Annotated in this window: 259 protein-coding genes, 2 tRNA genes and 2 pseudogenes (1 of these 263 cut by a window edge); 169 read left to right on the plus strand and 94 right to left on the minus strand. The window is 74.3% G+C overall.

Annotation, left to right across the window (positions count from 1 at the left end; genetic code table 11):
• Positions 1–65: 65 nt before the first annotated feature.
• A complete protein-coding gene (locus C9F11_RS33180) occupies positions 66–1289 on the minus strand; it encodes a beta-1,3-glucanase family protein (protein ID WP_138962724.1) in 1224 nt (407 codons plus the stop codon).
• Positions 1290–1754: 465 nt separating this feature from the next.
• Between C9F11_RS33180 and C9F11_RS33185 the strand changes: the two genes are divergently transcribed.
• Positions 1755–2015, plus strand: coding sequence for a WhiB family transcriptional regulator (locus C9F11_RS33185; RefSeq protein WP_030668194.1), 261 nt, complete (start codon positions 1755–1757; stop codon positions 2013–2015).
• Between the two features lie 39 nt (positions 2016–2054).
• Here the strand turns inward: C9F11_RS33185 and C9F11_RS33190 are convergent, their stop codons facing one another.
• Positions 2055–4526, minus strand: coding sequence for a hypothetical protein (locus C9F11_RS33190; RefSeq protein WP_138962725.1), 2472 nt, complete (start codon positions 4524–4526; stop codon positions 2055–2057).
• Between the two features lie 221 nt (positions 4527–4747).
• On the opposite strand from C9F11_RS33190, the gene C9F11_RS33195 reads away from it, so the two are divergent.
• Positions 4748–8170, plus strand: a complete 3423-nt coding sequence (locus C9F11_RS33195; protein ID WP_138962726.1) for a hypothetical protein — start codon at positions 4748–4750, stop codon at positions 8168–8170.
• 548 nt (positions 8171–8718) lie between these two features.
• On the opposite strand, the gene C9F11_RS33200 is transcribed toward C9F11_RS33195, so the two are convergent.
• Both C9F11_RS33200 and C9F11_RS33205 read right to left on the minus strand, forming a co-directional pair.
• Positions 8719–9705 (minus strand): acyl-ACP desaturase, encoded by a 987-nt coding sequence (locus C9F11_RS33200; RefSeq protein WP_138962727.1) that lies wholly within the window; start codon positions 9703–9705, stop codon positions 8719–8721.
• Between the two features lie 128 nt (positions 9706–9833).
• Positions 9834–11102, minus strand: a complete 1269-nt coding sequence (locus tag C9F11_RS33205) for a helix-turn-helix domain-containing protein (RefSeq protein ID WP_138962728.1) — start codon at positions 11100–11102, stop codon at positions 9834–9836.
• Between the two features lie 279 nt (positions 11103–11381).
• On the opposite strand from C9F11_RS33205, the gene C9F11_RS33210 reads away from it, so the two are divergent.
• The gene (locus C9F11_RS33210; RefSeq protein ID WP_138962729.1) at positions 11382–12269 is read left to right on the plus strand and encodes a DUF4394 domain-containing protein; all 888 of its coding nucleotides are present in this window, start codon (positions 11382–11384) and stop codon (positions 12267–12269) included.
• 42 nt (positions 12270–12311) lie between these two features.
• Here C9F11_RS33210 and C9F11_RS33215 read toward each other — a convergent pair whose 3' ends face one another.
• Both C9F11_RS33215 and C9F11_RS33220 read right to left on the minus strand, forming a co-directional pair.
• A complete protein-coding gene (locus C9F11_RS33215; protein WP_138962730.1) occupies positions 12312–14600 on the minus strand; it encodes an excinuclease ABC subunit UvrA in 2289 nt (762 codons plus the stop codon).
• A gap of 10 nt (positions 14601–14610) precedes the next feature.
• Positions 14611–16275 (minus strand): ABC-F family ATP-binding cassette domain-containing protein, encoded by a 1665-nt coding sequence (locus tag C9F11_RS33220; protein WP_138962731.1) that lies wholly within the window; start codon positions 16273–16275, stop codon positions 14611–14613.
• A gap of 380 nt (positions 16276–16655) precedes the next feature.
• Here C9F11_RS33220 and C9F11_RS33225 point away from each other — a divergent pair, with 380 nt between their 5' ends.
• The gene (locus C9F11_RS33225; protein WP_138962732.1) at positions 16656–17489 is read left to right on the plus strand and encodes an isocitrate lyase/phosphoenolpyruvate mutase family protein; all 834 of its coding nucleotides are present in this window, start codon (positions 16656–16658) and stop codon (positions 17487–17489) included.
• A gap of 85 nt (positions 17490–17574) precedes the next feature.
• Here the strand turns inward: C9F11_RS33225 and C9F11_RS33230 are convergent, their stop codons facing one another.
• A complete protein-coding gene (locus tag C9F11_RS33230) occupies positions 17575–17991 on the minus strand; it encodes an SsgA family sporulation/cell division regulator (protein WP_138962733.1) in 417 nt (138 codons plus the stop codon).
• A gap of 279 nt (positions 17992–18270) precedes the next feature.
• Between C9F11_RS33230 and C9F11_RS33235 the strand changes: the two genes are divergently transcribed.
• A complete protein-coding gene (locus C9F11_RS33235) occupies positions 18271–19479 on the plus strand; it encodes an oxidoreductase (protein ID WP_249401975.1) in 1209 nt (402 codons plus the stop codon).
• Here the strand turns inward: C9F11_RS33235 and C9F11_RS33240 are convergent.
• From C9F11_RS33240 to C9F11_RS33245, 3 genes are all read right to left on the minus strand, one after another.
• Positions 19476–19775 (minus strand): YciI family protein, encoded by a 300-nt coding sequence (locus C9F11_RS33240; protein WP_138962734.1) that lies wholly within the window; start codon positions 19773–19775, stop codon positions 19476–19478. The two genes, C9F11_RS33235 and C9F11_RS33240, sit on opposite strands and share 4 nt — an antisense overlap.
• Positions 19776–19834: 59 nt before the next feature.
• On the minus strand, positions 19835–19987 hold the full coding sequence (locus C9F11_RS47600) for a hypothetical protein (RefSeq protein WP_171075902.1): 153 nt from the start codon (positions 19985–19987) through the stop codon (positions 19835–19837).
• A gap of 126 nt (positions 19988–20113) precedes the next feature.
• Positions 20114–23182 (minus strand): BTAD domain-containing putative transcriptional regulator, encoded by a 3069-nt coding sequence (locus tag C9F11_RS33245; protein ID WP_138962735.1) that lies wholly within the window; start codon positions 23180–23182, stop codon positions 20114–20116.
• A 220-nt stretch (positions 23183–23402) separates the two neighbouring features.
• Between C9F11_RS33245 and C9F11_RS33250 the strand changes: the two genes are divergently transcribed.
• A complete protein-coding gene (locus tag C9F11_RS33250; protein ID WP_249401976.1) occupies positions 23403–25994 on the plus strand; it encodes a tetratricopeptide repeat protein in 2592 nt (863 codons plus the stop codon).
• Here the strand turns inward: C9F11_RS33250 and C9F11_RS33255 are convergent.
• On the minus strand, positions 25898–26287 hold the full coding sequence (locus C9F11_RS33255; protein WP_138962736.1) for a hypothetical protein: 390 nt from the start codon (positions 26285–26287) through the stop codon (positions 25898–25900). The two genes, C9F11_RS33250 and C9F11_RS33255, sit on opposite strands and share 97 nt — an antisense overlap.
• Complete coding sequence (locus C9F11_RS33260) at positions 26284–27489, minus strand: hypothetical protein (protein WP_138962737.1); 1206 nt, start codon at positions 27487–27489, stop codon at positions 26284–26286. The genes C9F11_RS33255 and C9F11_RS33260 overlap by 4 nt, the downstream gene beginning before the upstream one ends.
• A gap of 208 nt (positions 27490–27697) precedes the next feature.
• Between C9F11_RS33260 and C9F11_RS33265 the strand changes: the two genes are divergently transcribed.
• Positions 27698–29845: a hypothetical protein gene (locus C9F11_RS33265; RefSeq protein ID WP_138962738.1), complete on the plus strand. Its 2148-nt coding sequence runs from the start codon at positions 27698–27700 to the stop codon at positions 29843–29845.
• Positions 29846–29853: 8 nt separating this feature from the next.
• Here the strand turns inward: C9F11_RS33265 and C9F11_RS33270 are convergent, their stop codons facing one another.
• Positions 29854–31542: a hypothetical protein gene (locus C9F11_RS33270; protein WP_249401977.1), complete on the minus strand. Its 1689-nt coding sequence runs from the start codon at positions 31540–31542 to the stop codon at positions 29854–29856.
• A 239-nt stretch (positions 31543–31781) separates the two neighbouring features.
• Here C9F11_RS33270 and C9F11_RS33275 point away from each other — a divergent pair, with 239 nt between their 5' ends.
• The gene (locus C9F11_RS33275; RefSeq protein WP_138962739.1) at positions 31782–32486 is read left to right on the plus strand and encodes an endonuclease V; all 705 of its coding nucleotides are present in this window, start codon (positions 31782–31784) and stop codon (positions 32484–32486) included.
• 21 nt (positions 32487–32507) lie between these two features.
• Here C9F11_RS33275 and C9F11_RS33280 read toward each other — a convergent pair whose 3' ends face one another.
• Positions 32508–33695 carry a saccharopine dehydrogenase NADP-binding domain-containing protein gene (locus C9F11_RS33280; RefSeq protein WP_138962740.1) on the minus strand — a complete coding sequence of 396 codons (1188 nt, stop codon included), beginning with the start codon at positions 33693–33695 and terminating at the stop codon, positions 32508–32510.
• Positions 33696–33912: 217 nt separating this feature from the next.
• Here C9F11_RS33280 and C9F11_RS33285 point away from each other — a divergent pair, with 217 nt between their 5' ends.
• The 4 genes from C9F11_RS33285 to C9F11_RS33300 all read left to right on the plus strand — a co-directional run bounded on the left by C9F11_RS33285 (position 33913) and on the right by C9F11_RS33300 (position 39811).
• Positions 33913–35055, plus strand: a complete 1143-nt coding sequence (locus tag C9F11_RS33285) for a CaiB/BaiF CoA-transferase family protein (RefSeq protein ID WP_171075903.1) — start codon at positions 33913–33915, stop codon at positions 35053–35055.
• Between the two features lie 53 nt (positions 35056–35108).
• Positions 35109–36251, plus strand: a complete 1143-nt coding sequence (locus C9F11_RS33290; RefSeq protein ID WP_138962741.1) for an acyl-CoA dehydrogenase family protein — start codon at positions 35109–35111, stop codon at positions 36249–36251.
• 119 nt (positions 36252–36370) lie between these two features.
• The gene (locus C9F11_RS33295; RefSeq protein ID WP_138962742.1) at positions 36371–37585 is read left to right on the plus strand and encodes an acetyl-CoA C-acetyltransferase; all 1215 of its coding nucleotides are present in this window, start codon (positions 36371–36373) and stop codon (positions 37583–37585) included.
• Positions 37586–37633: 48 nt separating this feature from the next.
• Positions 37634–39811, plus strand: a complete 2178-nt coding sequence (locus C9F11_RS33300) for a 3-hydroxyacyl-CoA dehydrogenase NAD-binding domain-containing protein (protein ID WP_138962743.1) — start codon at positions 37634–37636, stop codon at positions 39809–39811.
• Positions 39812–39860: 49 nt separating this feature from the next.
• Here C9F11_RS33300 and C9F11_RS33305 read toward each other — a convergent pair whose 3' ends face one another.
• Positions 39861–40649, minus strand: a complete 789-nt coding sequence (locus C9F11_RS33305) for a MerR family transcriptional regulator (RefSeq protein WP_138962744.1) — start codon at positions 40647–40649, stop codon at positions 39861–39863.
• 237 nt (positions 40650–40886) lie between these two features.
• Here C9F11_RS33305 and C9F11_RS33310 point away from each other — a divergent pair, with 237 nt between their 5' ends.
• Both C9F11_RS33310 and C9F11_RS33315 read left to right on the plus strand, forming a co-directional pair.
• Positions 40887–42692 (plus strand): AMP-dependent synthetase/ligase, encoded by a 1806-nt coding sequence (locus C9F11_RS33310; protein ID WP_138962745.1) that lies wholly within the window; start codon positions 40887–40889, stop codon positions 42690–42692.
• A 184-nt stretch (positions 42693–42876) separates the two neighbouring features.
• Positions 42877–44346 (plus strand): amino acid permease, encoded by a 1470-nt coding sequence (locus C9F11_RS33315; RefSeq protein ID WP_138962746.1) that lies wholly within the window; start codon positions 42877–42879, stop codon positions 44344–44346.
• A gap of 66 nt (positions 44347–44412) precedes the next feature.
• On the opposite strand, the gene C9F11_RS33320 is transcribed toward C9F11_RS33315, so the two are convergent.
• Entirely contained in the window at positions 44413–45915 is a 1503-nt protein-coding gene (locus tag C9F11_RS33320) for a M1 family metallopeptidase (RefSeq protein ID WP_138962747.1), read from the minus strand.
• A 269-nt stretch (positions 45916–46184) separates the two neighbouring features.
• Between C9F11_RS33320 and C9F11_RS33325 the strand changes: the two genes are divergently transcribed.
• The 3 genes from C9F11_RS33325 (at position 46185) to C9F11_RS33335 (ending at position 51318) form a co-directional block, all read left to right on the plus strand.
• Entirely contained in the window at positions 46185–48206 is a 2022-nt protein-coding gene (locus tag C9F11_RS33325; protein ID WP_138962748.1) for a Xaa-Pro dipeptidyl-peptidase, read from the plus strand.
• A complete protein-coding gene (locus C9F11_RS33330) occupies positions 48203–49486 on the plus strand; it encodes a M14 family metallocarboxypeptidase (protein ID WP_138962749.1) in 1284 nt (427 codons plus the stop codon). The genes C9F11_RS33325 and C9F11_RS33330 overlap by 4 nt, the downstream gene beginning before the upstream one ends.
• A 140-nt stretch (positions 49487–49626) precedes the next feature.
• The gene (locus C9F11_RS33335; protein WP_249402254.1) at positions 49627–51318 is read left to right on the plus strand and encodes a BCCT family transporter; all 1692 of its coding nucleotides are present in this window, start codon (positions 49627–49629) and stop codon (positions 51316–51318) included.
• Between the two features lie 277 nt (positions 51319–51595).
• Here the strand turns inward: C9F11_RS33335 and C9F11_RS33340 are convergent, their stop codons facing one another.
• Entirely contained in the window at positions 51596–52579 is a 984-nt protein-coding gene (locus C9F11_RS33340) for an FAD-dependent oxidoreductase (RefSeq protein ID WP_138962751.1), read from the minus strand.
• Positions 52580–52645: 66 nt separating this feature from the next.
• On the opposite strand from C9F11_RS33340, the gene C9F11_RS33345 reads away from it, so the two are divergent.
• Both C9F11_RS33345 and C9F11_RS33350 read left to right on the plus strand, forming a co-directional pair.
• Entirely contained in the window at positions 52646–53662 is a 1017-nt protein-coding gene (locus C9F11_RS33345; RefSeq protein ID WP_138962752.1) for an oxidoreductase, read from the plus strand.
• 124 nt (positions 53663–53786) lie between these two features.
• The gene (locus tag C9F11_RS33350; protein WP_138962753.1) at positions 53787–55430 is read left to right on the plus strand and encodes an ABC-F family ATP-binding cassette domain-containing protein; all 1644 of its coding nucleotides are present in this window, start codon (positions 53787–53789) and stop codon (positions 55428–55430) included.
• A 119-nt stretch (positions 55431–55549) separates the two neighbouring features.
• Here the strand turns inward: C9F11_RS33350 and C9F11_RS33355 are convergent, their stop codons facing one another.
• From C9F11_RS33355 to C9F11_RS33360, 3 genes are all read right to left on the minus strand, one after another.
• The gene (locus tag C9F11_RS33355; protein ID WP_138962754.1) at positions 55550–57931 is read right to left on the minus strand and encodes a Tex family protein; all 2382 of its coding nucleotides are present in this window, start codon (positions 57929–57931) and stop codon (positions 55550–55552) included.
• 67 nt (positions 57932–57998) lie between these two features.
• A complete protein-coding gene (locus tag C9F11_RS47605) occupies positions 57999–58163 on the minus strand; it encodes an LPFR motif small protein (protein WP_171075904.1) in 165 nt (54 codons plus the stop codon).
• Positions 58164–58269: 106 nt separating this feature from the next.
• A complete protein-coding gene (locus tag C9F11_RS33360) occupies positions 58270–59196 on the minus strand; it encodes a hypothetical protein (RefSeq protein ID WP_249401979.1) in 927 nt (308 codons plus the stop codon).
• 143 nt (positions 59197–59339) lie between these two features.
• Between C9F11_RS33360 and C9F11_RS33365 the strand changes: the two genes are divergently transcribed.
• Positions 59340–60335, plus strand: a complete 996-nt coding sequence (locus C9F11_RS33365; protein ID WP_138962755.1) for a GlxA family transcriptional regulator — start codon at positions 59340–59342, stop codon at positions 60333–60335.
• Positions 60326–60967: a DJ-1/PfpI family protein gene (locus C9F11_RS33370; RefSeq protein ID WP_138962756.1), complete on the plus strand. Its 642-nt coding sequence runs from the start codon at positions 60326–60328 to the stop codon at positions 60965–60967. Before C9F11_RS33365 ends, C9F11_RS33370 begins: the two co-directional genes overlap by 10 nt.
• On the opposite strand, the gene C9F11_RS33375 is transcribed toward C9F11_RS33370, so the two are convergent.
• Positions 60948–61721 carry an enoyl-CoA hydratase/isomerase family protein gene (locus C9F11_RS33375; RefSeq protein ID WP_138962757.1) on the minus strand — a complete coding sequence of 258 codons (774 nt, stop codon included), beginning with the start codon at positions 61719–61721 and terminating at the stop codon, positions 60948–60950. The genes C9F11_RS33370 and C9F11_RS33375 overlap by 20 nt on opposite strands.
• 74 nt (positions 61722–61795) lie before the next feature.
• On the opposite strand from C9F11_RS33375, the gene C9F11_RS33380 reads away from it, so the two are divergent.
• Both C9F11_RS33380 and C9F11_RS33385 read left to right on the plus strand, forming a co-directional pair.
• Complete coding sequence (locus C9F11_RS33380) at positions 61796–62503, plus strand: HdeD family acid-resistance protein (RefSeq protein WP_138962758.1); 708 nt, start codon at positions 61796–61798, stop codon at positions 62501–62503.
• Between the two features lie 93 nt (positions 62504–62596).
• On the plus strand, positions 62597–63109 hold the full coding sequence (locus C9F11_RS33385; RefSeq protein WP_138962759.1) for an ATP-binding protein: 513 nt from the start codon (positions 62597–62599) through the stop codon (positions 63107–63109).
• Between the two features lie 18 nt (positions 63110–63127).
• On the opposite strand, the gene idi is transcribed toward C9F11_RS33385, so the two are convergent.
• The 4 genes from idi to galE all read right to left on the minus strand — a co-directional run bounded on the left by idi (position 63128) and on the right by galE (position 66216).
• Positions 63128–63721: an isopentenyl-diphosphate Delta-isomerase gene (gene idi / locus C9F11_RS33390; protein ID WP_138962761.1), complete on the minus strand. Its 594-nt coding sequence runs from the start codon at positions 63719–63721 to the stop codon at positions 63128–63130.
• A gap of 123 nt (positions 63722–63844) precedes the next feature.
• Positions 63845–64084, minus strand: coding sequence for a hypothetical protein (locus tag C9F11_RS33395; protein WP_138962763.1), 240 nt, complete (start codon positions 64082–64084; stop codon positions 63845–63847).
• Between the two features lie 42 nt (positions 64085–64126).
• Positions 64127–65059 carry a cation diffusion facilitator family transporter gene (locus tag C9F11_RS33400; protein WP_138962765.1) on the minus strand — a complete coding sequence of 311 codons (933 nt, stop codon included), beginning with the start codon at positions 65057–65059 and terminating at the stop codon, positions 64127–64129.
• A gap of 167 nt (positions 65060–65226) precedes the next feature.
• On the minus strand, positions 65227–66216 hold the full coding sequence (gene galE, locus C9F11_RS33405) for a UDP-glucose 4-epimerase GalE (protein ID WP_138962767.1): 990 nt from the start codon (positions 66214–66216) through the stop codon (positions 65227–65229).
• A 276-nt stretch (positions 66217–66492) separates the two neighbouring features.
• Between galE and C9F11_RS33410 the strand changes: the two genes are divergently transcribed.
• From C9F11_RS33410 to C9F11_RS33500, 19 genes are all read left to right on the plus strand, one after another.
• Complete coding sequence (locus C9F11_RS33410) at positions 66493–68295, plus strand: DUF5941 domain-containing protein (protein WP_138967312.1); 1803 nt, start codon at positions 66493–66495, stop codon at positions 68293–68295.
• The gene (locus tag C9F11_RS33415; RefSeq protein ID WP_138962769.1) at positions 68292–69044 is read left to right on the plus strand and encodes a phosphocholine cytidylyltransferase family protein; all 753 of its coding nucleotides are present in this window, start codon (positions 68292–68294) and stop codon (positions 69042–69044) included. The genes C9F11_RS33410 and C9F11_RS33415 overlap by 4 nt, the downstream gene beginning before the upstream one ends.
• On the plus strand, positions 69032–70096 hold the full coding sequence (locus tag C9F11_RS33420) for an iron-containing alcohol dehydrogenase family protein (RefSeq protein WP_138962771.1): 1065 nt from the start codon (positions 69032–69034) through the stop codon (positions 70094–70096). The genes C9F11_RS33415 and C9F11_RS33420 overlap by 13 nt, the downstream gene beginning before the upstream one ends.
• Positions 70074–70853, plus strand: coding sequence for a CDP-alcohol phosphatidyltransferase family protein (locus tag C9F11_RS33425; protein ID WP_138962773.1), 780 nt, complete (start codon positions 70074–70076; stop codon positions 70851–70853). Before C9F11_RS33420 ends, C9F11_RS33425 begins: the two co-directional genes overlap by 23 nt.
• A complete protein-coding gene (locus tag C9F11_RS33430) occupies positions 70850–71743 on the plus strand; it encodes a glycosyltransferase (RefSeq protein ID WP_138962775.1) in 894 nt (297 codons plus the stop codon). The genes C9F11_RS33425 and C9F11_RS33430 overlap by 4 nt, the downstream gene beginning before the upstream one ends.
• Positions 71744–71859: 116 nt before the next feature.
• Positions 71860–72789 carry an ABC transporter permease gene (locus C9F11_RS33435; RefSeq protein WP_138962777.1) on the plus strand — a complete coding sequence of 310 codons (930 nt, stop codon included), beginning with the start codon at positions 71860–71862 and terminating at the stop codon, positions 72787–72789.
• Positions 72782–73564 (plus strand): ABC transporter ATP-binding protein, encoded by a 783-nt coding sequence (locus C9F11_RS33440; RefSeq protein ID WP_138962779.1) that lies wholly within the window; start codon positions 72782–72784, stop codon positions 73562–73564. Before C9F11_RS33435 ends, C9F11_RS33440 begins: the two co-directional genes overlap by 8 nt.
• A 334-nt stretch (positions 73565–73898) precedes the next feature.
• Positions 73899–74801: a squalene synthase HpnC gene (gene hpnC, locus C9F11_RS33445; protein WP_138962781.1), complete on the plus strand. Its 903-nt coding sequence runs from the start codon at positions 73899–73901 to the stop codon at positions 74799–74801.
• On the plus strand, positions 74798–75748 hold the full coding sequence (gene hpnD / locus C9F11_RS33450; RefSeq protein WP_171075905.1) for a presqualene diphosphate synthase HpnD: 951 nt from the start codon (positions 74798–74800) through the stop codon (positions 75746–75748). The genes hpnC and hpnD overlap by 4 nt, the downstream gene beginning before the upstream one ends.
• A gap of 100 nt (positions 75749–75848) precedes the next feature.
• The gene (gene hpnE / locus C9F11_RS33455) at positions 75849–77294 is read left to right on the plus strand and encodes a hydroxysqualene dehydroxylase HpnE (protein WP_172387453.1); all 1446 of its coding nucleotides are present in this window, start codon (positions 75849–75851) and stop codon (positions 77292–77294) included.
• Positions 77291–78412 carry a polyprenyl synthetase family protein gene (locus tag C9F11_RS33460; RefSeq protein WP_138962785.1) on the plus strand — a complete coding sequence of 374 codons (1122 nt, stop codon included), beginning with the start codon at positions 77291–77293 and terminating at the stop codon, positions 78410–78412. The genes hpnE and C9F11_RS33460 overlap by 4 nt, the downstream gene beginning before the upstream one ends.
• A gap of 105 nt (positions 78413–78517) precedes the next feature.
• Complete coding sequence (gene shc / locus C9F11_RS33465) at positions 78518–80512, plus strand: squalene--hopene cyclase (RefSeq protein WP_138962787.1); 1995 nt, start codon at positions 78518–78520, stop codon at positions 80510–80512.
• Positions 80512–81162 (plus strand): 1-hydroxy-2-methyl-2-butenyl 4-diphosphate reductase, encoded by a 651-nt coding sequence (locus C9F11_RS33470; protein WP_138962789.1) that lies wholly within the window; start codon positions 80512–80514, stop codon positions 81160–81162. The genes shc and C9F11_RS33470 overlap by 1 nt, the downstream gene beginning before the upstream one ends.
• 5 nt (positions 81163–81167) lie before the next feature.
• Entirely contained in the window at positions 81168–82187 is a 1020-nt protein-coding gene (hpnH, locus tag C9F11_RS33475; protein ID WP_138962791.1) for an adenosyl-hopene transferase HpnH, read from the plus strand.
• A 4-nt stretch (positions 82188–82191) separates the two neighbouring features.
• Positions 82192–83358: a flavodoxin-dependent (E)-4-hydroxy-3-methylbut-2-enyl-diphosphate synthase gene (ispG, locus tag C9F11_RS33480; RefSeq protein WP_138962793.1), complete on the plus strand. Its 1167-nt coding sequence runs from the start codon at positions 82192–82194 to the stop codon at positions 83356–83358.
• Between the two features lie 25 nt (positions 83359–83383).
• Positions 83384–85360 carry a 1-deoxy-D-xylulose-5-phosphate synthase gene (gene dxs, locus C9F11_RS33485; protein ID WP_138962795.1) on the plus strand — a complete coding sequence of 659 codons (1977 nt, stop codon included), beginning with the start codon at positions 83384–83386 and terminating at the stop codon, positions 85358–85360.
• On the plus strand, positions 85357–86751 hold the full coding sequence (locus C9F11_RS33490; RefSeq protein WP_138962797.1) for an aspartate aminotransferase family protein: 1395 nt from the start codon (positions 85357–85359) through the stop codon (positions 86749–86751). Before dxs ends, C9F11_RS33490 begins: the two co-directional genes overlap by 4 nt.
• A gap of 72 nt (positions 86752–86823) precedes the next feature.
• A complete protein-coding gene (locus tag C9F11_RS33495) occupies positions 86824–87456 on the plus strand; it encodes an XRE family transcriptional regulator (protein WP_138962799.1) in 633 nt (210 codons plus the stop codon).
• A gap of 28 nt (positions 87457–87484) precedes the next feature.
• Positions 87485–87601 (plus strand): DUF6126 family protein, encoded by a 117-nt coding sequence (locus tag C9F11_RS33500; RefSeq protein WP_037827059.1) that lies wholly within the window; start codon positions 87485–87487, stop codon positions 87599–87601.
• A 16-nt stretch (positions 87602–87617) separates the two neighbouring features.
• Here the strand turns inward: C9F11_RS33500 and C9F11_RS33505 are convergent, their stop codons facing one another.
• Positions 87618–88415 carry a tyrosine-protein phosphatase gene (locus C9F11_RS33505; RefSeq protein ID WP_138962801.1) on the minus strand — a complete coding sequence of 266 codons (798 nt, stop codon included), beginning with the start codon at positions 88413–88415 and terminating at the stop codon, positions 87618–87620.
• A 245-nt stretch (positions 88416–88660) separates the two neighbouring features.
• Between C9F11_RS33505 and C9F11_RS33510 the strand changes: the two genes are divergently transcribed.
• The 3 genes from C9F11_RS33510 (at position 88661) to C9F11_RS33520 (ending at position 92702) form a co-directional block, all read left to right on the plus strand.
• A complete protein-coding gene (locus C9F11_RS33510) occupies positions 88661–90772 on the plus strand; it encodes an alpha-galactosidase (protein WP_138962803.1) in 2112 nt (703 codons plus the stop codon).
• 142 nt (positions 90773–90914) lie between these two features.
• Positions 90915–91688, plus strand: a complete 774-nt coding sequence (locus C9F11_RS33515) for an SGNH/GDSL hydrolase family protein (RefSeq protein ID WP_249401980.1) — start codon at positions 90915–90917, stop codon at positions 91686–91688.
• A 255-nt stretch (positions 91689–91943) separates the two neighbouring features.
• On the plus strand, positions 91944–92702 hold the full coding sequence (locus C9F11_RS33520; RefSeq protein ID WP_171075906.1) for an SIMPL domain-containing protein: 759 nt from the start codon (positions 91944–91946) through the stop codon (positions 92700–92702).
• A gap of 34 nt (positions 92703–92736) precedes the next feature.
• On the opposite strand, the gene C9F11_RS33525 is transcribed toward C9F11_RS33520, so the two are convergent.
• Both C9F11_RS33525 and C9F11_RS33530 read right to left on the minus strand, forming a co-directional pair.
• Positions 92737–93345, minus strand: a complete 609-nt coding sequence (locus tag C9F11_RS33525) for a TetR/AcrR family transcriptional regulator (protein WP_138962806.1) — start codon at positions 93343–93345, stop codon at positions 92737–92739.
• 10 nt (positions 93346–93355) lie between these two features.
• Positions 93356–94546 carry a Glu/Leu/Phe/Val dehydrogenase dimerization domain-containing protein gene (locus C9F11_RS33530; RefSeq protein ID WP_138962808.1) on the minus strand — a complete coding sequence of 397 codons (1191 nt, stop codon included), beginning with the start codon at positions 94544–94546 and terminating at the stop codon, positions 93356–93358.
• Between the two features lie 207 nt (positions 94547–94753).
• Here C9F11_RS33530 and C9F11_RS33535 point away from each other — a divergent pair, with 207 nt between their 5' ends.
• From C9F11_RS33535 to C9F11_RS33600, 14 genes are all read left to right on the plus strand, one after another.
• Positions 94754–95932 (plus strand): MBL fold metallo-hydrolase, encoded by a 1179-nt coding sequence (locus tag C9F11_RS33535; RefSeq protein WP_249401981.1) that lies wholly within the window; start codon positions 94754–94756, stop codon positions 95930–95932.
• Positions 95933–96282: 350 nt separating this feature from the next.
• Positions 96283–98184, plus strand: a complete 1902-nt coding sequence (locus C9F11_RS33540) for an ATP-binding protein (RefSeq protein WP_138962812.1) — start codon at positions 96283–96285, stop codon at positions 98182–98184.
• A gap of 80 nt (positions 98185–98264) precedes the next feature.
• The gene (locus tag C9F11_RS33545; RefSeq protein WP_138962814.1) at positions 98265–98699 is read left to right on the plus strand and encodes a roadblock/LC7 domain-containing protein; all 435 of its coding nucleotides are present in this window, start codon (positions 98265–98267) and stop codon (positions 98697–98699) included.
• Positions 98700–98701: 2 nt separating this feature from the next.
• Positions 98702–99073 (plus strand): DUF742 domain-containing protein, encoded by a 372-nt coding sequence (locus C9F11_RS33550; RefSeq protein ID WP_138962816.1) that lies wholly within the window; start codon positions 98702–98704, stop codon positions 99071–99073.
• Positions 99051–99647 carry an ATP/GTP-binding protein gene (locus C9F11_RS33555; RefSeq protein ID WP_138962818.1) on the plus strand — a complete coding sequence of 199 codons (597 nt, stop codon included), beginning with the start codon at positions 99051–99053 and terminating at the stop codon, positions 99645–99647. The genes C9F11_RS33550 and C9F11_RS33555 overlap by 23 nt, the downstream gene beginning before the upstream one ends.
• Before the next feature lie 16 nt (positions 99648–99663).
• Positions 99664–100284, plus strand: coding sequence for a GAF domain-containing protein (locus C9F11_RS33560; RefSeq protein WP_138962820.1), 621 nt, complete (start codon positions 99664–99666; stop codon positions 100282–100284).
• Positions 100285–100536: 252 nt separating this feature from the next.
• Entirely contained in the window at positions 100537–101721 is a 1185-nt protein-coding gene (locus tag C9F11_RS33565; protein ID WP_138962822.1) for a Gfo/Idh/MocA family oxidoreductase, read from the plus strand.
• Positions 101722–101902: 181 nt separating this feature from the next.
• The gene (gene tdh, locus C9F11_RS33570) at positions 101903–102931 is read left to right on the plus strand and encodes an L-threonine 3-dehydrogenase (RefSeq protein WP_138962824.1); all 1029 of its coding nucleotides are present in this window, start codon (positions 101903–101905) and stop codon (positions 102929–102931) included.
• A gap of 48 nt (positions 102932–102979) precedes the next feature.
• Positions 102980–104188, plus strand: a complete 1209-nt coding sequence (locus tag C9F11_RS33575) for a glycine C-acetyltransferase (protein WP_138962826.1) — start codon at positions 102980–102982, stop codon at positions 104186–104188.
• 178 nt (positions 104189–104366) lie between these two features.
• Positions 104367–105272 carry a LysR family transcriptional regulator gene (locus C9F11_RS33580; protein WP_138962828.1) on the plus strand — a complete coding sequence of 302 codons (906 nt, stop codon included), beginning with the start codon at positions 104367–104369 and terminating at the stop codon, positions 105270–105272.
• Positions 105273–105345: 73 nt separating this feature from the next.
• Positions 105346–105924, plus strand: coding sequence for an XRE family transcriptional regulator (locus C9F11_RS33585; RefSeq protein WP_249401982.1), 579 nt, complete (start codon positions 105346–105348; stop codon positions 105922–105924).
• A complete protein-coding gene (locus C9F11_RS33590; protein ID WP_138962830.1) occupies positions 105921–106457 on the plus strand; it encodes a GNAT family N-acetyltransferase in 537 nt (178 codons plus the stop codon). Before C9F11_RS33585 ends, C9F11_RS33590 begins: the two co-directional genes overlap by 4 nt.
• A 96-nt stretch (positions 106458–106553) precedes the next feature.
• The gene (locus tag C9F11_RS33595; RefSeq protein WP_138962832.1) at positions 106554–107555 is read left to right on the plus strand and encodes an alpha/beta hydrolase; all 1002 of its coding nucleotides are present in this window, start codon (positions 106554–106556) and stop codon (positions 107553–107555) included.
• 49 nt (positions 107556–107604) lie between these two features.
• Complete coding sequence (locus tag C9F11_RS33600; RefSeq protein WP_171075907.1) at positions 107605–107958, plus strand: MmcQ/YjbR family DNA-binding protein; 354 nt, start codon at positions 107605–107607, stop codon at positions 107956–107958.
• Between the two features lie 183 nt (positions 107959–108141).
• Here C9F11_RS33600 and C9F11_RS33610 read toward each other — a convergent pair whose 3' ends face one another.
• Positions 108142–109071, minus strand: a complete 930-nt coding sequence (locus tag C9F11_RS33610) for a transketolase (RefSeq protein ID WP_138962836.1) — start codon at positions 109069–109071, stop codon at positions 108142–108144.
• A 51-nt stretch (positions 109072–109122) separates the two neighbouring features.
• Positions 109123–109845 (minus strand): transketolase, encoded by a 723-nt coding sequence (locus C9F11_RS33615; RefSeq protein WP_138962838.1) that lies wholly within the window; start codon positions 109843–109845, stop codon positions 109123–109125.
• A 125-nt stretch (positions 109846–109970) separates the two neighbouring features.
• On the opposite strand from C9F11_RS33615, the gene C9F11_RS33620 reads away from it, so the two are divergent.
• Positions 109971–110047: transfer RNA gene (locus C9F11_RS33620), tRNA-Pro, on the plus strand.
• A gap of 115 nt (positions 110048–110162) precedes the next feature.
• Here C9F11_RS33620 and C9F11_RS33625 read toward each other — a convergent pair.
• Positions 110163–110954, minus strand: coding sequence for a VOC family protein (locus C9F11_RS33625; protein WP_138962840.1), 792 nt, complete (start codon positions 110952–110954; stop codon positions 110163–110165).
• A 252-nt stretch (positions 110955–111206) separates the two neighbouring features.
• On the opposite strand from C9F11_RS33625, the gene C9F11_RS33630 reads away from it, so the two are divergent.
• On the plus strand, positions 111207–111770 hold the full coding sequence (locus C9F11_RS33630; protein ID WP_138962842.1) for a hypothetical protein: 564 nt from the start codon (positions 111207–111209) through the stop codon (positions 111768–111770).
• A 512-nt stretch (positions 111771–112282) separates the two neighbouring features.
• On the opposite strand, the gene C9F11_RS33635 is transcribed toward C9F11_RS33630, so the two are convergent.
• Entirely contained in the window at positions 112283–113524 is a 1242-nt protein-coding gene (locus C9F11_RS33635; protein WP_138962844.1) for a transposase, read from the minus strand.
• Positions 113525–114842: 1318 nt separating this feature from the next.
• Here C9F11_RS33635 and C9F11_RS33640 point away from each other — a divergent pair.
• A complete protein-coding gene (locus C9F11_RS33640; RefSeq protein WP_030688264.1) occupies positions 114843–115532 on the plus strand; it encodes an LmbU family transcriptional regulator in 690 nt (229 codons plus the stop codon).
• A gap of 228 nt (positions 115533–115760) precedes the next feature.
• On the opposite strand, the gene C9F11_RS33645 is transcribed toward C9F11_RS33640, so the two are convergent.
• Positions 115761–116405: an FMN-binding negative transcriptional regulator gene (locus C9F11_RS33645; protein ID WP_138962846.1), complete on the minus strand. Its 645-nt coding sequence runs from the start codon at positions 116403–116405 to the stop codon at positions 115761–115763.
• A 388-nt stretch (positions 116406–116793) separates the two neighbouring features.
• On the opposite strand from C9F11_RS33645, the gene C9F11_RS33650 reads away from it, so the two are divergent.
• Positions 116794–118119 (plus strand): lysine N(6)-hydroxylase/L-ornithine N(5)-oxygenase family protein, encoded by a 1326-nt coding sequence (locus tag C9F11_RS33650; RefSeq protein WP_138962848.1) that lies wholly within the window; start codon positions 116794–116796, stop codon positions 118117–118119.
• Between the two features lie 279 nt (positions 118120–118398).
• Here C9F11_RS33650 and C9F11_RS33655 read toward each other — a convergent pair whose 3' ends face one another.
• A complete protein-coding gene (locus C9F11_RS33655) occupies positions 118399–118623 on the minus strand; it encodes an MbtH family protein (protein WP_138962850.1) in 225 nt (74 codons plus the stop codon).
• A gap of 683 nt (positions 118624–119306) precedes the next feature.
• Here C9F11_RS33655 and argJ point away from each other — a divergent pair.
• From argJ to C9F11_RS33680, 5 genes are all read left to right on the plus strand, one after another.
• Complete coding sequence (gene argJ, locus C9F11_RS33660; RefSeq protein WP_138962852.1) at positions 119307–120461, plus strand: bifunctional glutamate N-acetyltransferase/amino-acid acetyltransferase ArgJ; 1155 nt, start codon at positions 119307–119309, stop codon at positions 120459–120461.
• On the plus strand, positions 120458–121369 hold the full coding sequence (argB, locus tag C9F11_RS33665; RefSeq protein WP_138962854.1) for an acetylglutamate kinase: 912 nt from the start codon (positions 120458–120460) through the stop codon (positions 121367–121369). Before argJ ends, argB begins: the two co-directional genes overlap by 4 nt.
• 100 nt (positions 121370–121469) lie before the next feature.
• The gene (locus tag C9F11_RS33670; protein WP_138962856.1) at positions 121470–122708 is read left to right on the plus strand and encodes an acetylornithine transaminase; all 1239 of its coding nucleotides are present in this window, start codon (positions 121470–121472) and stop codon (positions 122706–122708) included.
• Between the two features lie 240 nt (positions 122709–122948).
• Entirely contained in the window at positions 122949–123788 is an 840-nt protein-coding gene (locus C9F11_RS33675) for a DUF4097 family beta strand repeat-containing protein (RefSeq protein ID WP_138962858.1), read from the plus strand.
• Between the two features lie 303 nt (positions 123789–124091).
• Complete coding sequence (locus tag C9F11_RS33680) at positions 124092–125315, plus strand: cytochrome P450 (protein ID WP_138962860.1); 1224 nt, start codon at positions 124092–124094, stop codon at positions 125313–125315.
• Between the two features lie 14 nt (positions 125316–125329).
• Here C9F11_RS33680 and C9F11_RS33685 read toward each other — a convergent pair whose 3' ends face one another.
• The gene (locus C9F11_RS33685) at positions 125330–125803 is read right to left on the minus strand and encodes a hypothetical protein (protein WP_138962862.1); all 474 of its coding nucleotides are present in this window, start codon (positions 125801–125803) and stop codon (positions 125330–125332) included.
• Positions 125804–126557: 754 nt separating this feature from the next.
• Between C9F11_RS33685 and C9F11_RS33690 the strand changes: the two genes are divergently transcribed.
• Positions 126558–127514, plus strand: a complete 957-nt coding sequence (locus C9F11_RS33690) for an ATP-binding cassette domain-containing protein (protein WP_138962864.1) — start codon at positions 126558–126560, stop codon at positions 127512–127514.
• Between the two features lie 17 nt (positions 127515–127531).
• Here the strand turns inward: C9F11_RS33690 and C9F11_RS33695 are convergent, their stop codons facing one another.
• Positions 127532–129028: an amidohydrolase family protein gene (locus tag C9F11_RS33695; RefSeq protein WP_171075908.1), complete on the minus strand. Its 1497-nt coding sequence runs from the start codon at positions 129026–129028 to the stop codon at positions 127532–127534.
• Between the two features lie 99 nt (positions 129029–129127).
• Here C9F11_RS33695 and C9F11_RS33700 point away from each other — a divergent pair, with 99 nt between their 5' ends.
• Positions 129128–130126: a Ppx/GppA family phosphatase gene (locus C9F11_RS33700; protein WP_138962866.1), complete on the plus strand. Its 999-nt coding sequence runs from the start codon at positions 129128–129130 to the stop codon at positions 130124–130126.
• 51 nt (positions 130127–130177) lie between these two features.
• On the opposite strand, the gene C9F11_RS33705 is transcribed toward C9F11_RS33700, so the two are convergent.
• The 10 genes from C9F11_RS33705 to C9F11_RS33750 all read right to left on the minus strand — a co-directional run bounded on the left by C9F11_RS33705 (position 130178) and on the right by C9F11_RS33750 (position 149446).
• Positions 130178–131428, minus strand: a complete 1251-nt coding sequence (locus C9F11_RS33705; RefSeq protein ID WP_138962868.1) for an aromatic ring-hydroxylating dioxygenase subunit alpha — start codon at positions 131426–131428, stop codon at positions 130178–130180.
• 76 nt (positions 131429–131504) lie between these two features.
• Entirely contained in the window at positions 131505–134255 is a 2751-nt protein-coding gene (locus C9F11_RS33710; protein ID WP_138962870.1) for a PEP/pyruvate-binding domain-containing protein, read from the minus strand.
• Complete coding sequence (locus tag C9F11_RS33715; protein WP_138962871.1) at positions 134252–135406, minus strand: class I SAM-dependent methyltransferase; 1155 nt, start codon at positions 135404–135406, stop codon at positions 134252–134254. The genes C9F11_RS33710 and C9F11_RS33715 overlap by 4 nt, the downstream gene beginning before the upstream one ends.
• Positions 135394–136185, minus strand: a complete 792-nt coding sequence (locus tag C9F11_RS33720) for an alpha/beta fold hydrolase (RefSeq protein WP_138962873.1) — start codon at positions 136183–136185, stop codon at positions 135394–135396. The genes C9F11_RS33715 and C9F11_RS33720 overlap by 13 nt, the downstream gene beginning before the upstream one ends.
• A 44-nt stretch (positions 136186–136229) precedes the next feature.
• Positions 136230–144293, minus strand: a complete 8064-nt coding sequence (locus C9F11_RS49710; protein WP_138962875.1) for a type I polyketide synthase — start codon at positions 144291–144293, stop codon at positions 136230–136232.
• Positions 144294–144315: 22 nt separating this feature from the next.
• Positions 144316–145992: an amino acid adenylation domain-containing protein gene (locus tag C9F11_RS33730; RefSeq protein ID WP_138962876.1), complete on the minus strand. Its 1677-nt coding sequence runs from the start codon at positions 145990–145992 to the stop codon at positions 144316–144318.
• A 5-nt stretch (positions 145993–145997) separates the two neighbouring features.
• Positions 145998–147815 carry an aminotransferase class I/II-fold pyridoxal phosphate-dependent enzyme gene (locus C9F11_RS33735; RefSeq protein WP_138962878.1) on the minus strand — a complete coding sequence of 606 codons (1818 nt, stop codon included), beginning with the start codon at positions 147813–147815 and terminating at the stop codon, positions 145998–146000.
• A complete protein-coding gene (locus C9F11_RS33740; RefSeq protein WP_138962880.1) occupies positions 147812–148084 on the minus strand; it encodes an acyl carrier protein in 273 nt (90 codons plus the stop codon). Before C9F11_RS33740 ends, C9F11_RS33735 begins: the two co-directional genes overlap by 4 nt.
• A 7-nt stretch (positions 148085–148091) precedes the next feature.
• Positions 148092–148358 (minus strand): phosphopantetheine-binding protein, encoded by a 267-nt coding sequence (locus C9F11_RS33745; RefSeq protein ID WP_138962882.1) that lies wholly within the window; start codon positions 148356–148358, stop codon positions 148092–148094.
• 56 nt (positions 148359–148414) lie between these two features.
• Complete coding sequence (locus C9F11_RS33750; protein ID WP_138962884.1) at positions 148415–149446, minus strand: beta-ketoacyl-ACP synthase III; 1032 nt, start codon at positions 149444–149446, stop codon at positions 148415–148417.
• A gap of 577 nt (positions 149447–150023) precedes the next feature.
• Between C9F11_RS33750 and C9F11_RS33755 the strand changes: the two genes are divergently transcribed.
• From C9F11_RS33755 to C9F11_RS33775, 5 genes are all read left to right on the plus strand, one after another.
• Positions 150024–151232: a beta-ketoacyl-[acyl-carrier-protein] synthase family protein gene (locus tag C9F11_RS33755; protein ID WP_171076150.1), complete on the plus strand. Its 1209-nt coding sequence runs from the start codon at positions 150024–150026 to the stop codon at positions 151230–151232.
• Positions 151233–151299: 67 nt separating this feature from the next.
• Positions 151300–151719 (plus strand): DUF6041 domain-containing protein, encoded by a 420-nt coding sequence (locus tag C9F11_RS33760; RefSeq protein ID WP_138962886.1) that lies wholly within the window; start codon positions 151300–151302, stop codon positions 151717–151719.
• Positions 151720–151728: 9 nt separating this feature from the next.
• A complete protein-coding gene (locus tag C9F11_RS33765) occupies positions 151729–152637 on the plus strand; it encodes a DUF6206 family protein (RefSeq protein ID WP_138962888.1) in 909 nt (302 codons plus the stop codon).
• Positions 152638–152684: 47 nt separating this feature from the next.
• Positions 152685–153917 carry a RedV protein gene (locus tag C9F11_RS33770; protein WP_212767847.1) on the plus strand — a complete coding sequence of 411 codons (1233 nt, stop codon included), beginning with the start codon at positions 152685–152687 and terminating at the stop codon, positions 153915–153917.
• Between the two features lie 435 nt (positions 153918–154352).
• The gene (locus C9F11_RS33775; RefSeq protein WP_138962890.1) at positions 154353–155027 is read left to right on the plus strand and encodes a response regulator transcription factor; all 675 of its coding nucleotides are present in this window, start codon (positions 154353–154355) and stop codon (positions 155025–155027) included.
• A gap of 120 nt (positions 155028–155147) precedes the next feature.
• Here the strand turns inward: C9F11_RS33775 and C9F11_RS33780 are convergent, their stop codons facing one another.
• From C9F11_RS33780 to C9F11_RS33795, 4 genes are all read right to left on the minus strand, one after another.
• Positions 155148–155468, minus strand: a complete 321-nt coding sequence (locus C9F11_RS33780; protein ID WP_138962892.1) for a RedY protein — start codon at positions 155466–155468, stop codon at positions 155148–155150.
• An 84-nt stretch (positions 155469–155552) separates the two neighbouring features.
• Positions 155553–156728, minus strand: coding sequence for an L-prolyl-[peptidyl-carrier protein] dehydrogenase (gene redW / locus C9F11_RS33785; protein ID WP_138962894.1), 1176 nt, complete (start codon positions 156726–156728; stop codon positions 155553–155555).
• Positions 156725–159502 carry a polyketide synthase gene (locus tag C9F11_RS33790; RefSeq protein WP_138962896.1) on the minus strand — a complete coding sequence of 926 codons (2778 nt, stop codon included), beginning with the start codon at positions 159500–159502 and terminating at the stop codon, positions 156725–156727. The genes redW and C9F11_RS33790 overlap by 4 nt, the downstream gene beginning before the upstream one ends.
• A 186-nt stretch (positions 159503–159688) precedes the next feature.
• Positions 159689–160474, minus strand: coding sequence for an AfsR/SARP family transcriptional regulator (locus C9F11_RS33795; RefSeq protein ID WP_138962898.1), 786 nt, complete (start codon positions 160472–160474; stop codon positions 159689–159691).
• A 330-nt stretch (positions 160475–160804) separates the two neighbouring features.
• Here C9F11_RS33795 and C9F11_RS33800 point away from each other — a divergent pair, with 330 nt between their 5' ends.
• From C9F11_RS33800 to C9F11_RS33810, 3 genes are read left to right on the plus strand one after another with little or no spacing between them, the layout of a single operon-like run.
• Positions 160805–161452 (plus strand): TetR/AcrR family transcriptional regulator, encoded by a 648-nt coding sequence (locus C9F11_RS33800; protein ID WP_138962900.1) that lies wholly within the window; start codon positions 160805–160807, stop codon positions 161450–161452.
• Positions 161449–162102 carry an ABC transporter ATP-binding protein gene (locus tag C9F11_RS33805; protein WP_138962902.1) on the plus strand — a complete coding sequence of 218 codons (654 nt, stop codon included), beginning with the start codon at positions 161449–161451 and terminating at the stop codon, positions 162100–162102. The genes C9F11_RS33800 and C9F11_RS33805 overlap by 4 nt, the downstream gene beginning before the upstream one ends.
• A complete protein-coding gene (locus tag C9F11_RS33810; RefSeq protein ID WP_138962904.1) occupies positions 162089–162886 on the plus strand; it encodes a hypothetical protein in 798 nt (265 codons plus the stop codon). Before C9F11_RS33805 ends, C9F11_RS33810 begins: the two co-directional genes overlap by 14 nt.
• Positions 162887–162919: 33 nt before the next feature.
• On the opposite strand, the gene C9F11_RS33815 is transcribed toward C9F11_RS33810, so the two are convergent.
• From C9F11_RS33815 to C9F11_RS33840, 6 genes are all read right to left on the minus strand, one after another.
• On the minus strand, positions 162920–164365 hold the full coding sequence (locus C9F11_RS33815; protein ID WP_138962905.1) for a cysteine desulfurase: 1446 nt from the start codon (positions 164363–164365) through the stop codon (positions 162920–162922).
• On the minus strand, positions 164352–165764 hold the full coding sequence (locus C9F11_RS33820; RefSeq protein ID WP_138962907.1) for a family 2B encapsulin nanocompartment shell protein: 1413 nt from the start codon (positions 165762–165764) through the stop codon (positions 164352–164354). The genes C9F11_RS33815 and C9F11_RS33820 overlap by 14 nt, the downstream gene beginning before the upstream one ends.
• Positions 165765–166051: 287 nt before the next feature.
• Positions 166052–167113 carry a mechanosensitive ion channel family protein gene (locus C9F11_RS33825; RefSeq protein WP_138962909.1) on the minus strand — a complete coding sequence of 354 codons (1062 nt, stop codon included), beginning with the start codon at positions 167111–167113 and terminating at the stop codon, positions 166052–166054.
• A gap of 143 nt (positions 167114–167256) precedes the next feature.
• Positions 167257–168156, minus strand: a complete 900-nt coding sequence (locus C9F11_RS33830) for a hypothetical protein (RefSeq protein WP_138962911.1) — start codon at positions 168154–168156, stop codon at positions 167257–167259.
• A complete protein-coding gene (locus C9F11_RS33835; RefSeq protein WP_138962913.1) occupies positions 168153–169181 on the minus strand; it encodes an SPFH domain-containing protein in 1029 nt (342 codons plus the stop codon). Before C9F11_RS33835 ends, C9F11_RS33830 begins: the two co-directional genes overlap by 4 nt.
• A 72-nt stretch (positions 169182–169253) precedes the next feature.
• Positions 169254–170090, minus strand: coding sequence for an SAM-dependent methyltransferase (locus C9F11_RS33840; RefSeq protein ID WP_138962915.1), 837 nt, complete (start codon positions 170088–170090; stop codon positions 169254–169256).
• Positions 170091–170333: 243 nt separating this feature from the next.
• On the opposite strand from C9F11_RS33840, the gene C9F11_RS33845 reads away from it, so the two are divergent.
• The 6 genes from C9F11_RS33845 to C9F11_RS33870 all read left to right on the plus strand — a co-directional run bounded on the left by C9F11_RS33845 (position 170334) and on the right by C9F11_RS33870 (position 176727).
• Positions 170334–171461 carry an ROK family transcriptional regulator gene (locus C9F11_RS33845; protein ID WP_138962917.1) on the plus strand — a complete coding sequence of 376 codons (1128 nt, stop codon included), beginning with the start codon at positions 170334–170336 and terminating at the stop codon, positions 171459–171461.
• Between the two features lie 50 nt (positions 171462–171511).
• Entirely contained in the window at positions 171512–172780 is a 1269-nt protein-coding gene (locus C9F11_RS33850; RefSeq protein WP_138962919.1) for a sugar ABC transporter substrate-binding protein, read from the plus strand.
• Entirely contained in the window at positions 172777–173724 is a 948-nt protein-coding gene (locus C9F11_RS33855; protein WP_138962921.1) for a sugar ABC transporter permease, read from the plus strand. Before C9F11_RS33850 ends, C9F11_RS33855 begins: the two co-directional genes overlap by 4 nt.
• Positions 173717–174622, plus strand: coding sequence for a carbohydrate ABC transporter permease (locus C9F11_RS33860; protein ID WP_249401983.1), 906 nt, complete (start codon positions 173717–173719; stop codon positions 174620–174622). Before C9F11_RS33855 ends, C9F11_RS33860 begins: the two co-directional genes overlap by 8 nt.
• An 84-nt stretch (positions 174623–174706) precedes the next feature.
• Positions 174707–175723, plus strand: a complete 1017-nt coding sequence (locus tag C9F11_RS33865) for a Gfo/Idh/MocA family oxidoreductase (protein WP_138962923.1) — start codon at positions 174707–174709, stop codon at positions 175721–175723.
• Entirely contained in the window at positions 175720–176727 is a 1008-nt protein-coding gene (locus C9F11_RS33870; RefSeq protein WP_138962925.1) for a Gfo/Idh/MocA family oxidoreductase, read from the plus strand. Before C9F11_RS33865 ends, C9F11_RS33870 begins: the two co-directional genes overlap by 4 nt.
• Positions 176728–176768: 41 nt before the next feature.
• Here C9F11_RS33870 and C9F11_RS33875 read toward each other — a convergent pair whose 3' ends face one another.
• Positions 176769–178223, minus strand: a complete 1455-nt coding sequence (locus C9F11_RS33875; protein WP_138962927.1) for a CAP domain-containing protein — start codon at positions 178221–178223, stop codon at positions 176769–176771.
• Between the two features lie 314 nt (positions 178224–178537).
• Here C9F11_RS33875 and C9F11_RS33880 point away from each other — a divergent pair, with 314 nt between their 5' ends.
• From C9F11_RS33880 to C9F11_RS33905, 6 genes are all read left to right on the plus strand, one after another.
• Positions 178538–179881, plus strand: a complete 1344-nt coding sequence (locus tag C9F11_RS33880; RefSeq protein ID WP_138962929.1) for a radical SAM protein — start codon at positions 178538–178540, stop codon at positions 179879–179881.
• Positions 179882–180004: 123 nt separating this feature from the next.
• A complete protein-coding gene (locus tag C9F11_RS33885) occupies positions 180005–180193 on the plus strand; it encodes a hypothetical protein (RefSeq protein WP_138962931.1) in 189 nt (62 codons plus the stop codon).
• 112 nt (positions 180194–180305) lie between these two features.
• Positions 180306–181031, plus strand: a complete 726-nt coding sequence (locus tag C9F11_RS33890; protein WP_138962933.1) for an SDR family oxidoreductase — start codon at positions 180306–180308, stop codon at positions 181029–181031.
• An 8-nt stretch (positions 181032–181039) separates the two neighbouring features.
• On the plus strand, positions 181040–181642 hold the full coding sequence (locus C9F11_RS33895; RefSeq protein WP_138962935.1) for a GNAT family protein: 603 nt from the start codon (positions 181040–181042) through the stop codon (positions 181640–181642).
• Positions 181643–181750: 108 nt separating this feature from the next.
• Positions 181751–182881, plus strand: a complete 1131-nt coding sequence (locus C9F11_RS33900; protein ID WP_249401984.1) for a hypothetical protein — start codon at positions 181751–181753, stop codon at positions 182879–182881.
• Between the two features lie 43 nt (positions 182882–182924).
• Positions 182925–183404 (plus strand): ankyrin repeat domain-containing protein, encoded by a 480-nt coding sequence (locus C9F11_RS33905; RefSeq protein WP_138962937.1) that lies wholly within the window; start codon positions 182925–182927, stop codon positions 183402–183404.
• Here the strand turns inward: C9F11_RS33905 and C9F11_RS33910 are convergent.
• The 3 genes from C9F11_RS33910 to C9F11_RS33920 all read right to left on the minus strand — a co-directional run bounded on the left by C9F11_RS33910 (position 183362) and on the right by C9F11_RS33920 (position 187139).
• On the minus strand, positions 183362–184333 hold the full coding sequence (locus C9F11_RS33910; RefSeq protein WP_138962939.1) for a winged helix-turn-helix domain-containing protein: 972 nt from the start codon (positions 184331–184333) through the stop codon (positions 183362–183364). The two genes, C9F11_RS33905 and C9F11_RS33910, sit on opposite strands and share 43 nt — an antisense overlap.
• Before the next feature lie 174 nt (positions 184334–184507).
• Positions 184508–186034 carry an amino acid permease gene (locus tag C9F11_RS33915; RefSeq protein WP_171075910.1) on the minus strand — a complete coding sequence of 509 codons (1527 nt, stop codon included), beginning with the start codon at positions 186032–186034 and terminating at the stop codon, positions 184508–184510.
• A gap of 109 nt (positions 186035–186143) precedes the next feature.
• Positions 186144–187139, minus strand: coding sequence for a hypothetical protein (locus C9F11_RS33920; protein ID WP_138962941.1), 996 nt, complete (start codon positions 187137–187139; stop codon positions 186144–186146).
• Between the two features lie 423 nt (positions 187140–187562).
• On the opposite strand from C9F11_RS33920, the gene C9F11_RS33925 reads away from it, so the two are divergent.
• The 4 genes and pseudogenes from C9F11_RS33925 (at position 187563) to C9F11_RS33940 (ending at position 193106) form a co-directional block, all read left to right on the plus strand.
• On the plus strand, positions 187563–189011 hold the full coding sequence (locus C9F11_RS33925) for an FGGY family carbohydrate kinase (protein ID WP_138962943.1): 1449 nt from the start codon (positions 187563–187565) through the stop codon (positions 189009–189011).
• A gap of 81 nt (positions 189012–189092) precedes the next feature.
• Positions 189093–190568 carry an FAD-dependent oxidoreductase gene (locus C9F11_RS33930; RefSeq protein WP_138962945.1) on the plus strand — a complete coding sequence of 492 codons (1476 nt, stop codon included), beginning with the start codon at positions 189093–189095 and terminating at the stop codon, positions 190566–190568.
• Positions 190565–191587 (plus strand): annotated as a pseudogene (locus tag C9F11_RS33935) (FAD-dependent oxidoreductase); the annotation flags it as partial. The gene C9F11_RS33930 and the pseudogene C9F11_RS33935, both read left to right, overlap by 4 nt.
• Before the next feature lie 721 nt (positions 191588–192308).
• Positions 192309–193106: a BTAD domain-containing putative transcriptional regulator gene (locus tag C9F11_RS33940; RefSeq protein ID WP_171075911.1), complete on the plus strand. Its 798-nt coding sequence runs from the start codon at positions 192309–192311 to the stop codon at positions 193104–193106.
• 74 nt (positions 193107–193180) lie between these two features.
• Here the strand turns inward: C9F11_RS33940 and C9F11_RS33945 are convergent, their stop codons facing one another.
• A complete protein-coding gene (locus C9F11_RS33945; RefSeq protein WP_138962954.1) occupies positions 193181–194698 on the minus strand; it encodes an AMP-binding protein in 1518 nt (505 codons plus the stop codon).
• A 384-nt stretch (positions 194699–195082) separates the two neighbouring features.
• On the opposite strand from C9F11_RS33945, the gene C9F11_RS33950 reads away from it, so the two are divergent.
• From C9F11_RS33950 to C9F11_RS34030, 11 genes are all read left to right on the plus strand, one after another.
• A complete protein-coding gene (locus tag C9F11_RS33950) occupies positions 195083–196108 on the plus strand; it encodes a 4-aminobenzoate N-oxygenase (protein ID WP_138962956.1) in 1026 nt (341 codons plus the stop codon).
• Between the two features lie 185 nt (positions 196109–196293).
• Entirely contained in the window at positions 196294–197358 is a 1065-nt protein-coding gene (gene aroF / locus C9F11_RS33955) for a 3-deoxy-7-phosphoheptulonate synthase (protein ID WP_138962958.1), read from the plus strand.
• Positions 197355–203150, plus strand: coding sequence for a type I polyketide synthase (locus C9F11_RS33960; protein WP_138962960.1), 5796 nt, complete (start codon positions 197355–197357; stop codon positions 203148–203150). Before aroF ends, C9F11_RS33960 begins: the two co-directional genes overlap by 4 nt.
• 65 nt (positions 203151–203215) lie before the next feature.
• Positions 203216–205309: an aminodeoxychorismate synthase component I gene (gene pabB, locus C9F11_RS33965; protein WP_138962962.1), complete on the plus strand. Its 2094-nt coding sequence runs from the start codon at positions 203216–203218 to the stop codon at positions 205307–205309.
• Complete coding sequence (locus C9F11_RS33970; RefSeq protein ID WP_138962964.1) at positions 205306–206172, plus strand: aminotransferase class IV; 867 nt, start codon at positions 205306–205308, stop codon at positions 206170–206172. The genes pabB and C9F11_RS33970 overlap by 4 nt, the downstream gene beginning before the upstream one ends.
• 184 nt (positions 206173–206356) lie before the next feature.
• A complete protein-coding gene (locus C9F11_RS33975; RefSeq protein WP_138962966.1) occupies positions 206357–207586 on the plus strand; it encodes a cytochrome P450 in 1230 nt (409 codons plus the stop codon).
• 98 nt (positions 207587–207684) lie between these two features.
• Entirely contained in the window at positions 207685–218688 is an 11004-nt protein-coding gene (locus tag C9F11_RS48910; RefSeq protein ID WP_249401985.1) for a type I polyketide synthase, read from the plus strand.
• Positions 218675–225289: a type I polyketide synthase gene (locus tag C9F11_RS34015; RefSeq protein WP_138962968.1), complete on the plus strand. Its 6615-nt coding sequence runs from the start codon at positions 218675–218677 to the stop codon at positions 225287–225289. Before C9F11_RS48910 ends, C9F11_RS34015 begins: the two co-directional genes overlap by 14 nt.
• Before the next feature lie 83 nt (positions 225290–225372).
• Positions 225373–232245: a type I polyketide synthase gene (locus C9F11_RS34020; protein ID WP_138962970.1), complete on the plus strand. Its 6873-nt coding sequence runs from the start codon at positions 225373–225375 to the stop codon at positions 232243–232245.
• Positions 232246–232272: 27 nt separating this feature from the next.
• Entirely contained in the window at positions 232273–232974 is a 702-nt protein-coding gene (locus C9F11_RS34025; protein ID WP_138962972.1) for a class I SAM-dependent methyltransferase, read from the plus strand.
• A 167-nt stretch (positions 232975–233141) separates the two neighbouring features.
• Positions 233142–234329 carry a thiolase family protein gene (locus tag C9F11_RS34030; protein WP_138962974.1) on the plus strand — a complete coding sequence of 396 codons (1188 nt, stop codon included), beginning with the start codon at positions 233142–233144 and terminating at the stop codon, positions 234327–234329.
• Positions 234330–234350: 21 nt separating this feature from the next.
• Here the strand turns inward: C9F11_RS34030 and C9F11_RS34035 are convergent, their stop codons facing one another.
• The 4 genes from C9F11_RS34035 to C9F11_RS34050 form a co-directional block, all read right to left on the minus strand.
• Positions 234351–234548, minus strand: coding sequence for a hypothetical protein (locus C9F11_RS34035; protein ID WP_138962976.1), 198 nt, complete (start codon positions 234546–234548; stop codon positions 234351–234353).
• 192 nt (positions 234549–234740) lie between these two features.
• On the minus strand, positions 234741–236789 hold the full coding sequence (locus C9F11_RS34040) for an MDR family MFS transporter (protein WP_171075912.1): 2049 nt from the start codon (positions 236787–236789) through the stop codon (positions 234741–234743).
• 77 nt (positions 236790–236866) lie between these two features.
• Complete coding sequence (cobF, locus tag C9F11_RS34045; RefSeq protein WP_138962978.1) at positions 236867–237643, minus strand: precorrin-6A synthase (deacetylating); 777 nt, start codon at positions 237641–237643, stop codon at positions 236867–236869.
• Between the two features lie 12 nt (positions 237644–237655).
• A complete protein-coding gene (locus C9F11_RS34050; RefSeq protein WP_138962980.1) occupies positions 237656–238186 on the minus strand; it encodes a DUF309 domain-containing protein in 531 nt (176 codons plus the stop codon).
• Between the two features lie 137 nt (positions 238187–238323).
• On the opposite strand from C9F11_RS34050, the gene C9F11_RS34055 reads away from it, so the two are divergent.
• The 7 genes from C9F11_RS34055 (at position 238324) to C9F11_RS34085 (ending at position 246116) form a co-directional block, all read left to right on the plus strand.
• Positions 238324–238397: transfer RNA gene (locus tag C9F11_RS34055), tRNA-Pro, on the plus strand.
• 144 nt (positions 238398–238541) lie between these two features.
• Complete coding sequence (locus C9F11_RS34060) at positions 238542–239636, plus strand: substrate-binding domain-containing protein (RefSeq protein ID WP_138962983.1); 1095 nt, start codon at positions 238542–238544, stop codon at positions 239634–239636.
• A 259-nt stretch (positions 239637–239895) separates the two neighbouring features.
• Entirely contained in the window at positions 239896–241248 is a 1353-nt protein-coding gene (locus C9F11_RS34065) for an extracellular solute-binding protein (RefSeq protein ID WP_138962985.1), read from the plus strand.
• A 74-nt stretch (positions 241249–241322) separates the two neighbouring features.
• Positions 241323–242303 (plus strand): sugar ABC transporter permease, encoded by a 981-nt coding sequence (locus C9F11_RS34070; RefSeq protein ID WP_138962987.1) that lies wholly within the window; start codon positions 241323–241325, stop codon positions 242301–242303.
• Entirely contained in the window at positions 242300–243178 is an 879-nt protein-coding gene (locus C9F11_RS34075; RefSeq protein WP_138962989.1) for a carbohydrate ABC transporter permease, read from the plus strand. Before C9F11_RS34070 ends, C9F11_RS34075 begins: the two co-directional genes overlap by 4 nt.
• A gap of 23 nt (positions 243179–243201) precedes the next feature.
• Positions 243202–244182 (plus strand): hydroxyacid dehydrogenase, encoded by a 981-nt coding sequence (locus C9F11_RS34080; protein ID WP_138967334.1) that lies wholly within the window; start codon positions 243202–243204, stop codon positions 244180–244182.
• A complete protein-coding gene (locus tag C9F11_RS34085; protein ID WP_138962990.1) occupies positions 244179–246116 on the plus strand; it encodes a DUF2264 domain-containing protein in 1938 nt (645 codons plus the stop codon). The genes C9F11_RS34080 and C9F11_RS34085 overlap by 4 nt, the downstream gene beginning before the upstream one ends.
• Positions 246117–246226: 110 nt before the next feature.
• Here the strand turns inward: C9F11_RS34085 and C9F11_RS34090 are convergent, their stop codons facing one another.
• The gene (locus tag C9F11_RS34090) at positions 246227–247129 is read right to left on the minus strand and encodes an alpha/beta hydrolase (protein ID WP_138962992.1); all 903 of its coding nucleotides are present in this window, start codon (positions 247127–247129) and stop codon (positions 246227–246229) included.
• A gap of 549 nt (positions 247130–247678) precedes the next feature.
• Here C9F11_RS34090 and C9F11_RS34095 point away from each other — a divergent pair.
• Genes C9F11_RS34095 through C9F11_RS34120 form a run of 6 tightly spaced genes read left to right on the plus strand, consistent with a single transcriptional unit; the run spans position 247679 to position 251990 of the window.
• Entirely contained in the window at positions 247679–248260 is a 582-nt protein-coding gene (locus tag C9F11_RS34095) for a bacilysin biosynthesis protein BacA (RefSeq protein WP_249401986.1), read from the plus strand.
• Positions 248257–249555, plus strand: coding sequence for a DUF6421 family protein (locus C9F11_RS34100; protein ID WP_249401987.1), 1299 nt, complete (start codon positions 248257–248259; stop codon positions 249553–249555). The genes C9F11_RS34095 and C9F11_RS34100 overlap by 4 nt, the downstream gene beginning before the upstream one ends.
• 35 nt (positions 249556–249590) lie before the next feature.
• Positions 249591–250025 (plus strand): nuclear transport factor 2 family protein, encoded by a 435-nt coding sequence (locus tag C9F11_RS34105; RefSeq protein WP_138962994.1) that lies wholly within the window; start codon positions 249591–249593, stop codon positions 250023–250025.
• On the plus strand, positions 250022–250951 hold the full coding sequence (locus C9F11_RS34110; RefSeq protein WP_138962996.1) for a branched-chain amino acid transaminase: 930 nt from the start codon (positions 250022–250024) through the stop codon (positions 250949–250951). Before C9F11_RS34105 ends, C9F11_RS34110 begins: the two co-directional genes overlap by 4 nt.
• Positions 250948–251676, plus strand: coding sequence for an AzlC family ABC transporter permease (locus tag C9F11_RS34115; protein WP_138962998.1), 729 nt, complete (start codon positions 250948–250950; stop codon positions 251674–251676). The genes C9F11_RS34110 and C9F11_RS34115 overlap by 4 nt, the downstream gene beginning before the upstream one ends.
• Positions 251673–251990: an AzlD domain-containing protein gene (locus C9F11_RS34120; RefSeq protein WP_138963000.1), complete on the plus strand. Its 318-nt coding sequence runs from the start codon at positions 251673–251675 to the stop codon at positions 251988–251990. The genes C9F11_RS34115 and C9F11_RS34120 overlap by 4 nt, the downstream gene beginning before the upstream one ends.
• A 35-nt stretch (positions 251991–252025) precedes the next feature.
• Here C9F11_RS34120 and C9F11_RS34125 read toward each other — a convergent pair whose 3' ends face one another.
• From C9F11_RS34125 to C9F11_RS47615, 3 genes are all read right to left on the minus strand, one after another.
• Positions 252026–255313 (minus strand): BTAD domain-containing putative transcriptional regulator, encoded by a 3288-nt coding sequence (locus tag C9F11_RS34125; RefSeq protein WP_171075913.1) that lies wholly within the window; start codon positions 255311–255313, stop codon positions 252026–252028.
• 95 nt (positions 255314–255408) lie between these two features.
• On the minus strand, positions 255409–255747 hold the full coding sequence (locus C9F11_RS34130) for a nuclear transport factor 2 family protein (RefSeq protein ID WP_138963004.1): 339 nt from the start codon (positions 255745–255747) through the stop codon (positions 255409–255411).
• Positions 255748–255817: 70 nt separating this feature from the next.
• Positions 255818–256243 carry a nuclear transport factor 2 family protein gene (locus C9F11_RS47615; protein ID WP_171075914.1) on the minus strand — a complete coding sequence of 142 codons (426 nt, stop codon included), beginning with the start codon at positions 256241–256243 and terminating at the stop codon, positions 255818–255820.
• A 433-nt stretch (positions 256244–256676) separates the two neighbouring features.
• Between C9F11_RS47615 and C9F11_RS34140 the strand changes: the two genes are divergently transcribed.
• Entirely contained in the window at positions 256677–257216 is a 540-nt protein-coding gene (locus C9F11_RS34140) for an FABP family protein (RefSeq protein WP_138963009.1), read from the plus strand.
• Positions 257217–257573: 357 nt separating this feature from the next.
• Complete coding sequence (locus tag C9F11_RS34145; RefSeq protein WP_138963011.1) at positions 257574–258059, plus strand: phospholipase; 486 nt, start codon at positions 257574–257576, stop codon at positions 258057–258059.
• A 607-nt stretch (positions 258060–258666) separates the two neighbouring features.
• Here the strand turns inward: C9F11_RS34145 and C9F11_RS49985 are convergent.
• Positions 258667–258981, minus strand: a pseudogene (locus C9F11_RS49985) (alpha/beta hydrolase); the annotation flags it as partial.
• 467 nt (positions 258982–259448) lie between these two features.
• Here C9F11_RS49985 and C9F11_RS34155 point away from each other — a divergent pair.
• Positions 259449–259916, plus strand: coding sequence for a hypothetical protein (locus C9F11_RS34155; RefSeq protein WP_138963015.1), 468 nt, complete (start codon positions 259449–259451; stop codon positions 259914–259916).
• A 41-nt stretch (positions 259917–259957) separates the two neighbouring features.
• Here C9F11_RS34155 and C9F11_RS34160 read toward each other — a convergent pair whose 3' ends face one another.
• The 4 genes from C9F11_RS34160 to C9F11_RS34175 all read right to left on the minus strand — a co-directional run bounded on the left by C9F11_RS34160 (position 259958) and on the right by C9F11_RS34175 (position 264460).
• Complete coding sequence (locus tag C9F11_RS34160; RefSeq protein WP_138963017.1) at positions 259958–261043, minus strand: S1 family peptidase; 1086 nt, start codon at positions 261041–261043, stop codon at positions 259958–259960.
• Between the two features lie 86 nt (positions 261044–261129).
• On the minus strand, positions 261130–262116 hold the full coding sequence (locus C9F11_RS34165; RefSeq protein WP_212767848.1) for a hypothetical protein: 987 nt from the start codon (positions 262114–262116) through the stop codon (positions 261130–261132).
• A complete protein-coding gene (locus C9F11_RS34170; protein ID WP_138963019.1) occupies positions 262116–263381 on the minus strand; it encodes an MFS transporter in 1266 nt (421 codons plus the stop codon). Before C9F11_RS34170 ends, C9F11_RS34165 begins: the two co-directional genes overlap by 1 nt.
• A 122-nt stretch (positions 263382–263503) precedes the next feature.
• A complete protein-coding gene (locus C9F11_RS34175; protein ID WP_212767849.1) occupies positions 263504–264460 on the minus strand; it encodes a metallophosphoesterase in 957 nt (318 codons plus the stop codon).
• 248 nt (positions 264461–264708) lie between these two features.
• Between C9F11_RS34175 and C9F11_RS34180 the strand changes: the two genes are divergently transcribed.
• Entirely contained in the window at positions 264709–265596 is an 888-nt protein-coding gene (locus C9F11_RS34180) for an XRE family transcriptional regulator (protein ID WP_138963023.1), read from the plus strand.
• A gap of 206 nt (positions 265597–265802) precedes the next feature.
• Positions 265803–266627, plus strand: a complete 825-nt coding sequence (locus C9F11_RS34185; RefSeq protein ID WP_138963025.1) for a serine protease — start codon at positions 265803–265805, stop codon at positions 266625–266627.
• Between the two features lie 178 nt (positions 266628–266805).
• On the opposite strand, the gene C9F11_RS34190 is transcribed toward C9F11_RS34185, so the two are convergent.
• Positions 266806–267237 carry a VOC family protein gene (locus C9F11_RS34190; RefSeq protein WP_138963027.1) on the minus strand — a complete coding sequence of 144 codons (432 nt, stop codon included), beginning with the start codon at positions 267235–267237 and terminating at the stop codon, positions 266806–266808.
• 242 nt (positions 267238–267479) lie between these two features.
• On the opposite strand from C9F11_RS34190, the gene C9F11_RS34195 reads away from it, so the two are divergent.
• The 4 genes from C9F11_RS34195 (at position 267480) to C9F11_RS34210 (ending at position 273013) form a co-directional block, all read left to right on the plus strand.
• Entirely contained in the window at positions 267480–268502 is a 1023-nt protein-coding gene (locus C9F11_RS34195) for a PHB depolymerase family esterase (protein ID WP_138963029.1), read from the plus strand.
• Positions 268503–268615: 113 nt separating this feature from the next.
• Positions 268616–269413, plus strand: coding sequence for a 3-hydroxybutyrate dehydrogenase (locus C9F11_RS34200; RefSeq protein WP_138963031.1), 798 nt, complete (start codon positions 268616–268618; stop codon positions 269411–269413).
• A 97-nt stretch (positions 269414–269510) separates the two neighbouring features.
• Positions 269511–271022, plus strand: coding sequence for an MFS transporter (locus C9F11_RS34205; RefSeq protein WP_138963033.1), 1512 nt, complete (start codon positions 269511–269513; stop codon positions 271020–271022).
• A 56-nt stretch (positions 271023–271078) separates the two neighbouring features.
• Positions 271079–273013, plus strand: a complete 1935-nt coding sequence (locus tag C9F11_RS34210; protein ID WP_138963035.1) for a GAF domain-containing protein — start codon at positions 271079–271081, stop codon at positions 273011–273013.
• On the opposite strand, the gene C9F11_RS34215 is transcribed toward C9F11_RS34210, so the two are convergent.
• Together C9F11_RS34215 and C9F11_RS34220 are read right to left on the minus strand one after the other, a co-directional pair.
• A complete protein-coding gene (locus C9F11_RS34215) occupies positions 272994–274952 on the minus strand; it encodes an ATP-binding cassette domain-containing protein (RefSeq protein WP_249401988.1) in 1959 nt (652 codons plus the stop codon). The genes C9F11_RS34210 and C9F11_RS34215 overlap by 20 nt on opposite strands.
• Positions 274953–275250: 298 nt before the next feature.
• Positions 275251–276345, minus strand: a complete 1095-nt coding sequence (locus C9F11_RS34220) for a medium chain dehydrogenase/reductase family protein (RefSeq protein ID WP_138963039.1) — start codon at positions 276343–276345, stop codon at positions 275251–275253.
• A 191-nt stretch (positions 276346–276536) separates the two neighbouring features.
• Here C9F11_RS34220 and C9F11_RS34225 point away from each other — a divergent pair, with 191 nt between their 5' ends.
• The gene (locus tag C9F11_RS34225; RefSeq protein WP_138963041.1) at positions 276537–277424 is read left to right on the plus strand and encodes a GNAT family N-acetyltransferase; all 888 of its coding nucleotides are present in this window, start codon (positions 276537–276539) and stop codon (positions 277422–277424) included.
• A 12-nt stretch (positions 277425–277436) separates the two neighbouring features.
• On the opposite strand, the gene bglX is transcribed toward C9F11_RS34225, so the two are convergent.
• On the minus strand, positions 277437–279713 hold the full coding sequence (bglX, locus tag C9F11_RS34230) for a beta-glucosidase BglX (protein ID WP_138963043.1): 2277 nt from the start codon (positions 279711–279713) through the stop codon (positions 277437–277439).
• Between the two features lie 166 nt (positions 279714–279879).
• Here bglX and C9F11_RS34235 point away from each other — a divergent pair, with 166 nt between their 5' ends.
• The gene (locus tag C9F11_RS34235) at positions 279880–281763 is read left to right on the plus strand and encodes an ABC transporter ATP-binding protein (protein WP_171075915.1); all 1884 of its coding nucleotides are present in this window, start codon (positions 279880–279882) and stop codon (positions 281761–281763) included.
• A 75-nt stretch (positions 281764–281838) separates the two neighbouring features.
• Here the strand turns inward: C9F11_RS34235 and C9F11_RS34240 are convergent, their stop codons facing one another.
• Complete coding sequence (locus C9F11_RS34240) at positions 281839–282435, minus strand: dihydrofolate reductase family protein (protein WP_138963045.1); 597 nt, start codon at positions 282433–282435, stop codon at positions 281839–281841.
• 173 nt (positions 282436–282608) lie between these two features.
• On the opposite strand from C9F11_RS34240, the gene C9F11_RS34245 reads away from it, so the two are divergent.
• A complete protein-coding gene (locus tag C9F11_RS34245) occupies positions 282609–283178 on the plus strand; it encodes a TetR family transcriptional regulator (RefSeq protein ID WP_138963047.1) in 570 nt (189 codons plus the stop codon).
• Between the two features lie 197 nt (positions 283179–283375).
• Here C9F11_RS34245 and C9F11_RS34250 read toward each other — a convergent pair whose 3' ends face one another.
• Together C9F11_RS34250 and C9F11_RS34255 are read right to left on the minus strand one after the other, a co-directional pair.
• The gene (locus C9F11_RS34250) at positions 283376–284122 is read right to left on the minus strand and encodes a 4'-phosphopantetheinyl transferase superfamily protein (protein WP_249401989.1); all 747 of its coding nucleotides are present in this window, start codon (positions 284120–284122) and stop codon (positions 283376–283378) included.
• Positions 284119–285396, minus strand: a complete 1278-nt coding sequence (locus tag C9F11_RS34255) for a glycosyltransferase family 2 protein (RefSeq protein WP_138963049.1) — start codon at positions 285394–285396, stop codon at positions 284119–284121. Before C9F11_RS34255 ends, C9F11_RS34250 begins: the two co-directional genes overlap by 4 nt.
• A 1309-nt stretch (positions 285397–286705) precedes the next feature.
• On the opposite strand from C9F11_RS34255, the gene C9F11_RS34260 reads away from it, so the two are divergent.
• Positions 286706–289555 carry a LuxR family transcriptional regulator gene (locus C9F11_RS34260; protein WP_138963051.1) on the plus strand — a complete coding sequence of 950 codons (2850 nt, stop codon included), beginning with the start codon at positions 286706–286708 and terminating at the stop codon, positions 289553–289555.
• A 105-nt stretch (positions 289556–289660) separates the two neighbouring features.
• Here C9F11_RS34260 and C9F11_RS34265 read toward each other — a convergent pair whose 3' ends face one another.
• Positions 289661–290407 carry a hypothetical protein gene (locus tag C9F11_RS34265; RefSeq protein WP_138963053.1) on the minus strand — a complete coding sequence of 249 codons (747 nt, stop codon included), beginning with the start codon at positions 290405–290407 and terminating at the stop codon, positions 289661–289663.
• Between the two features lie 560 nt (positions 290408–290967).
• On the opposite strand from C9F11_RS34265, the gene C9F11_RS34270 reads away from it, so the two are divergent.
• Positions 290968–292596 (plus strand): NAD(P)/FAD-dependent oxidoreductase, encoded by a 1629-nt coding sequence (locus tag C9F11_RS34270; RefSeq protein WP_138963055.1) that lies wholly within the window; start codon positions 290968–290970, stop codon positions 292594–292596.
• Positions 292597–292705: 109 nt separating this feature from the next.
• Here the strand turns inward: C9F11_RS34270 and C9F11_RS34275 are convergent, their stop codons facing one another.
• Entirely contained in the window at positions 292706–293521 is an 816-nt protein-coding gene (locus C9F11_RS34275) for an ABC transporter permease (RefSeq protein WP_138963057.1), read from the minus strand.
• Positions 293518–294462 carry an ABC transporter ATP-binding protein gene (locus tag C9F11_RS34280; protein WP_212767850.1) on the minus strand — a complete coding sequence of 315 codons (945 nt, stop codon included), beginning with the start codon at positions 294460–294462 and terminating at the stop codon, positions 293518–293520. The genes C9F11_RS34275 and C9F11_RS34280 overlap by 4 nt, the downstream gene beginning before the upstream one ends.
• A gap of 308 nt (positions 294463–294770) precedes the next feature.
• Here C9F11_RS34280 and C9F11_RS34290 point away from each other — a divergent pair, with 308 nt between their 5' ends.
• The 8 genes from C9F11_RS34290 to C9F11_RS48945 all read left to right on the plus strand — a co-directional run bounded on the left by C9F11_RS34290 (position 294771) and on the right by C9F11_RS48945 (position 404632).
• Positions 294771–310433: a type I polyketide synthase gene (locus C9F11_RS34290; RefSeq protein ID WP_212767851.1), complete on the plus strand. Its 15663-nt coding sequence runs from the start codon at positions 294771–294773 to the stop codon at positions 310431–310433.
• A 124-nt stretch (positions 310434–310557) separates the two neighbouring features.
• A complete protein-coding gene (locus C9F11_RS34295; protein WP_138963061.1) occupies positions 310558–320226 on the plus strand; it encodes a type I polyketide synthase in 9669 nt (3222 codons plus the stop codon).
• A 40-nt stretch (positions 320227–320266) separates the two neighbouring features.
• Positions 320267–335359, plus strand: a complete 15093-nt coding sequence (locus C9F11_RS34300; protein ID WP_138963063.1) for a type I polyketide synthase — start codon at positions 320267–320269, stop codon at positions 335357–335359.
• A gap of 117 nt (positions 335360–335476) precedes the next feature.
• Positions 335477–349636: a type I polyketide synthase gene (locus C9F11_RS34305; protein ID WP_138963065.1), complete on the plus strand. Its 14160-nt coding sequence runs from the start codon at positions 335477–335479 to the stop codon at positions 349634–349636.
• 232 nt (positions 349637–349868) lie between these two features.
• Positions 349869–365519 carry a type I polyketide synthase gene (locus C9F11_RS48940; protein ID WP_138963067.1) on the plus strand — a complete coding sequence of 5217 codons (15651 nt, stop codon included), beginning with the start codon at positions 349869–349871 and terminating at the stop codon, positions 365517–365519.
• Positions 365520–375728, plus strand: a complete 10209-nt coding sequence (locus C9F11_RS34315; protein WP_138963069.1) for a type I polyketide synthase — start codon at positions 365520–365522, stop codon at positions 375726–375728. It abuts the gene before it with no gap.
• 91 nt (positions 375729–375819) lie between these two features.
• Complete coding sequence (locus C9F11_RS34320) at positions 375820–391755, plus strand: type I polyketide synthase (RefSeq protein WP_138963071.1); 15936 nt, start codon at positions 375820–375822, stop codon at positions 391753–391755.
• A gap of 145 nt (positions 391756–391900) precedes the next feature.
• Positions 391901–404632: a type I polyketide synthase gene (locus C9F11_RS48945; protein ID WP_138963073.1), complete on the plus strand. Its 12732-nt coding sequence runs from the start codon at positions 391901–391903 to the stop codon at positions 404630–404632.
• 156 nt (positions 404633–404788) lie between these two features.
• Here C9F11_RS48945 and C9F11_RS34330 read toward each other — a convergent pair whose 3' ends face one another.
• Positions 404789–406384: a glycosyltransferase family 39 protein gene (locus C9F11_RS34330; protein WP_212767852.1), complete on the minus strand. Its 1596-nt coding sequence runs from the start codon at positions 406382–406384 to the stop codon at positions 404789–404791.
• A 253-nt stretch (positions 406385–406637) separates the two neighbouring features.
• On the opposite strand from C9F11_RS34330, the gene C9F11_RS34335 reads away from it, so the two are divergent.
• The 5 genes from C9F11_RS34335 (at position 406638) to C9F11_RS34355 (ending at position 412433) form a co-directional block, all read left to right on the plus strand.
• A complete protein-coding gene (locus tag C9F11_RS34335) occupies positions 406638–408074 on the plus strand; it encodes a class I adenylate-forming enzyme family protein (RefSeq protein WP_138963075.1) in 1437 nt (478 codons plus the stop codon).
• A 64-nt stretch (positions 408075–408138) separates the two neighbouring features.
• On the plus strand, positions 408139–409089 hold the full coding sequence (locus C9F11_RS34340) for an acyltransferase domain-containing protein (RefSeq protein WP_138963077.1): 951 nt from the start codon (positions 408139–408141) through the stop codon (positions 409087–409089).
• Positions 409089–410357, plus strand: a complete 1269-nt coding sequence (locus tag C9F11_RS34345; protein WP_138963079.1) for a cytochrome P450 — start codon at positions 409089–409091, stop codon at positions 410355–410357. Before C9F11_RS34340 ends, C9F11_RS34345 begins: the two co-directional genes overlap by 1 nt.
• A gap of 78 nt (positions 410358–410435) precedes the next feature.
• Positions 410436–411554: an agmatinase gene (gene speB / locus C9F11_RS34350; RefSeq protein WP_138963081.1), complete on the plus strand. Its 1119-nt coding sequence runs from the start codon at positions 410436–410438 to the stop codon at positions 411552–411554.
• A gap of 138 nt (positions 411555–411692) precedes the next feature.
• Positions 411693–412433: an alpha/beta fold hydrolase gene (locus C9F11_RS34355; RefSeq protein WP_138963083.1), complete on the plus strand. Its 741-nt coding sequence runs from the start codon at positions 411693–411695 to the stop codon at positions 412431–412433.
• 130 nt (positions 412434–412563) lie between these two features.
• On the opposite strand, the gene C9F11_RS47620 is transcribed toward C9F11_RS34355, so the two are convergent.
• Positions 412564–412764 (minus strand): hypothetical protein, encoded by a 201-nt coding sequence (locus C9F11_RS47620; RefSeq protein WP_171075917.1) that lies wholly within the window; start codon positions 412762–412764, stop codon positions 412564–412566.
• Positions 412765–413186: 422 nt separating this feature from the next.
• On the opposite strand from C9F11_RS47620, the gene C9F11_RS34360 reads away from it, so the two are divergent.
• Together C9F11_RS34360 and C9F11_RS34365 are read left to right on the plus strand one after the other, a co-directional pair.
• The gene (locus C9F11_RS34360; protein ID WP_171075918.1) at positions 413187–414383 is read left to right on the plus strand and encodes a histidine kinase; all 1197 of its coding nucleotides are present in this window, start codon (positions 413187–413189) and stop codon (positions 414381–414383) included.
• A 10-nt stretch (positions 414384–414393) separates the two neighbouring features.
• Entirely contained in the window at positions 414394–415056 is a 663-nt protein-coding gene (locus C9F11_RS34365; protein ID WP_030689541.1) for a response regulator transcription factor, read from the plus strand.
• Between the two features lie 209 nt (positions 415057–415265).
• Here C9F11_RS34365 and C9F11_RS34370 read toward each other — a convergent pair whose 3' ends face one another.
• Positions 415266–416546, minus strand: coding sequence for a histidine kinase (locus C9F11_RS34370; protein WP_138963087.1), 1281 nt, complete (start codon positions 416544–416546; stop codon positions 415266–415268).
• Between the two features lie 196 nt (positions 416547–416742).
• On the opposite strand from C9F11_RS34370, the gene C9F11_RS34375 reads away from it, so the two are divergent.
• The 3 genes from C9F11_RS34375 (at position 416743) to C9F11_RS34385 (ending at position 421105) form a co-directional block, all read left to right on the plus strand.
• Complete coding sequence (locus C9F11_RS34375; protein ID WP_212767853.1) at positions 416743–417273, plus strand: PH domain-containing protein; 531 nt, start codon at positions 416743–416745, stop codon at positions 417271–417273.
• The gene (locus C9F11_RS34380) at positions 417270–418844 is read left to right on the plus strand and encodes a PH domain-containing protein (RefSeq protein WP_138963089.1); all 1575 of its coding nucleotides are present in this window, start codon (positions 417270–417272) and stop codon (positions 418842–418844) included. Before C9F11_RS34375 ends, C9F11_RS34380 begins: the two co-directional genes overlap by 4 nt.
• A 68-nt stretch (positions 418845–418912) precedes the next feature.
• Positions 418913–421105: an MMPL family transporter gene (locus tag C9F11_RS34385; RefSeq protein ID WP_249401991.1), complete on the plus strand. Its 2193-nt coding sequence runs from the start codon at positions 418913–418915 to the stop codon at positions 421103–421105.
• An 86-nt stretch (positions 421106–421191) separates the two neighbouring features.
• On the opposite strand, the gene C9F11_RS34390 is transcribed toward C9F11_RS34385, so the two are convergent.
• A complete protein-coding gene (locus C9F11_RS34390; RefSeq protein ID WP_138963091.1) occupies positions 421192–421473 on the minus strand; it encodes a DUF5988 family protein in 282 nt (93 codons plus the stop codon).
• 135 nt (positions 421474–421608) lie between these two features.
• Positions 421609–422355: a hypothetical protein gene (locus tag C9F11_RS34395; RefSeq protein ID WP_138963093.1), complete on the minus strand. Its 747-nt coding sequence runs from the start codon at positions 422353–422355 to the stop codon at positions 421609–421611.
• Between the two features lie 134 nt (positions 422356–422489).
• Between C9F11_RS34395 and C9F11_RS34400 the strand changes: the two genes are divergently transcribed.
• A complete protein-coding gene (locus C9F11_RS34400; protein ID WP_249401992.1) occupies positions 422490–424157 on the plus strand; it encodes an FAD-dependent oxidoreductase in 1668 nt (555 codons plus the stop codon).
• A gap of 160 nt (positions 424158–424317) precedes the next feature.
• Entirely contained in the window at positions 424318–424734 is a 417-nt protein-coding gene (locus tag C9F11_RS34405; protein ID WP_171076154.1) for a cold shock domain-containing protein, read from the plus strand.
• An 87-nt stretch (positions 424735–424821) separates the two neighbouring features.
• On the opposite strand, the gene C9F11_RS34410 is transcribed toward C9F11_RS34405, so the two are convergent.
• A complete protein-coding gene (locus tag C9F11_RS34410; RefSeq protein WP_138963099.1) occupies positions 424822–428001 on the minus strand; it encodes a M20/M25/M40 family metallo-hydrolase in 3180 nt (1059 codons plus the stop codon).
• Positions 428002–428221: 220 nt separating this feature from the next.
• The gene (locus C9F11_RS34415) at positions 428222–429622 is read right to left on the minus strand and encodes a helix-turn-helix transcriptional regulator (protein WP_249401993.1); all 1401 of its coding nucleotides are present in this window, start codon (positions 429620–429622) and stop codon (positions 428222–428224) included.
• Between the two features lie 211 nt (positions 429623–429833).
• Between C9F11_RS34415 and C9F11_RS34420 the strand changes: the two genes are divergently transcribed.
• From C9F11_RS34420 to C9F11_RS34435, 4 genes are all read left to right on the plus strand, one after another.
• Positions 429834–432167, plus strand: a complete 2334-nt coding sequence (locus tag C9F11_RS34420; protein ID WP_171075920.1) for a P-loop NTPase fold protein — start codon at positions 429834–429836, stop codon at positions 432165–432167.
• 77 nt (positions 432168–432244) lie between these two features.
• Entirely contained in the window at positions 432245–432670 is a 426-nt protein-coding gene (gene panD, locus C9F11_RS34425; RefSeq protein ID WP_138963105.1) for an aspartate 1-decarboxylase, read from the plus strand.
• Between the two features lie 65 nt (positions 432671–432735).
• Positions 432736–433095 carry a GNAT family N-acetyltransferase gene (locus C9F11_RS34430; RefSeq protein ID WP_138963107.1) on the plus strand — a complete coding sequence of 120 codons (360 nt, stop codon included), beginning with the start codon at positions 432736–432738 and terminating at the stop codon, positions 433093–433095.
• Positions 433089–433745: an aspartate/glutamate racemase family protein gene (locus tag C9F11_RS34435; protein WP_249401995.1), complete on the plus strand. Its 657-nt coding sequence runs from the start codon at positions 433089–433091 to the stop codon at positions 433743–433745. Before C9F11_RS34430 ends, C9F11_RS34435 begins: the two co-directional genes overlap by 7 nt.
• A 392-nt stretch (positions 433746–434137) precedes the next feature.
• Here the strand turns inward: C9F11_RS34435 and gndA are convergent, their stop codons facing one another.
• Positions 434138–435577 carry an NADP-dependent phosphogluconate dehydrogenase gene (gene gndA, locus C9F11_RS34445; RefSeq protein WP_138963111.1) on the minus strand — a complete coding sequence of 480 codons (1440 nt, stop codon included), beginning with the start codon at positions 435575–435577 and terminating at the stop codon, positions 434138–434140.
• A gap of 173 nt (positions 435578–435750) precedes the next feature.
• Between gndA and C9F11_RS34450 the strand changes: the two genes are divergently transcribed.
• Positions 435751–436722 (plus strand): acetylxylan esterase, encoded by a 972-nt coding sequence (locus C9F11_RS34450; protein ID WP_138963113.1) that lies wholly within the window; start codon positions 435751–435753, stop codon positions 436720–436722.
• Positions 436723–436842: 120 nt separating this feature from the next.
• Entirely contained in the window at positions 436843–438156 is a 1314-nt protein-coding gene (locus tag C9F11_RS34455) for a transglycosylase family protein (protein WP_138963115.1), read from the plus strand.
• Positions 438157–438228: 72 nt separating this feature from the next.
• On the opposite strand, the gene C9F11_RS34460 is transcribed toward C9F11_RS34455, so the two are convergent.
• Entirely contained in the window at positions 438229–439410 is a 1182-nt protein-coding gene (locus tag C9F11_RS34460; RefSeq protein WP_138963117.1) for a DMT family transporter, read from the minus strand.
• A gap of 239 nt (positions 439411–439649) precedes the next feature.
• Here C9F11_RS34460 and C9F11_RS34465 point away from each other — a divergent pair, with 239 nt between their 5' ends.
• The 9 genes from C9F11_RS34465 to C9F11_RS34505 all read left to right on the plus strand — a co-directional run bounded on the left by C9F11_RS34465 (position 439650) and on the right by C9F11_RS34505 (position 449334).
• Positions 439650–440399 (plus strand): (2Fe-2S)-binding protein, encoded by a 750-nt coding sequence (locus C9F11_RS34465; RefSeq protein ID WP_171075921.1) that lies wholly within the window; start codon positions 439650–439652, stop codon positions 440397–440399.
• 37 nt (positions 440400–440436) lie between these two features.
• Positions 440437–441618 (plus strand): glycogen synthase, encoded by a 1182-nt coding sequence (gene glgA / locus C9F11_RS34470; RefSeq protein ID WP_138963119.1) that lies wholly within the window; start codon positions 440437–440439, stop codon positions 441616–441618.
• A gap of 80 nt (positions 441619–441698) precedes the next feature.
• Complete coding sequence (glgC, locus tag C9F11_RS34475) at positions 441699–442919, plus strand: glucose-1-phosphate adenylyltransferase (RefSeq protein WP_138963121.1); 1221 nt, start codon at positions 441699–441701, stop codon at positions 442917–442919.
• Between the two features lie 204 nt (positions 442920–443123).
• Positions 443124–444134, plus strand: coding sequence for a Gfo/Idh/MocA family oxidoreductase (locus tag C9F11_RS34480; RefSeq protein WP_249401996.1), 1011 nt, complete (start codon positions 443124–443126; stop codon positions 444132–444134).
• Positions 444131–445144: a Gfo/Idh/MocA family oxidoreductase gene (locus C9F11_RS34485; protein ID WP_249401997.1), complete on the plus strand. Its 1014-nt coding sequence runs from the start codon at positions 444131–444133 to the stop codon at positions 445142–445144. The genes C9F11_RS34480 and C9F11_RS34485 overlap by 4 nt, the downstream gene beginning before the upstream one ends.
• A gap of 85 nt (positions 445145–445229) precedes the next feature.
• Positions 445230–445793 carry an NAD(P)H-dependent oxidoreductase gene (locus C9F11_RS34490; RefSeq protein WP_138963123.1) on the plus strand — a complete coding sequence of 188 codons (564 nt, stop codon included), beginning with the start codon at positions 445230–445232 and terminating at the stop codon, positions 445791–445793.
• A 28-nt stretch (positions 445794–445821) separates the two neighbouring features.
• Positions 445822–447114: a cytochrome P450 gene (locus tag C9F11_RS34495; RefSeq protein ID WP_138963125.1), complete on the plus strand. Its 1293-nt coding sequence runs from the start codon at positions 445822–445824 to the stop codon at positions 447112–447114.
• A gap of 283 nt (positions 447115–447397) precedes the next feature.
• A complete protein-coding gene (locus tag C9F11_RS34500) occupies positions 447398–448096 on the plus strand; it encodes a class I SAM-dependent methyltransferase (protein ID WP_138963127.1) in 699 nt (232 codons plus the stop codon).
• A gap of 32 nt (positions 448097–448128) precedes the next feature.
• Positions 448129–449334, plus strand: a complete 1206-nt coding sequence (locus C9F11_RS34505; protein WP_138963129.1) for a cytochrome P450 — start codon at positions 448129–448131, stop codon at positions 449332–449334.
• 54 nt (positions 449335–449388) lie between these two features.
• Here C9F11_RS34505 and C9F11_RS34510 read toward each other — a convergent pair whose 3' ends face one another.
• On the minus strand, positions 449389–450624 hold the full coding sequence (locus C9F11_RS34510; RefSeq protein WP_138963131.1) for an acyltransferase: 1236 nt from the start codon (positions 450622–450624) through the stop codon (positions 449389–449391).
• 412 nt (positions 450625–451036) lie between these two features.
• Between C9F11_RS34510 and C9F11_RS34515 the strand changes: the two genes are divergently transcribed.
• The gene (locus C9F11_RS34515) at positions 451037–452230 is read left to right on the plus strand and encodes a cytochrome P450 (RefSeq protein WP_138963133.1); all 1194 of its coding nucleotides are present in this window, start codon (positions 451037–451039) and stop codon (positions 452228–452230) included.
• Positions 452231–452264: 34 nt separating this feature from the next.
• A protein-coding gene (locus C9F11_RS48950; protein ID WP_275940277.1) for a type I polyketide synthase crosses the window boundary here: on the plus strand, positions 452265–461373 show its 5' portion. Its footprint extends 8099 nt past the window's final position; only the first 9109 of its 17208 coding nucleotides appear in the window; the start codon lies at positions 452265–452267; its stop codon lies off the right edge, out of view.

A 461373-nucleotide genomic window follows, 5' to 3' on the forward strand; every position in this document is an offset into this window, starting at 1 on the left:
GGCCCACAGCACGCGTGCCCCGGCCCTCCCCCATGGGGCCGGGGCGCGCGTCGTGGGGGAGGGCGCTACGCCCCGACCGACACCGTGAAGCGGCGGGGGTTGTTGTCGTGGGCCGCGCCCGATACGTCCGGTTGGCCGTCCGGGCGTACGTCGTCGTACGGGAAGGCGTAGCCGATGGGCGAGTTGGCGTGCACCACGCGGGCCCAGTGGTTGGTGACGGGGCCGCGGTAGTAGTCGGCGGCGGTCGTGCCGTTCGGCTGGGTGGGGTGGGTCAGCATGAGGCCGCGGTTGAAGCCGGCGGCCAGCCGGGCGAGCAGGGCCTTCTTGTCGTCGGGGTCGGCGGGGTTGTTGGCGAACGGGCCGTGGTTGCAGGTGAAGACGTCCTTCGAGGACGGCTTGGTGAAGGTGTGGCCGCCCGCGAAGGTGAGCGTGTTGCCCGAGACCCGGCCCACGCGGACGCCCCGGCCGCCCTGGAGGTCGATCCGCAGGTCCGTAGAGCGGTACTTCTCCCAGACCTGGTCGGCGTAGGCCGTGAACAGGTCGCGGAACGGCATCTGGTCGGGGCGGTCGAAGTACGGCGCCATGACGTTCTGCGGCGAGACCACGCGCACGACGCGGCCGCCGCCGCGGACGACCAGCCTGTCCCACGGCTGTCCGTCCCGGCCCGCCTGCGCCACCAGGTCGGCGGCGATCCTGTCGACGGCCCCGCCGGGCAGGGGCGCCACGGTGTGCGTGGCGTCGCCCTCCAGGGTCAGGCCGATGGGCAGGGCGGTGACCAGGTCGACGTAGCTGATGTTCGCGTACAGCTGGGTGCTGTTGAAGGTGAACTCGCAGAACGACCAGGTGCGGCCGTAGTGGGGGTCGGCCGGGTTGGCGAAGGCGGGCTCGACGAGCGCGGGGCCCGGGTTGAGGAGGAAGTCCAGCCTGTCGTCGCGCACGAAGTAGACCCGGGCCCCGTACATCTGAGGGAGCGTCAGGATCCGGGGCGCGGAACCGGCCGCGCCCAGCGGGATGGCGCAGTCCACGGCCAGCGGCGTGTGCGGCGCCGGGGGCGACTCCGGGCGGTGGACACCGCCGTCCGGCCTGAGGAGCAGCCAGCGGCCGGTGCCGGGCTCGTGGCCGGTGACGTAGGCGCGGACCTGGCCCGGCAGGGACTTGTTCCGCAGAACGAGTTCGCAGGTGGCCGGGGCCGCCTCGGCGCGCGGGCTGAGCGCGCCGCCCCGGACGGGGTAGGTGAGGGCGCCCGCGGTGGCGGCGGATGACGTCAGGAACACTCTGCGCGAGATCACGGCATCTCTCTCCTGGCTGAAACGTGGGGGGGGGGAGTGGTGCAGGAGCGCGGCCCGGGTGCGCGGTGGTGCGTGGACGTGCCGGGGTGCCTCAAGGCCCCGAGGCACCGAAGCCCCGAGGCGCAAAACGTCAAGGTGCCCCTCACTGTCCCGGCCCCGAAATCGCGGCGTCAAGAGATGTGACTGAGAGCGCTCTCAGAATCTTCTCCGGCTTCACAAGGTGAGGGCGCGCTCGGCGGAGGGTGACGGGAGTCCGACCCCGCGCGGTCGTGGGCGGGTGGCCCTCAGGTTCTTGAAGCGACGCGGCGCGACGCGCCCGGGGCGCGCAAAGGTGCGACGGGGCCTTGCGCGGGCCCGTACGGTGGGTCATGCCGAACGGTCGGTCGCCCCCTGCCCCGGGGGCCCCGTGCGCCGCGTTGATCGAACGTTGATCGGTTGTTTCGCGCTTTCGTCCACGATCGTTGCATGCACATTGACACCACGGTGACCGAAGCCGAACTGGCCTGGCAGGAGCAGGCGCTGTGCGCGCAGACCGGACCCGACTTCTTCTTCCCCGACCCCGGCAGCTCGGTGCGTGAGGCGAAGCGCATCTGCCGCCTGTGCGACATGCGCTCCGCCTGCCTCGCGTACGCGCTGGACAACGACGAGCGGTTCGGCGTCTGGGGCGGGCTCTCCGAGAAGGAACGGCAGAGCCTGCGGCGCGAGAGGGTCTCGCGCACCGCTTGAGCGCCCGGCCGCGGCCCGCCCCGCCGCGGCCGCGGCTCGTCAGCCGTACGTGACCGTGAACCGCGCCGTCCCCGCGGGCACGTGCACGTCGTCGCCCGCGACCGGCAGGGCGCGCCCGTCCGCCGTGGCCGCCCGCACCGGGCCGAACCGGCACGGATAGACGTACCGCACGCCCTGCGGCGCGTCGGTGACGTCCACGGTCACCGTGCGCTCGCCCGCGTCGTGCGCGAGCCGGTAGCCGAAGGGGGCGCCGAACAGCGTCGGCGCCGCCCCGACCGCCACCGCCGCGCCGTCCGGCACCCAGTGCGGGCGCACGCCCGGCGCCACGTACACATGCGGGTCGCGGTCCTCGTCCGCCTCGAAGAAGAGGATGTCGCGGACGAGCAGCAGATACTCCGCCGCCGCCCAGCCGTGCGGAATGTCGCCCATGTACCAGTGGCGGTACGGCACCTCGCCGTAGTCGGAGGCGATGGGGAAGGCGTGCTGCTCGTTCCAGGCGCCGAGCGCCACCGCCCGGCCCTCGGCGCGCGGCGAGGCGGCGGCCACGGTCCAGCCGAGCAGCGCGTCCATCCGCGCCGGATCCCCGGCGAGCAGATAGGCGTGCGCCAGCTGCATCGTCAGATACGGCCCGTACGCGTTCCACGCCGCCTCGTGCCGGAAGCCGCCGGTGACGAAGCGCGCGTACATCGTGTCGAGGGTCCAGCGCGCCGCCCGGTCGACGTCGCCGCCCAGCTTGTCGCCCATGTGCAGCCGCAGCGGATGGAAGTACGCCGCCGCGCCGATCATCGTCGAGTCGAGCCGCCCCACGTCACCCGGCCCGGTCGGGATGTACGTCTCCCAGTCGCCGCGCCGCCGCTGCTCGGCCAGGACCCAGCGGATCGAGGCCGCCGTGGCCCGCTTCAGGTCGTCGAAAGCGGCCCACAGCTCGGCCGCCTCGGGAGTGCCGAGGCGCTCGGCGAGCCGGGCCGCCTCGTAGAGGCCCGCCAGACCCCACAGGTCGTCCCAGTAGTGCGGTTTGTCCCGCTCGCCGAGGTGCTCCGCGCTCCAGCCGCTGTGCAGCAGGCCGTACGCGTCCCGGTTGTCGCGCAGCCAGCGCGCGGCGTCGACGACGTAGGGCGCGTACAGCTTCGCCCCGAACGCGGCGTCGCGGCCGCGCGTGCGGTCGAAGCGGCCGATCGCCCACAGCGCCTGGCCGTTGCTGTCCCACTCGCGGTCGTCCTTCTCGTGCGGGCCGCCGTAGAAGCCGTACTCGGCGCACGGCCCGATCCGGCCCGTGCCGCGGTTGAACCGCAGCGGATAGTGCGTGCCCAGCTGGCGCTCCGCGAGAGCCGTGTCGCCCACCAGCGAGCACGCCGTGGCCTCCACCGACGAGTCGCGGATCCAGAACGAGTCGTACACCGTCGGGCCGGGATGGATCTCCCCGTGGTCGGAGAGCACGAGCAGCTGCGCCCGGCACTGCCGGAACCGGTCCGCCAGATGCGCCACGGGCTCCGGCAGCTCGGGTCGCACGCCCTGGCCGAGGAGCTTCGCCGCCCAGAACGCCCGGTTCGCCTGCTCCAGCTCCGCGGCGGGCGTCGCGCGCAGCTCCGCCAGGTCGTCAGCGCCGCTGTACAGATCGACCGGAAGCCGCACGTCAAGGGCGAACACCTCGTCGTCCGCGACCCGGAACGGCCACGCGAACGCCGCGCTGCACAACCCCGCCACCTGGTCCTGCGCCTGGAGCGCCGCGTTGAGCTTGCCGCCGGTGACCAGGTCGTGGAAGGGGCTGCGGACCAGATACGCCCCGGGGTCGGTCGTGAAGTCCGGGTTGCCGTACACGCCGTAGTGCTCCGGCGGGGCGTCGAACACCGGGCCCCAGCCGCTGTTGGTCTCCACCCGCGCCTCGTCCGGCAGGTACCGCAGGAACGTCAGGCGCCGGTCGGTGAGCTGCTCGCCGCGCCGGTCGTGCCGCTGGAACCCGCTCGGGCCCGCGGGCAGCACGGCCGCGCACAGCCAGCCCTCGCGGGGGCGCCCGTCCTGGCTGCGCACCGCGAGCCGGGTCACCGCCAGGTCCCGCCGGCGCGCGCCGACCGCGGTGGCGAACGTCCGCTGCGCGTACGCGACGCCGTCCGCCGAGCGGAACTCCGTCACCACCACGGGCAGGTGCGGCGCCTCGACGCGCTGCTCCACCGTGCCGCCCCCGGCCAGCTGCGGCAGCCGCACGGCGCCCGCCGCCGGGTCGTACAGGAAGAAGGCCAGACAGTACTTGTCGTAGACCGGCTCGATCTCGCCCGCCTGGCCGACCAGGGACTCCTGGCGGTGGTCCTTCACCCCCACCATGTGCCAGTAGCGGTACAGGGCGTTGGAGGCGAAGGCGGCCTCCTTCGACGCGTACGTGCCCTGGTCGAAGTCGTCGCTCCAGCGCCGGAACGCGGCCTGTGCCCACCACGGCACGGGGTGGGGCACCCGGGCCCGGTCCGCCCAGCCGCGCCACATGACCTCGTAGAACATCCACTCGTGTGTCTGTGCCACGCCTTTCCACCCCCAGGGGCCGACGATGTGCCCGAGCGCTCCGCCGGAGTCACCGCGACGGGCCCGGGCCGTCTTGCGCCCGCGGATCCGTCGTGGCCGGTCGCGCAGCTCCCCGCGGCTGCCTCCAAGGGTCCGCTCAGGGTCTGTCCGCCCACCATGGCACCGCTTCCGTGGGCCGTAAATCGCTACGTCCGGCCGGGCCCGGCGGGCAGAATCGGCGCATGGCTCGCCCTGATCCGGCCGCTGCGGCCGCCCGTCTGCTCGCCGACCTCGACCCGCTGCCGTACCCGGAACGGATGCGGCGGCTCGCCCGCGTCGGGCAGGCGCGCCGCGGCGAGGTCCGGGAGTGGCTCCCGGCCCTGGAGGGCGGCGCGGCCGCGCCCGGGCCCGGCCGCCGCTGGGGCCGCGCCCGGCGGGAGCGCGACGGCACGGACCGGTTCGTGCCCGGCCGCGCCCACGAACGCGGCGTCGCGGTGCTGCTCGCCTCGGTCACCGGGGACACCGCGTGGATCGCGGCCCGCCTCGCCGACCCCGACGCGTTCGTCCGCGGCCACGCCCTGCGCGCCGCCGACGCCGTGGGCGTGCCCGACGCCGCCTTCGAGGCCGCGCTCACCGACGCCCCCCGGGCCGTGCGCCGCGCCCTGCTGCGCGCGCTCGCCGCCGGGCGCCGCACCGCCCTCGCCGACCGGCTCGTCGACGGCGTCCGGCGGGACTGGGGCGACGCCGAGGCGGCCCGGTTGCTGCCCGGCTGCTCCGACGACGTGGTGGCCCGCCTGCTGCCCGAAGTCCTGTACGCCGTACGCGCCTTGACCGCCCTTGCCAAGCGGCACCACGGCGTCCTGCTCGACGTCGTCACGCGCGAGCTCGCCGCCGCGCCCGACGTCCTGCGCGACGCCTGCTGGGAGCGGTGCGGGGCGGCCCTCGCGGCGGGCGCGGAGCACGATCCGCTGCGCGCCCTCGACCTTCTGGAGCGGTACGCGCCGAGCAGCTTCCCCAGCCAACTCCTGCCCCGCGTCGGGGTGTTCGCCGCCGTCGCGCCCGACCGGGTGCTGCGTCTCCTCGCCGGCGAGTGGGGTGCGGTGCTCCGCCGCAGCGGCCGCCTCACCCGGTCCGTGCTGCGCCGCCTCGCCCGGCACGGCGGCCCCGGCCTCACCGCCTACGCCCGTTCCGTCGCCGACGACTCCGCCGCCCTCACCCAGCTGCTCGCCGCGCACCCGCCCGCCGCCCGGCCTGCGCTGTACGCGGCCGCCGTCGAGGGCCGCGGGCCCGGGGCCGCCACCGTCGACAGCGGCCTGTGGGACGTCCTGCCGCGCCGTGCCGCCGCCGACGAGGCCCGCCGCGTCGCCGCCCGCGCCCGCGCGGAGGGCGCGTACTGGACCACCGTGCTCGCCGCCGAGTCCCATCTGCCGTGCGCGGAGGTCCGCGAGCGCCTCGTCGCCGCAACCCGCCGCCCCGTCGCCGACGACCGCGCCGAGGCCTGGCCGTTCCTCGTCCGCAACGCGGCCCGCTCCCGCGACGCGGCCGAAGTCTCCCTCGTCGTACGGGACATGGCCGAGCGCCTCGCCAACGAGCAGGACCCGGTGCGCGCCGAGGCGCTGTACGCGCTCTCCACCGTGCGGCCCGCGCTGTTCGATCCCGGCGCCGTGGAGCGTCTGGACCGGATCGCCGCCGACGCCGTGGCCGCGCGCGACTGCTCGTACGACACCAGGGACGCGCTCGGCTCCCTCGCGCTCGCCGTGCTCCGCGAGCACGCGGGCAACCCCCGCACCGAGTTGGTGGGGTGGGGGCTGCGCACCCTCACCCTCCTCACCGGCAGCACCGGACGCGCCGACTTCGGGCGGCTCGACCGGGCGCTGCGGCGCGGCCAGGAACACGCGGTGTACGAGGCGCTGCGACCCTGGATCGAGGCGGGCGCGGAGAAGGCCGACTACGGCCTGGCGTTCGCGCTCGCCCGTGCCGTGGGGCGCCGCGCGCGGGGCATGGCCGCGCTCCAGGACCTGCTGTGGCGGGCGATCCTGCGCGGTGACAACCCCACGGCGGCCACGGCGATCGGCCTGTGGCTCGATGCGGCGCCGACCCCGGCCGAGCGCGACGACCGCGTGGCGCGCGTCCTCGCCCGGGAGCCCTCGGCGGCCGCCCTCGACCCCGTGCGCACCGTCCTCACCCACCGCCGCACCGACCTGCTCGACCCGCTGCTCGGTGCGCGGCCGCCGTACGGCCGCTTCCTCACCCCGGGGTCCGCCTGGACGCTGCCCGCCGCGCCCGGGGTCGTGCGGCGCTGGACGGCCCGGCAACAGGAGGCGTGGGCACGGCAGTTGGGGGCCGCCGTGGCCGACGAGAAGCTGCCGCTCGCGGAGCGCGCCGCCGCGCTCGCCCGCGGCGCGGCCGTGCCCGGCGCCGGGGCCGACCTCGCCCGGCAGTGGAGCGCTGCCGCCGACGTCCGCCTCGGTGAGGCGGGCCTCGCCGCGCTCGCCCACACGGACCGGCCCGGCGACGCCGTGCCCGCGCTGCTCGCGCACGCGGGCGACGAGCGGGCACGGGTCGCGGTGTACGCGGCGGGCCGGGCCTCCCGGTACGCGGCGCCTTCGCTCCTCGCCGGGCCGCTGCGCGAGGTCCTCACCGGGCCCGGAGTCAAGGTCACCAGCCGTAAGGAGGCCGCCCGGCTCGTGGCCGCCCGCCTTCCCGCGGCGACGGCGGCGAGCCTGCTGCGCGAGGCGTACCGGGCGCCGGGCGCCCACCCGGACGTGCGGGCCGCGTGCGTGGCGTCCTGCGGCGGGCTGCTCGGCGAGGCGCCCGCGGGGGAGCTGCTCGCCGACGCCGCGCGGGGCGAGCCCGCGTCGCGGTTCGCCGTCCTGCGGATGTCGCCCCTGGACGTCGCGCCCGCGCACCGGGAGCGGTACGCGAACCTCGTGTGCGACGTGGGTGCGGCCGACGACGCCGAGGCGGCGGTCCTGGCCTTCGGCGTCCTGCCCCGGTGGGCGCCGTGGTCGGCCGGGGCCGCGGAGGTGCTCGGCGCGGCCTGCGCGGATCTGGCGCGGGGCCGGGCCGTGTGGCAGGCGGCCGCGGACGGCCTGGTCACGGCGGCGGTCACGGCCCTCCGCGGCGACGAGGCGCTGTGCGGGGCGCTCGCCTCGCTGGCCGCCGTGCCCGGGGAGGCGGGGCTCGGGGCCCGGCGGCGGGTCGAGCACGTGGTCGCGCGGCTCGTGGTGCGGCAGGGGGCGGCGGGGCGGTCGGTGGCCCGGCGCGCGGGTGAACTCCTCACTTCCTACGAGGACTTCAGGCCGCAGGCCGTGCGGCTGCTGGTGGCCGCGGTGGAGGTCGGTGGGGCGCGGGTGGGGCCGGACCTGGAGCGGGTCGCGGAGCTGCACGAGGGGAGGCCCGTCCTAGCCGGGGCGACCGCGCGGGCTCTGGCGGAGCGCCTGGCCGGAGTGGACGCCTCCCTCGCCGGGGCGGCCCTGCTGCCCGTGGCCCGGGCCCTCGCCGCGGGACCCGGCACCGCCCGGCCCCTCTTCGCCGTCTCCCTCGCCCAGACCCTGGGCTCCCGCACGGGCTGGCCCGCACCGTGGCGCGACCTCCTCACGGACCTGCGCCACCACGCCCTCCCCGACACCAGGGACGCGGCGCTGGCGGTGACCTTGCCATAGCCGCGCCGGGGGCCCGGCGGACCCGGGGGCGCGCCGTGGCTGCCCACCGCGGGCCCGGCGGACCTGGGGCCCACGCCTTGGCCTCCCACTGCGGGCCTGGGGCTGCGCCGTGGCTGCCCACTGCGGGACGGCACCTGGGGCTGCGCCCCTGCCCTCCAGGTGGGGGGCGGCACCGGAGGCCGCCCCTGACGCTTGGCCCCTGCTTCAACGGTTGCTCGGCACCTGGGGCTGTGCCCACCCGTCCCGCCCCGCGGGACGATTGCCCACAGCGGGGGCACACGGTCCGGCCCACCCGCCCCGGGCCGACGCCGGGGCCGCTTCCCGCAGCCGGGGCGGCCCCACCCACCGGCCCCCCGGCCCAGCGCCGGGGACGGCTCCTGCGCCGCGGCAGGGGTGGTCCCGCCCACCCACCACCACCGGGGCACGGGGACGGTGTCACCCGCAGCGCGGAGCGTCGGGGCCGGGCCCGCGGGGCTGGGGCGGTACGGGTGGGCGGGTGGGGAAGAGGGCCCGGCGCGGTAGCGGTAGGGCTGGTGGCCGGGCCGGTCTCAGGCCTGGGCCTTGGCTCCGGCCCTGGCGTCGATGCGTGCCTGGCGGGCCGCGAGGCGCTCGTCGAAGCGCCGCGCCTCCCCGTCGAGCCCGTCGAGGAAGAGCCCGAGCTCCTCCTGGGCCCGCGCCCCCTCCGGGCCGAGTCCGGGGATGCTCATGATCTTGAGGAAGCGGAGGACGGGCTGCAGCACGTCGTCGTGGTGGATGCGGAGGTTGTACACCCCGCCGATGGCCATCTTCGCGGCGGCCCGCTCGAAGCCGGGAATGCCGTGCCCGGGCATGCGGAAGCCGACGACCACGTCCCGTACGGCCATCATCGTGGCGTCCGGCGCGAGGTCGAAGGCGGCCCTGAGGAGGTTGCGGTAGAAGACCATGTGCAGGTTCTCGTCGGTGGCGATGCGCGCCAGCATCCGGTCGCAGACCGGGTCGCCCGACTGGTGCCCGGTGTTGCGGTGGGAGATGCGGGTGGCCAGCTCCTGGAAGGCCACGTACGCGACCGAGTGAAGCATCGAGTGCCGGTTGTCGGACTCGAACCCCTCGCTCATGTGTGCCATACGGAAACGTTCCAGCTCGTCCGGGTCCACCGCGCGGGAGGCGAGGAGGTAGTCCCGCATCACGATGCCGTGGCGGCCCTCCTCGGCTGTCCAGCGGTGCACCCAGGTGCCCCAGGCCCCGTCCCGCCCGAAGAGCGTGGCGATCTCGTGGTGGTAGCTCGGAAGGTTGTCCTCGGTGAGGAGGTTGACGACGAGGGCGATGCGCCCGACGTCGGTGACGGGCGACTGTCCGAGCGCCCAGGCCTCGCCGTCCTCGAACTGGCCGGGGAAGTTCCGCGCGTCGGAGAACGGCACGTACTCGTGCGGCATCCAGTCCTTGGCGACCTTCAGATGGCGGTTGAGCTCCTGCTCGACCACTTCCTCCAGCGCGTACAGCAACCGGGCGTCGGTCCAGGTGTCCGGGCTGCCGAGGTGGGGAGAAGTGAGCGTCACGAGTGCTCCAGGGGGAGGGGGAGGGGGACGGAAGGGGGGGGCGGCACGGGGTGCCGCGAGGGGGTTACCTACGGCATCGTAGGTTACGTTCCCGTAGGTTAAACCCGCAGTAAAGAGTGACGGTGGTCTCAGCGCACCGCCAGGTGCCGGGTGACGGCTGCGCTGAGGACCCGTACGCCCCGCGTCGAGCCCGGCGCGAGACCGGTGAGGTCCCGAACCCGGCGCAGCCGGTAGTCGAGGGTGCGGGGGTGCACGTTGAGGGCGGCCGCCGTGGCCCCCCGGTCCATGTCGTGGTGGTAGTAGGCGTCGAGCGTGAGTACGAGGTCCGGTCCGGGTTCGAGGTGCCGGGCCACTGTAGCGAGCCAGGAGTCGACGAACGGCACGTCCACGACGGCGAGTTCGACGAAGACGTCCGCCGCGGTGTGCGGTCGCAGCCGGGCGGGCGCCCGGCGCAGGGGCGTCGCCCGGCTGATCCGCCGGGCCCCTTCCAGGGCGTCGGCGAGCTCCGCGAGCGGCGCGGTGGCGGTGCCCGCGGCGCAGGGCCGGCCGACGGCTCCGGCGAAGTCCCGCACGAGGTCGAGGGCGAGGCCGGGCACGGAGTCGAACACGAGCCCGGGGAGGTGATCGGGTGCACGGCCGGTCACGGTGTGTGCTCGCGCCGGCGCATCGGCGTTGATGTCGGCCTCGGCGTCGGTGTCGGGGATCAGCGCGATCAGCTCGCCGCCCCCGTCGCCCGCCGGGCACCACACCATCGGCACCCGGTGGGTCTTCACCAGCGCCTCGACCTCGCGCTCCGGGCCGTGGTGGCCCCCGGCCCCGTGCGGCACCCGGATCACGGTCACCGCGAAGGATCCGGGCAGCTCCATGCCCACGGCCGAGGCGAGCTCCGCCGCCAGGGGATCGTGGGCGAGGAGCGTCCTGGCGAGCAGGGCGACCTGCTCGACGTACGGCAGGCGGCGGCTCAGGGCGGTCACGAAGCCCTGGCAGTAGGCGGCGATGCCGCGCTCGCCCTGCGGGGCGAACCAGCTCATCATCCGCAGGAGTTCCTCGGCGCCGCCGCCGCGCTGCGCTTCGACGGCCTCGTTGATCTCGCGCAGCATCAGCGCGGTGTGCAGGCGCAGGACCTCCTGTCGCGACTCCAGGGACATGCCCGAGCCGCCCCGCACCTCGCCCATCGAGGCGATGTCGGCCAGGTCGCTCGCCGTCAACGCGGTGTTGTCCGGGGACAGTTCGATCGTCCGGCGGCGCAGCCACACCGCGTACTCCAGCGTCTCGGCCCGTGCGCGGGTGTCGGCGTCCAGGGAGGCGAACTCCGGGATCTCGCGCGTGTACGTCTCTACCTCCCGGCGCGCGCTGTTCGCCGCTTGCCGGGCCAGCTCGGCGAAGAGGCTCCCCATGGCCGCGAGCATGCCACCGCGCGCGAGCGGCCCGACAGGGGGAATCCGGTCGGCGTTCACACCTCGCACACATTTCGGCCGGGGCGGCGGGCGGCCGTTTGTCACCGCGCGCAAAGTTCCGCGAACGGGGCCCCCTTGTCCCTGCAAGCGCTTGTCGGACCCCGGTGACCTGGGCTTAATGGGAACCGCGCACCCGCCCGTGGGGGGAACACCGTGGCGATCGGGACACCTCGCATGTGCCCCGTGACGTATTCAAGGAACAACGGGAGGGAACCACCGATGAAGATACGAAGCAGAACGCACGGCAGAAGGAGATTCGCGGCGGCGGTCGCACTCCTCACCGCCTCGACAGCGCTCGTGATGGGCGCGCCCGGCACCGGTTCGGCGGCGCCCGCCGCCACCCCGAGCCTCCAGGCGTTCGGGATCAGCGGCGACGGCCTCCTGATGGCCGCGTTCAAGACCGACAATCCGCGGCAGCTGGACTGGGTGCGGGAGATCACCGGCCTCAAGGGCGACCAGAAGGTGGTCGGCATCGACTTCCGGGTCCAGGACGGCCAGTTGTACGGGGTCGGTGACAAGGGCGGGATCTACACGTTCAAGTGGCCGCCCGAGGTCCCGGAGCCGACCGCCACCAAGGTCTCCCAGCTCCAGTTCGACCTGCTCGGCACCAACTTCGGCGTCGACTTCAACCCGGCGGCCGACCGGCTCCGGGTGATCAGCGACGGCGCGCAGAACCTGCGGCACAACCTGAACACCCACACCACGGATGAGGACGTCGCCCTCACTACCCCGCCCATCACCGGGTGGACCAGGGGCGTCAGCGCGGCCGCCTACACGAACAACGACCTGAACGGGGCCACGGGCACCCTCCTGTTCGACGTCGACACCAAGCTGGACCAGCTGGTCGTCCAGGCCCCGGCCAACAACGGCACCCTGTCGTCGGTCGGCTCCCTCGGTGTCGACGCGGGGCCCAACGCGGGCCTCGACATCTACAGCACCCTCTCGGGCGGCAAGACCGTCTCGAACGCGGGCTTCGCCATCCTCGGCCCCGCGTCCGGCACCGGCAATCCGAGCCTCTACAACGTCAACCTGTTCACCGGCGCGACCGACGTCATCGGCCGGTTCCCCGTGAACATCACGGACATCGCCATCTACCCCAGCAAGTGAACCCGCGCCGCGGCCCGGCGGCCGCCGGGCCGCGGTGAAGGCCTACGCGGCCACCGAGCGCCGCAGGTGTTCCGCCGTGAACGACCCCTCGGCGGCGAGCAGTTCGCGCGGCGTCCCCTCGAAGACGACGCGGCCGCCGTGCTTGCCGCCGTCGGGGCCGAGGTCGATGACCCAGTCCGCGTGCCGGACGACGTCCAGGTTGTGCTCGACGACCAGGACGGTGTTCCCGGCGTCGACGAGCCGGTCGAGCAGGGCGAGGAGCCCGTCGACGTCCGCCATGTGCAGACCGGTCGTCGGCTCGTCCAGGACGTACGTCGTCCCGGTGCGGTGCAGCTGGGTGGCCAGCTTGATGCGCTGGCGCTCGCCGCCCGAGAGGGTGCTCAGCGGCTGCCCCAGGGTGAGATACGTGAGACCGACGTCCCGCAGGGCGCCGAGGCGGCGGCGCACCGCCGGGTCGGGGAAGTCCGCCAGGAACGCGAGGGCCTGCTCGGCGGTCATGTCCAGGACGTCCGCGATCGAGCGGCCGCCCACGGTCAGCCGGAGCACCTCCTGCTTGAACCGCCGCCCGGCGCACTCCTCGCAGATCGTCGTCACCGGGTCCATGAACGCCAGGTCGCTGTAGCTGATGCCGCGGCCCTGGCAACGCTCGCACGCGCCGCTGGAGTTGAAGCTGAACAGGCCGGGCTCCGTGCCCGTGTGCCGGGCGAACAGGGCCCGTACGCGGTCCATGATCCCCAGATAGGTCGCCGGGGTCGACCGACCCGAGATGCCGATGGCCGACTGCTCGACGACCACGGCGTCCGGGTGCTGCGCGGTGAACGCCCCGGTGACGAGCGTGCTCTTGCCCGAGCCCGCGACGCCGGTGACCGCGGTGAGCACGCCGAGGGGCACGCGGACGCTCACGTCCTTGAGGTTGTGCAGGTCCGCGCCCTTGATCCAGGCGCTGCCGACGGGCTCGCGCGGATGCTCCCGCACGCCCGCGGGGCGCCGCAGGGCCCGGCCGGTCGGGGTGTCGGCGGCGCGCAGCTCGTGCGGGGTGCCCTCGAAGACGACCCGGCCGCCGTGGGTGCCCGCGCCCGGGCCCATGTCGACGACGTGGTCGGCGATCGCGATGACGTCCGGGTCGTGCTCGACGACCAGGACGGTGTTGCCCTTGTCGCGCAGGCGCAGCAGCAGATCGCCCAGGCGCCCCACGTCCCGCGGGTGCAGACCGACGCTCGGTTCGTCGAAGATGTACGTCATCCCGGTGAGGCTGGAGCCGAGGTGCCGGACCATCTTCAGGCGCTGGCCCTCGCCGCCGGAGAGCGTGGAGGTCTCGCGGTCGAGGCTGAGGTAGCCGAGGCCGATCGCCTCGACGCGTTCGAGCGCGGCGACGGCCGCCCGGGCGACGGGGCCCGCGACCGGGCCCTGGACGCGGCCGAGCTCCGCGACGAGGTCGGTGACCTCCATGCGGGCGCAGTCGGCGATGTTCAGGCCGTTGATGCGGCTGGCCAGCGCCGCCGGGTTGAGCCGCGCGCCCGCGCAGGCGGGGCAGCGACCCTCGACGAGGAAGCCCTGCACCAGGTCGCGGGTCTTCTGGGACAGCGCCGACAGGTCGCGGTGGAGGTAGAGGCGTTCGAAGCGGTCGGCGAGGCCCTCGAAGTCGATGGCGCGGGCGCCGCCGGTGTTGTCGACGCTGACCTTCCCGCTGTCCGGGTGCCCGCGCAGCAGGAAGTGCCGCTCCTCGGCGGTGAAGTCGCCGAGCGGCTTGTGCGGGTCGAGGTCGGGGGAGTTGGTGTAGGTCTGGCCCTGCCAGGTCCCGGCGGCGAACGGCGGGAACCGGACCGCGCCGTCCGCCAGGGACCTGGCCGGGTCCAGGATGCGGTCGTAGTCGGGCCGCACGGTGCGGCCGAGCCCGGCGCACTCGGGGCACATGCCGCTCGGGTCGTTGAAAGAGTACGCGGTGGCCGGGCCCGCGCCCGGGGTGCCGTGCCGCGAGAACAGGACCCGCATCACCGAGTAGATGTCCGTCATCGTGCCGACGGTGGACCGGGAGTGGCCGCCGATCGGCTTCTGGTCGACGACGATCGCGGGCGCCAGGTCCTCGATGGCGTCCGCCTGCGGTCGCTCGTACTTCGGCAGGCGGTTGCGGACGAACCAGGTGAAGGTCTCGTTGAGCTGGCGCTGCGACTCGACGGCGACGGTGTCGAAGACCACCGACGACTTGCCCGAGCCGGAGACGCCGGTGAAGACGGTGAGCCTGCCCTTCGGGATGCGCAGGCTCACCTCCTTCAGATTGTTCTCGCGGGCGCCGGTGAGGACGATGTGGCCGTGGTCGGTTGCTGCGTGCATACCGCCGAAGCTATTCGGGATACCCGACAGCTCCTGTCCGGTTTTCCATCTTCTCCCGGTGCTTTCCCGTGATCTCCTTGATCTCGCCGTCGAGCAGCAGCCAGCGCGTGATCCCGATCGACTCCAGGAACGGCACGTCGTGGCTGGCCACGATCAGCGCGCCCTCGTACGCCTCCAGGGCCGAGGACAGCTGCCGTACGCTCGCCATGTCGAGGTTGTTCGTCGGCTCGTCGAGCAGGAGCAGCTGGGGCGCAGGATCGGCCAGCATGAGCGCCGCCAGCGCCGCCCGGAACCGCTCGCCGCCCGACAGGGTCGCGGCCTGCTGGTCGGCCTTGGCGCCCCGGAACAGGAAGCGGGCGAGGCGTGCCCGGACCCGGTTGTTGGTCGCGTCCGGGGCCTGCCGCGCCACGTTCTCGGCGACGGTCAGGTCGTCGTCGAGGACGTCGAGGCGCTGCGGCAGGAAGCGCAGCGGCACCTGGGCGAGCGCCTCGCCGCCGACCGGTGCGAGGTCCCCGCCGATGGTCCGCAGGAGCGTGGTCTTGCCCGCGCCGTTGCGGCCCACGAGCGCGACCCGCTCCGGGCCCCGCAGCTCGAACTCGCCCCGTACGCGGGCTCCGTAACGCAGCGTCAGATTGCTCAGGGTGAGGACGGTGCGTCCCGGCGGCACCGCCGTGTGGGGCAGGTCGACGCGGATGTCGTCATCGTCCCGCACGGCCTCCACCGCGTCGTCGAGGCGCTCCTTGGCCTCGGCGAGCTTCTCCTCGTGCAGGATGCGGTGCTTGCCCGCGGACTCCTGGGCGGCCCGCTTGCGGTTGCCCATGACGACCTTCGGCTCGCGCTTCTGGTCCCACATCTTCTGGCCGTACCGCTTGCGCCGGGCCAATTTGACCTGGGCGTCGGCCAGTTCGCGCTTCTGCTTGCGCAGATCGGCCTCGGCGACGCGCACCATGCGCTCCGCCGCCTCCTGCTCGACGGCCAGCGCCTGTTCGTACGCGGAGAAGTTCCCGCCGTACCAGGTGACCTCGCCCTCGTGCAGATCGGCGATGTGGTCGACGCGGTCCAGGAGTTCGCGGTCGTGGCTGACCACCACGAGCACGCCGGACCAGGCGTCGACGGCCGCGTACAGACGGCGCCGGGCGTACAGGTCCAGGTTGTTGGTGGGCTCGTCGAGCAGCAGGACGCCGGGCCCCCGCAGCAGCAGCGCGGCCAGGCGGAGCAGCACCGACTCGCCGCCGGACACCTCGCCCGTGGTGCGGTCGAGGCCGATGTGGGCGAGCCCGAGCTGGTCGAGCGTCGCCCGGGCGCGCTCCTCGACGTCCCAGTCGTCGCCGACGGCGGTGAAGTGCTCCTCGCGCACGTCGCCCGCCTCGATGGCGTGCAGGGCGGCACGCGTCCCGGCGATGCCGAGGACCTCGTCGACGCGCAGCGCGGTGTCGAGGGTGATGTTCTGCGGCAGGTAGCCGACGTCCTCGGCGGTGCGCACGGTGCCCTCGGCCGGGGCGAGTTCGCCCGCCACGAGCTTGAGGAGCGTGGACTTGCCCGAGCCGTTGCGGCCGATGAGCCCGGTCCTGCCGGGGCCGAACGCGGCCTGGAGGCCGTCGAAGACGGAGGTGCCGTCGGGCCAGGCGAAGGACAGCGACGTACAGGTGATGGACGGGGTGGGGACGGTAGACATACGGCCTCGCGGTTGCTCGGTGGTGTGAACGGGGGCAACGCGTGTGAGACACCGCGGGGGGGGGCCGGGCGTGGCGGGCCCCTGAGGGGCCGGACACGGAAGGAGGGCCCTGTGCCGGGGCGGGACGGCTCGTACGCCGAGGTCGCACGCGACGCACACAGCGGTGGAACGGCTGTGTGACGCGGTGTCTCAAGACCTCAGACGAGCAACGTCCTTCTCCAATCGGCGGCAACAGAAGCGGTACCACCGTAAGAAGCGCCCGGAAGCGCTGTCAACGAATTTTCCCTCCGCCCCGGGCGCGGGGGCGGGTGCGTCGTCCGCGACGACCGTGTCGGATTCCTGCCAGACCCGGTGCGGCGGGGGCTGGTTGGGTGCTGCGCATGACACATGTGAACGACCTCGCGACCGCCTTCCGTGACCTGCACGTCCCCGGCTCCCCGCTGGTCCTGCCCAACGCCTGGGACGCCGCGAGCGCCCGGCTCGTCGAGACGGCGGGAGCCGCGGCCGTCGCCACCACGAGCGCCGGGCTCGCCTGGGCCCTCGGCGCCGGTGACGGCGACCGGCTCACCCGTGACCAGGCGCTCGGCGCCGTGGCCCGGATCGTGGACACGGTCTCCGTGCCCGTCACCGCCGACGTCGAGAGCGGTTACGCCGAGGACGCCGAGGGCGTCGCCGACACCGTCCGGGCGGTCCTCGCTGCGGGCGCGGTCGGCGTGAACATCGAGGACGCCCGCCACGCCGCGGGCGACCCGCTGCGGCCGGTCGCCGAGCAGGCCGAACGGATCGCGGCCGCGCGCGGTGCCGCCGACGCGGCGGGCGTGCCCCTGTTCGTGAACGCGCGCGTCGACACCTATCTGCGCGGCGCGGGGGAGGGGGCGGCGGAACGGCTCGCGCTGACCCTGGAGCGGGCCGCCGCGTTCCTCGACGCCGGGGCCGACGGCGTCTTCGTGCCCGGGGTGGTGGACCCGGAGACCGTGGAGGCCCTGGTCGCGAAGGTCGACGGTCCCCTCAACGTGATGGCGGGGCCGGGAGCACCGCCGGTGGCGCGGCTCGCCGCCCTCGGCGTCGCGCGCGTCAGCGTCGGCTCGGGCATCGCCCAGGCGGCGCACGCGCTGGTGCGCGGGGCGGCGCGGGAACTGCTCACCGAGGGAACGTACGGATCACTGACGGGCGGGCTCGACTTCGGTGAGGCCGACGCCCTCTTCAGCCGCTGACCGCCGGGCGCGGCTGCCCGGTGTGACGGGCGCGGCGACCCCGTGTGACGAGGGTGGCTGCCCGGTGTGACGGGGCGGCCGCGCCTCAGCAGGCGTCGCGCATCAGATCGGCCAGGTCCTGGTCCAGGTCCACGTGCCGGTGCTCCTGGCCCGCGGGGACCAGGACCATCGTGCGGTGCAGGAAGCGGCGCAGGTCACCGGTGCGGACGTGCACGATGGCGGTGCCCTCGGGGGCGTGGAACTCCAGGACCGTGCGCTCGTAGCCGTACGGGCGCACCCGGACGTCGCCGTCGCCCACCGTGTTCTCCACGCCCTGGCTGAGCAGGTCGCGGGCGAAGGTCCAGTGCACCTCGACGCCCTCCAGGGTCGCCGGGGCCGGGAAGCTCATGCGCACCGCGAAGGGGTCCCGCTGGTCGTAGTGGAGCGTGGCGGGGATGGTCGGCATCCGGGGTGCGGCGGCGACCAGGCGGGCCTCGACGGCCTGCTCGATGACAGTGGACAAGGCCTGCTCCCTTGACTCTGGCGACTGGACGACCTGGGTGTGCACGACGGCGGTCGGGCACTTGAATAGACGTTGGAATCGGGGAATCCGTGCATGCGAGGCCCGGTCGGACCGAGTGACCTCTGTCACCGCGACACCGTGAACCGCGGCGCGGTTCCGGCCGTCGGCCTCACGGGTGCCCCGGTTCGGCCATCTGGACGCCACTCCCGCCGTGGGCTAGCTTCGCCCGCCAGGAGAGGCACGGGGCAGTTGAGGCATCCGGATGTCAGGGGGCGTGTGGTGCGTACGGGACGTGTGACGCGACGCGGGGCGAGTGGCCTGGGAGTGGCGCTGGGCGCGGTGGCGCTCGCGGCGGCGTCCCTGGTCGCGCCGGGAGCGGCCGGGGCGGTGGACCGGGCCGGGGCCGGGGCCGAAGGGGTGGCCGGTGCCCGGGGCGGTGCGGGCGCGGAGGCCGGTAGCGCCGGTGCGGGCGCGGAGGCCGGTGGCGCCGGGGCCGCCGGGCACCGGGGCGGCTCCCCGCGCTGGGACCTCAAGCCCACCGGCACCGACGCCCGCTTCCGCGGCCTCGCCGCCGTGAGCCGGAGCACCGCCTGGGCGGCCGGTTCGAAGGGCACCGTGCTGCGCACCGCGGACGGCGGCGCGCACTGGCGGAACGTCTCGCCGCCCGGGGCGTCCGGCCTGGAGTTCCGCGACGTCGAGGCGTTCGACGGACGCCGGGCCGTGGCGCTCGCGATCGGCGAGGGCGAGGCCTCGCGGCTCTACCGCACCGCTGACGGCGGCAAGACCTGGACGGAGGCCTTCCGCAACGCGGAGCCCAAGGCCTTCTACGACTGCATGACCTTCTTCGACCGCCGCCACGGGCTCGCCCTGAGCGACCCGGTGGACGGCGCGTACCGCATCCTGTCCACCGCGGACGGCGGCCGCTCCTGGAAGGTCCTTCCGGCCACGGGCATGCCCGCCGCCCAGGAGGGCGAGAGCGCCTTCGCCGCGAGCGGCCAGTGCCTGGTGAGCGCGGGCCCGCGCGACGTGTGGCTGGCCACGGGAGGCGCCGCCCGCGCCCGGGTCCTGCACTCGGCCGACCGGGGTCTGACCTGGACGGCCACCGACGCGCCGATCCCGGCGGGGGACCCGGCGCGCGGGGTCTTCGGCCTCGCCTTCCGCGACCGCGCGCACGGGCTCGCCGTCGGCGGCGACTACCGCGCGGGGGAGGCCTCGCCCCGGGCCGCCGCCGTGACCCGCGACGGCGGGCGCACCTGGCGGCCGGCCGCGCGCCCCGTGCCCGCCTACCGCTCGGGCGTCGCCTGGCTTCCGTACAGCCGCACCACGGCCCTCGCCGTCGGGCCCACCGGCACCGACCTCACGACGGACGCGGGGCGCTCCTGGCGCACGGTCGACGAGGGGTCGTACGACACCGTGGACTGCGCGCCGGACCTCGGCTGCTGGGCGGCGGGGGAGAAGGGCCGCGTGGCGCGCCTCGAACGGCGCTAGGCGGGTAGCCGCTGCCGGTGGTCGGCCAGCGCGGGCGCCGTCTTCGTGGCCAGGAACTCGGTGATGCGGTACTCGCACACTCCGCCGGTGACGAACGGGTCGAGGGCCGCGAGCCCCTCGATCTCCGCCCGGCTGTCCCCCACGGCCAGGATCACCCCGCCGTCCCGCGGGTTCTTCCGCCCCGAGGCGAGGAACACCCCGGCGGCGTACTGCGCGTCGAGCCAGGCGACGTGCTCGGCGAGCAGGGCGTCGACGCGGTCGACCGGGGCGGTGTAGGTGAGCTCCATGACGAACATGATCGTGAGGCTATCGCGGAGGTGCGGCGACGGATCGCCCCGTCGCCGCGGTGCGGGGCTCAGCGGTTCAGCCGCGCGGGGGGCCTCGTCGAGGACTTCACGTCCGACGGCATACAGATGGCCGTGGTGCTCAGCAGGACGAACGTCATGAGGACGATGGCCGAGCCGCACTTGGTGGCCCGCCGCCGGGATTCAGCTGGAATTGCTGGCATCGAATTCCTTGCCTTTGGTACGGGGGGTGTCTGCTTGCGGCAGCAGTAGTATCGCGGCGGGCACGGAAGATCAACCCTGTGGCGGCACCTTTGTGATCACGACCCGTGACAGGAACTCTTCTGGTATTACATGGCCTGTCGACGGGACTGCCGATTTCGCTGTGCGCGCCGCTTTGTCTCCGCGTGTAGAACGCTCAGGCTCTCCCGCGCCCGCGCGGCCTCGTGCCCGTTTCCGGTGCGTTCCGCCATGGCGACCGCCTCCGTCAGGTGCCCGGCCGCCGCCTCCGGCTGGTCGAGGTGGAGCTCTGCCGTGCCCAGGCCGTGCAGCGCCTGGACCTCCTCGTGTGCGGCGCCGATGCTGCGGGCCAGATCCAGGGCGCGCCGGTGGTGGTGCGCCGCCTCGTGGAATTCATGGGCGGCAAAAAGGGCCTGCCCCATTCCGTGAAGGGTGATCGAGGCATTCCTGAGGTCGCCGAGGCGGCGGAATGTGGTCAGGGCATCGTGGAACAGGTCCAGCATCGAATTGAGCTCGTTCGACGGGCTCATGGTATTGGCCAGGTTCACTTGGGTGATGGCATGCGCGGACGGGCTGCTGGATTTCTCCAGGAGGTGCAGGGCCTGTTGCAGGAATTCCCTCGATGCCGCGCGGTCGCCGGTGGCCGTTCTGAGGTCGGACAGGTTGTTGAGCGTGCGGGCCAGCTGGATCTCGTCACCGGACGCGCGGAATCCGTCGAGCGCGGAACGGAAGTGCTCCTCGGCGTCCGCGAAGTTTCCCAAGTACAGATGGGTGATGCCCAGATTGTTCTGGGAGCGGGCGATCTGCCACCCGTCTCCTGTGGGCCGGCGCAGGGCCAGGGCCTCGTTCTGGTGGGCGAGGGCCTCCGGCTGGCGGCCCAGGTTCCAGTACAGGAGGCCGAGGAGGTGCTCGGTCTCGGCTCGTGCCGCCCCGTCGCCGAGGCGGTCCGCGACCTCGCGCGCACGCCCCATCGTGGCGATCGCCTCCTCGTACCGGCCGCCGCGCGACAGCGCTGTCCCCAGGTCGAGCAGGGCGCGGACCTCCTCCTCCGGGCGGGCCGCCGTGCGCCAGTGCCGCGCGGCCGACTCGTGCATCCGCTGCGCCTCGATCGCGTACCCCTCCTCGTCCAGGAAGTTCGCCAGCGCCCCGGCGAGCAGTGCCGCGTCCTCGGAGGCGTTCTCGGCGCGGCAGTGGCGTTCCGCGGCGACGAGGCCCGCGCGTTCGGCGGTGAGCCAGCGGCGGGCCGCGTCGGGACTCGGCCAGGCGGGCAGGGCGCGGCCGCGGTCGGGGCGGGGCGCGTCGGGGCGGGCCCGGCGGGGATAGACCAGACGGTCCGCGGCATCGCATGCCTGTACGTAGAAATCGATCAGCCCGCGCAGCGCCCCGTCGCGTACCTCGGCTGGATCTTCGGACAGTGAAAGCGTGCGTGCATATTCACCCAGCAGATCGTGGAAAACGTAGCGTTCCGGCTTCGGCTCCTGAATGAGATGCGCGTCCAGGAGGGACTCGAGGACGCGCTCCGCCCGGTGCGCGGGAAGCCCAGTGAGCGCGGCTGTCGTGAACGTCTCGAAATCCGGCCCGAGTTGGAGCCCGAGCCTCCGGAAAACGGCCCGTTCTTCGGCGGTCAAGGTCAGGTACGAGACTTCAAACGCGCGCACCATTTCGCGGCTCCCGTCGCGGATCTCCGCGAGGCGCCCGTGCCCGTGGGTGAGCCGGTGCAGCAGGTTCGCGGTGGTCCAGGCGGGCCGCGAGGCGAGGCGTCCGGCGGCCAGTTCGATCGCGAGCGGGAGGTACCCGGAGAGCCGGACGATGTCCGCGACCTCGTGGGCGCGCCCCGTGCGCTCCGGCCCGGCCAGACGCCGGAAGAGCGCGACGGCGTCGTCCGGCGGCAGCACGTCGAGCAGGACCGGCCGCACCCCGGGAAGCCCGGTGATCCGGCGGCGGCTCGTGATGATCACGAGCGAGGGAGAGGCGCCGGGAAGGAGCGGGCGCAGCTGCTCGGGGCCCGCCGCGTCGTCGAGGACGATGACCGCGCGCCGGGCGCTGAGCAGCGTACGCCACAGGCTGACGAGTTCGTCGAGGCTGTCGGGGACGGCGCGGGCCGGTACCCCGAGGACCCGCAGGAGCGCCATCAGCGCGGCCTCGGGGGTCAGGGGCTCCTGGCCGGGGGAGTGCGCGCGCAGGTCGAGATGGATCTGGCCGTCGGGGTAGCGGCCGCCCAGGCGCCGCGCCGCGTGCAGCGCGAGCAGGGACTTGCCGACCCCGGCCATGCCGGAGATGGCCTGCAGCGCGATGACGGCACCGGGTTCGGCCCGGGTGGGTGCCGCGCTCAGGATGGTGTCCAACTCGCGGGTGCGGCCGACCAGTTCGGGGTGGCTCGGCAGGGTGCGGGGCGCGGCCACGGCGGGCTCGGGCGGCGGCACGAGCTCGTGCAGGGGCGCGCCGTTCAGGACGAGCCGGTGCAGCCGGGTGAGCGCGTCGCCCGGGTCGGTGCCGAGCTGTTCGCGCAGTCTTCGGCGGACGGTGTCGTACACGCGCAGGGCGTCGGACTGCCGCCCGCAGCCGTAGGCGGCGGTCATCAGCTGGCAGGCGAGCGTCTCGTCGCTCGGGTACTGCTCCAGGAGCGCGCCCACCTCGGGCACCAGCTCGGCGAAGCGGCCCCGGCGCAGCTCGATGCCGAAGCGGGTCAGGTGCGCGGCGAGGTGCTTCTCCTCCAGGCCCGCGCGCACCCGCGCGGCCCAGAGCCCGGGAAGCCCGGCCAGCGGCTCGCCGCGCCACAGCTCCTCCGCCTCGCGCAGCAGGCCGAGGGCCTCGGCGTCGCCGCCGCCGTCGGTCAGGGACCTGGCCCGGTCGGCGAGTTCGGCGAAGCGGTGGCAGTCGACCTGGCGCGGGTGCAGGGCGAGCGTGTAGGTGTGCGCCTGCTGGAGGAGCGGCTCGCCGTCGCACACGGTCCGGAGCCGGCGCCGGATGCGCGCCGCGTACGCGTGCACGCTGGCGCGCGGCTTGGCGGGCGGGGCGTCCTCCCACAGCCGGTGGATGAGGGTGTCCAGGGAGACCGGGCGGCCCGCGTCGAGCGCGAGGGCGGCGAGGACCAGGCGCTCCTTCGCCGACCCGAGGCGGTCGCCGTGCCCGGCGCGGCGCAGCTCGACGGGGCCGAGGACGCGAATGCCCAAGTCCACCAGTGCCTCCCGGTGCTCCGCGGGTCGGTTCGCACTCTGGTTGGGCGTTAAAGAATCGCACGCGGTCCATATCGTTCACACGGGGAGGGTGCGCGACTTCTTTTATTGGCTTGATTTGCTTTGTCGTTCGGATTGCTTAGTTATTCGATCAGAGGCGGGCGGGTACAACGCTGGAACGGTAACGCGCACGGCCACGGTGAAGCGGGGAAAGGGCGGCGGAATGGAGCAGGTGACGGCCGTGGCGATGCTGGCCGCCCTGCCGCGGGCCGCCGCCCTGCCGCGCCACCGCGACGCCCTGCGCGCACTCGCCCGGACGTCCGCCGCACCCGCCACGGCCGCCCTGGTGCGCGCCTGGGCCGCCACGGAGGCGGGGCGCCGGGATCCGGAGGTCGTGCGCTCCGTCGCCGAGGCCCTCGCGGCGGACGCGAGGGAGAGGCCGCGGCTGGCGCAGGACCTGACGGCCTGGCTCACCGAACTGGCGTACCCCGAAGGGGAGGTGACCCCGCCTCAGGGTCCGGGCGGCCGCCCGCGGGAATCGAGACCTGAGGGCCCGGACCGCCGGCCCCAGGGATCTCCGGGCGCGGAGCGAAGACCGGACCCCGCCACCGCCAACACCATCGGCCCCGGCGCCCACGTCACCGGCCCCGTCCTCCAGGCCCACGGCATCCACGGCGACGTGCACATCCACCCCGCGGCCCGGCCCCCGTCGGCCCCGGCCCCGCGCCAGCTCCCGCCCGTGCCCGCCCACTTCACCAACCGCCGCGCCGAACTCGCCGACCTCGACCGGCTCGTGGGCGCCGCCCGGCACGCGTCGCGGATCGTTGTCATCAGCGGCCCCGCCGGCGTCGGCAAGACCGCCCTGGCCCGCCGGTGGCTGCTCGCCCGCGCCGACGCCTTCCCCGACGGCCAGCTCTACGCCGATCTGCGCGGCCACGCCGACGAGGGCCCGGCCCGGCCCAACGAGCTGCTCGGCGAGTTCCTGCGCGCCCTCGGCCACGAGCGGCCGCCCGCCGAACTGCGCGAACGCGCGGCCCTGTGGCGCACGGCCACCGCCGGATCCCGGATCGCGGTCCTGCTCGACAACGCCCTGAGCGCCGCCCAGGTCCGCCCCCTGCTGCCCGGTACCCAGGGCGCGCTCACCGTCGTCACCAGCAGGGGGCGTCTGACCGGACTCGGCATGGACGGCGCGGCCTTCCAGCCCCTCGACGTGCTCGCCGCCAAGGACGCCGTACGGCTGCTCAGCCGCCGGGTGGGCGCCGACCGCGTGCACCGCGAGCCCGAGGCGGCCCTCAAGGTCGCCACGGCCTGCGCGGGCCTGCCGCTCGCCGTGTGCGTGGCCGCCGCCCGCCTCGCGGCCCGGCCCCGCCAGCCCCTCGCCGCGATGGCGGGCGCGCTCGGCCGGGGCGCCGCCCCCGCCCTGGACGCGCTGCGCATCGAGGGCGAGTACGCCGTGCGCGGCGCCCTCGACGCCTCGTACCGCCATCTGGAGCCCGAACTCGCCCGCTGCTACCGCTGTCTGGGCCTGGCCCCGGTCGCCGTGCTCACCCCGCCGGTCGCGGCGGCCGCCTGCCGTCTCGGGCCGGGCGACGACGCCGTGGACGTCCTGGACGAGCTCGCCGAGGTCAACCTCCTGGAGGACCTCGGCCCCGACCCGCGCACCGGCCTCGGCCGATACCGGTTCCACGACCTGGTCCGGGCGCACGCGCGGCGCCTGGCCGAGGCCGAGGAGACGGCCGCGGAAGCGGCCGCCGCGGTGCGGCGCGTCGTGGACCACCACCTCGCCGCCGCGACCGCCGCCGAAGCCCTGCTCAGCCCGAGCCACCGCACCCTGCGCCGCGACTACGCCGAACCCCTCGCCCAGGAGCCGCCGTTCGCCGACGCGCCCGGCGCGCTGCGCTGGCTCGACGCCGAACGCACCCAGCTGATGGCCGTGCTGCGCACCGCGGAGGCCAAGGGCATGTACGCCGCCGTGTGGCAGCTCGCCGACGCCCTGTGGCCCATGTTCCTGCGGCTGCGCCCCTACGACCTGTGGATCGAGGCGCACGAGCGGGGCCTCGCGGCGGCGCGCCGGGCGGGCGACCGCGAGGGCGAGAGCCGCATGCTGACCTCCGGCGGCACCGGGCTGCGCAACGTGGGCCGCCACGACGAGGCGATCGCCTGGTTCACCCAGGCGCTGCGCGCGGCCCGCGACGAGGTGGCCCGGCTGACCGGGCACCCCGACGGCGGCGGCCCCGCCCTGGCGGCGGCGCACCGCGCCGAGGCCCAGGCCCTGCACGGCATCGGCCAGTCGTGCCGGCTCGCCGGGCGGCTCGCGGAGGCCGCCGACCACTTCGAGCGGGCCCTCGCCCTGCGCGAGGCGGTCGGCCACCGGCGCGGCACCGCCCTGACGCGGATCTGCCTCGGCGACGTCGCCCTGGCCGCGGGCCGCCCGGACGACGCCCTGGAGCCCCTCGCGCGCGCCCGCGTCGACCTGCTCGCCGAGGACGACCCCTACGACGCCGCCCGTGCCCTGGCCTTCATCGGCCACTGCCGCACCCTCATCGGCGGCGGCGAGCGGGCCGCCGGTGAGGAGCAACTGCGCGCCGCCCTGGCCGAGTTCGAGGCGACCGGCGCGGCGCACTGGCAGGGCCGGGTCCTGGAGATGCTCGGCGAGAGCGCCGAGAGCCGCGGGGACCCGGCCGAGGCCCTCCAGTGGTACGAGGGCTCCCTGGCCCGCTACACGTCGGCCGGGGCCCCCGACACCGACCGGCTGGCCCGCCGCATCCGGCAGCTCCCGCCGACGGACCCCGCGGCCCCGCCCGGACCCTCCTGAACCAGGCGCCCGTACGCCGCGACGGCGAAGGCCAGGAGCCCGCCGACACCCCCGCCCCCGGCGCACCCGTGCCGCGCGCCGCCGCGGCCCACCGCGACGCGGCCCCCGCCCCGCACCCGCAGCGCCACCAGGGCGCACCCCGGATACCGCCGGAGCAGCCGCCCGGCCACCACCGGCACCTCGGCGGCGGCGTACGGGCGGCTGCCGTACAGCACGTCCGCGCACTCCCGCCAGGCCTCGCCCGCGCCGCCGGGGCACCCGGAGTCGAAGCACACGAGGACGGGCCCGGTCACGCGGGCACCTCGTCCCGGTGGTCGCGCGAGCGGCGCCGGGGCACCGGGAGCGGCGGCAGGGCGGGCGCGTACGCGGGCTCGCCGAGGCCGAGCACGCGGTACAGCAGGCGCCGGGCGTTGCGCCCGAAGCGGCCCGGCTCGGAGGAGATGCGGCGGCCGATGCGCGCGTACCGCTCGCCCGGGTACTCGGCGCGCGCGTACGCGAGCTGTTCGGGCAGCGGGCGCGCGAACGACAGGGCCGGGGCGACCCTGGCCAGCTCGGCCCCGGGCGACGCCGGGTCGACGTCGGCCTCGGGGAAGCGCGCGAGGAGCACGGCGGCCCGGGTCAGCGTGGCGTACAGGGTCACCGAGCCGTGGTCGCCGATCACCCAGTCCGCGGCGATCAGCGGCGCCCGCCAGTCGGCCTCCGGCGGCAGGACGGCGATGCCGTGCCGCCGCGCCGCGGACAGCCAGGAGCGCACCTGCCAGTCCCCGTGCCCGGCCCACACGTTGGGGTGCACCAGGACGGCCACCTGGAACTCCTCCCGGGGCAGCTCCGTGAGCAGCCGGGGAAGGAGCGCGTCGAGCCGGCTGAAGGACGAGCCGGGCCCCCACGTCGAGCAGACCAGGAGCAGCTTGCGGCCGCCGCGCAGCCCGAGGGCCGCCCGGTAGCGGCGCCGCAGCGGCAGGCTCGCCACGATCCGGTCGTACGTCGCGTCGCCCACCACCTCGGCGACGGGCAGCGCGGCGGGGCAGCTGCGCCCCAGCACCGTCAGGTCCTCCTCGTGCGCGAGGGCGAGCGCCGCCGGGACGACCCGCCCGTTACGCGTCAGATACTGCGGGCCGAGCCCGCCGACCGTGCGCGGCGCCCCCGGATCCCGGTCGTCCAGGGGCCTGGACAGCTTGATGTGGCCCGCGCCGTGCGGCAGCCGCACCAGCGGGCCGCGCAGCCGGTCCACGCCCTGCGACCCGGCGGCGAGCACCAGGTCGAAGTCGCCGCGCAGCGCGGCGCGCCAGGGCAGGACGGGTGTGCCGAGCGCCCTGAGCGAGCGCAGCGCGCCCGCGTTGAAGGCGTGCGGTGCCACCGTGAAGTCGACCTGGAGCCGAAGGTCGGACTCCAGGAGCGGCAGCACGTCCCCCAGGCGCTGCCCGTACACCTCGGTGTGCACGACGACGAGGACGCGTTTGCAGCCGGGCAGCGTCAGCCACTGCGTACGTTCCACGGGATCCCCCCGGTGTGGTGTGAGACGGACTCTGCGACGGACATGCCCGGCCCCGCGGACAGAAGCCTTGCCCGGGCCTTGCCGAAACCTTGCAGAACGCCGGGACCGGCGCGGCGCGGTGGTACGCACCGCCGCCGCACGGCATACGGTGAGCCGCACGGCACACACCGGGGTGTCGCGACGGCAAAGGACCCTTGCGGAGGACGAGTTGGGCGACCATGAGGCACCCGTCGGGGGGAACGACCTGTCAGGGACCGTGCACGGCCACAGCGTTCAGGCCGGTCACGTCGCGGGCGACGTGAACCTCAACGTGCTGCCGTCCCCGGCGCGGCAGCACGTGATCCCGTACGAAGTGCCGCCCCTCAGCGCCCGGTTCTTCAACCAGGTCGACGTGCTCGCGCGCCTGGACGCCCTCGCGGCGCCGGGGCGGGACGTCCCCGTGGGCGTCGCGGTGCTCCAGGGGCTGCCCGGCGTCGGCACCACGGCGGTGATCAGACACTGGGCGGAGCGCAAGCGGGCCCTGTTCCGGGGCGGGCAGCTCTACCACGACTTCGCCGCCCTGCGGGAGGGGCGGGAGGGCGCGGACGTCTCCGAGGCCGCCGGACAGTTCCTGCGGTCCCTCGGCGTCGACGAGCCCCTCATCCCCGACTCCCTCCACGAGCGCGCCGCCCGCTTCCGCTCCCGCACCGCCGAACAGCCGCTGCTCGTCGTCCTGGAGAACGTCAGCCGCGCCGCGCAGGTGCGGGCCCTGCTGCCCCGCGGGCCCGGCAGCGTCGTCCTCGTCACCTTCGGCGGCGACAGCGGCGAGCTGGGCGAACTGTCCGTCGACGCCCAGCTGGTGTACGTCGACCCGCTGGACGCGGCCAGCGCGCTGCGGCTGCTCACGGACCGGTGTGCGGGAGCCGTCGCCGCCGACCCGGCGGCCGCCGCCCGCGTCGTCGAGCTGTGCGGGCGCCTTCCGCTCGCCCTGGACATCGTGGCCGGGCGGCTGCGGACGGCCCGCAGCCTCACCCTGGCCCGCCTCGCCGACGAACTCGCCGACGCCACCCACCGCCTGTCGGGCCTGTCCGTGGGAAGGAGCCGTTCCATGACCGCCGCCCTCGACCTCGCCTACGGCGCGCTGCCGCCCGCGACGGCCCGGCTCTACCGGCTCATCGGCTCGCTGCCCCTCACCGCCCTCGACGAGCCGGTCGTCGCGGCGGCCGCCGACGTGGACCTCGCGCAGGCCCGCGCCCAGCTGCGCGAACTGGAGGCGCTGAGCCTCCTGGAGGCCGCCGGGGACGGCCGCCACCGCGTCCACGACCTCGTGCGGCTGCACGCCCGCGAGCGCGCGGAGCGGGAGGACGCGCCCGCGAGCGGCCGCGCCGCGCTCGCCCGCGTCCTTGACCACTACCTCCGGCTCACCGCCCTCGCCGACCGCGCCGTGCGGCAGGACCGGCTGCGCGTCGCCGACCTGGCCGACGTGCTGCGTGACGTTCCCGACCCCTTCGCGGCCCCCGGTGGGGCCGCCCCGCTGACCTGGCTCGAAGCCGAGTACCCCAACATCCTCGGCGTGCTGCGCGCCGCCGCCCGCGTGCCCGGACTCCAGGTGCCGCTCTGGCAGACGGCGGAGGCGCTCACCGTCCTGTTCCTGCACCACCGGCACCTGGGGCCCTGGCTGGAGTCGCTCGCGCTCGGCGCCGCGGCCGCCGCCGAGGCCGTCGACCCCGCGGCGGAGGCCCGCCTGCGCAGCCTGCGCTCGCGGCCCCTGCTCGACCTCGGCGCACCCGAGGAGGCCCGCGCCGAGCTGGCCGCGGCCGTCGCCTGCGCCGAGGTCTCGGGCCACACCGTCCTGCGCGCGTCCGTCCAGGAGTTCCTCGGCCGCTGCCTCGAACACCACGACCTGGACGCGGCCATGGCCGCCTACCGCTCCTCCCTCGCGCTCAACACGGCCGCGGGGGAGGAGCGCGGCGCCGCCCTCGCCGCGTACTTCCTCGGCCGCGCCGAGGACGCGGCCGGGCGGCCCCGCGCGGCCCTCGCCACCCTGCGCGACGCCCGCGACCGCCTGGCCGCCCGCGCCGACCACCGCATGGCCGCCCGCGCCACCCTCGCCGTCGGCCTCGCCCACGACCACCTGGGCGAGACCGACGCCGCCGTACGCGCCCTCACCACGGCGGCCGAGGCCCTGCACACGATGGAGGCGTACAGCTACGAAGCAGACGCGCGGGCCGCCCTGGCCGACCTCCGCAGCCGCACGGGGAGCGGCCCGGACGTCGTCAGGCCCCTGCTGACCAGGGCACTCGAGGTGTACGAGGCTTATGGCAGCCCCCGCGCGGACGCGGTGCGCGCCCGGCTCGCGGAGCTCGGCCCGGCCTGAGCCGGGGCCTAGGCGCGCCGCAGCGTCACCCGCCGCTCGGGGAGCCCGCCCACGCGCAGCGTCACCGCCGCCTCCAGCGGCAGCCCGGCCCGCAGGCACGTGTACACGACGGCCGCCGCGAGGCCGGGCGCGGTGTCCTCGCACGTGCCCGCCACCACCGCCCGGCCGTCGCGCAGGCCCACCACGACCTCGCCGTCCGCCCCGGCCGACGCGGCGAGCAGCGCACCGGGGAAGCGGTCCAGCGCGCCCTCGGCCCACCGCCGCGCCGCCGCGGCCGACGGCGCGGGCCGCGTGGCGGTCAGGACCGACGCGCTCTCGGTGAGGCGGCGGTCCCGCTCGGCCGCGTCGCAGGCGAGATGGGCGTACGTACGGGAGGTGTCACCGGCCGCGCCGGACACGGCGGCGGGCGTGCGCCGCACGTCGACCACGGGCCCGTCCTCGGGCCGCGCGCCGTCCGTGAGGGACGTGGTCACCGCCCAGGAGGTGACGTCCCGCGACTCGGCCCGGGGCGGCGGCAGGACCAGCGCGGACGGTGCCTCGCCCGCGGGTTCGGGCAGCCCGAGCAGCCGGTAGAGGGCGGTGCGCAGGCGGGGCAGCGCGAGGCCGGGCTCGGCGAACGCCAGCCGGGCCACCTCGGCCGGGGCCGCGGCCGAGGGCCCGCGCAGCGCCGCCGCGACCTGCGCGCGCACGTCGCCGTCGAGGTCGAGCCGGGGCGCGGTGCGGGCGAGGTGGGCCACGGCGGTGCCGGGCACCGCGTCGCTGCCGTACGCGCCGAGCAGCACCGGCTTGCCGAGGGCCGCGCCGTACAGGGTCACCGAGCCGTGGTCGCCGACCACGGCGTCGGCGGCGACGAGCGCGGACCGCCAGGCGTGCACCGGCGGCACGAGCAGCAGCCCGGCGTCGAGCGCGGCGGCCTGCACGGTGCGGATCTGCCAGGGCCCGTGCGCGGACCACACGTTGGGGTGCAGGACGGCGGCCACCCGGTACTCGTCGCAGGGCAGCGCGGCGAGCAGCCGCGCGGGCAGCTCCGGCGCGCGGCCGAGCAGAGACGTCGGGCCCCAGGTGGAGCTGACGAGGACGAGCCGCTGCCCGGCCGCCACGCCGAGGGCGGCCTTGTAGGCGTCGGCGTGCTCCCGGCTGGCAAGGAGTTCGTCGAAGCAGGGGTCGCCGACTGCCAGGGTGCGCCCGGCCGCCTTGGGATGGGCGGCGAGCAACTGCCGCTCCTGGTCGGGGTGCGAGGTGGCGAGCCAGGCGCGGCCGGTGTCCAGGAGCGCGTCCGGCACGGCTCCGGAGAGCCGGCTGCGCGGGGTCCGCGCGTCGGGGACGAGCTTCTGGAAGCCGATGCCGTGCGGCAGCACGAGCACGGGGTAGTCGCCGTCCGGCACGTCGATGTTCTCGCTGGCGGAGAGCACGAGGTCCGGCGCGATGCCGCCGAGCCGGTCCCACGGCAGGACCCGGCAGCCCGCGTCGTGCAGCACGTCCGCGACGCCTTCGCCGAACGCCGAGGTCGGGTCGTGGGCGAAGACGACGGTCACCCGGGCGTCGCCGCGCAGCAGCGCGGGCAGGCACTCCAGGATCCGTACCGTCGAGGTGACCGTGCGCGCGGCCACGACCAGGGTCCTGCTGCCCTGGAACGTCGACCAGCGCCAGGCGTCGCCCCCGACCAGGGCCCGCAGCGGCTCCGGGCTACCGCCCACGCGGGCCTCCGGCTATGCGCTCCGGCCCGCCCAGCACCCGGTTCGCGGTTCGCGGTTCGCGGTTCGCGGTTCGCGGTTCGCGGTTCGCGGTTCGCGGTTCGCGGTGAGGTCGCGCGCTACCAGAAATCACGTCCTGTGCCAATCCTTCCCGGCCCCGCGCGATGCGCCCGCCCTGGACGACGGAGACCCGAGAACGGTACCGGAGCGCCCTCTCCGGGAGGCCCTAGGCTGAGATCACCATGAACACGACCACCGTGACGATCCCGCCCCTGCCCGCCGACTGGCCCGTGGACGAGACGGCGGCCCGCGCCGTCCAGGACGCCCTGCGCACCCGTGTGGTGCGCGACGAGCCGGGCCCGCCGCCCGGCACCGGCCGGGTGACGGGCGTGGACGTGGCGTACGACGACGAGCGGGACGTGGTCGCCGCGGCGGTCGTGGTCCTGGACGCGGCGAGCCTCGCCGTCGTCGAGGAGGCCACGGCGGTGGGCACCGTCGCGTTCCCCTACGTGCCGGGCCTGTTGGCCTTCCGGGAGCTGCCCGCGGTGCTCGCCGCCCTGGACGCGCTCACCGTCGACCCGGGCCTGGTCGTCTGCGACGGCTACGGCGTCGCGCACCCGCGCCGCTTCGGCCTCGCGAGCCACCTCGGCGTGGTCACCGGACTCCCCACGATCGGGGTCGCCAAGAACCCCTTCACCTTCGCGTACGAGGACCCGGACGCCGCGCGCGGCAGCGCGGCGCCGCTCCTCGACGGCGAGGAGGAGGTCGGTGTCGCGCTGCGCACGCGCGCGGGCGTGAAGCCGGTGTTCGTGTCGGTCGGCCACCGGGTGGACCTCGCGCACGCGCGGGCCCACACCCTGGGCCTCACCCCCCGCTACCGGCTGCCGGAGACCACCCGCAGGGCGGACGCCCTGTGCCGCGCGGCGCTGCGGGACGCCACGCGCTGAACCGCCCGGCAGCGCGGGGCGTCAGCGCACCGCGGCCACCCGGAACCCGATGCCCGCCGCCGTGAGGCGCGCGATGAGCGGCTCGGCCATGGCGATGGCCGTCGTCACCTGGCCCGAGGTCTCGGGTAGGTCGTCGAGCGCCAGGCACAGCGCCGCCTCCGCGAGGATCTTCGCGGTCTCGCCGTACCCGGGGTCGCCGCCGCTCACCTCGGTGAACACCCGCTGCCCGCCGCCCTCGCCGACGTACCGCAGGGAGAACCAGCTCGCGGCCCGGCGCGCGGCGTCCGGTCCCTCGCCCGGCTTGACCAGACCGGAGAGCCAGCGCCGCGCCGGGGGCACCTGCGCGGCGGCGAGCACCGTGCCGACCGCCGCGACGCCGCCCACGGCCACCGGGAGGGAGCGCACGGCGGCGTAGTGCCGGTAGCGGAAGTCGGGGCCGTAGCGCGGCAGCGCCCGCGCGGAGTGCTGCACGACCTGCGGGTCGATCGTCGGCAGCGGCAGCGCCCACGCGCCGACCTCCCCGGCGTAGCGGGGCGGGCCCGGCGGCGCGTACGCGGTGCGGCCCACCAGGCGCGGCTCGTGCCGCCGCCGCTCGCGGGCGGCGGCCACCAGCTGGCGCCCGCGAGCGAACTGCTGGAGCGCGGAGGCGAACGTACCGCCGGAGAAGCGCGCGTGGGTGCGCACGAACCCGTCGACGCGCAGCGGCACGTCCTCGGGCAGCTGCCGCACCGTGTAGTACACACCGAGGTCGTGCGGGACCGAGTCGAAGCCACAGGCGTGCAGCAGGCGCGCGCCGGTCTCCCGCGCGCGGGCGTCGTGCCGTACGTACATCCGGTCCACGAACTCGGGCTCGCCGGACAGGTCCAGATAGTCCGTGCCCGCGTCGGCGCAGGCGGCCACCAGGTCCTGGCCGTGGGTGAGGTACGGGCCGACGGTGGTGGCCACCACGCGCGCGTGGGCGGCCAGTTCGCGCAGCGAGGCGGGGTCGCCCGCGTCCGCCCGGAGCAGGGGCAGCTCCGCGCACGCGGGGTGGTCCCCGGCGAGGCGCTCCCGCAGCCGCTCCAGCTTCGCGGTGTCGCGCCCGGCGATCGCCCAGCGCAGCCCCGCGGGGGCGTGCGCGGCGAGGTACTCGGCGGTCAGCACCCCCACGAAACTGGTCGCTCCGAAGAGCGCGATGTCGTACGGACGGTCCTTGTCGTGACTGGTCATGGCACCTCTCTGCCGTGTCCCGCGCCGTTGTCGGGGGCCGAGGCTAGCGTGCCCGGACCCCGTGCGGCGGGCCGCCGCCGGGCGTCCGGGCGCCACCACCCGGCTAAGCGCTTGCTCGTTCGGGGTCGTCAAGGGCTTGTGCCCAGTGGAACACGTTCTTAGCATCACTGGTGTTACATCAGTTGTGTCATAGCGGCGGCAGAGCGCTGGGGGCTCAATGACAGTGCCGGACAAGGGCGTTCGCGGACCGCTCGCCGGAGTGCGCGTGGTGGAGCTCGCGGGCATCGGCCCCGGACCGTTCGCCGCCATGCTCCTGGCCGACCTCGGGGCGGACGTCGTGCGCGTCGACCGGCCCGGCGGCGCCGGGCTCGCCGTCGACCCCGCGTACGACCTCACCAACCGCAACAAGCGCAGCGTGCTGGTCGATCTGAAGGCCCCGGGCGGCGCGGCCCGCGTGCTCGACCTCGCCGAGCGCGCCGACGTGCTCATCGAGGGCTACCGCCCCGGCGTCGCCGAGCGCCTCGGGGTCGGCCCCGAGGACTGCCACGCCCGCAACCCGGGGCTCGTCTACGGCCGCATGACTGGCTGGGGACAGCAGGGCCCGCTCGCGCCGCGCGCCGGGCACGACATCGCGTACATCGCCGTCACCGGCACCCTCGGCATGATCGGCGCGGCCGGCGAGCCGCCCACCGTCCCGGCGAACCTCGTCGGGGACTACGCGGGCGGCTCGCTGTACCTCGTCGTCGGGGTGCTCGCCGCGCTGCGGCACGCCCGGGAGCACGGCACCGGGCAGGTCGTGGACGCCGCGATCGTGGACGGCGCCGCGCATCTGGCCACGATGATCCACGGCATGCTCGCGGCGGGCGGCTGGCAGGACCGCAGGGGCGCCAACCTCCTGGACGGCGGCTGCCCGTTCTACGGCACGTACGAGACGGCGGACGGCGGCCACATGGCCGTCGGCGCCCTGGAACAGCGCTTCTACGACGAGTTCGTCGAGCTGATGGGCCTGAAGGACGTCGCCGACGCGCGCGGGGACCTGGCCCGCTGGGGCGAGCTGCGCGCGGCCGTCGCCGCCCGCTTCAAGACCCGTACGCGCGCCGAGTGGACGGCCGTGTTCGAGGACTCGGACGCCTGCGTGGCGCCGGTGCTCTCGCTGCGCGAGGCCCCCGGCCACCCGCACCTGGCCGCCCGCGGCACCTTCACCGAGCACGGCGGCCTCACCCAGCCCGCGCCCGCGCCCCGGTTCTCGGCGACGCCCACGGCGGTGCGCTCCGGGCCCGCGCGCCCCGGCGCCGACACCGAGGACGTCGCCCGCGACTGGGACGTACCGGCGCTGCGCGACACCGCGCCGCCTTCCTGACGGCACAGCGCACGCCCGCCCGCCACCCCCCCCCGACGACGGAACGGAAGACCATGGAACGGCAGATCTTCGACGCCGAGCACGACGCGTTCCGCGAGACCGTGCGCACCTTCCTCGCCAAGGAGGTCCTGCCGCACTACGAGCAGTGGGAGAGCGACGGCATCGTCTCCCGCGACGCCTGGCGCGCGGCGGGCAAGCAGGGCCTGCTCGGCATCGCCGTGCCCGAGGAGCACGGGGGCGGCGGCAACGCCGACTTCCGCTACGCCGCCGTGCTGGCCGAGGAGTTCACCCGGGCGGGTGCCGCGGGCCTGGCCATTGGCCTGCACAACGACATCATCGGCCCGTATCTGACCGGCCTCGCCACCGCGGAGCAGCGGCGGCGCTGGCTGCCCGGCTTCTGCGACGGCTCGCTGATCACCGCCATCGCCATGACGGAGCCCGGCGCGGGCTCCGACCTCCAGGGCATCCGCACGACCGCCGAGGACCGCGGCGACCACTGGCTGCTCAACGGCTCCAAGACGTTCATCTCCAACGGCATCCTCGCCGACCTCGTCATCGTCGTCGCCAAGACCACGCCCGAGGGCGGCGCGCACGGCCTGTCGCTGCTCGTCGTCGAGCGCGGCACGCCCGGCTTCGAGCGCGGCCGCAACCTCGACAAGATCGGCCAGAAGGCCCAGGACACCGCCGAGCTCTTCTTCCACGACGTGCGCGTGCCCAAGGAGAACCTCCTGGGCGAGCTGAACGGCGCGTTCGTCCATCTGATGACGAACCTCGCGCAGGAGCGCATGGGCATCGCCGTCGCCGGGATCGCCGCCGCCGAGCACCTCCTGGAGATCACCAAGGCCTACGTCAAGGAGCGCGAGGCCTTCGGCCGCCCGCTCGCCAGGCTCCAGCACATCCGGTTCGAGATCGCCGAGATGGCCACCGAGTGCGCCGTCACCCGCACGTTCCTGGACCGCTGCATCGTGGATCACTCGAACGGGCAGCTCGACGCGGTGCACGCGTCCATGGCCAAGTGGTGGGCCACGGAGCTGCAGAAGCGGGTCGCCGACCGCTGTCTGCAACTGCACGGGGGATACGGCTACATGACGGAGTACCGCGTGGCGAAGGCGTTCACCGACGGCCGCATCCAGACCATCTACGGCGGCACGACCGAGATCATGAAGGAGATCATCGGCCGCGCCCTCCTCGACTGACCCCCGCCCGCCTCGACCGACCCCCGCCGGACGCCCCCGACTGCCCCCGACCGCCCCGGCGCCCCGCGGCCGACCCGCCGGGCCCCGCCCCGACCGACCCTCCCCCGAAAGGCTTCCCAGTGAGCTCCGAAGCGTACGTGTACGACGCGATCCGCACCCCGCGCGGCCGCGGCAAGGCGAACGGCGCCCTGCACGGCACCAAGCCGATCGACCTCGTCACCGGCCTGATGCGGGAGGTCACCCGCCGTCTGCCGGGCCTCGACCCGGCGGCCGTCGACGACGTCGTCCTCGGTGTCGTCGGGCCGGTCGGCGACCAGGGCTCCGACATCGCGCGGATCGCCGCCATCGCGGCCGGCCTGCCGGACACGGTCGCGGGCGTCCAGGAGAACCGCTTCTGTGCCTCGGGCCTGGAGGCGGTCAACATGGCGGCGATGAAGGTCCGTTCGGGCTGGGAGGACCTGGTCCTCGCCGGGGGCGTCGAGTCCATGTCGCGGGTGCCGATGGCCTCCGACGGCGGCGCCTGGTTCAACGACCCGATGACCAACATCGACACCGGCTTCGTCCCGCAGGGCATCGGCGCCGACCTGATCGCCACCCTGGAGGGCTACACGCGGCGCGACGTCGACGAGTACGCCGCCCTCTCGCAGGAGCGCGCGGCCACCGCCTGGAAGGAGGGCCGCTTCGCGAAGTCCGTCGTGCCGGTGAAGGACCGCAGCGGCCTGACCGTCCTCGACCACGACGAGCACATGCGGCCCGGCACGACCGCCGACACGCTCGCGAAGCTCAAGCCGTCCTTCAAGGACATCGGCGACCTGGGCGGCTTCGACGCCGTCGCGCTGCAGAAGTACCACTGGGTGGAGAAGATCGACCACGTCCACCACGCGGGCAACTCCTCCGGCATCGTCGACGGCGCCGCCCTCGTCGCCATCGGCAACAAGGAGATCGGCGAGCGCTACGGCCTCACCCCGCGCGCCCGCGTCGTCTCCGTGGCCGTCTCCGGGTCCGAGCCCACCATCATGCTCACCGGGCCCGCCCCCGCCACCCGCAAGGCCCTCGCCAAGGCGGGCCTGAGCATCGACGACATCGACCTGGTCGAGATCAACGAAGCCTTCGCCGCGGTCGTCCTGCGCTTCGTCAAGGACATGGGCCTGAGCCTGGACAAGGTCAACGTCAACGGCGGCGCGATCGCCCTCGGCCACCCGCTCGGCGCCACCGGCGCGATGATCCTCGGCACCCTCGTCGACGAACTGGAGCGTCAGGACAAGCGCTACGGCCTCGCCACGCTGTGCGTCGGCGGCGGCATGGGCATCGCGACGATCGTGGAACGTGTGTAACCCCCAGCGGCTCGGACTGCCTTCCAAGACTTCTACGGAGACCACCACATGACCACCGAGAGCACCACCATCCGCTGGGAACAGGACGACACCGGCGTCGTCACCCTGGTCCTCGACGACCCGAACCAGTCCGCGAACACGATGAACCAGGCGTTCAAGGACTCCATCGCCGCGATCGCCGACCGCGCCGAGGCCGAGAAGGACTCCATCCGCGGCATCGTCTACACCTCCGCCAAGAAGACCTTCTTCGCGGGCGGCGACCTCAAGGAAATGATCCAGGTCGGCCCCGAGAACGCCCGGGCCGCCTTCGAGACCGGCACCGCGATCAAGAACTCGCTGCGCCGCATCGAGACCCTCGGCAAGCCCGTCGTCGCCGCCATCAACGGCGCGGCGCTCGGCGGCGGCTACGAGATCGCCCTCGCCAGCCACCACCGGATCGCCCTCGACGCCCCCGGCTCCAAGATCGGCCTGCCCGAGGTCACGCTCGGCCTGCTCCCCGCGGGCGGCGGCGTCACCCGCACCGTCCGCCTCATGGGCATCGCCGACGCCCTCCTGAAGGTGCTCCTCCAGGGCACCCAGTACAGCCCGCGGCGGGCCCTGGAGAACGGCCTCGTGCACGAGGTGGCCGCCACCCCCGAGGAGATGCTGGCCAAGGCCCGCGCCTTCGTCGACGCCCACCCCGAGTCCCAGCAGCCCTGGGACGTGCCCGGCTACCGCATCCCGGGCGGCACCCCGGCCCACCCGAAGTTCGCCGCGAACCTCCCGGCCTTCCCGGCCAACCTCAAGAAGCAGCTGAACGGCGCCCCCTACCCGGCCCCGCGCAACATCCTCGCGGCCGCCGTCGAGGGCTCCCAGGTCGACTTCGAGACCGCCCTGACCATCGAGGCCCGGTACTTCACGGAGCTGGTCACCGGGCAGACCTCGAAGAACATGATCCAGGCCTTCTTCTTCGACCTCCAGGCCGTCAACTCCGGCGCCAACCGCCCCCGGGGCATCGAGCCGCGCCAGGTCCGCAAGGCCGCCGTGCTCGGTGCCGGGATGATGGGCGCGGGCATCGCCTACTCCTGCGCCCGCGCGGGCATCGAGGTCGTCCTCAAGGACGTCTCCGCCGAGGCCGCGGCCAAGGGCAAGGCCTACTCCCAGAAGCTGTGCGAGAAGGCCGTCGCGCGCGGCCGCACCACCCGCGAGAAGGCGGACGCGCTGCTCGCCCGCATCACGCCGTCCGCCGACGCCGCCGACCTCGCGGGCTGCGACGCGGTCATCGAGGCGGTCTTCGAGAACCCGGAGCTCAAGCACAAGGTGTTCCAGGAGGTCCAGGACGTCGTCGCGCCGGACGCGCTCCTGTGCTCCAACACCTCCACGCTGCCGATCACCCTGCTCGCCGAGGGCGTCGCCCGGCCGGCGGACTTCATCGGCCTGCACTTCTTCTCACCCGTCGACAAGATGCCGCTCGTGGAGATCATCAAGGGCGAGCGCACCGGCGAGGAGGCCCTGGCCCGCGCCTTCGACCTCGTCCGCCAGATCAACAAGACCCCCATCGTCGTCAACGACTCGCGCGGCTTCTTCACCTCGCGGGTCATCGGCCACTTCATCAACGAGGGCGTCGCGATGGTCGGCGAGGGCGTCGAGCCCGCGTCCGTCGAACAGGCCGCGGCCCAGGCGGGCTACCCGGCGAAGGTCCTGTCCCTGATGGACGAGCTGACGCTGACGCTGCCCCGCAAGATCCGTAACGAGTCCAAGCGCGCCGTCGAGGAGGCGGGCGGCACCTGGCCCACCCACCCCGCCGAGGCCGTCATCGACCGCATGGTCGACGAGTTCGACCGGCCGGGCCGCAGCGGCGGCAAGGGTTTCTACGACTACGGCGACGACGGCAGGCGCACGGCCCTGTGGCCGGGCCTGCGCGAGCACTTCACCAAGCCCGGCCACCGCATCCCGTTCCGGGACATGCAGGAGCGGATGCTGTTCTCCGAGGCGCTCGACACCGTGCGCCTCCTGGAGGAGGGCGTCCTCACCTCGGTCGCCGACGCCAACATCGGCTCCATCTTCGGCATCGGCTTCCCGGGCTGGACCGGCGGCGTCCTGCAGTACATCAACGGCTACGAAGGGGGCCTGCCCGGCTTCGTGGCCCGCGCGCGCGAGCTCGCCGAGCGCTACGGCGAGCGGTTCGCGCCGCCCGCGCTGCTCGTGGCGAAGGCGGACAGCGGCGAGAGGTTCAGCGACGCCTGAGCCGACGGCCGTGCGGGGGAGTGGCTCACGTCTCAGCTCACGTCTTCGCTCACGTCTCCGTGAGCCACTCCCTCAGCTCCTCCTTGAGCGACCGCTGGAACGCCGTGACCAGGGCCTGCACCACGAGCGGCTGCATGTGGGCCGAGAGCGACCTCATCGCGGCCACGTGCTCGGGCTCCGACGCGTGCTCGCGGTAGGGGCCCGACACCTGGTCGCGGAAGAGCCGGGACAGCTCGTGCGCCGCCGAGCGCGTGTGCTCCATCAGGACCGTGCGCGCCGCCAGGATCGTCTCGTGCGGGATCGGTACGTCGAGCAGCCGCAGGCCGAGCCGCAGCAGCCCCGGGTCCACCCGGCAGCGGTCGGCCTCCTCGTCGTAGGCGACGACGCCCATCGCGGCGAGGCGCCGCACGTCCTCCGCCGAGAGCGCCCGGCCCGCCCGGCGCTCCAGACCGGCGCGGGAGGTCTCCTCCGCGCCCTCCGGCGCCCACGAGGCCACCACCGCGCGGTGGATGGCCAGGTCGTGCGCGCTCAGGTCCGGCGGCAGCTGCTCCAGATACCGCTCGATCGCCGCGAGCGTCATGCCCTGGTGCTGCAACTCCTCGATGAGGGCGAGCCGGGAGAGGTGCCCGGGGCCGTAGTGGCCCACGCGGCGCGGGCCGATCACGGGCGGCGGCAGCAGGCCCTTGGTGCTGTAGAAGCGGATGGTGCGCACGGTGACGCCCGCGCGCGCGGCGAGTTCGTCGACCGTGAAGGTCGACTCCTGCGGAGCCGCCGGCCCCTGCGGGTCCCCCGCCGACTCGTGGGTGCCCGTCACCGACTCCTCCGTGCCCGTCGCCATGCGGTGCGTCGCCTCCCAGGTCGTGCGGCAATGCGGTGCAACAGTATTGCTGTACCACCGCCGCTGTGAAAGTCTCCGGGGCAGTCACGCCCCGTAGCCCCTGCCGCACCTTTGGTGAGATGTGTACGCCGCCCTTCGTCTGCGGGTCCGTCGGGGCTGGTCGCGCCCACGCGGCGGAGCCGCACATCGACACAGCCCCGCGCCCCCTACGGGGCGCAACACCGTGAGGAGGGGTTCATGAGCACAAGCCCGCGACTTCCCGGACACGCCGCCGACCTGACCTTCCCCGCTCTGCTCCTGCGCAACGCCGAGGACCACCCCGACCTGCCCGCCCTGCACTGGCGCGCGGGACCGGGCTGGGCGACGCTCACCTGGGCCGAGGTGCGGCGCGACGTCGCGGTCCTCGCCGCCGGGTACGCCGCCCTCGGCGTCCGCCGCGGCGAGCACGTCCTGATGATGATGGCCAACCGCCCCGAGCACTGGCTGAGCGATCTGGCCCTGACCCACCTCGGCGCCGTCCCGGTCACCGTGTACGGCACGTCGGCGCCCGAGCAGATCGCCCACATCGCCCGGCACAGCCGCGCCCGCCTCGCCGTCGTCGAGGGCGCCCGCGAGCTCGCCCGCTGGGAGCCCGCCCTCGCGGACGCCGAGGTGCCCCTGGAGCGGCTCGTGGTCGTCGAGGAGGCCGCGGCGGGGGAGCACGGCACGTACGCGGCGCTGCGCGAGAGCGGCACCCGGGCGTACCGGGCCGACGCCTTCGACAAGGCCTGGCGGGAGGTCCGCCCCACCGATCCGCTGACCGTCGTCTACACCTCGGGCACCACCGGCGCCCCCAAGGGCGTGCGCCTGACCCACCGCGGGGTCCTCCTGAACGGCATCGCCCTGGACGAGGCCATCGGCTTCCCGCCGTACGCGGACCACCTCTGCTACCTGCCCTTCGCGCACATAGCGGAGCGGGTCCTCGGCATCTACCTGCCGCAGCTCCGCGCCGCGCCCGTGCACCTGTGCGCGGACCCCGCCCAGGTCGCCGCCACCGCGGCCGAGCTGCGGCCCCAGCAGTTCTTCGGCGTCCCACGGGTGTGGGAGAAGTTCGCCGCGGCGTTCCGGGTGGGCCTCGCCGCCCTGCCCGAGGAGCGGCGGCGCGCCGTCGAGGCGGCGAACGAGACGGCCCGCGCGCACGTGGCCTGCCGCGAGCGCGGCGAGCGCCCGCCCGCCGACCTCGACGCCGCCTTCCGCACGGCCAAGGCGGAGGTCCTCGACCCGCTGCTCGCCCGCGCCGGACTCGACCGGCTGCTGTGGGCGGCGAGCGCGGCGGCCCCGATGCCGGTGGCCGTGGCCCGGTTCTGGGCGGGCTTCGGCCTGGTGGTCGTGGACGCCTGGGGCCTGACCGAGACCAGCGGCGTGGTCACGACCAACGGCCCCGAGGCCTTCCGCCTCGGCTCGGTGGGCAAGCCGCTGCGCGGCATGGAGGTCCGTACGGCCGACGACGGGGAGATCCTGGTGCGCGGCCCCTACGTGTGCGAGGGCTATCTGCGGGCCGACGGCGGCGTCGACGACGTCTGCGACGCCGAGGGCTGGTTCGCCACCGGCGACGTCGGACGGCTCGACGAGGACGGCTATCTGTGGGTGACCGACCGCAAGAAGGAGCTGATCGTCACCTCCACCGGCAAGAACGTCGCGCCCGCCGTCGTCGAGAACGCCCTCAAGGAGCACCCGCTCATCGGCCAGGCCCTGGTCCACGGCGACGGCCACTCGTATCTGGTGGCGCTCCTGGTCCTGGACCCCGACGCGGCCGCCGCCTGGGCGGCCGAGCACGGCATCGAGGGCGACCCGGCGGCCGCCGCCGAGGTCCGCCGCGAGGTCGCCCGCGCCGTCGAGGAGGCCAACGCGCGCCTCAGCCGCACCGAGCAGGTCAAGCGCCATCTGCTGCTCACCGAGGAGTGGGGCCCCGAGACCGGCGAGCTGACGCCGTCGCTCAAGCTGCGCCGCCGGGTCATCAGGGAGAAGTACCGGAACCTCATCGAGAGCCTGTACACCGGGTGACACGCGCCTGTACACACGGCTCTCGCCATGTGAGAAGTACCGCTATGTGACGTGCGCCACCGCATTATCGGCATTGCGTAAGGGAAGGTGTCGGGTCGGTCCGTGGTGCGTCAGGGGTGCCACGGGCCGGAGCACATCCGGACCCCGGGAGCTCTTTCCGGGCACCACAGAGTGGACCTTCCACGTGAGCAACGACGCCGTAGACACGGCCGCCGTGGACGCAGCGCGCGCCGCTGAGTCCCAGGCCCCCGCGGACGCGGGCGACGCCGGTTACAGCAAGGACCTCAAGGCCCGCCACGTCAACATGATCGCCATTGGTGGCGCGATCGGCACCGGTCTCTTCCTCGGGGCGGGCGGCCGCCTCCACTCGGCGGGCCCCGCGCTCGCCCTCGCCTACCTCGTGTGCGGCGTCATCGCGTTCTTCGTCGTACGGGCCCTGGGCGAGATGGTCCTGTACCGGCCCTCGTCCGGCTCCTTCGTCAGCTACGCGCGTGAGTTCCTCGGCGAGAAGGGCGCCTACGTCGCCGGCTGGATGTACTTCCTCAACTGGTCGACGACGTGCATCGCGGACATCACCGCGATCGCGCTGTACACGCACTACTGGAGCTTCTTCACCGACATCCCGCAGTGGGTGCTCGCGCTCGTCGCCCTCGCGGTGGTGCTCTCGGTGAACCTGATCTCGGTGAAGTACTTCGGCGAGATGGAGTTCTGGTTCGCGATCGTCAAGGTCGCCGCCCTCGTGGCCTTCATGTTCGTCGGCATCTTCCTGGTGTCCACACAGCACGACGTCGGCGGTGAGACGCCCGGTCTGAACATGATCACCGATCACGGCGGCTTCCTGCCGAACGGCCTGATGCCGGTCGTGATCGTCCTCCAGGGCGTCGTCTTCGCGTACGCCTCGCTGGAGCTGGTCGGCGTCGCGGCGGGCGAGACCAAGGACCCGCACAAGGTCGTGCCGCGCGCCGTGAACTCGATCATGTGGCGCGTGGGCCTGTTCTACGTCGGCTCGGTCGTGCTCCTCGCGCTGCTCCTGCCCGGCTCGGTGTACTCGGCCGACGAGAGCCCCTTCGTCACGGTCCTCTCCAAGATCGGCGTCTCCGGCGCGGGCGACGTGATGAACTTCGTCGTCCTCACCGCGGCCATGTCCTCGCTGAACTCCGGCCTGTACTCCACCGGCCGCATCCTGCGCTCGATGGCGATGGCGGGCTCGGCCCCCAAGTTCACCGCGAAGATGAACCGCAACCAGGTCCCCTACGGCGGCATCCTGCTCACCGCGAGCATCGGTGTCCTCGGCGTCGGCCTGAACAGCGTGGTGCCGGACAAGGCGTTCGAGATCGTCCTGAACGTGGCCTCGCTCGGGATCATCGGCACCTGGATCAGCATCATGGTCTGTCACCTGGCGTTCGTGAAGCGCGCCAAGGAGGGCCTGATCACGCGGCCGAACTTCCGGCTGCCCGGCAGCGGCGTCACCGAGTACGTCACGATCGCCTTCCTGCTCGCCGTGCTCTGCCTGATGTGGAAGGACGCGGAGGTCGGGCGCAAGACGCTCTTCCTGATCCCGGTCGTCGCCGCCGCGCTCGTCGCGGGCTGGTACGGGATCAAGCGCAAGGCCGCGCGGGAGACCGACCGCGAGGCGGCCCAGCTCACCGAGTAGGCACCTGCACGACAGCGACAGCGGCGGCGGGCGGCACCCCTCAGGGGCGCCGCCCGCCGCCGTGTGTCAGCTGTGGTCGTGCAGCGAGTTCGTCGCGGCGATCTTCTTCCAGGACTTCGGCTTGGCCGGCGCGTCCTTGGCCGCCGAGCGGACGAGGCCCGCCTTCTTGGCCGCCGGGGCGGCGGGCTTGCCGGGCTTGTACAGCCACGTGTCGAAGAGCGCCGACAGCGGCTTGTCGCTGATCTTCTCCGCGTACGCCACGAAGTCGCCCACGCTCGCGTTGCCGTACTGGCGCTCCGTCGGCCAGCCCTTCAGGATCTTGAAGAAGGTCTTGTCGCCGACCTTGTTCCGCAGCGCCTGCAGGGCCAGCGCGCCACGGTCGTACACGGCACCGTGGAACTGGTTGTCCGGGCCCGGGTCACCCGGCTTGACCTGCCAGAACGGGTCCTCGGCGGGACGCGAGGCATAGGTGTAGTCGGCGAGCTCCTGCGCGGTGCCCTCGCCCTCCTTCTCCGACCACAGCCACTGGCTGTAGCGGGCGAAGCCCTCGTTGACCCAGATGTCCTTCCAGTTCTCCACGGAGACGCTGTCGCCGTACCACTGGTGGGCCAGCTCGTGCACCACGATGGAGACGTTGGAGCCGTTCGCGAAGGCCTTCGGGCTGTAGAACGGCCGCGTCTGGGTCTCCAGGGCGAAGCTGGTCGGCACGTTGGGCACGTAGCCGCCGAGCGCGTTGAACGGGTACTTGCCGAAGACCTCCTCCAGCCACTCCGCGACCTCGGTGGTCCGCTCGATGCTGGCGCGCGAGGCCCCCGCGTTGTCGCCGAGGTCCTTGCTGTAGGCGTTGAGGACGGGCAGACCGCTCTCGGTCTTGTCCGTCGTGATGTCGAACTTGCCGACGGCGAGCGTCGCGAGGTACGGCGCCTGCGGCTTGTTGGAGCGCCAGTCGTAGCGGGTCCAGCCCAGGCGCGAGCTCTGCCGCTGGAGCACGCCGTTGGAGATGGCCTGGGTGCCGTCGGGGACGGACACCGACACGTCGAAGGTCGCCTTGTCGCGCGGGTGGTCGTTGGCGGGGAACCACCAGGCGGCCGACTCCGGCTCCTGGGCCGCGACCCCGCCGTCGGGCGTGCGCTGCCAGGCGGTGAAGCCGTGGATCTTCACCTCGGAGGGCTTGCCCGCGTACCGCACGACGATCGTCACGGCGCTGCCCTTGGGCAGGCCGGACTTCGGCGTGACCTCCAGCTCCTGCTCGCCCGAGCGCGCGAACGCCGCCTTCTTGCCGTTGACGCGCACCTCGCTCACCTTGAGGCCGAAGTCGAGGTTGAAGCGCGACAGGTCCTGCGTGGTGGTGGCGTTGATGGTCGCCGTGCCCTCGAGCAGGTCCGTCTTCGGCTGGTACTTCAGCCGCAGGTCGTAGTGCGAGACGTCGTAGCCGCCGTTGCCCGCGTCGGGGTAGTAGGAGTCGCCCGCGCCGGGCGCCCCGGGCGTGAAGTCGGCTGCCGTCGCCGGGATCGCAAGGAGGAGCGAGGCGGCGAGCGCGCCCGGGGCGATGAGTCTGCTGCGGTGCACGTAAGTCTCCAAGTGATAGGCGGTGCGGGTGGATCGCGCCGGGCGAAGCGGCCCCGCGCCACGAGGCGGCGAGCGGGGACGCGCCGTCCGGCGCCGTACAACTCACGATGCGATCGACCCTATTGAGCCCCGTGACCCCCAGTCATGTCCATGGCCGCATATGTCACACGATCGCCATTCGGCTGACATGTGCCAAGACGTCCCACGCACCTTTCACCACCCCCTGCGGCCCTCTTTCCGGCCGCAGTTGACGCGTGTACCTTCCGGCCATGCCGATACGCGCGCGCATGCGCCTGCCGATGTGGAGAACGCTTCTGACGGCGGCACTGGCCGCCCTGCTCGCCACCCTCCTCGCCCCGGGCGCCGCGCACACCGCGCCGCGCACCCCGACGGCACAGGGCACGGCGAAGGAGAGCAGACCCGTCTACTCCTACGCGGACGCGATACGCGAGTCCGTGTGGGTCGACACCCGGGTGGACGGCGACGAGGACGGCAGGTCCGACCGCGTGGCCGTCGACATAGTCCGCCCCCGCGAACCCGCCCAGCACGGCCGCGAGATACCCGTGATCATGGACGCGAGCCCCTACTACGCCTGCTGCGGCCGAGGCAACGAGAGCCAGAAGAAGACCTACGACGCCGACGGCAGACCGGTGCAGTTCCCGCTGTACTACGACAACTACTTCGTGCCCCGCGGCTACGCCTACGTCGCCGTCGACCTCACCGGAACGAACCGTTCCGACGGCTGTGTCGACATCGGCGGCCGCTCCGACATCCAGTCCGCCAAGGCCGTCGTCGACTGGCTGAACGGCCGCGCCCGCGCCTACACCTCGCGCACCGGCGCCGAACGCGCCCGGGCCACCTGGACCAACGGCCGCACCGGCATGATCGGCAAGAGCTACGACGGCACCATCGCCAACGGCGTCGCCGCGACCGGCGTCGAGGGCCTGGAGACCATCGTGCCGATCGGCGCCATCTCCTCCTGGTACGACTACTACTTCGCCAAGGGCGCCCCGCTGTTCAACAGCGGCCCCGACGGCCTGTCCAACGGCATCGAGAGCCCCGAGGCCCGCGCCCGCTGCGGCCGCGTGCAGGAGCGCCTCGTCGAGGGCGCGCCGCGCAGCGGCGACTGGACCCCGCTGTGGACCGCGCGCGACTACGTCCCGGACGCCGACAAGGTGCGGGCCAGCGTGTTCGCCGTGCACGGCCTCCAGGACCTGAACGTGCGCATGAAGCACTTCGGTCAGTGGTGGGACGCGCTAGGCGAGGCGGGCGTGCAGCGCAAGCTGTGGCTCAGCCAGGCCGGGCACGTCGACCCCTTCGACTTCCGCCGCGCGAATGGGGTCTCCCCTGTTCGAGCGGAGCCGAGAACTTGGGGATGGGTGCGCACCTTGCACCGCTGGTTCGACCACGAGCTCCTCGGCTACCGCAACGGCGTCGACCGCGAGCCCATGGCCGACATCGAGCGCGCCCCCGACCGGTGGACCACCGACCGCGTCTGGCCGCCCCGCGCCACCGACACCGTGACGCTCCGCCCCGCCAAGGGCACCGCCCCGGGCGTCGGCGCGCTCGGCACCCGGCGCGGCAAGGGCACCGAGACCTTCACCGACGACCGGCGCCTCGGCGAGACCGACTGGGCCTCCGCCATCGACACCCCCACCCCCGCCAAGGCGGGCTTCACCACCCGGCCGCTGGCGCGCGACCTGCGCCTGTCGGGGTCCTCGAAGGTCACCGTCACCGTCACGCCGTCGGCCCCCACCGCGCACTTGAGCGCCGTACTCGTCGACGTCGGGCCCGCCACCATCCGTGACTACGCGGCCAGTGGCGAAGGCATCACGACCCTGCCCACGCGCAGCTGCTGGGGCGCGAGCACCGACGGCGACAGCGCCTGCTTCAAGGACACCGAGGCCCGCACCAAGGCCGTCGACTACACGATCTTCAGCCGCGGCTGGGCCGACCTCGGCAACCACGCGGACGACCACCACGGCCGCCCCCTCACCCCGGGCGAGCCCGTCACCTTCACCCTCGACCTGGCCGCGAGCGACCACGTCGTGCCCGCGGGACACCGGCTCGCGCTGATCGTCGGCGGCACCGACCGGAACCTCATCACCGCCCCCGCCGACACCCCGACCCTCACCGTGGACCTGGCCCGCACATTCGCGCGGGTGCCGCTCGTCGGGGGTGCCGAGGCCCTCGCGACCGCCCCGCACGCTACCGTTCCGCGCGAGTCCCGCCTGGACGGCGTGGCCCCCGCGCGTCCGCTGAACCCCCGACCGGGAGGCCGTACTTCATGACGTCCCGCATCCGCGTACTGGCCCTGGCCTGTGCCTGCGCCGCGCTCACCGCCCCGCTCGTGACGGCGCCCGCGCAGGCCGCCGCCACCCCGCCGCAGACCGGCTTCGAACAGAGCGGCGGGGCCCGCTGGACCAGCCAGCCGGAGGAGCAGCGGCTCCTCGCCGCCGTCGACAAGGCGAGCGCACGGGTCTCCGTCTCCCGCATCGGCACCACCGACCAGGGCAGGCCGCTCCAGCTCGTCCGCGTCGGCGAGCGCCGCACCGCGTCCACCGTGCTCCTCGTGTGCAGCCAGCACGGTGACGAGCCGTCGGGCCGCGAGGCCTGTCTGAGCACGGTCCGCGACCTCGCGTACGCCGAGGACAAGGAGACGCGGCGGTTCCTGTCCCGCACCACGCTGCTCGTCGTGCCCACCGCCAACCCGGACGGCCGCGCCGCGAACACCCGCGGCAACTCCGACGGCGTCGACATCAACCGCGACCACATCGCCCTCAAGACCGCCGAGGCCCGCGCGCTCGCCGCCGTCATCCGCGACCGCGCCCCCGACGCCCTCTACGACCTGCACGAGTACGGCGCCACGCCGAAGTACTACGACAAGGACCTGTTCGACCTGTGGCCGCGCAACCTCAACACCGATGACGCGGTGCACCGGGAGGCCGAGCAGCTCTCCCGCGCCTACGTCCGGCCCGCCGCCACCGCCGACGGCTACACCACCGGCACCTACGGCATCTGGACCGACCCCGTCACCGGCGACCCCGTCAAACAGGTCGCGGGCGACGGCCAGGAACGCATCCTGCGCAACGTCTCCGGCATCAAACACGCCGCGGGCCTGCTCATCGAGAGCCGCGTCGACCCCCTCACCGAACAGGAGAAGAACGACCCGGCCCACAACAACCGCCGCCGCGTCCACTCCCAACTCTCCGCCCTGAAGGGCCTGTTCCGCTACGCCGACCAGCACAGGTGGCGCCTGGAGGCCGCCACCACCGCGTCCCGCCTCAAGGGCCTGCGCGACCGCGGCCCCGTCTACCTCGGCGGCGCCGACAACGACCCGGCCGAGCCCGCCGAGATCATCCAGGACCCGGCCTGCGGCTACCGCCTGACCCCGGAGCAGTACGCCGACGTCAAGGACGAACTCGACCTGCACGGCGTGAGCGCGCGCCGCGACGGCCGGGGCGGCGCCCTGGTCCCGCTGCGCCAGCCCGCCCGCGCCCTGGTGCCGCTGCTGCTCGACGCCCGGGCCGCCCATCACCTCGTCACGGGACAGCCCGACACCGACTGTTGAGCGCGTTGCGGGAACGTCACATGTGGTAGGGGGTTAGCGGAGAGAAGAACACCCGACGAACCGTCAGCCGTGATCACTCCGCGAAAGGTGCACACGTGACGCAGGAACCCCAGAAGCCGGTCGCCGGAGGAGGCCCGCCACTGTCCGTGGGGGGCCACTCCGGCGGCCGCTCCCCCCAGACCGACCGGGTGGTGTTCGGCGTCACCGCCGTCCTCACCCTCGCCTTCGTGGTGTGGGGCGCCACCGCCACGGACACCCTCGAAGACGTCTCGTCGAGCATGCTCGAGGGCCTGATCCACAACGGCGGCTGGGCCTTCATGCTGGCCGCGTCCGGCTTCGTGGTCTTCGCCCTGTGGCTCGCCATCAGCCGCTACGGGAAGATCACGCTGGGCCGGGAGGGCGAGGAGCCCGAGTTCCGCACCGTGTCCTGGGTCGCGATGATGTTCAGCGCGGGCATGGGCATCGGCCTGATGTTCTACGGAGTGAGCGAGCCGCTGGCCCACTTCACCAAGCCGCCGCCCGGCACCCACCCCGACGACCCGGCCGCCGCCGTGGAGACCTCCCTGGCGACGACGCTCTTCCACTGGACGCTGCACCCCTGGGCGATCTACGCCGTCGTCGGCCTCGCCATCGCGTACAGCACGTTCCGGCGCGGCAGGCGCCAGACCATCAGCTCCGTCTTCGTCCCGCTCATCGGCGAGAAGCACGCCCACGGCGCGTGGGGCCGCGTCATCGACATCCTCGCCATCTTCGCCACCCTCTTCGGCTCCGCCGCCTCCCTCGGCCTCGGCGCGCTGCAGATCGGCAGCGGCTTCGAAGAGCTGGACTGGATGGACAACGCGAGCACCGGTCTGCTCGTCGCCATCATCGCCGTCCTGACCGTCGCGTTCGTGGCCTCCGCGGTCTCCGGCGTCGAGAAGGGCATCCAGTGGCTCTCGAACATCAACATGGTGCTCGCGCTGCTCCTGGTCGTCTTCGTGTTCGTCGCGGGCCCCACCGTCATCATCCTGGACCTGCTGCCCACCTCCATCGGCGCCTACCTGGGCGACCTGCCGCAGCTCGTCGGGCGCACCGAGGCCTCCAGCGGCAAGGGCGTCTCCGACTGGCTGGGCAGCTGGACGGTCTTCTACTGGGCCTGGTGGATCTCCTGGACGCCCTTCGTCGGCATGTTCATCGCCCGCATCAGCCGGGGCCGTACGATCCGGCAGTTCGTGGGCGGCGTGATCCTCGTGCCGAGCACGGTCAGCCTGCTGTGGTTCGCCGTCTTCGGCGGCAGCGCGATGACCGTCAAGGAGCGCGGCGGCCTGGAGGGCGACACCACGCCCGAGGCGCAGCTGTTCGGGCTGCTGCACGAGTACCCGATCGCCACCGCCACCAGCCTGCTCGTGATGATCCTCGTCGGCATCTTCTTCGTGTCCGGGGCGGACGCCGCGTCCATCGTCATGGGCACGCTCTCCCAGAAGGGCTCCCTCGAACCCGGCCGCCTGGTCGTCATCTTCTGGGGCGTGGTCACGGGAGCCGTCGCCGCCATCATGCTGCTCATCGGCGACGGCAAGGACAACGCGCTCACCGGGCTGCAGAACCTGACGATCCTGGTGGCCGCGCCCTTCGTCCTGGTGATGATCGGCATGTGCGTGGCGCTGATGAAGGACCTGCGCCACGACCCGCTGATCGTGCGCGGCGAACACGGCACGGACGCCGTGGAGCGGGCCGTCCTCGCCGGTCACGAGCAGTACGACGGGGACTTCGAGCTCCAGATCGGCCCGAGCGACAGCACGGACGCCGAGACCGGCGGCGACACCCCGTCGCCCCGGCCCGACCCCGCCCACTGAAGCGACCGCCACCCTGGGCCCGCGCTGGCGTGACCCGCCCCGGAGACCCTGACCTCCGGACCCTCCGGGCCGGGCTCACCTGAGGGCGGGCCCGGCCGAGGCGAAGGCCCCGGCCGGCCCACCGCGGCCCCGCCCTGCTCGGCCTGTGGCGCCTCTCAGCTCGCGGCGCCTCTCAGCGCCTCGCTGGAATTGCCGCGATGGGCCGTCGATCCCCTGCGGGGCCGTCGTGGCTGGTCGCGCAGTTCCCCGCGCCCCTTCGGGGCGCTGCCTGCTCGGCCTACTCCGCCCGCGCCGCCTGTTCCGTCTGCTCCGTCAGGAGTTCCGCCGCCGCCCGCGCGCAGCCCCACGCCACCGTGACACCCGCCCCGCCGTGCCCGTAGTTGTGCACGAGGACCCGCCCGTCGTGCGTGTGCTCGCGCTCCAGGCGCACGGAGGGCCGCGCGGGCCGCAGCCCCACCCGGTGCCCGATGATCCGTGCCCCGCCGATCTCCGGGCGCACCCGGGCACAGCGCGCCACGATGGCCTGTGCCACCGCCGGATCCGGCTCCAGGGACCACGAGCCGTCCTCGGCGGTCCCGCCGAGCACGAGGCCGCGGGGCTGCGGCAGGAAGTACGTCGTCTCGTGCGACGCGCTGTCCGCGGCCGTGAACCACGTCCGGATCCCCGGGTTCTCCACCAGGACCAGCTGCCCGCGCACCGGGCGCACCGAGGCGTCCGGCACCAGGCTCCGGGCGCCCAGGCCCGAGCAGTTGACGACGTGCCGCGCCTCGGCCAGCGGCTCGGCCAGCGACGCGGCCGCCCTGACCTCCACGGACCCGCCCGTCGCGCGCAGGCGTTCCCGCAGCCACGCCAGATGCGCCGGCATGTCGATCAGCGGAAGCCGCGCCCACAGGCCGACGCCCGCGTACTCCTCGGCCGTCGCCGCCCGCAGCCCCGGTACCCGCTTCGCCCACGGGCCGAGCGTGTCCAGGCCCGTCTCGGCGTGTACGCCCTCGACCACGCGTACGCCCGTGCGCTCCGGGTCCGTCGCCAACTCCTGGTAGCGCTCCAGGGATACGAGCGACCAGTCGCCGACCAGGCCCTGCGGCTCGATGCGGTACGGCCACCACAGACCGCCCGCAACAGCCGAGGTCGTGCGCTCCGCGGGCTCGCGCGTCCACACCCGCACCCGGCGCCCGCGCTCCGCGAGCACCACCGCGGTGGTGAGCCCCGCGACGCCGCCTCCCACCACGATCACATCCGTGTCATCGCCATGCGTCATCCCCGAAACGTAGCGGAACCCCGCAAGGGGAGCGCAGACGCCCCCACGGGTGGGGATACTCACACCATGCTTGCCGAGTACGCGACCTTCGGCCTGGCACCGGCGATGCGCGCCGGTGGAGTTCTCGCGAGCGGTGCCTACCAAGTGCACCGCGACTTCGTCGACTTCGTGGTGAACGGCCGCCCGCTGCTGTTCCAGCTCGCCGACCTCGACGCCGTCTCCCCGCTCGCGTCCGACATCCCCCCGGCGATCTTCACCACGCATGTGCGCAGGCTCCTCCTGGAGGCGGACCCGCCGCTGCTCGACGGCCGGTACGTCATCTACGGCTGTCCCGAGTGCGAGGGCCTGGAGTGCGGCGCGGTCACGGCCGTCATCGAGCGCGCCGACGACGACTACGTGTGGCGGGACTTCGCCTGGCAGACCTCCGACCACGCCGACCTGGAGCTGAACGGCTACCGCGGCATAGGCCCGTTCCGCTTCCACGGCGGGGAGTACCGCGAGCAGCTCGGCCGCCTGCTCACCGGCGACGACCCGGGCGCCGTGCGGCGCCGCGTGCTCCTCGTCGGGGCGCGCGTCGCGCTGCTCGCGAAGCTCGCGGCGGCCCTGCGCACCATCGGCATCGGCGCGGAGATCACCGCGGACGCGGCGGGCGTACCGGCGGAGGAGCTGCGCACGTACGGGGCCGTGGCGTTCGGGCAGGCCGTGCCCGAGGGGGTGCGGGGCTCCGTGCGCGAGGCGTTCGAGCGCGCCGGGGTCGACGTCGCGTACGTCGACGGGCTCGCGCCGATCGTGCCGCTGCTCGTCGCGCAGATCGAGTACGCCCTGGACCCGGGCCCCGTGGCCCAGCGGCGCCTGGCGCGGCTCGCGGTCACGGACGGGGCGGTCGTCACGGAGGTCACGTCCCCGTGCCGGGTGCGCCTCACGGCCTACCGCCTCGGCCGCCTGCGCCGCCCGCGGGTGCACGAGGTGTTCGACGAGGTCCTGGAGCCCGGGGAGCACCGGGTGGCCTTGCCGGGCGGGGCGCCGTACGTGGTGGCGCGCAGCTCCGACGCGGTCCTGGTGGCGGCCGCCGCCACGGGCTGACCGCCCCCGTCGCAGTCCCCGCCGGGAGGCAGCGGGCCCGGCCAGGGGCGGAACGGGCGGGGGCTCGGCCCCACGACGGCGGGCACCTGGGGCACCCCGGGGCAGCGGTTAGGCTCGACCCCTGATGAATGGAACCCTCGTCGCCAAGCAACTCGCCGCCGGCCACGGCGACCGCTCCCTCTTCGAGGGACTCGACCTCGTCGTCGCCCCCGGCGACGTCATCGGCCTCGTCGGCGCGAACGGCGCCGGCAAGTCGACCCTGCTCCGCCTGCTCGCGGGCGTCGACGCCCCGGAGTCCGGCCGGATCAGCCTGTCGCCGCCCGCGGCGATCGTCGGCCACCTGCCGCAGGAGCCGGACCGCCGCCCGGGCGAGACGATCCGCGCGTTCCTCTCCCGCCGCACCGGCGTCACCTCCGCCCAGCAGGCCATGGACGAGGCCACCGAGGGGCTCGTCGCGGGCACGCCCGGCGCCGACGACGCCTACGCGGCGAGCCTGGAGCGCTGGCTGGCCCTCGGCGGCGCCGACCTGGACGAGCGCGCCGAGGACGTCGCCCGGTCCCTCGGCCTCGGCGTGGACCTCGACCAGGAGATGACGTCGCTGTCCGGCGGCCAGGCCGCCCGCGCGGGCCTGGCCTCGCTGCTGCTCTCCCGCTACGACGTCTTCCTCCTCGACGAGCCCACCAACGACCTGGACCTCGCGGGCCTGGAGCGCCTGGAGGAGTTCGTGCGCGGCCTGCGCGCGGGCACCGTGGTCGTCAGCCACGACCGCGAGTTCCTGTCCCGCACCGTCACCAAGGTCCTCGAACTCGACCTGGCGCAGCAGCAGATCAACCTCTACGGCGGCGGCTACGACGCCTATCTGGAGGAGCGCGAGGTCGCCCGCCGCCACGCCCGCGAGGACTACGAGGAGTACGCCGACAAGAAGGCCGCCCTCCAGGACCGGGCCCAGATGCAGCGGACCTGGATGGACAAGGGCGTGAAGAACGCCCGCCGCAAGGCCACCGACAGCGACAAGCTGGGCCGCAAGTTCCGCAGCGAGGCCAGTGAGAAGCAGGCCGCGAAGGCCCGCCAGACGCAGCGGATGCTGGAGCGGCTCGACGTCGTCGAGGAGCCGCGCAAGGAGTGGGAGCTGCGCATGGAGATCGCCGCGGCCCCGCGCTCGGGCGCCGTGGTCGCCACGCTGCGCGACGCGGTGGTGCGCCGCGGCCCGTTCACGCTCGGCCCGGTGCACCTCCAGCTCGACTGGGCCGACCGCGTCGCCATCACCGGCGCGAACGGCTCGGGCAAGACGACGCTGCTGCAGGCCCTGCTCGGCCGCACCCCCGTGGACGAGGGGCACGCCGCGCTCGGCTCGGGCGTCGTGGTGGGCGAGGTCGACCAGGCGCGGGCCCTCTTCCACGGCGAGGAGACGTTGCTCGACGCCTTCCGTGCGGCCGTACCCGACACCGAACCGGCCGAGATCCGCACGCTCCTCGCCAAGTTCGGCCTGAAGGCCGAGCACGTGCTGCGCTCCGCGGCGACGCTCTCCCCGGGCGAGCGCACCCGCGCCGCGCTCGCGCTGCTCCAGGGCCGCGGCGTGAACCTGCTGGTCCTCGACGAGCCGACGAACCACCTCGACCTGCCGGCCATCGAACAGCTGGAGTCCGCCCTCGACTCCTACACGGGCACGCTGCTGCTCGTCACGCACGACCGCCGCATGCTCGACGCCGTCCACGTCACCCGCCGCCTGGAGGTGGCGGACGGCAAGGTGACCGAACGGTCCCCCTGACCTCCCCAAGGGGGCGCCCCGTACTGGGGCACCCCCTCAGGGGCGCGGGGAACTGCGCGACCAGCCACGACGAGCCCGCAGACGCTTGACGGCACGGCGTGGCACATCGCGCGGCGCACTCAGCGTCGCTTGGGGTCGACCAACCCGGCGCGGCGCAGAGCCTCCGCCATCGCGTCGTTGGCAGGCGGCGCAGCCTTCCGCTGCCCTCCGCCCTTGGCGGCACGGCCGCCCCGGTTCTGCTGGCCCCCGCCCCGGCCCTGCCGAGGCTGCGGCGGCCGCCCACCGCCCTCCCGCTGCCCGCTGCCGCCCGAGGCATCGTCGTCCAGACGCAGCGTCAGCGAGATCCGCTTGCGCGGCACGTCGACGTCCAGGACCTTCACCTTCACGATGTCGCCCGGCTTCACCACGTCCCGCGGGTCCTTGACGAAGGTCTTGGACATCGCGGAGACGTGCACCATGCCGTCCTGGTGGACACCGACGTCGACGAACGCGCCGAACGCCGCGACGTTCGTGACCACGCCCTCCAGCACCATCCCCGACGTCAGGTCGCCGATCTTCTCGACGCCCTCCTTGAACGTGGCCGTCTTGAAGGCCGGCCGTGGGTCGCGACCGGGCTTCTCCAGTTCCCTGAGGATGTCCGTGACGGTCGGCAGCCCGAAGACGTCGTCCACGAAGGCGGCGGGCTTCAGGGCGCGCAGCGTCGCCGTGCTGCCGATGAGGGACGGCACGTCGACGCCCGCCTCCCGCACCATCCGCCGCACCACGGGGTACGCCTCGGGGTGCACGCTGGAGGCGTCCAGCGGGTCGTCGCCGCCGCGGATGCGAAGGAAGCCCGCGCACTGCTCGTACGCCTTCGGGCCGAGGCGCGCGACGTCCTTGAGGGCCTTGCGGTTGCGGAAGGGGCCGTTCGCGTCACGGTGCGCCACGATGTTCTCGGCGAGGCCGGAGCCGATGCCGGAGACGCGGGCGAGCAGCGGGGCGGAGGCCGTGTTCACGTCCACGCCCACGCCGTTCACACAGTCCTCGACGACCGCGTCGAGGGAGCGGGAGAGCTTCACCTCGGACAGGTCGTGCTGGTACTGGCCGACGCCGATGGACTTCGGGTCGATCTTCACCAGCTCGGCGAGCGGGTCCTGGAGGCGGCGCGCGATCGAGACGGCGCCGCGCAGCGACACGTCCAGGTCGGGCAGCTCCTGGGAGGCGAAGGCGGAGGCCGAGTACACCGAGGCGCCCGCCTCGGAGACCATCACCTTGGTGAGCTTCAGCTCGGGGTGCCTGCCGATCAGGTCGGCCGCGAGCTTGTCGGTCTCGCGCGACGCGGTGCCGTTGCCGATCGCGATCAGGTCGACCGCGTGCTCCTCGGCGAGCCGCGCGAGCTTGGCGAGGGACTCGTCCCACTTGTTCGCAGGGACGTGCGGGTAGATGGTGTCGGTCGCCACGACCTTGCCGGTCGCGTCCACGACGGCGACCTTCACACCCGTACGGAAACCCGGGTCGAGGCCGAGCGTCGCACGCGTGCCCGCGGGGGCGGCGAGCAGCAGGTCGCGCAGGTTCGACGCGAAGACGCGCACGGCCTCGTCCTCGGCCGCGGTGCGCAGGCGCAGCCGCAGGTCGATGCCCAGGTGCACCAGGATGCGGGTGCGCCAGGCCCAGCGGACCGTGTCCGTCAGCCACTTGTCGCCGGGGCGGCCCCGGTCGGCGATGCCGAAGCGCTGCGCCACCGTCCCCTCGAACGAGCTCGGGCCTTCCGTGGCCTCCTCCGGCTCCAGGACGAGGTCCAGGACGTCTTCCTTCTCGCCGCGCAGCAGGGCGAGGATCCGGTGCGAGGGCAGCTCCGTGAACGGCTCGGCGAAGTCGAAGTAGTCGGCGAACTTCGCGCCCGCCTCCTCCTTGCCCGCCCGCACCTTGGCGGCGAGCCGCCCGCGCACCCACATGCGCTCGCGCAGCTCGCCGATCAGGTCGGCGTCCTCGGAGAACCGCTCCGTGAGGATGGCCCGGGCGCCGTCGAGCGCGGCCTGCGCGTCCGCGACGCCCTTGTCGGCGTCGACGAACGCGGCGGCGGCCGCGAGCGGCTCCACGCCCGGGTCCCCGAGCAGGCCCTCGGCCAGCGGCTCCAGACCCGCCTCGCGGGCGATCTGCGCCTTGGTACGCCGCTTGGGCTTGTACGGCAGATAGATGTCCTCGAGACGGGCCTTGGTGTCGGCCTCGCGGATGCGCGCCTCCAGGTCGTCGGTGAGCTTGCCCTGCTCGCGCACCGATTCGAGGATGGCGGCGCGCCGCTCCTCCAGCTCGCGCAGATAGCGCAGGCGCTCCTCGAGCGTGCGCAGCTGCGCGTCGTCGAGCGACTCGGTCGCCTCCTTGCGGTAGCGCGCGATGAAGGGCACCGTCGACCCGCCGTCGAGCAGGTCGACGGCGGCCTTGACCTGCCGCTCCCGCACGCCGAGTTCCTCGGCGATCCTGCTTTCGATGGACGCTGGAGTGGACGTCTGCAAAGGTGCCACGTTCCGGTACCGCCTTCTCACTGAGGTTGCCCGGCAATTGTGGCAGGTGGCACGGACAGCGGGGCGGTCAGACCCGGCGGGTCCGCCCCGGCCCTCGCGTGCGCCCGCTGCCGCGGCGCCCGGAACGAGAGGCTCCGCCGAAGAGCCGGGCCAGCGCCCGGAACGGCAGCGTCACCACCGTCGCGATGGCGGCCCCGATCTGTCGCAGCACGTCCGCGATCGCACGGAACACGTGGATCTCCTTTCGGCACGCGGCCCGCGACGGTCGGCGGGCCGGGGCCGGACGAGTACCGCGGAAACCGCGTGCCATGCCCCGGCCCCGGGCCCGCCCGGTGGCGCTAGGCCTTGCCGAGCAGGTCCGCGGGGAACGCCCCCGCGGACAGCGCCGCCCCGGCGAAGGCGCCGCCCAGCTCGGTGAGCCGCTCGACCCCGGCCTCGCCCAGGTGCGCGTACGGCGCCCGGTCGAGGCGGTCGGTGCGCTCCTCGACGGTCTGCCGCAGCTCCACGCCCGCCTGCGTCAACTCGCCGTCGGCGTCCAGGAGTCCGCGCTCCCGCAGCCGCTCCACGGCCCCGTCCCAGTCCTCCTGGGTCCAGCCGCGCGTCACCAGGTTCCGCCCCGGCGTCATGCCCTTGCCGGTCGCGGTGTGGCTCACCAGGGCCTCCACGGCGTCGAGTTCGGCGTCCAGGAGGGCCGCCAGGTGCCCGTCGCCCCGGTGTTCGCGCAGCAGCGTCGCGGCGTGCCAGTACGCCAGGTGCGGCGCGTCGGGCACCGGCAGGTCGGCGTGGGCCGCGTACAGCGGGCGCGCGCTGCGTACGCAGGCCTCCGTGGCGCGCAGCGCGAGCTCCGCGGCCTCGGCCATCTCCGGGGACGCGACGACGTCGTCGCCGAGCAGCCGCCGCAGCGTGGCGTCGACGGCCCGCAGGCGCGCCGCGAGCACGTCCTCGGGAGCGGCGGTGCGCCACACCGCGGGGACGTGCGCGGCGACGGCCTCCGGCTTGTAGCTGAAGAAGGCGGCCGTCACCGTCCCGGCGCCGACGGCGCCCATCGCCGCCGCGCGCGCGGCGAAGTTGACGGCCCTGGGGTGGGTGATCCCCAGGGCGCCCAGCTCCCGTCCCAGGTCGGGGGAGAAGTAGTGGGTGGAGTGCAGGGCGTTGAGCACGCTGTGACAGCGCCGTCCCGCGCGCGGGTGGAGGGCCGCGCCGGTCGCGGACGGGCCCGTGGGGGAGGCCGTGGGACCCGTGGGAGAGGCCGTGGGAGAGGTCATGCCCGTACGCTACCGACTGGTTGGTATGACGTGAAGGGCGGGGCCGCCGCACCCCCGTGCCCCGCCGACCGGCCGGCCGCGTGGCAGGAATGGTGGGATGCCCGTCATTGCGGCCACCCCGCGCTGCCCCAAGAATCGAGGGCATGGCGCAGCGAACCGTCCTGGTCGTCCTCTTCGAAGGCGTACAGAGTCTCGACGTGACCGGCCCCGTGGAGGTCTTCGGCGGGGCCACCGGGCCCGCGGGCGAGCCCGCGTACCGGGTGTGCACCGCCTCCCTGGACGGTGCGCCCGTGCGCACGTCCAGCGGCCTCACCCTGGTCCCGGACCACACCCTCGCGGACGCCCCCGCGCCGCACACCCTGCTCGTGCCCGGCGGCATCGGCACCCGCCCGGACGGCCCCCGTCTGGTCGACTGGGTGCGCACCCACGGCCCCCGCGCCCAGCGGCTCGTCTCGGTGTGCACCGGGGCGATCGTGCTCGCCCGCGCGGGCCTGCTCGACGGCCGCCGCGCGACGACCCACTGGGCGTACTGCGACAAGCTCGCCCGCGACCACCCGGCCATCCACGTGGAGCCCGACCCCATTTACGTACGCGACGGACACGTGGCGACCTCGGCGGGCGTCACGGCGGGCATCGACCTGGCGCTCGCCCTGGTCGAGGAGGACCTGGGCCGGGCCATGGCGCTCACCATCGCCCGCCACCTGGTGGTGTTCCTGCGCAGGCCCGGCAACCAGGCGCAGTTCAGCGCCCAGCTCGCCGCGCAGACCGCCCGCCGCGAGCCGCTGCGCGAGGTCCAGCAGTGGATCACCGAGCACCCCGACGACGACCTCTGCGTCGAGAGGCTGGCCGAGCGCGCCCGGCTCTCGCCGCGCCACTTCGCCCGCGCCTTCCAGGCGGAGACCGGCACGACGCCCGGCAAGTACGTCGACCGCGTCCGCGTCGAGCACGCGCGCCGGCTCCTCGAGGACACCTCGCGCGGCGTCGAGGAGGTCTCCCGCGCCTGCGGCTACGGCACTCCGGAGGCGATGCGCCGCGCCTTCCTCAAAGCGCTCGGCACCTCTCCCGCCGAGTACCGCCGCCGCTTCCACGTACCCCTGCCCGAGACACACCCCATCACTCAGGAGTCCCCATGCAGATAGCCATCGCCCTGTACGAGCGCTTCACCGCCCTGGACGCGATCGGCCCCTACCAGACGCTCAGCGGCATCCCGGACGCCCAGGTCGTCTTCGTGGCCGAGCGCACGGGGCCGGTGCGCGACGACAGCCGGCAGCTCGCCCTCGTCGCCGACAAGACCTTCGACGAGGTCCCCAGCCCGGACGTGCTCGTCGTCCCGGGCGGCCCCGGCCAGAGCGACCAGATGGACAACGCACCGCTCCTCGACTGGCTGCGCGCCGCGGACGCCACCAGCACCTGGACGACGTCCGTGTGCACCGGCTCCCTCGCGCTCGCCGCCGCCGGACTCCTCGGAGGCCGCACCGCGACCTCCCACTGGCTCGCCCTGGGCGAACTGGCGAAGCTCGGCGTCACCCCCTCCGAGGAGCGGGTGGTCTTCGACGGCAAGTACGTGACGGCCGCCGGGGTCTCCTCCGGCATCGACATGGGCCTCGCGCTCGTCGGCAGGATCGCCGGGGACGAGCGCGCCCAGACCGTCCAGCTCATCACCGAGTACGACCCGCAGCCGCCCTACGACGCGGGGTCGCCGAAGAAGGCGCCCGCCCACCTCGTCGCGATGTTCCGCGAGCAGAGCCGGTTCAAGGACGCCCCGGCGTAACCGCGCCGTCCGGCACGGTCCAGGTGAAGCGCGGCTGCCTGCGCTCCAGGAAGGCGGCGACACCCTCCGCGGTGTCGCCGCTGCCGCGCGCCTGGTCCGCCCAGTGGGCGTCCCGGTCGGCGCGGCCCGCCGCGAACTCCTTGGCCGCCGCCTGCGTCAGGAGCGAGCGGGAGGCGAGGACCCGGGTGAACTCCTTCACGCGCGCGTCCAGTTCACCGACGGGCAGGACCTCGTCCACCAGGCCCGTCCGCAGCGCCCGCGCCGCGCCGATCGACTCGCCCGAGAACAGCAGGTACTTCGCCGTGGCCGGGCCCACCAGCGTGGCCAGGCGCCGCGTCGACGAGGCCGGGTAGACGATGCCCAGCTTCGCGGGAGTGACCGCGAACGAGGCGCCCTCGTCCGCGAACCGCAGGTCGCAGGCCGCCGCGAGCTGGCAGCCGCCGCCCACGCAGTACCCGTGCACCGCCGCGAGCGTCGGCTTCGCGAAGGCCGCCAGGGCCTCCTCCGCGAGGACCGCGAGCTCCTGCGGGCGACCGGGTTCGGCGCGCAGCGAGGAGATGTCGGCGCCCGCGCAGAAGGTGTCGCCCGCGCCGGTGAGCACGAGCGCGCGCACCGCGGGGTCGGCGGCCAGCGCGTCGAGCAGCGGCGGCAGCGCGCGCCACATGTCCGCCGTCATGGCGTTGCGCTTGGCCGGATGGTCGATGACGACGGTGGCGACGCCGTCCGCGACGGCGTGCCTCAGCTGCGGCTCCATGCGCCGGATGCTATCCGCACCGTACGAACGTACGATCAAGAAGGGGCGGCTTCGCACAGCGGACGGAGGCGCTCATGTTCGGACGCGACAAGGCGCGCGCCACGGCGCGCGACGCGACTGGTGACCCGGAGGGAACCGGCGGCGCGGACCCCCGGTCCCTCAGCCGCAGCTTCGGCTGGCTGGCGCTGCTCGGCGCCGTCCTGGCCGTCGGCGGGCTCGTCGGCCTGGTCTACGCCGGTGTCGCCACGCTCACCTCGATGCTCCTGTTCGGCTGGCTGCTGCTGGTCGGCGGCATCGTGGCGCTGTTGCACGCGGTGCAGTCGCGGGGCACCAGCTTCTTCTGGCTCGGCGTGGTGGTCGCCGCGCTGAACCTCGCGGCGGGCTTCGTCGTCATCCGCAGGCCGGACGTGGCCGCCGAGGCGCTGACGATGTTCGCGGCGCTGCTGTTCCTCACCGGCGGTGTGTTCCGCCTGGTGGGCAGCCTGGTGGTGCGCGGCCCGCAGATGGCCGTGACGCTGCTGCAAGGCGCCTTCGGCGTCCTGCTCGGCGTCCTCGTGCTCGCCGGGTGGCCGAGCAGCAGCCAGTACGTCATCGGTACCTTCTTCTCGCTCGCGCTGCTCTTCGACGGCCTCGGGCTCCTCGCCACGGGCATCGGCGCCCGGCGCATCATCAGCCTGGTGTCGGACCGGGTGGGCGCCGACGGGAGCGGGCCCCAGGAAGCCGTACAACCTGAAGAACCTGTGAAGGCAGCACAAGAAGGGCAGGACCAGTCGCGCAACTGACGCCGCCATGCGACCCCGGTCAAATCCCGTCGATACTCGCTGACTTCTGGTCAGTAGTGCGGTCCGGACCAGTGCGTTCCCAACACTCGACGTGTGGTGACAATCGAGCGCGAGGGCGGCGACCGGGCGATGGGGAACGACGGGAGGGGGCCGGGCCCGCTCCCGCGGGGCAGCGGGCCCGTGCCGTACGAAGGGGTGTGGCGGTTCACCGCGCCCGCCGTCGACGCGTCCGTGCCCCAGGCGCGGCGCGCGGTGCGCGACCTGCTCGCGCGCCAAGGCGTACCGGCCCCCGACGACCTGGTGCAGGGCCTGCTGTTGATCGTCTCCGAGCTGGTCACCAACGCGGTGCGGCACGCGGCGCTCCTGTCGCCGACGCTCGCCGTGGAGGTCGCGGTCGGCGCCGAGTGGGTGCGGGTGTCCGTCGAGGACAACCACCCCTACCGCCCGACCGCCCTGGTGGCCGACCACGGCCAGACGGGCGGGCGCGGCCTGCTCCTGGTGCGGGAGATCACCCGCGAGGCGGGCGGCGCCTGCGACGTCGAGCACACGGCCAACGGGGGCAAGGTCATCTGGGCGGCCCTGCCCCTGAAGCCGAACGGCGCCTAGCGGCGCGGCCGCGGCGGTCTACCAGCCCGCGCCCGGGCCCGTCAGCTCCCTGATGGCGGGCCGCGCCGCGTCCAGGACCGTCATGAACCACGCGGAGAACGGGCCCTTCGCGTGCCGCTCGGCCAGCTCGCCGGCCGTCACGAACACCGTCTCGCCCACCTCGGACGGGTCGGGGCGCAGCGCGGCCTGCACCATGCCGACGAACAGGTGGTTGTACTCCTGCTCCACCAGGCCGGACTCCGGATCCGGGTGGTTGTAGCGCACGGTGCCCGCCTCGGCGAGCAGCGACGGCGAGACGCCGAGCTCCTCGAAGGTGCGCCGGGCCGCCGCCGCGAACGGCGCCTCACCGGGGTAGGGGTGGCCGCAGCAGGTGTTGGACCACACGCCGGGGGAGTGGTACTTGCCGAGCGCCCGCTGCTGGAGCAGCAGGCGGCCCTGCTCGTCGAAGAGGAAGACGGAGAACGCCCGGTGCAGCTGACCGGGTGCCTGGTGCGCGGCCAGCTTCTCCGCCGTGCCGATGGTCCTGCCGTCCTCGTCGACGAGCTCGAGCATGATTGTCTCCTCGGTGCCGTTCGACGAGCTGTGCGCCGCGGTGGCAGGTGTGATCGGCATACCCATCCTTCGCTTCGGTCTCGGGGCTCAAGTCTGCCGTACGACACCGGTGCGCCCGGCACTCCGGGGGCCCCGCATGTCCCGTCCGCAACGCTGCGAACGGGGCGCGCGGGAACGGCGCGATCAGACGCCGAACGCCGCCGGACAGCTGATCGTCCCGCGCGGGACGCCCGCCGGACCGGCCTGTTCCCCGGGCCCGTCGAGGACCAGCGCCGTCATCGACTCGTCCGCCGCCTCGAAACTTGGCTTGATCCCGTACCGCGGCGCCGGAGCGAAGCCGAACCGCGGCGAGTGGTCGGGGTGGCCGAGGACGAGGACCGGATGCTCGTCCCGGGCGCGCACGGCGCTCAGGGCGGCGCGCACCACCGCACTACCGGCGCCCGCGCGCTGGTGGGAGCGGCACCGTCAGTGGCAGAGCTTCGGCTCGTGCTCCGCGTGACCGCTCGGCTCCAGCTGGAACGTGCAGTGCTCGACGTCGAAGTGGTCGCCCAGGCAGCCCTGGAGGTCGTGCAGCATCTTCTCGTGGCCGACGGCACTGAGCGTCTCGGGACTCACCACGACGTGCGCGGAGAGCACGGGCATGCCCGAGGTGATGGTCCAGGCGTGCAGGTCATGGACGTCCTCGACACCGGGCAGGGCCAGCATGTGGGCCCGTACCTCGGCCATGTCCACGCCCTTGGGGGCCGCTTCGAGCAGGACGTTCAGGGTGTCCCGCAGCAGCTTCCAGGTGCGCGGCACGATCATGAGGCCGATCACGATGGAGGCGATCGGGTCTGCCGCCTGCCAGCCGGTCAGCAAGATGACGGCGGCGGACACCAGGACCGCCACCGAGCCGAGCGCGTCCGCGAGGACCTCCAGGAAGGCGCCGCGCACATTGAGGCTGTCCTTCTGGCCGCGCATCAGCAGGAGCAGCGAGACGAGGTTCGCCGCCAGACCGATGAGGCCGAAGACGATGGTGAGGCCGCCCTCGGTCTGAGACGGCGTGACGAACCGCTGGATCGCCTCGTACAGCACGTAGCCGCCGACGCCGAGCAGGAGCAGACAGTTGGCGAGCGCGGCGATGATCTCCGCGCGGGCGTAGCCGAAGGTGCGGCTCTCGCTCGCCGGGCGGCCCGCGAAGTGGATCGCGAGCAGCGCCATGCCGAGCCCGAGGGCGTCGGTGGCCATGTGCGTCGCATCCGCGATCAGTGCGAGCGAATCCGCGACGAGGCCGCCGACGATCTCCACCACCATGACGGTGACCGTGAGGGACAGCGCGATCCGCAGCCGTCCCTTGTACGCGGCCGTCACGGTGCCGTTCGCCGGCGGCGCGTGGCCGTGGTCGTGTCCAGCCCCCATCGCGTGGTCCTCCCGGATCCGTAGTGGGATCGCCGTCCGCGGCGACGATCACAGTGAACTACGGGTGGGGGGTATCTGGCAACGCGATCGTGAACACCGTTGTCATATGCGCTGGCCTGCGGAAACGGTCAGCGGTTCAGGGAAGGGGCCTAGGGAAAGGGGCCGTGTCAGACGGACCGGGCGCCCCCGGCCTCCGGATGGCGCAGACACCACCCCGCCCAGGCCGACGCCACCATCTCGCGCACCCCGAGCCCCGCCCTGAAGCCCAGCTCCCGCGCCGCGAGGCCGACGTCGGCCACCGCGCTGGGGGCGTCCCCTGCCCGGCGCGGCTCCACCACCGGCGCCCGCGTGTCCCCGGTGACCTCGCCGATGACGGTCAGGAGTTCGCGTACGGAAACGCCTTCGCCGCGGCCGATGTTCACCGTCAGATCGGTGCCGGGGCCGGCGGACCTGCGGGCGGCCGCGAGGTGCGCCCCGGCCAGGTCGGTCACGTGCACGTAGTCGCGCACGCAGGTGCCGTCGGGCGTGGGGTGGTCGGTGCCGAAGACGCGCGGGGCCTCGCCGCGCGTGAGCCGGTCGAAGACCATCGGGACCACGTTGAAGACCCCGGTGTCCGCGAGCTCGGGCGCCGCGGCCCCCGCCACGTTGAAGTACCGCAGACAGGTCGTGGTGATCCCGTGGGCCCGCCCGGCGGCCCGCACCAGCCACTCCCCGGCCAGCTTCGTCTCGCCGTAGGGGCTGACCGGCGCGCACGGGGTGTCCTCGGTGATCAGTCCGGCCGCCGGGGGCTCGCCGTACACCGCGGCCGACGAGGAGAAGACGAACCGCCGGACCCCGGCCGCGGCGACCGCGTCCAGGAGCGTCACCAGGCCCCCGACGTTCTCCCGGTAGTAACGCAGCGGCTGCTCCACGGACTCGCCGACCTGCTTGCGCGCCGCCAGATGCACCACACCCGTCACCGCGTGCTCCGTGAGCACCCGCTCGACCAGCGCGCCGTCGAGCGACGAGCCCCGTACGAGGGGAATGCCGGCGGGCAGTCGCTCCGGCACACCGGACGACACGTCGTCGAGAGCGAGCACCCGCTCCCCGGCGGCGGCCATGACCCGCGCCACGTGTGCCCCGATATATCCCGCCCCGCCTGTGATCAGCCATGTCATGGGCGTCCACCTTAGGCGGGGTTGCGTGGTTCGGTACCACGCGGTTTGTGGCCGCGGGCCGCCATCGACGATGATGATCGTGGCGATCAAGGGCGGCGCAGCCCGCGCCGACCCCTGCAGATCGGGCTGATCGGGGCGTGAACGGGCGGTGAACGCCCGCTTCCCGGCATCCGATAGCCTCTGCCGACATGCCGCCCGGCCGCATCCCGGCGAGGGCGCCCCCCGTCACGCATGTGCCCGCGCGCGCCGCGCCGGGAACCAAGGAGTGAGTTCGTCCTGTCGACCGCCATCCTCACCGGCCAGCCGGTGCCCGGCTCGCCCCTCGAAGGCGATCTGCGGTCCCTGGGCTTCGACGTGCGGACCGCCCGGGACGCGGCCGACGCCGAGACGCTCGTGCGGACCGTCCCCGCGGACCAGCGCGTCGCCGTCGTCGACACCCGCTTCGTCGGTCACGTCCACGCCCTGCGCCTCGGCCTGACCGACCCGCGCTTCGCCGCGGCCGCCGTGCCCGGTGCCGTCACCGTCAAGCCCGAGGCCCGCGGCGCGCTCACGCGCGCGCTGCGCACGGCCGTCGGCGCGGGCGGCGCCGGAGCCGTCACGGTCGCGCCGGACGCCGTGCCCGACCGGCTCGCCGAGGCCCTCGGAGCGGCCGACGTCGACGTGTACCGGCCCGAGCTCGGCACCCTCGTCGCGGCCGTGCCCGCCGACCCCGAGGCCCGCAACACCGCCCGCCAGGCCGTCGCCGCCGTCGACGACGAGGCCGTACGCCTGCGCGGCGCGGTCAAGGCCAGGGACGGCTTCTTCACCACGTACTGCATCAGTCCGTACTCCCGCTACCTCGCGCGCTGGTGCGCCCGGCGCGGCCTCACCCCGAACCAGGTCACCACCGCCTCGCTGCTCGTCGCCCTGATCGCGGCGGGCTGCGCGGCCACCGGCACCCGCGGTGGCTTCGTCGCCGCCGGCCTCCTGCTGCTCTTCTCCTTCGTCCTGGACTGCACGGACGGCCAGCTCGCGCGCTACTCCCTGCAGTACTCGACGCTCGGCGCCTGGCTGGACGCGACCTTCGACCGGGCCAAGGAGTACGCGTACTACGCGGGCCTCGCCCTCGGCGCGGCCCGGGGCGGCGACGACGTCTGGGCCCTCGCGCTCGGCGCGATGATCCTGCAGACCTGCCGCCACGTCGTGGACTTCTCGTTCAACGAGGCCAACCACGACGCGACCGCCAACACCAGCCCCACCGCCGCGCTCTCCGACAAGCTCGACAGCCGCGGCTGGACGGTATGGGCGCGCCGGATGATCGTCCTGCCGATCGGGGAGCGCTGGGCCCTGATCGCCGTCCTGACCGCGCTCACCACCCCGCGCGTCACGTTCGTCGTGCTCCTGATCGGCTGCGGACTCGCCGCCTGCTACACCACCGCGGGCCGCGTCCTGCGCTCCCTGACCCGCAGGGCCAAGCGCACCGACCGGGCCGCCACGGCCCTGGCCGACCTCGCCGACACCGGGCCCTTCGCGGGCGCGCTCGCCACGCTCCGCGGCCTGCCGGGGCTGGCCCCGGCCCTCGCCTTCGCGGGCGGCGCGGCCGTCGTCGCCACCTCCGCCCTCACCTCCTTCGGCAGCCCCTGGCCGGTCATCGCCGCCGCCGGGTACGTGATCACCTCGGGCCTGGCCGTCGCACGGCCCCTCAAGGGCGCCCTCGACTGGCTGGTCCCGCCCTTCCTGCGCGCCGCCGAATACGGCACCGTCCTGGTACTGGCGGCCAAAGCGGACGTGAACGGAGCCCTTCCCGCGGCTTTCGGCCTGGTGGCCGCGGTCGCCTACCATCACTACGACACCGTGTACCGCATTCGCGGTGTCGTCGCGCCGCCGCGCTGGCTGGTGCGGGTGATCGGCGGGCACGAGGGCAGGACCTTCGCGGTCACTGTCGCCGCCGCCCTGCTGACAACCACAGATTTCACCGTCGCGCTCACGGCGCTCGCCGTGGCCGTGGCACTCGTGGTGCTCGCCGAGAGCATCCGCTTCTGGGTGACCGCGCACAACAGCGGCGCACCCGCCGTACACGATGAAGGAGAACCCGCATGATCGGCCTCGTCCTGGCCGCCGGCGCCGGCCGGCGTCTGCGCCCCTACACCGAAACGCTGCCCAAGGCGCTGGTGCCCGTGGTGGGCGAGGGTACCGAGAATGAGCTGGCCGTCCTCGACCTCACCCTGAAGAACTTCGCCGAGATCGGCCTGACCGACGTCGCGATCATCGTCGGCTACCGCAAGGAGGCCGTCTACGACCGCAAGGCCGCGCTCGAGGCGAAGTACAACCTCAAGCTCACCCTGATCGACAACGACAAGGCCGAGGAGTGGAACAACGCCTACTCCCTGTGGTGCGGCCGTGACGCCCTCAAGCACAGCGTGATCCTCGCCAACGGCGACACCGTGCACCCGGTCTCCGTCGAGAAGACGCTGCTCGCCGCCCGCGGCGACGGCAAGAAGATCATCCTCGCCCTCGACACGGTGAAGAACCTCGCCGACGAGGAGATGAAGGTCATCGTGGACCCCGAGAAGGGCGTCCAGAAGATCACCAAGCTGATGGACCCGGCGACGGCCACCGGTGAGTACATCGGCGTCACCCTCATCGAGGGCGAGGCCGCCGAGGAGCTGGCCGACGCCCTGAAGGCCACCTTCGAGCGCGACCCCGACCTCTACTACGAGGACGGCTACCAGGAGCTCGTCAACCGCGGCTTCAAGATCGATGTCGCGCCGATCGGTGACGTCTCGTGGGTCGAGATCGACAACCACGACGACCTCGCCAAGGGACGTGAGATCGCGTGCCAGTACTGACGAGGCTCATCCCCTCGCCGGTCGTCGTGGACATCCGGCCGGGGGCGTTGAACGACCTGGCCGGTGTCCTCGCCGACCAGAGGATCTGCTCGTCGACCGGCAAGCTCGCCATCGCGATCAGCGGCGGCTCCGGCGCGGTCCTGCGCAAGCGACTCTCTCCGTCGCTGCCGGGCGCGGAATGGTTCGAGGTGGGCGGCGGCACGCTCGACGACGCCATCAAGCTCGCCGACGCCATGAAGAAGGGCCGCTACGACGCGGTCGTCGGCCTCGGCGGCGGCAAGATCATCGACTGCGCCAAGTTCGCCGCGGCGCGCGTCGGCCTGCCGCTGGTCGCCGTCGCGACGAACCTGTCGCACGACGGCCTGTGCTCGCCCGTCGCGACCCTCGACAACGACGCGGGCCGCGGCTCGTACGGCGTGCCGAACCCGATCGCGGTCGTCATCGACCTCGACGTCATCCGCGAGGCCCCGGTCCGCTTCGTGCGCTCCGGCATCGGCGACGCCCTGTCCAACATCTCCGCGATCCGGGACTGGGAACTCGCCGCCCGCGAGCGCGGCGAGGACATCGACGGCCTCGCCGCCGCGATGGCGCGCCAGGCCGGCGAGGCGGTCCTGCGCCACCCCGGCGGCGTCGGCGACGACGGCTTCCTCCAGGTGCTTGCCGAGGGCCTCGTCCTCACCGGCATCGCGATGTCCGTCTCGGGCGACTCCCGCCCGGCCTCGGGCGCCTGCCACGAGATCAACCACGCCTTCGACCTGCTGTTCCCGAAGCGCGCGGCGAGCCACGGCGAGCAGTGCGGCCTCGGCGCCGCCTTCGCGATGCACCTGCGCGGTGCCCGCGACGAGTCGGCCTTCATGGCCGAGGTCCTGCGCCGCCACGGCCTGCCGGTCCTGCCGGAGGAGATCGGCTTCACCGTGGACGAGTTCGTCCAGGTCGTGGAGTACGCCCCGCAGACCCGGCCGGGCCGCTACACGATCCTCGAGCACCTCAATCTGAACACCGACCAGATCAAGGACGCATACGCCGACTATGCCAAGGCCATCGGTAGCTGAACTCCGGCCCGTCGTTCACCCCGCGGGGGTGAAGGACCGGCGCAGCGGTGAGCACTGGGCGGGACGCCTGTACATGCGAGAGATCTCGCTGCGCTGCGACCGGTACCTGGTGAACACCAGGATCACGCCCAATCAGCTGACCTACCTGATGACCGTCGCGGGCGTGCTCGCGGCCCCGGCCCTCCTCGTGCCGGGCATCACGGGCGCCGTGCTCGGCGTCGTCGCGGTGCAGCTCTATCTGCTGCTCGACTGCGTCGACGGCGAGATCGCCCGCTGGCGCAAGCAGTACTCGATGTCCGGCGTGTACCTGGACCGGGTCGGCGCCTATCTGTGCGACGCCGCGGTCCTGGTCGGCTTCGGCCTGCGCGCCGCCGACCTGTGGGGCTCGGGGCGCATCGACTGGCTGTGGGCCTTCCTCGGCACCCTCGCCGCGCTCGGCGCCATCCTGATCAAGGCCGAGACCGACCTCGTGGGCGTCGCCCGGCACCAGCAGGGGCTGCCGCCCGTGCAGGAGTCGGCCGCCGTGCCGCGCGCCTCCGGCGTGGCGCTCGCCCGCAAGGCCGCCGCCGCGCTCAAGTTCCACCGGCTGATCCTCGGCATCGAGGCGTCCCTGCTGATCCTGGTCCTGGCGATCGTGGACTCGGCCCGGGGCGACCTCTTCTTCTCCCGCCTCGGCGTCGCCGTGCTGGCCGGCATCGCGCTCCTGCAGACGCTGCTGCACCTGGTGTCCATCCTCGCCTCGAGCAGGCTGAAGTGAGCACTCCGGCACAGCGGCCGACGGTCGGCGCGGTCATCATCACCATGGGCAACCGCCCGCAGGAGCTGCGGGCGCTGCTCGACTCCGTCGCCAAGCAGGACGGCGACCCGGTCGAGGTGGTGGTCGTCGGCAACGGCGCCCCCGTGCCCGACGTCCCGCCGGGCGTCCGCACCATAGAACTGCCCGAGAACCTGGGCATTCCCGGCGGGCGCAACGTCGGCATCGAGGCCTTCGGGCCCGGTGGCACCGACGTCGACATCCTGCTGTTCCTCGACGACGACGGCCTCCTGGCGCACACCGACACCGCTCGGCTGTGCCGCGAGGCCTTCGCCGCCGACCCGGCTCTCGGGATCATCAGCTTCCGCATCGCCGACCCGGACACGGGCGTCACCCAGCGCCGGCACGTGCCGCGCCTGCGCGCGTCCGACCCGATGCGCTCCTCGCGCGTGACGACGTTCCTCGGCGGCGCCAACGCCGTCCGCACCAAGGTCCTGGAAGAGGTCGGCGGCCTGCCCGACGAGTTCTTCTACGCCCACGAGGAGACCGACCTGGCCTGGCGGGCGCTGAACGCGGGCTGGATGATCGACTACCGCGCCGACATGGTCCTGTACCACCCGACCACGGCGCCCTCGCGGCACGCGGTCTACCACCGCATGGTGGCCCGCAACCGCGTCTGGCTCGCCCGCCGCAACCTGCCCGCGCTCCTGGTCCCCGTGTACCTGGGCGTGTGGCTGCTCCTGACCCTGGCCCGGCGCCCCTCGCGGCCCGCCCTGAAGGCCTGGTTCGGCGGCTTCAAGGAGGGCTGGACCAGCCCGTGCGGGCCCCGCAGGCCCATGAGCTGGCGCACGGTGTGGCGCCTGACCCGACTGGGCCGACCTCCTGTCATCTGACAAGCTCTGGTCTGAGAACATTCGGGCCGTATCCCGGTCCCTGGCCCGGCCTCTGCCCGACCTGGCCCACGCCTACGCCCGACCGGCCGCGCATCTGAAGACGAAAGTTTCCACTCGTGAGTGAGACAACGCAGGACGGTGGAGTCGCGGTGACCGCGCCACCGTCGCCCGACGACGGGCTTTCCCCGGCCGAGCTCGCCGCCAAGTACGGGCTGTCCGTCAGCGGTGCCCGTCCGGGCCTCGTGGAGTACGTCCGCCAGCTCTGGGGGCGCCGCCACTTCATCCTCGCCTTCTCGCAGGCGAAGCTGACCGCCCAGTACAGCCAGGCCAAGCTCGGCCAGCTCTGGCAGGTCGCGACGCCGCTGCTCAACGCGCTCGTCTACTTCCTCATCTTCGGCCTGATCCTCAAGGCCGACCGCGGCATGTCGCGGGAGGTGTACATCCCGTTCCTGGTCACGGGCGTGTTCGTGTTCACCTTCACGCAGAGCTCGGTGATGGCGGGCGTACGGGCGATCTCGGGCAACCTCGGCCTGGTGCGCGCGCTGCACTTCCCGCGTGCCTCACTGCCCATCTCGTTCTCGCTCCAGCAGCTCCAGCAGCTGCTGTTCTCGATGCTCGTGCTGTTCGTCGTGGCGATCGGCTTCGGCAGCTACCCGCGGCTCTCCTGGCTCCTGATCGTCCCGGTCCTGGCCCTGCAGTTCCTGTTCAACACGGGGCTCGCCCTGGTCATGGCCCGGCTCGGCAGCAAGACGCCGGACCTGGCCCAGCTGATGCCCTTCGTGATGCGCACGTGGATGTACGCGTCCGGCGTGATGTTCTCCATCCCGGTGATGCTGAAGGACAAGCCGGCCTGGATCGCCGACGTCCTCCAGTGGAACCCGGCGGCCATCTTCATGGACCTGATGCGCTTCGCCCTCATCGACGGCTACGGCTCGGAGAACCTGCCCCCGCACGTGTGGGCGGTGGCGCTCGGCTGGTCCGTGCTCGTCGCCGTGGGCGGCTTCGTCTACTTCTGGAAGGCAGAGGAGCGGTACGGCCGTGGCTGACGACAAGGACGCAGGGGCACGCCGCCCCACGGTGATCGCGGACGAGTTGCACATCGTGTACCGGGTGAACGGCGGGAAGACGGGCCGGGGCAGTGCGACGGCGGCGTTGAGCCGGATCGTGCGGCGGGGTGAGTCGCCGGGGGTGCGCAAGGTGCACGCGGTGCGGGGGGTGAGCTTCACGGCGTACCGGGGTGAGGCGATCGGTCTGATCGGGTCGAACGGTTCGGGCAAGTCGACGCTGCTGCGGGCGGTGGCGGGGCTGCTGCCCGCCGAGCGGGGCAGGGTCTACACCGACGGCCAGCCCTCGCTGCTGGGGGTGAACGCGGCGCTGATGAACGATCTGACCGGTGAGCGCAACGTGATCCTGGGCGGTCTCGCGATGGGCATGGGCCGGGAGCAGATCAGGGAGCGCTACCAGCAGATCGTGGACTTCTCGGGGATCAACGAGAAGGGCGACTTCATCACGCTGCCGATGCGGACGTACTCCTCGGGGATGGCGGCGCGGCTGCGGTTCTCCATCGCGGCGGCCAAGGATCACGACGTGCTGATGATCGACGAGGCGCTCGCCACGGGGGACCGCAAGTTCCAGAAGCGCTCGGAGGCCCGCATCCGCGAGCTGCGCAAGGAGGCGGGCACGGTCTTCCTGGTCAGCCACAACAACAAGTCGATCCGTGACACCTGCGACCGGGTCCTGTGGCTGGAGCGCGGCGAGCTGCGCATGGACGGGCCCACCGACGAGGTCATCAAGGAGTACGAGAAGTTCACCGGTAAGTAGCCGGATGGCCGCCGTCTGGTCGCGGCCGAATGGAGCAGGGCCCGCCGGACACCCCGGCCGGGCCCTGACTCGTTTTCAGACATCAGGCTTCTCCCAAGTCACAGGAGTTCAGGGAAGATTGAAGCCAATCGGTGCGTTCTTGTGATGTGCGGAACACCCCGACGAAGGGCCGTCCGTTGTACAACGTAAGCTGTACCGGTGCTGATTCGCGGCAAGTGGGGCGATATCGCTCCCTGGATGGGCGCGGGGCGCGCTGTGCCGCTGGGCGGCCTTGGCGGCGTGTCCGAAATAGGATGTATTGGGTCGGCAGTGTAGAACGGGAGATGTGACGGCAATGGCTACGGACGATCTCCAGCTCCGCGATGCGTCCGCCGTCCTCGCCAAAGCCGCGGACGAGAACTTCCCCGTGGCCCCGTTCTTCCTCCCGCGCGCCTGGCGCGAGGACCTCATGGCCGTGTACGGCTTCGCCCGCCTGGTCGACGACATCGGCGACTCCGACCTGGCCAGTGGCGCCGCCCACGCCCGCTACCTGGGCGCGGACCCCGAGGCCGCGGGCGACCCGCTCGCCCTCCTGGACGCCTTCGAGGCCGATCTGCGCAAGGTCTTCACCGCGGGCCCCGAGCCGGGCCACCCCCTGCTGCGCGCCCTCGGGCCCACCGTGCGGCGCAGCGACCTCACCCTCGAGCCGTTCCTCGGCCTGATCGCCGCCAACCGCCAGGACCAGCTCGTCAAGCGCTACGAGACGTACGACGACCTCGTCGCCTACTGCGAACTGTCGGCGAACCCGGTCGGGCGCCTCGTGCTCGCCATCACCGGCACCGCGACACCCGAGCGGATCCGGCTCTCGGACTCCGTCTGTACCGCGCTCCAGATCGTGGAGCACCTCCAGGACGTGCGCGAGGACCTCGGGCGCGACCGGATCTATCTGCCCGCCCAGGACATGAAGCGCTTTCACGTCCAGGAACGGGATCTGGCCGCTCCTACCGCAGGCGCGTCGGTGCGCGCCCTGGTTGCGTTTGAAGCGGAACGCGCCCACCGCCTCCTGAATGAAGGCACCCCCCTGGTGGGTAGCGTCCACGGCAGGCTGAAGCTGCTGCTGGCAGGGTTCGTGGCAGGGGGGAGGGCGGCCGTCTCGGCGATCGCCACCGCCGGATACGACGTACTTCCAAGGCCGCCGAAGCCCACGAAACCGCGTTTGCTGCGCGAGGTGGGTGCGGTTCTGCGAGGAGAGGGGTGAGCCGGACCGTGGAGTCAGAACCTCGCGTGTCCGCACCGGTACTCGCCGCATACAGCTATTGCGAGGCCGTGACCGGGCAGCAGGCACGAAATTTCGCGTACGGCATCAGGTTGCTGCCGACGCCGAAGCGGCGCGCGATGTCGGCGCTCTACGCGTTCTCGCGGCGCGTGGACGACATCGGGGACGGCGCGCTCGCGCCGGACGTCAAGCAGACCCGTCTCGACGAGACGCGGAGCCTGCTCGGCCGCATCCACGAGGGCTCGGTGGAGGAGGACGACACCGACCCGGTGGCCGTGGCGCTCAGCCATGCCGCGCAGCACTTCCCGATCCCGCTCGGCGGGCTCGACGAGCTGATCGACGGCGTCCTGATGGACGTGCGCGGCGAGACGTACGAGACCTGGGACGACCTCAAGGTCTACTGCCGGTGCGTGGCCGGGGCCATCGGGCGGCTCTCGCTCGGCGTGTTCGGCACGGAACCGGGGGCGCCCCACGCGGAGCGCGCGCCGGAGTACGCCGACACGCTCGGGCTCGCGCTGCAACTCACCAACATCCTCAGGGACGTTCGCGAGGACGCCCTGGAGGGCCGGACCTATCTCCCGGCCGACGACCTGGCCAAATTCGGCTGCTCCGCCGGGTTCGCACGGCCCGAGCCGCCCGCCGGGTCCGACTTCGCGGGCCTCGTCCACTTCGAAGTGCGCCGCGCCCGTGCGCTGTTCGCCGAGGGGTACCGCCTCCTGCCCCTGCTCGACCGGCGCAGCGGTGCCTGCGTGGCCGCGATGGCGGGCATCTACCGCCGTCTGCTCGACCGCATCGAGCGCGAGCCGGAAGCGGTCCTGCGGGGCCGCGTCTCCCTCCCGGGGCGCGAGAAGGCGTATGTCGCCGTGCGGGGTCTCTCCGGCCTGGACGCGCGCAATGTCGCACGTCAGGCCGTCAGGAGGCGCACGTGACGCGCGACCGCGGGACCGGCGGCTCCCACCGCCGCAACCGGCGGGCAACCCTCCGCATGACCTTGGCGTCCCAGACTGCAACCGCCGAAAGGGAGGACGCATGAGGCAGGACGACAGCCGGCCCGAACCAGGCGGTGACACGGACGCGGACCATCCGGGCGGAGCGCGCGGCGGGCGGCCCGAGACCTCCGCGACCTCCGCCGTGGTCGTCGGCGGCGGACTCGCCGGGATCACCAGCGCCCTCGCCCTCGCCGACGCCGGGCTCGACGTCACGCTCCTCGAAGGGCGCCCCCGGCTCGGCGGGCTCGCCTTCTCCTTCCAGCGCGGCGAGCTGACCGTCGACAACGGCCAGCACGTCTATCTGCGCTGCTGCACCGCCTACCGCTGGTTCCTGGACCGCGTCGAGGGCGCGCACCTGGCGCCGCTGCAGGAGCGCCTCGACGTGCCCGTGCTCGACGCCGAGCGCAATCGCCTCGGGCGGCTGCGGCGCACCGCGCTGCCCGTGCCGCTGCATCTGGCCGCGAGCCTCGCCACCTATCCGCATCTGTCGCTCGCCGAGCGCGCCCAGGTGGGCCGCGCGGCGCTCGCCCTCAAGGGGCTCGACCCGGCCGATCCGGCGCTCGACAGCCAGAACTTCGGCAGCTGGCTGGCCGCGCACGGTCAGTCGACGCGTGCCATCGAGGCCCTGTGGGACCTCGTCGGCGTCGCCACCTTGAACGCCGTCGCGGGCGATGCCTCGCTCGGCCTCGCCGCGATGGTCTTCAAGACCGGGCTGCTCTCGGACCCGGGCGCCGCCGACATCGGCTGGGCGCGGGTGCCCCTCGGTGAACTCCATGACCGCCTGGCGCGCAAGGCGCTCGACTCCGCGGGCGTCCGTACCGAAGTGCGAACACGTGTCACCTCCATCTCGCCTACTAAGAACGGTGGTTGGCGCGTCGAGGTTCCCGGCGAGCGCATCGAGGCCGATACCGTCGTCCTCGCGGTGCCCCAGGCCGAGACGCACGACCTGCTCCCGGAGGGCGCCCTCGACGACCCGGACCGGCTGCTCGGCATCGACACCGCGCCGATCCTCAACGTCCACGTGGTCTACGACCGCAAGGTCCTCAAGCGGCCCTTCTTCGCCGCGCTCGGCACCCCCGTCCAGTGGGTCTTCGACCGGACCGAGGCCTCCGGGCTGCGGTCGGGCCAGTACCTCGCGGTGTCCCAGTCGGCCGCCCAGGACGAGATCGACGCCCCCGTGGCGGCGCTCAGGGAGCGCTATCTGCCCGAGCTCGAGCGCCTGCTGCCCGCCGCGCACGGCGCACAGGTCCTGGACTTCTTCGTGACCCGGGAGCGCACGGCGACGTTCGCGCCGACACCGGGCGTCGGCCGCCTGCGACCGGGCGCGCACACCAAGGCGCGCGGGCTCTACCTGGCCGGCGCGTGGACCGCCACCGGCTGGCCCGCGACGATGGAAAGTGCTGTTCGCAGCGGTATCAGTGCCGCGAGGGCGGCGCTGACCGCGCTCGACCGCCCGCGCGACCACCTCTTCGAGGAGGCGGCGTGACGCTCGACCTTCTGGGGCCGTCCCAGAACCCCCGCACCGGAACTAGAGGAGAGACTGTGCCGACTGTGCCCTCGGCCCAACCGGCCGCTGTGGACGTGACCGCGCTGTTGGAGCGGGGCCGGACACTGGCCACCCCGGTGCTGCGGACCGCCGTGGACCGCCTCGCGCCCCCCATGGACACCGTCGCCGCCTACCACTTCGGCTGGATCGACGCCGCGGGCAATCCGGCCGACGGCGACGGCGGCAAGGCCGTGCGCCCCGCGCTCGCGCTCCTCTCCGCCGAGGCCGCGGGCGCCCTGCCGGAGGTCGGCGTGCCCGGCGCGGTGGCCGTCGAGCTGGTCCACAACTTCTCGCTCCTGCACGACGACCTGATGGACGGCGACGAGCAGCGCCGCCACCGCGACACCGTGTGGAAGGTGCACGGCCCCGCCCAGGCGATCCTCGTCGGCGACGCCCTCTTCGCCCTCGCCAACGAGGTCCTCCTGGAGATCGGCACCGTCGAGGCGGGCCGCGCCACGCGCCGCCTGACCACCGCGACGCGCGCCCTCATCGACGGCCAGGCGCAGGACATCTCCTACGAGCACCGCGAGCGGGTCACCGTCGAGGAGTGCCTGGAGATGGAGGGCAACAAGACGGGTGCCCTGCTCGCCTGCGCGGTCTCCATCGGCGCGGTCCTCGGCGGCGCGGACGACGCCACCGCCGACACCCTGGAGAAGTACGGCTACCACCTCGGGCTCGCCTTCCAGGCCGTCGACGACCTGCTCGGCATCTGGGGCGACCCGGAGGCCACCGGCAAGCAGACCTGGAGCGACCTGCGCCAGCGCAAGAAGTCGCTGCCGGTCGTCGCCGCGCTCGCCGCGGGCGGCCCGGCCTCCGAGCAGCTCGGCGAGCTGCTCGCCGCCGACGCCAAGAGCAATGACTTCGACAGCTTCTCCGAGGCGGAGTTCGCCGCGCGCGCCGCGCTCATCGAGCAGGCGGGCGGCCGCGAGTGGACCGCCGAGGAGGCGCGGCGGCAGCACGCCGTCGCCATCGAGGCCCTGGACGCGGTCCAGATGCCGGACCTGGTGCGGGCGCAGCTCACCGCGCTCGCCGACTTCGTCGTCGTACGGAAGAGATGATCACTATCGGGCACACCTGACTCGCAGTCGCCGAACACCGCCCCGGTGCGGGCGGTGTCCGACGGCGGACCCAGCAGAGAGAAGCACTGCGTCGAAGGGGAAGCCATGACAGCGACGACCGACGGTTCCACCGGAGCGGTGACGCCCCGCGCGGCCTCGGCCACCGAAACACCTGACACGAACCCCGGGGCGGCCGGGGCACCGGAAGCCGCCAAGCGTGCCGTGGAGCGCTCCACGGAGTACCTCCTCTCCCGCCAGGACGCCCAGGGCTGGTGGAAGGGCGACCTGGAGACGAACGTGTCCATGGACGCCGAGGACCTGCTGCTCCGCCAGTTCCTCGGCATCAGGGACGAGGCCACCACCCGCGCCGCCGCGCTCTTCATCCGCGGCGAGCAGCGCGACGACGGCACCTGGGCCACCTTCTACGGCGGCCCCGGCGAGCTCTCCGCCACCATCGAGGCCTATGTGGCCCTGCGCCTCGCCGGGGACGCGCCGGACGCGCCGCACATGGCGAGAGCCTCCGTCTGGATCCGTGAGCAGGGCGGCATCGCCGCGGCCCGGGTCTTCACCCGGATCTGGCTCGCCCTCTTCGGCTGGTGGAAGTGGGACGACCTGCCCGAACTCCCGCCGGAGCTCCTCTACTTCCCGAAGTGGTTCCCGCTCAACATCTACGACTTCGGCTGCTGGGCGCGGCAGACCATCGTGCCGCTGACCGTCGTCTCCGCGAAGCGCCCGGTGCGCCCCGCGCCCTTCCCGCTCGACGAGCTGCACACCGACCCCAACGTGCCGAACCCGCCCAAGCCCCTTGCGCCAGTGGCGAGTTGGGACGGCGTCTTCCAGCGCCTCGACAAGGCGCTGCACGTCTACCACAAGGTCGCGCCGCGCGGTCTGCGCAAGGCCGCGATGAACAGCGCCGCGCGCTGGATCATCGAGCGGCAGGAGAACGACGGCTGCTGGGGCGGCATCCAGCCCCCCGCCGTGTACTCGGTCATCGCGCTGCACCTGCTCGGCTACGACCTCGACCACCCCGTGCTCAAGGCGGGCATCGAGTCGCTCGACCGGTTCGCGGTGTGGCGCGAGGACGGCGCGCGGATGATCGAGGCCTGTCAGTCCCCGGTGTGGGACACCTGTCTGGCCACGATCGCCCTCGCCGACGCCGGGGTGCCCGCCGACCACCCGCAGCTGGTGAAGGCCGCGGACTGGATGCTGGGCGAGCAGATCGTCAGGCCCGGCGACTGGTCGGTGCGCAAGCCCCGGCTCACGCCGGGCGGCTGGGCGTTCGAGTTCCACAACGACAACTACCCCGACATCGACGACACCGCCGAGGTCGTCCTCGCGCTGCGCCGCGTCGCCCACCCGGACCGGCGCCGGATGGACAGCGCCATCGCCCGGGGCGTGGACTGGAACCTGGGCATGCAGTCCAGGAACGGCGCCTGGGCCGCCTTCGACGTCGACAACACCAGTCCGCTGCCGAACAAGCTGCCGTTCTGCGACTTCGGCGAGGTCATCGACCCGCCGTCCGCCGACGTCACCGCGCACGTCGTGGAGATGCTCGCCTACGAGGGCAAGGCCCACGACCCGCGCACCCGCCGCGGCATCGAGTGGCTCCTCGCCGAACAGGAGGCGAACGGCGCCTGGTTCGGCCGCTGGGGCGTCAACTACGTCTACGGCACGGGCTCCGTGGTGCCCGCCCTCGTCGCGGCCGGTCTGCCCGCCGCGCACGGGGCGATCCGCCGCGCGGTCGCCTGGCTGGAGTCGGTGCAGAACGACGACGGCGGCTGGGGCGAGGACCTGCGCTCGTACCGCGACGAACAGTGGATCGGGCACGGCGCGTCCACCGCTTCGCAGACCGCGTGGGCGCTGATCGCGCTGCTCGCCGCCGGGGAGCGGGACTCCAAGGCCGTCGAGCGGGGCGTCGTCTGGCTGGCCGAGAGCCAGCGCGCGGACGGCTCCTGGGACGAGCCGTACTTCACCGGCACCGGCTTCCCCTGGGACTTCTCGATCAACTACCACCTGTACCGGCAGGTCTTCCCGCTGACCGCCCTCGGCCGGTACGTGCACGGCGAGCCGTCCGTCGGCGGCTTGGGCAAGGGGAGCTGATGAGCACGGACCCGGCGCGCCCGGGGCCCGCTCCGCTGCTCGTCGCCTGTGCGCTCGGCATCGAGCGCCTCGCCCTGCGCACCGCGGACCGCGGCGGCGCGCGGGGGCCCGTGACCGTGCTGCGCACGGGCATGGGACCCAAGGCCGCCGAGCGTGCCGTCACCCGGGCGCTCGGCAAGGACTCCCTGCGCGACGCGGCCGTCGTGGCGACCGGGTTCTGTGCCGGGCTCGCCCCCGGCATGCACCCCGGTGACCTCGTCGTCGCCGAGGAGACCCGGCACGACGGCGGCCGCACGCCGTGTGTGGGCACCGCGCTCCTGGTCGAGGAACTGGTGCGGGCCGTGCCGGGCCGCACCGTGCACACCGGCCCGCTCACGGGCTCCGACCACGTCGTCCGCGGCCACGAACGCGGCGATCTGCTCGCCACCGGCGCGATCGCGGTCGACATGGAGTCCGCCGTCACGCTGCGCAGTGCCGTCACGGCCGGACCCCGGCCGGTTGCGGCCGTCCGGGTGGTCGTCGACGCCCCTCAGCACGAACTCGTCCGCATCGGCACGGTCCGCGGTGGAATATCGGCCTTCCGCGTGCTCCGCGCCGTGCTTCCCGCTTTTTTCGAATGGCACCGATCTTCGCCGCTCCCCCGGAGGTGAGCCAGATGGCTATGCCGCTGCGTCAGTCAATCAAGGTCGCTACCTATCTCTTTGAACAGAAGCTGCGCAAGCGTGACAAGTTTCCTTTGATCGTCGAGTTGGAGCCGCTGTTCGCGTGCAATTTGAAGTGCGAGGGCTGCGGCAAGATCCAGCACCCGGCCGGTGTGCTCAAGCAGCGCATGCCGGTGGCCCAGGCCGTGGGGGCCGTGCTCGAGTCCGGCGCGCCGATGGTGTCCATCGCGGGCGGCGAGCCGCTGATGCACCCTCAGATCGATGAGATCGTGCGCCAGTTGGTGGCCAGGAAGAAGTTCGTCTTCCTGTGCACGAACGCCATGCTGCTGCGCAAGAAGATGGACAAGTTCACGCCGTCGCCGTACTTCGCGTTCGCCGTGCACATCGACGGCATGCGCGAGCGCCACGACGAGTCCGTGGCGAAGGAAGGCGTGTTCGACGAGGCCGTGGCCGCCATCAAGGAGGCCCAGCGCCGCGGCTTCCGGGTGACCACCAACTCGACCTTCTTCAACACGGACACCCCGCAGACCATCATCGAGGTCCTGAACTTCCTCAACGACGACCTGAAGGTCGACGAGATGATGCTCTCGCCCGCCTACGCCTACGAGAAGGCGCCGGACCAGGAGCACTTCCTCGGCGTCGAGCAGACCCGCGAGCTGTTCAAGAAGGCCTTCGCGGGCGGCAACCGGCTCCGCTGGCGCCTGAACCACTCGCCGCTGTTCCTCGACTTCCTGGAGGGCAAGGTCGACTTCCAGTGCACGGCCTGGGCCATCCCGAACTACTCGCTCTTCGGCTGGCAGCGCCCCTGCTATCTGATGAGCGACGGCTACGTACCGACGTACCGGGAGCTGATCGAGGAGACGGACTGGAGCAAGTACGGCCGCGGCAAGGACGACCGGTGCGCCAACTGCATGGCGCACTGCGGGTACGAGCCGACGGCCGTGCTCGCCACGATGGGGTCGCTGAAGGAGTCGCTGCGCGCCATGCGCGAGACCGTCTCCGGGAACCGGTGACGTCATGACCCCTTCAGGCCCCGTCTCCCTGGGCCTGCCCGAGCCACCGGCCCGGCCGATAGCGGAGCGCCGCACCGCGCGGCGCATCCAGGTCGGGTCGGTGGCCGTCGGGGGCGGCGCTCCGGTGTCGGTGCAGTCGATGACGACGACGCGTACGTCGGACATCGGGGCGACGTTGCAGCAGATCGCGGAGCTGACGGCGTCGGGTTGTCAGATCGTGCGGGTGGCGTGTCCTACGCAGGACGACGCGGACGCGTTGGCGGTGATCGCGCGCAAGTCGCAGATTCCGGTGATCGCGGACATTCACTTCCAGCCGAAGTACGTGTTCGCGGCGATCGACGCGGGCTGTGCGGCGGTGCGGGTGAACCCGGGGAACATCAAGCAGTTCGACGACAAGGTCCGGGAGATCGCGCGGGCGGCGTGCGCCGCCGCGGTCCCGATCCGCATCGGGGTGAACGCCGGGTCGCTCGACCGGCGCCTGCTCGCGAAGTACGGCAAGGCCACGCCGGAGGCGTTGGTGGAGTCGGCGCTGTGGGAGGCGTCGCTGTTCGAGGAGCACGGTTTCCGGGACATCAAGATCTCGGTCAAGCACAACGACCCGGTGGTGATGGTCAATGCCTACCGGCAGTTGGCGGCCGCCTGTGATTACCCGCTGCATCTGGGTGTGACGGAGGCGGGTCCGGCGTTCCAGGGGACGATCAAGTCGGCGGTGGCGTTCGGTGCGCTGCTGGCGGAGGGGATCGGTGACACGATCCGGGTGTCGCTGTCGGCTCCTCCGGCGGAGGAGGTCAAGGTCGGCATTCAGATCCTGGAGTCGTTGAACCTGCGGCAGCGGCGTCTGGAGATCGTGTCGTGTCCGTCGTGCGGGCGGGCGCAGGTGGATGTGTACAAGCTGGCGGACGAGGTGACCGCGGGGCTTGAGGGCATGGAGGTGCCGCTGCGGGTGGCGGTGATGGGCTGTGTCGTCAATGGTCCGGGTGAGGCGCGGGAGGCCGATCTCGGGGTGGCGTCCGGCAACGGCAAGGGGCAGATCTTCGTCAAGGGCGAGGTGATCAAGACGGTGCCCGAGTCGAAGATCGTGGAGACCCTGATCGAAGAGGCGATGAAGATCGCCGCACGGATGGAGGCCGCCGGAGTCCCGTCCGGGGAGCCCGACGTCACGGTGAGCTGAGGACAACCAGTTAGGGGGCCTGAGCATGACCATCCTGGAAACCATCCGAGGGCCGCGCGACCTGAAGGCGCTGACCGAGTCCGAACTGGCCGAACTGGCCGAAGAGATCCGGGAGTTCCTGGTGCACGCGGTCGCGCGGACCGGCGGACACCTCGGGCCCAATCTGGGGGTGGTCGAGCTGACCATCGCCCTGCACCGGGTCTTCGAGTCGCCCGTGGACCGCCTGGTGTGGGACACCGGCCACCAGAGCTATGTGCACAAGCTCCTGACCGGGCGTCAGGACTTCTCGAAGCTGCGCGGCAAGGGCGGCCTGTCCGGCTACCCCTCGCGCGAGGAGTCCGCGCACGACATCGTCGAGAACAGCCACGCCTCCACCGCGCTCGGCTGGGCCGACGGCCTCGCCAAGGCCCGCCGGGTCCTGGGGGAGCGGGGCCACGTCGTCGCCGTCATCGGCGACGGCGCCCTCACCGGCGGCATGGCCTGGGAGGCGCTCAACAACATCGCGGCCGCCAAGGACCAGCCGCTGATCATCGTCGTCAACGACAACGAGCGCTCCTACGCCCCCACCATCGGCGGCCTCGCCAACCACCTCGCGACCCTGCGCACCACCGACAGCTACGAGAAGGTCCTCGCCTGGGGCAAGGACGTCCTCCAGCACACCCCCGTGGTCGGCCGGACGCTGTACGAGTCCCTGCACGGCGCCAAGAAGGGCTTCAAGGACGCCTTCGCGCCCCAGGGCATGTTCGAGGACCTCGGCCTGAAGTACGTCGGTCCCATCGACGGCCACGACGTCAAGGCCGTCGAGTCCGCGCTGCGCCGCGCGAAGCGCTTCCACGGCCCGGTCCTCGTCCACTGCCTCACCGAGAAGGGCCGCGGCTACGAACCCGCGCTCGCCGACGAGGCCGACCGCTTCCACACCGTCGGCGTCATGGACCCCCTCACCTGCGAGCCGCTCGCCCCGTCCAACGGCCCCTCCTGGACCTCCGTGTTCGGCGACGAGATCGTCCGCGTCGGGGCCGAACGCGAGGACGTCGTGGCCCTCACGGCCGCCATGCTGCACCCCGTCGGGCTCACCAAGTTCGCGGCGGCCTACCCCGACCGCGTCTGGGACGTCGGCATCGCCGAGCAGCACGCCGCCGTGGCCGCCGCCGGACTGGCCACCGGCGGGCTCCACCCCGTCGTCGCCGTCTACGCCACCTTCCTCAACCGCGCCTTCGACCAGCTCCTGATGGACGTGGCGCTGCACCGCTGCGGCGTCACCTTCGTGCTCGACAGGGCCGGGGTCACCGGGCCCGACGGGCCCTCGCACAACGGCATGTGGGACATGTCCGTCCTCCAGGTCGTGCCGGGCCTCAGGATCGCCGCGCCCCGCGACGCCGACCAGCTCCGCGTCCAGCTGCGCGAGGCCGTGAACGTCGACGACGCGCCGACCCTGCTGCGCTTCCCCAAGGAGTCGGTGGGGCCCGCGATCCCGGCCGTGGACCGGGTGGGCGCCATGGACGTCCTGCGCCGGGACCCCGACCCGGACGTGCTGCTCGTCGCCGTCGGCGTGATGGCACCGGTGTGCCTCCAGGCCGCGGACCTCCTCGCCGAGCGGGGCATCGGCTGCACCGTCGTCGACCCGCGCTGGGTCAAGCCCGTCGACGCCGCCCTGCCGCCGCTCGCCGCCCGGCACCGGCTCGTCGCGGTCGTGGAGGACAACAGCCGCGCGGGGGGCGTCGGCTCGGCCGTGGCCCTCGCCCTCGACGACGCCGAAGTGGACGTCCCCGTACGGCGCTTCGGCATTCCGGAGCAGTTCCTCGCGCACGCCAAGCGCGGCGAGGTCCTCGCCGACGTCGGCCTCACCCCGGTGGAGATCGCGGGCCGCGTCAGCGCGACGATGGCCCGCCAGGACGCGGCGCGGTCCGGCGCCCGGGAGACGGCCGGGGTGCCCGGCCCGCAGGAGGCCGGGGAGTCCGGCCCGAAGACAGCCGGGACACCCGGCGAGGAGAACCGAGCATGACAAGCACCGGCAAGGAGTTCGACCTCGGCAGACTGCTCGCCGAGCGCGGCGGCGAGCGGTACGAGCTGCACACCCGGCACCTCAACCACCAGCTGCCGCGCATGCTGCACACCATCGGCTTCGACAAGGTCTACGAACGCGCGGAGGGCGCCTACTTCTGGGACGCCGAGGGACACGACTACCTGGACATGCTCGCCGGGTTCGGCGTCATGGGCCTCGGCCGCCACCACCCGGTCGTCCGCAAGGCCCTGCACGACGTGCTCGACGCCTCCCTCGCCGATCTGACCCGCTTCGACTGCCAGCCGCTGCCCGGGCTGCTCGCCGAGCGGCTGCTCGCGCACAGCCCGTACCTGGACCGGGTCTTCTTCGGCAACAGCGGCACCGAGGCCGTCGAGACCGCCCTGAAGTTCGCCCGCTACGCCACCGGCAGGCCGCGGATCCTGTACTGCGCGCACGCCTTCCACGGCCTGACCACCGGCTCCCTGTCCGTGAACGGCGAGACCGGCTTCCGCGACGGCTTCGCCCCGCTCCTGCCGGACACGGCCGTGCCCCTCGGCGACCTCGACGCGCTGCGCCGGGAGCTCAAGCGCGGGGACGTGGCCGCCCTGATCGTCGAGCCGGTCCAGGGCAAGGGCGTGCACGAGCCCCCGCCCGGCTATCTGCGCGCCGCCCAGGAACTCCTCCACCAGCACAAGGCCCTCCTGATCGCCGACGAGGTGCAGACGGGGCTCGGCAGGACCGGCGCCTTCTACGCCCACCAGCACGAGGAGGGCGTGGAGCCCGACCTGGTGTGCGTGGCCAAGGCCCTGTCCGGCGGGTACGTCCCGGTCGGCGCGACCCTCGGCAAGGACTGGATCTTCAAGAAGGTCTACTCGTCCATGGACCGGGTCCTGGTCCACTCCGCGAGCTTCGGGTCCAACGCGCAGGCCATGGCGGCCGGGCTCGCGGTCCTCGCCGTCATGGACGAGGAGCGGACCGTCGCGAACGCGCGCGCGACGGGCGAGCTGCTCAAGGACCGGCTCGCGGCACTCGTCGACAAGTACGAGCTGCTCAGCGACGTCCGCGGCCGCGGCCTGATGATCGGCATCGAGTTCGGCAGACCGAAGTCCCTGAAGCTGCGCAGCCGCTGGACCGTGCTCCAGGCCGCCCGCAAGGGCCTGTTCGCGCAGATGGTGGTCGTACCGCTGCTCCAGAAGCACCGGATCCTCACCCAGGTCTCCGGCGACCACCTGGAGGTCATCAAGCTCATCCCGCCGCTGATCATCGGCGAGAAGGAGGTCGACCGCTTCGTCGCCGCCTTCACCGACATCATGGACGAGGCGCACGGGGGCGGCGGGCTGATCTGGGACTTCGGCAAGACACTGGTGAAGCAGGCGGTGGCGAACCGATGAGCTCCGCCTCGGGGTTTTGCCTCTGAGGCAACAAAATTGCCTCTCGGGTAAGGCTCTGGCTCAATCGAGGGTATGAGCCCTGCCACCCCGGACGCCGGTGAGGCGGCCGACGCGCTGCCCGCCGTCGCCCCGCAACTGCGTGAGCTGCGCCGCCGTGCCGCGCTGACCCTGGAGGCCGCCGCCCGTGCGGCCGGGCTCTCGCCCGCGCATCTGTCCCGCCTGGAGACGGGGCAGCGCCAGCCGTCCCTGCCGATGCTGCTCGCGCTCGCTCGTACCTACGGTACGACGGTTTCCGAGCTGCTCGGCGAGACGCCCGCCGACCGGGACGCCGTCGTCCGCGCCCCGGACATGGAGCCCACCGCCGCCGGCGGCTGGACGTACTGGCAGGCGGGCTCCCCGGGCCGCGGCATGCAGGCGCTGCGCGTGCACGTGCCGCACGGCGCGCAGGGCGACATCGTGCGCGTGCACCCGGGGGAGGAGTGGCTGTACGTCCTCCAGGGCCGCCTGCGCCTGCGCCTCGGCGACACCTCGTACACCCTCGCGCCCGGCGACAGCGCGCACTTCGACTCGCTGACGCCGCACCGGATCGCCGCCGTGGACCACGGCGGCGCCGACCTCCTCTTCGTCCACACCTTGCTGCAGAGCCCCGCCGCCGCGCTCTGTCTCGGCGGCCCCACCAAGGGAGACCGACATGACGGAACCTGAACCGCAGCAGCCCGCGCGCCGCATGTCCATGGAGGAGAAGTTCCCGCGCGCCCTGTGGGTCCGCCTGATCGTCTACGTCGCCGTGGGCCACCTGTTCGCGGGCTTCATCTATCTCCTGTTCGTCCTCGGCGGACAGAACCAGTAGCGCCCGGGCGCGCGCCCTAGTCGAGGAGCCGCTCGCGCAGGCGCTCGCGTGTTTCCACCGCGAGGCCGAGTCCCTCGGTGAGATAGGTGTCGGTGTCGCCCCAGAGCTGCTCGACGGTGGCGAAGGCCGCCGCCAGATACTCGGCGCGGGCGTCGAAAAGGGGGCTCAGGAGCTCCATGACCTCGGGCGACATCGCGTCCGGCGTGGTCGCGCTGCGGTGCACCTTGTAGCGGCGGTGCGCCGCGTTCGACTCCAGGTAGTCCGCCTCGATCGCCTCGCGCTCCACGCCGACGGCCAGCAGCGTCACGGCGATCGACAGGCCCGCGCGGTCCTTGCCCGCGGCGCAGTGCATCAGCGCGGGCACGCTGTCCTCGGCCAGCGCGTGCAGCACCCGGCTGTGCTCGGCCGTCCGCTCCCTGATGATCGTGCGGTACGAGGACGCCATGCGCTCGGCGGCCTTGCCGTCGGACAGGACCGTGCGCAGCTGGTCCAGGTCGCCGTCGCGCACCATCTTCCAGAACTCGGCGCCGTCGGCGGGGTCGGTCAGCGGCAGGTTCACGTTGCGCACGCCCGGCAGCTCCACGTCCGGGCCTTCGAGGCGCTGGTCCGCGGCGTTGCGGAAGTCGAAGACCGTGTGCAGGCCGAGCGAGGAGAGGAACGCGGCGTCGGCGGCGGTGGCGTGCGCGAGGTGGCCGCTGCGGAAGAGGACCCCGTGGCGGACCCGGCGGCCGTCGACGGTCGACAGTCCGCCCACATCACGGAAGTTGCGCACACCGGCGAGCTCGGGTTCGGTCGACGGAACCTGCTGCGTCACGGGCTCTCCTCTGGGTCGGGTCTGGTCGGCGCTCGTCGGACCGGCCGGGAGCGGGGCACCGTACGGCTCGCCGCGGCGTGCCGTCGGCGGTCGGTGGTTGCGCCTTCGACGATACGACACGGGTTCCTCAGGCAATCAGTCGCAGCGGAGCGCGCACGGGCGTTGCCCCGGTGGTCGCACGGGCTCGAAGATGTGCGTACGCCCGCGCGGCTGTTGAGATCTGTCAGAGGACCTGTGGGGGTTTGATGATCGAGGTCGGCGAGGACGGTCGTACCTGGCTCCTCTCGGGGCCCACCAGCAGCTACGCGCTCCGCCTCACCGGCCGTGACGAGCTGCTGCACCTGCACTGGGGCCCGCGGATCGCCCTGGCCGACGCCGAGGCCCTGGCCGCCGCGCCGCTGCCGCCCGAGCGGCCCTTCGAGTCCCGCATCGACGGGCACGAGGAGTATCCCGTCGAGGGCGGCCCCCGCTTCGTGCGGCCCGCGTTCTCGGTGCGCGGCGGCGGGGTGCGGGGCACGGAGTGGCGGTTCGCCAGTGCCTGGCACGACGAGGACGAGCTCCAGCTGAACTTCACCGACCCGGTGCACCACCTGGCGGTGCTGCTCGACTACCGGCTGCGCGGCGACGTGGTCGAGCGGTACGTGGTCGTCATGCACCAGGGGCCCGCCGGGTCCCCCGAGGTGGAGCTGCTGCGGGCCGACTCCGCGACCTGGACCCTGCCGCGCCGCGAGCACTGGCGCCTGTCCCAGCTGCACGGCCGCTGGGCCGCGGAGTCGCGCCTCGTGCGCTCCGGCCTCACGTACGGGGAGCGGGTCATCGGCAGCCGCCGCGGGCACACCGGGCACCAGCACCTGCCCTGGGTGGCGCTCGACGCCGACGGCGCCACCGAGGAGCACGGCGAGGTCTACGGCTGCGCGCTCGCCTGGTCCGGGTCGTGGCGCGTGGCGGTGCACCAGCTCCCGGACGGCGCCGTGCAGATCACGGGCGGCTCCGGCCACGACGACGCGGGGCAGGAGGTGCTCGGGCCCGGCACGGCGATCGTCACGCCCGTGTTCGCGGGCCTGTGGAGCGACGGCGGCTTCGGCGGGGCGAGCCGGGCCTGGCACGCCTACCAGCGCGCGCACGTCGTCCCGGACGCCGACGAGGTGCGGCCCGTGCTCTACAACTCCTGGGAGGCCACCGGCTTCGACATCTGTGAGGACCAGCAGCGCGACCTCGCGGAGCGGGCCGCCGAGATGGGCGTCGAGCTGTTCGTCGTCGACGACGCGTGGTTCGGCCGACGCGTCAGCGACCGGTCCGGGCTCGGCGACTGGACGCCGAACCCGGAGCGGTTTCCGGGCGGTCTGAAGCCGCTCGCGGACCACGTGCGCGGCCTGGGCATGGGGTTCGGGATCTGGGTGGAGCCGGAGATGGTGAACGCGGACAGCGACCTGTACCGCGCGCACCCCGACTGGGTGCAGCACCAGCCGGGCCGCACCCGCACGGAGTTCCGCAACCAGCTCGTCCTCAACGTCGCGCGCGAGGACGTGCGGGAGTACCTGTGGGAGCAGCTGGACGCGCTCCTCTCCGGCGCCCCGATCGACTATGTGAAGTGGGACTTCAACCGCTGCTTCACCGACCCCGGATGGCCGGGCGAGGTCCATCCCGAGCGCGTGTGGTCCGCCCACGTGCACGCCGTCTACGACCTCATCGACCGGCTGCGGACCGCGCACCCGTCCGTCGCCTTCGAGTCCTGCTCGGGCGGCGGCGGCCGGGTCGACCTCGGCATCCTCGCCCGTACGGACCAGGTGTGGACCTCGGACAACACCGACCCGGCGGACCGCCTCGCGATCCAGCACGGGTTCAGCCAGGTGCACCCCGCGCGCGTGATGGCCGCCTGGGTCACCGACAGCCCCCACACCCAGCTCAACGGGCGCGTCAGCTCCCTGCGGTTCCGGTTCGTCAGCGCCATGGCCGGGGTGCTCGGCGTCGGCGGCGACCTCACGCGGTGGAGCGCGGCGGAACGGGCCGAGGCGCGCGGCTGGGTGGAGCTGTACAAGGAGATCAGGCCGATCGTGCAGCTCGGCGAGCTGTACCGCCTTCGGGCGCCCGGCGAGGGGCTCAGCGCGGTGCAGTACGTGCGGGGCGACGAGGCCGTGGTGCTCGCCTGGCTGCGGGCCCAGGCGTACGGCGAGGAGCCCGCCCCGGTGCGGCTGCGGGGGCTCGACCCGGCGGCGGCGTACGTGTGCCGGGACACCGGCGCGGTGCACCGGGGCGCGGTCCTGCTCCACCACGGCCTGCGCACGGGCCTCAGCGGCGATCTGGACGCGGCGGTCTTCCGGCTGAGCCGGGTCGCGGCCGCCCCGTCGAGGCCCTAGGCCTGGGTATTCCGGGTTGGCGCAATCTTGACCAATGGCTTATCTCACGCCACGTCAACCCCATATTACGGTGGCGTAGGTCACTTGACGGAAGGAAAGATGGGACGACGTGACAGCAGAGTCGACACCTTTCGTCAAAAACGTGACCACAGAGACCATTACCTCCTACGCAGCGGTCGGCGACAGCTTCACCGAGGGCGTGGGGGACCCCGGGCCCGACGGGACCTTCGTCGGCTGGGCCGACCGGCTCGCCGTCCTGCTCGACGACCTGGCACCGGAGCACACCTTCCGCTACGCGAACCTCGCGGTGCGCGGCAAGCTGCTCGACCAGATCGTCGCGGACCAGGTGCCGCGGGCCAAGGAGCTGGCCCCGGACCTGGTGACGTTCGCCGCGGGCGGCAACGACATCATCCGGCCCGGCACCGATCCGGACGACGTGGCCGAGCGCTTCGAGCGGGCCGTCGCCGACCTCTCCTCGGCCGTCGGCACTGTCGTGGTCACCACCGGCTTCGACACCCGCGGTGTGGCCCTCCTCAAGCATCTGCGCGGCAAGATCGCCACGTACAACGGCCACGTCCGCGCGGTCGCCGACCGCTACGGCTGTCCGGTGCTCGACCTGTGGTCGCTGAAGACCGTCCAGGACCGGCGGGCCTGGGACACCGACCGGCTGCACCTGTCGCCCGACGGGCACACGCGCGTGGCGCTGCGCGCGGCCCAGGTGCTCGGCATCCCCGTGCCCGCCGACCCCGACCAGGCGTGGCCGCCGCTGCCGCCGCGCGGCACTCTCGAAGTGCGCCGCGACGACATCCACTGGGCGCGCGAGCACCTGGTTCCGTGGATCGGGCGGCGGCTGCGGGGCGAGTCGTCGGGCGACCACGTGGCGGCGAAGCGGCCCGACCTGATGCCGCTGACGTGACGGGGCCGTCCTGGCGGGGCTGTCCTGAGGCCGCTGTCCTGATGCGGCTGTAGGCACCCACCCGGTCCGCGACGGGGGTGGACCGGTGGGGTGACAGGGCGGGCGTGGCGTCCCCGCGCGCGTGCGCGCGCGTGCTGGGATGGCGGCCAGCCGTCCCCCTGCGGTCAGCCGTCCCCTGCGGCCGGCCGTCCCCCTGCGGGGCGGCGGGCCGCCCGCACGGGGCGGACGACCGGCACACCGGAAGGACTCCCGCCCATGCCGCCACGCTCGTACGCGCCCGCACGTCCTCTCGCCACCGCCCTGCTCGCCCTCGCCGCGCTCGGGATCGGGGCCGCGCCCGCCGGGGCCGTGGCGCCGGTCGCCGGGGCCCCGACCGCCGTGGCCGCGCGGCAGCCCGCCACCGTGACGGTCACCGGCACCGGCTCCGCCAGCGCGGCGCCGGACCTCGCCGTGCTCAGCATGGGCGTCGAGGTGACCGCGCCGACGGCCAAGAAGGCGCTCGCCGGGCAGAACACCGCGGCGCGGGCGCTGCTCGCCGCCGCGCGCGGGCAGGGCGTCGCCGAGCGCGACGCCCGCACGGTGGGCCTGTCGCTGTCCGCCGTGTACAAGGACGAGGACGGCGCCTCCAAGCTGACCGGGTACCGGGCATCCCAGTCGTTCGCGCTCACCGTGCGCGACCTGCCCGCCACGGGCCGGGTCCTCCAGGCCGCGATGGACGCCGCCGGTGACGCGGGCCGCGTCGACGGCGTGGCCTTCGACGTCGCCGACAAGCGGGGGCTGCGGGCCGAGGCCCGCGCTGCCGCCCACGACGACGCGCGCGCCAAGGCGGAGCAGTACGCGCAGCTGAACGGCCGCCCCCTCGGCCGCCTCGTCTCGCTCAGCGAGAGCGACAACGGCGGCCCGCGACCGCTGGCGGTGCCCGTGGAGGCCCTCACCAAGGACCAGGGCGTCCCCGTGGCGCCCGGCGAGATCGAGGACCAGGTGACGCTCACCGCCGTGTACGAGCTGGGCTAGCCCCGGCGGTCCGGGCTCGCAGGCCCGCAGGTCCTCAGGCCCGCAGGTCCGCCACGGTCAGGCCCAGCTCCCGGGCCAGCGCCTCGTCGGCCCAGCCGCGGGCGCGGGCCCGGGACACCGCGCCGTACGCCGTGAGCTGGACGGCCAGGCCGTCCAGCAGCGCCGTGAGGCGCAGGGCCGCGCCCATCGGGTCGGGGCAGCGGAACTCGCCCGCGGCCACGCCCTCCGCGACGACCTCGGCGAGCGCCGCCTTCCAGCGCCGGTCGAGGTCGCGCGCCACCTCCCGCAGGGCGGGCTCGCGCCCGGCCGCCGCCCAGCCCTCGATCCACAGCCGCCAGCCCTTGGCCTGCCCCGTCGGCGCGTACCAGCGCACGGCGGCCCGCAGCCGGCGCAGCGCGGACGTACGGCGGCGCAGCAGCTGGTCGAGGCGGGCGAGGTCACCCTCGGCGGCGTGCGCGAACGCGGCGGCGACCAGCTCGTCCTTGGTGGAGAAGTGGTACAGCACGAGCGCGTTGCTCACCCCGAGGGCCGCCGCGACGTCGGCGATGCGCACGGCCGCGACGCCCCGCTCCTCGATCTGCCCGACGGTGGCGCTCAGCAGCTCCACCCGCCGCTCCGCCACGCTCAGCCGCACCCTCGCCACGCTCCGCAGCCTACCGACCGACGCGCTCGGCGATCCGCGGCAGGCGGTCGGCCACCAGGGCGTGGGCGGCGGCACGAGGCGTGGTGCCGTCGCGCTCCGCGCGCGCGAGCAGCTCCGCGACCAGCGCGCGCAGGGCGCGGCGCGTGTACGCGAAGGCCTCGCCCGCCTTGTCGGGGGCCTCGCCGATGTCGCCGAACAGGGTCCACCACCACCAGGCGTTCGTACCGGAGTTCACGACGACGTCCGGCAGGACCGTGGTGCCGCGCGCGGCGAGGAGCCGCTCCGCCTCCGGGAGCACCGGCATGTTCGCGGCCTCGGCGATCCAGCGCGCCGTGATCCGCTCCTGGTTCGCCGCGTCGATCGCGTACGACACGGCGGCGGGCACCAGGACCTCCACGTCGGCGGCGAGCCAGGCGTCACCCGGCAGCTCGCGGTCGCCGGGGCGCAGCGCGGCGCGGTCGACGGTGCCGTAGGCGTCGCGCGCGGCGAGCAGCGCCTCCACGTCGAGGCCCTCGGGGTTGGCGATGGTGCCCTCGACGTCGGCGACGGCCACCACCGTGAGCCCCGCGCGCGCGAGGAAGCGCGCGGTGGCGGCGCCCATCGTGCCGAGGCCCTGCACGGCCACGCGCGCGCGGCCGCGGTCCGCGCCCGCCGCGTCCAGGGCGGTGAGGACGGACTCGGCGACGCCGCAGCCGCCGACGAGCGCGTCCAGGCCGATCCCGTCGACCTCGACGGCGAAGGCGTCCGCGAGCCGCCGCCGGGCCGCGGCCGCGTCGTCGAGCAGCGGACAGACGGCCTGCACGGTGGAGGTCAGGCCCGCTTCGGCGGCCGCCCGGTCGACGACGTCCTGGGTCAGGCCGAGGTCCTCGCCGGTGTTCCAGAAGGCCTCGACGTACGGCCGCACCGCCCGCAGATAGCGCACGAGCAGGCCGTACGCCTCGGGGGAGCGCGGATCGCAGTCGATGCCGCCCTTGGCGCCGCCGAGCGGGACGTACCGCGCCGCCGGGTCGTAGTGCAGGGCCTCCTTCATGGTCATGCCGCGGGCGAGCCCGGTGACCTCCTGGAGCGTGCAGCCCGGCCGCATCCGCAGGCCGCCGCTGCGCACGCCGCGCACCAGGCGGTCGACGACGAGGAAGCCCTGGCGGCCGGTGACGTGATCGGTCCACGTCAGCGAGATGAGGGGCGCGGACGGCACGGGCATACGGACTCCTGTACGTGCTGCTGACCGATCATTCAGTAGCAAGTACAGCACGCCGCGCGGTGGCATCGGCATCCTCCGCCGAGCCGGGGCGCGGGGTACGCGGAGGCGGCGGTCCGTGCGGGCCCCGCGGACCGCCCCCGGCGGTCGTTGTCAGCGGTGGCGCCCATAATGGGGAGGCTTGAGCAGCCCTGTTTCTGGAGGTGCGCCGTGTCCCGGTCCCTGAGCCCCTTGCTCCGCTCCCTGCGGACGCCCGCGTTCGGTGCGGATCCGACCGGTGACCGGCTCGCGCGCATCCACGGCTCGCCGAACTTCGCCGACGGCTCGTTCCAGAACCCGGTGGGGGCGCGGACCAGGCCCTCCGGGTCCGCCCTGGAGTTCGCGAAGGTCTACTTCCGCCGCGAGGAGCGCTCCCGGCGCGTCCCGGCGGGCCATGTGCCGGTGCACGCCACGACCCTCGCGGACCTCGCCAAGCCCCCGGCGAGCGGCCTCCGGCTCACCTGGATGGGGCACTCCAGCGTCCTCGTCGAGATCGACGGCCGCCGGGTGCTCTTCGACCCCGTGTGGGGCGAGCGCTGCTCGCCCTTCGCCTTCGCCGGACCCAAGCGCCTGCACCCCGTGCCGCTGCCGCTCGCGGCCCTCGGCCCGGTCGACGCCGTCGTCATCTCGCACGACCACTACGACCATCTGGACCTGCCCAGCATCAAGGCCCTGGCGGGCACGGACACGGTGTTCGCGGTGCCGCTCGGCGTCGGCGCGCACCTGGAGCACTGGGGCGTCCCCGCGGACCGGCTCCGCGAGCTCGACTGGCACGAGTCCACGGACGTCGCGGGCCTGACCCTGACGGCGACGCCCGCCCGGCACTTCTGCGGCCGCGGGCTGCGCAACCAGCAGCACACGCTGTGGGCGTCCTGGAGCGTCGCGGGCCCCGAGCACCGCGTCTTCCACAGCGGCGACACCGGGTACTTCCCGGGCTTCGCGGAGATCGGCGCCGCCCACGGCCCGTTCGACGCCACGATGATCCAGATCGGCGCCTACTCGGAGTTCTGGCCGGACATCCACATGCGGCCCGAGGAAGGCGTGCGGGCCCACCTCGACCTCCAGGGCGGGCGGCCGCACGGCGTGCTCCTGCCGATCCACTGGGGCACGTTCAACCTCGCGCCGCACGCCTGGTCGGAGCCCGCCGAGGGCACGCTCGCCGCCGCGCGCGCCGCGGGCGCCCCGGTGGCGCTGCCCATCCCCGGCGAGCCGTTCGAGCCGGCGTCCGACGCGGTGCCCGACGCCCCGTGGTGGCGCGCGATCGCCGTCGCGCCGGCGGGCGGCTGGAGCGACCACGCCCCGCGCCCCGGGCTGGGCGCGGCCGACCAGGAGACCGCCCCCGTCGGCTGACGCCGGGCGACGGACGACAGGGGCGGGCGACTCCGTGAGGGGGGCGCGCCCCTGGTCGGCCGCGCCCAGGGAACGGGTGTCCTCCGTACGCCCTGTGCGGCGCACACCGCCGCGCTCGTGCTGACGTACGACATATTTCGTCCTCTCGTACGACGCGTCATACCAGAGCGGGACGCTGTCCGCCGGACTTTGTCAACTGCCCACCGCACGTGAGGTCGCGACGACTACCGTGAGTGGCCGTCGGGCGACGCAGGGATGACATCACGGCCTGCCGGCCGGCACCGCGATGCCATCGACGAGGTGCCGCAGCGGACCGCTGCGGCACGCGTCGCTACGTACCGAGGACGCTGATGTCTCACCTTCGCGCACCGGCAGCACGCGCAGACCGCCGCGAGGGCGGACGGCACGGACGCTCCGGGAGCCGCGCCGCGCCGCCCCCGCCCGAGACGCGCATACGGCTCCAGCTGATGCGCATCGCCGTACTGCCCGCCGTCGCCGTCGGCCTGTGCGGCTGTGCCGCCGTGCTCTTCATGGTCCGGGCCGCCGGGGCGCGGCCGCAGCCGCCGCTGCTCGCCCTGCTCGGCGCCGCCGCCGGGCTCGGCGTCCTCGGCATCGTCGTCGCCGCGGTGGCCGCCGACCGGACCGCGCGGTCCGTGCGCGACCGCGTCGTCGCGCTGCGCCGCGCCACCGCGCGCGGCCAGGCCGACCTGCGCGAACTCCTGGAACGGCTGCGCCAGGGCGAGACCCCGGCGGTGCGCGAGCCCGGCGCGGGCCCCGCCCCGGCCAAGGACGAGTTCGGCCTGCTCGCCGACGAGCTGGCTCGCGCCCACGAGGGGGCCCTCACCGCCGTCGTGCAGGCGTCCCGCCTGTCCGGACGGGCGGGCAACGAGCAGAAGGTCGAGGTCTTCGTGAACCTCGCCCGGCGCCTGCAGTCCCTGGTCCACCGCGAGATCTCGCTCCTGGACGAGCTGGAGAACTCCGTCGAGGACCCCGAACTCCTCAAGGGCCTCTTCCACATCGACCACCTGGCCACCCGCATCCGGCGGCACGCCGAGAACCTCGCCGTGCTCGGCGGCGCCGTGTCGCGGCGCCAGTGGAGCAGGCCCGTGTCGATGACGGAGGTCCTCCGCTCCTCCATCGCCGAGGTCGAGCAGTACTCGCGGGTCAAGCTGGTGCCGCCCGTCGACGGCACCCTGCGCGGCCACGCCGTCGCCGACGTCATCCACCTGCTCGCCGAACTCGTCGAGAACGCCACGGTGTTCTCCGCTCCGCACACCCAGGTCCTGATGCGGGCGGGCCGGGTGACGTCCGGGCTCGCCGTCGAGGTCGAGGACCGCGGCCTCGGCATGCCCGTCGCCGAGCAGACCAGGATGAACCAACTCCTCGCCGACCCCGACCAGGTCAACGTCGCGAGCCTCCTCCAGGACGGCCGCATCGGCCTGTTCGTCGTCGCGGCCCTCGCCCGCCGCCACGGCATCGCGGTGCGCCTGCAGACCAACATCTACGGCGGCGTCCAGGCCGTCCTGATCCTGCCCCAGGGGCTGCTCGGCGCCGACCAGGACGCCCTGTCCGCCCCCCGCGGCGCCACCTCCGCCGCGCACCGGGCCGCACCCACGGCCGCCCATGCCTCGGCCCACACCTCCGCCCCCACCTCCCCGCAGTCCGCCGCGCCGCCCGCCTCCGGCGCCGCACGCGCGACGGCCGCGCGCGAAGCGGCCGCCGCGCCCACCCCGCACCCGGCCGCCGCACCCCACGAGCAGCCGCCCCACCCGTCCTACCGGAACGGCACCGCGGCCCACCGGCCCGCCGCCCCGCGCCCCCCCACGGCCACCGCCACCCCGCCCGACCCGCTCCCCGTCCGCGGCCCGCGCGGCGACCGGCCCACCCCCGCCGAAGCCCTGCCCGGCATCCGCCCCGAGGACCGCGGCGTCACCGCCGAGCACACCGCGGCCCCGCCCGTGCCCCGCAACGGCGCCGTGCGCGGCCGGGTCGGCAAACCCCAGCTGCCCCGCCGCCGGGCCCAGGAACACCTCGCGCCGCAGCTGCGCGACGCCCGCGCCCCGCGCCCGGCCGACGACCAGCTCGTCGGCCACGACCCGGGTCTGATGGCCGCCTTCCAGCGCGGCATCGACCTCGCCCAGGCCGCCCAGGCCAGGGACGCCCTGCCCGACCACGACGTCGGCGTGCCCCCCGCGCCCGGCGACAGAGCCGACCGCACCGGCCCCGGCCGCCGGAGCGACCAGGGCGGCTGACCGCACCACCCCCCACCCCGTCTGCCCCGCAGACGTCGAGAACCCTCTCGAACCCGTACTTTCCAAGGAGTCGATCCACCATGGTGAGCGATGCGCCGACCGGCCAGGTATCCGATCTCGACTGGCTGATGAGCGGCCTCGTGCAGCGCGTGCCGCACACCCACAGCGCCGTCCTGCTCTCCTGCGACGGACTCGTGAAGTCGGTCCATGGCCTCGACCCGGACAGCGCCGACCACATGGCCGCGCTCGCCTCAGGGCTCTACTCCCTCGGGCGCAGCGCCGGCGTCCGCTTCGGCGACGGGGGCGACGTGCGCCAGGTGGTCGTGGAGCTGGACTCCACCCTGCTCTTCGTGTCCACCGCCGGTTCCGGCACCTGCCTCGCCGTGCTCGCCGGGCGTGAGGCGGACGCCGCGGTGCTCGGGTACGAGATGGCGATGCTGGTCAAGAGCGTGCGCCCGTACCTGGTCACAGCGCCGCGCCAGCACGCCGGTGAGCCCGCGTCGATGAGGCGCTGAGCGTGGGGGCCCCGCACGACGGGCCATGGCTCGACGACGCCGCAGGGCGGCTCATCCGCCCGTACACGGTCAGCAACGGACGCACCAGACCGACCACGCGGCTCGACCTGCTGTCCCAGGTGAGGGCGACCGGCACCACCCCCGCCGGCTACCTCGGCCCGGAGCACGCCCTCGCCCTCGGCATGTGCGAGGCACCCACGTCCGTGGCGGAGATCGCCGCCCAGCTGAAGCTGCCCGTGGCGGTGACCAAGGTGCTCCTGTCCGACCTCGTCGACTGCGGGGCGATCACCACCAGAGCCCCGGACTTCTACCACAACCCGACTGACCGGTCCCTGTTGGAGGCAGTGCTCGATGGACTACGACGACAGCTCTGACGCCTTCCCCACCGCGCTGAAAATCCTCGTGGCGGGCGGGTTCGGGGTCGGCAAGACGACCTTCGTGGGCGCGGTCAGCGAGATCGCGCCGCTCAGCACGGAGGAGTTGCTCACGACGGTCAGCGAAGCCACCGACGACCTGTCGGGCGTGGAGAACAAGACCACGACGACCGTCGCCATGGACTTCGGAAGGATCACGCTCGACCCCGAACACGTCCTGTACCTGTTCGGCACACCCGGACAGGAACGGTTCTGGTTCATGTGGGACGAGCTGTCCGAAGGGGCGCTCGGCGCGGTGGTGCTCGCCGACACCCGGCGCCTGGAGGACTGTTTCGCCGCCGTCGACTTCTTCGAGCAGCGCGGCATGGGATTCATCGTCGCCGTCAACGAGTTCGACGGCGCCTACCGCTACGAGCCCGACGAGGTCCGCACCGCCATCGACCTGGACCCGCAGGTACCGGTCGTGCGCTGTGACGCGCGGATCTCCAGCTCCGGCATCCAGACGCTGCTCACGCTCGTCCGCCATCTGCTCGCCCACGCCCCCGCCACGCCCACGTCGGGAGCCCACACATGACCCATGGAGCACACGCATGATGTACGAAGCGACCGGCCGCCTGCTGGTGACCCCGGTGGACAAGGGGGCGGCCACCCGGGTGCGCAGGCTGCGGGAGCTGGACCTCGGCGAGCGGCCCGAACCCGGGCTCGACACGTTCGCGGGCCGTCTCGCCCGGGTCATGGACGCCCCGTACGCCATGGTCAACTTCATCGGCGAGGAACGGCAGTTCTTCGCCGGGCTACACCGGACCGAGGGCGTGCCCCCCGAGCCCGGGGCGCTCGGGCTCGGGGTGAACGGGCTGGGCGAGGAGGCGGACGAGCCCGTGGTGCGGCCGTTCGCCGAGCGCCGTCTCGCGCGGGACCGCGGCTACTGCCCGCACGTGGTGGTGCGGGGCAAGGCGCTGGTCCTGGAGGACGTCCGCGACTACCCGCGGTTCGCGGGCAACCCGGTCGTCGACGAGTTCGGGGTCCGGTCCTATCTGGGCGCGCCCCTGATCGACCGGACCGGGATCGCGCTCGGCACGGTGTGCGTCCTCGACGTGGAGCCCCGGCCGTGGGGCCGGGCCGGGCTCGACACGATCAAGTCGATGGCGGCGGAGCTGGTGGACCGGATCCACCTGCGCGAGGCCGAGGGGGAGCCGGGCGCTCCCCTGTGACGCCCCCGGCGCCGCGCTGGGCGTGCCGACCCAGGAGACCGGCCGTCCGCGGCTTCGTCGTGGCTGGTCGCGCTCGCGCGGCGGCGCCGCACATCGGCACGGCCCCGCGCCCCTTGGGGGTGCTGCTCCCGGTGCCGGTCAAGTCGGCTTCCAGGGCGGTACGTTGACGATACAAGGACATGGTCATACCGTGCGAGGCCCCTGACGGAGACCCCCGCCGCCCGCGCGGGGCCCCACCGAAAGGCACACCGCATGAGCGACCTCCGGCTCGGCGTCCTCGGCTACGGACTGCGCGGCCCGCTCGCCCGCACCGCCCACCGCCCCGGCGCGGGCGCCCGCGTCACCGCGCTCGCCGACCCCGACGAGGCCGCGCGGACCCGCGCGGCCCGCGACTTCCCGGGCCTGCGCACGACCGCGGACCCGCGCGAGGTCATCACGGCCCCGGACGTGGACGCCGTCCTCGTCCTCACCCCCGACCACACCCACGCGTCCCTCACCCGCGCGGTGCTGCACCAGGGCAAGCCGGTCTTCGTCGAGAAGCCCCTGGACGTGACCGTCGAGGCGAGCGACGCCATCCTGCGGACCGCGTACGAGACCGGTACGCGCCTGTACGTGGGGCACAACATGCGCCACATGCCGGTCGTGCGGCTGATGCGGGACATCGTCGCGCGCGGCGAGATCGGGACCGTCAAGACGGTCTGGGTGCGGCACTTCGTGGGCTACGGAGGCGACTGGTACTTCAAGGACTGGCACGCCGAACGGCAGTACACCACCGGTCTGTTGCTCCAGAAGGCCGCCCACGACCTCGACGTCGTGCACTGGATCGCGGGCGGCTACACCCGGCAGGTCCAGGCGCTCGGCGACCTCATGGTCTACGGCGACATCCCGCGCCGCCGCGCGCCGGGCGAGCCCAAGCCCGACGGCGGACCCGTCGAGGACGGCGCCTGGCCGCCGCGCGCCCAGCGGGACCTGAACCCGGTGATCGACGTGGAGGACGTGTCCCTGGTCAACCTGCGCCTCGACAACGGCGTCCTCGCCGCCTACCAGCAGTGCCACTTCACCCCCGACTACTGGCGCAACTACACCGTCATCGGCGACGCGGGCCGCCTGGAGAACTTCGGCGACGGCCCCGGCGGCGTGGTCCGGGTGTGGAACGGCGGGCGCTCGCTCCACCGCGGCGAGGGCGACGCCGAGTACCCGATCGGGGGCTCCGTCGACGAGTCCGGGCACGGCGGCGCCGACCCGCTGATCATCGACGAGTTCCTGCGCTTCGCCCGCGAGGGCGGGCGCACCGACACCTCGCCGGTGGCCGCGCGCATGGCCGTCGCCGCAGGGGTGGGGGCCACCCGGTCGCTGCGGGACGGCGGCGGCCCGCGGGAGGTGCCGCCGCTCGACGCGGAGCTGATCGCGTACTTCGAACGGGGGCAGATCCGCTAGCGGCCGCGCGCCCCGGGACCGGCGGGAGGCTTGGTGCGCCCGGGGTCTGAAGGAAAGCTGCGGCCGCGGTTAAGAAATCCTCGATGGACCCGTGCCGTGACGTACGGAAGATTGCTGAGCGGATGTGGCCGGTGGGATGCCGGTCAGCCACTTCCCTAGGTCGCATGACAGGAGCCGTCGCGTGAAGGCGCTGGTCAAGGAGAAAGCGGAGCCCGGGCTCCGTCTCATGGAGGTACCGGAGCCGGTCATCGGTCCCGGCGACGTCCTGATCAAGGTGCTGCGCACCGGGATCTGCGGGACCGACCTGCACATCCGGGCCTGGGACGGCTGGGCGCAGCAGGCGATCTCGGCGCCGCTGATCGTCGGGCACGAGTTCGTCGGCGAGGTCGTCGAGACCGGCCGGGACGTGGCGGACGTCAAGGCGGGCGACCTGGTCAGCGGCGAGGGCCACCTGGTGTGCGGCAAGTGCCGCAACTGTCTGGCCGGGCGGCGCCATCTGTGCCGGGCCACGGTCGGGCTCGGTGTGGGGCGCGACGGCGCGTTCGCGGAGTACGTCGCGCTGCCCGCGGGCAACGTGTGGGTGCACCGGGTGCCGGTGGACCTCGACATCGCGGCGATCTTCGACCCGTTCGGCAACGCCGTGCACACCGCCCTGTCGTTCCCGCTGGTCGGCGAGGACGTGCTGATCACGGGGGCCGGGCCGATCGGTCTGATGGCCGCCGCCGTCGCGCGCCACGCGGGCGCCCGCAACGTCGTGGTCACCGACGTCAGCGAGGAGCGCCTGGTGCTCGCCCGCAAGGTCGGCGTCAGCCTCGCCCTCAACGTCGCCGACGCCACCATCGCCGACGGCCAGCGCGAGCTGGGCCTGCGCGAGGGCTTCGACGTGGGCCTGGAGATGTCCGGCAACCCGCGCGCGATGCGCGACATGGTCGCCAACATGACCCACGGCGGCAAGATCGCCATGCTGGGCCTGCCCGCCGAGGAGTTCGCGGTCGACTGGGCGCGGATCGTCACCTCGATGATCACGATCAAGGGCATCTACGGCCGCGAGATGTTCGAGACGTGGTACGCGATGTCGGTGCTCCTCGAGGGCGGCCTCGACCTCACGCCCGTCATCACCGGCCGCTACGGCCACCGCGACTTCCAGGAAGCCTTCGACGACGCGGCGAGCGGCCGCGGCGGCAAGGTCATCCTCGACTGGACCGTCTGACCCGGGCCCCGCCCGCCCACCTCCTCCGAACTCCCCAAGGACTCCTCGATGTTCGACTCCGTACGCGACGACCTCGCCGCCACCCTCGACGAGATCCGCGCCGCAGGCCTGCACAAGCCCGAGCGGGTCATCGGCACCCCGCAGTCGGCGACCGTCGCCGTCACCGCCGGGGGCCGCCCCGGCGAGGTGCTGAACTTCTGCGCGAACAACTACCTCGGCCTCGCCGACCACCCCGAGGTGATCGCCGCCGCCCACGAGGCGCTCGACCGCTGGGGCTACGGCATGGCCTCCGTGCGCTTCATCTGCGGCACCCAGGAGGTCCACAAGGAGCTGGAGGCGCGCCTGTCCGCGTTCCTCGGCCAGGAGGACACGATCCTGTACTCCTCCTGCTTCGACGCCAACGGCGGTGTCTTCGAGACGCTGCTCGGCCCCGAGGACGCGGTGATCTCCGACGCCCTCAACCACGCCTCGATCATCGACGGCATCCGGCTCTCCAAGGCCCGCCGCTTCCGCTACGCCAACCGCGACATGGCCGACCTGGAGAAGCAGCTCAAGGAGGCCACCGAGGCCGGGGCCCGGCGCAAGCTCGTCGTCACCGACGGCGTGTTCTCCATGGACGGCTACGTCGCCCCGCTGGCGGACATCTGCGACCTCGCCGAGCGGTACGACGCCATGGTCATGGTCGACGACTCGCACGCCGTCGGCTTCGTCGGCCCCGGCGGCCGGGGCACCCCCGAGCTGCACGGCGTCATGGACCGCGTCGACATCATCACGGGCACCCTCGGCAAGGCGCTCGGCGGCGCCTCCGGCGGCTACGTCGCCGCGCGCGCCGAGATCGTCGCGCTGCTGCGCCAGCGCTCGCGCCCCTATCTGTTCTCCAACACGCTCGCCCCGGTGATCGCGGCGGCGTCCCTGAAGGTCCTCGACCTCCTTGAGGCGGCCGGTGACCTGCGCGAACGCCTGGCGGCGAACACCCAGCTCTTCCGCTCCCGGATGACCGCCGAGGGCTTCGACGTGCTGCCCGGCGACCACGCCATCGCGCCCGTCATGATCGGGGACGCGGCGAAGGCCGGGCGCATGGCCGAGCTGCTCCTGGAGCGCGGCGTGTACGTCATCGGCTTCTCCTACCCGGTGGTGCCGCAGGGGCAGGCCCGGATCCGGGTGCAGCTGTCCGCGGCGCACTCCACGGCGGATGTGGACCGGGCCGTCGACGCGTTCGTCGCTGCGCGTGCTGAACTGGAGTCGGCCGGGGCCTAGCGCCCCCGGGGCCCGGGCGGGGGCTTGTTCTCCCCGCCCGGCCGCCCCTTTCCATCGCGCTGCGCGCTCGTCCTCAAACGCCGGACGGGCTTGATCGGTGCCCTGACGCGTGCGTCGTCGTGTGACGGGGCGCAGCGGTGGATCGTAGCGAGGGGTGGCGGGTGGGAGAATCGGGGGCATGATCGAAGCCCGGCGGTTGCACATCCTGCGCGCGGTGGCCGACCACGGCACCGTCACCGCCGCGGCCGCCGCCCTCTACCTCACCCCGTCCGCCGTGTCGCAGCAGCTCACCGCGCTCGAGCAGGAGACGGGGCACCGGCTCGTGGACCGCTCGGCCCGGGGGGTGCGGCTCACTCCCGCGGGCGAGATCCTGCTGACGCACACCAACGCCGTGCTCGCCCAACTGGAGCGGGCCGAGGCCGAGTTGGCCGCGTACAGCTCGGGCGCGGCGGGGACGGTGACGCTCGCGGCGTTCGCGACGGGCATCGGCCTGGTCGTGGCGCCCGCCCTGACCCGCCTCGCCGAGACCGCGCCCGGCATCCGGGTGCGCGTCCAGGACGCCGAGGGCGACGCCAGCCTGCCGATGGTGCTCGACCGGCAGGTGGACGTGGCGGTGGCCGTGGAGTACCGCGGCGCGCCCGGTGCCGACGACCCGCGCCTGACGCGCGTACCGCTGTACGCCGAGCCCTTCGACGCGGTGCTCCCCGAGACGCACCGGCTCGCCGGCGGCGGCCGGGTGCCGCTCGCCGACCTCGCCAAGGACGCGTGGATCGGCCCCTTCCCCGGCAACCCCTGCCACGACGTGGTGGTCCTCGCCTGTGAGCAGGCCGGGTTCCAGCCGGTCATGGAGCATTCATCGGATGACTTCCGCGCGGTCGTCGCCCTGGCGTCGGCGGGAGCGGGGGTGGCCCTCGTGCCCCGCTCCGCCCTGCGGGGCATGGACCTGGCGGGGGTGGCGGTCCGGCCCGTGGACGGGGTCGCGCCCACGCGGCGGGTCTTCGCCGCCGTGCGCTGCGGCGCGGAGGCGCACCCGCTGATCGCGCCCGTCCTCGGCGCCCTGAAGGACGCGGCCGCCGAGGACTGAGGCGGTGGCCGCGCGGCTGCCGGACCGCCGACACCACGGCCACATCTCTCATATCTGGGATAGGGTCCCGAACATGGGAAACGATGACATGGGGACCGCCGATGTCGACGCCCGGCTCGCCGCCCGCCTCGCCGAGCTGCGCTCCGCACACGGCTGGTCCCTGGGGGACCTCGCGGCCCGCAGCGGGGTGAGCCGCTCGACCCTGTCGCGTGCCGAGCGCGCGGAGATCAGCCCGACCGCGGCCCTCCTGAACCGGCTGTGCGCCGTCTACGGCCGCACCATGTCGCAGCTCCTCAGCGAGGTCGAGGAAACCCCCGCCCAGCTGGTCCGCGCGGCCGACCAGGCGGTGTGGACGGACCCCGCGTCCGGCTTCACGCGCCGGTCCGTCTCGCCGCCGCAGGCCGGGCTGCGCGGCGAGGTCGTCGACGCCACCCTCGCGCCGGGCGCCGACCTCGGCTACGACCGGCCGCCCGTGCCCGGTCTCGAACAGCACCTCTGGGTCCTGGAGGGCGGCCTCGCCGTCACCGTGCGGGAGGTCACGCACACCCTCGCGGCGGGGGACTGCCTGCGCTTCCGGGTGTGGGGCGGCACGCGCTTCCGCTGCCTCGGCGAGCGGCCCGTACGGTACGCGCTCCTGGTGGTGGCGCCGTGACCACGGAGCTCGCCCTGGAGCGGCTGACGCCGGAGCGACTGGTCGCGCTCGCCGACGAGTTGGCCGGCCTGCTCGTCGACGCCGTGGAGGGCGGCGCCTCCGTCGGCTTCCTCGCCGGGCTCGACCCGCGGGAGGCCGCCCGCTGGTGGCGCGGCCGGGCCCCGGAGCTGGCCGCGGGCCGCCTGGAGACCTGGGTGGTCCACGACGGCGGTCGGCTCACCGGCACGGTCGGCCTGGCCCTCGCCGACAAGCCCAACGCCCGCCACCGCGCCGAACTCGTCAAGCTCCTCGTGCACCGCGACGCCCGGGGCAGGGGCCTCGGCCGGGCCCTGCTCGCCCTCGCCGAGCGGGAGGCGGCCCGCTCGGGCGTGACACTGCTGCTCCTGGACACTCGGACGGACAGCCCCGCCGAGTCCCTGTACGCCTCGTCCGGCTGGACCCGGCTCGGCGTCGTGCCGGACCACGCGGCCGACCCGCGGGGCGCGCTGAGCCCGACCACCTTCTTCTACAAACTCCTCGCCGCGGACGGGTAGTCCGCCGCCGCCTCCCCGGGCGGCGGAGGGTTGGCGCCCCGCGCGCGGGGGGAGGCGTGGGCAGGACGCAGTCGCAGCCTGACAGGGAGCTCCTCGATGCCGGACCACGACCACGCGCGCGTGACACCCGTGACCTACACCGCGGGGCTGCTGACCGCGCCGGACGGCGTACCCGTCGCCACGTACACCTGGCAGCCCCGCGACGGCAGGCCCCGCGCCTTCGTCCAGATCGCCCACGGCGCCGCCGAACACGCCCTGCGCTACGACCGGTTCGCCCGCCACCTCACCGCGCACGGCTACGGCGTGGTGGCCTCCGACCACCGGGGGCACGGGGCGACGGCCCAGGCCACGGGCGGCTACGGGGTCGCGGAGGCGGACCCCGGCGGCACGGCGGCGGGGGAGACATCCGATGACGGGCCCGACGCCTGGCGGGCGATCGTGGACGACCTCAAGGCCGTCGGCGACCAGGTCCGCAGCCTCCACCCCGGCACCCCCGTGGTGCTGTTCGGGCACAGCCTCGGCTCGATGCTCGCCCGGGACCACGCCCAGGAGTACCCCGACGGGCTCGCGGGCCTCATCCTGTCCGGCACGTTCCGCTCGCTGCCCGGCGCGGAGACCGAGTCGGCGCTCGCGCGGCTGCGGGCCGAGGTCGCCGCCGGCGGCCGGGCGGCCCGCTCGTCCTTCGTCCCGGAGCTGTTCGCCGCGTTCAACGACGCCCACCCGCACCGCACCGGCTTCGAGTGGCTCTCGCGGGACGCCGCCGAGGTCGACGCGTACGTCGCCGACGAGCGCTGCGGCTTCCCGTTCTCGGCGGGGCTCTCGCTGGACTGGGTGCGCGCCGTCCGCAAGATCAACGATCCGCGGCAGCTCGCCCGCATCCCCGCGGACCTGCCCGTCCACGTCGCCGTCGGCACGGAGGACCCCTGCAACCAGGGCATGACGCTCGTGTACGAGCTCCTGGAGGACCTCCGCTACGCGGGCGTGCGCGACCTCGGCTGGAAGGCGTACGAGGGCGCCAGGCACGAGATCCTGAACGAGACCGACCGGGACGAGGTGCAGCGGGACCTCACGGACTGGCTGGACGCGCGCGTGGGGTGAGGGCGGCCTCGGCGGGTGGCTGTCAGTGGCGTTGGCTACCGTTCGGTCCATGGTCAACGCCGACGACGTACGCCGCACCGCCCTCGCTCTGCCGGACACGACGGAGAAGATCGCCTGGAGCATGCCGACCTTCCGGGTCGCGGGCAAGATGTTCGCCACGCTCCCCGAGGACGAGACGTCCATCGCCGTGCGCTGCCCGAAGGTGGAGCGGGACGAGCTGGTGCTCGCGGAGCCCGAGAAGTTCTGGATCGCCGAGCACGAGGCGGCCTTCGCGTGGGTGCGGGTGCGGCTCGCCGCGCTCGACGCGCCGGAGCTGGGGGACATCCTCGCCGACTCCTGGCGCCAGGCCGCGCCCACGCGCCTCCTCGAGGCGCACCCGGGGCTGGGCGTACCGGCCGAGTAGCCCCTCACGGGTGTGCCCCAGGCCCGCCCCTTCCCGATTCCTGGGGGCTCCGCCCCCAGACCCCCGCTCCTCAAACGCCGGAGGGGCTGGATCTTTCAGCCCGTCCGGCGTTTGAGGACGAGGCGCGAAGCGCCGAAAAGCGGGGGCACGGGGGCGGCAGCCCCCGGATCGGGAAGGGGCGGGTCAGGGGCGCCCCGCGCGGAGGAAGCCGGTGACGCGGGCGCGCAGGGAGGCCGGGTCCAGGCCGTGGGCGCGGAGGTGCTCCTCCTGGCGGCCGTAGCGCCGCAGCTCCGCCCGGCCGACGCCGAGCCCCAGGACCCGGTGCGGCACGTCGACGAGCGCGTCGTTCGCGGCGGCCGTGGACGTCCCGGCGAGATACGGCTCGACGAGGACGACGTCGGCCGCGGTGCCCGCCCCGACGGCCCGGCGCAGCGCGTCCCCGTCGAAGGGCCGCACCGTCGTCGCGTACAGGACGGTGACGTCCAGGCCCTCCGTCGCCGCGAGGACGTGGTCGAGCAGCGGGCCGACGGCGACGACGACGCCCCCGCGCCCCTCGCGCACGGTGAGGAAGCGCCTGCCGTCCACGGGCATCGGCGCCCCGTTGGACTGCGTGGACAGCCGTACGTACGCCTTGTCGTCCGCGGGCGCCGCCCCGGCCCCCGGGCCCACGGCGTGCCGCAGGAGCACCTCGGCCTCGTCCGGGTGACCCGGGACGTGCACGGCCCAGCCGTCCAGGGTGTCGAGGACCCCGACGTCGCCCGGCGCCATGTGCGTGAAGCCGCCCTCGGGCCAGTCGAAGGACGCCGCCGCGCTGACGAGCACCCCGCCCACGCCCTGGTGCCCGAAGTCGAGCTTGATCTGTTCGAAGGGCCGCTCCACGAGGAAGCTCGCGAAGGTGTGCACGACGGGCCTCAGCCCCGCGAGCGCCAGGCCCGCGCCGGCGCCCACCAGCAGCTGTTCGCGGATCCCGACGTTGATCACCCGGTCCGGGTGCGCGCGCATCGCGTCCTTGAAGGCGTCGACGCCGATCTCGGCGAGGACTACGGCGACGCGCGGGTCCTCGTCGAGCAGCCGGGACATGACGGGGGCGAAGCGGTCTCGCATGGTGTCCATGGGGGAGGGTCCTTCCGGGAGGAGGCGGGTGCGGGACGGTGGCGCGGGGGGTCAGGCGGACGGGGGCTCGCCCGCGAACTCCTTGGGCTCGACGCGGGCCACGACCACGTGCGGGCGCCCCGGGTGCGGCGCGGTGAAGGCCGCGTACAGGGCGTCGTGGTCACGGCCGTCGACGGTCAGGGCGGACCAGCCCGCGGCCTCGAAGCGGGCGGCGATGCCGCCGGGGCGCGCGTACGAGGCGGAGGCGTTGTCGATCACGAGCGTGTGCAGCCGCTCCAGGCCCGCGGGCCCGGCGTAGGCGATGGCCTCGTGGTTGCTGCCCTCGTCCAGCTCCGCGTCCCCGACGAGCACCCACACGTGCGGATCCGTGAGCCCGCGCGCCGTGAGGCCGAGGGCGGTGCCGACCGCGAGGGGCAGGCCGTGCCCCAGGGAGCCGCTGCCGATCTCGGCGCCCGGCACGAGCACCCGGTCCGGGTGGTGCCCGAGCGGCGAGTCGTACGCGCCGAAGCCCTCCAGCCAGTCCACGGGGAGGAAGCCCTTGGCGGCGAGGACCGCGTAGTAGGCCATCGGCCCGTGCCCCTTGGACAGCAGGAACCGGTCGCGCCCCGGATCGTCCACGCCCGCGGGTGTGACCCGCAGCACACGGTCGTAGAGGACCCAGAGCGCGTCGAGCGTGGACGTCGCCGCGGGGCCGTGCTTCTCGTCGCCCGTCATCAGGCCCATCAGGCCGGGGAGGTCCGCGTACGTGAAGGTGCGTGCCGTTGTGGTCGTCATGCCGACGAGCCTGCAACCTCAAGCCCACTTGAAGTCAAGGGGGAAAGGCGGGAGCGATCACCGGCCGGAGTGCGGTATGGTTTCGGTGCGCGTTCGGCCAGGGGAAACCCCAGGTCAGCGGGTAACGGGACGTGGCGCAGCTTGGTAGCGCACTTGACTGGGGGTCAAGGGGTCGCAGGTTCAAATCCTGTCGTCCCGACCAGCTTCACAGCGGGTCGAAGGCCGTTTTCGCAGCGATGCGGAAGCGGCCTTTTGTCGTACCCGCGGCCCCGCGCCGGGGCGGTCGCACCCCGGCACGGCGCCGCGCGTGGCGTGCGTCACGTCATCTTCGGCATCTCGCCCTCGGTCGTCGCCAGGTCGATGACGGAGAACGCCGCGCCCTGCGGATCGGCCACCGTCGCGAAGCGCCCGAACGGCGAGGACATCGGCCCGAAGAACAGCCGGCCCCCGCTCCGCCGCACCAGCTCCACGGCCGCGTCGCAGTCGTCGACGCCGAAGTACACGTTCACGTGCGGCGGCACCTCGGCCGGCGCCTCCGGAGGCATCTTCATGCGCCCCGCGACCGGCCGGCCGTCGAGCTGCCAGACGTGGAAGTCGACGTGCTCGTCCTCCATGCGCTTGACCTCGAAGGGGAACACCGCGGGGAAGAAGGCGTCCGCCTTCTCCGCCTCCCGCGTCGTGACCTCCGCCCAGCAGAACGCGCCCGGCGCGCCCACGAGCTCGAAGCCCCGGTGGCTGCCCGGCTGCCACACGCTGAAGTACACGCCGCTCGGGTCCTGCGCCGTGGTCATGGTGCCGAAGTCACCGACGGGCATCGGCTCCATCACGAGGGTGCCGCCGTTCGCGCGGATGCCGCTCGCGGTGGCGGCGATGTCCGGCGTCTCGAAGTACAGGTTCCAGGCGGGCGGCTGCCCGTCCATGTCCGGCATCTGCGGCATCACCGCCGCCGCGGCCTTGCCGTCCTTGTACGCCTGCGTATAGCCGCCGAACTCGGCCGACCCCTCCGCGAAGGTCCAGCCGAACAGTTCGCCGTAGAAGTCCTTGGCCGCCCCGATGTCGGGGAACATGGCGTCCGCCCAGCACGGTGTGCCCTCAGGGTTCGTGGACATGGTGCTCCGACCTCCCGCCCCCCTGCGATGGGACAGCGCGCTCCGGAAGCGAGGCGGTGCGCCCCGCGCCCGGAGCCCGCGCTCCCTTCCACGCTAGGCCCAGGAGCGACAACCGGCCAACGGCCGAAGCGTGCGTGTGCCCTGCACACGCACGGCGACGGGCCGCCGGTGACACCCCGGGGAGCGGCCCCCTTCCAGGTGCAATGATTCGAAAGCTTGCGCGTGGTGCCACAATGGTGCGACGATGGCGCCATGGAACTCACGCGGTACGTCGACCATCTGCGGCAGGAGCTCGCCGCAGCGGTCGAGGCGGGCGACGAGGAGACGCGCGACCTCGCGGGACGGCTCGTCGCGCCGCTGGGTTCCGCCGTACGACTCACGCTGCTCGATGCCTTGTCGACCGCCGTGGACGAGATCACCCGCGACATGGCGCCGGGGTCGGTCGAGATCCGCCTGCGCGGCCTCGATCCGACCTTCGTGGTCAAGCTGCCCCCGCAGGACCGTTTCTTCGACGGGGAGGATGACCGGGACCGCGACCGTGGGCACACGGGTGTGGTGCCATCCTTGGTGTCACTGGCGCCACCGACGGCCAACGGGGACGAGGGGGCGACCTCGCGCATCAACTTCCGGCCGCCGGAGCACCTCAAGGCCCGGATCGAGGAGGCCGCGGGCCGCGAACAGCTGTCGGTCAACGCCTGGCTGGTCCGGGCGGTGTCCGCGACGCTGGAGTACGACGACCGCGGCCGTCGGGCCGACCAGCGCGTCCCGCACGGCGCTCCGGCGAGCGCCCAGCGCTACACGGGCTGGGTGAACTGACCCGATGACGCGCGGCCGAGCGGTATCGTGCCTGGTTCGACCCCGGCACGGGCCGCGTCCTTAGAGCTTCGGCCCGCTGTGCTGCCGCGCAGCGGACCGATCCAGCGGCCCTGGAGACCGACCTCCCCCGGCGGTTTCCAGGGCCGCACCCTTCCGGCGCGGGCCGGTGCACTGATTATGCACGCCGTTCCTGTGAACTCGACCGCGCGGCGGCCTCGTTGGGAAATTGGCCGGGCGGTCCCGCTGCATCGCGGAGCGGCTTCCCCGTGAACCGCCGACGCCGTGCTCCCATTTCGGCCAGGCCCCGCACCGAGGCATATCCATTGAGGCGCCGAGGTATGCCGCTTCTTTGTGCCGAGTTCGGTGTTCGGCGTACGCGCATATGCCCTTGTGCGGGGCTTCAATTGCGTTGCGGAACGCGGGGGTGGAGGGGCAGCGCTGTCAACGTGGCCACCGGGAAATTCCACTTAACGAACGGAAACGGGAAGGCGGCGAGCGGCCCGCCGGGAGGGCTAGCGCTCCGCCAGGTGCAACCGTTCCCGGCCGTTCTGCGGCAGGGGTGTCGGACAGCACGGAAGGTGCCGCGGGGCGGGCCGATGTGTCAGCCGCTGATACGTGTACGCGGCGGAAACCAAGGTCATGTGGTGATACCAGCCGGGGAACGAACGGCCCTCGAAGTCGAGGAGGCCGAAATGCCGCTCCATGCCCGCGACGGCCGCGGTGGTGCCGTGACGACGGGTGGCCAGTGAGGCAACGTTGTCGAGACGGCGATGCGTGAGGCTGGTGAGCCACATGACGCCTTGGCCGCCCTCGGGGAGCACTTCGGTGAAGAGCCTATAGGGGTATTCCGGGGTGGCCCCGGCCCGCGCGCCCGGCATCCGTACCAGGATCGACTGGACCATCAGCTCCTGCTGGCGGCCGTCCGGGGCGGTCACCAGGACGGTCTCGGTGTTGCCCTGCGCGACGTGGGTCCGCGCGCTGACCGGCTCCGGGCCGTTGGGGGTGCGCTCGCCGACCGGCAGGACCTTCAGGTGCGGCGGGACGGCGACGACGAAGTCACGGGCGCGCAGGCTGAGACCGCGCAGGAAGAGCGCGACGTCGGGGTCGTCGCTCATGTCGGCGACGACCGGCGCGGTCGTCGGCTCGGTCCTGGCCTCCAGGGTGTCGACCAGGTCCAGGGCCTGCGCCCACAGCGGGCGGTGGCCCACCTCGTCGGGGATCCGCGCGCGGCGGCGCAGCTGCGGGTCCTCGGTCCAGGGCGCGGGCAGCAGCAGCCGCCAGTCGACCGGGACCTGGAGGGCCCCGATGCAGAGGAACGCGCCGAGGCCGAGCTGGCAGTTGAGGGTGCGGCCGGTGGCCGGGTCGAAGTAGCGGTGCACGCCCACGGAGCGGTCGCCGCGCTTGGGCAGCACCGCACGGCCGATCGCCCAGGTGGGAGCGGGTCCGTGGCCCTCGGCCCAGCGGGTCAGCTCGTGCATCACCGGGTCCCAGTCCCAGGGGCTGAGGCTCACGAACTGGCGTAGGGACTGCACCGCGGTGGGGGAGGAGGAGACGGCTCCGGCGAGGCGGCGCACCGACTTCTTGCCGGGGGTGATGAGCAGCCCCGCCAGATAGGCGCCGGCCCAGCGGCGCTGGTCCGCGCGGCGCAGGTTCTGGAAGACCTGGTCGGTGAAGTCGCTGAAAGGTGAGGCGAGATGGGGGTCGGGTACCTCGCTGACCGGAGTCGATATTGGCAATGCGCAGGGCACAACCATGCTGCAATCCCTCCCGGACATCCCTGAGCGGCGGCTGCCGAGCGTTGAGTCTAGGATCCGAGAGCGCCGCGCACCATCTTGCTGCGGGCGTGACGGATGTGACAACCACGGCTGCAAATTGGGGCGTAGACGCCTCTTCGGGGCACTCGGCACGTCGGCGGACCGCCCGCGGCCGAGCCCTCCGCCGCGGTGTCGCGCGGTTGACGGCCGCCCCGGTCACGAGCCGGGCGGAATGTCGCTTGCCGATTCCACCGGGCCGGGCCACCCCCGCCCGCACAGCGGAATTCATGATTCCGACATCGGGCGACCGCCTCGGGGTCTCCGCCGCGCACCGCTTCCCCCCTTTTCACCTCCCAGGTCACCGGAGGGTGCGAACTCCGCATGTCCCTTCCCGCAGTTGCTCTCGGAGAGGGCTGGTGGCGCGGTGGCGCGAGGGGTCGCGTTAAGGGCGTTAAGAATCCGTATGGATAATGCTAGTGTTCCCTAACGATCCCGAGATTCCGCTACAGCGCCCGAGTGGTGAGGGTCGGCACTGTTTGCCATGGCTGTGCCAGCAAACTTGAGGACTCGCCCCGTCCTCCCGCGTGCCCCCTTCTCGTATGCAACTGTTTGCCCGTCGTGGATTTGGCTCAATTCTTGCCTTGACTGGCGGAAGACAATCGCCAATACGGTTCCCGTGAGTGCCGCGGAGAGATCCACGCCACCCATGACAGGGATAGCGAAGTTGGGCTAGCTTGTTCGAACTTCGAAAAGTCGCGACGAGCGACGGCCTCTTCCTTGAATCTCCAACAGGTGCCGGGTTCTACTCGGGTAGGCCTTTGGAAGAGACCACTGCGAATCCGGGTCGTCGGGACCGACGGGGGACACGTCGGGGCCGACGGGATGGAACGGAGTGGTCCAGGCGAACGGGGCGAGTAGTTGAACGGGGCGAGTAGTTGATGTACGTATCCACACACATGCCGACTGAATGCCTTCCGCGCAGCCTTGACGGGTGCGCCGAACGGCCGGACCTGCCCGTGCTCAGCGCCGGAGGCCGCCTCGGCTAGAGGCTGCCTGACGGCGGGATGCGCGCGTGGCCACCCCGACAGGTCCATCCGTCAGTTGACGGAACGATGACGACCTGACGCGGAGAGCGGCTCGAACGAGCTTTCATCCGGCCGATCGGCTGTGATCGATTGGCATGCCTGTGCCTCGCGTTGTGCGACGGCGACCGATCCCCAGGGGATCTTGGACACGGCTGCCAAGCCCGCATGGCTTTTTCCCGATCGAACGCGGTCCGTTATGCCCGTGTTCGTTCGAAGTTCATTCACATGGAGGCATGATGACGAACCAGGTCAGCGACCTCGAGGGCTCGAAGGTTGTGCTGTTCCGTAGAAACGCGAATTCCGTCCCGCGGCAGCGCCGAGTGGACGAGCGTCGTGGCCAGGTACTGACGACGAAGGTGGGCCTCCAAATGCCCGCCGGGCTGACCTTCGAGGACTGGGAGCGGGCCGGCCGCCAGCTCTCCGGAATTGTGAACTCCTCTTCCTGGTGGCTGGGGGACTGGCTGGTATACGGCAAGGACCACTACACCGACCGCTATCAGCGTGGAATTCGCGCGGCGGGTCTGCAGTACCAGACGCTGCGCAACTACGCGTGGGTTTCGCGGCGTTTCGACTTCAGCCGCAGGCGCGCGGCGCTGAGTTTCCAGCACCACGCCGAACTGGCCTCGCTGCCGGTCGACGAGCAGGAGCTGTGGCTCGACCGCGCGGAGCAGCTGCAGTGGACCACCAAGCAGCTGCGCAGCGCGATCCGCATGGCGCGCGAGGACGAGGTGCGCGACGGCACGCCGACCCCTGAGACGATGCGGCGCCTCGCGGTGCCGGGCAGTCGGCTCCAGTGGTGGCACAAGGCCGCCGAGCAGTCGGGCATCGACTTCGAGCAGTGGGTGCTCGCGACGCTCGACAACGCCGCCGAGCGCGCCCTGGAGGAGGAAGAGGAGCAGGAGAAGGCGGGCATCAGCGCCTGATCCGACGCACCACACGCGTAGGGCCCGCACCCGGAAGGGTGCGGGCCCTACGCGTGTGTGCCGACGCGGTGGCGCGGTCGGCCGTGGTGCCACGGCCGACCGCGCCGGCCGCCGCGCACGTCGTGCGCGCACGACGGTGGGTGCCGACGGTACGGGCCCCTGGGGCCCGTGAGTGTGGCGGGCGCTGCCCGTACCGTCGGCCGTATCGGGGGTGCGGACCTCAGGGCCTCAGGGCAGCTTGCTCATGAGGCTCGCCGTCGCCTGGTGCCGGGTGCACTCGCGCCCGCCGAACGAACGGCGCACCCGCTCCTGCACCTCGTCCGGCTGCTCCTGGCTGAGCTTGAACATGCCCTCGGCGCTGGTCACCCTGAATTGGAAGGCGCCCACGGCGGGCACGATCTTCCGGAAGTACTCCAACGATTCGGACATGTCCCAGCCGTCGCCGAAGGCGCCTTCATAGGCCTGCACCGTCGCCTTCACGACGTCCAGGGTGTTCTCGATGCCCTCGATCTTCTCGACGACGCCGTGCACGTGGACGGAGGTGAAGTTCCATGTCGGCGCGGCCGGCGTCACGTCGTAGACCGTCGGGGAAACATAGCCGTGCGGCCCGGTGAACGTCAGCAGGTTCACGGTGCCCGACTCGAGCGCCTTCCAGTGCGGGTTCGCCCGGTTCATATGGCCGAGCAGCCGGCCGCCCGAGAGGTCCTCGGACCATTCCCCGTTCCACTCCGGGTCCCGGATTACCGGCAGATGCGTGGCAAACGGACCCGCTTCCGCGGTGCCGTTGCTCACGAACAGCGCCAGGGGATTGCCGTGGATCAGGTCGACCATCCATGAACTGTCCGGTTGGCGGTACTGGCTCGGAACAAACATCCGGAGCTCACCCTTTCGTTGAAATCACTCACGGCGCGGCGCGCCAAGTCGCCGACGTTACCCACGCTTCGCGTGGCACGGCCCGAATTGGGGACGAGCGGCTCGGCTGTCCTGTCGACGGGACAGCGGTGCCTGGCCAGCCGCGGCTGCCGGGGCCTCTTGAAAGGTCCGCCCGGCCCCTCTAAGTTGGCGTGGCGGTGTTCTCCAGCGCAATACTCAATGCGTGTTCTTCCGGACCACCGGTCGAGATGTTCGAGACCATCAGCCGCACTTCAGAAACGACAGTTGACAGCATTTCCGGCCGAGGTCCTCTCGGGCAACCGCAGCACTGAAACCTCAGCGATTACGCGGAAGTCCCTGTCGAAGCTACACCAGCGGGAGATTATCTATGGGTACTCGTGAACACGAGATATACGACATCGTTGGCATCGGGTTCGGCCCGTCCAACCTGTCCCTGGCCATCGCCCTGGAGGAACACCAGAACAACGCGTCGGGCCGGCCGGTCAAGGCCGCTTTCTTCGAGCGCCAGGCGGCCTTCGGCTGGCACCGCAACATGCTGCTTCCCCAGGCGACGATGCAGATTTCGTTCCTGAAGGACCTGGCCACCTTCCGCAATCCCGTGTCGCGGTACAGCTTCGTGTCGTACCTGCACGCCTCGGACCGCCTCGTGCAGTTCGTGAACAACCAGGACTTCTTCCCGACCCGCCAGGAGTTCCACCAGTACCTGGAATGGGCCGAGTCGAACTTCAGCGACCGCGTCACCTACAACTCGGAAGTGACCGACATCCGGCTTCCCGAGGACGCGGGGACGGGCCCGGAGCAGTATCTCGAAATCACGGTCCGGGACACCGCGAGCGGCGCGGCCCGCGTCGTGCGGGCCCACAACGTCGCCGTCTCGACGGGCCTCGTGCCGCGCATGCCCGAGGGCATGGAGCGCGACGAACGCGTCTGGCACAGCTCGGAGTTCCTGGCGAAGTACGGCCGGATGGACCCGCAGGAGCTGCGGAACGTCGCGGTGGTCGGCGCCGGGCAGAGCGCCGCCGAGATCACCAAGTACCTGCACGACGTGCTGCCGCACGCGCAGGTGTCGGCGATCCTCCCGTCGTACGGCTACTCCGTGGCCGACGACACGCCCTTCGCCAACCAGGTGTTCGACCCGGACGCGGTCGACCACTACTACTTCGGCAGCGAGACGACGCGCGACGCGTTCTGGCGCTACCACAAGAACACGAACTACTCCGTCGTCGACGACGACGTGATCCGTGAGCTGTTCCGGCGCTCCTACGAGGAAGAGGTCGCGGGCGAGAAGCGCCTGCACTTCCTGAACCTGACCCGGGTCAAGGAAGTGAAGCGCTCCGGCGGCGACACCCGTGTCGTGCTGCACTCGCTGCTCGGCGGCGAGGCCCAGCAGGAGATCGACGTCGACGCGCTCGTCTTCGCCACCGGCTACGACGGCATGGACGCCACGAACCTGCTCGGCGACCTCGACCGCTTCTGCCTCCGCGACGGGGAGGGCCGCCACCAGGTGGAGCGCGACTACCGCGTGGTCACCGAGCCCGGTCTGTCCTGCGGCATCTACCTCCAGGGCGGCACCGAGCACACGCACGGCCTGACCTCGTCGCTCCTGTCGAACATCGCCATCCGCAGCGGTGAGATCGCCGACTCCATCGTCGAGCGCCGCGCCGAGCCGGCCCGGGTCGGCAGCGAGGCCTAGGCCCGCCGGGCCTCCTCCCTCCGCACCAGCTCCGCTCCGCACCGCGGCCCGTCAGCCCTCCGGCTGGCGGGCCGTACGCGTACGGGTGCGGGTGCGGGTGCGGGGGTGTCGGGGGGCCTGATGCCCGGGGTCTGATGCCAGGCCCCGGTCCGGACGGTGCCCCGCCCGGTGCGGTCCCAGCCAGGACGGTGCCCCGCCCGCGGCGGTCCCGGTCGGGGCAGACGAGAGGGCCCCGGCACCGTTCCCGGCGTCGGGGCCCTCAGGTGTGCGCGGAGCGCGTCACGCAGCCTTGTCCGCCGCCATGGCGTCGCGGAGGCTCTTGGGACGCAGGTCGGTCCAGTTCTGCTCCACGTAGTCCAGGCACTCCTGGCGGCTCGCCTCACCGAACGTGACCCGCCAGCCGGCGGGCACCTCGGCGAAGGACGGCCACAGCGAGTGCTGCTCCTCGTCGTTCACCAGGATGTAGAACCGGCCGTCCGCGTCGTCGAACGGGTTGCTGCTCATAGTCACTCCAATTCGAAAGGTCTGGTCACCGGCCGGACAGGTCCTCGGGCCCCGCGGAATCCGTCTGCCGCGGTGCACCGGCGAAGGAGAAACCCCCCGGCGGGCCGGGGCCCGCCGCCGCGGCCAAGCCGTCCGCGGGCCGGGTACCGGCTCCGCCATTGTCGTTCGATGCGGCCCCGGCGTCCAGATCCGCCCGTCTCCGGGGAATTGCCGGGGACCGTCCCGGGACGATACTGCGCCGACGGGAAATCCGTATCGACGCCGGGGTGAAAAGTCGGGTGCGAATCCGGACCGCCCCCGGCCCCACCACTACGGAGACCGGCGGGGCCGCCGTCGCTATGGCGCCCGTCGCCCGCCGCACGTCCTGTGGACAGGACAACGCACCGGTGCCGCGCGCCGGAATCGCGGGTAGTTTGTTGCGAGCTGCCGGTCGGTCCCGCCCGACGCTCCGCGCACTTCCCCGAAGCCCATCGGCGAGCTGTGCGACCAGTCGGCAGGCGGGCAACGCAAAGGAACCGGCAGCACGTTGTTGAGTTTCGACGCCGAGCCGTCGGAGCCGTCAGAATCGAGGAATGGGGCGGCGTCGGCCAGGCAATGTCAGGGCCGTGGCCGACGCCCTTGCCAATGGCCCCCCTCGGCCTTCCCGGGAAGCCGGGAACTTCCGCTTGAGGAGAAGCAGAGCCATGAGCGTCACGGCACCACGAGGTTTTTCGGCCGCAGGCGTCGCGGCCGGAATCAAAAGCAATGGAAATCCTGATCTGGCCCTCGTCGTGAACAACGGCCCATGCCGGGCCGCAGCCGGTGTCTTCACCGCGAACCGGGTGAAGGCCGCCCCCGTGGTGTGGAGCGAACAGGTCATCAGGGGCGGCACCGTGAGCGCCGTCATCCTCAATTCCGGCGGGGCCAACGCCTGCACGGGCGCACCCGGATTCCAGGACACGCGGGCCACGGCCGAGCGCGTCGCCGAGGTCCTCGACGGGCACCGCGCCGGAGAGGTCGCGGTGGCCTCCACCGGGCTCATCGGCACCCGGCTTCCGATGGACCGGCTCCTGCCGGGCGTCGACACCGCGGCGGCCGCCCTGTCGCAGGACGGCGGCGAGCAGGCCGCCATCGCCATCAAGACGACCGACAGCGTGCACAAGACGGCCGTCTTCGAGGGCGCGGGCTGGACCGTCGGCGGCATGGCCAAGGGCGCGGGCATGCTCGCCCCCGGCCTCGCCACCATGCTGGTCGTCCTCACCACGGACGCCGACCTGGACCGCAAGACCCTGGACCGGGCGCTGCGCGAGGCGACCCGGCTCACCTTCGACCGGGTCGACTCCGACGGCTGCATGTCCACCAACGACACCGTGCTGCTGCTCGCGTCCGGCGCCTCGGGGAAGACCCCCGGCCACGCCGCGTTCGCCGAGGCGGTCCGCACGGTCTGCGAGGACCTGGCCAGGCAGCTCATCGGCGACGCCGAGGGCGCCAGCAAGGACATCCGCATCGACGTGGTCAACGCGGCCACCGAGGACGACGCGGTGGAGGCCGGGCGCTCCATCGCCCGCAACAACCTCCTCAAGTGCGCCATCCACGGCGAGGACCCCAACTGGGGCCGCGTCCTGTCGGCCATCGGCACCACCGGCGCGGCCTTCGAGCCCGACCGGCTGAACGTCGCCATCAACGGCGTGTGGGTCTGCAAGGACGGCTCGATCGGCGCGGACCGCGACGGCGTGGACATGAGCGGCCGCGAGGTCGTCATCACCGCGGACCTCGCGGCCGGCACCGAGGGGGCCACCTTGTGGGCGAACGACCTGACGGCCGAGTACGTCCACGAGAACAGCGCGTACTCGTCATGAGGAGCGCCACCCACTCGCACCCCGCACTGGTGAAGGCGCAGTCCGTGATGGACGCGCTGCCCTGGCTGAACCGCCACCAAGGCAAGATCTGCGTCATCAAGTTCGGCGGCAACGCCATGATCGACGACGAGCTGAAGGCCGCCTTCGCCCACGACGTCGTCTTCCTGCGGCACGCCGGGCTCAAGCCCGTCGTCGTCCACGGCGGCGGCCCCCAGATCAGCGCCGCACTACGCCTGCACGACATCCCGAGCGAGTTCAAGGAGGGCCTGCGGGTCACCTCGCCGGAGGCCATGGACGTCGTCCGCATGGTCCTCGCCGGACAGGTGCAGCGCGAGCTCGTCGGGCTCATCAACCAGCACGGACCGCTCGCCGTCGGCCTGACCGGCGAGGACGCCGACACCATCACGGCGACCAAGCACCGGCCGAAGAACGAGGACGGCGAGCGCGTCGACATCGGCCGGGTCGGCGAGATCGTCGGGGTGAACCCCGGCGCGGTCGAGGCGCTCCTCGACGACGGCCGCATCCCGGTGATCTCGCCCGTCGCCCGCAGCGTCGACGACGAGTACGTCTACAACGTGAACGCCGACACCGCCGCCGCCGGGGTCGCCGCCGCCCTCAACGCGCACACGCTGGTGTTCCTCACCGACGTCGAGGGCCTGTACCGGGACTGGCCGGACAGCGACGAGGTGATCAGCAGGCTCAGCGCGAGCGAGCTGGAGAAGGTCCTGCCCGATCTGCACGACGGCATGGTGCCGAAGATGGCCGGGTGCCTGCACGCGGTCCGCAACGGCGTGGGCAGCGCGCGCGTGATCGACGGCCGCGTCCAGCACTCGGTGCTCCTGGAGATGTTCACGCGCGAGGAGATCGGCACCCTCGTGATGCCGGACATCGAGGAGGGCTTGCGATGATCGGGTCCGATGGACGACGGCGACCCGCCCCCGCGACCCGGGGCGACGGGCGCCGGCGCACGAGGGCCGCGACGGGCGCGGCCGTGGAAGAGGGGACGCGATGAGCGAGGACATAAGCGACGCCGGACGCGCGGCCGGGACCGGCACGGGCGGCCGGTCGGCGGCGCTCACCGAGCGCTGGCAGGCGTCGTTGATGGACAACTACGGCACGCCGCGGGTGCCGTTGGTGCGCGGCGAGGGCGCCGCGTTCTGGGACGCGGACGGCAAGAAGTACCTGGACTTCCTCGGCGGCATCGCCGTGAACTCGCTGGGCACCGCGCACCCGGCCGTGGTCCGTGCCGTCAGTGAGCAGATCGCCCGGCTCGGCCACGTGTCGAACCTGTTCATCGCCGAGCCGCCGGTGCGGCTCGCCGAGCGGCTGCTGCGCCTCACCGGGCGCACCGGCCGGGTGTTCTTCTCGAACTCCGGCGCCGAGGCCAACGAGGCGGCCTTCAAGATCGGCAGGCTCACCGGCCGCCGCCGGATGGTCGCCACCGAGGGCGGCTTCCACGGCCGCACCATGGGCGCGCTCGCGCTGACCGGGCAGCCCGCCAAGCGCACCGCCTTCGAGCCGCTGCCCGGCGAGGTCACCCACGTGCCCTTCGGCGACGCCGAGGCGCTGCGCGCCGCCGTCGACGCCGACACCGCGCTCGTCGTCATCGAGCCGATCCAGGGCGAGAACGGCGTCGTCGTGCCGCCGCCCGGCTATCTCGCGGCGGCCCGCGAGATCACCCGTGCCGCCGGGGCGCTGCTCGTCCTCGACGAGGTGCAGACCGGCATCGGCCGCACCGGGCACTGGTTCGAGTACCAGGCGCAGGGCGTCGAACCGGACGTCCTCACGCTCGCCAAGGGGCTCGGCGGGGGCCTGCCGATCGGTGCGACGCTCGCCTTCGGCCCGGCCGCGGACCTGCTGTCGCCCGGCGCGCACGGCACCACGTTCGGCGGCAACCCCGTCGCGTGCGCCGCCGCGCTCGCCGTCCTCGACACGATCCACGGCGACGGCCTGCTCGACCACGTCAAGCGCCAGGGCGAGGCGCTGCGCCAGGGCATCGAGGCGCTCGGCGACCCGCTGGTGGACCGGGTCCGCGGGGCCGGCCTCCTGCTCGGCATCGTGCTGACCGAGCCGCTCGCCGCCCAGGTGCAGCAGGCGGCCCAGGACGCGGGCCTCCTGGTGAACGCCGTCGGGGCCGACACGATCCGGCTCGCCCCGCCGCTGATCGTGGGCGAGGACGAGGTGACCGCGTTCCTGCGCGCCCTGCCCGGCGTCCTCGACCGGGCGCGGCGCGACGCCACGCGCTGACCCGGGCGCACGCCGACTCCAGGGCCGCTCGTCATCGGCGGGCGGCCTTCCGGCGATCCGGAACGGCCTCCTCACTCCCCTTGGTGCCTGTCAGGCATCGGCACGCGCCAGTCTCGGCTTGCAGTGGCGCCAGAGTGATGCCATCATGGCGTCGCGGAGCGCGTGCCGCCTGTCGGCACGCCACCTCCCCTCGCCGTCCCACCGGGGACGCCCGGCAGAACCCATGAGGACGGGGCAGCCATGCCAGCCTTCGACACCCCCGAGCCGATCTCGGTCTCGTTGCAGCTCAACGCCGGGGTCCTGCGCTTCACCGCGGGCGCGGGCGCCCGTACCGTCGTCGAGGTGAGCCCGAGCAGCGGATTCAGTCAGGCGGACCGCAGCGCCGCCGAGCAGACCCGGGTCGAGTTCGCCCATGGGCGACTCCTGATCAGGGCGCCCAAGAGGCGCAGCCTCTTCGGCTCCGGCGGCTCCGTCGACGTGACCGTCGACCTGCCCGCGGGCTCCGACGTGACGGGTGACGCCCTCGTGGCCGACCTGTACGTCGAGGGCGAGCTGGGGGAGTGCGTGTTCAAGACGGAGGTCGGCAAGATCCATCTGGAGCGCGCCGGGCGCCTCCAGCTCAACACCGGATACGGCGACGTCAGGATCGGCAGCGCCATCGGCGAGGCCGACATCCGCGTCGCCTCCGGTGACATCTCCGTCGGCCGCGTCGACGGCCCGCTCACCCTCAGGAACTCCAGCGGGGACTCCGACATCGAAGAGGTCACGGGCCCGCTGCGGGTGACCGTGAACCGCGGCGACATCACCATCGGCCGCGTCCACGACGCCGTCGCCGCGCGCTCCGTGACCGGTGACGTCCGGCTCGGCGAGGTCTCCTGCGGCCGCGTCGAACTCCGGGCCGCGACGGGGCAGTTGGAGATAGGGGTCAAGAGCGGGACGGCCGCCTGGCTCGACATCCACACCAAGGTCGGCCACATACGCAACTCCCTGGGCGCGTCGGACGCCCCGGAGGAGCCCGGCAAGGCCGTGGAGATACACGCCGTCACCAGCCGCGGCGACATCGTCATACGCCGGGTCTGAGCACCCGCGCCGGACCCCGGCCACGGCAACGCGCCCGGGCGGCCCCGCCTGCGGTGGGCCCACGCCTGGTGACGCCCGCGCGGCATCCGTAACGGTGACGCCCCTGCGGCAGCCACGGTGACGGCGGCCTCCGGCGTGCCCGCCCGGCCCGTCTCCCCGACCTCGTCGGCCCGATGACTTCGCGTGTCGTCGCCACCCCCTCGCCTCCCGTCGTCGCCACCCCTTCGTGCCCCGCGGTGCCCGACCGCGCCCCGTGCCTCCGCGCGCTCTGGACCACGCGCGATCTGAAACAGGTGATTTTTCATGACGTATCACTCAACGTGCTCCTCGCCGCTCACCCTGCTCGTCGACGAGTGGGGAGCGCACCCCCTGCACTTCTGGCTGCGCGGTCAGGAGCCCGCGCGGGCCGTGGAGTTCGACGAGCGGCTCGGGGTCTGGAACGTGTACGGCCACCGGGAGGCCGTCGAGGTCTTCGGCGACCCCGGCGCCTACTCGTCCGACGTCGTACGCCACTTCGCGCCCGACGCGCCGGAGTACGAGCGCGGCGGCATGCTCACGCAGCTGGACCCGCCCGAGCACCGCAAGCTGCGCAGGATCGTCAGCCGCGCCTTCACGCCCCGGCTCGTGGCCGGGCTCGGGCCGCGGATCGGCGCCCTCACCCACGAGCTGCTCGACCGGGTCGGGGGCGGCCCGGCGATGGACCTCGTCGCGGACCTCGCCCACCCGCTGCCGGTGACCGTCATCGCCGAACTCCTCGGGGTGCCGGGCGAGGACCGGGAGCTGTTCCGGCAGTGGGCCGAGGAGCTGCTCGCGCGCACCGAGGTGGCATCGGCCGGCGGCACGGCGGAGACCGCGGACATGGTCGCGGCCGTCCTCGACCTGTCGGCGCGGATGAGCGCGTACTTCGGTACGCACGCCGAGGAGCGCAGGCGGCGCCCGCAGGACGACCTGCTGACCGCGCTCGTACAGGCCGAGGTGGACGGGGAGCGGCTGAGCGCGGCGGCCCTCGGCAACTTCGCCCAACTGCTGCTCGTCGCCGGGCACATCACGACGACGATACTGCTGGGCAACGCGGTGCTCTGTCTGGACGCCCACTCCGGGGCGTGGGGGCGGGTGCGGGCGGACCGGGGCCTGGTCCCCGGGGTGATCGAGGAGACGATGCGGCTGCTGCCGCCCTTCTCGATCTTCTACCGGGCGACCACCCGCGCGGTGGAGCTCGGCGGGCGGCGGCTGCCCGCGGGGCAGGTCGTCGCGCTGTGGCTGGGCGCGGCGAACCGGGACGCGCGCGTCTTCGCCGACCCGCACGGCTTCCGGCCGGAGCGCGACCCCAACCCGCACCTGGGCTTCGGCCGCGGCATCCACTTCTGTCTGGGGGCGCCGCTGGCCCGGTTCGAGGCGCGGATCGCCCTGGAGATCCTGCTCGAACGCTTTCCCGGGCTGCGCACCGACCCGCGGCGTCCGCCGGTCTTCCAGACGACGCCGGAGGTGGTGGGGCCACGGACGCTGCCGCTGCTCACGAGGGTCTGAGCGCGGCGCCGGAGTCAGCGGCCCGGATCCTCGGGGTCCAGGAACGTGGAGACGACCTCGCCGAGGCCGGGCGAGTGCACCGTGATCGCGGTGATCTCGATGCCCGCCTCGTCGAGCACGCCGAGGACGGCGCGCAGCGTGGCGGCGGTGCCGTCGCCGGGCACTTGGAGGGCGAGCACCTCGTGGTCGGGCACGGCGCAGTCGAACAGGGCGGCGGCCGTGTCCAGGTCGCTCGGGCTGGAGAGCTGGAGCCGGATGTAGCCGCCGGAGAGGGCCGCGCTGAGCAGGCCGAGGGGGATCCCGCGGGGCGGCGTGCCCGGGGGCGGTTCGGACGGGCGGTGGTGCCAGGCGAGGTCCTCGGCGTGCGGCGCGGACGAGTCCGGCGCCGTACGGCGTTCACCGCCGGGGGGCCACCCTCCTTCCCCGCCCGCGTCCGCTGTGACGACGAACCCGTGCCGAAAATCATCGACGTATGGCGTGAAGTTCATGACGCCATGATGGCACAGGAGTGGCGCCATTCAAGTGGAGTCCCGGCCTGGGCCCTCTGGAGTGGCTGATTCCGAACGCTGTCCTCCGCTTCATTTCGGACTAAGGGTCATTATTGGGGCGGAGTCGTGCCTGCTGTTTCTGCTCTCGGCGCGGGGCTTTCCGGTGTGGCCGAGGGGGGCGACGTGCGCGGCGGGTGTTCCGGTCGCCGTCCTTGGTGCCCGGTCGCGGCTCTGGGCGGGCGGGTTGGCGCGAACGTGGCACCTTCCGTGCGCCAGTTCGGTTTGTGGTGGCGTCAGTGTGGCGCCAATTCCCCTGGGGGAAGGGGTGCGCTCCGGAGGGAGTGTGGGCGGCTCCCGCTGTCGAGTGTCCGGCCGCCGCGCCCCCGGCGCTGCCCCCGAAGCCAAGTCGCCCATTCCTCCGTGCTGTTGAGTGGAAGCGCTCCAGGGTCGCGGGCGCGCCGACGTGATCTTGTCCTGGTGGCCGGGACAGCGGTGTCCGGCCTGCGGCAGTGGCGCCGGGCGGGGGGTGTCCACAACCGGAACGAAGATGGCGCCACGGTGGCTCGTCGTGGCGCCACGGTCGTAGCATGATGCCGGTATGCGTCCGCAGCCCCTCTGCCCGCCGAGCAGGTCGGCGACCTCAAGGGCCCGCCCCTCCCGGCCGGGGCGAGTGGAGAGCGCCGCGGGGCGGTCCGGCGGCCCGCCCCGGGCGGGGAACGACCGTGAAGCACCGAAGGAAACGAGCAGGGGCACCATGACCGCCACCACCCGAACGACCGGGCAGCCCCGGGGAATCACGGCTCAAGGGCTGCGCAAGGCGTACGGCGGCAAGGTCGTGCTCGACGGGATCGACCTGGACGTCATGCCCGGCACGGTCTTCGCGCTGCTCGGTCCGAACGGCGCGGGCAAGACGACCACCGTGCGCATCCTCTCCACCCTGATCGGCGCCGACGGGGGCCGGGCCACGGTCGCCGGGCACTCCCTGCGGCGGGCCCCGCACGCGGTGCGCGCCGAGATCGGCGTGACGGACCAGTACGCGGCGGTGGACCGGCTCCTGACGGCCGAGGAGAACCTGCTCCTCATGGCGGACCTGCTGCACCTCGGCCGGGCCGAGGGCAGACGCCGTACCGCCGAACTCCTGGAGCGCTTCGGCCTGTCGGAGGTCGGGCGGAAGCGCGCGGCGTCGCTCTGCGGCCGGACGCGCCGCAAGCTGCACCTGGCGATGACGCTGGTCGGCCGCCCGAGCGTGGTCTTCCTCGACGAGCCGACGACCGGCCTCGACCCGCGGGGCCGCCGCGTGCTGTGGGACCTCATCCGCGATCTGGCCGCGGGCGGCACCACCGTCTTCCTGACCACGCAGTACCTGGAGGAGGCCGACCAGCTGGCCGACCGCATCGCGGTGCTGGACGGCGGGAAGATCGTCGCCGAGGGCACCGCCGAAGAGCTCAAGCGCCGCATCCCCGGCGGCCACATCCGCCTGCGCTTCGCCGACGTCCGGCAGCTGGACGCCGCCACCGACCGGCTCGGGCTGGGCACGGTCACGCGGGACGACGAGCAGCTCACCCTCCAGGTGTCGAGCGACGGCAGGATTCCCGTGCTGCGCGCGGTCCTGGACGTCCTGGAGGGTTCCGGCATCCAGGCGGAGGCGCTCACCGTGCACACCCCCGACCTGGACGACGTCTTCCTGTCCCTGACCGGCCACGGTCGCTAGCGCGCCACGGCGTACGGTCAGCGGCGCACCGGACGTCCCGGCAGCGCGTCCGGCAGGAGTTCGCCGTGCCGGACGACGGGGGTGCCGCCGACCAGGACGTGGGCGTGGCCCGTCGACGGCCGGGTGCTGTCGGCGTACGTCGCCCGGTCGCTGACCGTGTCGGGGTCGAAGACCACGAGGTCGGCGTCGCACCCGGCCCGGACCCGGCCCTTCCTGCGCAGCGCGGGCACCCCCGCCTCCAGGACGCGCGCGGGCAGCAGGCTCGCCCGGGCGACGGCGTCCGGCAGGCTCAGGGAGCCGAGTTCGCGCACGTACCGGCGCAGCGTCTTGGAGAAGGTGCCCGCAGTGCGCGGATGCGTGACCGCGGAGCCGGGCGGCAGCGGCCACGCCAGCGGGTCGGCCGCCGGATCCGTCCAGGTCAGCGGCATCGCGTCGGAGCCGACCACCGTGTGCGGATCCAGCAGGGCCCGGTCGAGGAACGCCCGGTCGTGGGCGTCCGACTCGTCCAGGAAGTGGAGGAAGGCCAGCGCCCCGGGGTCGGCGTCCCGCAGCTCCCGGAGCCGGTCGAGGTCGCGCACGCGCTCGCCGGTGGCGGCGTGCACGATGTCCGACACCTCGCGCCCGGAGGCGGCGACCGCGCCCGGGTCGAGGAACGCGGCGCCGATGGCCGTCATGCCCGCACCGTACGGATAGGCCTCCGTGGACACGCGCGCGCCCGCGGCCCTGGCGCGCTCCAGGACGGCGAGGACGCGGTCCGCGTGCCGGTGCGAGGTGGACGGCACATGGCAGTAGTGGGCGTGCACGCCCGTCTCGCCCGCCGCGCGGGCGATCTCCTCGGCGCCGTCGACGGGCGTCAGCGGGTCCTGCTCCACGAGGCTCCGCGCGTGCGTGTACGTGGGCACCCCGGCGGCCGCGGCGAGCCGGGACACGGCCAGGTACTCCTCGGGCCGCACGCGCGGTGCATACCCCACGATGAGGCCGATGCCAAGGGCTCCGTCGGCCAGATCCCGCTCCAACAGGCCGAGCAGCGCGTCCTCCTGGGCCCGGGTCGCCTCGCGCTGCCAGGCCGCCGCGCCCAGGTGCGCGAGGGCCGCGAGGGCGCCGCCGCCGTGCGGGAGGCCGCCCACGGCCGCCATGCGGGCCTGCGCCCAGGACGCGGAGAAGCCGTAGTTGAGAGGCCGCCCCTCGGTGGCGGCCAGGCGGTAGGCTTCGCCGACGGGCGAGAGCCCGAGTTCGAGCTCCAGGGCGGTGGTCACCCCGTCGAGCGCCTGGAGGCGGTGGCCCGCGACGGTGTGCGAGTGGCTGTGCAGATCGATGAAGCCGGGCGCCACGACGAGGCCCGCCACGTCGAGGACCTGATGCCCCGTCAGCGGTGCGGTGGAGACGGCGGAGATCGACCGTCCCGTCACCCCGACGTCGGCCACGGCGTCGAAGCCGCTCTCCGGGTCCAGGACGCGGCCGCGGCGCAGCACCAGATCGTGCACGGGAACGGGCGGTGGGGTGGCTGAAGTCATGGACCTACGCTAGGCACCGGACGACAAGGGGGAACGGCATATGCCAGGTGTGGCCGGAACCGAGAGCGTGTGGCAGTGCGCAATGGGTACTGAGCGTTCATGCGAGTGAGCGTGCTGGATGTGGGGTCGCGCACGGCGCGGCTCGTGGTCGTGGACACGGGCAGCGGTGCGCCGCTGCCCGTGCACACCGCCAAGTGGAAGCTGCGCCTCGGCGAGGAGGTGGAGCCCGGCGGGCCGCTCGGAGACGAGAGCGTACGGAGACTGGCGAGGGCCGTGACGGCCGCGTCGGCGACCGCCGAACGGTGGGGCGCCGGGCGCCCCCTGGCCTTCGCGACGGCCGTCGTGCGCGACGCGCCGAACCGCCGCGAGGTGCTGCGGACCGTCGGCGCGCGCACCGGCGTGTGGCTGCGCACGCTGCCGGGCGAGCTGGAGGCCGAGCTGACGTTCCTCGGCGCCCGGCGCTGGCTGGGCTGGCGGGCCGGCCCCCTCGTGCTCATCGACATCGGCGGCGGCTCCCTCGAAGTGGCCTTCGGCCGGGGGCGCCTGCCGGACTTCGCGGTGTCGGTGCCGCTCGGCGCGCTCCGGCTCACCCACGAGTTCTTCCCCGCCGACGCACCGCCGACCGAGGAGGCCGTCAAGGCACTGCGGCGCCGGGTGCGCCATCAGCTGCGGGACGTGGCCGCCCGGGTCCGCTGGGAGGGGCCGCACACCGCCGTGGCCACGTCGCGGACGTTCCAGCAACTGGCCCGGCTGACCGGCGAGGCCCCCGGGCGGCACGGCCCGTTCGTGAACAGGACGCTGTACCGCTCGGGCCTGCGCCAGGCGCGGGACCGCCTCGCCCTGCTGCCCGCCGCCGAGCGGGCGCAGCTGCCCGGCATCTCGGCGCCGCGGGCCGGGCAGAGCCTGGCCGGTGCGGTGGTCGGGCACACGGCGATGAAGCTCATGGGCCTCAAGTCGGCCGCCGTGTGCCCCTGGGCGCTGCGCGAGGGCGTCCTGCTGCGCCACATCGAGGACGGCCCGCAGTGGTGGGACGACCTCGGCGAGGACGGCGAGCAGACCCCCGCCGAGGTGGCGCCGCTGCGGGTGGCGACGTCATGACACCGGGCCCCGGGGCGCACACCGCGCCGGGGCGCCGGGCGCGCGCCCGGGTCAGGGCGCGCTCTCGCTGACGCCGCCCGCGCGGGCCGCCGCCTTCTCCGGCCGCGCGGCCGCCGGGGCCTGCCCGGGGGAGCTCCCGTTCGTGGCGGAGGTCCCGTTCGCGGGGGAGGTCCCGTTCGCGAAGGAGGACCCGTTGCCGCCTGCCGTCGGGGCGGGCGCCGCCGGGTCCGCGGCGGCGGCCTCCCGGGCCCGCTCCGCCGCCCGGGCCTCGGCGTCCGCGCGGGCCTCCGCCTTCAGCCGGTCCCGCAGCTGGAGGTACTTGGCGTTCATCTCGTCCGGCGCGATGAGCTTGTTGACGCCGCGCTCGCTGACCTTCGGCTCCTGGCGCGCCATGATGTCGTTGTCCTGCTGGTCCTGGACGTACTTCTCCATCTGGAGCGAGGCCTTGAGGACCAACGGCCGCAGCGCCTTGACCGGCACCATCCGCTTGAGCAGCGGATACTCCCACAGGCGCATGATGGCCTGGGTGTTCTCCTCGTCGATGGGCGTGAGCCAGGTGGTGACCTCCAGCAGGCCCTGGCGGACGTGGGTCATACAGGGCGCCTGGTAGATGAGGTCGAAGTGCCAGATGTTGGAGGGGTTGCCCTCCTCGCACTGGTCGAAGGTGGAGCGGATGATCGTGCCGTCCACGTCCACGCGATGGTTCACGATCTTGTTGGCGGCGATGTAGCGCTCGCGTCCGTCGGTCCAGAGCTTGCGCCAACTGCCGTACATGAACGTGTAGTCGATGATGTTCGCCCAGTGGTCCCGGTGCACGAACGTCACGTGGTAGAACTCCAGCAGGCTCTCGATGTAGCGGGTGTAGTGGACCGGCCTGCTCCAGGTGATCGTCTCGTACGGCCTGGGGTGCTCGGCGAGTTCGTGCGGCAGCTCGATGTCCGGCAGCTCCTCCCGCTTCTCGCCCCACCACAGCCACACCAGGCCGTACTTCTCGCGCACCTCGTAGGTGTCGATCCGCAGGGACGCCGGGATGCGGCCCTCCGTGCCGAGGGCCGGGATGAGCCGGCAGGCGCCGCCCGCGTCGTAGCGGAAGCCGTGGTAGGGGCAGGCGAGGGAGTTGCCGACGACGCGACCGTCGGACAGGTTCGCCCCCTTGTGCGGGCAGCGCGCCGACTGGCACACCAGCGTGCCGCTGAGGTCGCGCCAGAGCACGAGCTCCTCGCCCAGGCGCTTCACGCCCGTCGGGGCGTCGCGCTTGACGTCCTTGGTCCGCAGGATCGGATACCACTGGTTCGGGATCATCTGGTCGCCTCTCGCTTTCCTCTCTGGTTGCTCGCGGGCCCGTCGTCCGCGCGGGGCCGGTGGGCGCTCGGCCCGCTCAGCCCTCGACGATCTCGACGACCCCGGTGTCGCCGTCGACCATGACCATGTCGCCGGTGTTGATCACTTGTGTGGCGTGCTTGGTGTTGACCACCGAGGGCACGTTGAACTCGCGGGACACGATGGAGCTGTGCGAGAGCATCGATCCGATGTCGGTGACCACGCCGCCCGCGATGGCGAACAGCGGCGTCCAGGACGCGTCGGTGTGCCGGGTCACGAGGATCTCGCCCGCCTGGAACTCGTCGGCCTGCCACACCAGGTCCTCCACGATCCGGGCCCGGCCCACGATCCGCCCCGGCGACGAGCCGAGCCCCGTCAGGCGCGCCCCGTCCTTCACCGGGCGCGCCGCGCGCGTGCTGTCGTACTCGCCGACGAACGTCAGCGGCGGCTCCGGCAGCCGGTTGTGGTACTCGTGCACGCGCCGCCGCTCCTCGACGGCCTCCCGTGAGAACGCCTCGCGCTGCGACAACTCACCGGCGACGTACCGGCGTACGTCCTCGAAGTCCAGATGGGCGACCTCGTCCAGGGAGTGCAGCACGCCCTCGTCGACGAGCCGCCGCCCCACCTCGTACACCACGTTCCTGACCAGCCAGATCGAGGTGATCATCGACATGCGGGTGGTCTCGCGCAGCTCGCTGCAGAGCGCGTACATCGAGATCAGGCCCTCAAGGGTCTTGCGCCGCGGCAGCGGCAGGTCACCGAGCACCGCACGGACGTCGCCCTCCTGGCGCGCCCGGCTGCGGCCCATGATGTCGTCGGCCGTGAACCCGTCGGCGGCGTAGCGGCGGATCATCTGGAAGAGGTACGAGGGGTCGTCGATCCAGCGCTGGTGGGTCAGCTCCATCTCCTGCCGGCCCCGGGTGCCGTTGGCGCGCAGGAACGGCTCCATCTGCGTCTCCCAGAACACCCGCCCCTCGGCGTCCGCGCGCAGCCGGTCCGCGACCTCCTCCAGGGGCGCGCCCTCGATGATCTCCATGACGCGCGGCCTGGCCTTGGCGGCCTGCGCCACGCTCCAGATCTCCTGCGCCGACGCCACCGTGCGCAGGCTCGACATATCGGTCTTGATGCGGTTCTGGAGGTTGTCGCCCGCCGCGCCGAGCCACTTCGCGCACAGCTCGGTGAGGATGCCGTAGAACCCGAACGCGTTGATGTAGTACGGCATGTAGCCGACGTGCGCGTCGTGGAAGTAGTCCAGGTAGCGGGTGAGTTCGGCGTGCAGCTCGCGGCGGGACATCCGGGTCAGGTCCAGGCGCCGGGCGCGGTCGAACTCGTACAGGCGCGTGTCCACCATCGCGCGGGCGCGGCCCTTCATCACGACCATCTCGCGCGCCGTCTCGCGCAGCCAGTGCACGGTCGACAGCAAGTCCTCCATGCCGCCGGGGAAGGTCCCGAAGGGATTGGCGTACGTCGCGAGGTCGACCTCCTCGCTGACGAAGCGGCGGGTGAAGTGGCGCTGGTCGCGCGTCGGCACGGCCTGGCCGAGCAGATACGCGGTGTAGGAGATGTTCAGATACACATGGCCCTGGAAGTAGCCCATGTGCAGGCCGACGTCGCCGATGTCGCGCACGCCGAGGGCCCGCGCGCAGTCGCCGTGCACATGGTCCTGGTAGTAGCGGGCGAAGCTCAGGCCGAGCGGGGACATCAGGCCCACGAAGATCTCGCCGATGTCCATGCGCGACCACAGCGTGCCCTGCCGGACCTCCACCGGCTGCTCCCGCCAGTGCCGCGGCGGATACGGGCTGCGGGCGCCCCCGGCCGCCTCGGGCCGCGCGCGGGTGGTGATCGGCCGGGCCTGGAGCAGATGCAGGGTGCCCTCGCGCAGCGCCCACTCGATGTCCTGCTCGCTGCCGTAGTGCTCGCGCACCTCCAGGGCGAGCCGGGCCAGGGCGGTCAGCTGCTCGTGGGTCAGACAGGGCGCGTCCCGCTCGGCGGCGTCGACCTTCGTCATGCCGATGCGGCCCGGAGCGAGGGGGGCGCACTTGGTGACCTTGTAGCGCACCCGTTCCTCGACGACGTCGAGGCTGCGGTCGTCCACCACGAAGAAGTCGCTGGAGACCCGCCCCGACACCAGGCCCTCGCCGAGCCCGCAACAGGCCTCCACCACCAGGCGGTGGGGCCTGCCGCCGATCGGGTCGACGGTGAACAGCACGCCGCTGACGTCCGCGTTCACCATCTCCTGCACGACCACGGCGATCGAGCCGACAGGCCCCGGACCCGAGCGGTAGGCCGCCGCGCGGTCCGACCACAGCGAGGCCCAGCAGACCTTGACGGCGTCGAGCAGCGCCGCGTCGCCCGCCACGTCGAGGACCGTGTCGTGCTGGCCCGCGAAGGACCGCGTGGCGGAGTCCTCGCGCACCGCCGAGGAGCGCACCGCGACGCGTGGGCGGCCGAGCGCGTCGTACGCGGCCACGACGGTGCGCGCGAGGGACTCCGGGATCTCGCGGGCGAGCACCAACTCCCTGATGGAGGCGGGGGACGCGTCCCTGGCCCCGGCGGCCCGCAGCTCGGCGCCGAGCCCGCTCTCGCGCAGGAACAGGTCGAACAGGCCGGTGGTGAGGCAGAACGCGGGCGGCACCGGCAGGCCCGCCCGGGTCAGCTCGTCGAGCCGGGCGCCCTTGCCGCCGAGCTCCTGAGGAGCCGCTCCGTGCGGGCCGCCGATGACGGCGACGAGGCCGGTGGCCGCGCCCTGGAGCGGTGCCGCCGGCGCCTCGGTCGTCTCGCGCGCGTCGTGCGTGGCCTTCGTGGTCATGACGTGGCCTCCTCGGCGGTCGGCGGGAGCGGGGCGGGGGACGCCGGGCGGGCGCCGACCGGGCCCGGGTGCGCGTTGACGCCGGTGAACACGCGGAACGGCTGGCCGGGCAGCACGCCCGTGGCCCGCACGTCGTCGAACCCGGCGGCGCGCAGCTGGCCGAGCAGCTCGTCCTCGCGCGGCAGCGGCCCGCCGAACGAGGCGTACTCGAACCACAGGTTGAGCACCTCGATGCCGAGCGTGCGGCTGCCCCGGCAGGACGAGGTGAGCAGCAGCGTGCCGCCCGGGGCCAGGAAGGAGCGGACCCGGGCGAGCACCTCGGCGCGCTCCTCGGGCGGGAAGTAGTAGATGTTGTTGTGCAGGGTCACCACGTCGAACTGCGGCTGGAGGTCCAGGGTGCGCACATCGCCCTGGCGGGTCTCGACGCGGTCGGCGAGGCCCCACTGCGCCATGTTCTTTGCGGCCCGCTCGGCGACCTCGCCCTGGAGGTCGACCGCGAGCGCGGTCAGGCGCGGGTTGAGCCCGGCCGCGTGGCGGACGTACGCGCCGCTGCCGCAGCCCACTTCGAGCAGACGCACCGGAGTCGTACGCGGCAGCGTGCGGGTGACGGCCTCCTCGACGAAGCCGCGCACCACGAGCGAGGAGCGGGCGATGACCAGGCCGTCCTGGTCGGACAGGGTGAAGCGGCTGCCGTCCGCGAGCATGCGCGGGGCGTCGCGCAGGGCGGGCACGTGGAAGCGCAGGAGCTCCTCAAGGGCTGCCGCCACGGGGTCGTTGGCGACCTGGGCGAGGGCCTTGGCGGTGCGGCTGCGCAGCAGGTAGCAGCCCTCCTTCGTGCGCAGCTCGCCGAGGCGCACGCCGATCTCCAGCCACGCGCGCAGCCGCTGGCGGTCCGCGGGCTCCGTGCCGCAGCCGACGCGTTCGGCGATGCTCTCCAGGTCGCAGGGGCGCACCGCGAGGCACTGGAGCACGCCCGAGCCCGCGGCCGCCGCGAGGAACGACGCCCGGTACAGCGGCGTGAACAGCGTGCGGTTGAGCACGAGCAGCAGCGGCACCCGCGGGTCCGTGACGATCCGCGCCGCCGCGAGCACGTCCGTGAGGGGCTCCTGCGCCCGGTCTTTGACGGCCTTGGCCAGGCTCAGTAGGTCCATGGGGGTTCCAACTCCTCGGTGGTGCGGGTGAGTTCGGCGCGCAGGTCGCGCAGCAGGGGGCGGCGGCCGGGACCGTTGAGGTAGAAGTGGCCGCCCGCCACGTGCCGGCGCAGCAGCGAGGCACGGGTGTACGGGCGCCACGCCTCGACGTGCGGCGCGGGCGCGAGCGCGTCGCCGACGGCGGAGTACGCGGTCATCGGGCAGCCGAGGGGGCGGCGCGGCCGCCACCGGTAGCGCTCGCAGGCCGTGAGGTCGGCGCGCAGGACCGGGAGCCTGCGCTCCAGGTAGGCGCCCGCGATCCGGTCCCCGGGCGCGAGCGCGCCCAGGTCGTGGACGAGCCGGCGCAGGTCCTCGTCGCCGAGGGCATGGTCGGCGCGGTCGGCGTACAGGTGCGGGGCGCGGCTGCCGGACACGAACAGGTGGCGCGGTCCGGGCGCACCGCGCTCGCGCAGGGCGCACGCCACCTCGTACGCGACGAGGGCCCCCATGCTGTGCCCGAACAGCACGTAGTCACGCACGAGTCCGGCCGCGAGCAGCGCGTCCGTCACGTCGGACACCAGCGCGTCCAGGTCCGTGTACGGCGGCTCGCGCAGCCGCAGACCGCGCCCGGGCGGCTGCACCGCCACCACGGGCGCCCCCAGCAGCGCGGGCCAGTCGCGGTACGCGGAGGCCGTGCCGCCCGCGTACGGGAAGCAGATCAGCCGCGGCGCCCCGGCCGCCGGGGCGGGGCCGGGCCCCGGGAACCAGTCGCGGGCCGCGCGCCGCTCGGTCAGATGCACGGGAACGGGCTCCTCTCGCGGAGCGGTGGTCAACGGGTCCGTGGTCAACGGGTGACGTGGGCGCGGCCCTCGGGCGAGTCGAGCCAGGCGAGCGTGAGCCGCACGCCCTCCTCGAAGCCCACCTCGCTCTTGAAGCCGAAGTCGTCGCGGGCGCGGTCGATGGCGTACGACTGGTCGCGGTCGAAGAGGTGCACCGCGTGCCGGGTGAGCACCGGCCGTGACTTCAGCCGCAGCGCCCCGTACACCCCCTCCGACAGGGTCGCGACGCCCCGCGCCACCGGTGCGGGCAGGCTCAGCGCGGGCGGCTTGACGCCGAGGCCGCGCGCGAGCGCCTCGATGTAGGCGCGCCACGTGGTGCGGTCGGGGTCGCGCAGGTTGTACGTCCGTCCCGCGGCGGCCTCCGCGGCGCAGGCGGCGATCATCGCGTCCGCGGCGTTGCCCACGTACAGCAGGCCCGCCGGGACGTCGCCGCCGCGGATGTAGACCATCTGGCGGCTCAGGAGCAGCGTCGCGATCTCCACGACGAAGTCCTTGCTGCGCGGCCCGTACACGCTCACCGGCCGCACCACGGTCAGCGGCAGCAGGGCGCGCGCCGCGGCCTCGCGCACGGCCTGCTCGCCGAGCAGCTTGCTGCGGTTGTACGGCAGGCCGATGTCGCGCGGCGGCGTGCTCTCGTCGCCGGGCCGGACCGGGTAGCCGTACACGTCGGTGGTGCTGACGTGCAGGAACCGCTCGACGGTGCCCGCGTGCGCGGCGGCCTCGACGAGGGTGCGGCTGCCGTCGACGTTGACCCGCTGGAAGTGCGCCCACGGCCCCCAGTCCGCCGACAGGCCGGTGCAGTTGTAGACGTGCCGGACCCCGGCGGTCGCGCGGCGCAGGCTGTCCGGGTCGGTGAGGTCGCCGGTGACCACCTCGACCGACCCGGCGTCCGCGTCGGCGAACCCGGAGCGGTCGCTGCCCTCGCGGACCAGGGCCCGGACCCGGTGGCCGCGCTCGACGAGGCGGCGCGTGAGGTGCCCGCCGATGAATCCGCTCGCTCCGGCGACGAGCACGTCGGGGGGCGCGCCCCGGCCCGGCGCGGCCGGGCTCCCGACAGCGGGGGACGCCGACGGAGAGGCCGGTTCCGACGACGTCCCCGATGCCGCTCCCGCACCGGTGCGGGAGGTCTCCGGAGTGTGCTGCTGCTCTGCCATGGCTCGTCCCAACAGGTCGAGGGCGCGGTCGAGTTCGTCCTGGGTGTGGTCGGCGTTGATGAAGAAGCGCAGACGGCAGGCGTCGCGCGGGACGGCCGGATGGCCGATCGGCATGACGTTCACGCCCAGGCGGAGCAGCGCGTTGGAGAGCGCCATGGTCTCCTCCCAGCCGCCGATGACGACCGGCACCACCGCCGAGGCGCGCGACACGCCGATGTCGAGGCCGCGGGCGCGCGCCGAGTCCCGGAAGTGCTCGGCGAGCCCCCGCAGGCGGGCCACGCGCTCCGGCTCGGCCCGGATGACGCGGATCGCCTCCAGGGCGGCGGCCGTGCTGGCGGGCGAGATGCCGGTGCTGAAGATGTGCAGCGGGGCCGTGAACTTCAGGTACTCCACCAGCGGGTGCCGCGCCGCCACATAGCCGCCGAGGCTGCCGATCGCCTTGCTGAGCGTGCCCATCCACAGGTCGACGTCGGCGCGGTCCACGCCGAAGTACTCGCCGATGCCCCGCCCTGTGCGGCCGAGCACGCCGATCGAGTGGGCCTCGTCGACCATCAGGAGCGCGCCGTGCCGCCGCTTGACGCCGATGAACTTCGGCAGGTCCGGCAGGTCGCCGTCCTGGCTGTAGGCGCCCTCGATCAGGACCAGGGCGCGCCGGGCCCGGCCGCGCGCCGCGGTGAGCGCGCGGTCCAGGGCGCGCCAGTCGTTGTGCGGGAAGGGCCTGCGCCGCGCGCCGGACAGGACGCTGCCGCGCACCGCGCTGTCGTGGATCCACTCGTCGTGCAGGATCAGGTCCTCGGGGCCGAGGAGGTGCCCGATCGTCGCCACGTTCGTGGCGTGCCCGCCCGCGAAGACGACGGCCGCCTCGGTGCCGAGGAACGAGGCGATCTCGGCGTCGAGCGCGTGGTGCAGCGGCGTCTCGCCGAACAGCAGCGGCGTCGCCGAGCACGACGTGCCGTAGTGGTCGACGGCGGCCTTCGCCGCGGCGCGGACGCGTGGGTGGTGGGACAGGGCCAGGTAGTTGAAGGCGGAGAAGTTCAGGACGGACTCGCCGTTCACGCGCGCACGGGCGCCGTTGTACCCCTCGTGCGTCCGGCCGTACGGGTTCGCCCCGTCGGCCGTGGCCTGCCGCAGTCTGCCCTGGAGTTCGGCGTACTCGGGCCACTCCTCGAAGACGCGCTCCTGGCGGACGGGGGCGGGGGCTTCGTCGGGCACGGCTTCCTCGGGTACGCCTTCCTCTTCGGGTACGCCTTCTTCGGGTACGGCCGGGTCGGGAGCGGCCTGGGCGGCGGGGGCGAGCGGCTGTGCGGCGGGCCCCGGCGCGGCGGGCGTCGGCGCGGCCCCGTCGAGCAGGTCCACCAGCTGGCCGACGGTCGGGTCCTCGGGGAGCCGCTCGCGGTTGCCGTTGAGCCGGTCGGGGAACCGCCGCGCGAGCGCGCGCTCCAGCTCCTGGCGCATCAGCGAGTCGAAGCCGAGGTCCGTGCCGAGCCGCGCGTCGCCGGGGATCCGGCGGGCGTCGTAGCCGCAGACGCGGGCCACGTGGGCGACGACTTCGTGCCGGGCGGAGGAGGGGGCGTGCGGGAGGGACGGTGTGCGCCGGGGGACGGGGGCCGTCTCCGCACCGGTCACGGCTGCGGTCCGCGGCCGGGGCGTCGGCACCGGCTCGGGCGTCGCGGTCCCGGAGGCTTCGGAGGCTTCGGACGTTTCGGGGGCGTCGAGGGCTTCGGGTGCCTCAGGGGCTGCGGGGGCTTCGGGGTTTGCGGGTTCCGAGGGTGCCCCGGGCGCGGCCACCGGTGGCGTGAACCAGTACGCCTCCCGCTCCAGGACCGCGTGCGGCACCGGCACCCGGGGCCCGCGGTAGCCCTCGTCGAGCGCGGCCCAGTCCACCGTGCCGCCCGCGCAGTGCAGTCGGCCGAGGGACTGGAGCAGGGTCTCCCAGTCGCCGGAGGCTGGTCCTGAACCCGAGCCCGGTCCTGAACCCGAGCCCGAGCCCGTCGCCGTCGCGGAGGCCGGGCGGCGCAGCGACGGCAGCCACAGCGGGGGCCGCTCGGCGTCGGCGGGGGCCGCGGGCGCCGTGGCCCGGGCCGGCCCGAGCAGCGTCGGATGCGGGCCGACCTCCACGAAGGCGGTGCAGCCGAGGCCGCGCAGCGTCGCGCAGCCGTCGGCGAACCGCACGGTGCCCAGGAGGTGTGCCACCAGGGCGTCGGCGTCGATCCGCCCCACGGGCCCGCCGGTGGCGTCCGACACCCAGGGGATGGCGGGCTCGGCGAACCGCACCGCCCGCGCGGCCGCCCGCAGCGGCTCGGCGGCGCCCGCCATCAGCGGCGAGTGGAAGGCGTGCGACACGGCGAGCGGCTTGACCGTGACCGACTTCTCCCGCAGGGCCGCGCCCGCCCGCTCGATCTGCTCACGCTCGCCGGAAAGGACCAGGTGGGTGGGGGAGTTGACGGCGGCCACCGCCACGGAGTCCAGGCCGTCGGCCACCGTCCGGACCGTGTCCGCGTCGCCGACGCAGGCGATCATCGCGCCGTCCCCGGGCTGCTCGGCCATCAGGCGTCCGCGCACCGCGGCCAGCATGAGGGCGTCCTCGAAGGAGAGCGCGCCGGACACGCACGCGGCGGCGTACGCGCCGACGCTGTGCCCGAGGACGGCGGCGGGCCGCACGCCGACCGACATCCACAGCTCGGCGAGCGCCACCTCCAGGGCCACCAGGGCGGGCTGACAGTGCCGCGTGGACCGCAGCCGCTCGGCCGGGTCCGCGGCGGCGCCGGAGGTGGCGCCCGGGGCCGCGCCCGAGGCGGTCTCCGAGGCCGTGCCCGACGGGGCCGCCGGGGCGGTGCCCGGAGCCGTGTCGAACAGCAACTCCGTTAGCGGAACGCCCAGTTCGGGCCGCAGCACGCGGTCCGCGCGGTCGATGGCGCGGGCGAAGGCGGCGTGCGTGTCGTAGAGGCCCTTGCCCATGCCCGGGTACTGCGTGCCCTGGCCGGTGAACAGGAACGCGACCTTCGGCGCCGGGCCGTGCGGGGCCGTCCCGCGCACCACGCCCCGCGCCGCCTCGCCCCGCGCCAGGGCGTCGAGGCCGGAGTCGAGGGCCGCGGCGGAGCCGCCGAGGACGACCGCGCGGTGCGCGAGCCGTGCGCGGCCGGTGTACGCCGCCCGGCACAGGTCGCCCACCGGCGTGTCGGGGTGGGCGGCGAGATGGGTGCGCCACGCCCGGGCCAGCGTCGTCAGGGCGGTCGGCGTGTGGCCGGACAGACACAGGGCGTGCACCGGCCGCGCGGGCGGCGTCCGCACGGCCGGGGCGGGCTCGGGCGGTGACTCCAGGACCACGTGCGCGTTCGCGCCGCCGAACCCGAAGGAGCTGACCGCGGCCCGCACCGGACCCCGGGCCGCGAGGGGCGTCCGGCGCGTCGGCACGTGCAGCCCCGCGCCCGCCCGGTCAAGGTGCCGGTTCGGCGTGCGCAGGTGCAGCGTCGGCGGCACCTCGCGGTCGCGCACCACGAGCACCGCCTTGATCAGGCCCGCTATGCCCGCGGCCGCCTCCAGGTGCCCGATGTTGGTCTTCACCGAGCCGACCAGGCAGCGCGCGCCGTCCGGGCGGCCCATGCCGTACGCGCCCGCGAGGCCCTCCCACTCCACGGGATCGCCGAGCGGGGTGCCGGTGCCGTGCGCCTCGACGTAGTCGACCTCCTTGCCGCTCAGCCCGGCGCGGGCCAGGGCCTGTTCGATCACCGCGCGCTGCGCAGAGCCCTTGGGCGCGGTCAGGCCGTTGCTGCGGCCGCCGTGCCCGGTCGCCGAGCCCCTGATCACCGCGTACACCCGGTCGCCGTCCGCGAGGGCGGCGGACAGCGGCTTGAGCAGCACCAGGCCCGCGCCCTCGCCGCGCACGTAGCCGTCCGCCGCGTCGTCGAAGGTGCGGCAGCGGCCGTCGGCGGCGAGCATGCCGCCGTCCGCGAACGCCACCGAGAGGCCGGGCGTGAGCATCAGGTTCACACCGCCCGCGAGCGCCAGGGAGCACTCGCCCCTGCGCAGGCTGTCGCACGCCAGGTGCACCGCCGTCAGGGACGACGAGCACGCGGTGTCCAGGGCGAGGCTCGGGCCGCGCAGATCGAGGACGTACGACAGGCGGTTGGCGGCGACGGCGTGCGCGTTGCCGGTGGCGCCGTGCACGTCGACGGTGTCCAGGCGGCCCATCTGGAGCTCGCTGTAGTCGTGGCTGCTGAGGCCCGCGAACACGCCGGTGGCGCTGCCCGCCAGGGACGTCGGGTCCAGGCCCGCGTCCTCCAGGGTCTGCCAGGCCACTTCGAGCAGGAGCCGCTGCTGGGGGTCCATGCGGACCGCCTCGCGCGCCGACACGCCGAAGAAGCGGGCGTCGAACTCCGCCACGCCGTCCAGGAACCCGCCGAACCCCGGCGCGGCGACCCGCTCGGCGTCCCAGCGGTCCCGCGGCACCTCGGTGACGGCGTCCCGGCCGTCGCGCAGGAGCCGCCCGAAGCTGTCCGGGTCGGGGGCGCCGGGGAAGCGGCAGCCGATGCCGACGACGGCCACGGGCTCGTGCGCGTCCCGGCCCTCGGGCGGGCCGCCGTCGACCGCGGCCGTCGCCCGGGTGGCCGCGAGGTGGGCCGCGATCGCGCGGATCGTCGGATGGTCGAAGACCACGGACGCGGGGATCTCCCGTCCGGTGCGCGCGCCCAGCTCGGCGAGGACGGCCACGGCCTGCCGGGAGTCGAGGCCGAGCGAGGCGAGGGGCCTCGTGGGGTCCACCGCGCCCGCCGCGAGACCGAGACGCTCGGCGACCCGCGCGGTCAGCCACGCCTCGACCGCGTCGGACGCCCAGGCCCCGTCCGGGCGCGCCGCGTCCGCGAGCAGCTCGACGAGCGTGCCGGCCCGGGGCCGGGCGAGCAGCTCCCCGACGGGCAGCACGGTGTCGTACCGCGCCTCCACGTCCCGTACGACGTCCAGGAGCCGGGGGTAGTCGAGGCCCGCCGCGGCGAACTCGTGCTCCGTGGCGCCGGACGTGTCGGCGCCGTGGTCGCGCAGGATCTCCAGGACGTGCTGGACCGTCTGCCGCCCGCGGGCCAGTGGCGGCCGCTCGTGCGGTTCCCCGTGCCCCTCCGGGCGTGTCTCGCGCGCCACGCTCGCCGCCACGACCTTCAGACCGAGGGAGAGGAAGTCCCGCCGGCACGCCTGCCGCTGGATCTTCCCGCTGGTGGTCTTGGGCACGGTCGACCGCTTGAGCAGCAGCACCGCGTGCGGCGCGACCTCGTGCTCCTCGGCGATCGCGGTGCGCAGCCGGGCCAGCAGCCCCGGCGCGTCCGCGGCGCGCCTGCCGTCGATCTCGTACGCGACCACGAGCTGCTCGGCGCCGTCGACCTCCACGGCGAACGCGGCGCCGCAGCCCGCGCGGATCGCCGGGTCGGCCCGCTCCACGGTGAGTTCGACGTCGTGCGGGTAGTGGTTGCGGCCCTGCACGATGACCACGTCCTTGGTGCGGCCGACCACGTGCAGCTGCCCGGCGCGCGTGAAGCCGAGGTCGCCGGTGCGCAGATACGGCGTGTCGCCCTCGTCCGCGAGGCGCGCCCGGAACGTCTCCTCGGTCGCCTCCGGGCGCCGCCAGTAGCCCCGGGCCACGCTGCCGCCCGCGATCCAGATCTCGCCGACGGTGCCTTCGGCCGTGATCCTGCGCCGCGTCGCGGCGTCCACGACCGCCACGTCCAGTCCGTCGACGGCGGGGCCGCACCCGACGACCCGGGTGACGCGGCCGCCGTCCGCGGGGGCGGCGGTGCCCGCGCCGAGCGCCGCCGCGTCGAACGAGCCGACGGCGGGCGGCTCGTGGGCGCGTACGCCGGTCACCATCAAGGTGGCCTCGGCGAGCCCGTAGCAGGGCAGCAGCGCGGCGCGCCGGAACCCGCAGGGCGCGAACCGCTCGGCGAAGCGGTCGAGGGTGTCGGCGCGCACCGGCTCCGCGCCGTTCAGGGCCAGGCGCCAGTGGCTCAGGTCGAGCCCGGCGCGCTCCTCGTCGGTGACGCGACGGACGCACGCCTCGAAGCCGAAGTTGGGCGCGACGCTGGTGGACGCCCGGGTGTCGGAGAGCGTCCGCAGCCACAGCAGCGGCTTGCGCACGAAGGACATCGGCGCCATCAGATGCGCGGGGAAGCCGCCGTACAGCGGCGACAGGATGCCGCCGATCAGACCCATGTCGTGGTACGGCGGCAGCCAGGACACCATCGCCGAGCGCTCGTCGTGCTCCAGCCTGCGGTGGATGGCGTCGAGGTTGTGCAGCAGATTGCCGTGGCTGACCATCACGCCCTTGGGCGCGGACGTCGAACCGGAGGTGTACTGGAGGAACGCCAGCGAGTCGCCGCCGAGTTCCGGCTCGCGCCAGTCGTCCGCGCCGGGCGCGCCGCCCGTGCCGTCCGCCGTGCCGGGCCCGCCCGTGGCCAGCCAGCGCAGCCCGCCGAGCCCGAGCGCGGCCAGCTCGGCCCTGCGCTCGTCCGCGAGGCGCGCGAGGTCGCCCGTGGTCAGCGCGTGCGTCGCCCGCGCGTCCCGCGCGATGGCCGCGAGCCGCGCCGTGGTCTGGCCGAAGCGTCGCGTGTCCGGGGGATAGGCGGGCACGGCGTAGGCCCCCGCGTACAGACAGCCGAGGAACCCCGCGAGATAGCCGAGGCCGGGCGGGTGGAGCAGCAGCACCGGCGCGCCGGTGAGGCCCTCGGCCTGGAGCAGGGCGGCGACGCGGCGGGCGCGCAGGTCGAGTTCGCGGTACGTCCACGCCGTCGCGGTGGCGTCGGCGCCCTCGGCGAAGCGGTAGGCGAGCGCCTCCGGCCGGCGGGCGGCGTGGTCGCGCACCAGCGCCACCAGGTGCCGGGGCGCCCGTGCCGCGCCGCCGTGCCGGGGGGTCTCGGTCGGGCCTTGGGTCATGTACGTCTCCGTCGGTCGCCGGTCAGGTGCCGGGCTCGGCCCGCCGGGCGCGGGCGGGCGCGGGCGTGGCGCCGCCCAGGCGGTGGTAGTCGGTCTTGCCGTTGGCGTTGCGCGGCAGCTCGTCGAGGCAGGTGGCGGTGCGCGGCAGCATGTAGCGGGGCAGGTGCTCGGCGCAGTGCCGCTTCAGCTCGATGAGGCCGGGGCGCGGGGTGCGGCCGGTGAGCGTGAAGTACAGGGCGACACCGGTCTCGCCGCCGCGGGTCTCGGCGACGACGGCGGCCTGGGCGACGCCGGGGTGGCGCAGCACCGCGGCCTCGATCTCGCCCAGCTCCACGCGGTAGCCGGCGAGCTTGACCATGCGGTCCTTGCGGCCGCGGTAGACGAGGCTCGCGCCGTCGTAGCCGACCAGGTCGCCGGTGGCGTGGCGGCCCACGCGGTGCTCGGCGGCGGCGGGCTCGGACTCGCGGCGCCAGTAGCCGGGCGTGACGCAGTCGCCCTCGACGATCAGTTCGCCGAACGCGTCCGGGCCGGTCACGGCCCGCCCGTCGGCGTCGACGACGGACACCACGGCGCCGGGCAGCGGGGTGCCGATGGGCACGGGTTCCTGCCGGGACAGATCGCTCGGGCGCACGCGGTGGCGGGTGCAGACGTTCGTCTCCGTCGGCCCGTACAGGTTGTAGAGCACCACGTCGTCGGGCAACAGCGCGGCCAGCGCCCGCAGTTGGGCGATGGGGAACACCTCGCCCGCGAACAGGACGTACCGCAGGCCCCGTACGGTCTCGGGGGTGAGCGCGCCCGACACCGTGAGCAGGTGCAGGACCGACGGCACCGAGTACCACACGGTGACGCCGTGCTCGCGGATGCCCGCCGCGAGCGCGCCCACGTCACGGGTCTGCCCGTCCGGCACGATCCACACGGCCGCGCCCACGGACAGGGCCGTGAACAGGTCGAACGTGGACAGGTCGAAGTTGAACGAGGCGTGGCCCGCGAAGACGTCCCCGGGGCCGACGGCCAGCTCCTCGCGGGCCCAGCGGATGAAGGCCGCCAGGTTCCGGTAGCTGATCCGCACCCCCTTGGGCGTGCCGGTCGAGCCGGAGGTGTAGAGGAGCGCGGCGAGGTCGTCGCGCTCCAGCGGCGGCAGCAGCACGACGCGCCCGGCGGCGGACGCGGTGAAGGCGGCCCAGGTGTGCGCACGGCCCGGGGCGGAGGCCCCCGCGGGGGTACCCTCCTGCGCGCCCTCCTCTTCCTCGTCGGCGAGCACGATCACCCGTACGGAGGGCGGCAGTTGACCGCCGCTCAGGGCGGCCAGGCGGCGGCGGTCCGTGAAGAGGGCCACCGGCTCGGCGTCCGCGAGGATCGTCGCCACGCGGGCCACCGGCTGCCCGCCGTCGAGCGGCACGTACGCGCAGCCCGCGTGCAGCGCGCCGAGGATGGCCTCCGCGTAGCGCGGCTGTTTGTCCAGCCAGATCGCCACCCGGTCGCCGACCGCCGCGCCGAGGCCGAGCAGGCCCGAGGCGACGGCCGCGACGTGCGCCGCGAACGCGCCGTAGGTACGCGGCCGGGCGCCCACGAAGGCGGGCCGCGCGGCCCGCTCGGCGTCCAGCGGCCACGGCTTGCGGATCAGGGCGACGTCACCGAGCGCGCCGTCGCCCGTCGGCGGGGGCTCGGCGGTGTGCGCGGCCCGGGTCCCGGTCGGCATCGCGCTCACCCCGCCGACGGCAGCACGCCGACCTCGCGGGCGGCCTCGACGAAGATGTCCGCCGCGGCCACGAGGTCCTCGCGCGTGTGCTCGCAGGTGACGCTGATCCGCAGCCGCGCGTCGCCGAGCGGCACCCCGGGGAAGACCACCGTCTGGCAGAACAGGCCGCGCGCCCGCACCGCGCGGCCCATCTCCATGGCCTTGCGCTCGTCGCCGATGACCAGCGGCAGGATCGCGCTCTCGGTGTTCTCCAGGTCGAAGCCCGCCTCGACGAGCCGCCGGTGCAGGAAGCGGATGTTGGACCACAGCAGATCCACGCGCCCCGGTTCGGCCTCGATGACGTCGAGCGCGGCGATGAGCCCGGCGGCGACGCCCGCGGGGATGTTGGCGGCGAACACGTACGAATGGGAGTAGTACCGCAGGTACTCGATGACCTCGTGCTCGCCGACGACGAAGCCGCCCATGCCCGCGAGGGCCTTGCTCATCGTGCCGAGCTCCAGGTCGACCTCGCCCTTGAGGCCGAAGTGCTCGGTGGTGCCGGTGCCGCGCGCGCCGAGCACGCCCGTCGCGTGCGCGTCGTCGACCATGACGCGGGCGCCGTACTCCTGGCCCAGCCGCACGATCTGCGGCAGGTCACAGACGTCGCCGTGCATGCTGAACACGCCGTCGGCGACGATGAGCGCGCCGCCCGAGCGGTCGTCGCGCCGCTTGAGGATGCGCTCCAGGTCCGCCATGTCGTTGTGCTGGTAGATCTTGCGGACGCCGCCGGAGAGCCGGGCGCCGTCGACGATGCTCATGTGGTTGAGCTTGTCGACGACCAGCGTGTCGTAGCTCTTCACCAGCGCCGAGATGGCGCCGAGGTTCGCGGCGTACCCGCCGGGATAGACGATGCACGCCGGGCGGCCCTTGAACGCGGCGAGGCGTCGCTCCAGCTCCTTGTGGAGCATGTTCGTGCCGCCGACGAAGCGCGATCCGGTGTGGGTCGCGCCGAAGGTGCGGGTGGCGTCGCACACCGCCTCGATGACCTGCGGGTGGTTGGCGAGCCCCAGGTAGTTGTTGGAGGCGAACATCAGGAACTCGCGCTTGTGCCCGGTGAGTTCGTCCAGGATGAGCGCCCGGTTGCCGCAGCGCGAGTGCAGCGGCATCCCGTACCAGTAGAGGTGCTCGGCCTCGCGGCCGTGCAGATAGGAGCGGAAGCTGCGGGCCTTGGCGAACAGGTCGGGGTCGCGCTCCTCCACGAAGTCCTTCATGGAGCGTTCGTCCCACTGGGTAGAACGTTCGTTACAGTCCCCGACTTGTTCGTCGTCCGCCGCCGTGCCGTCGACGAAGGGCCGCAGCTCGGCGATCAGGGCGCGCAGCGAGGGCGCCGTGACCGTGCCCGCCAGATGGTCGGGCAGGCCCAGGTCGCGGGCGCTGTCCGCGACGACGGACACGAGCACCACCGAGTCGATGCCCAGCTCGCCCTCGAAGTCGGCGTCCAGGGGCAGCTGTTCACGGCTGTACTGGGTGTGGCGCATGGCGGCGCCCACGACGGCCTCGGTGAGCGGGTCGCCGGTGGCGTCGGCCGGGGGTGGTGCGGCGGGCGGCGCCGCGCCCGCGAGCGCCTCCTCGACGGCCGCCACGAGCTCCCGGAGGGTCGCGAGCCCGGTGGGCAGCTCCACGGCGAGGGCGAAGCGCTCCCGTACCGCGGCGAGGATCGACTCGAAGATGACGGAGTCGATGCCGAGTTCGGCCTCGAAGTGGCTCTCGGGCAGCAGGTACGACGCGTCGTACAGCGTCCGCGAGGCCACGATGTCCACGATCTGCCGGTGCACGCTGCTCATCGCACGGCCTCCCCCTCGGGCCTGGCCGTCTCCCGCAGCCGGTCGACGAGCGCGGCGATCGCGTCGACGGTGCGGAAGTTCGCCGGGGAGATCTCCCGCAGCGGCACGGTGATGCGGAAGTCGGTCTGGAGGTAGTGCACGAGGTCGAAGATCCCGGCCGAGTCGATGATGTTCAGCTCGGCGATGGGGACCTGCGCGTCGAGCCCCTCGGCGTCGCCGTCGAGCCAGACGTCGGCGATGTAGTTGATGATCGACTGCTGGGTGCTCATGGCCGTCCTAGGCTCGCTCTGCGGTGGTCGCCGACGCCGCGGGGGCGCTCGCGCGCGCGATCAGAGCGGCGACCGCGGCGATCGTGTCGCCCGGCGACGCCGCGTCCTCCGCGATGTCGGCCTTGAACTCGGACTGGATCACCAGGAGCAGCTCGACCAGGAACAGCGAGTCCATGTCGAGGTCCTCGAACTTGGTGTCGGGACCGATCTCCGCGCGGTCCACCTCGAAACGGTCGACCAGGAGGTCGACCAGCCTGTCGTACGTCGCGCTCATGCGGTTCTCCCTCTGTGTTCACGTGCCCGGGCCGTGCGTGCGCGGGCCCCGGGCCGTCAGGCGCGGTCGAGCCGCGGCCAGGTCAGTACCGTCGAGCCCCAGGTGAGCCCGCCGCCGAAGGCGGTCAGCAGGACCCGCCCGCCCGCCGTCAGGACGCCGTCCGCGTGCGCCTGGTCCAGGGCCAGCGGGATGGAGGCGGCGGCCGTGTTGCCGACCTCGGCGATGTTGCTGAAGCAGCGCTGCCGGGGAATGCCGACCTCGTCGGCCACGTGGTTGGTGATGCGCAGGTTGGCCTGGTGGCCGACCAGATGGTCCACGTCGCCGGGGAGCAGTCCGGCCCGGTCGAGGACGGCGCGCGCCGACGCGGACATCCGCCGCACCGCGTGCCGGAACACCTCCTTGCCGTCCATCGCGAAGTACTGCTCGCGCGCCGCGGGCACCACCCCGGACAGGCGCTGGCGCGAGCCGCCCGCGGGCACCGTGATCAGGTCCTCGCGGCCGCCGTCGCTGCCCAGGTCGAACGGGCCGAGCGCGCCCGGCTCCGCGGCCTCGCCCGCGCGCAGGAGCACCGCGCCCGCGCCGTCGCCGAAGATGACGGCCGTGGAGCGGTCGTCCGGGTCGAGCAGCGTGGAGAACGTCTCCGCGCCGATCACCAGGACCCGGTCGGCCGCGCCCGCCGCGATCAGGCCCGCCGCGCTCGCCAGGGCGTAGACGAACCCCGTGCAGACCGCCGACACGTCGAAGGCGGCGGCCCCGGTCAGACCGAGCCGCGCCGCCACGACCGGCGCCGTCGCCGGACACGGCCGGTCCGGGGTGGTGGTGGCGAGCAGCACGGCGTCGGCGTCGGGATGGCCCGAGGACTTGAGGGCCTCGGCGCCCGCGCCGACCGCGAGGTCGGAGGTGGCGGTGCCGGCCGGGGCGAAGTAGCGCTGCCGGATGCCCGTGCGCGAGCGGATCCACGCGTCCGAGCTGTCGAGGCGCTCGGCCAGCTCGTCGTTCGTGACGGCGGTCGGCGGCAGACAGCCGCCCACTCCGGCGAGGACCGCGGCCCGGTGCGGCGGCGGGTGGCTCGGTGGCGGTGCGGTCACGCGTGCTCCTCGGTCTCGTCTGGTACGCCGACGGCGGGGACGGCTCGTCCGGTACGCCGGCGGCGGGACGCCTCGTCGGGTAGCCCGGCGGCGGGACGCCTCGTCCGGTACGCCGACGGCAGGCGCTGAAGCTGACGTCGAGTCTCGCGGGGCGGGCTGACGGGACGGGGCCGCCCGTGCTGACGGCCCGCTGACCGCTCGCTGATCGCCCCCGCCCGGGGCGCGCCACCGCGGCCGGGTGCCCGCGCGGTCAGCCGTCCGTCAGCGCCGTACGCGGTCCCCGGTCAGCCACGGCCCGCAGACTCGACCGCAAGCGACCGAGAGGTGGGGCGCATCCGATGGGCACCACGTACGCAGGACCGGCCATCCGGCCCGACGGACAGGACGGACACGACGGGGCCCCCGGACTCGACGGGGCCGCCGGGTACGAGGCCGCCGGGGTGCCGCGGTGACGGCGGCCGTGCCCGGTGACGGCGGCCCCGCACCGGCCGGGCCCGCGCGCCCGCTGCCCGGCGACCCCGTCGAGCACCCCATCCCGCGTCTCGCCACCGGCGCCGCGTCCCCCGAGGGCGACGCCGTGGTGGTGACCGGGGTGGGGCTCGTCACCGCCGCCGGGATCGGGGCCGCCGCCACCTGGGCGGGGGTCTGCGCGGGCGAGTCCGCGGCGGCCCGCGACCCGGCGCTCGCGGGCCTGCCCGTCGACATCTCCTGCACCGTGCCCGGCTTCTCGCCCCGGCGCCACGTGGGCAGGCGCAGCGCCCTGACGCAGGACCGGTTCAGCCAGCTGTCCGTCGCGGCGGCGCGCGAGGCCGTCGCGGACAGCGGGCTCTCCCCGGCGACCTGGGACGGTGCCCGCGTGGGGGTCGTCGTCGGCTGCGGCCTCGGCGGCGTCGCCACCTGGGAGGCACAGCACCGGCGCCTCCTCGACGACGGACCCAAGGCCGTGTCGGCGCTGCTCGTCCCCATGCTCGTACCGAACATGGTGGCCGGGCACCTGGCGATGGACCTGCGGGCCACCGGGCCCAACTTCGTCACCGCGACGGCCTGCGCGTCCGGCGCCACCGCCATCGGCACCGCGCTCCAGCTGCTGCGCGACGGCAGCTGCGACGTGGTGGTCGCCGGGGGCGGCGAGGCCGGGGTGTCCCCGCTGATGGTGACGGGCTTCGCGCAGATGGGCGCCCTGTCCCGGCGCGTCGACGAACCCGCGGCCGCATCCCGTCCGTTCGACCGGGACCGGGACGGCTTCGTCATCGGCGAGGGCAGCGGCATGCTCGTCCTGGAGCGCGCCGCCGACGCCCGCGCGCGCGGCGCGGCCGTGCGGGCCCGCCTCGCCGGGTACGGCGCGTCGGCCGACGCGTACCACCTGACGGCCCCCGACCCGCGGGGCACCGGTGTCCTGCTCGCCCTGCGCACGGCCCTCGCCCGCGCGGGCGTGATGCCCGACGAGGTCGACCACGTCAACGCGCACGGCACGTCCACGCCCCTGAACGACGCCGCGGAGGCCGCCGTGCTGCGCAAGTTCCTCGGCACGGGCCCCGCCGTCACCTCCACCAAGGGCGTCCTCGGTCACACCCTCGGCGCGGCCGGGGCGATCGAGGCCGCGCTCACCGTCCTCGCCGTGCAGCACGGCACGGTCCCGCCGACCGCCAACCTCCGCCACCAGGACCCCGACATCGACCTGGACGTCGTCACCGGCGCCCCGCGCGAGCGCCCCGTCCGGGTCGCCGTCAGCAACTCCTTCGGCTTCGGCGGCCAGAACGCGGTCCTGGTGGTGACGGCGGCGTGAGCCCGGCCGCCCGCGAAGGCCGGAAAGGGGCGGGCCGCCCGGCCGCGGCCGGAGGAGACTCACTCTCGTGTCCGGCCGGAACCTGCTGCTCCAGCGCGTCCTCGGCGTCCTCTACGTCCTCGCGGGACTCGCCAAGTTCGTCCCGGGGGTCGAGTCGGTCGAAGGCCGCCTCGACGCCGCCGCCGACGCCAACGAAGGACTCGCCGTCCTCGGGCCGCTCAGCGACCGCCTCGCCGCGCACCCGACCGCCGTCGCCGCCCTCGTCGGCGTGGCGATGGCCGCCAGCGGCGCCGTCCTCGTGGCCGACCGGGACCGGCGCCTCGTCGTCGCGGCCCTGGGGGCCCAACTGGCCCTCATCGCCTGCTTCGTGGCGGTCCTGGTCACCAGCGTCCCGGAGATCCTCCTCTTCGACGCGGCCTTCGTGGCCGCGGGCGGACGGCTCCTCCTGGTCCACGCGCGCGTCCACACCCGCAGGACACCCGAGTGAGGGCACCCCATGACCCTTCGGCACCCCCCGGCCTTCCCGCTGCCGCACGCCGGGCTCGACGACCTGGAGCGGCGGGTGCGGCACGCGCTGCGCACCGCCGACGACAGCGCGCTCGACGTGCTCGGCCACGGCGAGATCACCCTCGTCCTGCGACTGCGCACCGACGCGGGCTCCTTCGCCTGCAAACGCCTGCCCGCCTTCCCCGACCGGGCCCGCTTCGACCGCTACCGGGAGGGCCTCGACGCGTATCTGCGCCGCCTCGCCGACCGCGGGCTCACCGTCGCGCCCACCGAGGTGTGGCACACCCCCGGCCCCGGGGGGCGGGTCGTCGCGTACTGCGTCCAGCGCGAACTGCCGCCCGAGCGGCTGTGCTCCCGCCTGCTGCACACCGAGGACGAGGCCTGGGCGAAGGGCTTCTTCGCCCGCTTCCTCGACCGCGTCGACGCCGCCGTCGGCCCCACCACGGGCCTGGACGCGCAGGCCTCCAACTGGATCGACACCGACGGCGAACTGACCTACCTGGACGTCACCACGCCGCTCATGCGCGACGCGCGGGGGCGCGAGGAGCTCGACGTACGCCTGTTCTTCACCTCGCTGCCGTGGATCCTGCGCGACGCCGTCCGCCTGGCCATGGCCAAGTCGATCTTCGACAAGTTCTACGAGACCCGCGGGGTGCTCCTGGACTTCCTCGGCAACCTCCACAAGGAACGCCTGGGCGCGCTCGTCCCCGCCTTCCTGGAGCAGGCCAACGCCCGTCTGGCCACGCCACTCACCGCCGCCGAGGTCGCCGCCTACTACCGCGACGACGCCCGCATGTGGGAACTGATCCAGCGGCTCCGCGCCGCCGACCGGTTCTGGCACCGCAAGGTCCGGCGCCGGACGTACCCGTTCCTGCTGCCGCCGCCCGTGGACCGCTGACCCTCGCCGCCGAGGGGACCGGGGGAGACCCGAGGAGTGCCACACCCATGACCGCTGACCGGACCCGAGCGCCCCGTACGGCCGCCCACGCCGTGCCCGCACAGCCGGGCTTCGAGGCCGCCCTCGACGAGGCCGTGCGCGTCGCCGCGCTCAGCCCCTCCTCCCACAACTGCCAGCCCTGGGGCGTGGCCTGGGCCAGAGGGGACGGCGCCCGGGCCGCCGCCGCACGGGCCGCGGGCGGGACGGCGGAGGCCGCCGACCAGTACCTCGTCCTCGCCCTCGACCGCGAGCGCCGGCTGCGCGCGCTGCCCGCCCTGCACGTGGAGATGCTGGTCAGCTGCGGCGCGTACGCGCAGCTCCTGCTCCGGGCCCTCGGCGCGCGGGGGTGGACCGTGGACGCCCTGCGGTACGCGCCCGGCGCCCTTGCGGGGCCCCTGGCCGCCGACTGGCCGTGGGCGCGGCCGGGCCCCGCCGCCTGGCCGCGGACCTGGGCGCCGCTGTGCGTGGCACGGCTGCGCCACGAGGCCGGGGGAGCGGCCGAGGACCCGCGTGCCCTGCAAGCCGCCGCCGCGGCACGGCGCACCCACCGCGCGCCCTACCGCCGTGAGCCCGTCGCGCCCGAGGTCCTGGACCGCCTGGCGGCGCCGACGGGCACCGCCGTCGCGCGGGACGCGGACGTCGCCGTGCGCCATCTGACGTCGGACGCCGACCGCGCCGCGCTCGCCGCCTTCGTGGCCCGGCACGCCGGACGGGACTTCAGCCACGGCCCCGCCTGGCAGGAGACACACTCCTACCTGCGGTTCAGCGCCGCCGACGCGGCGGCGCACGGGGACGGCTTCACGCTCAAGGAGCTGTTCGGGCCGCTGCCTTGGCCGCACGAGCGGGCGCGGCGGCTCGCGCTCGCGCCCACGACGATGCGGCTGCTGCGGCACGTCGGCTACCCCGGTCTGCTCGCCCGGCAGCTCGCGCGCATCGTGCGCCCCACGCCCGCCCTCACCGTCCTGAGCCTCACCGGTACGCGGCCGCCGACGCTCGCGGACGGTGTCAAGGGCGGCGCACGAGTGGCCGATTACTGGCTGGCCGCCACCGGGGCGGGACTCGCCTTGCACCCCATCAGCGCCGTCCTTCAGCACGACGACCTGCGGCGCGCCCTGGAGGATCAGTTCCGCATTCCGGGACAGGCGATATTCCTCAGCAGGCTGGGCCGCCCCACCACGGGTGTATCGGCCTTCCCGCGCTCGCACCGTCGCCCCGCACACGCGCCCCTGCGGACGATCTGAGTTTTCCCCCGCGAGGTTTCGAGCCATTTTCATGCTTCTTCCAATAAAGCTCCCACGGACGCCAGTTGCGCGCACATACTGTTGCAGTGCGGACGGAATATTCCGCGTCCACGTGCCTGCACCGATTCCGGAGAGGAGACGCGGCGGCCCGGGGTGAAGCGCACCATCGAAGAGCAGCCGGGTCCGATAGCGCGCAGCAGCGACGAGGGGTACCCGAAGGCACATGGTCGTGTCATTCAAAAGGGGGCGGCGAGATGGGCTACTGCTGCAGGGGGCACCTGCCGGACGCGGGCACGAGGCCGGTGCGGCCGGCCCGCGCGGGCGTGATGCCGTGACATGTGACGCCGTGACACGTGACACCGTGACGAGGGGTGCGGCCCGGCCCGCCCGGCGCCGCGGCCTCCGCCCGGACCAGATGCGGTGAGGCGGCGAGGCATGAAGATCCGCGTCCTGGTGTGCTGCGATGAGTCGATCATGTCCGCCGCGATGCGCGCGCTGCTCGACCAGCAGCCCGACATCGAGGTCATGGGCTTCACCACCGGCCGTGAATCCGCCGCGGCCGTCGCCGAACTGGCGCCCCACGTCATGATCGTGGTGGCTCCCGCGCTCGGCTTCGAGGACAAGAGCGAGCTGGCGGAGCTGGCCGCCCTGACCAAGATCATATTGATCACCAAGGCCGAGTCCGCGCACCGCTCCGTCGAGGCCCTGTGCATCGGCGTCCGCGCGGTCCTCGCCCCGGACTCCTCGGCGGACGACCTGATCCACGTGCTGCGCACGGTCAGCGCGGGCGCCACGATGGTGATGCCCGCCGCCGCCCGGCGCACCCTGGAGCGCCTGCCGCAGCAGGGGATGTCCCGCCGCTCGGCGCGCATGGCGGCGGACCTCACCCCCCGCGAGTCCGAGGTGATGGTGCTCCTTGCCCAGGGCAAGTCGAACGCCGAGGTCGCCGAGAAGCTCTCGGTGTCCATGGCGACCGTCAGATCCCATGTCCACCACGTGCTCCGAAAGCTGGGTGTCGGCACACGCGCCCAGGCCGTTGCCATTGCTTATGAAACCGGATTGATGGCGGCAATTGGGCGGACCGCTGAATTCCGCGGCCAAGAAGGATGAACGGGCCGGGTGTTCGCATCCGGGAGTCCCGGATGCGGCCGCCGCGGATCCAGGAGTCGAGCGGTATTCACCGGAGGCTGCTTTTCCGGTTCCCGGATCCCCTGCCGTGGGTCCGCTAAATCATTCGGCCCGGTAACCTGCTCCCACCCGTTCCCCGGACCACTCGTCGACCACGGCGGCCATCTTCTCGAAATCGGCGACAAGCCGGCGGAATGGTTCCGATCGCACATCCCGTTCGAACTCCGCCGCGCTGGTCACCTCGATGATCTCGAAGTACTCGACGGCGCCGCCGCCCTCGCCCGAGGCGCGGCGCTGCACGCCGAACGCGCGGACAGCGGGCAGTTCCGGACAGGTCGCGTAGTCCACGTCCCGCACCCAGGACTCGAAGCGCTCCGGCGCCACGCCGTCGTGCAGCCGGATGCGGTGAACGATGACCGCCATGGTGGGGCGTCCTCTCTCGACGTCTCGGGACCACGGTGTCCCGTCTCGATGTCTCGCGATGTCCCGGGACCACGGTGTCCCGGCTCAGCGGCGGGTGCCCGCGCGGCGGCTGCCGCCCAGGCCGAGCGCCCGCGCGATGTTGTTCTTCTGGATCTCATTGGTGCCGGAGAAGATGCGCGAGGGCAGGGCGTCCCGCAGCAGCGTCTCCGCCTCTCCGCTCAACACCCCGAGTGCGCCGCGCAGTTGGACGGCGTCCAAGCCGACGCGCACGGCCGCCTCGCTCACCGCGAGCTTCGCGAGCGCGGGCGCCACCTCGTCCTCGCTGCCCCGCGCCAGCCCCCACGCCGCCTTGTACAGCAGGAGCCGCGCCGACTCCACCGCGAGCGTCATGTCGACGACGCGGTGGCTCACCGCCTGGAAGCCGCCGATCGGCACCCCGAACTGCTCGCGCTGACCCGCGTACGCGACGGTGGACTCCAGGACCCGCCGCATCGCGCCGAGGTAGGCCGCGAACAGGCAGGTGCGCTCCCACTTCATGGAGCCCGCGAACACGCTCGCGCCCGCCCCCTCGGCGCCGAGCACGGCGCTCGCGGGCACCACGCAGCCGTCCAGGCGCACATCGGCGGTCGGCGAACCGCGCAGGCCCACCTTGTCGTACGGCGGACCCACCGTGAGACCCGGAGTGTCCGCCTCCACGACGAAGGCGGTGAGGCCGAAGTACCCGCCGCCCGGCGCCGTCGCCGCCTGCACCACGAAGACGTCGGCGACCGGCGCGTTCGTCGTGAACGCCTTCGCCCCGTCGAGCACGTACGCGTCGCCGTCGCGCACCGCGCGGGTGCGCAGCGCGAGGGTGTCCGATCCGGCCTCCGGCTCGGTGATGCCGTGCGCGGCGATCCGCTCGCCCGAGCACAGCGCGGGCAGCAGGGCCCGCTTCTGCTCCTCGGTGCCGAACTCCACGACCGGCATCACCGCCGCGAACAGGTGCGCCGCCACGGAGAAGGCGAAGCCCGTGTCCGGGCAGCCGTAGCCGAGCGCCTCCATCACCGCGGCCGCCGTCACCGCGTCGAGGCCGCTGCCGCCGTAGCGCTCCGGCACGACGCTGCCGACCAGGCCCTGTTTGCCCGCGAGCTGCCAGCGCCGCCGGAACTCCGCCGGGTCCGGGGCCCCGGCCGCGGGCGGCGGTTCGCCCAGGTCGCGGCGCGCGAACCGCTCGACGGCCGCGCGCATGTCCTCGGTGTCGTCGTCGAAGGCGAAGTTCATCGCGGTCCGGACCCCTTCTCGTGCCTCGCGTGGCGTGTCTGGTCCTCCTCGACGAGGACGTGGTAGTTGATGCCGCCGGTGCCGAAGGAGCTGACGGCCGCGCGCCGCGGCCTGCCGGGCGGGCGCGGCCACGGCTCGGCCCGGGTGGCGATCTCGGCCGGGATGGCGGCGAGCCCGAGCGCCGGATTCAGCGTGCGCAACAGGGTGTTGGGCGGCAGCGTGCCCGCCCGCAGCGCGAGCAGCGTGCGCAGCAGGCCCGCGCTGCCCGCCGCCGCGAAGGTGTGCCCGAAGAACGACTTCGCCGAGCCGATGCGCAGCGCGCCCGCGCGCGGGCCGCCCGCGTAGAGCCGGGCCGCTGCGGCGATCTCGACCCGGTCGCCCACCTTGGTGCCGGTGCCGTGCGCCTCCAGGTAGTCCACGGTGCAGGGCTCGAAGTCGACCTGGGCGAAGGCGCGCTGCATGGCCCGCACCTGGCCCGCGACGTCCGGGGCGATCAGCGACTTGGCGTCGTTCGAGGCGCCGACGGCGCGGATCACCCCGTGCACGGTGTCCCCGTCGCGCCGCGCGTCCTCGTACCGCTTCAGCAGGAAGAGCCCGCAGCCGTCGCCCGGTGTGAACCCGTCGGCGGCCGCGTCGAACGGCGCGTTCCTGCTGTGCGAGAGCAGCCCGAGCGCGGAGCACAGGACCATGTCCCGGGTGGTGCAGGCCAGTTCGACGCCGCCCGCGACGGCGAAGTCGGCGGTGCCCGAGCGCAGCGCGCCCACGGCGACGTCGAGGGCGGCCAGGGAGGACGCGCAGGCCGCCTCCACCGCGAGCGGCACCGCGCCGAGGCCGTACTCGTTGGCGAGCAGCGCGGCCACGCCGCTGGCCAGACAGCCGTCGAGCAGGGCGGGCGACGGCTCGGCCGCGCTGTCCCCGGTCCGCTCGCGCAGCCGCTCCAGGAGCTTCTTCTTGCGCAGCGCCGAGAGTCCGTCGAGCGCGGGCAGCGCCGCGACGGTGTCCTCCAGCCCTGCCAGGAACAGGTCGGTGTGGGCGCGCCGCTCCTTCGTCAGGCCCAGCGTGGTGCCGACGGCGACCACGCCGCGCCCGGTGGGGGCGCGCCGCCCGGCGAACAGCTCCGCCGCGACGTCGAGGGCGAGCCGCTGCGCGCCGTCCATCGCCGCGTACCGCAGCGGCAGCACCGCCAGGTCGTCCGGCGGATCGGCGGGCACCGGCACGTGGCCGCCCTGGTCGGTGTACGAGTGGGTCAGGCTGAGTGAGCCGGGGCAGTGGTAGAGGTCCCGGTCGAGTACGTGGTCCGGCACCGGCCCGATGCGGGTCCGGCCCGAGCCGACGACCCGCCAGAACCCGGCGGCGTCGGGCGCCCCCGCGAACCGGCCGCCGAGCCCGACCACCGCGACCGGCACCGCCCGCGGCCCGCTCCGGGAACGGGCGCGGGGCCCGGCGGGGCCGGGGCCGCGGTGCTCTTCGAGGACGAGGTGGCAGAAGGTCCCCGTCAGGGAGGACCCGTGCACGACGGCCCGGCGCGGCGCCCCGGGGCGCGCGACCCACGCCTCGCCCGCCCGCGCCCGCCGAAAGGGCACCTCCACCGGCTCGGCGTCCCCCACCGGCGGCCCCGGGTAGCGCCCCTCGCGCAGCCCCCGGGCGACCCGGCTCACCGACGCGAGCCCCGCGTGGGCGAACGCCCGGCCGTCGCCCGTGCCGAGCACCACCGCCCCCGGCGCGCGTCCCGCGTGCAGCCGGGCGAGGGCCTCGCGTTCGGCGGCGGCCTCCCGGGGGACCGAGGAGCCCGCGCAGACGACGTACTGGACGGTGTCGGGCTCCGCGCCCGCGGCCCGCAGCGAGTCGGCGGCCGCCTCCTGCCGCAGCGCGACGGAGTGCGAGTGCCGGAAGGTGCCGGGGCGCGGGTCGTGCCGCAGCGTGCAGTCCAGGACGGTGGCGTAGACGCGGTCCCCGTCGCGCACGGCCGTGGAGAGCCGCTTCAGGAGCACGGCGCCGACGCCCTCGACCACGGGGTGGTCCGACGTCTCGCCGGGGCGCGGTGCCGCCCCCGAACCCGGCGCGCGTTCCGCTCCCCCTGCTCCCGCGGACGCGCGCCCGCCGCCGGGGCCGAACCTTCCCTTCGCCGCGAGCGCCTCGGCGACGAACGGGCTCTCGCGCCGCTGCCCGGCCAGGACGAGCACCGCGTCCGACGCCTCGGCGCGCAGCTGGTCCACCGCGTGCGCGAGCGCCACGAACGACGTCGCCTCGGCGGACTCCACCGCGAGCGTGCGGCCGCGCAGCTTGAAGGCGGCGGCGATCCGCGCCGGGATCGTGCTCGCCATCTCGCCCACGCGGTCGTGCGGCGAACCGCCGAGGCGCGGAGCGAGCCGCTCGCGCAGCTCGGCGGCGGCCCGCGCGGCCCGGTCCGGCGTCGCCCCCGCCGCGCGGGCGGCGCGCTCCACCTCGCGGGCGTAGCGGGGGAGTTCGATGCGTACGGCGTTGGCGTGCTGGCGGTCGAGGGCGAAGCAGAGGCCGGTGACGACGTCGGTGCGCTCGGCGGGCAGCGGCCGTTCGGGGTGGCCCGCGTCCGCCAGACAGAGCCGGGCGGCCTCCAGCATGAGCAGCTGCATCCGGTTCATGGACCTGGCCTGCATCGGGGGGATGCCGAACCGGGCGACGTCGACCACGACGTCGTCGAGCCCGTCGGGGTCGAGTTCCGCGAGCCCCACGATCGCGAGGGGCTCGCCGGGCCGCGCGGGAGTGGCCCGGCGGGCTTGCCAATCGGACGTCATGTCGCGGCTGCTCCTGCGGTTGTCGGGATCCCGCTCGAAGAGCGGGAAGGAATGCGCGGCCGCATTCGGGCGGGCACCGTGTGCCTCACCGGGGAAGGCCGCGACGGTGTGGCCGCCGTGGCGGGTGAGGCGGCGAAGGTGAAAGGGAATGGACGGGAATGCGTGGGAGAAAGGTGCGGCGTGTCTTTATGAGGCGGCGGGGACCGTGGTCAGGGAAAGGGCCGGGTCCTGCGACAGGATTTCCGTGTGACGGCGCTGGAGCACGATTCCGGGCTGTACGCCCAGTTCCTCGTCGAGCCGTCGGCGGGTGGCGTGGAACAGCTCCAGGGCCTCCGCCTGCCGCCCGGTGCGGTAGAGGGCGAGCATGAGGAGCTCGCAGAAGCGTTCGCGCAGCGGGTGCTCGGCGACCAGGCGGCGCAGCTCGGCCACCGCCCGCGAGGCGTCGCCGACGGCGAGACGGGCGCGGATCAGGTCCTCCCGGACCGTGAGCCGCCGCTCGTCGAAGAGCGCGGCGGCGCCCCGGCAGCGCAGCCCGTCGCCGGCGTCGAGCAGCGCGGGCCCCTGCCACAGGTCGAGCCCGGCCTTGAGCAGCTCGATGGCCCGCTCCGGGCGCGCGTCGAGCGCCGCGGCGCCGCGTGAGGCCAGGTCGAGGAAGGTGTTGCCGTCGACGCAGCCCGGCGGCACGTCGAGCAGATAGCCGCCGCGCACCGCGCGCAGCACGGTCGTGCCCCGGAGCCGCTCCTCGTGGCCGTCGAGCACCTTGCGCAGCCGGGTGGCGTGCGCCTGGAGCGCGTTGCGGGTGTTGCCGAGGGGCCGGCCCGCCCACAGCTCGTCCGCGAGGTCCGCGTGCGCGACGGCCCGGCCCGCGTCGAGGGCGAGGACGGCGAGCATCGCCCGCACCTTGTCGGCCTGGATTCCGTGGCGTTTTCCCCCGGTGGCCACGGAAACCGGTCCCAGGACAGTGATGTGCATGTCGTTCCTCCCCCGATGAACAGCGAAAGGTGCAGGAGACAGCAGAAGGTGCGGACGGGCGGCGAAAGGCGGCAGGGCGGAAGAAGGCTCAGGGGCACCACCGGCCCCGTTCCTTTTCGGTCGTGTACGAGTTTCCCAGGGTCGGGCAGGCGGTGCCATCGGCCGCCTGACGGGTTTCCCGGCGGAATGCCGCGTCGAATTTCGGAGTGCCGGATCGGTCATCCGTTGAGACGGGCCGGGGCCATCTCAACGGATGGCCTCCGGAGGCGGAGGCTCCGGCTCTCTGGACAAGCCATTGAACGAGCGTTTAGTCTGCTGTACATGCGTTCAATGCCCGATGACCGCACGACCCGGGCGGTCATCCGAGACGAGGCCCTGCGGCTCTTCGCCGCCCACGGCCCCGACGTCGTCACCGTCCGCCAGATCGCCACGGCGGCGGGGGTCTCCCCGGGGCTCGTCGTCCACCACTTCCGCTCCAAGGACGGCCTGCGCCAGGAGGTCGACCAGTACGTCCTCACCGTCTTCGAGCAGCTGCTCGGCGAGTTGACGGGGGACGAGGGGCCGGAGCTGTTCGAGGAGCCGGCGTCCGCCACGGCGAGCCCGCTCGGCGAGGTCTTCCTGCGCCATCTGCCCGTCGGCTCGCCGCTGCCCGGCTATCTGCGCAGGCTCCTGCTGTCGGACACGGAGGCGGGCCGCGGCCTGTTCCACCGGCTCTACGCGATGAGCAGGGAGACCCTGGACGGCCTCGCCGAGTCCGGTGCCGCGTCGCGCGGCAGGGACCCGCAGGTGCGTGCCGCGCTGCTGCTGGTCAACGACCTCTCGGTGTTCCTGCTGCGGGAGCAGCTCACGGCGGTCCTCGGCGTCGACCCGCTGTCGGCGATGGGCCTGGCCCGCTGGGGGCCCGAGCTCCTGAGCATCTACGCGGGCGGGCTGAACGCGGAGCCCACAGCACCGGAAGCAGAAGGAGGCCAGGCATGACCGGCAGGCCACAGGCCGCACTCACCGCCCGGGACGTCCACAAGGCGTTCGGCAAGCACCAGGTCCTGCGCGGCGCCGACCTCACGGTCGAACCCGGCCAACTGGTCGCCGTGGTCGGCGAGAACGGCGCGGGCAAGTCCACCTTCCTCAAGGCCGTCGCGGGCACCCTGCGCGTCGACCGGGGCGAGGTCCGGCTCCGCGGCGAGCTCGGCTACTGCCCGCAGGACCCCGTGCTCAACGCCAACCTCACCGTGGACCAGCACTTACGGTACTTCGCCGCCGCCCACCGGCTGAGCGGCCTGGGCCGCGCCGACGAACTGGTGGAGCTCCTCGGCTTCGAGAAGTACCGCGCCACCCCCGCGGGCGATCTGTCCGGCGGCACCCGGCAGAAGCTCAACCTCACCCTGGCCCTGCTCCACGACCCGGACGTCCTGCTCCTCGACGAGCCGTACCAGGGCTTCGACTGGGAGACGTATCTGCGCTTCTGGGACCTGGTCGACACGCTGCACGAGCGCGACAAGGCCGTCGTCGTGATCACCCATCTGGTCTTCGAGCAGGAGCGGTTCGACCTCCTCGCCGACCTCGTCGACGGCCGTCTCGCGCCGCGCACGTCCGAGGGGGACAGGGAGCGCCGCCATGCCGCAGCTTGACGTCTTCACGGACCGGCCGCGGTACGGGCAGTTCCCGACCGCCCTGCGGTTCTCCGTGCGCGAGCAGAGCCGCAACCGCCTCGCGGCCCTGCTCCTCGTGCTGTTCGTGCCCGTCTGGTACCTGCTGATGACCTCGATCGCCGGGGACAAGGCCCTGGACTTCAAGCTGTACGCGACGGGCGAGGTGCTGCACGTCGACGGCCGGCACATCACGCTGATCACCGCGGGCCTCAACTCGCTCACGATGATCTCCGGCTTCGTCGTCTTCGACGCGGTGCGCAAGGCCCTCGCCTTCGACCGGCGCCTGGCCTTCGCCGGATACCGCCAGTCCACCCTGATCGGCGCCAAGATGCTGGCCATCGGCATCGTCGCGGGCACCATCGCGCTCTACACCGCGCTCGCCCTGCTGCTCCACTGGCGTCCCGGGTTCACCGGCTGGGCCACGATCCTCGCCGGGTTCCTGGCCATGACCCTCACCTACGGCTCGCTCGGCCTCCTCCTCGGCGTCCTGGTCAGAAACGACCTGGAGGGCTTCTTCCTCATCATCATGGGCGGGCTCACCGACACGTTCCTGCAGAACCCGCTCGGCAACCCGGCCGCCAACAAGCCGGTCCTGCAGTACTTCCCGTCGTTCGGGCCGATGCAGTTCTCCGCGGGCGGCGCGCTCGGCGACACCGTCCTGTGGCGCTACCTCGGGCTCGGCCTGGCCTGGGCGGCGTTCTTCGCCCTCGTCGGTCTGGCCGTGTTCCACTTCAGGACCCGCGGCCGCCGCCCCGGGCGGTGACGGCGGCCCGGGCCCCGGGCGTCCCCGCGCCGCTCAGGCCCCGGCCCGCATCCGGCGCAGGGACGCCACCAACTGGTCCACCTCGTCGGAGGTGTTGTAGAGCGCGAACGAGGCACGGGCCGCGGACTCCAGGCCGTAGTGCGCGAGCGCGGGCTGCGCGCAGTGGTGGCCCGCGCGCACGGCGATCCCGTCCCGGTCGAGCCAGTCCGCGACCGAGGCCGGGTCGTGGCCCGCGAGCGTGAAGGTGAGCACCGCGATCCGCTCGGCCGCGGAGCCGATCACCTCAAGGCCGGGGACCGTCGCCATGGTCTGCGTCGCGTACGCCATGAGCGCGTTCTCGTACGCGGCGACGGCCTCCCGGTCGAAGGACCGCAGCCAGTCGATCGCCGCCAGGAGCCCGACCACGCCGGAGATGTGGCCGGTGCCCGCCTCCAGGAGGTGCGGCATCGGCGCGAACGTCGTCCGCTCGAAGCTCACCGACTCGATCATGTTGCCGCCGCCCTGCCACGGGCGCATCGCCTCCGTCATCCCGGGCGCCGTGTACAGGGCTCCGATGCCCGTCGGGGCGAACAGCTTGTGCCCGGAGAACACGTAGAAGTCCGCGCCCAACTGCTGGACGTCCACCGGCATGTGGGCCACCGCCTGCGCGCCGTCCACGAGGACCCGCGCGTCGTAGCGGTGGGCGAGCGCGGCCATCTCCGCGACCGGCGGCACGGTGCCGAGGACGTTCGAGGCCTGGCTGACCACCACGAGCTGGGTGCGCGCGGACAGCAGGTCGGCGTACGCCTTCTGGTCGATCTCTCCCTCGGGCGTGAGCGGCACCGGGACCACGCGCGCGTGGGTCTCCTTCGCCAGGAGCTGCCACGGGACGATGTTGGAGTGGTGCTCCAGGACCGGTACGAGGATCTCGTCGCCCGGTTGCAGCACGGAGCGGCCCCAGCTCTGTGCCACCAGGTTGATGCCCTCGGTGGTGCCCCGGACGAAGGCGATGTTCTCCGGCGACGCCGCGCCGAGGAGTTCCGCGACCGCCGTGCGGCCCGCCTCGTACAGCTCGGTTGCCTCGCGCGCCATGGTGTGCGCGCCCCGGTGGATGTTGGAGTTGGCCGCGCCGTAGTACGCGGAGAGGGCCTCGATGACCTGGCGGGGCTTCTGGGTGGTGGCCCCGTTGTCGAGCCAGACCAGGGGGTGTCCGTTCACCGTCCGGTGCAGGATCGGGACGTCCTTGCGGGCCTGCTCGGGGGTGAAGCCGCCGGGCGCGGTGGTGGGCAGGGCCGCGAGGGCGTCCTCGGGGGACGCCGTGGGCACCGGGGCCGGGGCGGCGGACATACCGGGTGCGGCGGGCGTTCCGGGCGCCGTGGGTGCCGTGACGGCGGGCACGTCGGCCGGCACCGGCGCCGACACCGCCGAGGGCACCTGGGTGGGCACCTGTGCGGGTGCCCGCAGCAGGGCCCTGAGGTCGGGAACGTCAGGAGTAGTCATGGTAGTTGTTCACCTCGACGTTCTGGAGCACGGCGATGGCGTCCTCGACCAGGACCGCCGTGTTGAAGTACGCCGTCATCAGGTACGAGGTGATGCCCTTCTGGTCGGTGCCCATGTTCCGCATGGACAGACCGGGCTCGACCTCGTCGGAGACCTCGCCGGGGCGCAGGCCCACGACGCCGCGGTCGGCCTCGCCCAGGCGCATCAGGAGGATCTCCGTGGTGCCGACGGCCGCGGCCGAGCCGCCGGCGCCGTTCGCCCGTACGCCGTTGCTGAAGGGCACCTTGTCGGAGGGGATCAGCGGCACTCCGCGCCAGGTCAGCAGCGGGCTGCCGAACCTGTTGTCGGTGACCGGGGGCACGCCCCGCCGCGTACACTCGCGCCCGAACGCGGCGATGGCCTTGGGGTGCGCGAGGAAGTAGCCGGGCTGCTTCCACACCCGGGCGAGCAGCTCGTCGAGGTCGTCGGGCGTGGGCGAGCCGGTGCGGGTCTGTACGCGCTGGCCCGGGGCCACGTTGTGGAAGAGGCCGAACTCGGGGTGGTTGAGCAGCGCCGCCTCCTGCCGCTCGCGCAGCGCCTCGATGGTGAGCAGCGCCTGCTGGCGGGTCTGGTCGAAGTCGCCGCTGTACACGTCGTGGACGCGGGTGTGCACGCGCAGGATCGTCTGCGCGAGCGTCATGTGGTACTCGCGCGGGGTGTCCTCGTAGTCGACGTACGTGGCGGGCAGGTCGGGCTCGCCGACGTGGCCCGAGGTGAGGTCGACGGGCACCTCGGAGCCGGGCCGCAGGCCGTTGCCGGAGGCGTAGGCGGCCAGGGAGCCGCAGACGTTCTCGTCGCGGTCGGCGAGGGCGGCGAGCGCGCGGCGCTCGGCGCACAGGGCGAGACCGGGGGTGAGGGCCTGCACGCGGTAGGGCGTGGCCTCCTCGCGGGTCCAGGCGCCGAGGTCGAAGAACTGGCCGTCACCGATCACGTCGATGAGCTGCTCCTCGCCGTAGCGCCCGGTCACGCGCTTCTCGGCGCGGCCCTGCACGATGATCCACAGGCGGTCGGCGGGGTCGCCCTCCTGCGCGAGGACCTGTCCGGGCTCGAAGCGCACCTCGGTGAACGCGTCGGCGAGTTCGGTCAGCAGGGACTCGTCGGCCTCGCGCAGATACGGCAGTTCGCGCAGGTCGCCGGGGACGACGCGGGGGGAGCCGCCGTCGCTGTGGGTGGCTATGCGGTCGTCGCCCAGCACGAAGGTGCGGCGCCGGTTGACGCGGTACACACCGGACTTGAGGTCCACCCACGGCAGCGCGCGCAGCAGATAGCGCGGGGTGGTGCCGAGCATCTGCGGTGCCGTCTTGGTCGCGGTCGCGAGCTGCCGTGCCGCATCCGGTGCGAGCGAAAGGCGGTCGTTCACGGGGACCTCCCAGGAGGGAAACGAAGAGCGGAATCGGACAGGGCCGATCGTCTTCTCGTGGCCCCATGACCACAAGGTGTGACTTTTCAATCACTTTTGGTGTTCGGCTGGAAAAAGCCGAACTTGGGAGCCAATGGCGAGCCGGTCCGGCCCGGTACGGCGGCAAAGCCCTGCCCCGTTCGACCGGCCGGACACCTTCACTCGGCATATGCGGCCGAATATGCCTCCTTGCTAACGTTTTGCGACCCCTAAAGAGACGCTTATGCAAGGGCTTTCGACACATCCGATCAGCTCCGCTGATGGGGGATCGTCACCGGCAGCTCGCCCTGGCGGACGGTCACGGTCCGCGTCGGCGCGGGGACCGGGATGCCCTCGGCCCGGTAGCGGCGGTGCAGCCGCTTGATGAACTCGTGCTTGATCCGGTACTGGTCGCTGAACTCGCCCACGCCCAGGATCACCGTGAAGCCGATCCGGGAGTCGCCGAAGGTGTGGAAGCGGATCGCGGCCTCGTGGTGCGGCAGGGCGCCGGTGATCTCGGTCATCACCTCGTCGACGACCTCGATGGTGACGCGCTCCACCTGGTCCAGGTCGCTCTCGTAGCCGACGCCCGCCTGCACCAGGATCGACAGCTCCTGCTCCGGCTGGCTGTAGTTGGTCATGTTGGTGCCGGCGAGCTTGCCGTTGGGGATGATCACGAGGTTGTTGGAGAGGTTGCGCACCACCGTGTTGCGCCAGTTGATGTCGACGACATAGCCCTCCTCACCGCTGGTCAGCCGGATGTAGTCACCGGGCTGCACGGTCTTCGCGGCGAGGATGTGCACGCCCGCGAAGAGGTTCGCGAGGGTGTCCTGGAGCGCGAGCGCCACCGCGAGGCCACCGACGCCCAGGGCGGTGAGCAGCGGCGCGATGGACACGCCGAGGGTCTGCAGGACGACGAGGAAACCGATCGCCAGCACCACGACGCGCGTGATGTTGACGAATATGGTCGCCGAGCCCGCCACGCCCGAGCGCGACTGGGCCAGGGACTTCACGAGCCCCGCCACGATCCGCGCCGCGGTGACCGTGGCGGCGAGGATCAGCAGCGCCGTCAGGACGAGCGTGACGTTGCGTCCGGTGCGCGGCGTCAGCGGCAGCGCGGCGGCCGCGGCGGCCAGGCCCGCGACGATCGCGGCGCACGGCACGATGGCGCGCGCCGCGTCGACCATCACGTCGTCGCCGCTCCACCGGGTGCGGGTGGCGCGCACGCCGAGCCAGCGCAGCGTCGTCCGCGAGAGCAGCGCGGCCGCGATGCCGCAGACCACGGCGATCCCGGCGAACATCAGGTCGTGCAGGGTGAGGGCTCGGTCCATCAATGGGCTCCCGTGGTCGGCCGGTTCGCTCCGTGTCCGGTGGCGCGCACGTCGCCGCGCGGTGACACGGCCGCCCATCCTGCCCTACCCGTACGACCCCTCCGCACCGGGCCCCACCTGCGATCTTCCCGGCGGCCTCGCCCTCAGAGGACCAGGCGCAGCGCCCCCTCGGCCACCCCCACCCGCACGCTCTGCCCCCAGCCGAGCTCCAGGGCGTCGTTCTCCATGCCGTCGCCGAAGACGACGAGGCGGTCCGACTCGGCGGTGAGCCACAGGCGCTGACCGGCCGCCAGTTCGCCGCGCACCAGGGTGGTGCCGGTCGTGGGGGACGGCCAGGCCTCGCGCACGCACCACAGCAGGCGGGGGTCCGTCGGGCCCGGCGGCCGCGGCTCGCCCTCCGGGCGCGGCCACAGCGACCGCAGCCAGCCGGTGGCCCCGGTGCCGGTGCCGATGACCACGCCGGACGAGGCCTGGGGCTCCGGGTCCGCCGGGCCCGCCGCGGAGCCGATGCGGTAGCGGGCGGTCTGGTGCCCGGCGGACCCGACGTAGATCTCGTTGAGGGCGCGCAGGCGCCGGCCGTCGTCGGTGACCGCCTCGGCCATGGTGAGCTCCGCGGCCCCGGGGGCGCCCGCCGCCGCGTGCGGGAGCAGCTTCGCCGTGTCGCGGGCCCGGTGCCGCACCAGGACGCCCGCGTTGCGCCCCGGCTCGGCGTCGACGCCGATGACGGGCTGGCCCGTCAGGTACTTGGCCGCGTTGGCGACGAGCCCGTCCTGCCCGACCACGACCACCACGTCCTCGGGCGCGAACAGGAACCGGTCGAGGTCCGCGCGCTCCACCCGGGTGTGCCGCCAGCGCAGCGGCACCGCGGCCGCCGCGTCGGCGAGGGCGCGCCGGGTGCGCCGGTGCCGCTCCGCCACCTCCTCGACGGCGCGCCCGCGCGAGGACAGGAAGAACGCGGCCTGCCCGTGCGTGCCGTGCCGGGCGATCAGCTCCTCGTACTCGGTGCGCCGGTGCACGAGGACGGCGCGCGGCGCGAGGCTCATGACGGGGCGCCCTGGCCCGTGCCGCTCCCGGAGTCCCGGCCCAGCTTCGCGAGCAGCCCCGTGAGGACGTCCGGCGACAGGGTGAGGCTCTCGATGCGCGGCACGTTCTCGGCGAGGCGGGTGGCGGCCAGGGCGTGCAGGGTGGCCGCGTCGGCGCTCGCGTGCGCCGCGAGCCAGGCGGTCTGCGCCGCCGCGCGGGCGTCGCCGACGGCGCGGGCCGCCTCCGCGTCGGCCCGCGCGATGCGCACAGTGCGGGCGGCCTCCGCCTCGGCGCGCACGGCGTCGGCGGCGGCGTTCTCCTCGGCCTCGCGGCGCGCGTTGGTGCCGCGCTGCTCGACCAGGCGCTCCTCCTGGCGGGCGAGTTCGATGCGGCTCGCCAGCTCGTTCTCGGCGATGGCGCGCTCGCGCTCGACGGCCACCGCCCTGCGCTCGTACGTGGCCCGGTCCGCGTCCTGCTGCACGCGCTCGCGCGCCGGGGTGCGCAGGGCCCGCTCCACCTCGGGCTCGGGCCGGATCGCGACGACGCGTACGGCGACGACGTCGAGGCCCGTCGCGGGCAGCCGGGGCTCGGCCGCGAGGCCCTCGGTGACGCGCTCGCGGACCGCCGTGACCCCGTCGGCGAGCGCGGCCGCGAGCGGCGTGCGGGCGAGCAGGTCCAGGGCGTGCTGCTGCGCCGACTCGGTGAGCAGCGTGGACAGTTGCTCCAGGGGAGCGGACCGCCAGGAGCCGGTGTCCGGGTCCACGGAGAAGTCGAGGCGGGCGGCGGCGAGCGCCGGGTCGCTGATCCGGTACGTCACGGTGGCCTGCACGGTGACGTCCTGGAAGTCGGCGGTGCGGGCGTGGAAGAGGACCGCCAACTCGCGGTCGTCCACCGGCACTTCGGACAGGGCGGCACTCAGCGGCCGGAACCAGAAGCTGAGCCCAGGCCCGTCGTGGCGCAGTCGGCCGCCCTGGTGGTGGCGGATGTGAGCGGTGGGCGCGGAACGCAGATGGCGCAGGCCGAGGCGCCGGGTGATGTCGGCCATGATGGGACCTCCCCGTTTTTCGTCACCTCGACGATATTGGGCCCCCTTCTTATCGTCAAGGTGACCCGAACCTCACTCCTTCCGCCCCACCCCCGCGTACAACGGCACCCGCGTCCCGTCCCGTGTCTCGTCGACGCCCAGTTCGGGCCGCCAGTCCGGGGGCTGCACCAGGCCCGGTGCGAGGAGCGTGCACCCGGTGAAGAAGCGCTCCGTCTCCGCGCGCGTGCGCGGCACGAGCGTGACCCCGCCCGTCGTGTACTGGTCCACGGCCTCGCCGACCCACGCGGTCTCCTGGTCGCCCGACAGCTGGGAGAGCACCAGATGACTGCCGGGCGCGAGCGCGTCGAGGAGGCGGGCGACGATCGCGTGGGCGCCGTCGTCGTCGGTGAGGAAGTGCGTCACGGCGACGAGGGAGAGCGCGACGGGCCGTCCGAGGTCCAGGACCTCCGCGGCGCGTTCGAGGACGAGGCCGGGGTCGCGCGCGTCCGCCTCGACGAACGCCGTGGCCCCGGCCCCGGTCCCGTTGAGGAGCCCCGCCGCGTGCACGCGGACCAGCGGGTCGTGGTCCACGTACACCACCCGCGCCTCGGGGGCGAGGTCCTGTGCGACGCGGTGGAGGTTCGGCTCCGTCGGGATGCCGCTGCCGATGTCGAGGAACTGGCGCACTCCGGCCGGGCCCGCGAGCTGGCGTGTCGCGCGCTGCATGAACCAGCGGTTGTGCCGCGCGCCGTACCGGGCGGTCGCGTCGAGCTCCACGATGCGCGAACCGAACTCCGCGTCCGCCGGGTAGTGGTGGGTGCCGCCCAAGAACCAGTCGTAGACGCGGGCGGGGTGCGGCCTCCCGGTGTCGGTATCGGTGGCGTTGGCGTCGGCGTTGGCGTCGGCGGCTTCGAAGGGCGCTGCTGCCATCCGGTAACTCCTCTGGGATGCTGGGGCGTTCGGGGCGCCGGCGGGGCGGGCCCCGTACGCAAGGGTCCGTACGCGAAGTCCGTACGCCACGAGTCCACACGCGAAGACCCCGTACGCGAAAGTCCGCGCACGGGGTCTTCCCGGCGCCCGCTCTTTCTGCAACTCTCCTACCAAATCCCGGCGGCGAGGGGCTTCCACCCGCCAGCGGGGCTCCGCCACCACGACTCCCGGGGTGCAGAAGTGATGCGGAAACGGACGCGCGGCCACGACCTGGCCGGGCTGCGCCGTCTGAACACCACCGTCATCCTCCGCGCCCTGCACCGCCGCAGCCCCCAGACCCTCGCCGAACTCGCCGCGGGCACCGGCCTGTCCCGGCCCACCGTCGAGGCCGTCCTGGAGGACCTCGTCGCACGGGCCTGGGTCACGGAGGCCGCGGCGGGGGAGCGCGCCCGGGGCCGTCCCGCACGGCGGTTCCGCTTCCGGAGCGAGGCCGGGTACGTCCTCGGCGCCGACATAGGGTTGCACAAGATGGTGCTGCTCCTCGCCGACCTCGGCGGCACCGTCCTCGCCGCCGAACGCGCCGACATCGACCCGCTGCTGGGCGGCGGCCCCCGGCTCGAACTGCTCCAGCGCGCCACGGACGCCTTCCTGGACGCGCACGCCGTGCGCCGCGACACCCTCCTCGCGCGCTGCGTCGGCGTGCCCGGCGTCGTCGACGCGGGCGGCTACCTCACCTCGTTCGTCGTGCCGGAATGGTCCGGCGTGGACCTGCGGCGGCTGCTCTCCGACGGCGAGCCGGGCCACTCGCTCGTGGAGAACGACGTGAACCTCGCCGTCCTCGCCGAGCGCTGGCAGGGCGCCGCGACGCTCGCGGGCGACGTCGTGTGCGTCCTCACCGGACACCGCGTCTCCTGCGCCCTGACCATCGGCGGGCAACTGCACCGCGGCGGCCGGGGCGGCGCGGGGGAGCTCGGCCTGCTGCCGCTGCTCGGCCTCGACACCGCGCAGGAGGCCCTGACCTGGCCGGGGCCGCGGCGCCCCGGCGAGTCCGAGGTGGCCGCGCTCGCCCGCGCCGCGGACCGCGCGGAGCCGCGCGCCCTCGCCGCCATCGGCGACTTCGCCGAGCGGCTCACGCCCGGCATCGCCGCCCTCGCGCTCGCCGTCGACCCCGAGCTGATCGTGCTCACCGGCGGTGCGACCCCGCTCGGCACGCACCTCGTGCCGCTCCTGGAGACGCGTCTGCGTCCGCTGACGCTGCACGTGCCGAGGATCGCGGTCAGCTCCCTCGGCGAGCGCGGCGTGGCCCTCGGCGCGGTGCGCAAGGCCCTCGACCTCGTGGAGGAGGAACTGCTCGCGGACACGGCCGACTAGGCGACGCCCGGCGGCCCCCACTCCCAACCCCACCCGAAGCGGAGGCACGTATGCGCAGGAGGACCCTCCTCTGCTCTGGCCTTGCGGCGGCGTCGGCGCCCGCGCTCGCCGCCTGCGCGGACCAGGGCGGCGGCGGCAGCGAAGGCGGCGGCCGCGGCACGCTCTCGTACGGCATGTGGGACCCGGCGCAGGTGCCGGGCATGAAGCGGATCATCGCGGCCTTCCAGCGGCGCAACCCCGGGATATCCGTGCGCATCGAGCTCACCCCGTGGGCCAGCTACTGGACCACCCTGAAGACCTCGATGCGCGGCGGCACCGCCCCCGACGTGTTCTGGATGAACGCCGTCAACTTCCAGCTGTACGCGGCGCACGGCGTCCTGGAGCCCCTCTCCGAGCGCATCGCACGCGACGCCACCCCGCTGGACCGCCACCCCGCGCAGCTCGTCAGGCTCTACGCCTACGACGGAACTCAGTACGGCATCCCGAAGGACTTCGACACCATCGGGCTCTGGTACAACAAGGCCCTCTTCGACAAGGCGCGCGTCCCCTACCCCGACTCCACCTGGACGTGGGACGACCTGCGCGACGCCGCCGCCGAGCTGACCGACCCGCACGAGCGCGTGCACGGCTTCGCCGCCGAGATGCAGCGCCAGATCGTCATCTACCCCTGCGTCTATGGAGCGGGCGGCTACGTCCTGCGCGACGGGCACTCCGGCTTCGGCGACGACCGGACCGTCGAGGGCCTCCGCTTCCTCACCGACATGATCGACCGGGGCTGGTCGCCGCCGCAGAGCGCGATGGTGGAGAACATCGGCCGGGTCCGCTTCTGGTCGGAGAAGACCGCCATGGTGTACGACCTGTCGGCGATGGCCGGGCAGATGTACGCCGTGCCCGCCCTCAAGGACCACGCGGGCGTCACGGTCCTGCCCAAGGGCCGCGAGCGGGCCACCGTCATCCACGGCCTGGCGAACGTGGTCTCCGCCAAGAGCGACAAGAAGGCCGCCGCCTGGAAGTTCGTGCACTTCATGGCGGGCCGCGAGGCCGCCGAGATCCAGGCGGGTTCGGGGGTGACGATCTCCAGTCACACCGGCACCCAGGACGCCTGGATCAGCTCGATGCCGGAGTTCGACCTGCGGAACTTCATCGCCATGAAGAAGTACGCCGTGCCCTACCCCAGCTCGAAGAACACCGCCGTCTGGGAGAACCTCCAATATCCGCTCCTCGGTGCCGCGTTCAGCGGCAAGGGCGGGATCGAGGGTGCCGCGCGCACCCTGGGCGAGCAGATGGACCGGGCCCTGAAGGAGGAGCGCGACCGATGAGTGTCTTCCCCGCGACCGCCGCCGCGAAGGCGGCCGACCGGCGCGCCGCCCGCACCGGGGGCACCGGCCCCGCGAGCCGGAACCAGCGCGCCGCGTATCTGTTCATCGCGCCCCTCGGCCTCGGCTTCGCCCTCTTCTACTTCTGGCCGATGATCCAGACCTTCTACTTCAGCTTCACCGAGTTCGGCCCCTTCGGCGGGCACACCTGGATCGGCGGCGACAACTACGCGCGCGTCGTCAAGGACGTCACCGTCTGGCAGGCGCTCGGCAACACCCTCGTCTACTGCGGCATCGGCCTGACCGCGCTGCCCCTCGCCCTCGTCGTCGCCTCGCTGCTCAACCGCCGCGGCCTGCGGGCCGTCCCGCTCTACCGCGCCCTGTACTTCGTGCCGTTCGTGACCCTGCCCGTTGCCGTAGGCCTGGTCTGGAACTGGCTCTACAACGGCGACTTCGGGCTCCTCAACGAGGTCCTCGGCTGGTTCGGCGTGGACCGCCACTACTGGGTCTCCGACCCCTCGACGGCCGTCTTCGCCATCGGCGCCGTCATGGTCTGGTCGACCACCGGCTACTACTTGATCATCTTCATGGCGGGCATCAAGGGCATCCCCCGGGACTACTACGAGGCCGCCGAGCTGGACGGCGCGGGCGCGGTGCGGCGCTTCTTCACCATCACGCTGCCGCTGCTCAGTCCCACGATCTTCTTCGCGTCCGTGATCTGCATGATCCAGTCGCTCCAGGTATTCGACCTGATCTACATCATGATGGGCGAGAAGAACCCGGCGGTGGGCGACACCCAGTCCGTCGTGGGCCTCTTCTACAAGTGGGCGTTCACCGAGAACGCCCAGGGCGCCGCGGCCGCCCTCGCCTTCCTCCTGATGCTGCTCATCGCGGCCCTCACGTACCTCCAGTTCCGGCTCCAGAGGAGGTGGGTGCACTATGGGTGACACGACTGCCACGCCTGCAACAGACCCTGCGGTCAAGAAAGGTGAGCTGGCGTCAGATGCCGGGCGGGCCCGTCGCCCCCGGTTCCTGCCGGGGTCGGTCGCGACCCACCTCGCACTCGGGCTCGGCGCCCTGGTGATGGTCTTCCCGTTCTGCTGGCAGCTCCTGACCGCCCTGAAGTCGCTCGCCGAGGTCTCCCGCGTCCCGCCGACGTTCCTGCCCGACGACTGGAGGTGGGCGAGCTTCGACGAGGTGTTCACGGCGCTGCCGTTCCGCGAGATGCTCACCAACAGCGCCCTGAACACCCTGGGCCGCACGGCGGGCCAGCTCGTGTTCTGCTCCCTGGCCGCCTACGCGTTCGCGCGGATGCGCTTCCGCGGCCGCGACGCGCTGTTCGGGCTCTTCCTGTCCGTCCTGATGGTGCCCAGCTCCCTGCTCGTCCTGCCGCAGTACGACATCATCCAGAGCCTCGGGCTCCTGAACTCGGCGCCCGCGCTCTTCCTGCCCGGCATGTTCAGCGCGTTCGGCACCTTCCTGCTGCGCCAGGCCTTCCTCGCGCTGCCCAGGGAGCTGGAGGAGGCCGCCCGCATCGACGGCGCGGGCTCCTTCCGCGTCTTCTGGTCCGTCATGCTGCCGCTGATCCGGCCCGCCCTCGCCGCGCTCGCCGTCATCACCGCCATGGCGGCCTGGAACGACCTGCTGTGGCCGCTGATCGTCAACACCGACCCCGAAGCCATGCCGATCAGCGCGGGACTGACCTCCCTGGAGGGCCAGTACGAGACCAACTACCCGGTGATGATGGCCGGTTCGCTCATCGCCAGCCTGCCCATGCTGCTCGTCTACGTCTTCCTCCAGCGGCACTTCGTCCAGAGCGTCGCCGCGTCCGGAGTGAAGGGATGACGGCGCCGCGGAGTTGACGTGACGCCCACCCCGTCGCCGTACGGGAACCACACCGCAGTCGCTCAGAGAGGGGCCACCGCCCTTATGCCACCGCTTTCCATCGGCCTGCTCGGCGCGGGCGGCATCGCCCGCGCCCATCTGCCCGGCTGGCTGGACCTCGGCGCCACCGTCGTCGTCCACACCCAGGACGGCTCGGGCGAGAAGCTCGCCGCCGAGTACGCCGGGCGCGGCCACCCCGTCACCGCCGTGCCCACCCTCGACGCGCTCCTGGAGCGCTCCCGCGCCGTCGACGTCTGCACCCCCACGCCCACCCACACAGAGCTCGTGCTCGCCGCGATCGCCGCGGGACGGCACGTCGTGTGCGAGAAGCCGCTCGCCCTCACGGCCGCCGACGCCGAGCGGATGGCGGCGGCCGCCGCCACCACGGGCGTCCGGCTGCACCCCGCGCACGTCGTGCGGTACTTCCCGGCGTACGCCGCCCTGCGTGACGCCGTCGTCCGCGGTGACCTCGGCCGGGTCGCCGTCCTTCGCTTCACCCGGGCCGCCGCGCGCCCGCAGTGGGCGCCCTGGTTCGGGGATCCCGCGCAGTCCGGCGGGGTCCTGATGGACCTGATGGTGCACGACATCGACATCGCCCGCTGGATCGCGGGCGACGTGGTCCGCGTGCACGCCCGCACGCGCGGCACCGAGCTGGCCACCGGCACCCCCGCCGAGGTCGTCACCGCCACCGCGGTCCTCACCCACGCCTCCGGCGCGATCAGCCAGGTGGACGGGTTGTGGGGGCTGCCGGACCAGCCGTTCCGCACGACGTTCCGGGTCGCCGGGTCCGACGGCCTTCTGCACCACGACTCGGCGGCCGTGCCCGGCTTCCGCATCACCGCGCAGGGCGTGCGCGCCCCGAACGAGGGCATCCCGTCGACGCCCATGAACGAGAGCCCCTACCTCACCCAGCTGCGCGAGTTCGCCGCGTCCTGGGACGACCCGGGGCTCGTGCCCCGGGTGCGCGCCGACGACGGCGTGGCGGCGGTGCGCGTCGCGCGGGCCGCCATCGAGTCGAGCCGCACCGGGCGGGCCGTGGAACTGGAGGAGTGCACCCGATGAAGGTCGCCGTCCTGTCGTTCGCCCACGTCCACGCGGCCGCGTATCTGCGGCTGCTGCGGGACATGCCGGGCGTGGAGGTGCTCGGCAGCGACCCGGACGCCGCGTCCGCCGCGCCCGGCGAGGCGCGCGGCCGCGCGTGCGCCGCGTCCCTCGACGTCCCGTACGCCGACACCTACGAGGAGGCCTTCGCCCGGCGGCCCGACGCCGTGGTGGTCTGCTCGGAGAACGCCCGCCACCGCCCGCTCGTGGAGCTGGCCGCCGCGCACGGCGTCGACGTGCTGTGCGAGAAGCCGCTCGCGGCCACCGTGGCCGACGGCGAGGCGATGGTCGCCGCGTGCCGTGCCGCCGGGGTGCGCCTCGCGGTCGCGCACCCGGTGCGCTTCAGCCCGGCGTACGCGGCCGTCAAACGCGCCGTGAGCGCGGGCGACACGGGCCGGGTGCTCGCCGTGTCCGGCGCGAACAACGGGCACCTGCCCACCCGTGCGCGCCGCTGGTTCGCCGACCCCGCACTCGCGGGCGGCGGCGCCCTGATGGACCACACCGTCCACATCGCCGACCTGCTCGACGACCTGCTCGGCGCCCGTGCCGTGGAGGTGTACGCGCAGACCAACAACCTCCTCTACGCGGACGAGGTCCCCGTCGAGACCAGCGGCCTGGTCACCGTCACCTACGACAACGGCGCCGTCGCCACCATCGACTGCAGCTGGTCCCACCCGCGCTCCCACCCCTCCTGGGGCGGCCTGGAACTCACGGTCGTCGGCGAGCGCGCGACCCTGGAGATGGACGCCTTCGACCAGAAGGTGCACGGCTTCAGCGAACGCCTCGGCCGCGGTGTCGAACTGCCCTACGGCGCGGACCTGGACGCGCGCATGCTCCGCGCGTTCCTCTTCGGCCCCGACCGGGACGGCGTCACCGTCCCCGACGGCGAGGCGGCCCTGCGCACCCTGCGGATCGTGGCGGCGGGGTACGCCTCGGCGCGCGAGGGGGTGCCCGTCCCGGTCTAGGCCCCGGCGGGGCTCCCGCAGGGGAGTGCGGCGCCGCACGGTCAGCCCCCGAACAGCTGCGTCCAGTACGTGCCCGCCGAGCCCCCGCCCGCGAAGCCGACGCCGAGGTGGGTGAACGAGGGCTTGAGGATGTTCGCCCGGTGTCCCGGGCTGTTCATCCAGCCCTCGACGACCTCGGCGGGCGAACGCTGGCCGCAGGCGATGTTCTCCCCGACCGCGCGGTGGCGGCTGCCCGCCGCCGCGGCGCGGTGCCAGGGCTCGCTGCCGTCCGGCGCGGTGTGGGCGTAGAAGGCGCGGGCGATCATGTCCGCGCTGTGGGCCTGCGCCGCCGAGGTGAGGCAGGGGTCCGGCGCGAGCGGCCGCAGCCCGGCGCCCGCGCGGTGGCCGTTGGTGAGCGCGAGCACCTCGGCCGTGCACCGGGCGAGGCCCTGCGGGGTGAACGGCTCGGCCCACAGCGCCGTCCAGAACACGTCACCGGAGCGCGGGTCCGGCACCTGCCCCAGGCCGACGTGGGTGTAGGCCCGGTCCAGGACCGTGTGCCGGGAGCGGCCGTCGCCCAGGCAGTAGTCGAGGAGGTCGGCCGGGGTGGGCGGCCCGGACACGAGGTGCTCGCCGATCGTGAGATACGCATAGCCCTCCGCCGCCGCGCGCTGGTACAGCGAGGTGCCGTCCGCGCTCTCGGAGCCGAGCGCCCCGTGCGCCGCCATGCCCGCCGCGTGCGCACGGGCGGCCTCGGCGAGGCGGGCGTCCCACCGCACCGGCGGGGCCCCGGCGGCCCCGCGCGCGGAGTTCACCCGGGCGACGAAGTCCTGGAGCGGGCCCGGCGGCGCCGATCCGCCCGGCCCGCCCGCTCCGCCCGGCCCGCGCGCGGGTGCGTGTGCGTGTGCCGGAGGCGGCGGGGCGGTGGGCGGCGCCGTGGCGCGGGGCCGGGGCATGACGACGGTGACGGCCTCGCTCGCGGCGCCGCGCCCGCCCGGCGCTGCACCCGCCGGGCCGGCCCCGTCCGCCGCGGCGGGCTCCTGCGTCACCTCCAGACCGAAGTCCCGTGCCACCCCCGCGAGCCCCTCCGCATACCCCTGGCCCATCGCGCGCAGCTTCCAGGCGGTGCCGCGGCGGTAGATCTCGGCGAGCAGCAGCACGGTCTCCTGCCGCGGGCGCGGCGGTGCGAAGCGCGCGACCGCCTCCCCGCGCGGGCCGCCGACCTGGAGCGCGATCGCGGGCAGCCGCCCCAGGGGCGTGTCGGGCTCGGCCGGGCTGACCACCAGGGTGACGCGGCTCGCGCCGGGGCGCAGCCGGTGCGCCTGGACCGTCAGCGTGTCCCCGGCGATGCGGGCGCCCGGGGCCGCGGGCTGGTTGTAGAACACGAAGTCGGCGTCGCCCGCCACCTTGCCGCTGTCGCCGGTGATCAGGGCGGACAGGTCGAAGGGGCCGGGCACGCGCAGCGTCAGGGTGCCGTCGGGCAGGGGCGTATTGCCTCCCGGGACCAGCTCGATCATGGGCGCCGCCTGGGGGTCGGGTCGTGGTGCCCGTCTCGGCCGGGCGCTGACGGGAGAACGCGCGGGCCCGCCGCCCGGGTTCCCGCGGCACGGGCCCGCTGCGGAGCGCGGTGGCGCACCGGGGGCCGACCCCTCTCCCGCGCGCGGGACGGACGCCTCCGGGCGCCCGGGACCGGAGCCGGATTCGGTGCGGCGCGCGCCGGTATTAGCGTGGACCCCGTGCACGGCGATCCCGTACACACCGCAAGAACCAGCGAAACTTGCCAAACCCGACAAACAAGTCAATCCCCGACAGGATCCGAGGTGCCCGCCCCATGCCCAGGCGTACGGAGTTGATCGAAGGACTCATGCAGCGGCATCCGCTGGTGCCGCGCGAGGCCGTGATCAAGGAGGACCTGCTGCGCGGTGGCGTCGCCTTCGACGAGTCGGCGCTCAGCGACAGCGCGAACGAGGCCTCCGGAGACGTCAAGCCGAAGTCGTACTTCATCTTCTCCTTCGACCACGGCACCCTGCCCGAGCTGGGCGCCGCCGCGCTGCGCCGCCCGCCGGAGGAGATCGTCCTCACCGGCGGCCCCTACGAGCTGCGCCGCACCGTGGTGTCGGTGCGGGTCAACCCGTCGTCCCCGTACCGCGTGGCCGCCGACAAGGACGGCGTGCTCGGCCTCTACCTGGACGGTCAGCGCATCTCCGACGTCGGGGTGCCGCCGATGCCGGAGTACTACCGGCACAAGCTCGCGAACGGCAAGTCGGTCATGGAGGTCGCGCCCACCATCCAGTGGGGCTACCTGATCTACCTCACGGTCTTCCGGGTCTGCCAGTACTTCGGCGCCAAGGAGGAGTGCCAGTACTGCGACATCAACCACAACTGGCGCCAGCACAAGGCGGCGGGCCGCCCCTACACGGGCGTCAAGCCCGTCGAGGAGGTCCTGGAGGCGCTGGAGATCATCGACAAGTACGACACCGCGAAGGCCTCCACGGCGTACACGCTCACCGGCGGCGCCGTCACCTCGCAGATCGGCGGCAAGGACGAGGCCGACTTCTACGGCCAGTACGCCAAGGCCATCGAGGAGCGCTTCCCCGGCCGCTGGATCGGCAAGGTCGTCGCCCAGGCGCTGCCCAAGGAGGACGTCCAGCGCTTCCACGACTACGGCGTGCGCATCTACCACCCCAACTACGAGGTGTGGGACCGCCGCCTCTTCGAGCTGTACTGCCCCGGCAAGGAGCGCTACGTCGGCCGCGACGAGTGGCACCGCCGCATCCTCGACTCCGCCGAGGTCTTCGGGGCGCGCAACGTCATCCCGAACTTCGTCGCGGGTGTCGAGATGGCCGAGCCGTTCGGCTTCAAGACGGTGAACGAGGCCATCGACTCCACCGTCGAGGGCCTGCGCTACTTCATGGCACACGGCATCACGCCCCGATTCACCACCTGGTGCCCGGAGCCCACGACGCCGCTCGGCAAGGCCAACCCGCTGGGCGCGCCGCTGGAGTACCACGTGCGGCTGCTCCAGGAGTACCGCGCGACGATGGCGGAGTTCGGACTCTCCTCGCCGCCCGGATACGGCCCCGCGGGCCCCGGCAACGCGGTGTTCTCGGTGAGCTCCTTCATGGACAGCCTCCCGGCCGAACAGGCGGCGCCCGAGGCACCCGAGAAGGTGTAGCGCGCCCCCGCGCACCCTGCGGGATCGATTCAGCGGCCTCTTCCGGGTGACGGGGCGGATACCGGGACAACCCGGCGGGCAGCCCTGCGGAGATCATCCGTCCCGTCCCCAGAAAGGCCGTTCATGCGCCGTATCGCTGCCCTCGCCGTCGGAACGCTCGCTGTCCTCGGGGCCCTCGCCGCGCCCGCGAGTGCCGTCCCGGACCCGGTGGCCACCGTCGACTGCGCCGTCCAGGAGGTGACGGGCCTCGTGGACCTCGCGAGCCCGGGCGTCCCGGCCGAGGTGCCGGCCACGGGGTGCCTCGCCCCGTGAGCTGAGCGGGCGGGCGAGCGGGCCCCTTCTCCCGCTCGTCCGCTCCCGGCCCCGGGGTCGCACGGCTGTGCCTACACTGCGGCGACAAGATCCCGAACGGTCGGAGGCACCCGTGCACGTGACGGTCATCACCGGCGGCAGCCGCGGCATCGGCGCCGCCGTCGCCCTGCGGCTCGCCCAGGACGGACACGACATAGCCATCGGCTACCGCTCGGACGCCGAAGCCGCCCGGAAGGCCGCGGAGGCCGTCCGCGCCGTCGGCCGCCGCTGCGTCACCGTCGCCCTCGACACGGCGGACGAGCACGACGTGGACCGGCTCTTCGACACCGCCGCCGCCGAACTCGGCCCGGTCACGGGCCTGGTGAACAACGCGGGCGTCAGCGGCCCCAACGGCCCCCTCGCCGAGGCCGACGCGGACGGCATGCGCCGCGCCCTCGACGTGAACGTCCTCGGCTATCTGCTCTGCGCCCGCCGCGCCGTGCGCGACATGACCCGCACCGGCGGCGGCGCGATCGTGAACATCTCCTCGGCCGCCGCCACCCTCGGCAGCCCCGGCCAGTACGTCCACTACGCCGCCACGAAGGCCGCCACGGACGCCCTGACCGTCGGCCTCGCCAAGGAGGTCGCGGACCTCGGCATCCGCGTCAACTGCGTGGCCCCGGGCATCATCTGGACCGAGTTCCACGAGGACCCGCAGCGCCCGGCGAAGCTCGCCGACCGCATCCCCATGGGCCGCTCGGGCCGCCCCGAGGAGATCACGGGCGCCGTGGCGTGGCTCCTGTCGGACGACGCCTCGTACACGACGGGCGCGGTGCTGCGCGTCGCGGGCGGGATGTGACGGGAGCGATGACCGGCGAGGGGGAACACACCGTGGAACTGCGCACCGTCCGGCTCACCGACGACATCGTCCTGCGCCCGTCGACCACGGCGGACGCCGAGGCCCTGGCCCGCGCCCACGACCGCAGCCGCGCGCACCTGGGCCCGTGGGACCCTGAGCGCCCGCCCGAGTTCTTCACGACGGCCGGGCAGCTCGCCCTCCTGCGCGCGTACGAACAGGAGCGCGCGGAGGGGCTGCGGGCGCGCTGGCTGCTGTGGGACGAGTCGGGGGCGGACGCGGGCGAAGGCCCCGTCGTCGCCGGGGGCATCGCCCTGTCCCACATCGTCCGCGGCCCGCTCCACAGCGCCAACCTCGGCTACTGGACCGACGTGGGCTACGCTGGACGCGGCCTGGCCACCGCCGCCGTGACCGCGGTGTGCGCCGCCGCCGACACCGATCTGCGGCTGCACCGCCTGGAGGCGGGCACCCTGCTGCACAACGCGGCCTCCCAGCGGGTGCTCGCCAAGTGCGGCTTCACGGAGTACGGCCTGGCGCCCGCCTATCTGCACATCAACGGGGCCTGGCAGGACCACCGGCTGTTCCAGCGGGTCCTCAACGACCGCGAGCCGTAGGGCAGTCCGCGGGTGCCCCGGTTTGTCACCCGCGTACCTAGACCCCGCCGCTCGTGACGGCCCACTGTGGTCCCTTCTGTCCGCCCGGCTTGTGGGGAGGGACCAGTCGTGAGACGAAGACGATTCGTGTCAGGGACGCTCGGTGCGCTGTCGGGGATCGCGCTCGGCCCGGCCGCGGCGCGCGCCGCCGCGTCGGCGCCGCGCGCCGGGGGCTGGCAGGCGGTGCCCGCGCCCGGCAGCACCCCGGCCGCGCAGCTGCGCCGGATCGCCGCCGCCGGGCCCGGCCTCGCCTGGGCCGTGGGCGAGGAGGGCCAGGGCACCTCGTCGCCCGCGCGGGCCCTCGCCATGGTCTGGAACGGCAGCGCCTGGGCCAGGACCGACCTGTCCCACCTGGCCTACGCGGGGCGCCTCAGCGACGTCGCCGGGGTCTGCGCCGACGCGGCCTGGAGCGTGGGCGCGCCCACCGGCAGCGCGAGCCCGCTGCTCCGCTGGGACCGGACCACCTGGCGGGAGGCCGCGTTCCCCGGCAAGGGCGAGCCGGACGTGCGGCTGAGCGCGGTGGCCGTCGGCCCCGACCGGCGGGTGTGGATCAGCGGCACCCGGGGCGGCTCCGCCCGGCTGCTGCTCGGGGACGGGCAGCGGTGGCGCTGGCTCGACCCGCTGCCCGCGGCGGGCGTGAACCTGTACCGGGTGGTGGTGCGCGCGCCGGACGAGGTCTGGGTGTGCGGCGACCGGGCGGCGGGCGGCGGCTGGGCGGGCTTCGTGGCCCGCTGGACCGGCTCGTGGACGGTGCTGCCGCCGCTGGCCGGGCTCCGGCAGACCATCGCCGACGTGCACGCGGTCGCCGCGGACGACGTCTGGGCGGTGGGCAACGAGTTCGGCGTCGGCGGACCGCCGGGCCGCCCCGGCAACCCCATCCTGCGGCACTGGGACGGCTCCGCCTGGAACCCGGTGGAGGCGGGCTTCACGCTCGGCTCGCTGTCCTCGATCGCGGGCGACGCCCAGGGCCGCCCGGCGTGGATCTCGGCCTGGAACTACCAGGACCAGAGCCGCAGTACGTATCTGCGCCACGACGCGGGGACCTGGACCGTCGTGCGCGGCCCCGCGGGCCCCGCCCCTTCGCCGTACGTCAACGACGTCGCGCGCGTTCCGGGCACCTCGGGCTTCTGGTCGGCGGGGATGACCAGATCGTCGCCCTACCCGCCGACCGAGGCGTACACGGAGCGCTTCGACGACTGAATTCGCTGGTCACGCCCGCTGTCCGGCGCTTAGCCTCGGCCCCGTGAACCAACGCAAGCGGAAGAAGTACTCCCGTCGTCTCTTCGAGGCCATCAGGGAGGGCGACGCCTCTCGGGCCAGGGTGCTGCTGCGGTCCGGGGTCGACCCGGGGCGCCCCGACAGCGAGGGCACCACCCCGCTGTACGAGGCTGCCGTGAACGGCAGGACGGGCGTCGCCCGGGTGCTCCTGCGGGCGGGGGCCGCCCCGGACGCCGAGAGCGCCGGACTCGGCGCGGAGGGCACGCCCCTGTGCGCGGCGGCCTGTTGGGGGCACACCGCGACCGTGCGCGAACTGCTGGCGCACGGCGCGGACCCGAACCTCCGCGAGGACGGCGGCACGGGCTGGTCCCCGCTGGACTGGGCGCGCGAGTGCTCCCGCCCCGAGACGGCCGCCCTCCTCGTCGCGGCGGGCGCGGTCCCGCGCGGGAGACCCGTTGAGCCTCAGCCGCCGAGCAGCGCGTCGCCCTCCGCGCTCCTGCGGTAGAGCACCACGTTCCGGTCGCGCTCGCGCAGGACCAGGCCCGAGCGGTGCAGCACGCCCAGGTGGTAGGAGACCGTGGCGGGCGCGAGCCGGTGCCGGGCGGCGAGTTCGCCCGTGGTGCGGGGCGCGGCGAGATCGCCGAGCAGCGCGGCCCGGCTCCTGCCGAGGAGCCGGGACACGGCCGGGCGCCGGGGCCGGTCGGCGGCCGCGCCGATGCCCGTCGCCGGGTAACCGAGCACCGCGTTGCCCGGCACGCCCACCTGCACGCTGACCCGGGGCCAGGACGCCGCCATGGGGGACAGGACCACCTCGGCGCCCTGGAAGCGGACGGTCTCGTCGTAGTTCTTGCGGACCGTCAGACAGCCGTCGGCCCAGGTGACGTCGGAGTGCAGGGACCGGAGCACATGGCCGACGCCGTACGTGGCCAGCTCCGCGGCGCGGGCGGCCAGATCGGCGTCGAGCACCGACTTCAGGCCGCACCAGCCGTCGGCGACGGCGTCCTGCCAGAACTCGCGCAGGCCGTTGGCCGCCCGCTCGGCGAAGGTGCCCGACTCCACCGCGTCCAGCACGTCCCCGGGCACGGGCCCGTTCAGGAAGCGCATCTCGCACACCTGGAACGCGGCCTCCTCCGGCGGGGTACCGCCGATGGCCTGCACCTGCTCGGTGAACGTCCGACGGGCGGGCCCCACGGCGGGTTTGGGCGTCAGGAGGTCCGGCATGTACGTGGGCCCGCCCGGCACGGACAGGCACTGGGCGACCAGGCGCACGTCGGGGCGGCGCAGCGCCCAGCGGGCCGCGGCCCCCGGGTCGCCGAACACCGGGTGCCGCCCGCCGCTCACGGCGTACCGCAGCCACCAGACGGCCTCGTTCACCGGGGATATCGCGAGCCGGATCCGGCCGACGGACTCCGCGTCCAGATGCGCGTGGATCACGTCACCGGATGCTAGGCGCCGCCCGTGGCGCGCGCGACGCGGAACCCGGCCAATTCGAACGTGGTCGAATTCCTCACTCCGCGCCGGCGTACGCCAGTTGACTGGAGCGAGGGCAGGGGCGGAGCGGGACGGGGCCCGGACGGGGGTCGGGCCCCGCCCCGCGCGGCAGGGGCGCTAGACGATGCCCTCGGCGATCTCCGCCTGCTCCTTGTCCGTGCCGTACGCGGCCGGGGTGTTGTAGGTGCGGCGGGCGACGAACCACCAGATCGTGGCGAGGACCAGGACCACGGCGAGCGCGATGGACGCGTAGTTCATGGTGTCGACGTTCACCGGCGAGGACTGCGGCAGGCAGAACAGGACCGTCACGAAGGCGACCCAGCACACCGCGATCCAGCCCACGGGCTTGCTCCAGCGGCCCAGGTGCCACGGCCCCGGCTGGAACCGGTCGCCCGCCTTCAGGCGGAGCAGGATCGGGATGGCGTAGGCGGGCGTGATGCCGATGACGTTGATGGCGGTGACGGCGCCGTACGCGGTCTCCGAGTACAGCGACGGCAGCGCGATGACGCCCGCGAGGCCGACCGAGAGCCACACCGCGGGCACCGGCACCTGCGTCTTGGGGCTCACCTTGCGCCACACCGCGGAACCCGGCAGGGCGTTGTCGCGGCTGAAGGCGAAGACCATGCGGCTGGCCGCGGCCGTCTCGGCGTTGCCGCAGAACAGCTGGGCCACGATCACGATGAGCAGCAGCGCGGTGGCGCCCGAGGTGCCGAGCCCGTCGATGAAGATCTGCGCGGGCGGCACGCCGGTGGCGCTCTTCTGGGTGCCCACGTAGTCCTGGATGGCGAAGGTGAGCCCGGCGAGCAGCACGAACCCGGCGAGCCAGGAGACCCAGATGGCGCGCACGATGCCGCGCGCGGCGGTCACGGACGCGTTGGAGGTCTCCTCCGACAGGTGCGCGGAGGCGTCGTAGCCGGAGAACGTGTACTGGGCGAGCAGCAGGCCGATCATGCACACGTACAGCGGGCTCGACCAGCCGGTGTCGTTGACGAACTCGCCGAACACGAACGACGGCGACTGGTGCGAGTCGGGGACGATCGCGAGGACGCCGACGATCACCGCGACGCCCGCCAGGTGCCACCACACGGAGATGGAGTTCAGGAGGCTGACGAGCCGGACGTTGAACAGGTTCAGGAGCGCGTGCACGAACAGGATGCCCAGGAAGATCACGAAGGTGGATCCCGCCGTCGGCGTGAAGTCCGTGTGCATGCTCAGCAGGGCGCCGCTGAACAGGGCCGCCCCGTAGTCGATGCCCGCGATCGCGCCGAGGAGGCCCAGGAGGTTGAGCCAGCCCGTGTACCAGCCCCAGCGCCTGCCGCCGAGCCGGTCCGCCATGTAGTAGAGCGCGCCGGAGGTCGGATAGGCGCTGGTGACCTCGGCCAGGGCCAGGCCCACGAACAGGACCATCAGACCGACTCCGGCCCAGCCCCACATCATCACCGCGGGCCCGCCGGTGCCGAGGCCGAAGCCGTACAGCGTCATGCAGCCGGACAGGATGGAGATGACGGAGAAGCTGATGGCGAAGTTGCCGAAGCCGCCCATGCGGCGGGCCAGGACGGGCTGGTAGCCGAGTTCCCTGAGCCGCTGCTCCTCATCGGGGAGCGGTGGTATCGCGGCAGAACTCGACACGGTGGTGCGGGACACGGATCAACCTCCGGGGAGAGCGGGGGTGCGGGGGTGTGAGGGGTGTGTCACGGGGGTGACGAAGGGTGGTGCCGGAAGTGCGGGGGGACAGAGCTGGGTCCGAGGTGGGTCAGCCGCGCGGGCCGGGGCCTCGCGCGGCGTGGTAGCAGCGCGCCCGGGCCTGCACGAAGGACTCGGCGGCGGCCTCCGCGTCGCCCGGTGACGTGGTGCGGTACGTCCACGGCACGACGGCGTAGAAGGGGTCGAGGGCCTCGAACACCCGCACCGCGTCGTGGAAGTGGTGCGCGCCCCACAGCGCGTGCGCCAGGTAGTTGAGGTCGAGCAGCGAGGCCGCTTCGGGCTGCGTGTGGTCGAACCACAGCTGGAGCGCCCGCAGCGCGCCGCGCGTCGCGTCCTCCGCGATCCAGTGCAGGTCGAGCGCCCGTTCGCTGCCGCCCTCGCGGCGGTAGCGCTCCACCCGTACGTACAGCGGGAGCACGTGCAGGGGCGAGCCCGCGGGCGCCGCGGCGGACGCCCAGTGCACGAAGTTGACCGCCTCGGTCAGCGGCGCGCCCGGCCTGCGGTGGTACGCGAACTGGAGCATGCGGTGGTACGCCTCGCGGTTGCCGGGGTCGCGCTTGTCGGCCTCGGCGAGGATCTGCCACGGGCCGGGGAACAGCATCGGCTCCGGCGCCGCGACCCGGTGCTCGTCCCACCGCTGGCCCTCGTCGAGCTGGGCGAGCGCCAGCAGGCAGATCCACGGCACGGGGTCCTCGGGGGAGGTCTGCGAGGCGATGCGGCAGGCGGTGTTCGCCTCGCGCCACAGGTCGTTGGTGTGGCGGTGGCCCGCCCGGTGCGCGCGCAGGGCGCGCTCCACCGCGACCCGGGTGTGCAGGACCGTGGCGGCGACGCTGCGCGGCTCCTCGGCGAGCCAGGCGCGCACCACGTCGGAGCCGGCGACGGCGGCCGCGAGGACCTGGGTGCGCTGGGTCCACAGGCCCCAGTCGGGGGTCTCGGTGAGCAGGTTCCTCGTCGACACCCAGCGGCCTGCCTTGAGGTCCTGGAGCACGGCGCGCAGCGGCGCGTCGTGACCGGCCGGGTGATACACCGGGCGGGCTAAGGGCATCGGGGGGTCCTCTGGGCTCTGACGGCGCGGCGGATCGGCCCGCACTGCGGGTGCGGTCCGGTCCGGGGCGCCGCGGTCCGTGTGGGGCTGCGGTCTTTCCGTGGGCGGTGGGCTGGGGCAGGAGGCTGTGGGCTGCGGGTTCCGTGAGTGATGAACTGTTGTGCGAGAGGGTGTTGTTGTTCGGCGGTCAGTGTAGAGCGGAGACTTCCGATTACTGGGCAGTCCTCGGATCTTTCTTGACCAACTTGTGTCAACGCGGCACGCCGTTGCGCGCTTTGGTTTCTCACTTGTTCAACAGCGGCCCCTATTGCGTACTTTGGGCGATCCGCGTCCCTTGACGGCCCCCCGCCCCCTGTAGCAGGCTGCCGCAGTGATCACGACTTACAGCGCGGTCCGCGCCGCCGGGCGGGAACGAGGCCGCGGATGACGGGCGGCGGCCCGGTTCTGGCCGTTGACCAGGGCACCTCCGGAACCAAGGCCCTCGTCGTCTGCCCCGAGCGCGGAGTGATCGCCTCCGGCAGCGCGCCCGTCCGCCCCCGCCATCTGCCCGGCGGCCGCGTCGAGGTCGGCCCCGGCGAACTGCTCGCCTCCGTGCTCGACGCCGGACGCGAGGCCCTGGACCGCGCGGGCGAGCCGGTCGCCGCCGTGGGCCTCGCCAACCAGGGCGAGACCGTCCTCGCCTGGGACCCGGCGACCGGCGAGCCGCTCACCGACGCCCTGGTCTGGCAGGACCGCCGCGCCGAACCCCTGTGCGCGGAACTCGCCGCGCACGCCGACGAGCTGAAGGACCTCACCGGGCTGCCGCTCGACCCGTACTTCGCCGCCCCCAAGATGGCGTGGATACGCCGCCACCTCACCCGCGGCGGCGTGGCCACCACCAGCGACGCCTGGCTGGTCCACCGGCTCACCGGCGCCTTCGTGACGGACGCCGCCACCGCGGGCCGCACCCAGCTCCTCGACCTGGACTCCGTCACCTGGTCCGAGCGTGCCCTCGGCCTCTTCGGCCTCGACGGCGAGGAGCTGCCCCGGGTCGTGGACGCCGCCGAACAGGTCGGCACCACCCAGGCCTTCGGCGGCGAGCTGCCGCTGACCGGCCTCCTCGTCGACCAGCAGGCCGCGCTCCTCGCCCAGGACGTCACCGAACCCGGCACCGCCAAGTGCACCTACGGCACCGGCGCGTTCCTGCTCGCGCAGACCGGGGCCCGGCCGCGCCGGGGCGCGTCGGGCCTGGTCGCCTGCGTCGCCTGGCGCCTCGCGGGCCGCAGCAGCTACTGCCTGGACGGCCAGGTCTACACGGCCGCGTCCGCCGTGCGCTGGCTCACCGACCTCGGTGTCATCACGGGCGCCCGGGACCTCGACCCGGTCGGCTCGGCCGTGCCGGACAGCGGCGGCGTCACCTTCGTCCCCGCCCTCGCCGGGCTCGCCGCCCCCTGGTGGCGCGGCGACGTGCGCGGTTCCCTGACCGGGCTCGGCCTCGACACCACCCCCGGGCACCTGGTGCGCGCCCTGTGCGAGGGCCTCGCCGCCCAGGTCGCCGAGCTCGCCGACGCCGCGGCCGCCGACCTCGGCGAGCCCCTGCGGAGCCTGCGCGTCGACGGCGGCCTGACCCGCTCGGCGCTGCTCATGCAGACCCAGGCCGACCTGCTCCAGCGGCCCGTCGAGGTCTCCGCCCTGCCCGACGTCACGGCGCTCGGCGTGGGCGCGGTGGCCCGCCTCGGCCTCGACCCGGGGCTCGGCCTGGACGACGTCGTCCCCGTGTGGCGGCCCGTCGCCGTCTACGAGCCGCGGATCGGCCCGGACGAGGCCGCGACGCGCCGCGCCGCCTTCCGCGCCGAGGTCACGGCGCTCCTGGAGCGCACGCCCCCGTCCTGACCGCCGCGCGCCTCCTGACCGAGGGACCGCGCGCCTCGAACGGACCGCCCCTACGCCCTCCGACGCACGAGACCGGACCCCATGAGCACCGAGCGACACGACCGCACGACCGCCGCGCGGCAGGGCCGCGTCACCCGCTCCGGCGCGCTCCCGGACGGCCCGTACGACGTGACCGTCGTCGGCGCGGGAGTCGTCGGCACGGCCATCGCCCGCGAACTGGCCCGGTACCCGCTGCGGATCGCGGTGGTCGAGTCCTCCGACGACGTGGGCGAGGGCACGTCCAAGGCCAACACGGCGATCCTGCACACCGGATTCGACGCCGTGCCGGGCTCCCTGGAGGCCCGGCTCGTCCGCGCGGGGCAGCGGCTGCTCGCCGCCTACGCGGCCGAGACCGGCATCCCCGTGGAGCCGGTCGGCGCGCTCCTGGTCGCCTGGGACGCGGAGCAGCTCGCCGCGCTGCCGGGCCTCCTCGACAAGGCCGTGCGCAACGGCTACCACGAGGCCCGGCTGCTGGACGCCGCCGCCGTGCGGGCCCGCGAGCCCCACCTCGGCCCCGGGGCGCTCGGCGCCCTCGACGTGCCCGGCGAGAGCGTCATCTGCCCCTGGACGACGCCGCTCGCCTACGCGACGCAGGCCGTGCGCTCCGGCGCGGACCTGCACCTCCGCTGCCGCGTGACGGCGGTCGCCGCGGACGGGGACGCGAACGGGAACGGCGGGGGCGGCCACGTCCTCACCACCGGCCGCGGCCCCCTGCGCACCCGCTACCTCGTCAACACGGCGGGCCTGCACGCCGACACCGTGGACCGCATGCTGGGCCACGACACCTTCACCGTCACACCCCGGCGCGGCCAGCTCATCGTCTTCGACAAGCTCGCCCGCGACCTGGTGCGCCACATCCTGCTGCCCGTGCCGACGGCGCTCGGCAAGGGCGTCCTCGTCGCGCCGACGGTGTACGGCAACGTCCTGCTCGGCCCCACCGCGGAGGACCTGGACGACAAACGGGCCACCGGCTCCACCGCCGAGGGGCTCGCCGGGCTGCGCCGCCAGGGCGCCCGCGTCCTGCCGCCGCTCCTCGACGAGGAGGTCACCGCCGTCTACGCCGGGCTGCGCGCGGCCACCGATGACGACGACTACCGCATCAACACCTGGCCGCGGCAGCGCTACGTGACCGTCGGCGGCATCCGCTCCACCGGCCTGACGGCGTCCCTGGCCATCGCGGCGCACGTCACGGAACTGCTCGCCGGGGCGGGACTGCGCCTGGGCGGGGCCCGCGAGCTCGCGCCGGTGCGGATGCCGAACCTGGGCGAGGCCTTCCCGCGCCCCTACGAGAGCGCGGAGCTGATCGCCGCCGACCCCGCGTACGGCACCGTCGTCTGCCACTGCGAACGCGTCACCCTCGGGGAGATCCGCGACGCCCTGCGCAGCACGGTCCCGCCGGTCACCGTCGACGGGCTGCGCCGCCGCACGCGGGCGCGCGGCGGCCGGTGCCAGGGGTTCTCCTGCGGAGCGGCCGTACGCGCGCTCCTCGACGGACACGACAGGCAGGCGCGGCGATGAGCGGCGAGACGGGCGACCGGACGAGCGGCGAGACGGGCGGCGAGCGGCGGGAGGCTCCCACGAGGCGCGAACGCGCGGTCGACGTCCTCGTCGTGGGCGCGGGACCCGCGGGCCTCGCCACCGCGGCGGGGCTGGCCGCCGCGGGAGCGGGCCGTGTCGAGGTCCTGGAGCGGGAGCGGCAGGCGGGCGGCGTCCCGCGCCACTGCCACCACGGCGGCTTCGGCGACCGCACGGTCGCGGGCCTCGCCGTCCCCGGGACGAGCGGGCCCCGGTACGCGCGGCGGTGCGTCGAGGCGGCCGTGCGCGCGGGCGCCACCGTGCGCACCGGCGTCACGGCCACCGCCTGGGCGGGCCCCCGCACCCTCGACACGACCTCGCCCCAGGGCCTGGAGCGGCTCACCGCGCGGGCCGTCGTGCTCGCCACCGGGGCCCGGGAGCGGCCGCGCGCCGCGCGCCTGGTGCCGGGCAGCAGACCGGCGGGCGTCTACACCACCGGCGAACTCCAGCAGGCCGTCCACCTCTTCGGGCAGCACGTCGGCAGCCGGGCGGTCGTGGTCGGCGGCGCGGCCGTCGCGTACGCGGCCCTGGACACGCTGCGGCGTGCGGGCGTCGACGCCGTCGCCCACGTGACGTCCTCGGCCCGCACCGACGTCCCGGCCCCGCGTGCCGCCGTGGCCCGGCTGTGGCACGGGACCCCCCTGCTCACGGAGACGGACGTGGTCGAAATCGTGGGCCGGGGACGCCTCACCGGCGTGCGCCTGCGCCACCGCACCGGACGGAGCGCCCACCTCGCCTGCGACACCGTGGTGTTCACCGGCGACTTCGTGCCCGACCACGAGCTCGCGCGGCGCGGCGGTGTGCCGCTCGCGCCCGGCACGCGCTTCCCCGACGTCGACGCCGCTTTCCGTACGCGCCTTCCCGGGGTGTTCGCGGTCGGGAACCTGGCCCACGCCGTCACCCCCGCACGGGTGGTGACGGCGGAGGGGCGGCGCGCGGCGGAGTCCGTCCGGCGCTTTCTGGCGTCCGGGGAGTGGCCGCCGACGGCGTCCGCCCGATAGCGAAAAATTGACGCCAAAAATGAACCGTCAACCACAGGGGCCTCCGGGCGCACACCGGCGCAGTGCCGGGCGCACGGCAATGGGGTGGCGGATTCTCCCCTTTCCCAGGGAGGATCGGCCACTCCGCGCCTCGTTTAGGGCACGCCTTCTCCCGGGGTAGTCGCTTATTCGCCGAGGGGGATCCGGAGGGCGTGGGGCTGGCTTGAATTGCGTGATCGTTTCACCAGGGCCGGGGAAGAGGTGAACAATGCAATCTCGTCACCTCGGGGCACGAGCTCGCGGTCCCTCGCGTTTCTCCGGTTCTCTTCTCGCCCCAGGCCTGCCCTGACGGGAGGGAAGTCGAGATCTTCGACAGGATTACGCAACTTCCCAATATATCTCAGGCGAAACTGCTGAAGAACCCTCAGTTTTACGCCACGGCGGCGCATCAGCGGGGGACGTGCCCTCTCAGGAACCTGGCCTAGAGTAACGCGCGGTCATGTGGGGAACGCTTCCCCCTCTTTACTCATGCAGTGCGCAGCGAAAAGTACAGGAGCAGGTCGGCCAGGATCCTTGACCGCCGGTGCCGACACCGTATCGATCTTCGCGAGGGGGAAACCGGGTGGTTATGGGGAACGGGTGGCACCAGGGGGAAAACGTAATGACTGTGAATGCTGTGAAAGCTGTTACGCAATTTCCCACGGTGTTACCGGGTAATCTGTCCTTCAACATTCTTGGGCCGCTGGCGGTGTGGTCGGCCGAGGGACCCCTGCCGCTGGGCCCCGCGCGGCAGCGCGCGGTCCTCTCGGCCCTGTTGCTGGCGCCCGGCCAGGTGATCGGCACCGAACGGCTCACGGAGGCCATCTGGCCCGCGGGCCCGCCCGGCAACGTGGTCGCGAGCCTGCACAGCTATGTGTCCCATCTGCGCCGCCAGTTGGAGCCGGACGGCCCGCCCCGGGGCCGCAACCGCGTCCTGCGCAGGGAGCCGCAGGGCTATCTGCTCGCGGTCGAGTCGGAGCGGGTGGACGCCTGTCGCTTCGAGGGCCAGCTGCGCGCCGGACGACGGCTGCTGCGGGCGGGCCGCTACCCGGAGGCGTGCCGGGCCCTGGAGGCGTCCCTCGCCCTGTGGCGCGGCGCGCCGTACGCGGAGCTCGGCGACTACGAACCCGCCGTGCGCGAGGCCACGCGCCTGGAGGAGCTGCGGCTCATGACCTGGGAGGCCCTGTGGGAGGCCGAGCTGGCCTGGGGCAGGGACAACGGCAGCGTGGTGGCCGAGCTGGCCGCGCTCAGCGCCCGGTACCCCACGCGGGAGCGGCTCGGCTGGCTCCTGATGGTCGCGCTGTGCGAGGTGGGCCGGCAGGCGGAGGCGGTCCGCGTCTACCACCGGATACGCCGGGCCCTCGCGCAGGAGCTGGGTGTGGACCCCGGACGCGAACTGCGTGCGCTCTTCGGCCGGATCCTGCGCGACGAGTTCGTCGGGCGGGTGTGCGTGCTGCACTGACGGGGGCGTCCGCCGGGGGAGGGGGCCCCTCGCGCCGGGGGCGGCGCTCCGCCCCCGGCGCGAGGGGGTGCGCCTCAGTGGATGCGCCGGTCCTCGTGCGCCCAGTAGGGCTCGCGGAGCCGGCTCTTCTGCACCTTGCCGTTGCTCGTGCGCGGCAGGGCGTCCCGGAAGTCCACGGAGGTGGGCGCCTTGTACCGGGCCAGGCGCCGCTTGCAGTACGCGATGATCTCCGCCGCGCGTGCCTCGGCGCCCGCGGCGGGCACCACCACCGCCTTCACGGTCTCGCCCCAGCGCTCGTCCGGCACGCCGATGACGGCCACCTCCGCGACGGCCGGATGGCCCAGGAGGCAGTCCTCGACCTCCACCGACGACACGCTCTCGCCGCCGGTGACGATGACGTCCTTGAGCCGGTCGAAGAGCAGCAGGTGCCCCTCGTCGTCGAAGGAGCCCGCGTCACCGGTGTGGAACCACCCCTCGCGCAGCGCCTCCCCGTCGGCCCGCTCGTCCTGCCAGTAGCCGTCGAGGACCATGTTCGAGCGGGCGAGGACCTCGCCGCGCGCACCGGTCCGCATCCGTACGCCCAGGGCGGGCGCGCCCGCCCGCGTCAGACCGCCGCTGCCGGGCGCCCCGGGAAGGCGCCGGTTGAAGGTGAGCAGGGTCGTCTCGGTCAGGCCGTACACCTGGAGGAACTCCCAGCCCAGCGTCTCCTCGACCCGGGCGACGAGCCGCTCGTCGACGGGCGCGCCCGCGCACACCACCCGGGTCCTGCCGCGCCCTGGCACCTCGCCCGGCCAGTCGCGGGCCGCCCGGATCACCGCGTCCCACACGGCGGGCGCGCCGAACGCCAGGGTCACGCCGTGCTCCTGGACCCGGCGCAGGATCTCCGTGCCGTCGATGCGGCGCAGCAGCACCTGCCGCGCCCCGAGCCCGGCGAGCAGGAACGGCACGCCCCAGCCGTTGCAGTGGAACGTGGGCAGGGTGTGCAGATACACGTCCCCCTCCCAGATCCGCCCGTGCACGCCGAACGTCATCGCGTTCAGCCAGATGCTCCGGTGCGTCAGGGCGACGCCCTTGGGGCGTGCGGAGGTGCCCGAGGTGTAGTTGAGGGTCGCCACCGCGTTCTCGTCCGGCCGCTCCCAGGGGCGCGGCCCGACGTCGAAGCGCATGACCTCCGCCTCGGTCTGCTCCCCGAGGACGAACCGCTTCGGCACGTCGACCGAGCCGAGGACCGCCTCGACGTCGGGGTCGACGAACACCACCGAGGCGTCGCACTGGCGCAGGACGTACGCGATCTCCTCGGGTGTGAGCCGGTAGTTCACCGGCACGCAGATCCGTCCGCTCGCCGTGACGGCGTACAACAGCTCAAGGAGGCGCGAGCAGTTGGGGCTGACGACGGCCACCCGCTCGCCCGCGCCGATCCCCAGCGCGTCCAGACCCGCCTGCCAGGCCCGTATGCGGCGCAGCAGCTCGCCGTACGTCGTCGTCGGCACCGGGAGCGCCGGCTGCTCCGGCTCGTCGACGAGCGCCGTGCGCCCTGCGGCGGCCGCCTCGGCGCGGTCGAGGAAGTCGGCCATGGTGAGCGGAACGAGCATGATGCGTCCTCACAGTGGTGTGCCGGAGACAACGGAGAAGCGAGGGAGCGAACACAGCGGACGGGAGAGGGCCGCGGCGGCCTCGCACGAGGCCGGAACGGAGCGGGTGCGGACGAGGAGCGCGAAGAACCGGAAAGCGCGGTCGGCGCCCGGGAACCCGGGCGGGGCCGAAGGGGAACGACGGCGGTGGTGCTCACTCCTGGCGGTGCACGCGCCGGGGCCACACACCCGCGTCACCGCGCCTCGACCTCATCCTGACATCCCCGATCCGCATCCAGAAAGCCTCGGTCGGCCCGCGCCAAGTCGCCTCCAAGAAACCGCCAAGAGCGGCCGGTGACGATGCAGCGGCACCACGGGCCACGGGTGCGAAGGCGGGGAGGACCGATGCGATACGAGGAGTCGGGCGTGCCGGGTGGGCTGACCACCTGGGCCGCCCGCGGCTGGGCCGAGGAGCACGGCATCGGCAGCGCGACGCTGCGCCGCCTGGTGCGGGCCTGGCCGCGCCGGGCGGCGGTCACGACCAGGCCCGAGGTCATGGAGGAGAGCGCCGCCTACGACCCGGCGCTCCCGGACTACCCGCTGGAGATCGTGCCGTTCGCGGAGCACCCCCGCTTCCTCGCGGCCCGCCCGGACCAGCGGCGACAGGTCCTCACCGGCCTGTGGATCGGCTACAACGAGCGCGTCATCGCCACCGAGCACCTCATCGCCGAGCCCGCCTTCGACCTCGTCATGTGCGGCGTCTTCCCGGGCGGTGACGACCCGCTGATACGCCAGAGCGTGCAGCAGGCCGTCGTGGACGAGAGCTTCCACACCTATATGCACATGCTCGCCATCGCCCGCACCCGGGAGCTGCGCGACGTCCGCACCCGGCCGGAGCAGCCCCCGCTCGTCACCTACCGGCGGCTGTGCGCGCTCCTCGCCACGATGCCCGAGGAGTGGGAGCGCCACGTCGCCGTGCTCGTCTGGGGCGCGGTGGCCGAGACCTGCATCAACTCCCTGCTCGCCCTGCTCGCCAGGGACGAGTCGATCCAGCCCGCGCACTCCCTGATCACCACCCTGCACCTGCGGGACGAGACGGCACACGGCTCGGTCGTCACCGAGGTCGTCAGAGAGCTGTACGCGCGCATGAACGCCGCGCAGCGCCGCACCCTGGTGCGCTGTCTGCCGCTGGCCCTGGAGGCGTTCGCCGAGCAGGACCTGTCCACGCTGCGCCTCGAACTGGCCACCGCGGGCGTCCACGGCGCGGACGAGATCGTCGGCGACCTGCGCGCGACGTCCACCGGGCGGCGGCTCGTCCGCGACTTCTCCGGCGCGCAGCGGATGGTCGAACAGCTGGGCCTGGCGGGCGAGGTCGACTTCGACTTCCCCGAGCGGCCCGCCTGGTCGCCCGCCGCGGCGACGTCCCACTGAGGCCGCCTCCGGCGAGCGCCGGCACCGGGGCGGGGGCGGGCCCGCGCCCGGCCGCGCACCGAGCCGCCGAAGACTCCGCACCGAGGGCCGGGAAGGCCCCGCACCGAGGGCCGCCGAAGGCCCCGCACGGCCCGTCAACGGCCGCCCGCACGGCCGACCTCCGACAGCCGCAGAAAGGTGACCCGATGATCGTTGCCCGCCTCCGCCCCCATGTGCCGATCGACGAACAGACTCGGCTGACCTCCGCGTGGCGGCACGACGGACACCGGTCGTTCCACTGCCGGGCCGGCCGCCACACCCTCGTCACCTTCCCCGACCTCGCCCCGGCCTCGCCCGCGGGCGAGGAGTTCGTGGCCCTGCTGCGCGCCACGGCCGCCGTCGAGACCGTCGTCGACAGCGCGCAGGTGCCGCCCCTGGGCAGCTTCGCCGCCACGGGCGAGCCGAGCGCCGTCCGCGTGGCCGACGCCTGGAGCGTGGGCGGCGGCTCCTTCACCTGGATAGCCGGGCCCTGCGCCGTGGAGAGCGCCGAGCAGCTGATGGCCGTGGCGCGGGGCGTGCGGGCCCGGGGCGCACACCTGTTGCGGGGCGGCGCCTTCAAGCCCCGTACGTCCCCCTACGCGTTCCAGGGACTCGGCACCGACGGGCTCGCGCTGCTGCGCGACGCGGCCGCCGCGACCGGGCTCGGCGTCGTCACGGAGGTCGTCGACGTCGCCCACGTGGAGGCCGTGGCCGAGGTGGCCGAGGTGCTCCAGATCGGCACGCGCAACGCCCAGAACTACCCGCTGCTGCGCGAGGCGGCGCTCACCGGCCGCCCCGTCCTGCTCAAGCGGGGCTTCGGCTGCACCGTCCAGGAGTGGCTGCACAGCGCCGAGTACCTGCTCGCGGCGGGCAACGGCCGGGTGCTGCTGTGCGAGCGCGGCGTGCGCACCTTCGAGGACGCGAGCCGCTTCACCCTGGACATCACCGCCGTGCCGCTGGTGAAGCGGCTCAGCCATCTGCCGGTGATCGTCGACCCCAGCCACGCCTGCGGCCACGGCGACCTGGTGGCCCCGCTGGCCGCGGCCGCCGCCGTCGCCGGTGCCGACGGCGTCATGGTCGACGTCAACGAGGCGGGCCACACCGCCCTGTGCGACGGCAAACAGGCGATCACCCCGGACGAGTTCGGCGCCCTGGTGGCGCGCACCGGCCGGATCCTGCACAGCGCGGAGCCGATGGAGCCCGTCGCCGACCACGCGATGGTGAGCCGATGACCGAGGAGGCGACGGTGGAGCGGAACGAGGGACGCGACCGGGCGCTGCGCCGACGCCTCGCGGACGCCGGGGACGTCGAGCGGCACCGGCTGCTGCTCGACCTGATCCGCACGCACGCGGCGGCCGCCCTGGAGCGCACGGACCCGGCGCCGCTGGACGCCGCCCGGGCGTTCGGCGCGCAGGGCGTGCGCGGACGGGCCGCCGCGCGGCTGCGCGAACGCCTCGGCGAGGCCACGGGCGTCGCCCTGTCCGCGACCGCCCTCTTCGACTACCCGACGCCGGAGGCGCTCGCCGCCCACCTGTGCTCACGGGTGCTCGGCGAGCCCGCCACCGGCGACGCCGACGCCACCGCGTCCGGTGCGGCCGTCGACGAGCCGATCGCGATCGTCGGCATGGGCTGCCGCCTGCCCGGCGAGGTGCGCTCGCCGGACGACCTGTGGCACCTGGTGCGCTCCGGGACCGACGCGATCTCCGAGTTCCCCCGCGACCGGGGCTGGACCGTCGCCCACGACCCGGACCCGGACCACGTGGGCACCACCGTCACCCGGCACGCCGGATTCCTGTACGACGCGGCCGACTTCGACGCCGACTTCTTCGGGATCAGCCCCGGCGAGGCCGTGACGATCGACCCCCAGCACCGCCTCCTCATGGAGACCGCGTGGGAGGCCGTCGAACGGGCCAGGATCGACCCGACCTCGCTGCGCGGCAGCAGCACCGGCGTGTTCGTCGGCATCATGTACAGCGAGTACGGCGCCCGGATCCGGCACGTCCCGCCGAGCGCCGAGGGCTACCGCGTGGTGGGCAGCATGCCGAGCGTGGCCTCGGGCCGCCTCGCCTACGCCCTCGGACTCGAAGGGCCCGCCGTCACCGTCGACACCGCCTGCTCGTCCTCCCTGGTGTCCCTGCACCTGGCCGCCCAGTCGCTGCGCAAGGGCGAGTGCCGGCTCGCGCTCGCGGGCGGCGTCACCGTGATGGCGACGCCCTGGGGGTACGTCGAGTTCAGCAGGCAGCGCGGGCTCGCGCCGGACGGGCGGTGCCGCTCGTTCTCCGCCGACGCGGCGGGCAGCAGCTGGTCGGAAGGCGTGGGCGTGCTCCTCCTGGAACGCCTCTCCGACGCGGTCAGGAACGGGCACCGCGTCCTCGCCGTGGTCCGCGGCTCCGCCGTCAACCAGGACGGCGCGTCCAACGGCCTGACCGCGCCCAACGGGCCCGCCCAGCAGCGCGTGATCCGCCAGGCCCTCGCCCACGCGGGCCTCACCACGGCGGACGTGGACTGCGTGGACGCCCACGGCGCCGGAACCCAGCTCGGCGACCCCATCGAGGCGCAGGCGCTGCTCGCCACCTACGGCCGCGGCCGCCCCGCCGAACAGCCGCTGTGGCTCGGCTCGTTGAAGTCCAACATCGGCCACACCCAGGCCGCCGCCGGGGTCGCGGGCGTCATCAAGATGGTGATGGCGATCCGGCACGGGGTGCTGCCGCGCAGCCTGCACATCAGCGAGCCGACACCGCACGTCGACTGGTCGTCGGGCGCGGTCCGGCTGCTCGCCGGGGCCGAGCCCTGGCCCGCCACCGGGCGGCCGCGCCGGGCGGGCGTCTCCTCCTTCGGCGTGGGCGGGACCAACGCCCACGTCATCGTGGAGGAGGCGGACCCCGAACCCGACGGCACGGCCCCGCGCACCACGGACGGCGCGGACACCCCCGGGCGCCCGCTGCCCTGGCTCGTCTCGGGGAACGGCGCGCCCGGCCTCAGGGCCCAGGCGCGGCGCCTCGCGGAGTTCCTCGCCCCGGGGCCCGACGCGCCCGACGCCGACCTGGCGTACTCCCTCGCGACGACGCGGGCCGCGCTCGCGGACCGGGCCGTCGTCGTGGCCGCCGACCGCGCCGAGGCCCGGACGCGCCTCGCGGCCCTCGCCGACGCGACCGACGCCACCGGCGGGGCGTACGGCGGCCCCGGCGAGTCCACCGCCCTCGGCACCGCGACCGCGCGCGACCGCGTCACCTTCGTCTTCCCCGGCCAGGGATCCCAGTGGCCGGGCATGGCGGCCGAGCTGATGAGCACCTCGCCGGTGTTCCGCGCGTCCATCGAGGCCTGCGCCGCGAGCCTCGCCCCGCACGTCGACTGGTCCCTGACGAAGGTGCTGCGCGGCGAGTCCGGCGCGCCCACCCTGGAGCGCGTCGACGTCGTCCAGCCCGCGCTGTTCGCGGTGATGGTCTCCCTCGCGGCCCTGTGGCGGTCCTACGGCGTGGAGCCCGCCGCCGTCATCGGGCACTCGCAGGGCGAGATCGCCGCGGCCCACGTCGTGGGCGCGCTCTCGCTGGACGACGCCGCCCGCGTCGTCGCCGTGCGCAGCCGCGCCCTGCGGGTCCTGTCGGGGCGCGGCGGCATGGTCTCCGTCGTGGCCCCCGTCGACCAGGTGCGGCGCGGCCTCGCGCCGTGGTCCGGCGCCGTGTCCGTCGCGGCGGTCAACGGGCCCCGCTCCGTGGTGATCTCCGGCGATCCCACCGCCCTCGACGCGGCCATGGCGGCCTTCGAGCGCGACGGCGTGCGCGTGCGCCGCATCCCCGTGGACTACGCCTCGCACTCGGCGCAGGTCGAGGAGATCCGCGACACGCTCGTCGAGGCGCTGTCCGGCATCCGGCCGCGACCGGCCGCCGTGCCGTTCCACTCGACGGTGACCGGCGAGCCGCTCGACACCACGGCCCTGGACGCCACGTACTGGGTGAACAACCTGCGCGACACCGTCCAGTTCCACCGCACCGTGACGCGGTTGCTCGCCGCGGGGCACACCACCTACGTCGAGATGAGCCCGCACCCCGTGCTCACCATCGGCATCCAGGAGACCGCCGACGAAGCGGGCGCCCACGACGCGTTGACCGTCGAGTCGCTGCGGCGCAACGAGGGCGGCCCCGCCCGGTTCCTGACCGCGGTCGCCGAGGCCCACGCGCACGGGGTCGCCGTCGACTGGACGGAGGCCTTCCGGCACGCCGCGCCGCGCCCGACGGACGTACCGACGTACGCCTTCCAGCGGCGCCGCTACTGGCTGGAGGACGCGGCCCCGCCCGTGGCGGACGTGGCGGCGGCCGGGCTCGACGGCGTCGACCACCCGCTGCTCGGCGCCGCGCTGCCGCTGGCGGACGGCAGCGGCGGCACCCTCTTCACCGGCAGCGTGTCCGCGCGCACGCACCCGTGGCTCGCCGACCACGCCGTCGCGGACGTCCTCGTCGTCCCCGGCACGGCGCTCGTGGAGGCCGCCCTGCACGCCGGTGCGCAGACGGGCTGCGACACCCTGGAGGAGCTGGTCCTCGAAGCGCCGCTGATCCTGCCCGAACAGGGCGTCGTACGCGTCCAGGTGAGCGTCGCCGGGCCCGACGCGGCCGGGCGGCGCGCCGTCACCCTGTACTCCCGGGCGCAGGACGCGGGCGCCGACGAGCCGTGGACCCGGCACGCGGGCGGCACCCTGACGCGCGCCGCCCGCCCGGCCGCCGCGCCGCCCGCCGCCTGGCCGCCCGCCGGAGCCGAAGAGGCCGAACTCGACGACTGCTACCGCGAGCTGGCCAAGGCCGGGCTCCACTACGGCGCCGCCCTCCAGGGCCTGCGGCGCTGCTGGCGCCTCGGCGACGAGCTGTACGTGGAGGCCGAACTCCCCGAGGCCGCGGGCGGCACCGACCGCTACGGCCTGCACCCGGCCCTGTTCGACGCCGCCCTGCACGCGGCGGCCCTGCCCGGCGGGCCCGGCGCGGGCGGCGGCGACGCCACGACCCGGCTGCCGTTCTCCTGGACCGGCGTCACCCTGCACGCCACCGGCGCCGCCCGGCTGCGGGCCCGCGTCCGGCGCACCGGTCCTGACGCGCTGTCCCTCACCGCCACCGACCCCGCGGGGCGCCCGGTCGTCAGCGTCGAGTCCCTCGGGATGCGCCCGGTGACCGCCGAGGCGCTGCGCAGGGCCGCGGCCCTGTCCGACGCCTCGCTGCTGCGCCTGGAGTGGCGGCCCGAACCACTGCCCGCGCCGCGCGGACCCGGCGCCGCGCGCTGGGCCTGGATCGGGCCGTACGACGCCGCCGCGGACGACGCGCTCGCCGCGCGGGGCATCACCCGCACCGCCCACCCCGACGTCGCCGCCCTGAGCGCCGGTCTCGCCGCGGGCGACGCCCCGCCCGACGCCGTGGTCCTCGCGGAGCCCGCGACCGGACCCGGCACCGACCTGGCCGCGGCCGCGCACCGGGCCGTGCACCGCGCCCTGGCCGCCGTGCGGGACTGGGCGGCCGACGACCGGCTCGCGCACACCCGGCTCACCGTGCTCACCCGGGACGCGGTCGCGGCCGCCCCCGAGGCGTCGCCCGACCCCGCCCTCGCCGCCGTCTGGGGCCTGGTGCGGTCGGCGCAGGCCGAGTACCCGGACCGGATCTCCCTGCTCGACCTGGACGGCACGGCCGCGTCCCTGGCCGCGCTGCCCGCCGCCGTGGACAGCGCCGAGGCCCAGCTCGCCGTACGCGCCGGGACCCCGCTGACCCCGCACCTGGCCCGCGTGCCCGCCCCGGCCGGGCCCGGCGACGCACCGGCCTGGCGCACCGACGGCACCGTCCTGGTCACGGGCGGCCTCGGCACGCTCGGCCGCATCCTGGTCCGGCACCTGGTCGTGACGCACGGGGTGCGCCGGCTGACCGTCGTGGCGCGCTCGGGCACCGCGGGCGCGGCCGAGTTCGTGGCGGAGCTGCGCGCGGCGGGCGCCGAGCTGCACGTGGTGGCGGGCGACGCGGGCGACCGCGACGTCCTGGCGGGCGCCCTGGCGGCGCTCCCCGACGACGCCCCGCTGACGGCCGTCGTGCACCTGGCGGGCGTCCTGGACGACGGCGTCCTCGCCGCGCAGACGCCGGAGCGCGTCGACCGCGTGCTGCGCCCCAAGGCGGACGCGGCCTGGCACCTGCACGAGCTGACGGCGGGATCCGGCGTGCCGCTGGTGGCGTTCTCGTCCGTGTCGAGCGCCCTCGGCCCGGCCGGGCAGGCCGGATACGCGGCGGCGAACGCGTTCGTGGACGCCCTGGCCGCCCGGCGCCACGCCGGGGGCGCGCCGGGGCTCGCCCTCGGCTGGGGCCTGTGGGGCGAGCGCTCCGGCCTCACCGGCGACCTCGCGGACACCGACGTACGCCGCATCGCCCGCTCCGGCGTCAAGCCGCTCTCCAGCGACCAGGGGCTCGCCCTGTTCGACCTGGCCCGCGCCACCGGCGAACCGGTCGTCTTCCCCCTGCGCCTGGACCCGGCCGGGCTGCGCGGCGACACCGCCGACGAGGTGTCACCCCTGCTGCGCGGACTCGCCCGCACCCCGGTGCGGCGCGCCGCCGCCGACGCCGGGGCGGCCCTCGGCGAGGACTCCCTGGCCGACCGGCTCGGCCGCCTCGCCGCACCCGAGCAGCACGAGCTCCTGCTCGACCTGGTCCGCGGCCACGTCGCGGCCGTCCTCGGCTACGACGACCCGAGGACCGTCGGCGAGCGCCGCCCCTTCACCGACATCGGCTTCGACTCGCTGCGCGCGCTCCAGCTGCGCAACCGGCTCGGCGGCGCCACCGGCCTGCGCCTGACGGCCACGCTCGTCTTCGACTACCCCACGCCGCTCGCGCTCGGGCGGCACCTGCGCACGCTGCTCGTACCGGACGCGGACGACGGGCCGGAGACCGCCCCGCGGCCCGCCGCGGGCAGCGAGCGGCCGGGCGCCGACGAAGCGGTCCTGGCCCAGCTCGGCTCGGCCTCCCGGGAAGAGGTCTTCGACCTCATCGACGACATGCTCGCCGAATAGGCCCCCGTGCCCCCGCGCCCCGCCCGCCACGATCCGGTCCCGCTGGAACCGGGGAAGGAAGCCCGATGCGCGCGCTGTTGATCGACAACTACGACTCCTACACCTACAACCTGTTCCAGCTCCTCGCCCAGGTGTACGGCAAGGAACCGACGGTCCTCGTCAACGACGACCCGGCGTGGGCCAAGTACGACCCGGCGGCGTTCGACTGCGTGGTGATCTCCCCGGGGCCCGGCCGCCCCCAGCGCCCCACCGACCTCGGCTTCGTCCAGGAGGTCCTGGACCGCTGGCAGGACGTGCCGGTGCTCGGGGTGTGCCTGGGGCACCAGGCGATCGCCCACCACTACGGCGGCCGCGTCGAGCCCGGCACGCCCCGGCACGGCCATCTGACCCGGGTCCGGCACGGCGGCGAGGACCTGTTCGACGGCCTGCCCCAGCAGTTCACCGCGGTGCGCTACCACTCGCTGCGGGTCACCGAGCCCCTGCCCGAGGTGCTGCGGGCCACCGCCTGGGCGGAGGACGGCACCGTGATGGCCCTGCGCCACCGCACCCTGCCGCGCTGGGGCCTCCAGTTCCACCCGGAGTCCGTCGCGAGCGAGTGGGGCGCCCAGCTCCTGCGGAACTTCGCGGAGCTCATCGGCGGCCACTACGCCGCGGCCCCGCCGGAGCGCGCCCACTGGTCCCCGCCCCTCGGCGGCACCCCCAGCACCCACCTGGAGGCCGTGGTCGAGACGGTGGACCGGGCGGCCGACACCGAGGCCCTGTTCACCGCGCGCCACGCGGACAGCGCGTACGCCTTCTGGCTCGACAGCAGCGCGCCCGGCGTCGGCCCCGCCCGGTTCTCCTTCCTCGGCGACGACGGGGGCCCGCTCGCCGAGACGCTCACCTACCGCACCGGCGACACCTCGGTGACGGTCCGCGACGCCACCGGCGAACGCGCCGAGCCCGGCACCATATTCGAGGTGCTCCAAGGCCGGCTGCGCGCCCGCGGCCTCACCGCGCCGGACCTGCCCTTCGACCTCAACGGCGGCTACGTCGGCTACTTCGGCTACGAACTCAAGGGCGAGTGCGGCAGCCCGAACGTCCACAGCGCCGAGACCCCCGACGCCGCCTGGCTGTTCGCCGACCGCCTCGTCGCCGTGGACCACCTTCAGGACAAGACCTACGTCCTGGCCCTGAGCACCCCCGCGCCGGGCGACCTCGACGCCGCCCGCGCCTGGGTCCGGGACACGGCACGGGAGGTGCGGGAGCTGCCCGACGCCGCGCCCGCCCCCGCCCCGGCCCCGGTGGCCGCGGCGCCGTCGGAGGGGGCCGTCCTCAGCCGCGACCGCGCCGCGTACGTCGACGACATCGGGGACTGCCTCGACCAGCTGCGCAGCGGCGAGAGCTACGAGATCTGCCTGACCAACCGGGTCCGCCTGCCGCCCCTGAAGGACCCGCTCGCCTACCACCTGAAGCTCCGCGCCCTCAACCCCGCGCCCTACGCCGCCTATCTGCGCCTCGGCGAGGTCAGCGTCGTCTGCTCCTCCCCGGAGCGGTTCCTGCGCGTCGAACGCGACGGCACGGTGGAGAGCAAGCCCATCAAGGGCACGGCCCCCCGGGGCACGGACCCGGTCAGCGACGAGGCGCTGCGCCGCTCCCTGGCCGCGTCGGCGAAGACCAGGGCCGAGAACCTCATGATCGTCGACCTGCTCCGCAACGACCTCGGCCGGGTCTGCGAGGTGGGTTCCGTCGGCGTCCCCGCGTACATGGTCACCGAGTCGTACGCGACGGTCCACCAGCTCGTCACCACGGTCCGCGGGCGGCTGCGGCACGACGTGGACCCCGTCGCCTGCGTCCGGGCGTGCTTCCCCGGCGGCTCGATGACCGGCGCCCCCAAGCTGCGGACGATGGCCATCATCGACCGCCTCGAACAGGAGGCCCGGGGCATCTACTCCGGCACCATCGGCTACTTCGGGCTGTGCGGCGGCGCCGACCTCAACATCGTGATCCGCACGGCGGTGACCTCGGCCGCGGGCACGGTCATCGGCGCGGGCGGCGCGATCGTCCTCGACTCGGACCCGGACGACGAGTTCGACGAAGTGCTCCTCAAGGGCCACGCCCTGGTGCGGGCGCACGCCCAGCTCGACGCGGCGGGCGACCCCGAGCGGAGCACCCCGTGACGGCCCCGCACACCCCCGCCCCGGCCGCCGCGCCCCGGGCCCCCGTGGCCGTCACCCGCGTCGACGGCAGCCCCGCGACCCCCGGCGACCTGGCGGGCCTCGCCCTGTACAACTACGGCCACTTCACCACCCTGCGCGTCGAACGGGGCGGCGTCCGCGGCCTCGGTCTGCACCTGCGCCGCCTCGCCGACGACTGCCGCACGCTCTTCGGCACGGACCCGGACACCGCCACCGGGCTCACCGACGGCGTCCGCGCGGCGCTGCGGCGCCTCGCCCGCGCGCACGAGGCGCCCGTGACGGTCCGCGTGACCGTGTGCGCGCCGGACACCACCCTCGACGGCCCCGGCACGGCCACCCCGACCGCGCTGCTCAGCACCCGGCCCGCGCCCGCCGCGCAGGCACCGCCGCTGCGGCTGACGACCGCCACGTACGTACGGGAGCTGCCGGAGGTGAAGCACACCGGACTCCTCGGCACGCTGCGCCTTCGCGCGGACGTCCGGCGGCGCGGCTTCGACGACGCCCTGCTGCTCGACCACGAAGGCCACGTCCTGGAGGGCACCACCTGGAACATCTGCTTCTGGGACGGGGCCCGGCTGCTGTGGCCCCGGGGGCGCTGTCTGCCCGGCGTGACCGCGCGCCTGCTGCGGGACGCGGCCGCCGGGGCGGGCGTGACGGTCGGCGACGCGACCGTCACCCGGGCCGGACTCGGCGCGCTGCGCGGCGCGTTCGCGACCAACGCGGCCTTCGGCGTCCGGCCCGTCGCCGCCGTCGACGAGGTGGCCTTCGCCCCGGACCCGGACGTCGCCGCCCTGACCGCCACGCTCACCGCCCGCTACGCCGACGTGCCCGCCGACCTCCTGTGACGGGCGCCCCGATCAAGATCCAAGCCGGTTCCAAGAAGGCGCCAAGAGCCCCTGAACAGAATGCGGTGCGGCAGCGCACCCCCTTCCCGAGCGGCACCTCCTTCCGGAGCACCACCTCCTTCCGGAGCAGCACCCGCTTCCGGAGCAGCACCCGCCTCCCCGATCCGCGAGAAGAGGACCGAGCATGACGACCGTCGAAGAGACCGAGACAGCCTGGGAGAACCTGCCGTTCCTGGACATCACCGACCCGGCGTTCGTGTGGGACTCCGCCGAGGTCGCCGAGGCCAGGGAGCGGTCCTGGATCGCGGGCACCCCCCTCGGCCTGCTCGTGCTGCGCTACGCCGAGGCGCACAGCCTCTCCCGTGACCCGCGCCTGGTCTCCGGCTTCCGCGAGGTCGTGGACCTCGTCGGGCCCGCCGAGGGCCTGGTGCGCGAGTTCATGCGCGACTTCATGCAGAGCCTGGAGGGGCCCGACCACCGCCGCCTGCGCGGCCTGGTCACGCACGGGTTCACCTCCCGCCGCATCAACGCCCTGAAGCCGTTCATCCGCGCCACCGCCGAGCGCCTCGCCGACGAGCTGGTGGCGGCCGGGGGCGCGTGCGAGTTCGTGTCCGCCTACGCCGACCCGCTGCCCGCCGCCGTGGTGTGCGAGATGCTCGGCTTCCCGCCGGAGGACCACGCCGTCGTCGGCCGCTGGTGCAAGAACACCAACCTGGTCCTCGCCCTCGGCCCCGACCAGAGCCGCGTCTTCGAGGTGGAGGAGGGCCTCGCGGGCATGTACGGCTACTTCGAGAAGGTCGTACAGAAGCTCAAGGAGAACCCCGGCGACGACCTGTTCTCCGACATCCTGCGGGCCCAGCAGGAGGACGACGCGCTCGACGACCGCGAACTGCGCACCCTCATCGCGACCCTGCTCGTCGCCGGGTACCAGACGACGAGCCACCAGCTCGGCCACGCCATGGTGGCGTTCTCCCAGTACCCCGAGCAGTGGGCCCTGCTGCGCGAGCGGCCCGAACTCGCGCCCCAGGCCGTCGAGGAGGTGCTGCGCTGGTGCCCGACCACGACCGTGGTCGCCACCAAGGCGGCGGCCGAGACCTTCACCTTCAACGACCTGCTCATCCCCGCCGGGACCCCGGTGTGGCTGTGTGCCCACTCCGCGCAGCGCGACCCCCTGGTGTTCGAGGACGGCGACCGCTTCGACATCACCGTCAAGCGCGACACGGGCACCCTGGCCTTCGGCGGCGGCACGCACTTCTGCCTCGGCGCGGCCCTCGCCCGCCTCGAACTCGCCGAGGCCCTCCAGGTGTTGTCGGCCCGGCTCGACGCGCCCCAGGTCACCGGGCCGATCACCTGGCGGCCCTCCACCGGCGTGTCCGGCCCCGACGTCCTGCCGCTGCGCTTCGGCGGGGCGTGACCCGAGGGGTCCCGCGGTGACCGGCGCCGCCGCGGTCGCCGCGACGGGCCCCCGCCCACGAGGTCCGACATCTTCTCGGGAAGGGCAGCACCTTCGACATGACCGATGACGACAGGACGCTCGACTACCTCAAGCGCCTCACCGCCGAGCTGGGCCAGACCCGCGAGCGGCTGCGGGCCGTCCGGGCGGCGGGCCGGGAGCCGATCGCCGTGGTGTCGATGGCCTGCCGCTTCCCGGGCGGCGTGACGTCCCCCGAGGAGCTGTGGCGACTCGTCGGCTCGGGCACGGACGGGATCGCCGCGCTCCCCACCGACCGGGGCTGGGACACCGAGGGGCTCTACGACCCCGACCCGGACCGGCCGGGCACCACCTACGCGCGCGAGGGCGGGTTCCTCGCCGACGTCACGTCCTTCGACGCGGGCCTGTTCGGGATCAGCCCGCGCGAGGCCCTCCTGATGGACCCCCAGCAGCGGCTGCTGCTCGAAGTCTCCTGGGAGACCTTCGAGCGCGCCGGGCTCACCCCCGACGCGCTCCGCGGCAGCCGCACCGGGGTCTTCACCGGAATGATGGGCCAGGACTACACGGCACGGCTCCCCGGCACGCTCACGGAGTACGAGGGGCAGCTGGAGACCGGGCGCGCGGCGAGCGTCGCCTCCGGCCGCGTCGCCTACACCTTCGGCCTCGAAGGCCCGGCCGTCACCCTGGACACGGCCTGCTCCTCCTCGCTCGTGGCCCTGCACCTGGCCGTGCAGGCGCTGCGGAACAACGAGTGCGACCTCGCCCTCGCCGGTGGCGTCACGGTGATGTCGAGCCCGGCCACGCTCCTGGAGTTCAGCCGCCAGCGCGTGCTCGCCCCCGACGGCCGGTGCAAGGCGTTCGCCTCGGGCGCCGACGGCACGGGGCTCGCCGAGGGCGTCGGCGTCCTCCTCGTGGAGCGGCTGTCCGACGCGCGGCGCCACGGCCACCCCGTGCTCGCCGTCGTCACCGGCAGCGCCGTCAACCAGGACGGCGCCTCGAACGGGCTCACCGCGCCGAACGGCCCGTCCCAGCAGCGGGTCATCCGCGCCGCCCTGGCGAACGCCGGACTCACCGGCGCCGACGTCGACGCCGTGGAGGCGCACGGCACGGGCACCAGCCTCGGCGACCCCATCGAGGCACAGGCCCTGCTCGCCACGTACGGCCAACAGCGGGACGGGGACCGGCCGTTGTGGCTGGGGTCGCTGAAGTCGAACATCGGCCACTCCCAGGCCGCCGCGGGTGTCGCGGGCGTCATCAAGACGGTCATGGCGCTGCGCGCGGGCACGCTGCCCCGGACCCTGCACGCCGACGAGCCGAGCCCGCACGTGGACTGGTCCCGGGGCGCCGTACGGCTCCTGACCGAGGCCAGGCCCTGGCCCCGCGAGGACCGGCCGCGCCGGGCGGGCGTGTCCTCCTTCGGCATCAGCGGCACCAACGCCCACGTGATCGTCGAGGAGGCCGCGGAGGAGCCGGTACCCGGCGCCACGGGCATCACGGGCATCACGGATGTCACGGACCTCGCGGACGCCGGGAGCGGCGGGGGCGCCGGGAGCGGCGGGGGCGCCGGAAGCACCGCCCCGCCCCCCGTCCCCTGGGTGCTCTCCGCCCGCACCCCCGAGGCGCTGCGCGCCCAGGCGGCCCGGCTCCGCGACCACCTGCGGGACCGCCCCGGCCTGCGCCCCCTCGACGTGGCGTACGCGCTGGCGACCACGCGCGCGCCCCTGGCCCACCGGGCCGTCGTCGTGGGCCGCCGCGCCGACGAACTGCTGCGCGGCACCGCCGCGCTCGCCGCCGGGGAGCCGGGGCCCGACCTGGTCGAGTCCGTGGCGCGGGACCTCGGCAAGGCCGTCTTCGTCTTCCCCGGCCAGGGCTCGCAGTGGCCGGGGATGGCCGTGGAGCTCATGGACGCCTCCGCCGTCTTCCGCGAGCGGATGCTCGCCTGCGCGACCGCGCTCGGACCGTACGTCGACTGGTCGCTGAGCGAGGTGGTGTCCGGCACCGCCGACGCCGAGGTCACCGACCGCGTCGACGTGGTCCAGCCGGTGCTGTGGGCGGTCCTCGTGTCCCTCGCCGAGCTGTGGCGCTCCCACGGCGTGGAGCCCGCGGCCGTGGTCGGGCACTCGCAGGGCGAGATCGCGGCGGCCTGCGTGGCGGGCGCGCTCTCCCTGGACGACGGCGCCCGCGTGGTGGCCCTGCGGTCCCGCCTGATCGCCGGGAAGCTGGCCGGTGCGGGCGGCATGGTCTCGGTGGCGGCCCCGGCCGCCGACGCCCGCGCCCGCCTGGAGCGGTGGGGCGACCGGGTCGCCCTCGCCGCCGTCAACGGCCCCTCGTCCGTGGTCGTCTCCGGTGACCCGGCGGCGCTCGACGAGCTGCTGGCCGACTGCGAGCGCGACGGCGTCCGCACCCGGCGCGTCGCCGTGGACTACGCCTCGCACTCCCCGCAGGTCGAGCTGTTGCGCGACGACCTGCTCGCCCAGCTCGCGCCGCTGCGCCCGCGCCCCGGGAAGCTCCCCCTGTACTCGACGGTCACCGGCGACGTCCTGGCGGGCGAGGAGCTGACCGCCGACTACTGGTTCCGCAATCTGCGCCGGACGGTACGGCTCTCCGACGCCGTCGAGCGCCTCGCCGCCACCGGGCACGGGGCGTTCGTCGAGTGCAGCCCCCACCCCGTCCTCGCCCTCGGCCTCACCGAGACGCTCGGCGAGCTCGGCGGGGACGCCCTCGTCACGGGCACGCTCCAGCGGGACGACGGCGGCCCCGACCGCTTCCTGCGCTCCCTCGGCGCCCTCCACGCCGGTGGGCGGTCCCCCGACTGGGAGCGCCTCTTCGCAGGCACCGGCGCCCGCCGCGTGGACCTGCCGACGTACGCCTTCGACCGGCAGCGCTACTGGCTGGACGCCGCCCCCGTGGCCGGGGACGCCACGGCCGTCGGGCTGAGCCCGCTCGACCACCCGTGGTGGGGCGCGGCCACCGAACTGCCCGACTCCGGCGGCACCTTGCTCACCGGGCGCGTGTCCCGCGACTCCGCGCCCTGGCTCGGTGACCACGCGGTCGGCGAGGCCGTGCTGCTGCCGGGCACGGCGTTCCTGGAACTGGCCGTCCGGGCGGCCGAGCAGGCCGGCTGCGACCGAGTGGCGGAACTGACCCTCCAGGCGCCACTGGTGCTCCCGCCGCGCGGCGGGAGCCAGCTGCGCGCCCTGATCGGCCCCGCCGACGCGCACGGGGCCCGCGCGCTCACCCTGCACGCCCGGCCCGAGGACGCCCCGGACGCGCCGTGGACCACCCACGCGGCGGGCTCCCTCGCCCCCGCCGAACAGGGCGGCGGCGGGGCCCTGGCGGCCTGGCCGCCGCCGGGCGCCGCCCCCGTCGCGGTGGAGCGGGCGTACGCGGACCTGGCGGAGCTCTCCCTGCGGTACGGCCCCGCCTTCCAGGGGCTGCGGGCCGCCTGGCGCCTCGGCGACGAGCTCTACGCCGAGGTCGCGCTCGCCGACGACGCGGAGCCGGAGGGCTTCGCGGTCCATCCCGCCCTGTTCGACGCCGCGCTGCACGCGGTGGCCCTCGACGACGCCGGGGCGCCCGCGGACGCGGGCCCGCGCCTGCCGTTCTCCTGGTCCGGCGTGGAGGTCCACGCGGTCGCCGCCACCCGGCTGCGGGTGCGGATCACCCGGCTCGGGCCGGACGCCGTCGCTCTTCTGGCGGCCGACGCGACCGGCGCCCCCGTCGTGTCCGTGGAGTCCCTCGCCGTACGGCCCGTACCCCTGGACGACCTGCGCCCGGCCGCGGGGAAGCCCACGGACGCGCTGTTCGCCGTGGGCTGGGCCCCGGCGCCCGGCACCGCCGCCGCGCCGCCCCGGTCGTGGGCGGTCCTGGACGGCCTCGACGCGCTCGCCCCGGCCCTTGAGGCCACCGGCGCCGCCGTGCGCCGCGAGCCGGACCTCGCGGCCGTGGCCGCCGGGCCGGGCGACGTCCCCGACGTGGTGCTCGCCCCGCTGAAGCCCTGCTCCGGCGACCTGCCCACGGCCGCCCGGGAGACCGTCGGCGCGACCCTGACGCTCCTTCAGGAGTGGCTCGGCGACGACCGGTTCGCCGCCGCCCGGCTCGTCCTGGTGAGCCGGGGCGCCGTCGCCACGGACGACGACGGGACGGCGGACCCCGCCCTCGCGGCGGCCTGGGGCCTGGTGCGCTCGGCCCAGGCGGAGCACCCGGACCGGTTCGTCCTCTTCGACTGGGACGGCGGGGAGCCCTCGGCCGACGCGCTGCCCGCCGCCTGCTGCGGCGACGAGCCACACCTGGCCCTGCGGGCCGGTGAGGTGCACGTCCCCAGGCTCCGCAGGGTCCCCGTGGACACGGCTCCCGCCGCGGCCGAGGCGTCCGGCCGCTTCGACGGCGACGGCACGGTCCTGGTGACCGGCGCGTCGGGCGTGCTCGGCCGGGCCGTGGCACACCACCTCGTCACCGCGCACGGCGTGCGGCACCTGCTCCTCGTGAGCCGCCGCGGCGCCGCCGCGCCCGAAGCCGCCGAACTGACCGCCAGGCTCACGGAGTCGGGCGCCCGCGTACGCTGGGCCGCCTGCGACCTCGCCGACCGCGCGGCCCTCGCCGCCGTCCTCGCCGACGTACCGCGCGACCGGCCGCTGCGCGGGATCGTCCACGCCGGTGGCGTCCTCGACGACGGCGTCGTGTCGGCCCTGACCGGGCAGCGGCTCGACACCGTGTTCCGGCCCAAGGTCGACGCGGTGGTCCACCTGCACGAACTGACCGAGGGCGCGGACCTCACGGCGTTCGTCGTGTGCTCGTCGGCGGCCGGTACGTTCGCCACCGCGGGCCAGGGCGGCTACGCGGCCGCCAACGCCTTCCTCGACGCGTTCGCCCGCGCCCGGCGGGCCCGCGGCCTGCCCGCGCTCTCCCTGGCCTGGGGCCTGTGGGAGCGGGCCAGCGCCCTGACGGCCCGGATGTCGGACACCGACCGCGACCGGCTGCGCCGCTCCGGCGTCACCGGACTGACCGCCGAGGACGGCCTCGCCCTGCTCGACGCGGGCCTCACCGGCGGCCTGCCCGTCGTCGTCCCCACCCGCCTCGACCTGTCCGCCGTGCGCGCCCGGGCCGCCGCCGACGGCGTGCCCCCGCTGCTGCGCGGCCTGGTGCGGCCCCCGGCCCGGCGCGCCGCCGCGGACACCGCCGACGACTCCGCCCTGACGCGCGACCTCGCCGCACTCGCGCCGGGGGACCGGGCCGCGAAGGTCCTCGACGCCGTCCGCGCCCAGGTCGCCGCCGTCCTCGGCTACGCGGGGCCGACCGCCGTCGAACCGGGCCTGGCGTTCAAGGAGCTGGGCTTCGACTCGCTCACCGCGGTCGAGCTGCGCAACCGCCTCGCCCGGGTGACGGGGCTCCGCCTGCCCGCCACGCTCGTCTTCGACCGGCCGACCCCGCAGGCCCTCGCCGAGCACCTCCTCGACCGCCTCACCGGGCAGGGCACCCCGGCCCGGACGCCAGCGCCGCAACCGGCTGCCGTTCCGGCCGACGAGCCGATCGCCGTCGTCGGCATGGCCTGCCGGTTCCCGGGCGGCGTCGGCTCGCCCGAGGACCTGTGGGACCTGGTGGACCGGGGCGGCGACGCCATCTCCGCCTTCCCCACCGACCGGGGCTGGGACCCCGGCTCCGCCGCGCACGCCGCGCAGGGCGGATTCCTGCGCGACGCCGCGGGCTTCGACCCCGAGTTCTTCGGCATCAGCCCGCGCGAGGCGGTGGCGATGGACCCGCAGCAGCGCCTCCTCCTGGAGGTCTCCTGGGAGGCCCTGGAACGCGCGGGGCTCGACCCCACCACCCTCCGGGGCAGCCGCACCGGCGTGTTCGCGGGCCTGATGTACCACGACTACACGACGCGGCACGCGACCGTGCCCGACGACGCGGGCGGCTACCTCGGCACCGGCGGGTCCGGCAGCGTCGCCACCGGCAGGATCGCGTACACCTTCGGCTTCGAGGGCCCGGCCGTCACGGTGGACACGGCCTGCTCGTCGTCGCTCGTGGCGCTGCACCTGGCCGTCCAGGCGGTGCGCGGCGGCGACTGCGACCGCGCCCTCGCGGGCGGGGTCACCGTGATGTGTACACCGCACGCCTTCACCGAGTTCAGCAGGCAGGGCGCGCTCGCCGCCGACGCCCGCTGCAAGCCGTTCGCGGCCGCCGCCGACGGCACGGTCTGGGGCGAGGGCGCCGGTGTCCTCCTCGTCGAACGCCTGTCGGACGCGGTCCGCGCCGGGCGCCGCGTCCTCGCGGTGGTCCGCGGCTCCGCCGTCAACCAGGACGGTGCGAGCAACGGCCTCACCGCCCCCAACGGCCCCTCCCAGGAACGCGTGATCCGCCAGGCCCTGGCCGCCGCCCGGCTCACGGCGGCCGACGTCGACGCCGTCGAGGCGCACGGCACCGGCACCACCCTCGGCGACCCCATCGAGGCCCAGGCGCTCCTCGCGACCTACGGCCAACAACGCCCCGTCGAACGGCCCTTGTGGCTGGGCTCGGTCAAGTCGAACCTGGGGCACCCGCAGGCCGCCGCGGGGGTCGCCGGGGTCATCAAGACGGTCATGGCGCTGCGCCGGGGCGTGCTGCCCCGCACCCTGCACGTGGACGCGCCCTCGCCGCACGTCGACTGGTCGGCGGGCGCGGTGGAACTCCTCGCCGAGGCCCGCCCCTGGCCGGAGACGGGCCGCCCGCGCCGCGCCGCGGTCTCCTCGTTCGGCATCAGCGGCACCAACGCGCACGTCGTACTGGAGCAGGCGCCCGCCACGGCGGACGGCGAAGCCCCGGCGGCTCCCCGTGGCGACGGCGGGCCCGCCGAGGCCGCCGCGGGCCCCGTGCCGCTGACGGTGTCCGCCCGCAGCGAGCCCGCGCTGCGCGCCCAGGCGGCCCGGCTTCGCGCACGCGTCGCCGCCGACCCGCGGCTCGACCCCGTCGACGTCGCGCACTCCCTCCTGACCGCACGGGCCGCCCTCGCCCACCGGGCCGTGGTCCTGGGCGGCGACCGGGACGCGCTCCTCGCGGGCCTCGCCGCCGTGGCCCAGGGCCGCGAGACGCCCGGCGCCGTCGAGGGGCTCGCCGGTGACCCGGGCAGGACGGTGTTCGTCTTCCCCGGCCAGGGCGCGCAGTGGGCGGGCATGGCCGCCGGTCTGTGGGAGACCGCGCCGGTCTTCCGCGAGCGCCTGACCGAGTGCGCCGACGCCCTCGCCCCGTACGTCGACTGGTCCCTGGTGGACGTCGTACGGGGCGCGCCGACCGGTGTCGACCCGGACCGGGTCGACGTCGTCCAGCCCGCGCTGTGGGCGGTCATGGTGTCGCTCGCCGAGCTGTGGCGCTCCTACGGCGTGGAACCCGCCGCCGTGGTGGGCCACTCGCAGGGCGAGATCGCCGCGGCCTGCGTCGCGGGCGGCCTCTCCCTGGCCGACGGGGCCCGCGTGGTCGCGCTGCGCAGCCGCGCCCTGACCGCGATCGCGGGGCGCGGCGGCATGGTCTCCCTCGCGCTGTCCGCGGCCGACGCCGAGAAGCTGGTCGCCGCCCAGGACGGGCGCCTCTCGCTCGCGGCGGTCAACGGCCCCGCGTCGGTGGTGGTCTCGGGCGACACGGCGGCCCTCGACGCACTCCTCGACCGCTGTGCGGAGACCGGCGCGTGGGCGCGCCGGATCCCCGTGGACTACGCCTCGCACTCGCCGCACGTCGAGGCGGTGCGCGAGCGGATCGGCCACGACCTGGCGGAGCTGCGCCCGCGCACCGGCGACGTCGCGTTCTTCTCCACGGTGACGGGCGGCTTCCAGGACACCGCCGGGCTCGACGGCGCCTACTGGTACCGCAACCTGCGCGAGCCGGTGCGGTTCGAGCCCGCCGTGCGGGAGCTGTTCGACCGCGGCTACGGCGCCTTCGTCGAGGCGAGCCCGCACCCGATGCTCACCGTGGGCGTGGCCGAGACCCTCGCGGAGCAGCCCGAGCGGACGGGCGTGGCCGTCGGGTCCCTGCGGCGCGACCAGGGCGGCCTCGAGCGCTTCTCGGCCTCCGTCGCCGAGGCGTACACCCGCGGTGTCGCCGTCGACTGGACGGCCGCGTGGGCGGGCCGCGCGCCGCACGTCGTGGACCTGCCGACGTACGCCTTCCAGCGGCGCCGGTTCTGGCTGGACACGCCCGCGGGCTCCGGCGACGTCACCGCGGCGGGCCTGGGCAGCGCGGCGCACCCGCTGCTCGGCGCCCGCGTCGAGCTCGCGGGCTCGGCGGAGACCGTCCTCACCGCGCGCTGGTCCCTGGACACGCACCCGTGGCTCGCCGACCACGCCGTGGGCGACACCGTGGTCGTGCCGGGCACCGCCTTCCTCGAACTGGCCGCCCTGGCCGGGGCCGAGGCCGGGTGCCCGCGCATCGCGGAGCTCCTCCAGGAGGCGCCGCTGGTCCTCGGCGCCCGCGGCGCGGTGCGGATCCAGGTCCGCGTCGCGGCCCCCGACGACGACGGCGGCCGGGCGCTCGGCGTGCACGCGCGCCGCGAGGACGCGCCCCCGGAGGACCCCTGGACGTGCCACGCCCGCGGCCTGCTCACCGAGGAGGGCCCCGAGGCGCCCCCCGCCCTCGACGGCGTCTGGCCGCCACCGGGGGCCGAGCCCGTGGACCTCACGGAGTTCTACGACCGCATGGACGACATCGGCCTGTCGTACGGGCCCGCGTTCCGCGGCCTGCACACCGCCTGGCGCCTGGGCGACGAGGTCCTCGCCGAGGCGGCGCTGCCCGCCGAGGACCAGGCGGGGGCGGACCGCTACCGCGCCCATCCGGCGCTGCTCGACGCGGGCCTGCACTCCTGTCTGCTGCGCACCCCGGACACCGGCGGCGCGGCCATGCCGTTCGCCTGGAACGACGTGGACTTCCACGGGCCGTGCGGACCCGCCGTGCGCGTCCGCGTCTCGCCCGGCGCGGCCCAGGACGTGTCGGTCCTGGTGACGGACGCCGACGGCACGCCCGCGGTGAGCGTGGGCTCCCTGGCAGCGCGCCCCGTCCCGCCCGAGCAGCTGCGGGCCGCGGGCGGCGCCGGGAACTCCCTCTACCGGCTCGCCCTGGTGCCCGCCCCCGCCACGGCGCCCGCACCGCCCGGAGCGTGGGCCGTGCTCGGCGACGAGGCCACGGAACTGCCCGCCCCGGCAGGCGAGTTCGCCGACCTGGCCGCGTACCGCGCGGCCCTCGCCGCCGGCGCGCCCGCCCCCGAGGCGGTCCTCGTACCGCTGCCCGTGGCGGAGGACCTGGACGACGACGCCGCCCGGGCGCGGGCCCTGACCTACCGGACCCTGGACCTGCTGCAGAGCTGGCTCACCGAGGGCGGGGCGGGGGACGCGGGCCCGGCCGAAGACCCCGCAGACCCGTCCGCCGCGCCCGACCCGTCCGCCGCGCCCGACCCGCTCACCGCACCCGGCCCGGCGGACTCCGCGCCCCCGGCCCGGCTCGTCCTCGTCACGCGCGGCGCCCCGGCCCCGCCCGGCTCCGACGACGAGGGCCTCGTGGACCCCGCCGTCGCGGCCGTCCAGGGCCTGGTGCGCTCGGCGCAGGCGGAGCACCCCGGCCGGTTCGTGCTCGTCGAGTCCGACGGCCACCCGGAGTCCACCGCGGCCCTCGCCACCGCGCTGGCCACGGACGAGCCCCACCTCGTGCTCCGGGCGGGCCGGATCCTCGTGCCCCGGGTCGAACGCGCCCCCGCCCCGCACGGGGGAGAGCCGCCCTGGGACGCCGACGGCACCGTGCTCGTCACCGGCGCCTCCGGCACCCTGGGCCGCGCGGTCGCCCGGCACCTCGTCACCGCGCACGGCGTACGGCACCTGCTGTTGGTGAGCCGCCGCGGCGGCGAGGCCGAAGGGGCCGTGCCGCTCGCCGCCGAACTGGCCGACCACGGCGCGGAGGTGACCTGGGCGGCGTGCGACGCCGCCGACCGGGCCGCGCTCGCCGAGGTGCTCGGCGCGGTGCCCGCCGCACACCCCTTGACCGCCGTCGTGCACGCCGCGGGCGTCCTGGACGACGGGGTGATCCCGGCACTGACCCCGGACCGCCTCGACCGGGTGTTCCGGCCCAAGGTGGACGCCGCGCTCCACCTCGACGAGCTGACCCGCACGGCACGGCCCGTGGCGTTCGTCGCGTTCTCCTCCGCCGCCGCCACCCTGGGCGGCGCGGGCCAGGGGAACTACGCGGCGGCCAACGCCTTCCTGGACGCGCTCGTCCTGCGCCGCCGCCGGCAGGGCCTGCCCGCCTGGTCGCTGGGCTGGGGCCTGTGGGCCGACACCAGCGCCATGACGGCCGGGCTCGACCGGGCGGGCCGGGCCCGCCTGGCGCGCTCGGGCCTGCGGGAACTGGCCACCGACGAGGGCCTGGCCCTCCTCGACGCGGCCCTGGCGGGCACCGAGCCGCTGCCGCTGCCCATGCGCCTGGACACGGCCGCGCTGCGGGCGCGCGGCGACGCCCTGCCGCCGGTCCTGCGCGGCCTCGTCCGGGGCGGGGACCGGCGCGGCGGCGCGTCCCGGGCCGCGGGGGCCGCCGCGCTGCGCCGCCGCCTGGCCGCGCTGACCCCGGCGGAGCGCGACCTGCACCTGAGCGACCTGGTGCGGGCCGAGACCGCCACCGTGCTCGGCCACCCGTCACCGGAGGCGGTGGGGCGCGACCGGGCCTTCAAGGACCTCGGGTTCGACTCCCTGACCGCCGTGGAGCTGCGCAACCGGCTCACCGCGGCGACCGGCCTGCGGCTGCCCGCCACGCTGGTCTTCGACCACCCCACGCCCGCCGCGCTCGCCACGCGCCTGGCCGCCGAACTCGCCCCGCCGGACGGCGCGGACGAGGCCCGGCGCGACACCGAGGCCGCGGTGCGCGCGGCCCTGGCCGCGATCCCGCTGCCCCGGCTGCGGGACGCGGGCCTCCTCGACGCCCTCCTGGAGCTCGCGTCCCGCCCGGCCGGGCGGGACGAGCCGCCGCGGGAACCGGACGAGCCGGGCTCGATCGACCACCTGGACTCGGAGGCGCTCCTCGCCATGGCCCTGGACAACGGAGCGCACGCGAACACGGAGGACCACGATGCCCCCTGGTGACGAGCGGTTCGTCGAGGCGCTGCGGGCCTCCCTCAAGGAGGTCGAGACGCTGCGCGCCCGCAACCGCGAACTGGCCGCCGCGGCCCGGGAGCCGATCGCCGTCGTGGCGATGGGCTGCCGCTACCCGGGCGGCGTCCGCTCCCCGGAGGACCTGTGGCGCCTGGTGGAGTCCGGCACCGACGCCATGGCGCCCTTCCCCGCCGACCGGGGCTGGGACACCGACGCGCTGTACGACCCCGACCCCGACCGGCCGGGCCGGACGTACGCCCTCGAAGGCGGCTTCGTCGACGGCGCCGGTGACTTCGACGCGGACCTGTTCGGCATCAGCCCGCGCGAGGCCGCCGCCATGGACCCGCAGCAGCGCCTCCTCCTGGAGACCGCGTGGGAGACCTTCGAACGGGCGGGCATCAGCCCCGGCGCGCTGCGCGGCGAGCCCGTCGGCACGTTCGTCGGCTCGGTCCTCATGACCGTCGGCAACGGCGCCCCGGCCACCGAGGGCAGCGAGGGACACCAGGTCACCGGCGGCGCCGCCAGCGTCCTCTCGGGGCGCCTGGCCTACGCGTTCGGCCTCGAAGGCCCGGCCATGACCGTCGACACCGCCTGCTCCGCCTCGCTCGCGGCGGTCCACCTGGCGGCCCAGTCGCTGCGCCAGCGCGAGTGCGACCTGGCCCTGGCCGGGGGAGCCGCCGTGCTGACGACCCCGGGCATCTTCGTGGAGTTCAGCAGGCAGCGGGGGCTTGCGCCGGACGGCCGGTGCAAGGCGTTCGCGGCGGCGGCGGACGGTACCGGCTGGGGCGAGGGCGTGGGCCTGGTCCTCCTGGAGCGCCTGTCGGAGGCCCGGCGCAAGGGTCACCCCGTGCTCGCTGTCGTACGGGGCTCCGCCGTGAACCAGGACGGTGCCTCCAACGGTCTGACCGCGCCCAACGGCCCCTCCCAGCAGCGCGTCATCCGCCGCGCCCTGGCCACGGCCCGCCTCTCCGCCGACTTCGTGGACGCCGTCGAGGGACACGGCACCGGCACCACCCTGGGCGACCCCATCGAGGCGCAGTCGCTCATCGCCACGTACGGCCAGGAGCGCGCGGCGGGACGGCCCCTGTGGCTGGGTTCCGTCAAGTCGAACCTGGGCCACACCCAGGGCGCCGCGGGCATCGCCGGGCTGATCAAGATGGTCATGGCGATGCGGCACGGCGTGCTCCCCAGGACCCTCCACGTGGACGCGCCCACCCCGCACGTCGACTGGTCGGCGGGCACGGTGCGGCTGCTCACCGAGAACCGCGCCTGGCCCGAGACCGGGCGCCCGCGCCGCGCGGGCGTCTCCTCCTTCGGCATCAGCGGCACCAACGCCCACGTCATCCTGGAACAGGCCCCCCAGGACGCCGCACCGGGACCCGCCCCGGCCGAGGCCCCGGCCCCCGCCACGGACGCCACGGCCCCGGCTCCCGCCACGGACGCCACGGCCACCGCCCCCGGCGGACCCGTACCGCTGGTGGTCTCCGCCCGGGGCGAACAGGCCCTGCGGGACCAGGCCGAGCGCCTCGCCGCACACGTACGCGCCAGGCCCGAGGTCCGGCCCGTGGACCTCGGCCTGTCCCTGGCGACCACCCGCGCCGCCCTCGACCAGCGGGCCGTGGTGTGGGCCGCCGACCGGGAAGAGCTGCTCACCGCGCTCTCGGCCCTGGCCGGCGACCGGCCCGCGCCGGGCCTGGTGCGGGGCACCGCGGCCGACGGCGAGACGGCGTTCCTCTTCTCGGGCCAGGGCAGCCAGCGCCCGGGCATGGGCCGCGAACTGGCCGCCGCCTTCCCGGAGTTCGCCCGGGAGCTCGACGCCGTGGCCGAGCGGCTGGACCCGCACCTCGAACGGCCGCTGCGGGACGTCCTGTTCGCCGCCGAGGGCACGCCGGAGGCCGCGCTCCTGGAGCGGACCGCGTACACCCAGCCCGCCCTGTTCGCCTACGAAGTGGCGCTGTACCGGCTGCTCACGCACGGGGGGCTCACCCCCGGCCTGCTGCTCGGCCACTCGGTCGGCGAGCTGGCCGCCGCGCACGTCTGCGGAGTCCTCTCCCTGGAGGACGCGTGCACGCTCGTCGCCGCGCGCGGCAGGCTGATGCAGGACCTGCCCGGCGCGGGTGCGATGGTCGCGGTGCGGGCCACCGAGGCGGAGATCGCGCCGTGGCTCGCCGACCACCCGCACGACGTGGCCCTCGCCGCCGTCAACGGACCGTCGTCGGTGGTCGTGTCCGGCACCGAGAGCGCCGTACTCGCCCTCGCCGGGCACTTCGAGGGCGAGGGCCGCCGAACGCGCAGGCTGCGCGTCAGCCACGCCTTCCACTCGCCCCAGATGGACGCGATGCTCGACGAGTTCGGGCAGGTCGCGCGGAAGCTCACCTTCCATCCGCCGGGCATCCCCGTCGTCTCGGACGTCACCGGCGACATCGCGGGCGCGGACCAGCTGTGCTCGCCCGAGTACTGGGTGCGCCACGCCCGGGAGACCGTGCGCTTCGACGACGGGATGCGCCGGCTCGTGGCGGCGGGCGCCCGCACCTTCGTGGAGGTGGGCCCCTCCGCGACGCTCACCGCCATGGCCCAGGACTGCCTCGCCGGACAGCCCGCGGCCACCGGCGCCGTGGTGATCCCCACGGCCCGCTCCCGCAGGCCCGAGCCCGACACCGTGCGCGCGGCCCTCGCCACGGCCTACGCGCACGGCGCACGGGCCGACTGGACCCGGTTCCTCGCCGGAGCCCGCGCGGTGGACCTGCCCACCTACCCCTTCCAGCGCCGGAGCTTCCCCTGGACCGGGTCGGGCGCCGCCGCCGACGTGACCGCGGCCGGGCTCACCGGGCTCGAACACCCGCTGCTGGGCGCCTCCTTGGAGCTCGCCGACGCCCAGGGCCTCGTCCTCACCGGCACGGTGTCCCGGCGCACGGAGCCCTGGCTCGCCGACCACGTCATGCTGGGCTCCGTGCTCGTCCCCGGCACCGCCGTCGTCGAGATGGCCCTGCGCGCCGGAGCCGAGGCGGGCTGCCGCCGCCTGGCCGAGCTGACGCAGGAGGCCCCGCTGGTGCTGCCCGAGCGGGGCGCCGTCCACCTCCAGGTGCGCGTCGGCGCGGAGGGCGAGCGGGGCCGTCGTACGTTCGGCGTGTACGGACGGCCCGAGGACGCCGCGCCGGACGAACCCTGGGTGTGCCACGCGCGCGGCGACCTCGCCCCCGACGCCGTCCCCGCGCCCCCGGGCCCCGGGCGGACCTGGCCGCCCGCCGGAGCCGAACCCGTCGCGCTCGACGGCTTCTACGACGGCCTGGCCGACGCGGGCTTCGCGTACGGCCCCGCCTTCCGCGGCCTCGCGCGGGCCTGGCGCACGGACGACGAGCTGTACGCGGAGATCGCGCTCCCCGCCGGTACGCGGCCCGCCACGGGCGGGTACGGCCTCCACCCGGCCCAGCTCGACGCCGCACTCCACGCGGCCCTCGTCCGCGACGGCGCGGCGGGGCCGAGCGGCCGTGTCCGGGTGCCGTTCTCCTGGCAGGAGGTGTCCTTCCACGGCCCGGGCGCACCGACCCTGCGGGCGCGTCTCGTCCCGGCGGGCACGGACACGGTGAGCCTGTCCCTGTGGGACGAGCGGGGCACCCCGGTGGCGTCGGTCGGCGCGCTGGTCACCCGGACCGTCTCCGCCGAGGAGCTGCGCGCGACCCGCACCCACGACACCCTCTTCCACGTCGGCTGGCTTCAGACGCCGGACGCCACGGCCGAACCCGCCCCGCACTGCGCCGTCCTGGGCGACGACCGGCTCGCCGCCGAGCTCGGCGTGCCCGCGCACGCCGACGCCGCGGCGCTCCTGGCCGCGCTCGACTCCGGCGCACAGGTCCCGGACCTGGTGCTCCTGCCGAGCCACGGCGGGCCCCCCGGTAGCGCGCGAGGCTCCGGGACCGGCGACCCCGCGGGCGCCGCCCGCGCCCTCGCCGCGGCCGTGCTCGCCGTGCTCCGCACCTGGGTGACCGACCCCCGGCTCGCGTCCGCCCGCCTCGCCGTCGTGACCCGCGGCGCCGTGGCGGCCACGGCCGACGAGCGCGGCACCGACCTGGCCGCCGCCGCGCTCTGGGGCCTGGTGCGCTCCGCGCGGGCGGAGCACCCCGGACGGTTCGCCCTGGCCGATACGGACGGCACGCCCGCGTCCACCGAGGCGCTGCGCGCCGCGCTCGCCGGGGACGAACCGGACGTCGCGCTCCGGGCGGGCCGGACACTCGTGCCGCGCCTCGCCCGCGGTGTACCGGCGGCCACCCTCGTGCCCCCGCCCGGCGCACCGGAGTGGCGCGTCGACCTCACCGACGGGGGCGCGGCCGACGACCTGGCCCTCGCCCCGAGCCCGGCGGCCGCCGCGCCCCTGGCGCCGGGGCAGGTCCGGGTCGCGGTGCGCGCGGCCGGGCTCAACTTCCGCGACGTCGTCATGGCCCTGGGCATGGTCGCCGACCAGCGGGCCCTGGGCGGCGAGATCGCGGGCGTCGTCAGCGAAGTGGGCCCCGGCGTCCGGGACTTCGCCCCCGGCGACCCGGTGTTCGGGCTCGCCGACGGCTGTCTCGGCCCGGTGGCCGTCGTCGACCACCGCCTGATCGTGCGGATGCCCCGCGGCTGGTCGTTCACCGAGGCCGCGGCCGTGCCCGTCGCGTTCCTCACCGCGTACGAGGGCCTGGTGGACCTCGCGGACGTACGGCCGGGGGAGAAGGTGCTCGTGCACGCCGCGGCGGGCGGCGTCGGCATGGCCGCCGTGCAACTCGCCCGGCACCTCGGCGCCGAGGTGTACGCGACGGCGAGCCCCGCCAAGTGGGACGCCGTGCGCGCCCTCGGCGTCGACGACGCGCACCTCGCCTCCTCCCGCACCGACGCGTTCGAGGCGCGCTTCGCCACGGCGAGCGGCGGCGGCGTGGACGTCGTCCTCAACTCCCTGGCGCGCGACCTCCTCGACGCGTCGCTGCGCCTGGTGCGGCCCGGCGGCCGGTTCGTCGAGATGGGCAAGACCGACGTCCGCGACCCCGCCGAGGTCGCGGAGCGCCACGAGGGCGTCGCCTACCGCGCGTTCGACCTGATGGACGCAGGGATCGAGCGGGTCGGGGCGATGCTCGCCGCGATCGTCGAGCTGTTCGGCGACGGCAGCCTGCGCCACCTGCCGGTGACCACCTGGGACGTGCGCGAAGCGCCCGCGGCCTTCCGCTTCCTCGCCCAGGCCCGGCACGTGGGCAAGATCGTCCTCACCCTGCCCGCCGCGTGGGACCCCGAGGGCACCGTCCTGGTCACCGGCGCGTCCGGCGCGCTCGGCGGCGCGGTCGCCCGCCACCTGGTCCGCGCCCACGGCGCCCGGCACCTGCTGCTGGCGGGCCGCCGGGGAGCCGACGCGGACGGCATGGCGGACCTCGTGGCCGAACTGACCGGCCCCGCCACGACCGTACGGGCCGTCGCCTGCGACGTGGCCGACCGGGACGCGGTGGCGCGGCTGCTCGCGACGGTGCCGGACGAGCATCCGCTGACCGCCGTGGTGCACGCCGCGGGCGTGGTCGACGACGGCGTCCTTGAGTCCCTGACGCCCGAACGCCTCGGCACGGTGTTCGCGCCCAAGGCCGACGGCGCCTGGCACCTGCACGAGCTCACGCGGGACGCCGACCTGGCCGCGTTCGTCCTCTTCTCGTCCGCGACGGCCGCCGTCGGCGCCCGCGGCCAGGCCAACTACGCCGCGGCCAACGCCTTCCTCGACGCCCTCGCCCGGCACCGCCACGACACCGGCCTGCCGGGCACGTCCCTGGCCTGGGGCCCGTGGGCGGGCGGCGGCATGGCGGCCGCCCTGACGCAGCGGGACCGGGACCGCATGGGCCGCTCCGGAGTCGGCGAGCTGTCCACCGAGGACGGCCTCGCGCTGCTCGACCTCGCGCTCACCACCGGCGCGGCGGGCCTCGTCCCGGTACGGCTCGACCCCGCGGCCCTGGGCACCGCCGCCGCGGCCGGGGACCTGCCCGCGGTGCTGCGCGGCCTGGCCCGCGCCCCCGCCGCGCTCCCGGGTGCGGGCGCGGGCGACGCGCTGCGGGACCGCCTCGGGCCGCTCGCGCCCGAGGAGCGGAGCGCGGCCGTCCTTGACCTGGTGCGCGCCCAGATCGCCCTGGTCCTCGGGCATCTGACGCCCGAGAGCGTGGATCCGCAACGCCCCTTCCAGGACCTCGGGTTCGACTCGCTCACCGCCGTGGAGCTGCGCAACCGCCTGGGCGCCGCGACCGGCCTGACCCTGCCGACCACGCTCGTCTTCGACCATCCGACCCCGGCCGCCCTGGCCGACCACATCGGGGCCGAACTGCTGCCCGGCCTCGGCTCGCGGGTCGACTCCCTCCTGTCCCGGCTCGACGACTGGGCGGCGTCCCTCGACGGCGACGGCGACGCCGACGGACTCGACGACGACGACCGGGAGCGGGTCGCGGCACGCCTGCGGGCCCTCGCCCAGCGCTGGGGCGAGGGGGCGCGCGGCAGGGCCGAGGAGTCCGGGCGCACGGCCGTCGCGGCCGGTCTCGACCGGGCGAGCGACGACGAGGTCATCGACTTCATCAGCAAGGAGCTCGGCATCTCCTGACGGCGGACACGGCCCTGGCGGACACCGCGGCGCGTCCCGGGCGCGAGCGGACATCGGTGACGTCTCGACGAGGTGGATTTCAGATGGTGACGGAAGACAAGATCCGGTACTTCCTCAAGCGGGTGACCGCCGATCTGCACGAGACGCGGGAGCGCCTGCGCGACGTCGAGGCGGCGGCGGGGGAGCCGATCGCCGTCGTGGCGATGGGCTGCCGCTACCCGGGCGGCGTCCGCTCCCCGGAGGACCTGTGGGACCTGGTCGCCGCCGGGCGGGACGCGGTCGCGCCCTTCCCCGACGACCGCGGCTGGGACGTCGAGGGGCTCTACGACCCGGACCCGGACCGGTTCGGCACGAGCGTCGCGCGCGAGGGCGGCTTCCTCGACGACGTGGCGTCCTTCGACGCGGGCCTGTTCGGCGTGACCCCGCGCGAGGCCCTCACCCTCGACCCCCAGCAGCGCCTCCTCCTGGAGGTGGCCTGGGAGACCTTCGAGCGCGCGGGCATCACCCCGGCCGCCCTGCGGGGCAGCAGGACCGGCGTCTTCGTCGGCACCAGCAGCCAGGAGTACGCGATGCTGCTCCAGGGCGCCGAGGAGAACTTCGAGGGCTACTCGACGGGGTTCCTCGCCAGCGTCCTCTCGGGGCGCCTGGCCTATACGTTCGGCCTCGAAGGCCCGGCGATCACCGTGGACACCGCCTGCTCCGCCTCGCTGGTGGCCCTGCACCTGGCCGTGCAGTCGCTGCGGCAGCGCGAGTGCGCCACCGCGCTGGTGGGCGGCGCGGCGGTGATGCCGACGCCGAGCATGTTCGTGGAGTTCAGCAGGCAGCGGGGGCTTGCGCCGGACGGCCGGTGCAAGGCGTTCGCGGCGGCGGCGGACGGTACCGGCTGGGGCGAGGGCGTGGGCCTGGTCCTCCTGGAGCGCCTGTCGGACGCGCGGCGCAACGGCCATCCCGTGCTCGCTGTCGTACGGGGCTCCGCCGTGAACCAGGACGGTGCCTCCAACGGCCTGACCGCGCCCAACGGCCCCTCCCAGCAGCGCGTCATCCGCGCGGCCCTCGCCAACGCCCGGCTCTCCCTGTCCGACGTGGACGCCGTCGAGGCGCACGGCACCGGCACCGCGCTCGGCGACCCCATCGAGGCCCAGGCCCTCCTCGCCACGTACGGGCAGGAGCGGGACCAGGAACGGCCCTTGTGGCTGGGGTCGTTGAAGTCGAACATCGGCCACACCCAGGCCGCCGCGGGTGTCGGCGGCGTCATCAAGACGGTGATGGCGCTGCGCCGGGGCGTCCTGCCGCCCACCCTGCACGTCGACGAGCCGACCCCGCACGTCGACTGGTCGCCGGGCACGGTACGCGTCCTCACCGAGGGCCGCGCCTGGCCCGAGACCGGGCGCCCGCGCCGCGCGGGCGTCTCCTCCTTCGGCATCAGCGGCACCAACGCCCACGTCATCCTGGAACAGGCGGACCACGACGGCTTCCCGGCCCCGGCGACGGACCCCGCGGCCCCGGCGGCGGCCGACGCGACCGCCGGAGCCGCGGGCCCCCTGCCCTGGCTGGTCAGCGCGCGCGGCGACCGGGGCCTGCGGGAGCAGGCGGCCCTGCTGCGCGACCACGTACGGGAGCGCCCCGAGCTGTCCCCGGCCGACGTCGGCCTCGCGCTCCTCGCCTCGCGCACCGCCTTCGACCACCGCGCGATCGTGCTGGCCGACGACCGGGACGGCTACCTCGCCGGGCTCGACGCCGTGGCCGAGGGCCGCAGCGCGCCCGACGTGGTGGCGGGCGTCGCCCGGGAGCCGGGGAAGCCGGTGTTCGTCTTCCCCGGCCAGGGCGCCCAGTGGGAGGGCATGGCCGCGGACCTGTACCGCGACTCCCCGGTCTTCCGCGACCGGCTGCACGCGTGCGCCGCCGCCGTCGCCCCCCACGTCGACTTCTCGCTCGTCGACGTCGTGTGCGGGGCGAAGGGCGCCGCCCCGCTCGACCGCGTGGACGTGGTGCAGCCCGCGCTGTGGGCCATGATGATCTCCCTGGCCGAGCTGTGGCGCTCCCACGGCGTCGAGCCGGGCGCCGTGGTGGGCCACTCCCAGGGCGAGATCGCCGCCGCGTGCGTGGCGGGCGCGCTGACCCTTCAGGACGGGGCGAGGATCGTCGCGCTGCGGTCCCGCCTCGTCGCCGAACGCCTGGCGGGCAGCGGGGGCATGGCGTTCCTCGCGCTGCCCCAGGACCGGGCGCGCGAGCGGCTCGCCGCGTGGGGCACGCGCCTCGCCGTCGCCGCGGCCAACAGCCCCTCGTCCGTGGTGGTGTCGGGCGACGCCGAGGCCCTCGGCGAACTCCTGGCGGCCGCCGAGCAGGAGGGCGTACGGGCGATCCGCGTCGCCGTGGACTACGCGTCGCACTCGGCGCAGGTCGAGACCCTGGAGGCCGAACTCCTCGCCGTGCTCGCCGGCATCACGTCCCGCCCGGCCGCGATCCCGTTCTTCTCGACGGTCACCGGCGGCCTCCTCGACACCGAGGGGCTCGACGCCGCCTACTGGTACCGGAACCTGCGGCGGACGGTCCGCTTCGAGCCGACCGTCCGCGGTCTCCTCGCGGCGGGTCACCGCACGTACGTGGAGGTGAGCCCGCACCCGGTGCTCGCCGTCTCCGTGCACGAGATCCTCGAAAGCGCCGCCGCCGAAGGCACCGTCCTCACCTCGCTGCGGCGCGGCGAGGGCGACGCCCGGCGCGTGAGCACCTCCCTGGCCGAGGCGCACGTCCAGGGCGTACGCGTGGACTGGTCGGGCCGCATCGGGCCGCGGGCGCGCCTGGTGGACCTGCCGACGCACGCCTTCCAGCGCCGCCGCTACTGGCCGGACGGGGCACAGGCCGCGGTGCGGGCCCGGGAGGGCGACGACAGCGCGGCCGCCGGTTTCCGCCGGCGCCTGGCCGAACTGCCCGACGGCGCCGGGGAACGCCTCGTCCTGGAGACGGTGTGCGAGCACGCCGCCGCCGTGCTCCACCAGGACCCGGCGGACCTCGACCCCACCCGGGCCTTCACCGACCTGGGCTTCGTCTCGATGACGGCGATGGAGCTGCGCAACCGGCTCGCCACCGCGACCGGCGTCCGCGTCTCCCCGGCGGCCGTCTTCGACCACCCCACGGCCGAGCGGCTCGCCGCCCACCTCCGTACGCTCCTGACGGGCGGTCAAGAAGGCGCCGCCGCCCCGTTGCCGACCGGGCCCGTCGCCGACGAGCCGGTCGCGATCGTCGCCATGGGCTGCCGGTTCCCCGGCGACGTGGCGTCGCCGGACCAGCTGTGGGAGCTGGTCGCCGCGGGGCGGGACGCGACCTCGTCGTTCCCCGCCCACCGCGGCTGGGACGTCGCGGACCTGTACGACCCCACTCCGGGCACGCCGGGGCGCACCTACGTCCGCCGCGGCGGCTTCCTGCACGACGCCGACCGGTTCGACCCGCTCCTGTTCGGGATCAGCCCCCGCGAGGCCCTGGCCATGGACCCGCAGCAGCGCCTCCTCCTGGAGGTGGCGTGGGAGACGTTCGAGCGGGCGAAGCTGGCGCCCGACGCGGTGCGCGGCAGCCGCACCGGCGTGTTCGTGGGCCTCAGCGGCCAGGACTACCTGCCGCTGCTCACCGCCGACCCCGACGAGAGCGCGGGACACCTGATGACCGGCACGTCGACGAGCGTCGCGTCGGGGCGGCTCGCCTACACCTTCGGTCTCGAAGGGCCCGCCGTCACCGTGGACACCGCGTGCTCGTCGTCCCTGGTCGCCCTCCACCTGGCGGTGCAGGCGCTGCGGCAGGGCGACTGCACGGCCGCCCTGGTGGCGGGCGTCACGGTCCTGTCCACGCCGGGCGCGTTCGTGGAGTTCAGCGCGCAGGGCGCGCTGGCCCCCGACGGCCGGTGCAAGGCGTTCGCCGCGGCGGCCGACGGCACCGGCTGGGGCGAGGGCGTCGGCGTGCTCCTGGTGGAGCCCCTGTCGAAGGCCCGGCGCGAGGGCCACGAGGTCCTCGCCGTGATCCGCGGCTCCGCGATCAACCAGGACGGGGCCAGCAACGGCCTGTCCGCGCCCAACGGCCTCGCCCAGCAGCGCGTGATCCGCCAGGCCCTGGCGCAGGCCGGACTCGAACCCCGGGACGTCGACGCCGTCGAGGCGCACGGGACCGGCACCACCCTCGGCGACCCCATCGAGGCGGAGGCCCTCCTGGCCACGTACGGCCAGGGGCGGCCCGCCCGGTCGCCCCTGTGGCTGGGGTCCCTGAAGTCCAACATCGGGCACACGGCGGGCGCGGCGGGCGTGGGCGGCGTCATCAAGACGGTGCTCGCGCTGCGCCGGGGCGTCCTGCCGCCCACCCTGCACGTGGACGACCCCACCCGGCACGTGGACTGGTCGTCGGGCGCCGTGGAACTGCTGACGGAGGCCAGGCCGTGGCCGGACACGGGCCGGGCGCGGCGCGCGGGCGTCTCGTCGTTCGGCATCAGCGGCACCAACGCGCACGTGATCCTGGAGCAGGCGCCCACGGAGCCCCGCACACCCACCGCGGACCTCGCGCCCACCCAGGGCCTGGCTCCTGCCGAGGGCCTGGCTCCCGCCGAGGTGCCGCGGCCGGTCGCCGCGCTGCCCGTCCTGCCCTGGACGCTCTCCGGCAAGACGGAGCAGGCCGTACGCCAACAGGCCGAGCGGCTGCGGCAGTTCACGGCCGGGCGCCCCGGTCTCGCCCCGGCCGACGTCGCGCGCTCCCTGGCGAGCACCCGGGCCGTCCTGGAACACCGGGCCGTCGTCCTCGGCGAGGACCGCGCGTCGCTCCTGGCGGGCCTCGCACGGATCGCGGAAGGCGGGCAGGACGCGGAGGGCGGGCCGGACGCCCGACGCGTCCTCCGGGGCGCGGCCCGCGCCCGCGGCAGGCTGGCCCTCCACTTCTCCGGCGGGGACACGCACGCGAGCGGGGTCGCCCCCTCAGCCGGGGCCGCCCCCTCCGGCGAGGCCGCCGCCCCGGCCGGTCCCGCCGCCGGTCCCGCCACCCCGGCCGCTCCCGCCGACCCGGCCTACGCGCACCTCCCGGTGCACGCGGCCGCCCTGGCGGAGGTCGCCGCCGCGTGCGCCGCGCACCCCGACGCGCCCGCGCCCGGCGCGTCCCGGGCCCTGGCCCGCTTCGCCGAGGACGTCGCGCTGTTCCGCCTCCTGGCGCACTGGGGCGTCACCCCCGACCACCTCCTCGGCCACGCGGTCGGCGAGGTGACGGCGGCGCACTGCGCGGGCGCCCTGTCCCTGGCCGACGCGGTGGCGCTCGCCCTCGCCCTGGACCAGGAGGCCGACGGCGTCCACCGCGTCGCCAAGGAGCTGACGTTCCGCCCGCCGGTGATCCCCCTCGTCTCCGGCCGGACCGGCCGCCCGGTCCCGTACGAGGAGCTCTCCACCCCGGAGCACTGGTCCCGCCTCTCCCGCGAGACGGGCACGCCCGACGAGGCGGTGCGGTGGCTCGACTCCCAGGGCGTGCGCGACCACGTGGAGGCGGACCGCGACGGCGCCACGGTGAGCGCGCTCCTGGCCGCCCTGGCCCGGCTGCACGTCGGCGGCGCGGCCGTGGACTGGGACACGATGCTCACCGACGTCGGCGCGACCCTCGTGGAGCTGCCCACGTACGCGTTCCAGCACGAGCGCTACTGGCCCGAGCCGACCGGCTCGCCGCTCGGCGCCTCCGGACCCGGGCGCGGCTCCGAACGCGCGGAGCGGGGGCGGGAGTTCCGCGCGCGCCTGACCGCCGCGGCCACCGGGGACGAGCGGCGGGAGCTGCTCGCCGACCTCGTCCGCACCCAGGTCGCGGCCGTGCTCAAGCTGGCCGACGCGGCCGGGGTCGCCGACGACAGGAACCTGCCGGAGCTGGGGTTCGACTCGCTGACCGCGGTGGACCTGCGCAACCGGCTCGGCGCGGCCACCGGGCTCCGCCTGCCGCCCGCCCTGGTCTTCCAGCACCCGACCGTCCCCGACGTGGCCCGGTTCCTGGCGGAGCGGGCGGAGACGGCGGGCCCCGAGGGCGCGGCCGACGCGGCGCCCGCCGCCGGGGCGCGGTTCACCCTGGGCCCGCTGCTCGCCCGCGCGGGCGAGCTCGGCCGCACCGACGAGTTCCACGAACTGGTGCGCGGCGTCGCCCGGTTCCGTCCCACCTTCGACGCGCCCGACGAGCGGCTGCGCCCGGCGCGCGTCCGCCTCGCCCGCGGCTCCGCGGCCGCGGGACCGGACCTGGTCTGCTTCCCGACGTTCGCCGTCGGCGCGGGCGCGCCCCAGTACGCGCGCCTCGCAGCCGCGGCCGAGGGCGAGCACGACGTATGGGCCCAGCCCGTCCCGGGCTTCGACTGGCGGGAGCCGCTGCCCGCGACCGTGGACGCCCTGGCGCACCTCCTGGCCGACGGGCTCGGGGCCCGCGCCGACGGCGGCCCGGCCGTGCTGCTCGGGTACTCGGCGGGCGGCTGGATCGCCCACGCCACCGCCGCCGTCCTGGAGGAGCGCGGGGCGGGCCCGGCCGCCGTGGTCCTCCTGGACAGCTACTGGCCCGGCAGCGCGATGATCCCGCGGCTGCACGCCCGGATCGACCGGGCCCGCGCCACCGGCGCGCCGGACGTGCTGTGGACGGAGGACACCGGGGACGACGCGTATCTCACCGCCCTGGCGCACTACGCACAGCTCTTCGAGACGTGGCGCCCGCGCGAGATCGCCGCCCCCACCCTGCTCGTCCGCGCCCTGGAACCGGCCACGGAACCGGACTTCGACGAACCGGACTTCGACGAACCGGCCGCGGACGGTCCGGCCCCCGTCGGGAGTCCCGCCGCGGCCGCCGACGACTGGCGGCCGCGCTGGCACCTGCCGCACACCGCCGTCGACACGCCGGGCACCCACTTCTCGATCATCCGCGAGCACAGCGAGCCCGCCCTGCGCGCGGTGCGGGACTGGCTCGGCGGCCTTCACTGAGGCACGGCACCCGACCACCCTAGGAGCATGATGACGTCCCACGGCACCGGCGGCAGCAAGCCCATCGACGACCTCGACCAGGCCGTCATCGACGGACAGTCGGGGTACTCGAAGCCGTTCCTCAACCTCTACGACCTCACGGTCTACCGGGGCACCGCCCCCCTCCTGTGGCGGTGCCCGCCCGCCGTCTCCCGGAAGCTGTACGACACCGAGGTCGGCGCGCGCCACATGGACATCGGCGTGGGCAGCGGCTACCTGCTGCACCACGCCCGGTTTCCCGTGCCCGACCCCCGGATCACCCTGGTCGACCTCAACCCCAACTCCCTCGCGCACACCGCCAACCGGCTGCGGCGCTACGAGGTCTCCACGGTCCGCGCCAACGTTCTGGAGCCCCTGCCCGTGCCGGAGCGGTCGCACGACTCGGTCGGCATGAGCTATCTGCTGCACTGCGTCCCGGGGAGCCTGCGCGAGAAGGGGATCGCCCTCGCGCACGCCGGGGCCGTCGTCCGCCCCGGAGGTGTCGTCTTCGGCACCACGGTCCTCACCGGCGGCGTCCCGGTGACCCGCTCCGCCCGCCGGGCCCTGCGGACGCTGAACAAGCGGGGCGCCTTCCACAACGAGGACGACCACCTCGACGACCTGCGCGCGCAGCTCGACGAGCACTTCGACCGCTTCGACCTGACCGTACGGGGGTGCGTCGGCATCTTCCGCGCCTGGACGCCCGCCTGAGGCCGGGGCGGTACGAACGGCTTCCCGGGGCCGCCCGCGCGGGGCCCCGGGGGAGCGGCCGTGCCGGGACGGCCGTCCGCGCTTCCCCCGGACCCGGGTGCCACGTACACTCCGAAACTAGCAGCGCTAATTAACCGCTTGTCGGCCGTACACGCTCCGGAGTCGCCGTGCGCACCGTTCACTTCGCCGCCGCCCGCCGCACCCCCATCGGGAGGCTCCGCGGGGCCCTGTCCTCCGTCCGCCCCGACGACCTCGCCGCCACCGTCGTGCGCGGCCTGCTCGACGGCGTGCCGGACCTCGACCCGGCCCGCGTCGACGACGTCTACTGGGGCGCCGCCAACCAGGCGGGCGAGGACAACCGCAACGTGGCCCGCATGGCCGCGCTGCTCGCGGGCCTGCCGGAGTCCGTGCCCGGAGCCACCGTGAACCGGCTGTGCGCCTCGGGCCTGGAAGCCGTCACCACGGCGGCCCGCGCCATCGCCGCCGGTGAGGCGGACATCGTCGTCGCGGGCGGCTCGGAGTCCATGAGCCGCGCCCCGTTCGTCCTGCCGCGCCCCGACGAGGCGCTGCCGCACCGCATGGAGACCGTCGACACCCGCCTCGGCTGGCGCCTGGTCAACCCGCGGATGCGGGAGCTGCACGGCCTGCTGTCCATGGGGGAGACCGCGGAGGAGGTGGCCGAGCGCCACGGCGTCTCCCGCGAGCGCCAGGACGCCTTCGCGCTGCGCAGCCACCAGCGCGCCGCGGCCGCCCGCAAGGACGGCCGCTTCGACGCCGAGCTGCTGCCCGTCACCACCCCGGACGGCACGCTCGTCGACACCGACGAGGGCATCCGCGAGGACACCTCGTACGAGAAGCTCAGCAAGCTGCGCCCGGTGTTCCGCGACGGCGGCAGCGTCACCGCGGGCAACGCCTCGCCGATGAACGACGGCGCCGCGGGGCTGCTGCTCGTCAGCGAGGAGGCGCTGCGCGACCTCGGCCTCACCTCGCTCGGCCGGTACGCGGCCGGGGCCAGCGCGGGCGTCCACCCGGACGTGATGGGCATCGGCCCCGTGCCCGCGACCCGCAAGGCCCTGGCGCGGCTCGGCTGGTCCGTCGCGGACGTGCAGGAGGCCGAGGTCAACGAGGCCTTCGCGGCCCAGGCGATCGCCTCCGTGGACACGCTCGGCATCGACCCCGACCTGGTCAACCCGGACGGCGGCGCCATCGCCCTGGGCCACCCCCTGGGCTGCTCCGGCGCCCGGATCCTCACCACGCTCCTGCACCGCATGGGCCGCACCGGCGCCACCCGCGGCCTCGCCACGATGTGCGTCGGCGTGGGGCAGGGCAGCGCGGTGCTCGTCGAGCGGGACTGACCCCGGGCCGCGTCCGCGCCGCTACATGAGCGTGACGGCCACGGTGAGGGCCAGCGCCAGACAGGCGAGGCCCACCGCCGTCACGCCCCACGGCCGCGCGGGGCGGGCCGGGGCGCAACAACAGCACCGCGGATGCCGGAGGTAGGGGGAGTCGAGCCAGTACGCCCCGACGAGCCGGGCGTGTACCTGGTGGATTGCGCCGTCGGTCTCCATGCCCACCCAACGCTCCGCCCCGCGCCGTGGCCACGGCGGGGTCAATCAGCCCACCCCGATACCACGGATAAGGCGGACGCCCCGCGCGGAAACGTTTGGCGTGGGCGCCGCGGGGGAAGGGGTCTTCGGTTGTCTGCGGCGCCGTCGTGGCTGGTCGCGCAGTTCCCCGCGCCCCTACGGGGCGCGTACCCCCGGCCCCTACGGGGTGTTGAGGTCCTCCGCGAGCAGTCGCTTCGCGATCGTGTCGACCGCCGTCGTCAGCGCGGCGTCGTCCTCGCTGCCCCGGCCGTCCTTCTCCAGCTCCTCGGCGAGCCAGCGCGCCCACTCCTTGCCGATGACCCCGGCCTCCCGCTCGCCCGCGGGAGTGTGCTGGAACAGGGTGCCGCTGCGGCTGAGGTAGCCCTCCTCGACCATGCGGTCGAAGACCGGCACCAGGACCTCCGGCGGCAGCCGCCGCCGGGCCGCGATGAGGTTCAGGTTCGCGTGTCCCACCAGGCGGGTGAAGAGCGCCACCTGCATCACCGCCCAGGCGCCCGCCGGGTCCAGGCGCGTGTCGGACCGGCTGACGACGGTCCGCGCGGTGCCGGCGCCCTTGTGGCGCAGGATGTTCCCCACGGCCAGCTCCAGGAGCCGGGCCGAGTCGCCCGCGGACGACGGCGAGGCGAACCCCTCGCCCATGTCGTTGGAGCTCATCCGCGCGCTGTCGCGCAGCTCCACCTGCTTGAGGAAGAGCGCCACGACGAACCCGACGGCGGCGACCGGGACCGTCCACAGGAACACGGTCTGGAGCGTGTCCGCGTACGCCTCGACGAGCGGCGCCGCCGCCGCGCCCGGCAGCTCGTGCAGCCCCTCCGGGCTCTGCGAGGCCTTCGCGATCGCCTCCTGCGGCGCGGCCCCGGTCCGCGCCGCCTCGGCGACCCCGTCCCGGAGGTTCGGGGCCAGCGTGTTGGCGTAGATGGTGCCGAACACGGCCGTGCCGAAGGAGCTGCCGAGCGTGCGGAAGAACGTGACGCCGGACGTCGCGGTGCCCAGGTCCGCGTAGGCGACGGTGTTCTGCACGGCGATCGTGAGGACCTGCATGCACAGGCCGATGCCGACGCCGAGCACGAACATGTACAGCGACTCCAGCCACGCGCTGGTCGCGCTGCCCATCAGGGACATCAGGAACAGACCGAGCGCCATCACCAGGGCGCCCACGATCGGGAAGATCCGGTACGTGCCCGTCCTGCTGACCACGTTGCCGCTGAAGATCGAGGCGATGAGCAGGCCGACGACCATGGGCAGGGTCCGCACGCCGGAGATCGTGGCCGAGTCCCCGTCGACGTACTGGAGGTACGTCGGCAGGAACGTCATCGCGCCGAGCATGGCGAAGCCCACGATGAAGCTGAGGACCGAGCAGACCGTGAACACCGGGTTCGCGAACAGGCGCATCGGCAGCATCGGCTCGGCCGCGCGCGTCTCCGCCCAGCAGAAGCCCGCGAGCGCGGCGAGCCCGCCCGCGAACAGGCCGATGATGACGCCCGAGCCCCACGCGTACTCGTTGCCGCCCCAGCTGGTCGCGAGGATCAGCGCGCTGGAGCCGATCGCGACGAGCGCGATGCCCAGGTAGTCGATGACGGGCCGCGCCGCCGACTTCACCGACGGGATGGTGCGGGCGGCGGCCACGACGACCAGGACCGCGATGGGCACGTTGACGTAGAAGGCCCAGCGCCAGCTCAGATGGTCGGTGAACAGACCGCCGAGCAGCGGGCCGATGACCGTGGACACGCCGAAGACGGCGCCGATCGCGCCCTGGTACTTGCCGCGCTCCCGCAGCGGGATCACATCGGCGATCAGCGCCATCGACGTGACCATCAGACCGCCCGCGCCGATGCCCTGCATCGCCCGCCAGGCGATGAGCAGCGACATGTTCGTGGCGAGGCCGCACAGGAACGAGCCGGTGATGAAGACGACCGCCGACACCTGGAAGACGACCTTGCGGCCGAACAGGTCACCGAACTTGCCGACGAGGACCGTCGCGACGGTCTCCGCGAGCAGGTACGACGTCACCACCCAGGACATGTGCGCGGCGCCGCCCAGGTCCGACACGATCGTCGGCAGGGCCGTGCCGACGATCGTCTGGTCGAGCGCGGCGAGCAGGACGCCCAGCATGATCGTGACGAAGACGACATTGCGGCGGCGCCGGTCAAGGACCGGCGGGCCCTGCTCCGGTGCCCGCGCGGCCTCGGCGTGCTCGGTGACGGTCACAGGCACACCCTCACACCGGTACCGGGCGTGTGCATGCCGGGCCGTCCGGTCCGGTGACGGCCGGTCCGGCGGCGGGCTCAGTCCCGCGGCCGCCGCCGCAGCAGATACGTGTCCATGATCCAGCCCTTGCGCGCACGGGCCTCGGCCCGCAGCCGCGCGATGCGCCCGGCCGCCTCGGGCAGCGCCCCGGAGACGAGGATCTCGTCCGGCGTGCCGAGGTAGGCGCCCCAGTAGATGTCGAGGTCGTCCCGGTCGGCGTAGCGCAGGAAGGCCTGCCGGGCGTCCAGCATCACCACCACGTCGTCCACGCCCTCGGGGAAGCCCTCGTCGCTCAGGCGGCGGCCCGTGGTGACCTGGAAGGGGCGCCCCACGCGGTTCAGGCCCACCCGGTGCCGGGCGGCGAGCGCGGACACGCTGCTGACCCCGGGCACCACGGCGTAGGAGAAGGCGACGGCGCCGCGCCCGATGACGTCCTCCAGGATCGCGATCGTGCTGTCGTACAGGGCGGGGTCGCCCCACACCAGGAAGGCGCCGGTGCCCTCCGCGCCCAGCTCCTCGGCGATCAGACGCTCATAGATGTCGGCGCGGCGGCCGCGCCAGTCGTCGACCGCGCCGGCGTAGGCGACGCGGTCCGCCTCCTGCGCGCGCCGCGGATCGCGGGCCTCGACGACGCGGTACGCCCCGTCCGGGCGGTGCGCGTCGAGCATGCCCCGGCGCAGCGCGACCAGGTCCTCCTTGTCCTCGCCCTTGTCGAGGACGAAGAACACCTCGGTGTCCTTCATCGCCTTGACGGCCTGCAGGGTGAGCTGGTCCGGGTCGCCCGCGCCGATCCCGATGACATGAATCCTTCGCACGTCAGGAGTCTGTCACCCGTCCCCGCGCGTCGTGCCGGGGGCCAGCGTCGGCGCGGCCGCCGCCGCGTCGAGGGGCACCTCGCCCCTCTCGACCCGTGCGGCCAACCCCCGCGCCCACTCCACCAGTTCCGCCACGCCGATCCCGTACGGCCGCTCGCGCCCCGGCCCGGCCGCGCTCCACTCCGCGACGGCGCCCGCGCCCCTGCGCAGCAGCCGCGCCCCGCCCGTTGCGTTGCCGCGCGCCGCGTGGGTCAGGCCGACGGCGAGCTGCGCGAGCCCCTGCCACAGGCCGCGCTCCCGCTCGGGCCCCGACTTCCAGGCGTCCTCGAAGACCTCGTGCGCGTGGAAGGGGCGCCCGGCGTCGAGCAGCGCCTGCGCCTCGGCGAGGGTCCGGGCGGGCGTGCGGGTCACGCCCTCCGGCTGGCGCTCCACGCCCTCGGCCCCGTACGGCAGCGGCCGCCCGAGCCCGTCGCGCGGCCGCGCGCTGCGCGCCCGGCCCTCCGTGTCCCGGTCCCGGCCACCTGGTCCAAGTGCGCTCGTCATACGGCGATTCTCCCGCCCCGGGCCCGCACCCCGCCGCCGGGCGGTGACCTGCGACGGGGACGGCCGGGACCACCCCCGTACGTGGGGTAGAGTTCTACCTGCGTGATCACGCGGAACACACACCGCGAGGAACGCACCGGGACGTGGCGCAGCTTGGTAGCGCACTTGACTGGGGGTCAAGGGGTCGCAGGTTCAAATCCTGTCGTCCCGACTTTGCGAAGTCGCGAGTCGAGGGGCCGTTTCAGAGAGATCTGGAACGGCCCCTCGGTCGTGCGCGCCCGCTGGTTATGCTGCCGCCGTGCGAAGCGCTCAGGGAAAGCGCTCAAACGAACGGCCGTGGCGAGGGGGCAGCAGCATGCGCGAACCGGTGGACCTCAGGCGGCAGCGGATCCTCGCCGCGGTGCGGTCGCGCGGTGCGACCCGGGTCAGCGATCTCGCGGCGGAGCTCGCGGTGTCGGTCGTGACCCTCAGGCGCGACGTGGAGGAACTCGCCCGCGAGGGCAAGCTGCGCCGCGGCCACGGGGTCGCCCGGCCGGTCACGGACGAGGCCGAGCGCCCGGCGCCCCCCGCGCCCGCGGGCGACGGCGGCCCGGTCGCGGTCGTCGTGCCCGAGCGCCACTCGTATCTGTACGAGACGCTGCACGGCGCCCGTGCCGCCTTCGAGGAGGCGGGCGTCCGCATCGCGCTGCACATCGCCCCGGCCGCGCCGGGCGCCGAACAGCCCCTGGTGGAGCGGGCGTTGGCGGACGGTGCGCGGGGCCTGCTGATCGCGCCGCGCTGGCGCGACCGGGCCACCGAGGAGGCCGACTGCGCCTGGCTCGCGCGCGTGCCCGTACCGCTGGTCGTGATGGAGCGCAGGCCCCGGCGCGGCAGCGCGCTGCACGCCGTCGACGCGGTGTGCACGGACCACTGGTACGGCGTCCACCTCGCCGTCGAGCACCTCACGGGGCTCGGGCACCGGCGCATCGTGCTCGCCGCGCGCGACGACAGCCCGACGGCCCGCGCCCTGCGCGCGGCGTTCACCGAGATCGCGGCGGACCACCCGGACGTGCACGAGTGGGCGCTCGCCCTCAGCTCTCCCGGAGCGGTCCCCGACCCGGCGGCGCCGACCGCCGAGCAGCCGGTCGACCTGCCGGGGCTGCTCGGCGCGACGGGCGCGACCGCCGCCGTCCTGCACGGCGACGTGGACGCGCTGATGCTGGTGCAGGCGCTGCGCGACAGCGGGGTGCGGGTGCCCGAGGACTGCTCCGTGATCGCGTACGACGACGTGGTCGCGGCGCTCGGCAGCACCCCCCTCACGGCCGTGTCCCCGCCCAAGGCGGACATCGGCCGGGCGGCGGCCGAACTGCTGCTGCGCCGCCTCGCGCGGGGCGCTGAGCCCGTGCGGCGCCTTGAGCTGCTGCCCGAGCTGAAGGTCCGTGGCTCGACCCGACCGCTGCGCGGGGCTTGAGCGGTTCGTTGGGACTGCCGTGGCGGGCTGTCCTTCGTCTGCGGGTGCGCTGTGGCTGGTCGCGCCCGCGCGGCGGAGCCGCAGATGGGCACAGCCCCGCGCCCCTCCGGGGGCGCTGCCGAACTCAGCAGCTCTTCAACTGCCGCACCATGATGAGCGTTTGATCGCTTCATCTTCTTCTGAGCGATCTATTGACCAGGTCCGCTCAGCCGATCAGTATTCCCGTGACTCGGACACGCAGGAGCCTCGGGAGGCGCCCATGCCTGGTCGACACAGCCGCCCCAGCCGCCGGGGAGTACTCGCCGCGGCCACCGCGCTGCCGCTCACCGGTGCCCTCGGTGCCTGCGGTGGGGGCGGGGCCGCGCCGCGGGCCAAAGGTGCCAAGGGCGCCAAGGGCGTCACCACCCTCACCTTCTGGTCCGCGCTGCGCGGCAGCCAGGAGGTCGTGGACGCGTTCAACCGGACCCACGACCACATCCGGGTCGACTTCGAGCAGGTGCCGTCCGGCAACCACGGCGGCTACGCGAAGCTCAGCAACGCGGCGCGCGCGGGCAACGCCCCCGACGTCGCCACGATCGAGTACCCCCAGGTGCCGGGCTTCGCGATAGACGGGGTCGCCCGGGACATCACGCCGCTGCTCGGCGCCGGACTGCGGGCCAGGCTGCTGCCCCAGGCGCTCGGCCTGACCACGTTCGAGCGGCGCACGTACAGCGTGCCGCTCGACGTCGAGCCGATGGTGCTGCACTACCGCCAGGACCTCTTCGACAAGTACGGCTTCGACGTCCCCGCCACCTGGGAGGAGTTCGCCGAACTCGCCCGGAAGGTGCCGGGCCGCGGCGAGGGCCGCAGGGCGGCGGTCTTCGCCACGGACGGCGCGATGCACTTCGCGGCCTGGGCCTGGCAGGCGGGCGCCCAGTGGTTCGACACCTCCAAGGGCGCCTGGAACGTGTCCCTCGCGGACGCCCCGACCCGGCGCGTCGCGGCGTACTGGCAGCGCCTGATCGACGAGGACCTCGTCCACGTCAACGCCGTCGAGAGCCGCCTCTTCGACGCCCAGGTCGCGGGCGGCCAGGTCCTGACCCGGTTCAGCGGCGCCTGGGAGGCGGGCGCGCAGATGAACGCGCGCCCGGCGCAGAAGGGCTTGTGGCGCATCGCGCCGCTGCCCCAGTGGGACCCCGACCGGCCCGCCATCGGCACGCACGGCGGCTCCACGTTCGCCGTGACGAAGGACGCGCGGCACCCCGAGGCCGCCATGGAGTTCATCGAGTGGCAGGTCTCCCACCCCGACGCCCTGAAGGCCCGGCTCTCCAGCGGCGCGAGCAGCCAGTACCCGGCCGCGACCGACCTGGTGGCGGTCGGCCGCGCGGCCTTCGACCGCGGCTACTACGGCGGACAGGACGTCTACGCGCTCTTCGACGAGGAGGCCCGCAAGATCCGCGACGGCTGGGTGTGGGGCCCCCGGATGACCGCCACCAGCAAGGTCATGCAGGACGCCTTCGCCCGCGCCGGAGGCGGCTCCGGCACCGTCCTGTCGTCCGTGCGCGCCGCGCAGGACGGCACGATGCCCGACCTCAAGGCGCTCGGCCTGGCCACCACCCAGCACTCCACATGAGCGCTCGCACCCCGCTCCATGCGAACGCCCCCGCTCCATGTGAACGCCCGCACCCCGAAAGGCAGGTGACACCCATGACCGCGACAGCCCACGTCCCCGCCGCGGCCGCCCCGCAGCGGGCCGCCGAGCGGCGCGGGCAGAAGGCGAAGCGCATGGCCGCGCGCCGCAGACGCACCGCGGCGGGCGTCCTGATGGCGCCCTTCCTCCTCCTGCTCGCCGTCGTCTTCCTCGTCCCCGTCGGGACCGCGGTGTGGCTGAGCTTCTTCAGCGACGACCAGCCGGGCCTGGGCTTCGGCCCCGAGCGCACGGTCTTCGTCGGCGCGCGCTCCTACGCCGCCGTGCTCGGCGACCCGACGTTCCTGTCCGGGCTCGGCACGGTCGCGCTGTACTGCCTGCTCTACATCCCGCTGATGGTGCTCGGCTCCCTCGCCCTCGCGCTGCTCCTCGACTCCGGCGTCGTACGGCTGCGCGCCTGGGCCCAGCTCGGCCTGTTCCTGCCGCACGCGGTGCCCGGCATCATCGCCGCCCTGATCTGGCTGTACCTGTACACGCCCGGCATCAGCCCGGTCATCGACGTCCTCAACAAGGCCGACATCACGGTGGACTTCCTCGGTCTGCACACCACGCTGCCGTCGATCGTGAACATCGCCCTGTGGAGCAACCTCGGCTACAACATGGTCGTCTTCTACGCCGCCCTGCAGGCGGTCCCGCGCGAGGTCGTCGAGGCGTCGGTCGTGGACGGGGCGGGGCCCGTGCGCACCGCGCTCCAGGTGAAGACGCCGCTCGTGCGCTCCTCGATCGTGGTGGTCGCGATGTTCACCCTGATCTGGGCGCTCCAGCTGTTCACCGAGCCGATGCTGCTCAGCCAGTCCTCACAGATGATCAACTCCCGCTTCTCGCCCAGCATGTACATCTACGACGCCGCTTTCACCCGCAACAACTACTCCCTCGCGGCCGCCGCCTCGGTGATCCTCCTCGCCCTCACCGTCGCCGTGTCCTACGGCGTCACCCGCTGGACGAGCCGGAGCGACCGGACCGAGGGGGCCGCCCGATGAGCGCGTCGCACTCCGCCTCGTCGCACTCCGCCTCGTCGCGCCCGTGTCTGCTCGGCCGCGCGACGGTCAACGCGGTCGTCGGGCTCTTCGTCCTCTACACGCTCCTGCCAGTCCTGTGGCTGGTGCTCGCCGCGACGAAGACCCGCGACGCCCTGTTCAGCAGCAGCCTGCTGTCCTTCGGCGACTTCTCCCTGACCCGGAACGTCAAGGACGTGTTCGCCATGGACGGCGGCCTGTACGGGCGCTGGTACGGCAACAGCCTGCTCTACGCCGTCCTGGGCGCGGCCCTCGGCTCGCTGATCAGCGTGGCCTGCGGCTACGCCTTCGACAAGTACCGCTTCCGGCACAAGGAGAAGCTGTTCGGCCTGGTCCTCGCGGCGGTCATGGTGCCGCAGACGGTCCTCGCCCTCCCGCTGTACCTGCTGGCCTCCGAGGCCGGCCTGGTGAACACCTTCTGGGCGGTCTTCATCCCCGTCCTCTTCAACCCGTTCGGCGTGTACCTGGGGCGGATCTTCAGCCAGGGCTATGTGCCCGACGAGGTCCTGGAGGCGGCGCGCGTCGACGGCGCGGGCGAGCTGACGACGTACGTCCGGGTCTCCCTGCGCATGCTCGGCCCCGGCCTCGTCACGGTGTTCCTCTTCCAGCTCACCGCGATCTGGAACAACTTCTTCCTGCCCATGGTGATGCTGTCGGACCAGGACCTGTACCCGGTGAGCCTCGGCCTCTACCAGTGGAACAGCCAGGCGACCGTCTCGCCCGAGTACTACCCCGTGGTGATCACCGGCTCGCTGCTCGCGGTCGTGCCGCTCCTCCTCGCCTTCGCCCTCCTCCAGCGGTTCTGGCGCTCCGGACTCACGGCGGGAGCGGTCAAGTGAACCGGCCCCGCACCGCGCTCGCCATGTCGTCGCGGGCCGCGGCGGCCGTCTTCGCCCCGCGCGCGCTCGCCGCGCTCGCCGAGGTGTGCGACCTGGCGCCGCCGCCCGCGCTCGACGACCTGACGAGCGCCCGCGCCCGGTCCGTGCTCGCCGACGTCGAGGTCCTGGTGACCGGGTGGGGCTGCCCGCCGCTCGACGCCGGTGTCCTCGCGGCGGCACCGCGCCTCAAGGCGGTGGTGCACGCCGCGGGTTCGGTGCGCGGGCACGTCACCGACGCCTGCTGGGAACGGGGCCTCGCGGTGTCGTCGGCCGCCGCCGCCAACGCGCTGCCGGTCGCCGAGTACACCCTCGCGATGATCCTGCTGCACGGCAAGCACGTCCTGGAGCAGGCCCGCGACTACCGCCGCGCCCGCGAGCGCGGCGACTGGCTGCGCACCCCCCACCACGTCGGCAACTACCGCCGCACCGTGGGCATCCTCTCCGCCTCCCTGATCGGCCGCCGCGTCATCGAGCTGCTGCGCCCCTTCGACTTCGAGGTGCTCCTGCACGACCCGTACGTCACCGCGGCGCAGGCCGCCGAGCTGGGCGCGGAGCGGGTGACCCTGCCCGCCCTCTTCGCGCGCGGCGACCTGGTGAGCGTGCACACGCCGCTGCTGCCCGCGACCCGCGGCCTGGTCGACCGGGAGCTGCTCGTCTCGATGCGGCCGGGAGCCACGCTGATCAACACCTCGCGCGGCGCCGTCGTCGACCAGGACGCGCTCACCGACGTGGTGCGGGCGGGCCGGATCCGGGCGGTGCTCGACGTGACGGACCCCGAAGTCCTGCCCGCCGCCCACCCGTTGTGGGACTGCCCGAACGCCCTGCTCACCCCGCACCTCGCGGGGTCCCAGGGCAGCGAGTGGCAGCGCCTCGCCGACACGGCCGTCGGCGAGGTGGCCCGCTGGGCCGCGGGCGAGGGCCTCGCCCATCCCGTACGACGCGAAAGGCTGGCGTATCTGGCATGAGCATCCCCTTCGACCTGCCCGCGGAGGACCGGGGCGTCAGCCCGCACACCGGGTACACCCGCGCGCACTGGGAAGCCGTCGCCGACGGACTGCTCACCGCCGCGTGGCGCTGGGCCACCCCGCAAGGCGCCCTGCTCGGCCTGCCGGGCCGCCCCTCCGCGTCCGGCGTCCGCTCGGACGGCCTGGAGGGCTACGCCCGTACGTTCCTCGCGGCGGGCTTCCGGATCGCGGGGGCGGGCGGCGCGGACCCGCACGGCTGGCTGGACCGGTACGCGAGGGGCCTCGCCGCGGGCACCCGCGCGCCCGGCCGGGACGACACCGAGTCGTGGCCGCTGATCCTCGACCACCACGTGGGGGGCCAGCCCATGGTCGAGTCGGCGTCCGTCGCGCTCGGCCTCGCGCTGACCCGGCCGTGGCTCTGGGACCGCCTCGACGACGCCGTGCGGGACCGCGCGGAGCGCTGGCTGCGCGACGCGCTCACCCATGTGCCCGCGCCCAACAACTGGTACCTGTTCCCCTTCATGGTGGCGTCCTTCCTGGAGTCCGTCGGCCGGGGCGACAGCGCGACCGCCCGCGCCATGGAGCGCGCGCTCGGGCTCCTGGAGACGTGGTACCGGGGCGACGGCTGGTACGGCGACGGCGACGGGCGGGCCTTCGACCACTACAACGGCTGGGCCCTGCACCTGTATCCGCTGCTGCACGCCCACCTGACGGGCGACACGGGCCTCGCCGACCGGCTCGGGCCACGGCTGCGCACGCATCTGGAGGGCTACGCGCTCCTCTTCGGCGGGGACGGCGCGCCGGTCCACTTCGGGCGCTCCCTCACCTACCGCTTCGCGGCCGCGGCGGCCGTCGGCATCGGCGCGGTCACCGGCCACACCCCGCTCACGCCGGGCACCTCGCGCCGCATCGCCAGCGGGGCCCTGCGCCACTTCCTCGACCGCGGCGCGCTCACCGCCGACGGGCTGCTGAGCCTCGGCTGGCACGGGCCGCACCCGGCCACGCTCCAGCCCTACTCGGGCCCGGCGTCCCCGTACTGGGCGGCGAAGGCCTTCGTGGCGCTGCTCGCCCCCGCCGACGCCCCGCTGTGGACGGCGCCCGAGGAGCCCGCGCCGAGCGAGGCCGCGGACCGGGTGCTCGCGCTGCCCGCGCCGGGCCTCCTGGTGCAGTCGACCCGGGCGGACGGGATCGTGCGGCTGCACAACCACGGCAGCGACCACGTCCGGCCGCACGAGGGCGAGGCCGCCGCCGAGGACGACCCGCACTACGGGCGGCTCGCCTACTCCACGCACACCGGCCCCACCGCACCCGCCGACGCCGCCGACAACCACCTGGCGGTGGTGGTCGACGGCGTCGCCAGCGTGCGCCGCCGCATCCGTCCGCTGGGCGCGGGGCACGGCGACGGGTGGGGCTGGGCCGCCTCCTGGCACCGGCCGGTGTTCGGGTCCGGGCCGCCGATGGTGCCCGGACTGCGCGTCGAGAGCGTGACCGTGGCGCGCGGGCGGTACGAGCTGCGGGTGCACCGGGTGGTGGGTGCGCCGCCCGGGGCGCGGGTGACGCTCACCGGCTGGGCCACGGGGGCGCTGCGCTCGGCGCTCGTCGGGCTGTACGGCTGGGGCGGGCCCGACCCCGCGGACGGTCCGGACGAGGTCCGGGCCCCCGCGGGTACCGCCTACGAGCCGTGGGCGCGGATGCCGCGGCTCACTGCTGCCGCCGAGGGCACCCGGGTGTTCGTGGCCCTGGCCTCGCTGGGCACGGAGCCGCTGCCGCTCGCTTCCGCCGTAGGCGAGGTCGTCCTTTCCGGGAGTGAGGTGCTCGTGGGGTGGGCGGAGGGGGAGTGGACCCAGGTCGGCTTCGATCCGCCGCGGGTCCGCCACGGCGGGTCGGCGGTCGATCGGCCTTCGGCCTCGTCCTCAGGCGCCGGACGGGCTTGACCATCGCGCTGCGCGCTCGTCCTCAAGCGCCGGACGGGCTGTATGGCTGTGGTGCGGCTCGTCCTGCGGGCGTCGCGCGGGTTCGTGATCATCGCGCTGCGCGCTCGTCCTCAGGCGCCGGACGGGCTGGGTGTGAGGACCTCGCGGAGCTTCGTGGCGAAGGGCTCGGGCTCGCCGTGCTGGCCGTACTCGCCGCCCAGGAAGCCCCCGTGGTGGCTGGGGAAGACCTCGGGGGCGGTGCCGAGGCGCTCGGCGATCGCCACGCCCGCGCGGGACGCCAGCTCACCCTCCGACTCCTTGCCGACCGCGATGACGATCCGCGTCGGCGCGGCGGCGAGGGCGTCGAAGTCGGGCCGGTAGCCGCAGCAGCCGAGGAGGTTCTGCCCGAGGAGGGCGTCGTCGCGGGAGCCGTCGTCCTCGGTCGGGAGGCCGAAGTCGGCCGGGTCGGGGCCCGGCGCGTCGGCGTAGCCGTCCGGCAGCGGCCCCTTCTGCATCGTCAGCGCGATGAACTTGGCCATCGCGGGCCCCATGCCCTGGCTCTGGTACGTCCGGTGGATGCCCTGCACGGCGGCCCACGCCTGCTCGTGGTCCGGCACGGTCCGCACCGCGGGCGGCTCGTGCGCCACGAGCGTGCGCACCAGGCCGGGGTGGCGGGCCACCAGCGCGAGGCCGTTCACCGCGCCGCCGCTGCTGGCGAACACGTCCACCGCCCCGACGCCGAGCGCCTCGATCAGCTGCCGCAGGTCCTCGGCGTGCCGGTCCGGCGTCAGCTCCCCCTCGGCCCCCTCGTCGTCGGTCCGGACGCTGCGTCCGGTCCCGCGCGGGTCGTAGGTGACGACGACCCGGTCGGTGAGGTACGAGGCGAGCGTCGTGAACCCGACGGCGTCCATCGGCGAACCGATCAGGAGCAGGGCGGGGCGGCCTTCGTCCGCGTCCCGCAGCTCGCCCCGCACGTCGTACGCGAGGGTCGCGCCGGGCGCGTCCAGGGTGTGGCTCTCGGGCTTCGTGGTCATGGTGACTCCTCGGGTCTCCGCGGCCGGCTCGGCCGCTCTCACCCATAAGACGGCCGGGCCCGGCGAATCTCATCGCGGACGGAGCGTGAACTTGACGGGGCGGGCGGGGGACCGGGCGGTGACCGGGCCCTCCCGGCCGCTCCGGCGTGACGCGATGCGTGCGCCCGAACCCCGGCGCGTGGATGAAAGCACGGCATGTGTCACCCCCAACAGCGGCGTTTGTCGCGGGATTTCGGGACAGCCGGGCGGGCCGAAATGGCCAGGGTGTGGAAAACCCGCCGGTGCGTCACCAGCGCGCTGGCCGCGTCGGGCCGGGGCTGCTTAGGATCGCCGACGCGGGCCAGTAGGCGCGGTACGCACACCGCGTGCCGCGCCGGTCGGCACCCGGGGAAACACGCCGGAGAATGCCGACGCCATCGACATATCCGTGGCCGGTACGCGCCCCGGCCGCAGGAGAACCGCACGAGATGGGCACGAGAAACGCACGCGATATGCAGGGGAGCTGCACGGGATCTGCGCGGGGGAATTCAGGAAACTCAGGAGAGTGGAATGATGACGGGGGAACAGACATGCGTCGACACGCTCGCGGCGGCGTCGATCGGCGACATCCGCTATCTGCACACGCTCGGCCCGACCGGCACCAATCTGGAGTCGGCGGCCCATCTCTGGTTCCAGCGCCACGGACTTGAGGACGAGGGGCAGGTCGTCCTGCACCCCTCCCTGGAGGACGCGATGGCGAGCGTCCCGAGGACCGGCGCCCACGCCCTGGTGGCCTGCGCCGTCTACCCCGAGCTGCACACGCTCGTCTTCGGCAACCTCCACACCTGCCGCATGGTCGACTGCTTCCTGTGGCCCACGTACGAGATGGTGCTCGCCGCCGCGCCCGGCACGCACGGCGAGCCGCGCACCGTGGCCACCCACCCCGCACCGGCCGGGCTCGTGGCGCCCGTCAGCGCCCGTCAGCTGGTGACCAGCAACGCCCAGGCGGCCATCGACTGCGCCGACGGCAAGGCCGAGGGGTGCGTCACCACCGTCGTCGCGGCGCGGGCCCACGGCCTGCGGATCGTCCGCAGCTTCGGCGAGGTCCCGATGGTCTACACCGTCCACCAGGTGCGGGAGGCCGCCCGGTGAGCGGCGCGCCGAACGGGGTGCTCGGCCCGGCGAGCGGCACCCACCACCTCCACGACGACCTCCTCGGGGAGGCCGCGCGGCTCGGCAGCGGCCTCCTGCCGCGCGTCAACGCCTTCCGGCGCCGTCAGCGCGACGACGGCACCGTGCCCGCCCCGGACGCCGCGGACCGCCGCGCCCTGCTCGCCGTCACGGACGAGGCCACCCGCTTCTTCGCCGGGCACGGCAGGGCCGCGCAGGCCGACGCCCTGGCCGCCGACGTCGAGGGCTGGCTGGCCGCCGGGCTCGACACGCCGCCGCACTTCGCCCGCAGCCGCGACGCGCTCACCGCCCCGGCCGACGGGGACTGGGCGGCGTTCCTCGCCCCCGTCCAGACGACCAACAGCGCCCCGCCCGTCGGCAAGCGCCTGGAGTTCTTCCTCGTGCGCCGCAAAGAGCCCGACGCGCTGCCCGGCCTCGCCGAGCACTATCCGCACCCGAAGAACAACTGCCAGGCCACCGTGCTCGTCGCGGGCAGCGAAGGAGTGGCCGACGGCAACTGCATCGTCTTCTTCCCGGAGAACGTCGCGGCCCACGACAAGGTCGTCGAACAGGCCTACGCGATCTTCTTCTTCAGCAAATTCCGCAGGATTCACGAGACGTACGCCGTGCCGTCCGCACGCGCCGTCCTCACTCCCCGATCCGTGCCCCGCGCCTCCACCGGAATGGACCCCGAAGCCTGTTACCAGGCCCGGGCCGTCTGGGGTTATCTGCACGACTACTTCCACCACCAGGGGCGGTGGCCGCTCGACCAGCACATCAAACTCAAGATGAACTGGTTCGTCGGCCTCCTGGAGGAGCTGAAGGTCGACGCCAGGACCGCGCTCGCCTGCCACGCCGATCCCGCGGTGCCGTACGCCGACGAGCAGATCGCCATGATCCTCCTGGAGCGGATGTTCCGGTACCCGCTGGACGCCCACGCCGTGCGCAACTTCGACGCGGGCACCGGCGTGTTCCTCTACTCCTGGCTGCGCGAGCGCCGCGCCCTCGCCACCGGCCGCGCGGGGCTCCTCCACCTGGACCACGACCGGGTGATCGAGGGCCTGCGGGAGTTGGTCGACGCCATCGAGGGTATGGAAGCGGCCGTCAGCACCCCCGCGGAGTACCGTGCGGCCGCCAAGGCGCTCGTACGGACCCGGCTGCGCGAGGGCGCCGAGGGCGACCGGTACGCCTTCACCGACGACCAGCGGGCGCTCCTGCGGGAGCGGGAGCGGCTCGCCGCGCTGCCGCCCCTGCGCTTCGCACCGGCCGCGCTGTGAACGGGACGAGCCGAGCCACGAAAGGGCGTACCGCCATGGGGAAACTGGACCGGGCCGCGATGGAGGCCGCGGTGCGGCAGTACTTCGAGGCGTGCAACAAGGTCGACCGCGACCTGTTCGCCGCGTGCCTGTCCGAAGACGTCGTGCACTATCTGGCCCACGGCATGTCCGGGCCCGTGCACGGCATCGACCCGATCGTGGAGCGCTGGGGCGCCGACGTACGGGCCAACGACTCGCACTGGGCCGTGGACGCCGTCTACGCCGACGAGCACACCCGCACGGCCGTCTGCGAGTGGACCGCCTTCAAACCGAGGCTCGGCAAGGTCCTGCGCGGCGCGGAGGTCTACCGCTTCGACGACACCGGCCTGATCGACGAGGTCCGCATCTACTACGCCTCCGCGCGCGACGACACCCGGGCCGCGAACGAGCTGGAAGGGTTCCCCTACGCCGACCGCGGGTTCGCCACGTGACCGGCGCCGCCCCGCCGCTCGACGACCGGGACGGCGTCCTGTGGGTCGACGGCGCCCTCGTGCCCTGGCGCGCGGCCCGCCTCCACGTCCTCAGCCACGGCCTGCACTACGGCGGCAGCGTCTTCGAGGGCGAACGGGTCTACGACGGCCGGGTCTTCGCGCTCCACGACCACAGCGCCCGGCTCGTCGCCTCCGCCCGGCACCTGGGCTACGAACTGCCCTGGACGGCCGACGAGCTCGACGCCGTCACGCGCGAGGTCGTCGCCGCCGCCGGCCTCACCGACGGCTATGTGCGCCCCGTCGCCTGGCGCGGCGCCGACACCCTGCGCCTGGTGGCCCCGGACAACCGCGTCCACCTCGCCGTCGCCGCCTGGCCCTGGCCGCGGATCTTCACCGACGGGCCGCGCGGCATCCGCCTCGGCACCTCGCGCTGGCGGCGCCCCGCACCCGACACCGCGCCGATCCGCGCCAAGGCGGCCGCCCTGTACGCCGTCGGCGCCCTCGCCGGGCAGGAGGCGGAGGCGGCGGGCTTCGACGACGCGCTGCTCCTCGACCACCGGGGCCGCCTCGCCGAGGCCACCGGCGCCAACCTCTTCCTGGTGCGCGACGGGGAGCTGCACACCCCGCCGCCCGAGTGCGTCCTGGACGGCATCACCCGGCGCACCGTCATCGGCCTCGCCCGCGACCTCGGCCTCCCGGTCGTCGAGCGCCACCTCGACCCGGCCGAACTCGACCGCGCCGACGAGGTGTTCCTGACCGGCACGGCGTACGAGGTCCAGCCGGTGACCGGCATCGACGACAGGACCTTCCCGCTCGGCGAGGTCGGCGGGGCCCTCACCGAGGCGTACGCGCGCGCCGTACGGGCCGGGGACGGCGACCGCGCGGCGCCCCCGGCCCCGGCGGCCGCGTCGAGCGACACCGGATGACCGGTTCCGGATCCACCGGATCCCCCCGGTCCTCCCGCGGCCCCGGCACGGACGGCGGGCGGCGGGCCGCCTGGGCCGAGGGGGCGCGGGCCGCCGTGCCCTTCACCGTGGCGATCTTCGCCTTCGGCGTGTCCTTCGGCGTCCTCGCCAAGGGCGCGGGCTTCTCCGCGCTCGCCGCGACCTCGATGTCGGGCCTCGTCTTCGTGGGCTCCTCGCAGTTCGCGGCGGTCTCCGTGATCGTCAACGGCGGCGGCTGGGCGGCCGCGGCCGTCGCGGGGACGCTCCTGAACCTGCGGTACCTGGTGATGGGCTTCGCGATCCTGCCCGCCCTGCGCGGCGGCCGGGCGCGCAGGGCCGTCGAGTCCCAGCTGGTGATCGAGGAGTCCTGGGCCATCGCCAGCGACGCCGACGGACGGTTCGACCGGGTGCGGCTGCTCTCCTCCGGCGTGGTGCTCTGGCTCGGCTGGGTCCTGGGCACCCTGGCGGGCGCCATCGGGCCCTTCCGGGCGGTGGACGTCCTCAACTACGGCCTGGACGCGGTGTCCCCGGTGCTGTTCTTCCTGCTGCTCGCCCCCCATCTGGGCACCGCCCGCAAGCGGTCGGCGGCCGCGACGGCGGCGGTGGCCGCCGCCGTCCTCACCGCCGTCGCGGTGCCCGACTCCGCCATCGCCGTGGCCTGCCTCGTCGCCGTCGGGTGGACCTGGCGGGCCGGGAGGAAGCCGTGAGCAACGACCCGTGGATCGTCGTCGGCGCCCTGGTGGTGACCACGTTCCTCATCAAGGGCGCCGGTTCGCTGGTCCTCGGCGACCGCGAACTGCCCGCCTGGTTCCCGCGGTTCGTGGAGTACCTGACGCCCGCGCTGCTCGCCGTCCTGGTCGTCACCCAGCTCGTGGGCTCGGCGGGCGCGCACGGCATGACCTTCGACGCCCGCGTCGCCGGGTTCGCCGGAGCCCTGGTGGCCTGGCGGCTCAAGGCGCCCGTACCGCTCGTCGTCCTGGTGGCCGCCGCGGTCACGGCGGGCGTACGCGCGCTCGGGTGAGGCCCGGCGAGGCGGTGGCGGTGCCGCGCTCGCGCTCAGCCCGCGCCGGCCTCCGGGGGCCCGGCGGCCGCGGCCCCGGCGCGCTCCACGGCCGCGGCGACCTCCAGGGCCTCGTCGAGGCCGGGCCTGTGGCCGGTGGCCCGGTGCAGGCGCGCGGAGCGTTCGGCGGCCCGGGCGGCCTTGGCGTGCTGGCCGAGGGCCAGGTGGACCCGGGCGAGCTCGGTGAGGGCCGCACCCTCGGCGAGCCCGAGCCCCGCCTGCCGGGCCGTGCTCAACGCCCGCCTGGTGCACGCCAGGGCCTCACGGCTCTCGCCCAGCTGCCGGTGCACGGCGGCGAGGCCGAGGCACGCCTCGGCCTCGGCCCTGCGGCAGCACGCCGCGCGGGCCGCGTCCAGGGCGCGCCGGTGGTGGTCGAGGGCGCCGGGCACGTCGTCCAGGCGCAGCAGCACCGTGCCGATCGTGTTGAGGGCGTCCGGCTCGACCAGGCGGCGGCGGGTGCGGTGGGTGACGCCGAGCGCGTCGACGGCGTACTTGAGCGCGAGCCGCGGGTCGCCGAGGTCGCGGCAGACCACCGCGAGCGCGTTGAGGGCGCCCTCCGCCGCGTACGTGGCGAGGAGCCTGCCGTCCACCGCGAGCGCCCGGGTGAGCAGGCGCTGCGCCTCCTCCAGGGCGCCGAGCGCGTGCTGCACGCTCGCGCGGCCCCACAGCGACAGCATGACGGTGTGCTGGTCCGCCGAGGCCTCGGCGCACGCCCCGGCCGCCGCGAAGTGCCCGCGCGCGGCGTCCAGGCGGCCCTGGTCGAGCCGGGCGCGGCCGAGCAGGAACAGGGCCCAGGCCTCCCCGGCGGGCTGGGCGCCCTCGCGGTAGAGGGCCAGGGCCCGTTCGGCGTCGCGGACCGCCTGGTCCAGGGCGCCGCGCTCGCGGTGGGACGCGGCGAGCCCGAGGACCGCGCCCGCCCGCTCCACGGGCTGCCCGGCCCGCGCGAACAGCTCGTCGGCGGCGGCGCTGTGCTCCAGCGCCTCCTCGTGCCGGGCCAGCTCCCACAGGACGTAGCACAGGCTCCAGTGCATCACCGCCCGCGCGTGGTCGTCGTGTTCGGCCTCGGCCGCCTTGAGGCCCGCGTGCGCGGCCCGCAGCCAGTCGGTGCGTCTGCCGTGCTCCATCAGGTGCCCGTGCACGGCCAGGGCGGACTTCCAGGCGAACGGGCGGGGCCCGTGGCGCACCGCGTGCTGCGCGCAGGCGAGCAGCGCGGGCCGCTCGTCGTCGAGCCAGGCCCGGGCCGCGGCGTCGCTCCTGAAGGCCAGGGGCGCGGTGGGGGAGCCGTCGGGCTCCGGCGGCCGGGCGGCGTACCAGGAGTAGAAGGTGCCGTACAGACGGCAGGCGGCCTGTTCGGCGGTGCCCAGGTACCAGGTGAGCAGGCGGCCCACGGCGTCGTCGCGCACGGCCGGCGCGTCCTCGGCCGCGGCCCGCTCCCCGGCGAACAGGCGCACCAGGGCGTGCAGGTGGAACCGGCCGGGCCGGTGCGTCTCCAGCAGGCTGCGGGCGGCCAGCTGGTCGAGGAGGCGGGTGGTCGCGGGCACCGCCGCGCCGGTCAGGGCGGCCGCCGCGGGGACGGACACCTCGGGGCCCGGGGCGAGCGCGAGCAGCCGCAGGGCCTCGCGCTCCGGGGCGGGCAGGGAGCGGTAGGACAGCGCGAGGACGCTGCGCACACCGGTGTGCCGCTCCTGGTCGAGGGCGAGTTCGCCCAGGCGGTCGGCGCGCAGCTGGCCGACGATCCGCGCGATCGGCAGATGCCGGTCGCCGATGAGGTGGGCCGCGACGATCCGTACGGCCAGCGGCAGCAGCCCGCAGAGCCGGACGGCCTCGGCGGCGGCCTCCGGCTCGCCCCGCACCCGGTCCGCGCCGATGACGCGGCCGAGCAGCGCGAGCGCCTCGTCCTCGGCGAAGACCGCGAGGCTCACCCGGTGGGCGTCGTGGAAGGCGGTCAGGCCCCGCAGGTCGTTGCGGCTGGTGACGACGACGAAGCAGGTCGGCGAGCCGGGCAGCAGCGGCCGCACCTGTTCGAGCCCGGCCGCGTCGTCGAGCAGGATCAGGACGCGTTTGCCCGCCAGGAGCGAGCGGTAGAGGGCGGCCTTCTCGTCGGTGCTCTCCGGCAGGTGCCCGGTGCCGACGCCGAGCGCGCGCAGGAGCTGGCCGAGGGCCTCGTCGGCCGTGGTCGGGGGTTCGGCGGCGTGGCCGCGCAGGTTCGCGTAGAGCTGGCCGTCGGGGAAGCGGTCGGCCACCCGGTGCATCCAGTGCACGGCCAGGGCGGTCTTGCCGACGCCCGCCATGCCGGAGACGGAGGAGATCACCAGGGTCTGCCCCGGGCCCGTGTCGTAGCGCGAGAGCAGGGTGTCGAGCTCCCGCAGCTGGTCGGCGCGGCCGGTGAAGCTGGCCACGTCGGGCGGCAGCTGGCGGGGGACCGGACGCGCGGCGGGCGGTGCCGCGGGGGCCGGGGAGCGCTCGGGGGCGAGGGCGGGGTCGCCGACCAGGACGCGCTGGTGCAGCTCCTTGAGCTGGCGCCCCGGTTCGATCCCCACCTCGTCGTCGAGGAGCTGGTAGAAGTCCCGGTACGCGGCGAGGGCGTCGGCCTGGCGGCCCGAGCGGTACAGCGCCAGCATCAGCTGGCGGCGCAGCCGCTCGCGCAGCGGGAACGCCCGCACGAGGGTGGTGAGTTCCGCCAGCGACGCCTCGTAGCGGCCGAGTTCGATGAGGGCGTCGACGCGGTCCTCGCGGGCCACCAGGCGCAGCTCTTCGAGGCGGTCGGTCTCGGCGAGGGCGAAGCTGCGGTCGCTGACCCCTTCGAGCGCGGGCCCCGTCCACAGCGCGAGGGCCTCGTCGAGGAGGGTGACCACGGCGGGGGCGTCGCCGTCGGCCGCGGCCTTGCGGGCCCGGTCGGTGAGGTGGACGAAGCGCAGCGCGTCGACCTGTCCGTCGGCCACCTGGAGCGTGTAGCTGGTGTTGCTGCGGGCGCCCGCGCTGACCAGGACCTCGAAGCCGGAGGTGGCCCGCCGGCCCGGCTCCAGGATGCGGCGCAGGTGCAGGACGTGGGTGCGCAGCGAACTGACCGCGCCGTCGGGGATCTCGCCCTCCCACAGCAGCTCGGCCAGGCGCGAGGTGCTGACCGGGCCGCGGGCGAGCGCCAGGGCCGCGAGGAGTGCGCGCTGCTGTGGTCCGAGGCCCACGTGGCGGCCCTGGACCTCCACGCTCACCGGGCCGAGGAGCCGGATGCGCACCGACTCCTTCGGCGCCTGCGCCTCCTGGGGCTCCGAGATGCGGCTCACTCGACTCCCTCTGCTTCCCGGTTGGCGGTCCCTGCTCTTGTGGTCGCTTTTCCGCCCCCGTCCGGTTGCCGCTGCGGCGCTGATCGTGTTCCGGCTCAACCGGACCCGGACTCGTCGGGGCCGGTGACGAAGCGCCGGATCACGCCGTCCGACACCGTGAACTCCCAGGCGGTGTCGATGTCGTTCCAGATGTCGTTGTGGAAGCGGGCGCTCACGGACAGGCCGTCGGGCGACTCGCGGACGACCTCCATCCGCGCGTGCGAGGAGAACAGCTCCCGCTCCACCCACGCGTGGAGGTCGCGCTCGGTGCCGACGTCGATCACGGTGGCGTCCTCGGCGAGGACGGTCCAGAGGGCTTGCTGGTCCTGGGCGTTGACCGCGTCGACGAAGGCGCGTACCGCCGGGTGGGAAGGCCTGCCGCTGGAGGAGGTCATCTCCGGTGCTCTCCTGGTGGTTCCTGGTGGTGCCCGACCGGGGCCTGCCGTGGTGCCGCGGGGCGGCCGGTCAGCCGTCGGTGACGGCCCGGTGCAGGGCGTGGGTGTCCTCGAACAGGTGGTAGCGCGCGACCCGGCCGTCGACGACCGTGAGGTGCGCGGCGAACGGCGTGGTCAGCGGCTTGCCGGTGGCTTTGACGGTGTCCCGCAGATGGCCGATGATCACGCCGTGCTCGCCGTCGACGACGATGTGCGTGACGGTGAACTCCTCCGGCTGCAGATACTCGTGGAGGGTGGCGAAGAAGTGCGCCACGCCCTTGTGTCCGGTGTGGTGGCCCGACCACGGCACCGCGGGGGAGCCGGGGGCGAGGAACTCCGCCGACTCGGCGAACAGCCGTACCGCACCGTCCAGGTCCCGGTCCGCGAGCCGGGCCAGATAGGCGTCGATCACTTCTCTGGTGGCCCGTGCGGACGCCTCGGGGGAGTGCGTGGACATCTCACCAACTCCTCGTCTGTCGCTGACGGCAGGACCGGCCGCACGGCCGGCCCCGCTGCTGGTCGTGGAGTCCCAGTGTGGTGCGCCTGTGGCGGGGAGCGTAAGGCAGTCGCCGGTTTCGCGCCACGAGTTGGCGGTGCACCGTGGGTGGCCCCGCGTGTCAGCAGGTGACGGAGGGGGCCGGGGGCAGGGGGTACCCCCGTCCGGGGGTACCGCGCCGGACGGGTGGCGGGGCCGCTCTCCGGCGCGCGGCCGACGGGGCGCCGTACCGCCGTACCGCCGTACCGCCGTACCGCCGCACCGGCGGACGGGCTGACGGGGATCGCGGGGGCGACGCCCTAGCCTGTGGTCCCGACCTCGCACCGGCCCTCGGACCGATCCTCGCCCCGGCCCCCGTACCGGCCCTCGTACCGACCTTGGAGCGCACACCGCCATGCAGCCCGTACCGGACCTCCCGTTCCCCGACGCCCACCGACCGGACGACGCCCCCGCGCCGCACCCGCTGCTCGCGCCCGTGACGGAGCTGCTCGGCACCTGGCACGGCCTGGGCGACGGCGGATACCCCACGCTCGACGGGGACTTCGCGTACGCGCAGGAAGTCACCTTCCGCCACGACGGCCGGCCCTTCCTGCGGTACGAGGCCCGGGCCTGGATCCTCGACGCCGACGGCGCGCCGCTGCGCCCGGCGGCCCGGGAGAGCGGCTGGTGGCGGCTCCAGGCCGACGGCCACGTGGAGGCGGTCATCTCCCAGCCCACCGGCATCGTGGAGGTCGCGACCGGCGTCGCGGCCGACCGCACCGTCGACGTCTCCACCCATCAGGTGGCCCTCACGCCCACCGCCAAACGCGTCGACGCCACCCGCCGCCGCTACGCCCTGGCCGACGACGGCACGCTCACGTTCACCCACGACCTAGCGGCGGTCGGTCAGCCGCTCCAGCACCACCTCTCGGCCACGCTGCGCCGCGCCCGCTAGCCGCCGAGGACGCCGCGGCCACCGTGCACCGGACAGCCGAACGCGGCCCGGGAAGCGGTGGCCGCCGCTGTCCTGGCCGACAAGACGCCGTGCTCGGGGCGGTGGCGGGGGCGTGCGCGCGGTCGTGCCGCGCGCGGGCGGGTTCGAGGTTTCAAGCCAACTCCCGTGTCGTATAGCTCACATGCCGACGCAGCCATCCGGCCATCAGGTCGCAAGGCCCGCGCGGTGCGGACGACCCCTGGCCGTCAGGTCAGGGGTCGTCAATGAGCAGGCGGCACCGCGCACTCGGGGCGCGGTGCCGTGGCACGCCCCCCCCACAAGAGGCCCGTCACGGGCCCGCACAGAGGAGGACCCCTCATGCGTCGTCGACTTGCCACCCTGGCCGTGAGCGCCGCCGCCCTCACGCTCGGGACGGGCCTCGCGGCCGCCCCGGCCTCCGCCGTCCCGGCGGACAAGGCGCAGGTGCTCAGCAGCTGGACGCAGACCGACGCGGGCAGCTACAACGCCTGGGCCGCGGCCCGCGCCAACCAGGGCGCGTGGAGCGCGTACCAGTTCAACTGGTCCACGGACTACTGCTCCTCGTCCCCGGACAACCCCTTCGGCTTCCCCTTCCAGACGTCCTGCGCCCGGCACGACTTCGGCTACCGCAACTACAAGGAGATGGGCACCTTCAGCGCCAACAAGGCGCGGATCGACAGCGCCTTCTACGCCGATCTGAAGAGAGTCTGCGCGAACTACAGCGGTGCGAAGAAGACCGCCTGCGACGCGACGGCCTGGACGTACTACCAGGCCGTCGACAAGCTCGGCAGCGTCGCGCCGACGCACACCGAGTCGGCCGCCTGACCCGGCGGGTGCGGTGCGGGCCCGCCCTCGCGGCCCCGCACACCGCCCCGGGCGAGCTCGCTCCCCTAGGGCCGGTGGAACCGCGCCTCGGGGAAGCGGGCCGAGGGCCCGGCGAGCAGGGGCGCGTCCCGTCCCCGCCGTCCACGGTCAACCAGCGCTTCCAGCCGGTGAATTCGCTCCAGGTCTCGTCCCAGGTCCGGTCCGGGCCGCCGGGGACGTGGCTCGGCCTGCCCAGCATCAGCAGCGGCCGGTCGAGGGGCGTGTCGTTGGGGAAGTGGAAGGTGCCGTCCATGGTGGCCGCGGCCCGCACCCGGGCGTCGCGCAGCATGGCGGGGGCCGTGCTGAAGCCGCCCGCCGAGTGTCCGGCCATGGCGACGCGGCCGGGGTCCAGGCGCGGGCCGCCGCGCCACGCCGGGCGCCCGCCGGTGAGTTCGTCGAGGACGGAGGAGACGTCGGCGGCCCGCACCGCGCCCACCTCGGGGTGGTCCCGGTGCGCGCACGCCACGCAGGTCGTCGGGGGCCCGTCGGGGAAGGCGATGCCGCCGGCCTCGTAGTTGTGCCCGATCGCGGCGACGGCGTAGCCGCGGCTCGCCAGCTCCTCGGCGAGGCCCGTCAGGGTGGCCCGGGGCATGCCGAAGCCCGGCGAGAGCACGACCAGGGGCAGCCCGCCGCGCGCCCGCACCGGCACGGCCCGGACGGTGGCGTGGGTCACCACCGTGCTCAGGACGTCCCTCGGCACCTGGGGCGGGAGGTCCTCCGCGTGGGCTTCGAGGTACGTCCTCGACTCGTCGGCCGTCATGTACGGGGCACGCGTGCCCGAGGGCTTCGCGGCCGGGTACCAGACGGAGACCATCAGCTCCCGTCGCTGTCCGGGCACCCAAGGGTCCGCCCGGTCCGCGTCCTTGAGGTGCACCGAGGCCATCCCGACCGGCCGCTTCCCCGTGGGCGCGGGCAGCTCCGGCGCGGCCGCGCGCGGCGGTGGCGCCGGGGCTTCGGCGCGGGCCGCCGCCGTGGGGACGGACACGGTGAGCGCGGCGGCGAGGACCGCGCAGGCGGCGAGGAACGTGCGTCTCACGGAGGACCTTTCGACCGGCGTCCCTTCACGACAGGAGCGTCGTGAAGCGCTGCCCTCACGCTGGGCACGGGCGGGCGAGCGGCCATCGGCCCCTGGCTGACACTCCCGGCGCCCGGGTACACCCGTGGGGCTACAGCCGGGGATGACGCTCGGTGCGGCGGGCCTCGAACCCCTCCCCGACCCCTAGGTGGCGAGATCGGCACGGTGACAGGTGCGTTGCCCCCTAGAGCCGATGACAAGCCTGGTGGCCGCGTGTTTGGGTGGGCCGCCCGTGCATCACAGGCCCCGCGATCCGGGGCGGAGAAGGGGGATCCATGAAGTTCGCCAAGGTGTCCGCGCGCGTCCTCGCGCCGCTGGCCGGAGCCGCGCTCGCGGCCGTGACCCTGGTGTCGCCCGCGGCGGCCGCGCCCGAGCACTGGGTGCCGGGGGAGGTCCAGTACGCCAACTCCCGGCAGGTGATCACCCCGAACTACGGCACCGAGGGCGCGCGGATCGTGGCCCGCGTGGACTGGGAGGAGGGCAAGGGCGCCGTCTACGGCAACCTGTGGGACATCAAGCGGGGGGACGGCAACGACTCCCGCATCGAGGCCGGTTACTCCGTCCTGAGCGGCGGCGCCTGGAAGCCGGTCGTCCGTACCCTCAACAGCGTCAAGGACACGAGCGACAGCGGGGTGCACACGAATCTGCACACCGACCCGCGCGTGAAGATCAAGGACCTCAAGATCAGGGCGTGTTCCGTCAACAGCGCGGGCGCCTACGTGTGGTGCGGCGACTGGAAGTAGCCCGGCCGGGGCCCGCGGTGATCCGCGGGCCCCGCCCCCCGTCAGTGGATGCCCGCGCCGTACGCCGTGAGGGCCTCGGTGACGGGCTGGAAGTACATGGGCCCCTTGCGGCCGCCGCCGCACCCTATGGTGCCGCCCGAGGTCAGGCCGAGCGCGGTGTCGCCCGCGAACATCGAGCCGCCGCTGTCGCCCCGGTCCGCGCAGACCGCGGCCTTGACGAGGCCCTTGACCGTGCCCTGCTGGTAGTTCACGGTGGCGTCGAGCGCCGTCACCTCACCGCCGCGCAGCCGCGTGGTCCTGCCGCTGCGCCGGACCTTCTGGCCGACGATCGCCTCGCCCGCCTTGGTGATGGGCTGGGCGGTGCCGTCGTAGAGGTTGACCTCGCTGGGGTGGGCGGTGTCCGCGGTGTAGCGCACCAGGGCGAAGTCGTCGCCGGGGAAGCGCGAGTCCTCCATGGTGCCCACCGCCGGACCGCTCGCCGGGGACCAGGTGGAGCCCGCCTTGCCGCAGTGGCCCGCGGTGAGGAAGTACGGCTTGCCGTCCTTGACGACGTTGAAGCCGAGCGAGCAGCCGCCGCCGCTGCGCCGGATGCCGTCCCCGCCCGAGAGGCTCGGCGCGAGCTCGCCCGGAACGCGGCGCAGCGAGGCCCGGTCGCCGAGCCCGTCGACCACCGCGCGCAGGCGGGCGAGCGCGGCGCCGGTGACCGTGCGGTCGGCGACGACCTCGACCCGGTTGCTCCGGGGGTCGGCCGACCACGCGGTGCCCGCGATCGTGGCCCGCCGCTCCAGGACGCGCTGGGCGGTGCCCAGTTCCCGCAGCGAGTGGCGCACGACGCGGGCCCGGGCGCCGCGCTCCTCGGCCTGCCGGGCGGCCGCCCGGTCGAGGACGTTGACGACGAGGGCGCGGTGCGCGGCGTCGTAGTAGCTGCCCGCCGAGCGCGGACCGAGCTCGTCCCGCAGGGCCCCGGCGAGTGCCGCGGCCGCCGGGGCGGCGAGCCGCTGAGGCGCGTCCGCGCCCGCCCGCGGCGAGGCCGTCGCGTGCGGCACCGCCGCCGCGGTGCCGAGCAGGGCGGCGGCGCCGAACCCGGCGATCACCGCACGCCGGGACGGCTGAGTAGACCTAGACATGACAATCCTCCGTGGGGGTGGGAGTGGAAGAGCAAGGACGATCGGGGAAGAAGGGGGAGGGGAGAAGGGGCAGACGGGAAGAGCGGTCAGCCGGTGGCCGGGGTCGGGGACGAGCCCGCGGCGAGCCGGTGCGGGCGGCCGGAGCCGTCGGCGGGAACGGTGAAGAGCGTGGGCATGCTGTCGACCGGACGGGCGTAGACGAGGGTGTCGTCGTCCAGCCACGCGGGCTGGTCGTCCACGTGCGCGGTCTCCGCGAGCGCGACGTCCCCGCGCACGGCCGGGCCGCCCCCGGCCGCACCGCCGCCGAGGCGCAGCACGTGCAGCCGCCAACGCCCCTGCCCCGTACGCTTCTTGTACGCGATGCGCCGGCCGTCCGGCGAAAGGGACGGGCACTCGACGTTGCGGCGGACCGCGGTCAGGGTGCGCCGGACGAGGTCGCCCCGCATCAGCCAGGTGCGGCCCTTGGAGGCCATCGTCGCGTAGAAGGTGCGGTCGTCGGCGGCGAAGGTGACGCCCCAGAAGTTGACGTCCTGCTCCCGGTAGCGCTCGCCGTCGACGAACGGCTCGAAGTCCTCCAGGGAACCGTAGTGGTGGCCGTCGCGCAGGTCGTAGATGCCCGCCGTGGTGGAGAACCGGCCGGGCACGGCGTACGAGTCGCCGGTGCGGAACACGGTCCAGGTCACCAGGTGCCCGGACGGCGCGACGCGGGCCCGGCTCGGGGCGCCCCACACGGGCAGCGTGACCTTGGGCTCGCGCGCCCCGTCGGTGTACACGCGGACCTGCGCGGCCTGCGCGGACAGTGGTCCGGGCCGGGCGCGCACGCAGATCAGGGTGGACCGGGCGGTGGCCGCGCGCCCGCAGGTGGGGCCGTCGCCGACCGCCGCGCCGCGCGGCGTCAGCTGCCGGACCCGGTCGCGGTCGACGTACACCACGGTCCCGTGGCGGTCCAGGCGCAGGTGCAGCCCGTCCTGGACGGCCGCCGCCTCGCCGCGCCGCCACAGGACGTACGCGGTGGCCGTCACGAGCAGCACACCGGTGAGCAGCACGCCGAGCAAGGTCCGTGCGCGCGTCATCACTTCCTCCTTCTCGGCAGGGGCAGGGGCAGGGGCAGGGCCGTGGCCACCGCCACGACGACCAGCAGGGCCAGCGCGAAGGCGGCGAAGGCCGGGGCCGGGCCCGCGGTCGCCGCGACCGCCCCGAAGGCCACCGCGCCGCCCGCCCGCGCGAGGGCCTGGGAGGTCTGGACGACCGCGAGCCCGGTCGTCCGCGCCCGCGCCGGGAGCCGGGGCCCGACGTGCGCGATCAGCACGCCGTCGGTGGCGGCGTAGAACAGCCCGTAGAGGACGAGGACCACGGCGGCCGTCGCCACGGCGGCCGGTGCGGCGCCCACGCATCCGTAGGCGACGAGCAGTGCCCCGTGCCCGGCGAGGAAGAGCCGCCGGCGGCCGACGCGGTCGGCGAGCCGCCCCAGCGGCGCCGCCGCCACCGTGAACACCAGCGCCGTCGCCACCGGAAGGAGCGGCAGCGCCCGCGCGGGCAGGGCCATCCGCTGCTGGAGGGCGACGTACAGGAACATGTCACCGGCGGTGACCAGGCCGAGGAGCCCCGAGGTGAGGACCGCCCCGCGGACGTCCCGGGCACCGAGCGCCGTCAGGCACGCGCGCGTGACCCGTGCCCTGCCCGGCACGGGCGGCACGCGGTCGGGCCGTACGCAGACGCCCAGGAGCACCACCCCGGCCAGGGCGAGGAAGAAGCCCACCACGAAGACCGCGTCGTAGTCGCCGGGGACGGCGAGCAGTACGGCGAAGGCGAGGAGCGGGCCGAGGAGGGCACCGGTCGCGTCCATCGCCCGGTGCACGCCGAACGCGCGGCCCAGGTGCTCCTCGGGCGTGGCGCCGGTGATGAGCGCGTCACGGGGCGCGGTCCGCAGGCCCTTGCCGGTGCGGTCGGCGGCGAGCAGCAGCCCGACGCCGCCTGCCGACGTGCCGACCCAGGGCAGGCCGAGCTTGGTGAGGGCGGACAGGCCGTAGCCGACGGCGGCGACGGCCTTGGGGCGGCCGAGCCGGTCCGCCGCGTAGCCGCCGACGAGCCGGAGCAGGGCGGTGGCGCCGGTGTAGAGCCCGTCCAGGGCGCCGAGTTGGAGATAGCCGACGCCGATGCCGTACATCAGGTACAGCGGCAGGACCGCGGTGACCATCTCGGCCGACGCGTCGGTGACGAGGCTGACCGTGCCGAGCGCGAGCACGGTGGGGGGCACCCGGGCCCGTGCGCCGTGTGCCCGCGGCAGGTCGGCCCGGGGGCGGGCGCCGTCGGCCGCCCGCGTCTGTGCGAGATACATGGAGACACTCCTGACGCTCCAAGAGCTGGGGGAGAGCGGAGGGGCGCGGTGGCGTGGGGGTGACCGCGCCCCTCGGCGGGCGGACCGGAGCCGCCGGATCCGCCCGGTCGGGGACGGCGACGTCAGCGCGCCGCTCCCGACGGCCCCTTGGGGTGGCACGTGCCGGACACGGAGTCGGTGAAGGTGCGCCCGTCGACGGGGCGGAAGGTGAAGGTGTAGCCGGTCGCCGACAGATCGAACTGCCCCACGCCGAAGGTGCGGTTGTGGAAGACCTCGGAGGGGCCCTTCGACGTGCTGGTCTTGGAGTAGAGGGCGCGGCCGCCGGTGCCGATGACGAACTGGCGCAGGCCGTTCGCCGTGTCCTTCCTGCCGTCGGCCATCGCGGGCGCGAACCGCTCGTAGTGGTGGTCGTGCCCGTTCACCACCACGTCCGCCCGGTGGTCCGTGAGGATCTTGTAGTGGCTCGACATCCGGCTCTGGTCGCCGTGGTCGCCGGACGAGAACCGGGGGTGGTGCCAGTAGGCCAGCGTGCACGGCTTGGTGGCGGCGGACAGGTCCTTGTCCAGCCACTGGCGCTGGGCGGTGTCGGCGGACGAGCCGAGGTTGGAGTTGAGCGCGACCAGGTGCCAGTCGCCGACGTCGAAGCTGTAGTAGCCCTTGCCGCGCTCGCCGACCGTGACGCCGTTGCCGCTGAAGTAGTCGAAGTAGCCCTTGGCGCCGCTGGTCTTGTACTCGTGGTTGCCGGGCGACGGGTGCACGATTCCGTTGAACCCGCCCCAGTACGGGGCGTACCGCTGGCGGTAGTCCGAGGCCGATCCGGCGTCGTACGCGTTGTCGCCCGCGGTCAGCAGCGCCTGCGGGTTCATCTTCGTGATGAGCGGCGCGGTCTGGTCGCAGGCGGAGCCGCAGATGTCACCCGCGACCGCGACGGTGACGGCGGCGGACGTCTCGCGCCCCGCGTCCTCGCCGTCGGGGTGGAGCGGGGCCGAGACGGCGAGGCCGCCGCCGAGCCCGGCCACCGCGACGACGCCGAGCACGGTGCTCCACACGACTCTGGGGACGGGTTTCACGTGGTTCATCAGAGGTCCTCCGTGGGGGATGCGCGGGCTCGCTGCGCCGATGACGCCCGCGAGGAAGCCCGGGAGCACGCTCGGGACAGCCCGTGAGGAAGCCCGGGACAGTCCGCGAGCAAGCCCGGGACAGGTGGGGGAAGAGGCTCCGGAAGAAGCCGCTGCCCGGTAAGGAACCACGGCCGCCGGAAAGCGCCCAGGAATATCCCGCACCGGACTGGATAACTCCGGACGGGCCGGGGATAGCATGCGGCGCCATGGAATTCAGCCGGACTCTCGGGAATGCCCTCGCCGCGCGCGGGCTTAGTCTGGACCAGCTCGCCAGGGAATTGCGGACGCGGGGAACACCGGTCAGCACCAGCACGCTCAGCGCGTGGCAGACCGGGCAGAGCCGCCCCGAAAGGGCCGCCTCGCTCGCCGCCGTCACCGTCCTGGAAGAGGTCCTCGCCCTGCCGCCCGGGCGGCTGCGCGCCGCGCTGCCCCCGCGCAGGCCGCGCGGGCGGCCCCCGGTGGCGGCCGAGACGGCGGCCGCCCTGCGCGGCCAGTGGGGCGACCAGGCCGACGCCGTGCAGCGCACCCTGACCAAGCTCGACGCCGACTGGATCGACCTGGCCGTGCCCCGGCCGCTGTCGTACCGCGTCCGCACGCACATCGGGGCAGCGGGCCAGGAGCTGGTGATGCACGTCAGCCGCGTCCTGGCCGGGGGCTCCGCGGGCGCGACCCGGATGATCTACGTGACGCGCTACGCCCGGCTGCCGCAGGCCCCGCGCGTGCGGCTGACCCGGGGGTGCCGCCTGGGCCGCTTCCGCGGGGACCCGGAGTCGGGCGTGAGCGCCTTCGAGTTCCTGCTCGACCCGCCGCTGCGCGCGGGGGGCCTGGCCCTGACGGAGTTCGGCATCGCCTTTCCACCGCGGCAGACGGACCGATTCACCAAGATTCGCGCCCATCGGGGAACGCGGGACGTGGTCCTGGAGGCCGTCTTCGACGACGGTTACCGACCGGCGCGCTGCCGGGCCTTCTTCCAGGAATCCGAGAGCTCCGCGCAGAAGATCCTGCGCGAGCTGTCCGGCGGCGAGGCCCAGGGGCACTTCCAGTACATCGAATTCAATCCGACGCCGGGAATCTACGGAATTCTCTGGGAATAGCGGAACGTGCCGTAGGGGGGTTCTCCCTACCTCGCGTCGGCCGGGTGGCCCGACCTCGCGGGGGCCGGAGGACCCGACTCCACATGGGCCCGCTGGCCGGATGGATCAGTTCCACTTGATCGCGGAAGCTGAGCACGTCGCACTGTTCGACCGAACGCCGCGGCATCTCGACCGCAGTTCGTGATGTTCGACCACTAGGAGACCCTGTGTTCAGCCTCAAGTCCTCGCGCCGCACCGTGGCGCGCACCGCAGCGGTGGCCCTGGCCGGAGCGGCGTGCGCCGCCATGATGTCCGGCAGCGCCGAAGCCATCGTCAACGGCAAGGACTCCACGCAGCGTTACCCGTCCATGGTGTCGATCCCGGTGACGGGCGTGGACGACCCCACCTTCAAGGGCGTCTGCGGGGGATCCCTGATCGACTCGAAGTGGGTGCTCACGGCCGCCCACTGCGTGGACCCGACGCTGGTGACCCTGGACGGCACCGTCCGGGTCGGCAGCGAGTGGAAGAAGTCCGGAGGCACGGTCCGCAACGTCGCGAAGACGGTGTCCCACCCGGGCTACAAGAACGGCGAGGGCGCGGGTCCCAACCGCAACGACGTCGCCCTGATCCGCCTGGACCGCTCGGTCGCGGAGAAGCCGATCCGCATCGCCGACAAGCCGGGCAAGCCCGGTACGCCGACGCGGCTCCTGGGCTTCGGCACCGTCGTCGAAGGCCCCGACCCCACCAAGTGGGTCTTCCCGAACCGGCTCCAGGAGCTCGACACGCGCAGGGGGGCGGTCTCCGAGTGCGCGCCGGGCTACGCGGACAAGACCCGCCTGTGCACGATCAGCCAGGTGCCCAAGGCCATGGCCTGCAACGGCGACTCCGGCGGCCCGCAGATCCAGCGCGACCGGCACGGACGCTGGGAGCTCATCGGCGTCACCTCCGGCCCCGGCGCCCCGGGCGTGCCCTGCACCGAGGGCCCGGGGCTCTACACCAGCGCCCCCGCCTACGCGGGCTGGATCAACAAGGCGATGGGCCGCAACGGCTGATCCGCGACGGTTGATCCGCAACCATTGATCCGCGAGAGCTGATCGGCCACCGCTGATCCGCCACGGCTGCCCCGGAACGGCTGATCCGGGGCAGCCGACGCTGCGCGTGACGGGATCCGACGCGGCGCGCGACAGGATCCGACGCGGCGCGTGACGGGATCCGGCGTGCGGCGTCCCGTCACACGGCGAAGACCTGCGAGTCGTCCGCGAACGCCTTGAACTCCAGGGCGTTCCCTGCCGGGTCGAGCAGGAACATCGTCCACTGCTCGCCCTTCTGCCCCTCGAAGCGGACGTAGGGCTCGATCACGAAGTCGGTGCCCGCCGCGCGCAGCCGCTCGGCCAGCGCGTGGAACGCCGGGACGGTCAGGAGCAGGCCGAAGTGCGGCACCGGCACGTCGTGACCGTCGACCGGGTTGTGTATGCGGGGCGCGCGCTCCGGCGCGAGGTGCGTGACGAACTGGTGCCCGTGCAGGTTCCAGTCGACCCAGGCGTCCGAGCTGCGGCCCTCCTCCAGACCGAGCACGCCGCCGTAGAAGCGCCGGGCGGCCTCCAGGTCGTCGACCGGCATGGCCAGGTGGAACCGCGGGGCGGGGGAGTCGAGGTCGGTCATGGGGGCCGCCTTTCAGGAGTGTTCCGGTGGTACGGAGCTGACACTGCGACTCTTCCTTCCCAGGAGCGCGCCCGCGAACCCCCCGCCGAGCGCGCCCGCGCCCCCCCGCCGAGCGCGCCTGCGATCCCCGCCCCGTACCGACCTCTACTCCACCCTCCCGCGCCAACCCCCACCCCCCGCGCACGAGTTGTGGTCCCGGGCCCCATGGTCCGGGCCCCCTCCCGCTCCTACAGTCCGCGCGTATGACCGAGACCCGAGCCGCACCGCACGACCGCCGCCGGGCCGGCGCAGCCGCCCTGGCCGCCGTCCTCCTCCTCGTCCTGGCCCTGCTGCCGGGCGTCTCACCCGCCGTCGCCGCGCCGCAGCGCGGCGGTGCCGCGGCCCTCAAGGAAGTCACCGGATTCGGCACCAACCCGGGCCTGCTGCGGATGTTCCGCTACGTCCCCGACGGGCTGCCCGCGGGACGGCCCGTGGTCGTCGTGCTGCACGGGTGCACCCAGAACGCCGCCGGATACGGCACCGGCAGCGGCTGGACCGAACTCGCCGACCGGTGGGGGTTCTCCCTCGTGCTGCCGCAGCAGCAGCCCGTCAACAACATCTCCTCGTGCTTCAACTGGTTCCAGACCACCGACACCGCGCGCGGCCAGGGCGAGGCCGCGTCCGTCGCGCAGATGGTCGACCGGCACCTCGCCGACGTCGCGGGCGACTCCCGGCGCGTGTACGTCACCGGGCTCTCCGCGGGCGGCGCGATGACCTCGGTGATGATGGCCGCGTATCCGGAGCGGTTCGCGGCGGGCGGCGTCGTCGCGGGACTCCCCTACGGCTGCGCCCAGGCCGCCGCCTCGCCCTGGGTGTGCATGAGCTCCGGCGGCGGGCTCGGCCCGCAGCAGTGGGGCGACCGGGTACGGGCCGCGCGGCCCGGCTACGCCGGCCCCTGGCCCCCGCTCACCGTGTTGCACGGCACCGCCGACCAGAAGGTGAACGCCGTCAACATGACCGACCTCATGGAGCAGTGGACCGACGTGCACGGGGCCGACCGGATCGCCGACGTCACCGACACCGTCGCGGGCTATCCGCACCAGGTCTTCCGGAGGCCGGACGGCGCCCCCGCCGTGGAGACGTACAGCATCACCGGGATGGGGCACGGCCAGCCCGTCGACCCCGGCACGGGCGGCGAGCAGTGCGGCACGGCCGGGGCCAACCTCCTGGACGTCGGCCTCTGCGCGGCCCACCGCCTCGGCCGCGCCTGGGGCCTCGACACCTGACCCGGGCCCCGCGGCCGCGGACGTACGCATGGAGTCGGCCACCACAGGCCCGGTGGTGACTGTGGTGGCCGACCCCGTGGGCGAGCCTCCGCGCCGACCCTAGGTTTCCGGCTATGACCAGCGGACCTCACCCCGACTCCACCGACCGCCGGGCCGCGGCGGCGGCCGTGGACCTGCGCGGCCGCACCGCCCTCGTCACCGGCGGCGGCAGCGGCATCGGCCGCGCCTGCGCGACGGCCCTCGCGGCGGCGGGCGCCGACACGCACGTCGTGGACATCGACGCGGCCGCCGCGAAGGCCGTCGCCGACGCCGTCGGCGGCCACGCGCACACCGCGGACCTCGCCGACGCGGAGGCGATCGCGGCGCTGCCCACCGCCGTCGACGTCCTCGTGAACAGCGCCGGGCTCCAGCACGTCGCCCCGCTCACCGACTTCCCGCCCGCGCGGTTCACGCTCATCCAACAGGTCATGGTCACCGCCCCGTTCCTGCTCCTGCGGCAGACCCTGCCGCACATGTACGCGCGGCGCTGGGGCCGGGCCGTCCACATCTCCAGCGTCCACGGCGGGCGCGCGAGCGCCTTCAAGAGCGCCTACGTCGCCGCCAAGCACGGCCTCGAGGGACTCAGCAAGGTCGCCGCCGTCGAGGGCGCCCCGTACGGCGTCACCAGCAACTGCGTCAGCCCCGGCTACGTCCGCACCCCCCTCGTCGAGGGCCAGATCCAGGACCAGGCCGCCGCGCACCGCGTCAGCGACGACGCCGTGGTCAGCGACGTGCTCCTGGCCCGCTCCCCGATGAAGCGGCTCATCGAACCCGAGGAGGTCGCCGCGGCCGTCCTGTGGCTGTGCGGCCCGCACTCCGGCTTCGTCACCGGGACCTCCCTGCCGCTGGACGGCGGCTGGACCGCGACCTGACCGAACGCACCCCCCGCCCCCCCCGCCCCCCCCCGCACCCCAGCGCCCCGCACCACCCGCCCGGACCCGTCCCCGTCGAACACCTGGAAGTGGCGCCATGGCCTCCCTGCCCAGCACCCCGCCCCCGCGCACGAGCCTGCCCCGCGTCGTCGCCGCAAGCCTGGTCGGCACCACCATCGAGTGGTACGACTTCTTCCTCTACGGCTCCGCCGCCGCGCTCGTGTTCAACGACCTGTTCTTCCCCACCGCCGACCCGCTCACCGGCACGCTCCTCGCCTTCATCACGTACGCCATCGGCTTCCTCGCCCGGCCGCTCGGCGGCGTCGTGTTCGGGCACTTCGGCGACAAGGTGGGGCGCAAGAAGCTGCTCGTCCTGAGCCTGCTCCTGATGGGCGGCGCCACCTTCGCCATGGGCCTGCTGCCCACGTACTCGGCCATCGGGGTCGGCGCCCCCGTCCTGCTCACCGTGTTGCGGCTCGTGCAGGGCTTCGCGCTCGGCGGCGAGTGGGGCGGCGCCATCCTGCTCGTCTCCGAGCACGGGGGCGCCGCGCACCGCGGGTTCTGGGCGGCCTGGCCGCAGTCGGGCGCCCCGGGCGGCAATCTGCTCGCCACCGGTGTGCTCGCGCTGCTCGCCGCCGTGCAGTCCGAGGCCGCCTTCGAATCCTGGGGCTGGCGCGTCCCGTTCCTGCTGTCCGGCGTCCTGGTGATGGTCGGCCTGTGGATCCGCATCTCCGTCAGCGAGTCCCCGCTGTTCCTCGAAGCGCGCGCCAAGGCCGAGGCCGCCGCCGCGCGCGGGGCCAAGGAGGAGACGCCCGTCGTCGAGGTGTTCCGCACCAACTGGCGGCAGGTCCTCACCGCCATCGGCACCCGCTTCGGCGAGAACATCTCGTACTACGTCCTCACCTCCTTCGTGCTCGTCTACGTCACCAAGCACCTGGACCTGCCCAAGTCCACCGCCCTGAACGCCGTCCTCATCGGCTCCACCGTGCACTTCGCCGCCATCCCCGCCTGGGGCGCGCTGTCCGACCGGATCGGACGGCGGCCGGTGACGCTCATCGGGTCGGTGGGCATGGCGCTGTGGGCCTTCGCCTTCTTCGCGCTCGTCGACTCCGAGTCGTTCGCCGTGATCGCGGCGGCCGTGACCGTGGGACTGCTCCTGCACGGCGCCATGTACGGGCCGCAGGCCGCGTTCATCTCCGAGATGTTCGACACCAGGGTGCGCTACTCCGGCGCCTCGATGGGCTCGCAGCTCGCCTCCATCGTCGCGGGCGCGCTCGCCCCGATCATCGCGGTGGAACTCCTGAAGGAGTACGACTCGTCGGCGCCCGTCGCGCTGTACCTGTGCCTGGCCGCCGTGGTCACCACCGTGACGGTGGTCCTCGCCCGCGAGACCCGGGGACGGGACCTCGGCCGCGCGCAGACGGACGTACCGGCAGACCCGGACGTACCGGCAGACCCGGACGTGCCGACGGATTCCCACGCGCCGGGGGAGACGGACGCACCGGGAGAACCGGACGGGTCCGGGCGGCCGGGCCCGCGGGCAGAGCCGGACGCGCGCGGGCGGCCCGCGGACGCGCCCACGCCGGTACGCTCCGGCGACCCCTCCTGAAGCGACCCGCCGCCGAGGTCGTGGAGACCCACCGCACGTCGGAAGGCAGCCGCCCCATGGCATCAGCCCACGCCCGCCCCGGCACCCGCACCGCCCCCGCCCCGGACGGCACCGCCGCCGCGGCCCTGCGGGAACTCATCGGCCTGCTCGGCCGGCACGCCCCGGCCGAGCAGTTCGCCCGCCCGGCGGCCGCGGCCCGGGCGGCCGGGGCGGACCGGGCGCAGCTCGCCCTGATCGAGGAGGCCGCCGACGCGGCCCTCGCCGTCCGCCGCACCCTCGACCAGCACCGCCGCCGCGAGGCCGAGCTGTCCGCGCTCTTCGACACCGCGGGCGACCTGGCCGCCCTCACCGACCTGGACGCGGTGCTCCGCGCCATCGTGCGCAGGGCACGGCTGCTGCTGCGCACCGACGTCGCGTATCTGACCCTCAACGACACGGCCGCGGGCGACACGTTCATGCGCGTCACCGACGGCTGCGCCTCCGCGACCTTCCAGCAGCTGCGGCTCGGCATGGGCGAGGGCCTCGGCGGGCTCGTCGCCCAGACCGCCCGGCCCTACGCCAGCGCCGACTACCGCGTCGACACCCGCTTCCAGCACACCCGCGCCATCGACACGGGCGTCGGCGAGGAGGGCCTGCGCGGCATCCTCGGCGTGCCGCTGCGGGTGGGCAGCCGCGTCATCGGCGTCCTGTACGCCGCCGATCGCAGCCCCCGCGACTTCACCCCCGACCAGATCGCGCTGCTCGCCTCGCTCGCCGACCACGCCGCCGTGGCCATCGACGGCGCCCGCCTCCTGGAGGAGACCCGCGCCGCGCTCGTGGAGCTGAACGCCGCGACGGCCACCGCGCACGCGCAGAGCCAGGCGCTGCGCCGCGCCGCCGAGACCCACGACCGGCTCACCGACATCGTGCTGCGCGGCGGCGACGTGGCCGACGTCGCCGAAGAGATCGCCGCGCTCCTCGACGGCGGTCTGGTCGTCCAGGACGCCGACGGCACCGAACTGGCCCGCGTGGGCGCCGCCGCGCCGGCCGCGCCCGCCCGCGGCGTCGCCGCGTCCCGCTCCGGCGGCCGCGCCGTGCACGTCGACGGGGTCTGGGTCTCCGCCGTGCTCGCCGGGCCCGAACTCCTCGGCAGCATCGCGCTCGGCGGTCGCCCCGACCTGACCGACAGCGACCGGCGCCTGTTCGAGCGCGCCAGCCTCGACACGGCACTGCTGCTCCTGCTGCGCCGCACGGTGGCCGAGGCCGAGGACCGGGTGCGCGGCGAACTCCTCGACGACCTGCTCACCGCCGCGCACACCAGTGACCCGCGCCGCGCCGAACGGCTCGCCCTGCGCGCCCGCCGCCTCGGCGTGGACCTCACCGAGCCCACCGCCGTGCTCGTCCTGCACGGCGAACCGGACCTGCGCGCCCGTCTGGCCGCCCGCGCGATACGCCACGCCCGCACCCTGCGCGGCCTCGCGGGCCCGCAGGGAGGCCACGTCGTACTGCTCGCCCCCACCGCCGCACCGGGCCCGCTCGCCGAGCGCCTCGCCGCCGAACTCGGCGAGGCACTCGGCGCCCCGGTGACCGTCGGCGCCGCGGGCCCCGCCACCGGACCCGCGCGGCTGCCCGCAGCCCACGCCGAGGCCCAGCGCTGTCTGCGGGCCCTGACCGCCCTCGGCCGCGCGGGCGAGGGCGCGAGCCTGCCGGACCTCGGCTTCGTCGGGGTCCTGCTCGGCGACCGTACGGACGTCGCCGGATACGTGGAGCGCGTCCTCGGGCCCGTCCTCGCCTACGACGCCCGGCGCGGCACCGACCTGGTCCGCACCCTGGAGGCCTACTTCGACCAGGGCGCGAGCCCGGCCCGCGCCAAGGACGTGCTGCACGTCCACGTGAACACCGTCGTGCAGCGCCTGGAGCGCACGGCCCGGCTCCTCGGCGCCGACTGGAACACCCCCGCCCGCGCCCTGGAGCTCCAACTCGCCCTGCGGCTCAACCGCCTGAGCCGCTAGCCGGGGCCCCGCCCGGCCTGGCCGCGCGGTCCCTGCGCGGCTGCGCGGGCACGCCGTCCAGGGTGCCCGTGGGCAGCGGTTCCTGCGGGCACCCCGGGCCGTCGACCGGGTCCGTGCGGTACTGGTGCGACTGGAGCTCGAACAGCCGCCGGAAGACGCCCGGCCCCTCGGTGGCCATGAGCGTGGCGAAGTCGCCGTGCTCGACGAGTCTGCCCTCCGCGAGGACGAAGATGACGTCGGCCTCCTTGACGCTGTGCAGCCGGTGCGTGACCAGGACGATCGTCTGGTCCGCCGAGGCCAGGGCGCGGATCTTGTCGAACGCGTCGATCTCCGCGGCCGGGTCCATGCTGCTGGTGGGCTCGTCGCAGATGAGGATGGCCGCGTCCCGGAAGTAGGCGCGGGCCAGGGCGATGCGCTGCCACTGCCCGCCGGAGAGGTCGACGCCGCCCTCGTAGCCCTTCTCGCACAAGGTGTCCCAGCCGTGCGGGAGTTCGTCGAGGACGCGGTGCGCGTCGGCGTACGCGGCCGCCGCGTCCAGGCGGGTGGCGTCGTGGAACTCGGCGGGGCGGCTGATCGCCACGTTCGCGCGGGCCGTGAACGGCCACCGCTGGAAGTCCTGCGGCACCAGCGCCACATGCCCGAACACGTCGTCGCGCGCCAGCGCGCGCAGATCGGCGCCGTCCCACGAGACCGTGCCCGCGGACGGCAGGTACAGGCCCGCGAGGAGCTTGCTGAGGGTCGTCTTGCCGGAGCCGTTCGCCCCGACCAGGGCGATCACCTGGCCCTTGCGGACGGTGAGGGACACGCCGTCGAGCGCGTTCCGCTCCCGGCCGGGGTAGCGGAACGTCACCCGGTCGAAGGTGATCTCGGCGGGCGGTTCGGGCACCGCCGCGCCCGTGGCCGGGATGGCCCGCCGCCTGGCCTCCTCGCGGGCCCGGATGAGGTCCGTCATGAACAGGCTCTGCTCGTAGAGGTGATGGATGTTCGTCACCAGGCGCCGCAGCCCCGCCGTGCCGCTGGTCAGCGCGAGCACGGCCGTCGCCCCCGAGGCGAGCGGCATGTGGCCGTGCGTCAGGAGCCAGGCGAGCAGGGCGTACGTCGCCGCCGCCGTCAGTCCGGACAGGGCCGACGTGCCGAGGTCGGTCCTGGCCTCCAGCTGCGCGAGGCGCGTCTGCTCGTCCGAGGCCTGGGCCGCCATCTTGTCGAACTGGTCGAGGAGGAAGGGCCCCGCGCCGTGCACCCGCAGCTCGGGCGCCGCGTCCTGCGAGATCAGCAGCCTGCGCAGGGCGCCCAGTTGCCGCACGTGCTCCAGCCACACCTGCACCGACTCGTACGTCCGGCGCGCCGCCCGGACGGTGCCCCACGCCTTCGGCACGACCACGGCGACGAGCAGCGGAAGCAGCGCCGGGTGCAGCACGGCGAGGACTCCGCTGACGGCGAGGAGCGCCATCGCGGCCTCGACGATGCCGAGGGTGTGCTCGATGAGGCGGCGCGCCGCGGTCTGGCCGTGCTGCCCGGAGTCGAGGGCCGCGTGGAAGTCGGCGCGCTCCATGTGCTCCATCTCGACCCTGATGACGTGCTTGAGCATGGAGAGGGCCGCGATGCGCTCCACCTTGGGGCCGAGTCGGCCCGAGGCCGCGAAGGACACGGCCCGCAGCGTCGCCGCGAGGGCGCTCGCGGCGGCGACCCCCAGCAGGGACGGCAGCGCGTCCTGCACCCGGTCGGCCGTCGGGCCCGCCGCGAACAGGGACACCAGGACGCGGTTGGTGGCGAGCAGGCCGAACGCGGTGGCGGCGGCCTGGCCCAGCTGTGCCACCGCGACCACCACCAGGGCGACCGGGTCGGCCCGCCAGCCGAGGACGGCGGTGTGCCCGATGAGCGTGGGAATCTGCCGCAGGATGGTGAAGAACGACGTCCTCAGCTGCGCACCCTCGTGCACGGTCCATCCCCACGCGCTGCGCAACCGCCCCCCGAAGAGGAGCTGTTCGGGCGGTGCGTGCCCGGGGGGCGGGGTGGGGCCCTCGCCCTCCCGGCCGCGCCGCCGCTTGCGCGCGCGAGCTCGTGCTGGATGGTGCTGCCGCACATTGCCTCCCCGGTGTCCGTGGTCCCGTTGGGTGCTGGGACCACCTTCCCCGGGGAGCGGCCCCGGCGGGGTACTGCGGGCACAATCTGCGCGGGATGGGGTGAAATCGGCCTGGAATGGCGGTGGACGGGCCCGAAGTGCGCTCGTGCGGCGGTCACGTGCCGGAGGCATCGCCGCCCCGCGGCACGGCCGCGTCCGGGACCAGGACGACCTTGCCCGTGACGGTGCCGGACTCGGCCAGGCGCAGGGCCTCGGCCGCCCGGGACAGCGGGACGCGCGCGGCGACCTGGGCGGTCAGGCTGCCGTCGGCGAGGAGCGCGAAGACCTGCTCCAGGTCCGTGCGCAGCCGCCCGCGGAAGGCGTCGGCGCGGCGCCGCCCGGCCCAGATGTTGTAGAAGTGCGCGTGCCGGGAGTTCGGCAGTGCCTGCCACAGCGCGAGGCGCGCGAACAGCTTCAGGACCGGGGCCTTCGACGACCCGGCCACGTCCCGGGTGGACGCCGTGCCGTACGACACGAGGGTGCCGCCGGGCGCGAGCAGCCGGAACGACTCCACGATCCCCTCGCCGCCCACGTGGTCGAAGACCGCCCGCACTCCGTCCGGCGCGAGCCCGCGAAGGCGCGCGTACAGCTCGGGGTCGCGGTAGTCGACAGGTGTGACGCCGAGCCTGCGCAGCGCGTCGTGGTGGCGGGGCGACGCGGTGCCGAGGACGCGGGCGCCCGCGATCCGGGCGAGCTGCGCGAGCGTGGAGCCGACGCCGCCGTTCGCGCCGAGCACCACGACGGTGTCGCCCGCCCGGACCTGGGCGGTGCGGTGCAGCATCTGCCAGGCGGTGACGCCGTTCACCACGAGCGTCTCGGCGTCCGCGGAGGCGACGGACTCCGGTACGGGCACGAGGTCGGCGGCGGCCACCGCGACGTGGCTCGCCCAGCCGCCGGTCTTGGTCAGCGCGGCGTACCGGCCCCCGACGAGCGCCGGGTCGACGCCGGGCCCGGTGGCCACCACCCGCCCCACCAGGTCGTAGCCCGGCACGAAGGGGAACGGCGGCTGGTCGAAGTACTTGCCGCGGCGCATCTGCTGCTCGGCGAAGGAGACGCCGGTGGCCTCCATCGCGAGCAGCACCCGGCCCGGACCCGGTGCGGGGGCGGGCCGGCGGCGCACGGTGAGCCCGTCGGGCTCGACGACGCCGGGCAGGACGACCTCGGTGGCCGTGGCCACGGCGGTGGCGGTGGGTGCGGTGGTCTTGACCATGAGGAAGCCTCTTCCGAAGGGGTGATGGTCGCGCTGTAGTTATAGGCTCTAACGTAAGCATGCACCTCTATCGATGGGGTCGTCAAGGAGGGCGATGCCCATCGGGCCGATCGGCGGCGGCCCGCGCGGGGCAGGATGGGAGGGCTGCGCGTACGCGTACCGCGTGCGACCCGTCCAAGGAAGGTGCGGCGATGGAGAACCCGGCCCCCGGCCAGCTCACCCCCGAACAGCACGCCCCCGGCCGGCTCGCGCTCGCCACCGCCACGCCCGACGACTGGCGCGTCGTCACCGGCTGGGCGGCGGACGAGGGCTGGAACCCCGGGCTGCGGGACGCCGAGTCCTTCTTCGCCCAGGACCCGGAGGGCTTCTTCGTCGGCCGCGTCGACGGCGAGCCGGTGTCGGCCGTCTCCGTGGTCAACTACGGCCCGGCGTACGCGTTCCTCGGCTTCTACCTCGTCCGCCCCGACGCCCGCGGCCAGGGGCACGGCATCGCCACCTGGCGCGCCGCGCTCGCGCACGCCGGGGACCGCACGGTCGGCCTGGACGGCGTACCGGCGCAGCAGGACAACTACCGCCGCTCCGGCTTCGCACACCGCCACGACACCATGCGCTACGTCGGCCCGGCGGCCGTCGGCGGGCCGGTGTCCGCGCACGTGCGCCCCGCCGCGGAGGTCGGGCACGAGGCCCTGCTGGCGTACGACAGCTCCTGCTACCCCGCGGACCGGCCTAGGTTCCTAGCCTCCTGGCTGGGCACGCCCGGACACCGCGCGCTCGCCCGCGTCGACGGCGGCCGCGTCACCGGGTACGGGGTGGTGCGCCCGGCGCGTGACGGCGTACGGATCGGGCCGCTGTTCGCCGACACGCGCGCGGACGCCGAAGCGCTCCTGGACGCGCTGACCGCCGGTCTCGACGGGGCGCTCGTCTCGATCGACGTACCCGAGTCCCACGCGCCCGCGGTGGCCCTCGCCGAGGCCCGCGGCATGAAGCCGACGTTCGCGACGGCCCGCATGTACACCGGTCCGGTACGGGAGTTCGCGCGGGAGAAGGTGTTCGGGATCACCACCCTGGAGCTGGGCTGACGCGCCCGGAGGTCAGGTCACCGTGAGCCGCCGCTTGCCCTCGGCCGTGGAGCTGTTGCCCACGTAGACGTCGAACGCGCCCCGCTCGACGAGGAACTCGCCGCGCGGGGCGTTCGTCCAGAACCCCAGGTCGCGGGCGCCGAGCCGGAAGCGCACGGTCCGTGCCGCGCCCGCGGCGAGCGTCACCCGGCGAAAGCCCCGCAGCCTGCGCACCGGCTGCGCGATGCTCGCCGCGAGGTCGTGGACGTACAGCTGCACCACCTCGTCGCCCTCGCGCGCACCGGTGTTGGTGACCGTCACGGACACCTCGACGGTGTCGCCCGCGGCCAGCGCGCGGGCGGGCACGTCGGCGCGGCTGAGCCGCGGCTCGCCGATCGCGAAGGCCGTGTAGCTCAGCCCGTGGCCGAACGCGAACTGCGGGCCCGGCGGCAGGTCCAGATACTTGGAGGTGTACTTGTTGTCGGCGGCGTACGGACGACCCGTCGACTCGTGGTTGTAGTGGACCGGGATCTGTCCGACCGCGCGGGGGAAGGAGACGGGCAGCTTGCCGCCCGGGTTGACCTTCCCGAACAGGACGTCGGCGATGGCGTTCCCGGCCTCCAGGCCCGGGTGCCAGGCCTCCAGGACGGCGGGCGCGCTCGCCAGCCAGCCGCCGACGGTCAGCGGGCGGCCGTTCACGAGCACCACCACGAACGGCTTGCCCGTCGCCGCGACGGCCTCGATCAGCTTCTCCTGGGCGCCGGGCAGACCGATGTCGGCGCGCGCGGCGGCCTCCCCGCTCAGGGCGGGCGGCTCACCCACGACGACGACCGTCACGTCGGCGCCCCGCGCGGCCGCGACCGCCGCCGGGATGCCGCCGGTGTCCTCGCCCCGGGCGTCGACCCCGAGGGCGTACGTCACCTTCGCTCCGGGCGCCGCCCGCCGGAGCGCGTCGAGGACCTTCACCGACGGGTACTTCTCCGCCGCGGCCGGGACCACCCAGGTGCCGAGCAGGTCCTCGGAGTCGGCGAACGGCCCGACCACGGCGAGGGACGCCACCGAGCTCTTCAGCGGCAGCGTCGCCCCCTCGTTCTTCAGGAGCACCAGGCAGCGGGCGGCCGTCGCCCGCGCCGCCGCGCGCGTCGCGGGGGTCGGCCCGGCGGCGGCCGCGCCCTCGGCCTCGTTGACGTAAGGGTCGTCGAAGAGGCCGAGGGCGAACTTCAGGCGCAGGACGCGCGCCACCGCGTCGTCCAGGCGGTGTTCACTGATCCCGCCCTCGCGCAGCAGCTGCCTGCCGTGCTCGCGCAGGGTGGTGCTGACCATCTCCATGTCGACGCCCGCGGTGAGCGCGAGCCGGGCCGCCGCCGCGCCGTCCTCGGCGAAGCCGTGCGCGATCAGCTCCTGCACACCGGTCCAGTCGCTGACGACGAACCCGTCGAAGCCCCACTCCTTCCTGAGCACGTCCGTGAGCGTGTGCGCGTTGCCGTGCGCGGGGACGCCGCCGACGGTGTTGAAGGAGGCCATGACGGTGGCCACGCCCGCGTCCAGGGCGGCCCTGAACGGCGGCAGATACAGATTGCGCAGCCGCGACTCGGACACGTCCACCGTGTTGTAGTCGCGGCCGCCCTCGGCGCCGCCGTACGCGACGAAGTGCTTGGCGCAGGCGGCGATCCGGTCCTTCGCCGCGTAGTCGCGGCCCTGGTAGCCCCGGACCTTGGCGGCGGCGAACTCGGCCGTGAGGTAGGGGTCCTCGCCGCAGCTCTCGGCGATGCGGCCCCAGCGCGGCTCGTGCGTGACGTCCATCATCGGCGAGAACGTCCAGTGCACGCCGTTCGAACGGGCCTCCCGGGCGGAGACCTCCGCGTCGGTGCGCGCCACCGCGGGGTCGAAGCTCGCCGCCTGCGCCAGCGGGATCGGGAACGTCGTCCAGAAGCCGTGGATGACGTCGAGCCCGAAGAGCAGCGGAACGCCGAGCCGGGACTCCTCGACGGCGATGCGCTGCAACGCGTTGGTGGTCTTCGCGCCGAAGACGGAGAGGACGGAGCCGAGGCGGCCCGCACGCGCCGCGTCCTCGACGTCCTTGGTCGCGCCGCCGCCGGGCCCGGTGTCCCACGCCCACGCGAGCTGCTGGAGCTGCCCCAGCTTCTCTTCGACCGTCATACGGCCGAGCAGCTCATCGACCTCGCGGCCTCGGCGGCCGGGCCGGGGCGCGGCCCTGGCGACCGTGCCGCTCAGGGCGCCACCCGCGACGGCCGCACCACTCACCACGGACAGTCCGGACAGCAGCGTGCGCCTTCGTAGCTCTCGCATGTGTTCGCCTTCTCACGTCACAGTGGGGGCAAGCGGGGGAGTGGCCACAAGAATTGAAGCGAAAGTACGTGGCGGGTACAGGAGGGTCAAGGGAGGCGGCAGGGGCAGTCGAGTGCTTCCGCACGCCCTTGACCTCAATATTGGTTGAGGTCCTACGGTTTCTCCCATGAGCATGGAAACCACGGCGTGGACGCAGATGTACAGCGTCATGAACGCCCAGCAGGAACGCCGCCCCTTCGCCCGCGCGACACTGCGCCGCATCGCCGTCTTCGCCCGCCCGCACCGCCGCCGCATCACGCAGTTCGTGCTCCTGAGCGTCGTCACCGCGGTGCTCGCCGTGGCGACTCCGATCCTCGCCGGGCACGTCGTGGACGCCATCGTCTCCGGCGCCGACTCCTCGCTCGTCGTCCGCTACGCCCTGTTCATCGCCGTGATCGCGATCGCCGAGGCGGCCCTCGGCATCCTCAGTCGGTGGCTGTCGGCGACGCTCGGCGAAGGCCTGATCCTCGATCTGCGCACGGCCGTCTTCGACCACGTGCAGCGCATGCCGGTCGCGTTCTTCACGCGGACCCGCACCGGGGCGCTCGTCAGCCGCCTCAACAACGACGTGATCGGGGCGCAACGCGCCTTCAGCAACACCCTTTCGGGTGTCGTCGCCAACGTCGTCACGCTGCTGCTGACCCTCGGCGTGATGCTCGCCCTCTCCTGGCAGATCACGCTGCTCGCCCTCGTCCTGCTGCCGGTGTTCGTCCTGCCCGCGCGGCGCATGGGCACCCGCATGGCCCGGCTCCAGCGGGAGGCCGCCCACCACAACGCCGCCATGGGCACCCGGATGACCGAGCGCTTCTCGGCGCCCGGCGCGACCCTCATCAAGCTCTTCGGGCGCCCCGCCGACGAGTCCGCGGAGTTCGCCGAGCGGGCCGCGCGGGTGCGGGACATCGGGGTGCGCACGGCCATGGCCCAGTCGGCGTTCATCACCGCCCTCACCCTGGTGTCGGCCCTCGCGCTCGCCCTCGTCTACGGCCTCGGCGGGTACTTCGCGCTCGAAGGCTCCCTGGAGGCGGGCGCAGTCGTCTCGCTCGCCCTGCTCCTGACCCGTCTGTACGCGCCGCTGACGGCTCTGGCGGGCGCCCGCGTCGAGGTGATGAGCGCCCTCGTCAGCTTCGAGCGCGTCTTCGAAGTGCTCGACCTGAAGCCGCTCATCGCCGAGAAGCCGGACCCGGAGCGGGTGCCCGAGGGCCCCGTCGCCGTCGAGTTCGACGACGTCCGCTTCGGCTACCCCGCCGCCGACAAGGTCTCCCTCGCCTCCCTGGAGGAGGTCGCGTCCCTCGACGGACGCGGTGGCGCCGAGGTCCTGCACGGCCTGTCCTTCCGCGCCGAGCCCGGCCGGACGGTCGCGCTCGTCGGCTCCTCCGGCGCGGGCAAGTCCACGATCGCGCAGCTCCTGCCGCGCCTGTACGACGCCGACGCGGGGACCGTGCGCGTCGGGGGCGTGGACGTGCGCGACCTGTCCGCCGACTCGCTGCGCGACACCATCGGCATGGTCACCCAGGACGGCCACCTCTTCCACGAGTCGGTCCGCGCGAACCTGCTGCTCGCCCGGCCCGGCGCCGCCGAGGACGACCTCTGGGACGTGCTGCGCCGCGCCCGCCTCGACGACCTCGTGCGGTCGCTGCCCGACGGGCTCGACACCGTCGTGGGCGAGCGCGGCTACCGGCTCTCGGGCGGCGAGCGGCAGCGCATGACCATCGCGCGCCTGCTGCTCGCCCGGCAGCGGGTCGTCATCCTCGACGAGGCGACCGCGCACCTGGACAACACCTCCGAGGCGGCCGTCCAGGAGGCCCTCGCCGAGGCCCTGTCCGGGCGCACCGCCGTGGTCATCGCCCACCGCCTGTCGACCGTCCGCTCGGCCGATCAGATCCTCGTGGTCGAGGAGGGGCGGATCGTGGAGCGGGGCACGCACGAGGAACTGCTCGCGCTGGACGGCCGCTACGCGGAGCTGTACCGGACGCAGTTCCTGGCCGGGGACGACATGGGTGTGGCGGCATAGCCCCCGCCACCCGCACGAACCCCGTGGACCCGCTCTTCTTGGGGGCGGGTCCACGGGGTTGTGAGGTGCCGGGGGCTACGCGGTCTTCTTCTCGTACGTCAGGAACACGGTGCCGCTGTCCAGGGCGTCCACCTCGGTGCGCTCCCAGAGCGCGGGGGCGAAGGGGGCCTTCTCGCCGAACAGGGGGATGCCCGTGCCCACCGTGAGGGGGGCGAGCTTGATGACGAGGCGGTCGATCTCGGCGTACAGGGCGCCCGCGAGCTCGCCGCCGCCCACGAGCCACAGGCCCTTGCCGGGCTCGCGCTTGAGGGCGCGGACCCGCTCGGCCGGGTCGGTGGCGACGAGCTCGACGTTGGGGTCGGGGCTCTCGGTGAGGGTCCGGCTGAAGACGAGGTGCCGCAGGTGCGGATAGCAGTCGGTGAATCCGGCGTCCAGGCCGTTCTGATACGTGTGGCGGCCCTCCAGCATCGTGTCGAAGTGGGTGCCCTCGGCGGTGATGCCGAGCGCGGCCCTGGCGTGGACGGGGAGCGTCTCGGGGTACTTCCCGGCGAGCAGCCGGACGTAGTCCTCGCTCACGGGCCAGAATCCGTCGGGCCCGGTGGGGTCGGAGCCGTCGGGTCCGGCGATGTGGCCGTCGAGGGACATCGCGATGAAGTAGGTGAGCTTGCGCATACGGGCTCCGGAGGTGAGAAGGGGTCGTTGGCCACGACCTCGGACGGACTGCGGACGGCCCCGGGCGGAGCGCGCGCGGTGCACCCGGAGCACATCGGGTGATGTACTCTGCATGCAGTGGTTAGAACGTAGTACTTCACTTGAAGTGGTGTCAAGGGAATCGAGAAGACGTCATGAGGCAGAACCCCGCCCGCCGTACCGCCCTCCTGGACGCCGCGATCGAGGTGCTCGCGCGCGAAGGCTCCCGCGGTCTCACGCTGCGCGCGCTCGACGCGGAGGCGGAGGTCCCCAAGGGCACCGCGAGCAACTACTTCGCCGACCGCGCGCAGCTCCTTGCCCAGGTCATGCGGCGCATTCAGGAGCGCCTGCTGCCCGCGGAGGACGCGCTCGCCGACACGATGCGCGAGAAGCCCTCCACGGAGCTGGTGAGCACGCTCCTCAAGCAGCTGGTCGAGCGGATGCGGGCCGACCGCAGCAGCCATCTGGCCCTGCTCGAAATGCGTCTGGAAGCCACCCGCCGCCCCGAACTCCACGCCGAGCTGAGCCGGTTCATGGCCGACCAGCTGGAGGGCAACATCGGCTTCCACCTGGACGCGGGCCTGCCCGGCGACCGCACCGGCGCCGTCCTGCTCTACCTCGCCATGCTCGGCCTGATCGTCGACGACCTGACGGTGCCCGAGCTGCTCACGCCGTTCTCGGTCGACACGCTCATCGAGGAGCTGGCCCGACGGCTGCTGCGCTGACCGCGCGCGAAGGGCCCTGGTAAGGGGCGGCTAGGGGTACTCGGACGCCGGTGCGCCGCCCTACTGTGGAAAGCGGAAGAGCCGCTTGCCGTGCCGCGGGGCTCTTCGGCCAGAGCCGGTCGCCGGAGCGGCGACTCCTTCCCTTTCCCCCAGGGAAGGACCCGCCGCTCCGGGCCGGTGTGCCGCCCGTCCGCCGCTCAGCCCCCGGGGCGCAGCGCGATCGCGGTGAGGACCAGGCCGTCGCACGCCAGCCAGCGGCCCGTGAGCTCCTGGGGAAAGCCGAGGTCCCGTACGGGCGGCAGGATCCGCGCGGTGAACTCGCCCGCCCCCGGATCCGCGGACCGGCCGAAGGTGACGTCGGCCTCCTCGAACCCCAACGGCCTGCGCGTGAGCGGATACCAGGTCTTGTAGACGCTCTCCTTGGCGCTGAACAGGACCCGGTCCCAGCGCACCGCGGGCCACCGCTCCAGATGTGCCCGTACGCGCACCTGTTCCGCGGGCAGCGCCACGGCCTCCAGGACCCCCTCGGGCAGCGGCTCGCCGGGCGTCGCGTCGATGCCGACCGAGCGGACGCGCGCGGCCGGGGCGACGGCGGCGCCGCGGTAGCCCGCGCAGTGCGTGATGCTGCCGACGACACCGGCGGGCCAGCGCGGCGAGCCCTTGACGTCGGGCAGGATGGCCGCGGCGGGCCGCCCCAGGTCCTGGAGCGCGCGGTGCGCGCAGTGGCGGCCCGTGGTGAACTCGCGCCGCCGTGCCTCCACCGACCGTGCGATCAGGGCCTCTTCGTCGGGGTGCAGGACGACGCCCTCCGGGTCGTGGGTGCACTCGCGGCAGTGAACGTCCTCGGGGACGATCCGCGCGAGGAGCGACGGCGGCGCCCCGCGCGCCCCGCTGTCCTGCGCGTGGCCGTGGCCCGTGCCGTCCCGCGGTGCGCCGACGTTCACGGCGTGCCTTCCTTCTCGCGGTCCTGGTCTTCCCGGCCCTCTTTCTCCTCCCGGGCGCGCGAGCCGTCCGGGTCCTTGCTCCGGCCGCGCGCGGGCAGGTAGACGAGCAGTTCGGTGGCGACGAAGCGCACGACGAACGTCGTCAGGAGGGCGATCGCGGTGGCGGGCAGGACCGCCATGTCCGCGCCGTCGACGAGCAGCGCGATGAGGGGGATGCGCAGCAGCAGATCGGCGTTGGCGAGCAGCGCGAAGCGGCCGAGGCGGTCGGCCCAGTGGCGGTGCTCGCGCCGGCCGCGGAAGAGCAGCAGGTCGATGAGGACGAAGTTCCACAGCACGCCGAACTGGTTGGCCACGATCTCGGCCGGGAGGTAGTGCAGCCCCATCGCCGTGAGCCCGGCGAGGCCGAGGAGGTTGGGCACGAAGCCGGTCAGGCCGATGACGCCGAAGGCGACGATGCGGGCCACGGGGGTCGCGGTGCGCAGGGACACCAGGTGGTTCAGGAAGCGCAGGCCCTCGCGCACGGTCGACTTCGACTCGCCCGCGTACCGCTCCTGGAAGGAGAAGGGCACCTCGGCGACCGTGCGCGGGCGGCAGCGGATGGCCAGTTCGAGCAGGATCTTGTAGCCCAGCGGCTTGAGGATGCCGGCCTGGGCGTGCACGGTGGCGCGGCGGATCGCGAAGAACCCGCTCATCGGGTCGCTGATGCCGCGCAGCGCGGAGGGGAAGAGGGACTTGGTCACCAGGGTCGAGGTGCGCGAGACCGCGACGCGGTAGCGGCCGGAGAGCCCGGCGTGGCTGCCGCCGCCCGCGTACCGGCTGGCGACGACGAGTTCGGCCCCCGTGCGGCGCCCCGTCTCGATCAGCTCGGGCAGCAGCGACGGCGGGTGCTGGAGGTCGGCGTCCATGACGACGAGCCACTCCGAAGCGGCGGCCTTCATGCCCTCCACCACGGCTCCGCTCAGGCCGCCCGTCGGGGTTTCCCTGTGGATGACGTTCACGGGGAACGGGCAGGTGAGGGCGGCGCGCTCGATCGCGGCCGGAGTGTCGTCGGTGCTGTCGTCGACGAACAGGGCCTCGCAGTCCAGGTGCCCGGGCAGGGCGGCCGCGAGCCGCGTGAGCAACTCCTCGACGTTGTCCGCCTCGTTGAACGTCGGGATGATCACGGTGACGGTGGTCCGCACCCCGTCCGGAGCGAGGTGGCCGAGGCCTTCGGACACCGTCGCGTCGGCGGCTCGTTCGGCGTCGGAGCCGGGGCAGGCGCCGGGCGCGGTCATCGGGGCACGCTTCCGGGTCGGAGCGCGCTCGGTGTCTGCTTCTTCGCCATCGTCGTCCTCTACGGGTCTGCGCGCGTGCGTCCCACGCGAGCGCGTCACATCGGCGTGCCCTGGCCGGCAGGCGTTTCCGGGAGGATCACGGGTGACCGCCCGTGGGGTCGTGGCACTGCGGGGCGCGTCGGGCCCGGGGAGGGCGGGGTCGCCGACGACCGCTGGCGTCACTGTCGTACCGGTGATTCCTCCCGCCGGAGGCTAGCCGTGGCCCGTGGCGCCCTCCACCCCTATCCGTCCCCTAGGGCCTGCCCGACGGGACGGCGCGGCGTCCCGTCGGACACGCCCTGGCGGTGGGTCCGGTGCCCGCGGCGGTGAAGCCGGAGTGTGGCCCAGCGCACAAAAAAGGGGCTTTGTGGCGACGGCCGGGCGTTCGGCCGAGTTCGCATGTGCCGGAGGCGAGTTGCTCCTCCCGTTCGCGCCGCCAAAGCGCGCGGCGGCCCGGAAACACGGGCGTAACAATGGGGCGCGACCGGCACGCCGGTGCGCCGACGCTCCCGGCCGTGCGGCGGGGCTTCCGCCGGTAACTCGGCCGGGACGTCGGGCGGGCCGGTCGCGTCCCGGGAACTTTCACAGGGAATTTTGCCGTCGGATTGCCGCTGGATTGTTTTTGGTTTCCATTCGGGAGAGGCCCCGTTGGCGTGCCCGTGGATGCGTTTGCCTAACGCGTTCTTAACGCCCGCTGCGGCGGGCGCGCGGATGGCCGACCGCCGATGGGCCGTCAAATCGGTGTGCGCCGCCGCGCTTTGGGTAGCCGGGGCGACGGGGGATCATGCGGTGGCGGCCTTCGGAGGGGAGCCCCCGGGGGGTAGTGCCGGGTCTGCCGGGCTTGTCGGGATCGGACGCCCATGTGGGCTGTGGCCAGGCATGTTTCCGGACAGTGTGGCGCGATGGGCGCTGGGTCATGACGCCGTGGCCAGTTGAGTCTTCTCCTTTCTCACAATTGGAGTTTAAGGCTCCGCATGTGACGGGCCGATCGCCCGGGCCTATATCACAGACATGGCCGGAGTGGGGAGGGCTGAACGTTGCGAGTCATCGTGGATTTGGGGGGTGGGCTCACTTCTTTCGGGGCTACCTCGCCGTCAAGTTTCAGTCATAGTTGTGTTGTTGACTGAGTGCCCCAAGAGCCCCGGCGGAGATATTTGGAATATGCCCTGGTATCCTGCTTCAGGCTCCTGAGGCAACTTGATGAGTGCGATATGCGAATAAGGCGCCCAGTGCAGTTTGCGATAATTTCTTACGGGGAGGAAACCGCACTATGAGCCTGGTCGAGCGAGTCGATGAGTGGGCTCTCTTGGAGGACGTTCTGGCGAACAGCGCGGAGCGGCCTTCCCGTGTTGTGTTGATAAGAGGTCCGGTGGCCACCGGCAAGAGCGAGTTGCTGAACAGCGTCGCCGACGAGGCGGAGGCCCGAGGCCTGACCGTGCTCAAGGCGACGGGTTTACGGGCCGAGCGCACCACGCCCATGGCGGTCTTCGGTCAACTGCTCCTCCACGCCGACCAGGTGGCGGAGCAGGACGCCGGAGCGACCGCGCGCGTGGCGCGTCTGCTCGACGACGCCAAGTTCACCGCCATGCTCCGCGATCCCGACAGCGAGCGCGAGGAGCACGTACGCGCCCATGTGATGCGGTCCCTGACCATGGCCCTGCGGGCCCTGGCCCGCGGCGGACCGCTGGCCGTCCTCGTGGACGACGTCCAGTACGCCGACATCCCGTCCCTCCAGTGCCTGCAGTACGCCATGCGGGAGCTGCGGGCCAAGCCCGTCGTGATCGTCCTCGGCCTGCGGACCGGGCCGCACGCCGAACGGCCCATGTTCAGCGCGGAACTGCTGCGCCACCCCCGCCTGACCCAGCTGCGGCTCACCACCTTCGGCGAGTCCGGCACGGCGGAGCTGCTGCGCGCGCACCTCGACGAGGCCGCGGCACACGGCCTCGCGCCCGACGTCCACCGGCTCAGCGGCGGCAACCCCCTCCTGGTGCGGGCCCTGATCCACGACCTGCTCGCCCACGGGCCGCTCGACCACGACCAGCGGGCCACCGGGTCCGGCACCGGCAACGCCCTGCCCACCGGGCGCACCGTGCCCGCGGGCGACGCCTACCGGCAGTCCGTGCTCAGCTGCCTGCACCGCGGCGAGGACGCCGTCCTCGCCGTCGCCCGCGGCATCGCGGTCCTGGACGACGCCGCGTCCGAGGCGACGCTCGCCGACCTGCTCGACCTCGACCGCGAGACCGTCGCGCGCGGCCTGCGCGCGCTCGCGGCGGCCGGTCTCACCGACGAGGGCGCCTTCCGCCACCCCCTGGCGCGGACCGCCGTGCTCGACGACCTGGCGCGCGAGGACCGCATCGGGCTGCACCGGCGCGCGGCCCTGCTGCTGCGCCGCCACGGCGCCGAACCGCCCGTCGTGGCCCGGCACATCGTCGCCACCGGCGAGGTCGAGGGCGCCGAGTCCCTCGACGTGCTGTGGGAGACGGCCACCCGCGCCCGGCGCGACGAGGACGTCTCGCTCGCCATCGCCTGCCTCCACCTGGCCGACGAGAGCTGCCCGCGCGGGGAGCGGCGCAGCGAGATCCTCGCCGAACTGGCCCGCCTCGCCTGGCGGGTGCGGCCCTCGACCCTCGGACCGCACCTGGGCGCGCTGCGCGCCGCCTTCGACGAGGGCTGGCTCGCCGAGCAGGCCGTGCCCGTGCTGATCTCGGGCCTGCTGTGGCAGGGCAGGTTCGACGAGGCCGCCGAGGTCGCCCGCAAGGGCCAAGTCGCCTACGAGGGCGCCTCCGCCGTCAGCGGCTACCTGGCGTCCGGCGCGGTGCGCACCACCTACCCGACGCTGCGCGAGCGCATCGGCGCCGACAACTGGCCCGCGCCGCACAGCACCTGGGACGTCCTGACGACACCGGGCTGCGACGCCCGCGGCCGCGTCGGCGCCGCCCTCAACGCCGTCCTGTCCCGCGGCGTGGACCCGCACGCCGCCGACCTCGCCGAGACCGTCCTGCAGGGCACCCGGCTGAGCGACGCCACCCTGGAGACGCTCACCGCCGCCCTGTCGGTCCTCATCTACTGCGACCGTCTCGGCCGGGCCGCGCACTGGTGCGACGCGCTCCTTCGCGAGGCCACCCGGCTCGGCGGGCCGGGCTGGCAGGCGCCGCTGTCCGCGATCAGGGCGACCATCGCCCTGCGCCAGGGCAGCGCGCCGGACGCCGTGCGGTACGCGCTCACCGCCCTGTCGTGGATCTCGCCCCAGGGCTGGGGCGTCGGCATCGGCTCGATCCTGGCCACCCTGGTCTCGGCGCACACCGCGATGGGCCAGTACGAGCAGGCCATGGCCTATCTGGACCACCACATCCCGGAAGGCCTCCCGGAGACCCGCTACGGCCTGGAACTCAGCTATGCGCGCGGTCAGCTCTACGCCGCCATGGGGCGGGTGCGCCCGGCCCTCGACGACTTCCTCACCTGCGGCGAGCTGATGACCCGCTGGGGCATCGACCAGCCGGCGCTGGTGCCGTGGCGGTCGGCGGCCGCGGAGATGCACCTGCGCACGGGCGGCGAGGCCGAGGCCGACCGGCTCGTCAGGGAGCAACTGGCCAAGTGCGGCCCGGGGCAGTCCCGCACCCGCGCCCAGACGCTGCGCGTGCTCGCCGAGGTGTCGGGCCTGCGGCGGCACCACCACGCGCTGCACGAGGCGATCGAGGAACTGGAGAAGTGCGAGGACCGGCTGGAACTGGTGCGGGCCCTGGGGGCGCTGAGCCGTTCCCATCACGCCCTGGGCGACCTGGGCCAGGCGCGGATGATGGCGCGGCGGGCGTGGCGCATCGCGCGCGACGCGCGGGCGGAGACGCTGTGCGAACAGCTGCTGCCGTACGGCGACGGCGAGGCGGGTGCGGCGGAGCGCCCGGCGCGGGGCGACGAGGCCTGCCCGGCGGAGGAACTGACCGACGCGGAGCGGCGCGTGGCGTCCCTGGCGTCGTTCGGGCACAGCAACCGCGAGATAGCGCGCAAGCTGTTCATCACCGTCAGTACGGTCGAACAGCATCTGACGCGGGTCTACCGGAAGTTGAACGTCTCCCGCCGCAAGGATCTCCCGCACGATCTGCTGGCGGACACGGCGTGCTGAGCCGCCCGTGGCGTTCTGACAACGTTGTGCTGACCGCTGATGACCACCAGTGGGGGGTGGCGGCCGCGGTCGTCGCCCCTGCGGGCGCGAGGGTGCGGAGCTCCGTCAGCGGGCGGTCGGCAGACAGCCGCAGCGCACCTGCCCGTCACAGACCATGAACAGACGGTCCGTCATGCGCCGGGCGACCTCCCTGGAACCGGAGGAGAACACCACGGTCCCGGTCGACGCCGCGTAGCGGCGAAGCACCCGGTGGAGGATCGTCTCCGACACCTCGTCCACGTCGTCCAGGGGGCGGCACAGCAACAGCAGCTTCGGCACGTGCAGCAGCGCGCAGCCGACAGCGGTGCGCGAGCGCTGGCCCGGCGTGAGCCGGGCCACGGACGTGCGCTCCACGGCCCGCAGGCCCAGGGCTTCCGCTAAGTCCGTGGCGCGCCCGGCGGCGGTCTCCGGGGGCAGACCTCGGCGCAGACCGGCGGCCATCAGGGCATCGTGGACGGGCACTTCGGGCAACGGCATGCCCGCGGGGACCACCCCGACGAGGCGCCGCAGGGCATCGGGATCGGTCCGGGCGTCCACGCCGTGCACGGTGACGCGGCGGTCCGGACCGCCGTCGTCGAGCAGCCGGTCCAGGAAACGGTCCGCCGAGCCGTCGTCCGAGACGACCGCGAGGCACGCGTGGCGCTCGACCCGCAGCAGGCGCTCGTGGCCGGGCGCCCCTTCGTGCGGGGGCGTCCCGGCGCCGTCCGCGCGCCGCACCTCCAGGGCCATCGGCTCCAGCCGGGCTCCATCGGGCGCGGCGCCCGGACGGTGGTCGTGCACCGCGAACCTTCGGCTGTCCGGCCCTGGATGCATGAGGCCTCCTCTGGATAGTGATTGTTGAACAATTCGGCACGCGGGAACTGATCCGGGCGTGTGGTGCGGCCACCATAGATCATTTCAAGGCGGCCCCTGAGTTTCGTACAGTCTTCAGGATCGAAGCCGCGCTACTAAAGTACTCATTGCGTCCCGTGCAACATTTCGTGCCCCTTGAGAACCCTCGTTCGGGAGCGCGTTACTGTGCTCCGAGAGTGAACGCAACAGTGACCGCGCGCGGTTCCGGGTGTGCCGGCCATGTGCCTCTAGGAGCCGTAAGGGGATGTTGAGGGGTTTCTCCGTCCCCCGAAGGCACCGAGATAATCAAGGGCACCGTCAGACGTGCCGTGTATCGGAGGCGATTCGCGGGCCCGACCGGCCCCCGTGGGGCAGGGTCACGGGCCGTGCTGATCGCGGACCCACCTCCTGCTGCCGCAGCCCGGCTCCCCCCCCGCGGCCGTCTGGAACGTCCGCCGGGCCGGCCTCCACCACGGTCAGAGGAGTATCCGTTGGTTGCCCTCAACGGTAGTTCGCGTCTCGGAACAGCAGATTCCATCACCATGCTGGGCCCGGACTTTCCCTTCGCGTACGACGAATGGCTGGCGAGCCCGCACGGCCTCGGCGAAATTCCGGCAGCGGAGTTCGGCACGCCCGTCGCCGTGATCGGGGCGGGGATTTCGGGCCTCGTCACCGCGTACGAGCTGATGCGCCTCGGGCTGCGGCCCGTCGTCCACGAGGCGGGCCCGGTCGGCGGACGCATGCGCTCCGCCGCCTTCGAGAGCCGCCCGGACGCCGTGGCCGAACTCGGCGCCATGCGCTTCCCCGCGTCGGCGACGGCCCTGCGCCACTACATGGACCTCGTCGGCCTGCGCACCCGGCCCTTCCCCAACCCGCTCACCGAGGCCAGCGGCTCCACCGTCGTCGCCCTCGGCGACGACCGGCACTACGCCCGGCACGCGGGCGAGCTCCCCGACGTCTACCAGGAAGTCGGCATGGCCTGGGACAAGGCCCTGCAGGAGCACGCCGAGCTGTTCGCCATGGACGACGCGATCCGCCGCCGCGACACCGCCGCCATCAAAGCCATCTGGAACCCGCTGGTACGCGCCCTGGACGACCAGTCCTTCTACGGCTTCATCGCCCGCTCGCCCGCTTTCCAGTCCTTCAAGTACCGCGAGATATTCGGTCAGGTCGGCTTCGGCGCGGGCGGCTGGGACACCGACTTCCCCAACTCCATCCTGGAGATCCTGCGCGTCGTCTACACCGGCGCGGAGGACGACCACCAGCTCGTCGTCGGCGGCTCCCAGCAGCTGCCGCTGCGCCTGTGGTCGCACGCCCCCGACGACCTCGCGCACTGGCCGGCCGGCACCTCCCTGGAGTCGCTGCACCGCGGCGGCCCCCGCGGCGGCGTCGCCCGCCTTCAGCGCGGCCCGCGCGGCATCACCGTCCACGGGCACGACGGCACCGCCCACACCTACCCGGCGGCCGTCTTCACCCCGCAGAAGCGGACCCTGGTCACCAACGTCCGCTGCGACCCCGCGCTGCTGCCCACCCCCGTGTGGACGGCCGTGGAGCGCAGCCACTACATGGGCTCGTCCAAGCTCTTCGTCCTCGTCGACCGCCCCTTCTGGCGCGAGCGCGACCCGCGCACCGGCCGCGAGGTGATGAGCACGACCCTCACCGACCGCATGCCCCGGGGCGTCTACCTCTTCGACGAGGGACCCGAGCGCCCCGGCGTCATGTGCCTGTCGTACACCTGGAACGACGACTCCCTGAAGATGGCCCCGCTGACCGCCGAGGAGCGCCTGGAGGGCGTCCTGGACGCCCTCGCCGCCATCTACCCGGACGTCGACATCCGCTCCCGCGTCATCGCGCCGCCCCGCACGGTGACCTGGGAGACCGACCCCCACTTCCAGGGCGCCTTCAAGGCGAACCTGCCGGGCCACTACCGCTACCAGCGGCGCCTGTTCACGCACTTCATGCAGGACGGGCTGGCCCGGGACCAGCGCGGCTTCTTCCTCGCGGGCGACGACGTCTCCTGGACCGCGGGCTTCGCCGAGGGCGCCGTCACGACCGGCCTCAACGCCTACTGGGGCGTCCTTCGCCACCTCGGCGGCGCCACCCAGCCGCTGAACCCCGGCCCCGGCGACCTGTTCGCCTCGCTCGCGCCGATCGACCTGCCCGAGGACTGACCGGCCGCGGCCACCACGGCACGCGAAAGGGCCCCGGAGCACTTGCTCCGGGGCCCTTCTTCCGTGCGCTCCTCGTCCGTGTGCGCTCAGGGCGTTCCGCCCGCGCCTGTCACGACTGCGCGCGCCGCAGGAAGCCGCGGATGCCGATCGCCGCGAACAGCGCGATCGAACCGACGAGCACGATCAGCGTGATCGGCAGCGGCACGTGCTCCACGTTCGGCGACGTCACCGCCCGCATGCCCTCACTGGCGTACGACAGCGGGTTGGCGCCGCAGATCACCTGGAACCAGCGGACCTCGTCGAGCGCCACGAGCGGGAACTGCGTCGAGCCCGTGAACAGCAGCGGCATCAGGACGAGCGTGAACATCACGTCCACCTTGTCGCTGCTCACGGACGTCCCCAGGCACAGGCCGATCGACGCCCCGGCGAGCGCGCCGAGCGCGGCGATCCCGAGGGCGGGCACCGTCCGGCTGATCGGCCACGACAGGTCCAGGAGCACCATGCCGACCGGCGTCATCATCAGCGACGCCACGAATCCGTACAGCGCACCGAAAAGGATCTTCTCCACGGCCACCAGACGCAACGAGATGGGCGAAAGGAGCCGGTCCTCGATCTCACGCGTGTACGAGAAGTCCACGACGAGCGGCAGCGCCGTGTTCTGCATGCCGCCGAGGAATCCGTTCAGGGCGAGCACACCGGGCAGCAGCACGGAGCTGTAGTCGCCGTCCACATAGCCCGCGTCGCTCAGCAGCACGCCGAACACGAACAGCGTGAAGAACGGCTGGATGATGGCCTGGCCGATGAACGTGGGGAACTGGCGCAGGGCGACGAACACATCGCGCCACATGATGGCGCGGAAGGTGTGTATCTGGCGCGAGGGCCGCGAAGCCTGAGTCGCCGAAGCTGTCGCAGTCGTCGCTGTCATCGCAGATTCTTTCCGGTGAGGTGGAGGAAAACGTCTTCCAGGGAGACCTTTCCGATGCCGACATCCGTGACCCGGTAGTCCCGTTCGGTGAGCGCGGCGAGCGCCGGCTGCAGCGCCTCGACCGGCTCGGTGTCCGTGTAGATGCGGAACCGGCAGGCGTCCGCGGGCGGCGCCTCCGGGTCGACCTCGTCGACCTGGCGCACCCCCGGCAGATCGGCGAGCAGCTTGGCCACTGGCGCCGGGCCCTGCGCGGAGCGCACCGTCAGGGCGAGCGTCGAGTGCGCGGGCAGCAGCGTGCCCAGGCCCTCGGGGGTGTCCAGGGCGAGCAGGGTGCCCCGGTCCACGATGCCGACGCGGTCGCAGAGCTTGGCGGCCTCGTCCATGTCGTGGGTGGTGACGACCACCGTCACGCCGCGCTCGGCGAGTTCGGCGACCCGCTCGTGCACGAACAGGCGCGCCTGCGGGTCGAGTCCGGTCGCGGGCTCGTCCAGGAACAGCACGCTCGGCCGGTGGATCAGCGCCCGCGCGATCATCACGCGCTGCACCTGCCCGCCGGACATGTCGTCGACCTTCGACTTGCGGTAGTCGGCCAGGCCCATCTGCTCCAGGAGCTCATCGGCCCTGCGCCGCCGCTCGGCACGCGGGATGCCGTGATAGGTGGCGTGGAAGAGCAGGTTCTGCCGCACCGAGAGCGAGCGGTCGAGGTTGTTGCGCTGCGGCACCACCGCGAGCACCCGCTTCGCCTCTCTCGGCCGTGCGACGACGTCCACGCCGTCGATCAGGACCTCGCCCGACGTGGGCCGCACCCGGGTGGTCATCATGCCCACCGTCGTGCTCTTGCCCGCGCCGTTGGGACCGAGCAGGCCGAAGACCTCACCCCGGTGCACCTCGAAGCTCAGACCGTCGACCACGCGGCGTGCGTTGGCCGCGTACTGTTTCACCAGATTCTCAACCCGGACAGCGTATTCCACGCTGCTGACCCTAGAGGCGGGCGGGAATCCCGAACACCCCTGTATCTGCCCGGCCCCACGGCCCGGTAGGGGGTTATTAGGGGTGGGGCTCGCGGATGCGCGCTGTTACCGTGCAACGGTATTGTGGGCAAATTTATCTGAAGTGCGTCCAGGAATACGGAGATTGATTTCCGAAGCGCACTCCCTGAATTTTCCCCGCGTACACGGACGGGGTCATACCCCGGCCTACAGTCAGGCAATTCTGAAAGCCATCACGGCCGGTGCTACGGAGTGGAACAATGAGCGACTTCGAGGAAATCGCAGCCCATTCTCACCCGGAGGCCCGGCCGCACCCGGAAGACGCTTCCCGCGCGGCGGCCCCCGCGGCGGACGACGCCTCCCGTCCGGTGGTCCCCGCCGCGGACGACGCCCCCGACCCGGCGGCCCCCGCCCCGGCGACGGACCTGCGCGCCGCCCTCGAAGGCCGCCCGCGCGCGGAGCAGGAGCGGCGGCTGCGCGCCGTCGTCACCGGGGAGGTCGTGGCGGTCCTCGGCGGCGCCGACGGCGAGCGCCTCTCCGGCGATCTGTCCCGGCCCTTCCTCGACCTGGGCCTCGACTCGCTGACCGCGGTGGAGCTGCACCGCCGCCTCCAGCGGGCCACCGGCCTCAAGCTGCCCGTCACCGCCGTCTTCGACTACCCCACCGCCGACGCGCTCGCCCGCCATCTGCGCGCCGAGCTGTTCGACAGCGCCGACGACGGCTACGTCCCGGCGGCCCGCCGCGCCGACGACGAGCCCATCGCCATCGTCGCCATGAGCTGCCGCCTGCCCGGTGGCGTCGAGACCCCCGAAGAGCTCTGGCAGCTCGTCGCCGACGGGGTGGACGCCATCTCCGGCTTCCCCGCCGACCGCGGCTGGGACCTCTCCGCCCTGTACGACACCGACCCCGACCGGCCCGGCACGTCGTACGTCCGCGAGGGCGGCTTCCTGCACGACGCGGGCGAGTTCGACGCCGACTTCTTCGGCCTGTCGCCCCGCGAGGCCCTCGCCACGGACCCGCAGCAGCGCCTGCTGCTCGAAGCGTCCTGGGAGGCCCTGGAGCGCGCGGGCATCGACCCCGCGTCGCTGCGCGACTCCGGCACCGGTGTGTTCGTCGGCGCCGAGACCCAGGAGTACGGGCCCCGCCTCAGCGACGCCGGTGACGGCCTGGAGGGCTATCTCGTCACCGGCACCGCCGCCAGCGTCGCCTCCGGGCGCATCGCCTACACCCTCGGCCTCCAGGGCCCGACCATGACGGTCGACACCGCCTGCTCCTCCTCCCTGGTCGCGCTGCACCTGGCCGTCCAGGCGCTGCGCCAGGGCGAGTGCGCGCTCGCCCTCGCGGGCGGCGTCGTGGTCATGGCGTCGCCCGGCTCCTTCCTGGCCTTCAGCCGCCAGCGCGGCCTGGCGCCCGACGGCCGCTGCAAGCCGTTCGCGCAGGGCGCGGACGGCACGGCGTGGGGCGAGGGCGTCGGCATGCTCGTCCTGGAGCGGCTCTCGGACGCGCGCCGCAACGGCCACGAGGTCCTCGCCGTCGTCCGTGGTTCCGCCGTGAACCAGGACGGCGCCTCCAACGGCCTGACCGCCCCCAACGGGCCCGCGCAGCAGCGCGTCATCCGCGCCGCCCTCGCCGACGCGGGCCTCGCGGCCGCCGACGTCGACGCGGTCGAGGCCCATGGCACCGGCACCACCCTGGGCGACCCCATCGAGGCCCAGGCCCTCATCGCCACGTACGGCAAGGACCGGCCCGAGGACCGGCCGCTGTGGCTCGGCTCGCTGAAGTCCAACGTGGGCCACACGCAGGCCGCCGCCGGTGTCGCCGGAGTCATCAAGATGGTGCAGGCCATGCACCAGGGCGTCCTGCCGAAGACCCTGCACGTCGACGAGCCGAGCAGCCACGTGGACTGGTCGGCGGGCGCCGTCGAACTCCTCACGGAGGCCCGGGAGTGGCCCGAGCGCGCGGACGGGCCGCGGCGCGCGGGCGTCTCGTCGTTCGGCATGAGCGGCACGAACGCGCACCTGATCCTGGAGCAGGTGCCGTCGTCCACCGAGGCGGGCGGTCAGGCGGACGGGGCCGACGGGCCGGGTGCGGCTGTCCCGTCGGGCGCGGCCGTCCCGTCGGACGTGACCGCCCAGGAGGAGGTGTCCGGTCGCCCGGACGAGGCGGGGCGGTCGGATGCGTCCGGTGAGCCGGGGGTGTTCGGCCCGGCGGACGGGGTCGGTCAGCCGGATGCGGCCGGGCAGTTGGACGGGGCTGGTGCGTCGGGCGGGGCCGGTCTGCTGGACGGGGTGGGTCCGTCGGACGGGTTCGGTCCGCGGGACGGGTTCGGTCCGCGGGACGGGTTCGGTCTGCCGGGCGGGTTCGGTCAGCCCGATGCGTTCGGACAGCCGGGCGGGGCCGGTGCGTCGGGCGGGTTCGGTCCGGCCGGTGGCTCCGGTCTGTCCTCGGTGATCTCCGGCCGCGTGCCGCTGGCCCTGTCGGCGAAGTCCGAGGACGCGCTGCGGGCCCAGGCGGCCCGGCTGCGCGAGCGCCTGCTCGCGCGGCCCGGTCTCGAACCGCTCGACGTGGCCTGGTCCCTCGCCGTCACCCGCTCGCGGTTCGAGCGCCGCGGCGTCGTGCTCGGGCGTGACCGCGACGAGCTCCTCGCGGGGCTCGAACGCCTCGCGGACGGGGACCTCGGGGCCGGGGGCGCGGTCACCGGCCGCGCCGTCCCCGGGGCGGCCCGACCCGTGTTCGTCTTCCCCGGCCAGGGCTCGCAGTGGGCCGGGATGGCCCGTGAACTCCTCGACGAATCCCCGGTGTTCGCCGCCCGCATGCGGGAGTGCGCCGACGCCCTGGGCCCGTTCGTGGACTGGGACCTGTTCGACGAGCTGGACGGCGGGAACTTCGACCGCGTCGACGTCGTCCAGCCCGTCCTGTTCGCCGTGATGGTGTCCCTCGCCGCCGCGTGGCGCGCGGCGGGGGTCGAGCCCGCCGCCGTGGTCGGCCACAGCCAGGGCGAGATCGCCGCCGCGTGCGTCGCGGGCGCGCTGTCCCTGGAGGACGCGGCCTGGGTGGTGGCCCTGCGCAGCCAGGCCATCATCGAACTCTCCGGCCTCGGCGGCATGGTCTCCGTACCGCTGCCCGAGCGGCAGGTGCGCGAGATCCTCACCCAGTGGGGCGACGACCTGTCCGTGGCGGCGGTCAACGGCCCCGCGCACGTCGTGGTCTCCGGTGCCGCGGCGGCCCTGGAGGAGCTGGTCGCGCAGTGCGTGGCCCGCGACATCCGCGCCCGCACCATCCCCGTCGACTACGCCTCGCACTCCGCGCACGTCGAAGCCATCGAGGAGCACCTGGAGCGGGTCCTCGCCCCGGTCGCGCCCCGCACCCCCGACGTACCGCTGTACTCCACGCTCACCGGCGACTGGCTGACCGGCGACACCCTGATGGACGCGGGCTACTGGTACCGCAACCTGCGTCAGACGGTCCTGTTCGAGCACGCCACGCGCGGTCTCCTGGCCGAGGGCCACGGTCTGTTCCTGGAGATGAGCCCGCACCCGGTCCTGACCGTCCCGGTGCAGGCCACCATCGACGCCACTGACAGCCAGGCCGCCACCCTCGGCTCCCTCCGGCGTGACGACGGGGGCGCCGACCGCCTCGCGGCCTCGCTCGCCGAAGCCCACGTCCACGGCGCCGAACTCGACTGGCAGGCCCTCCTGCCCGGCGAGCGCACCGTCGTGGACCTGCCCACGTACCCCTTCCAGCGCCGCCACTACTGGCTGACCGAGGAGCGGACCGACGGCGCCACGCCGCTCGCCGCCGCCACGGACGAGGCCGAGGCCCTCTTCTGGGAGGCCGTCGAGCGCGAGGACGTCGACGAACTGTCCTCCACCCTCGGCGACGTGGCGCAGGGCGCCCTCAGCGAGGTCCTGCCCGGCCTCTCCGCATGGCGGCGCAGGCGCCGCGAACGCTCCACCATCGACGCCTGGCGCTACCGCGCCACCTGGCAGCCCCTGCCGGGCGCCGCCCTGCCGCCCGCCCGTCTGGCCGGGCCCTGGCTCGTCGTCCTGCCCGACACCGCCCGCGCGCACCCCTGGGCGACCGGCGTCACCGAGGCGCTGACGGCCGCCGGCGCCGAACCCGTCGTCCTGAGCCTGGACACCGGCGAGGCGACGCGCGCACACCTGGCGGAGCTGCTGCGCCGGGCGGCGGACAACGGCGCGCCAGAACCCGTCGGCGTCGTCTCGCTGCTCGGCCTCGACGAGTCCCCCCTCGACGGACACGAGGCCGTACCCGCCGGTGTCGCGGGCACCCTCGCCCTGGTGCAGGCCCTCGGCGACACCGGCGCAACGGCCCGGCTGTGGGCGCTGACCAGGGGCGCTGTCTCGACGGGGCGCAGCGACCGCCTCGACCACCCCCTCCAGGCCCACCTGTGGGGCCTCGGCCGCGTCGTCGCCCTCGAACACCCCGACCGCTGGGGCGGGCTCATCGACCTGCCCCGCGACCACGACGCGCGGGCGGGCACCCGGCTCGCCGCGATCCTCGCCGCCGCCCACGACGGCGGCGAGGAGGACCAGCTCGCCGTGCGCGGCTCCGGGGTCTTCGCGCGCCGCCTCGTCAGGGGCGAGGCGACCGGCGCCGACCTCACCCGCGACACCCGCTGGACCCCGCGCGGCACCGTCCTCGTCACCGGCGGCACGGGCGCCCTGGGCGGCCACGTGGCGCGCTGGCTCGCCCGCGAGGGCGCCGACCACCTCCTCCTCACCAGCCGTCGTGGCCCCGACGCGCCCGGCGCCGCCGAACTGAGCGCCGAAATCGAGGAGTTGGGTGCCCGCGTCACCGTCGCGGCCTGCGACGTCGCCGACCGCGACGCCCTCGCCGGGCTCCTGGACGACATCTCCGCCGACACCCCCCTGACGGCCGTGATCCACACGGCGGGCGTCCTCGACGACGGTGTCGTCGACGCACTCACCCCCGAGCGTCTCGACGGCGTACTGCGCCCCAAGTCCCCGGCGGCCACCGCCCTGCACGACCTCACCCGCGACCTCGACCTGGACGCGTTCGTCCTCTACTCCTCGGCGTCCGGCGCCCTCGGCAACGCGGGCCAGGCCAACTACGCGGCCGCCAACGCCTACCTCGACGCGCTCGCCGAGCAGCGCCGCGCCGACGGCCTGCCCGCCACCTCCGTCGCCTGGGGCACCTGGGACGGCGCCGGGCTCGCCGACACGGCGGTGCGCGCCGACCGCTCACGCCGCGACGGCATGCCGCCGATGCCGCCCGCACCGGCCGTCGCCGCCCTGCGGGACGCGGTCGAACGCGGCGACGCCACCGTCCTCGTCGCCGCCGTCGACTGGGACACCTTCCTGCCCGGCTTCCTCGCGGCCCGCCCCAACCGGCTCTTCGACACCCTCCCCGAGGTGCGCGGGCGGTCCGCCGACCCCGCTCCCGCGGAGGCGGGCGCGGGCCACGCCGTCACGGGCCCCGACTGGATACGGCGGCTCGCCCCGCTCCCCGGCACCGAGCGCGGCACCGCCCTCCTCGCCTTCGTGCGCACCCAGGCCGCCGCCGTGCTCGGCCACTCCTCACCCGAGGCCGTCGACCCGGGCCGCGCCTTCCGCGAGCTCGGCTTCGACTCGCTCACCGCCGTCGAGCTGCGCAACCGCGTCCAGGCCGCCACCGGCCTGCGCCTGCCCGCCTCGCTGGTCTTCGACTACCCCAACTCCACCTCCCTCGCCGCCTACTTGGGCGAGGAGGCCTTCGGTGCCGCGCCGGAGACCGGTGGCGCGCCCGCACCGGTGGCCACCGCCGTCGGCACGGACGGCGACCCCATCGCGATCGTCTCGATGAGCTGCCGCTTCCCCGGCGAGGTCCGCTCGCCCGAGGACTTGTGGCGGCTCGTCGCCGACGGCCGCGACGCCATGGGCGAGTTCCCCGCAGACCGGGGCTGGGACCTCGCGGAACTGTACGACCCCGACCCCGACCGGGCGGGCAAGAGCTACGTCCGCGAGGGCGGATTCCTGCCGGACGCGGGCGAGTTCGACGCGGACTTCTTCGGCATCTCGCCGCGCGAGGCCCTCGCCATGGACCCGCAGCAGCGCCAGCTCCTGGAAACCTCCTGGGAACTCTTCGAGCGCGCGGGCATCGACCCGACGACGCTGCGCGGCACCCGCGCGGGCGTCTTCGTCGGCTCCAACGGCGACGACTACATCTCCCGCATGGCCGCCGTCCCCCAGGACATCGAGAGCCACGTCCTCACCGGCAACGCCGTGAGCGTCATGTCGGGCCGTCTGTCGTACGCGTTCGGGCTCGAAGGCCCGGCGGTCACGGTCGACACGGCCTGCTCGGCCTCCCTGGTCGCCCTGCATCTGGCCGCGCAGGCCCTGCGGCAGGGCGAGTGCGACATGGCCCTCGCGGGCGGCGTCACGGTGATGGCGTCACCGGACACCTTCGTCCAGTTCAGCCGTCAGCGCGGCCTGGCCGCCGACGGCCGCTGCAAGGCGTTCGCGGAGGCGGCGGACGGCACGGGCTGGGGCGAGGGCGTGGGCCTGCTGCTCCTGGAGCGCCTGTCGGACGCGCGCCGCAACGGCCACGAGGTCCTCGCGGTGGTCAAGGGTTCCGCCGTGAACCAGGACGGTGCGAGCAACGGTCTGACCGCCCCGAACGGACCCTCGCAGCAGCGGGTGATCCGTGCGGCCCTGGCCAACGCCGGGCTCGCGGCCGCCGATGTGGACGCGGTCGAGGCGCACGGCACCGGCACCACCCTGGGCGACCCGATCGAGGCCCAGGCCCTCCTCGCCACCTACGGGCGGGAGCGCCCCGAGGACCGGCCGCTGTGGCTGGGTTCGGTGAAGTCCAACATCGGCCACACCCAGGCGGCCGCCGGTGTCGCGGGCGTCATCAAGATGGTCATGGCCATGCGCGAGGGGGTCCTGCCGCCGACCCTGCACGTGGATCGGCCGAGCACGCACGTGGACTGGTCGGCGGGTGCCGTCGAGCTTCTGACGGAGGCTCGTGAGTGGGCCGGGAGTGCGGACGCGCCGCGTCGCGCGGGTGTGTCGTCCTTCGGTGTGAGCGGCACCAACGCGCACGTGATCGTGGAGCAGGCGCCGGTCGAGGAGCCCGCTGAGGTCGTGGAGCCGGTCGCGCCGGTGACGGCTGTGCCGTGGCTGGTGTCCGGTCGCAGCGAGGAGGCCCTGCGGGCGCAGGCCGAGCGCCTCCGGGACCACGTCGCGGGCGACGAAGGCCTCGACCCGGTCGACGTCGGCTGGTCACTCCTGTCGGCCCGAGCCGTCCACGAGCACCGGGCAGTCGTCCTGGGGCTCGGCCGGGAGGAACTCCTCACCGGCCTTGAGGCGGTGGCGTCCGGCGGGCGCGGGGCCGTCACGGGCTCGGTGGTCGAGGGCCGTCTCGGTGTGCTCTTCACCGGTCAGGGCAGCCAGCGCATCGGGATGGGCCGTGAGTTGTACGAGGCGTTCCCAGTGTTCGCGGACGCGTTGGACGAGGTGTGTGCTCATGTTGATCCGTGGATAGAACGTTCGCTCCAGAGCGTGATGTTCGGTGCGGACGCCGAGCTGCTTGAGCAGACCGGCTATGCGCAGCCCGCCCTCTTCGCCGTTGAGGTCGCCCTCTTCCGCCTCGCGGAGTCCTTCGGCGTACGCCCGGAGATCGTGGGCGGTCACTCCATCGGTGAGCTGGCGGCCGCGTACGTGGCCGGGCTGTGGTCCCTCGAAGACGCCGCCCAACTGGTCGCTGCGCGTGGCCGGTTGATGCAGGCACTGCCCGAGGGCGGTGCCATGCTGGCCGTGCAGGCCACGGAAGCGGACGTGCTGCCGCTTCTGTCGGACCGTGTGGGTGTGGCGGCCGTCAATGGCCCCGCGCAGCTGGTGCTCTCCGGCGAGCGCGCGGCCCTCGAAGCCCTGGAAGGGACCCTGCGCGACCAGGGCCGGAAGGTGAAGTGGCTGAAGGTCAGCCATGCCTTCCACTCGCCCCTCATGGACCCGGCGCTCGACGACTTCCGCAAGGTCGCGGCCAAGCTGACGTACCAGGACCCGACGCTCCCCGTCGTCTCCAACCTCACCGGTGAACTGGCGGATCCCGCCGAGCTGAAGGACCCCGAGTACTGGGTACGCCACATCCGCGAAGCCGTCCGCTTCCACGACGGTGTCAAGGCGCTGGCCGGTCAGGGTGTCACGACCCTCTTGGAGCTGGGCCCCGACGCGGTCCTGACCGCGATGGCTCATGACACGCTCACCGAACCCGCCGCGCAGGCGGGCCTGGTCGCGGCCGTCCGCAAGGACCGCCCCGAGACCGACACCTTCCTGGCCGCCCTCGCGCAGCTGCACGTACGCGGCATCGGCGTGGAGTGGACCCCGCTGTACGCCCCGGTCGAGTCCCGGCGCCGGGTCGAGCTGCCCACCTACGCCTTCCAGCGCGACCACTACTGGCTGGACCTCACGGAGTTCGCGGCCACCGGCGCCGGAGCGGGCGGGGTGGCCGCCGACGAGGTGGAGGCCCGGTTCTGGGAGGCCGTGGAGGCCGAGGACCTGGAGTCGCTGAGCGCCGAGCTGGGCGGGGGTGCCGACGGCGGGGCGCTGGGGGAGGTGCTTCCGGCCCTGTCGTCGTGGCGGCGGCAGCGGCGCGAGACCTCCACGGTCGCACGGTGGCGGTACCAGGAGGCCTGGAAGCCGCTGACGGGCCTCGCCCCGGCGGCCTTCGACGGCACGTGGTGGGTGGTCGTGCCCGCCGACGAGGACGCGTACCCCTGGGTGGCGGCGGCGGTCGCCGGTCTGGAGGAGCGCGGCGCACGCGTGACCCGCATCGCGGTCGCCCCGGACGAGGCCGACCGCGAGGCGCTGGGCCGCAGGCTGCGTGAACTCCTCGACGTACAGGGCGAGTCGGCGCCGCCGCGGGGCGTCCTGTCGCTGCTCGCTCTCGACGAGAGCGAGGGGTCCGCCCACCCGACCGTGTCCGCCGGGCTCGAAGGGGTGCTCGCCCTGCTCCAGGCCCTGGGCGACGCCGATGTGGCGGCACCGCTGTGGGCCGCCACGCGCGGCGCGGTGGCCACCGGCCGCTCGGACCGGCTGACGGCGCCGCGCCAGGCGCCCGTGTGGGGCATGGGCCGGGTCGCCGCCCTCGAGCAGCCGCAGCGCTGGGGCGGTCTGGTCGACCTGCCGCCGCACCCCGACGAGCGGGCGCGGCTGCGGCTCGCCGACGCCGTCGGCGCGGCGACGGGCGAGGACCAGCTCGCGGTGCGCGGCTCGGGAGTGTTCGTACGCCGCCTCGTGCGCACGGTGGCCGGTGACGCCCCGGCGGGGGAGTGGACGCCGAGCGGCACGGCCCTCGTCACGGGCGGCACGGGCGCCCTCGGCGGCCACGTGGCGCGCTGGCTGGCCCGTGAGGGCGCCGAGCACCTGGTGCTCACCAGCCGCCGGGGTGCGGACGCGCCCGGTGCGGCCGAGCTGCGTGCGGAGCTTGAGGGGTTGGGTGTCGAGGTCACGATCGCGGCCTGTGATGTGGCTGATCGGGAGGCGTTGGCGCGGCTTCTCGCGGAGATTCCGGAGAGTGTGCCGCTGACCGGTGTGTTCCATACGGCGGGGGTGCTTGATGACGGTGTTCTGGATGGGCTGACGGCGGAGCGGTTCGCGACGGTCTTCCGGCCGAAGGTCCAGGCGGCCCTGAACCTGCACGAGCTGACGCGTGACAGCGAACACCTCACGGCCTTCGCCCTGTTCGCGTCCGTCGCGGGCTCGATGGGCATCGGCGGACAGGGCAACTACGCGGCGGCCAACGCGTTCCTGGACGCCTTCGCCGCGCACCGCCGCGAGCTCGGCCTGCCCGCCCTGTCCCTGGCCTGGGGCCCGTGGGCCGGCGGCGGCATGGCGGCCGACGGCGGAGTGGTGGAGCAGCGCGTGCGCGACAGCGGCATGCCCGCGATGGAGCCCGGCCTCGCCGTCGCCGCCATGGCCGCCGCGCTCGCGGACGCGACGGCGCCGGGCGGCGCCGCGGCGGTCACCCTCGCCGACGTCGTCTGGGAGCAGTACGCGCCCGGCTACGCGACGGCGCGCCCCTGCCACCTCTTCGACCAGCTCCTGCCCGCCGAACCGGCCGGACCGGGCGACCCGTCCGGGAAGCGGGCGGCAGGGCCGGAGCGGGCCGGTGACCTGTCCACGGCCCCGCTCGCGGAGCGGCTCGCGGCCCTCCCCGCGGCGGAGCGGGAGCGGGCGGTCCTCGACCTCGTGCGCGACCGCGTGGCCACCGTCCTCGGCTACCCGGCGGGCAAGACCGTGGACGCCGCCCGCCCCTTCAAGGACCTGGGCTTCGACTCGCTCACGGCGGTCGAACTGCGCAACCTCGTCGGCGCCGCCGGCGGACTCCACCTCCCGGCCACCCTCATCTTCGACCACCCGACCCCGGCCGCCCTCGCCCAGTACCTGCGCGGCGAACTCCTCGGCGGCCTCGAACCCGCGGGCGCCGAGAGCCCGGCCGCAGCCCCGGCGGGAGCGGGCGTGCCGGACGACGGCGACCCGATCGTGATCGTGTCGATGAGCTGCCGCTTCCCCGGCGGCGTCCGCTCGCCCGAGGACCTGTGGCGCCTGCTGCGCGACGGCGCGGACGCCATGGGGGACATGCCCGACGACCGCGGCTGGAACGTGGCGGAGCTCTACCACCCCGACCCCGACCACCCCGGAACCAGCTACGTCCGCGAGGGCGGCTTCCTCCACGACATGGCCGAGTTCGACGCGGACTTCTTCGGCATCTCGCCGCGCGAGGCGCTCACCATGGACCCGCAGCAGCGGCTCCTCCTGGAGACCGCGTGGGAGGCCTTCGAGCGGGCGGGCATCGACCCGGCGACCCTGCGCGGCAGCCGCACCGGCGTCTTCTCCGGCACCAACGGACAGGACTACGAGCACGTCCTGCGCGCCGCCCCCGACGGCGGCGAGGGCTACCTCGGCACCGGCAACGCCGCGAGCGTCGTCTCGGGCCGTCTGTCGTACGCGTTCGGGCTCGAAGGCCCGGCGGTCACGGTCGACACGGCCTGCTCGTCCTCCCTGGTCGCCATGCACCTGGCGGCGCAGGCGCTGCGCCAGGGCGAGTGCGACCTGGCCCTTGCGGGCGGTGTCACGGTGATGTCGACGCCGGACACGTTCATCGAGTTCAGCCGTCAGCGCGGGCTGGCGACCGACGGCCGCTGCAAGGCGTTCGCGGAGGCGGCGGACGGCACCGGCTGGGGCGAGGGCGTGGGCCTGCTGCTCCTGGAGCGGCTCTCGGACGCGCGCCGCAAGGGGCACGAGGTCCTCGCGGTCTTCCGTGGCTCCGCAGTGAACCAGGACGGCGCGAGCAACGGTCTGACCGCCCCGAACGGACCCTCGCAGCAGCGGGTGATCCGTGCGGCCCTGGCCAACGCCGGGCTGTCCGCCGGTGACGTGGACGCGGTCGAGGCGCACGGCACGGGCACCACCCTGGGTGACCCGATCGAGGCGCAGGCCCTGCTCGCCACGTACGGCCAGGAGCGCCCGGCCGAGCGGCCGCTGTGGCTCGGCTCCATCAAGTCCAACATCGGCCACACCCAGGCCGCCGCGGGTGTCGCCGGTGTCATCAAGATGGTCCTCGCCCTGCGCGAGGGCGTCCTGCCGCAGACGCTCCACGTCGACCGCCCCAGCTCGCATGTGGACTGGTCGGCGGGTGCCGTCGAGCTTCTGACGGAGGCTCGTGAGTGGGCCGAGCGCGGGGACGCGCCGCGTCGCGCGGGTGTGTCGTCCTTCGGTGTGAGCGGCACGAACGCGCACGTCATCGTGGAGCAGGCGCCCGTCGCGGAGTCGGCGGAGGTCGTGGAGCCGGTCGCTCCGGTCACGGCCGTGCCGTGGCTGGTGTCCGGTCGCAGCGAGGAGGCCCTGCGGGCGCAGGCCGAGCGCCTCCGGGACCACGTCGCGGACGACGAAGCCCTCGACCCGGTCGACATCGGCTGGTCGCTCCTGTCGGGGCGTGCTGTCCACGAGCACCGGGCGGTGGTCTTCGGCCGGGAGCGGGACGAGTTCCTGACCGGCCTCGAAGCGCTCGTGCCCGGCACGGTGGCCGAGGGCCGCCTCGGCGTGGTCTTCACCGGCCAGGGCAGTCAGCGCATCGGGATGGGCCGTGAGTTGTACGAGACGTTCCCGGTGTTCGCGGATGCGCTGGACGAGGTGTGCGCTCATGTTGATCCGTGGATAGAACGTTCGCTCCAGAGCGTGATGTTCGGTACGGACGCGGACCTCCTTGAGCAGACGGGCTACGCGCAGCCCGCGCTGTTCGCGATGGAAGTCGCCCTGTTCCGGCTGGCCGAGTCCTTCGGCGTACGCCCGGAGATCGTGGGCGGGCATTCGATCGGCGAGCTGGCTGCGGCGTATGTGGCCGGGCTGTGGTCTCTCGAAGATGCCGCCCAACTGGTCGCGGCCCGGGGGCGGTTGATGCAGGCCCTGCCCGAGGGCGGCGCGATGCTGGCTGTGCGGGTCGCGGAAGCCGACGTGCTGCCGCTGCTCGACGGTCTTGCGGACCGCGTCGGCGTGGCCGCCGTGAACGGCCCGTCCCAGGTCGTGCTGTCCGGCGAGCGCGGTGCCCTCGAAGGCCTGGAGGAGATCCTGCGCGGTGAGGGCCGGAAGGTGAAGTGGCTGAAGGTCTCGCACGCCTTCCACTCGCCCCTCATGGACCCGGCGCTCGACGACTTCCGCAAGGTCGCGGCGAAGCTGACGTACCAGGACCCGACGCTCCCCGTCGTCTCCAACCTCACCGGTGAACTGGCGGAGCCCGCCGAGCTGAAGGATCCGGAGTACTGGGTGCGGCACGTCCGCGAGGCGGTCCGCTTCCACGACGGGCTGAAGGCTCTCCGGGCCCAGGGTGTGACGACCTTCCTGGAGCTGGGCCCCGACGCCGTCCTCACGGCCATGGCGCACGACACCGTCACCGAGCCGGAGGATCAGGCCGGGCTCGTCGCGGCCGTCCGCAAGGACCGCGCGGAGCCGGACACCTTCCTGGCCGCCCTGGCACAGCTGCACGTGCGCGGCGCCGAGGTCGACTGGACCCCGCTGTACGCCCCGGTCGGGGCGCGGCGCCGGGTCGCTCTGCCGACGTACGCCTTCCAGCGCCGCACGTACTGGCCGCGCGCGGCCGTCGGCGCGCCGGGGGACATGGCGGCGACCGGTCTGGTCGCGGCGGGGCACCCGCTCCTGGGGGCGGCGGTGCCGCTGGCCGGTGGTGACGGGTACCTGCTGGCCGGGCGGCTTTCGCTGGCGACGCATCCGTGGCTGGCGGATCACGCGGTGGCGGGCCGGGCGCTGCTGCCCGGTACGGCGTTCGTGGAGCTGGCCGTGCGGGCCGGTGACGAGGTCGGCTGCGGGGTGCTCGAGGAGCTGACGCTCGCGGCCCCGCTGGTGCTGCCGGAGCGTGGCGCCGTACAGCTGCAGGTCAGTGTGGGCGCCGAGGACGCCGACGGGCGATTCCCGGTGAGCGTGCACTCCCGCGACGCGCAGGACCCCGAGGGGCCCTGGACCCGGCACGCGTCCGGCTTCCTGGCCGCCGCGGACGGCGCGGCGGAGCCCGAGGGCCTCACCGTCTGGCCGCCGCGCGACGCGGAGCCGATCGACGACGCGGCCTCTCTCTACGACCGGCTCGCCGGGACGGGGTACGGCTACGGGCCGGTGTTCCAGGGGCTGCGGGCCGCCTGGCGGCGCGGCGACGAGGTGTTCGCCGAGGTCGCGCTCCCGCAGGAGCAGGCGGCGGACGCCACGGCGTTCGGCCTGCACCCCGCCGTCCTCGACGCCGCCCTGCACTCCACCCTGCTGCTCGGCGAGGAGCGCGAGGGCCTCGGCCTGCCGTTCGCCTGGAGCGGGGTGCGGCTGCACCGGGCGGGCGCCGCGACGGTCCGCGTCCGGCTGGCCGCGGCGGGCACGGACGCCGTGTCCCTGACCCTCGCGGACCAGAGCGGCCAGGTGGTCGCCACCGTCGATTCGCTGGTGTCGCGCCCGGTCTCGGCCGAACAGCTCGGCGGCGGGGCGGTGAGCGACTCGCTGTTCCACGTGGAGTGGAAGCCGCAGCTCCTGACGCCGTCCGCTGACCCCGTCCCGTACGTCTCCTACGAGGCAGTGGCCACCGGTGGTGACGTGCCGGAGGCAGTGGTGTGGCACAGCGGCGTCTCCGCCGGTGAGCCGCGGCCCGACGCGGTGTCGGCGCGGTTGGCCGAGGCGCTGGGCGTGGTGCAGGACTGGCTGGCCGACGAGCGGTACGAGTCCGCGCGGCTCGTCGTCGTGACGCGGGGCGCGGTCCCCGCCGACGGCACCGAGGAGGTCCCCGACCCGTCGGGCGCGGCCGTGTGGGGTCTCGTACGGTCCGCTCAGGTCGAACACCCGGGGCGCTTCGTCCTGGTGGACACCGACACCGACATCGACATCGATGGGGGAGTCGACGCGACCGCGCTCGGTGCCGTACTGGCGTCGGGCGAGCCGGAAGCAGCGGTCAGGGGCGGCTCGCTACGCGTGCCCCGGCTGACGAGGACCGCCGCCGCCCCGGCCACCACCGACGCCACGCCGTGGGGCGAGGGCTCCGTCCTGGTGACGGGCGCCTTCGGCGGCCTCGGCCGCCTCGTGACACGGCACCTGGCCGCACACCACGGCGTGCGCGACCTGCTCCTCGTCTCCCGCAGGGGAGAGGCGGCGGTCGGCGCCGGTGAACTGCGCGACGAACTCCAGGCCCTCGGCACGAAGGTCACGGTCGCCGCGTGCGACGTGGCCGACCGGGACGCCGTGGCCGCGCTGCTCGACGAGCGCGGCGCGGACCTGTCGGCCGTCGTGCACGTGGCGGGCATCCTCGACGACGGCGTGGTCACCGCCCTGACGCCCGAGCGCGTCGACGCCGTGCTGCGGCCGAAGGCGGACGCGGCGCTGCACCTGCACGAGCTGACCGCGGACCTGGACCTGTCCGCCTTCGTCCTGTTCTCCTCCGCCGCCGGGGTCCTCGGCAGCCCCGGCCAGGCCAACTACGCGGCCGCCAACTGCTTCCTCGACGCCCTGGCCGGCGCACGCCGCGCCCAGGGCCTCCCGGCGACCTCGCTCGCCTGGGGCGTATGGGCGCAGGAGAGCGAGATGACGGAAGGCCTCGGCGACGCGGACCTGCGGCGCATGGCGCGTGGCGGCGTCGCCCCCCTGTCCACGCGCGAGGGCCTGGCGCTCCTGGACAGCGCCGTCACCCTGACCGGGCCCGACGCGCCCGCCGTGCTCGTGCCGCTGCACCTGGACACCGCGTCCCTGCGCGCCTCCGCGGGACCCGACGGCGTACAGCCCGTGTTCTCCGACCTCGTCCGCACCCCCGCCCGCCGGGTCGGCAGGGCGCTCGCCCGCTCCGGCGGCGCGGCGGAGGCGAACGGCACCGGCCCCGCGCTCGTCCGGGAATTGGCGGGGCTTTCCGGAGCGGACCGGGAGCGGGCCCTGCTCGACGCGGTACGCGGTAATGTGGCGACGGTGCTCGGGCATTCCGGCCCCGAGGCAATAGGCGCCACCCGTGGATTCCTTGAACTGGGGGTCGACTCGCTCACCGCGGTGGAACTCCGGAATAGGCTGAACTCCCTTTCCGGACTGCGGCTCCCGGCGACGCTCATCTTCGACTACCCGTCGCCCGCGGCGCTCGCCGCCCACCTGGACGAGACCCTGCCCCGCGGCGGCGGCACGGCGGACGGGGCCGAGGGGCCGCGCGCCGGCGGGCTCGCCGCCGAGCTCGCGGGCCTGGAAGCGGCCCTGGCAGCGGGCCCGCTGGCGGACGACCAGCGGACGGAGGTGCGCGGCAGGCTCCGGGCCCTGCTCGGCAAGCTGGACGCCGGGGAGCCGGGCGAGGCCGACGCGGCCGGTATCGCGGAGAAGCTGGAGGACGCCGACGACGATGACATGTTCGACTTCATCGACAATGAACTCGGCGTTTCCTGACCGCGCTTCGCGGTAATGCGCGGCAATTCGTAAAGGGGTCCGTAGGGGGAGGGTAGGGGTTGTTGACCTACCCTCCCCCGGATGTGATGGGTTCGGCCCTCTGCGTTGAAGGAGTCGCACCGAAATGGCGAACGAGCAGAAACTCCGCGAGTACCTCAAGCGAGTTACCGCGGATCTGCACCAGACCCGGCAGCGTCTACAGGACGCCGAGTCCGTGAGCCGGGAGCCCATCGCCATCGTGGCGATGAGCTGCCGCTACCCCGGCGGCGTAGCCGGCCCGGAAGACCTGTGGCAGCTCGTCGCCGAGGGCGGGGACGCGGTCTCCCCCTTCCCCGACGACCGGGGCTGGGACGCGGACCTGCACGACCCCGACCCCAGCCGCCCCGGCAAGAGCTATGCGCGCGAAGGCGGGTTCCTGCACGAGGCCGCCGAGTTCGACCCGGCGTTCTTCGGCATCTCGCCGCGCGAGGCGCTCGCCATCGATCCGCAGCAGCGGCTCCTCCTCGAAGCGACGTGGGAGGCGTTCGAGCGGGCGGGCGTCGACCCCCTGACGGTGCGCGGCTCCCGCACCGGCGTCTTCGTCGGCGTCATGTACGGCGACTACGGCAACCGCATCCTCAGCAACCCGCGGGGCCTCGAAGAGTTCGAGGGCTACCTCGGCAACGGCAGCGCGGGCAGCATCGCGTCCGGCCGCGTCTCCTACACCTTCGGCCTCGAAGGCCCCGCCGTCACCATCGACACGGCCTGCTCCTCCTCGCTGGTCGCCCTGCACCTCGCGGCGCAGGCGCTGCGCCAGGGCGAGTGCTCCCTCGCGCTCGCGGGCGGCGTGACCGTCATGTCGACGCCGGACACCTTCGTGGAGTTCAGCCGTCAGCGCGGCCTGGCCGCCGACGGCCGCTGCAAGGCGTTCGCGGAGGCGGCGGACGGCACCGGCTGGGGCGAGGGCGTGGGCCTGCTCCTCCTGGAGCGCCTCTCCGACGCCCAGCGCAACGGCCACAAGATCCTTGCCGTCGTACGCGGCTCCGCCGTCAACCAGGACGGCGCCAGCAGCGGCCTGACCGCCCCCAACGGGCCCGCGCAGCAGCGCGTCATCCGCGCGGCCCTCGCCAACGCCGGTCTCACGGCCGCCGACGTGGACGCGGTCGAGGCCCACGGCACCGGTACGACCCTGGGCGACCCGATCGAGGCGCAGGCCCTGCTCGCCACCTACGGCCAGGACCGGCCGGAGGGCCAGCCCCTGTGGCTGGGTTCGGTGAAGTCCAACATCGGCCACACCCAGGCCGCCGCCGGTGTCGCGGGCGTCATCAAGATGGTGATGGCGATGCGTGAGGGGACCCTTCCGCGCACGCTGCACGTCGACCGGCCGAACTCCCTCGTGGACTGGGAAGCCGGAGCCGTCGAACTGCTCACCGACGAGCGGACCTGGCCCGAGGCCGACCGGCTGCGCCGGGCTGGTGTCTCGTCCTTCGGCGTCAGCGGCACCAACGCCCATGTGATCGTGGAGCAGGCACCGGTCGAGGAGCCCGCCGAGGCCGTGGAGCCGGTCGCTCCGGTGACGGCCGTGCCGTGGCTGGTGTCCGGTCGCAGCGAGGAGGCCCTGCGGGCGCAGGCCGAGCGGCTGCACGCACACGTGACCGCGCACGGCGGACTCGACCACGTCGACATCGGCTGGTCCCTCCTGTCGAGCCGCACCGCGCACGAACACCGGGCCGTACTGTTCGGCCGGGACCGGTCGCAGTTCCTGACCGGCCTGGAGTCGCTGGCCTCCGGCGGCCCGGCCGCCGTCACGGGCTCGGTGGTCGAGGGCCGCCTCGGTGTGCTCTTCACCGGTCAGGGCAGCCAGCGGATCGGGATGGGCCGTGAGTTGTACGAGGCGTTCCCGGTGTTCGCGGACGCGCTGGACGAGGTGTGTGCTCATGTTGATCCGTGGATAGAACGTTCGCTCCAGAGCGTGATGTTCGGTGCGGACGCCGAGCTGCTGGAGCAGACCGGCTATGCGCAGCCCGCCCTCTTCGCCGTTGAGGTCGCGCTCTTCCGTCTGGCGGAGTCCTTCGGCGTACGTCCGGAGATCGTGGGCGGCCACTCCATTGGTGAGCTGGCGGCCGCGTATGTGGCCGGGTTGTGGTCTCTGGAGGACGCCGCCCAACTGGTCGCTGCGCGGGGTCGTTTGATGCAGGCCCTGCCCGAGGGCGGTGCGATGCTGGCGGTGCAGGCTGCGGAAGCGGATGTGCTGCCGCTTCTGTCGGACCGTGTGGGTGTGGCCGCCGTGAACGGTCCCGCGCAGCTGGTGCTCTCCGGTGACCGGGCGGCCCTCGAAGGCCTGGAGCAGACCCTGCGTGAGCAGGGCCGGAAGGTGAAGTGGCTGAAGGTCAGCCATGCCTTCCACTCGCCGCTGATGGAGCCCGCCCTCGCGGACTTCCGTGAGGTCGCGGCCAAGCTGACGTACCAGGACCCGACGCTCCCGGTCGTCTCCAACCTCACCGGAGCACTGGCGGAGCCCGCCGAGCTGAAGGACCCGGAGTACTGGGTCCGCCACATCCGCGAAGCGGTGCGCTTCCACGACGGCCTCGACGCCCTCACCGGCTTCGGTGCCGCCACACTGCTTGAACTCGGCCCGGACTCCGTCCTGACCGCGATGGCCCACGACACGGTCACGGACCCGGCCGCGCAGGCGGGCCTGGTCGCCGCCCTGCGTAAGGACCGCGCGGAGTCGGACACGTTCCTGGCCGCGCTCGCGCAGCTGCACGTACGCGGCATCGCCGTCGACTGGACCCCGTCGTACGCCCCGGTCGAGTCCCGGCGCCGCGTCGAGCTGCCGACGTACGCCTTCCAGCACCAGACGCTCTGGCTCAACCCTCTGACGGACGGCCCCGTCGAAGCCGCCGACCCCGTGGACGCGGGCTTCTGGGAGGCCGTGGAGGCCGAGGACCTGCGGGCGCTGACGGGAGCGCTGGAGGTCGACGAGGAGACGCCGTTCCGGTCCGTGCTGCCCGCGCTCACGGCGTGGCGGCGGCAGCGGCAGGAGCGGTCCGAGCTGGACCGCTGGCGCTACCGGACCGCGTGGAAGCCGCTCGGCAGGACGGCACCGGGCCGCCTGACGGGCACCTGGCTCGTGGTCGCCGGTGCCGGAGCGCCCGAGGAGACGTGGGTCGACGGGGCCGTACAGGCCCTGGAACAGGGCGGGGCCCGCGCCCGCGTGCTGCGCGTGGGCGCACGGGACGCCGACCGCGCCACGCTGCGGGAACTGCTCAGCCACGCCCTCACCGACCCCGGCGAGGGCGAAGGGCGGGGCGAGCCGGTCGCCGGGGTGCTGTCCCTGCTGGCCTGCGCGCCCGTGGCGGCCGAGGCGCCGAAGGACGGGGACGTCCCGGCCGGAGTCCTTCTGACGCTCGCCCTCGTCCAGGCCCTGGGCGACGAGCGCGTGGACGCGCCGCTGTGGGTGGCGACGCGGGGCGCGGTCTCCACGGGCGCCTCCGACCGCACGGCCGACGCCGACGCCGCGGCGGTGTGGGGCCTCGGCCGGGTCGCGGCCCTCGAACTCCCCGAGCGCTGGGGCGGTCTCGTCGACCTTCCCGAGACCGCGGACACGCGTGCCGTGGCCCGCCTCACCCAGGTCCTCGCGGCCCCGGCGGCCGAGGACCAAGTGGCCGTGCGCGGCTCCGGGGTGTTCGCCCGCCGACTGGAGCGGGCACCGCTCGACGCCGTCGCGGCGGGGGAGTGGACGCCCGAGGGCAGCGTTCTCGTGACCGGTGGCACGGGTGCCATCGGCGGTCACGTCGCGCGCTGGCTCGCCTCCCAGGGCGCCCGGCACCTCGTCCTGACCAGCCGCCGGGGTGCGGACGCGCCCGGTGCGGCCGAGCTGCGTGCGGAGCTTGAGGGGTTGGGTGTCGAGGTCACGATCGCGGCCTGTGATGTGGCTGATCGGGAGGCGTTGGCGCGGCTTCTCGCGGAGATTCCGGAGAGTGTGCCGCTGACCGGTGTGTTCCATACGGCGGGGGTGCTTGATGACGGTGTTCTGGATGGGCTGACGGCGGAGCGGTTCGCGACGGTCTTCCGGCCGAAGGTCCAGGCGGCCCTGAACCTGCACGAGCTGACGCGTGACAGCGAACACCTCACGGCCTTCGTCCTGTTCGCGTCCCTCACCGGCACGGTGGGCGCGCCCGGCCAGGGCAACTACGCCGCCGCGAACGCCTTCCTCGACGCGCTCGCCGAGCGGCGCCGCGCGGCGGGGCTGCCCGCGGTGTCCCTCGCCTGGGGGCCGTGGGCCGGCAGCGGCATGGCCGCCGACGACGGCTCCGAGGAGCGCATGCGCCAGGCGGGCCTGCCCGTCATGGACCCGGCGCGGGCCACCGAGGCCCTGCGCCTGGCGACCGCCCAGGGCGGACAGGCCGCGCTCGTCGTGGCCGACGTGGTGTGGGACCGGTTCCTCGACGGGTTCACGGCCGCCCGGCACAGCACGCTCTTCGACGACCTGCCGGAGGTGGCCGCCCTGCGCGCGGCCCGCCCCGCCGGGCCCGCCGAGACGGCACAGCCGGACCTGAAGCGCCAGCTGGCCGCCCTGTCGCGCCCCGACGCCGAGCGGGCGCTGCTCGACCTCGTACGGACCCACGCCGCCACGGTGCTCGGGCACGGCGGGGTGGACGCGGTGCCCTCGGACGGCGCGTTCAAGGGGCTCGGGTTCGACTCGCTCACCTCGGTGGAGTTCCGCAACCGCCTGGGCGCCGCGACCGGTCTGACGCTCCCGGCGACCCTCGTCTTCGACCACCCCTCGCCGCACGCCGTCGCCGACTACCTGTCCGGCCTCCTCGTCGGCGGCGACCTCTCCGCCGCCGCCACGGAGCCCGCGCCGACCGTCCGTACGGACGACGAGCCCATCGCCATCGTGTCGATGAGCTGCCGCTTCCCCGGCGGCGTACGCGGCCCCGAAGACCTGTGGCGGCTCGTCGCCGACGGCGTCGACGCACTGGGCGAGTTCCCGGCGGGCCGCGGCTGGGACACGGCGTCCCTGTACGACCCGGACCCGGCCACGCCCGGCTCCACCTACGCCCGGCACGGCGGATTCCTGCCGGACGCGGGCGAGTTCGACGCGGACTTCTTCGGCATCTCGCCGCGCGAGGCCCTCGCCATGGACCCGCAGCAGCGGCTCCTCCTGGAGACCTCCTGGGAGCTGTTCGAGCGGGCGGGCATCGACTCGGCGGCCCTGCGCGGCAGCCGTACCGGTGTCTTCGCGGGCACCAACGGCCAGGACTACCTCGACCTCCTCAAGGACGCGCCCGACGGCACCGAGGGCTACATCGGCACCGGCAACGCCGCGAGCGTCGTCTCCGGCCGCCTGTCGTACGCCTTCGGCTTCGAAGGCCCCGCCATGACCGTCGACACGGCCTGCTCCTCGGCCCTCGTCGCCCTGCACCTGGCGGCGCAGGCCCTGCGCCAGGGCGAGTGCGACCTGGCCCTGGCGGGCGGCGTCACGGTGATGTCCACGCCGAGCGCCTTCATCGAGTTCAGCCGTCAGCGCGGCCTGGCCGCCGACGGCCGCTGCAAGGCGTTCGCGGACGCGGCGGACGGCACCGGCTGGGGCGAAGGCGTGGGCCTGCTCCTCCTGGAGCGGCTCTCGGACGCGCGCCGCAACGGCCACGAGGTCCTCGCCGTCGTCAGCGGTTCCGCAGTGAACCAGGACGGCGCGAGCAACGGCCTCACCGCCCCCAACGGCCCCGCCCAGCAGCGCGTCATCCGCGCCGCCCTGGCGAACGCGGGCCTCAAGCCGGGCGACGTGGACGCCGTCGAGGCCCACGGCACCGGCACGGCCCTCGGCGACCCGATCGAGGCGCAGGCCCTGCTCGCCACGTACGGCCAGGAGCGCCCGGCCGAGCGGCCGCTGTGGCTGGGCTCCATCAAGTCCAACATCGGCCACACCCAGGCCGCCGCGGGTGTCGCGGGTGTCATCAAGATGGTGATGGCCCTGCGGGAGGGCGTCCTGCCGCCGACCCTGCACGTGGACCGGCCGAGCACGCACGTCGACTGGGCTTCGGGCGCCGTCGAACTGCTCACGGCGGCCCGCGCGTGGCCCGAGCGGGACGCGGAGCCGCGCCGGGGAGGCGTGTCCTCGTTCGGCATCAGCGGCACCAACGCCCACGTGATCGTCGAGCAGCCCCCGCTGCCGGACCCCGAGGAGTCCGCGGGGGCGGCGGAGCCGGTCGCGCCGATCACGGCCGTGCCGTGGCTCGTGTCGGCCCGGAGCCCGGAGGCCCTGCGGGCGCAGGCCGAGCGCCTGCGCGCGCACGTCGCCGACCGCGAGGAGCTCGACCCGGTCGACGTGGGCTGGTCGCTCCTGTCGGGGCGTGCCGTGCACGAGCACCGGGCGGTGCTCTTCGGCCGGGAGCGGGACGAGTTCCTGACCGGCCTCGACTCGCTCACGTCCGGCGGCCCGGGCGCGGTGTCCGGTGCCGCGACGGGCGGCCGCCTCGGCGTCGTCTTCACCGGCCAGGGCAGCCAGCGCCCCGGCATGGGCCGCGAACTGTACGAGGACTTCGTCGTCTTCGCGGACGCCCTGGACGAGGTGTGCGCCCATATAGACCCGTGGATAGAACGTTCGCTCCAGAGCGTGATGTTCGGTACCGACGCGGACCTCCTTGAGCGGACGGGCTACGCGCAGCCCGCGCTGTTCGCGATGGAAGTCGCCCTGTACCGGCTGGCCGAGTCCTTCGGCGTACGCCCGGAGATCGTGGGCGGTCACTCGATCGGCGAGCTGGCCGCCGCGTACGTGGCAGGACTGTGGTCGCTCGAGGACGCGGCTCAACTGGTCGCCGCACGGGGACGGTTGATGCAGGCCCTGCCCGAGGGCGGCGCCATGTTGGCGGTGCAGGCTGCGGAAGCGGATGTGCTGCCGCTTCTGTCGGACCGTGTGGGTGTGGCCGCCGTGAACGGCCCCGCTCAGCTGGTGCTCTCCGGCGAGCGCGTGGCCCTCGAAGGCCTGGAGCAGACCCTGCGTGAGCAGGGCCGGAAGGTGAAGTGGCTGAAGGTCTCGCACGCCTTCCACTCGCCCCTGATGGAGCCCGCCCTCGCGGACTTCCGCAAGGTCGCGGAGAGCCTGGAGTACAGGGAGCCGAGCTTGCCGGTCGTCTCCAACCTCACCGGTGAACTGGCTGAGCCCGCCGAGCTGAAGGACCCGGAGTACTGGGTCCGTCACATCCGCGAGGCGGTCCGCTTCCACGACGGTTTGAAGGCTCTCCAGGGGCAGGGTGTCTCGACCCTTCTGGAGCTGGGCCCGGACGCCGTTCTGACGGCCATGGCCCATGACACGCTCACCGAACCCGCCGCGCAGGCGGGCCTGGTCGCGGCCGTCCGCAAGGACCGCCCCGAACCCGACACCTTCCTGGCCGCCCTCGCGCAGCTGCACGTACGCGGCATCGAGGTCGACTGGACGCTGCTGTACGCACCCGTCGAGTCCCGGCGCCGCGTCGGCCTGCCGACGTACGCCTTCCAGCGCCGGACGTACTGGCCGCGGCCGACGGAATCCGGCGTGCCGGAGGCGGAGGCCGGGGCCGTGGACGCCGAGTTCTGGGACGTCGTGCGGCGCGAGGACCTGGACGGGCTCGCCGGGGCGCTTGACCTCGACCAGGAGGCCCCGCTGAAGTCGGTGCTCCCGGCGTTGGCCACCTGGCACCGGCGGCAGCAGGAGCGGCACGAGGTGGACGCCCTGCGGTACGGCGTCACGTGGACGCCGCTCGCCGGTGCGGCCGGGCCGGACGCCGGAACGGGCCTCCACGGCACGTGGGCGCTCCTCGTCCCGGCCGACGCGGCCGGACACCCCTGGCGCGCGGCCGCCGAGGAGGCGCTCGCGGAGGCCGGCGCGCGGGTCAGGGCCGTCGTCGTCGGCGACGAGGCGGCCGACCGTACGGCGCTGACGCGGATCCTGCGCGAGACCGGCGGGCCGGCCGCCGTCGAGGGCGTGCTGTCGCTCCTCGCCCTGGACGAGCGACCGTACCGCCACCCGGAGACCGACACCCCTGACCCCGCTCTGACCCGGGGCATGGCCGCGACCCTCGCGCTCGCGCAGGCGGTCGTGGACGCCGGGACCGGCGGGCGGCTGTGGGTCGCGACGTCCGGCGCGGTGTCCGTCGGAGCCGCCGACCCGCTGCACGCCGCGGCCCAGTCGCAGGTGTGGGGCTTCGGCCGGGTCGTGGCCCTGGAGCACCCGGAGGTGTGGGGCGGCCTCATCGACCTGCCCGAGGCCACCGAGGCCAACCAGGCCGTCGACGGACCGGGTTCCGTGCGGGCCCGCCTCGCCGCGCTCCTCTCCCGGGCGGGCGCCGGGGACTTCACCGAGGACCAGCTCGCTCTCCGCCCGTCCGGCGTCCTCGTACGCCGCCTCACGCGGGCCCCCGGCGGCCCCGCGGGCGGCGCGGGCTGGCAGCCGCGCGGCACCGTGCTCGTCACCGGCGGCACCGGCGCCCTCGGCGCGCACGTGGCCCGGTGGCTCGCGGGCCACGGCGCCGCCCGCCTCGTCCTGACGAGCCGACGCGGCCCCGACGCGCCCGGCGCCGCCGAACTCCGCGCCGAACTGGAGGAGTTGGGGGCCGAGGTCACCGTCGCCGCCTGTGACGTGGCCGACCGGGACGCGGTCGCCCGGCTCCTCGACGCGATCCCCGCGGACGCGCCGCTGAGCGCCGTCGTACACGCGGCGGGCGTGGGACAGGACCTGATGATCGCCGAGACCGGGCCCCGGGACTTCGCCGCCATCGTGACGGCCAAGACCGCGGGCGCGGCACACCTGGACGACCTGCTCGGCGACACGCCGCTGGACGCCTTCGTGCTCTTCTCGTCCATCGCCGGAGTGTGGGGCAGCGGCGGCCAGGCCGCCTACGCCGCCGCCAACGCCTTCCTCGACGGACTCGCCGAGCGGCGCGCGGCCCGCGGGCGGCCCGTGACGTCGATCGCCTGGGGCCCGTGGGCGGGCTCCGGCATGGCCGGGGACGACGAGGCGGCCGCGCACCTGCGCAAGCGGGGCCTGCCCGTCATGCGGCCCGACGTGGCCGTCGCCGCCCTGCGGCGCGCGCTCGACGGGCCGGGGCCGCAGGTGACCGTCGCCGACGTCGACTGGGAGCGGTTCGCCCCGGCCTTCACCGTGCGCCGCCCGAGCCCGCTGCTCGACGACCTGCCGGAGGTGCGCCGCGCGCTCACCGCCGCGCCGGACGCCACCGGTGGCGGGGCCGCCGAGGGCGACGCCGCGACCGCGCTGCGCGACCGGCTCGCCGCCGCGCCGCCCGCCGACCGCGAGCGGATCGTCCTGGAGCTGGTGCGCACCGAGGTCGCCGCCGTCCTCGGACACACCGGCACGGCAGCGGTGCGCGAGGACCGCGCGTTCAAGGAGTTCGGCTTCGACTCGCTGACCGCCGTCGAACTGCGCACCCGGCTGAACACCGCGACCGGACTGAGCCTGCCCAGCACGCTCGTCTTCGACCACCCGACCCCCGGGGAGCTCGCCCGCGAACTCCTCGCCGAACTCCTGCCGGACGCCGCACCCGGCGACGCGGACGACGCCTACGCCGTCCACGCCGCCGACGGCGCGGCGGACCACCCCGCGGACGCCGAAGTCCGCAGGGCCCTGGCGGCCGTCCCGGTCGCCCGCATCCGCGAGGCGGGCCTGCTCGACGCGTTGCTGCGGCTCGCCGCACCGGACCCGGCGGCGGCCCCGGCCACCGCCGCGCCCGATGACGACGACGCGGACGCCTCGATCGACGCCATGGACGTGGCCAACCTGATCCAGATGGCCTTGGACAACAGTGATTCCTGACGCAGCGATTCCTGACGCAGCACGAAATGTGGAGCCGGACATGACGAGGCCTTCGGACACGGTCGTCGATGCGCTGCGCGCGTCTCTGAAGGAGACCGAGCGGCTGCGACGGCAGAACCAGCAGCTGACGGCGGCTTCCCGGGAGCCGATCGCGATCGTCGGCATGAGCTGCCGCTTCCCCGGCGGCGTGGCGAGCCCCGAGGACCTGTGGCGGCTCGTCGCCGACGGCGCCGACGCCATCGGCGACCTGCCCGACGACCGGGGCTGGGACGTCGACGCGCTCTACGACCCCGACCCCGACAAGCGCGGCACCTTCTACGCCCGCCAGGGCGGCTTCCTGCGCGACGCGGGGGAGTTCGACGCCGCGTTCTTCGGCATCTCGCCGCGCGAGGCCCTGGCCATGGACCCGCAGCAGCGGCTGCTCCTGGAGACGGCGTGGGAGGCCTTCGAGCGCGCCGGGATCGACCCGGCGACCCTGCGCGGCACCCGCGCCGGGGTCTTCGTCGGCTCCGGCTACCAGGGCTACGGCGAAGGCGTCCGGCAGGCCCCCGAAGGCGTCGAGGGCCACCTGCTGACCGGCAACACCACCAGCGTCATGTCCGGTCGCCTCTCCTACGTCCTCGGCCTCCAGGGCCCGGCGGTCACGGTCGACACGGCCTGCTCGTCCTCGCTCGTGGCCCTGCACCTGGCCGCGCAGGCCCTGCGCCAGGGCGAGTGCACCATGGCCCTGGCGGGCGGCGTGACCGTCATGTCGTCCCCCGAGACGTTCGTGGAGTTCAGCCGTCAGCGCGGCCTCGCGGTGGACGGCCGCTGCAAGGCGTTCGCCGAGGGCGCGGACGGCACGGGCTGGGGCGAGGGCGTCGGCATGCTCCTCGTCGAGCGCCTGTCCGACGCGCGCCGCAACGGCCACAAGGTCCTCGCGGTCGTCCGCGGCTCCGCCGTCAACCAGGACGGCGCGAGCAACGGTCTGACCGCCCCCAACGGCCCGTCCCAGCGCCGCGTCATCCGCGCGGCCCTCGCCAACGCGGGCGTGACCGCCGCCGACGTGGACGTAGTGGAGGCCCACGGCACGGGCACCACGCTGGGCGACCCCATCGAGGCGCAGGCGCTGCTCGCCACGTACGGCAAGGAGCACTCGGCCGAACGCCCGCTGTGGCTGGGCTCCCTGAAGTCCAACATCGGCCACACGCAGGCCGCCGCCGGTGTCGCGGGCGTCATCAAGACGGTCATGGCGCTGCGCCACGGCGTCCTGCCCAAGACGCTGCACGTGGACGCCCCGACCTCCGAAGTCGACTGGTCGGCCGGGAGCGTCGAGCTCCTGACCGATGCCCGCGCGTGGGCCGAGCGGGACGGCGGCGGGCCGCGCCGCGCGGGCGTCTCCTCCTTCGGCATGAGCGGCACCAACGCCCACGTCATCGTGGAGCAGGCGCCGCCGGTCGAGGAGCCGGCGGCCGAGGAGGCCTCCGCGACGCCCGTCGTCCCGGGCGTGGTGCCCCTCGCCCTCTCCGCGAAGACGTCCGACGCCCTGCGCGCCCAGGCCGCCCGCCTGCACGCGCACCTGCTGGCGAACACCGAGGTGGACGCGGACGACCTGGCCTGGACGCTCGCCACGGCCCGTTCGCGGTTCGAGCAGCGGGGCGTCGTCCTCGGGCGTGACCGGGACGACCTCCTGGCCGGGCTTGAGCGCCTTGCCGACGGCGACGCCCTCACGGGCCGCGCCCTCGGCGGCATGGTCCGTCCGGTGTTCGTGTTCCCGGGTCAGGGTTCGCAGTGGGCCGGGATGGCCCGCGAACTGCTTGATGAGTCGCCGGTGTTCGCGGAGCGGATGCGGGAGTGCGCGGACGCGCTCGCGGAGTTCGTGGACTGGGATCTCCTGGAGGAGTTGAGCGGCGACCGGTTCGACCGGGTGGATGTCGTTCAGCCCGTGTTGTTCGCGGTGATGGTGTCGCTGGCTGCTGTCTGGCAGGCGGCCGGGGTGAAGCCCGCCGCCGTGGTGGGCCACAGCCAGGGCGAGATCGCGGCCGCGTGCGTCGCGGGCGCGCTGTCCCTGCGGGACGCCGCTCGTGTGGTTGCCCTGCGGAGCCTGGCGATTCGTGAGCTGTCGGGCAAGGGCGGCATGGTGTCGGTGCCGCTGCCCGAGCAGGACGTTCGTGAGCTGATCGCGGGTTGGGAGGGCCGGATCGAGGTCGCGGCCGTCAACGGCCCGGCTCAGGTCGTCGTCTCCGGTGAGCCGGAGGCCCTGGAAGAGCTGGTCGCTCACTGCACGGGTCAGGACATCCGCGCTCGTACGATCCCGGTGGACTACGCCTCGCACTCCTCGTACGTGGAGGAGATCGAGGCCCAGATCCTGGAGGCCCTTGAGGGTGTGAGCCCGCAGGCCGCCGACGTCCCGGTGTACTCGACGCTGACCGGTTCGTGGCTGGACGCGACGCCGATGGACGCGGGCTACTGGTACCGCAACCTGCGTCAGACGGTCCTGTTCGAGCACGCCACCCGAGGCCTTCTGGCCGAGGGCCACGGTCTGTTCCTGGAGATGAGCCCCCACCCGGTCCTGACCGTCCCGGTGCAGGCCACCATCGACGCCACCGACAGCCAGGCCGCGACCCTGGGCTCCCTCCGACGTGACGACGGGGGCGCCGACCGCCTCGCCGCCTCCCTCGCCGAAGCCCACGTCCACGGCGCCGAGCTGGACTGGAAGGCCCTCTTCCCCGGCACGCGTACGACCGTCGACCTGCCCACCTACCCCTTCCAGCGGCAGCACTACTGGCTGCGCGCCGACTCCGATGCCGGTGACGTCACCGCGGCCGGGCTCGATGACGCGGGGCACCCGCTGCTGGGCGCGGCGGTGCCGCTGGCCGACGGCGACGGGCATCTCCTCACCGGGCGGCTCTCGCTGCGCACGCACCCCTGGCTGGCCGACCACGCCGTGGCGGGAGCCGTGCTGCTGCCCGCGACGGCGTTCGTGGAGCTGGCGACGCGCGCGGGTGACCAGGTCGGCTGCGACCTGGTCGAAGAACTCACCATGGAGACACCGCTCGTCGTCCCCGGAACGGGCGGCGTACAGCTCCAGCTGACCGTGGGCTCCGCCGACGCCTCCGGGCGGCGGTCGCTGGCCTTCCACTCACGCCCCGAGGCCGGGCCCGACGCGGGCGGCGCGGAGGCCGAGCCGTGGGCCCGGCACGCCACCGGCGTACTGGCCGTGAGCACGGCGGACACCGCACCCGGCGCATCCGAACTGGCCCAGTGGCCGCCGCACGGCGCGGAGGCCGTCGGCGTCGACGGCCTCTACGAGGAGTTCGCGGCGGCGGACGTCCAGTACGGCCCGGCCTTCCAGGGGCTGCGCGGCGCCTGGCGGCGCGGCGACGAGGTGTTCGCCGAGGTGAGCGTCCCCGAGGACCGGCGTGACGAGGCGGGCCGCTTCGGCCTGCACCCCGTCCTCCTCGACGCGGCGCTCCAGGCGGCGCACCTCGCACAGGACGGCTCGCGCGACTCGGACGGGCTGGACGGCTCGGACGGCTCGCGCGGCGACGAAAGCGGCGCGCCCCGGCTGCCGTTCTCCTGGAGCGACGTCTCCCTGTACGCGACCGGGGCGAAGTCCCTGCGGGTACGCCTGACCCGCTCCGGAAGCGACGGCGACACCGTCTCCGTGCTGCTGGCCGACGAGTCCGGCGCGCCCGTCGCGCGAATCGGGGCGCTGGTGTCCCGCGCCGTCGACGCGGGCCGGAGCCTCGCCGCGCAGCGCACCCGCGTACCGCACCTGTACCGCGTCAACTGGGTGGCCGCGCAGACCGGCGGTGCGGTCACGGCCGAGTCGTGGGCCGTCTTCGGCGCGGGCGCCGAGCGGGTGGCCTGCGCCCTCAGCGAGGACGGCGTCGACGTCACCGCGTACCCGGCCCTCGCCGACCTGGCCGCGGCGGTCGCCGACGGCACCGCGCCCGCGCCCGGCGTCGTGGTCGCGGCCCCGGACCTGACGGCGGCCACCGACGACACCGTGGCCCCGGGCACCCCCACGGCTACCGATCACACCGCGGCCCCGGGTTCCCCCGCGGCCGCCGACGGCATCGCGGCCGCCGTGCACGCCACCACCGGTGCGGCGCTCGCCCTCGTCCAGGCGTGGCTCGCCGACGCCCACCTCGCCGACGCGCGCCTGGTCGTCCTGACGCGCGGCGCCGCCGCCGTCACCCCCGACGAGCCGGTGCCCGGCCTCGCCCACACCGCCGTGCTCGGGCTGCTGCGCTCCGCGCAGTCCGAGGAGCCCGGCAGGTTCGTCCTCGCCGACGTGGACGACGCGCCCGAGTCGCTGCGGGCGCTGCCCGCCGCGTACGCGCACGGCGAGCCGGAGTGCGCCGTGCGCGCCGGTGCCGTGCTCGTCCCCCGGCTCACCCGCGACCTCGGCGAACCCGCCGAGGACCCCGCCGCCCTGAACGCGTCCGGCACCGCCCTGGTGACCGGCGCCCCCGGCGGTCTCGGCGGCCTCGTCGCCCGGCACCTCGCCACCGTGCACGGCGTACGGCACCTGCTGTTCCTCGGGCGCCGCGGCCCCGAAGCCCCCGGAGCCGCCGAACTCGCCGCGTACATGGCCGAGTCGGGTGTCGGCATCGACATCGTCGCCTGCGACGCCGCGGACCGGGACGCCCTCGCGGCGGCCCTGGCCCGCGTACCCGACGAGCACCCGCTCACCGCGGTCGTCCACACCGCGGGCGTCTTCGACGACGGCATCACCTCCTCGCTCACCGCCGAGCAGCTGGACCGCGTCCTGCGGCCCAAGGTCGACGCCGCCGTCAACCTGCGGACGCTCACCGCGGCCGCCGACCTCGACGCGTTCGTCCTGTTCTCCTCCGTCGCCGGTGTCCTCGGCGGCGCGGGGCAGGGCAACTACGCGGCGGGCAACACCTTCCTCGACGCCTACGCGCACGCCCTGCGCGGCCAGGGCGTGCCCGCGACCTCCCTCGCCTGGGGCCTGTGGGCCGAACGCGGCGGCATGGCAGGGCAGATCACCGCCGACGACCTGGACCGGATGACCCGCTCCGGCATCGCCCCGCTCGCCACCGAGCAGGGCCTCGGCCTGCTGGACGCCGCGCTCGGGCTCCGCGCCGCCGCCCTCGTGCCGGTGCGCCTCGACACCGCCGCGCTGCGCACCGCGCACGGCCCGCACCTGCCGCCGCTGCTCGGCGGCCTCGTCCACGGCCCCGCCCGGCGCGCCGTCGCCGACCGGGGCGGCGCGGACGGCGACACGCCCGCCCTGGTCCGCGGCCTGCGCGGCCTCGCGGCGGACGAGCGCGAGCGCGCGCTCCTCGACCACGTGCGCGGCCAGGCCGCCGCCGTCCTCGGCTACGCCTCCGGCGACGACGTGGACGCCGAGCGCGCCTTCCGCGACCTGGGCTTCGACTCCCTGACGGCCGTCGAGCTGCGCAACCGCCTGAAGGAGACGAGCGGCCTGCGGCTGCCCGCGACCCTCGTCTTCGACTACGCCAACCCCCTGGCCCTCGCCCGCCACCTCGCCTCCGAACTGACCGACGGCGAGGCCTCGGCCACCACCACGACGGGCGCGGCGCTGCCCGCGCCCGCCCAGGGGCACACCGACGAGCCCATCGCCATCGTCGCCATGAGCTGCCGCTTCCCCGGCGGCGTGGCGAACCCCGAGGACCTGTGGCGGCTCGTCGGCGCGGGCGCCGACGCCACCTCCGGCCTGCCCGAGGGCCGCGGCTGGGACACCGCCAACCTGTACGACCCCGACCCCGACCACCAGGGCACCACGTACTCGCGCGGCGGCGGATTCCTGCACGAGGCAGGCGAGTTCGACGCCTCGTTCTTCGGGATATCCCCGCGCGAGGCCCTGGCCATGGACCCGCAGCAGCGGCTCCTCCTGGAGACCGCGTGGGAGGCCTTCGAGCGCGCCGGGATCGACCCGGCCACCCTGCGCGGCAGCGCGGGCGGCGTCTTCGTCGGCGCCTCGTCGCAGGGCTACGGCGAAAGCCTGCGGGAGGTCCCCGACGGCCTCGAAGGCCACCTGATGACCGGCAACTCCACGAGCGTCATCTCCGGTCGCCTCGCCTACTCCTTCGGCCTGGAGGGCCCGGCGGTCACCGTCGACACGGCCTGCTCGTCGTCGCTCGTGGCCCTGCACCTGGCGGCGCAGGCGCTGCGCCAGGGCGAGTGCTCCCTGGCCCTCGCGGGCGGCGCCACGGTCATGTCGACGCCCGACACCCTCGTCGCGTTCAGCCGCCAGCGCGGCCTGGCCGCGGACGGCCGCTGCAAGCCGTTCGCCGAGGGCGCCGACGGCTTCGGCGTCGGCGAGGGCATCGGCATGCTCGTCCTGGAGCGCCTGTCCGACGCCCGCCGCAACGGCCACAAGGTCCTCGCGGTCGTCCGGGGCTCCGCCATCAACCAGGACGGCGCCAGCAACGGCCTCACCGCCCCCAACGGTCCCTCCCAGCAGCGCGTGATCCGCGCCGCCCTCACCAACGCCCGGCTCGGCGCGGCCGACGTGGACGCGGTCGAGGCGCACGGCACGGGCACGTCGCTGGGCGACCCCATCGAGGCCCAGGCCCTCATGGCCACGTACGGAAAGGACCGGCCCGGCGACCGGGAGCCCCTGTGGCTCGGCTCCGTCAAGTCCAACATCGGGCACGCCCAGGCGGCCGCGGGCGTCGCGGGCGTCATCAAGATGGTCATGGCGATGCGGCACGGCGTCCTGCCGAAGACGCTGCACGCCGAGACGCCGACGACCGAGGTCGACTGGTCCGAAGGGGCCGTCGAGCTGTTGACCGAGGAGCGCGAGTGGACCGCGCCGGAGACGGGACGGCCGCGGCGCGCGGGCGTCTCCTCCTTCGGCATGAGCGGCACCAACGCGCACGTGATCGTGGAGCAGGCACCGGTGGAGGAAGCACTTCCCGCCGACGCCGGCGACGGGCCCGCACCGGCCACCGCACCGTCGGTGGTCCCCGGCCTCGTCCCGCTGGCCCTGTCGGCGAAGAGCGAGAACGCGCTGCGCGCACAAGCGGACCGGCTCCGGGAGCGCTTGCTCGCCGAAGCGGACCATGACGACACCGAGAAGATCGGCCTGACGGACCTCGGCTGGTCCCTGACGATGACCCGCTCCCGGTTCGAGCACCGGGGCGTCGTCCTCGGCCGCGACCGCGAGGAACTCCTCACCGCCCTTGAGCGGCTCGCCGAGGGCGATGCCACGGCGGGTGGTGTGGTCACGGGCCGCGCGGTGAGTGGCGCGGGTCGTGCGGTGTTCGTGTTCCCGGGTCAGGGTTCGCAGTGGGCCGGGATGGCGCGCGAACTGCTTGATGAGTCGCCGGTGTTCGCGGAGCGGATGCGGGAGTGCGCGGACGCGCTCGGTGAGTTCGTGGAGTGGGATCTGCTGGAGGAGCTGGGCGGCGACCGGTTCGACCGGGTGGATGTGGTTCAGCCGGTGTTGTTCGCGGTGATGGTGTCGTTGGCTGCTGTGTGGCAGGCGGCCGGAGTGAAGCCTGCCGCTGTCGTCGGTCACAGTCAGGGTGAGATCGCGGCCGCGTGCGTCGCGGGTGCGCTGTCCCTGCGGGATGCGGCTCGTGTGGTGGCGCTGCGGAGCTTGGCGATTCGTGAGCTGTCGGGTAAGGGCGGCATGGTGTCCGTGCCGCTGCCCGAGGCCGAGGTCCGTGAGGTGATCGCGGGTTGGGAGGGCCGGATCGAGGTCGCGGCTGTCAACGGCCCGGCTCAGGTGGTCGTCTCGGGTGAGCCGGAGGCGTTGGAGGAGCTGGTCGCGCAGTGCGTGGCCCGCGATGTGCGTGCCCGTACGATTCCGGTGGACTACGCGTCGCACTCCTCGTACGTCGAGGAGATCGAGGTGCAGATCCTGGAGGCGCTTGAGGGTGTGAGTCCGCAGGCCGCTGAGGTTCCGGTGTTCTCGACGCTGACCGGTTCGTGGCTGGACGCGACGCCGATGGACGCGGGCTATTGGTACCGGAACCTGCGTCAGACGGTCCTGTTCGAGCACGCCACGCGCGGTCTCCTGGCCGAGGGCCACGGCCTGTTCCTGGAGATGAGCCCCCACCCGGTGCTCACGGTCCCCGTGCAGGCCACCATCGAGGCCGCCGGGCGCGAAGGGGCGGCCGTCGCTCTCGGGTCGCTGCGGCGCGACGAAGGCGGGGCGGTACGGCTGCTCGCCTCGGTCGCCGAGGCGCACGCGCGCGGTGCCGAGCTGGACTGGAAGGCGTTCTACCCGGGCGCCGGGACCGTCGTCGACCTGCCCACGTACGCCTTCCAGCGCCAGCACTACTGGCTGACCGAGGACGAGGCGCCCGGCGCGGCGCCCGTACTCGCCGTGGACGAGGTCGAGGCGCGCTTCTGGGAGGCCGTGGAGCGCGAGGACCTGGCGGAGCTGACGGCCGAGCTGGAGATCGCGGAGGACTCGGCCGCGGGGCTCGGCTCCGTTCTGCCCGCCCTGTCGTCGTGGCGGCGGCAGCGCCGCGAGCGGTCGGCCCTGGACGCCTTGCGCTACCGCGTGACCTGGAAGCCGCTGGCGAACAGCGCCCTGCCTGCGTCCGGGCTCACCGGCCGGTGGCTGGTGGTGCTGCCCGAGAACGCCGCGAACCACCCGTGGGCCGCGGGCTCCGTCGCGGCCCTGACGCGGGCCGGTGCGGAGGTGGCCGAACTGTGGCTCACCTCCGACCAGGTGACGCGTGAGGCGCTGGCCGAGCGGCTGCGTGACCTCCCCGGTGGGGACCTCCCTGGCGGGGACCTCCCCGGTGGGGACCTCCCCGGTGGGGACCTCGCCGGTGGGGACCTCGCCGGTGTGGTCTCGCTCCTCGGTCTCGACGAGACCGTCGTCGACGGGCACGAGGCCGTGTTCGCCGGGCTCGCGGGGACCGTCGCGCTGGTGCAGGCCCTCGGTGACGCCGGGATCGGCGCGCGCCTCTGGACGGTGTCGCACGGCGCCGTCGCCACCGGCCGCGGCGACCGGGCCGTCAGCCCCGACCAGGCGCAGCTGTGGGGTCTCGGCCGGGTCGTGGCCCTGGAACACCCGGACCGCTGGGGCGGTCTGGTCGACCTGCCGCCGTCGTACGACACCCGTACGGGCGCGCGCTTCGCCGCCGCCCTCACGGGGCCCGGCGGCGAGGACCAGCTCGCGGTGCGGAACACGGGCGTCTTCGTGCGCCGCTTCGCGCACGCCCCGCTGCCCGAGGACCGGGGCGCGGAGCCCCAGTGGTCGCCGCGCGGCACCGCCCTGATCACCGGCGGCACCGGCGCGATCGGCGGGCACGTGGCGCGCTGGCTGGCCCGCGAGGGCGTCGAGCACCTCGTCCTGACGAGCCGCCGCGGCCTCCAGGCGCCGGGCGCGCCCGAACTGAAGGCCGAGCTGGAGGAGCTGGGCGCCGACGTCACCGTCGCGGCCTGCGACGTGGCCGACTGGGACGCGGTCGCGGGGCTCCTCGACGAGCTGGCGGCGGACGGGCGCACCCTGCGCTCCGTCTTCCACGCGGCGGGCGCCGGTCAGGAGCAGCCGCTGCACACGATGACCACGGCGGACGTCGCCGCCGTCCTGGAGGCGAAGGTCGCGGGCGCCGCGCACCTCGACGAGCTCCTCGACACCGGTTCGCTCGACGCGTTCGTGCTGTTCTCCTCCAACGCCGGGGTGTGGGGCAGCGGCAGCCAGGGCGCCTACGCGGCCGCCAACGCCCACCTCGACGCCCTCGCCGAGTGGCGCCGCGCCCGCGGTCTGACCGCCACCTCCGTGGCGTGGGGCCTGTGGGGCGGCGGCAGCGGCATGGCCGGTGCCGAGGCCGAGGAAGCGCTGCGGCGCGTCGGCGTCACGGCCATGGAGCCGGGGCTCGCGGTCGCCGCGCTCGCCCAGGCGGTGGCGTACGACGAGACGTTCGTGGCCGTCGCGGACGTGGACTGGGAGCGGTTCGCGCCCGCCTTCACGTCCGTGCGGCCCAGCCCGTTCCTCGCCGAACTGCCCGAGGTGCGGCGCGCCCTCGAAGGGCCGGAGACGGCCGCCGCGCCCGCCGGGACGCACGCGGTCGCGGGCTCCGAGTGGGCCGAGCGGCTCGCCGCCCTGCCGGTGCCGGAGCGGGAGCGGGTGGCCCTCGACCTGGTACGGGCGCACGCCGCGGCCGTGCTCGGCTACGCGGGCGCGGAGGCCGTCGAGCCCGACCGCGCCTTCCGCGAGCTGGGCTTCGACTCCCTGACGGCCGTCGAGGTCCGCAACCGGCTCACCGCCGCGACCGGCCTCAAGCTGCCCACGACCCTCGTCTTCGACTACCCCAACGCCCGGCTGCTCGCCGCCCAGCTGCGCCGCGAGGCGCTCGGCGACGCGCCGGGCACCACCGGGACGCGGGCCGTCGCGCCCGCCCCCGCCGACGACCCGATCGCCATCGTGTCGATGAGCTGCCGCTACCCGGGCGGCGCCACCAGCCCGGACGCCCTGTGGCGGCTCGTGTCCGAGGGCACGGACGCGATCTCGGTGTTCCCCGCCGACCGCGGCTGGGAGACCACCGGCGCGGCGGCGTACCGCGCGGAGGGCGGATTCCTCTACGACGCCGCCGAGTTCGACGCCGCGTTCTTCGGCATCTCGCCGCGCGAGGCCCTCTCCATCGATCCCCAGCAGCGCCTCCTCCTGGAGGCCTCGTGGGAGCTGTTCGAGCGCGCGGGCATCGCCCCCGCCTCCGTGCGCGGCCACCAGACCGGCGTCTTCATCGGCTCCGGCTACCAGGGCTACGGCGAGGGCGTCCAGGACCTGCCCGAGGGCGTCGAGGGCTACCTGCTCACCGGCAGCGCCGGAGCGGTGGTCTCGGGCCGCCTGTCGTACGCGTTCGGGCTCGAAGGCCCGGCGGTGACGGTCGACACGGCGTGCTCGTCCTCGCTCGTGGCCCTGCATCTGGCCGCGCAGGCCCTGCGGCAGGGCGAGTGCGACATGGCCCTGGCGGGCGGCGTCACCGTGATGTCGACGCCCACCGCCTTCGACGAGTTCAGCAAGCAGCAGGGCCTGGCCGCCGACGGCCGCTGCAAGCCGTTCGCGGAGGCGGCGGACGGCACCGGCTGGGGCGAGGGCGTGGGCCTGCTGCTCCTGGAGCGCCTGTCGGACGCGCGGCGCAACGGCCACGAGGTCCTCGCGGTGGTCAAGGGTTCCGCAGTGAACCAGGACGGTGCGAGCAACGGTCTGACCGCCCCGAACGGACCCTCGCAGCAGCGGGTGATCCGTGCGGCCCTGGCCAACGCCGGGCTGACCGCCGGTGACGTGGACGCGGTCGAGGCGCACGGCACGGGCACCACCCTCGGTGACCCGATCGAGGCGCAGGCGCTGCTTGCCACCTACGGCCAGGAGCGCCCGGCCGAGCGGCCGCTGTGGCTGGGCTCCATCAAGTCCAACATCGGCCACACCCAGGCCGCTTCGGGCGTCGCCGGTGTCATCAAGATGGTCCTCGCCATGCGGGAGGGCGTCCTGCCGCAGACGCTGCACGTGGACCGCCCGAGCACGCACGTGGACTGGTCGGCGGGTGCCGTCGAACTCCTCACGGAGGCCCGGGAGTGGGCCGGGCGTGCGGACGTGCCGCGTCGCGCGGGTGTGTCGTCCTTCGGTGTGAGCGGCACCAACGCCCACGTGATCGTGGAGCAGGCGCCCGTCGAGGAGTCGGCGGAGGTCGTGGAGCCGGTCGCGCCGGTGACGGCTGTGCCGTGGCTGGTGTCCGGTCGCAGCGAGGAGGCCCTGCGGGCGCAGGCCGAGCGCCTCCGGGACCACATCACGGACGACAGCGCCCTGGACACGGTGGACCTGGGCTGGTCGCTCCTGTCGGGCCGGTCGCCGCTGGAGCACCGGGCCGTGGTCCTGGGCCAGAGCAGGGAGGAACTCCTGGCGGGCCTCGAAACCCTGGCGTCCGGCGGGCGCGGGGCCGTCACGGGCTCGGTGGTCGAGGGCCGCCTCGGTGTGCTCTTCACCGGCCAGGGCAGCCAGCGGATCGGGATGGGCCGTGAGTTGTACGAGGCGTTCCCGGTGTTCGCGGACGCGCTGGACGAGGTGTGCGCTCATGTTGATCCGTGGATAGAACGTTCGCTCCAGAGTGTGATGTTCGGTGCGGACGCGGACCTGTTGGAGCAGACGGGTTACGCCCAGCCCGCGCTGTTCGCCGTTGAGGTCGCGCTGTATCGCCTCGCGGAGTCCTTCGGCGTACGTCCGGAGATCGTGGGCGGTCACTCCATTGGTGAGCTGGCGGCCGCGTACGTGGCCGGGCTGTGGTCCCTCGAAGACGCCGCCCAACTGGTCACTGCGCGTGGCCGGTTGATGCAGGCCCTGCCCGAGGGCGGTGCCATGCTGGCCGTGCAGGCCACAGAAGCGGACGTGCTGCCGCTTCTGTCGGACCGTGTGGGTGTGGCGGCCGTGAACGGCCCCGCGCAGCTGGTGCTTTCCGGTGATCGCGCGGTGCTCGAAGCCCTGGAAGAGGCCCTGCGCGACCAGGGCCGGAAGGTGAAGTGGCTGAAGGTCTCGCACGCCTTCCACTCGCCCCTCATGGACCCGGCGCTCGACGACTTCCGCAAGGTCGCGGCCAAGCTGACGTACCAGGAGCCGACTCTCCCCGTCGTCTCCAACCTCACCGGTGAACTGGCGGAGCCCGCTGAGCTGAAGGACCCCGAGTACTGGGTCCGCCACATCCGCGAAGCCGTCCGCTTCCACGACGGGCTGAAGGCTCTCCAGGGGCAGGGCGTCTCGACCCTCCTTGAACTGGGCCCCGACGCGGTCCTCACCGCGATGGCGCACGACACGCTCACGGACCCGGCCGCGCAGACGGGCCTGGTCGGCGCGTTGCGGAAGGACCGCCCCGAGACCGACGCGTTCCTCGCCGCCCTGGCGCAGCTGCACGTACGCGGAGTCGAGGTCGACTGGGCGCCGCTGTACGCCCCGGTCGAGACGCGGCGCCGCGTCGAGCTGCCGACCTACGCCTTCCAGCACGACCGCTACTGGCTGACGTCGGGCCCCGCCGCCACCCGTACCGGCGGGGTCGCCGCCGACGAGGTGGAGGCCCGGTTCTGGGAGGCCGTGGAGGCCGAGGACCTGGAGTCGCTGAGCGCCGAGCTGGGCGGCGGTGCCGACGGCGGTGCACTGGGGGAGGTGCTTCCGGTCCTGTCGTCGTGGCGGCGGCAGCGGCGTACGGCGTCGACACTGGACGCCCTGCGCTACCGCGTGGCCTGGAAGCCGCTGGGCCACGCGCCCGCCGCGCGGCTCGACGGCACGTGGCTGCTCGTCGTGCCGGACGGCGGCGCGGACGTCGCCGACTGGGCGGCCTCGGTCGGGAACGCGCTCGGCGGACTCGGCGCCGAGGTGCGCACGGTGGTCGTACCGGACGCCGAAGGGGCCGGCCGCGACGAACTCGCGGAGCGGCTGCGCAAGGAGGCGGCGGCCGGCGACGGCGCGCTGTCCGGCGTGCTCTCGCTGCTGGCCGCGGACGAGGAGCCGCACGCCGTGCGCGGCGGAGTCAGCCGCGGGCTCGCGGCGACCGTGACCCTGGTGCGGGCCCTGCACGCCGCGGACCTGGGCGCCCCGCTCTGGCTCGCCAGCCGGTCCGCGCTGACCGTCGGCGGCGCGGACCCCGCGCCCCGGCACGCGCAGGCGGCCCTGTGGGGCCTGGGCCGCGTGGTGGCCGTGGAGTACCCGCGGCTGTGGGGCGGCCTGGTCGACCTGCCGGAGACGGCCGACGCGCGGGCCACCGCCGGGCTCGCCGGTGTCGTCGGCGGCGCCTGGACCGGTGAGGACCAGGTGGCCGTGCGCGGCTCCGGGGTGTTCGCGCGCCGCCTGGAGCGGGCGCCGCTCGACACCGCCACGGCGGGGCAGTGGACGCCGGACGGCACCGTCCTGGTGACCGGTGGCACGGGTGCCATCGGCGGCCACGTCGCGCGCTGGCTCGCCGAACAGGGCGCCCGGCACCTCGTCCTGACCAGCCGCCGGGGCGCGGACGCCCCGGGAGCCGCCGAACTCCGGGCGGAACTTGAGGAGTTGGGTGCCGAGGTCACGATCGCCGCCTGCGACGTGGCTGACCGCGACGCGCTGGCGGGCCTGCTCGACGCGATTCCCGACGCCGCCCCGCTGACCGCCGTCTTCCACACGGCGGGCGTCCTGGACGACGGCGTGCTCGACGGAGTGACGGCGGAGCGGATCGCCACCGTCTTCCGGGCGAAGGTGGAGTCGGCCCGCCACCTGGACGAGCTGACGTCCGGCCTCGACCTGTCGGCGTTCGTGCTCTTCTCGTCCTTCGCCGGGCTCTCCGGCGGCACCGGACAGGGGAGTTACGCCGCCGCCAACGCCGCGCTCGACGCGCTCGCCGAGCACCGCAGGGCGCGCGGCCTCCCCGCGACCTCCGTCGCCTGGGGCGCGTGGGGCGGCGGCGGCATGGCCGCCGACCGGGCACGGGGCGGCGCCGTGCCGCCCATGGAGCCGGAGCTCGCGGTCGCCGCGCTCGGCGGGGCCCTCGGCCAGGACCCGGCCGTCACGGTCATCGCCGACGTCGACTGGGAGCAGTACCTGGCAGGCGGCCCGGCGCTCGCGCCCAACCCGCTCTTCGCCGACCTGCCCGAGGCCCGCGCCCTCCAGGAGCGCACGGCCCGCACGGACGGCGGGGCGGCCGACGGCACGGAACCCGACCTGGCGCGGCAGCTCGCGGCGCTCTCCGGGCCCGAGCGGGACCGCCTCCTGGAGGACCTGGTCCGCACGCACGCGGCGGACGTCCTCGGCTACCCGGGGCCGGAGCGGGTCGAACCCGGCCGGGCCTTCCGGGAGCTCGGCTTCGACTCCCTCACCGCCGTCGAACTGCGCAACGCGCTCGGCACGGCCACCGGCCTGCCGCTGCCCACCACCCTCGTCTTCGACCACCCCACGCCCGTGGCGCTCGCCGCCTACCTCAAGGCCGAACTGGCCCCGGGCGACGGCGAGTCGGCGGCGCTCCTGTCCCAGCTCGACACGCTGGAGCTGGGGCTCGCCGAGAGCGCGCCGTCCGACGACGAGCTGGCCACGATCGCCGAGCGGCTGCGGGTGCTGCTCGACCGGTGCACCCGTGGCGCGGACGACGACGAGGACGCGCAGGTCGCGGAGGAGCTGGAGTCCGCGTCCGACGACGAGATGTTCGACTTCATCAGCAAGGAGTTCGGGATCTCCTGATGTGCCGCCCCGCCTTCCCCTGACGCGGCGCCCCGCAATCCCCTGATGTGCCGCCCCCGCCCCGGCGCGGGGGCGGCGCACCGCACTCTCCCCCCTTGTCTCTAGGAGCTAGGCCAGATGGTGAACGACGACAAAATCCGCCGCCTTCTCAAGCAGGTGACGGCGGATCTGCACACGACTCGTCGGAGAGTGCGCGAACTCGAGTCGAAGGACGCGGAGCCGGTCGCGATCATCGCGATGAGCTGCCGCTTCCCCGGCGGCGCGAGCACTCCCGAAGCGCTGTGGGAGCTGGTGCGGGACGGTGTGGACACCGTGTCCGCGTTCCCCGGCAACCGCGGCTGGGACGTGGCCGGGCTCTACCACCCCGACCCCGACCACCAGGGCACCACGTACACCCGCGAGGGCGCCTTCGTGTACGACGCCGACGCGTTCGACGCGGGCTTCTTCGGGATCTCGCCGCGCGAGGCGCGCGCCATGGACCCGCAGCAGCGGCTGCTCCTGGAGACCGCGTGGGAGGCCGTCGAGCGCGCGGGCATCGACCCGCAGAGCCTGCGCGGCAGCCGCACCGGCGTGTTCACCGGCACCAACGGCCAGGACTACACGGCCGTCGTCGCCGAGGCCGCCGACAGCGTCGAGGGCTACTCGGGCACCGGCAACACCGCGGCCGTCGTCTCCGGCCGCCTCTCCTACACCCTGGGCCTGGAGGGCCCCGCGGTCACCGTCGACACGGCCTGCTCGTCGTCGCTCGTCGCGCTGCACCTGGCCGCGCAGGCGCTGCGCCAGGGCGAGTGCGGTCTCGCCCTCGCGGGCGGCGTGTCCCTGATGTCGACGCCCACCGCGTTCGTGGAGTTCAGCCGCCAGCGCGGCATGGCCGAGGACGGCCGCTGCAAGGCCTTCGCGGAGGCGGCGGACGGCACCGGCTGGGGCGAGGGCGTCGGCCTGCTGCTCCTGGAGCGCCTGTCGGACGCGCGGCGCAACGGCCACGAGGTCCTCGCGGTGCTCCGGGGCTCCGCCGTCAACCAGGACGGCGCCAGCAACGGCCTCACCGCCCCCAACGGGCCCGCCCAGCAGCGCGTGATCCGCGCCGCCCTCGCCAACGCCCGCCTCACGGCGGCCGACGTGGACGCGGTCGAGGCCCACGGCACCGGCACCACCCTCGGCGACCCCATCGAGGCGCAGGCCCTGCTCGCCACGTACGGGCAGGGGCGGCCGCGCACCCGGCCGCTGTGGCTCGGCTCCGTCAAGTCGAACATCGGGCACACCCAGGCCGCCGCGGGCGCGGCAGGCGTCATCAAGATGGTCATGGCCCTGCGCGACGGGGTGCTGCCGCAGACGCTGCACGTGGACCGGCCGAGCAGCCACGTGGACTGGTCCGCGGGCGCCGTCGAACTGCTCACCGAGCGCCGTGCGTGGCCGGAGCAGGAGGACGCGCCGCGCCGCGCGGGCGTCTCCTCCTTCGGCGTCAGCGGCACCAACGCCCACGTGATCATCGAGGAGGCCCCCGCCGCCGAGCCGCAGGGTCGGCCCGACGAAGGCCCCGCCCCGGCCGCCGGAGCGGACACCGACGCGGCCACCGCCCCGACGGACGGCGCCCCGGACGTGCGCCCCGCCGTCGGCCCCACGGTCTGGCCGCTGTCCGGCCGCACCGCGAAGGCCCTGCGCGCCCAGGCCGCCCGGCTGCGCGAGCGGCTCCTCGACGACCCCGCCCTCGCCGCCGACGCCGACGCGCGCGCCGACCTCGGCTGGTCCCTCGCCACCGGCCGCTCCGCCTTCGAGCACCGGGCCGTGCTCATCGGCGAGGACCGCGACCGGCTCCTCACCGCCCTGGAGTCCCTCGCCGCCGAAGGGCCCGCCGCCCCCGGCACGGTGACCGGCTCGGTCGCCGAGGGCCGCCTCGGCGTCGTCTTCACCGGCCAGGGCAGCCAGCGGACCGGCATGGGCCGCGAGCTGTACGAGGCCTTCCCCGTCTTCGCGGCCGCGCTCGACGAGGCGTGCTCCCATCTGGACCCGTGGCTGGAACGTCCGCTCCAGAGCGTCATGTTCGGTACGGACGCCGACCTCCTGGAGCAGACCGGTTACACACAGCCCGCCCTCTTCGCCGTCGAGGTGGCGCTCTTCCGGCTCGCCGAGTCCTTCGGCGTGCGCCCCGAGGTCGTCGGCGGCCACTCGATCGGCGAGCTGGCCGCCGCCCACGTGGCCGGTCTGTGGTCCTTGGAGGACGCGGCCCGGCTGGTCGCCGCGCGCGGCCGGCTGATGCAGGCCCTGCCCCGCGGCGGCGCCATGCTCGCCGTCCAGGCCGCGGAGGCCGACGTCGCCCCGCTCCTGGAGGAGGTCGCCGAGTGGGCGGGCCTCGCCGCCGTCAACGGCCCCGCCCAGGTGGTGCTCTCCGGCGACCGCGGCATCCTGGAGGACCTCGCGGCACAGCTGCGCGCCGACGGCCGCAAGACCCGCTGGCTCAAGGTCAGCCACGCCTTCCACTCGCCCCTGATGACCCCCATGCTCGACGAGTTCCGGCAGGTCGCGCGGGGACTGACGTACCAGGACCCGACGCTGCCCGTCGTCTCCAACGTCACCGGAGCCCTCGCCGCCGCGGACGAGCTGAAGGACCCCGAGTACTGGGTGCGGCACGTGCGCGAGGCGGTCCGCTTCCACGACGGCCTCGGCGCCCTCACCGGCTTCGGCGCGACCACCCTCCTCGAACTGGGCCCCGACGCGATCCTCACCGCGATGGCCCACGACACCCTCACCGGCCCCGAGGCCCAGGCCGGACTCGTCCCGGCGCTGCGCCGCGACCGGCCCGAGCCCGACACCTTCCTGACCGCGCTCGCCCGCCTGCACGTGCGCGGCACCACCGTCGACTGGACCCCGCGGTACGCGCCCCTCGGCGCGCGCCGCCGCGTCGCGCTGCCCACGTACGCCTTCCAGCACCAGAGTTACTGGCTGGACACGGCCGCCCCCGCCGCCCCGGGGCAGACCGCGGGCACGGCCCCCGCCGACAGCGCCGAGGCGCGCTTCTGGGAGGCCGTGGAGCACGAGGACCTCGGCGAGCTCACCGGCGCCCTCGACGTGCCGGACGACGCGCCGCTCAGCGACGTGCTGCCCGCCCTGACGGCCTGGCGGCGCAAGCAGCGCACCAGCTCCGCGCTCGACTCCTGGCGCTACCGCGTCACCTGGAACCCGCTGCCGCCGCAGGCCTCCACGTACGGCCCCGCGCTGACCGGCACCTGGGCGCTGCTCGTCCCCGACGCCCTCGCCGACCAGCCCTGGAGCGCCGCCGCCGAGCGCGCCCTCGCCGCGGGCGGCACCCGCGTCGTCGTGGTGCGCGTACCGGAGGGCGCGAGCACGGACCGCGCCGCCGCCACCGCACTGCTGCGGCAGCAGGAGGCGGACCAGTGGAACGGCGTCCTGTCGCTCCTCGCCCTGACCGGGCCCGAGCGGCCCGGCACCACCGGGGAGACGCCGCTCGCCGCGCTGCGCACGGCCGTGCTCCTCCAGGCCCTCGGCGACGCGGGCAGCACCGCCACCGTCTGGGCCGCGACCCGCGGCGCGGTGTCGACCACGCCCGCCGAGGCCCCCGCCGACCCGGCGCAGGCCGCCGTGTGGGGGCTCGGCCGCGTGGCCGCGCTGGAGTACCCGCAGACCTGGGGCGGACTCGTCGACCTGCCCGAGGCCGCCGACGCCGGTGCCGTCACCGGACTCACCCAGGCCCTCGGCGCCCTGGAGGGCGAGGACCAGGTCGCCGTGCGCGGCTCCGGCGTGCTCGTCCGCCGCCTCGTGCGGGCCTCCCTGGGCGAGGCGGCGGGGACCGCGTGGACGCCGCGCGGCACCGCCCTGATCACCGGCGGCACCGGTGCGCTCGGCGCGCACGTGGCCCGCTGGCTGGCCCGTGAGGGCGCCGAACACCTCGTCCTGACGAGCCGACGCGGCCCCGACGCGCCCGGCGCCGCCGAACTGAAGGCGGAACTGGAGGGCCTGGGCACGGCCGTCACCGTCGCCGCCTGCGACGCCGCCGACCGGGACGCGCTGGCGCGGCTCCTCGCGCAGATCCCGGAGGGCACGCCGCTGACCGGCGTGTTCCACACCGCGGGCGTCCTCGACGACGGCGTCCTCGACGGCCTCACCGAGGACCGCGTCGCGGGCGTCTTCCGGGCGAAGGTGGAGTCGGCCCGCCACCTGGACGAGCTGACGTCCCACCTCGACCTGTCGGCGTTCGTGCTCTTCGCGTCGTTCGCCGGTGTCGTCGGCGGCTCGGGCCAGGGCACGTACGCCGCCGCCAACGCCGCCCTGGACGCCCTCGCCGAGACCCGACGCGCCGCCGGGCGGGCCGCGACGTCCGTCGCCTGGGGCCCCTGGGGCGGCACCGGCATGGCCGCCGAGGGCGCTGCCGCCGAACGCCTCAAGCACGGCGTGATGCCGCCCATGGACCCCGACCTCGCGATCGCCGCCCTGCACCAGGCGCTGAGCCACGACCAGACGCTCACCTCCGTCGTGGACATCGACTGGGCGCAGTACGCGCCCGGCTTCACCGCGACGCGGCCCAGCCGCCTCTTCGCGGACGTCCCGGAGGCGCGCGCGGCCCTCACACCGCCCGCCGAGCCCACCGGCGCCCCGGGCACGGCGACGGGCGCCGCCCCCGCGAACGCGCTCGCCGACCAACTCGCCGCCCTCGCCCCCGAGGACCGCGAAGCCGCCGTCCTCGACCTGGTGCGCCGGCGGGCCGCCGACGTCCTGGGCTATCCGAGCGTGGACGACATCCAGGTCAACCGCGCCTTCCGCGAGCTGGGCTTCGACTCCCTCACGGCGGTCGAACTGCGCAACCTCATCGGCGCGGCCACCGGCCTCAAGCTGCCCACCACGCTGGTCTTCGACTACCCCACACCCGCCGCGCTCGCCGCCCACCTGCGCACCGAGCTGCTCGGCGACGAGACCGCGACCGCCCTGCCCGCCCCCGTCACCGGCGGCACGGCCACCGACGAACCCCTCGCCATCGTCGGCATGAGCTGCCGCTTCCCCGGCGGCGTCCGCAGCCCCGAGGACCTGTGGCGGCTGGTCGCCGACGGCGTCGACGCGATCGCGGAGTTCCCCGCCGACCGGGGCTGGGACACCGGCGCGCTGTACGACGCGGACGCCGACCAGGCCGGCACCTCGTACGTCCGCCAGGGCGGATTCCTCTACGACGCCGGACAGTTCGACGCCAAGTTCTTCGGCGTCAACCCGCGCGAGGCGCTCGCCATGGACCCGCAGCAGCGGCTCCTCCTGGAGACGGCGTGGGAGGCCTTCGAGCGCGCCGGGATCGACCCGGCCGGGCTCGGCGGCAGCCAGATCGGCGTGTTCGCGGGCACCAACGGCCAGGACTACACCGCGGGCGTCGACCACGTGCCCGACGAGGTCGAGGGCTACCTCGGCATCGGCAACGCCGCGAGCGTCGCCTCCGGCCGCATCTCGTACACCTTCGGCCTGGAGGGCCCCGCGGTCACGGTCGACACGGCCTGCTCGTCCTCCCTGGTCGCCCTGCACCTGGCCGCGCAGGCGCTGCGCCAGGGCGAGTGCACGATGGCCCTCGCGGGCGGCGTCTCGGTGATGTCGACCCCCGGCACGTTCATCGAGTTCAGCCGCCAGCGCGGCCTGGCCACCGACGGCCGCTGCAAGGCGTTCGCCGAGGCGGCGGACGGCACCGGCTGGGGCGAGGGCGTCGGCCTCCTCCTGGTCGAGCGCCTGTCCGACGCGCGCCGCAACGGCCACAAGGTCCTCGCGGTCGTCCGGGGCTCCGCCGTCAACCAGGACGGCGCCTCCAACGGCCTGACCGCCCCCAACGGCCCCTCGCAGCGCCGCGTCATCCGCGCGGCCCTCGCCAACGCGGGCCTGAAGCCGGGCGACGTCGACGCCGTCGAGGCCCACGGCACCGGCACCACGCTGGGCGACCCCATCGAGGCGCAGGCGCTGCTCGCCACGTACGGCCAGGAGCGCGCGACGGCCGAGCCGCTGTGGCTCGGCTCCATCAAGTCGAACATCGGGCACACGCAGGCCGCCGCCGGTGTCGCCGGTGTCATGAAGATGGTCATGGCCATGCGCCACGGCGTCCTGCCCAAGACGCTGCACGTGGACGCCCCCACCACCGAGGTGGACTGGTCGGCGGGCGCGGTCGAGCTCCTCACCGGCGCCCGCGACTGGCCCGAGCACGGCGACGGCACGCCCCGCCGCGCGGGCGTCTCCGCGTTCGGCGTGAGCGGCACCAACGCCCACGTCATCGTCGAGCAGGCGCCGGCCGGTGAGCCGGAGCCCACGGCGGACGGCGGTGTCGCGCCCACGTCCGTGCTGCCCCTCGCCCTGTCGGCCAAGTCCCCGCAGGCCCTGCGCGAGCAGGCGGAGCGGCTCCTGACCCGGCTGCGGGCGGACTTCGGCGCCGCGCCCGCGGACGTCGGCCTGTCCCTCGCCACGACCCGCTCCCGCTTCGAGCACCGCGGCGTGGTGCTCGGCCGGGACCGCGAGGAACTGCTCGCCGGGCTCCAGGAACTGGCCGCCGGGACCACCACGGCCACGCGGGCCGTGTCCGGCCGCGCGCCGGACGGCCCGGTCCGGCCGGTGTTCGTCTTCCCCGGCGCCGTCCCCGGCGAGGCCGCCGAGTGGACCGACACCGTACGGGAACTCCTCGCCGAATCCCCGGTGTTCGCGGACCGGATGCGCGCCTGCGCGGACGCGCTCGCCGAGTTCGTGGACGGGAACCTTCTCGACGAGCTGGACGCGGACCGGCTCGACGGGGCGGACGCGGCCGGGCCGGTGCTGTTCGCCGTCCTCGTGTCGCTGGCCGCCGTGTGGCGGGCGGCCGGTGTCGAGCCCGCCGCCGTGGTCGGCCACGGCGCGGGCGAGATCGCCGCGGCCTGCGTGGCCGGCGCCCTGACCCTGCGCGACGCGGCCCGCGTCGCGGCCCTGCGGGAGCGGCCCGACGAGGACGCGGGCACCACGCTCACGGACCTCGCCCCGCGCCCCGCCGACGTCCCCCTGTACTCCACGACCACGGGGGAGTGGCTGACCGACAGCACCCCCATGGACGCCGGGTACTGGCGCCGCAACCAGCGGCAGGAGCCCCTCTTCGAGCAGGCCGTCACCGGTCTGCTCGCCGCGGGCCACGGCCTGTTCGCCGAGGTCGGCCCGCACCCGGTCCTCGGCGACGCGCTGCGCCGGACCGCCGGGGCCGACGGCCGCACCGCGGTCGTGCTCGGCGCGCCGCACGGCACCCGGGGCGGCACGCGCCGCCTCGCGGCCGCGATCGCCGAGGCACACGTCCACGGCGTCGAGCTGGACTGGGCGGCCCTCTTCCCCGGCGCCCGCGCCGACGTCGACCTGCCCACGTACGCCTTCCAGCACGAGCACTTCTGGCTCGTCGACGGACGCGCCCCGGGCGGCGCGGCACAGCCCGCCACCGACGACACGGACGCCCGCTTCTGGGAGGCCGTGGAACGCGAGGACCTTCAGCAGCTCGCCGCCGAACTGGAGGTGGCGGACGGCTCCGCCGCCGAACTCGGCGCCGTCCTGCCCGTCCTGTCGTCGTGGCGGCGGCAGCGCCGCGAGCGCTCCACCGTGGACGCCTGGCGCTACCGCGTCACCTGGAAGCCGCTGACCGGCGGCCTGCCCGCCCCGGCCCTCACCGGCCGCTGGCTGGTCGTCGTACCCGAGGGCGCGGCCGCGCACCCGTGGACGCAGGGCGTCACCGACGCCCTGACCCGCGCCGGAGCCGAAGCCGTCGAACTCCGGGTCGCCGAACACGAGGTGACTCCCGACGCGCTCGCCGAACGGCTGCGCGCGCACACCCGGGACGGCGACGCGCCCGCGGGCGTCGTCTCCCTGCTCGCCCTCGACGAGACCCCCCTCGCGGACCACCCCGCCGTGCCCGCCGGGCTCGCGGGCACCGTCGCGCTGGTACGCGCCCTCCAGGACACCGGAATCGAGGCGCGCCTGTGGGCCGTCTCGCACGGCGCCGTCTCCACCGGCCGCAGCGACCGTCTGACGAGCACCGCCCAGGCCCAGCTGTGGGGCCTCGGCCGCGTCGTCGCCCTGGAGCACCCCGACCGCTGGGGCGGCCTCGTCGACCTGCCGCAGGACCCCGACGCCCGCGCCGGGGCCCGGCTCGCCGCCGTCCTGGCGGGCATCCCCGCGACCGACGGCGACTCCGGCACCGAGGACCAGCTCGCCGTGCGCGGCTCCGGCGTCTTCGCCCGCCGCCTCGCCCACGCGCCCCTCGACACCCGCCCGGCGCAGCAGTGGACGCCGCGCGGCACCGCCCTGATCACCGGCGGCACCGGTGCGCTCGGCGCGCACGTGGCCCGCTGGCTGGCCGGTGAGGGCGCCGAGCACCTGGTCCTCACCAGCCGCCGTGGCCTCGACGCGCCCGGCGCCGCCGAACTGAAGGCGGAACTGGAGGACCTGGGCACGGCCGTCACCGTCGCCGCCTGCGACGTGGCGGAGCGCGAAGCCGTCGCGGCGCTCCTCGACGGCCTCGCGGCCGACGGACACACCGTCCGCTCCGTCTTCCACGCCGCGGGCGTCAGCCCGGCGCTCGCCCTCGCCGACACCACCCCCGCCGACCTCCACGAGGCGCTGGCCGCCAAGGCCGCGGGCGCCGCCCACCTCGACGCGCTCCTCGCCGACGCGGAGCTCGACGCCTTCGTGCTCTTCTCGTCCATCGCCGCCGTCTGGGGCAGCGGCGGCCAGGCCGGATACGGCGCCGCCAACACCTTCCTCGACGCCGTCGCCGAGCGGCGCCGCGCCCGCGGCCTCAGCGCGACCTCGCTCGCCTGGGGCGCCTGGGGCGGCACCGGCATGGCCGCCACCGCCGAGGCGGAGGAGCACCTGCGCCGCCGCGGCGTGGGGCTGCTCGTGCCGGACCTCGCCGTCGGCGCGCTCGCCCAGGCCCTCGCCCTGGACGAGACCTGCCTGACGGTGGCGGACGTGGACTGGGAGCGGTTCGCGCCCGCGTTCACCGCCGGCAGGGCGAGCCCGTTCCTCGGCGCCCTGCCCGAACTCCGCCCCCGGCCGACCGGCCGCGCCACGGCTGCCACGGCGGGCGACGCCGCGCCCCTGTCGGCGTGGGCCGCCGAGCTCGCGGGCCATCCGGAGGCCGAGCGGCAGCGCCTCGTGCTCGACCTGGTGCGGACCGAGGCGGCCGCCGCGCTCGGCTACGCGGGCGCCGAAGCCGTCGAACCCACCCGCGCCTTCCGCGAGCTGGGCTTCGACTCGCTCACCGCGGTCGAGCTGCGCAACCGGCTCACCGCCGCCACCGAGGTCCAGCTGCCCGCCACCGCGGTCTTCGACCACCCGTCGCCGGACGTCCTCGCCCGTCACCTGCTGGGCGAACTCACCGGCGCCACCGCCGCCACCGCGGCACCGGCGCCCGTGGCACAGCCCGCCGACGTCGCCGACGACCCGATCGCCATCGTGTCGATGAGCTGCCGCTTCCCCGGCGGCGCGCACACCCCCGAGGCGCTGTGGCAGCTCCTCGTCGACGGCACGGACGCCATCTCCGTCTTCCCCGCCGACCGCGGCTGGGACCTCGAGGGCGCCGCCCGCTACAAGCCCGAGGGCGGCTTCGTCTACGACGCCTCCGAGTTCGACGCCGGACTCTTCGGGATCTCCCCGCGCGAGGCCCTCGCGATGGACCCGCAGCAGCGGCTCCTCCTGGAGACCGGCTGGGAGCTGTTCGAACGCATCGGCATCGCTCCCAAGTCCCTGCGCTCCAGCTCCACCGGCGTGTTCATCGGCTCGGGCTTCCAGGGGTACGCGACCGGGCTCGACAGCGTCCCCGAAGGCGTCGAGGGACACCTGATGACCGGCACGTCCGGGAGCGTCATCTCCGGCCGCCTGGCCTACTCCTTCGGCCTGGAGGGCCCGGCCGTCACGGTCGACACGGCCTGCTCGTCCTCGCTGGTCGCGCTGCACCTCGCGGCACAGGCGCTGCGCCAGGGCGAGTGCGACCTCGCGCTCGCGGGCGGCGTCACCGTCATGGCGACCGCGGGCGCCTTCGACGAGTTCTCCCGCCAGGGCGGACTCGCGGGCGACGGCCGCTGCAAGCCGTACGCCGAGGCCGCCGACGGCACCGGCTGGGGCGAGGGAGCGGGCCTGCTGCTCCTGGAGCGCCTGTCCGACGCCCGCCGCAACGGCCACGAAGTGCTCGCGGTCGTCCGCGGCTCCGCCGTCAACCAGGACGGCGCCAGCAACGGCCTCACCGCCCCCAACGGCCCCTCCCAGCAGCGGGTGATCACCCAGGCCCTCGCCAACGCCCGCCTCGCGCCCGAGCAGATCGACGCCGTCGAGGGCCACGGCACGGGCACCGCGCTCGGCGACCCCATCGAGGCCCAGGCCCTCATCGCCACCTACGGCCAGGACCGGCCCGCCGACCAGCCACTGCTCCTCGGCTCGGTGAAGTCCAACATCGGCCACACCCAGGCCGCCGCCGGTGTCGCCGGTGTCATCAAGATGGTCATGGCCATGCGCCACGGCGTCCTGCCCAGGACGCTCCACGTCGACCGGCCGAGCACCCACGTGGACTGGTCGGCCGGAGCCGTCGAACTGCTCACCCAGGCCCGCGACTGGCCCGACCGGGGCGGCCCGCGCCGCGCGGGCGTCTCCTCCTTCGGCGTCAGCGGCACCAACGCGCACGTCGTCGTCGAACAGGCGCCCCGCCGCGGCAAGGCCGCCACCGAGCCGTCGCGGCCCGCGGCCGCGGCGGGCACCGGCCCGGTGCCGTGGCAGCTCTCGGCGCGCAGCGCCGACGCCCTGCGCGCCCAGGCCGGGCGGCTGCGGGAACGCCTCGTCGCCGACCCCGCCCTCGCCGCGGACCCGGCGGCCCTCGCCGACGTGGGCTGGTCCCTCGCCACGGGCCGCTCGCTCCTCGAACACCGGGCCGTCGTCCTCGGCCGCGAGCGGGCCGACTTCCTCACCGGCCTCGACGCACTGGCCTCCGGCACGCCCTCGGACGCCGTCGCGGGCACGGTCGCCGAGGGCCGCCTCGCCGTCCTGTTCACCGGCCAGGGCAGTCAGCGCATCGGGATGGGCCGTGAGCTGTACGAGGCCTTCCCTGTGTTCGCGGACGCGCTGGACGAGGCGTGTGCCCATACCGATCGCTGGATGGAACGTTCGCTCCAGAGCGTGATGTTCGGTACGGACGCCGACCTCCTTGAGCAGACGGCGTACGCGCAGCCCGCCCTGTTCGCTGTCGAGGTCGCCCTCTACCGCCTTGCGGAGTCCTTCGGCGTGCGGCCCGAGGTAGTCGGCGGCCACTCCGTCGGCGAACTCGTGGCCGCGCACGTGGCCGGAGTGTGGTCCCTGGAGGACGCGGCCCGACTGGTCGCGGCGCGCGGCCGGTTGATGCAGGCCCTGCCCGACGACGGCGCGATGCTGGCCGTCCAGGCCGCCGAGGCCGACGTGCTGCCGCTCCTCGCCGACGTGGCGGACCGCGTGGGCGTGGCCGCCGTGAACGGCCCCGCGCAGCTGGTGCTCTCCGGCGACCGGGCCGCCCTCGAAGGCCTGGCGGAGACCCTGCGCGGCCAGGGCCGCAAGGTGCGTGCGCTGAAGGTCAGCCACGCCTTCCACTCGCCCCTGATGGACCCGGTCCTGGAGGACTTCCGCAAGGTCGCCGAAGGCCTGACGTACGCGGACCCCGTCCTTCCGGTCGTCTCCAACCTCACCGGTGAGCTCGCGCAGGCTGCCGAGCTGAAGGACCCCGAGTACTGGGTCCGCCACATCCGCGAGGCGGTCCGCTTCCACGACGGCCTCAACGCCCTCACCGGGCAGGGCGTCTCGACCTTCCTCGAACTCGGCCCGGACGCCGTCCTCACCGCGATGGCCCACGACACGCTCACCGACCCCGCCGCGCAGGCGGGCCTGATCGCCGCCGTCCGCAAGGACCGCCCCGAGCCCGACACCTTCCTGACGGCCCTGGCGCGGCTGCACGTACGCGGCGCCGACGTCGACTGGACCCCGCTGTACGCCCCCGCCGACGAGCGGCGCCGCGTCGAGCTGCCCACGTACGCCTTCCAGCACCAGCACTACTGGCTGGAGACGGCGGCCGCGGCGGCGGCCGCGGACGGCCCCGTGGCGGCGGACGAGGTGGAGTCGCGGTTCTGGGAGACCGTGGAGAGCGAGGACCTCGCCGAGCTCGCCAAGACCCTGGCCGTGCCGGACGACGCCCCGCTGACCGACGTCCTGCCCGCCCTCACGGCCTGGCGCAGGCAGCGGCGCGAAAGCTCCGCGCTCGACAGGTGGAGCTACCGCGAGTCCTGGACCCCGCTCACCGAGACGGCGGCCGGTGACCTCACGGGCAGCTGGCTCCTCGTCGTGCCGGAAGGCCGCACGGACGCGCCGTGGAGCACGGCCGTCGCCGCGCTGACGGCCGAGCGCGGCGTGCGCCTGGTCACCGTGGAGGTGCCCGGCCACGCCACCGACCGCCACACCGTCGCGGAACTCCTGCGCGCGGCGGCCGGAGACACCGCCCCGGACTTCGACGGCGTCCTGTCGCTGCTCGCGGCCGACGCACCCACCGACGGGGTGGTCGACGGCGACGCCGCGCTCACCCTCGCGCTGATCCAGGCCCTCGGCGACACGGGCGTCGACGCACCCCTGTGGTGCGCCACGCGCGACGCCGTCGCCGTGGGCGCCGCCGACGGCCGCACCGCTCCCGAGCGGGCCGCGCTGTGGGGCCTCGGCCGCGTCGCCGCCCTGGAGTACCCCGAGCGCTGGGGCGGCCTCGTCGATCTGCCCGAGGCGGCGGACACCGCGGCGCTGGCCCGGCTCGCCCGCGTCCTCGGCGGCGCCCACGCGGGCGAGGACCAGGTGGCGGTGCGCGGCTCCGGCGCGTTCGGACGCCGCGTGGTGCGCGCGGCCCTCGACGACGCGCACGCCACCGGCTGGACCCCGCGCGGCACCGTGCTCGTCACCGGCGGCACGGGAGCCCTGGGCGGGCACGTGGCGCGCTGGCTGGCCCGCGAGGGCGCCGAGCACCTGGTGCTCACCAGCCGCCGCGGCGCCGAAGCGCCCGGCGCCGGGGAACTCCGGGCCGAACTGGAGGAGTCGGGCGTCCGCGTGACCCTCGCGGCCTGCGACGCAGCCGACCGCGACGCGCTCGCCCGCGTCCTCGACGCCATCCCCGCCGACGCGCCGCTCACCGCCGTGTTCCACGCGGCGGGCGTCCTCGACGACGGCGTGCTCGACGGGATGACCGCCGAGCGGTTCGCCACCGTCTTCCGCGCCAAGGCCACGTCGGCCCGGAACCTGGACGAGCTGACCGCGGGCCTCGACCTGTCGGCGTTCGTGCTCTTCTCGTCCTTCGCCGGAGTCGCCGGCGGCCCCGGACAGGGCAGCTACGCCGCCGCCAACGCCTTCCTCGACGGGCTCGCGCACGCCCGCAGGGCCCGCGGCCTGACCGCCACCTCCGTGGCGTGGGGCCCGTGGGCGGGCAGCGGCATGGCCGCCGAGGGCGTCGCCGCCGAGCGGCTGCGCGGCGGGATGATCCCGCCGCTCGACCCGGACCAGGCGATCGCCGCCCTCCACCGGCTCCTCGCCCACGACCGTACGGCCGCGCTGGTCGCCGACATCGACTGGCCGCAGTACGCGCCCGCGTTCACCACGGTCCGGCCCAGCAGGCTCTACGCCGAACTGCCGGACGTACGGCGCCTCGCCGACGCCGCCCCCCGGGGCGGCGCCGGGCAGGCGGCCGCGGCGGGGACCCCGGACCTGGCGGCGCGGCTCGCCGCCCTGGGCAGGCCCGAGCAGGAGCGGCTGCTCCTCGACCTGGTCTGCGAGCAGGTCGCGGCCGTACTCGGCTACAGCGGCGCGGCCGCCGTCGAACCCACCCGCGCCTTCCGCGAGCTGGGCTTCGACTCCCTCACCGCCGTCGAGCTGCGCAACCGCGTCAACGCCCTCACCGGCCTCGTCCTGCCCGCCACGGTGGTCTTCGACCACCCGACGCCCACGGCACTCGCCGACTGCCTGCGCACCGAACTCGCCCCCGACGCAGCCGACCCCGCGACCCTGCTGCTCGGCGACCTGGACCGGCTCGAAGGCAGCCTCGCCGCCGTCGGATCGGCCGACGAGATCACCCGTACGAAGGTGGCGGTGCGGCTCCAGGCGGCGCTCGACCGCTGGAAGAACGGTGCCGCCGTCGGCGGGGGCGCGTCCGGCGCGGCCGCCGAGAGCGGCACCGGCGGCGACGTCAGCGAGCAACTGGCGTCCGCGAGCGACGACGAGATGCTCGAATTCATCAAGAAGCAACTCGGCAGGGGTTGAAAGGACCGGTAGCTTTGGGTAACGGTAGTTAATTGAACTGACAGCCCCTATCCGCCCCCTTTATCGCACCCGCCCTCCGGCCGCATTTCGCGGAAATCCGGTAGGGGCGGGTAGGGGGAGGGTAGGGGTTGTTGGTCTTATAGCGCCCTCATAGCGTCATCGAGAAAACGGCTGCGGACAGGTCCGTTGTATGCCAGCAGGTGCGGCACACGTCCTGAACAGGTGACATTTGATGGCGAATGAAGAGACGCTGCGCGACTATCTCAAGTGGGTTTCGGCGGACCTGCATCAGACGCAGCAACGTCTGAAGGACGTCGAGGCCGCTGCGCAGGAGCCCATCGCGATAACCGCGATGAGCTGCCGCTTCCCCGGCGGTGTGGGCGGCCCGGAAGATCTGTGGCGACTGCTCGCCGAGGGGCGCGACGCCATTTCGGGGCTGCCCACCGACCGCAACTGGGACCTGGAGTCGCTCTACGACCCGGATGCCGCAGGAAAGCAGGGCACCAGCTCCACGGCCCACGGTGGATTCCTGGACCGGGTCGCGGAATTCGACGCGGCATTCTTCGGGATATCCCCGCGCGAGGCCCTGGCGATGGACCCGCAGCAGCGGCTCCTCCTGGAGACCGCGTGGGAGGCGTTCGAGCGCGCGGGCATCGACCCCGCGACGGTCCGCGGCAGCCGCACCGGCGTGTTCGTCGGCACCAACGGCCAGGACTACGCCCCGCTCCTCTTCGAAGCCGAGGAGGACGTCGAGGGCTATGTGAGCACCGGCAACGCGGCCGCCGTCGAGTCCGGCCGCATCGCCTACACCCTCGGCCTCGAAGGCCCCGCCCTCACCGTCGACACGGCCTGCTCCTCGTCCCTGGTCGCCCTGCACCTCGCCGTGCAGGCGCTGCGCCAGGGCGAGTGCGGCATGGCCCTCGTGGCGGGCGTCACCGTCATCTCCACGCCCGGCGTGTTCACCGAGTTCAGCCGCCAGCAGGGCCTGGCCGCGGACGGCCGCTGCAAGGCGTTCGCGGCCGCCGCCGACGGCACCGGCTGGGGCGAGGGCGTCGGCATGCTCCTCGTCGAGCGTCTCTCCGACGCGCGCCGCGCGGGCCGCCCCGTCCTCGCGGTCGTCCGCGGCTCTGCCATCAACCAGGATGGCGCCAGCAACGGCCTCACCGCCCCCAACGGCCCGTCCCAGCAGCGCGTCATCATGCAGGCCCTCGCCAACGCCCGCCTCACGGCGGCCGACGTGGACGCGGTCGAGGCGCACGGCACGGGCACCACGCTGGGCGACCCGATCGAGGCGCAGGCGCTGCTCGCCACGTACGGCCAGGAGCGGCCCGAGGGCGGACAGCCCCTGTGGCTGGGGTCCATCAAGTCCAACATCGGCCACACCCAGGCCGCCGCCGGTGTCGCGGGCCTCATGAAGATGGTCCTGGCCATGCGCCACGGCGTCCTGCCGCAGACCCTGCATGTGGACGAGCCCTCGCCCGAGGTGAACTGGACGGCGGGCGCCGTCGAACTCCTCACCGAGGCCCGGGAGTGGGCCGAGCGCGGGGACGGCGGCCCGCGCCGCGCGGGCATCTCCTCCTTCGGCGTCAGCGGCACCAACGCCCACGTCATCGTGGAGCAGGCGCCGCCGGTCGAGGAGCCGACGGCCGAGGAGGCCTCCGCGACGCCCGTCCCCGAGGAGGCCTCCGGGACGCCCGTCGTCCCGGGCGTGGTGCCCCTCGCCCTCTCCGCGAAGACCCCCGAGGCGCTCCACGCCCAGGCGGGCCGTCTGCGCGCCCACCTCCAGTCCCACCCCGAGTCCGGCACCGACGACCTGGCCTGGACGCTCGCCGTGGCCCGTTCGCGGTTCGAGCACCGGGGCGTCGTCCTCGGCCGCGACCGGGACGACCTCCTCGCCGGGCTTGAGCGGCTCGCCGAGGGCGATGCCACGGCGGGTGGTGTGGTCACGGGCCGTGCGGTGAGTGGCGCGGGTCGTGCGGTGTTCGTGTTCCCGGGTCAGGGTTCGCAGTGGGCCGGGATGGCCGTGGAACTGCTGGAGTCCAGCCCTGTCTTCGCGGAGCGGATGCGTGAATGCGCCGACGCGCTGGCGGAGTTCGTGGACTGGGATCTCCTGGAGGAGTTGAGCGGCGACCGGTTCGACCGGGTGGATGTCGTTCAGCCGGTGTTGTTCGCGGTGATGGTGTCGCTGGCTGCGGTGTGGCAGGCGGCCGGGGTGAAGCCCGCCGCTGTCGTCGGTCACAGCCAGGGCGAGATCGCGGCCGCGTGCGTCGCGGGAGCCCTGTCCCTGCGGGACGCCGCTCGTGTGGTGGCCCTGCGGAGCCTGGCGATTCGTGAGCTGTCGGGTAAGGGCGGCATGGTGTCGGTGCCGCTGCCCGAGTCCGAGGTGCGTGAGCTGATCGCGGGTTGGGCGGGACGGATCGAGGTCGCGGCCGTCAACGGCCCGGCTCAGGTCGTCGTCTCCGGCGAGCCGGAGGCCCTGGAAGAGCTGGTCGCTCACTGCGTCGGGCAGGACATCCGCGCCCGTACGATCCCGGTGGACTACGCCTCGCACTCCTCGTACGTGGAGCAGATCGAGGCGCAGATCCTGGAGGCCCTTGAGGGCGTGAGCCCGCAGGAGGCTCAGGTCCCGCTGTTCTCCACGCTGACCGGCGCCTGGCTGGACGTCCCCATGGACGGCGGCTACTGGTACCGCAACCTGCGTCAGACCGTTCTCTTCGAGCACGCCACCCGAGGCCTGCTCGCCGAGGGCCACGGTCTGTTCCTGGAGATGAGCCCGCACCCGGTCCTGACCGTCCCGGTGCAGGCCACCATCGACGCCACTGACAGCCAGGCCGCGACCCTGGGCTCCCTCCGGCGTGACGACGGGGGCGCCGACCGCCTCGCCGCCTCCCTCGCCGAAGCCCACACGTACGGTGCCGAGCTGGACTGGAAGGCCCTCTTCCCCGGCACGCGCGCGACCGTCGAGCTGCCCACCTACGCCTTCCAACGCGAGCGCTACTGGCCGAAGGCGGCCCCGGCGGGCGCCGGTGACGTGGTGTTCGCGGGGCTGCGCGCCGCCGGGCACCCGCTGCTCGGGGCCGCCGTGTCGCTCGCGGGCGCGGAGGGGCACCTCTTCACGGGGCGGCTCTCGACACAGACCCACCCCTGGCTCGTGGACCACGCGGTGGACGGCGCGATCCTGCTGCCCGGCACGGCCTACGTCGAACTCGCCCTGCGCGCGGGCGACGAGGTCGGCTGCGGCCACCTGGAAGAGCTCACCCTGGAAGCCCCCCTCGTCGTTCCGGAGCAGGGCGCCGTCCAGCTCCAGATCTCCGTCGGCGGCCCCGACGGCTCCGGGCGGCGCGAGCTGAGCCTGTTCGCACGCCCGCAGGACGACACCGACGACACCCCCTGGACGCGGCACTTCACGGGCAGCCTGCTGCCCGCCGCCCCCGCGGAGCCGTCCGCGGAGGCCGGAGAGCTGTCCGCGTGGCCGCCCGCGCGGGCCGAGCGCCTCGACGTGTCCGACCTGTACGAGCGCCTCACGGCCAACGGCCACGGCTACGGACCGCTCTTCCAGGGCCTGCGCGCCGCCTGGCGCCGGGGCGACGACGTCTACGCGGAGATCGAACTCCCGCAGGAGGCGCACGTCGACACGGAGGCCTTCGGGCTGCACCCGGCGCTCTTCGACGCCGCGCTGCACGCGATCGGCCTCGGTGACTTCATCGAGCGCACCGACCGCGCGCACCTGCCCTTCGTCTGGTCGGACGTCACCCTGCACGCCACCGGCGCGACCACCCTGCGGGTGCGCGTGACGTCGGCGGGCACCGACACCGTGGCCGTCCTCGCCGCCGACGCCACCGGTCAGCCCGTGGTCTCCGTCGGGTCCCTCGCGCTGCGCGCCCTGTCCGAGGAGCAGCTGACCGGCGGGCCCCGCCTCGACGCGCTCTTCCAGGTGGAGTGGACGCCCGTCGACGCCCCGGCGACGACGGACGAGCAGCTCGCCTCCGTGGCGCTCCTGGGCGACGACGCCTCCGGCGCGCCGCTCTCCGCGCGGCGGACGTACGCCGACCTGGACGCCCTCACCGCCGCGCTCGACGAGGGCGCCGACCTGCCCGCGACGGTGCTGCTGCCGCTGTTCCCGGTGACCCCGGCCGCCGACGGGACCCGCGGCACGGTCGAACTCGACGCCGTACGGCCCCTGGTGGAGCGCGCGCTCGACGCCGTGCAGGGCTGGCTCGGTGACGAGCGGTTCGAGGCGTCCCGCCTCGCCGTGGTGACGCGCGGCGCCGTCGCGGCCGGCGCCGACGCGCCGGACCCCGTGGCCGCCGCCGTCTGGGGCCTGCTGCGCTCGGCGCAGTCCGAGCACCCGGACCGCTTCGCCCTGCTCGACCTCGACCCGGCCGGGACCGACGACGCCCTGGTGGCCGCCGCGCTCGCCGCCGACGAGCCCGAACTCGCCCTCCGCGAGGGCGCGCTGCGCGCCCCGCGCCTGACCCGCGTACCGCTCCCGGAGACCACCGGGGACAGCGGGACCGGTGACGGCTCGTGGGGTGACGGCACCGTCCTGATCACCGGCGGTACGGGCACCCTGGGCGGCCTGGTGGCCCGCCACCTCGTGACCCGGCACGGCGTACGGGACCTGCTCCTCGTCTCGCGCCGGGGCGAGGCCGCGCCCGGCGCCGCCGAACTCCGCGCGGAGCTGACGGAGTCGGGCGCCCGCGTGCGGCTCGCCGCCTGCGACACGGCCGACCGGGCCGCGCTCGCCGCCCTCCTGGACGAGACCGGCGCCGGGCTCTCCGCGGTCGTGCACGTGGCCGGTGCCCTGGACGACGGCGTGGTCACCGCCCTGACGCCCGAGCGCCTGGACACCGTCCTGCGGCCGAAGGCCGACGCGGCGCTGCACCTGCACGAGCTGACGGCGGGCCTGAACCTCTCCGCCTTCGTCCTGTTCTCCTCGGCCGCCGGTGTCTTCGGCACCCCCGGCCAGGCCAACTACGCGGCCGCCAACGCCTTCCTCGACGCCCTGGCCCACCACCGCAGGGCCCAGGGCCTGCCCGCGACATCCCTCGCCTGGGGCCTGTGGGCCCAGGCCAGCGAGATGACGGCCCACCTGGGCGCGGGTGAACTGGACCGCAGGACGCGCGCCGGAGCGGCTCCCCTCACCAGCGCCGAGGGCCTCGCCCTCTTCGACGCCGCCCACGCCGCGGGCCACCCGCTGACCGTGCCGGTCCGCCTGGACCTCGCGGGCCTGCGCGCCCGCGCCGCGTCCGACGGCGTGCCGCCGCTCCTGCGCACCCTGGTCCGCGCGCCCCAGCGGCGCACCGCGGCCGCCGCCGGGCAGCAGGAGGGCTCCGCCCTCGCCCAGCACGTCGCGGCCCTGCCGGAAGCGGACCGCGAGGAGGAGGTCCTCACGCTGGTGCGCGGCCACGCCGCCGCCGTCCTCGGCTACCCGTCCGCCGACGCCATCGCGCCCGACCGCGCCTTCCGCGAGGTCGGCTTCGACTCGCTCACCGCCGTCGAACTGCGCAACCGCCTCACCGCCGCGACGGGCCTGCGCCTGCCCGCGACGCTCGCCTTCGACTACCCGGCCGCCACCGTCCTCGCCCGGCACGTCCTCGAAGAGCTCCTGGGCACGGACGCGGCGACCCTGCCGCGGGGCACGGCCCGGACGACGGCGGGCGCCGCCCCCGATGACGACGACCCCATCGTGATCGTCTCCATGAGCTGCCGCTACCCGGGCGGCGTCACCACCCCCGAGGACCTCTGGCGCCTGGCCGCCGACGGCGTCGACGCCATCGGCGACCTGCCCGGCGACCGCGGCTGGGACGTCGACGCGCTCTACGACCCCGACCCGGACAGCGCCGGTTCCTTCTACACGCGCGAGGGCGGCTTCCTCTACGACGCCGCCGACTTCGACCCGGCCTTCTTCGGCATCTCGCCGCGCGAGGGCCTGTCCATCGACCCCCAGCAGAGGCTCCTCCTGGAGACCACCTGGGAGGCCTTCGAGCGCGCGGGCATCGACCCGGCGACGGCGCGCGGCAGCGCGACCGGCGTGTTCGTCGGCGTCATGTACAACGACTACGCCACCCACCTCCTGAGCGCCCCCGGCGGCCTCGACGACCTGGAGGGCTACGTCGGCAACGGCAGCGCCGCGAGCGTCGCCTCCGGCCGCATCTCGTACACCTTCGGCCTCGAAGGCCCCGCGGTCACCGTCGACACCGCGTGCTCCTCCTCGCTCGTGGCCCTGCACCTGGCGGCGCAGGCGCTGCGGCAGGGCGAGTGCGACATGGCCCTCGCGGGCGGCGTCGCCGTCATGTCGACCCCCGGTACGTTCATCGAGTTCAGCCGCCAGCGCGGGCTCGCCGCCGACGGCCGCTGCAAGTCCTTCGCGGCCGCCGCCGACGGCACCGGCTGGGGCGAGGGCGTCGGCCTGCTCCTCCTGGAGCGGCTCTCCGACGCCCGCCGCAAGGGCCACCGGGTCCTGGCGGTCGTCCGGGGCTCCGCCGTCAACCAGGACGGCGCCAGCAACGGCCTCACCGCCCCGAACGGGCCCTCGCAGCAGCGCGTGATCCGCGCCGCCCTCGCCAGCGCCGGGCTCTCCACGGAGGACGTCGACGCCGTCGAGGCCCACGGCACCGGCACCACCCTCGGCGACCCCATCGAGGCGCAGGCCCTCATCGCGACGTACGGCAAGGAGCGTGCGGCCGAGCGCCCGCTGTGGCTGGGCTCCCTGAAGTCGAACATCGGCCACACCCAGGCCGCCGCCGGTGTCGCCGGTGTCATCAAGATGGTCATGGCGATGCGGAACGGAGTGCTCCCGCAGACCCTGCACGTGGACGAGCCGACCCCGCAGGTGGACTGGTCCGAGGGCGCCGTCGAGCTCCTCACCGAGGCCCGCGAGTGGGCCGAGCGGGACGGCGGCGGGCCGCGCCGCGCTGGCGTCTCCTCCTTCGGTGTCAGCGGTACCAACGCCCACGTCATCGTGGAGCAGGCGCCGCCGGTCGAGGAGCCGGCGGCCGAGGAGGCCTCCGGGACGCCCGTCGTCCCGGGCATGGTGCCCCTCGCCCTCTCCGCGAAGACGCCCGAGGCGCTGCGGGCCCAGGCGGCCCAGCTGCGTGCCCACCTCCTCGCGGACACCGGGCCGGTCCTCGGCGACCTGGCCTGGACGCTCGCCACGGCCCGTTCGCGGTTCGAGCACCGGGGCGTCGTCCTCGGCCGCGACCGGGACGATCTCCTGGCCGGACTTGAGCGCCTTGCCGAGGGCGAGGGCGCCGCTCAGGGTGTGGTCACGGGCCGCGTACTGGGCGGGACGGTCCGTCCGGTGTTCGTGTTCCCCGGTCAGGGTTCGCAGTGGGCCGGGATGGCCCGCGAACTCCTCGACGAGTCGCCGGTGTTCGCGGAGCGGATGCGCGAGTGCGCCGACGCGCTGTCGGAGTTCGTGGACTGGGATCTGCTGGAGGAGTTGAGCGGCGACCGGTTCGACCGGGTGGATGTCGTTCAGCCGGTGTTGTTCGCGGTGATGGTGTCGCTGGCTGCGGTGTGGCAGGCGGCCGGGGTGAAGCCCGCCGCTGTCGTCGGTCACAGCCAGGGCGAGATCGCGGCCGCGTGCGTCGCGGGAGCCCTGTCCCTGCGGGACGCCGCTCGTGTGGTGGCCCTGCGGAGCCTGGCGATTCGTGAGCTGTCGGGTAAGGGCGGCATGGTGTCGGTGCCGCTGCCCGAGTCCGAGGTGCGTGAGCTGATCGCGGGTTGGGCGGGACGGATCGAGGTCGCGGCCGTCAACGGCCCGGCTCAGGTGGTGGTTTCCGGTGAGCCGGAGGCCCTGGAGGAGCTGGTCGCGCAGTGCGTGGCCCGCGACGTCCGCGCCCGTACGATCCCGGTGGACTACGCCTCGCACTCCGCGTACGTGGAGGAGATCGAGGCGCAGATCCTGGAGGCGCTTGAGGGTGTGAGCCCGCAGGAGGCTCAGGTCCCGCTGTTCTCCACGCTGACCGGCGCCTGGCTGGACGTTCCCATGGACGGCGGCTACTGGTACCGGAACCTGCGTCAGACGGTCCTGTTCGAGCACGCTACGCGTGGTCTTCTCGCTGAGGGCCACGGTCTGTTCCTGGAGATGAGCCCCCACCCGGTGCTCACCGTCCCGGTGCAGGCCACGATCGACGCGACCGACAGCCAGGCCGCCACCCTCGGCTCCCTCCGGCGCGACGAGGGCGGCGAGGCCCGCCTCATGGCCTCCCTCGCCGAAGCCCACGTCCACGGTGCCGAGCTGGACTGGAAGGCCCTCTTCCCCGGCGCCCGCATCGTCGCCGACCTGCCCACCTACGCCTTCCAGCGGCAGCACTACTGGCCCGAGTTCGCGGACGCGGACGACGCCGGACCGCTCGCCGTGGACGAGGTGGAGTCCCGGTTCTGGGAAGCCGTCGAGCGCGAGGACCTTCAGCAGCTCGCCGCCGAGCTGGAGGTGGCGGACGGCTCCGCCGCCGAACTCGGCGCCGTCCTCCCGCTGCTCTCCTCCTGGCGGCGGCAGCGCCGCGAGCGGTCCGAGATCGACGCCTGGCGCTACGCCGTGACCTGGAAGCCGCTGGCGACCAGCTCCCTGTCGTCGTCCGCCCTGTCCGGGCAGTGGCTGCTCGTCCTGCCGGAGAGCGCGGGGGACCACCCGTGGACGGCGGGCGTCAGCGACGCCCTGGCGCGCTCCGGCGCCCGCGCGGTGGAACTGCGGCTCACGGCAGCGGAGTTGACGCGTGAGGCGCTGGCCGTCCGGCTGCGGGAGTTCGCCGGTGCGGAGTTCGCCGGTGTGGTGTCGCTGCTCGGCTTCGAGGAGTCGGTGCACGCGGAGCACGCGGGCGTGCCTGCCGGTCTGGCGGGGACGGTGGCCCTGGTGCAGGCCCTCGGTGACGCCGGGATCGCGGCGCGGCTCTGGGCAGTGACCCGGGGTGCGGTGTCGACCGGCCGCAGTGACCGCGTCGAGAGCCCGGTGCAGGCGCAGCTGTGGGGCCTCGGCCGGGTCGCGGCCCTGGAACACCCGGACCGCTGGGGCGGTCTCATCGACCTGCCGGAGGCCTACGACACCCGGGCGGGCGCGCGCTTCACCGCCGCCCTCGCGGGGATCGAGGACGAGGACCAGCTCGCCGTGCGCGGCTCCGGCGTCGCCGTGCGCCGCCTCGTGCGGTCCGAGACCGCCGGGCAGGCCGGGCCGTGGGCGCCGCGCGGCACCGCGCTGATCACCGGCGGTACGGGGGCGATCGGCGGGCACGTGGCGCGCTGGCTGGCGCGTGAGGGTGTCGAGCACCTGGTGCTCACCAGCCGCCGCGGCCTTGATGCTCCGGGTGCGGTCGAACTCCAGGCGGAGCTTGAGGAGTTGGGTGCCGAGGTCACCGTCGCGGCTTGCGATGTGGCCGACCGGGAGGCCGTCGTGCGCCTCCTCGACCAACTGGCTGCCGACGGACACACCCTGCGGTCCGTCTTCCACACGGCGGGTGTCGGTCAGACGCAGCCGCTGGACGGCATGTCCGCCGCCGACATCGCCGAGGTGTTCGGTGCGAAGACGGCGGGTGCCGCGCACCTCGACGAACTCCTCGACTCCGAGGGTCTCGACGCGTTCGTGCTCTTCTCGTCGAACTCCGGCGTGTGGGGCGGCGGTGGTCAGGGTGCCTACGCGGCCGCCAACGCCTACCTCGACGCGCTCGCCGAATCCCGCCGGGCCCGCGGCCTGCCCGCGACCTCCGTCGCCTGGGGCCTGTGGGCCGGCGGCGGCATGGCCGGGGACGAGGGCACGGAGCACCTGCGCCGCCGCGGCCTCGCGGCGATGGCGCCGGAGCGGGCGATCGCCGCACTCGCCGGGGCCGTCGCGCACGACGAGACGTTCGTGGCCGTCGCGGACGTGGACTGGGAGCGGTTCGCGCCCTCGTTCACGTCGGTGCGGCCCAGTGCCCTCATCGGCGACCTGCCGGAGGTGCGCCGCGCGCTCGCCGACCCCGACGACACCCGGTCCGGCGCGGCCAAGCAGGGCGCCCCGGGCTCCGAGTGGGCCGAACGCCTCGCCGGTCTCGCGGCGGCGGAGCAGGAACGGCAACTCCTCGACCTGGTACGCGGGCAGGCGGCCGCCGTGCTCGGCTACGCGGGCGCCGAGGCGGTCGAGCCGACGCGCGCCTTCCGAGAGCTGGGCTTCGACTCCCTGACGGCGGTCGAGGTCCGCAACCGCATCGCGACGGCCACCGGTCTGAAGCTGCCCACGACCCTCGTCTTCGACTACCCGACGTCGGCTGTCCTCGCGGGCTACCTGCGTACGCAGCTCGTCGGGGAGTCCGAGACCGCCGCCCCGGTCGCGGCCGGGCGCGTGGCGGACGTCGACGACGACCCGATCGCCATCGTGTCCATGAGCTGCCGCTACCCGGGCGGGGTCACCAGCCCCGAGGCCCTGTGGCACCTGCTCGCCGAGGGCGCGGACGCGATGTCCGACTTCCCCGGCGGCCGCGGCTGGGACCTCGAAGCCCTCTACGACGCCGACCCCGCGAACCGCGGCACCAGCTACGCCCGGCAGGGCGGATTCCTCTACGACGCCGACCAGTTCGACCCCGTCTTCTTCGGCATCTCGCCGCGCGAGGCCCTCGCCATGGACCCGCAGCAGCGGCTGCTCCTGGAGACCTCCTGGGAGCTGTTCGAGCGGGCGGGCATCGACCCGGCGGCCCTGCACGGCAGCCAGGCGGGCGTGTTCGTCGGCGCCTCCTCGCAGGGCTACGGCTCCGGTCTGCGCGAGACCCCCGAGGGCGTCGAGGGCTATCTGCTGGCGGGCGGCGCCACGAGCGTCGTCTCCGGCCGCCTTTCGTACGCGTTCGGGCTCGAAGGCCCGGCCGTCACGGTCGACACGGCCTGCTCGTCGTCGCTGGTCGCCATGCACCTGGCGGCCCAGGCCCTGCGGCAGGGCGAGTGTGACCTCGCGCTCGCCGGTGGCGTGACCGTCATGTCCAACCCCGGTGCCTTCATCGAGTTCAGCCGTCAGCGCGGCCTGGCCGCCGACGGCCGCTGCAAGGCGTTCGCGGAGGCGGCGGACGGCACCGGCTGGGGCGAGGGCGTCGGCCTGCTCCTCCTGGAGCGCCTGTCCGACGCCCGCCGCAAGGGCCACCAGGTCCTCGCGGTCCTCCGCGGCTCCGCCGTCAACCAGGACGGCGCCTCCAACGGCCTGACCGCGCCCAACGGCCCGTCCCAGCAGCGCGTCATCCGCGCCGCCCTGGCCAACGCGGGCCTCACGACCGCCGATGTCGACGCGGTCGAGGCCCACGGCACGGGCACCACGCTTGGCGACCCGATCGAGGCGCAGGCTCTCCTCGCCACGTACGGCCAGGAGCGCCCGGCCGAGCGGCCGCTGTGGCTCGGCTCGGTGAAGTCCAACATCGGCCACACGCAGTCCGCCGCCGGTGTCGCCGGTGTCATCAAGATGGTGCTCGCCATGCGGGCGGGCGTCCTGCCGCAGACGCTCCACGTCGACCGGCCGAGCACGCACGTGGACTGGTCGGAAGGGGCCGTCGAACTCCTCACGGAGGCCCGGGAGTGGGCCGGGCGCGAGGACGCGCCGCGTCGCGCGGGTGTGTCGTCCTTCGGTGTGAGCGGCACCAACGCGCACGTGATCGTGGAGCAGGCGCCGGTCGAGGAGCCCGCTGAGGTCGTGGAGCCGGTCGCGCCGGTGACGGCTGTGCCGTGGCTGGTGTCGGCGCGCAGCGCCGACGTGCTGCGTGCGCAGGCCGAGCGGCTGCGCGCGCACGTGGCCGACCGCGAGGAGCTCGACCCGGTCGACGTGGGCTGGTCGCTTCTGTCGGGGCGTGCCGTGCACGAGCACCGGGCGGTGCTCTTCGGCCGGGAGCGGGACGAGTTCCTGACCGGCCTCGACTCGCTCGTCTCCGGCGGCCCGGGAGTGGTGTCCGGCTCGGTCACCGAGGGCCGCCTCGGCGTGGTCTTCACCGGCCAGGGCAGTCAGCGCATCGGGATGGGCCGCGAGCTGTACGAGACGTTCCCGGTGTTCGCGGACGCGTTGGACGAGGTGTGTGCTCATATTGATCCGTGGATAGAACGTTCGCTCCAGAGCGTGATGTTCGGTGCGGACGCCGAGCTGCTTGAGCAGACCGGCTATGCGCAGCCCGCGCTGTTCGCCGTTGAGGTCGCGCTCTTCCGTCTGGCGGAGTCCTTCGGCGTACGCCCGGAGATTGTGGGCGGTCACTCGATTGGTGAGCTGGCGGCCGCGTATGTGGCGGGGTTGTGGTCTCTGGAGGATGCGGCTCAACTGGTCGCTGCGCGGGGCCGGTTGATGCAGGGCCTGCCCGAGGGTGGTGCCATGCTGGCCGTGCAGGCCACAGAAGCGGACGTGCTGCCGCTCCTGTCGGACCGTGTGGGTGTGGCGGCCGTGAACGGCCCCGCTCAGCTGGTGCTCTCCGGCGAGCGCACGGTGCTCGAAGCCCTGGAGCAGACCCTGCGCGGTGAGGGCCGGAAGGTGAAGTGGCTGAAGGTCAGCCACGCCTTCCACTCGCCCCTCATGGCCCCGGCCCTGGACGACTTCCGCAAGGTCGCGGCCAAGCTGACGTACCAGGACCCGGCCCTCCCGGTCGTCTCCAACCTCACCGGTGAACTGGCGGAGCCCGCCGAGCTGAAGGACCCCGAGTACTGGGTCCGCCACATCCGCGAGGCGGTCCGCTTCCACGACGGTGTTAAGGCGCTGGCCGGTCAGGGTGTCACGACCCTCCTGGAGCTAGGCCCGGACGCGGTCCTGACCGCGATGGCTCATGACACGCTCACCGAACCCGCCGCGCAGGCGGGCCTGGTCGCCGCCGTCCGCAAGGACCGCCCCGAGACCGACACCTTCCTGGCCGCCCTCGCGCAGCTGCACGTACGCGGCATCGGCGTGGACTGGAACCCGCTGTACGCCCCGGCCGAGTCCCGGCGCCGCGTCGAGCTGCCCACCTACGCCTTCCAGCACCAGAGCTACTGGCTCCGGCAGAGCGCGGGCGCGGCCGACGTCGAGTCCGCCGGGCTCGTGTCGGCGGGGCACCCGCTTCTCGGCGCAGGGATGCCGCTGGCGGACTCGGACGGCTACCTCTTCACCGGTCGCCTGTCCCTGGCAGCCCAGCCGTGGCTGGCCGACCACGCGGTGGCCGGACGCGTCCTGCTGCCGGGCACGGCCTTCGTGGAGCTGGCCACGTACGCGGGCGGCCAGATCGGCCACGGCGTGCTCGACGAGCTGACGCTCGGCGCACCGCTGGTGCTGCCCGAGCGCGGCAGCATCCAGGTGCAGCTGCGCGTCGAGGCCCCCGACAGCACCGGGCGCAGGGCCCTCAGCCTGCACTCGCGCCCGGAGCCGGGCGACGGCGCCGAAGGCCTGTCGGCCGACGCCTGGACCAAGAACGCCACCGGCACCCTGACCGAGTCCGCCACGGACGCGCCCGCCGCGTCCGACGACCTGACGTCCTGGCCGCCGCGCGACGCCGAGCCGCTCACGGTCGACGGGCTCTACGAGGGACTGTCCACGGCGGGCTACGACTACGGGCCGGTGTTCCAGGGGCTGCGTGCCGCCTGGAAGCGCGGCGACGAGGTGTTCGCCGAGGTCGTGCTGGAGGAGGACGAGCACACGCAGGCCGGTTCCTTCGGGCTGCACCCGGCGATCCTCGACGCCGCCCTGCACGCCCGGGCCGCCGGTGCGGCGGCGCCCACGGAGCCCGGCACCGAACCGGCCACCGGTGGACTGCCCTTCACCTGGACCGGGGTCACCGTGCACGCCACGGGTGCCGCCGCGGTCCGCGTCCGGCTCGCGCCGAACGGCACGGACGGCGTCTCCCTGGACGTCGCGGACGCCACGGGCACGCCGGTCGCCTCGGTCGACGCGCTGGTCTTCCGGCCCATGTCGAAGGACCTCATCGAGCGGATGAGCGGCCAGAACCCGCACGCGGACTCCGTCTTCCACGTCGAGTGGAAGCCGCAGGCCCTGACGGCGGCCGAGCCGGTGGCCCTCATCTCGTACGAGGAGCCGGACGCCGGTGGTGAGGAGTCGGCGGCCGTGGTGTGGCAGGCCGGTGCCCCCGGTGCCTCCGATGGCGAGCTGCGGCCCGAGACCGTGTCGGCGCGCCTCGCCGAGGCGCTGGGTGTCGTACAGGGCTGGCTGGCCGACGAACGGTCGGCGTCCTCGCCCCTCGTCGTCGTGACGCGCGGCGCGGTGGCGGCCGACGCGACGGTGCCGGATCCGGTGGGCGCCGCCGTGTGGGGCCTGGTGCGCTCGGCCCGCTCGGAGCACCCGGGCCGCTTCGTCCTCGTGGACACCGACATCGACACCGACACCGACGGGGGAGTCGATGCGGCCGTGCTCGGCTCCGTCCTGGCGTCGGGCGAACCGGAAGTGGCCGTCCGGGGCGGCTCGCTCTGGGTCCCCAGGCTCTCCCGGGTCGCGCCCCCGGCCACCGACGGCGTCCCGTGGGGCCAGGGCTCCGTCCTGGTGACGGGCGCGTTCGGCGGCCTGGGACGCGTCGTGGCACGGCACCTGGCCGAGCGCCACGGCGTCCGCGAGCTGCTGCTCGTCTCGCGGCGCGGCCTGGAGGCCACCGGAGCCGCCGCTCTGCGCGACGAACTCCAGGCACTCGGCACCCAGGTGACGGTCGCCGCGTGCGACACGGCCGACCGGGACGCCCTCGCCGCGCTCCTCGACGAGCACGGCGCGGACCTCTCGGCGGTCGTCCACGTGGCGGGCGTCCTGGACGACGGCGTGGTCACGTCCCTCACCCCGGAGCGCGTGCGGTCGGTGCTGCGGCCGAAGACGGACGCGGCCCTGAACCTGCACGAGCTGACCGCGGGCCTCGACCTGTCGGCGTTCGTCCTGTTCTCCTCGGCGTCCGGCGTCTTCGGCGGGCCCGGGCAGGCCAACTACGCGGCGGCCAACAGCTTCCTCGACGCCCTCGCGGCCACCCGCCGGGCCCAAGGGCTCCCGGCGACCGCCCTGGCCTGGGGCCTGTGGGCCCAGGACAGTGCCATGACGGGCAACCTGGCCGACGCCGACCTGCAGCGCATGGCGCGCGGCGGAGTCCTCGCGCTCGACACGGACGAGGCCCTGGCCCTGCTCGACCTCGCCCCGGCGAGCGAGCACCCGGCGCTCGTCCCGATCCGCATCGACACCGCCGCCCTGCGCACCCAGCCGCAGGAGACGCTGGCCGCGCTCTTCCGGGGCCTGGTCCGGCCCGCCGTCCGCCGCGCCCGCGGCGCCGACACGGACGCCGCGGCCGCGCCCGCCGACCGTACGGACTCCCTGGCGGCACGCCTGGCGGGCCGCTCCGGCGCCGAGCGCGACCGGATCCTGCTCGACCTCGTCCGTACGCACGTGGCGGGAGTGCTCGGCTACGCGTCGCCGAACGCCGTCGAGCTGAGCCGGGGCTTCCTGGAGCTCGGCTTCGACTCCCTGACGGCCGTGGAGCTGCGCAACCGCCTCAACGCCGAGACCGAGCTGCGGCTGCCCAGCACGCTGATCTTCGACTACCCGAACCCGGCCGCGCTGGCCGAGCACCTGTCGGAGGAACTGCCCACGACCGCAGGCACCACCGACGCCGCCCCGGTCGCCCCCGGCGACCTGGACACGGAGCTCGACCGCCTGGAGAGCGTCCTCAAGGCCGTCGGCGGCGACACCGACGGCACCGAACGCGACCGCGTCGCGGGCCGCCTCCGGTCGCTGCTCACCGCCTGGGACACCACACGCGACACCGCCGCCCCGGTCACGGAGCAGCGGCAGGAGCTCGACGACATCGAAGGCGCGACCGCCGACGAACTCTTCGACCTGCTCGACAACGAGCTCCACACCCCCGCAGAGACAAGCCCGAACACCAGCTCAGACACCGGCTCGGACACAGACCGGCCCGACCGCTTCGAGGAGGCGCTGTAAATGGCGAACGAGGAGAAGTACCTCGACTACCTGAAGCGGGCGACGGCCGACCTGCGCGACGCCCGCCGCCGGGTGCGGGAACTGGAGGACGCCCGCCAGGAGCCCATCGCGATCGTCGGCATGAGCTGCCGCTACCCCGGCGGCGTGAACACGCCCGAGGACCTGTGGCGGCTCGTCGCCGACGGCACCGACGCGATCTCCGCGTTCCCCACCGACCGCGGCTGGGACACGGACGACCTGTTCGACCCGGACCCCGACAAGCAGGGCACCAGCTACACCGCGGAGGGCGGCTTCCTCTACGACGCCCCCCAGTTCGACGCCTCGTTCTTCGGCGTCTCCCCGCGCGAGGCCCTGGCGATGGACCCGCAGCAGCGGCTCCTCCTGGAGACCGCCTGGGAGGCCATCGAGCGCGCCGGCATCGACCCGGTCTCGCTGCGCCGCAGCCGCACCGGCGTCTTCGCGGGCGTCATGTACTACGACTACGCGACCCGACTGCACGCCCTGCCGGAAGGCGTCGAGGGCTACATCGGCACCGGCAACGCGGGCTCCGTCGTCTCCGGCCGCGTCGCCTACACCCTCGGCCTCGAAGGCCCGGCGGTCACCGTCGACACGGCCTGCTCGTCCTCCCTGGTCGCCCTGCACCTGGCCGCGCAGGCGCTGCGCCAGGGCGAGTGCACCCTCGCCCTCGCGGGCGGCGTGACCGTGATGCCCACGGCGGGCACCTTCATCGACTTCAGCCGCCAGCGCGGCCTGTCGACCGACGGCCGCTGCAAGTCCTTCGCCGCCTCGGCGGACGGCACCGGCTGGGGCGAGGGCGCGGGCCTGCTCCTCCTGGAGCGGCTCTCGGACGCGCGCCGCAACGGCCACAAGGTCCTCGCGGTGGTCAAGGGTTCCGCCGTGAACCAGGACGGCGCGAGCAGCGGCCTGACCGCCCCCAACGGCCCCTCGCAGCAGCGCGTCATCCGCGACGCCCTGGCCAGCGCGGGCCTGAAGCCGGGCGACGTCGACGCCGTGGAGGCCCACGGCACCGGCACCACCCTCGGCGACCCCATCGAGGCCCAGGCCGTCATCGCGACGTACGGCAAGGAACACTCGGCGGACCGCCCCCTGTGGCTGGGCTCGCTGAAGTCCAACATCGGCCACACCCAGGCCGCGGCCGGTGTCGCCGGTGTCATCAAGATGGTCATGGCGATGCGCGAGGGCGTCCTGCCGCAGACCCTGCACGTCAATGAGCCGACCCCGCAGGTGGACTGGTCGGCGGGGACCGTCGAGCTGCTGACCGAGGCCCGCGCGTGGGCCGAGCGGGACGGCGGCGGGCCGCGCCGCGCGGGTGTCTCGTCCTTCGGCGTGAGCGGCACCAACGCCCACGTCATCGTGGAGCAGGTACGGGAGCCCGAGGAGCCCGGGACCGCCGATGACGGCCAGGACGCCGCGCCCTCGGTGGTGCCCGGCGTGATCCCGCTGGCCCTCTCGGGCCGCACCCCGGAGGCCCTGCGCGCCCAGGCGGCCCGGCTGCACGCCCACCTCCTCGCCGACACCGGCATCGAACCGGCCGCCGCGGCCTGGTCCCTGGCGGTGGCCCGCTCCCGCTTCGAGCACCGGGGCGTGGTTCTCGGCCGCGACCGGGACGACCTCCTGGCCGGGCTTGAGCGCCTTGCCGACGGCGACGCCCTCACGGGCCGCGCCCTCGGCGGCATGGTCCGTCCGGTGTTCGTCTTCCCGGGTCAGGGTTCGCAGTGGGCCGGGATGGCGCGCGAACTCCTTGATGAGTCGCCGGTGTTCGCGGAGCGGATGCGGGAGTGTGCGGACGCGCTCGCTGAGTTCGTGGACTGGGATCTGCTGGAGGAGCTGGGCGGCGACCGGTTCGACCGGGTGGATGTCGTTCAGCCGGTGTTGTTCGCGGTGATGGTGTCGCTGGCTGCGGTGTGGCAGGCGGCTGGGGTGAAGCCCGCCGCCGTGGTGGGCCACAGCCAGGGTGAGATCGCGGCCGCGTGTGTGGCGGGAGCTCTGTCCTTGCGGGATGCGGCTCGTGTGGTGGCCCTGCGGAGCCTGGCGATTCGTGAGCTGTCGGGTAAGGGCGGCATGGTGTCGGTGCCGCTGCCCGAGTCCGAGGTTCGTGAGGTGATCGCGGGTTGGGCGGGCCGGATCGAGGTCGCGGCCGTCAACGGCCCGGCTCAGGTGGTGGTCTCCGGTGAGCCGGAGGCCCTGGAGGAGCTGGTCGCGCAGTGCGTCGGGCAGGACATCCGCGCTCGTACGATCCCGGTGGACTACGCCTCGCACTCCTCGTACGTGGAGCAGATCGAGGCGCAGATCCTGGAGGCGCTTGAGGGTGTGAGCCCGCAGGCCGCCGAGGTCCCGGTGTACTCGACGCTGACCGGTTCGTGGCTGGACGCGACGCCGATGGACGGCGGCTACTGGTACCGCAACCTGCGTCAGACGGTCCTGTTCGAGCACGCCACGCGAGGCCTTCTGGCCGAGGGCCACGGCCTGTTCCTGGAGATGAGCCCGCACCCGGTCCTGACGGTCCCGGTGCAGGCCACCATCGACGCCACTGACAGCCAGGCCGCCACCCTGGGCTCCCTCCGGCGTGACGACGGGGGCGCCGACCGCCTCGCCGCCTCCCTCGCCGAAGCCCACGTCCACGGCGCCGAGCTGGACTGGAAGTCCCTCTTCCCCGGCACGCGTACGACCGTCGACCTGCCCACCTACCCCTTCCAGCGCGACCACTACTGGATGCTCGCCCCGGACCAGGACGCGGACGGTGACGCCGCGCTGGCCGTGGACGAGGTCGAGGCGCGGTTCTGGGAGGCCGTGGAGCGCGAGGACCTGGCGCAGCTGACGTCCACGCTCGTGGACGTCGACGAGTCGTCGCTGAGCGCGGTCCTTCCGGGCCTCGCGTCCTGGCGGCGGCAGCGGCGCGAGCGGTCGACGATCGACGGATGGCGCTACGCCGTGACCTGGAAGCCGCAGGCGGGCGGCCTGCCCGTGCCCGCGCTCCCGGGCCGCTGGCTGGTCGTCGTACCGGAGAGCGCGGGGGAGGACACCTGGACGCCCGGCGTCGTCGAGGCGCTGGCGCAGGCCGGTGCGGAGGTCGAGGAACTGCGCGTGGCAGCGCAGGAGTTGACGCGTGAGGCGCTGGCCGTCCGGCTGCGGGAGGTCGCTGGCGCGGAGTTCGCCGGTGTGGTGTCGCTGCTCGGCTTCGAGGAGTCGGTGCACGCGGAGCACGCGGGCGTGCCTGCCGGTCTGGCGGGGACGGTGGCTCTGGTGCAGGCTCTCGGTGACGCCGGGATCGCGGCGCGGCTCTGGGCAGTGACCCGGGGTGCGGTGTCGACCGGCCGCAGCGACCGCGTGGAGAGCCCGGTGCAGGCGCAGCTGTGGGGCCTCGGCCGGGTCGTGGCCCTGGAACACCCGGACCGCTGGGGCGGTCTCATCGACCTGCCGCCGTCGTACGACGCGCGCGGCGCCTCCCGGTTCGCGTCGATCCTCACGGGGCTCGGCGACGAGGACCAGCTCGCGGTGCGGGACACGGGCGTGTTCGTACGCCGCTTCGCGCACGCGCCGCTCGACGGCCCGGCGGTGGAGTGGGCGCCGCGCGGCACCGCGCTGATCACCGGTGGTACGGGGGCGATCGGCGGGCACGTGGCGCGCTGGCTGGCGCGTGAGGGTGTCGAGCACCTGGTGCTCACCAGCCGCCGCGGCCTTGATGCTCCGGGCGCGGTCGAACTCCAGGCGGAGCTGGAGGAGTTGGGTGCCGAGGTCACCGTCGCGGCTTGCGATGTGGCCGACCGGGAGGCCGTCGTGCGCCTCCTCGACGACCTGGCCGCCGAGGGACACACCGTCCGCTCCGTCTTCCACGCCGCCGGTGTGAGCCCCTCGTACCCCCTCGCGGACATGTCCGCCGCCGACATCGCCGAGGTGTTCGGTGCGAAGACGGCGGGTGCCGCGCACCTCGACGAACTCCTCGACTCCGAGGGTCTCGACGCGTTCGTGCTCTTCTCGTCGAACTCCGGCGTGTGGGGCGGCGGCGGCCAGGGCGCCTACGCGGCCGCCAACGCCTACCTCGACGCGCTCGCCGCATCCCGCCGGGCCCGCGGCCTGCCCGCGACCTCCGTCGCCTGGGGCGCCTGGGGCGGCAGCGGCATGGCCGCCGAGGAGCAGGCCGAGGAGCACCTGCGGCGCCGGGGCGTGACGGCGATGGCGCCGGAGCGCGCGGTGGCGGCGCTGGCCCAGGCCGTGGCGCACGGCGAGACGTTCCTGGCCGTCGCGGACGTGGACTGGGAGCGGTTCGCGCCCGCCTTCACGTCGGTGCGGCCCAGCCCCTTCATCGGGGACCTGCCGGAGGTACGCCGCGCGCTCGCCGAGCCCGAGACGGCCGCTCCGGCCGGCGCCAAGGGCGCGGGCTCGGAGTGGGCCGAGCGGCTCGCGGGCCTCGCCGAGCGCGAGCAGGAGCGCCAGCTCCTCGACCTCGTACGCGGCCACGCCGCGGCCGTGCTCGGCTACGCGGGCCCGGAAGCCGTCGAACCCGGCCGGGCCTTCCGCGAGCTGGGCTTCGACTCCCTGACCGCCGTCGAGGTCCGCAACCGCATCGCGACGGCCACCGGTCTGAAGCTGCCCACGACCCTCGTCTTCGACTACCCGACGTCGGCTGTCCTCGCGGGCTACCTGCGTACGCAGCTCGTCGGGGAGCCCGAGACCGCCCCGGTCGTGGCCCGGCGCGTGGCGGACGTCGACGACGACCCCATCGCCATCGTCTCCATGAGCTGCCGCTACCCGGGCGGTGCCACCAGCCCCGAGGCCCTGTGGCGCCTCGTCGCCGAGGGCACCGACGCGATCTCCGTCTTCCCCACCGACCGCGGCTGGGGCGCCGACGGGCTCTTCCAGCCGGAGCAGAGCGGCTCCGACGACACGAGCTTCGCCGCGCAGGGCGGCTTCCTCTACGACGTGTCCGAGTTCGACGCCGGTCTCTTCGGCATCTCGCCGCGCGAGGCCCTCGCCATGGACCCGCAGCAGCGGCTGCTCCTGGAGACCTCCTGGGAGTTGTTCGAGCGGGCGGGCATCGCGCCCTCGGCCCTGCACGGCAGCAGCACCGGCGTGTTCGTCGGCGCCTGCTCCCAGGGCTGGTCGGCGGGCCTGGCCCACGCCCCGGAGGGCGTCGAGGGCTACCTGATGACGGGTGACGCGACGAGCGTCATCTCCGGCCGCCTCTCGTACAGCTTCGGGCTCGAAGGCCCGGCCGTCACGGTCGACACGGCCTGCTCGTCCTCGCTGGTCGCGCTGCACCTCGCGGCGCAGGCGCTGCGCCAGGGCGAGTGCGACATGGCCCTCGCGGGCGGCGTCACCGTCATGGTGAGCCCCGCCGCCTTCCTGGAGTTCAGCCGCCAGCGCGGTCTCGCGGGCGACGGCCGCTGCAAGCCGTTCGCCGAGGCGGCGGACGGCACGGGCTGGGGCGAGGGCGTCGGCCTGCTGCTCCTGGAGCGCCTCTCCGACGCCCGCCGCAACGGCCACGACGTTCTCGGCGTCCTACGGGGCTCCGCCATCAACCAGGACGGCGCCAGCAACGGCCTCACCGCCCCCAACGGACCGTCCCAGCAGCGCGTCATCCGCGCCGCCCTGGCCAACGCGGGCCTCACGGCCGCGGAGGTCGACGCCGTCGAGGCCCACGGCACGGGCACGACCCTGGGCGACCCGATCGAGGCGCAGGCGCTGCTCGCCACCTACGGCCAGGACCGCCCCGCGGGCCAGCCGCTGTGGCTGGGCTCCATCAAGTCCAACATCGGCCACACCCAGTCCGCCGCCGGTGTCGCCGGTGTCATCAAGATGGTCATGGCGATGCGCGAGGGGGTCCTGCCGCAGTCCCTGCACGTGGACCGGCCGAGCACGCACGTCGACTGGGCGGCGGGCGCCGTCGAACTCCTCGCCGAGTCGCGCGCGTGGTCCAACCGCCACGACGGCGGGCCGCGCCGCGCGGGCGTCTCGTCCTTCGGCGTGAGCGGCACCAACGCCCACGTCATCGTGGAGGCCTCGCCGGTGGCGGAGCCCGCGGAGCCGGTCGAGCCCGCCTCGCCCGTGACGACGGCGGTGCCGTGGCTGGTGTCCGGCCGCAGCGCGGAGGCCCTGCGGGCGCAGGCCGACCGGCTGCGCGAGCACGTGGTGACGCACACCGGCCTGGACCCGGTGGCCGTCGGCCGGTCGCTGCTCTCGGGACGCTCCGCGCTCGAACACCGGGCCGTGGTCCTGGGCCGCGACAGCGACGAACTCCTCGTCGGCCTCGAAGCACTGGCGTCCGGCGGCCCCGGCGTGGTGTCCGGCTCGGTCACCGAGGGCCGTCTCGGTGTGCTCTTCACCGGCCAGGGCAGTCAGCGCATCGGGATGGGCCGTGAGTTGTACGAGGCGTTCCCGGTGTTCGCGGACGCGTTGGACGAGGTGTGTGCTCATGTTGATCCGTGGATAGAACGTTCGCTCCAGAGCGTGATGTTCGGTGCGGACGCCGAGCTGCTTGAGCAGACCGGCTATGCGCAGCCCGCCCTCTTCGCCGTTGAGGTCGCGCTCTTCCGCCTCGCGGAGTCCTTCGGCGTACGCCCGGAGATCGTGGGCGGTCACTCCATCGGTGAGCTGGCGGCCGCGTATGTGGCCGGGTTGTGGTCTCTGGAGGACGCCGCCCAACTGGTCGCGGCCCGGGGCCGGTTGATGCAGGCCCTCCCGGAGGGCGGCGCGATGCTGGCGGTGCAGGCCACGGAAGCGGATGTCCTGCCGCTTCTGTCGGACCGCGTGGGTGTGGCCGCCGTGAACGGCCCCGCTCAGCTGGTGCTCTCCGGCGAGCGCGCGGCCCTCGAAGGCCTGGAGCAGACCCTGCGTGAGCAGGGCCGGAAGGTGAAGTGGCTGAAGGTCAGCCACGCCTTCCACTCGCCCCTGATGGACCCCGTCCTGGACGACTTCCGGCGCGTGGCGCAGCAGTTGACGTATCAGGACCCGACGTTGCCGGTGGTCTCCAACCTCACCGGTGAGCCGGCGGAGCCCGCCGAGCTGAAGGACCCGGAGTACTGGGTGCGGCACGTCCGTGAGGCGGTGCGCTTCCACGACGGGCTGAAGGCGCTGGCCGGTCAGGGCGTCGCGACCCTCCTGGAGCTGGGCCCCGACGCGGTGCTCACCGCGATGGCGCACGACACGCTCACCGAGCCCACCGCCCAGGCGGGCCTGGTCGCCGCCGTCCGCAAGGACCGCGCGGAGCCCGGCACGTTCCTGACGGCCCTCGCCCAGCTGCACGTGCGCGGCGTCGAGGTCGACTGGACCCCGCTGTACGCGGGCGCGGAGGCGCGCGGCCGGGTCGAGCTGCCCACGTACGCCTTCCAGCGTCGGCGCTACTGGCCGAGCGCGGCCACCGGCGCGGGCGGCGACGTGTCCGCGACAGGACTCGTCGCGGCGGGCCACCCGCTCCTGGGCGCCGCGGTGCCGCTGGCGGACTCGGACGGCCACCTCTTCACCGGGCGGCTTTCGCTGGCGACGCATCCGTGGCTGGCGGATCACGCGGTGGCGGGCCGGGTGCTGCTGCCCGGTACGGCGTTCGTGGAGCTGGCCGTGCGGGCCGGTGACGAGGTCGGCTGCGGGGTGCTTGAGGAGCTGACGCTCGCGGCCCCGCTGGTGCTGCCGGAGCGTGGCGCCGTACAGCTCCAGGTCAGTGTGGGCGCCGAGGACGCCGACGGGCGGCGCGCGGTCGCCCTGCACTCCCGTGAGGAGCGCGAGGACCACGCGGCCGACGGCGGCTGGACCGCGCACGCCACCGGTGTGCTCGCCGACGGCGACCTGCGGCAGCCGGAGTTCCGGCTCGCCGAGTGGCCGCCGCGCGACGCCGCCGAGGTCGATGTCGAGGGCCTCTACCAGCACTTGACGGAACTCGGCTTCTCCTACGGGGAGGCGTTCCAGGGGCTGCGGGCCGCCTGGCGGCGCGGCGACGAGGTGTTCGCCGAGGTCGCGCTCCCGCAGGAGCAGGCCGACAGCGCGCAGGCCTTCCGGCTGCACCCGGCCCTCCTCGACGCGGCCCTGCACGTGCTCGGCCTCGGCGTGCTCCGGGACACGGGGGCCGACGGCGAGGGGGCGCGGCTGCCGTTCGCCTGGAGCGGTGTCTCGCTGCACGCGACCGGGGCGTCCACGCTGCGCGTCCGGCTCGCCCCCGCGGGCGGCGACGGCGTGTCCCTCGCCGTCGCCGACGGGCTCGGCGACCCGGTCGCCACGGTCGACTCGCTGGTCTTCCGGCCGGTCGCGGTGGACCGGCTCGGCGGCGGTGTGGCCGACGACTCGATGTTCCACGTGGAGTGGCGGCCGCAGTCCCTGGCTGCCGCCGAGGGTGTCGCGCCGGTCTCGTACGAGGAGCTGGCCGCGAGCGCGGAACTGCCGGACGCCGTGGTGTGGCGGGCCGGTGGAGCCGAGGGCGCGCCGAGTCCGGAGGCCGTGTCGGCACGCCTCGCCGAGGCGCTGGGCGTGGTGCAGGACTGGCTGGCCGACGAGCGGTTCGCGGCGCTGCCGCTGGTGGTGGTGACGTGCGGTGCCGTCGCCACCGGTGACAGCGCGGTGGATCCGGTGGGCGCGGCGGTGTGGGGCCTGGTGCGGTCGGCCCGCTCCGAGCACCCGGGCCGGTTCGTCCTCGTGGACACCGACACCGACACCGGGGCAGGCCTCAGCAGCGGCTCCGGCTCCCGCTCCGGCTCGGGTTCCGTCCCCGGCGTGGACGAGTCGGTGCTCGCCGCCGTGCTCGCGTCCGGCGAGCCCGAGGTCGCGGTGCGCGACGGCGCGGTCTTCGTGCCGCGACTGTCCCGCGTCCCGGCCACCGGCGGCGCCGACGCACCGTGGGGTGCGGGTTCCGTCCTCGTCACGGGCGCGTTCGGCGGCCTGGGCCGCGAAGTGGTGCGGCACCTGGCCGCGCACCACGGTGTGCGCGACCTGCTCCTCGTCTCGCGCCGCGGCGCGGAGGCCACGGGGGCGGCCGAACTCCTCGACGAGCTCGCCGGGTTCGACGCCGCGGTGACGGTCGCCGCCTGCGACGTGGCCGACCGCGACGCGCTGGCCGCGCTCCTGGACGACAAGGGCACCGACCTCACGGCGGTCGTCCACGTGGCGGGCGTCCTCGACGACGGCGTCGTCACGTCCCTCACCCCGGAGCGCGTCGACACCGTGCTGCGCGCCAAGGTGAACGCGGCGCTCAACCTGCACGAACTCACCGCGGGACGCGACCTGTCGGCCTTCGTCCTGTTCTCCTCCGCCGCCGGAGTCCTCGGCGGCGCGGGCCAGGCGAACTACGCCGCGGCCAACAGCTTCCTGGACGCCCTCGCGGCCTCCCGCCGCGCCCAGGGCCTCCCCGCGACCTCGCTGGCCTGGGGCATGTGGGCCCAGGCCAGCGCGATGACGGGCGGCCTCGCCGACGCCGACCTGCAGCGCATGACCCGCGGCGGCGTCGCCCCGCTGTCCACCCAGGAGGGCCTGGCCCTCCTGGACGCGGCGGTCGGCGCGGCCGACGCGCCCGCCGCCCTCGTGCCCCTCCGCCTGGACCCGGCGTCCCTGCGGGCCGCGGCGGACACGGACGCCGACGGCGTACCGGCGCTGCTGCGCGGCCTGGTCCGCACCCCGGCCCGGCGCGCCGCGGCCGGCGCGGCCACGGCCGAACCGGCGGGCCAGGCACCCCTGATCGCCCGCCTCACGGGGCTCGACGCGGCCGGGCGCGACAAGGTGCTCACCGAACTGGTCTGCACCCACGTGGCGGCCGTCCTCGGCTACGAGTCCGCGGCCGCCGTGGAGGCCCACCGCGCCTTCCGGGAGCTCGGCTTCGACTCGCTCACCGCCGTCGAGCTGCGCAACGCCGTGAACGGGGCCACCGGCCTCCGGCTGCCCGCCACGCTGATCTTCGACTACCCGACCCCGGCCGCCCTGGCGGCCCACCTCGCCACCGCGCTGCCGCTCGGCGGCGCGGCGGACGGGGGCGGCCTGTCCGTGCTCGACGAGCTGGACCGCCTGGAGTCGGCCCTCCTCGCGATGGAAGCCGACAGCATCGCCCAGTCGAAGATCACCATCCGGCTCCAGACCCTCCTGTCGCGCTGGAGCGCCCCCCAGAGCCAGACGGCCAGGCCCGCAGGCCCCGCGGACGAGGACGACCTGGACCTGGACGCGGTCTCGGACGAGGAACTCTTCGACGCGCTCGACGACGAACTCGGCCTCACCTGACGTGCCCGCAGCATCCGAAAGACCCGAAGTGAACCGTACGACCGGCGCGACCAGCGCGGCCTTTATCAACACCACGAGGAGCTGACCAGAGATGTCGAACGAGGAGAAGCTTCGGGATTACCTCAAGCGGACGACATCCGACTTGCGTCAAGCTCGTCGCCGTCTGCGCGAGGTGGAGGAGCGCGACCAGGAGCCCATCGCGATCGTCGCGATGAGCTGCCGCTACCCCGGCGGCGTCCGCACCCCCGAGGAGCTGTGGCGGCTCGTCGCGCAGGGCACCGACGCCCTGACGCCGTTCCCCACCAACCGCGGCTGGGACGCCGACGCGCTCTACGACCCGGACCCCGACAACTCCGGTACGTCCTACGCCCGCGAGGGCGGCTTCCTGCACGAGGCCGACGAGTTCGACGCCTCGTTCTTCGGGATCTCGCCGCGCGAGGCGCTGGCCACCGACCCGCAGCAGCGGCTGCTCCTGGAGACCTCCTGGGAGGTGTTCGAGCGCGCGGGCATCGACCCGGCCTCGCTGCGCGGCAGCCGCACCGGCGTCTTCGCGGGCGTCATGTACCACGACTACGCCTCGCGTCTGCACTCCGTGCCCGAGGACGTCGAGGGCTACCTCGGCACCGGCGCGTCCAGCAGCATCGTCTCCGGCCGGGTCGCCTACACCTTCGGCCTCGAAGGCCCCGCCGTCACCATCGACACGGCCTGCTCCTCCTCGCTGGTCGCCCTGCACCTGGCCGTCCAGGCGCTGCGCCAGGGCGAGTGCTCCCTCGCCCTCGCGGGCGGCGTGACCGTGATGTTCACGCCCGGCACCTTCGTCGACTTCAGCAAGCAGCGCGGCCTCGCCCTCGACGGCCGCTGCAAGCCGTACGCCGAGGCCGCCGACGGCACCGGCTGGGGCGAGGGCGTCGGCCTGCTCCTCCTGGAGCGCCTCTCGGACGCGCGCCGCAACGGCCACGAGGTCCTGGCCGTCGTCCGGGGCTCCGCCGTCAACCAGGACGGCGCCTCCAACGGCCTGACCGCGCCCAACGGCCCGTCCCAGCAGCGCGTCATCCTCCAGGCCCTCGCCAACGCCCACCTCGCCCCCGAGCAGATCGACGCCGTCGAGGGCCACGGCACGGGCACCACCCTGGGCGACCCGATCGAGGCGCAGGCGCTGCTCGCCACCTACGGCCAGGAGCGGCCGGAGGGCCTGCCCCTGTGGCTGGGCTCCATCAAGTCCAACATCGGCCACACGCAGGCCGCAGCCGGTGTCGCGGGCATCATGAAGATGGTCATGGCGATGCGCGAGGGCGTCCTGCCGCAGACGCTGCACGTGGACCGCCCGAGCACGCACGTCGACTGGTCCGCCGGTGCGGTGGAACTGCTCACCGAGCCGCGGACGTGGGACGCACGCGAGGACGGCGTGCCGCGCCGCGCCGGTGTCTCCTCCTTCGGAGTCAGCGGCACGAACGCGCACGTGATCGTGGAGCAGGCGCCCGTCGAGGAGCCCGCTGAGGTCGTGGAGCCGGTCGCTCCGGTCACGGCGGTGCCGTGGCTGGTGTCGGCGCGCAGTGCGGAGGCGCTGCGGGAGCAGGCCGAGCGGCTGCGCGAGCACGTCGCGGGCGACCCCGGCCAGGACCCCGTCGAGGTCGGCTGGTCGCTGCTGTCCGGCCGGGCCCTGCACGAGCACCGGGCGGTCGTCCTCGGCCGCACCCGCGAGGACTTCCTGACCGGCCTGGAGTCGCTGGCCACCGGCGGCCCGGCCGCCGTCACCGGCGCGGTGGCCGAGGGCCGCCTCGGCGTGGTCTTCACCGGCCAGGGCAGCCAGCGCATCGGGATGGGCAAGGAGCTGTACGAGACGTTCCCGGTCTTCGCGGCTGCCCTGGACGAGGTGTGCGCCCACATAGACCCGTGGATAGAACGTTCGCTCCAGAGCGTGATGTTCGGTACCGACGCCGAACTCCTTGAGCAGACCGGCTATGCCCAGCCCGCCCTCTTCGCCGTCGAGGTCGCGCTCTTCCGCCTCGCCGAGTCCTTCGGCGTACGCCCGGAGATCGTGGGCGGTCACTCGATCGGCGAGCTGGCCGCCGCGTACGTGGCAGGACTGTGGTCTCTGGAGGACGCGGCTCAACTGGTCGCGGCTCGGGGCCGGTTGATGCAGGCCCTGCCCGAGGGCGGCGCGATGCTGGCGGTGCAGGCCACGGAGACGGACGTGCTGCCGCTGCTCGACGGCCTCGCGGACCGTGTGGGTGTGGCGGCCGTGAACGGCCCCGCGCAGCTGGTGCTTTCCGGTGACCGGGCGGCTCTCGAAGGCCTGGAGCAGACCCTGCGTGAGCAGGGTCGGAAGGTGAAGTGGCTGAAGGTCAGCCATGCCTTCCACTCGCCGCTGATGGACCCGGCCCTCGATGACTTCCGCGAGGTCGCGGCCAAGCTGACGTACCAGGAGCCGACCCTCCCCGTCGTCTCCAACCTCACAGGAGAGCTGGCTGAGCCTGCCGAGCTGAAGGACCCGGAGTACTGGGTCCGCCACATCCGCGAAGCGGTCCGCTTCCACGACGGCCTCAACGCCCTCACCGGCTTCGGCGTCGGCACCCTCCTCGAACTCGGCCCGGACTCCGTCCTGACCGCGATGGCCCACGACACGCTCACCGAGCCCGAGAGCCAGTCGGGGCTCATCGCGGCCACGCGCAAGGACCGCCCCGAGGCCGACGCGTTCCTCACGGCGCTCGCGCAGCTGCACGTGCGCGGCATCGCCGTCGACTGGGCGCCGCTGTACGCCCCGGTCGAGTCCCGCCGCCGCGTCGCCCTGCCCACCTACGCCTTCCAGCGGCAGAGTTACTGGCTGCACGCCCCGGCCCTCACCGGTGACGTGACCTCGGCCGGGCTCGCCGCCGCCGACCACCCGCTGCTCGGCGCGGCCGTCGAGGTGGCCGGGAGCGAGGCGCGCCTGTTCACGAGCCTCCTTTCGGCCGACGCGCACCCCTGGCTCGGTGACCACGTCGTCGCCGGGCGGACGCTGCTGCCCGGCACGGCCTTCGTCGAGCTGGCCGTGCGGGCCGGTGACGAGGTCGGCTGCGACCTGCTCGACGAGCTGATCCTGGAAGCCCCGCTCGTCCTGCCCGAGGACGGCGGCGTACAGCTCCAGCTGTGGGTGGAGGAGCCGGACGAGTCCGGCCGCCGCACCTTCACGCTGCACTCGCGGCGCCAGAACGACGTACCGGACGAGCCGTGGGTCCGGCACGCGGCGGGTGTACTCGCCGTCGGGGAGGCCGGTCGGCCCGCGCGGCAGGACGCCGACCTCGCGCAGTGGCCGCCGGCCGGTGCCACGGCCGTGGACACCGGCGAGCTCTACGCGGGCTTCGCCACCGCGGGCCTCGGCTACGGGCCGGTCTTCCAGGGCGTACGAGCGGCCTGGCGGCGCGGCCACGAAGTCTTCGCGGAGGTCGCCCTCCCGGAGGGCGAGCGCGACGAGGCCGGTGCGTACGGCCTGCACCCGGCGCTCCTCGACGCGAGCCTCCACGGCCTCGCCTTCAGCGCGGTGGGTGCGGACGGGGCGGGGGCGCGGCTGCCGTTCTCCTGGACCGGTGTGTCGCTGTACGCGAGCGGCGCCGCGACGCTGCGGGTCCGCCTGACGCCCGCCGAGTCCGGAGCGGTGACCCTGCTCGCCGCGGACGAGACCGGCCTGCCGGTCGCCGCCGTGGACTCCCTCGTCCTACGGGCCCTCGCGGCCGGTGAACTGGACGCCGCGTCCGCCGACGACGACTCGCTGTTCCGGGTCGACTGGAGCGTGGTGTCCGCGCCCGCCGTGACGGCCGGAGCCGCGTACGCGGTGCTGGGCGCCGACGAACTGGGCCTGCGCAGCGCGCTGGAGGGCGCCGGCGCGACGGTGGCGGCGTACGCGGATGTCGCGGCGCTCGCGGAGGCGGTCGAGGACGGCGCTGCCCTGCCGGAGTCGGTCTTCGTTACCTGCGTCGGCGGGGAGCACGCGGGCGGCACGGCCGCCGCGGTACGCACGTCCCTCCACGAAGCCCTGACAGTGGCGGGGGAGTGGCTGTCCTTCGACGGCGGTGAGGACTCCCGGCTGGTCGTGGTGACGTCCGGTGCGGTGGGTGTGGGCGCCGGTGACGTGGTGTCGGCGGAGGGCCTGGTGGACGCTCCGGTGTGGGGGCTGCTGCGGTCCGCGCAGTCCGAGAACCCGGGCCGCGTCGTGCTGGCCGACGTCGACGGCACGGAGGCCGCTCTCGCACTGCTGCCGGGCGCCCTGGACCTCGACGAGCCGCAGGTCGCGGTGCGCGGCGACGTGGTGTGGGCACCCCGCCTGACGCGGGCCGCCACGGGCGTCGCGACCCTCGCCGCCCCGGCCGGGCGGTCCTGGCAGCTCGGCGTCACGGACCGGGGCACGCTGGAGAACCTGGCGCTGCTGCCCGTCGCCGAGGACGCCCCGGAGTGGGCCGGACGGCCGCTGGGCGCGGGCGAGGTGCGCGTCGAGGTGCGCGCGGCGGGCGTCAACTTCCGCGACGCGCTGATCGCCCTGGGCATGTACCCGGGCGACGCGGTCATGGGCACCGAAGGCGCCGGTGTCGTCGTGGAGGTGGGCCCCGAGGTGAGCGGCCTCGCCGTCGGCGACCACGTCCTCGGCCTCATCGACGGCGGCTTCGGCCCGCTCGCCGTGGCCGACGAGCGCATGGTGGCGAGGATCCCCGAGGGCTGGTCCTTCGCACAGGCCGCGTCCGTCCCGACGGTGTTCCTGACCGCCTACTACGCGCTGCGCGACCTGGCCGACCTCCAGGCGGGCCAGTCCCTCCTGGTGCACGCGGCCGCCGGTGGCGTGGGCATGGCGGCGGTGCAGCTGGCCCGGCACTTCGGTGCCGAGGTGTACGGCACCGCGAGCGCGGGGAAGTGGGACGTCCTGCGGGGCCTCGGCGTCGAGGACTCCCGCATCGCCTCCTCCCGGACCCTGGACTTCGAGGCGGCCGTGCTCGCGGCCAGCGACGGCCGGGGTGTGGACGTGGTGCTCAACTCCCTGGCCAGGGAGTTCGTGGACGCCTCGCTGCGCCTCCTTCCGCGCGGCGGACGCTTCGTGGAGATGGGCAAGACCGACCTCCGCGACCCCGAGGCCGTGGCCGCCGCCCACCCCGGCGTGGCGTACCAGAGCTTCGACCTCGCCGAGATGTCGCCCGACCGCATCCAGGAGATGCTGACCGAGGTCCTCGGCCTGTTCGAGCAGGGCGTGCTGAAGCCCCTGCCGGTGCGGGCGTGGGACGTGCGCCGGGCGCCGGAGGCGTTCCGCTACCTCAGCCAGGCGCGGCACGTCGGCAAGGTCGTCCTGACCCTGCCGCCGGTCCTCAGGGCCGAGGGAACCGTGCTCGTCACGGGTGCTCTGGGTGGTCTGGGGCGGGTCGTGGCCCGGCACCTGGCCGGTGAGCACGGCGTACGGGACCTGCTGCTGGTCTCCCGGCGTGGTGAGGAGGCGCCTGGTGCGGGTGAAGTCCGTGCCGAGCTGGAGGAGTTGGGTGCGCGGGTGCGGATCGCGGCGTGTGACGTCGCCGACCGCGAGGCCCTGGCCGGTCTCCTGGAGGGCGTGCGCGCCGAGCTGAGCGCGGTCGTCCACGTGGCCGGTGTGGTCGACGACGGCATCCTCACGTCCCTCACCCCGGAACGCTTGGACACGGTGCTGCGTCCGAAGGTGGACGCGGCGGTCAACCTGCATGAGCTGACGGCGGGTCTGGATCTGTCGGCGTTCGTGCTGTTCTCCTCCGCGGCCGGTGTGCTCGGCAGTGCGGGGCAGGCCAACTATGCGGCCGCCAACGCGTTCCTGGACGCCCTGGCCCAGCACCGGCGCGCGCAGGGTCTGCCCGCGACCTCGCTGGCCTGGGGCCTGTGGGCCGACCAGGGCGGCATGGCCGGAGCCCTCGCCGACGACGACCTGGAGCGCATGAGCCGGGCCGGTGTCGCGGCCCTGTCAGCCGAGGAGGGCCTCGCCCTGCTCGACGACTCCCTCGCCCGGGCCGACGCGGCCCTCGTGCCGATGAAGCTGCGTACCGACGTCCTGCGCCGGCAGTTCGGCGGCGACGTGCCGCCGCTGTTCCGCGGCCTCATCCGCGGCGGCGCCCGCACCCGGCGCGTCGTCGAGGCCGGACCCGCCGCGGCGGGCACCTCGCTCGCCGACCAGCTGGCCGCGCTGCCGCCGGAGAACCGCGAGCGCGCCCTCCTCGACCTCGTCCGCACCCAGGTGGCCGCCGTCCTCGGCTACGCGTCCGGCGAGGACGTCGCGCCCACGAAGGCGTTCAAGGAGCTCGGCTTCGACTCCCTGACCTCCGTCGAGCTGCGCAACCGCCTGAACGGCGCCACCGCGCTGCGCCTGCCCGCCAGCCTCGTCTTCGACTACCCCACGCCCAAGGTCCTCGCCCAGTACCTGGGCGGCGAACTCCTCGGCGGCCTCGGGGAGTCCGCGGCAGCGGGCGCCACGGCACCGGTGACGGTGGCCGCCGCCCAGGACGAGCCGATCGCCATCGTCGCCATGAGCTGCCGCTTCCCCGGCGGCGTGGGCAGCCCCGAGGACCTGTGGCGGCTCCTCACCGACGGCGCGGAAGCCATCAGCGAGTTCCCGGAGGGCCGTGGCTGGGACACCGCGTCCCTGTATGACCCCGACCCCGACCAGGTCGGCACCACATACGCCCGCGAGGGCGGCTTCCTGCACGACGCGGGCAACTTCGACGCGGCGTTCTTCGGCATCTCGCCGCGCGAGGCCCTCGCCATGGACCCGCAGCAGCGCCTCCTCCTGGAGGCCTCCTGGGAGGCGTTCGAGCGTGCGGGCATCGACCCGGCGACCCTGCACGGCAGCCCCACGGGCGTCTTCGCCGGGCTCATCTACCACGAGTACGGCTCCCAGCTCAGCAGCGTCCCCGAGGACCTCGGCGGCTACCTCGGCACCGGCAGCTCGGGCGCCATCGCCTCGGGCCGCATCTCGTACTCCTTCGGCCTCGAAGGCCCCGCGGTCACCGTCGACACGGCCTGCTCGTCGTCGCTCGTGGCCCTGCACCTGGCCGCGCAGGCACTGCGGCAGGGCGAGTGCACGATGGCGCTCGCGGGCGGTGTGACGGTCATGCCCACGGCGGGCACCTTCCTGGAGTTCAGCCGCCAGCGCGGGCTGGCCCCCGACGGCCGCTGCAAGCCGTTCGCGGCCGCCGCCGACGGCACCAGCTGGGGCGAAGGCGTCGGCATGCTCGTCCTGGAGCGGCTCTCCGACGCCCGCCGCAACGGCCACCCGGTGCTCGCGGTCGTCCGCGGCTCCGCCGTCAACCAGGACGGCGCCAGCAACGGCCTCACCGCCCCCAACGGCCCCTCCCAGCAGCGGGTGATCACCCAGGCCCTCGCCAACGCCCGCCTCACGACCGCCGACGTGGACGCGGTCGAGGCCCACGGCACCGGCACGCCCCTGGGCGACCCGATCGAGGCGCAGGCGCTCATCGCCACCTACGGCAAGCAGCGCCCCGCCGAGCGGCCGCTCCTGCTCGGCTCGGTGAAGTCCAACATCGGCCACACCCAGGCCGCCGCCGGTGTCGCCGGTGTCATCAAGATGGTCATGGCCATGCGCCACGGCGTCCTGCCGCAGACCCTGAACTTCGACGCGCCGACCCCCGAGGTGGACTGGTCGGCCGGGACCGTGGAGCTCCTCGCGGAGGCCCGCGCGTGGCCCGACCGGGACGGCGCGCCGCGCCGCGCGGGCGTCTCCTCGTTCGGCGTCAGCGGCACCAACGCGCACGTGATCATCGAGGCGCCGGAGCAGCCGGAGCGGCCCGCGGCCGCCGAGGCCCCCGCGCCGTCGGTGGTCTCCGGCGTGATCCCGCTGGCGCTCTCGGGCAAGACGCCCGAGGCGCTCCGGGCCCAGGCCGGACGGCTGCGCGAGCACCTCGTCGCCCACACGGGCCTCGCGCCCGCCGACGTGGCCTGGTCGCTGACCGCCGCGCGGTCGCGGTTCGAGCACCGGGGCGTCGTCCTCGGCCGGGACCGCGACGCGCTGCTCGCCGCCCTGGAGGGCCTGGAGCGGGACGACGCGGCCGCGCAGGGCGTGGTCGTGGGCCGCGCCCAGGGCGACACCGTCCGGCCCGTGTTCGTCTTCCCCGGTCAGGGTTCGCAGTGGGCCGGGATGGCCCGCGAACTCCTCGACGAGTCGCCGGTGTTCGCGGAGCGGATGCGGGAGTGCGCCGACGTGCTCGCGGAGTTCGTGGACTGGAACCTCCTTGAGGAGCTGGACGGCCAGCACTTCGACCGTGTCGATGTCGTGCAGCCGGTGCTGTTCGCCGTGATGGTCTCGCTCGCTGCTGTCTGGCAGGCGGCCGGGGTGAAGCCCGCCGCTGTCGTCGGTCACAGCCAGGGCGAGATCGCGGCCGCGTGCGTGGCGGGTGCGCTGTCCTTGCGGGATGCCGCCCGCGTGGTGGCGCTGCGGAGCCTGGCGATTCGTGAGCTGTCGGGTAAGGGCGGCATGGTGTCGGTGCCGCTGCCCGAGGCCGAGGTGCGTGAGCTGCTGACGGCGTGGGGTGACCGCGTGTCGGTGGCCGCCGTCAACGGCCCGGCTCAGGTGGTGGTTTCCGGTGAGCCGGAGGCCCTGGAGGAGCTGGTCGCGCAGTGCGTGGCCCGCGACGTCCGCGCCCGTACGATCCCGGTGGACTACGCCTCGCACTCCGCGTACGTGGAGGAGATCGAGGCGCAGATCCTGGAGGCGCTTGAGGGTGTGAGCCCGCAGGAGGCTCAGGTCCCGCTGTACTCGACGCTGACCGGCGCCTGGCTGGACGTCCCCATGGACGGCGGCTACTGGTACCGCAACCTGCGTCAGACCGTTCTCTTCGAGCACGCCACCCGAGGCCTGCTCGCCGAGGGCCACGGCCTGTTCCTGGAGATGAGCCCCCACCCGGTCCTGACGGTCCCGGTGCAGGCCACCATCGAGGCCGCCGGGCGCGAAGGGGCAGCCGTCGCCCTCGGGTCGCTGCGGCGCGACGAAGGCGGCGCCGACCGGCTCATGGCCTCGGTCGGCGAGGCCTACGCGCAGGGCGCGGACCTCGACTGGCGGGCCCTCGTCCCCGGCACCCTCGTCGACCTGCCCACGTACGCCTTCCAGCACCAGCACTACTGGCTGGTGTCCCCGGAGGCCGAGCCGGGCGCCGAGCCCGCCGCCGCCGTGGACGAGGTCGAGGCGCGCTTCTGGGAGGCCGTCGAGCGCGAGGACCTGGAGCAGCTCGCCGCCGAACTGGAGGTGACGGACGGCTCCGCCGCCGAACTCGGCGCCGTCCTGCCCGTCCTGTCGTCGTGGCGGCGGCAGCGCCGCGAGCGGTCCACGATCGACAGCTGGCGCTACGCCGTGCACTGGAAGCCCCTCGCGGGCAGCCTCCCCGGCCCGGTCCTCACCGGCCGGTGGCTGGTCGTCGTACCCGAGGAGGCGGCCGCGCACCCGTGGACCGCGGGCGCCCTGGAGGCGCTGGCACAGGCCGGTGCCGAAACCGTCGAACTCCACGTCACAGGCGCCGAGTTGACGCGTGAGGTGCTGGCCGGACGGCTGCGCGGCGACGTCGCGGACGCCGCCGGGCTCGCGGGCGTCGTCTCCCTGCTCGCCCTCGCCGAAGAGCCCCACCCGGCGCACCCCGTGCTGCCCGCCGGGCTCGCCGGTACCGTCGCGCTGGTGCAGGCCCTCGGCGACGAGGGCGTCGAGGCCCGTCTGTGGGCCCTTTCCAGCGGCGCCGTGGCCACCGGCCGGGGCGACCGGGTGGAGAGCCCCGCCCAGGCGCAGACCTGGGGCCTCGGCCGCGTCGTCGCCCTGGAGCACCCCGACCGCTGGGGCGGACTCGTCGACCTGCCGCCGACCCCCGACAGCCGTACGGGGGCCCGCCTCGCCGGGATCCTCGCGGGCGTCGGCGACGAGGACCAGCTCGCCGTGCGCGGCTCCGGCGTCCTCGTGCGCCGCCTCGTCCGGGCCGAGCCCGCGGCCCCGGCCCGGGAGACCGGCCCCGGGTGGACGCCGCGCGGCACCGTCCTGGTCACCGGCGGCACCGGAGCCCTCGGCCCGCACATCGCCCGCTGGCTGGCCCGCGAGGGCGCCGAGCACCTCGTGCTCACCAGCCGCCGCGGCCCGGACGCGCCCGGCGCGGCCGAACTCCGCGCGGAACTGGAGGAGATGGGCGTCCAGGTGACCATCGCGTCCTGCGACGTCGCCGACCGCGACGCCGTCGCGGCGCTCCTGGGCCGTCTCGCCGCCGACGGGCACACCCTGCGCGCCGTCATCCACGCGGCCGCGCTCATCGAGCTGGCGCCGATCGCCACTACCACCCTCGATGGGTTCGCCGACATCGTCGCGGCGAAGGTCGCGGGCGCCGTCGTCCTGGACGAGCTCCTGGACGGCGAAGCGGCCGCGGAACTCGACGCGTTCGTGCTGTTCTCCTCCATCGCGGGCGTCTGGGGCAGCGGCGACCACGCCGCCTACGCCGCGGCCAACGCCCACCTCGACGCCCTCGCCGAGCACCGCAGGGCCCGCGGCCTGACCGCCACCTCGATCGCCTGGGGCGTGTGGAACGTCGTCAACCCCCACCTCAGCGGCAGCGCGCCCGTCGACGTCGACCCCGAGCAGCTGCGCCGCCAGGGCCTGCCGTTCCTCGACCCCGGTCTGGCCTTCGCGGGCATGCGGCAGATCCTGGACGACGACGAGACGTTCCTCGCCCTCGCCGACGTGGACTGGGACCAGTTCGTGCCCGTGTTCACCTCGCGCCGCGCCCGCCCGCTGCTCGCGGACCTGCCCGACGCCCAGCGCGTCCTCGCCGCCCAGGGCGGAGCCGGGGACGACGCCGCCGACGCCGGGACCTCGACCAAGGCATCCGCGCTGCGCGAGCGCCTGACCGGCCTCGCCGGGCCTGAGCGGGACCGCGTCCTGGTCGACCTCGTGCTCACGCACGCCGCCGCGGTCCTCGGCTACGAGTCCGCGGGGGCCCTCGACCCGGAGCGGGCCTTCCGCGAGTTCGGCTTCGACTCGCTCACCGCCGTCGACCTGCGCAACCGGCTCGGCGCCGCCACCGGTCTGAAGCTGCCCACCACGGTCGTCTTCGACCACCCCAACGGCACCGCCCTGGCCGCCTATCTGCGCACCCAGGTCCTCGGTGCCGACGCGGCCGCCGCCCCCGCCGCCGTCGCGCCCGTCGCGGCGGCCACCGACGAGCCCATCGCCATCGTCGCCATGAGCTGCCGCTACCCCGGCGGCATCAGCAGCCCCGAGCAGATGTGGCAGGTCCTCCAGGACCGTACCGACGTCGTCGGCGGCTACCCGGCGGGCCGCGGCTGGGACACCGCCCACCTGTACGACCCGGACCCGGAGACCCCCGGCACCACCACGACCAGGGGCGGCGGCTTCCTGCACGACGCGGGCGCCTTCGACCCGGCCTTCTTCGGCATCTCGCCGCGCGAGGCCCTCGCGATGGACCCGCAGCAGCGGCTCCTCCTGGAAACCTCCTGGGAGGCGTTCGAACGCGCCGGGATCGACCCCAAGGCCGTACGCGGCGAGACCGCCGGGGTCTTCGTCGGCACCAACTACCAGGACTACGGCACCGCGCCCGGCCAGGTCTCCGCGGGCGCCGAGGGGCACATCCTCACCGGCAGCGCGCCCAGCGTCATCTCCGGCCGCATCGCCTACACGTTCGGCCTCGAAGGCCCGGCGGTCACCGTCGACACGGCCTGCTCGTCGTCGCTCGTCGCGATGCACCTGGCGGCGCAGGCGCTGCGCCAGGGCGAGTGCTCGCTCGCCCTCGCGGGCGGCGTCGCCGTGATGTCGTCGCCCGGCGCCCTGATCGCCTTCAGCCAGCAGCGCGGCCTCGCCGACGACGGCCGGTGCAAGGCCTTCGCGGCCGCCGCCGACGGCATGGGCATGGCCGAAGGCGTCGGCCTGGTGCTCCTGGAGCGCCTCTCGGACGCCCGCCGCAACGGCCACAAGGTCCTCGCGGTCGTCCGGGGCTCGGCCATCAACCAGGACGGCGCCAGCAACGGCCTCACCGCCCCCAACGGGCCCGCCCAGCAGCGCGTGATCCGCGCCGCGCTCGCCAACGCCCGCCTGACGGCGGCCGACGTGGACGCGGTCGAGGCGCACGGCACGGGCACCACGCTGGGCGACCCGATCGAGGCGCAGGCGCTGCTCGCCACGTACGGCCAGGAGCGGCCCGAGGGCGGACAGCCCCTGTGGCTGGGGTCCATCAAGTCCAACATCGGGCACAGCCAGGCCGCTTCCGGTGTGGCGGGCGTGATGAAGATGGTCCTGGCCATGCAGCACGGCGTCCTGCCGCAGACCCTGCACATCGACGAGCCGACGCCCGAGGTCGACTGGACCGAAGGCGCCGTCGAACTCCTCACCGAGGCCCGCGACTGGCCCGAGCGCGCGGACGCGCCCCGGCGCGCGGGCGTCTCCTCCTTCGGCATGAGCGGCACCAACGCCCATGTGATCCTGGAGCAGCCGCCCCTGGCCGACGAGCCTGCCGCCGCCGACGAGCCCGGTGTCCCGGCGCCCGTCGTCGCCGGAGTGCTCCCGCTCGCCCTCTCCGCCAAGGGCGAGCCCGCCCTGCGCGCCCAGGCGGCCCGGCTGCGCGAGCACCTGCTCGCCCGCCCCGACCTCGCACCGGCCGACGTCGCCTGGTCCCTCGCGGCGGCCCGCTCCCGGTTCGAGCACCGGGGCGTCGTCCTCGGCCGCGACCGCGAGGAACTCCTCGCCGCCCTGGAGCGCCTGGCACAGGACGAGGTGACACCCCAGGTGGTGTCCGGCCGCACCCTCGGCGGCATGGTCCGCCCGGTGTTCGTGTTCCCGGGTCAGGGTTCGCAGTGGGCCGGGATGGCAGTGGACCTGCTGGAGTCCAGCCCCGTCTTCGCGGAGCGGATGCGTGAATGCGCGGAAGCGCTCGCGGAGTTCGTGGACTGGGATCTGCTGGAGGAGTTGAGCGGCGAGCACTTCGACCGGGTGGATGTGGTTCAGCCGGTGTTGTTCGCGGTGATGGTGTCGTTGGCTGCGGTGTGGCAGGCGGCCGGGGTGAAGCCTGCCGCTGTCGTCGGTCACAGTCAGGGTGAGATCGCGGCCGCGTGCGTCGCGGGAGCCCTGTCCCTGCGGGACGCCGCTCGTGTGGTGGCCCTGCGGAGCTTGGCGATTCGTGAGCTGTCGGGTAAGGGCGGCATGGTGTCGGTGCCGCTGCCCGAGTCCGAGGTTCGTGAGCTGATCGCGGGTTGGGAGGGCCGGATCGAGGTCGCGGCCGTCAACGGCCCGGCTCAGGTGGTCGTCTCCGGCGAGCCGGAGGCCCTGGAGGAGCTGGTCGCGCACTGCACGGGTCAGGACATCCGCGCTCGTACGATCCCGGTGGACTACGCGTCGCACTCCTCGTACGTCGAGGAGATCGAGGCGCAGATCCTGGAGGCGCTTGAGGGTGTGAGCCCGCAGGCCGCCGAGGTCCCGCTGTTCTCCACGCTGACCGGCGCCTGGCTGGACGTCCCCATGGACGGCGGCTACTGGTACCGCAACCTGCGTCAGACCGTTCTCTTCGAGCACGCCACCCGAGGCCTGCTCGCCGAGGGCCACGGCCTGTTCCTGGAGATGAGCCCCCACCCGGTCCTCACCGTCCCCGTGCAGGCCACCATCGACGCCACTGACAGCCAGGCCGCCACCCTCGGCTCCCTCCGACGTGACGAGGGCGGCGAGGCCCGCCTCATGGCCTCCCTCGCCGAAGCCCACACGTACGGTGCCGAGCTGGACTGGAAGGCCCTCTTCCCCGGCACGCGCGCGACCGTCGAGCTGCCCACCTACGCCTTCCAGCGCGAGCACTACTGGCTCCTCGCCCCGCAGGAGGAGCTGTCCGACGCGGCGCCGCAGGCCACGGACGAGGTCGAGTCCCGGTTCTGGGACGCGGTGGAGCGCGAGGACCTGGAGCAGCTGGCCGTGGAGCTCGCGGTGGAGGACTCCTCCGCCGCGGACCTCGGCGCCGTGCTCCCGGTGCTCTCGTCCTGGCGGCGGCAGCGGCGCGAGCGGTCGACCGTCGACAGCTGGCGCTACCAGGTGGACTGGCAGCCCCTCGCGGGCGCCCTGCCGGCCACCGGCCTCACGGGCCGCTGGCTGCTCCTCGTGCCCGAGGGCGCGGAGGCCACGGAGGTCGTCGCGGCGCTGGCACAGGCCGGGGCCCACGTCGACGAACTCCGCGTCACCGCCGGGGAGATGACCCGCGAGACCCTGACCGCGCGCCTCTTCGAGCACACCCTGACGGCGGACGGGGAGCCGAGCGGCGTGCTCAGCCTCCTCGCCCTCGACGAGTCCGCCCTCACGGACCACCCGGGCGTCTCCGCCGGGCTCGCGGGGACCGTCGCGCTGGTGCAGGCCCTCGGTGACGCCGGGATCGGCGCCCGCCTGTGGGCCGTGACGCGCGGTGCCGTCGCCACCGGCCGTGGCGACGCCCCGGCCCGCCCCGGGCAGGCGCAGGCGTGGGGCCTCGGCCGCGTCGCCGCGCTCGAGTACCCGGACCGCTGGGGCGGCCTCGTCGACCTGCCGGAGACCGTCGACGCCCGGGCCGCGGCCCAGCTCGCCGGGATCCTCGCGGGCGCCGGGGACGAGGACCAGCTCGCGGTGCGCCAGGCGGGCGTCCTCGTACGCCGGTTCGTCCGGGCCCCGCTCGACGCCGGAGCGGCGCGCGAGTGGGCGCCGCGCGGCACCGCCCTGATCACCGGCGGCACCGGCGCGATCGGCGGGCACGTGGCGCGCTGGCTGGCCCGCGAGGGCGCCGAGCACCTGGTGCTCACCAGCCGCCGCGGCCCCGACGCGCCCGGCGCCGAGGAACTCCAGGCCGAACTGGAGGAGCTGGGCGCCAAGGTGACCGTCGCGGCCTGCGACGTGGCCGACCGCGAGGCCGTCGCCGCGCTGCTCGACCGGCTCACCGAGGACGGGCACGCGCTGCGCTCGGTGTTCCACGCGGCGGGCGTCGGCCAGGGCCAGCCCCTCGCGGACATGTCCGCGGCCGACATCGCCGCAGTCCTGGAGGCGAAGGTCGCGGGCGCCGCCCACCTCGACGAGCTCCTTGCCACGGCGACGCTCGACGCGTTCGTGCTGTTCTCCTCCAACGCCGGAGTGTGGGGCAGCGGCAGCCAGGGCGCCTACGCGGCCGCCAACGCCCACCTCGACGCCCTCGCCGAGCAGCGCCGCGCCCGCGGCCTGACCGCCACCTCCGTGGCCTGGGGCCTGTGGGCCGGGGGCGGCATGGCGGGGGACGACGGCGAGGAGCAGTTCCGCCGCCGCGGCCTGCGCCCCATGGCGCCCGACCTCGCGGTCGCGGCCCTCGCCCAGGCGGTCGCGCACGACGAGACCTTCCTCGCCGTCGCCGACCTGGACTGGGAGCGGTTCGCGCCCGCCTTCACCTCGGCTCGGACCAGCCCGTTCATCGGTGACATCCCCGAGGTGCGCCGGTACGAGCGGTCCGTGGCGGCCGAGACGGCGACGGAGGCCGACACCGGCGACGACGCGGCGGCCGAACTGCGCCGCCGGCTGACGCCGCTCACCGAGCCCGAGCGGGAGATGATCCTGCTCGACCTGGTGCGCACGCACGCGGCCGCCGTGCTCGGCTACGGCGACGCGGAGTCGATAGACGCCCACCTGGCCTTCCGCGAGCTGGGCTTCGACTCGCTGACGGCCGTGGAGGTCCGCAACCGCCTGAACAAGGCCACGGGCCTGCGGCTGCCCGCCACCCTCGTGTTCGACCACCCGACGTCCGCCGTCCTGTCCCAGTACCTGCGCGGGGAACTGCTCCAGGACGACGCCGACGGCGTGGACTCCACGCTGCGCGAGCTGGACCGCCTGGAGGCGGGCCTCGGCACCATCGCGCCCGACGACGGCGACCGCATGCGCATCACGATGCGGCTCGAAGCGCTGATGGCGAAGTGGAAGGGCACCGACGCCGAGGCGCCCGCCGACGGCGAGAAGGTCTCCTCGCAGCTGGAGTCGGCGTCCGCCGACGAGGTCTTCGACTTCATCGACAAGGAGTTCGGCGTGTCCTGACCGAAACCGGCCGGCCGGTCCGGTGCCCCGCCCGACCCGGGCCGTGGCACCGGACCGGCCGCCCCCCTCAGCGCGGTTCTTCCGTTACTGCGCGCTTTCTCGACTGCGCGATTTTTCTGTGACTACGCGAACAGGTGAGTTTCCGATGGCGGACCAGCAAAAGCTCCTCGACTACCTCAAGCGGGTGACCGCCGACCTCCACGAGACGCGCCAGCGGCTGCGCGAAGTGGAGTCGGAGGAGCCCGAGCCCATCGCCATCGTCGGAATGAGCTGCCGCTACCCCGGCGGCGTACGCGGCCCCGAGGACCTGTGGCAGCTCGTGGCCGACGGGCGGGACGCGCTCTCCGCCTTCCCCACCGACCGGGGCTGGGACGTCGACGCGCTCGCCGGACGCACCGGCGCCGAGGCCCCGGAGGGCCCGGAGCGCGGTGGCGGCTTCGTCTACGACGCGGGCGACTTCGACGCCGCCTTCTTCGGGATCTCCCCGCGCGAGGCCATGGCCATGGACCCGCAGCAGCGGCTCCTCCTGGAGGCCACGTGGGAGACCTTCGAACGGGCCGGGATCCCGCCCGCCTCGCTGCGCGGCAGCCGCACCGGCGTGTTCGTCGGCGCCACCGCCCAGGGCTACGGACCCGCCCTCATGGCCTCGCCGGACAACGTCGAGGGCTATCTGCTCACCGGTGACGTCTCCAGCGTCATCTCCGGCCGCCTGTCGTACGTGTTCGGCCTCGAAGGCCCGGCGGTCACCGTCGACACCGCCTGCTCGTCGTCGCTCGTGGCCCTGCACCTGGCGGCGCAGGCGCTGCGCCAGGGCGAGTGCGACCTCGCCCTCGCCGGTGGCGTCGCCATCATGGTCACCTCCGGTGCGTTCGCCGAGTTCTCCCGCCAGGGCGGCCTCGCGGGCGACGGCCGCTGCAAGCCGTACGCCGACGCCGCCGACGGCACCGGCTGGGGCGAGGGCGTCGGCGTCCTCGCCCTGGAGCGGCTGTCCGACGCGCGCCGCAACGGCCACGAGGTCCTGGCCGTCGTCCGGGGCTCCGCCGTCAACCAGGACGGCGCCTCCAACGGCCTGACCGCGCCCAACGGCCCGTCCCAGCAGCTCGTCATCCGCCAGGCCCTCGCCGCCGCCCGCCTCGCCACCAGCGACATCGACGCCGTCGAGGGCCACGGCACCGGCACGGTCCTCGGCGACCCCATCGAGGCGCAGGCGCTGCTCGCCACCTACGGCCAGGACCGCCCCGCGGACCAGCCGCTGCTGCTCGGCTCGGTGAAGTCCAACATCGGCCACACCCAGGCCGCTTCGGGTGTCGCCGGTGTCATCAAGATGGTCATGGCGATGCGCCACGGCGTCCTGCCCGAGAACCTGCACACGGACCGCCCGAGTACGCACGTCGACTGGTCCGCCGGAGCCGTGGAGCTCCTGACGGAGGCCCGGGAGTGGGCCGCACGCGAGGACGGCGGCCCGCGCCGCGCGGGCGTCTCCTCCTTCGGCGTCAGCGGCACCAACGCGCACGTGATCGTGGAGCAGGCGCCCGTCGAGGAGCCCGCTGAAGCGGTGGAGCCGGTCGCTCCGGTCACGGCTGTGCCGTGGCTGGTGTCGGCGCGCAGTGCGGAGGCGCTGCGGGAGCAGGCCGAGCGGCTGCGCGAGCACGTCGCGGGCGACCCCGGCCAGGACGCCGTGGACATCGGCTGGTCCCTCCTGTCGGGCCGGTCCGCGCTGGAGCACCGCGCGGTGGTGTTCGGCCGCGAGCGCGCCGACCTCCTCGCGGGCCTGGAGTCCCTGGCGTCCGGCGGCCCCGGAACCCTCGCGGGCTCGGTCGTCGAGGGCCGCCTCGGCGTGGTCTTCACCGGCCAGGGCAGCCAGCGCATCGGCATGGGCCGTGAGCTGTACGAGACGTTCCCGGTCTTCGCGGCTGCCCTGGACGAGGTGTGTGCCCACATAGACCCGTGGATAGAACGTTCGCTCCAGAGCGTGATGTTCGGTACCGACGCGGACCTCCTTGAGCGGACGGGCTACGCGCAGCCCGCGCTGTTCGCGATGGAAGTCGCCCTGTACCGGCTGGCCGAGTCCTTCGGCGTACGCCCGGAGATCGTGGGCGGTCACTCGATCGGCGAGCTGGCCGCCGCGTACGTGGCAGGACTGTGGTCGCTCGAGGACGCGGCTCAACTGGTCGCCGCACGGGGACGGTTGATGCAGGCCCTGCCCGAGGGCGGCGCCATGCTGGCCGCCCAGATCGCGGAAGCCGACGTCCTGCCGCTCCTCGCGGACGTGGCCGACCGCGTCGGCGTGGCGGCCGTGAACGGCCCCGCGCAGATCGTGCTCTCCGGCGAGCGCACGGCCCTCGAAGCCCTGGAAGAGGCCCTGCGCGGCGACGGCCGCAAGGTGAAGTGGCTGAAGGTCAGCCACGCCTTCCACTCGCCCCTGATGGGCCCGGCCCTCGATGACTTCCGCGAGGTCGCGGCCAAGCTGACGTACCAGGACACCGTCCTGCCCGTCGTCTCCAACCTCACGGGCGCGCTCGCGAAGGCCGCCGAGCTGAAGGACCCCGAGTACTGGGTCCGCCACATCCGTGAAGCCGTGCGCTTCCACGACGGCCTCAACGCCCTCACCGACTTCGGCGTGTCGACGCTCCTGGAGCTCGGCCCCGACTCCGTGCTCACGGCGATGGCGCACGACACCCTCACCGACCCCGCCGCGCAGGCGGGCCTGGTCGGCGCGGTGCGCAAGGACCGCCCCGAGCCCGACGCGTTCCTGACCGCCCTCGCCAAGGCGCACGTGCGCGGCGTCACCGTCGACTGGGCGCCGCTGTACGCGCCGGTCGAGTCGCGGCGCCGCGTCGAGCTGCCGACGTACGCCTTCCAGCACCAGCGCTACTGGCCGCGCCCCGCCGTCGGCGGCGTCGGCGACGCGCGTGCCACCGGCCTGAACCCGGCGGACCACCCGCTGTTCGGCGCCGCCGTCGCCCTCGCCGACATGGACGGCTACCTCTTCACGGGCAGGCTCTCGCTCGCCACCCACCCCTGGCTCGCGGGCCACGCCCTCGCGGGCACCGTCCTGCTGCCCGCCACGGCCTACGTCGAGCTCGCCCTGCACGCCGGACACCGCGTCGGCTGCGCGCACCTGGAGGAGCTGACGCTCCAGGCGCCCCTGGTCCTGCCCGAGCGCGGCGGCGTGCAGATGCAGCTCGCCGTGGGCGCCGCCGACGCCTTCGGCCGCCGCCCGGTGAACCTCTACTCGCGGCCCCAGCACGTGTCCGCCGACGACCTGTGGTCCGACGAGCCGTGGCTGCGCCACGCCACCGGCACGCTCGCCCCCGCCCCGGCCGCCCGCCCCGCCGACGCCGACCTCGCGCAGTGGCCGCCCGCCGGCGCCGAGCGGGCCGACACCGAGGCGCTGTACGAGAGCCTGGCCGCCGCCGGGTTCCGCTACGGCTCGGCCTTCCTGGGCCTGCGGTCCGTCTGGCGGCGCGGCGACGCACTCTTCGCCGAGGTCGCGCTGCCAGAGGAGGACCGGGAGGAGGCCGGTGCGTACGGCCTGCACCCGGCGCTCCTCGACGCCGCGCTGCACCCGCTGGGCCTCGGCACCTTCGTGTCCGACACCGAGCAGGGCCGCATGCCCTTCTCCTGGACCGGCGTGTCCCTGCACGCGACCGGCGCGTCCGCGCTGCGCGTGCGCCTGACCGCCGCGGGTACGGACGGCGTGGCCCTCGCCGTCGCCGACACCGACGGGCAGCCGGTCGCCGCCGTGGACTCCCTCGTCCTGCGGCCCATCGCCGCGCCGGACACGGGCGCCGAACAGGGCGGCCGCAACGACTCCTTGTTCCGGGTCGACTGGAGCGTGGTGCCCGCGCCCGCCGCGCCCGCCGGTGGCGCGTACGCCGTCCTGGGCGCGGACGAGCTGGGTCTGCGGGGCGTGCTGGAGGGCGCCGGTGCGACGGTGGCCGGGTACGCGGATGTCGCCGCCCTCGCCGCGGCGGTCGAGGGCGGGGCTCCTGTGCCGGAGTCGGTCTTCGTGACCTGCGTCGGCGGACAGCACGCGGACGGCACGGCCGCGTCGGTGCGCGCCTCCCTGAACAGCACGCTCGGCGTCGTGGGGGAGTGGCTGTCCTTCGAGGGCGGTGAGGACTCCCGGCTGGTCGTGGTGACGTCCGGTGCGGTGGGTGTGGGCGCCGGTGACGTGGTGTCGGCGGAGGGCCTGGTGGACGCTCCGGTGTGGGGGCTGCTGCGGTCCGCGCAGTCCGAGAACCCGGGCCGCGTCACCCTCGTCGACCTCGACGGCACGGCGGCGTCGCTGACCCAGCTGCCCGCCCTCCTCGCGCTCGACGAGCCGCAGGTCGCGGTGCGCGGCGACGTGGTGTGGGCGCCCCGCCTGACGCGCGCGGGCGGGGGCGCCCTCGCGGCCCCGGCCGGTGCGGACTGGCAGCTCGGCGTGACCGGACGGGGCACCCTGGAGAACCTGGCCCTGCTGCCCGTCGCCGAGGACGCCGAGGTGTCCGGCAGCAGGCCGCTGGGCGCCGGTGAGGTGCGCGTCGAGGTGCGCGCGGCGGGCGTCAACTTCCGTGACCCGCTGATCGCCCTGGGCATGTACCCGGGCGACGCGGTCATGGGCACCGAAGGCGCGGGCGTCGTCGTGGAGGTCGGCCCGGACGTCACGGACCTCGCCGTCGGCGACCGGGTCCTCGGCCTCCTGGAGGGCGCCTTCGGCCCGCTGTCGGTCGCCGACGAGCGCATGGTGGCGCGGATCCCCGAGGGCTGGTCCTTCGCGCAGGCCGCGTCGGTGCCGACGGTGTTCCTCACGGCGTACTACGCGCTGCGGGACCTGGCCGACCTCCAGGCGGGCGAGTCGGTCCTGGTGCACGCGGCCGCCGGTGGTGTGGGCATGGCGGCGGTGCAGCTGGCCCGGCACTTCGGTGCCGAGGTGTACGGCACCGCGAGCGCGGGGAAGTGGGACGTCCTGCGGGGCCTCGGCGTCGAGGACTCGCACATCGCCTCCTCCCGGACCCTGGACTTCGAGGCCTCGGTCACCGAAGGCACCGCGGGCCGGGGCGTGGACGTGGTGCTCAACTCCCTGGCCAGGGAGTTCGTGGATGCCTCGCTGCGCCTCCTTCCGCGCGGCGGACGCTTCGTGGAGATGGGCAAGACCGACCTCCGCGACCCCGAGGACATCGCCGCGGAGCACTCCGGAGTCACGTACCGCAGCTTCGACCTGATCGACGCCGGACACGACCGCATCCGGGAGATGCTCGCGGACATCCTCGGCCTGTTCGAGCAGGGTGTGCTGAAGCCCCTGCCGGTGCGGGCGTGGGACGTGCGCCGGGCGCCGGAGGCGTTCCGCTACCTCAGCCAGGCGCGGCACGTCGGCAAGGTCGTCCTGACCCTGCCGCCGGTCCTCAGGGCCGAGGGAACCGTGCTCGTCACGGGTGCTCTGGGTGGTCTGGGGCGGGTCGTGGCCCGGCACCTGGCCGGTGAGCACGGCGTACGGGACCTGCTGCTGGTCTCCCGGCGTGGTGAGGAGGCGCCTGGTGCGGGTGAAGTCCGTGCCGAGCTGGAGGAGTTGGGTGCGCGGGTGCGGATCGCGGCGTGTGACGTCGCCGACCGCGAGGCCCTGGCCGGTCTCCTGGAGGGCGTGCGCGCCGAGCTGAGCGCGGTCGTCCACGTGGCCGGTGTGGTCGACGACGGCATCCTGACCTCGCTCACTCCGGAGCGTCTGGACACGGTGCTGCGTCCGAAGGTGGACGCGGCGGTCAATCTGCATGAGCTGACGGCGGGTCTGGATCTGTCGGCGTTCGTGCTGTTCTCCTCCGCGGCCGGTGTGCTCGGTAGTGCGGGGCAGGCCAACTACGCGGCCGCCAACGCGTTCCTGGACGCCCTGGCCCAGCACCGGCGCGCGCAGGGTCTGCCCGCGACCTCGCTGGCCTGGGGCCTGTGGGCCGACCAGGGCGGCATGGCCGGAGCCCTCGCCGACGGTGACATCGACCGGATGAACCGGGCGGGCGTGGCGGCCCTGTCAGCCGACGAAGGCCTCGCCCTGCTCGACGCCTCCCTCGCCCAGCCCGACGGCGCCCTCGTACCGATCAAGCTGGAACTCGACGTCCTGCGCGGACAGTTCGGGGCCGACGTGCCGCCGCTGTTCCGCGGCCTCATCCGCGCCCAGGTGCGCAGGGCCGCCACCGCCCAGGCGGGCCCGGCGGCCGACGGACAGGAGTCGCTGGCCGAGCGCCTCGCCGGGCTCGGCGCGGAGGAGCGCGAGCAGGCCCTCGTCGACGTCGTCCGGGACAACGTCGCCGCCGTCCTCGGCTACCCGTCGCTCGAATCGGTCGACGCCGCCAAGGCGTTCAAGGAGCTCGGCTTCGACTCCCTGACCTCCGTCGAGCTGCGCAACCGCCTGGGTGGCGCCACCGCGCTGCGCCTGCCCGCCAGCCTCGTCTTCGACTACCCCACGCCGGTCGCCCTCGCCGCCCACCTGGGCGCGGAGCTGCTCGGCTCGCTCCCCGAGACCGCCGCCCCGGCCGCCGCGCGCGGCGGCGCGACCGTCAGCGGCGTGGACGACGAGCCCGTCGCCATCGTCGCGATGAGCTGCCGCTACCCCGGCGGCGTCCGCTCGCCCGAGGACCTGTGGCGCATGGTGTCCGCGGGCGAGGACGGCCTCACCGGCTTCCCCGTGAACCGCGGCTGGGACGTCACCGCCCCGGCGGACCTCGACGGCGGCGACGGCGACGAGGGCCTCACCTACGTCACCACCGGAGCCTTCCTCCACGACGCCGACGAGTTCGACTCCGAGTTCTTCGGCATCAACCCGCGCGAAGCCCTCGCCATGGACCCCCAGCAGCGCCTCCTGCTGGAGACGTCCTGGGAGGCCTTCGAGCGCGCGGGCATCGTCCCCGCCACGGTGCGCGGCAGCGAGACCGGGGTGTTCGTCGGCCTGTCCACCCAGGGCTACTCGACCACGCTGCACGGCGCCGAAGGCGTCGAGGGCTACGTCATGACCGGCGACGCGGCCAGCGTCGCCTCGGGCCGCCTCTCGTACTCCTTCGGCTTCGAGGGCCCGGCCGTGACCGTGGACACCGCCTGCTCCTCCTCGCTCGTCGCGCTGCACCTGGCGGTGCGCGCGCTGCGGCAGGGCGAGTGCACGATGGCGCTCGCGGGCGGCGCCGCCGTCATGCCGACACCCACCTCCTTCGCGGAGTTCAGCCGCCAGCGCGGCCTGGCCCCCGACGGCCGCTGCAAGTCGTTCGCCGCCGCGGCGGACGGCACCGGCTGGGGCGAGGGCGTCGGCATGCTCGTCCTGGAGCGCCTGTCCGACGCCCGCCGCAACGGCCACCCGGTGCTCGCGGTCGTCCGCGGCTCCGCCATCAACCAGGACGGCGCCAGCAACGGCCTGACCGCCCCCAACGGGCCCTCCCAACAGCGCGTCATCCGCGCCGCCCTCACCGACGCGCGCCTCACGGCCGCCGACGTCGACGCCGTGGAGGCCCACGGCACCGGCACCACCCTCGGCGACCCCATCGAGGCCCAAGCGCTCATCGCCACGTACGGCAAGGCACACTCCGACGAGCGGCCGCTGTGGCTGGGCTCGCTCAAGTCGAACATCGCCCACACCCAGGCCGCCGCCGGAGTCGGCGGCGTCATCAAGACGGTGATGGCGATGCGCAACAACGTGCTGCCGAAGACCCTGTACGTGGACGCGCCCACCCCCGAAGTCGACTGGACCGGCGGAGGAGTGGAACTCCTCACCGAGAGCCGGGACTGGCCCGGCCGCACGGACGGCGCACCGCGCCGCGCGGGCATCTCCTCCTTCGGCATCAGCGGCACCAACGCCCACGTGATCGTCGAAGAAGCCCCCCAGGCCCCCCGGGCCCCCCAGGCCGCGCAGGCCCCGAAGCCCGACGCCCCGGCGGTCGCCCCCGGCCTGGTGCCGCTCGCCCTGTCCGGCAAGACCCCGCAGGCGCTGCGGGCCCAGGCCCGACAGCTGCGGGAGCACCTGCTCGCGCACCCCGGCGCCGAACCCGCCGACGTGGGCCTGTCCCTGGCCGTGGCACGCTCCCGGTTCGAGCACCGCGCGGTGGTCCACGGACGCGGCCGGGCAGACCTCATCGCCGCCCTCGACGGACTGGCGCAGGGCGACACGGAAGCCCGCTCCGTCGTCACGGGCCGCGCCCCCGGCGGCACGGTCCGCCCCGTGTTCGTCTTCCCCGGCCAGGGCGCGCAGTGGGCGGGCATGGCCCGTGAACTCCTCGACGGGTCGCCGGTGTTCGCCGCGCGGATGCGGGAGTGCGCCGACGCCCTGTCCGCGTTCGTGGACTGGGACCTCACCGAGGAGCTGGGCGGCGAGAACTTCGACCGCGTCGACGTCGTCCAGCCGGTGCTGTTCGCCGTGATGGTCTCGCTCGCCGCCGTCTGGCAGGCCGCCGGGGTGCGGCCCGCCGCCGTCGTCGGCCACAGCCAGGGCGAGATCGCCGCCGCGTGCGTCGCGGGCGTCCTGTCGCTGCCGGACGCCGCCCGCGTCGTCGCCCTGCGCAGCCGGGCGATCCGCGAGCTGTCCGGCAAGGGCGGCATGGTCTCCCTCGTCCTGCCGCAGGACGAGGCCGAGACGCTCCTCGCCGCCTGGGCCGGACGCGTCGAGATCGCCGTCGTCAACGGCCCCTCCCAGGTCGTCGTCGCGGGCGACCCCGAGGCCCTCGAAGAGCTGGCCGCCCACTGCGCCGAGCAGGGCGTGCGGGCGCGCACCGTCCCGGTGGACTACGCGTCGCACTCCTCGTACGTGGAGCAGATCGAGGCCCGCATCGAGGAGGCCCTGACCGGGCTGAGCCCGCGCGCCGCCGAGATCCCGCTGTACTCGACCCTCACCGGCACGTGGCTCGGCGCCGACACGCCCATGGACGCGGGCTACTGGTACCGCAACCTGCGCCACACCGTCCTCTTCGAGCAGGCCACGCGCGGCCTGCTCGGCGAAGGGCACGGCCTGTTCCTGGAGATGAGCCCGCACCCGGTGCTCACCGTCCCGGTGCAGGAGACCATCGACGCCGTCGCCACCGCCGCGCACACCGGCGCCGTTGCGCTCGGCACCCTGCGCCGCGACGAGGGCGGCCCCGAGCGGCTCCTCACCGCGCTCGCCGCGGCCCACGCGCACGGCGCCGAACTCGACTGGGCGGCGCTGTACCCCGGCGCCGAGACCACCCTCGACCTGCCCACGTACGCGTTCCAGCGCGAGCGCTACTGGCCCGAGCCCGCCGTCGCGGGCACCGGCGACGTGGCCTCCGTCGGCATCGAGGCCGCGGGACACCCGCTGCTCGGCGCCCGGGTGGAGCTGGCCGACGCCGACCAGTACGTGCTCACCGGGCGGCTCTCCCGGCGCACCCACCCCTGGCTCGCCGACCACGCCGTCGGGGAGACCGTGCTCCTGCCCGGCACCGCGTACGTGGAGATGGCGCTGCGCGCGGGCGACGAGGTCGGCTGCGGGCTCGTCGAGGAACTCACCCTCCAGGCGCCCCTGGTCGTCGCCGCCGACGACACCGTCACCCTCCAGGTGTGGGTCGGCGCCCCCGACACCGCCGGACGCCGCCCGCTGACCGTCTCCTCCCGGGCCCAGGGCGCCACCGAGGCCCCCTGGATCCGGCACGCCACCGGCACCCTCGCCGCCGACGCGTACGAGGAGCGGGACCCGGCCCTGACGGCCTGGCCGCCCGAGGGCGCCGAAGCCGTGCCCCTCGACGGGTTCTACGAGGGCCTCGCCGAGGGCGGGCTCGCCTACGGCCCGGCGTTCCAGGGGCTGCGCGCCGCCTGGCGGGACCCGGCGGGCGAGGCCGTCTACGCCGAGGTGCGGCTGCCCGAGAGCGCCCACCGCGACGCCCGCTCCTTCGGCGTGCACCCCGCGCTCCTGGACGCCGCCCTGCACACCGTGGCCCTCGCCCCCTTCGCGGAGGCGGACGGCGTGCGGCTGCCGTTCGCCTGGACCGGCGTCTCGCTGGCCGCGCAGGGCGCGACCGTGCTGCGGGTCCGCGTGCGCCCCGCCGCGTCCGGCGGCGTGGCCCTGCTGTTCGCCGACGACACCGGCGCCCCCGTCGCCCGCGCCGACTCCCTGGAACTGCGCCCGGTCGCTCCCGAGCAGCTGCGCGCGGCCTCCGGCGGCGGCCACCGCGACGCGCTGTTCGGCGTGGAGTGGACGCCGCTGCCCTCCGGCACGGCCGACGCGAAGGACCTGACCTGGGCCACGGTCGGCCCCGACGAGCTGAAGGTGGGCGCCGAACTCACCGCGTCCGGCGCCCGCGTGGACGCCTACGCCGACACCGACGCGCTCGCCGCCGCCCTCGACGCCGGAGCGGCGGTGCCCGACGCGCTGCTCGTCACCTTCGCGCCGGGCCCCGACCCGGACGCGGCCGCCGACGCCACCGCCGCCCAGGCCCGCGCCGCCCTGCACCGGGCGCTCGGCCTGCTCCAGACCTGGCAGGCCGAGCCGCGCCTGGGCGCCGCCCGCCTGGTCCTGGTGACCCGGGGCGCGGTGGCCACCGACGGCGGCGACGTGCCCGACCTGGCGCACGCCGCGGTGTGGGGCCTGGCCCGCTCCGCCCAGTCCGAGCAGGCGGGCGGCCCGGACGGCGCCGGGTGCGTGCTGCTCGACCTGGGCGGCGCCGACGACCGCGCCGACGGCCGGACCGCCGCCGCGCTGCTCGCCCACGGCCTGGCCCTGGACGAGCCGCAGCTCGCCGTCCGCGACGGGGCGCTGCTCGCGCCGCGCCTGGTGCCCGCGACGGCCCCCGCGGCCGTGCCGGACACCCAGAACACCCAGAACACCCAGAACCGCACCCCCGACCCCGAGGGCACGGTCCTGATCACCGGCGCCACCGGCACCCTCGGCGCCCTCGTCGCCCGCCACCTCGTGGCCGAGCACGGCGCACGGCGGCTGCTCCTGACCAGCCGCAGGGGCCCGGACGCGCCGGGGGCCGCCGCCCTCGTGGCCGAGCTCGAAGCCCTCGGCGCCGAGGCCCGCGTGGTCGCCTGCGACGCGGCGGACCGCGACGCCCTGGCCGAGGCCCTGGCCACGGTCCCGGCGGCGCATCCGCTCACCGCCGTGGTGCACACCGCCGGAGTCCTGGACGACGCCCTGGTGGCGTCCCTGACGCCGGAGCGCGTGGACGCGGTCCTGCGGCCCAAGCTGGACGCGGCCCTCCACCTCGCCGAGCTGACGGCCGGGCACGACCTGGCGGAGTTCGTCCTGTTCTCCTCCGCGGCCGCCACCTTCGGCAGCCCCGGCCAGGGCAACTACGCGGCGGCCAACGCCTTCCTCGACGCCCTCGCGCACCACCTGCGCGCCCGGGGCGTGCCCGCCACCTCGCTCGCCTGGGGCCTGTGGGCCGAGAGCAGCGAGATGACGGGGCACCTCGACGAGGCCCGCCGCACCCGCATCTCGCGCGGCGGCGTCCTGCCGCTGTCCTCGGCGGAAGGCGTCGAACTCCTCGACGCCGCCCGCTCCCTCGGCGCCCCGCTGCTGCTGCCCGTACGCCTGGACACGGCGGCGCTGCGGGCGGGCGCGCGCCGGGGCGACGCCGTGCCGCCGCTGCTGCGGCGCCTGGTGCGGGTGTCCGCCCGGCGCACCGCCGTCGGCGCCGCCGCGTCCGAGGCGGAGGCGTTCGCACGCCGCCTCGCCGCGGCCGCCGGCGCCGAGCGCGCCGAACTGCTCGGCGCGCTGGTCCGCGACCAGGCGGCGGCCGTGCTCGGCCACGCGTCCGCCGACCGCGTCGAGGACGAACGCGGCTTCCTGGAGCTCGGCTTCGACTCCCTCACCGGCGTCGAGCTGCGCAACCGCCTGGCGGCCGCCACCGGCCTGCGCCTGCCCGCGACGCTGGTCTTCCAGAACCGCACCCCGAGGGACCTCGCCGAGCGCCTCGCGCACGACCTGGAGCAGGCCCTGCCCCCGGCGGCCGAATCCCCGGCACGGCCCGGGAGCGGCGCCGGGCACGAGGACACGCGTCCGCAGCGGGCCGAGGAAGCGCCGCGGCAGGCCGCCGCGGCGCCCGAGCCGCCCGCGCCCCCGGCGGCGCCCCGGCCCGCGACCGGCCTCGCCGAGCTGTACGACGAGGCCGCGCGGCAGGGCCGGGCCGACGACCTGATCCCGCTCCTGCGGACCATGTCCCAGTTCCGCGCCTCGTTCACCGACGAGGCCGAACTCGGCGCCCCGCGCGCCCCGTTCACCCTCGCGCGCGGCCCGGAGGAGACCGCCCTGGTGCTGTTCACCTCGTACGTCGGACGGTCCAGCGCGTACGACTACGCCCGCTTCGGCGCGTACTTCCGCGACCGGCGCGACGTCAGCGTCATCACACACCCCGGCTTCCTGGAGGGCGAGCTGCTGCCCGCCGACAAGGACGCGCTGGTGCGGCTGCACGCCGACACCGTGCAGCGCCACGTCGGCGACAAGCCGTACGTCCTGTCCGGACACTCCTCCGGCGGCCTCGTCGCCCACGCCGTGGCGCGGGAGCTGGAGCGCCGGGGCGCGGGCCCCGCCGGTGTGGTGCTCGTCGACACCTACGTCGACGAGAAGGCGCTCGGCGACATGGCGGCCGCGATGGGCGAACAGCTCAGCGACCGCTACGACTCGGGGCACGGAACGGGGGACGCCGAAGCCGACGACTGGGGCGACGCCTGGGTGACCGCCATGGCCCGCTACATGTTCCTCGGCCTGCTGCCCGAGGAGGTGCGGGCGCCCACGCTCCTGGTCCGGGCGGGGGAGCCGCTCATGGAGTGGACGAAGGACTACGACTGGCGCCCCTCCTGGAAGCTGGAGCACTCCACCGCGGACGTGCCCGGCACCCACTTCACGGTGATGGAGGAGCACTCCCGCACCACGGCACGCGCCGTGGAGGAGTGGCTGGAGCAGCTCTGACCCACCACGAGCAGCTCTGACCCACCACGAGCGGCTCTGACCCGCCAAGAGCAGCTCTGACCCGCCAAGAGCAGCTCTGACCCGCCAAGAACGACGGCCCCGTCCCCACCTTCCGGTGGGGGCGGGGCCGTCCGCGTGCGAGGCGCCGAAGCGCGGTCAGGACAGGTGGCCGTAGTCCTTCCAGATCTCCGACCACGGCTTGTTCCGGCCGTCGAGCACCCACACCGGGACCCCGTCGACGAAGCTCTCGCCGGGGCCGCCCGCCGCCTTCGCGGCCTTCTTCACCGACGAGAAGTACGGCTTCAGCTTCGCGACGTCCCGCCCCACGTACAGGACCGGCCCCGAGGAGTCCGACGGCGCGCCGAAGTACCAGTAGCCGCGGTGGCCGCTGTAGGCGGACGGCAGACCGCGGTCGGCGCCCAGGTGGTCGACGGCGCCCGCCTCCTCGTAGTACTGCGTGACGACGACGGCCCGCTCGCGACCGTCGGCGGGCAGCGTCTTGTACGCCTTCTCGACGGCGTCGATCAGGTGCGGCCAGCGCAGCGTCTCGGCGGTCATCGGGTTGTTGTCGGGCTGCTCGGTCTTCGTCACCTGCGACACCGGATACACCGGAAGCGACAGGGCCACGCACACCAGGGCCGTCAGGGCGACCACCGGCCAGGCGGCCACCCAGCGCCACCAGCGGGCACCCTCGCCGCGGCCGAGCGCGACCGCGCCCGCCGCCCACAGCGGCGCGAACGCGCCCACCACGTACGCGGGACGGCCGCCGGTGACCAGGAACACGGCCGTGAGACCGAGGAACGTCCACGCCAGGAACCGGTACGGCGCGAGCTCCGGCGAGCGGAGCAGCCGCACCAGGCCGTAGACCAGGACGACGGTGAACACCCCGCCGGACAGGACGATCAGATACGGCAGGAAGCCCGCACGGCCGCCCAGGATGCCCTCGTCGGCGAGGACCTTGGACATCTCCAGCTGCGGCCAGTCGTGCCGCGCCTGCCAGATCAGACCCGGCAGCGACGTGACGACGGAGACCGCGGCGCCGATCCACAGCTCCTTGCGGCGCAGCAGCTCGCGCGGGCCGACGACGAACACGGCGACCGCGAGGACGAGCCAATAGCCGACGATCAGATACTTGCCCTGCAGGGCGAGGGCCGTCGCCAGGCCCGTCCACAGCAGCAGCCGGTCCTCGCGGGTGCGCACCCAGCGCACGAGGAGCCAGTTCACCAGCGTCCACAGGAACAGGTCGACCGCCATCGTCGACAGCGCGTGCCCGCTGATCAGGACCGCCGGGGCGAAGCCGTAGGCGGCCGCCGTGAGCAGCTGCGCCCGCCGCGCGCCGCCGAACTCGCGCGCGATGAGCGCCGCGACGAGCACGCCCGCCACGGTGAGGAGCGCGGGCAGCAGCCGCAGCGCGAACAGCGAGCCGCCGGACAGCGCGTCGATCGCCCGGGCGAGCAGCGGAAGGAGCACCGGCTGGTCCGCGTACCCCCAGTCCAGATGCTGCCCGGCCCCCAGGAAGTACAGCTCGTCGCCCTGGAATCCGTACCGCGTGCTGACGAGAAGGAGCGCGAGGCCGGACGCGCCCGCGACCGCCCCCGCCCAGCGGCCGGCGAACTCCGGCAGTTCCGCGGCATTCCGCCGCGCCGCCCCTTCCTTTCCTTCTTTTTCTTCCGGCAGGATCGCGGATGTCTCCTGCCGTTCTTTATCCTGGTCCTCGACCGGTCCCTGACCGGCCTTCGTCCGAACTCCCACCGGGGCCTCCGCGGCTGATGAAGTAGATGGCCTGAAACACGGTCGAAGGTAGTCGCTCGCACGGCCCGTCAGCTTGCCCCTGTGAGCGGCAAGTTGGCTGCTCAGGGGGTGCTAGGGGGAGGATAGGGGTTCTGCGGCGCCCGGGTGCCGCCTAGCTTTTACGCTAGCTCCCCGGCGACTGGACCGGGGCGGGAGAATTGCTCGACCTTTTCGTGCCCGTTGATTCTCAGAACCGGGAAAGGGGGCGGCTTTGATGACACCGAACATCTTCACGGGAGATTCGGCGCGGACCTTCGCTGAATTCGAGCAGGACACCTTGCGGGTCGCGATGGTCCTGCGCGCGGAAGGCGTCAGGCCGGGCGACCGGGTGCTGCTCAAGGCCGGAAACTCGGCGGCCTGGCTGAACGCGTTCTTCGCACTGATGCACGTCGGCGCCTCCATCGTCCTCGTCGACCAGCAGGAGCACGCCCGCGAGACCGCGCGCATCGTCGAGCGCACGCGCGCCCGCCTGTGCCTGTACGACGACGACGCTCCCATGCCCGCGGAGACGCCCGACGCCGTCTATCTGTACAAGCTCCTCGTGGAGGCCTCGGGCCTGGTCCCGACCGAGCCCGCCTTCGACTTCGACGCGTGGTGCGCCCTGCCGGACGGCCTGATCATGTGGTCCTCCGGCTCCACCGGCACCCCCAAGGGCGTGGTCAAGAACGGCGGCCGCTTCCTGGAGAACCTGCGCCGCAACGCCGACCACATGGGCCACGGCCCCGGCGACGTCCTGCTGCCGCTGCTGCCCTTCGCGCACCAGTACGGCCTGTCCATGGTGCTCATCGCCTGGCTCGCCGAGTGCTCCCTCGTCGTCGCGCCGCACCGGCGGCTCGACCGGTCGCTCCTCATGGGCGGCCAGTGCGGGGTGACCGTCATCGACGCCACCCCGGCCACCTACCGCAGCATGCTCAACCTCGCCCGCAGCAAGGCGGACGTGCGCGCCGCCCTCGGTGGCGTCCGCATGTTCTGCAGCGGCGCCGCCCCGCTCGACCCGGCGCTCTCGGACGCGTACGTCGACGCCTTCGGCCAGCCGCTGCTCGACAGCTACGGCAGCACCGAGCTCGGCAACATCGCGTTCGCCACCATCGACAACCCCGTCGCCTGCGGCCAGGTCATGAAGGGCCTGGAGATGACGGTCCAGGACGACGACGGCAACGTCCTCGCCGCCGGGGAGATGGGCGAGCTCGTCGTCAACACCCCCGACATGATGGCCGGTTACCTGGCCGAGGACGGCCGCCTCGACCCGGTCGAGCAGGGCTGGTACCGCACCGGCGACCTCGGCCACCTCGACGCGGACGGCAACCTGTTCGTGGCGGGCCGCAAACTCGCCGTGCACCGCATGGGGTACACGCTCTACCCGGAGATCATCGAGCGGCGGGCCGCCGTCGCGGGCTGCACCGTCAAGGTGATCGCCCTCCCCGACGACGCGCGCGGCGCCGAGCTGGTCTTCTTCGTCGAGGACCCCACGGGCCAGGACGTCACCGAGTGGCGCCGCCGCATCAAGGACGCGCTGCCCTCGTACGAACACCCCAACCGGGTCGTCGTCATCGACAGCTTCCCGCTCAACCGCAACGGCAAGCCCGACCGACGGGCCCTCGAACAGCGGGCGGCGGAGCGGAGCACGGCGGAACTCGCCGCTTCCGTCTGAGCCGCCCTCGGCCAGCACCCCGTACAGACCGCACGACCAGCACAGGACAGACAGAGCGGACACGATGACGACCGACCAGGCACGCAGCGCCGTGGTGTTTCCGGGCATGGGGCCCTCGCGCTTCACCGACGTGGGCAAGTTCATGATGATCGACCCCTTCGTACGGGGGCGCCTCGCCGCCGCCGACGAAGCGCTCGGCCGGTCGGTCCTCGACGGGTTCCGCACCCAGGCGGTGGACTTCGGCGAGTTCGCCCAGGTCGCCTTCTTCATCAACTCGGTGGCCCTCGCGGACCGGGCCGCCGAGACCCAGGGCCTCGCGCCGGACCTCTGCGTCGGCTTCAGCTTCGGCCAGAAGGCCGCGACGGCGTACAGCGGCGCCCTGTCCTTCGCCGAGGCGACCCGCCTGACCTACGAACTCGCCCTGTGCGAGCAGCGGTTCTTCGAGCAGGAGCACCAGGACCTGGTGACGCTCACCATCACCCGCGTGCCCGAGGCGGCGCTCACCGAGGTCCTCGGGGAGCTGGCCGAGCGCGGCGAGTTCCACGAGGTCTCCGGCCGCCTCGACGAGGGCATGCACATGGTCACCCTGCGCGAGCAGGTCCTGGAGTCCTTCCAGCGGCGCATCAGCGCCGCCGGCGGCTACTCCCTGTACTCGATGAAACCGCCCGCGCACTGCCGGATCCTCACGGGCCTGCGCGCCCGCGTCGAGGAGGAGGTCCTCGCCAAGTTCGACCTCGCCGACCCCCAGCTGCCGGTGGTCGCCGACCACGACGGCTCCCTGGTGACGAGCGCGGAGCAGATGCGCACCCTCCTCCTCGACACCTTCGACCACCCCGTGCGCTGGCACCCCGTCGTGGACACCCTGCGCGCCCAGGGCGTGGGCACGGTCCACGTCACCGGGCCCGACCGGCTCATCCACCGTCTCGACGTCACCACCCGCCACTTCGACGTGGTGGCCCTCGGGCCGGAGCAGGCCCTCAGGCCCACCCGGACCGCCTCGCGCAAGGAGCAGTGATGACCACGCTCATGGACAGCAAGTCGGCCGGGTTCAAGTTCAGCGCCAAGCTCGGCGTGACCCGCGCGATCCTGCGCGCCTTCGGCCTCTTCGGCGACCCCTTCACCCATCTGCTCCAGGGCAAGGAGGACCCCTACCCGCTGTATGCGAAGGTCCGCCAGCGCGGCCCCATCCACCGCAGCCACCTGGGCAGTTGGGTCACCGGAAGCCATGAGCTCGGCAGCAAGATCCTGCGCGACCGCACGCTGTTCCTGAACCGCGAGCAGGGCGGCGTACCCGGGCACGAGATGATGGCCGACATCCCCTGGAACAGCTCCATCCTCGGCCTCGACCCGCCCGACCACACCCGCCTGCGGCGGCTCGCCCAGCCCGCCTTCGGCCCCAAGATGATCAGCAAGTACCGGATCTCGGTGGAGAAGCTCTGCCACGGTCTGCTCGACCAGGCCGCGGGGCGCGACTTCGACCTCATCGAGGACTTCGCGGGACCCCTGCCGCTGCTCGTGATCGGCGAGCTCCTCGGCGTCCCCGAGGAGTACCACGAGCGGTTCGTCCGGGCCGGGCGCAAGGTCGGGCCCGTCATCGACGGCGTCAAGTCCCTGAAGATGGCACGGGACTTCCGCGCCGCCGTCGACGACCTCGACCAGGTCTTCACCGAACTGATCGAGCTGCGCGCCCAGGACCCGGGCGACGACCTCATCAGCCGCCTCACCACGGCCCAGGGCGAGGGCAAGCTCAGCACCGAGGAACTCCTCGCCTTCTGCACCGTGCTCGCCGTCACCGGCTTCGAGACCACCACCAACCTCATCGGCAACGCCGTCCTCGCGATGACCGGCGACCGCACGCAGTGGAACCTGCTGCGCGACGACCCCGACCTCGCGCCGCGCGCCGTCGAGGAGACCCTGCGCTACGACTCGCCGGCCCTCCAGGCCCAGCGCGTCCCGCACCAGGACATCGCCCTCGCCGGCCACCACATCCGGGCCGACAGCTCCGTCGTCGTCCTCATCGGCGCCGCCAACCGCGACCCCGAGGTGTACGACGAGCCGGACCGCTTCGACCTCACCCGTGAGGACCCCGCCGAGCACCTGTCGTTCTCCGGCGGCATCCACTACTGCATCGGCGCCCCCCTGGCCCGCATGGAGGGCGAGACGGCGCTGCGCGTCCTGGTGGAGCGCCTGCCCGAGCTGCGCGTCGCCGGTCCCGTGCGGCGCCGCAGCTCGCCCGTGATCAGCGGCTGCACCCGGCTGCCCGTCAGCGGCGCGGCCCGGTAGCGCCGCGAGCCCCCAGACGGCCCGCGCCCTCTCCGGGGCGCGGCGCCGTCGCGTTCCACCCCGTATCCGAGGAGACAGATGAGCGAGACACCCGAGTCCGAGGCCTGGCGGCGGGAGGTCGATCGCTCCACCTTCCCGCGGCGCGAGCCCGGCCCCATCGACCTGCGCCGCTACTACGTCCAGCCGTCCTACTCGGGCGTGCCCACCTTCATGGGCGTCCCCCTCGCCCTCACCCAGGAGGACCTGCGGGCGGGCGAGGTGGACGTGGCCGTGGTCGGCTGCCCCGTGGACGTCTCCAGCGGGCACCGCGGCGCCGCCTACGGCCCGCGCGCCATCCGCGCCGACGAGCGCTACCTGTACGCGACCCCCGAGGGGTTCGTGCACTCCGCGACCCGGGTCAACCCCTTCAACATCCTGAAGGTCGTCGACTACGGCGACGCGGCCGTGGACCCCTTCGACATCACCCGGTCCATGGAGCCCATCCGCGGCCTGGTCCGCGAGATCGCCGAGGTCGGGGCCCGCCCCGTCGTCCTCGGCGGCGACCACTCGCTGCTGTGGCCCAGCGTGGGCGCCCTGTCGGAGGTGCACGGCCGCGGCTCCATCGCCGTCATCCACTTCGACGCGCACCCGGACTGCCACGAGGAGCTGTTCGGGCACCGCGCCACCCACACCACGCCGATCCGGCGCCTCATCGACGAGGAGATGGTGCCGGGGCCCAACGTCATCCAGGTCGGCATCCGCACCATCTCGGGCCCCGACGACCAGCTGTTCAACTGGATGCGCCGGGCCGGGATGCGCTCGCACTTCATGGCCGAGATCGAGCGGATCGGCTTCGCCGCGGTCATCGACAAGGTCATCGAGGAGGCCCGCGCGGTCGCCGACCACGTCTATCTGTCCCTGGACATCGACGTCCTGGACCCGGCGTTCGCGCCCGGCACCGGCACCCCCGAGCCCGCCGGGCTCACCACCCGCGAGCTGTTCACCGCGCTGCGCCGCATCGCCCACGAGACGAACCTGGTCGGCATGGACGTGGTCGAGGTCGCCCCGCACCTGGACGCGGGCTACTCCACCGCGATGAACGCCCGCAGGGCCGTCTTCGAGGCGCTCACCGGCCTCGCCCTGAACCGCATCAAGATCTCCAGCAAGAACTACGCGAACCCGATCGTGGCCGGGGAAGTGCGCTTCCCGCTCAAGTGAGTTGGGGTGCATGCTGTTCACGTGCGTACGGCACGCTCGTGCGCACGCCGTCGAAGGCGGGCTGAGGCCCGCCTTCGGTCTGTTTGCCGCCCTTTCGACCCGTACCGACGCCACCGACGACCTTGGATGGAAACCGTCATGACGACCGCCGCCGACCTGTGGGTCCGCAGCTACCACCCCGCCCCCGACGCCCGCCGCCGTCTTGTCTGCTTCCCGCACGCGGGCGGCTCCGCCAGCTTCTACTTCCCGGTGTCGGCCGCCCTGAGCCAGGTCGCCGACGTGATCGCCCTGCAGTACCCGGGGCGTCAGGACCGCCACACCGAGAAGGGCATCGAGACCATCGCCGAGATGGCGGACCGCATCGCCGAGGCGCTGCGCGGCCACACGACGCTGCCGCTGACCTTCTTCGGGCACAGCATGGGCGCCGTCCTCGCCTTCGAGGTGGCCCGGCGCCTGGAGAAGGACGGCCAGGCCCCCGTGCACGTCTTCGCCTCCGGCCGCCGCGCGCCCTCCCGGTTCCGGCCCGAGAACGTCCACCAGCGCGACGACGAGGGCATCATCGCCGAGATGCGCAAGCTCAGCGGCACGGACCCGCGGGTGCTCGGCGACGAGGAGGTGCTGCGCATGGTCCTGCCGGCCATCCGCAGCGACTACACCGCCATCGAGACCTACCGCGCCGAGGCCGGCGCGCAGATCGGCAGCCCCATCACGGTCCTGGTCGGCGACGACGACCCGCGCACCACGCTCGACGAGGCACGGGCGTGGGAGCCGCACACCCTGGGCTCCTTCGACATGAAGGTGTTCTCCGGCGGCCACTTCTACCTCACGGACCACGCGGCGGACGTGATCGCCGTCCTGAAGGCGCACCTCACGTCGTGAAACGCCACTGGGCGGGGCGGTCACCACGCGTGTGCGACGCGGTGACCGCCCCGCCCAGTCGTATGAGCGGCCCAAAAAGGACCCGGTGGCCAGTTACGGGGGAGAACCGGCCACCGGGAGTCTATGAAATTCAGCTGTGCACGGACTTGCGGGACCGTGAACTCACGCAGAACGCGAGGACGATCAGACCGACAATTCCGATCGCCAGGCTCACCCACGAGGGAGTGTCTTCCGGCAGCAATGCCGTGACACCGAATTTTGTGTCCCAGATGCGCTCAGTCAGGAATGAACCGATTCCCTGAACCGCCAGGACGATGCCGACCCACAGCATGCCGCTCCTCAATTGTTCTGTACGGGGTGAGCACTCTCGTGCTTGTCGCTCCGCTTCCCGGTGTTCCCGCCGGGCTGCCAACAAGACTTATTCAATCGCTTCCGGTACCCGGCGGGGCAGAGGGAAACGTTGGTACCGCTACCGACGAAAGTTGTGACCGGATGACGCGTTCCCCCTCTCGTGGACCTGGTGTGTGCCGGGCCGGGGATGCACGGCCCGACGGCCGCGACCTCGGGCCCGAGGGCCCAAAAGGCGCTAAGAGGGCGTTAAAGCCGCAGGTCAGGAGGGTGGCTGCGGCCTCTGGGCAGCACGCATTAAGCTCTCCACGACCCACACAGCGCGAAGCCGACATGTACGGGGGTGGGCTTGTCGTGCAGCACGTCAGGACGGCCGGAGCACAGCGGACCAAGACGTTCCGTCCAGTGGCGTCCGACCTCATTCTTCTCACCGCTCTGATCGTGGCCAACGTTCTGGTCGCCATCGGCAATGTGGACAACGGCCATCCGCGGTTTGGGCCGTGGGCGGGGTTGGGGTTGCAGGTGGTTGTGGTGGTGGTGTTGGTGGTGCGGCGGGTGTGGCCGTTGTTGGTGTTGGGTGTGGCGACGGTGTCGGCGGTGTTGATGTCGTTGTCGGTGTGGTTGGCGCCGGGGTTGTTGGTGACGTCGGTGGATGGGTCGGGGGTGTGGGTGCCGTTGGCGGCGCCGTTTGCTGCGTATTCGGCGGTGGTGTATTCGTCGCGGCCGCGGGGTGCGTGGGTGTTGACGGGTGTGTTGACGGTGGTGGCGACGCGGTTGTGGGAGTTGTCGTTCGCGGTGGCGGCGTCGGGGGTGTTGTTGACGGCGGTGCCGGCGTTGTTGGGGATGTATGTGGCGGCGCGGCGGGGGTTGATCGCGGCGTTGACGGAGCGTGCGGAGCGGGCGGAGCGGGAGCAGTTTTTGTTGGCGGAGCGGGCGCGGGCGGAGGAGCGGGTGCGTCTTGCGGGGGAGATGCATGATGTGGTGACGCATCGGGTGTCGTTGATGGTGTTGCAGGCGGGGGCGTTGCGGGTGGTGGCGACGGATGAGCGGGTGCGGGCGGAGGCGGAGGGGTTGCGGGCTGCGGGGTGTCAGGCGTTGGAGGAGCTGCGGGATTTGGTGGGGGTGTTGAGGTCGCCGGAGAGTGCGGCGGGTGTGGTGGGTGGGGTGGGGGATTCTGGTGGGGTGTCGGGTGGGGTGGGTGTGGGTGATTTGGGGTTGTCGGTGTTGGTGGAGGAGTCGCGGGCTGTGGGGGTGGAGGTGGAGTTGAGTGAGGTGGGGGATCGTTCGGTGTCGTCGCCGGTGGTGGCGCGGACGGCGTATCGGATTGTGCAGGAGGGGTTGACGAATGTGCGGAAGCACGCGCCGGGGTGTGGGGTGTGGGTGGAGGTGCGGTATGAGGCGGATCGGGTGCGGTTGAGGGTGCGGAACACGGCGCCGACGGGTGCGGTGGACCGGGAGTTGGCGTCGAGTGGGTCGGGGAGTGGGTTGAAGGGGTTGCGGCAGCGGGTGGAGCTGGTCGGGGGGACCTTCGAGTTCGGGCCCCGCTCCGACGGCGGCTTCCACATCGAATCCGTACTGCCTCTGGATGCGGCCCATGGATAGACTGGTGGGCATGGGGCATGAAGTCGTAAAGGTGCTGGTCGTCGATGACGAACCCATGGTCTGCGCACATTTGAGAACGATCCTGGGATCGGCCGAGGATATCGACGTCGTCGACGCCGCCCACGACGGAGCCGCCGCGGTGGAGGCCGTGATGCGGCATCGCCCCGATCTCGTCCTCATGGATTTGCGGATGCCGGGTGTGGATGGCCTCACGGCTATCGAATGCATCATGAAACTGGACCAGCCGCCGAAGGTCGTGGCACTCACCACATTCGACGCCGATCAGTATGTGATGCGGGCGCTGCGCAGCGGCGCCAGTGGATTTCTGGTGAAGTCGACGCCGCCCGAGGACCTGATCGGCCTCGTCCGGGTGGCCGCCGACGGGCACACGGTGCTCTCGCCCGTGGCGATGCGCCGCATCGTGGCCGCATCGTCCGACGAGGACGCGGCGCGGGAGCGGGCCAAGGCCCTCGTCGGCAAGCTCACCGAGCGGGAGACGGACGTGCTCACCTGCCTCGGCGAGGGCCTGTCGAACGCCCAGATCGCCACGAAGCTGTTCCTGAGCGAGGCGACCGTCAAGGGCTATGTCTCCCGCATGCTCGTCAAGCTGGAGTGCACCAACAGGACCCAGGCGGGCCTGCTCGCGTACGACGCGGGGCTCGTCAGCCGCTGAGCCCCGCGGGCCTGAGCCCCGCGGGCCGCAGGCCCGCATCGGGACAGGGCCCCGGCCCCAGGAGAGCTTTCCCCGTTCCGCCGTACGCAGGAAACCCGCAACCACCCGACCAAGAAGGCCGGAGCCCTCAGGCTCCGGCCTTCTTCTGTCACCCCGGCCCCGGCTCGCCCCGGCCGATACGACGGCCAGGGCGAGCCGCGCAGGTCCCGTCAGCCCTGGCCGACCGTGCGGGGGCGGCGGGGGCGGATCCAGCTGCGGGTCGTGGGGACGTAGATCGGAAGCTCGGATTCGATGTGGAAGCCGCCGTCGGAGCGGGGCCCGAACTCGAAGGTCCCCCCGACCAGCTCCACCCGCTGCCGCAACCCCTTCAACCCACTCCCCGACCCACTCGACGCCAACTCCCGGTCCACCGCACCCGTCGGCGCCGTGTTCCGCACCCTCAACCGCACCCGATCCGCCTCATACCGCACCTCCACCCACACCCCACACCCCGGCGCGTGCTTCCGCACATTCGTCAACCCCTCCTGCACAATCCGATACGCCGTCCGCGCCACCACCGGCGACGACACCGAACGATCCCCCACCTCACTCAACTCCACCTCCACCCCCACAGCCCGCGACTCCTCCACCAACACCGACAACCCCAAATCACCCACACCCACCCCACCCGACACCCCACCAGAATCCCCCACCCCACCCACCACACCCGCCGCACTCTCCGGCGACCTCAACACCCCCACCAAATCCCGCAGCTCCTCCAACGCCTGACACCCCGCAGCCCGCAACCCCTCCGCCTCCGCCCGCACCCGCTCATCCGTCGCCACCACCCGCAACGCCCCCGCCTGCAACACCATCAACGACACCCGATGCGTCACCACATCATGCATCTCCCCCGCAAGACGCACCCGCTCCTCCGCCCGCGCCCGCTCCGCCAACAAAAACTGCTCCCGCTCCGCCCGCTCCGCACGCTCCGTCAACGCCGCGATCAACCCCCGCCGCGCCGCCACATACATCCCCAACAACGCCGGCACCGCCGTCAACAACACCCCCGACGCCGCCACCGCGAACGACAACTCCCACAACCGCGTCGCCACCACCGTCAACACACCCGTCAACACCCACGCACCCCGCGGCCGCGACGAATACACCACCGCCGAATACGCAGCAAACGGCGCCGCCAACGGCACCCACACCCCCGACCCATCCACCGACGTCACCAACAACCCCGGCGCCAACCACACCGACAACGACATCAACACCGCCGACACCGTCGCCACACCCAACACCAACAACGGCCACACCCGCCGCACCACCAACACCACCACCACAACCACCTGCAACCCCAACCCCGCCCACGGCCCAAACCGCGGATGATCCTCCCGGGGAAAGCCGCTCCCAAAAGCGACGAAGACGTTGAGTGCGATGAGTGCGGCGACGAGGATGGTGTCCTGAACGGCGCTGCGGCCCAACCATCGAATCGGCCCTATCACGCGGTCACCCTAACGGCGCCCCCGCGCCGCACACGCACATGTGGTCCATAGGACACATGGGAGCGTACGAAAGTGGGTAGCGCGCCGCCGAAGTTGCAACCTTGGTCGCTTCCACTCCACACGAACCGCTCTGCCTGCTCCGCCGCCCCGCTTGTTTGGCTGGTGTCATCAAGACAGCCGACCGGGCGGAGGAGCAGTGCCACACGAGACGCGGCAGCCGGTGCCGGCGCCGGACGTGCCGCAGGCGCCGGGCGCGCCGCGGCCGGGCCGCCGCCCGGACCGCCGCGCCGTCTACTGGTGGACGACGCAGAACGTACTGGTCGTCGTGCCGGTCCTGGCCGCTCTCGCGGCCCTGGCACTGCTCCCCGACGCGCCGTCGTGGCTGTGGCCCGTCTTCGCGGCCGTGTGCCCCCTCGGCGTCGGCTACGCGCTGCTCACCCCCTGGTACCGCTACCGCGTGCACCGCTGGGAGGCCAATGACGCCGCGGTGTGCGCCGCGTCGGGCTGGCTCGTGCGGGAGTGGCGCGTCGTGCCGTTCACCCGCATCCAGACCCTGGACACCAAACGCGGCCCGCTCATGCAGCTGTTCGGCCTGTCCGCGGTGACCGTGACGACCGCGTCGGCCGCGGGCCCGGTCACCATCGCGGGCCTGGACGACACGCTCGCGACCGCCATGGTCCGCGACCTCACCGAGCGCGTCCGCGCCCTGCACGAGGACGGCACGTGACGACGGCGACGAAGGGGCCCGACGTGCCGAGCCCGCCCCGCACCCCCGTGGCACAGCCGCCGTGGCAGCGCCTGCACCCCCGCATGGTCGTCGTGAGCGTCAGCTGGCTCGCGGGCCCGGCCGCCGCCCTGCTCGGCACCATGTTCCTGGCCCGTGACCTGCTCAACACGCACGGCTGGATCGTGCTCGGCTCGTACATCGTGGTCGCCGCCGTGCAGGCGGGACACGAGTGGGTGCGCTACCGGACCACCCGCTTCCGCATCACCGACGGCGAGGTCGAACTCCACTCCGGCCTGCTGTTCCGCACCGACAAGTCGATACCGCGCGACCGCGTCCGCAGCGCCGACCTGACCGCCAACCCCGTGCACCGCCTCTTCGGCCTCGCGGCCGTCAAGGTCGGCACGGGGCAGCACACCGGCAAGAGCGAGGACGACGAGCTGGTCCTCGACGGCATCTCGCGCGCCCAGGCCGTGCAGTTCCGGGCGCTGCTCCTGAACCGCGGCGGGCCCGACGGCGGCACGGACGCGGCCCCCGCCCTTCCGGTGCCGCTCGCGCGGCTGAGCTGGTCCTGGGCCCGCTACGCCCCGCTCACCGTCACCAGTCTGGCCGGAGTCCTGGCCGTGGTCACCGGCGGATCCAAGCTCCTGGACACCCTCGGGCTCGACCTCACCGACAGCCGTGTCGCACGGGACACCTGGGACCGGCTGGACGCGCTGCCGGTCGCGGTGGCCGTCGCCGCCGTGGCGGCCGTGCTCCTGGTCATCGGGGTCGCGGGCTCCCTCGTGTCCTTCGCCGAGGCGTGGTACGGCCACCGCATCGAGCGGGAGCCGGAAGGCTCCCTGCACCTCATGCGGGGCCTGCTCACCTCCCGCTCGGTGTCCGTGGCCGAGCGGCGCGTCTGCGGCGTCGAGCTCAGCCAGCCGCTGCCGCTGCGCGCGGTCGCCGCCGCCCGGCTCACCCTCCTGGCCACCGGCCTCGGCGGGCCCGCGCACCGCTTCTCCAACCCGGCGCAGCTCCTGCCGCCCGCGCCCCTGGACTCCGCGCACCGGGTGACGGCCGACGTCCTGAACGAAGCGGCGTCCCCGATCGCCGAAGCGGAGCTGCGCGGTCACCCCCGGCCCGCGCTGCGCCGCCGTCTGGTGCGCGGCTGTCTGCTGGCCCCGGCCGCGGCGGCCGCCGCGGCCGGAGCCGGGACGGCCGCCGGACTCCTGCCCTGGTGGAGCGGTGCCGCGGCCGCGCTGCTCACCGCGGCCTTCGGCTACCCCCTGGCGCGGGACGCCTACCGCGGCCTCGGCCACGCCCTCAGCGGCGACTACATCGTCGTACGGCACGGCACGTTCGTGCGCCGCACGGTGGCGCTGCGGCGCGACCGCATCGTCGGCTTCACCGGCAGACAGTCGTACGGCCAGCGCCGGGCCGGACTGTTCACGCTGACCGCCACGACGGCCGCCGGGAAGGGCGCCGTCCGGATCCGTGACGTGGACGTGTGCGACGGACTGTGCTTCGCGGAGGCGGCGCTGCCCGGCCTCGTCGCCCCCTTCGGCGCGCCCGAGCCGTCGCCCGCCGGGTGACCCCACAAGCCCCCTGGAAGAGCAGAAGACCGAGTACTCCGGAGTGATCCGGAGTGGAGGAAGGAACCGTGTTCAAAGCCCTAGGACGTTTCGTCGTCGGCCACCGGTGGCTGGTGATCATCACCTGGCTCATCGCCGGGGCGGCCGTGATCGGCTTCGCGCCGTCGCTGACCACCACATCCGACCAAGCAGAGTTCCTTCCCAAGCACTACGAGTCGATCCAGGCCCAGAAGATCCAGGAGAAGGCGTTCCCCAAGGGCTTCAGCCCCTCGGCGATCGTGGTGTTCACGCGGGAGGACGGCAAGGCGCTGAGCGCCGCCGACTCCGCGAAGGTCGACAAGGTCGGCAAGGCCCTGAAGGCCAAGAAGTACGAGAAGGTGGAGCAGGTCATCACCGCGCCGCCGTCGCCGCACAAGAAGGTGCAGACGGTGATGGTGTCGATGGCCGACGTGAAGGCCGGCGACAAGGGCCAGCAGCACGCGGTCGAGGACATGCGGGACGACCTGAAGCCGCTGGTCGCCGACTCGGGCCTGAAGGCGGGCGTCACCGGTGACGCCGCCACCCAGCTGGACAACGAGGAAGCCTCCAAGGAGGCCGACTCGCTGATCTTCCTCGGCACCATCGGCCTGATCATCGTCCTGATGACGATCATCTTCCGCAGCCCGACGATCACCGTCCTCACCATCGTCGGGATCACGCTGGTCTCCCAGGTCGCCAACGGCCTCATCGCCACCTGCGCCAAGGTGTTCCACCTCAAGGCCGACAGTTCGGTGTCGTCGCTGCTCATCGTGGTGCTCTTCGGCGTGGGAACGGACTACATCCTGTTCCTGATGTTCCGCTACCGGGAGCGGCTGCGGCTCGGTGAGGACCCGAAGACCGCCATGATCTCCGCCGTCGGCCGCGTCGGCGAGGCCATCGCGTCGGCCGCGGGCGCCGTCATCGTCTGCTTCCTCGCGCTGCTCCTCTCCTCGCTCAGCTTCCTCGTCTCGATGGGCCCGGCGCTCGCCATCGCCATCGGCGTGACCCTGATCGCCTGTCTGACGCTGATCCCTGCGGTCATCTCCCTCATGGGCACCAAGGTGTTCTGGCCGTCCAAGTCCTGGCAGCGGGAGCCGCGCGCGGCCCGGTTCGGCGCCCTCGGCCGGTCCGTGGCCCGCCGTCCCGGCCGGTTCGTGGTCGGCTCCGGGCTCCTCATGGTTGTCCTCGCCCTCGGCGCCCTCGGCTACAAGCCGACGTTCGCCAGCCAGGAGGACGAGAACTCCAAGAAGGAGTCGCAGGTCGCCCTGCACGCCATGAGCAAGGACCTGCCCGCGGGCAGCACCAACCCGAGCACCGTCCTGATGCGCTCCACGAACGGACAGAAGCTCCAGGAGGCCGACATGAAGGCCTTCGTCAGCCGGCTCAAGCAGGTCAAGGGCGTCGGCGACGCCTCGCGCTCCCAGCTCAGCAAGGACGGCAGGACCGCCGAGTTCAACGCCGTCCTGACGATGGACCCCAACGGCCGCGAGGCCATGGACATCGTGCGCGGCCCGCTGCGCACCACGGCCCACGAACAGGCCCCGCCCGGCACCGAGACCAAGGTGGGCGGCGTCACCTCGGTGTTCGTCGACATCAACAAGGCGGTCAACCGGGACTTCTCGGTGGTCTTCCCGACCGCGGCCGCGCTCATCATGCTGATCCTCGGCCTGCTGCTGCGCAGCGTCGTCGCCCCGATCTATCTGATGGTCTCGGTCGCGCTCGGCTTCGGCGCCACGCTCGGCGCGAGCGTGATCCTCTTCCAGCAGATCGAGGGCCAGTCGGGTCTGACCTTCTTCCTGCCGGTCATCATGTACTTGTTCGTCGTCGCCATCGGCACCGACTACAACATCCTGATGGTCGCGCGGCTGCGGGAAGAGGCGAAGGAGGGCCTCGGCCCGCGGGAGGCCACGGCCAAGAGCATCCAGCACGCGGGCCCGACGGTGGCCGCGGCCGGTGTGATCCTCGCGGGCACGTTCGCCTCGATGCTGCTGGCCAGTGACGTCTCGCTCGCCCAGATCGGCTTCGCGGTCGCCTTCGGCATCATGATCTCGGCCTTCGTGATGGCGATGTTCTTCACGCCCGCCCTCACCGCCCTGTTCGGCCGGGCCGCCTGGTGGCCGCGCCGGATCACCCCGGACGCCCCGCACCGGAACGAGCCCCCGCACGACGGCTACCAGCAGCCGGTGCCCGCCCAGGGCGGCTCACCGTACGCGCAGTACCCGCCGCACGGCCGCCGCGACTGACCTCTCACACGCCCCACGGAAATCGGGCCCCACCGCCTCGGCGGTGGGGCCCGATTTCCGTGGGGGATCAGGCGGACGGGCCCGGATTACTCCGCGATTTTCGTACGGCCCACCCAGCGCAGTTTCCGGGGACCGGAATCCCCGTCGTACGCAGGAGAATTCACCCGGGCCCCGCCCGATGCGGCCGGAGCGTCGATGAACTCGTAGTGCTCATAGCCGTTTCCGTGCCGAATCTTGACCTTCTCGGCGGAGCAGATCACGTCAGGGAACTCGGCGAGGACGACGGTTCCGGAAAGGGTGCTCGGGCCGCCTTCGAGGTGGACGGGGTTCACTGTGATGGCGGAGATGCTGTGGTCGATTCCTCGCATGGGTCACCTCTCGTCTTGGCACCTCGGATTGGCACCTCGGACTCGGAGTGATTGTTCTGCGGCCACGCGGTCCGCGGAAAGACCTCCGGCACCCCTCAATGACCCCTATGCGCCCGGGTGACGGGTCTCAAGGGTTCACGACCGCACAGCGACCGGGAGCGGCTCCGGGTGCCGCTGCCGCCCGTTCAGCTCCGGCCGGGGCGCCTGCCCGTCGGGGGCGGGGGCGGCCGCGAGCTCGGTGAACTTCTCACCCAGCGGCTGGATGACGTTCTTCTCGACCTCGTAGTAGTTCGTGAGCGCCGACAGGGGGACGCGGCGCAGGTGCCAGCGGCCCGTGAGGTTGCAGCCGACCTCGGGGTGGGGCGTGAAGTGGCCGGTCAGCCAGCCGTGGTGCTCGCCGTCGAGGGTGTGCTCCAGACGGAAGTAGTTGAACAGGCTCTGCGCCGTGGTGCGGACCGTCTCGTGCGGGTCCTGCGGCCGGGGGTCCGCCACGCCGAACCAACACTCGGGCTCCCCGGCGTCCTTGACGTACGCGTCGTTGAAGCCGAGCCACGGCCAGACGAAGGCGATGTGGCGCGCGTGCGCGGTGCTCACGTCGTCGGTGCGCCCGCCGTCCGGGATCCGGTCGGCGTCGATGTAGAAGCGCCCGAGCCAGCTGGGCAGCCACAGGTAGTACGGATAGGAGCTGTCGTCGGAGAGCAGATAGCTGTTGGCGTTCGAGAACAGTTCGTTCCCGGCTATGGGCCGAAGGCGCACCCCGTACTCGGGCAGGCTGAACCGCACGCTGAGGACTTCGAAGAACGACCGTACGTCCTGGAAGTAGGCGGACAACGTGTCGTAGGCGTGCGCGGTATCGGCGGCGACTTCTTTACGGAAGATCATGGGTACCTCTCCAACGCTGAGGCGGTGCTTTCGGGTTCGCGGGACACCGGGGAACCCGAATGTGCTAAGACGTCTGCGTGAGCGCGACTGTAGATCACCAGCAGAGTGCGGTAAACCATGCAAGGGCAAACACGGTGACGCCCGCTCAAGAGCCGTCGCCCGCCCTTCCGTTACTCGACACCGCGATAGTCGGAGCCGGAATCGGTGGCTGTTATCTGGCCGAAAGGATCGCCCGCCGTAAGGAATCGGCCAGATATCCAGGGGGCGGCCACGTGGCCCTCTTCGAGCGCACGCACCGGGTGGGCGGACGGCTGTGGACGGTGCGCATGGGGCAGGGGAGCGAGGCCCCGGTCGCCGACCTCGGCGCGATGCGCCTGCACCGCGGTCTGCGACGGGTCCTCGACGTCGTCGCCCGGGCCGGACTCGCGGGCGAGCTCGTGCCCTTCGACTTCGGACGCCCCGAGAACCCCGTCCACGTACGCGGAGTGACACTGCGTCAGCACCAGCTCGCCGACCCCACGAGGATCCCGTACGACCTGGGGGAGCGGGAGCGCGGACACGCCCCCGGAGACCTCGTGCGGCACGCGGCCGACGCCCTCGTGCCCGGCTTCACCGAGCTGCGCCGCACCCACCACGAGGCGCTCGAACAGGGCGACGCGCACCGGGCCGCGCGCACGGCCGCCGCGTTCCGCGCCCGGCGGGACACGGCGGCCGTCGGCGGCCTCCCGCTGTGGCACACGACCTACGCCGACGCCCTGCGCGCGGTCCTCGGCGCGGAAGCAGTGGCGCTCCTGCACGACACCGGCGGCTACGACGTGGGCACCAGCGGTGAGAACGCCGCCGAACAGCTCGGCCTGCTGTTCCGCACCCCGCCCGACGCCGAGTACGTGACGCTGCGGCACGGCATGCAGCGCCTGCCCCTCGCCCTGTGCGACCGCTTCACGGCGGCCGGCGGCAGCCTGCGCCTGGGGCACCGGCTCCTGCGCATCGACCGCGCGGAGCCGGACGCGGCCCGCGCGGCGGCCGGGCGCGGCGAGCCCCCGCCCCGCTATCGGCTCACGTTCGCCCTGGAGGACCCGCGGGGCCGCGCCACCGGGGAGCGGCTGCGCGTCCACGCGCGCACCGTCCTGCTCGCCCTGCCGCCGGGGCCGCTGCTCCGCCTCGCCCAGGACGGACTGCCCTTCACCCCCCGGCTCCGCGCGGACCTCGCGGCGGTCGAGGCCGTGCCCGCGCACAAGCTGTTCCTGCTGTACGAGACGGCGTGGTGGCGCCGCCTGGGCATGACGCGCGGCCGCGCCACCACGGACCTGCCGCTGCGCCAGCTCTGGTACGGCGGCACCTGCCCGCCGCCCGCGGCCTCCCGCGGCGACGGCCCGGCGCTGCTCCTCGCCGCGTATCCCAGCGGGCCCGCCACCGCCTCGTGGACCGCCGCCGAGGCACGGCCCGCCGCCGCGGGCACCGCCGTGGGCGCCCCCGATCCCGCCGCCCCCGTCCCCGGCGCGGCCACGGTCGAGCGGGCCCACCGCCTCGTCGCGCGCATGCACGGCCTGCCCGGGCTCGCCGCCCCGGTGCTCGCCCGCTGGCAGGACTGGAACCGGCCGCCGCACGACGGGGCCTGGCACGTGTGGCGGCCCGGACACGACCCCGACACCGTGGCGCCCCGGGTGCGCCGCCCCCTGCCCGGCGAGGCGGTGCACCTCGTCAGCGACTGCTGGACGCCCGACCCCGGCTCGATCGAGGGGGTCGTCTCCTGCGCGGACGCGGTGCTGCGCGAGCTCGCCGGGGAACGCGGCGGCCGCTGAGCGGCAGGGGGCGGCAGGGGGCGGCAGGGGGCGGCAGGGGGCGGCCTGGGCGGCCGGACACCGGGCACGGTAGGTTCCCGGTAAAGATTCGGTCATCGGTGAGGCCCGCACAGGGGTGGGTGCCTCCCGTGCGGTTGTGGCGAGGTGTGGTGGCATGGGTGTGCTGACGGTGGGGAAGGTCCTGCGGTTCGACGAGGTCCGCGGCTATGGGTTCATCGCTCCCGACACGGGTGACGAGGACGTCTTCATGCACGCGAACGACCTCGTGGGCGAGAAGTACCTCTACCAGGAGGGCAGCGTGGTCGAGTTCTTCATGGAGAGGGGGGACAAGGGGCCCAAGGCGTCTAACATCCGCCTGGTCCACCAGTCCACCTCCCACCAGCTCCCGCGCGGCGGCCTCGCGGCCCGGACCGCCGCCGCGCCCGGCGACGGGGAGCTCTCCCCGGCCGACGAGTTCACCCAGGAGCTGACCGAGGCGCTGCTCGACTCCGTCGGCTCGCTGACCGGCGACCAGATCAAGCGCGTGCGGGCCTGTGTCCTCGAACTGGCGCGGGACCACGGCTGGGTCGCCTCCTAGCACGCCGAGGGCGGTGGGGTGCGCACCCCACCGCCCTCGTCACGTCACCGGAGCCCCGTGCCGGGGCCGCCGGTCACGGCTGATGGATCAGATGGCCTCCCACAGGGCGGGAACGTTCGGCGGCTCCCAGCCCGGGTAGGCGGTGTGACCCTGGATGCAGCGGTAGCGGACACCTTCGTAGGTGACGATGTCCCCGGCCGCGTAGGTCGCTCCCAGCTGCCAGCTGGTCTCGCCGCCTCCGGGCACGGTGAGGGTGTACGTGGTGGTGTGACTGACCTGCCCGGCGCCCGTGAAGGTCAGGTTGTACGTGCCGGCGACCGTGCCCGTCGCGACCTCGACGGTGGCGGTGGCGGACTCACCCGAGGTGACCGACTCCGGGCTGAAGGTGACACTCACCCCTGCCGGGGCGCCCGAGGCCGAGAGCTTCACCTGCTGTGCGTTTCCGCTGGTCGTGGCCGTGGCGACGGTGACCTTCGCGGAGGAACCCGGCTCGACCGTGCCCGCGCCGGGGTTGGCGGAGATGGAGAAGTCGTCCGTGGGGGCGGGCTTGTCGCCCACGGAGGTCTTCCAGATCGTGTACGCCACACCGTCCGAGCTGCGGTCGAGGGCGGTCGCGGCGATGTTGGCGGTGGTGTCACAGCTGGAGTGGTAGCAGGGGTCGTAGGCGCGGCCCGCGGTGCCGCCCCACTTCGCGGCCTCGGCTGCGGACTTCGTGGCCGAGGCGCCGGTGGCGTAGCCGGAGGTGGCGATGCCGACCTGCTGGAAGGAGGAGTCGTCCGACCGGCCCTGGCCCTCGACGTTCTCCTGCGGGGCGAGGTTGAGGGAGGTCCAGTACTCCTTCATCGGGGCCGAGGCCGCCGAGTTCAGGTTGTTGATGAAGTACCCGGCGTTGACCGAGCCGACCATGTCGAAGTTGTAGTACGCCTTGATCTTGGCGCGCTCGGTGCCGTTGAGGGACCTGGCGTAGTAGTCGGAGCCGTTCAGGCCCTGCTCCTCGTCGGTCCACCAGGCGAAGCGGACGCGGTTCTTCATGGCGGGGTTGTTCTGCGCCAGGGCGAGGGCCGCCTCCAGGATCGCGGCGGAGCCGGAGCCGTTGTCGTTGATCCCGGGCCCGGCGGCCACGCCGTCGAGGTGCGCGCCGAACATGTAGACGTTGTCCGCGTTGCCCTGCGGCCACTCGGCGATCAGGTTGTTGCCCGCGCCCGCGGAGCAGCCGGAGGCGCAGGTCTGCTCGGTGACCTGGTACCCGGCGGCCTCCAGCTTGCCCTTGACGTAGGCGAGGGAGGCGCGGTAACCGGCGCCGGTGGAGCGGCGGTTGCCGCCGTTCTGCGAGGCGATGGTGTTGAGCTGCGTCAGATGCGCCTGCACCTTGGCGACGTCGATGTCCGGCGGAGGCGTCGGGTTGCCGCCGCCGCCCACGGTGAGCGTGTACTGGGCGGTGTGCGTCTTGGCGCCCGCGGTGCCCGTGACGGTGATCGGGTAGGTGCCGGCCGCGGCGGACGACGTGGTGGCGATCTTCAGGGTGGAGTTGGACCCCGAGGTGACGGTGCCCGGGTCGAAGGAGACGCTCACGCCCGTCGGCGCGCCGGTGGCGGTCAGCGAGATCTGCTGGGCGCTGCCGGTGACGGTCGAGGTGTTGACCGTGGCGGTGGTCGAGGCGCCCGCCTCGACCTTCCCCGAGGCCGGGTTGAGGCCGAGGGAGAAGTCGTTCTGCTGGCCCTCGCAGGTCGGGTCACCGGTCTGGGTCGGGATGCTGATGGCGTCCCAGGCGGCCTTGGTGGCGTTGAACAGGTCGCAGCTGGAGTCCAGGGCCTTCGCCGAGGTCAGCGTGGCGGTGCGGTAGCGCTTGTACGTCATGCCGCTGGTCTTGAGCAGCATGGCGTTGTAGAAGATCTTGCCCGCGTTCTTGAAGCCCACGCCGGTGACCTGCTTGCTGTTGCAGGTGGGGCTGGTGGGCTTGCCGCCGCCGGGGTTCGAGCCCTCGGCGAGCAGGTAGAACCAGTGGTTCAGCGGCCCGGCGGCCTTGTGCTCCTCGGTGTTGGGGATCGACGCGGAGTAACAGTTGGGGTCGTTGTTGATCCGGCTCGGGTCGTACATGTTCCGGATCGGCCCGCGGCCCTGGAGGTTGACCATTTCCCCGACGGTGTAGTCGGGGGTGTCGTAGGGGGCGGGCTCGTTGACGTACGCCTCGGTCAGGGCGCCCATGATGTCGCCGGTGGCCTCGCCGAGGCCGCTCTCGTGGTTCGCCCCGCCCGGGGTGTTGGAGTCCAGGCCGTGGCCGAACTCGTGGGCGACGACGTCCATGCCGGCGATCCACTCGTTGGCGCTGTTGTGGCCGATGGTGACGGAGGAGCCGTCCCAGTAGGCGTTGAGCTCGTTGAGGCCCACGCGCACCGGCCAGCTGCGGCCGTTGCCGTCGTGGCCGTTGCGGCCGAACCACTCCTTGAACATGTTCCACTGCTTCTGCGCGGCGAACATGACGTCGACGCACCCGGTCTCCCGGCTGGTGGGGTTGCCGGTGCCCCAGTCGTCGGTGGCCTTGGTGAACAGCCCGCCGCTGTAGTCCGAACACTGCAGGCCGGGACGGGTGGTGTCGCGCAGCACGTAGTTGTTGCCGGAGCGGGAGGTGTCGATGGCCAGCGGGCTGGGGCCGTTCCACTTGCTGCGGCCGGTGCCCGCGTGCACGTCGTCGTAGGTGTCGACGACCTTGCCGGTGAGCGCGTTGACGAAGACGTGCAGCCGGCTGGGGTCGCCCGCCTTGGTCTTGCCGGTCAGCACGGTCTCCCAGGCGAGCGCGGGCGTGTCCTTCCTGACCCGGACCACCAGGCGCTTGGAGTCGACCTTCTTGACCGACGCCAGCTTGGCGCGGCTGGTCCTGACCGCCTGCGCGGCCTTCACCTTGGCCTTGGTAGTGACCGAGATCCTCGCGTCGGTGGCGGAGTGCACGGACCGGACCTTGCCCTTGCCGTCGGCGAGGACCACCGCGTCACCGCCGACCACCGGCAGGCCGCGGTAGGTGCGCTCGTACGCGACGGAGTACAGGCCCTTGCCCCAGGGGACGACCTGGTGCCGGTCGTACTGCTCCTCGGGCCCCTTCGCCAGCGAGTCGAGGCCGCTCCGGGTCGCCTGGTCGGCGGCGGCGACGGCCTTCGCGCGCGGGTCGGGCTTGCCCGCGGGCGGCGCGGCCGAGGCGAAGGACGCCGGTGCCACCACCCCCGCGAGTGCCATGGCCAGGGTTATCCCGGCCGCTGCGGATCTTCTGAGCATCACGGCTCCTTGTGAGAGGTGTTGAGGCTCCGCTGGGCCAGGGGGGCATGTCAGCGCCGGTTCTCGCGGTCCTGCCCGCTGCTCCGCTTTTGAACTGACACTGACATGACACCCCCATGGCTGGCGGAACCCTCACACCGGCCCGGGCCGCGGTCAATGGATTTCGGGCGCCCGGCACGCCCTGTCAAGAACTGGCAAGCGCGCCGGGCCCGCCGCCCCCTCACTCCGACACGCTCCACAGCCGCTCGCGGTACTCCCGGACCTCCGGCAGGTCGCCCCAGCGCCCGGCCAGCCGGCTGTGCAGTCCGCGCAACTCGGCGGTGATCATCAACTCGCGCGCGCACACCGCCTCTTTCAGGACGGGCTGGGCCAGGGCGACCGCCGCGAGGGGGTCACCGGCACACGCCCAGCTGTCCGCGAGGCGCAGGGTGAGCAGCAGGCGCGTGGTGTGCATCATGGGCGGAAGCAGCGCGTACGACCGGGCGGTGGCCTCGATCGCGCGCCGGGCCACCGCCCGGTCGTCCGTCATCACCGCGAGGTCGCGCAGCGCGCCGCCGATCGCCGACTCCAGGCGCAGCACCCCTTCGGCGCCCGAGAGCCAGGGCGCCTCCAGACGGTCCCGGTCGTCGAGGCGGGCGAATCTGCGCCGGGCCATCGAGACGTGCCGCCGGCACGCGTCGGCGTCGTGGCTCAGCGCGTACGCCCGCGCCTGGTACAGATCTGCCAGGGTCGCCATCCAGCGCCGCTTGGCGTCCACCGCGCCGATGGCCTCGGCGTACACGAGCATCGAGGCGGCATCCCCGTCCAGCCGGACGAGGGTGCACATGTCGCTGAGGAGGGTCGCCCGGGCCTCGGCGTCCTGGGCCGCGTCCGCCCAGCGCAGACCGTGCCCGAACCAGGCCATGGCGACACCGCTCTGCCCCCGCTCCATCCGCAGGCGCCCGGAGACCTGGGCGTACTGTGCGGCGAGCCGCAGCTGGCCGTACGGAAGGCGGCCCGTGGAGTTGACCGCTTCGGCCCAGCGGGCCACGCCGCGGAGCAGCCGCTCCACCGTGGTCACGCACGCGTCGGTGACCTGTGCGAACGCCTCGCGGATCAGACAGGCGAGCACGGCGGTGAGGCCGTGCAGCAGCTCCACCTCCGCGCCGACCACTTCACTGGCGCGGTCGTACGGCTTGGTCAGCCCGTTCAGGAGGTCCGTCACCGAGCTGCGGTCGGGCGTCGCGCAGCCCGCCGTCCCGTGCAGCGGACAGGCCAGGCCCTCGGCGGGCAGCCGCGCGGGCCACTGCTGCGCGGCCAGGGGGACCTCGGTGCCGGGGGTGTCCGCCCCCGGGATCGGCGAGAACAGCGTGGGCGCCGTCAGGAACCGGCCCGGCACGCACAGCGACTGGCGCGGCGACGCGATGGCCGTGGCGAGCTGCCCACCGGTCTCCAGCACCGCGTCGAGCCTGCTCACCAGGTCGAAGGGCGGCTCCCGCAGCCCGCTCTCCAGCCTGCTGATGAAGCTGTGGTGGTAGCCCACCCTCCGGCCGAGCTGCAACTGCGTGAGTCCGGCCCGCCGACGGTGGAACCGCAGCTGCCGCCCGAACTCCGCCCACCCCGGGTCAACCGCCTCTGACATACCGACGGACATGGCCCCTCCCCGACCGGGCTCCCCCCTGGGGCCAGTGTGGCAGGTGAGGTTGATTCTTCCAACACCCTTAGGGGCCAGGGGATTTGGTACCTTCAGCGACCGTGGCGGCCCGGCCGACGTGCGGCGCGGCACCAGGCCTGTCACGGTCAGGCCCCCACGGTGCGTCGTGGGTCGCCGCACACCGACCTTGGGGGAGCGAATGGCGCGTCTGCCTGATCCGGGAGGCTCGCAGGCCGTTCTGATCGGCTGCGGCTCCTACGCGGAGCTCACCCCCCTCCCGGCGATCGACAACAACCTGGTGGACCTGGGAGAAGTCCTCGGGGAATCCGGAGGGTTCCGTCCGGAAGGGGTCGCTGTCATCAGCGACCCCCGGTACGCGTCCGAGGTGGTCCCCGAGCTGCGGGAGCTGTCGGAGCGGGCCACCGACGTGCTGCTCGTGTACTACGCCGGCCACGGACTCGTCGGCGACGACGGAGAGCTGTACCTCGGGCTGCGCGACACCGTGACGCGCGAACCGGCCATCACCTCCCTGCCGTTCGAGCGCCTGCGCGACGTTCTGCGGCGCAGCCCGGCGCGCACCAGGGTCCTGATCCTCGACTGCTGCTTCAGCGGCCGCGCCATCACCACCTACATGGGAGCCCCCTCTTCCGGTTTCGCCCCACTGAGCGAGGTCTCGGGGACCTTCACCCTGGTGTCGTCCACGGCCACCGCCCTGTCCATCGCCCGGCCCGACGAGCCGTACACCGCGTTCACCGGAGAACTGATCAGGCTGCTCAAGCAGGGCGTTCCCGGTGCGGAGGAGCTGTTGACCCTCCAGACCATCGCGGCCGAACTGCGGCGCACCATGACTGCCGCGGGATATCCGGAACCGCAGACGCGGGACGAGAACGGCATCGGCGCGCTCCTGGGCCTGGCCCCCAACCCCGCGTACGACCCGACGGCCGGGTCGGGCGTCCCCGCGCCGACGACGGGCGAGAGCGGCACGGCTCCCGGCGGTGCGGAGGCCGACGACGTCGAGGACGTGGAATGGGCCCCCGACGCGCCCGCCACGGTGGACCTGCTGCGGCGCGTGCCCACGGCGAAGGTGCTCGCGCTGCGCCTGGTCGAGACCCAGCTGACGCAGCCCGACACCTCCTTCCTCGTGCATCTCGACGGCCCGTGGGGCAGCGGCAAGAGCAGTCTGCTGAACCTCCTGGGGGCCCAGGTCGACGACCACTTCCTCGTGGCGCGCTTCGACGCCTGGCAGCAGTCGCGGCTCGCACCTGCCTGGTGGTCCCTGCTCACGTGTCTGCGCCAACGGGTGGTGCGTGCGCGGCCTTGGTGGCTGCGTCCCTTCGTACGGCTTCGGGAGTCCGTCGCGCGGGCCCGCAGGACCGGTGCGCCCTATGCCGTGGCCTTCGCCCTCGTCGCCCTGACCGCGGGCGTACTCGGGTACCTCATCTGGCCGGAGAAGTCCGGCCTGCTCGGCTGGGAGAAGCAGGTCAAGGCGGCCACCGCGCTCCTCGCCGCGCTGGGGACCCTGGGAGCGGGGGCCTTGCTGGCCGCCCGCCTCCTGCTGTGGGACTCGGTGCGCGGGGCCAGGCTCTTCGAGCAGACCCAGGCCAATCCGATGGCGGACGTCGCCGCCCACTTCCAGTGGCTGCTCAGGCGTGCCAAGAAGCCCGTCGTGCTCTTCGTCGACGACCTCGACCGCTGCGACCAGGCCTACGTCGTCGAGTTCCTGGACATGATCCAGACCCTGGTGCGCGCCATGGGGAGCCCGCGCGGCGGCCGGACGGAGCGCGCGGCCCATGTGGTCGTCGCGGCGGACGGCACCTGGCTCCGCCGCAGCTACGAAGTCGCTCACGCCTCCTTCGCCGACTGCGTCGCCGAGCCCGGCAGACCCCTCGGCCATCTCTTCCTGGACAAGCTCTTCCAGCTCTCCCTGCCGATACCGGCCCTCTCCGCCCCGACCCGGACGGCGTACTTGGACGAGATGCTCAGGGTCGTGGACGCGCGCCCGGAGGAGGAAGTCCCTCCCTCGCGGGCACCGGCCCGACCGCGTGTCGACGGCGACGTGATGGAGCGTCTGCGGCGCTTCGAGGAAGGGCGGGCGCAAGCGGTGTACGCGGCGATGCAGCGCGTCAGCGAGCGCCGCAGGGCCGAGCACACCCTGCGGAAGTTCGTGCCCGTGCTCGGCGACAACCCGCGCGCGGTGAAGAGGTTCCTCAACACCTACAGCGTCCTGCGCCCCATCCGCTTCCTGGAGGGCGTCCACGTGGATCCGGACGCCCTCGCCCTGTGGAGCCTGATCTGTGTCCGCTGGCCCGACGTCGCGGACCATCTGGCCGCCTGCCCGGAGGCGGTGGAGGGCATCGCCTGGCCCCTGTGGGCCGGCGACCACTTCCCCGAACCCCTGCGCACCGCCGCGGAGTCACCCGAGCTCCGGGCCGTCGTGACCTCGCCGGACGGCGGACCGCTGACGCCGGAGCTCATCCGCCAGTGCCGCGGTGCCCACCGGGGCCCGGCCGGACACCGGAGCGACCGTCCGTGAACCACTGGCGGTAAGGTGCCGACACAGCCCTTGACCCGCACAAGCAGGCAGGGAGCCGACACCCCAGGAGTACCACGATGCTTCGCACCCTGTTCAAGTCCAAGATCCACCGCGCCACCGTGACCCAGGCCGACCTGCACTACGTCGGCTCCGTCACCATCGACGCCGACCTCCTGGAGGCGGCCGACCTGCTGCCCGGGGAGCTCGTGCACATCGTCGACGTCACCAATGGCGCCCGCCTGGAGACGTACACCATCGAGGGCGAGCGCGGCAGCGGTGTCATCGGGATCAACGGCGCGGCCGCGCACCTCGTGCACCCCGGCGATAAGGTGATCATCATCAGCTACGCCCAGGTCGACGACGCCGAGGCCCGTGCGCTGCGGCCGCGGGTCGTGCACGTCGACGAGGGCAACCGCGTCGTGGCCCTCGGTGACGACGCCGCCGCACCGGTGCCGGGCGCCGCCGACATGGCGCGCTCGCCGCAGGCGGTGGCGCGCGCCTAGCGGCGGCACCCGCGACGGCGGAACGGCCTACGGCGCCCGGCCGGGCGCGGCGAGGAGCAGCGGCGATGAGTGACACCGAGGCGGCCGGGCGGCCGTTCGGGATCCGGGACGACCGGGCGCGCGGCGTCCTGCTCGCCGAGGAGGATGGGCGCACGGTCGGACAGATCGTCTACTTCACCCTGGCCGCGCCCGAGCCCGCACTCGTGCCCGTGCACACCGAGGTGCCGCCCGCCCACGAGGGCCGCGGCATCGCGGGCGCCCTGGCCACGGAGCTGTACGCGCTCGCGGCCCGCGAGGGCCGCGCGGTCGTGCCGCTGTGCCCGTACGTCGCCAAGTGGGCGGAGCGCCATCAGGCCCCGGCGCCCGCCGCCGCGCTCGTCGAGGCCGCGCTCGCCAAGGTCCAGGAGGACCCGTCGACATGGTGACCCTCGCGCTGCTGCACACCTCGCCCGTCCACGTGCCGGTCTTCGACGCGCTGCGGGACGAGGACCACCCCGGCCTCGCGCTGCGCCACCTCGTGCACGAGGGGCTGCTCGACCGCGCCCGCCAGGAGGGCCCCGAGGCCGTCGCGGACCAGCTCGGAGCGGTCCTGGAGCGGGCCGTCGCCGACGGCGCGGGCGCCGTGCTGTGCACCTGCTCCACGATCGGCGGCGTCGCCGAGGCCCGCGCCGCCGCGCTCGGCGTGCCCGTGCTGCGCGTCGACCGGCCCATGGCGGCCGCCGCCGTCACGGCGGGCCCGGCGGTCACGGTCCTCGCCACGGTCGCCAGCACGCTGGCGCCCACCGTCGCCCTCCTGGCGGAGGAGGCCGAGCGGGCCGCGCGCCCCGTCGACGTACGCACCGTCGTGGTGGACGGCGCGTGGGAGCGCTTCGCGGCGGGTGACCAGGACGGGTACGTGAGCCTGATCGCCGCCGCTGTCGAGCGGGCGGCCGCCGACGGCGCGGACGTCGTCGTGCTCGCCCAGGCGTCGATGGCGGACGCCGCCGCGCGCTGTGCCGTGCGGGTGCCGGTCCTCGCGAGCCCGCGCCGCGGGCTGCGTGCGGCCGCCGTGCTGTGCGGGCGGGCGGACTCGTAGGTCCTGTCCGACAGGCCCGTCGGATGGGCCCGTCCGATGGGAACGCGTCCGCCGCCGGGACGCGTGGACTCGGCGCGCGGGGGCACGCGAGGCGGGAGAGAGTGGAACCGGCCGACGCGCCTTCGCACCGCGGGGGCCGGCCGCCCCGCGCTCGCACGAGACGTACGGGAGGAACCATGACCAGCCCGTTCCCCGACCCCGTTCCGCCGGGGCCCACGCCCGGCCCGCGGCCGGACCCGGTGCCCGCGCCCCCGCCCGACCCGGGGCCCGCCCCAGGCCCGGTGCCCGTGCCGCAGCCCCCGCCGTCCCCGGTGCCGAAGCCGCCGGGCCCGGACCCCGTGCCGGAGCCGGACCCGACGCCCGGGCCGATGAGCCGGACGCGCCGGTAGGCGCTACGCCTCGACCTCCGAGCGGTCGCCGCCCCACAGCGTGTGGAACGAGCCCTCGCGGTCCGTCCGGCGGTAGGTGTGCGCGCCGAAGTAGTCCCGCTGGCCCTGCGTGAGCGCGGCGGGCAGCCGCTCCGCGCGCAGCGCGTCGTAGTAGGCGAGGGCGGCGGCGAAGCCCGGCGCGGGCACGCCCTGCGTGGTCGCGGCGACCAGCACGGCGCGCCAGTCGTCCTGCGCCGCGCCGATCTCGCGCGCGAAGCCCTCGTCGGCGAGGAGGCTCGGCAGGTCGGCGCGCGCGTCGTACGCGGCGCGGATGCGGTCGAGGAACGCCGCCCGGATGATGCAGCCGCCGCGCCAGATCGAGGCGACCGCGCCCAGGTCGATGTCCCAGCCGTACTCCGCGCTGCCCGCCGCGATCTCGTGGAAGCCCTGCGTGTACGACACGATCTTCGAGGCGTACAGCGCCTGCTCGACGCGGTCGGCGAAGGCCGCCGCCTCCTCCTCGGACAGCGGTGCGGCGGCCGGGCCCGCGAGGCCGCGCGAGGCGGCGCGCAGGTCCGTGTGCCCCGACACGGAGCGGGCGAACACCGCCTCCGCGATGCCCGACACCGGTACGCCCAGGTCGAGCGCGATCTGCACGGTCCAGCGGCCGGTGCCCTTCTGCTCGGCCTGGTCCGCCACGACGTCCACGAACGGCTTGCCCGTCGCGGCGTCCACGTGCGCCAGGACCTCGGCGGTGATCTCGATCAGATAGGAGTCGAGCCGCCCCTGGTTCCAGGTGCGGAAGATGTCGGCGATCTCGGCGGGGGAGTAGCCCGCGACCTCGCGGAGCAGCTGGTACGCCTCGGCGATCAGCTGCATGTCCGCGTACTCGATGCCGTTGTGCACCATCTTCACGAAGTGGCCCGCGCCGTCCGGGCCGATGTGCGCCGTGCAGGGGCTGCCGTCGGCGGCCTTCGCGGAGATCTTCTCCAGCATCGGGCCGAGCGCCGTGTACGACTCCGCGGAGCCGCCGGGCATGATGCTCGGGCCGTTGAGCGCGCCCTCCTCGCCGCCGGAGACGCCGGTGCCGACGAAGTGGATGCCGAACTCGCGCAGTTCGCGCTCGCGGCGGCGGGTGTCCGCGAAGTGCGCGTTGCCGCCGTCCACGATCATGTCGCCCGGTTCGAGCAGCGGCGCGAACTCCTTGATGACGGCGTCCGTCGGCTCGCCCGCCTTCACCATGACGACGAGACGGCGGGGGCGTTCGAGCGCCGCGACGAAGTCCTTCGCGGTCTCCGTGTAGACGAACTCCCCCTCGTCGCCGAACTCGTCGACGAGCGCGCGGGCCTTGGCCGCGGTGCGGTTGTGCACGGCGACCGTGAAGCCGTTGCGGGCGAAGTTCCGGGCGAGGTTGCGCCCCATCACCGCGAGACCCGTGACGCCGATCTGCGCTGAACTGCTCATGTGCTAGCTCCTGGGTTCCTGGAAATCCGACGTACCGCGACCGCCCGGCACACCGTCTGACCTGCCGGACACGCCATGGGTGACGCATGTGTCGTAGGTAACGCGTCCGCCCGTCAGTATCACTCCGCGGCGTACCGTGACCTTGGACACCGTGCCCGAAGGAGGAGCCGCCCGTGCCGCATTTCGACCTGCCGCTCGACCAACTGCGTCAGTACCGCCCGGACCTGCCGGAACCCGAGGACTTCGACGCCTTCTGGGAGAAGACCCTCGCGAGCGCCCGGGAACACGACCTGGACGCCCGGTTCGAGCCCGTGGACACGCCGCTCGCCTCGGTCGACGTCTTCGACGTGACCTTCGCGGGCTTCGGCGGACACCCCGTGAAGGGCTGGCTGCTCCTGCCGGCCGGGGCGCGCGAGCCGCTGCCCGCCGTGGTCGAGTACATCGGGTACGGCGGCGGGCGCGGTCTGCCGCACGAGCGGCTGCTGTGGTCGGCGGCCGGGTTCGCGCACTTCATCATGGACACGCGCGGCCAGGGCAGCGGCGGTTCGGTGGGCGACACCCCCGACCCCGTGGGGAGTGCCCCGGCGTATCCGGGCTTCCTGACGCGCGGGGTCGAGGACCCGCACGCGTACTACTACCGCCGGGTCTTCACCGATGCCGTACGCGCCGTCGAGGCGGTGCGCGCGCATCCGCTGGTGGACGCCGCGCGCGTGGCCGCGGTCGGCGACAGCCAGGGCGGCGGCATCACGCTCGCCGTCGGCGGGCTCGTCCCGGACCTCGCGGCGATCTCCCCGAACGTGCCGTTCCTGTGCGACTTCCCGCGCGCGGCGACGCTCACCGCCCGGCCGCCGTACCGGGAGATCGGCCTCTATCTGCGGGCGCGCCGGGGGAGCGAGGACCAGGTGTTCCGCACGCTCGCGTACTTCGACGGCGTGCACTTCGCGGCGCGCGGCCGGGCGCCCGCGCTGTTCTCGGCCGCCCTGGAGGACGAGACGTGCCCGCCGTCGACGGTCTTCGCCGCCTTCAACGCCTACACGGGCAGCGAGCGGTCGATGGAGGTCTACCGCTTCAACGACCACGAGGGCGGGGGCGTCTTCTTCCACGATGTGCAACTCCGGTGGCTTCCGGGGCATATGGGGAACTGACCAGTTCAACGCCCTCTCGGCGCCGCACTCTTGTCACACCGACGGCGGACCGGCTAGCTTGCGCCCTGTCCTGTGGCTGACGTGTGACCTTGCGTACAACGCGTGTCTGAGGGGGCTTCCATGGCCTTACGAGGCCGGCACCGCCGGTACCAGCCGAGCCGGATCAACCGTGCCTCGCTCACCGTCACGGCGAGCGGCGCGGGCATCGCCCTGCCCCTGGTGACCGCCGGCACGGGCCACGCGGCGGACGTCGACACCTGGAACAAGGTCGCCGCCTGCGAGTCCACGAACAACTGGAGCATCAACACGGGCAACGGCTTCTACGGCGGCCTGCAGTTCACCCAGTCCACCTGGGAGGCCTACGGCGGCACGGCCTACGCGCCGCGCGCCGACCTCGCCACCAGGGACCAGCAGATCGCCGTGGCCGAGAAGGTCCTCGACGGGCAGGGCCCCGGCGCCTGGCCCGTGTGCTCGGTGCGGGCGGGCCTGACGCGGGGCGGCGACACCCCGGACGTCAAGCCCGCCACGGCGCCCGAGAAGCGCACGAGCACGGCGAACGACGCCAAGACCGACGGCGGGCGCACGGCGCCGAAGCCGCCCCGGCGCACCGTCGAGGACGTCAAGCCCGAGGTGACCCCGCAGTCCGCGGCGGGCACCGCCCGGATGTACACGGTCGTGCACGGCGACACCCTCTCCGGCATCGCGGGCGAGCGCCACGTCCGGGGCGGCTGGCCGCAGCTGTACCAGAACAACCGCCGCACCATCGGCGACGATCCGGACCTCATCACGCCGGGCCAGCGGCTCTCGCTGCGCGGCGCGGACGGCAAGGAGAAGCGGCCCGCGCGCCCGCCCGAGCGCAGGAAGCCGCCGGAGGGCAAGGAGCGGCCCGCGCGCGCCCCCGAGAAGCAGCGCGCGCACCCGCAGCCCAAGCCCCCCAAACAGCAGGAGCGGAAGCAGGCCAGGCCCGCGCCGAAGCGGGACACGGCACCGGCGCCGCGGCCGAAGGCCAAACCGGCGACCTCGGCGCAGTCGGGGGCCACGGTGCCCGTCGCCGCGTCGATCGGCACGCCCTACCGCGCGTCCGGCAGCTCCTGGTCGAAGGGCTACCACACGGGCGTCGACTTCCCCGTGCCCACGGGCACTTCGGTGCAGGCCGTCGCCGCGGGCACGGTCGTGGAGTCCGGCTGGGGCGGCTCCTACGGCTACCAGGTCGTCATCCGCCACACCGACGGCAAGTACTCGCAGTACGGGCACATGTCGGCGCTCTCGGTGAAGGCCGGGCAGCGGGTCGTGCCGGGCCAGCGCATCGGCCGCTCCGGTTCGACCGGCAACAGTTCGGGCCCGCATCTGCACTTCGAGATCCGCACGGGCCCCGGTTTCGGTTCGGACGTCGACCCGCTGGCGTATCTGCGGGCGCGCGGCGTCCGCATCTGAGCCGGCCACGGGACGGACGCGCACGGGCCCCAGGTCCCTGAAGGAGACCTGGGGCCCGCGCACGCGTGCTTGTCACGCGTGCCCTGCCCTGGCGTCCGCGCGCGGGAACGTCTGCAGCACGGGCTGCAAGGGCAGGCCCGCGAGCCCGGTGAGGCCCTCGGGCAGGAACGACTGCTCCGGCGCGGTCTGTTCGCCCGGCCGGGGCCGTGTGCCCGCGTCGGCCCCGGGCCGCTCGTCGTGGTCCGGCACGCGCTGCTCGGTGACCGTGGCGGCCTGCTCCGGCGGCGCGGTCGCGGGGAGGGCACGTGTCACCGGTCCGGCGGGCAGCTCGGCGCGGGGCGCGGCCGGTGCGGCGTCGTCGCGCGCCGGGGCCGACGGGTCGCCCGCCGGGGCCGACGAGGAGCCCGCGGTCGTCGTCGCCTCGGCCCCGATGCGCTCCGTGGTCAGCAGGATCAGCCCGCCCGCGGCGACGACACCGCAGGTCAGCGCCACCGCCGTACCCATGGCTCCATAGCGGAAGGATTCTCCGAACAGGGTGAGGCCGACCGCGGCCGCTATCACCGGGTTCACCACCGTCACCGTGGACAGCGGCGCCGCGAGGCCCGCGCCCCGGTAGGAGGCCTGCGACAGGAGCAGTCCGGCCACCGCGAGCACCGCGATCACGGCGAGGCTGGGCACCTGCCGGGTCAGCGGCTCGTGGGCGTCCCAGTCCACCGCGACCGTCTTCGTGAACACCGAGGAGATGCCGAAGGCGATGCCCGCCGCCGTGGCGAGCAGGACGCTGCGCACCGCCGGGTGCCGGTGCGCCGCGTGCGCGAGGAGCATCAGGCAGACCACGGCCCCGCCGGTGCCGAGCGCCAGCACGACGCGCTCCGCGTCGGCCAGGGACCGGGAGTCGGCGGCCTGCGTCAGCGAGAGCAGGCCCGCGAGGCCCAGCGTCGCCATGAGCGCGCCGCGCCAGGCGGTGGCCCCGGCCCTGCGGCGCACGAACAGCGCCGCCATCGGCAGGGCGAACACGATCGTCAGGGCGCCCAGGGGCTGCACCAGGCTGAGCGGCCCGTAGGCGAGCGCCACGACGTGCAGCAGCCCGCCGAGGCCGTTCAGGACCACCGCGACCCACCACGCGCCGCGGCGCAGCGGCGCGTACTCGTGCTGCGAGGCCTTCGCGGCCACCCGCTCCTGGAGGATCGCCCCGCCCGCGTACGCCACGGCGGAGACGAGGGAGAGCAGGACGGACAGCGCGAGGGCACTCATGAGGCGCTCCGCGGGGGAAGGCAGCGCCGGTCGTTCCGGTACGTGTCGTGCCCTGACGTCCGGTGCGTCCGGTGCTGCGTGCGGTCGGCTTCCATGTTCACCACAATGTCGCGCGGAGCGCGGCAAGTCGTCGTCCCTGAGCAGTCAATCCGTCCTACTACCGATGGAGTACGACCTCCCGTATGTCCTCCCCAGGTCTGGTTACCCACGGGGCCGGGGGCTTCTGATGTACTGCTGCGGTGACAGCTCGCAGCCCTGACATCGCCTGGGACGTGGTCGGATCCGTCGGCGGCTTCTTCGCCCTGCGGACGGGGGAGCCGCCGGAGCGGACACTCCCCATGGTCGCACGCGTGTACGAGATCGGCAGGGGAGTCACGGAGGGTGACCCGCTGTCCTTCCGCGTCACCAAGGTCGCCGCCCGGCTCGCCGCTCCCGAACCCCGCGTCGCGGCCTCCATCGCCCACCTCGGCCTCGCCGCCCGCCTGTGGTCCCTCGCGCTCGGCCCGGCCGCCCTGTACGGACGCGTGCCCGACCTCGACCCGCGACGGCTGCGCTGGGACGCCGACGGCAGCTCCCCGGACGACCTGTGGCTCAGCGGCGACCGCACGTTCCCGGCCGACGCCGCGCGCCTGCGGGAGGTCGTCGTCGACGGCCACCTCGCGCCGCTCGCGGACGCCCTGCGCGCCCGCTACCGGATCTCCCCGGCGCTCCTGCGCGGCAACGCGGGCTCGGCCCTCGCGGGCGCCGCCCGCGAACTGCACGCCTGGGCGGAGCGCACCGGCCGCCCCGACGCGGGGCGGCGCGCGCTCGCCCTGGCCGCCGAACTCTTCGCCGACCCGGAGCTGCGCGCCACCGGCACCCTGGACGGCACCGCGTTCCGGCGCCGCAGCTGCTGTCTGTACTACCGCTGCCCGAACGGCGGCCTGTGCGGCGACTGCTGCTTCGACCGGCCGCCGCAGCGGTCTTCCCTCGGGACGCCCGCTGGGTGACCATGAGGGGGCCGGCCGACGACGGGGGGCTCCGCTCGTGAAAGTGGGACTGCTCACCCGCGAGTACCCGCCGGACGTCTACGGCGGCGCGGGTGTCCACGTCGAGTTCCTCGCCCGTGAGCTGCGCGCCCTGACCGACCTCGACGTCCACTGCTGGGGCACCGACGCCGACCGCGGCGCCGACGAGGCCGTGCGCCACCGCGCGTGGAGCGCCCTCGACACCGCCAACGACGCGCTGCGCACCCTCTCCGTCGACCTCACCATGGCGGCCGCGCTCGGCGGCCGCGACCTCGTCCACACCCACACCTGGTACGCCAACCTCGCCGGCCACGTCGGCAAGCTCCTGCACGGCATCCCGCACGTCCTGACCTCGCACTCGCTGGAGCCGCTGCGCCCCTGGAAGGCCGAGCAACTGGGCGGCGGGTACGCCGTGTCGAGCTGGGCGGAGCGCACCGCCGTCGAGGCCGCCGACGCCGTCATCGCCGTGTCCGGGGCCATGCGCGAGGACATCCTCGCCTGCTACCCGGCCGTCGACCCGGCGAAGGTGCGCGTCGTCCACAACGGCATCGACACCGAGCTGTACCGCCCCGACCCGGGCACCAGCGCCCTCGTCCGGCACGGCGTCGACCCCGGCCGCCCCTACGTCCTGTTCGTCGGCCGCATCACGCGCCAGAAGGGCGTGCCCCATCTGCTGCGCGCGGCCCGGCAGCTGGAGCCCGGCGTCCAGCTGGTGCTGTGCGCGGGCGCGCCCGACACCCCGGAGATCGACCGGGAGTTCCGCACCCTGTTCGAGGAGCTGAGCCGCGCCCGCGACGGCGTCCACTGGATCCCGCGCATGCTGCCGCGCCCCGAGGTCGTCCAACTCCTCAGCCACGCGGCGGTGTTCGTGTGCCCCTCGGTGTACGAACCGCTCGGCATCGTCAATCTGGAAGCCATGGCCTGCGGCACGGCCGTCGTCGCCTCGCGCGTCGGCGGCATCCCGGAGGTCGTCGCGGACGGCACGACCGGACTCCTCGTGCCTTACGACCGGCACGACGAGGAGCGCTTCGAGCACGACCTCGGCCTGCTCCTGAACCATCTGTCCGCCGACCCGCGCCGCGCGGCGGCCATGGGCGCGGCCGGACGCTACCGGGCCCGCCGCGAGTTCGGCTGGGACGCGGTGGCACGGCGCACGGTCGAGGTGTACGAGGACGTACTCGGCGTAGTCAAGGCAACGTAGAGGGGCACACGGACGCCAGGGGCGCACCCGCGCCCCGCGGAGCGGCGGTCCGGACCCACAGGGCGGCAGAGGGGGCGGCGATGCGCGGCGGGCCTTCGGTGCTTGGGATCGTCCTCGCGGGCGGCGCGGGCAAGCGGCTGATGCCGCTCACCGCCGACCGCGCGAAACCGGCGGTGACCTTCGGGGGCACCTACCGCCTCGTCGACTTCGTGCTCTCCAACCTCGTCAACGGCGACATCACGCGCATCTGCGTCCTCACGCAGTACAAGTCGCACTCCCTGGACCGGCACGTGTCCACCACCTGGCGCATGTCGAGCCTGCTCGGCAACTACGTCACGCCCGTCCCCGCCCAGCAGCGCCTCGGGCCCCGCTGGTACCTGGGCAGCGCGGACGCGATCCTGCAGTCCCTGAACCTCGTCCACGACGAACAGCCCCACCACGTCGCGGTGTTCGGCGCCGACCACGTGTACCGCATGGACCCCCGGCAGATGCTGGAGCAGCACGTCGAGTCCGGCGCGGGCGTCACCGTCGCCGGGATCCGGGTGCCGCGCGCGGAGGCCCGGCAGTTCGGCGTCATCACCCCGGCGCGCGACGGCACGCTCGTGGAGCGCTTCCTGGAGAAGCCGCAGGACCCGCCGGGACTCCCGGGCGCCCCGCACCAGGTGTACGCCTCCATGGGCAACTACGTCTTCACCACCAAGGCCCTCGTGGACGCCCTGCGGCAGGACGCCGAGGACGAGGACTCGGCGCACGACATGGGCGGCTCCATCCTGCCCATGCTCACCGAACGCGGCCTCGCCCAGGTCTACGACTTCGACGGCAACCACGTGCCGGGGGAGACCGCCCGTGACCACGGCTACTGGCGTGACGTCGGCACCCTCGACGCCTACTACGAGGCGCACATGGACCTGATCTCCGACCAGCCCGTGTTCAACCTCGACAACCGCTCCTGGCCCATCTACACCCACCCCGGGCAGCTCCCGCCCGCCAAGTTCTGCGCGGGCGGCATCGCGGGGGAGTCCGTCGTCAGCCCCGGCTGCGTCATCCGCGGCCAGGTCACGCGGTCCGTCCTCTCGCCCGGCGTCACGGTCGAGGAGGGCGCGGTCGTCCAGGGCTCGGTCCTGCACGACAACGTCCGCGTCGGCCGGGGCGCGGTGGTGCGCGGCGCCGTCCTGGACAAGAACGTGGACGTCCCGCCCGGCGCCACCATCGGCGTGAACCCCGAGCGGGACGCGGAGCTGTACACGGTCTCGCGGGCCGGGGTCATCGCCCTCGGCAAGGGACAGTGCGTACCGGAGTGAGCGGGCCCGGCGGCGGATCGCGCGGTGGGCCGGGCGGCGGCCCGGGCGGCGGACCGGGCGGAGACTACCCACGCTGGTGATGGTCCCGGCGGGCGGCGCGGGCGAGACTGGGCGCACTTCAGACCCGCGGCGCGTCGGCGGCCGTGCCGGGAGCGACGATGCCGGTCGGCCCGCCACGGCGGCACTCCACCCGAAGGACCTCACTTGACGGAAAGAAGAGCCGGTGACGCCGTGGGGCAGCTCGAGGTGGCCCTGATCGGCGCAGGCCTGATCGCCCGGCTGCACCTCGACGCCTGGATCCGCACGGGGGCGTCCGTCCGCGTCCACTCCCAGGACGGCCGCGCCCCGGACCTGGCACGCGAGTTCGGCGCGCGGGCCGTCGACACCCTGGACGAGGCGCTCGACGGCGCGGACGTCGTGGACATCTGCTCCCCGACGAACAGCCACCACGGGATCGCCATGGCCGCCATCGCCGCGGGCGTCGGCGTGGTCTGCGAGAAGCCCCTGGCCGCCGACGTCGAGGAGGCGGAGGAGATCGTCACCGCGGCCGCGCGCGCCGGGGTGCGGCTCTGCCCGACCCACAACGCGCGCTTCGCCCCGGCGTTCGCCCGGCTCCACGACCTGGTCGCGGCGGGCGAGCTCGGCGCGGGCGCCGTCGCCCGGTTCGACGTCGCCGGATACCACCCGCGGCCCTGGACCGGCCACGCCTCCGCGCGGTCGGGCGGAATCCTCACCGACCAGATGCTGCACGGCGTCGACATCGCCCACTGGATCTTCGGGGACGTCGTCCGGGTGCACGCCCACTACCAGGGCGAGATCGCCGCACCGGCCCCCGAGGGCGCCTTCGCGGTCGGCACCGCCGTCCTCACCCACGCGAGCGGCGCCCTCAGCCGGGTCGTCAGCCGGTGGACCGCCACGCCGCAGCCGCCCATCCGCGTCGCCTACCACGTCTCGGGCACGGGCGGCACGGCGCTCCACGACTCCGAATGGCCCCAGGAGATCAAGGTGTTCGGCGGCGACGCCGCGGCCTTCGGCGCGCACGGCGATTCCCCGTTCCTCGCCGAGATCCGCGAGTTCTCCCAGGCGTTCCTGGGCGGCCCCGAGCCCCGCCTCGGCCCCGGGGACGCGCTGGCCGCCGTCCGCGTCACCCAGGCCGCCGCCGAATCCGCCTTCACGGGCCGGGCCGTGGACCTGCCCGTGAAAGAGGCCGCATGAAGCGCGAAGGAGGCCGCATGAAGGTCGCCGTCCTGTCGTTCGCCCACGAGCGCGCCGCGACGTACGCCCGGCTGCTGCGCGCGACCCCCGGCGTCGACCTGCTCGTCGCGGACCCCGAAGGGCCGCCGGACGACCCGGCCCGGGGCCCGGCCGCCGCCCGGCGGCTCGACGCGGCGTACGCGGGCAGCTGGGACAAGGCCTTCGCCTTGCGCCCCGACGCCGTGGTCGTCACGAGCGAGGTCGCCCGCCGCCGGGAACTGGTCGAGCGGGCCGCCGAGATCGGCGCCCACGTCCTGTGCGAACAGCCCCTGGCGGCCACCGACGCCGACGCCGACGCCATGGCGCGCGCCTGCGCGGACGCCGGGGTGCGCCTCGCCGTCGCCGCACCGGCCTGCTGCGGCCCGGCGTTCGCCGCCGTGCGCCGACAGCTAGCCGACGGCGCGGCCGTCGGAGCGCTCACCACCGTCCACGGGGCGTACCACGGCCCCGCCGCACAGGAGGCGGGCGGCGCCCTGCGCACCCACGCGGCCGTCCTGCTCGACCTCGTGGACACGGTGCTCGACGGCATCCCCGCGACGCAGGTCTACGCCCAGTCGAACAGCGTCCTCAGCGGCGACCCGGACGTCGAGAGCGCGGCCCTGCTCACCGTGCGCTACGCGGACGGGACGGTCGCGGCCCTCGACGGCAGCTGGAGCCCGCCGGCGGACCCGGCGGGCGCCGGGCCCACGCTGACCTTCGTCGGCGAACGGGGCAGCGTCGAGTTCACCGCCCGCCCGAAGCTGCTCGGCGGGTTCGACTCCGCCACGGGCCGCGAACGGTGGACCACGGGCGGGGCCGACCCCTGCGCGGCCGTGCTCGACGCCTTCGTCGCCTCGCTCGGCACGGGCCACTGGGCCGGTCCCGACGGCGCGACCGGCGTGCGTACCCTGCGGGTGATCCGGGCAGCCTACGAGTCGGCGCGCACGGGCCGGCCCGTCGACGTGGCCGTCCCCGAGCCCGCCCGGCCGTAGCGGACCCGCTCGGTACCTTCAACCTCGGCGAAGGGGTGAGGGGCGCACACGCCCCGCACCCCTTCGCCGCGACAGGGAGACGCGCATGACAAGGATCGGGATCATCCTCGGCACCACCCGGCCCGGCCGCGTCGGACCCCAGGTCGCCCAGTGGGTCGAGAAGGCCGCCCGCACCCACGGCGAGGCGGACTTCGAACTCGTCGACCTCGCCGACTACGACCTGCCGCTCTTCGACGAGCCGCGGTCCCCGCGCATGGGTGACTACGAGCACGCCCACACCCGCGCCTGGAGCAGCAAGATCGCCGAGCTCGACGGGTTCGTCTTCGTCACCCCCGAGTACAACTGGTCGATCCCGGCCGCGCTCAAGAACGCCATCGACTTCGTCTACAACGAGTGGAACGACAAGGCGGCCGGTTTCGTCGGCTACGGCGCGAGCGCCAACGGCGTCCGGGCCGTCGAGCACCTGCGCACCATCGCCGCGGCCGTCCAGCTCTCACCCGTGTACACGCAGGTCAACCTGTCGCTCCTGACCGACTTCGAGCAGTACGAGACCTTCACCCCCGCCGAACGCCACGACGCCGTGCTCCAGCGGATGCTCACCGAACTGATCACCCGGACCCATACGCTCGCGCCCCTTCGCCGGGCGTGAACCACCGCACGCGCAAGGAGGACCACCGATGAGCACGCCGACCGCGGAGCCCGCCACCGAGCCCACCCCGCCCGACGACAGCACCCCTTCCGTCTACCGCTTGCCCTTTCCGCCCGGCTTCACCGAACGCGGCAGCTGCCCCTTCGACCCGCCGCCCCTGCTCCGCGACCACCACGACCAGGGCGAGGTGCGGGAGATCGCCCTGACCGACGGCGGGACCGGCTGGCTCGTCACCGGGTACGAGGAGAGCCGCAAGCTGCTCACCGACCCCCGGCTCAGCTCCGACCGGCTGCGCAACCCGCTCGTCGTGAAGCTGCCGGAGGAGCTGCGCGCCCAGCTCATGGCCGACGAGGCGGTCGCGGGCAACTTCATCGCCCTGGACCCGCCCGACCACACCCGCTACCGCAGGCTGCTGACCCGGGAGTTCACGCTGCGCCGGGTGCGCGGCCTCGAACCGCGCATCCTGGAGATCGTCACCGAGCGCATCGACGCGATGCTCGCCGGGGGGAACAGCGCCGACCTCGTGAAGGACTTCGCCCTCGCGGTGCCGTCCCTGGTGATCTGCGAACTGCTCGGAGTCGCCTACGAGGAGCGCGGGGAGTTCCAGGCCCGCACCGAGGAACTGCTCAACCTGGACATCCCGTTCGAGAAACAGCTCGCCGCCCTCGACGAACTGCGGAAGTTCATCCTCGGCCAGGTGCGCCGCAAGCGCGCGACCCCCACCGACGACATGCTGTCCGGGCTCATCCACTCCGACACCGAACCGGCACTCACCGACGAGGAAGTCGTCGGCATGGCCAACCTGCTGCTCGTCGGCGGCCACGAGACGACCGCGAACATGCTGTCCCTCGGCACCTTCGCCCTCCTCGAACACCCCGAACAGCTCAGGGCCCTGCGCGCGCACCCCGACCTCATGGACGGGGCCGTCGAGGAACTGCTGCGCTATCTGTCCATCGTCCACCACGGCCTGCTGCGCACCACCACCGAGGACGTCGAGGTGGGGGGCCGGACCATCCCGGCGGAATCCCTGGTCATCATCTCGGTGTCCGAGGCGAACCGGGACCCGCGCCACTACGACACCCCGGCCGCCCTCGACGTGAGCCGCCCGCGCCGCACCCATCTCGCCTTCGGCCACGGCATCCACCAGTGCATCGGCCAGCAGCTGGCCCGCAGCGAGATGACCATCGCCTTCCCCGAACTCCTGCGGCGCCTGCCCGGACTGCGCCTGGCCGTCCCGGCCCACGAGGTGCCGCTGCGCGAGAAGATGGCCGTCTACGGCCTGCACAGCCTGCCCGTGACCTGGGACGCCCCCGGCGCGTAGCCGCCCCCGAAAGGCTCGTAGCCGCCGTCGGAAAAGGGAGACCGGCCCGGCGCACGCACACGCCTCGAAATACGGCATACGTAAATGCCGTACGGATACGCGCTATTCACCTGCGGAATTCCGCCGCCGCCGAGCGCGGCCGAACGCGGCCGAGCGCAGCCGAATTCCAGCGCATTCCCGCGCGGCGGGGAAACTTACCAGGTTGAGGGGTGCTCACTCGGGCCACCGCTGCCTCACCCTGGGAGACGTCACCAGCCCATCGTCGACCACAGGGACGGACCGGATGACCGACGACAACGCATACCAGCACTTCGACGCGACCACCCTGGACTACGAACGGGCGTACCGGACCAGCTCCCTGGTGGAAGGCGTGGTGCTGGAGCGGATGCCCTGGGACATCGGCGGACCGCAGCCCGTCCTGGTGGAACTGGAGCGGGCGGGCCGCGTCTTCGGCGACGTCCTCGACATCGGCAGCGGCGTCGGTGACAACGCCATCCACCTGGCCCAGTGCGGCTATCGCGTGACCGGCCTGGACGTCGCGCCCACCGCGGTCGAGAAGGCCCGGGCCCGCGCCGCCGAGAAGGGCGCCGAGGTCACCTTCGCCGTCGGCAACGCGACGAGCCTGGACGGCTACGACGACCAGTTCGACACCGTGACCAGCAGCCTGGTCTTCCACTGCTTCGGACCCCGGCAGCGCCGCGCGTACGCGGACGCCGTCGCACGGGTCCTGCGGCCCGGCGGGCGGCTGCTCCAGTGGTGCTCCCGCGGCGCCGCGGCCGGCCCCGAGCCGATCACCGAGGAGACCGTACGGGACGCCTTCAGCGGCCCCGGCTGGACCGTCACCACGCTGCGCGCCCAGCACCTGACGACGACCGTCCTCGACGAGCCCCTGCGCAAGGATTACGAAGGAGGGCAGCTCGACACCGACGACAGCGGCGCCACGCTGCTGCCGATCTGGCTCCTCGAAGCGACGCGCGACTGAGCGCGCCCGGACCCGCGCCCGAGGTGGCCGACATGACCGAAACGCCCGCCACGCCGACGGGCCTGCCCACCGCCCGCGCGGGCGGCTGCCCGTTCGACCCGCCGCCCGGCCTCGCCGGGCTGCGCGACCGGGCCCCGCTGACCCGCATGGAGTTCCCCAACGGTCACGTCGGCTGGCTGGCCACCGGCCACGCGGTGGTGCGCGCGCTGCTCTCCGACCCGCGCTTCAGCCACCGCAACGACAGGAGGCACTGGCCCCTGGCCGACATCGGCCGGGGGTTCCCCCCGCTGCCCGGCGACATGCTCCACATCGACCCGCCGGACCACACGCGCTACCGCAAGCTCCTCGCGGGCAAGTTCACCATGCGCCGGATGCGCCGCCTCACCGGCAGCGCCAAGGAGATCGTCGCCGGGAAGCTCGACGCCATGGAGCGCCACGGCGGCCCCGTGGACCTGCTGGAGTTCTTCGCCCGCCCCGTCCCGACGCTGATGGTCTGCGCCCTGCTCGGCGTGCCGCCCCAGGACCGCGCCACCTTCCACCCGCCGGTACGGGGCACGGACGACGCCGCGGCCGTGGCGGAGGACGTCGCGGCGTACGTGGAGATGACGTACGCCGACATGCAGGAGTACTTCCGCGAGCTGGTGGCGGCCAAGCGTGCCGCGCCCACCGACGACCTGCTGAGCGAGCTCACCACGTCCGACCTCACCGAGGACGAACTGGTGGGCCTGTGCGCGGTGATGATGCACGCGGGCGTCGACTCGACCTCGAACATGCTGGCCCTCGGCACCTGGGCGCTGCTCGACCGCCCGGACCAGCTGGCGGCCCTGCGGGAGCGGCCGGACCTCGCGGGCGGCGCCGTCGAGGAACTGATGCGCTACATGAGCGTCGTGCACACCGGCTCCCGGGCGGCCCTGGAGGACGTCGAACTGGGCGGTGAGCTGGTCAGGGCCGGTGAGTCGGTGGCGTTCTCCGTCCAGGCCGCCAACCGCGACCCGGCCCGCTTCGGCGACCCGGACACCCTCGACATCCGGCGCGACGCGGTGGGGCACCTGGGGTTCGGGTACGGCGTGCACCAGTGCCTGGGGATGCAGCTGGCGCGCGTCGAGATGCGCGTGGCCTTCCCCGCCCTGTTCGCCCGGTTCCCGGACCTGCGCCTCGCGGAGCCCGCAGGGGACATCCCGATGCGCGACGACCTGGTCATCCCCTACGGCGTGCACCGGCTGCCGGTCACCTGGTAGGCGGCTGCCGGAGCCCCGACCGCTGGGGCTCCGGCAGTGTCGTGTCAGGGGCCGTCAGGACCGCGACGTCAGACGGCCGAGGCCCTCCCGCAGCAGCCCCAGGCGCTCGGGCAGCTCCGCGTCCCCCTCGGGCCACGCCAGGTCGACCCCTATGCGGCCGTCGAAGGTGGTGGCCACATAGCCGCCGATGGCCGCGAACTCGCCCGGGGCCACCTTCCGGCGCGAGGAGGAGTGGAAGTTGGCCAGGAGCAGCCCGTCCGGCGACCGCAGGGGCGGCACGACACCCCAGTTCGACACGCTGACCACGGCGGGAGCCGGACCCGATGGCCGCGCCTTCGCGTGCGGCGCGGGCTGGGTGACCATGTCCAGGAGGCTGCGCTGGATGGACCCGTCGGCGAGGCCCGCCCGCAGCCGCTCGCCGAGGGCCCGGCCGAGGGCGACGGCACCGGGCCCGACGTCGTCGGCGGCCTTGAAGAGGCCGCCCCCGACGACGTTCGTCCCCTCGGTCGGGCCGACCGGGGGATCGAGGCGGTTGCGCAGGTTCACCGTGTACCGGAACAGCAGCTCGGCCACCGGCAGGCCCCGGACCTCGGCCTCGACGAGCAGGACGGCCCCCGAGAGCAAGCCGTTGAGCGTCACCCCCTCGCGATGGCCGAGCTCCGCGAGCGCCTTCGTCTCGGCCGCGGTCAGGCGGTGCTGCACCACGTGCCGGACCATCGGCACCCGCGCGGACGCGGGCAGCTCCGTCACCGTCCTGAGCGGCGCCGCGTCCCCGGCGCCGGACGCGGCCCGGTGGATGCCGCGCTCGGCCAGCAGGTCTTCCAGGGACCGGGGGTACGGCCGGCGCGGCAGGTCCACGGGCACGCCCCGGACGACGTCGGTGTAGCAGGCCCACAGGGCCGCGAGCAGTTCGATGGAGTGGTGGGCGTCGGCGATGCTGTGGTGGGTCAGCAGCGTCACGCTCGCCTCGGCGCCGTCGCGCACCACGTTGAGCGCGCTCAGCATTCGGTACTCGTCCAGCTCCACACCGGTCAGCGGGTGGCCGGGGTCCCCCGCGCAGATCTGGACCTCGGGCGGGACCCCGGACGCCACGAAGACGAGCCCGCCGTCGTCGGCTTCGAGCCGGGCGGCGAGCTGCGGATGCGCGCGGCACACCGCCGCGTAGGCGGCCCGCAGCGCGTCCGGATCCAGTGGGCCGACGGTACGCACCGTGTAGCCCACGTACATCTCCACGTCGGCATAGATTTTCTCGGTGGGTGTCAGCGCACGCTGAATTGCGGCTGTCGTCATGAAGGAATGGCCTTTCCGCCGGCGCCCTGCGGATCCGCAGCCCGGTCATTTTTGCCCACCCGGTACGGCAGGGCCATCACCAACGCGGGTAGTCCTGCCGGGAGTCCCACGCGTCGACGGCCGCCCCGCCGACCCCGCCACCGTCCGACCGCCGGGGGCGCTTTCGCGCACGCACGACAACGAGCGGCGGACCGGGCCGACTTCACCCCCGGGGCCCTACCAGGTTGGGGGATTCCGCGCGGTCACTCCTCGACTAGCCTGGCCACAGAGATTCAAGCAGCGTGCGCGTGGTGCGCATCCCGTGTTCGCGGATATTCCGCTGCTTGGTCCACGACCCCGTGTTCGCGCCCGTCATACGAGCCTTTCGCGAGCCGCAGCGAATACAGGACATTACCCCGAGCGGGAGGATTCCATGAGCGACGCGATTTCCTATGAGGTGCCGTGGGAGCGGACCCATCGGTTCGATCCTCCCGCCGTGTTCGACGCGCTGCGCGCCGAGCGGCCGCTCGCCCGGATGACCTATCCCGACGGCCACGAGGGCTGGCTCGCCACCGGGCACGACGTGGTGCGCAAGGTCCTCGGCGACCCGCGGTTCAGCCACAGCACGGAGATCGGGCACTTCCCGGTGACCCACCAAGGGCAGCTGGTGCCCAACCACCCGAAGATACCCGGCATGTTCATCCACATGGACCCGCCCGACCACACGCGCTACCGGCGCCTGCTGACCGGGGAGTTCACCGTCCGCAGGGCGAGCCAGCTGACGGAGCGGGTGAAGGCGGTGGCCGCCGAGCAGGTCGCCGTCATGCGGGCGCACGGCGCGCCCGCCGACCTGGTGGAGACCTTCGCCAGGCCCCTGGTCCTGAGGGTGCTCGCCGAACTGGTCGGGCTGCCCTACGACGAACGCGAGCACTACGAGCACGCGCCGACGCTCCTGCACGACCCCGACGCGGATCCACAGGAGGTCGCCGCCGCCTTCGAGAAGGCGGGCTCCTTCTTCGTCGAGGTCATCGAGCGCAAGCGGAAGCAGCCCGGCGACGACCTCCTCAGCCGTCTGACCGCCGACGGGGAACTGACGACGGAAGAGCTGTGCAACATCGTCGTGCTGCTGCTGTTCGCGGGGTACGAGACCACGGAAAGCGCCCTGTCCGTCGGTGTTTTCGCACTTCTCCACCACGCGGAACAACTGGCTAAGCTCCGCAGTGACCCGACGCGCATCGACGCCGCCGTCGAGGAACTCCTGCGCTATCTCACCGTCAACCAGTACCACACCTACCGAACGGCCCTCGAAGACCTCGAACTGAACGGGGAGACGGTCAAGAAGGGCGACACCGTGACGGTGTCCCTGCCCGCGGCCAACCGCGACCCCGCCAAATTCACCTGCCCCGAGAAACTGGACATCGGCCGCGACACCGCGGGCCATGTCGCCTTCGGTTACGGAATCCACCAGTGCCTGGGCCAGAACCTGGCCCGCGTCGAACTGCGCGCCGGTCTCGCGGCCCTCCTCGGGGAGTTTCCCGGTCTGCGCCTCGCCGTCGCGACGGACGAGGTGCCGCTCCGGCTCAAGGGATCCGTCTTCGCCGTGAAGAGCCTTCCTGTCTCTTGGTGAGCCTTTCTCCCTCTCCGAAAGGAACCGCGGCATCGTGCGCACCGACCTCATCAAGCCGCTGCCCGTCGTTCTCCTGGAGAACGCGGCCCGGTTTCCCGACAAGGTGGCTTTCGAGGACGACCGGCGGGCGGTCACCCACGGCGACCTGGAGGCGCGGACGCGCAGGCTGGCCGGGCACCTCGCCGCACTCGGTGTGGTACGCGGCGACCGGGTGGCCCTCTGCCTCGGCAACACCGTGGCCACGGTGGAGAGTTACCTCGCGGTCGTCCGCGCGGGCGGCATCGGAGTGCCGCTCAACCCGGCCTCCGCCCCGGCCGAACTGGAGTACGCACTCGCCGACAGCGGCGCCACCGTGGTCATCACCGACCCCGTGGGGGCACGGCGGCTGCGGAGCTCACCGGCCGTGCCGCCCGCCCTCACGCTCCTGGTGACGGGCGAGGGCCCCGAGGCCTTCGAGGGGCCGGGAGCGCACGCGTACGACCGGCTCGCCGTCACCGAGCCGGCCGAGCCCGCCCGGGACGACCTCGGCCTCGACGACGTGGCCTGGATGTTCTACACGTCCGGGACGACAGGACGCCCCAAGGGCGTCCTGTCGACACAGCGCAACTGCCTGTGGTCCGTGGCCTCCTGCTACGTGCCGATACCGGGGCTGACGGACCAGGACCGGGTGCTGTGGCCGCTCCCGCTGTTCCACAGCCTCTCCCACATCGCGTGCGTCCTGTCCGTCACCGTGGTCGGCGCCACCGCCCGGCTCCTGGACGGCGCCTCCGCGGACGACGTGATCAAGGCGCTCCGCGAGGACGACACGACGTTCCTCGCCGGGGTGCCCACCACGTACCACCACCTGGTGACGGCCGCCCGGCGGAACGGCTTCTCCGCGCCCGCCCTGCGGATCGGCCTGGTCGGCGGCGCGGTCACCGGGCCCGGCCTGCGCCGGGACTTCGAGGAGACCTTCGGCGTCCCCCTCGTCGACGCCTACGGCAGCACCGAGACGTGCGGGGCCATCACCGTCAACCCGCCCGACGGCGCCCGGGTCGACGGGTCCTGCGGCCTGCCCGTGCCGGGCGTCGGAGTCCGCGTCGTCGACCCCGGCACGGGCCTCGACGTACCCGCCGGGCAGGACGGCGAGGTGTGGGTCAGCGGGCCGAACGTCATGGTCGGCTACCACAACAGCCCCGACGCGACCGCCGAGGCGCTGCGCGACGGCTGGTACCGGACCGGGGACCTCGCCCGGCGCGACGACGCCGGGTACGTCACCATCCGCGGCCGCATCAAGGAACTCGTCATCCGGGGCGGGGAGAACATCCACCCCGAGGAGGTCGAGGCGGTCCTGCGCACCGTCGAGGGCGTCGCCGACGCGGCCGTCTCCGGCGCGCCCCACCGCACGCTCGGCGAGGTGCCCGTCGCCTATGTGGTCCCCGGCCCCTCCGGCTTCGCCACCGCGGAGCTGCTCGACCGCTGCCGCGAACGGCTCGCCGCGTACAAGGTGCCGGAGCGCGTCCACGAGGTCACCGCCATCCCCAGGACCGCCTCGGGCAAGACGCGGCGGCTCCTCCTGGCCGACCGGCCGAGCAGGCTGCGGTACGCGGCGAGCGGCCGCCACGAAGGGCTGTTGAGCCTGGACTGGGCACCGGTGGCGACACCGGCGGATCCCCGCCCCCCGGCCCGGACGTGGGCCGTGGCCGGTCCCTCGGCGGCCGGACTCGCCACGGCCCTGGAAGCCGCGGGCGCCGCCGTACGGCACTACCCGGACCTGGCGGCGGTCCAGGCCGCGGTGGCCGCCGGGGACGCGGCCCCCGAGGTGACGGTCGTCGTACGGCCGTCACCGCCCGTCGACGCCCCGACCGCGGGCCGGGCGGGCCCGCCGGACGCGGCGCACGGGGCGATCGCGCGGGAGCCGGTCGCCGAGGGCCGTGCTGCCGCCCGGCTGCTGGCCGGACAGCTGCGGGCCTGGCCGCCTGGACCGGAGCCGGCGGCCGCCCGCCTCGTGGTGCTCACCCGCGCGGCGGTCGCGGCCACCGGGCAGGACGGGGCACGGGACCTGGCGGAGGCCCCGCTCTGGGCCGTCGCCCGATCCCTTCAGGAACAAGGCGCGGACTCGCTCACCCTCCTCGACCTTGACGCGGACGCGACCCCGGAGACGCTGTTCGCCGCACTCGCCTCCGGCGAGCCGCGGATCGCGGTGCGCTCGGGCGCCCTCCTCGCCCCGCGACCGAGCCGGTTGCCCGTGGAGGACGTGCCGGGGGTGGCCGCCTGGACCGGAGCCACCGGCACGGTGGTGGTCACCGGGGCGGACACGGAGCACGGCGCGGCGCTCGCGCACCGGCTCGCCACGGTCCACCAGGTGGAGCACCTGCTGCTCGTCGACGCCCCCGCGGACACCGGTACGCCGTCCGCCGCCGCACCGGCCCCCACGGGCACGGACACCGTCCGCGTGGCCGCCGACGGGCGCGACCCGGAGCCGCTGCGGGCCGCCCTCGCCGGTCTGCGACGACCGGTGAGCGCGGTGGTGCACGCCGCCGGCGACCCCGAACTCGCCCTGTTCCTCGACGAGCTGACCGCCGAGGCGGAACCGGTCCCCTTCGTCGCGGTGTCCGGCGCGGCCGCGCTGCTGGGTACGCCCGGCACCACGGACACGGCCGTCGACGAAGCCCTGACCGAAGCGGTCGTGCACGGCAGGCGGCTGCGGGGCCTGCCCGGGACGTTCCTCGCGCGGGTCGGCGAGCCCGGCGCCGCAGGCCCGGCGGACGAGGACACGGGGTGGGCGCGCGCCGCGTTCCTCACCGCGTTCGACCTCGCCCTGACGACGGATCCGGCGACGCTCCTGACCCTCGACCCGAGCGCACCGGCCGACGTGCGCCGACTCCCCGCACCGCTCGCGGACTTGGCGGGGCCGGAGCAGACGCCGTCCCGGCGGCGCGAGCCCGACGCGGCCGTCACGGCGGCACTGCGCGACCGCCTGGCAGCAATGGACGAGCGTGCGCAACAGGCGCTCCTGGAGGACCTCGTCCGTACGCGGGCCGCCGCCGTGCTGCACCGGCCGGGGCCCGAGCCGATACCGTCCGACCGGGCCTTCCGCGACCTGGGCTTCACCTCGATGGCCGTCGTCGAACTGCGCAACCGGCTGACGGAGAGCACGGGCCTGCCGCTGCCCACCACCGTCGTCTTCGACCACCCCACCCCGCAGGCGCTGGCCGCCCGGCTGCGCGCCGAGATCCTCGGAGTCGCCCGGCCGGTGACCGGGGCGGCCCCGACGGCCGACCCCGGTGAACCCCTCGCGGTCGTGGGGATGGCGTGCCGGCTGCCGGGCGGGGTGACGGGCCCCGAGGACCTGTGGCGCCTGGTGTCCGAGGGCCGGGACGCGGTGTCGGGGTTCCCCGAGGACCGGGGCTGGAACCTGGAGGGCCTGTTCGACCCGGACCCGGACCGCGCGGGCACGTCGTACACGGACCAGGGCGGATTCCTCCACGAGGCCGGTCTCTTCGACGCGGGCTTCTTCGGGATCTCCCCGCGCGAGGCCCTGGCGATGGACCCGCAGCAGCGGTTGCTCCTGGAAGCCTCCTGGGAGGCCCTGGAGCGGGCGGGCATCGACCCGGGCTCGCTGAAGGGCGCCGACGTCGGGGTGTACTCCGGCGTGTTCGGCCAGGGCTACGGGGCGACCGGCACCGGTGTCGTCGCCCCCGAGGCGGAAGGCTTCGCCAGTACGGGCTCGGCGGGCAGCGTCGCGTCGGGCCGCGTGTCGTACGTGCTCGGTTTCGAGGGCCCGGCGGTCACCGTGGACACGGCGTGCTCGTCCTCGCTCGTAGCCATGCACCTGGCCGCGCAGGCGCTGCGGCAGGGCGAGTGCTCGATGGCCCTCGCCGGGGGAGCGACCGTGATGGCCACGCCCGGCACCTTCGTGGAGTTCTCCCGACAGCGGGCTCTGGCCCCCGACGGCCGGTGCAAGGCCTTCTCCTCGACGGCCGACGGCACGGGCTGGGCCGAGGGCGTGGGCGTCGTGGTCCTTGAGCGCCTTTCCGTGGCGCGCGAGCGCGGCCACCGGGTGCTCGCGGTGATCCGGGGCAGCGCGGTCAACCAGGACGGCGCCTCCAACGGCCTCACCGCCCCCAACGGCCTCGCACAGCAGCGCGTCATCCGCAGGGCACTCGCCAGTGCCGGGCTGGCCCCGGCCGACGTGGACGCGGTGGAGGCCCACGGCACCGGGACGGCCCTGGGCGATCCGATCGAGGCGCAGGCGCTCCTGGCGACGTACGGGCAGGGTCGGGAGCCCGAACGGCCTTTGTGGCTGGGTTCGTTGAAGTCGAACATCGGGCATGCGCAGGCCGCCGCGGGTGTGGCCGGTGTGATCAAGATGGTCCAGGCGCTGCGGCACGGCCTTCTCCCGGCGACCCTTCACGTGGACGCGCCCACCCCCCAAGTCGACTGGTCCGTGGGAGCGGTGGAGCTGCTGACGGAGGCGCGGGACTGGCCGCGCGCCGGGCGCCCGCGCCGGGCGGGGGTGTCGTCGTTCGGCGTGAGCGGCACGAACGCCCATCTGATCCTGGAGGAGGCGCCCGAGGAGCCGGTCGCAGAGGATTGCGGCCCCCTCGGTGTGGTGCCGTTGGTGGTGTCGGCGCGGAGCCGGGCTTCGCTGGCGGGGCAGGCCGGTCGCCTGGCGTCGTATGTGGAGTCGGGCGCCGGCGAGTCGTTGCCCGCCGTGGCCGGGGCGCTGGTGTCGGGTCGGGCCGTCCTCGGTGAGCGTGCGGTGGTCGTGGCGGGCTCGGGCGAGGAGGCGCTGACCGGGCTGCGGGCCCTCGCGCGCGGGGAGCACGCGGCCGGTCTGGTGACGGGGACGGGTACGCCGGGCAAGGTCGTGTGGGTGTTCCCGGGGCAGGGCTCGCAGTGGGTCGGGATGGGCCGTGAACTCCTCGACGCCTCCCCGGTGTTCGCGGAGCGGGTGGCGGAGTGCGCTGCCGCCCTGGAGCGGTGGGTGGACTGGTCGCTCGTCGATGTCCTACGGGGTGACGCCGATCCCGAGGTTCTTGAGCGGGTGGATGTGGTGCAGCCCGCGAGTTTCGCGGTGATGGTGGGTTTGGCTGCGGTGTGGGCGTCGGTCGGCGTGGAGCCGGATGCGGTGCTCGGTCACTCGCAGGGGGAGATCGCGGCGGCGTGTGTGGCGGGTTCCCTCTCGCTTGAGGATGCGGCCCGTGTGGTGGCGTTGCGCAGTCAGGCCATAGCTGGGGAGCTGGCCGGGCGCGGTGGTATGGCTTCGGTGGCGCTGAGTGAGGCGGAGGTTCTGGGGCGGCTTGGGCCCTGGGCGGGCCGGGTGGAGGTCGCGGCTGTCAACGGGCCGTCGTCCGTGGTGATCGCGGGTGACGCCGAAGCCTTGGACGAGGTGCTGGAGGCCCTGTCCAGGGATGGTGTTCGTACGCGCCGGGTCGCGGTGGACTACGCATCGCACACCCGCCACGTCGAGGACATCCAGGACGTGCTGGCCGAAGTGCTGGCAGGAGTGAGCGCGAAGGCCCCGGACGTGCCGTTCTACTCCACCGTGACCGGCGGCTGGGTGGAGGAGGCCGGGATCCTGGACGGCGAGTACTGGTACCGCAACCTGCGCGGTCAGGTGCGGTTCGGCCCGGCCGTGGCTGACCTGCTGCGGGAGGGCTACGGCGTGTTCGTGGAGGTCAGCGCCCACCCCGTACTCGTACAGCCGGTGACAGAGGCCGTGGACGCCGACGCGGTGGTGACGGGCTCGCTGCGCCGGGACGAAGGCGGTCTGCGGCGGCTGCTGGTGTCGATGGCCGAGCTGTTCGTGCGGGGCGTGGCGGTGGACTGGCGTGGTGTGCTGCCCATGACGGGGTCGCCGCGCGTGGAGTTGCCGACGTACGCCTTCGAGCACCAGCACTACTGGTTGAAGCCGGTCGCGGAGGCCACCGACGCGGCCTCGCTCGGGCAGGCGGCGGGGGAGCATCCGCTCCTCGGCGCGGTCGTCGCCATGCCGGACTCCGGTGGGCTCATGGCCACGTCGAGGTGGTCGCTGCGGTCGCAGCCGTGGCTCGGGGACCAGCTGGCGGGGGACGTGGCCGTGGTGCCGAACGCGGCCCTGGTCGAGGTGGCCGTCCGGCTCGGTGACCTCGTCGCGAGCCCCGTACTCGACGAACTCGTCGTCGAGGAGCCCGTGGTGCTGCCGCACCGCGGCAGCCGTGGCGTCCAGGTCGTCGTCGGCGGGCCGGACGGGTCGGGGCGGCGGTCGGTGGAGGTCTACTCCCGCGCCGGGGACGCCCCGCTGGACGCGCGCTGGACCCGGCACGCGTACGGCACGCTGTCGCACGGCACGACGACCGAGGTGACACCCCCGCGGAGCGGGCCCGTGACCGAGGTCGCTCTGGACGGTGCCGCCCTGCGCGAAGCGGGCCGTTACGGTGTGCACCCCGCGCTCCTCGACGCCGCCGTCCGCACGGTCGTCCCCGACGGCATGGTGGCGTCGGTGTGGACCGGGGTGACCCTCCTTGCTTCGGGCGCCACCGCGCTCCACGTACGAGCGGGCGGGACGTCACCGGACGGCACCGGCCTGCGGCTGACCGACCCCGCGGGGCAGCCCGTCATGACCGTCGCGTCCGTACGCGGGGCCGTGTTCACCTCCGAACAGGCGGGTGTGGCCGCTGAGGTGGCGCGCGACGCGCTGTTCCGCGTCGACTGGACGGAGCTGACGCTGCCCGCCGTGGACCGGGCGCTCGACGTCGTCACCGTCGCGGGTGCCGAGGACGTCGGTGCCTGCGCGGGGCCGGGCACGTCGGTACCCGAGGTCGTGGTGTACGAGGCCACGCGCGCGACCGCCGACCCCCGGCCTCCGGTCAACGCGGCCCTGGCCGTGCTCCAGGCGTGGCTCGCGGAGCCCGCCCTCGCGGGGACCCGGCTCGCCGTCGTCACTGGGGACCGTACGGAACTCGGTGCGGCCGCGGTGTGGGGCCTGGTGCGCTCGGCGCAGTCGGAGCATCCGGGCCGCATCGTCCTCGTGGAGCTCGACGAGGACTCCCGGGGCGCGCTGCCCGCCGTGATGCTCAGCGGCGAACCGCAGCTGAGGGTGCGCGGCGGCGTCGCGGCGGTGCCCCGGCTCGCGCGGGTGCCCGTACCGGAGTCCGGTGCCGGGCGGCAGCCCCGCCCGCTCGACCCCGAGGGCACCGTACTGATCACCGGCGGCACCGGGACGCTCGGCGCCGCCACGGCACGGCACCTGGTCGCCGCGCACGGCGTCCGGCACCTGGTCCTCGCCAGTCGCCGGGGGGCGGCGCCGGAGCTGCGGGAGGAACTGGCCGGTCTGGGGGCGTCCGTCACCGTCGCCGCCTGCGACACGGCGGACCGGGACCAGGTGGCGGAGCTGCTGCGGGCGATACCGGCCGCGCGTCCGCTCACCGCCGTGGTGCACGCCGCCGGGGTCCTGGACGACGGCGTGCTCACCGAGCTGACCCCGGAACGCGTCGACACCGTGCTGCGGCCGAAGACCGACGCGGCGCTGCATCTGCACGAGCTGACCCGGGACCTGGACCTCGCCGCGTTCGTCCTGTTCTCCTCGGCGGCGGGCGTCCTCGGCAACCCGGGACAGGCCAACTACGCCGCCGCCAACGCCGCCCTGGACGCCCTGGCGTGCCAACGGCGCCGGGCGGGCCTGCCCGGGGTGTCCCTGGCCTGGGGCTACTGGGCGACGGCCAGCGGCATGACCGCGCACCTGGGCGCCGCCGACCTGCGGCGCAACCAGCGCGTCGGCATGTCGGGCCTGTCCGCCGCCGAGGGCATGGCCCTCCTGGACGCCGCCCTCCTGGACGCCGCCCTCCTGGAAGCCTCCCTGCGCACCGGCGCGGACGACCCGCTGGTGGCGGCGAAGTTCGACGTGGCCGCGCTGCGCACGGCGGCGGCCGAGGGACCGCTGCCCCCGCTCCTTCGCGGCCTCGCCCCGCGACCGCGCCCCACGGCCCGGGCGGCGGCCCCCGCCGGGCCCGCGTCGCTGCGGGAACGGGTCGCCGCCCTGGGCGCCACCGAGCGGACCGAGGCGCTGGTCGACCTGGTGCTCGGGCACGCCGCCGAGGTGCTCGGGCACAGCACCGCCGACGCCGTGCGGGCCGACCGGACGTTCAAGGAGGCCGGGTTCGACTCGCTGACGGCGGTGGAGCTGCGCAACCGGCTCGCCGCCGCGACCGGGCTCACCCTCTCCCCGGCCCTGGTCTTCGACTATCCGAAGCCGACCGCGCTCGCCGGGCACCTGGGCTCCCAGCTCCTCGGCGTACCGTCGGACCGCCCGGCCGAGCCCGCCGCACCCGCCCGTACGGCCGACGAGCCGATCGCGATCGTGGCGATGGCGTGCCGCTTCCCCGCCGGTGCGCACAGCCCGGAGGACCTCTGGCGGGTGGTGGCCGAAGGGACCGACGCGGTCACCGAGTTCCCCGACGACCGCGGCTGGGACACCGACCGGCTCTTCCACCCCGACCCCGACCACGCGGGCACCACCTACGTGCGCCACGGCGCCTTCCTCGACGACGCCGCCGGGTTCGACGCCGCCTTCTTCGGGATCTCGCCGAACGAGGCCCTCGCCATGGACCCGCAGCAGCGGCTGCTCCTCGAAACGTCCTGGGAGGCGTTCGAGCGGGCCGCGATCGACCCGGGGACCCTGGCCGGGCAGGACGTCGGTGTCTTCGTCGGGGTCAACAGCCACGACTACAGCGTGCGGCTGCACCAGGCCCCCGGCGCCGCGGGCATCGAGGGCCTGCGGCTCACCGGCGGTTCGGGCAGCGTCGCCTCCGGCCGCGTCGCCTACCACTTCGGCTTCGAGGGCCCCGCCATCACGGTCGACACGGCCTGCTCCTCCTCCCTGGTGGCCCTGCACATGGCGGCGCAGGCGCTGCACCGGGGCGAGTGCTCCATGGCCCTGGCCGGAGGCGTGATGGTGATGGGCACCGTGGAGACGTTCGTGGAGTTCTCCCGGCAGCGCGGGCTGGCCCCCGACGGCCGGTGCAAGGCCTTCGCGGACGGCGCCGACGGCACCGGCTGGTCCGAGGGCGCGGGCCTCCTCCTCGTGGAGCGCCTCTCGGACGCCCGCCGCCGCGGCCACCAGGTCCTGGCCGTCGTCCGCGGCTCCGCCGTGAACCAGGACGGCGCGTCGAACGGCCTGA

The organism is Streptomyces sp. YIM 121038 (genome assembly GCF_006088715.1).
In the GTDB taxonomy this organism is placed as follows: Bacteria; Actinomycetota; Actinomycetes; order Streptomycetales; family Streptomycetaceae; genus Streptomyces.

Bases quoted from the DNA above. Each gene is read 5' to 3' on its own strand.
- C9F11_RS33185 (WP_030668194.1), top strand. From the start codon at position 1,755: ATGCACATTGACACCACGGTGACCGAAGCCGAACTGGCCTGGCAGGAG.
- C9F11_RS33195 (WP_138962726.1), top strand. From the start codon at position 4,748: ATGGCTCGCCCTGATCCGGCCGCTGCGGCCGCCCGTCTGCTCGCCGAC.
- C9F11_RS33205 (WP_138962728.1), bottom strand. From the start codon at position 11,102: ATGGGGAGCCTCTTCGCCGAGCTGGCCCGGCAAGCGGCGAACAGCGCG.
- C9F11_RS33210 (WP_138962729.1), top strand. From the start codon at position 11,382: ATGAAGATACGAAGCAGAACGCACGGCAGAAGGAGATTCGCGGCGGCG.
- C9F11_RS33215 (WP_138962730.1), bottom strand. From the start codon at position 14,600: ATGCACGCAGCAACCGACCACGGCCACATCGTCCTCACCGGCGCCCGC.
- C9F11_RS33220 (WP_138962731.1), bottom strand. From the start codon at position 16,275: ATGTCTACCGTCCCCACCCCGTCCATCACCTGTACGTCGCTGTCCTTC.
- C9F11_RS33225 (WP_138962732.1), top strand. From the start codon at position 16,656: ATGACACATGTGAACGACCTCGCGACCGCCTTCCGTGACCTGCACGTC.
- C9F11_RS33240 (WP_138962734.1), bottom strand. From the start codon at position 19,775: ATGTTCGTCATGGAGCTCACCTACACCGCCCCGGTCGACCGCGTCGAC.
- C9F11_RS47600 (WP_171075902.1), bottom strand. From the start codon at position 19,987: ATGCCAGCAATTCCAGCTGAATCCCGGCGGCGGGCCACCAAGTGCGGC.
- C9F11_RS33250 (WP_249401976.1), top strand. From the start codon at position 23,403: ATGGAGCAGGTGACGGCCGTGGCGATGCTGGCCGCCCTGCCGCGGGCC.
- C9F11_RS33275 (WP_138962739.1), top strand. From the start codon at position 31,782: ATGAACACGACCACCGTGACGATCCCGCCCCTGCCCGCCGACTGGCCC.
- C9F11_RS33280 (WP_138962740.1), bottom strand. From the start codon at position 33,695: ATGACCAGTCACGACAAGGACCGTCCGTACGACATCGCGCTCTTCGGA.
- C9F11_RS33285 (WP_171075903.1), top strand. From the start codon at position 33,913: ATGACAGTGCCGGACAAGGGCGTTCGCGGACCGCTCGCCGGAGTGCGC.
- C9F11_RS33290 (WP_138962741.1), top strand. From the start codon at position 35,109: ATGGAACGGCAGATCTTCGACGCCGAGCACGACGCGTTCCGCGAGACC.
- C9F11_RS33300 (WP_138962743.1), top strand. From the start codon at position 37,634: ATGACCACCGAGAGCACCACCATCCGCTGGGAACAGGACGACACCGGC.
- C9F11_RS33305 (WP_138962744.1), bottom strand. From the start codon at position 40,649: ATGGCGACGGGCACGGAGGAGTCGGTGACGGGCACCCACGAGTCGGCG.
- C9F11_RS33310 (WP_138962745.1), top strand. From the start codon at position 40,887: ATGAGCACAAGCCCGCGACTTCCCGGACACGCCGCCGACCTGACCTTC.
- C9F11_RS33325 (WP_138962748.1), top strand. From the start codon at position 46,185: ATGCCGATACGCGCGCGCATGCGCCTGCCGATGTGGAGAACGCTTCTG.
- C9F11_RS33330 (WP_138962749.1), top strand. From the start codon at position 48,203: ATGACGTCCCGCATCCGCGTACTGGCCCTGGCCTGTGCCTGCGCCGCG.
- C9F11_RS33340 (WP_138962751.1), bottom strand. From the start codon at position 52,579: ATGACGCATGGCGATGACACGGATGTGATCGTGGTGGGAGGCGGCGTC.
- C9F11_RS33345 (WP_138962752.1), top strand. From the start codon at position 52,646: ATGCTTGCCGAGTACGCGACCTTCGGCCTGGCACCGGCGATGCGCGCC.
- C9F11_RS33350 (WP_138962753.1), top strand. From the start codon at position 53,787: ATGAATGGAACCCTCGTCGCCAAGCAACTCGCCGCCGGCCACGGCGAC.
- C9F11_RS33360 (WP_249401979.1), bottom strand. From the start codon at position 59,196: ATGACCTCTCCCACGGCCTCTCCCACGGGTCCCACGGCCTCCCCCACG.
- C9F11_RS33365 (WP_138962755.1), top strand. From the start codon at position 59,340: ATGGCGCAGCGAACCGTCCTGGTCGTCCTCTTCGAAGGCGTACAGAGT.
- C9F11_RS33370 (WP_138962756.1), top strand. From the start codon at position 60,326: ATGCAGATAGCCATCGCCCTGTACGAGCGCTTCACCGCCCTGGACGCG.
- C9F11_RS33375 (WP_138962757.1), bottom strand. From the start codon at position 61,721: ATGGAGCCGCAGCTGAGGCACGCCGTCGCGGACGGCGTCGCCACCGTC.
- C9F11_RS33380 (WP_138962758.1), top strand. From the start codon at position 61,796: ATGTTCGGACGCGACAAGGCGCGCGCCACGGCGCGCGACGCGACTGGT.
- idi (WP_138962761.1), bottom strand. From the start codon at position 63,721: ATGCCGATCACACCTGCCACCGCGGCGCACAGCTCGTCGAACGGCACC.
- C9F11_RS33400 (WP_138962765.1), bottom strand. From the start codon at position 65,059: ATGGGGGCTGGACACGACCACGGCCACGCGCCGCCGGCGAACGGCACC.
- galE (WP_138962767.1), bottom strand. From the start codon at position 66,216: ATGACATGGCTGATCACAGGCGGGGCGGGATATATCGGGGCACACGTG.
- C9F11_RS33415 (WP_138962769.1), top strand. From the start codon at position 68,292: ATGATCGGCCTCGTCCTGGCCGCCGGCGCCGGCCGGCGTCTGCGCCCC.
- C9F11_RS33425 (WP_138962773.1), top strand. From the start codon at position 70,074: ATGCCAAGGCCATCGGTAGCTGAACTCCGGCCCGTCGTTCACCCCGCG.
- hpnC (WP_138962781.1), top strand. From the start codon at position 73,899: ATGGCTACGGACGATCTCCAGCTCCGCGATGCGTCCGCCGTCCTCGCC.
- hpnE (WP_172387453.1), top strand. From the start codon at position 75,849: ATGAGGCAGGACGACAGCCGGCCCGAACCAGGCGGTGACACGGACGCG.
- shc (WP_138962787.1), top strand. From the start codon at position 78,518: ATGACAGCGACGACCGACGGTTCCACCGGAGCGGTGACGCCCCGCGCG.
- C9F11_RS33470 (WP_138962789.1), top strand. From the start codon at position 80,512: ATGAGCACGGACCCGGCGCGCCCGGGGCCCGCTCCGCTGCTCGTCGCC.
- hpnH (WP_138962791.1), top strand. From the start codon at position 81,168: ATGGCTATGCCGCTGCGTCAGTCAATCAAGGTCGCTACCTATCTCTTT.
- ispG (WP_138962793.1), top strand. From the start codon at position 82,192: ATGACCCCTTCAGGCCCCGTCTCCCTGGGCCTGCCCGAGCCACCGGCC.
- dxs (WP_138962795.1), top strand. From the start codon at position 83,384: ATGACCATCCTGGAAACCATCCGAGGGCCGCGCGACCTGAAGGCGCTG.
- C9F11_RS33490 (WP_138962797.1), top strand. From the start codon at position 85,357: ATGACAAGCACCGGCAAGGAGTTCGACCTCGGCAGACTGCTCGCCGAG.
- C9F11_RS33495 (WP_138962799.1), top strand. From the start codon at position 86,824: ATGAGCCCTGCCACCCCGGACGCCGGTGAGGCGGCCGACGCGCTGCCC.
- C9F11_RS33500 (WP_037827059.1), top strand. From the start codon at position 87,485: ATGGAGGAGAAGTTCCCGCGCGCCCTGTGGGTCCGCCTGATCGTCTAC.
- C9F11_RS33510 (WP_138962803.1), top strand. From the start codon at position 88,661: ATGATCGAGGTCGGCGAGGACGGTCGTACCTGGCTCCTCTCGGGGCCC.
- C9F11_RS33520 (WP_171075906.1), top strand. From the start codon at position 91,944: ATGCCGCCACGCTCGTACGCGCCCGCACGTCCTCTCGCCACCGCCCTG.
- C9F11_RS33530 (WP_138962808.1), bottom strand. From the start codon at position 94,546: ATGCCCGTGCCGTCCGCGCCCCTCATCTCGCTGACGTGGACCGATCAC.
- C9F11_RS33540 (WP_138962812.1), top strand. From the start codon at position 96,283: ATGTCTCACCTTCGCGCACCGGCAGCACGCGCAGACCGCCGCGAGGGC.
- C9F11_RS33545 (WP_138962814.1), top strand. From the start codon at position 98,265: ATGGTGAGCGATGCGCCGACCGGCCAGGTATCCGATCTCGACTGGCTG.
- C9F11_RS33555 (WP_138962818.1), top strand. From the start codon at position 99,051: ATGGACTACGACGACAGCTCTGACGCCTTCCCCACCGCGCTGAAAATC.
- C9F11_RS33560 (WP_138962820.1), top strand. From the start codon at position 99,664: ATGATGTACGAAGCGACCGGCCGCCTGCTGGTGACCCCGGTGGACAAG.
- C9F11_RS33565 (WP_138962822.1), top strand. From the start codon at position 100,537: ATGAGCGACCTCCGGCTCGGCGTCCTCGGCTACGGACTGCGCGGCCCG.
- C9F11_RS33575 (WP_138962826.1), top strand. From the start codon at position 102,980: ATGTTCGACTCCGTACGCGACGACCTCGCCGCCACCCTCGACGAGATC.
- C9F11_RS33580 (WP_138962828.1), top strand. From the start codon at position 104,367: ATGATCGAAGCCCGGCGGTTGCACATCCTGCGCGCGGTGGCCGACCAC.
- C9F11_RS33585 (WP_249401982.1), top strand. From the start codon at position 105,346: ATGGGAAACGATGACATGGGGACCGCCGATGTCGACGCCCGGCTCGCC.
- C9F11_RS33595 (WP_138962832.1), top strand. From the start codon at position 106,554: ATGCCGGACCACGACCACGCGCGCGTGACACCCGTGACCTACACCGCG.
- C9F11_RS33600 (WP_171075907.1), top strand. From the start codon at position 107,605: ATGGTCAACGCCGACGACGTACGCCGCACCGCCCTCGCTCTGCCGGAC.
- C9F11_RS33610 (WP_138962836.1), bottom strand. From the start codon at position 109,071: ATGGACACCATGCGAGACCGCTTCGCCCCCGTCATGTCCCGGCTGCTC.
- C9F11_RS33615 (WP_138962838.1), bottom strand. From the start codon at position 109,845: ATGACGACCACAACGGCACGCACCTTCACGTACGCGGACCTCCCCGGC.
- C9F11_RS33625 (WP_138962840.1), bottom strand. From the start codon at position 110,954: ATGTCCACGAACCCTGAGGGCACACCGTGCTGGGCGGACGCCATGTTC.
- C9F11_RS33630 (WP_138962842.1), top strand. From the start codon at position 111,207: ATGGAACTCACGCGGTACGTCGACCATCTGCGGCAGGAGCTCGCCGCA.
- C9F11_RS33635 (WP_138962844.1), bottom strand. From the start codon at position 113,524: ATGGTTGTGCCCTGCGCATTGCCAATATCGACTCCGGTCAGCGAGGTA.
- C9F11_RS33640 (WP_030688264.1), top strand. From the start codon at position 114,843: ATGATGACGAACCAGGTCAGCGACCTCGAGGGCTCGAAGGTTGTGCTG.
- C9F11_RS33645 (WP_138962846.1), bottom strand. From the start codon at position 116,405: ATGTTTGTTCCGAGCCAGTACCGCCAACCGGACAGTTCATGGATGGTC.
- C9F11_RS33650 (WP_138962848.1), top strand. From the start codon at position 116,794: ATGGGTACTCGTGAACACGAGATATACGACATCGTTGGCATCGGGTTC.
- C9F11_RS33655 (WP_138962850.1), bottom strand. From the start codon at position 118,623: ATGAGCAGCAACCCGTTCGACGACGCGGACGGCCGGTTCTACATCCTG.
- argJ (WP_138962852.1), top strand. From the start codon at position 119,307: ATGAGCGTCACGGCACCACGAGGTTTTTCGGCCGCAGGCGTCGCGGCC.
- argB (WP_138962854.1), top strand. From the start codon at position 120,458: ATGAGGAGCGCCACCCACTCGCACCCCGCACTGGTGAAGGCGCAGTCC.
- C9F11_RS33670 (WP_138962856.1), top strand. From the start codon at position 121,470: ATGAGCGAGGACATAAGCGACGCCGGACGCGCGGCCGGGACCGGCACG.
- C9F11_RS33675 (WP_138962858.1), top strand. From the start codon at position 122,949: ATGCCAGCCTTCGACACCCCCGAGCCGATCTCGGTCTCGTTGCAGCTC.
- C9F11_RS33680 (WP_138962860.1), top strand. From the start codon at position 124,092: ATGACGTATCACTCAACGTGCTCCTCGCCGCTCACCCTGCTCGTCGAC.
- C9F11_RS33685 (WP_138962862.1), bottom strand. From the start codon at position 125,803: ATGAACTTCACGCCATACGTCGATGATTTTCGGCACGGGTTCGTCGTC.
- C9F11_RS33690 (WP_138962864.1), top strand. From the start codon at position 126,558: ATGACCGCCACCACCCGAACGACCGGGCAGCCCCGGGGAATCACGGCT.
- C9F11_RS33695 (WP_171075908.1), bottom strand. From the start codon at position 129,028: ATGACTTCAGCCACCCCACCGCCCGTTCCCGTGCACGATCTGGTGCTG.
- C9F11_RS33700 (WP_138962866.1), top strand. From the start codon at position 129,128: ATGCGAGTGAGCGTGCTGGATGTGGGGTCGCGCACGGCGCGGCTCGTG.
- C9F11_RS33705 (WP_138962868.1), bottom strand. From the start codon at position 131,428: ATGATCCCGAACCAGTGGTATCCGATCCTGCGGACCAAGGACGTCAAG.
- C9F11_RS33710 (WP_138962870.1), bottom strand. From the start codon at position 134,255: ATGACCACGAAGGCCACGCACGACGCGCGCGAGACGACCGAGGCGCCG.
- C9F11_RS33715 (WP_138962871.1), bottom strand. From the start codon at position 135,406: ATGGACCTACTGAGCCTGGCCAAGGCCGTCAAAGACCGGGCGCAGGAG.
- C9F11_RS49710 (WP_138962875.1), bottom strand. From the start codon at position 144,293: ATGACCCAAGGCCCGACCGAGACCCCCCGGCACGGCGGCGCGGCACGG.
- C9F11_RS33730 (WP_138962876.1), bottom strand. From the start codon at position 145,992: ATGCCGACCGGGACCCGGGCCGCGCACACCGCCGAGCCCCCGCCGACG.
- C9F11_RS33735 (WP_138962878.1), bottom strand. From the start codon at position 147,815: ATGAGCAGCGTGCACCGGCAGATCGTGGACATCGTGGCCTCGCGGACG.
- C9F11_RS33740 (WP_138962880.1), bottom strand. From the start codon at position 148,084: ATGAGCACCCAGCAGTCGATCATCAACTACATCGCCGACGTCTGGCTC.
- C9F11_RS33745 (WP_138962882.1), bottom strand. From the start codon at position 148,358: ATGAGCGCGACGTACGACAGGCTGGTCGACCTCCTGGTCGACCGTTTC.
- C9F11_RS33765 (WP_138962888.1), top strand. From the start codon at position 151,729: ATGACCCTTCGGCACCCCCCGGCCTTCCCGCTGCCGCACGCCGGGCTC.
- C9F11_RS33770 (WP_212767847.1), top strand. From the start codon at position 152,685: ATGACCGCTGACCGGACCCGAGCGCCCCGTACGGCCGCCCACGCCGTG.
- C9F11_RS33775 (WP_138962890.1), top strand. From the start codon at position 154,353: ATGAAGATCCGCGTCCTGGTGTGCTGCGATGAGTCGATCATGTCCGCC.
- C9F11_RS33780 (WP_138962892.1), bottom strand. From the start codon at position 155,468: ATGGCGGTCATCGTTCACCGCATCCGGCTGCACGACGGCGTGGCGCCG.
- redW (WP_138962894.1), bottom strand. From the start codon at position 156,728: ATGAACTTCGCCTTCGACGACGACACCGAGGACATGCGCGCGGCCGTC.
- C9F11_RS33790 (WP_138962896.1), bottom strand. From the start codon at position 159,502: ATGACGTCCGATTGGCAAGCCCGCCGGGCCACTCCCGCGCGGCCCGGC.
- C9F11_RS33795 (WP_138962898.1), bottom strand. From the start codon at position 160,474: ATGCACATCACTGTCCTGGGACCGGTTTCCGTGGCCACCGGGGGAAAA.
- C9F11_RS33800 (WP_138962900.1), top strand. From the start codon at position 160,805: ATGCCCGATGACCGCACGACCCGGGCGGTCATCCGAGACGAGGCCCTG.
- C9F11_RS33805 (WP_138962902.1), top strand. From the start codon at position 161,449: ATGACCGGCAGGCCACAGGCCGCACTCACCGCCCGGGACGTCCACAAG.
- C9F11_RS33810 (WP_138962904.1), top strand. From the start codon at position 162,089: ATGCCGCAGCTTGACGTCTTCACGGACCGGCCGCGGTACGGGCAGTTC.
- C9F11_RS33815 (WP_138962905.1), bottom strand. From the start codon at position 164,365: ATGACTACTCCTGACGTTCCCGACCTCAGGGCCCTGCTGCGGGCACCC.
- C9F11_RS33825 (WP_138962909.1), bottom strand. From the start codon at position 167,113: ATGGACCGAGCCCTCACCCTGCACGACCTGATGTTCGCCGGGATCGCC.
- C9F11_RS33830 (WP_138962911.1), bottom strand. From the start codon at position 168,156: ATGAGCCTCGCGCCGCGCGCCGTCCTCGTGCACCGGCGCACCGAGTAC.
- C9F11_RS33835 (WP_138962913.1), bottom strand. From the start codon at position 169,181: ATGGCCGACATCACCCGGCGCCTCGGCCTGCGCCATCTGCGTTCCGCG.
- C9F11_RS33840 (WP_138962915.1), bottom strand. From the start codon at position 170,090: ATGGCAGCAGCGCCCTTCGAAGCCGCCGACGCCAACGCCGACGCCAAC.
- C9F11_RS33845 (WP_138962917.1), top strand. From the start codon at position 170,334: ATGCGGAAACGGACGCGCGGCCACGACCTGGCCGGGCTGCGCCGTCTG.
- C9F11_RS33850 (WP_138962919.1), top strand. From the start codon at position 171,512: ATGCGCAGGAGGACCCTCCTCTGCTCTGGCCTTGCGGCGGCGTCGGCG.
- C9F11_RS33855 (WP_138962921.1), top strand. From the start codon at position 172,777: ATGAGTGTCTTCCCCGCGACCGCCGCCGCGAAGGCGGCCGACCGGCGC.
- C9F11_RS33860 (WP_249401983.1), top strand. From the start codon at position 173,717: ATGGGTGACACGACTGCCACGCCTGCAACAGACCCTGCGGTCAAGAAA.
- C9F11_RS33865 (WP_138962923.1), top strand. From the start codon at position 174,707: ATGCCACCGCTTTCCATCGGCCTGCTCGGCGCGGGCGGCATCGCCCGC.
- C9F11_RS33870 (WP_138962925.1), top strand. From the start codon at position 175,720: ATGAAGGTCGCCGTCCTGTCGTTCGCCCACGTCCACGCGGCCGCGTAT.
- C9F11_RS33875 (WP_138962927.1), bottom strand. From the start codon at position 178,223: ATGATCGAGCTGGTCCCGGGAGGCAATACGCCCCTGCCCGACGGCACC.
- C9F11_RS33880 (WP_138962929.1), top strand. From the start codon at position 178,538: ATGCCCAGGCGTACGGAGTTGATCGAAGGACTCATGCAGCGGCATCCG.
- C9F11_RS33885 (WP_138962931.1), top strand. From the start codon at position 180,005: ATGCGCCGTATCGCTGCCCTCGCCGTCGGAACGCTCGCTGTCCTCGGG.
- C9F11_RS33895 (WP_138962935.1), top strand. From the start codon at position 181,040: ATGACCGGCGAGGGGGAACACACCGTGGAACTGCGCACCGTCCGGCTC.
- C9F11_RS33920 (WP_138962941.1), bottom strand. From the start codon at position 187,139: ATGCCCTTAGCCCGCCCGGTGTATCACCCGGCCGGTCACGACGCGCCG.
- C9F11_RS33925 (WP_138962943.1), top strand. From the start codon at position 187,563: ATGACGGGCGGCGGCCCGGTTCTGGCCGTTGACCAGGGCACCTCCGGA.
- C9F11_RS33930 (WP_138962945.1), top strand. From the start codon at position 189,093: ATGAGCACCGAGCGACACGACCGCACGACCGCCGCGCGGCAGGGCCGC.
- C9F11_RS33945 (WP_138962954.1), bottom strand. From the start codon at position 194,698: ATGCTCGTTCCGCTCACCATGGCCGACTTCCTCGACCGCGCCGAGGCG.
- C9F11_RS33950 (WP_138962956.1), top strand. From the start codon at position 195,083: ATGCGATACGAGGAGTCGGGCGTGCCGGGTGGGCTGACCACCTGGGCC.
- aroF (WP_138962958.1), top strand. From the start codon at position 196,294: ATGATCGTTGCCCGCCTCCGCCCCCATGTGCCGATCGACGAACAGACT.
- C9F11_RS33960 (WP_138962960.1), top strand. From the start codon at position 197,355: ATGACCGAGGAGGCGACGGTGGAGCGGAACGAGGGACGCGACCGGGCG.
- pabB (WP_138962962.1), top strand. From the start codon at position 203,216: ATGCGCGCGCTGTTGATCGACAACTACGACTCCTACACCTACAACCTG.
- C9F11_RS33975 (WP_138962966.1), top strand. From the start codon at position 206,357: ATGACGACCGTCGAAGAGACCGAGACAGCCTGGGAGAACCTGCCGTTC.
- C9F11_RS48910 (WP_249401985.1), top strand. From the start codon at position 207,685: ATGACCGATGACGACAGGACGCTCGACTACCTCAAGCGCCTCACCGCC.
- C9F11_RS34015 (WP_138962968.1), top strand. From the start codon at position 218,675: ATGCCCCCTGGTGACGAGCGGTTCGTCGAGGCGCTGCGGGCCTCCCTC.
- C9F11_RS34020 (WP_138962970.1), top strand. From the start codon at position 225,373: ATGGTGACGGAAGACAAGATCCGGTACTTCCTCAAGCGGGTGACCGCC.
- C9F11_RS34025 (WP_138962972.1), top strand. From the start codon at position 232,273: ATGATGACGTCCCACGGCACCGGCGGCAGCAAGCCCATCGACGACCTC.
- C9F11_RS34050 (WP_138962980.1), bottom strand. From the start codon at position 238,186: ATGACGAGCGCACTTGGACCAGGTGGCCGGGACCGGGACACGGAGGGC.
- C9F11_RS34060 (WP_138962983.1), top strand. From the start codon at position 238,542: ATGCGCGAACCGGTGGACCTCAGGCGGCAGCGGATCCTCGCCGCGGTG.
- C9F11_RS34065 (WP_138962985.1), top strand. From the start codon at position 239,896: ATGCCTGGTCGACACAGCCGCCCCAGCCGCCGGGGAGTACTCGCCGCG.
- C9F11_RS34070 (WP_138962987.1), top strand. From the start codon at position 241,323: ATGACCGCGACAGCCCACGTCCCCGCCGCGGCCGCCCCGCAGCGGGCC.
- C9F11_RS34075 (WP_138962989.1), top strand. From the start codon at position 242,300: ATGAGCGCGTCGCACTCCGCCTCGTCGCACTCCGCCTCGTCGCGCCCG.
- C9F11_RS34080 (WP_138967334.1), top strand. From the start codon at position 243,202: ATGTCGTCGCGGGCCGCGGCGGCCGTCTTCGCCCCGCGCGCGCTCGCC.
- C9F11_RS34085 (WP_138962990.1), top strand. From the start codon at position 244,179: ATGAGCATCCCCTTCGACCTGCCCGCGGAGGACCGGGGCGTCAGCCCG.
- C9F11_RS34090 (WP_138962992.1), bottom strand. From the start codon at position 247,129: ATGACCACGAAGCCCGAGAGCCACACCCTGGACGCGCCCGGCGCGACC.
- C9F11_RS34095 (WP_249401986.1), top strand. From the start codon at position 247,679: ATGATGACGGGGGAACAGACATGCGTCGACACGCTCGCGGCGGCGTCG.
- C9F11_RS34105 (WP_138962994.1), top strand. From the start codon at position 249,591: ATGGGGAAACTGGACCGGGCCGCGATGGAGGCCGCGGTGCGGCAGTAC.
- C9F11_RS34115 (WP_138962998.1), top strand. From the start codon at position 250,948: ATGACCGGTTCCGGATCCACCGGATCCCCCCGGTCCTCCCGCGGCCCC.
- C9F11_RS34130 (WP_138963004.1), bottom strand. From the start codon at position 255,747: ATGACCTCCTCCAGCGGCAGGCCTTCCCACCCGGCGGTACGCGCCTTC.
- C9F11_RS47615 (WP_171075914.1), bottom strand. From the start codon at position 256,243: ATGTCCACGCACTCCCCCGAGGCGTCCGCACGGGCCACCAGAGAAGTG.
- C9F11_RS34140 (WP_138963009.1), top strand. From the start codon at position 256,677: ATGCAGCCCGTACCGGACCTCCCGTTCCCCGACGCCCACCGACCGGAC.
- C9F11_RS34145 (WP_138963011.1), top strand. From the start codon at position 257,574: ATGCGTCGTCGACTTGCCACCCTGGCCGTGAGCGCCGCCGCCCTCACG.
- C9F11_RS34155 (WP_138963015.1), top strand. From the start codon at position 259,449: ATGAAGTTCGCCAAGGTGTCCGCGCGCGTCCTCGCGCCGCTGGCCGGA.
- C9F11_RS34160 (WP_138963017.1), bottom strand. From the start codon at position 261,043: ATGTCTAGGTCTACTCAGCCGTCCCGGCGTGCGGTGATCGCCGGGTTC.
- C9F11_RS34165 (WP_212767848.1), bottom strand. From the start codon at position 262,116: ATGACGCGCGCACGGACCTTGCTCGGCGTGCTGCTCACCGGTGTGCTG.
- C9F11_RS34170 (WP_138963019.1), bottom strand. From the start codon at position 263,381: ATGTATCTCGCACAGACGCGGGCGGCCGACGGCGCCCGCCCCCGGGCC.
- C9F11_RS34175 (WP_212767849.1), bottom strand. From the start codon at position 264,460: ATGAACCACGTGAAACCCGTCCCCAGAGTCGTGTGGAGCACCGTGCTC.
- C9F11_RS34180 (WP_138963023.1), top strand. From the start codon at position 264,709: ATGGAATTCAGCCGGACTCTCGGGAATGCCCTCGCCGCGCGCGGGCTT.
- C9F11_RS34190 (WP_138963027.1), bottom strand. From the start codon at position 267,237: ATGACCGACCTCGACTCCCCCGCCCCGCGGTTCCACCTGGCCATGCCG.
- C9F11_RS34195 (WP_138963029.1), top strand. From the start codon at position 267,480: ATGACCGAGACCCGAGCCGCACCGCACGACCGCCGCCGGGCCGGCGCA.
- C9F11_RS34200 (WP_138963031.1), top strand. From the start codon at position 268,616: ATGACCAGCGGACCTCACCCCGACTCCACCGACCGCCGGGCCGCGGCG.
- C9F11_RS34205 (WP_138963033.1), top strand. From the start codon at position 269,511: ATGGCCTCCCTGCCCAGCACCCCGCCCCCGCGCACGAGCCTGCCCCGC.
- C9F11_RS34210 (WP_138963035.1), top strand. From the start codon at position 271,079: ATGGCATCAGCCCACGCCCGCCCCGGCACCCGCACCGCCCCCGCCCCG.
- C9F11_RS34220 (WP_138963039.1), bottom strand. From the start codon at position 276,345: ATGGTCAAGACCACCGCACCCACCGCCACCGCCGTGGCCACGGCCACC.
- C9F11_RS34225 (WP_138963041.1), top strand. From the start codon at position 276,537: ATGGAGAACCCGGCCCCCGGCCAGCTCACCCCCGAACAGCACGCCCCC.
- bglX (WP_138963043.1), bottom strand. From the start codon at position 279,713: ATGCGAGAGCTACGAAGGCGCACGCTGCTGTCCGGACTGTCCGTGGTG.
- C9F11_RS34235 (WP_171075915.1), top strand. From the start codon at position 279,880: ATGAGCATGGAAACCACGGCGTGGACGCAGATGTACAGCGTCATGAAC.
- C9F11_RS34240 (WP_138963045.1), bottom strand. From the start codon at position 282,435: ATGCGCAAGCTCACCTACTTCATCGCGATGTCCCTCGACGGCCACATC.
- C9F11_RS34245 (WP_138963047.1), top strand. From the start codon at position 282,609: ATGAGGCAGAACCCCGCCCGCCGTACCGCCCTCCTGGACGCCGCGATC.
- C9F11_RS34255 (WP_138963049.1), bottom strand. From the start codon at position 285,396: ATGACCGCGCCCGGCGCCTGCCCCGGCTCCGACGCCGAACGAGCCGCC.
- C9F11_RS34260 (WP_138963051.1), top strand. From the start codon at position 286,706: ATGAGCCTGGTCGAGCGAGTCGATGAGTGGGCTCTCTTGGAGGACGTT.
- C9F11_RS34265 (WP_138963053.1), bottom strand. From the start codon at position 290,407: ATGCATCCAGGGCCGGACAGCCGAAGGTTCGCGGTGCACGACCACCGT.
- C9F11_RS34270 (WP_138963055.1), top strand. From the start codon at position 290,968: ATGCTGGGCCCGGACTTTCCCTTCGCGTACGACGAATGGCTGGCGAGC.
- C9F11_RS34275 (WP_138963057.1), bottom strand. From the start codon at position 293,521: ATGACAGCGACGACTGCGACAGCTTCGGCGACTCAGGCTTCGCGGCCC.
- C9F11_RS34290 (WP_212767851.1), top strand. From the start codon at position 294,771: ATGAGCGACTTCGAGGAAATCGCAGCCCATTCTCACCCGGAGGCCCGG.
- C9F11_RS34295 (WP_138963061.1), top strand. From the start codon at position 310,558: ATGGCGAACGAGCAGAAACTCCGCGAGTACCTCAAGCGAGTTACCGCG.
- C9F11_RS34300 (WP_138963063.1), top strand. From the start codon at position 320,267: ATGACGAGGCCTTCGGACACGGTCGTCGATGCGCTGCGCGCGTCTCTG.
- C9F11_RS34305 (WP_138963065.1), top strand. From the start codon at position 335,477: ATGGTGAACGACGACAAAATCCGCCGCCTTCTCAAGCAGGTGACGGCG.
- C9F11_RS48940 (WP_138963067.1), top strand. From the start codon at position 349,869: ATGGCGAATGAAGAGACGCTGCGCGACTATCTCAAGTGGGTTTCGGCG.
- C9F11_RS34315 (WP_138963069.1), top strand. From the start codon at position 365,520: ATGGCGAACGAGGAGAAGTACCTCGACTACCTGAAGCGGGCGACGGCC.
- C9F11_RS34320 (WP_138963071.1), top strand. From the start codon at position 375,820: ATGTCGAACGAGGAGAAGCTTCGGGATTACCTCAAGCGGACGACATCC.
- C9F11_RS48945 (WP_138963073.1), top strand. From the start codon at position 391,901: ATGGCGGACCAGCAAAAGCTCCTCGACTACCTCAAGCGGGTGACCGCC.
- C9F11_RS34335 (WP_138963075.1), top strand. From the start codon at position 406,638: ATGACACCGAACATCTTCACGGGAGATTCGGCGCGGACCTTCGCTGAA.
- C9F11_RS34340 (WP_138963077.1), top strand. From the start codon at position 408,139: ATGACGACCGACCAGGCACGCAGCGCCGTGGTGTTTCCGGGCATGGGG.
- C9F11_RS34345 (WP_138963079.1), top strand. From the start codon at position 409,089: ATGACCACGCTCATGGACAGCAAGTCGGCCGGGTTCAAGTTCAGCGCC.
- speB (WP_138963081.1), top strand. From the start codon at position 410,436: ATGAGCGAGACACCCGAGTCCGAGGCCTGGCGGCGGGAGGTCGATCGC.
- C9F11_RS34355 (WP_138963083.1), top strand. From the start codon at position 411,693: ATGACGACCGCCGCCGACCTGTGGGTCCGCAGCTACCACCCCGCCCCC.
- C9F11_RS47620 (WP_171075917.1), bottom strand. From the start codon at position 412,764: ATGCTGTGGGTCGGCATCGTCCTGGCGGTTCAGGGAATCGGTTCATTC.
- C9F11_RS34365 (WP_030689541.1), top strand. From the start codon at position 414,394: ATGGGGCATGAAGTCGTAAAGGTGCTGGTCGTCGATGACGAACCCATG.
- C9F11_RS34390 (WP_138963091.1), bottom strand. From the start codon at position 421,473: ATGCGAGGAATCGACCACAGCATCTCCGCCATCACAGTGAACCCCGTC.
- C9F11_RS34395 (WP_138963093.1), bottom strand. From the start codon at position 422,355: ATGATCTTCCGTAAAGAAGTCGCCGCCGATACCGCGCACGCCTACGAC.
- C9F11_RS34410 (WP_138963099.1), bottom strand. From the start codon at position 428,001: ATGCTCAGAAGATCCGCAGCGGCCGGGATAACCCTGGCCATGGCACTC.
- C9F11_RS34415 (WP_249401993.1), bottom strand. From the start codon at position 429,622: ATGTCAGAGGCGGTTGACCCGGGGTGGGCGGAGTTCGGGCGGCAGCTG.
- C9F11_RS34420 (WP_171075920.1), top strand. From the start codon at position 429,834: ATGGCGCGTCTGCCTGATCCGGGAGGCTCGCAGGCCGTTCTGATCGGC.
- panD (WP_138963105.1), top strand. From the start codon at position 432,245: ATGCTTCGCACCCTGTTCAAGTCCAAGATCCACCGCGCCACCGTGACC.
- C9F11_RS34430 (WP_138963107.1), top strand. From the start codon at position 432,736: ATGAGTGACACCGAGGCGGCCGGGCGGCCGTTCGGGATCCGGGACGAC.
- C9F11_RS34435 (WP_249401995.1), top strand. From the start codon at position 433,089: ATGGTGACCCTCGCGCTGCTGCACACCTCGCCCGTCCACGTGCCGGTC.
- gndA (WP_138963111.1), bottom strand. From the start codon at position 435,577: ATGAGCAGTTCAGCGCAGATCGGCGTCACGGGTCTCGCGGTGATGGGG.
- C9F11_RS34455 (WP_138963115.1), top strand. From the start codon at position 436,843: ATGGCCTTACGAGGCCGGCACCGCCGGTACCAGCCGAGCCGGATCAAC.
- C9F11_RS34460 (WP_138963117.1), bottom strand. From the start codon at position 439,410: ATGAGTGCCCTCGCGCTGTCCGTCCTGCTCTCCCTCGTCTCCGCCGTG.
- glgC (WP_138963121.1), top strand. From the start codon at position 441,699: ATGCGCGGCGGGCCTTCGGTGCTTGGGATCGTCCTCGCGGGCGGCGCG.
- C9F11_RS34485 (WP_249401997.1), top strand. From the start codon at position 444,131: ATGAAGCGCGAAGGAGGCCGCATGAAGGTCGCCGTCCTGTCGTTCGCC.
- C9F11_RS34490 (WP_138963123.1), top strand. From the start codon at position 445,230: ATGACAAGGATCGGGATCATCCTCGGCACCACCCGGCCCGGCCGCGTC.
- C9F11_RS34495 (WP_138963125.1), top strand. From the start codon at position 445,822: ATGAGCACGCCGACCGCGGAGCCCGCCACCGAGCCCACCCCGCCCGAC.
- C9F11_RS34500 (WP_138963127.1), top strand. From the start codon at position 447,398: ATGACCGACGACAACGCATACCAGCACTTCGACGCGACCACCCTGGAC.
- C9F11_RS34505 (WP_138963129.1), top strand. From the start codon at position 448,129: ATGACCGAAACGCCCGCCACGCCGACGGGCCTGCCCACCGCCCGCGCG.
- C9F11_RS34510 (WP_138963131.1), bottom strand. From the start codon at position 450,624: ATGACGACAGCCGCAATTCAGCGTGCGCTGACACCCACCGAGAAAATC.
- C9F11_RS34515 (WP_138963133.1), top strand. From the start codon at position 451,037: ATGAGCGACGCGATTTCCTATGAGGTGCCGTGGGAGCGGACCCATCGG.